General features: G+C 48.0%; 452 protein-coding genes, 11 tRNA genes, 19 pseudogenes and 1 riboswitch (2 of these 483 running past the window's edge). Of the genes and pseudogenes, 98 read left to right on the forward strand and 384 right to left on the reverse strand.

Annotation, left to right across the window (positions count from 1 at the left end; genetic code table 11):
- The 3 genes in view from FND36_11750 to FND36_11760 are tightly spaced (at most 38 nt apart) and all read right to left on the reverse strand, a layout consistent with a single transcriptional unit that may run on beyond the window.
- A protein-coding gene (locus tag FND36_11750) for a sodium:solute symporter family protein (protein ID QDW74649.1) crosses the window boundary here: on the reverse strand, positions 1 to 64 show its 5' end (the start). It extends 1,400 nt beyond the left edge of the window; the window shows 64 of its 1,464 coding nt (coding positions 1-64); it begins with the start codon at positions 62 to 64; its stop codon lies beyond the left edge, outside the window.
- A complete protein-coding gene (locus FND36_11755) occupies positions 57 to 308 on the reverse strand; it encodes a hypothetical protein (protein ID QDW74650.1) in 252 nt (83 codons plus the stop codon). Before FND36_11755 ends, FND36_11750 begins: the two co-directional genes overlap by 8 nt.
- A gap of 38 nt (positions 309 to 346) precedes the next feature.
- Complete coding sequence (locus FND36_11760; GenBank protein ID QDW74651.1) at positions 347 to 1,117, reverse strand: creatininase family protein; 771 nt, start codon at positions 1,115 to 1,117, stop codon at positions 347 to 349.
- 146 nt (positions 1,118 to 1,263) lie between these two features.
- Here FND36_11760 and FND36_11765 point away from each other — a divergent pair, with 146 nt between their 5' ends.
- A complete protein-coding gene (locus tag FND36_11765; GenBank protein QDW74652.1) occupies positions 1,264 to 1,929 on the forward strand; it encodes a Crp/Fnr family transcriptional regulator in 666 nt (221 codons plus the stop codon).
- A gap of 60 nt (positions 1,930 to 1,989) precedes the next feature.
- On the opposite strand, the gene FND36_11770 is transcribed toward FND36_11765, so the two are convergent.
- From FND36_11770 to FND36_11785, 4 genes are all read right to left on the reverse strand, one after another.
- Complete coding sequence (locus FND36_11770; protein QDW74653.1) at positions 1,990 to 2,436, reverse strand: hypothetical protein; 447 nt, start codon at positions 2,434 to 2,436, stop codon at positions 1,990 to 1,992.
- Positions 2,437 to 2,562: 126 nt separating this feature from the next.
- Positions 2,563 to 3,315, reverse strand: coding sequence for a response regulator transcription factor (locus tag FND36_11775; protein QDW74654.1), 753 nt, complete (start codon positions 3,313 to 3,315; stop codon positions 2,563 to 2,565).
- Positions 3,293 to 4,729 carry a GHKL domain-containing protein gene (locus FND36_11780; GenBank protein ID QDW74655.1) on the reverse strand — a complete coding sequence of 479 codons (1,437 nt, stop codon included), beginning with the start codon at positions 4,727 to 4,729 and terminating at the stop codon, positions 3,293 to 3,295. Before FND36_11780 ends, FND36_11775 begins: the two co-directional genes overlap by 23 nt.
- Before the next feature lie 62 nt (positions 4,730 to 4,791).
- Positions 4,792 to 5,682 (reverse strand): LysR family transcriptional regulator, encoded by an 891-nt coding sequence (locus FND36_11785; protein QDW74656.1) that lies wholly within the window; start codon positions 5,680 to 5,682, stop codon positions 4,792 to 4,794.
- Positions 5,683 to 5,758: 76 nt separating this feature from the next.
- Between FND36_11785 and FND36_11790 the strand changes: the two genes are divergently transcribed.
- On the forward strand, positions 5,759 to 7,504 hold the full coding sequence (locus FND36_11790) for an ABC transporter ATP-binding protein (protein QDW74657.1): 1,746 nt from the start codon (positions 5,759 to 5,761) through the stop codon (positions 7,502 to 7,504).
- Positions 7,497 to 9,257: an ABC transporter ATP-binding protein gene (locus tag FND36_11795; protein ID QDW74658.1), complete on the forward strand. Its 1,761-nt coding sequence runs from the start codon at positions 7,497 to 7,499 to the stop codon at positions 9,255 to 9,257. Before FND36_11790 ends, FND36_11795 begins: the two co-directional genes overlap by 8 nt.
- Here the strand turns inward: FND36_11795 and FND36_11800 are convergent.
- From FND36_11800 to FND36_11810, 3 genes are read right to left on the reverse strand one after another with little or no spacing between them, the layout of a single operon-like run.
- Entirely contained in the window at positions 9,202 to 9,786 is a 585-nt protein-coding gene (locus FND36_11800) for a GNAT family N-acetyltransferase (GenBank protein QDW74659.1), read from the reverse strand. The two genes, FND36_11795 and FND36_11800, sit on opposite strands and share 56 nt — an antisense overlap.
- Before the next feature lie 13 nt (positions 9,787 to 9,799).
- On the reverse strand, positions 9,800 to 10,435 hold the full coding sequence (locus FND36_11805; protein QDW74660.1) for a peptidase: 636 nt from the start codon (positions 10,433 to 10,435) through the stop codon (positions 9,800 to 9,802).
- A gap of 17 nt (positions 10,436 to 10,452) precedes the next feature.
- Positions 10,453 to 11,001, reverse strand: coding sequence for a flavodoxin family protein (locus FND36_11810; protein ID QDW74661.1), 549 nt, complete (start codon positions 10,999 to 11,001; stop codon positions 10,453 to 10,455).
- A gap of 143 nt (positions 11,002 to 11,144) precedes the next feature.
- Here FND36_11810 and FND36_11815 point away from each other — a divergent pair, with 143 nt between their 5' ends.
- Positions 11,145 to 11,477: a helix-turn-helix transcriptional regulator gene (locus tag FND36_11815; protein QDW74662.1), complete on the forward strand. Its 333-nt coding sequence runs from the start codon at positions 11,145 to 11,147 to the stop codon at positions 11,475 to 11,477.
- 495 nt (positions 11,478 to 11,972) lie between these two features.
- Positions 11,973 to 12,211 (forward strand): annotated as a pseudogene (locus tag FND36_11820) (hypothetical protein).
- 41 nt (positions 12,212 to 12,252) lie between these two features.
- Here the strand turns inward: FND36_11820 and FND36_11825 are convergent.
- Complete coding sequence (locus FND36_11825) at positions 12,253 to 12,870, reverse strand: class I SAM-dependent methyltransferase (protein ID QDW74663.1); 618 nt, start codon at positions 12,868 to 12,870, stop codon at positions 12,253 to 12,255.
- 95 nt (positions 12,871 to 12,965) lie between these two features.
- Positions 12,966 to 13,766 carry a helix-turn-helix transcriptional regulator gene (locus FND36_11830; protein QDW74664.1) on the reverse strand — a complete coding sequence of 267 codons (801 nt, stop codon included), beginning with the start codon at positions 13,764 to 13,766 and terminating at the stop codon, positions 12,966 to 12,968.
- Between the two features lie 166 nt (positions 13,767 to 13,932).
- Between FND36_11830 and FND36_11835 the strand changes: the two are divergent.
- From FND36_11835 to FND36_11855, 5 genes and pseudogenes are all read left to right on the forward strand, one after another.
- Positions 13,933 to 14,113, forward strand: a pseudogene (locus FND36_11835) (hypothetical protein).
- Complete coding sequence (locus FND36_11840; GenBank protein ID QDW74665.1) at positions 14,103 to 14,516, forward strand: conjugal transfer protein; 414 nt, start codon at positions 14,103 to 14,105, stop codon at positions 14,514 to 14,516. The pseudogene FND36_11835 and the gene FND36_11840 overlap by 11 nt, the downstream one beginning before the upstream one ends.
- 111 nt (positions 14,517 to 14,627) lie before the next feature.
- Complete coding sequence (locus FND36_11845) at positions 14,628 to 15,023, forward strand: replication initiator protein A (GenBank protein QDW74666.1); 396 nt, start codon at positions 14,628 to 14,630, stop codon at positions 15,021 to 15,023.
- Positions 15,024 to 15,206: 183 nt separating this feature from the next.
- A pseudogene (locus FND36_11850) lies at positions 15,207 to 15,764 on the forward strand (plasmid recombination protein).
- A gap of 702 nt (positions 15,765 to 16,466) precedes the next feature.
- Entirely contained in the window at positions 16,467 to 17,714 is a 1,248-nt protein-coding gene (locus tag FND36_11855; GenBank protein ID QDW74667.1) for an IS256 family transposase, read from the forward strand.
- A gap of 171 nt (positions 17,715 to 17,885) precedes the next feature.
- On the opposite strand, the pseudogene FND36_11860 reads toward FND36_11855, so the two are convergent.
- The 5 genes and pseudogenes from FND36_11860 to FND36_11880 all read right to left on the reverse strand — a co-directional run bounded on the left by FND36_11860 (position 17,886) and on the right by FND36_11880 (position 22,654).
- A pseudogene (locus FND36_11860) lies at positions 17,886 to 18,461 on the reverse strand (heavy metal translocating P-type ATPase).
- A 34-nt stretch (positions 18,462 to 18,495) separates the two neighbouring features.
- Positions 18,496 to 19,446 carry a CPBP family intramembrane metalloprotease gene (locus FND36_11865; GenBank protein ID QDW74668.1) on the reverse strand — a complete coding sequence of 317 codons (951 nt, stop codon included), beginning with the start codon at positions 19,444 to 19,446 and terminating at the stop codon, positions 18,496 to 18,498.
- Positions 19,447 to 19,577: 131 nt separating this feature from the next.
- Positions 19,578 to 20,921: a GHKL domain-containing protein gene (locus tag FND36_11870; protein QDW74669.1), complete on the reverse strand. Its 1,344-nt coding sequence runs from the start codon at positions 20,919 to 20,921 to the stop codon at positions 19,578 to 19,580.
- Positions 20,918 to 21,628, reverse strand: coding sequence for a response regulator transcription factor (locus FND36_11875; protein ID QDW74670.1), 711 nt, complete (start codon positions 21,626 to 21,628; stop codon positions 20,918 to 20,920). The genes FND36_11870 and FND36_11875 overlap by 4 nt, the downstream gene beginning before the upstream one ends.
- A 123-nt stretch (positions 21,629 to 21,751) precedes the next feature.
- On the reverse strand, positions 21,752 to 22,654 hold the full coding sequence (locus FND36_11880; GenBank protein ID QDW75623.1) for a hydrolase: 903 nt from the start codon (positions 22,652 to 22,654) through the stop codon (positions 21,752 to 21,754).
- Between FND36_11880 and FND36_11885 the strand changes: the two are divergent.
- The 3 genes and pseudogenes from FND36_11885 (at position 22,625) to FND36_11895 (ending at position 24,917) form a co-directional block, all read left to right on the forward strand.
- Positions 22,625 to 22,927: pseudogene (locus FND36_11885) on the forward strand (hypothetical protein). The gene FND36_11880 and the pseudogene FND36_11885 overlap by 30 nt on opposite strands.
- A gap of 72 nt (positions 22,928 to 22,999) precedes the next feature.
- Positions 23,000 to 23,194, forward strand: a complete 195-nt coding sequence (locus FND36_11890; GenBank protein ID QDW74671.1) for a hypothetical protein — start codon at positions 23,000 to 23,002, stop codon at positions 23,192 to 23,194.
- A gap of 100 nt (positions 23,195 to 23,294) precedes the next feature.
- A pseudogene (locus tag FND36_11895) lies at positions 23,295 to 24,917 on the forward strand (DUF4368 domain-containing protein).
- Here the strand turns inward: FND36_11895 and FND36_11900 are convergent.
- Genes FND36_11900 through FND36_11920 form a run of 5 tightly spaced genes read right to left on the reverse strand, consistent with a single transcriptional unit; the run spans position 24,890 to position 28,159 of the window.
- Entirely contained in the window at positions 24,890 to 25,132 is a 243-nt protein-coding gene (locus FND36_11900) for a hypothetical protein (protein ID QDW74672.1), read from the reverse strand. The pseudogene FND36_11895 and the gene FND36_11900 overlap by 28 nt on opposite strands.
- Positions 25,133 to 25,140: 8 nt before the next feature.
- Positions 25,141 to 25,851, reverse strand: coding sequence for an ABC transporter permease (locus tag FND36_11905; protein QDW74673.1), 711 nt, complete (start codon positions 25,849 to 25,851; stop codon positions 25,141 to 25,143).
- A complete protein-coding gene (locus FND36_11910; protein ID QDW74674.1) occupies positions 25,848 to 26,663 on the reverse strand; it encodes an ABC transporter ATP-binding protein in 816 nt (271 codons plus the stop codon). The genes FND36_11905 and FND36_11910 overlap by 4 nt, the downstream gene beginning before the upstream one ends.
- On the reverse strand, positions 26,660 to 27,460 hold the full coding sequence (locus FND36_11915) for a MerR family transcriptional regulator (protein ID QDW74675.1): 801 nt from the start codon (positions 27,458 to 27,460) through the stop codon (positions 26,660 to 26,662). The genes FND36_11910 and FND36_11915 overlap by 4 nt, the downstream gene beginning before the upstream one ends.
- Before the next feature lie 60 nt (positions 27,461 to 27,520).
- Positions 27,521 to 28,159 carry a hypothetical protein gene (locus tag FND36_11920; GenBank protein ID QDW74676.1) on the reverse strand — a complete coding sequence of 213 codons (639 nt, stop codon included), beginning with the start codon at positions 28,157 to 28,159 and terminating at the stop codon, positions 27,521 to 27,523.
- A gap of 246 nt (positions 28,160 to 28,405) precedes the next feature.
- Here FND36_11920 and FND36_11925 point away from each other — a divergent pair, with 246 nt between their 5' ends.
- Positions 28,406 to 29,347 (forward strand): hypothetical protein, encoded by a 942-nt coding sequence (locus FND36_11925; protein QDW74677.1) that lies wholly within the window; start codon positions 28,406 to 28,408, stop codon positions 29,345 to 29,347.
- Between the two features lie 78 nt (positions 29,348 to 29,425).
- Here the strand turns inward: FND36_11925 and FND36_11930 are convergent, their stop codons facing one another.
- The 21 genes from FND36_11930 to FND36_12030 all read right to left on the reverse strand — a co-directional run bounded on the left by FND36_11930 (position 29,426) and on the right by FND36_12030 (position 50,082).
- A complete protein-coding gene (locus FND36_11930) occupies positions 29,426 to 31,972 on the reverse strand; it encodes an FtsX-like permease family protein (GenBank protein QDW74678.1) in 2,547 nt (848 codons plus the stop codon).
- 2 nt (positions 31,973 to 31,974) lie between these two features.
- A complete protein-coding gene (locus FND36_11935) occupies positions 31,975 to 32,652 on the reverse strand; it encodes an ABC transporter ATP-binding protein (GenBank protein ID QDW74679.1) in 678 nt (225 codons plus the stop codon).
- Positions 32,653 to 32,785: 133 nt separating this feature from the next.
- Positions 32,786 to 33,412, reverse strand: coding sequence for a TetR/AcrR family transcriptional regulator (locus tag FND36_11940; GenBank protein QDW74680.1), 627 nt, complete (start codon positions 33,410 to 33,412; stop codon positions 32,786 to 32,788).
- Between the two features lie 21 nt (positions 33,413 to 33,433).
- Positions 33,434 to 33,898, reverse strand: a complete 465-nt coding sequence (locus tag FND36_11945) for a flavodoxin (protein ID QDW74681.1) — start codon at positions 33,896 to 33,898, stop codon at positions 33,434 to 33,436.
- A 4-nt stretch (positions 33,899 to 33,902) separates the two neighbouring features.
- The gene (locus FND36_11950) at positions 33,903 to 35,084 is read right to left on the reverse strand and encodes an iron-containing alcohol dehydrogenase (protein QDW74682.1); all 1,182 of its coding nucleotides are present in this window, start codon (positions 35,082 to 35,084) and stop codon (positions 33,903 to 33,905) included.
- 81 nt (positions 35,085 to 35,165) lie between these two features.
- Positions 35,166 to 36,458, reverse strand: a complete 1,293-nt coding sequence (locus tag FND36_11955; protein QDW74683.1) for a GHKL domain-containing protein — start codon at positions 36,456 to 36,458, stop codon at positions 35,166 to 35,168.
- Positions 36,455 to 37,165 carry a response regulator transcription factor gene (locus FND36_11960; protein ID QDW74684.1) on the reverse strand — a complete coding sequence of 237 codons (711 nt, stop codon included), beginning with the start codon at positions 37,163 to 37,165 and terminating at the stop codon, positions 36,455 to 36,457. The genes FND36_11955 and FND36_11960 overlap by 4 nt, the downstream gene beginning before the upstream one ends.
- Before the next feature lie 15 nt (positions 37,166 to 37,180).
- Positions 37,181 to 38,134 carry a 2-hydroxyglutaryl-CoA dehydratase gene (locus tag FND36_11965; GenBank protein ID QDW74685.1) on the reverse strand — a complete coding sequence of 318 codons (954 nt, stop codon included), beginning with the start codon at positions 38,132 to 38,134 and terminating at the stop codon, positions 37,181 to 37,183.
- Entirely contained in the window at positions 38,131 to 39,213 is a 1,083-nt protein-coding gene (locus tag FND36_11970) for a hypothetical protein (GenBank protein QDW74686.1), read from the reverse strand. Before FND36_11970 ends, FND36_11965 begins: the two co-directional genes overlap by 4 nt.
- A complete protein-coding gene (locus FND36_11975) occupies positions 39,197 to 40,138 on the reverse strand; it encodes a hypothetical protein (protein QDW74687.1) in 942 nt (313 codons plus the stop codon). The genes FND36_11970 and FND36_11975 overlap by 17 nt, the downstream gene beginning before the upstream one ends.
- A gap of 191 nt (positions 40,139 to 40,329) precedes the next feature.
- Complete coding sequence (locus FND36_11980; GenBank protein QDW74688.1) at positions 40,330 to 40,809, reverse strand: zinc-binding dehydrogenase; 480 nt, start codon at positions 40,807 to 40,809, stop codon at positions 40,330 to 40,332.
- Between the two features lie 147 nt (positions 40,810 to 40,956).
- Entirely contained in the window at positions 40,957 to 41,526 is a 570-nt protein-coding gene (locus FND36_11985) for a hypothetical protein (protein ID QDW74689.1), read from the reverse strand.
- Positions 41,527 to 41,901: 375 nt separating this feature from the next.
- The gene (locus FND36_11990; GenBank protein ID QDW74690.1) at positions 41,902 to 42,180 is read right to left on the reverse strand and encodes a hypothetical protein; all 279 of its coding nucleotides are present in this window, start codon (positions 42,178 to 42,180) and stop codon (positions 41,902 to 41,904) included.
- Positions 42,181 to 42,360: 180 nt separating this feature from the next.
- Positions 42,361 to 43,287 carry a nucleotidyl transferase AbiEii/AbiGii toxin family protein gene (locus FND36_11995; protein QDW74691.1) on the reverse strand — a complete coding sequence of 309 codons (927 nt, stop codon included), beginning with the start codon at positions 43,285 to 43,287 and terminating at the stop codon, positions 42,361 to 42,363.
- Entirely contained in the window at positions 43,256 to 43,879 is a 624-nt protein-coding gene (locus FND36_12000) for a hypothetical protein (protein QDW74692.1), read from the reverse strand. The genes FND36_11995 and FND36_12000 overlap by 32 nt, the downstream gene beginning before the upstream one ends.
- A gap of 240 nt (positions 43,880 to 44,119) precedes the next feature.
- Positions 44,120 to 44,773, reverse strand: a complete 654-nt coding sequence (locus FND36_12005) for a flavodoxin (GenBank protein QDW74693.1) — start codon at positions 44,771 to 44,773, stop codon at positions 44,120 to 44,122.
- 140 nt (positions 44,774 to 44,913) lie between these two features.
- Positions 44,914 to 45,585: a nitroreductase gene (locus FND36_12010; GenBank protein QDW74694.1), complete on the reverse strand. Its 672-nt coding sequence runs from the start codon at positions 45,583 to 45,585 to the stop codon at positions 44,914 to 44,916.
- Between the two features lie 341 nt (positions 45,586 to 45,926).
- Positions 45,927 to 47,270, reverse strand: coding sequence for an MATE family efflux transporter (locus tag FND36_12015; protein QDW74695.1), 1,344 nt, complete (start codon positions 47,268 to 47,270; stop codon positions 45,927 to 45,929).
- A gap of 1 nt (position 47,271) precedes the next feature.
- Complete coding sequence (locus tag FND36_12020) at positions 47,272 to 47,700, reverse strand: MarR family transcriptional regulator (protein ID QDW74696.1); 429 nt, start codon at positions 47,698 to 47,700, stop codon at positions 47,272 to 47,274.
- A 161-nt stretch (positions 47,701 to 47,861) separates the two neighbouring features.
- A complete protein-coding gene (gene cadA / locus FND36_12025) occupies positions 47,862 to 49,748 on the reverse strand; it encodes a cadmium-translocating P-type ATPase (protein ID QDW74697.1) in 1,887 nt (628 codons plus the stop codon).
- Between the two features lie 115 nt (positions 49,749 to 49,863).
- Entirely contained in the window at positions 49,864 to 50,082 is a 219-nt protein-coding gene (locus tag FND36_12030; protein ID QDW74698.1) for a heavy-metal-associated domain-containing protein, read from the reverse strand.
- Positions 50,083 to 50,305: 223 nt separating this feature from the next.
- Between FND36_12030 and FND36_12035 the strand changes: the two genes are divergently transcribed.
- Positions 50,306 to 50,668, forward strand: a complete 363-nt coding sequence (locus FND36_12035; GenBank protein QDW74699.1) for a winged helix-turn-helix transcriptional regulator — start codon at positions 50,306 to 50,308, stop codon at positions 50,666 to 50,668.
- Positions 50,669 to 50,708: 40 nt separating this feature from the next.
- Here FND36_12035 and hflB (FND36_12040) read toward each other — a convergent pair whose 3' ends face one another.
- Complete coding sequence (gene hflB / locus FND36_12040; protein ID QDW74700.1) at positions 50,709 to 52,472, reverse strand: ATP-dependent zinc metalloprotease FtsH; 1,764 nt, start codon at positions 52,470 to 52,472, stop codon at positions 50,709 to 50,711.
- Positions 52,473 to 52,539: 67 nt separating this feature from the next.
- Positions 52,540 to 53,877, reverse strand: coding sequence for a radical SAM protein (locus tag FND36_12045; GenBank protein ID QDW74701.1), 1,338 nt, complete (start codon positions 53,875 to 53,877; stop codon positions 52,540 to 52,542).
- A 249-nt stretch (positions 53,878 to 54,126) separates the two neighbouring features.
- Between FND36_12045 and FND36_12050 the strand changes: the two genes are divergently transcribed.
- Positions 54,127 to 55,131, forward strand: coding sequence for a hypothetical protein (locus FND36_12050; GenBank protein QDW74702.1), 1,005 nt, complete (start codon positions 54,127 to 54,129; stop codon positions 55,129 to 55,131).
- A 64-nt stretch (positions 55,132 to 55,195) separates the two neighbouring features.
- Here the strand turns inward: FND36_12050 and FND36_12055 are convergent, their stop codons facing one another.
- From FND36_12055 to FND36_12115, 13 genes are all read right to left on the reverse strand, one after another.
- On the reverse strand, positions 55,196 to 55,693 hold the full coding sequence (locus tag FND36_12055; protein ID QDW75624.1) for a TetR family transcriptional regulator: 498 nt from the start codon (positions 55,691 to 55,693) through the stop codon (positions 55,196 to 55,198).
- 79 nt (positions 55,694 to 55,772) lie between these two features.
- Positions 55,773 to 56,798 (reverse strand): tRNA preQ1(34) S-adenosylmethionine ribosyltransferase-isomerase QueA, encoded by a 1,026-nt coding sequence (gene queA / locus FND36_12060; GenBank protein QDW74703.1) that lies wholly within the window; start codon positions 56,796 to 56,798, stop codon positions 55,773 to 55,775.
- Positions 56,799 to 56,856: 58 nt separating this feature from the next.
- On the reverse strand, positions 56,857 to 57,576 hold the full coding sequence (locus FND36_12065; GenBank protein QDW74704.1) for an RDD family protein: 720 nt from the start codon (positions 57,574 to 57,576) through the stop codon (positions 56,857 to 56,859).
- Entirely contained in the window at positions 57,557 to 58,537 is a 981-nt protein-coding gene (sppA, locus tag FND36_12070) for a signal peptide peptidase SppA (protein QDW75625.1), read from the reverse strand. The genes FND36_12065 and sppA overlap by 20 nt, the downstream gene beginning before the upstream one ends.
- A gap of 24 nt (positions 58,538 to 58,561) precedes the next feature.
- Entirely contained in the window at positions 58,562 to 60,982 is a 2,421-nt protein-coding gene (locus FND36_12075; protein ID QDW74705.1) for a phenylalanine--tRNA ligase subunit beta, read from the reverse strand.
- A 104-nt stretch (positions 60,983 to 61,086) separates the two neighbouring features.
- Entirely contained in the window at positions 61,087 to 62,106 is a 1,020-nt protein-coding gene (gene pheS, locus FND36_12080; protein ID QDW74706.1) for a phenylalanine--tRNA ligase subunit alpha, read from the reverse strand.
- A gap of 433 nt (positions 62,107 to 62,539) precedes the next feature.
- On the reverse strand, positions 62,540 to 63,118 hold the full coding sequence (locus FND36_12085) for a proton-coupled thiamine transporter YuaJ (protein ID QDW74707.1): 579 nt from the start codon (positions 63,116 to 63,118) through the stop codon (positions 62,540 to 62,542).
- Entirely contained in the window at positions 63,115 to 65,016 is a 1,902-nt protein-coding gene (locus FND36_12090) for a hypothetical protein (GenBank protein QDW74708.1), read from the reverse strand. Before FND36_12090 ends, FND36_12085 begins: the two co-directional genes overlap by 4 nt.
- 16 nt (positions 65,017 to 65,032) lie before the next feature.
- Complete coding sequence (locus tag FND36_12095) at positions 65,033 to 66,088, reverse strand: ABC transporter substrate-binding protein (GenBank protein QDW74709.1); 1,056 nt, start codon at positions 66,086 to 66,088, stop codon at positions 65,033 to 65,035.
- Positions 66,085 to 66,888: an ABC transporter permease gene (locus FND36_12100; protein ID QDW74710.1), complete on the reverse strand. Its 804-nt coding sequence runs from the start codon at positions 66,886 to 66,888 to the stop codon at positions 66,085 to 66,087. Before FND36_12100 ends, FND36_12095 begins: the two co-directional genes overlap by 4 nt.
- Positions 66,882 to 67,700, reverse strand: coding sequence for an ABC transporter permease (locus FND36_12105; protein QDW74711.1), 819 nt, complete (start codon positions 67,698 to 67,700; stop codon positions 66,882 to 66,884). The genes FND36_12100 and FND36_12105 overlap by 7 nt, the downstream gene beginning before the upstream one ends.
- A complete protein-coding gene (locus FND36_12110) occupies positions 67,693 to 68,766 on the reverse strand; it encodes an ABC transporter ATP-binding protein (GenBank protein QDW74712.1) in 1,074 nt (357 codons plus the stop codon). The genes FND36_12105 and FND36_12110 overlap by 8 nt, the downstream gene beginning before the upstream one ends.
- A gap of 10 nt (positions 68,767 to 68,776) precedes the next feature.
- Positions 68,777 to 69,325, reverse strand: coding sequence for a cupin domain-containing protein (locus FND36_12115; protein ID QDW74713.1), 549 nt, complete (start codon positions 69,323 to 69,325; stop codon positions 68,777 to 68,779).
- Between the two features lie 249 nt (positions 69,326 to 69,574).
- Between FND36_12115 and FND36_12120 the strand changes: the two genes are divergently transcribed.
- Positions 69,575 to 70,318: a hypothetical protein gene (locus FND36_12120; protein QDW74714.1), complete on the forward strand. Its 744-nt coding sequence runs from the start codon at positions 69,575 to 69,577 to the stop codon at positions 70,316 to 70,318.
- A 22-nt stretch (positions 70,319 to 70,340) separates the two neighbouring features.
- Here the strand turns inward: FND36_12120 and FND36_12125 are convergent, their stop codons facing one another.
- Positions 70,341 to 70,808 carry an ATPase P gene (locus FND36_12125; GenBank protein QDW74715.1) on the reverse strand — a complete coding sequence of 156 codons (468 nt, stop codon included), beginning with the start codon at positions 70,806 to 70,808 and terminating at the stop codon, positions 70,341 to 70,343.
- On the reverse strand, positions 70,798 to 71,670 hold the full coding sequence (locus FND36_12130) for a YihY/virulence factor BrkB family protein (protein ID QDW74716.1): 873 nt from the start codon (positions 71,668 to 71,670) through the stop codon (positions 70,798 to 70,800). Before FND36_12130 ends, FND36_12125 begins: the two co-directional genes overlap by 11 nt.
- 125 nt (positions 71,671 to 71,795) lie before the next feature.
- Between FND36_12130 and FND36_12135 the strand changes: the two genes are divergently transcribed.
- Complete coding sequence (locus FND36_12135) at positions 71,796 to 72,368, forward strand: xanthine phosphoribosyltransferase (GenBank protein ID QDW74717.1); 573 nt, start codon at positions 71,796 to 71,798, stop codon at positions 72,366 to 72,368.
- A 53-nt stretch (positions 72,369 to 72,421) separates the two neighbouring features.
- On the opposite strand, the gene FND36_12140 is transcribed toward FND36_12135, so the two are convergent.
- The 27 genes from FND36_12140 to FND36_12270 all read right to left on the reverse strand — a co-directional run bounded on the left by FND36_12140 (position 72,422) and on the right by FND36_12270 (position 100,567).
- Positions 72,422 to 73,207: a DUF3169 family protein gene (locus FND36_12140; GenBank protein QDW74718.1), complete on the reverse strand. Its 786-nt coding sequence runs from the start codon at positions 73,205 to 73,207 to the stop codon at positions 72,422 to 72,424.
- Positions 73,200 to 73,406: a helix-turn-helix transcriptional regulator gene (locus FND36_12145; GenBank protein QDW74719.1), complete on the reverse strand. Its 207-nt coding sequence runs from the start codon at positions 73,404 to 73,406 to the stop codon at positions 73,200 to 73,202. The genes FND36_12140 and FND36_12145 overlap by 8 nt, the downstream gene beginning before the upstream one ends.
- A gap of 302 nt (positions 73,407 to 73,708) precedes the next feature.
- On the reverse strand, positions 73,709 to 74,200 hold the full coding sequence (locus tag FND36_12150; protein QDW74720.1) for a zinc-ribbon domain-containing protein: 492 nt from the start codon (positions 74,198 to 74,200) through the stop codon (positions 73,709 to 73,711).
- Positions 74,197 to 74,442, reverse strand: a complete 246-nt coding sequence (locus FND36_12155; GenBank protein ID QDW74721.1) for a hypothetical protein — start codon at positions 74,440 to 74,442, stop codon at positions 74,197 to 74,199. The genes FND36_12150 and FND36_12155 overlap by 4 nt, the downstream gene beginning before the upstream one ends.
- A gap of 28 nt (positions 74,443 to 74,470) precedes the next feature.
- Entirely contained in the window at positions 74,471 to 74,938 is a 468-nt protein-coding gene (gene smpB / locus FND36_12160; protein QDW74722.1) for an SsrA-binding protein SmpB, read from the reverse strand.
- Between the two features lie 4 nt (positions 74,939 to 74,942).
- Entirely contained in the window at positions 74,943 to 77,087 is a 2,145-nt protein-coding gene (gene rnr / locus FND36_12165) for a ribonuclease R (GenBank protein QDW75626.1), read from the reverse strand.
- A 157-nt stretch (positions 77,088 to 77,244) separates the two neighbouring features.
- Positions 77,245 to 77,487, reverse strand: coding sequence for a preprotein translocase subunit SecG (gene secG, locus FND36_12170; GenBank protein QDW74723.1), 243 nt, complete (start codon positions 77,485 to 77,487; stop codon positions 77,245 to 77,247).
- Positions 77,488 to 77,586: 99 nt separating this feature from the next.
- On the reverse strand, positions 77,587 to 78,030 hold the full coding sequence (locus FND36_12175) for an amino acid-binding protein (protein ID QDW74724.1): 444 nt from the start codon (positions 78,028 to 78,030) through the stop codon (positions 77,587 to 77,589).
- Between the two features lie 16 nt (positions 78,031 to 78,046).
- Positions 78,047 to 79,378, reverse strand: coding sequence for a phenylacetate--CoA ligase (locus tag FND36_12180; protein ID QDW74725.1), 1,332 nt, complete (start codon positions 79,376 to 79,378; stop codon positions 78,047 to 78,049).
- 75 nt (positions 79,379 to 79,453) lie between these two features.
- Entirely contained in the window at positions 79,454 to 79,873 is a 420-nt protein-coding gene (locus FND36_12185; protein QDW74726.1) for an ACT domain-containing protein, read from the reverse strand.
- 184 nt (positions 79,874 to 80,057) lie between these two features.
- The gene (locus FND36_12190) at positions 80,058 to 80,627 is read right to left on the reverse strand and encodes an indolepyruvate oxidoreductase subunit beta (GenBank protein QDW74727.1); all 570 of its coding nucleotides are present in this window, start codon (positions 80,625 to 80,627) and stop codon (positions 80,058 to 80,060) included.
- Positions 80,627 to 82,375 carry an indolepyruvate ferredoxin oxidoreductase subunit alpha gene (iorA, locus tag FND36_12195; GenBank protein QDW74728.1) on the reverse strand — a complete coding sequence of 583 codons (1,749 nt, stop codon included), beginning with the start codon at positions 82,373 to 82,375 and terminating at the stop codon, positions 80,627 to 80,629. The genes FND36_12190 and iorA overlap by 1 nt, the downstream gene beginning before the upstream one ends.
- 1 nt (position 82,376) lies before the next feature.
- Positions 82,377 to 83,687: a phenylacetate--CoA ligase gene (locus FND36_12200; protein ID QDW74729.1), complete on the reverse strand. Its 1,311-nt coding sequence runs from the start codon at positions 83,685 to 83,687 to the stop codon at positions 82,377 to 82,379.
- A 292-nt stretch (positions 83,688 to 83,979) separates the two neighbouring features.
- Positions 83,980 to 84,744 carry a Fic family protein gene (locus FND36_12205; GenBank protein ID QDW74730.1) on the reverse strand — a complete coding sequence of 255 codons (765 nt, stop codon included), beginning with the start codon at positions 84,742 to 84,744 and terminating at the stop codon, positions 83,980 to 83,982.
- Positions 84,745 to 84,799: 55 nt separating this feature from the next.
- Positions 84,800 to 85,216, reverse strand: coding sequence for a YjbQ family protein (locus FND36_12210; protein QDW74731.1), 417 nt, complete (start codon positions 85,214 to 85,216; stop codon positions 84,800 to 84,802).
- A gap of 17 nt (positions 85,217 to 85,233) precedes the next feature.
- Complete coding sequence (locus tag FND36_12215) at positions 85,234 to 85,710, reverse strand: pyridoxamine 5'-phosphate oxidase family protein (protein ID QDW74732.1); 477 nt, start codon at positions 85,708 to 85,710, stop codon at positions 85,234 to 85,236.
- Positions 85,711 to 85,721: 11 nt separating this feature from the next.
- Positions 85,722 to 87,278 carry a glycine dehydrogenase subunit 2 gene (locus FND36_12220; protein ID QDW74733.1) on the reverse strand — a complete coding sequence of 519 codons (1,557 nt, stop codon included), beginning with the start codon at positions 87,276 to 87,278 and terminating at the stop codon, positions 85,722 to 85,724.
- A gap of 2 nt (positions 87,279 to 87,280) precedes the next feature.
- On the reverse strand, positions 87,281 to 88,699 hold the full coding sequence (locus FND36_12225; GenBank protein QDW75627.1) for an aminomethyl-transferring glycine dehydrogenase subunit GcvPA: 1,419 nt from the start codon (positions 88,697 to 88,699) through the stop codon (positions 87,281 to 87,283).
- Positions 88,700 to 88,799: 100 nt separating this feature from the next.
- A complete protein-coding gene (locus FND36_12230; GenBank protein QDW74734.1) occupies positions 88,800 to 89,912 on the reverse strand; it encodes a hypothetical protein in 1,113 nt (370 codons plus the stop codon).
- 19 nt (positions 89,913 to 89,931) lie between these two features.
- Complete coding sequence (gene mraW, locus FND36_12235; protein ID QDW74735.1) at positions 89,932 to 90,498, reverse strand: 16S rRNA (cytosine(1402)-N(4))-methyltransferase; 567 nt, start codon at positions 90,496 to 90,498, stop codon at positions 89,932 to 89,934.
- A gap of 19 nt (positions 90,499 to 90,517) precedes the next feature.
- Complete coding sequence (locus FND36_12240) at positions 90,518 to 91,435, reverse strand: LysR family transcriptional regulator (protein ID QDW74736.1); 918 nt, start codon at positions 91,433 to 91,435, stop codon at positions 90,518 to 90,520.
- Positions 91,436 to 91,564: 129 nt separating this feature from the next.
- Complete coding sequence (locus tag FND36_12245; protein QDW75628.1) at positions 91,565 to 92,026, reverse strand: hypothetical protein; 462 nt, start codon at positions 92,024 to 92,026, stop codon at positions 91,565 to 91,567.
- 20 nt (positions 92,027 to 92,046) lie between these two features.
- Positions 92,047 to 92,715: a hypothetical protein gene (locus tag FND36_12250; protein QDW74737.1), complete on the reverse strand. Its 669-nt coding sequence runs from the start codon at positions 92,713 to 92,715 to the stop codon at positions 92,047 to 92,049.
- A 64-nt stretch (positions 92,716 to 92,779) separates the two neighbouring features.
- Positions 92,780 to 94,042 (reverse strand): amidohydrolase family protein, encoded by a 1,263-nt coding sequence (locus FND36_12255; GenBank protein ID QDW74738.1) that lies wholly within the window; start codon positions 94,040 to 94,042, stop codon positions 92,780 to 92,782.
- Between the two features lie 382 nt (positions 94,043 to 94,424).
- Entirely contained in the window at positions 94,425 to 98,936 is a 4,512-nt protein-coding gene (locus FND36_12260; GenBank protein ID QDW74739.1) for a PolC-type DNA polymerase III, read from the reverse strand.
- Positions 98,929 to 99,984, reverse strand: coding sequence for a flavodoxin-dependent (E)-4-hydroxy-3-methylbut-2-enyl-diphosphate synthase (ispG, locus tag FND36_12265; GenBank protein QDW74740.1), 1,056 nt, complete (start codon positions 99,982 to 99,984; stop codon positions 98,929 to 98,931). Before ispG ends, FND36_12260 begins: the two co-directional genes overlap by 8 nt.
- A gap of 121 nt (positions 99,985 to 100,105) precedes the next feature.
- On the reverse strand, positions 100,106 to 100,567 hold the full coding sequence (locus tag FND36_12270; protein QDW74741.1) for a hypothetical protein: 462 nt from the start codon (positions 100,565 to 100,567) through the stop codon (positions 100,106 to 100,108).
- 200 nt (positions 100,568 to 100,767) lie between these two features.
- Here FND36_12270 and FND36_12275 point away from each other — a divergent pair, with 200 nt between their 5' ends.
- On the forward strand, positions 100,768 to 101,121 hold the full coding sequence (locus FND36_12275) for a helix-turn-helix transcriptional regulator (GenBank protein QDW74742.1): 354 nt from the start codon (positions 100,768 to 100,770) through the stop codon (positions 101,119 to 101,121).
- Here the strand turns inward: FND36_12275 and FND36_12280 are convergent.
- The 13 genes from FND36_12280 to FND36_12340 all read right to left on the reverse strand — a co-directional run bounded on the left by FND36_12280 (position 101,118) and on the right by FND36_12340 (position 114,520).
- The gene (locus tag FND36_12280) at positions 101,118 to 102,089 is read right to left on the reverse strand and encodes a carbohydrate kinase (GenBank protein QDW74743.1); all 972 of its coding nucleotides are present in this window, start codon (positions 102,087 to 102,089) and stop codon (positions 101,118 to 101,120) included. The genes FND36_12275 and FND36_12280 overlap by 4 nt on opposite strands.
- A gap of 24 nt (positions 102,090 to 102,113) precedes the next feature.
- Entirely contained in the window at positions 102,114 to 102,962 is an 849-nt protein-coding gene (locus FND36_12285; protein QDW74744.1) for a DUF368 domain-containing protein, read from the reverse strand.
- Between the two features lie 16 nt (positions 102,963 to 102,978).
- Entirely contained in the window at positions 102,979 to 104,034 is a 1,056-nt protein-coding gene (locus tag FND36_12290; GenBank protein QDW74745.1) for a histidinol-phosphate transaminase, read from the reverse strand.
- A gap of 24 nt (positions 104,035 to 104,058) precedes the next feature.
- A complete protein-coding gene (locus tag FND36_12295; GenBank protein ID QDW74746.1) occupies positions 104,059 to 105,246 on the reverse strand; it encodes a pyridoxal phosphate-dependent aminotransferase in 1,188 nt (395 codons plus the stop codon).
- Between the two features lie 3 nt (positions 105,247 to 105,249).
- Entirely contained in the window at positions 105,250 to 106,158 is a 909-nt protein-coding gene (locus FND36_12300; GenBank protein ID QDW74747.1) for a DUF2156 domain-containing protein, read from the reverse strand.
- A gap of 143 nt (positions 106,159 to 106,301) precedes the next feature.
- Positions 106,302 to 107,378 (reverse strand): aminopeptidase P family protein, encoded by a 1,077-nt coding sequence (locus FND36_12305; GenBank protein ID QDW74748.1) that lies wholly within the window; start codon positions 107,376 to 107,378, stop codon positions 106,302 to 106,304.
- Complete coding sequence (locus FND36_12310; protein ID QDW74749.1) at positions 107,371 to 108,663, reverse strand: serine dehydratase subunit alpha family protein; 1,293 nt, start codon at positions 108,661 to 108,663, stop codon at positions 107,371 to 107,373. Before FND36_12310 ends, FND36_12305 begins: the two co-directional genes overlap by 8 nt.
- A 13-nt stretch (positions 108,664 to 108,676) precedes the next feature.
- A complete protein-coding gene (locus tag FND36_12315; protein ID QDW74750.1) occupies positions 108,677 to 109,615 on the reverse strand; it encodes an AEC family transporter in 939 nt (312 codons plus the stop codon).
- Positions 109,616 to 109,632: 17 nt separating this feature from the next.
- Complete coding sequence (locus FND36_12320) at positions 109,633 to 110,322, reverse strand: hypothetical protein (GenBank protein ID QDW74751.1); 690 nt, start codon at positions 110,320 to 110,322, stop codon at positions 109,633 to 109,635.
- Between the two features lie 11 nt (positions 110,323 to 110,333).
- Positions 110,334 to 111,719, reverse strand: coding sequence for an amidohydrolase (locus tag FND36_12325; protein QDW74752.1), 1,386 nt, complete (start codon positions 111,717 to 111,719; stop codon positions 110,334 to 110,336).
- Between the two features lie 10 nt (positions 111,720 to 111,729).
- Positions 111,730 to 112,416, reverse strand: a complete 687-nt coding sequence (locus tag FND36_12330) for a hypothetical protein (protein ID QDW74753.1) — start codon at positions 112,414 to 112,416, stop codon at positions 111,730 to 111,732.
- 28 nt (positions 112,417 to 112,444) lie between these two features.
- On the reverse strand, positions 112,445 to 113,149 hold the full coding sequence (locus FND36_12335; GenBank protein QDW74754.1) for a DUF5058 family protein: 705 nt from the start codon (positions 113,147 to 113,149) through the stop codon (positions 112,445 to 112,447).
- A gap of 21 nt (positions 113,150 to 113,170) precedes the next feature.
- Positions 113,171 to 114,520 (reverse strand): amidohydrolase, encoded by a 1,350-nt coding sequence (locus tag FND36_12340; protein ID QDW74755.1) that lies wholly within the window; start codon positions 114,518 to 114,520, stop codon positions 113,171 to 113,173.
- Positions 114,521 to 114,741: 221 nt separating this feature from the next.
- On the opposite strand from FND36_12340, the gene FND36_12345 reads away from it, so the two are divergent.
- The 9 genes from FND36_12345 (at position 114,742) to FND36_12385 (ending at position 123,884) form a co-directional block, all read left to right on the forward strand.
- Entirely contained in the window at positions 114,742 to 115,572 is an 831-nt protein-coding gene (locus tag FND36_12345; GenBank protein QDW74756.1) for an IclR family transcriptional regulator, read from the forward strand.
- Positions 115,573 to 115,794: 222 nt separating this feature from the next.
- Complete coding sequence (locus FND36_12350; protein ID QDW74757.1) at positions 115,795 to 116,313, forward strand: TetR/AcrR family transcriptional regulator; 519 nt, start codon at positions 115,795 to 115,797, stop codon at positions 116,311 to 116,313.
- A 64-nt stretch (positions 116,314 to 116,377) separates the two neighbouring features.
- The gene (locus FND36_12355) at positions 116,378 to 117,481 is read left to right on the forward strand and encodes a hypothetical protein (protein ID QDW74758.1); all 1,104 of its coding nucleotides are present in this window, start codon (positions 116,378 to 116,380) and stop codon (positions 117,479 to 117,481) included.
- A gap of 10 nt (positions 117,482 to 117,491) precedes the next feature.
- Positions 117,492 to 118,259 (forward strand): ABC transporter permease subunit, encoded by a 768-nt coding sequence (locus FND36_12360; protein ID QDW74759.1) that lies wholly within the window; start codon positions 117,492 to 117,494, stop codon positions 118,257 to 118,259.
- Between the two features lie 92 nt (positions 118,260 to 118,351).
- Positions 118,352 to 119,131: an ABC transporter ATP-binding protein gene (locus FND36_12365; GenBank protein QDW74760.1), complete on the forward strand. Its 780-nt coding sequence runs from the start codon at positions 118,352 to 118,354 to the stop codon at positions 119,129 to 119,131.
- Positions 119,132 to 119,136: 5 nt separating this feature from the next.
- Positions 119,137 to 120,663, forward strand: coding sequence for a carbohydrate kinase (locus FND36_12370; GenBank protein QDW74761.1), 1,527 nt, complete (start codon positions 119,137 to 119,139; stop codon positions 120,661 to 120,663).
- Between the two features lie 15 nt (positions 120,664 to 120,678).
- A complete protein-coding gene (locus FND36_12375; GenBank protein QDW74762.1) occupies positions 120,679 to 121,722 on the forward strand; it encodes an NAD(P)-dependent alcohol dehydrogenase in 1,044 nt (347 codons plus the stop codon).
- 18 nt (positions 121,723 to 121,740) lie between these two features.
- Complete coding sequence (locus FND36_12380; GenBank protein ID QDW74763.1) at positions 121,741 to 122,859, forward strand: uroporphyrinogen decarboxylase; 1,119 nt, start codon at positions 121,741 to 121,743, stop codon at positions 122,857 to 122,859.
- The gene (locus FND36_12385) at positions 122,718 to 123,884 is read left to right on the forward strand and encodes a 3-phosphoglycerate dehydrogenase (GenBank protein QDW74764.1); all 1,167 of its coding nucleotides are present in this window, start codon (positions 122,718 to 122,720) and stop codon (positions 123,882 to 123,884) included. Before FND36_12380 ends, FND36_12385 begins: the two co-directional genes overlap by 142 nt.
- Positions 123,885 to 123,922: 38 nt before the next feature.
- Here FND36_12385 and prfA read toward each other — a convergent pair whose 3' ends face one another.
- The 5 genes from prfA to FND36_12410 form a co-directional block, all read right to left on the reverse strand.
- Positions 123,923 to 124,999, reverse strand: coding sequence for a peptide chain release factor 1 (gene prfA, locus FND36_12390; GenBank protein ID QDW74765.1), 1,077 nt, complete (start codon positions 124,997 to 124,999; stop codon positions 123,923 to 123,925).
- Positions 125,000 to 125,024: 25 nt separating this feature from the next.
- Entirely contained in the window at positions 125,025 to 125,927 is a 903-nt protein-coding gene (prmC, locus tag FND36_12395; protein QDW74766.1) for a peptide chain release factor N(5)-glutamine methyltransferase, read from the reverse strand.
- The gene (locus FND36_12400; protein QDW74767.1) at positions 125,869 to 126,831 is read right to left on the reverse strand and encodes a DUF1385 domain-containing protein; all 963 of its coding nucleotides are present in this window, start codon (positions 126,829 to 126,831) and stop codon (positions 125,869 to 125,871) included. Before FND36_12400 ends, prmC begins: the two co-directional genes overlap by 59 nt.
- Before the next feature lie 73 nt (positions 126,832 to 126,904).
- A complete protein-coding gene (gene rpmE, locus FND36_12405; GenBank protein ID QDW74768.1) occupies positions 126,905 to 127,108 on the reverse strand; it encodes a 50S ribosomal protein L31 in 204 nt (67 codons plus the stop codon).
- Positions 127,109 to 127,201: 93 nt separating this feature from the next.
- Positions 127,202 to 128,542 carry a transcription termination factor Rho gene (locus FND36_12410; GenBank protein QDW74769.1) on the reverse strand — a complete coding sequence of 447 codons (1,341 nt, stop codon included), beginning with the start codon at positions 128,540 to 128,542 and terminating at the stop codon, positions 127,202 to 127,204.
- A 241-nt stretch (positions 128,543 to 128,783) separates the two neighbouring features.
- Between FND36_12410 and FND36_12415 the strand changes: the two genes are divergently transcribed.
- From FND36_12415 to FND36_12430, 4 genes are read left to right on the forward strand one after another with little or no spacing between them, the layout of a single operon-like run.
- Positions 128,784 to 129,710 carry a TIGR01212 family radical SAM protein gene (locus FND36_12415; GenBank protein QDW74770.1) on the forward strand — a complete coding sequence of 309 codons (927 nt, stop codon included), beginning with the start codon at positions 128,784 to 128,786 and terminating at the stop codon, positions 129,708 to 129,710.
- Positions 129,710 to 130,222 carry a DUF4364 family protein gene (locus tag FND36_12420; protein ID QDW74771.1) on the forward strand — a complete coding sequence of 171 codons (513 nt, stop codon included), beginning with the start codon at positions 129,710 to 129,712 and terminating at the stop codon, positions 130,220 to 130,222. Before FND36_12415 ends, FND36_12420 begins: the two co-directional genes overlap by 1 nt.
- 47 nt (positions 130,223 to 130,269) lie before the next feature.
- The gene (locus tag FND36_12425) at positions 130,270 to 130,821 is read left to right on the forward strand and encodes a chromate transporter (protein ID QDW74772.1); all 552 of its coding nucleotides are present in this window, start codon (positions 130,270 to 130,272) and stop codon (positions 130,819 to 130,821) included.
- Positions 130,818 to 131,378: a chromate transporter gene (locus tag FND36_12430; GenBank protein ID QDW74773.1), complete on the forward strand. Its 561-nt coding sequence runs from the start codon at positions 130,818 to 130,820 to the stop codon at positions 131,376 to 131,378. Before FND36_12425 ends, FND36_12430 begins: the two co-directional genes overlap by 4 nt.
- Here the strand turns inward: FND36_12430 and FND36_12435 are convergent.
- The 4 genes from FND36_12435 to hflB (FND36_12450) all read right to left on the reverse strand — a co-directional run bounded on the left by FND36_12435 (position 131,365) and on the right by hflB (FND36_12450) (position 137,185).
- Positions 131,365 to 132,297, reverse strand: a complete 933-nt coding sequence (locus FND36_12435) for an ROK family glucokinase (protein ID QDW74774.1) — start codon at positions 132,295 to 132,297, stop codon at positions 131,365 to 131,367. The two genes, FND36_12430 and FND36_12435, sit on opposite strands and share 14 nt — an antisense overlap.
- A gap of 13 nt (positions 132,298 to 132,310) precedes the next feature.
- The gene (gene hprK / locus FND36_12440) at positions 132,311 to 133,237 is read right to left on the reverse strand and encodes an HPr(Ser) kinase/phosphatase (protein ID QDW74775.1); all 927 of its coding nucleotides are present in this window, start codon (positions 133,235 to 133,237) and stop codon (positions 132,311 to 132,313) included.
- Positions 133,238 to 133,289: 52 nt separating this feature from the next.
- Entirely contained in the window at positions 133,290 to 135,128 is a 1,839-nt protein-coding gene (gene uvrC / locus FND36_12445; GenBank protein QDW74776.1) for an excinuclease ABC subunit UvrC, read from the reverse strand.
- 92 nt (positions 135,129 to 135,220) lie between these two features.
- Positions 135,221 to 137,185 (reverse strand): ATP-dependent zinc metalloprotease FtsH, encoded by a 1,965-nt coding sequence (hflB, locus tag FND36_12450; GenBank protein ID QDW74777.1) that lies wholly within the window; start codon positions 137,183 to 137,185, stop codon positions 135,221 to 135,223.
- A 166-nt stretch (positions 137,186 to 137,351) separates the two neighbouring features.
- On the opposite strand from hflB (FND36_12450), the gene FND36_12455 reads away from it, so the two are divergent.
- Positions 137,352 to 138,830: a DUF1846 domain-containing protein gene (locus tag FND36_12455; GenBank protein ID QDW74778.1), complete on the forward strand. Its 1,479-nt coding sequence runs from the start codon at positions 137,352 to 137,354 to the stop codon at positions 138,828 to 138,830.
- 73 nt (positions 138,831 to 138,903) lie between these two features.
- Complete coding sequence (locus FND36_12460; protein QDW74779.1) at positions 138,904 to 140,529, forward strand: CTP synthase; 1,626 nt, start codon at positions 138,904 to 138,906, stop codon at positions 140,527 to 140,529.
- A gap of 85 nt (positions 140,530 to 140,614) precedes the next feature.
- Here the strand turns inward: FND36_12460 and FND36_12465 are convergent, their stop codons facing one another.
- From FND36_12465 to FND36_12475, 3 genes are all read right to left on the reverse strand, one after another.
- Positions 140,615 to 142,153: an AarF/ABC1/UbiB kinase family protein gene (locus FND36_12465; GenBank protein ID QDW75629.1), complete on the reverse strand. Its 1,539-nt coding sequence runs from the start codon at positions 142,151 to 142,153 to the stop codon at positions 140,615 to 140,617.
- Positions 142,154 to 142,208: 55 nt separating this feature from the next.
- A complete protein-coding gene (locus FND36_12470; GenBank protein ID QDW74780.1) occupies positions 142,209 to 142,568 on the reverse strand; it encodes a hypothetical protein in 360 nt (119 codons plus the stop codon).
- An 80-nt stretch (positions 142,569 to 142,648) separates the two neighbouring features.
- A complete protein-coding gene (locus tag FND36_12475) occupies positions 142,649 to 143,023 on the reverse strand; it encodes a diacylglycerol kinase family protein (GenBank protein ID QDW74781.1) in 375 nt (124 codons plus the stop codon).
- A gap of 244 nt (positions 143,024 to 143,267) precedes the next feature.
- Here FND36_12475 and FND36_12480 point away from each other — a divergent pair, with 244 nt between their 5' ends.
- Positions 143,268 to 143,552, forward strand: coding sequence for a hypothetical protein (locus FND36_12480; GenBank protein ID QDW74782.1), 285 nt, complete (start codon positions 143,268 to 143,270; stop codon positions 143,550 to 143,552).
- A gap of 16 nt (positions 143,553 to 143,568) precedes the next feature.
- On the opposite strand, the gene FND36_12485 is transcribed toward FND36_12480, so the two are convergent.
- Positions 143,569 to 144,324 carry an N-acetylmuramoyl-L-alanine amidase gene (locus tag FND36_12485; protein QDW74783.1) on the reverse strand — a complete coding sequence of 252 codons (756 nt, stop codon included), beginning with the start codon at positions 144,322 to 144,324 and terminating at the stop codon, positions 143,569 to 143,571.
- Between the two features lie 3 nt (positions 144,325 to 144,327).
- Complete coding sequence (locus FND36_12490) at positions 144,328 to 144,699, reverse strand: hypothetical protein (GenBank protein ID QDW74784.1); 372 nt, start codon at positions 144,697 to 144,699, stop codon at positions 144,328 to 144,330.
- Positions 144,700 to 145,040: 341 nt separating this feature from the next.
- On the opposite strand from FND36_12490, the gene FND36_12495 reads away from it, so the two are divergent.
- The gene (locus FND36_12495; protein QDW74785.1) at positions 145,041 to 146,432 is read left to right on the forward strand and encodes a hypothetical protein; all 1,392 of its coding nucleotides are present in this window, start codon (positions 145,041 to 145,043) and stop codon (positions 146,430 to 146,432) included.
- A gap of 46 nt (positions 146,433 to 146,478) precedes the next feature.
- Positions 146,479 to 147,255 (forward strand): ABC transporter substrate-binding protein, encoded by a 777-nt coding sequence (locus FND36_12500; protein ID QDW74786.1) that lies wholly within the window; start codon positions 146,479 to 146,481, stop codon positions 147,253 to 147,255.
- 104 nt (positions 147,256 to 147,359) lie between these two features.
- Here FND36_12500 and FND36_12505 read toward each other — a convergent pair whose 3' ends face one another.
- Positions 147,360 to 147,665, reverse strand: a complete 306-nt coding sequence (locus FND36_12505; protein ID QDW74787.1) for a hypothetical protein — start codon at positions 147,663 to 147,665, stop codon at positions 147,360 to 147,362.
- A gap of 19 nt (positions 147,666 to 147,684) precedes the next feature.
- Positions 147,685 to 148,185, reverse strand: a complete 501-nt coding sequence (locus tag FND36_12510; GenBank protein QDW74788.1) for a hypothetical protein — start codon at positions 148,183 to 148,185, stop codon at positions 147,685 to 147,687.
- Between the two features lie 273 nt (positions 148,186 to 148,458).
- Here FND36_12510 and FND36_12515 point away from each other — a divergent pair, with 273 nt between their 5' ends.
- Positions 148,459 to 149,325 (forward strand): polysaccharide deacetylase family protein, encoded by an 867-nt coding sequence (locus tag FND36_12515; GenBank protein QDW74789.1) that lies wholly within the window; start codon positions 148,459 to 148,461, stop codon positions 149,323 to 149,325.
- Here FND36_12515 and FND36_12520 read toward each other — a convergent pair.
- From FND36_12520 to FND36_12565, 10 genes are all read right to left on the reverse strand, one after another.
- Positions 149,317 to 150,486, reverse strand: coding sequence for a phosphopentomutase (locus FND36_12520; protein ID QDW74790.1), 1,170 nt, complete (start codon positions 150,484 to 150,486; stop codon positions 149,317 to 149,319). The genes FND36_12515 and FND36_12520 overlap by 9 nt on opposite strands.
- Before the next feature lie 80 nt (positions 150,487 to 150,566).
- Complete coding sequence (ade, locus tag FND36_12525) at positions 150,567 to 152,345, reverse strand: adenine deaminase (protein ID QDW74791.1); 1,779 nt, start codon at positions 152,343 to 152,345, stop codon at positions 150,567 to 150,569.
- Between the two features lie 20 nt (positions 152,346 to 152,365).
- Entirely contained in the window at positions 152,366 to 153,697 is a 1,332-nt protein-coding gene (locus FND36_12530) for an NCS2 family permease (protein QDW74792.1), read from the reverse strand.
- 80 nt (positions 153,698 to 153,777) lie between these two features.
- Entirely contained in the window at positions 153,778 to 154,017 is a 240-nt protein-coding gene (locus tag FND36_12535; protein ID QDW74793.1) for a DUF2007 domain-containing protein, read from the reverse strand.
- A gap of 31 nt (positions 154,018 to 154,048) precedes the next feature.
- Positions 154,049 to 154,966: a HAMP domain-containing histidine kinase gene (locus FND36_12540; protein QDW74794.1), complete on the reverse strand. Its 918-nt coding sequence runs from the start codon at positions 154,964 to 154,966 to the stop codon at positions 154,049 to 154,051.
- Entirely contained in the window at positions 154,967 to 155,821 is an 855-nt protein-coding gene (locus FND36_12545) for an ABC transporter permease (protein ID QDW74795.1), read from the reverse strand.
- The gene (locus FND36_12550; GenBank protein ID QDW74796.1) at positions 155,814 to 156,731 is read right to left on the reverse strand and encodes an ABC transporter ATP-binding protein; all 918 of its coding nucleotides are present in this window, start codon (positions 156,729 to 156,731) and stop codon (positions 155,814 to 155,816) included. The genes FND36_12545 and FND36_12550 overlap by 8 nt, the downstream gene beginning before the upstream one ends.
- Before the next feature lie 363 nt (positions 156,732 to 157,094).
- Positions 157,095 to 157,769, reverse strand: a complete 675-nt coding sequence (locus tag FND36_12555) for a response regulator transcription factor (GenBank protein QDW74797.1) — start codon at positions 157,767 to 157,769, stop codon at positions 157,095 to 157,097.
- A gap of 50 nt (positions 157,770 to 157,819) precedes the next feature.
- Positions 157,820 to 158,746 (reverse strand): ketopantoate reductase family protein, encoded by a 927-nt coding sequence (locus tag FND36_12560; GenBank protein QDW75630.1) that lies wholly within the window; start codon positions 158,744 to 158,746, stop codon positions 157,820 to 157,822.
- A gap of 91 nt (positions 158,747 to 158,837) precedes the next feature.
- Positions 158,838 to 159,347 carry a hypothetical protein gene (locus FND36_12565; protein QDW74798.1) on the reverse strand — a complete coding sequence of 170 codons (510 nt, stop codon included), beginning with the start codon at positions 159,345 to 159,347 and terminating at the stop codon, positions 158,838 to 158,840.
- Between the two features lie 347 nt (positions 159,348 to 159,694).
- Between FND36_12565 and FND36_12570 the strand changes: the two genes are divergently transcribed.
- Positions 159,695 to 163,261, forward strand: a complete 3,567-nt coding sequence (locus FND36_12570; GenBank protein QDW74799.1) for an ABC transporter ATP-binding protein/permease — start codon at positions 159,695 to 159,697, stop codon at positions 163,259 to 163,261.
- A 98-nt stretch (positions 163,262 to 163,359) separates the two neighbouring features.
- Here FND36_12570 and FND36_12575 read toward each other — a convergent pair whose 3' ends face one another.
- The 10 genes and pseudogenes from FND36_12575 to FND36_12620 form a co-directional block, all read right to left on the reverse strand.
- Positions 163,360 to 164,682: a HAMP domain-containing histidine kinase gene (locus FND36_12575; protein QDW74800.1), complete on the reverse strand. Its 1,323-nt coding sequence runs from the start codon at positions 164,680 to 164,682 to the stop codon at positions 163,360 to 163,362.
- Positions 164,666 to 165,359, reverse strand: a pseudogene (locus FND36_12580) (response regulator transcription factor). The gene FND36_12575 and the pseudogene FND36_12580 overlap by 17 nt, the downstream one beginning before the upstream one ends.
- A gap of 8 nt (positions 165,360 to 165,367) precedes the next feature.
- Positions 165,368 to 166,378 carry an SGNH/GDSL hydrolase family protein gene (locus tag FND36_12585; GenBank protein QDW74801.1) on the reverse strand — a complete coding sequence of 337 codons (1,011 nt, stop codon included), beginning with the start codon at positions 166,376 to 166,378 and terminating at the stop codon, positions 165,368 to 165,370.
- A complete protein-coding gene (locus FND36_12590) occupies positions 166,365 to 167,888 on the reverse strand; it encodes an MBOAT family protein (protein QDW74802.1) in 1,524 nt (507 codons plus the stop codon). Before FND36_12590 ends, FND36_12585 begins: the two co-directional genes overlap by 14 nt.
- 7 nt (positions 167,889 to 167,895) lie before the next feature.
- Positions 167,896 to 168,120, reverse strand: coding sequence for an acyl carrier protein (locus FND36_12595; protein ID QDW74803.1), 225 nt, complete (start codon positions 168,118 to 168,120; stop codon positions 167,896 to 167,898).
- On the reverse strand, positions 168,113 to 169,303 hold the full coding sequence (locus tag FND36_12600; GenBank protein ID QDW74804.1) for a hypothetical protein: 1,191 nt from the start codon (positions 169,301 to 169,303) through the stop codon (positions 168,113 to 168,115). Before FND36_12600 ends, FND36_12595 begins: the two co-directional genes overlap by 8 nt.
- A gap of 3 nt (positions 169,304 to 169,306) precedes the next feature.
- Positions 169,307 to 170,815 (reverse strand): D-alanine--poly(phosphoribitol) ligase, encoded by a 1,509-nt coding sequence (locus FND36_12605; GenBank protein ID QDW74805.1) that lies wholly within the window; start codon positions 170,813 to 170,815, stop codon positions 169,307 to 169,309.
- A 59-nt stretch (positions 170,816 to 170,874) separates the two neighbouring features.
- Positions 170,875 to 171,252 carry a hypothetical protein gene (locus FND36_12610; protein QDW74806.1) on the reverse strand — a complete coding sequence of 126 codons (378 nt, stop codon included), beginning with the start codon at positions 171,250 to 171,252 and terminating at the stop codon, positions 170,875 to 170,877.
- A 246-nt stretch (positions 171,253 to 171,498) separates the two neighbouring features.
- Complete coding sequence (locus tag FND36_12615; protein ID QDW74807.1) at positions 171,499 to 173,373, reverse strand: ABC transporter ATP-binding protein; 1,875 nt, start codon at positions 173,371 to 173,373, stop codon at positions 171,499 to 171,501.
- Between the two features lie 27 nt (positions 173,374 to 173,400).
- Positions 173,401 to 175,143, reverse strand: a complete 1,743-nt coding sequence (locus FND36_12620) for an ABC transporter ATP-binding protein (protein ID QDW74808.1) — start codon at positions 175,141 to 175,143, stop codon at positions 173,401 to 173,403.
- Positions 175,144 to 175,369: 226 nt separating this feature from the next.
- Between FND36_12620 and FND36_12625 the strand changes: the two genes are divergently transcribed.
- Complete coding sequence (locus FND36_12625) at positions 175,370 to 176,260, forward strand: LysR family transcriptional regulator (protein ID QDW74809.1); 891 nt, start codon at positions 175,370 to 175,372, stop codon at positions 176,258 to 176,260.
- 61 nt (positions 176,261 to 176,321) lie between these two features.
- On the opposite strand, the gene FND36_12630 is transcribed toward FND36_12625, so the two are convergent.
- From FND36_12630 to FND36_12640, 3 genes are all read right to left on the reverse strand, one after another.
- The gene (locus FND36_12630; GenBank protein QDW74810.1) at positions 176,322 to 177,200 is read right to left on the reverse strand and encodes a LysR family transcriptional regulator; all 879 of its coding nucleotides are present in this window, start codon (positions 177,198 to 177,200) and stop codon (positions 176,322 to 176,324) included.
- Between the two features lie 14 nt (positions 177,201 to 177,214).
- Positions 177,215 to 178,063: a helix-turn-helix transcriptional regulator gene (locus tag FND36_12635; protein QDW74811.1), complete on the reverse strand. Its 849-nt coding sequence runs from the start codon at positions 178,061 to 178,063 to the stop codon at positions 177,215 to 177,217.
- A 99-nt stretch (positions 178,064 to 178,162) separates the two neighbouring features.
- The gene (locus tag FND36_12640) at positions 178,163 to 179,269 is read right to left on the reverse strand and encodes a hypothetical protein (GenBank protein ID QDW74812.1); all 1,107 of its coding nucleotides are present in this window, start codon (positions 179,267 to 179,269) and stop codon (positions 178,163 to 178,165) included.
- A gap of 219 nt (positions 179,270 to 179,488) precedes the next feature.
- On the opposite strand from FND36_12640, the gene FND36_12645 reads away from it, so the two are divergent.
- Entirely contained in the window at positions 179,489 to 181,525 is a 2,037-nt protein-coding gene (locus tag FND36_12645; protein ID QDW74813.1) for an FAD-binding protein, read from the forward strand.
- 53 nt (positions 181,526 to 181,578) lie between these two features.
- On the opposite strand, the gene FND36_12650 is transcribed toward FND36_12645, so the two are convergent.
- Together FND36_12650 and FND36_12655 are read right to left on the reverse strand one after the other, a co-directional pair.
- Positions 181,579 to 181,890 (reverse strand): type II toxin-antitoxin system RelE/ParE family toxin, encoded by a 312-nt coding sequence (locus tag FND36_12650; GenBank protein ID QDW74814.1) that lies wholly within the window; start codon positions 181,888 to 181,890, stop codon positions 181,579 to 181,581.
- A complete protein-coding gene (locus FND36_12655; protein QDW74815.1) occupies positions 181,853 to 182,140 on the reverse strand; it encodes a type II toxin-antitoxin system Phd/YefM family antitoxin in 288 nt (95 codons plus the stop codon). The genes FND36_12650 and FND36_12655 overlap by 38 nt, the downstream gene beginning before the upstream one ends.
- Before the next feature lie 179 nt (positions 182,141 to 182,319).
- On the opposite strand from FND36_12655, the gene FND36_12660 reads away from it, so the two are divergent.
- Positions 182,320 to 183,459, forward strand: coding sequence for an MFS transporter (locus FND36_12660; GenBank protein ID QDW74816.1), 1,140 nt, complete (start codon positions 182,320 to 182,322; stop codon positions 183,457 to 183,459).
- Positions 183,460 to 183,587: 128 nt separating this feature from the next.
- Here FND36_12660 and FND36_12665 read toward each other — a convergent pair whose 3' ends face one another.
- The 3 genes from FND36_12665 to cysK all read right to left on the reverse strand — a co-directional run bounded on the left by FND36_12665 (position 183,588) and on the right by cysK (position 187,641).
- Positions 183,588 to 184,967, reverse strand: coding sequence for an NCS2 family permease (locus FND36_12665; GenBank protein ID QDW74817.1), 1,380 nt, complete (start codon positions 184,965 to 184,967; stop codon positions 183,588 to 183,590).
- A 91-nt stretch (positions 184,968 to 185,058) separates the two neighbouring features.
- Positions 185,059 to 186,684 (reverse strand): phosphoenolpyruvate--protein phosphotransferase, encoded by a 1,626-nt coding sequence (ptsP, locus tag FND36_12670; protein QDW74818.1) that lies wholly within the window; start codon positions 186,682 to 186,684, stop codon positions 185,059 to 185,061.
- Positions 186,685 to 186,705: 21 nt separating this feature from the next.
- Positions 186,706 to 187,641: a cysteine synthase A gene (gene cysK / locus FND36_12675; GenBank protein ID QDW74819.1), complete on the reverse strand. Its 936-nt coding sequence runs from the start codon at positions 187,639 to 187,641 to the stop codon at positions 186,706 to 186,708.
- A 205-nt stretch (positions 187,642 to 187,846) separates the two neighbouring features.
- Here cysK and FND36_12680 point away from each other — a divergent pair, with 205 nt between their 5' ends.
- Complete coding sequence (locus tag FND36_12680; protein QDW74820.1) at positions 187,847 to 188,044, forward strand: cold shock domain-containing protein; 198 nt, start codon at positions 187,847 to 187,849, stop codon at positions 188,042 to 188,044.
- A gap of 140 nt (positions 188,045 to 188,184) precedes the next feature.
- Here the strand turns inward: FND36_12680 and FND36_12685 are convergent, their stop codons facing one another.
- From FND36_12685 to FND36_12700, 4 genes are all read right to left on the reverse strand, one after another.
- Positions 188,185 to 188,730 (reverse strand): nitroreductase, encoded by a 546-nt coding sequence (locus FND36_12685; protein QDW74821.1) that lies wholly within the window; start codon positions 188,728 to 188,730, stop codon positions 188,185 to 188,187.
- A 145-nt stretch (positions 188,731 to 188,875) separates the two neighbouring features.
- Positions 188,876 to 189,364, reverse strand: coding sequence for a cupin domain-containing protein (locus FND36_12690; GenBank protein ID QDW75631.1), 489 nt, complete (start codon positions 189,362 to 189,364; stop codon positions 188,876 to 188,878).
- 170 nt (positions 189,365 to 189,534) lie between these two features.
- Positions 189,535 to 190,803 (reverse strand): amidohydrolase family protein, encoded by a 1,269-nt coding sequence (locus FND36_12695; protein ID QDW74822.1) that lies wholly within the window; start codon positions 190,801 to 190,803, stop codon positions 189,535 to 189,537.
- A 159-nt stretch (positions 190,804 to 190,962) separates the two neighbouring features.
- A complete protein-coding gene (locus FND36_12700) occupies positions 190,963 to 192,258 on the reverse strand; it encodes a phosphopyruvate hydratase (GenBank protein QDW74823.1) in 1,296 nt (431 codons plus the stop codon).
- A gap of 140 nt (positions 192,259 to 192,398) precedes the next feature.
- Between FND36_12700 and FND36_12705 the strand changes: the two genes are divergently transcribed.
- Complete coding sequence (locus tag FND36_12705; protein ID QDW74824.1) at positions 192,399 to 193,241, forward strand: YitT family protein; 843 nt, start codon at positions 192,399 to 192,401, stop codon at positions 193,239 to 193,241.
- A gap of 81 nt (positions 193,242 to 193,322) precedes the next feature.
- Here the strand turns inward: FND36_12705 and FND36_12710 are convergent, their stop codons facing one another.
- The 3 genes from FND36_12710 to FND36_12720 form a co-directional block, all read right to left on the reverse strand.
- The gene (locus tag FND36_12710) at positions 193,323 to 194,669 is read right to left on the reverse strand and encodes a phosphoglucosamine mutase (protein QDW74825.1); all 1,347 of its coding nucleotides are present in this window, start codon (positions 194,667 to 194,669) and stop codon (positions 193,323 to 193,325) included.
- 171 nt (positions 194,670 to 194,840) lie between these two features.
- The gene (locus FND36_12715) at positions 194,841 to 196,019 is read right to left on the reverse strand and encodes a phosphoribosylaminoimidazolecarboxamide formyltransferase (GenBank protein ID QDW74826.1); all 1,179 of its coding nucleotides are present in this window, start codon (positions 196,017 to 196,019) and stop codon (positions 194,841 to 194,843) included.
- A 59-nt stretch (positions 196,020 to 196,078) separates the two neighbouring features.
- Entirely contained in the window at positions 196,079 to 196,792 is a 714-nt protein-coding gene (locus FND36_12720) for an inosine monophosphate cyclohydrolase (protein QDW74827.1), read from the reverse strand.
- Between the two features lie 180 nt (positions 196,793 to 196,972).
- Between FND36_12720 and FND36_12725 the strand changes: the two genes are divergently transcribed.
- Positions 196,973 to 198,070 carry a hypothetical protein gene (locus FND36_12725; GenBank protein QDW74828.1) on the forward strand — a complete coding sequence of 366 codons (1,098 nt, stop codon included), beginning with the start codon at positions 196,973 to 196,975 and terminating at the stop codon, positions 198,068 to 198,070.
- Positions 198,071 to 198,222: 152 nt separating this feature from the next.
- Positions 198,223 to 199,260 (forward strand): acyltransferase family protein, encoded by a 1,038-nt coding sequence (locus FND36_12730; GenBank protein QDW74829.1) that lies wholly within the window; start codon positions 198,223 to 198,225, stop codon positions 199,258 to 199,260.
- A 12-nt stretch (positions 199,261 to 199,272) separates the two neighbouring features.
- On the opposite strand, the gene FND36_12735 is transcribed toward FND36_12730, so the two are convergent.
- From FND36_12735 to FND36_12790, 12 genes are all read right to left on the reverse strand, one after another.
- Positions 199,273 to 199,878, reverse strand: a complete 606-nt coding sequence (locus FND36_12735) for a DUF3841 domain-containing protein (GenBank protein QDW74830.1) — start codon at positions 199,876 to 199,878, stop codon at positions 199,273 to 199,275.
- Between the two features lie 24 nt (positions 199,879 to 199,902).
- On the reverse strand, positions 199,903 to 200,223 hold the full coding sequence (locus FND36_12740; protein ID QDW74831.1) for an MGMT family protein: 321 nt from the start codon (positions 200,221 to 200,223) through the stop codon (positions 199,903 to 199,905).
- Positions 200,201 to 201,535 carry a replication-associated recombination protein A gene (locus tag FND36_12745; protein QDW74832.1) on the reverse strand — a complete coding sequence of 445 codons (1,335 nt, stop codon included), beginning with the start codon at positions 201,533 to 201,535 and terminating at the stop codon, positions 200,201 to 200,203. Before FND36_12745 ends, FND36_12740 begins: the two co-directional genes overlap by 23 nt.
- A gap of 55 nt (positions 201,536 to 201,590) precedes the next feature.
- Complete coding sequence (abc-f, locus tag FND36_12750) at positions 201,591 to 203,096, reverse strand: ABC-F type ribosomal protection protein (protein ID QDW74833.1); 1,506 nt, start codon at positions 203,094 to 203,096, stop codon at positions 201,591 to 201,593.
- 284 nt (positions 203,097 to 203,380) lie between these two features.
- A complete protein-coding gene (gene cytX / locus FND36_12755) occupies positions 203,381 to 204,547 on the reverse strand; it encodes a putative hydroxymethylpyrimidine transporter CytX (GenBank protein QDW74834.1) in 1,167 nt (388 codons plus the stop codon).
- 1 nt (position 204,548) lies between these two features.
- Complete coding sequence (gene thiD / locus FND36_12760) at positions 204,549 to 205,364, reverse strand: bifunctional hydroxymethylpyrimidine kinase/phosphomethylpyrimidine kinase (protein ID QDW74835.1); 816 nt, start codon at positions 205,362 to 205,364, stop codon at positions 204,549 to 204,551.
- 126 nt (positions 205,365 to 205,490) lie between these two features.
- A complete protein-coding gene (locus FND36_12765; protein ID QDW74836.1) occupies positions 205,491 to 206,147 on the reverse strand; it encodes an HAD family phosphatase in 657 nt (218 codons plus the stop codon).
- Positions 206,144 to 206,806 carry a thiamine phosphate synthase gene (thiE, locus tag FND36_12770; GenBank protein QDW74837.1) on the reverse strand — a complete coding sequence of 221 codons (663 nt, stop codon included), beginning with the start codon at positions 206,804 to 206,806 and terminating at the stop codon, positions 206,144 to 206,146. Before thiE ends, FND36_12765 begins: the two co-directional genes overlap by 4 nt.
- Positions 206,793 to 207,614, reverse strand: coding sequence for a hydroxyethylthiazole kinase (gene thiM, locus FND36_12775; GenBank protein ID QDW74838.1), 822 nt, complete (start codon positions 207,612 to 207,614; stop codon positions 206,793 to 206,795). The genes thiE and thiM overlap by 14 nt, the downstream gene beginning before the upstream one ends.
- A gap of 70 nt (positions 207,615 to 207,684) precedes the next feature.
- A riboswitch (TPP riboswitch) is annotated at positions 207,685 to 207,792 on the reverse strand.
- 111 nt (positions 207,793 to 207,903) lie between these two features.
- Positions 207,904 to 208,407, reverse strand: coding sequence for a transcription elongation factor GreA (locus FND36_12780; protein ID QDW75632.1), 504 nt, complete (start codon positions 208,405 to 208,407; stop codon positions 207,904 to 207,906).
- Positions 208,408 to 208,422: 15 nt separating this feature from the next.
- Complete coding sequence (locus FND36_12785; protein QDW74839.1) at positions 208,423 to 209,718, reverse strand: hypothetical protein; 1,296 nt, start codon at positions 209,716 to 209,718, stop codon at positions 208,423 to 208,425.
- Entirely contained in the window at positions 209,706 to 210,161 is a 456-nt protein-coding gene (locus tag FND36_12790) for a MarR family transcriptional regulator (GenBank protein ID QDW74840.1), read from the reverse strand. Before FND36_12790 ends, FND36_12785 begins: the two co-directional genes overlap by 13 nt.
- A gap of 189 nt (positions 210,162 to 210,350) precedes the next feature.
- Here FND36_12790 and FND36_12795 point away from each other — a divergent pair.
- From FND36_12795 to FND36_12810, 4 genes and pseudogenes are all read left to right on the forward strand, one after another.
- Positions 210,351 to 210,874 (forward strand): annotated as a pseudogene (locus FND36_12795) (superoxide dismutase).
- 60 nt (positions 210,875 to 210,934) lie between these two features.
- Complete coding sequence (locus tag FND36_12800; GenBank protein ID QDW74841.1) at positions 210,935 to 212,299, forward strand: VWA domain-containing protein; 1,365 nt, start codon at positions 210,935 to 210,937, stop codon at positions 212,297 to 212,299.
- A 128-nt stretch (positions 212,300 to 212,427) separates the two neighbouring features.
- Positions 212,428 to 213,636, forward strand: a complete 1,209-nt coding sequence (locus tag FND36_12805; protein QDW74842.1) for an iron-containing alcohol dehydrogenase — start codon at positions 212,428 to 212,430, stop codon at positions 213,634 to 213,636.
- Positions 213,637 to 213,679: 43 nt separating this feature from the next.
- On the forward strand, positions 213,680 to 215,059 hold the full coding sequence (locus FND36_12810; GenBank protein ID QDW74843.1) for an aldehyde dehydrogenase: 1,380 nt from the start codon (positions 213,680 to 213,682) through the stop codon (positions 215,057 to 215,059).
- A 48-nt stretch (positions 215,060 to 215,107) separates the two neighbouring features.
- Here FND36_12810 and FND36_12815 read toward each other — a convergent pair whose 3' ends face one another.
- Both FND36_12815 and FND36_12820 read right to left on the reverse strand, forming a co-directional pair.
- Entirely contained in the window at positions 215,108 to 216,529 is a 1,422-nt protein-coding gene (locus FND36_12815) for a sodium:solute symporter family protein (protein ID QDW74844.1), read from the reverse strand.
- 137 nt (positions 216,530 to 216,666) lie between these two features.
- Positions 216,667 to 218,100, reverse strand: coding sequence for a hypothetical protein (locus FND36_12820; protein QDW74845.1), 1,434 nt, complete (start codon positions 218,098 to 218,100; stop codon positions 216,667 to 216,669).
- A gap of 240 nt (positions 218,101 to 218,340) precedes the next feature.
- Between FND36_12820 and FND36_12825 the strand changes: the two genes are divergently transcribed.
- From FND36_12825 to FND36_12840, 4 genes are read left to right on the forward strand one after another with little or no spacing between them, the layout of a single operon-like run.
- The gene (locus tag FND36_12825) at positions 218,341 to 219,657 is read left to right on the forward strand and encodes a betaine reductase (protein ID QDW74846.1); all 1,317 of its coding nucleotides are present in this window, start codon (positions 218,341 to 218,343) and stop codon (positions 219,655 to 219,657) included.
- 36 nt (positions 219,658 to 219,693) lie between these two features.
- Positions 219,694 to 221,001: a glycine/betaine/sarcosine/D-proline family reductase selenoprotein B gene (locus FND36_12830; protein QDW74847.1), complete on the forward strand. Its 1,308-nt coding sequence runs from the start codon at positions 219,694 to 219,696 to the stop codon at positions 220,999 to 221,001.
- Positions 221,002 to 221,027: 26 nt separating this feature from the next.
- Complete coding sequence (locus FND36_12835) at positions 221,028 to 222,293, forward strand: MFS transporter (GenBank protein QDW74848.1); 1,266 nt, start codon at positions 221,028 to 221,030, stop codon at positions 222,291 to 222,293.
- Position 222,294: 1 nt separating this feature from the next.
- Complete coding sequence (locus tag FND36_12840) at positions 222,295 to 223,467, forward strand: amidohydrolase family protein (GenBank protein QDW74849.1); 1,173 nt, start codon at positions 222,295 to 222,297, stop codon at positions 223,465 to 223,467.
- A 136-nt stretch (positions 223,468 to 223,603) separates the two neighbouring features.
- Here FND36_12840 and FND36_12845 read toward each other — a convergent pair whose 3' ends face one another.
- From FND36_12845 to FND36_12875, 7 genes are all read right to left on the reverse strand, one after another.
- Positions 223,604 to 224,821: an aminotransferase class I/II-fold pyridoxal phosphate-dependent enzyme gene (locus FND36_12845; GenBank protein QDW74850.1), complete on the reverse strand. Its 1,218-nt coding sequence runs from the start codon at positions 224,819 to 224,821 to the stop codon at positions 223,604 to 223,606.
- 403 nt (positions 224,822 to 225,224) lie between these two features.
- The gene (locus FND36_12850) at positions 225,225 to 226,514 is read right to left on the reverse strand and encodes an IS30 family transposase (GenBank protein ID QDW74851.1); all 1,290 of its coding nucleotides are present in this window, start codon (positions 226,512 to 226,514) and stop codon (positions 225,225 to 225,227) included.
- Positions 226,515 to 226,733: 219 nt separating this feature from the next.
- Complete coding sequence (locus FND36_12855) at positions 226,734 to 229,103, reverse strand: ribonucleoside triphosphate reductase (GenBank protein ID QDW74852.1); 2,370 nt, start codon at positions 229,101 to 229,103, stop codon at positions 226,734 to 226,736.
- A gap of 200 nt (positions 229,104 to 229,303) precedes the next feature.
- Entirely contained in the window at positions 229,304 to 229,999 is a 696-nt protein-coding gene (locus tag FND36_12860) for an anaerobic ribonucleoside-triphosphate reductase activating protein (GenBank protein ID QDW74853.1), read from the reverse strand.
- 35 nt (positions 230,000 to 230,034) lie between these two features.
- Positions 230,035 to 230,304 (reverse strand): acylphosphatase, encoded by a 270-nt coding sequence (locus tag FND36_12865; protein ID QDW74854.1) that lies wholly within the window; start codon positions 230,302 to 230,304, stop codon positions 230,035 to 230,037.
- A gap of 28 nt (positions 230,305 to 230,332) precedes the next feature.
- Positions 230,333 to 231,277, reverse strand: coding sequence for a DUF1848 domain-containing protein (locus tag FND36_12870; protein QDW74855.1), 945 nt, complete (start codon positions 231,275 to 231,277; stop codon positions 230,333 to 230,335).
- Positions 231,278 to 231,351: 74 nt separating this feature from the next.
- Positions 231,352 to 231,888: an HD domain-containing protein gene (locus tag FND36_12875; protein QDW74856.1), complete on the reverse strand. Its 537-nt coding sequence runs from the start codon at positions 231,886 to 231,888 to the stop codon at positions 231,352 to 231,354.
- Between the two features lie 278 nt (positions 231,889 to 232,166).
- Between FND36_12875 and FND36_12880 the strand changes: the two genes are divergently transcribed.
- The 3 genes from FND36_12880 to FND36_12890 all read left to right on the forward strand — a co-directional run bounded on the left by FND36_12880 (position 232,167) and on the right by FND36_12890 (position 234,892).
- Positions 232,167 to 232,901 (forward strand): SDR family oxidoreductase, encoded by a 735-nt coding sequence (locus tag FND36_12880; GenBank protein ID QDW74857.1) that lies wholly within the window; start codon positions 232,167 to 232,169, stop codon positions 232,899 to 232,901.
- Between the two features lie 139 nt (positions 232,902 to 233,040).
- Positions 233,041 to 233,466, forward strand: coding sequence for a MarR family transcriptional regulator (locus tag FND36_12885; GenBank protein QDW74858.1), 426 nt, complete (start codon positions 233,041 to 233,043; stop codon positions 233,464 to 233,466).
- 70 nt (positions 233,467 to 233,536) lie between these two features.
- Positions 233,537 to 234,892, forward strand: coding sequence for an MATE family efflux transporter (locus FND36_12890; GenBank protein ID QDW75633.1), 1,356 nt, complete (start codon positions 233,537 to 233,539; stop codon positions 234,890 to 234,892).
- Positions 234,893 to 234,936: 44 nt separating this feature from the next.
- Here FND36_12890 and FND36_12895 read toward each other — a convergent pair whose 3' ends face one another.
- The 20 genes from FND36_12895 to FND36_12990 form a co-directional block, all read right to left on the reverse strand.
- Entirely contained in the window at positions 234,937 to 237,417 is a 2,481-nt protein-coding gene (locus FND36_12895; GenBank protein QDW74859.1) for an ABC transporter permease, read from the reverse strand.
- Positions 237,418 to 238,086 (reverse strand): ABC transporter ATP-binding protein, encoded by a 669-nt coding sequence (locus tag FND36_12900; protein QDW74860.1) that lies wholly within the window; start codon positions 238,084 to 238,086, stop codon positions 237,418 to 237,420. It lies immediately after the preceding gene.
- A 96-nt stretch (positions 238,087 to 238,182) separates the two neighbouring features.
- Positions 238,183 to 239,247, reverse strand: coding sequence for a HAMP domain-containing histidine kinase (locus tag FND36_12905; GenBank protein QDW75634.1), 1,065 nt, complete (start codon positions 239,245 to 239,247; stop codon positions 238,183 to 238,185).
- Positions 239,247 to 239,939: a response regulator transcription factor gene (locus tag FND36_12910; GenBank protein QDW74861.1), complete on the reverse strand. Its 693-nt coding sequence runs from the start codon at positions 239,937 to 239,939 to the stop codon at positions 239,247 to 239,249. Before FND36_12910 ends, FND36_12905 begins: the two co-directional genes overlap by 1 nt.
- A 1-nt stretch (position 239,940) precedes the next feature.
- Positions 239,941 to 240,177, reverse strand: a complete 237-nt coding sequence (locus FND36_12915; GenBank protein ID QDW74862.1) for a hypothetical protein — start codon at positions 240,175 to 240,177, stop codon at positions 239,941 to 239,943.
- The gene (locus FND36_12920) at positions 240,161 to 240,370 is read right to left on the reverse strand and encodes a helix-turn-helix transcriptional regulator (protein QDW74863.1); all 210 of its coding nucleotides are present in this window, start codon (positions 240,368 to 240,370) and stop codon (positions 240,161 to 240,163) included. Before FND36_12920 ends, FND36_12915 begins: the two co-directional genes overlap by 17 nt.
- Before the next feature lie 411 nt (positions 240,371 to 240,781).
- Positions 240,782 to 242,101: a two-component sensor histidine kinase gene (locus FND36_12925; GenBank protein ID QDW74864.1), complete on the reverse strand. Its 1,320-nt coding sequence runs from the start codon at positions 242,099 to 242,101 to the stop codon at positions 240,782 to 240,784.
- A 3-nt stretch (positions 242,102 to 242,104) separates the two neighbouring features.
- A complete protein-coding gene (locus FND36_12930) occupies positions 242,105 to 242,788 on the reverse strand; it encodes a response regulator transcription factor (protein QDW74865.1) in 684 nt (227 codons plus the stop codon).
- Between the two features lie 20 nt (positions 242,789 to 242,808).
- Positions 242,809 to 243,462 (reverse strand): phosphate signaling complex protein PhoU, encoded by a 654-nt coding sequence (gene phoU / locus FND36_12935; protein QDW74866.1) that lies wholly within the window; start codon positions 243,460 to 243,462, stop codon positions 242,809 to 242,811.
- Between the two features lie 3 nt (positions 243,463 to 243,465).
- Positions 243,466 to 244,215, reverse strand: coding sequence for a phosphate ABC transporter ATP-binding protein (gene pstB, locus FND36_12940; GenBank protein ID QDW74867.1), 750 nt, complete (start codon positions 244,213 to 244,215; stop codon positions 243,466 to 243,468).
- A gap of 12 nt (positions 244,216 to 244,227) precedes the next feature.
- Entirely contained in the window at positions 244,228 to 245,103 is an 876-nt protein-coding gene (pstA, locus tag FND36_12945) for a phosphate ABC transporter permease PstA (protein QDW75635.1), read from the reverse strand.
- 7 nt (positions 245,104 to 245,110) lie between these two features.
- Complete coding sequence (pstC, locus tag FND36_12950; GenBank protein ID QDW74868.1) at positions 245,111 to 245,986, reverse strand: phosphate ABC transporter permease subunit PstC; 876 nt, start codon at positions 245,984 to 245,986, stop codon at positions 245,111 to 245,113.
- Between the two features lies 1 nt (position 245,987).
- The gene (locus tag FND36_12955) at positions 245,988 to 246,902 is read right to left on the reverse strand and encodes a phosphate ABC transporter substrate-binding protein (GenBank protein QDW74869.1); all 915 of its coding nucleotides are present in this window, start codon (positions 246,900 to 246,902) and stop codon (positions 245,988 to 245,990) included.
- Between the two features lie 314 nt (positions 246,903 to 247,216).
- Positions 247,217 to 248,104, reverse strand: a complete 888-nt coding sequence (locus tag FND36_12960) for a YitT family protein (protein ID QDW74870.1) — start codon at positions 248,102 to 248,104, stop codon at positions 247,217 to 247,219.
- Positions 248,105 to 248,242: 138 nt separating this feature from the next.
- Entirely contained in the window at positions 248,243 to 249,070 is an 828-nt protein-coding gene (locus FND36_12965; GenBank protein ID QDW74871.1) for an amino acid ABC transporter ATP-binding protein, read from the reverse strand.
- The gene (locus FND36_12970; protein QDW74872.1) at positions 249,054 to 249,764 is read right to left on the reverse strand and encodes an amino acid ABC transporter permease; all 711 of its coding nucleotides are present in this window, start codon (positions 249,762 to 249,764) and stop codon (positions 249,054 to 249,056) included. The genes FND36_12965 and FND36_12970 overlap by 17 nt, the downstream gene beginning before the upstream one ends.
- Before the next feature lie 85 nt (positions 249,765 to 249,849).
- Entirely contained in the window at positions 249,850 to 250,716 is an 867-nt protein-coding gene (locus tag FND36_12975) for a transporter substrate-binding domain-containing protein (GenBank protein QDW74873.1), read from the reverse strand.
- Between the two features lie 162 nt (positions 250,717 to 250,878).
- Positions 250,879 to 251,703, reverse strand: a complete 825-nt coding sequence (locus tag FND36_12980) for an undecaprenyl-diphosphate phosphatase (GenBank protein QDW74874.1) — start codon at positions 251,701 to 251,703, stop codon at positions 250,879 to 250,881.
- 29 nt (positions 251,704 to 251,732) lie between these two features.
- On the reverse strand, positions 251,733 to 252,578 hold the full coding sequence (locus tag FND36_12985) for an HAD family phosphatase (protein ID QDW74875.1): 846 nt from the start codon (positions 252,576 to 252,578) through the stop codon (positions 251,733 to 251,735).
- Positions 252,562 to 253,149 carry a DUF1444 family protein gene (locus FND36_12990; GenBank protein ID QDW74876.1) on the reverse strand — a complete coding sequence of 196 codons (588 nt, stop codon included), beginning with the start codon at positions 253,147 to 253,149 and terminating at the stop codon, positions 252,562 to 252,564. Before FND36_12990 ends, FND36_12985 begins: the two co-directional genes overlap by 17 nt.
- A 193-nt stretch (positions 253,150 to 253,342) precedes the next feature.
- On the opposite strand from FND36_12990, the gene FND36_12995 reads away from it, so the two are divergent.
- Positions 253,343 to 254,404: a cell wall hydrolase gene (locus FND36_12995; protein QDW74877.1), complete on the forward strand. Its 1,062-nt coding sequence runs from the start codon at positions 253,343 to 253,345 to the stop codon at positions 254,402 to 254,404.
- A gap of 86 nt (positions 254,405 to 254,490) precedes the next feature.
- Here FND36_12995 and ltrA (FND36_13000) read toward each other — a convergent pair whose 3' ends face one another.
- Both ltrA (FND36_13000) and FND36_13005 read right to left on the reverse strand, forming a co-directional pair.
- Positions 254,491 to 255,882 carry a group II intron reverse transcriptase/maturase gene (ltrA, locus tag FND36_13000; protein ID QDW74878.1) on the reverse strand — a complete coding sequence of 464 codons (1,392 nt, stop codon included), beginning with the start codon at positions 255,880 to 255,882 and terminating at the stop codon, positions 254,491 to 254,493.
- A gap of 108 nt (positions 255,883 to 255,990) precedes the next feature.
- On the reverse strand, positions 255,991 to 256,143 hold the full coding sequence (locus FND36_13005; GenBank protein QDW74879.1) for an arginase: 153 nt from the start codon (positions 256,141 to 256,143) through the stop codon (positions 255,991 to 255,993).
- Between FND36_13005 and FND36_13010 the strand changes: the two are divergent.
- Positions 256,092 to 256,306 (forward strand): annotated as a pseudogene (locus FND36_13010) (hypothetical protein). The gene FND36_13005 and the pseudogene FND36_13010 overlap by 52 nt on opposite strands.
- 79 nt (positions 256,307 to 256,385) lie before the next feature.
- Here FND36_13010 and FND36_13015 read toward each other — a convergent pair.
- The 6 genes from FND36_13015 to FND36_13040 form a co-directional block, all read right to left on the reverse strand.
- Positions 256,386 to 258,119 carry a 4Fe-4S dicluster domain-containing protein gene (locus tag FND36_13015; protein ID QDW74880.1) on the reverse strand — a complete coding sequence of 578 codons (1,734 nt, stop codon included), beginning with the start codon at positions 258,117 to 258,119 and terminating at the stop codon, positions 256,386 to 256,388.
- Positions 258,113 to 259,945: a glutamate synthase gene (locus tag FND36_13020; GenBank protein ID QDW74881.1), complete on the reverse strand. Its 1,833-nt coding sequence runs from the start codon at positions 259,943 to 259,945 to the stop codon at positions 258,113 to 258,115. The genes FND36_13015 and FND36_13020 overlap by 7 nt, the downstream gene beginning before the upstream one ends.
- Before the next feature lie 264 nt (positions 259,946 to 260,209).
- Positions 260,210 to 260,617, reverse strand: a complete 408-nt coding sequence (locus FND36_13025) for a hypothetical protein (protein ID QDW74882.1) — start codon at positions 260,615 to 260,617, stop codon at positions 260,210 to 260,212.
- Positions 260,618 to 260,646: 29 nt separating this feature from the next.
- Positions 260,647 to 261,882, reverse strand: coding sequence for an FtsX-like permease family protein (locus FND36_13030; GenBank protein QDW74883.1), 1,236 nt, complete (start codon positions 261,880 to 261,882; stop codon positions 260,647 to 260,649).
- Positions 261,883 to 261,886: 4 nt separating this feature from the next.
- On the reverse strand, positions 261,887 to 263,470 hold the full coding sequence (locus FND36_13035; GenBank protein ID QDW74884.1) for an HlyD family efflux transporter periplasmic adaptor subunit: 1,584 nt from the start codon (positions 263,468 to 263,470) through the stop codon (positions 261,887 to 261,889).
- Between the two features lie 48 nt (positions 263,471 to 263,518).
- Complete coding sequence (locus tag FND36_13040; GenBank protein ID QDW74885.1) at positions 263,519 to 264,208, reverse strand: ABC transporter ATP-binding protein; 690 nt, start codon at positions 264,206 to 264,208, stop codon at positions 263,519 to 263,521.
- Between the two features lie 217 nt (positions 264,209 to 264,425).
- On the opposite strand from FND36_13040, the gene FND36_13045 reads away from it, so the two are divergent.
- Positions 264,426 to 264,842: a sugar transporter gene (locus FND36_13045; GenBank protein QDW74886.1), complete on the forward strand. Its 417-nt coding sequence runs from the start codon at positions 264,426 to 264,428 to the stop codon at positions 264,840 to 264,842.
- 174 nt (positions 264,843 to 265,016) lie between these two features.
- On the opposite strand, the gene FND36_13050 is transcribed toward FND36_13045, so the two are convergent.
- From FND36_13050 to rpsJ, 32 genes are all read right to left on the reverse strand, one after another.
- Positions 265,017 to 265,553, reverse strand: a complete 537-nt coding sequence (locus FND36_13050) for a 50S ribosomal protein L17 (GenBank protein ID QDW74887.1) — start codon at positions 265,551 to 265,553, stop codon at positions 265,017 to 265,019.
- A gap of 96 nt (positions 265,554 to 265,649) precedes the next feature.
- A complete protein-coding gene (locus tag FND36_13055; GenBank protein QDW74888.1) occupies positions 265,650 to 266,609 on the reverse strand; it encodes a DNA-directed RNA polymerase subunit alpha in 960 nt (319 codons plus the stop codon).
- Positions 266,610 to 266,639: 30 nt separating this feature from the next.
- Positions 266,640 to 267,233 carry a 30S ribosomal protein S4 gene (gene rpsD / locus FND36_13060; protein ID QDW74889.1) on the reverse strand — a complete coding sequence of 198 codons (594 nt, stop codon included), beginning with the start codon at positions 267,231 to 267,233 and terminating at the stop codon, positions 266,640 to 266,642.
- A gap of 71 nt (positions 267,234 to 267,304) precedes the next feature.
- The gene (gene rpsK, locus FND36_13065; GenBank protein QDW74890.1) at positions 267,305 to 267,700 is read right to left on the reverse strand and encodes a 30S ribosomal protein S11; all 396 of its coding nucleotides are present in this window, start codon (positions 267,698 to 267,700) and stop codon (positions 267,305 to 267,307) included.
- A 117-nt stretch (positions 267,701 to 267,817) separates the two neighbouring features.
- On the reverse strand, positions 267,818 to 268,186 hold the full coding sequence (gene rpsM, locus FND36_13070; GenBank protein QDW74891.1) for a 30S ribosomal protein S13: 369 nt from the start codon (positions 268,184 to 268,186) through the stop codon (positions 267,818 to 267,820).
- A gap of 308 nt (positions 268,187 to 268,494) precedes the next feature.
- Positions 268,495 to 268,608, reverse strand: a complete 114-nt coding sequence (gene rpmJ, locus FND36_13075) for a 50S ribosomal protein L36 (protein QDW74892.1) — start codon at positions 268,606 to 268,608, stop codon at positions 268,495 to 268,497.
- 159 nt (positions 268,609 to 268,767) lie between these two features.
- Positions 268,768 to 268,986 (reverse strand): translation initiation factor IF-1, encoded by a 219-nt coding sequence (gene infA / locus FND36_13080; GenBank protein ID QDW74893.1) that lies wholly within the window; start codon positions 268,984 to 268,986, stop codon positions 268,768 to 268,770.
- Between the two features lie 32 nt (positions 268,987 to 269,018).
- Positions 269,019 to 269,264 (reverse strand): RNA-binding protein, encoded by a 246-nt coding sequence (locus FND36_13085; GenBank protein QDW74894.1) that lies wholly within the window; start codon positions 269,262 to 269,264, stop codon positions 269,019 to 269,021.
- Positions 269,265 to 269,327: 63 nt separating this feature from the next.
- The gene (map, locus tag FND36_13090) at positions 269,328 to 270,092 is read right to left on the reverse strand and encodes a type I methionyl aminopeptidase (protein QDW74895.1); all 765 of its coding nucleotides are present in this window, start codon (positions 270,090 to 270,092) and stop codon (positions 269,328 to 269,330) included.
- Positions 270,093 to 270,097: 5 nt separating this feature from the next.
- A complete protein-coding gene (locus FND36_13095; protein QDW74896.1) occupies positions 270,098 to 270,742 on the reverse strand; it encodes an adenylate kinase in 645 nt (214 codons plus the stop codon).
- Positions 270,743 to 270,883: 141 nt separating this feature from the next.
- A complete protein-coding gene (secY, locus tag FND36_13100; protein ID QDW74897.1) occupies positions 270,884 to 272,206 on the reverse strand; it encodes a preprotein translocase subunit SecY in 1,323 nt (440 codons plus the stop codon).
- Positions 272,206 to 272,646, reverse strand: a complete 441-nt coding sequence (locus tag FND36_13105; protein QDW74898.1) for a 50S ribosomal protein L15 — start codon at positions 272,644 to 272,646, stop codon at positions 272,206 to 272,208. Before FND36_13105 ends, secY begins: the two co-directional genes overlap by 1 nt.
- 27 nt (positions 272,647 to 272,673) lie before the next feature.
- Entirely contained in the window at positions 272,674 to 272,853 is a 180-nt protein-coding gene (rpmD, locus tag FND36_13110; GenBank protein QDW74899.1) for a 50S ribosomal protein L30, read from the reverse strand.
- Between the two features lie 15 nt (positions 272,854 to 272,868).
- The gene (locus tag FND36_13115; GenBank protein QDW74900.1) at positions 272,869 to 273,378 is read right to left on the reverse strand and encodes a 30S ribosomal protein S5; all 510 of its coding nucleotides are present in this window, start codon (positions 273,376 to 273,378) and stop codon (positions 272,869 to 272,871) included.
- 14 nt (positions 273,379 to 273,392) lie between these two features.
- Positions 273,393 to 273,761, reverse strand: a complete 369-nt coding sequence (locus FND36_13120) for a 50S ribosomal protein L18 (GenBank protein ID QDW74901.1) — start codon at positions 273,759 to 273,761, stop codon at positions 273,393 to 273,395.
- 17 nt (positions 273,762 to 273,778) lie between these two features.
- Complete coding sequence (locus FND36_13125; GenBank protein QDW74902.1) at positions 273,779 to 274,321, reverse strand: 50S ribosomal protein L6; 543 nt, start codon at positions 274,319 to 274,321, stop codon at positions 273,779 to 273,781.
- 118 nt (positions 274,322 to 274,439) lie between these two features.
- Positions 274,440 to 274,841 carry a 30S ribosomal protein S8 gene (gene rpsH, locus FND36_13130; protein QDW74903.1) on the reverse strand — a complete coding sequence of 134 codons (402 nt, stop codon included), beginning with the start codon at positions 274,839 to 274,841 and terminating at the stop codon, positions 274,440 to 274,442.
- Positions 274,842 to 274,855: 14 nt separating this feature from the next.
- The gene (locus FND36_13135) at positions 274,856 to 275,041 is read right to left on the reverse strand and encodes a type Z 30S ribosomal protein S14 (GenBank protein ID QDW74904.1); all 186 of its coding nucleotides are present in this window, start codon (positions 275,039 to 275,041) and stop codon (positions 274,856 to 274,858) included.
- 11 nt (positions 275,042 to 275,052) lie between these two features.
- Positions 275,053 to 275,592: a 50S ribosomal protein L5 gene (rplE, locus tag FND36_13140; GenBank protein QDW74905.1), complete on the reverse strand. Its 540-nt coding sequence runs from the start codon at positions 275,590 to 275,592 to the stop codon at positions 275,053 to 275,055.
- A 24-nt stretch (positions 275,593 to 275,616) separates the two neighbouring features.
- Positions 275,617 to 275,943, reverse strand: a complete 327-nt coding sequence (locus FND36_13145) for a 50S ribosomal protein L24 (protein ID QDW74906.1) — start codon at positions 275,941 to 275,943, stop codon at positions 275,617 to 275,619.
- A gap of 14 nt (positions 275,944 to 275,957) precedes the next feature.
- On the reverse strand, positions 275,958 to 276,326 hold the full coding sequence (rplN, locus tag FND36_13150; GenBank protein ID QDW74907.1) for a 50S ribosomal protein L14: 369 nt from the start codon (positions 276,324 to 276,326) through the stop codon (positions 275,958 to 275,960).
- Positions 276,327 to 276,345: 19 nt separating this feature from the next.
- Entirely contained in the window at positions 276,346 to 276,600 is a 255-nt protein-coding gene (gene rpsQ, locus FND36_13155) for a 30S ribosomal protein S17 (GenBank protein ID QDW74908.1), read from the reverse strand.
- 3 nt (positions 276,601 to 276,603) lie between these two features.
- Positions 276,604 to 276,807 (reverse strand): 50S ribosomal protein L29, encoded by a 204-nt coding sequence (locus FND36_13160; GenBank protein ID QDW74909.1) that lies wholly within the window; start codon positions 276,805 to 276,807, stop codon positions 276,604 to 276,606.
- Positions 276,797 to 277,234, reverse strand: coding sequence for a 50S ribosomal protein L16 (gene rplP / locus FND36_13165; GenBank protein QDW74910.1), 438 nt, complete (start codon positions 277,232 to 277,234; stop codon positions 276,797 to 276,799). The genes FND36_13160 and rplP overlap by 11 nt, the downstream gene beginning before the upstream one ends.
- Positions 277,234 to 277,890, reverse strand: a complete 657-nt coding sequence (gene rpsC / locus FND36_13170) for a 30S ribosomal protein S3 (protein ID QDW74911.1) — start codon at positions 277,888 to 277,890, stop codon at positions 277,234 to 277,236. The genes rplP and rpsC overlap by 1 nt, the downstream gene beginning before the upstream one ends.
- A gap of 11 nt (positions 277,891 to 277,901) precedes the next feature.
- Positions 277,902 to 278,288 (reverse strand): 50S ribosomal protein L22, encoded by a 387-nt coding sequence (locus FND36_13175; protein QDW74912.1) that lies wholly within the window; start codon positions 278,286 to 278,288, stop codon positions 277,902 to 277,904.
- Between the two features lie 26 nt (positions 278,289 to 278,314).
- On the reverse strand, positions 278,315 to 278,596 hold the full coding sequence (gene rpsS / locus FND36_13180) for a 30S ribosomal protein S19 (protein ID QDW74913.1): 282 nt from the start codon (positions 278,594 to 278,596) through the stop codon (positions 278,315 to 278,317).
- Between the two features lie 24 nt (positions 278,597 to 278,620).
- A complete protein-coding gene (gene rplB, locus FND36_13185) occupies positions 278,621 to 279,463 on the reverse strand; it encodes a 50S ribosomal protein L2 (GenBank protein ID QDW74914.1) in 843 nt (280 codons plus the stop codon).
- Positions 279,464 to 279,699: 236 nt separating this feature from the next.
- The gene (locus FND36_13190; protein ID QDW74915.1) at positions 279,700 to 280,005 is read right to left on the reverse strand and encodes a 50S ribosomal protein L23; all 306 of its coding nucleotides are present in this window, start codon (positions 280,003 to 280,005) and stop codon (positions 279,700 to 279,702) included.
- Complete coding sequence (gene rplD, locus FND36_13195; protein QDW74916.1) at positions 280,005 to 280,625, reverse strand: 50S ribosomal protein L4; 621 nt, start codon at positions 280,623 to 280,625, stop codon at positions 280,005 to 280,007. Before rplD ends, FND36_13190 begins: the two co-directional genes overlap by 1 nt.
- A 28-nt stretch (positions 280,626 to 280,653) precedes the next feature.
- Entirely contained in the window at positions 280,654 to 281,334 is a 681-nt protein-coding gene (locus FND36_13200) for a 50S ribosomal protein L3 (GenBank protein QDW74917.1), read from the reverse strand.
- A gap of 76 nt (positions 281,335 to 281,410) precedes the next feature.
- Complete coding sequence (gene rpsJ / locus FND36_13205; GenBank protein ID QDW74918.1) at positions 281,411 to 281,728, reverse strand: 30S ribosomal protein S10; 318 nt, start codon at positions 281,726 to 281,728, stop codon at positions 281,411 to 281,413.
- A 426-nt stretch (positions 281,729 to 282,154) separates the two neighbouring features.
- Here rpsJ and FND36_13210 point away from each other — a divergent pair, with 426 nt between their 5' ends.
- The 4 genes from FND36_13210 to FND36_13225 all read left to right on the forward strand — a co-directional run bounded on the left by FND36_13210 (position 282,155) and on the right by FND36_13225 (position 286,706).
- The gene (locus FND36_13210) at positions 282,155 to 283,027 is read left to right on the forward strand and encodes a LysR family transcriptional regulator (protein QDW74919.1); all 873 of its coding nucleotides are present in this window, start codon (positions 282,155 to 282,157) and stop codon (positions 283,025 to 283,027) included.
- A 246-nt stretch (positions 283,028 to 283,273) separates the two neighbouring features.
- A complete protein-coding gene (locus FND36_13215) occupies positions 283,274 to 284,647 on the forward strand; it encodes a sodium-dependent transporter (protein ID QDW74920.1) in 1,374 nt (457 codons plus the stop codon).
- A gap of 37 nt (positions 284,648 to 284,684) precedes the next feature.
- Positions 284,685 to 285,554 carry a sulfite exporter TauE/SafE family protein gene (locus tag FND36_13220; protein ID QDW74921.1) on the forward strand — a complete coding sequence of 290 codons (870 nt, stop codon included), beginning with the start codon at positions 284,685 to 284,687 and terminating at the stop codon, positions 285,552 to 285,554.
- Positions 285,555 to 285,779: 225 nt separating this feature from the next.
- On the forward strand, positions 285,780 to 286,706 hold the full coding sequence (locus FND36_13225) for a TSUP family transporter (protein ID QDW75636.1): 927 nt from the start codon (positions 285,780 to 285,782) through the stop codon (positions 286,704 to 286,706).
- A gap of 69 nt (positions 286,707 to 286,775) precedes the next feature.
- Here FND36_13225 and FND36_13230 read toward each other — a convergent pair whose 3' ends face one another.
- The 8 genes from FND36_13230 to FND36_13265 all read right to left on the reverse strand — a co-directional run bounded on the left by FND36_13230 (position 286,776) and on the right by FND36_13265 (position 293,834).
- Positions 286,776 to 287,429, reverse strand: a complete 654-nt coding sequence (locus FND36_13230; GenBank protein ID QDW74922.1) for a YcxB family protein — start codon at positions 287,427 to 287,429, stop codon at positions 286,776 to 286,778.
- A gap of 126 nt (positions 287,430 to 287,555) precedes the next feature.
- The gene (locus FND36_13235; GenBank protein ID QDW74923.1) at positions 287,556 to 287,864 is read right to left on the reverse strand and encodes a hypothetical protein; all 309 of its coding nucleotides are present in this window, start codon (positions 287,862 to 287,864) and stop codon (positions 287,556 to 287,558) included.
- Positions 287,865 to 288,016: 152 nt separating this feature from the next.
- On the reverse strand, positions 288,017 to 288,493 hold the full coding sequence (locus FND36_13240; GenBank protein ID QDW74924.1) for a proline reductase: 477 nt from the start codon (positions 288,491 to 288,493) through the stop codon (positions 288,017 to 288,019).
- A 12-nt stretch (positions 288,494 to 288,505) separates the two neighbouring features.
- The gene (gene prdD, locus FND36_13245; protein ID QDW74925.1) at positions 288,506 to 289,273 is read right to left on the reverse strand and encodes a proline reductase cluster protein PrdD; all 768 of its coding nucleotides are present in this window, start codon (positions 289,271 to 289,273) and stop codon (positions 288,506 to 288,508) included.
- A 105-nt stretch (positions 289,274 to 289,378) separates the two neighbouring features.
- On the reverse strand, positions 289,379 to 290,104 hold the full coding sequence (gene prdB, locus FND36_13250) for a D-proline reductase (dithiol) protein PrdB (protein ID QDW74926.1): 726 nt from the start codon (positions 290,102 to 290,104) through the stop codon (positions 289,379 to 289,381).
- 2 nt (positions 290,105 to 290,106) lie between these two features.
- Positions 290,107 to 290,403: a hypothetical protein gene (locus FND36_13255; protein QDW74927.1), complete on the reverse strand. Its 297-nt coding sequence runs from the start codon at positions 290,401 to 290,403 to the stop codon at positions 290,107 to 290,109.
- A gap of 15 nt (positions 290,404 to 290,418) precedes the next feature.
- The gene (prdA, locus tag FND36_13260; GenBank protein QDW74928.1) at positions 290,419 to 292,272 is read right to left on the reverse strand and encodes a D-proline reductase (dithiol) proprotein PrdA; all 1,854 of its coding nucleotides are present in this window, start codon (positions 292,270 to 292,272) and stop codon (positions 290,419 to 290,421) included.
- A gap of 161 nt (positions 292,273 to 292,433) precedes the next feature.
- The gene (locus tag FND36_13265) at positions 292,434 to 293,834 is read right to left on the reverse strand and encodes a proline reductase-associated electron transfer protein PrdC (protein ID QDW74929.1); all 1,401 of its coding nucleotides are present in this window, start codon (positions 293,832 to 293,834) and stop codon (positions 292,434 to 292,436) included.
- Positions 293,835 to 294,381: 547 nt separating this feature from the next.
- Here FND36_13265 and FND36_13270 point away from each other — a divergent pair.
- Together FND36_13270 and FND36_13275 are read left to right on the forward strand one after the other, a co-directional pair.
- Positions 294,382 to 295,416, forward strand: coding sequence for a proline racemase (locus FND36_13270; GenBank protein ID QDW74930.1), 1,035 nt, complete (start codon positions 294,382 to 294,384; stop codon positions 295,414 to 295,416).
- Positions 295,417 to 295,527: 111 nt separating this feature from the next.
- A complete protein-coding gene (locus FND36_13275) occupies positions 295,528 to 296,115 on the forward strand; it encodes a TetR/AcrR family transcriptional regulator (GenBank protein QDW75637.1) in 588 nt (195 codons plus the stop codon).
- A 117-nt stretch (positions 296,116 to 296,232) separates the two neighbouring features.
- On the opposite strand, the gene FND36_13280 is transcribed toward FND36_13275, so the two are convergent.
- From FND36_13280 to FND36_13340, 13 genes are all read right to left on the reverse strand, one after another.
- Positions 296,233 to 296,946, reverse strand: a complete 714-nt coding sequence (locus FND36_13280; GenBank protein ID QDW74931.1) for a response regulator transcription factor — start codon at positions 296,944 to 296,946, stop codon at positions 296,233 to 296,235.
- Positions 296,927 to 298,651, reverse strand: a complete 1,725-nt coding sequence (locus FND36_13285) for a sensor histidine kinase (protein QDW74932.1) — start codon at positions 298,649 to 298,651, stop codon at positions 296,927 to 296,929. The genes FND36_13280 and FND36_13285 overlap by 20 nt, the downstream gene beginning before the upstream one ends.
- A 162-nt stretch (positions 298,652 to 298,813) precedes the next feature.
- Positions 298,814 to 300,076: a dicarboxylate/amino acid:cation symporter gene (locus tag FND36_13290; GenBank protein ID QDW74933.1), complete on the reverse strand. Its 1,263-nt coding sequence runs from the start codon at positions 300,074 to 300,076 to the stop codon at positions 298,814 to 298,816.
- 188 nt (positions 300,077 to 300,264) lie between these two features.
- Entirely contained in the window at positions 300,265 to 300,501 is a 237-nt protein-coding gene (locus FND36_13295) for a DUF3343 domain-containing protein (protein ID QDW74934.1), read from the reverse strand.
- 2 nt (positions 300,502 to 300,503) lie between these two features.
- On the reverse strand, positions 300,504 to 300,707 hold the full coding sequence (locus FND36_13300) for a sulfurtransferase TusA family protein (protein ID QDW74935.1): 204 nt from the start codon (positions 300,705 to 300,707) through the stop codon (positions 300,504 to 300,506).
- 70 nt (positions 300,708 to 300,777) lie between these two features.
- Positions 300,778 to 301,875 carry a YedE-related selenium metabolism membrane protein gene (locus FND36_13305; protein QDW74936.1) on the reverse strand — a complete coding sequence of 366 codons (1,098 nt, stop codon included), beginning with the start codon at positions 301,873 to 301,875 and terminating at the stop codon, positions 300,778 to 300,780.
- A gap of 58 nt (positions 301,876 to 301,933) precedes the next feature.
- Positions 301,934 to 303,073, reverse strand: a complete 1,140-nt coding sequence (locus FND36_13310) for an aminotransferase class V-fold PLP-dependent enzyme (GenBank protein ID QDW74937.1) — start codon at positions 303,071 to 303,073, stop codon at positions 301,934 to 301,936.
- Positions 303,074 to 303,219: 146 nt separating this feature from the next.
- Entirely contained in the window at positions 303,220 to 304,131 is a 912-nt protein-coding gene (locus FND36_13315) for a LysR family transcriptional regulator (protein ID QDW74938.1), read from the reverse strand.
- On the reverse strand, positions 304,131 to 306,044 hold the full coding sequence (gene selB, locus FND36_13320; GenBank protein ID QDW74939.1) for a selenocysteine-specific translation elongation factor: 1,914 nt from the start codon (positions 306,042 to 306,044) through the stop codon (positions 304,131 to 304,133). The genes FND36_13315 and selB overlap by 1 nt, the downstream gene beginning before the upstream one ends.
- A 12-nt stretch (positions 306,045 to 306,056) precedes the next feature.
- Positions 306,057 to 307,484: an L-seryl-tRNA(Sec) selenium transferase gene (locus FND36_13325; GenBank protein QDW74940.1), complete on the reverse strand. Its 1,428-nt coding sequence runs from the start codon at positions 307,482 to 307,484 to the stop codon at positions 306,057 to 306,059.
- 20 nt (positions 307,485 to 307,504) lie between these two features.
- A complete protein-coding gene (gene selD / locus FND36_13330; protein ID QDW74941.1) occupies positions 307,505 to 308,551 on the reverse strand; it encodes a selenide, water dikinase SelD in 1,047 nt (348 codons plus the stop codon).
- Positions 308,552 to 308,638: 87 nt separating this feature from the next.
- The gene (yedF, locus tag FND36_13335) at positions 308,639 to 309,244 is read right to left on the reverse strand and encodes a sulfurtransferase-like selenium metabolism protein YedF (protein ID QDW74942.1); all 606 of its coding nucleotides are present in this window, start codon (positions 309,242 to 309,244) and stop codon (positions 308,639 to 308,641) included.
- A gap of 131 nt (positions 309,245 to 309,375) precedes the next feature.
- A complete protein-coding gene (locus FND36_13340) occupies positions 309,376 to 310,041 on the reverse strand; it encodes a PHP domain-containing protein (GenBank protein QDW74943.1) in 666 nt (221 codons plus the stop codon).
- A 192-nt stretch (positions 310,042 to 310,233) separates the two neighbouring features.
- Between FND36_13340 and FND36_13345 the strand changes: the two genes are divergently transcribed.
- Both FND36_13345 and FND36_13350 read left to right on the forward strand, forming a co-directional pair.
- Positions 310,234 to 311,094 (forward strand): SAM-dependent methyltransferase, encoded by an 861-nt coding sequence (locus FND36_13345; GenBank protein ID QDW74944.1) that lies wholly within the window; start codon positions 310,234 to 310,236, stop codon positions 311,092 to 311,094.
- A 93-nt stretch (positions 311,095 to 311,187) separates the two neighbouring features.
- Positions 311,188 to 311,349, forward strand: a complete 162-nt coding sequence (locus tag FND36_13350) for a rubredoxin (protein ID QDW74945.1) — start codon at positions 311,188 to 311,190, stop codon at positions 311,347 to 311,349.
- Between the two features lie 41 nt (positions 311,350 to 311,390).
- Here the strand turns inward: FND36_13350 and FND36_13355 are convergent, their stop codons facing one another.
- Both FND36_13355 and FND36_13360 read right to left on the reverse strand, forming a co-directional pair.
- A complete protein-coding gene (locus tag FND36_13355) occupies positions 311,391 to 312,044 on the reverse strand; it encodes an HAD family phosphatase (protein ID QDW74946.1) in 654 nt (217 codons plus the stop codon).
- A gap of 5 nt (positions 312,045 to 312,049) precedes the next feature.
- Complete coding sequence (locus tag FND36_13360; GenBank protein ID QDW74947.1) at positions 312,050 to 312,562, reverse strand: GNAT family N-acetyltransferase; 513 nt, start codon at positions 312,560 to 312,562, stop codon at positions 312,050 to 312,052.
- 76 nt (positions 312,563 to 312,638) lie between these two features.
- Between FND36_13360 and FND36_13365 the strand changes: the two genes are divergently transcribed.
- Positions 312,639 to 313,169, forward strand: a complete 531-nt coding sequence (locus FND36_13365; protein QDW74948.1) for a phosphodiesterase — start codon at positions 312,639 to 312,641, stop codon at positions 313,167 to 313,169.
- A gap of 24 nt (positions 313,170 to 313,193) precedes the next feature.
- Here the strand turns inward: FND36_13365 and FND36_13370 are convergent, their stop codons facing one another.
- The 8 genes from FND36_13370 to FND36_13405 form a co-directional block, all read right to left on the reverse strand.
- Entirely contained in the window at positions 313,194 to 315,635 is a 2,442-nt protein-coding gene (locus tag FND36_13370) for a cation-translocating P-type ATPase (GenBank protein QDW74949.1), read from the reverse strand.
- A 102-nt stretch (positions 315,636 to 315,737) separates the two neighbouring features.
- A complete protein-coding gene (locus FND36_13375) occupies positions 315,738 to 318,971 on the reverse strand; it encodes an AAA family ATPase (protein QDW74950.1) in 3,234 nt (1,077 codons plus the stop codon).
- A 14-nt stretch (positions 318,972 to 318,985) separates the two neighbouring features.
- A complete protein-coding gene (locus tag FND36_13380) occupies positions 318,986 to 319,891 on the reverse strand; it encodes a 4Fe-4S binding protein (GenBank protein QDW74951.1) in 906 nt (301 codons plus the stop codon).
- 129 nt (positions 319,892 to 320,020) lie between these two features.
- Entirely contained in the window at positions 320,021 to 320,605 is a 585-nt protein-coding gene (locus tag FND36_13385) for a TlpA family protein disulfide reductase (GenBank protein QDW74952.1), read from the reverse strand.
- 34 nt (positions 320,606 to 320,639) lie between these two features.
- Positions 320,640 to 321,284: an endonuclease III gene (locus FND36_13390; GenBank protein ID QDW74953.1), complete on the reverse strand. Its 645-nt coding sequence runs from the start codon at positions 321,282 to 321,284 to the stop codon at positions 320,640 to 320,642.
- Positions 321,285 to 321,301: 17 nt separating this feature from the next.
- On the reverse strand, positions 321,302 to 322,405 hold the full coding sequence (locus FND36_13395) for a DUF362 domain-containing protein (protein QDW74954.1): 1,104 nt from the start codon (positions 322,403 to 322,405) through the stop codon (positions 321,302 to 321,304).
- A gap of 113 nt (positions 322,406 to 322,518) precedes the next feature.
- Positions 322,519 to 322,591 (reverse strand) — tRNA-Ala (locus FND36_13400).
- A 46-nt stretch (positions 322,592 to 322,637) separates the two neighbouring features.
- A complete protein-coding gene (locus FND36_13405) occupies positions 322,638 to 323,876 on the reverse strand; it encodes a threonine/serine exporter family protein (protein ID QDW74955.1) in 1,239 nt (412 codons plus the stop codon).
- A gap of 308 nt (positions 323,877 to 324,184) precedes the next feature.
- Here FND36_13405 and FND36_13410 point away from each other — a divergent pair, with 308 nt between their 5' ends.
- Positions 324,185 to 325,072 carry a LysR family transcriptional regulator gene (locus tag FND36_13410; protein QDW74956.1) on the forward strand — a complete coding sequence of 296 codons (888 nt, stop codon included), beginning with the start codon at positions 324,185 to 324,187 and terminating at the stop codon, positions 325,070 to 325,072.
- An 80-nt stretch (positions 325,073 to 325,152) separates the two neighbouring features.
- Entirely contained in the window at positions 325,153 to 325,503 is a 351-nt protein-coding gene (locus FND36_13415; protein ID QDW74957.1) for a MerR family transcriptional regulator, read from the forward strand.
- A 273-nt stretch (positions 325,504 to 325,776) separates the two neighbouring features.
- Here FND36_13415 and FND36_13420 read toward each other — a convergent pair whose 3' ends face one another.
- From FND36_13420 to FND36_13440, 5 genes are all read right to left on the reverse strand, one after another.
- Positions 325,777 to 327,060, reverse strand: a complete 1,284-nt coding sequence (locus tag FND36_13420; protein ID QDW74958.1) for a GntP family permease — start codon at positions 327,058 to 327,060, stop codon at positions 325,777 to 325,779.
- Positions 327,061 to 327,162: 102 nt separating this feature from the next.
- Positions 327,163 to 328,341 (reverse strand): iron-containing alcohol dehydrogenase, encoded by a 1,179-nt coding sequence (locus tag FND36_13425; protein ID QDW74959.1) that lies wholly within the window; start codon positions 328,339 to 328,341, stop codon positions 327,163 to 327,165.
- Positions 328,342 to 328,381: 40 nt separating this feature from the next.
- On the reverse strand, positions 328,382 to 330,313 hold the full coding sequence (locus tag FND36_13430; GenBank protein QDW74960.1) for an FAD-binding protein: 1,932 nt from the start codon (positions 330,311 to 330,313) through the stop codon (positions 328,382 to 328,384).
- The gene (locus FND36_13435; GenBank protein QDW74961.1) at positions 330,310 to 331,545 is read right to left on the reverse strand and encodes an OFA family MFS transporter; all 1,236 of its coding nucleotides are present in this window, start codon (positions 331,543 to 331,545) and stop codon (positions 330,310 to 330,312) included. Before FND36_13435 ends, FND36_13430 begins: the two co-directional genes overlap by 4 nt.
- Positions 331,546 to 331,557: 12 nt before the next feature.
- Positions 331,558 to 333,546 (reverse strand): hypothetical protein, encoded by a 1,989-nt coding sequence (locus FND36_13440; GenBank protein QDW74962.1) that lies wholly within the window; start codon positions 333,544 to 333,546, stop codon positions 331,558 to 331,560.
- A gap of 98 nt (positions 333,547 to 333,644) precedes the next feature.
- On the opposite strand from FND36_13440, the gene FND36_13445 reads away from it, so the two are divergent.
- Entirely contained in the window at positions 333,645 to 334,577 is a 933-nt protein-coding gene (locus FND36_13445) for a LysR family transcriptional regulator (GenBank protein QDW74963.1), read from the forward strand.
- Here FND36_13445 and buk read toward each other — a convergent pair.
- Genes buk through FND36_13460 form a run of 3 tightly spaced genes read right to left on the reverse strand, consistent with a single transcriptional unit; the run spans position 334,574 to position 338,059 of the window.
- Complete coding sequence (buk, locus tag FND36_13450; protein QDW74964.1) at positions 334,574 to 335,698, reverse strand: butyrate kinase; 1,125 nt, start codon at positions 335,696 to 335,698, stop codon at positions 334,574 to 334,576. The genes FND36_13445 and buk overlap by 4 nt on opposite strands.
- A gap of 10 nt (positions 335,699 to 335,708) precedes the next feature.
- On the reverse strand, positions 335,709 to 336,620 hold the full coding sequence (locus FND36_13455; GenBank protein ID QDW74965.1) for a phosphate butyryltransferase: 912 nt from the start codon (positions 336,618 to 336,620) through the stop codon (positions 335,709 to 335,711).
- Between the two features lie 29 nt (positions 336,621 to 336,649).
- Positions 336,650 to 338,059, reverse strand: a complete 1,410-nt coding sequence (locus FND36_13460) for an aldehyde dehydrogenase family protein (protein QDW74966.1) — start codon at positions 338,057 to 338,059, stop codon at positions 336,650 to 336,652.
- A gap of 401 nt (positions 338,060 to 338,460) precedes the next feature.
- On the opposite strand from FND36_13460, the gene FND36_13465 reads away from it, so the two are divergent.
- Positions 338,461 to 339,033, forward strand: coding sequence for a DUF4234 domain-containing protein (locus tag FND36_13465; GenBank protein ID QDW74967.1), 573 nt, complete (start codon positions 338,461 to 338,463; stop codon positions 339,031 to 339,033).
- 134 nt (positions 339,034 to 339,167) lie between these two features.
- On the opposite strand, the gene FND36_13470 is transcribed toward FND36_13465, so the two are convergent.
- The 3 genes from FND36_13470 to FND36_13480 form a co-directional block, all read right to left on the reverse strand.
- A complete protein-coding gene (locus FND36_13470; GenBank protein QDW74968.1) occupies positions 339,168 to 340,382 on the reverse strand; it encodes an LL-diaminopimelate aminotransferase in 1,215 nt (404 codons plus the stop codon).
- A 101-nt stretch (positions 340,383 to 340,483) separates the two neighbouring features.
- Entirely contained in the window at positions 340,484 to 341,365 is an 882-nt protein-coding gene (locus FND36_13475) for a diaminopimelate epimerase (GenBank protein QDW74969.1), read from the reverse strand.
- 81 nt (positions 341,366 to 341,446) lie between these two features.
- Entirely contained in the window at positions 341,447 to 341,656 is a 210-nt protein-coding gene (locus tag FND36_13480) for a hypothetical protein (GenBank protein ID QDW74970.1), read from the reverse strand.
- A gap of 193 nt (positions 341,657 to 341,849) precedes the next feature.
- On the opposite strand from FND36_13480, the gene FND36_13485 reads away from it, so the two are divergent.
- Positions 341,850 to 342,494, forward strand: coding sequence for a phosphate propanoyltransferase (locus tag FND36_13485; GenBank protein ID QDW74971.1), 645 nt, complete (start codon positions 341,850 to 341,852; stop codon positions 342,492 to 342,494).
- 4 nt (positions 342,495 to 342,498) lie between these two features.
- Here FND36_13485 and FND36_13490 read toward each other — a convergent pair whose 3' ends face one another.
- From FND36_13490 to FND36_13550, 13 genes are all read right to left on the reverse strand, one after another.
- Entirely contained in the window at positions 342,499 to 342,744 is a 246-nt protein-coding gene (locus tag FND36_13490) for an iron-only hydrogenase system regulator (protein ID QDW74972.1), read from the reverse strand.
- Positions 342,745 to 342,781: 37 nt separating this feature from the next.
- Entirely contained in the window at positions 342,782 to 343,519 is a 738-nt protein-coding gene (locus FND36_13495; protein QDW74973.1) for a Tim44 domain-containing protein, read from the reverse strand.
- Positions 343,520 to 343,581: 62 nt separating this feature from the next.
- Positions 343,582 to 344,781, reverse strand: a complete 1,200-nt coding sequence (locus FND36_13500; protein ID QDW74974.1) for an FprA family A-type flavoprotein — start codon at positions 344,779 to 344,781, stop codon at positions 343,582 to 343,584.
- A gap of 80 nt (positions 344,782 to 344,861) precedes the next feature.
- A complete protein-coding gene (locus FND36_13505; protein QDW74975.1) occupies positions 344,862 to 345,644 on the reverse strand; it encodes a polysaccharide deacetylase family protein in 783 nt (260 codons plus the stop codon).
- Positions 345,645 to 345,724: 80 nt separating this feature from the next.
- Positions 345,725 to 346,489, reverse strand: coding sequence for an exodeoxyribonuclease III (gene xth / locus FND36_13510; GenBank protein QDW74976.1), 765 nt, complete (start codon positions 346,487 to 346,489; stop codon positions 345,725 to 345,727).
- Positions 346,490 to 346,554: 65 nt separating this feature from the next.
- The gene (gene truA / locus FND36_13515; GenBank protein QDW74977.1) at positions 346,555 to 347,289 is read right to left on the reverse strand and encodes a tRNA pseudouridine(38-40) synthase TruA; all 735 of its coding nucleotides are present in this window, start codon (positions 347,287 to 347,289) and stop codon (positions 346,555 to 346,557) included.
- 36 nt (positions 347,290 to 347,325) lie between these two features.
- A complete protein-coding gene (gene nrdR, locus FND36_13520; GenBank protein QDW74978.1) occupies positions 347,326 to 347,775 on the reverse strand; it encodes a transcriptional repressor NrdR in 450 nt (149 codons plus the stop codon).
- A 91-nt stretch (positions 347,776 to 347,866) separates the two neighbouring features.
- The gene (locus FND36_13525) at positions 347,867 to 348,109 is read right to left on the reverse strand and encodes a YlmC/YmxH family sporulation protein (protein ID QDW75638.1); all 243 of its coding nucleotides are present in this window, start codon (positions 348,107 to 348,109) and stop codon (positions 347,867 to 347,869) included.
- Positions 348,110 to 348,197: 88 nt separating this feature from the next.
- Positions 348,198 to 349,412: an ABC transporter permease gene (locus tag FND36_13530; protein ID QDW74979.1), complete on the reverse strand. Its 1,215-nt coding sequence runs from the start codon at positions 349,410 to 349,412 to the stop codon at positions 348,198 to 348,200.
- Positions 349,413 to 350,186, reverse strand: a complete 774-nt coding sequence (locus FND36_13535; GenBank protein ID QDW74980.1) for an ABC transporter ATP-binding protein — start codon at positions 350,184 to 350,186, stop codon at positions 349,413 to 349,415.
- 138 nt (positions 350,187 to 350,324) lie between these two features.
- Entirely contained in the window at positions 350,325 to 350,507 is a 183-nt protein-coding gene (locus FND36_13540; GenBank protein ID QDW74981.1) for a ferredoxin, read from the reverse strand.
- Positions 350,508 to 350,638: 131 nt separating this feature from the next.
- Positions 350,639 to 351,571 carry a carbamate kinase gene (locus tag FND36_13545; GenBank protein ID QDW74982.1) on the reverse strand — a complete coding sequence of 311 codons (933 nt, stop codon included), beginning with the start codon at positions 351,569 to 351,571 and terminating at the stop codon, positions 350,639 to 350,641.
- Between the two features lie 154 nt (positions 351,572 to 351,725).
- Positions 351,726 to 351,800: transfer RNA gene (locus tag FND36_13550), tRNA-Pro, on the reverse strand.
- Positions 351,801 to 351,929: 129 nt separating this feature from the next.
- Here FND36_13550 and FND36_13555 point away from each other — a divergent pair.
- Positions 351,930 to 352,730, forward strand: a complete 801-nt coding sequence (locus FND36_13555) for a 4-hydroxy-tetrahydrodipicolinate reductase (protein ID QDW74983.1) — start codon at positions 351,930 to 351,932, stop codon at positions 352,728 to 352,730.
- A 117-nt stretch (positions 352,731 to 352,847) separates the two neighbouring features.
- Here FND36_13555 and FND36_13560 read toward each other — a convergent pair whose 3' ends face one another.
- Positions 352,848 to 354,098: an iron hydrogenase gene (locus FND36_13560; protein ID QDW74984.1), complete on the reverse strand. Its 1,251-nt coding sequence runs from the start codon at positions 354,096 to 354,098 to the stop codon at positions 352,848 to 352,850.
- A gap of 352 nt (positions 354,099 to 354,450) precedes the next feature.
- On the opposite strand from FND36_13560, the gene FND36_13565 reads away from it, so the two are divergent.
- Positions 354,451 to 354,537: transfer RNA gene (locus FND36_13565), tRNA-Ser, on the forward strand.
- Positions 354,538 to 354,609: 72 nt separating this feature from the next.
- On the opposite strand, the gene FND36_13570 is transcribed toward FND36_13565, so the two are convergent.
- Positions 354,610 to 356,445, reverse strand: a complete 1,836-nt coding sequence (locus tag FND36_13570; GenBank protein ID QDW74985.1) for an ABC transporter ATP-binding protein — start codon at positions 356,443 to 356,445, stop codon at positions 354,610 to 354,612.
- Positions 356,435 to 358,201: an ABC transporter ATP-binding protein gene (locus FND36_13575; GenBank protein QDW74986.1), complete on the reverse strand. Its 1,767-nt coding sequence runs from the start codon at positions 358,199 to 358,201 to the stop codon at positions 356,435 to 356,437. The genes FND36_13570 and FND36_13575 overlap by 11 nt, the downstream gene beginning before the upstream one ends.
- A gap of 163 nt (positions 358,202 to 358,364) precedes the next feature.
- Between FND36_13575 and FND36_13580 the strand changes: the two genes are divergently transcribed.
- The 3 genes and pseudogenes from FND36_13580 (at position 358,365) to FND36_13590 (ending at position 361,663) form a co-directional block, all read left to right on the forward strand.
- Positions 358,365 to 358,823 carry a MarR family transcriptional regulator gene (locus FND36_13580; protein ID QDW74987.1) on the forward strand — a complete coding sequence of 153 codons (459 nt, stop codon included), beginning with the start codon at positions 358,365 to 358,367 and terminating at the stop codon, positions 358,821 to 358,823.
- Positions 358,824 to 358,948: 125 nt separating this feature from the next.
- Positions 358,949 to 360,052 carry an oxidoreductase gene (locus tag FND36_13585; GenBank protein QDW74988.1) on the forward strand — a complete coding sequence of 368 codons (1,104 nt, stop codon included), beginning with the start codon at positions 358,949 to 358,951 and terminating at the stop codon, positions 360,050 to 360,052.
- Between the two features lie 219 nt (positions 360,053 to 360,271).
- A pseudogene (locus FND36_13590) lies at positions 360,272 to 361,663 on the forward strand (IS1182 family transposase).
- A 206-nt stretch (positions 361,664 to 361,869) separates the two neighbouring features.
- Here the strand turns inward: FND36_13590 and FND36_13595 are convergent.
- From FND36_13595 to FND36_13635, 9 genes are all read right to left on the reverse strand, one after another.
- Entirely contained in the window at positions 361,870 to 363,111 is a 1,242-nt protein-coding gene (locus FND36_13595) for an amidohydrolase family protein (GenBank protein ID QDW74989.1), read from the reverse strand.
- Positions 363,112 to 363,605: 494 nt separating this feature from the next.
- Positions 363,606 to 363,691, reverse strand: a tRNA-Leu gene (locus FND36_13600).
- Between the two features lie 51 nt (positions 363,692 to 363,742).
- Positions 363,743 to 363,815 (reverse strand) — tRNA-Val (locus tag FND36_13605).
- Between the two features lie 3 nt (positions 363,816 to 363,818).
- Positions 363,819 to 363,895 (reverse strand) — tRNA-Asp (locus FND36_13610).
- A 13-nt stretch (positions 363,896 to 363,908) separates the two neighbouring features.
- A tRNA-Met gene (locus FND36_13615) sits at positions 363,909 to 363,982 on the reverse strand.
- A 26-nt stretch (positions 363,983 to 364,008) separates the two neighbouring features.
- Positions 364,009 to 364,081 (reverse strand) — tRNA-Thr (locus FND36_13620).
- A gap of 13 nt (positions 364,082 to 364,094) precedes the next feature.
- A tRNA-Glu gene (locus tag FND36_13625) sits at positions 364,095 to 364,166 on the reverse strand.
- A 138-nt stretch (positions 364,167 to 364,304) separates the two neighbouring features.
- Positions 364,305 to 364,841: a YcxB family protein gene (locus tag FND36_13630; protein ID QDW74990.1), complete on the reverse strand. Its 537-nt coding sequence runs from the start codon at positions 364,839 to 364,841 to the stop codon at positions 364,305 to 364,307.
- A 115-nt stretch (positions 364,842 to 364,956) separates the two neighbouring features.
- Positions 364,957 to 365,571, reverse strand: a complete 615-nt coding sequence (locus tag FND36_13635) for a MerR family transcriptional regulator (GenBank protein QDW74991.1) — start codon at positions 365,569 to 365,571, stop codon at positions 364,957 to 364,959.
- 165 nt (positions 365,572 to 365,736) lie between these two features.
- On the opposite strand from FND36_13635, the gene FND36_13640 reads away from it, so the two are divergent.
- Positions 365,737 to 366,378, forward strand: a complete 642-nt coding sequence (locus tag FND36_13640) for a TetR/AcrR family transcriptional regulator (protein QDW74992.1) — start codon at positions 365,737 to 365,739, stop codon at positions 366,376 to 366,378.
- Between the two features lie 87 nt (positions 366,379 to 366,465).
- On the opposite strand, the gene FND36_13645 is transcribed toward FND36_13640, so the two are convergent.
- From FND36_13645 to FND36_13670, 6 genes are all read right to left on the reverse strand, one after another.
- Positions 366,466 to 367,515, reverse strand: a complete 1,050-nt coding sequence (locus FND36_13645; protein ID QDW74993.1) for an ornithine cyclodeaminase family protein — start codon at positions 367,513 to 367,515, stop codon at positions 366,466 to 366,468.
- A gap of 216 nt (positions 367,516 to 367,731) precedes the next feature.
- Positions 367,732 to 368,349 carry a flavodoxin family protein gene (locus FND36_13650; GenBank protein QDW74994.1) on the reverse strand — a complete coding sequence of 206 codons (618 nt, stop codon included), beginning with the start codon at positions 368,347 to 368,349 and terminating at the stop codon, positions 367,732 to 367,734.
- Positions 368,350 to 368,356: 7 nt separating this feature from the next.
- Complete coding sequence (locus tag FND36_13655) at positions 368,357 to 369,148, reverse strand: 4Fe-4S dicluster domain-containing protein (protein ID QDW74995.1); 792 nt, start codon at positions 369,146 to 369,148, stop codon at positions 368,357 to 368,359.
- A 46-nt stretch (positions 369,149 to 369,194) separates the two neighbouring features.
- The gene (locus FND36_13660; GenBank protein QDW74996.1) at positions 369,195 to 370,652 is read right to left on the reverse strand and encodes a hypothetical protein; all 1,458 of its coding nucleotides are present in this window, start codon (positions 370,650 to 370,652) and stop codon (positions 369,195 to 369,197) included.
- A gap of 29 nt (positions 370,653 to 370,681) precedes the next feature.
- Positions 370,682 to 371,992, reverse strand: a complete 1,311-nt coding sequence (locus tag FND36_13665) for a M18 family aminopeptidase (protein QDW74997.1) — start codon at positions 371,990 to 371,992, stop codon at positions 370,682 to 370,684.
- Between the two features lies 1 nt (position 371,993).
- A complete protein-coding gene (locus tag FND36_13670; GenBank protein QDW74998.1) occupies positions 371,994 to 373,145 on the reverse strand; it encodes a YkgJ family cysteine cluster protein in 1,152 nt (383 codons plus the stop codon).
- Between the two features lie 177 nt (positions 373,146 to 373,322).
- Between FND36_13670 and FND36_13675 the strand changes: the two genes are divergently transcribed.
- Entirely contained in the window at positions 373,323 to 374,699 is a 1,377-nt protein-coding gene (locus tag FND36_13675; GenBank protein QDW74999.1) for an MATE family efflux transporter, read from the forward strand.
- Between the two features lie 59 nt (positions 374,700 to 374,758).
- Here FND36_13675 and FND36_13680 read toward each other — a convergent pair whose 3' ends face one another.
- From FND36_13680 to treB, 9 genes are all read right to left on the reverse strand, one after another.
- Entirely contained in the window at positions 374,759 to 376,225 is a 1,467-nt protein-coding gene (locus FND36_13680) for a sodium-dependent transporter (protein QDW75000.1), read from the reverse strand.
- Between the two features lie 15 nt (positions 376,226 to 376,240).
- Entirely contained in the window at positions 376,241 to 377,173 is a 933-nt protein-coding gene (locus FND36_13685) for a pyruvate ferredoxin oxidoreductase (protein QDW75001.1), read from the reverse strand.
- Positions 377,163 to 378,371 carry a pyruvate ferredoxin oxidoreductase gene (gene porA, locus FND36_13690; protein ID QDW75002.1) on the reverse strand — a complete coding sequence of 403 codons (1,209 nt, stop codon included), beginning with the start codon at positions 378,369 to 378,371 and terminating at the stop codon, positions 377,163 to 377,165. Before porA ends, FND36_13685 begins: the two co-directional genes overlap by 11 nt.
- Before the next feature lie 2 nt (positions 378,372 to 378,373).
- Complete coding sequence (locus FND36_13695; protein ID QDW75003.1) at positions 378,374 to 378,676, reverse strand: 4Fe-4S dicluster domain-containing protein; 303 nt, start codon at positions 378,674 to 378,676, stop codon at positions 378,374 to 378,376.
- Positions 378,676 to 379,248 (reverse strand): pyruvate synthase, encoded by a 573-nt coding sequence (locus tag FND36_13700; protein QDW75004.1) that lies wholly within the window; start codon positions 379,246 to 379,248, stop codon positions 378,676 to 378,678. The genes FND36_13695 and FND36_13700 overlap by 1 nt, the downstream gene beginning before the upstream one ends.
- Positions 379,249 to 379,372: 124 nt before the next feature.
- Positions 379,373 to 380,998, reverse strand: coding sequence for a phosphoenolpyruvate--protein phosphotransferase (gene ptsP / locus FND36_13705; protein QDW75005.1), 1,626 nt, complete (start codon positions 380,996 to 380,998; stop codon positions 379,373 to 379,375).
- A 31-nt stretch (positions 380,999 to 381,029) separates the two neighbouring features.
- Positions 381,030 to 381,287 carry an HPr family phosphocarrier protein gene (locus FND36_13710; GenBank protein QDW75006.1) on the reverse strand — a complete coding sequence of 86 codons (258 nt, stop codon included), beginning with the start codon at positions 381,285 to 381,287 and terminating at the stop codon, positions 381,030 to 381,032.
- Positions 381,288 to 381,380: 93 nt separating this feature from the next.
- A complete protein-coding gene (gene treC, locus FND36_13715; protein QDW75007.1) occupies positions 381,381 to 383,033 on the reverse strand; it encodes an alpha,alpha-phosphotrehalase in 1,653 nt (550 codons plus the stop codon).
- Between the two features lie 12 nt (positions 383,034 to 383,045).
- A complete protein-coding gene (treB, locus tag FND36_13720) occupies positions 383,046 to 385,004 on the reverse strand; it encodes a PTS trehalose transporter subunit IIBC (protein QDW75008.1) in 1,959 nt (652 codons plus the stop codon).
- Between the two features lie 166 nt (positions 385,005 to 385,170).
- On the opposite strand from treB, the gene treR reads away from it, so the two are divergent.
- Positions 385,171 to 385,908 carry a trehalose operon repressor gene (treR, locus tag FND36_13725; protein QDW75009.1) on the forward strand — a complete coding sequence of 246 codons (738 nt, stop codon included), beginning with the start codon at positions 385,171 to 385,173 and terminating at the stop codon, positions 385,906 to 385,908.
- Positions 385,909 to 386,093: 185 nt separating this feature from the next.
- On the opposite strand, the gene lgt is transcribed toward treR, so the two are convergent.
- The 7 genes from lgt to FND36_13760 form a co-directional block, all read right to left on the reverse strand.
- A complete protein-coding gene (gene lgt, locus FND36_13730) occupies positions 386,094 to 386,870 on the reverse strand; it encodes a prolipoprotein diacylglyceryl transferase (protein ID QDW75010.1) in 777 nt (258 codons plus the stop codon).
- A gap of 149 nt (positions 386,871 to 387,019) precedes the next feature.
- A complete protein-coding gene (locus FND36_13735; protein QDW75011.1) occupies positions 387,020 to 388,252 on the reverse strand; it encodes an alanine--glyoxylate aminotransferase family protein in 1,233 nt (410 codons plus the stop codon).
- 139 nt (positions 388,253 to 388,391) lie between these two features.
- The gene (locus FND36_13740) at positions 388,392 to 389,420 is read right to left on the reverse strand and encodes a substrate-binding domain-containing protein (GenBank protein QDW75012.1); all 1,029 of its coding nucleotides are present in this window, start codon (positions 389,418 to 389,420) and stop codon (positions 388,392 to 388,394) included.
- Between the two features lie 18 nt (positions 389,421 to 389,438).
- Positions 389,439 to 390,473: an ABC transporter permease gene (locus FND36_13745; GenBank protein QDW75013.1), complete on the reverse strand. Its 1,035-nt coding sequence runs from the start codon at positions 390,471 to 390,473 to the stop codon at positions 389,439 to 389,441.
- On the reverse strand, positions 390,398 to 391,372 hold the full coding sequence (locus tag FND36_13750; protein QDW75014.1) for an ABC transporter permease: 975 nt from the start codon (positions 391,370 to 391,372) through the stop codon (positions 390,398 to 390,400). Before FND36_13750 ends, FND36_13745 begins: the two co-directional genes overlap by 76 nt.
- A 1-nt stretch (position 391,373) precedes the next feature.
- Positions 391,374 to 392,858, reverse strand: a complete 1,485-nt coding sequence (locus FND36_13755) for a sugar ABC transporter ATP-binding protein (protein QDW75015.1) — start codon at positions 392,856 to 392,858, stop codon at positions 391,374 to 391,376.
- The gene (locus tag FND36_13760) at positions 392,855 to 393,931 is read right to left on the reverse strand and encodes an MtaA/CmuA family methyltransferase (protein ID QDW75016.1); all 1,077 of its coding nucleotides are present in this window, start codon (positions 393,929 to 393,931) and stop codon (positions 392,855 to 392,857) included. The genes FND36_13755 and FND36_13760 overlap by 4 nt, the downstream gene beginning before the upstream one ends.
- A gap of 185 nt (positions 393,932 to 394,116) precedes the next feature.
- Between FND36_13760 and FND36_13765 the strand changes: the two genes are divergently transcribed.
- Together FND36_13765 and FND36_13770 are read left to right on the forward strand one after the other, a co-directional pair.
- Positions 394,117 to 394,617: a helix-turn-helix transcriptional regulator gene (locus FND36_13765; protein QDW75017.1), complete on the forward strand. Its 501-nt coding sequence runs from the start codon at positions 394,117 to 394,119 to the stop codon at positions 394,615 to 394,617.
- Between the two features lie 10 nt (positions 394,618 to 394,627).
- Positions 394,628 to 394,894 carry a hypothetical protein gene (locus tag FND36_13770; GenBank protein QDW75018.1) on the forward strand — a complete coding sequence of 89 codons (267 nt, stop codon included), beginning with the start codon at positions 394,628 to 394,630 and terminating at the stop codon, positions 394,892 to 394,894.
- 174 nt (positions 394,895 to 395,068) lie between these two features.
- Here FND36_13770 and FND36_13775 read toward each other — a convergent pair whose 3' ends face one another.
- The 11 genes from FND36_13775 to FND36_13825 all read right to left on the reverse strand — a co-directional run bounded on the left by FND36_13775 (position 395,069) and on the right by FND36_13825 (position 403,215).
- Positions 395,069 to 396,262: a site-specific integrase gene (locus FND36_13775; GenBank protein ID QDW75019.1), complete on the reverse strand. Its 1,194-nt coding sequence runs from the start codon at positions 396,260 to 396,262 to the stop codon at positions 395,069 to 395,071.
- 79 nt (positions 396,263 to 396,341) lie between these two features.
- On the reverse strand, positions 396,342 to 396,545 hold the full coding sequence (locus FND36_13780; GenBank protein ID QDW75020.1) for a helix-turn-helix domain-containing protein: 204 nt from the start codon (positions 396,543 to 396,545) through the stop codon (positions 396,342 to 396,344).
- A gap of 420 nt (positions 396,546 to 396,965) precedes the next feature.
- Entirely contained in the window at positions 396,966 to 397,223 is a 258-nt protein-coding gene (locus FND36_13785; GenBank protein QDW75021.1) for a helix-turn-helix domain-containing protein, read from the reverse strand.
- A complete protein-coding gene (locus FND36_13790) occupies positions 397,204 to 397,644 on the reverse strand; it encodes a sigma-70 family RNA polymerase sigma factor (GenBank protein QDW75022.1) in 441 nt (146 codons plus the stop codon). The genes FND36_13785 and FND36_13790 overlap by 20 nt, the downstream gene beginning before the upstream one ends.
- Before the next feature lie 542 nt (positions 397,645 to 398,186).
- Positions 398,187 to 398,444: a sugar ABC transporter permease gene (locus FND36_13795; GenBank protein ID QDW75023.1), complete on the reverse strand. Its 258-nt coding sequence runs from the start codon at positions 398,442 to 398,444 to the stop codon at positions 398,187 to 398,189.
- Between the two features lie 296 nt (positions 398,445 to 398,740).
- Complete coding sequence (locus FND36_13800) at positions 398,741 to 399,514, reverse strand: ABC transporter permease (GenBank protein ID QDW75024.1); 774 nt, start codon at positions 399,512 to 399,514, stop codon at positions 398,741 to 398,743.
- Between the two features lie 5 nt (positions 399,515 to 399,519).
- A complete protein-coding gene (locus tag FND36_13805; protein ID QDW75025.1) occupies positions 399,520 to 400,329 on the reverse strand; it encodes an ABC transporter permease in 810 nt (269 codons plus the stop codon).
- On the reverse strand, positions 400,322 to 401,248 hold the full coding sequence (locus FND36_13810; GenBank protein QDW75026.1) for an ABC transporter ATP-binding protein: 927 nt from the start codon (positions 401,246 to 401,248) through the stop codon (positions 400,322 to 400,324). Before FND36_13810 ends, FND36_13805 begins: the two co-directional genes overlap by 8 nt.
- 136 nt (positions 401,249 to 401,384) lie before the next feature.
- Entirely contained in the window at positions 401,385 to 402,302 is a 918-nt protein-coding gene (locus FND36_13815) for a HAMP domain-containing histidine kinase (protein QDW75027.1), read from the reverse strand.
- A 6-nt stretch (positions 402,303 to 402,308) separates the two neighbouring features.
- The gene (locus FND36_13820; protein ID QDW75028.1) at positions 402,309 to 403,001 is read right to left on the reverse strand and encodes a response regulator transcription factor; all 693 of its coding nucleotides are present in this window, start codon (positions 402,999 to 403,001) and stop codon (positions 402,309 to 402,311) included.
- Positions 402,994 to 403,215, reverse strand: coding sequence for a helix-turn-helix domain-containing protein (locus FND36_13825; protein ID QDW75029.1), 222 nt, complete (start codon positions 403,213 to 403,215; stop codon positions 402,994 to 402,996). The genes FND36_13820 and FND36_13825 overlap by 8 nt, the downstream gene beginning before the upstream one ends.
- Positions 403,216 to 403,343: 128 nt before the next feature.
- On the opposite strand from FND36_13825, the gene FND36_13830 reads away from it, so the two are divergent.
- The 6 genes and pseudogenes from FND36_13830 (at position 403,344) to FND36_13855 (ending at position 406,711) form a co-directional block, all read left to right on the forward strand.
- The gene (locus tag FND36_13830; protein QDW75030.1) at positions 403,344 to 403,697 is read left to right on the forward strand and encodes a helix-turn-helix transcriptional regulator; all 354 of its coding nucleotides are present in this window, start codon (positions 403,344 to 403,346) and stop codon (positions 403,695 to 403,697) included.
- A 248-nt stretch (positions 403,698 to 403,945) separates the two neighbouring features.
- Positions 403,946 to 404,275, forward strand: a complete 330-nt coding sequence (locus tag FND36_13835) for a MobC family plasmid mobilization relaxosome protein (protein QDW75031.1) — start codon at positions 403,946 to 403,948, stop codon at positions 404,273 to 404,275.
- On the forward strand, positions 404,236 to 405,585 hold the full coding sequence (locus tag FND36_13840) for an endonuclease (GenBank protein QDW75032.1): 1,350 nt from the start codon (positions 404,236 to 404,238) through the stop codon (positions 405,583 to 405,585). The genes FND36_13835 and FND36_13840 overlap by 40 nt, the downstream gene beginning before the upstream one ends.
- A 92-nt stretch (positions 405,586 to 405,677) precedes the next feature.
- Entirely contained in the window at positions 405,678 to 405,908 is a 231-nt protein-coding gene (locus tag FND36_13845) for a helix-turn-helix domain-containing protein (protein QDW75033.1), read from the forward strand.
- A gap of 4 nt (positions 405,909 to 405,912) precedes the next feature.
- Positions 405,913 to 406,299 (forward strand): annotated as a pseudogene (locus FND36_13850) (hypothetical protein).
- On the forward strand, positions 406,292 to 406,711 hold the full coding sequence (locus FND36_13855) for a nuclear transport factor 2 family protein (GenBank protein QDW75034.1): 420 nt from the start codon (positions 406,292 to 406,294) through the stop codon (positions 406,709 to 406,711). Before FND36_13850 ends, FND36_13855 begins: the two are co-directional and overlap by 8 nt.
- A 177-nt stretch (positions 406,712 to 406,888) precedes the next feature.
- Here FND36_13855 and FND36_13860 read toward each other — a convergent pair whose 3' ends face one another.
- The 23 genes and pseudogenes from FND36_13860 to FND36_13970 all read right to left on the reverse strand — a co-directional run bounded on the left by FND36_13860 (position 406,889) and on the right by FND36_13970 (position 429,871).
- On the reverse strand, positions 406,889 to 407,254 hold the full coding sequence (locus FND36_13860) for a conjugal transfer protein (GenBank protein QDW75035.1): 366 nt from the start codon (positions 407,252 to 407,254) through the stop codon (positions 406,889 to 406,891).
- Entirely contained in the window at positions 407,251 to 407,457 is a 207-nt protein-coding gene (locus tag FND36_13865; GenBank protein QDW75036.1) for a conjugal transfer protein, read from the reverse strand. The genes FND36_13860 and FND36_13865 overlap by 4 nt, the downstream gene beginning before the upstream one ends.
- A 2-nt stretch (positions 407,458 to 407,459) precedes the next feature.
- Complete coding sequence (locus FND36_13870; GenBank protein ID QDW75037.1) at positions 407,460 to 411,473, reverse strand: DUF4316 domain-containing protein; 4,014 nt, start codon at positions 411,471 to 411,473, stop codon at positions 407,460 to 407,462.
- 130 nt (positions 411,474 to 411,603) lie between these two features.
- Entirely contained in the window at positions 411,604 to 413,694 is a 2,091-nt protein-coding gene (gene topB, locus FND36_13875) for a DNA topoisomerase III (GenBank protein ID QDW75038.1), read from the reverse strand.
- A gap of 117 nt (positions 413,695 to 413,811) precedes the next feature.
- On the reverse strand, positions 413,812 to 414,435 hold the full coding sequence (locus tag FND36_13880) for a VanZ family protein (GenBank protein QDW75639.1): 624 nt from the start codon (positions 414,433 to 414,435) through the stop codon (positions 413,812 to 413,814).
- Positions 414,436 to 414,533: 98 nt separating this feature from the next.
- Entirely contained in the window at positions 414,534 to 414,716 is a 183-nt protein-coding gene (locus FND36_13885; protein ID QDW75039.1) for a hypothetical protein, read from the reverse strand.
- Entirely contained in the window at positions 414,713 to 415,447 is a 735-nt protein-coding gene (locus tag FND36_13890; protein QDW75040.1) for a DUF4366 domain-containing protein, read from the reverse strand. The genes FND36_13885 and FND36_13890 overlap by 4 nt, the downstream gene beginning before the upstream one ends.
- Positions 415,431 to 415,700 carry a DUF4315 family protein gene (locus FND36_13895; GenBank protein QDW75041.1) on the reverse strand — a complete coding sequence of 90 codons (270 nt, stop codon included), beginning with the start codon at positions 415,698 to 415,700 and terminating at the stop codon, positions 415,431 to 415,433. The genes FND36_13890 and FND36_13895 overlap by 17 nt, the downstream gene beginning before the upstream one ends.
- 31 nt (positions 415,701 to 415,731) lie before the next feature.
- The gene (locus tag FND36_13900) at positions 415,732 to 417,636 is read right to left on the reverse strand and encodes a CHAP domain-containing protein (GenBank protein QDW75042.1); all 1,905 of its coding nucleotides are present in this window, start codon (positions 417,634 to 417,636) and stop codon (positions 415,732 to 415,734) included.
- Between the two features lie 26 nt (positions 417,637 to 417,662).
- Positions 417,663 to 418,622, reverse strand: a complete 960-nt coding sequence (locus FND36_13905; protein QDW75043.1) for a site-specific DNA-methyltransferase — start codon at positions 418,620 to 418,622, stop codon at positions 417,663 to 417,665.
- A complete protein-coding gene (locus FND36_13910; protein QDW75044.1) occupies positions 418,619 to 421,048 on the reverse strand; it encodes a conjugal transfer protein TraE in 2,430 nt (809 codons plus the stop codon). The genes FND36_13905 and FND36_13910 overlap by 4 nt, the downstream gene beginning before the upstream one ends.
- Positions 420,996 to 421,400: a PrgI family protein gene (locus tag FND36_13915; protein QDW75045.1), complete on the reverse strand. Its 405-nt coding sequence runs from the start codon at positions 421,398 to 421,400 to the stop codon at positions 420,996 to 420,998. The genes FND36_13910 and FND36_13915 overlap by 53 nt, the downstream gene beginning before the upstream one ends.
- Positions 421,401 to 421,421: 21 nt before the next feature.
- Complete coding sequence (locus FND36_13920; GenBank protein QDW75046.1) at positions 421,422 to 422,291, reverse strand: hypothetical protein; 870 nt, start codon at positions 422,289 to 422,291, stop codon at positions 421,422 to 421,424.
- A gap of 18 nt (positions 422,292 to 422,309) precedes the next feature.
- Positions 422,310 to 422,393, reverse strand: a pseudogene (locus FND36_13925) (conjugal transfer protein).
- A 91-nt stretch (positions 422,394 to 422,484) separates the two neighbouring features.
- The gene (locus tag FND36_13930; protein QDW75047.1) at positions 422,485 to 424,149 is read right to left on the reverse strand and encodes a DUF4368 domain-containing protein; all 1,665 of its coding nucleotides are present in this window, start codon (positions 424,147 to 424,149) and stop codon (positions 422,485 to 422,487) included.
- Between the two features lie 6 nt (positions 424,150 to 424,155).
- On the reverse strand, positions 424,156 to 424,353 hold the full coding sequence (locus tag FND36_13935; protein ID QDW75048.1) for a hypothetical protein: 198 nt from the start codon (positions 424,351 to 424,353) through the stop codon (positions 424,156 to 424,158).
- Positions 424,354 to 424,606: 253 nt separating this feature from the next.
- The gene (locus FND36_13940) at positions 424,607 to 425,905 is read right to left on the reverse strand and encodes a virulence-associated protein E (GenBank protein ID QDW75640.1); all 1,299 of its coding nucleotides are present in this window, start codon (positions 425,903 to 425,905) and stop codon (positions 424,607 to 424,609) included.
- Positions 425,906 to 425,918: 13 nt separating this feature from the next.
- Positions 425,919 to 426,605, reverse strand: a complete 687-nt coding sequence (locus FND36_13945) for a DNA primase (GenBank protein ID QDW75049.1) — start codon at positions 426,603 to 426,605, stop codon at positions 425,919 to 425,921.
- Positions 426,606 to 426,636: 31 nt separating this feature from the next.
- Entirely contained in the window at positions 426,637 to 428,226 is a 1,590-nt protein-coding gene (locus tag FND36_13950; protein ID QDW75050.1) for a conjugal transfer protein, read from the reverse strand.
- A 135-nt stretch (positions 428,227 to 428,361) separates the two neighbouring features.
- Positions 428,362 to 428,583, reverse strand: coding sequence for a hypothetical protein (locus FND36_13955; GenBank protein ID QDW75051.1), 222 nt, complete (start codon positions 428,581 to 428,583; stop codon positions 428,362 to 428,364).
- Between the two features lie 336 nt (positions 428,584 to 428,919).
- The gene (locus FND36_13960; protein QDW75052.1) at positions 428,920 to 429,240 is read right to left on the reverse strand and encodes a chemotaxis protein; all 321 of its coding nucleotides are present in this window, start codon (positions 429,238 to 429,240) and stop codon (positions 428,920 to 428,922) included.
- Entirely contained in the window at positions 429,237 to 429,536 is a 300-nt protein-coding gene (locus tag FND36_13965; GenBank protein ID QDW75053.1) for a DUF3847 domain-containing protein, read from the reverse strand. The genes FND36_13960 and FND36_13965 overlap by 4 nt, the downstream gene beginning before the upstream one ends.
- Positions 429,533 to 429,871: a DeoR family transcriptional regulator gene (locus tag FND36_13970; protein ID QDW75054.1), complete on the reverse strand. Its 339-nt coding sequence runs from the start codon at positions 429,869 to 429,871 to the stop codon at positions 429,533 to 429,535. The genes FND36_13965 and FND36_13970 overlap by 4 nt, the downstream gene beginning before the upstream one ends.
- Before the next feature lie 48 nt (positions 429,872 to 429,919).
- Here FND36_13970 and FND36_13975 point away from each other — a divergent pair, with 48 nt between their 5' ends.
- Entirely contained in the window at positions 429,920 to 430,123 is a 204-nt protein-coding gene (locus FND36_13975) for a hypothetical protein (protein QDW75641.1), read from the forward strand.
- 292 nt (positions 430,124 to 430,415) lie between these two features.
- Here the strand turns inward: FND36_13975 and FND36_13980 are convergent, their stop codons facing one another.
- Positions 430,416 to 430,610, reverse strand: coding sequence for a hypothetical protein (locus FND36_13980; GenBank protein QDW75055.1), 195 nt, complete (start codon positions 430,608 to 430,610; stop codon positions 430,416 to 430,418).
- On the opposite strand from FND36_13980, the pseudogene FND36_13985 reads away from it, so the two are divergent.
- Positions 430,597 to 430,872: pseudogene (locus FND36_13985) on the forward strand (helix-turn-helix transcriptional regulator). The gene FND36_13980 and the pseudogene FND36_13985 sit on opposite strands and share 14 nt — an antisense overlap.
- A gap of 1 nt (position 430,873) precedes the next feature.
- Here FND36_13985 and FND36_13990 read toward each other — a convergent pair.
- Positions 430,874 to 431,188, reverse strand: a pseudogene (locus FND36_13990) (HTH domain-containing protein).
- Here FND36_13990 and FND36_13995 point away from each other — a divergent pair.
- Positions 431,168 to 431,356, forward strand: a pseudogene (locus FND36_13995) (hypothetical protein). The pseudogenes FND36_13990 and FND36_13995 sit on opposite strands and share 21 nt — an antisense overlap.
- A gap of 107 nt (positions 431,357 to 431,463) precedes the next feature.
- On the opposite strand, the gene aph(3')-IIIa reads toward FND36_13995, so the two are convergent.
- The 14 genes and pseudogenes from aph(3')-IIIa to FND36_14065 all read right to left on the reverse strand — a co-directional run bounded on the left by aph(3')-IIIa (position 431,464) and on the right by FND36_14065 (position 443,018).
- Positions 431,464 to 432,258: an aminoglycoside O-phosphotransferase APH(3')-IIIa gene (gene aph(3')-IIIa / locus FND36_14000; protein QDW75056.1), complete on the reverse strand. Its 795-nt coding sequence runs from the start codon at positions 432,256 to 432,258 to the stop codon at positions 431,464 to 431,466.
- Positions 432,259 to 432,350: 92 nt separating this feature from the next.
- The gene (gene sat4 / locus FND36_14005) at positions 432,351 to 432,893 is read right to left on the reverse strand and encodes a streptothricin N-acetyltransferase Sat4 (protein QDW75057.1); all 543 of its coding nucleotides are present in this window, start codon (positions 432,891 to 432,893) and stop codon (positions 432,351 to 432,353) included.
- Positions 432,890 to 433,798 carry an aminoglycoside 6-adenylyltransferase gene (ant(6), locus tag FND36_14010; GenBank protein ID QDW75058.1) on the reverse strand — a complete coding sequence of 303 codons (909 nt, stop codon included), beginning with the start codon at positions 433,796 to 433,798 and terminating at the stop codon, positions 432,890 to 432,892. The genes sat4 and ant(6) overlap by 4 nt, the downstream gene beginning before the upstream one ends.
- 32 nt (positions 433,799 to 433,830) lie before the next feature.
- On the reverse strand, positions 433,831 to 434,565 hold the full coding sequence (locus FND36_14015; GenBank protein ID QDW75059.1) for a class I SAM-dependent methyltransferase: 735 nt from the start codon (positions 434,563 to 434,565) through the stop codon (positions 433,831 to 433,833).
- Complete coding sequence (locus FND36_14020; protein ID QDW75060.1) at positions 434,546 to 435,415, reverse strand: nucleotidyltransferase domain-containing protein; 870 nt, start codon at positions 435,413 to 435,415, stop codon at positions 434,546 to 434,548. Before FND36_14020 ends, FND36_14015 begins: the two co-directional genes overlap by 20 nt.
- Positions 435,416 to 435,590: 175 nt before the next feature.
- Entirely contained in the window at positions 435,591 to 435,815 is a 225-nt protein-coding gene (locus FND36_14025) for a Cro/Cl family transcriptional regulator (GenBank protein ID QDW75061.1), read from the reverse strand.
- 136 nt (positions 435,816 to 435,951) lie between these two features.
- Positions 435,952 to 436,110, reverse strand: coding sequence for a hypothetical protein (locus tag FND36_14030; protein ID QDW75062.1), 159 nt, complete (start codon positions 436,108 to 436,110; stop codon positions 435,952 to 435,954).
- A gap of 588 nt (positions 436,111 to 436,698) precedes the next feature.
- Positions 436,699 to 437,757 (reverse strand): annotated as a pseudogene (locus FND36_14035) (type IV secretory system conjugative DNA transfer family protein).
- Positions 437,758 to 437,892: 135 nt separating this feature from the next.
- Positions 437,893 to 439,800, reverse strand: coding sequence for a group II intron reverse transcriptase/maturase (gene ltrA / locus FND36_14040; GenBank protein QDW75063.1), 1,908 nt, complete (start codon positions 439,798 to 439,800; stop codon positions 437,893 to 437,895).
- A gap of 151 nt (positions 439,801 to 439,951) precedes the next feature.
- Positions 439,952 to 440,160: pseudogene (locus tag FND36_14045) on the reverse strand (hypothetical protein).
- A 264-nt stretch (positions 440,161 to 440,424) separates the two neighbouring features.
- Positions 440,425 to 441,228 (reverse strand): type IV secretory system conjugative DNA transfer family protein, encoded by an 804-nt coding sequence (locus FND36_14050; protein QDW75064.1) that lies wholly within the window; start codon positions 441,226 to 441,228, stop codon positions 440,425 to 440,427.
- A complete protein-coding gene (locus FND36_14055) occupies positions 441,225 to 441,707 on the reverse strand; it encodes a PcfB family protein (protein QDW75065.1) in 483 nt (160 codons plus the stop codon). The genes FND36_14050 and FND36_14055 overlap by 4 nt, the downstream gene beginning before the upstream one ends.
- A gap of 93 nt (positions 441,708 to 441,800) precedes the next feature.
- Positions 441,801 to 442,019, reverse strand: coding sequence for a hypothetical protein (locus FND36_14060; GenBank protein QDW75642.1), 219 nt, complete (start codon positions 442,017 to 442,019; stop codon positions 441,801 to 441,803).
- 24 nt (positions 442,020 to 442,043) lie between these two features.
- Entirely contained in the window at positions 442,044 to 443,018 is a 975-nt protein-coding gene (locus FND36_14065; protein QDW75066.1) for a helix-turn-helix domain-containing protein, read from the reverse strand.
- Positions 443,019 to 443,411: 393 nt separating this feature from the next.
- Here FND36_14065 and FND36_14070 point away from each other — a divergent pair, with 393 nt between their 5' ends.
- Both FND36_14070 and FND36_14075 read left to right on the forward strand, forming a co-directional pair.
- Positions 443,412 to 445,007, forward strand: a complete 1,596-nt coding sequence (locus FND36_14070; GenBank protein ID QDW75067.1) for a hypothetical protein — start codon at positions 443,412 to 443,414, stop codon at positions 445,005 to 445,007.
- Positions 445,008 to 445,142: 135 nt separating this feature from the next.
- Entirely contained in the window at positions 445,143 to 446,750 is a 1,608-nt protein-coding gene (locus FND36_14075; protein ID QDW75068.1) for an IS1182 family transposase, read from the forward strand.
- Positions 446,751 to 446,934: 184 nt separating this feature from the next.
- Here FND36_14075 and FND36_14080 read toward each other — a convergent pair whose 3' ends face one another.
- The 3 genes and pseudogenes from FND36_14080 to FND36_14090 all read right to left on the reverse strand — a co-directional run bounded on the left by FND36_14080 (position 446,935) and on the right by FND36_14090 (position 449,496).
- Positions 446,935 to 447,447, reverse strand: coding sequence for a hypothetical protein (locus FND36_14080; protein ID QDW75069.1), 513 nt, complete (start codon positions 447,445 to 447,447; stop codon positions 446,935 to 446,937).
- Positions 447,448 to 448,171: 724 nt separating this feature from the next.
- Positions 448,172 to 449,200, reverse strand: a complete 1,029-nt coding sequence (gene mcrC / locus FND36_14085) for a 5-methylcytosine-specific restriction endonuclease system specificity protein McrC (GenBank protein QDW75070.1) — start codon at positions 449,198 to 449,200, stop codon at positions 448,172 to 448,174.
- A pseudogene (locus tag FND36_14090) lies at positions 449,197 to 449,496 on the reverse strand (ATPase). The gene mcrC and the pseudogene FND36_14090 overlap by 4 nt, the downstream one beginning before the upstream one ends.
- Before the next feature lie 113 nt (positions 449,497 to 449,609).
- On the opposite strand from FND36_14090, the gene FND36_14095 reads away from it, so the two are divergent.
- Positions 449,610 to 450,806 (forward strand): IS256 family transposase, encoded by a 1,197-nt coding sequence (locus FND36_14095; protein ID QDW75071.1) that lies wholly within the window; start codon positions 449,610 to 449,612, stop codon positions 450,804 to 450,806.
- A 57-nt stretch (positions 450,807 to 450,863) separates the two neighbouring features.
- Here the strand turns inward: FND36_14095 and FND36_14100 are convergent.
- Together FND36_14100 and FND36_14105 are read right to left on the reverse strand one after the other, a co-directional pair.
- A pseudogene (locus FND36_14100) lies at positions 450,864 to 452,690 on the reverse strand (AAA family ATPase).
- A gap of 717 nt (positions 452,691 to 453,407) precedes the next feature.
- Positions 453,408 to 453,653 (reverse strand): hypothetical protein, encoded by a 246-nt coding sequence (locus FND36_14105; GenBank protein ID QDW75072.1) that lies wholly within the window; start codon positions 453,651 to 453,653, stop codon positions 453,408 to 453,410.
- A 159-nt stretch (positions 453,654 to 453,812) separates the two neighbouring features.
- On the opposite strand from FND36_14105, the gene FND36_14110 reads away from it, so the two are divergent.
- Entirely contained in the window at positions 453,813 to 454,019 is a 207-nt protein-coding gene (locus FND36_14110; GenBank protein ID QDW75073.1) for a helix-turn-helix transcriptional regulator, read from the forward strand.
- A 208-nt stretch (positions 454,020 to 454,227) separates the two neighbouring features.
- Here the strand turns inward: FND36_14110 and FND36_14115 are convergent.
- Positions 454,228 to 454,301, reverse strand: a tRNA-Pro gene (locus tag FND36_14115).
- 52 nt (positions 454,302 to 454,353) lie between these two features.
- Positions 454,354 to 454,424, reverse strand: a tRNA-Gln gene (locus FND36_14120).
- Between the two features lie 176 nt (positions 454,425 to 454,600).
- Between FND36_14120 and FND36_14125 the strand changes: the two genes are divergently transcribed.
- Positions 454,601 to 455,461, forward strand: a complete 861-nt coding sequence (locus FND36_14125) for a phosphoribosylaminoimidazolesuccinocarboxamide synthase (protein QDW75074.1) — start codon at positions 454,601 to 454,603, stop codon at positions 455,459 to 455,461.
- A gap of 53 nt (positions 455,462 to 455,514) precedes the next feature.
- Here FND36_14125 and FND36_14130 read toward each other — a convergent pair whose 3' ends face one another.
- The 6 genes from FND36_14130 to FND36_14155 all read right to left on the reverse strand — a co-directional run.
- Positions 455,515 to 456,906, reverse strand: coding sequence for a multidrug efflux MFS transporter (locus tag FND36_14130; protein QDW75075.1), 1,392 nt, complete (start codon positions 456,904 to 456,906; stop codon positions 455,515 to 455,517).
- Entirely contained in the window at positions 456,896 to 457,348 is a 453-nt protein-coding gene (locus FND36_14135; protein QDW75076.1) for a MarR family transcriptional regulator, read from the reverse strand. Before FND36_14135 ends, FND36_14130 begins: the two co-directional genes overlap by 11 nt.
- Before the next feature lie 158 nt (positions 457,349 to 457,506).
- A complete protein-coding gene (locus FND36_14140; protein ID QDW75077.1) occupies positions 457,507 to 458,847 on the reverse strand; it encodes a D-serine ammonia-lyase in 1,341 nt (446 codons plus the stop codon).
- An 82-nt stretch (positions 458,848 to 458,929) separates the two neighbouring features.
- Positions 458,930 to 459,967 (reverse strand): aldo/keto reductase, encoded by a 1,038-nt coding sequence (locus FND36_14145; protein ID QDW75643.1) that lies wholly within the window; start codon positions 459,965 to 459,967, stop codon positions 458,930 to 458,932.
- 25 nt (positions 459,968 to 459,992) lie between these two features.
- Positions 459,993 to 460,532, reverse strand: a complete 540-nt coding sequence (locus FND36_14150; protein QDW75078.1) for a flavodoxin family protein — start codon at positions 460,530 to 460,532, stop codon at positions 459,993 to 459,995.
- A 391-nt stretch (positions 460,533 to 460,923) separates the two neighbouring features.
- Positions 460,924 to 461,373: the end of an IS30 family transposase gene (locus tag FND36_14155; GenBank protein QDW75079.1), read on the reverse strand. 840 nt of this gene lie beyond the right edge of the window; the window shows 450 of its 1,290 coding nt (coding positions 841-1,290); its start codon lies beyond the right edge, outside the window — the gene reads right to left on this strand; the stop codon is at positions 460,924 to 460,926.

Consider the following 461,373-nt stretch of genomic DNA (forward strand, 5'->3'; position numbering starts at 1 on the left):
AGAATGCAATCCCAAGTAAAGATAAAGTATAAATCCCAAGAATGATCAATCCTACATTACTCATTGTCATCCCCCCTTACATCGTCATAATCCTTTTTCCATGCTTTAATCTTTAAAACTCCTACAAGGAACGCCACGATCGCCACCGCATACCAAACATCAAGCCATACCAGGAGCGTTGGCCATCCCAGGACAAAAGGATTGGTTTCCGCAAAATCACTGATCTGATTTACAATTGGAGGATTGACCATAATCAGCACAAGAACAAAGATTCCATATACGATTTTTTCACCCTTTGATAATTTCATACCTTCTCTCCTTCCTTATTTTTTCTCTTAGTTATCTATCAGTCTTCCTGCATTTTTTGAATTACACAGACTAATCGTTCTACTAGATGCTCGTGATATTTTTTTCCTTTCTCAGCATCCGACTTAGTCGGTTCTCCCGTTGTTCCTCCTGCGATCTGAGCGTTTTTCTCTGCGTGTGCGTATGTACTTGGAACGTAACATAAGGTATCATGCATAAACGCTGGATCTACAGAATACAACTCCTGACTTTTGATCGGATTGTCCTTTGCCAGTTCCAGGTGGACCAACTCCGGATATCGGTACATCATGTGAGAAGTCTCCACCTCTTCCGCGTGTCCGACCTCTCCAAATCCAAGTTCGCCCACAATATCTTTAGACATATAGGCCGGGTCGAAAATTTTAACAGTAGCCCCTATTTCCCGCTGGATCTTCTCGGCTGCCATCTGCATCCAGATCACATTTACGATCCGGTGTCCATTAATCATTATGATCTTGTCAAATCCATGCTGTTTTAAGGAAGCGGCAATATCATAAACCAGTCCCATCAAGATTTCCGGGCGAATGGTGATTGTTCCCGGAAGAACCATATGATGCGGACTCCATCCAAACCATACCGGCGGGACGATCACTGCTTTTGTCTCATTTGCCGCATCTTCTGCCAGCGTGATCGCCACATAGCTGTCTGTACCAAGAGGCATGTGATATCCATGCTGCTCAATGCTTCCAATTGGAAGTATCGCAACGCCCTTGCTTTCTTCCGCTAATCTTCCTGCTTCTTTCCAACATTTTTCCTGTAGCCATTGACTCATACTAAGCACCTCCAAATTTTCTGTTATTTCGTCTGTTTTTTATAAATTTACCAAATTCTCTCCCCAAAAAATGTGCTCTGCAACACAAAAATTGTGCATTTCACACCTTCCTTCAACTATTGAAAACCTTTATTTTTCATACTATAATGATAAAAATTGTGCAATTTTTCAGGAGGTGTCTCATGAAATCTTATCGTCAAAAAAATCTAGAAGCCTTTTCCAGTCTTGGTATCCAAAAAGATTTTCCCTCCAAAACTATTTTAGAAGTCAGCGGAAGGCCAAAATCTTATGTTTATCTTCTTCTGCATGGACATGTCCGACAGTATTTTATCGCTCCAGAAGGAACGGAAAAAACCCTTCTTCTGCTGTCACGAGGCGATCTTTTTGGTGAGATCACCTGCTTGCAGCAGGATCATGACCAAGTATTTACCCAGGCCCTGTCTTCTGTATCTGTCTGTCAGATTCCTGTCAAAGATTTTATCGCCCTTCTTCAAAATGACAGTTCTATTTCTTATGCGGTCAACCAAATGCTGTCTTATAAATTTCGGATTCTTATGGCGCAATTACAGGATTCTTCCTTCTGTGATGCCGGGGAACGTCTGAAAAATCTCCTTTTGCGCCTGTCTGCCCAGCAGGGGAGGAAGACCGAATATGGCATCCAGATTCCCTGCCGCTATACGCATGAAGAGCTGGCCGGAATGATCTCCTCCACCAGAAGTACCGTATCGAGAAAAATGAAATTTCTGCGGGAAGAAGGATTCCTTACCATTCGCGGGCGTTATCTTTACATCCATCCGCCTGCAGAAGATTAAAAAGAGCCAGGGATTTTTTAATCCCCGGCCCCGATTAAAAAAGCCCTGTCCCCTTTTGATCTATCCTCCAATTTTCCTTAATTCTTCCAAGGTTGCGTCCAGATTCTTTTTGTGCCAATTTTTCCCAAACTGGCCGCCCAGGTAAGAGGAACTCCGCAGGTCGCTCAATCCCTTCTGCTGAGTGGACAGCCTGATCACGCTGTCTTGTGTTTCTATCGTCAAATAATCATTGAGACCCTTTTTTTCTATTTTTATCCCCTTTATCTGGGCAAAGGGAATCGACAGTGCCACTTCCTTTTTCAATCCCCAGGTCATTTTTCCAAAGGGTACTAGAACCACCTCTTCCCTGCAGATCTGCAAAACATAAAATTCTGTTCCAACGCTTAAAAATTTGGCGATTGCGTCACTTAAATCCTCCGGCGCATAGGATACAATGATGCTGCGGTTTTCCAGCGGCTCGTATCCTGCTTCCTTAAGGATCTCCCATACCTTGGTTTCTTTTGCCATTTTTCTATCCTCCATGTGTCCTGATGTTTTGAATCAGCGGAAACCTTAGCAGCTTTCCATGATTCCATATCTTCTCACATCAGCCAGACCTTTGGAGGCGTTCTGCCGAAACGGCCGCTTTCGTGCTTAAATGGAAATCTTCGTTTCCATCACTTGGAGCAGAACTTTTTTCTTATTACGAGAAAAATAGCAAGTCTTTCCATCGGGAAACAGAATCTTCCTTTCCTTCATATCCAATCCCTTGATCTGCCGGGTATTTACCAAATAGGCCCGATGGACCCGAAGGAATTGTCTCCCCAACGTCTGTTCCAGTTCCTGGATACTTCCGGTAAAATCTATACTTTCTGTCAAGGTCCGTAGAATGATCCTGTGACTTTTGTCCCCGGTTTCAAAATATAGGATTTCTTCCATGGGCACATGACGCACGGTATCCATGAATCTTACTGTAAAATAGGGTCTGTCTTCTTCCTGCTCCTGTTTCATCCGCTCTGCCGATACCTGCAGGCATCTGCGGACATCTTGAAACATTTCTTCTTGATTTTCTTTCACAATATAATCCAACGCTTCTACCTTATACCGAAAAGTTTCAAAAGCCAGTTCCCGGTAGGCTGTCACATAGATCAAAAATCCTCTGGAATCTATAGCCCGCAGAGCCTGTCCCAAAGTAAAACCTGTATATTCCTGGTCTTTCAGATCCACATCTAAAAAATAAATTCCTCTTTTTCCACTCTCTCCCACAACAGCAAGCAACTCCCTTGGGCTGCCTGTATCCATCACAACTTTCATATCATAACCGGAAATCAAGATCTCCCTCTCCAGTTTCTCGCGAATCATTCTACGAATTTTAGGATCATCGTCACAAAGATATATTGGAACCATTTCTTTCCCCTTTCCATCTGCCGATCACCAGTTCCTGCTCAAACCACCCTTCCGCTTGACTCGTTCTCCACCACATCATATCATAAGATTCAACAATACGCCGGAGACTGGCAAGTCCCGTTCCATGTCCCTCGCCTTTTGTAGAATATCCCTCTTTCCCCAGCAAAGGCAGAGGCACCGCTTCCCGCACGGGGTTTTTCACCAATATGCTGACACTTTCTTGACTTTCGTAAAACAATACAGCTACCTCCGGCGAAATCTTCCCTTGTCCTTTTTTATTTTTTTGAAATACTTCTGTCTCTTCCATTGCGTTATCCAGCAAAATCCCTACTGCCCGGCACAAATCCCGAACAGGGATTCCCACATCTGTCACCGGTTGTTCCGCCTCCAGCCGCACAGGTATTTCTCTCTCCTGCATTTGGGCAATCTTCATCGCCAGCAACCCCTTTAGTTCTGGAATATGGATGTTTCCAAGCTGAGAGATCTGAAATATCTTCTTCCCGATCCGCCCTTCAAAATCTCCGGTCAGTTCAGAAATAAACTCCTGCACGGCCCGCAGATTTCCTTCATCTGCCTGAACAATCGCTCCTGCCATCATATTTTTAAAATCATGGCGGAAGATCCGCACATCCTTCTGTACATGCTCCAACGTCTGGATATAAAATTCCTGCTGGCTTAAATTTAGATTCTGTTCTTCAATCTTTCTCTTTTGCATCTCGCATCGAAAGGTATGATTGACCACTCCATACAAAAGCAGCAGGAACAATAGCGAGATAACAGGGTTGGAGTTATTCAGGACCAGCCGTTCATTGGCCAGTTCTATGGTCAGGGATTTTACCGCCGGAAGCATGAGAAACATAAGCTTCCAGTATCGCATCTTTGTATTGGTAGACAAAAAATTATTATATTCTTCGCAAAGGTCATTTCGCCGGATAAACCAGGCGGCAAAAAAAGCCGGCAGAAGAAGTACAACACTTTCCGCCGCCATATAGATCGCCAAATCTTTGGGCACACTTAGGTCATAGTTTCCTGTCAGGAATAAACCTTCCAGATCCTGGAAGATCCCATACAGAAACACCACTGCCGCACTGGTCACAAACCCATTGATCCAGCCAGTCTGATAAAAGCCTTTTAATACTAAGCCAAAGCAGGCCGCTTCCAGATAGGTTTCTGCCAGCCAGACTCCAAAATTCCCGTAAAGATCCAGGACAAAAAACAAGCTTGCCGGAATGATCAGCAGTAAAATGTAAGGAATCCACAAAAGAACTGCCTTCTTCCAGTCCGCCTTCTGATCCAGCAAAGCTCCCGCAAGCAAGATACAGATCAGATACTCCACAGTAGCAAGAGGAATATTTAAGAAAAATGTAGTCGCAAACGTATACTCCATTTTTTGCTCCTTTATGTCATCTGCCATCAATTTTATTTATCACAGACTATTTTTTAGATATTGGACTTTCCCTCTGTTTCCCACTATAATTAAGAATGGTCCACCGGATTGGGATATACCGTCTCCACCGCCTCGATGAAGCGCTTTACCGCCGTCCCCACCGGATTGTACTGATTCCACACCAGGTAAATGTAGACTTTCTGGAACTCCAGCACCGGAATCTCCCGGTACTGGCCGCTCTCCGGAAGGGTTCCACGGAACAGAAGCGTCCCCGCCGTACGGTTCTCGATCAACTGCCGGATCACCGCGATCTGGTTAGTGGTCAAGATCACATTCGGCGAAACCCCATTCTGAGTGCAGATCTTCAGACTGTTTGTTGTCAGGAAGGAATCCTCAGAAAATAATACCAGCGGGATCTCACAGAAGTCCTTTACGGAGACCATTTCTTTCCCGGCCAGAGGATGGTCTTTTGGAAGATAGAGACAGATTCTTGTGACTCCCACTTGATAATGGCCAAATGCGGAAGAAACCGGAGAATCGGAAGAAAGCAGCGCCACATCCAGCTTTCCATCCAGGATCTTCTGGCGGTTCGCAATACTTCCCTCTTCCACAACATTGACCTTGATCTGCGGATACTGGCGGTGAAATTCCTGGATCATAGGAGGAAAGAACAGCGCTGCGCTGGCCGGAGGAAGGCCGAACCGGATCACCTGGTCCGCTTTCCCAAGGAACTTCATGCGGCTGACAAAAGTATCGGTCTGTTCCAGCAGAAGCTCCGCCTCGTTCAGGAATTGGCGGCCCTCGTCCGTCAGGATCAGACCCTTATTCTGACGGTGGAATAAGGTAAGGCCGAATTCCTGTTCCAGTTCCCGGATCACATGGGTCAGACCTGGCTGGGAAATATGGAGTTCCTCAGCGGCTCTGGTCAGATTGTTATATTTGCATACCGTCTGGAAATATTTTAATTGATAGAATTTCATACCTTTCCCCTTTCCGCCAGGTCATGTTAAAATAGAAACTGCCTTTTCACTTTATGATACCAGGAAGGAATCAAAAATGAAACAATTATTACATTATTTAAAACCCCATCGATTCATCACCCTCATGGCTCCTCTTTTTAAAATGCTGGAAGCCACGTTTGAGCTTTTCGTCCCCTTAGTAGTGGCCCAGATGATCGATGTTGGAATTGTCCAAAACAACATCCCCTATCTTTGGAAAATGGGCGGACTTCTCATACTTCTTGGCGTTGTAGGGTTCTCGTTTGCCCTGACCGCCCAGTATTTCGCGGCCAAATCTTCTGTATATACAGCCGCCTCCATACGCAGCGACTTATTTGCCCATATCAGCACATTTTCTTATCAGGAGATCGATGCCATCGGCACCTCCACCCTCATCAACCGGACTACCAATGACGTCAATCAGGTGCAGAATGGATTAAACATGTTCCTCCGTCTGTTTCTGCGTTCTCCTTTTGTCGTCTTCGGCGCAATGATCATGGCTTTTACCGTAGACGTAAGAGCGGCTGTTCCCTTTGCGGTCGTTATCCCCGCCCTTTTGATCGTGGTATTCGCCATCCTTCTCGTTAGTATGCCTCTCTATCGGAACGTGCAGAAGCAGCTTGACAGAGTGCTTCTTAGCACCAGGGAGAATCTCCTGGGTATTCGGGTTGTCCGGGCCTTTGGCAAACAGCAGGAAGAGATGGACCGTTTTGGCCAGGAGACAGACGAATTATACCAGAAACAGCTTTTTGTCGGGAAGATCTCCGCGCTTTTGAATCCTTTGACCTATGTGCTCATCAACCTTGGGATCATCGCCGTCCTTTACTTTGGCGGACGGCAGGTAGACACCGGCAGTCTTACCCAGGGCCAGGTCATTGCTCTTATCAACTATATGTCCCAGATCCTGACAGAGCTTGTGAAGCTGGCCAATCTCATCATTCTTTTGTCCAGATCTCTTGCCAGCCTTGGCAGGATCAACGCCATTTTCGAGATACAGCCGTCTATTTCGGATACAGGGGAATCTCTTTCCAGCGCGGCTTCCGCCTCTTCTGTTCCGGCTGTCTCCTTTGAAAATGTGGGATTTACTTATGCCGGTTCCAGACACGAAACACTCCATGGCATCAGTTTTACCGCCATGCCCGGCGATACCATCGGCATCATCGGAGGCACCGGTTCGGGGAAAACAACCTTGGCCAATCTGATCCCCCGGTTTTATGACTGCACTTCCGGGACGATCCGCCTGTTTGGCCGGGACGTAAAGACGCTGCGGCCTTCTTCCATCCGGGAACAGATTGGCGTTGTTCCCCAGAAAGCCACGGTCTTCTCCGGCTCTCTGCGCAAAAATATGCAGTGGGGACGGCCGGATGCCACCGATGAAGAGATCTACCAGGCTCTTGCCGCCGCCCAGGCAAAAGAATTTGTAGACAGTAAGAAAAAAGGGCTGGACCTTATGATCCAGCAGGGCGGAAGCAACCTGTCCGGCGGACAGAAACAGCGGCTCACCATTGCCAGAGCCTTGGTCGGCCGTCCCCAGATCCTGATCCTGGACGACAGCGCTTCCGCTCTGGATTTCGCCACTGACGCCAGGCTTCGCAAAGCCATTCAAGAAAGTACAGAACAGATGACGGTATTCATCATCTCCCAGCGGGTCTCCGCCATCCGCGGCGCAGACCATATCCTGGTCATGGATGATGGAGTTCCCGTTGGATACGGCACTCACAAAGAGCTGCTGGAGTCCTGCCATGTTTACCAGGAAATCTGCGCATCTCAGTCTGCCGGAAAGGAGGTCCTCTCACATGGGTAAAAAAATTACAGAAAAAAACCGGCAGACCCTAAAACGGATCTTCCGGTATATACGGCCTTATCGACTTCTTGTGGTACTCTCCCTGCTGCTGTCACTCCTTACAGTAGGGCTGACCCTCTATATCCCTATCCTGACGGGACGGGGCGTAGACGCTGTCGCGGGAAAAGAGCAGGTGGATTTTGCCAGCTTACTGGCTGTCATAGGCGGCATCCTGGTCTCCATTTCCATAACTGCCGCGGCCCAATGGGTCATGAACCACATCAACAACAAGATCACCTACCGCATCGTCCGGGATCTCAGAATCCAGGCTTTCAACCATTTGCAGGAACTTCCTCTGTCTTATGTGGACCGCCATCCTTCTGGGGATCTGATCAGCCGGATCGTTACGGATATTGACCAGTTTTCTGACGGTCTCCTGCTTGGATTTACTCAGGTTTTCACCGGAGTGGCTACCATCTTGGGCACTATCCTCTTTATGCTGAGCATCAACCCCTGGACCACCCTGATCGTTGTTGCCCTAAGCCCCCTCTCCTTCGTGGTGGCCAGCTTTATTTCCAAGAAATCTTTTGCCATGTTTAAGAAACAATCTGAAACCCGCGGAGAACTGACTGGATTTACCAATGAGATGTTAGGAGGGCTGAAAGTCGTGCAGGCCTTTGACCACCAAACGGACGCCTGCCGGGAATTTGACGAGATCAATCAAAGGCTGGCACAGTACTCGTTAAAGGCTACCTTTTTTTCCTCTATCACCAATCCCACTACCCGGTTTATGTATTCGGCTATCTACGCCGGCGTAGCCATTGTTGGAAGCTTTGCCGCCATTTCCGGGGCGCTGACGGTTGGACAGCTTTCCAGTTTTCTAAGCTATACCAACCAATATACCAAGCCTTTCAACGACATCACCAGCGTACTGACAGAATTCCAGAATTCCATTGCTTCCGCGGCCAGGGTCTTTGAGCTTCTGGATGAACCTTCCGCGCCCAGAGAACCCTCCGATGCCATCATACTGACGGAACCAGAGGGACAGATCCTCCTGGAACATGTGGACTTCTCTTATTCGCCGGAGGTTCCTCTCATCCAGGATCTGAATCTGTCGGTCAAGCCTGGACAGCGCATTGCCATTGTAGGGCCTACCGGCTGTGGAAAGACCACTCTTATCAATCTGCTGATGCGATTCTATGACGTTCAAAATGGTTCCATCCAGGTAGACGGACATGATATCCGGCAGATCACCCGCCAGTCTCTGCGCACCAGCTATGGCATGGTGCTTCAGGAAACCTGGCTGCGCTCCGCTTCTATCCGGGACAATATCGCCTACGGCCGTCCGGATGCCGCGGAAGAAGAAGTCATCGCCGCGGCGAAAAAGGCTCATGCCCACAGTTTTATCATGCGTATGCCAAAAGGGTATGACACCCTCATCACAGAAGGAGGGGGCAACCTGTCCCAAGGCCAGAAACAGCTTCTTTGCATCGCCCGCATCATGCTGTGCCTGCCGCCCATGCTGATCCTGGACGAGGCTACTTCCTCCATCGACACCATGACGGAAATCCGCATCCAGCGTGCCTTCGAGACACTCATGCAGGGGCGTACCAGCTTCGTAGTTGCCCACCGCCTCTCCACCGTCCAGACAGCAGACTTGATTCTGGTCATGAACCAGGGGCATATCATCGAGCAGGGCACCCATGAAGAACTGCTGGCTAAGAAAGGCTTTTATTATGATCTCTATAACAGCCAGTTCGCGGTGGAAGGCTGATGTTTCCATGTTCTCCAATGATCTTTTCCATCCAGATCATGTGATACCAACGGCCAAATTTATAGCCGCAGTTATGGAACTCTCCCACTTGTTCAAATCCCAGATGGCGGTGGAACTGGGCGCTGTTTTTCGTAAGGTATTCATCCTCCTTTGATGGATACCCGATGCAGGCGTATAAGTTTCGGATTCCCATTTCTTTCAATGCCGCTTCCAGCGCTTCATATACCTTTCTTCCCAGCCCCTGTTTTCTCGCGTCACGGGCGATATACACCGTTGTCTCCGCCGACCAGGCATAAGCGGCCCGCCCAATGAACGCTCCCCCGTAGGCATATCCCTGGATCTCTCCATCCTCCAAGATGCAGAGATAGGGATAGCTTTCCAATATGTTTCTGATCCTGTTTTGAAACTCTTCCAGGGAAGGGACCTCATATTCAAAGGTAATAGCCGTATGCTCCACATAATAAGCGTAAATCTCCAAAAGTCTTTTGGCGTCTCTAAGTTCAGCCGTCCTGATCTCTATCTTTCCCATATCTTCTTTCATCCTATAAGAGCGCTGCTTGCCCGTTTTCTACAAATATCGCCTGCTCGTCATTGATGACCTTTAATTCCATCCGGTTCCCGTACTTCTCAATGATCTCCTGCGCCGCCGTTCCCATTTCCGGGTGGTCAAGATGGGGCACCACATAGAAATCCACCAGGTTCAAACCGGAGTAATCTGTCAGATCAGGCGCCTTCCAAGGCTCATCCATCTGGGCGCAGTATCCAATATCCGGCGCCGCCGCCACGGCCCCTGCCGACTCACCGATATATAATTTGCCCTTCTCTACTTCCCGGACCAGGATCCTATCCGCCCCGGACCGCTTTAATTCCTGGAGTAAAAAGAAGGTATTGCCTCCGCCGACAAAGATCAAGTCATTCCTTGTCAGACTGGCTTGGATCTGCTCCAAAGGAGCTTTTGAAATTTCCAGCTCTTCCACCTTCAGCCCCAGTTCTTCCAGCATCCGGGTCTGCGCTTCTGTCATTTCTTTCATACATTCTTCCCAGCCCTCCGTTCCGGCCGCTTCCGCGATAGCCGCCGTCGGAATGTATATAACGGTCTTTCCCGCCAGTTCCGGTTCTGCTTTCTTCAACAGATCCGTCACATTGCAAAGCATAGACACCAATAAGATTTTCTTCATAGAGACTGATTCCTCCCTTAGATGGATCTTCCCAGATCGTATGCTCCCTGAAGCTCTGGCTTTCCTTCAATATCGCCTATATCCATATTCCCTCCCGCAAGGACATGACCCAGATTCTTCCAGCGCAGATGCTCCATCAGGTGATCGTAATAGAGCACCACGTCTTCAAATCCATTGCCCTCGGCAGCCATGAGAAGCGCGCAGGCTCTTCCATTGCCTCTCAGGAGATTCCCGTCACCCTCTTCCAGGGCAAATAACCGGTCTATGGCAGTTCTGAGCTGTCCGCTCATATTCCAGTAATACAGCGGAGTAGCCAGTACGATCACATCACTTTCCTTTACCGCCGGATAGATTTTCGCCATATCGTCCTTCTGGACACAGGGACATTCCCGGCTGCTGTGCCCGCCAAAACATCCCTTGCAGCCATGGATCTCCATACCGTCCAGGAAAAACTCTGTCACTGTATTGCCCGCGCTTTGCGCTCCTTCTGTAAATGCTTTGACCAAAGCTGAAGTATTGCCTTTCTTACGGGGACTTCCGTTTAAAACTACGATTTTCTTACTCATCTTTTGATTCCTCCTGACAAAGATTTTGACTTTTTCTTCTGCTGATACTATAATCTTAACAAGAATAATATTAAAAACAAGTACGCACATTAAAGTGAGGTACTTACATTAAGGTTTAATACTTACCAAAAGGAGAGTATACTATGGGAAAGCGATGCATATCTAAAGAAAGCCTGGATACAACCGGTTTCAGCTATACCCTGTCATTGATCAACGGGAAATACAAAATGACCATCCTCTATACCTTAATGGAATTTGGGGTGGTCCGTTTTAACGAAATGAAGAAATATATAGGAGGAATTTCTTATAAAACACTTAGTTCCACCTTAAAGGAACTGGAAGCGGACCAGCTTGTCCACCGGGAAGAATATCCCCAGATTCCTCCCAAAGTGGAATACAGTCTGACCCAGCGGGGCAAGTCTCTTATCCCGATTCTGGACGGGATGTGCGAGTGGGGAGACAAAAACCGCTTATGATTTCTTTTCGTCTTCCTCCAGAAGACCGTAGATCTGATAGAGGACTTTCCCAAAGTTAAAGATACCGCATCAATCCCACGCTGACTTTTGCTCAACTGATACAGCCGGAGGGCTGGATAACAAGAAAAGGCGGTATGCGCCCCGTGGAGGGGGGGTAGCGTACCGCCTTTTCTTGTGGGGGTTTCCAAAGGGGGCAACGCCCCCATTTGGCACACGACTTTGCAAAGCAAAGTGTAGTGTGTTATACGCTCTGTCGGCGTTGCCGTGAAAATGTCGTTGCCGCCGGGGAGGGCAAGGGCATTTGAAGTGGCAGGAAAACAGGGCTGTGCTTGCGTGGCGTGGAGCCGCAAGCGCAGGTCTGGTTTCATCGGCAGACAGGGCGTATATGAAAGCCCCGTCCCTCGTCCTACGCTCCAACTTGTGGACAAAGTGTCCCGAAGTTGTGACCACACTCCCGGAAAAGTAGCAGGACAGCGGGCAACTGTCAAGGCTGAAATGAACGGATTTACACCCGGCCTTGACCGCCGCCCGCCGTCCCGCTAAATGGGTGGACAAGGCGGCCAATCCCCCAAAGTGCTTGGCCGCCTCTTTCTGATTTTGGAGCGTTTCTTTTCTAAAAATTGAAATGGGCGGGAAGCCATTTTAGGGCTTTCCCGCCTTGATTGCCCATCAGCAAAGACAGGCGGGACTGTCAACGGCGGCGCATGAAATGCGCCGTTCATCTTGACCGTTGACTGCCTCGGCAGGCTTTGCTATTGAGAAAACAATAGTTATCTTACATCTTATCTTTTTTACAAACTACGCAGAGCCAGCCTTTTTTATTTTTGTGTATTTTTATGTCTGTAAAACCAGCACCCTCTAAAGATTTTTTTACTTGTTCAGAATTGTATATTTTCATTCCTTGTATAATCTTAGTCCACTTTTCTTCTTTGGAATTTTCACCATTTGATTCGTTGCAAATCATAAAAGTTCCGCTGCCTTTCAAAACTCGATATACTTGCTTAAATGCCTCATTAATATCAGGCCAAAAATATATTGTTTCAAACGCAGTAATTATATCAAAAGTTTCATTTCCGAAAGGAAGTTTCATTACATTACCTTGCAAGATTTCGCAACGCTTATTTTCTATTTCTTCCTTATTGATTTTTTGGGATTTTATTACACTAATTTCTGAATAATCAATACCAGTCACTTTGCCGTATGGAGTTTTTGCCAATAGCCTTTTTACATTTGCTCCACCGCCACACCCAATATCCAGACATATGTAATTATTTCTAATTTCTATATGCGTAAATCCCCATTCAGCCATAGATGAATGTCCCGTATTCATCATATTAACCATAATTTTGCCGCCAATCCCTTTGGGCTTACAAGTATTTTGAAAAAAAGACATACATAATGCTCCTTTCGTGGTTAGCTTTAGCTAACTGCATTATATCACATTTTCTTTTTGCGGACAACGAGAATTTTATTTTCTTTTTTTTATGATTACTTTCCCACCTGCTCAATCATCTTCTTCGCTAACTGCTGGAACAGGTCGGCAGTTTCGTTGTCCATCGGCGCAAGCTGTCCGATCTGTCCGGCAACCATCGCCGCTACATCGTCAATGGAAAGCGGGTTTTGTTTCTGCTCCGCCAGTGCGTCCTGCATGGCTTGGAACATAGCGGCGGTCACAGCTTCTCCCGGCTGTTCCCCGTTGTCAATGTCTTTCTTAATATCCCGCAGGATAGTGAGGAACACATTTTTGATTTTCTCAATCTCCGCTTCATGTTCCCCCATCTTTTGGGCGTTCAAAAGCTGTAAATCCTGCTTTGCTTCCGCCCGGTGTTCCGGGTGTTCTTTCATCAGGTCGGACAGGGAAGCCGTTGCTATCTCGATAAGCTGGTTTCGTGCCATTATCCCCTTTGCCGCCGTGTCCTGAAAATAAATCCGTATCAAATCTATCAGCTTGGGAAAATTCCTGTGTTCCAACAGGCGGTTGAGAATTTGCACATCAACAGCACCCGTCACAAGCCCCCTCACGGTTCCCTCGGACAAGCCTAATTCAGAAATATCGTAGCTTTTACGGACGCTCACGGTGGACAAGCCCAGTATGTAGTCTGTCGATACCTTAAATTCCTTTGCCACACCCATGAGAATATCACTGCTGGCTGTTCTCGTTTCGCCGCTGACAATGCGGCTCAACTGGGAAGCGGAAACGCCTATCTTCTCCGCAAGTTCCTTTTGTGTGATGTGGTTCCCGTTGCATAAATCGGAAATCCGCTGTCCGGGTGTTCCGGGTAAAGCCATAGATACGCACCTCCTCCGCATACTTCCATTATACAGAATGATTGCAAAAATGCAATTTCCAAAGTGTAAACTTCATCAAAATGCAATTCTCGCAAAATTCCGGGGATTGCATTTTTTTCGTGTAGACTTAGGGTAGTTCATCGATGGACAGCACCTTGAAAACAGAATGACCGTCCGAAAAGGGATACCCCGGCTGGGGAAGCACCGCAAGGAGCCGGACTTCGGGACAAAATGTCCCGAAGTATGGGGAGCGTGCCAACGCCGGAACACGCCGCAGGAATGGGGCAGGAAACCTTTTCGGAGGAACGGCAACGGAAAGCAAAATGGAGGGAACGCATGAGAGATAACCCCTATAAAGACTTGCCGCCGCTGGAACGCAGGCCGGACGGTTCCCTTTACCGCATGACACCGGCGCAGAGGAAACAGGCGGCCAGCCTGATACGCCGGGAGTGCTGTTGCTGTGAGGACGGCAACTGCATTGTCCTTGACGATGGGGACACCTGCACCTGCCCGCAGACGATTTCTTTCTCGGTCTGCTGTAAGTGGTTCCGCTGGTCGGTCTTGCCGCTGGACGGAACGCTGGAAGCGGAGATTTTCCGGGATAGGGACTTGAAACGCTGTGCGGTCTGCGGCGGCGTGTTCGTCCCCAAATCCAACCGGGCAAAATACTGCCCCGGCTGTGCCGCCAGAGTTCACAGGCGACAGAAAACAGAAAGTGAACGGAAAAGGAGGTCTGCTGTGGACAGTTAGGAGCGAAAAAAGCCTTGATTTATCAGGCTCCGCAAGCCCCAAACCGGGGCAGGTGGTATAAAGTATCGCCCACCCCGGAAAACGGGCTTCTAACCGTCCACAAAACGCACTATGACAAATACCATCTATATCCATCAGCCGGAAAAGGCGTTCAGCTTCACCCGGCTCCCAAATTTCCTCTTTGAAGCCCCCACATTCAGGCCCCTGTCCAACGAGGCAAAGGTTCTGTACGCATTTATCCTGCGCCGGACAGAGTTGTCCCGCAAGAATGGGTGGGCGGATGACTGCGGACGGATTTTCCTGTATTACCCTATCTGCGAAGTGGTTGACCTGCTCCATTGTGGGCGGCAGAAAGCGGTGAACACCCTGCGGGAACTGCAATACGCCGGACTGGTGGAAATCCAGAAGCAGGGCTGTGGAAAACCCAACCGCATTTTCCCAAAATCCTATGAAGCGGTTCCAAACACCGACTTCAAGAAATCCGGTTCTGGTACGCCGGAGGACTGAAAACCGTACCCATGAAGTACGGAAACCGCCCTCCTGAAGTATGAAAACCGGACGGTATATAGAAATACAAAGATTAAAATGACTGATTTATATCCATTCCATTCTTATCGTATCAGAGATAATTCCGGCGGGATTTTCCCTGTGGAAAACCCCGGATAGGAAAGGAATGGGGAAAGGAGCAGAATGGCACAACACGCAATTTTGCGGTTTAAGAAGCACAAGGGCAACCCAGCAAGGCCTTTGGAAGCCCATCACGAAAGACAGAAAGAACAATATGCCAGCAACCCCGACATTGACACAAGCCGGAGCAAATACAATTTCCATATCGTCAAGCCGGAGGGACGCTATTACCACTTCATTCAGAGCCGTATCGAGCAGGCCGGATGCCGGACAAGGAAAGACAGTACACGGTTTGTCGATACGCTGATAACTGCCAGCCCGGAGTTTTTCAAGGGGAAATCCCCAAAGGAGATACAGGCGTTCTTCCAGCGGGCGGCGGACTTCCTCATTGGCCGGGTAGGCCGGGAAAATATCGTGTCGGCGGTGGTACACATGGACGAGAAAACGCCCCACCTGCATTTGACCTTTGTTCCGCTGACAAAGGACAACCGCCTGTGTGCAAAGGAAATTATCTGCAACCGGGCGAACCTGACGAAGTGGCAGGACGATTTTCACGCCTATATGGTAGAGAAATATCCCGACTTGGAGCGTGGGGAAAGTGCCAGCAAGACAGGCCGGAAGCAAATGTCTGTGGTCATTTTGGTATGGCAGGGGAATCAGAAAGACTATTACCAGTATATGACTACGATAGGAGAGCATTATCTGCAGGCTGAGCTCCGGCATTTCCGGGCATACCAGGAAAGGGAGACCAGGGTGCATAAAATGCGCCATGACATGAGGAACCATCTGCTGTGTCTGAGAGAGCTGGCGGAAAATGGAAAAACGGAGCAGATTAAGGAGTATCTGGGGGAGCTTTCGGGAGCCTTGCGTGAAACAGAGCAGACAGTATACAGCGGAAATGAGATTGCGGATGCAATTATTAATGAAAAGGAAGTGCTTGCAAGGGCGGGCGGCGTCAGGATCAGCCTGGAAGGAAGACTTCCCGAGGAGATTACGATAAAAGCGACAGATCTGTGTACGATTTTTGCCAATGCGCTGGATAATGCATTAGAAGCAGTGAAAGATCTGGAGGAAAAATGGATTGATATCCGGATCAGGCAGCAGGGGCGGATGCTGTTTATCACATTCCGGAATCCCACGGAGGAAGAAATGCAAGGGCCAGTGCCGCATAACAAACCGCCGGTGTATAGATCCTTGCAAATCTGGATATAAATTCTTCAGATCTGGACTTTCTTGAACTGGCATTTTCTAGGGAGTATCCCAAAGTTTGTGTAAACCTTCAAACTGATGTAAGATAGACTTACCAGTTTGGAGGTTTATTTTATGGCAAGGAAAAAGGATACCCCACAAAAAGCAGCCCTTCGAGAAATGATGGGCAACTACATGAAAGAAAACAATGTTAAAGTCAAAGATGGGACAGATGTTAACTCTATCATGCGGGACATGATGTCCATCATTCTGGAAGGTGTTCTGGACCAGGAGATGGACGAGGACTTAGGTTATTCTAAGTATGATTATCGTAACAAGGAAACGGATAATTCCAGAAATGGACATTCTCAGAAAACAATGCATACCAGCTATGGAGACATGGAAATCGACATCCCCAGGGACAGGAAAGGCGAGTTTGAACCGCAGATTGTCAAGAAATACCAGAATACTGTCACTCAGGACATGGAGGAAAAGATCATCTCTATGTATGCCAAAGGAATGACCACGAATGATATTGAAAGCCATATGCGTGAACTATACGACATCGAAATCTCTGACAGCACCATCAGCCGAATCACTGATAAGATCCTTCCCATTGTGAAAGAATGGCAGGAAAGGCCATTGGAAGAGATTTATGCCGTGGTTTTCATGGACGCCATCCATTACCATGTGCGCAATGAAGGCCGGATTGTAAAACGTGCGGTTTATATCGCCATTGGGATTGACATGGAAGGACATAAAGACGTGCTTGGCATGTATGTGGGCCAAAACGAAAGCGCGAAATTCTGGCTTTCCATTTTGAACGGGCTAAGGAACCGCGGGGTAGAAGATATCCTGATTGCATGTGTGGATGGGCTGACAGGATTTCCTCAGGCAATTGAGGCGGTATTTCCCCAGACAGAAATCCAGCAATGCATCATTCATCAGATTCGGAATACAACGAAGTTCGTTTCCTATAAGGAACTCAAGCCCCTGATGGCTGATCTGAAACGTGTATATGCGGCTCCAACAGAAGAAATCGCATTAGCAGAGCTGGACAGCTTTGATGACAAATGGAGCGGAAAATACCCGAAAATAGCGAAATCCTGGAAAGATAACTGGGTGAATCTTTCGACTTATTTTAAGTACCCGGAAGCGGTCCGCTGTCTGATCTATACTACCAATGCAATTGAGGGATTTAATCGCCAGCTCCGGAAAGTCACAAAATCCAAGACAGTGTTTCCTTCCGATGAGAGCCTTTTAAAAATGCTGTATTTGGCCATGATGGATATCACGAAAAAATGGACAGGCCACCGACAGGATTGGGGACAGATCCATTCGCAGCTGGAGATATTTTTTGAAGAACGATTATCTGGATTATAAGCCGTTTCTGTGGTCAAGCAGGGCTGGCCAAGCCAGCTCTGCTTGACATGTCTGGAAACTGCATTATAATACAAGCAGGGGCAGGACCTCAAAAAATCGGCTCTGCCCAAAGTAACTAATAACATATCTTATATCAGTTTTTTTAGTTTACACAAAACTTGAAACGGTCTCATTTTCTACCAGATCCAGGATTCTGGAAACCGTCGATTCCCCAAACTCTTTCGTAGTCTTTACCTTCAAAAGCCCTGTCATATTAATACATCCACTGATAATTTCATCCCCTGCAGCAGCCTCTCTCGGGATGCTTTCTCCTGTCAGCGCGCTGGTGTTCAATGTGGAGGATCCCTCCAGGATCACGCCGTCGATCGGAACCTTCTCTCCCGGCTGCACCACGATCACGCTTCCAATTTCCACCTCGTCCGGATCCACCTTCTCAAGCTTTCCGTCCTGCTCCACATTGGCATAGTCCGGCCGTATATCCATCAGTTCACTGATATTTCGCCGGCTCTTACCCACCGCGTAACTCTGAAACAGCTCCCCGATCTGATAAAACAGCATAACGGCAATCGCTTCTGTATAGTCTCCGCTCTGTTCATAAAGTGCGATAGCAATGGCTCCGACCGTGGCAACCGCCATCAAAAAATTCTCATCAAACATCTGGCGGTTTTTTATCCCTTTGAAAGCCTTCAGCAAAATGTCATACCCGATGATCAGATACGGTACGAGATACAGGACGAATCTTGCAATTTGGAGATTGCCTGCCCGTCTTCATAAATGAATATTAGATGCGGCCCACGCCGTCCATGGCCACGCAAATCTCCATGATGATAAATAGAATCATCCATACAGCGGTAAACGCATAGACCCAGTATCTCTTTTCCGGCCGGTTTTCCTGCCACCAGCCGCGGATTTCATTTCTTTTCCGGAACAGGATTACACATGCCGCTGCAAAAAACGCCAGCGCAATCCCGTACTCTACAGCCGACCTGGCTGTCTCCGGCAGCTGCTTTGTTACTCTCCCCAGAAGATCGCTGAATACCATGTTATTGATTACATGGATCACAACAGACCATTTCAGAGAATATTCCACCGCAACATAGCCAAATACCAGCCCTGCCCCGAACGCAAACAGCCCCTGCAGGAAATTTCCGTGCATCACGCCAAACAGTACTGCCGACAAAACAATCGCAAATCCTTTGCCATAGGGGAGCAGCCTGTCCATGATAAATCCCCGGAAGACCACTTCTTCTGCCACAGGCCCTACCAGTGCGGTATAAAGAAATAACGGCAGCGTCCCGCTGATGGCCGTAGCGTTCTGTGCTGCTTCCGCCAACGTGTATCCCAGGGGATTTAATGCTGCTTCCGCCAGTGCTGCTGCCGCCATAAAGATTACCTGACAGGACATAAACACACAGAAAATACGCAGAAATGCAGGCAGCTTCATCTCTTTTCTCTCCTGCCACATCCTTTTAAGACTTCCTCTTTTACGATACCGGAAAAACAGGAACAAAAGCCCTGCCGCAGTTCCCGCAATACTCAGGATTCCCGCATGCGCTCTTACACTCTTGCCCAATTCCGCAACCACTGTCCCGGTCTCACCGCCTCCTGCCCTGGATAACATCATCACACTCCTTACGATTGCAAATGTAAATGTTACCCCTGCCAACAGCACATAATAAACCAGAACATCTCTTGATATCTGATTCACCAGCTTTTTTATTTCTTTCTTCATTCCGTCTCTCCTTTTGCCTTAACTTTTCAAATCCTTTTCTTTTCGCTTTTTACTATAAGGCAAAAAAGAACAGAGCACCCGTTTTTCGTTGCAAACGGTGCTCTGTATGTTGTAAACGGCACACGGAGAGCTCAGGCTTCCCGCTCCTTCTCCGGCAAAAGCAGTAAAATCTCTGTACTGTACACTCTTGTGCCTTTTGCAGTTTCAATCCTGCACTGCACACTTCCCTGATACTTTTTTGCCGCATAGGTCATATTCAGGATCCCAAATCCGTGATTTTCCGGATCTTCTTTTCTGGTACTGCCAGGGGGCACAACTTCTTTCTCCTCCGTGGGATTCCGGAATGTGATAAACAGCATCCGCCCCTGCTGCCTGATCCGGATATCAATCCATTTTTCCTCCAGATCTTTCACTGCTTCTAATGCATTATCCAGCGCATTGGCAAAAATCGTACACAGATCTGTCGCTTTTATCGTAATCTCCTCGGGAAGTCTTCCTTCCAGGCTGATCCTGACGCCGCCCGCCCTTGCAAGCACTTCCTTTTCATTAATAATTGCATCCGCAATCTCATTTCCGCTGTATACTGTCTGCTCTGTTTCACGCAAGGCTCCCGAAAGCTCCCCCAGATACTCCTTAATCTGCTCCGTTTTTCCATTTTCCGCCAGCTCTCTCAGACACAGCAGATGGTTCCTCATGTCATGGCGCATTTTACGCACCCTGGTCTCCCTTTCCTGGTATGCCCGGAAATGCCGGAGCTCAGCCTGCAGATAATGCTCTCCTATCGTAGTCATATACTGGTAATAGTCTTTCTGATTCCCCTGCCATACCAAAATGACCACAGACATTTCCAAAAACACCGACGCAAGGCTTCCAAATCCGGTAATCACTCTGGCCGCAGTGCCGGATATGCCCGTCTGTGTGACCGCCATCAGCATCGCTCCTATCACAAACAAAAACACCCCCGCCGCATGCAGAAAGTTTCGCTCCCACTTCCCCAGCCTCCGGTAAGGCTCATCCAGCCGGAGCAGGTGCACGGTCTCGTCTCGTTTCCAGTAAATGATCAAAACAGCGATCCAGAACAGCGCATCCACTGCATACAGCCATCCGCCTTCTGACGGATATTTCCCTGTCAGCGTATATGGGACCGCATAAAATACGGATACGATCCCCATCAGGAACCCAAGCACAGGAACCGTCAGGAATATTCCCCGGATTCTTTTTTCCCTTCTTACGATTACCATGTAAACAGCAAAGAAGCAAACAGGGAAAGCCGAAAAGATATCCTTGCTCATTCCCGGACATATCTGCACAAACAGCGTTGGCACAAGAAACGCTACTGCAAACAGGATCTTGTTCCTTCTTCCCGACATTCCCGGCTCCAGGTAAACCACTCTGCTGATACACACAAGCGCCAGCAGGATCTCCGCTGCAGATATACAGTTATAGATTACCATCCCCCATTTTGCTCCCATCATTGATCTCCCTCTTTCAGATATCGGATCACCGCCCCCTGAAACGCCGCTCTTTTCCCTCTCCCCACAGGGATCTTGCTTCCGTCTGCCAAAGCGACCTCTTTCCCGTCAAAAGACTGTATCTTTTCCAGATTTACAATGTAACTTCTGTGCACTTGAAAAAAAGCTGTTTCCGGTAACTCTGCAAGCTGTTCCTTTAATTTTTTCCGAACCAGAAAACGACCTTTTTCCGTCTGTATATCCAGATATACATTTTCACTTTTAAAATATAAAATTTCATTTAGCGGAAGATAATATTCTCTTCCGCTCTGGCTGACCAGCAGACGCCCCCTGTCCCTTTTCTCATTTTCCACTGCCTCCAGCGCACGGTGCAGCTTATCTTTTTCCAGAGGTTTCGTGAGAAAACGAAAGGCTCCAACCTCATATCCTTCCGGCGCATATTCACGATGACTGGTCAGAAGGATCACCGGCGCCTGACATCCTGCGTCCCGCAATGCTTTTGCCGTCTCAAATCCGTTCATCCCCGGCATTTCTACATCCAGAAAAATGCAGGTGTAAGAAAACGGCTCTTTTTTTACCGCCTCCTCAAGCTCCTTTCCGTCAGAAAACGCCCGCACCTCCAGATCCAGGCTGCGGTAATACGCCTCCAGCTCTTTTCGCATGATTTCCAGAAAAACCGGCTCATCATCACAGATCCCGATTCTCATCATTATCCCCCTCTTACGTTTTTTACCATTCTAGCATAAATGTTCTTCTGGCGAAACTGATATTACTGCAAAACGGCGGCACGGGTTTCTTCCGTGCCGCCGTTTCCCATATACTTATATTCAATTTTACCAGCATCGCCGATACCATGGAGATCCGTATACACTTGCAATCTTCACCACATCTCCAGTATGAGGCGCGTGAATCATCTGCCCGTTTCCAATATAAATTCCAATATGGCTTCCGTAGCATACCAGATCGCCAGGCTGCGGGTCACTGACCGCTATGCCACAGCCTCCCTGCGCCTGGGATGTCCTCGGCAAAGAGATTCCCGCTACTGCATGGCAGTATTGTACCAGCCCTGAACAGTCAAAGCCTACACCCGCCGTTGTCCCTCCATAAACATAGGGTACGCCCAGCTGGCTGTATGCCGCATTTACAATGGTCTGTGCCACAGACGTATTTCCGCTGGAACTTCCTGTATATCCGCTGTTTGATGTACTGCCGGAGCCTCCGGAACTGCTGCCGCCATCCGTAGTACCCCCGGAACTTTCTTCCGAAGCAGTGTCCGTATTATCAGCCTCTCTGGCTATCGACTCCTGTGCCGCCGCTTCTGCAGATGCCTGGATCTGTTCATCATAGTCTGCAATCTGGGCCTTTGTCTCCTCCAGCTGCGCATTTAACTGGGTTTCCTGCTCCTCATAGTCTGCCTGCTGGCTTTCCAGGCTTGCCTGTTCTGTTTCCAGCGTGTCTTTTAATTCCTGGATCTCGTTCTGCGTCTTCTTTAATTCCTCCAGCTGCTGCCTGTCATAAGAGTGCACATTGCTTACATATTCTGCCTTATTCAGAAAATCCGAGAAATCCTTCGCCTCTAAAAAGACTTCCCAAAGATCCGATTCCCCATTTTCATACATATACTTGATCCGGACTTTCATGTCTGCATACTGCTGTTCTACTTTTGCCTGTGCTTCTTCCAGATCCGACTGTGTCTGCGTGATCTTCTCTCCTGTCTCGATCAGCTTTTCCTCCATCTTTCCGACTTTGTCCAAAAGCTCGGTCAGCTGTGCCTGCAGATCTTCCGCTTCACTTTCCGCTAACAGGTCACAATCAATGACCTGTTAGCGGAAAATGAAAAGCTGGAAGCAAGGGCAAAGGCCAGTGAAAAAGGCAAGATGAAAGATACGATGGAACGGGCAAAGCTGAAAAGCGAATTGGACAATTTACAGCGGCTGGTTGACCGTATCCCGCCGGATATACTGGCGGAACTGAAACGGCAGCAGCGGAACACGGTAAAGGAAAGGTGATAGATATAAGCAGAAATTTTCGCCGCCCCTGTGCGGCATTGTACATTGAAAACTGAATATGGAGGACACTGGATGGCAAAAAGCGAAAGCGATATTTTTACACCCCGGACAGGGCAGGTCATACAAACAGAGAACGGCACGCAGTATTTTGTATGTGGGAACAACCGTATAAAAATCTCCGAACACTTCGCCGCAGGCGGGAAACCCCTCGGTGATCTGATTGTAGATGTGGTGCGGCATACCGCAGAAAAAGCCGCTTCAACCTGATAGCCCATCATTGATAACACGCCCACGCTTATGATATAATTGCCATAGAGCAAAAGTATTGTAAGCGTGGGTTGTTTCTTTAGAAGGAGGATTTTTAACGGTGAAACAACCTTACAATACTACGATTTACAACACGGCGCTTTATATGAGATTGAGCCGGGACGATGAACTGCAAGGAGAAAGCGGGAGTATTCAGACACAACGCATGATGCTCCGGCAATATGCCGCCGAGCATGGCCTGAATGTCATAGATGAATATATCGACGATGGATGGTCTGGAACGAACTTTGACAGGCCGGATTTTCAGAGAATGATTGATGACATTGAGGACGGGAAAATCAACTGCGTTGTTACGAAGGATTTATCCCGCTTAGGCAGAAACTACATTCTGACCGGCCAATACACGGAAATCTACTTTCCCAGCAAAGGCGTCCGCTATATCGCTGTCAATGACAATGTGGACACCATCAACGGAGAGAATGAGCTTGCCCCATTCCTCAACATTCTGAATGAAATGCACGCCCGCCAGACCAGCAAAAAGGTAAAAGCGGCCATGCGGACACGGTTTGCAAATGGCGCACACTATGGAGCCTATGCCCCGCTGGGCTATGTCAAAGACCCGGATAAGAAAGGCCATCTTCTGATTGACCCGGAAACAAGGTGGATTATCGAAAAGATTTTTGACCTTGCCGTTCATGGCCGGGGAGCCGCCAGCATTACACGGATTTTGGTCGAAGAAAAAGTGCCTACTCCCGGCTGGCTGAATTTCCAGAGATACGGCACTTTCGCAAATATCTATGCCGGAGCGCCGGAGTAAAAAGCCTATGCGTGGACGATAGCGCAGGTAAAAAGTATTCTGAAAGAGGAAACCTATATCGGACACAGCGTCCACAATAAGCAGACCAACATTTCATTCAAAAACAAGAAGAAAGTACGCAAGCCAAAAGAGGAATGGTATCGTGTGGAGAACACCCACGAAGCGATTATTTCCGAAGATGTGTTCCGTCAAGTACAGGAGCAGATTTGCAACAGGCGCAGACGGCAGAAGAACGGCACAACGCAGATATTTTCCGGGCTGGTAAAATGTGCGGACTGCGGTTGGTCGCTGGCCTATGGTGTGAACAGTCAGAACAAAAATCCCTATGCCCACTACCATTGTAGCAAGTACGGGCAAGGATTGCACCAGTGTTCCATGCACTATATCCGTTATGATGTGCTTTACGCCTATGTCCTTTCCCGTCTGCAATACTGGTCTGTGCTGGCACAGCAGGACGGGGACAAACTTCTGAAACGGCTACTTAACGCCAGCGACAAGGAACGCAATACTGCAAGGAAGCGGCAGACAGCCGAACTGAAAAAGGCGGAAAAGCGCAAAGCAGAAGTAGACACCCTGTTTGCAAAAATGTATGAGGACTGGTCTGCCGGACGCATTACAGAATACAATTTCAATATGCTGTCCGAAAAGTATCAGGGCGAACAGCGAGAATTGGACGCAAAAATTGAACGGCTTCACGAAGCGATGGAGGCCGCCGCCCAGACAGCGGTTGACGCTGAAAAGTGGATAGGTCTGATGAAACAGTATGTCAATCCCACAGAATTGACGGCTGAACTTCTGAATACGCTGATTGAAAAAATCCTTGTCCATGAAGCGGTCAAAAGTGAGGACGGAAGCCGGGAACAGGAGGTAGAAATCTTCTACCGCTTTATCGGCAAAATCGAATGACACATCTTGAGATACCCAACAATATCTTTAACTAAGGGAAACGGGGAGATCATATTCTGATACTGAAGCTTATTTCCCATTAACTGGCGGTAGGTTGCGGATTTTTCCTTTCCTTCCGCTTTTAATTTTTTCATTTTCACATCCGTGTTTTCGTAATTTTCTTGCACTGCCTTCAGCATTTTTTCAAATGCTTCCAGTCTCTCTTCCTTTTCCATATGTATTCTCACTCCTTTCTCTTCAATAATACAATACATGCGGCCACCGCAGCCACAAAAATGATAAACAAAGGCAGAATATGATCTGCGCGGAGTCCTTTATCTGTCAATATGCGGTATCCCCATGCAGCAGGGAATAATTTTCCCAGTTTTTCCAACCCTTCTGGCAGGAGGTCTGCTGGAAACATGATCCCAGACAGCAGGATCGAAGGCAGGAAAACCACCTGGCTCAGCATGGTAAGCTTGGCCTGATTTTTCACTGCCAGCCCCAGCACACAGGCAGCACTGATGGAAACGATCAAAAAGAAAGCAAGCTTTATCAGGTACACTCCCAGATCATCCGGCCATTCTGCCTCGAACGCATAGGGCGCGGCGGCAAGGATGATCCCGCTCATAAGCAGCAGATGCAAAAATGTGGAAACCGTCAGGGAAAACAAGCCAAAGGAAAGCGGCGCGCCGCCTGCCCGGTACAGCTTCTTCACCTCTGTTCCGTAAAGTTCCGTCAGGGAAGGCGGCACTCCGATCAGCGCTCCCATAGACACGCCCATAACCGTCATAGAGGCGGTCAATGTGGCCTTTGCTTCCGGCATAAGAGAGGTAAAAATCCCTCCCATGACCGCAAAAAATAACAGCGGCACCAGGTAACAAGTCACCAGCATGGATTTACTGCGGATATCCATTTGAAACTGCAATCGGATTCCATACAACAGTCCGCTCATCTTTTCCCCTCCTTTGCAAATTCCATAAAATGCTGTTCCAGCGTTCCCCTGCTGATCTGGATATCCTGGATCTTCTCATCTTTTGTCCCATACTCTTCCAAAATCTTCAGAAGGGTCTCTTCAATATTGTCCGCCGTATAGCTCGCTTCTCCGGATTTCGTCTTGATTTTGATCTGGTAACGTTTCCCCATCTTGAGAGCCAGTTCCTCTGTGGACCCAAGAAATGCTGCCCGGCCTTGGTTCAAGATCAGTATGCGGTCACACAATTCTTCTACTTCCGCCATATCGTGACTGGCCAGAAGTATGGTCTTTCCTTTCTCTTTTAATCTGCGGATTTCTTTATGAAGAGCGTTCCTTCCCTCTACATCCAATCCTGCCGTTGGTTCATCCAGGAAAAGAATATCCGGGTCTTCTGTCATTGCCAGCGCCAGGTGGAGCCGCCGTTTCTGTCCGGTGGACAATTCCAGATAGGGTTTCTTTCCCAGATCATAGATTCCAAGAGCCTTCAGCACTGATGGATCCGCCTTGGTTTTCTTCCACTTCGCAAACAGGCGGACTGCCTCCATGGGACGGATGTAAGGCGGCAGGGCGGCGGACTGAAGCTGTATGCCCAAGCTTCCATTCACTTTGATCTTCCCGCTCTCGTATCGCCGAAATCCTTCGATACACTCCAAAGCTGTGGTTTTCCCCGCTCCATTGACTCCAAGGATCCCAAAGATTTCGCCCCGTTCCACCGCAAAGGAGAGCCCCTTTAGCACTTCCTGGCTGCCATAGCTTTTCTTTAGCTCTAAGATCTGGACTGCGCAAGTCATGGCTGTACCTCCTCAAAAGGATCTGTCCCGGATTTCCGAAAATACAGTTCCAAAGCCGGCTGCAGATATTCATTTACCAAAGCCTGTTTCCGGGTCCACTCTTCATTGCTGTCTTTCAGATTGCCAAATTCCATCAGCTTCGGCAGCATACTCATGTCTCCTCCGGTAAACTCCATGACCATGTTCCAGAACTTTGCGGCCAAATTCTGGACTCTTTCATCCTCCGGCGGCAATTTCTGTTCCCGAAGCTCTAAGATCTGGTCATTCAGCTTGTTAAAGCGGTGAATAAACTCCAGCCCGCTTTCCTGGTCATACTGATTGCGGATGTGTTCCAGCATGGCATCATCAAAGTGTTTGATCAGCCAGTAATATTCATTATCCATTCTGAGATTGACAACAATATCCGCATATTTCTTAAAGTCTACTTCCTGCATCTGGATCACTTCTGTTCTCAGCGCCTCCACCGCGGACAGAGTTTCTGTAAGTTCTCCGACCTTCTCCCGGATTGCCTGGGCCTGCTGGGTAAGGACTTCTGCCACTTCTTTGGGCGTATCTAAGGAGACCAGGCGGGTTTTGATGTCACTTAAAGAAAATCCCAGAGATTTTAACGCCTGGATCTGGTGAAGCCGGATCATATCCTTATGAGTATAAAGCCGGCGCCCACCTTCACTTACAGCGGCAGGGGAGAGCAGTCCTTCTTTGTCGTAATATTGTAAGGTGCGGACGGTGGTTCCCATCTTCTTTGCCAGTTCCCCCACCGTCATGAACTCGATAGGGGCCGTTTGTTTTTTCTCCATATCCTTCTCCTTTCTCCCCCTATTATAATTCATGACGTTACGTTATGAGCAAGGCCTTTTTTACCTGCTGTAATAAAACATACTTCCATTATATTTCTCATCCAGTGTCTGACGGCTGGAAAAGATACATTTCACCCCATCTTGAAACACTCCCATTTTATCTGCTTTCTTTACGATATCCGTCATCTTTTGATCGATTCTTTCGCAGGTTCCATCCGCTTCATGGTCTCTTCTTTGATCCTCCGTCTCAAAGAAAACATGAATTGTATCAAACAAGATCTCGATTCTCCATACATCCGGTTCCCGCAGGTTCTGGATTTCCCCGGAAACCTGCTTAAGCAGTCTTTTCCTGATCTCATCCGCAAGAGTTTCATAGCTTACAAAGATCGCCTGGGATTCCTGATACTCCCGGTGGATATTATATTTCTTACACAGGGCTGAAAATTCTTTGGCTATTTTCTTCTGTTTCTTTTCATCCAGATTCAGGCCCCTCATCATTTTCTTTTTCGCTTCCTGATCCCACAAAAGGATCCGCAGCCTCAGCCGTCCTTGATTTGTCTGATCACAGATATAGTCGTACAGCGTCTGATGGAACGTTCCCTGGAACCACTCTCCCAACTCTTCCAGCAGCCGGCTTTTGGGCTCTCTTCCCGACATTAGATCAACTGCGTGTCTGTATTCCTTCTCTGATAAAAACATGATTCCTCCTGGATGATTTATCTTTCTTTTGTCCTTAGTATAACATGCTTATTTTTATCTTGCCAATCTCCCTCCCCTTTTGCTATAATAATCAGACAATCGGCGGGATTTCTCATCCCGCCTGCTGTGTCCGGCACAGTGTTCTTTTCTTTCCGGCGGTTTCCGCCGCATCTTTTCCAGACCTTTTTTATACTCACCAAAAAGGTTGCAGCCATTCTTTTTCTTTTCTATAATGGAGGTAATCACATGAACCAACAATTGAATCATCAGGAGTATCCTATGGCAAACCGGGAGTACAAGGACCGGCTCTTTCGTCTGGTCTTCCAGAAAAAGGAGGATCTTCTCTCCCTGTACAACGCGGTCAACGGCACCTCTTATGAGGACCCAGACGACCTGGAGGTCAACACTTTAGAAAACGTCCTGTATCTTTCCATGAAAAACGACGTTTCCTTCCTGATCGGAGCTGACCTGAACCTGTATGAGCACCAGAGCACCTACAATCCCAACATGCCTATGCGTGGACTGCTGTATTTCTCAAAGCTGTACGAGACGCACATCGACCGGCTGGAGATCAACATCTACAGCAGCGCCGCCAAGACGTTCCCCTTCCCCCAGCACATCGTGTTTTACAACGGCACCGAGGAGGAACCGGACCGGCAGATCTTAAGGCTGAGCGGCCTCTTTTCGCCTTCCCAGACAGGGAAGGAACCCTGCCTGGAATGTACCACCCTCATGCTGAACATCAACTACGGCCACAACCAGGCATTGATGGAGAAGTGCCGGAGACTGGAGGAATACGCCATCTTCGTGGAGACGGTGCGCAGTTACCACAGAGAGGACCTGCCTCTGGAGACCGCCATCGGCCTTGCCATCGACGACTGCATCCACCGGGGCGTATTAAAGGATATCCTGATCCAGCAGAGAGCGGAGGTAGTGCAGATGGTACTGGAAACCTTTGATCAGGAAAAATATGAAAAAGCAATGAAGCAGGAAGGCTACGAGGACGGCTACCAGGCCGGAGAGGCTCATGGCTACCAGGCTGGAGAGGCGGACGGCTTGAAACGCCTTATTCATATCTTGCAGGATCTGCGGCTGTCAAAAGACGAAATCCTGGAGAAGATCCAGGAAAGTTATGCTCTTACTTACGAAGACGCCAAAGCCTGCCTGGAAAACTATTGGGATATGTAATTTTGTCCACTAAAAAGCCCGTATCTTAAGGAGTTCAGCACTCCTTTTAAGATACAGGCTTTTGTTTTCTTACTCGTTCTAATCTACTGCCCGCAGACGTTCCACAATACTTTGTTTTTCCAGATTTCGGAAACACAGATAGGGAATCAGCACCGCAAACAGGATCAGCACCGGTGTACACACGATGAGCGGCAGCAAGGTGAACTGGAAGGTGGTGTATCCGCCTGCAGTGAGCGCCCGTACGATCACCCCTACAGTGACTGCGCCCAGGATATAGGAAATGACCAGCGTCAGTCCCGCGTAGTACAATCCTTCGAATATCAGCATCTGGCGAAGCTGCCGTTTCGTCATTCCAATACTCTGGATCATAGCAAATTCCCGTTTTCTAGAAATAATAGCCGTCACCATACTGTTGACAAAATTCAGGATTCCTACCAAAGCAATGATCAGGCTGATGGCGTATCCCATTACCGCGGAAGACCGTGTCTGGTCCTCATACTGCTGGATCAGACTCTGACGGGAAGTGATATTCATCGCCGGCGCTTCCTTCGCCTGATATTCTTCCAGAAGGGTCTGTGCTTCTTCCTGCGCTTTTTCCTCCACATTAAAGTAATACTTTCTCGGCGTCCCCTCCGGCCAGATTTCCCGGAAGGTATCTGCCGGAAGGATCAATGGGATGTCAAAATTAGGAGCCGCGCCTTCCACCATAGGCTGCAGGGGGGAAAGAACTGCCATCACCGTAAAGGTCCGTCCCTCTACCTCCACCTTTTCTCCCACATCGTACATAGGAATATCGGTCCCCGGATCCACCGCCGGACCGATGGCAAGTACGTATTCTCCTGTGGCAAACGCTTCCGCATCGTAGGTTCCATTTAACAGGAACTGCTCGCTGGCCGCCGCTTCCAGGATCACTCCGTCCGCTCCATAGACGGTAAATGGCACCGCTTCTCCCGCCAGCGCCTTATCATAGGTCTCTTTCCACTGTGGGAACGTAGGATCAAAGGACGCAAACTCATCCAGTACATCCTGGGTATAATAATTCTCAAAATTTTCTTTGGCATTTTCAGTTAAAACACCCATTGTCTCACGGGAATAAAGGGTTCCGTCTTCTTCCAGGCCGGAAAGTCCCTGGATCTCGCCCAACAGCTCATTGCTGATGGTCTGGCTGTCTGGCTGATAGCCTTCCACAGCCTCATTCGTGGCATCATCGATCTGGAAGTCTGCCACCGCATAATCCATCAGATATTTCTCCATATCAAAACTTGCGTTTCTTGCATAGAAGAAGCTCATCAGTACCATTCCCAGTGTAAGAGAGGCAATGACCAGAAACGTCCGCTTCTTGCTGCGCCATAGATTCGCCCAGGCCATACCGGGGATCTTCGCCCCATTCTTCGATTTCTTATAAGCTTTTTTGATCTTTGTATCCGCATCGGTATAGCGCAGAGCTTCCACCGGAGATACTTTTCCAGCAAGCCTGGCCGGAAGCAGGCAGGAGATCAGCACTGTCGCATAGGTAAATACCGCAGAACCTATGAAGATCACCGGATCTGCCGCCACCGCTGCCTGCCCTTCCAAAGAGGAAAGCAGGATCGGAACCAAAACCATTCCCAACAGGTATCCCAGCAGAAGACCTGCCAGGATCCCAGGCAGGCAAAGCCTGTTGGCCTGTCCGTAGATGATCTTCCTGAGCTGTTTTTTCGTCATTCCCAAGGTTTTTAACCGTCCGTAAAATTGAATATCTGATGCCACAGAGATCTGGAACACATTGTAAATGATCAGATATCCCGCCAGGAATACCAGCACCATCCCTACATACATTGGAAAATTCTCCGCCAGGATCTGCTGGCGCATTTCACTGGAATAGGTCAGATTAGGGCTGAACTCCACATCCGTGATTCCGCAGTCCTCCAATACTTTGGCTGTCTTCTCCTCAATATCTCTGGAATTATCAAAAGAAATCCCCATCATCCGCTGTCCTAAGACCTGTCCCTCGTCCGGCGCTTCTCTCCCGCCGCAGGCATCCAGGGCAAAGGATTCACTGACCCAGGCCATGCTGGCGTAGGAAGACAGGTTCCCTTCCCACCAACCGCAGAGGGTGAAGGTACTCCTGGTCACGGTATCACTGGTCACATCGGGTCTCCACTCGATGGTCACCTCTTCGCCCAGCTTGGCGGGAACTCCCAGTCTTTCAAGAGTCAGCGTATCCAGGGCGATCTCATTTTTCTCCGTTGGCATCCTCCCTTCCTCTGGCCAGGCATAATCGTTTTTGGCATACTGGTCATTGGCGCAGCGGATCTCTACCTGCCGCCCGGAAAGGGCCTCATTTTCCGCGATCCCAAGCACAATGGATTTCCCGTAGCTTACTACATCTGGATGGGAGGCGATCTTTTCAATCTCCTCATCGGTGATAGACTTGGCGGAAGCATGGGCCGTAGTACCCGATTGGCGCAGATACATTTCCGTCAGATTCTTTCCCATACTCTGGGCCAGTGTGAAAAGCGCGGCAAACATGGCTGCTGTCATCAAAATAGCCAGCACCGCCACCAGGTTGCGTCCCTTTTTCTGCCGAAAACTTCTCTTCGTCAGCGTCCGCAGCATCTTTTTTTGTTCTTTCTTCTCTCTCATGCCTACACCGCCTCCGCTTCTGCGATCTTTCCGTCTTCGATGCGGATGCAGCGGTCCGCCCTGGCCGCGATCTCCGGATTATGGGTGATCATAACGATAGTCTGGTCAAACTTCTTTCCCGTAACCTTCAGAAGCTCGATCACTTCGTCGCTGGTCTTGCTGTCCAGATTGCCGGTAGGCTCATCCGCCAAAATGATCGCCGGTTTGCTGGCAAGGGCGCGGGCAATGGCCACCCTCTGCTGCTGCCCTCCGGAGAGCTGGTTTGGCATACTGTAAAGCTTCTTCTCCAACCCCAGCAGGGTAACTACTTCCTGGATAAACGCCGTGTCCGGTTTCTTTCCATCTAACTGGATCGGCATCACAATATTTTCATAGACATTCAGGACCGGCACCAGATTATAATTCTGGAAGATGAATCCAATCTTGCGGCGCCGGAACACCGTCAGATCCTCGTCTTTTAATTTCCCAAGTTCATATTTTCCTACCCGGACGGATCCGCTGGTGGGACGGTCCAGGCCTCCAAGCATATTTAAAAGGGTGGATTTGCCGCTTCCTGAGGTTCCAACGATCGCTACAAATTCTCCCTTTTCCACGGAAATGCTCACATCGTCCAGCGCCCGGACAATATTGGGTTCACTCCCGTACTGTTTCGTCAAATGATCTGCGCTTAAAATACTCATGTCTTTTCTCCTTCCTTTTCGAAACTCTCTCCATTATAGAAAAGACATGAAACCTTGCAATATCTAACGCGTAAATTAAGATGGCAGAGGAAAAAACTAATACACGTCTTTCCTCTGCCATCGCTATGAATCATTAAAAGGATTTTAACAGTTTAAAAACGAAGGATCTTGTAAGCTCATAAATCGTATACCTGGCATAATTGACCTGCGCGGCTTCCATCGCTTCCCGCTGTTTCTTGGTCGGCACCGAGTAAGGATAGACGCCGAACAAGAATGGGAAAAAAGCATAAAGAAATTCCTGGATATCCTCTGCCGCCATAGCAGGAAAGAACTTTTCCAGACAACAGGCGACCGCCTCCATCGACCCCGCGTATACCTTCTTAAACGCCACCAGGTTCTCCATGCGGCTGTTTCCTTCCATATCATAGAGATTCATAGATACCAGCTTCAGCATACATTCCCGCGGCTCTAATGTATGGGCGAGTTCCGAGGCAAATCTTTCAAGAGATAAGGTGTCGTCCCCCTCCAAGAGGGTTTTCAGATCCAAAGTCCAGGCTTCGTACTCCCGCTGGAGAAGAGCCAGAAAGATTTCTTCTTTCGTCTGGAAATAATTGTAGATCGAAGTCCGGGTAAAAGAGGTCTTAGCCCCGATATCCCGGATCGTAATATCTTTAAATCCCATCGTCTCATAGAGAGAAGCGCAGGCATTGATGATTTCTTCTTTTCTCGCATTCGTCAATTCTTCCGAACCCTTTGGCATAACTGTTCCATCCTTTCCCTTTTATACAATTCCTTTCACCCATTTTACCGCTTCAGACCCATGCAGAAGCTTCCCTTTCTTCCAGACTCCCTGCGGGCAGTGGGACTGCAGGCTTTGTTCTGCTTTCCCGATGCCGCTTCCGCCAGAGGTGGCAAAAGGAATCATTGTCTTGCCGGAGAAATCATAACTCTCCAGGAAGGTGTCTACGATCCTCGGCTCTACATACCACCATACTGGGAAGCCTACCAGAACCGTATCATACTGGCTCATATCTTCCACCTTCCCCGCGATCGCCGGACGGCAGGACGGATCATTCATCTCCAGAGTACTGCGGCTCTTTTTGTCCATCCAGTTCAGATCCGCGGCAGTATAGGGTGTTTCCGGACAGATCTCATAGAGATCCGCGCCTACCGCTTCCGCCATTTCTTTTGCTGCTCTTGCGGTCACTCCGCTGGCCGAAAAATATGCGATCAATACTTTACTCATCTTACTAGCTCTCCTTTCCAAAACTTTCCTTTATGATCTCCACGATTTCATCTCGTTCCAGAACTTTATAGCCGCCAGGCATGACAAGCGTTCCATCCGCAATACCTTCCACCATATTTTTGTCAGCTCCAAGCTGGGCCAGATCCATCACAAGCCCCAACTCCTTCATCCAGCTTTCCATGGCGTCCAGTCCTTCCCGCGCCACCTGCTCGTCTGTCTTTCCCGATGCATCCACATCCCATACATTAACGGCAAACCGTTTAAACTTCTGCAATCCGTATGGCAGGATATGACGGTAATAAGGCAGAGAAACCGCGGCCAGCGTCATCCCATGGGTAGCGTCTGTATAAGCGCCTGCCGACTGTCCCAGCATATGGACCATCCAGTCTGTAGACTTTCCGCGGGAAACCAGAGTATTAAGTGCCCATGTCGCAGTCCACATCAGATTGCTGCGGGCCTCATAATCCTGCGGATCCCTGTTGGCGATACGACTGGAATGAAGAACAGAACGCATCAGGCCCTCGCTGATATAATCACTGGTATTATCATCCTCTCCGGAGAAATACTGTTCACAGATATGATTAAAGATATCGTAGATTCCCGCCACCATCTGATAATGCGGCAGAGTCAACGTATACTTGGGGTTTAGGATCGCAAATCTGGGCATGATCTTTTCATCCGCAAACACATGGCCGATCTTCTGTTTTGTCTCGTGATTTGTGATCACCGCCCCCGCGTTCATCTCAGAACCAGTCCCTACCATGGTCAGTACGCAGCCTACTGGAAGGGTCTCACATTCCGGCTCTTCAAAACGGATGTAATATTTCTTCCATGGATCCTCCTTACAGTTTACTGATACAGAGACCGCCTTAGCATAGTCGCAGACAGAACCTCCTCCTACTGCCAAAAGGAAGTCCGCATGATGTTTCCTTGCGATCTCCATGCCTTCATAGAGCTTCTCTACCGTAGGATTCGGCATTACGCCAGAGATTTCCGCCACATTTTTATCTTGCTCTTCCAGGATCTTCACTACTTCGTCATAAATGCCGTTTTTCTTGATCGAACCGCCTCCATAGATCAGCACCACATTTTTCCCGTATTTCGGAAGCTCTGTATTGAGCGCGTTTAAAGATTCATCTCCAAAATACAATTTCGTGGGATTACAGTATGAAAAATTTCCTAACATTTTGCAACTCCTCCTTTTTGGATTCAATTCTGACATCGTGTCAACACCTTTAAAATACCACAATCCTGACACTGTGTCAATCTATTTTTTATCTTCCACCGGAATTGTCACTTTCAATACAAAAATATCGTTCTCAGCCTTTGTCACACACTCCCCACCATATTTTTCCACGGCTGTCCTGATATTGATAAGCCCCAGTCCGTGCAAAAAGCGATCCTTTTTCGTTGTTTTCCCATCGTACAGCTGATCCATCCTCCGGCTGTTCTCTATCGTGATCACCAGCATATCCCTCAGCCGCCCTGCCTTCATCGTAATAAACCGCATATCTTCCGGCAGGCGCTCGCAAGCTTCCATAGCATTATCCAATGCGTTTCCAAAGATTGTGCTTACATCCAGCGGATCGATAAACCCGCCGTCCCCAAACTGCAAAGAAGCCGTAAAATCTATCTTTTTCTCTCTTGCCGCGCGCATCTTATCCCGCAGGAGCATATCCAGATAATCATTTCCTGTATGCCGGTAATTCTCATAGCTTTCAATCTCCTTCTGAAGAGATTGGATCGACTGTTTTGCTTCCTCCGTTCCCTGTTTCCCCTGAAGGATGATCAAGTGGTTCTTCAGATCATGATAGATCCGCCGCACCCTCTCTTCCTCGTTGATCCGGTCTTTGTAGAAAGCCTGCCGCATTTCCAATTCCCTGGCTCTTGCTTCACTTTGCATCGCGCCGCAGATATAAGAAATCAGATAGATACTGCTGAAACTTGTAAAGATTGCCGCGATGCAAGGCGGATACACGCTGATCGGATGATTCGGCATAAAATACAGAATCGACAATACCGCTACAAAAGGCGCCAGCATCACAAGGTCGATCACCAGCCACATCCGGTCTGTTACATTTTCCTGGACCTTCTTAAGACAGTTTTTCAGCAGCCAATAGACTAAGATCCAGAATGTCAGACGGATAATATTAGATAAAAGATAGAAAATCGTACTGATCAAAAGCTGTTCCTGGGTAAAATCTGGTTCCTCAACAGATACGCCTATCAGTTGGAAAAACAGCCTTCCTCCCAAATCCTGCATAAGATAATTTACCGCGACTACCGCCGGATAGAAGATCAGACAGGCCGCCAGCTTTTCCTTCAGACTGCCCTGATGAAAGATCACAAGACACAGGAGGAATCCGCATAAAGAATATGCCAGAGCCGGAAAGTCATCCGAATAAACGATCACATTAAAAAAGATCCCTTCCAGCACAAACGCGGCTATCTGAAGGATCTTATTTCTTCTAAGCGGCCGGAATCTGGCCAATGTAAAAAAGGCGGCAAATACATACGCCCACTGCGCCAGAAAGGTAAGCCGGTCTAAAAAGAAAATCATAACCTTTCCCCCCAATAATCTGTCAGTCTCTCCATAAACACCTTCCTTCTGGGCTGGCTGATGGGAAGCTTCTCTCCGGTTGCCAATGTTAATTCCAGCCTCTTTACTCCTTGGATAAAATAGAGATTCACCAGATAACTGGTATGGCATCGGGCGAATCCCTGGTCTCTCAGCTCTGCTTCCATCTCCTTCATGCTCCGGTAGCAGATAATATTCTCTTCCTCTGTGTGAAGCAAAAGGTTCCGGTTAAAGGTCTCAATATACCGCAGGCTTTTTAACCGCACCTTATATCTGCCCGTGTCATTAAATACCAGGATGGCCGGGTCGTCCATCTGCCGCAGCCGCTTCAAAAACCGATCCATCTCCGCTTTCAGGCGCACATATTTCAGCGGTTTGATAATATAATCCGCCGCTTGATACTGATACCCCTCCAGACTATATTCCGTCATTGTAGTCAGAAAGATGATCCCTACCTTTTCGTCCAGCTTCCGGATTTTCTTGGCAGCCCGCAGACCATCTACCCGCCGCATCTGGATATCCAAGAAGATCAGATCAATGGTAGGATCGTATCTTTCGATCAATTCCAGGCCGTCGTAATAGACAGTGATCTTAATCTCCCGGCTGGTCTGTGCCCCATACTGACGCAGAAGTTCTGACAGATACTTTACAAATTCTTTCTCATCGTCACAGATTGCTACGTGTATCATCTCTGTCAACCTTCTCTACTGCCGTACAGCTCCATTGTCGCACCGATTCCCCCAGGAGTCGATCAGCAGGCCGTCCCGATAGACGCAGATGATCTCACAGTGATTGGCGCATTTCCCGCAGATCACTTCTCTGGTCTTGAATTCCATCTCGGCAACATCAAAAGAAAAGGCTCCTTCCTCCTGCTCTTCCCTGGCCAGGACCGCGATTCCAAAAGCTCCCATAAGATGCCCTCTCTCATCCACCAGCACCGGCATCCCCAGTTCCTCCTGGAACATATGGACCACGCCGGCGTTTTTACTGACGCCTCCCTGGAATACAACAGGCGCGACGATCTTCTTTCCCTTCGCCACATTGTTCAGGTAATTTCCAGCCACCGCCTTGCAAAGGCCGGCGATAATCTCTTCTTTGGGACATCCCACCTGCAATTTGTGGACCAAGTCAGACTCCGCGAAAACCGTGCATCTTGCCGCGATTGGAGCCGCCTTCTTTGCCTTCAGCGCAATATCTCCAAATTCTTCTACCTCTACCCCCAGACGATGTGCCTGGCTGGACAAAAAGGCCCCGGTTCCCGCGGCGCACAGAGTATTCATGGCATAATCTACCGCCACCCCGTTTTCAACGCAGATGATCTTAGAATCCTGGCCTCCGATCTCCAGGATCGTGCGCACGTCTGGATGCAAAGTGGTAGTCCCCACCGCATGGGCGGTAATCTCATTTTTCACCACCTGGGCGCCGATCATACTTCCCACCAGCTTTCTGGCGCTTCCTGTAGTCCCGGAGGCCGCGATCTGATAGGTTTCTTCATCAAACTGTTCCCGCAGAGCGTGAAGCACCTTTTTCGTAGCCTGGGTAGGATTCCCCTCGGTCCAAAGATAACACTCCGCCAGAAATCTGTTCTCTTCGTCTATAATAACCCCTTTTGTCGAGATGGAACCGATGTCGATTCCCAGATACGCCTTTTTCTTCATCGCAATACCTTCTTCTTCCTCTCCAGCATGTCGTAAAATGCTTCTAGTCGTGTGTCCAGTCCTGTGTCGCTCTCCTGCGTATCATAACTTAAGTACAGGATCGGAATATGATAATCCCTGCTGATATTCTGCAAGACAGGAACCGCATCCAGCTCCGGCGTACACCCAAAGGATTTTACATGGATGATCCCGTCAAAGCCTTTCTTGGCATAGTCCAGCGCCGCGTTCAATGTCCAGGTCGTGGTGGGACCCATGTTAAACTTTGCGTATTCTTTTATCCTGGGCCGCAGGGTCGGTTCCTTCGCTCGGAAATGACAGTTAGTCACATTCAGGAATCGGTATACAGACGCCCCCAGTCGGACCAGCTTGTCCTGAAGGAATTGATTGGAGCCGGGGTCCATGGCGGTAAAATATTCCCCCACGATCCCAATGCGCACAGGATGCTCTGGAATCTTTAATTCCAGTTCGCTCATCTTCTGCTTGGCCTTTTGGTACGCTTCCCGGATTTCCTGGCGGTTTTCCGCCGTCTGCATCTGCAGATAAAACTGACGGTATACCTTTTTAAAACTGCCCTTTACCGCCTCAAATCCCGCGTTTTGATAGTACAGCGCCTCAATCTCATCCATATATTCCGCCATCTTTACGCCGTCATAGACGCCGGACGTCAATTTCGAAACCTTTAGTTTGGGACTTAAATGTCTGGCCAGCTTCAGCCAGTCTCCTTTTTTGCCCCCCATATATCCGGCCAAATTGATAAATTCACACTTGTATCCCAATTCCCGAAGGATTTCTTCCTGCAATACGCCATAATAATCCAGCCGGCATAATCCCCCTGTTTCCACCAATACATCCGCCCCGGCCTCTACCGCCTCGATCAGACTTCCCAGCGTATGCTTGAAAGGCGCGCAGGCATAATCCGGGCTATATTTACTTCCCAGCTCCGCCGTCTCTTTGGTAGCGGGAGGCAGGAGCACGTATTTCGCGTCCAGACCCTGCTCCACAATATATTTGATCGCATAATTGTAATGATTAAATCTGGGAAACGCGATCTTTTTCTTATCGTCAATTTTGATTTCCATAGCCGCCTGCCTTCTGATATCTGATAATGTCAATAAAACTTTCGATCCTTGTCTCCACTCCCGCCGTGCCGCTCTGGGCATCCAGAGTAAGATTCAGCACCGGAACATTCTTTAAGCGCCGTACCAGCATATCATTGACCAGGGCGTCCGGTCCGCAGGGATAGGCGCTGGCCAGTATGATCCCGTCCACTTTCTTTTCCATTAAAAGCGCCGCGCCCACCATCTCCCGATTGATAAGCCAGGGCATGACCCTGGAGAAATCAAAGCTGCGCTTCAAAGCGTTTCCCCGGTTCACATAATCCGTATAAAGGACTTCCGCCCCCATCTTTTCCAGGATCCGGGTCAGTTCTCCGCCCATGCAGGTGTCATGGAGTACATACGGATGCCCCGCCAGCAGCACCTTGTTTTTCTTATTCTCCAGTTTCGTAAGCTGTTTCTTCTCTTTTGCCTTCAGCCAGGACTCCTGATACTTTTTGGCCTGGCTGTAAGCACGCTTCGTCTCCTTCTTATTCCGTCCCAGGGATTCTCCCAGTTTCAGATAGACCTTCTCCTCCGTTGTCTTGTCATACCAGTCGTAACTGACCGTCAGGATCTGGATCTGCTCGTCCCGGAAAATGTTCTGGATCAGATCAGGAAGGGCCTGGTATCTGGTGCACATTTTCTCTCGTTTATGATATCCTCCCATTCGTGGAACAAAAACCGCATCGCATTTATCCATCAGCCAGAGGACATGTCCCAGGTACATCTTAAATGGAAGGCAGGTTTCATCTACCGCCCGGCCGGTTCCATCCTCCAAAAGGCTTCGGTCACTGGATGGGCTTACTACGCACTGGAATCCCAGTTGAGTAAAGAATTCTCTCCACAGGACTCCATCCCTATAGGCCATCAGCCCCCTTGGAATTCCAATGGTTTCTATCTTTCGCAAAATACTTCCCTCCTGTTTCAAGCAGATTCTTTCTCGTAAACAACATAAATTTTCCCACGGATACTATCATATCATCCCTGGCTAAATTTGAAAACAATTTCTTTACAGTTGATTTTCAATCTCCATACTATCGCAGGGAGAAAATCTGAGAAAACCGCTAAAATACCGGGTTCCCAATATAAAGAAATTCGTTAATCGTTATATATGATCGGTTTGATCAGACTCCTGTCATGATTTAAGAATAATCCCATGGCTTCCGGTATCTTATCCATACCGTGATATCTGTGCGTGACCAGTTTCTCCGGGGCAATTCTTCCTGTCGCGATCAGCTGTGCCATCCGTGACATCCATAGTCTGCCTCCCCGGCATCCGGACCCCTTGATAGTTTTATCTCCATAGCCGAATCCCCAGACACTCGGATCGATTTCTATCGGATCCCCGCCAAAATAAGCGCTCAGGTTAACGAGAGTACCTCCTTTTTTCAAAATAGACAGTCCTTTGCTCAGTTCTTTTTCACTGCCGCCGCAAAGAATCACTCCGTCCACCGGCCCTCCATTGTCTTTTACTATCTGTTCCAGATAATCTTCGTTATGATAGTCTACCAGGTGAGTAGCCCCATATTCTTTCGCCACTTCAAAGCACTGTTTTCGTAATCTCGCCGCACATCTCATGCCCTACCGCTTTCCCGATCAGGTAAGGAAGCGAGGCGCATCCTGTTGCGCATAAATGCGCATCACTTGTACATGGCGACCAGATCAGCGGCCGGATAAACGCTCCTGTTGAGACCGATGAGTTCCTATGTTTAAGTTCAGACGTTTCTACTCGTTCCAAATCCAGAGAAGCCCGTTATAAAAGTACTCCAACGCGTATTCTCCGCTATGTGTTCCGCCTTCCTGCTCCAGGAAATACAGATTGCCCTCCCGCTCATTATCAGCGTACTGGCATGTCCCGTCACTTACATCCGCCATAGCTTCAATCTGGTTTTTGAATGAAGAATAGGCAAAATCATCCGGACCGGATGCCGCAAAGATGAAAAAGTCATCCCAATCATGACCGGAATCTCTGACCACAGATGCCATATACTCTCCGTCTGTCGTCAGACTTCCGCTGGAAGGCATAAAATAACGGAAATAATCCAAGCAGAACTGAAAGGTACGCCATGTTGCCACAGATCCCATAGAGAAACCGCAGAATGCTCTGTGATCCCTGGATGCGGCGATTCCATCCGGCGTCGTGCTTTCTGCGTATGTACTGTAAGTTCCCTCTACAGCCGGAATCAGATCATGGACTAATTCGTTATGGTAATTTTCTGTCAGTCTGAGAGCCAAACTGTAATCAGCGCTGTCCTCCGAACTCGTATTGTTGTAGGTGGGACAGACAATAATCATCGGACGGATCCTGCCGTCCGCAATGCCATTGTCCAGAACATTTTTAAATATATTAGGATTCTCTGGGGTCCCTAGGTATGCAGTCTCATTACTCCAACCGCCATGCATGAGATAGGCATTTTAACTCCGTTATTTAAAGCCGCATATTTCATTATGATTCCTCCTTTTGAATTTGACATATTTTCATAATTATACATTTCTGGCCAGACCGGCAAGGTTCTCTACCACCGCCGGATCTCTGTGGTCGAAGAAACAGCTTATTCCTGTGTCAAGAGCGGCGATCTTCGCCAAATCATCGCTGTCCAGCTTGAAGTCAAACACATTAAAGTTCTCTTCCATCCGCTCTTTCTTCACACTCTTTGCACCTGTCAAATGCTACATGATCACTTTGCCTGTAATCTCTTTGTAATGCTGTTCCGGGCAGTCCGCACATTTTATTTTCTTTTTTTCATATTTCGGACAAATACCCGGCTTCCAGTAATTCCAGCACTGCGTATAATATCCTGTTTTCCCGGTCTTAGGATTCGGCTTTCCTGCTCTTTTACTGTATACATCTTTCCGTCCTTTGAAAAAAGAATAGAAATACTGGGCGTGCTTCTGAGTGATCGTTTCCGGAATGACAAATTGCTCCCTGACTGTTTCCGTTTCACTCATGACAGAATCCTTCTGCCGAGCAGCCGGTCTTTCCTTTTCCTGAATACCTTTTCCATAGGGAATACCTGCTTGGGACAAAAGTAACTGAAGGCACTTAATTTCTTCATTTAATAAACGCATTTCTTCTCTCTGTTCCGAATAATCTTATCTTTATTATCCATATTTTTACCTGTTTGATTTCTAAAAAGAAATGTCCTGTATAATTTTTCTCATATTCTTAATGGTATCCTCATAAAACACAAAGTCTTCTGTAAAATAACTGGTGATAGACTGATAATCTTCTTCATAAAAGGAATTATCACAAAACTCTGTAATAATGGCAGATACATCTACTCCTTCTTTTGCGGCTGGACATACAGTCATTTGAGCCCGATGCTCCCTGACCTCTTTGACCAATGAGACAAACTTATTATCAAAATCAATGAGCGGAGTAAGTTTATAGACATCATACAAATGACGCGAATACCGCTTTGATTTTCCCTGCATATAATAATCACAAAGAGCAAAAATCTTATCAATATAAGTCCTTTCCAATGACTGTAAATTCATTGAAAATCTGTCAAGGGAAAATTGTTTTGCCAGATCTATTCGATTTCGCTTTTCCAGATAATCCCCAATATAATTATGTATCTCTACCGACTGTGTCGGAAATGCATACGACCCCAATGCAGTTTCCAGTTTTATATACTGCGGCAGTCTTTCATCTTCCAGTTCAAATACAGAAGTATATGAAAAGAAATAAGCGTTATAGTCCCTGTCGCTCTGGGTTTCATTCCAGTTTGCAATCGGCATTTCCAGTTCTTCGCTTATTCCTTTTAAAACAACATTCTTAAGTTTTTTCCTTCTGCTCTCTCCTATATGCTCTTTGAAAGTAATATCAATATCTTCAGAAAAACGATTGATTACATGATATTCTTTGGATAAAGACGTCCCTCCTTTGAAAACACACAGATCAAGCTGCTCTGATAATAATTTCAGGATCAGTGTAACATAGTAATCCTTTTCCACCACTATAGGTGTTCTTCCACTTTGCTCAGCAGTCTGTTCCACCATATCTTTAAACATTTCTCTATCCTTATGAAGATACATACTCCACCTCCGTTTCATATATTGCTTTATATATCTTAATCGGATAATTTACAATAAACCTGTCGATTTTTTTCTTTGTAATAGCATTTTTTCTGGCATATTCTGTCAAAATCCTTCCGCATTTTTCCGGCTCCATCTCTGTGCATTTTTCAATATCCTTCAGACAATCAAGAAACTGCAGCACCGGCGCATTTTCTTCCGTCACTTTCACCACTGGTCTTCTGATAATGTATTGCCTGTTTTTAATCGTTATTTTCCTTACCAATGCCGGAGCAAAATTGCTGCTTATCTCCTGAGTAAACGGAACCTGCGTGGATAATCCCATGCGGTTTGCCAATGTATAGCCGGAAAAGTAGCCCACCCGCTTTCCCCTGCGCATGATATACTTATGAATAGCTACTGTATCCGGGGACAAAGACATCCGCTCACCGAAAATATCCATTTTAGGGAAATAGTATACTCCCGGCTCAAATCGGCATATGCTTCCGCTGTCAGTAAGTTTTTTTAAATGATATCTAAGATTTTCTTCTGTCATCCCTGGGATATCAATATCCCCGGTAAAAATAGGTTCTCCTGGAATATAATTTTCTTTCAAATATTCATATAACATAACCGCTTTCCTTTCGATAAGTAAATTATTTGTTTACTTATTGTTAGCATACTTGAAATTATTTTCTTTGTCAATCGCATCTGATTTATTCATATTGTTTCCATCTACATCACTGTTTAACAGGACATATTGTCCTATTAATGTCCTATAATTGTCCTATAAAATATAGATTTATGCAGGAAAAGAGCAGGATGTCATATAACACCCTGCCCACATTTCTGCATATTCTATTTCTGACAATTACAGTCCCAGTCCGTTCACCCACTCCTGAACCTCCGCTTCGTCCGGGCTGGAACTGAATCTCTGTCCTTCCTGCCAGTCTCCGGTGCCTGCCAGATCGGCCAGCAGATTTCCACTGTCACCAATTCCAGAAGAAGCGGAAGTACAGAACGGGATCACCGTCTTGCCTGTGAAATCATTATTTTCTACAAAAGAATCTACGGGCCATGCGGCTATTCCCCACCAGATCGGATATCCGATAAACACTGTGTCATAAGAATCCCAGTTATCCACCGTTGTAGAAACCAGTTCCACATCTCTTTGATCCTCATTCTCGTATTCCTGGGTCACTCGGCTGTCATCGTTAGTCCAGTCCAGATCTTCGTCCGTGTATGGATCTGCCGGCTCCAGTTCAAAAAGGTCGCCTCCTGCCGCATCCGCGATCATATTGGCCGCCTCCTCTGTATTACCAGTAGCGGAATAATAAACCACCAGCACATTTCCAGATCCGGCAGCAGCATCAGATGTATCTTCCGCCTCATCCTGGGGTTCTTCCTGGGCCGTCTGTTCCTGACTGTCCTCCTGGCTGCTCTGCGTATCAGAACCGCAGCCAGCCAGCATACCTGCCGCCAACACGCATGCCGTCATCATTGCCATCAGTTTCTTTCCTTTCATAAATATCACTGCTCCTTTCAGACTTCCTGATCCTAACCTTTCCTCTGTTGCTAGTATATCCGAAAGAAACAGCATATGGAATTATCCATTTGTTATCCAGTAGAAACCCCAGGGTAAATGCCAAATCCACGGTTCTCCGATCACTGAGCCCATTTCCAGTCATTTCCCACGCCTGCGCCTATCTCAAAATGATATTTTGCGATTCCAAGATCCACTTTTGTATAGAAACCGGCCTTTGTTTTGGCCGCCACCTGATCTTCCTTAAGCACAAAATAGAACTTCTGCTGGTTCATGGCCGTAGGCGCAAGCTGGGCCGCTTCTACTCCCGCCCGGAACCACTGGGGCATCTGGCCGTTTACCTGACAGAGTTCTTCCACTTTCTTTACCTTATGGGAAACTCCCTGGTTTACACCATACCCAATGGAAATGACACAGCACAGCTTTTCTCCGGCTTTCACTTCATAAGCCCCCTTGATCTTGCTGTAGGTCATTGCTGCCCAGCAGGAATTCATTCCAAGCCGCTGCGCCAGCAGAACTAGCCTTTCTCCATAATATCCGCAGGTTTCTTCTAATTTCGGCCCTTTCTTTCCAATCAGGGCAATATAATTCTTCACTCCGCTGAACTTACCATAATGTGCCATAAAACCGTCAAACGCTTTCGGTTCATCTGTGACCAGTTGGATGTGAAGGCCGCTCTCTTTATTGCAGGCATCTATCTCCCGCTGAAGTTTCTCTGCCGCCTCTTTTTCTATCCGCTGATCTGTATACTGCCGCACACTATGGCGCTGTTTCATTGCTTCCATGATCTCCATCCTTATTCCTCCATCCTTCAAACAAAAGTTGACAAAAACTATTTTCTCAAAGTAGAATGTGAGATAATCGTATCACATTAACAAAACCGTTACAACGGAATCAACTGATACAAAACCATAGAAAATGTTTCATATTATTCAGGAGGGCATCTATGGATAAACGAAAAGAAGCCAATATGCGGGTTAAAAAAAGCATATCTGAAGCCTTATTCCGCTTGCTGGAAGAAAATCTATGCCCAGCACTTCTATTGAAAGATACCGTTTATACATCTACATAGGAGCTCTGTACAACACCGCGCTTATGTGGCTGAAAAGCGGGAAAAAAGAAAGCATTGACGAGATCACGGATTTGTTCTATCGCTCAGTGTTCCACGGATTCTCCGCCACATAAATACCGACAGGATGATGGCGATATAGTCTGTCAGAGACTGTCCAAGGATCACGCCTTCCAGGCCAAACAGCGCCCGCAGAAGATACAGCAGCGGAATCAGCAGGATCCCCTGTCTCAGCACGGACAGCACCGTGGCCGGAAAGGCATGGCCCACCGACTGCATACAGTTCATATTCACAAAAAGTATCCCGATCACCGGACCGGACAGCATATAGGCCACCAGCATCTCCACACCGTAAGCGATCACTTCCTCATCACTGATAAACAGACGGATGATCGGCTCCCGGAATACAAAATACAATACTGTTGCGGCCACACCTGCCGCCAGGCAGCATTTCTTGGTATAGGATTCCACACCCCGGAACCGCTTAATATTGCCGGAACCATAATTGTATCCCAGAAGGGGCTGTACTCCATTGGCCAGGCCCATTTGGAGAAATGTAATGAACATATTTGCCTTAAACACGATGCCGATAGCAGCCACCGGATCATTGCCATAGACCACCAGAAGCTGGTTCAGCACAATGGTGGACACGCTCATCAGCGCGGAAAAGATTGCTGTGGGAAGACCGGAGGAACAGGTCTTGGTCAGGATGCCCTGTCTGACCGTAAAGTCTCTCCATCGGATGGAAAGCACCCGGCTTTTCTTCAGGAAATACCACAGGTAATAAACGCTTGCCAGCACATTCCCAATGGTAGTCGCAATGGCTGCCCCGGCTGTTCCCTGATCCAGCACAGAAATGAAGATGGGGTCCAGCACGATATTCGCGATGGTTCCGATCATGCTTCCCACCATGGCTTCTTTACTTGCGCCTTCCGCCCGGACGATAAAGCTTGCCGCCGCCGACCAGATGATAAATGGAGCTCCATATGAGATATGGAAGGTATAGCCTCTGGCAAATTCATAAGTTTCCACGTTGGCTCCAAACAATGTCAGGATCGGGTCCATGAAAAGAATCATGACTGCCGCCGCAAGGATGCCCAGAAACAGAGACGCATAGGTCACAAAAGCCGCAGCGTTCTTCGCCCTTTTCTCATCTTTCGCTCCCAGCGCCACAGACAGTACCGCGCTTCCGCCCATTCCCAGCATATTGGCGAACGCCATCAGAAGGATAAAGATCGGGTTCGTCAGACTGACCGCCGCCACCTGGAGCGGATCCCCCGTCTGTCCTACGAAAAAGGTGTCCGCCATATTATAGACCACCGTCACCAGACTGCTGATCACACTGGGCACCGCCATCTTCATGACCGCTTTGGAAATCTTCAGCTCTCCCATCAATTCATGTTCATCCATATTACAATTCCTCCTGTTCCAGATTTTCCAGCATTTTTTTCGTAATCTTCATAAAGATATCCTGCTCTTCCCCAGTGATCCCCCTAAGCAGGATACTTTCAGAACGTTGGATCTCTCTTCTTAGTACGCTGCGGATCTCTTCCGCTTTTTTTGTAAATACGATCTTTTTATACCGCCCGTCCTGCTTGTCGGGCACCCGGACGATCAGCTCTTCCTTTTCCAGATTCTTCAATACTTCTGTCGCCGTGGAAGGCCTTAAGTCAAACTCTTTTTCTATGTCTTTCTGATAGACGCTGCGCTTCTCGCTCTCGATCAGGATATAGTCCAGGATATTCCCTTTTGCTCCGGTGATCCCTATTGTTTCCTGTGCTTTCTGGGATCTGCGCCGCAGACGGTTGGAAATCCGGTTGATCATCTTCCCTGTTTCCATGTTTTCTCCTTCTGTCTCTATCTTTTATTTACTTCGGTTCCTAAGTATTTTAATGCAGATCTGCGCCAATGTCAACAAAAAGAACAGAGGGACTAAGTAAGCCTCAAGTCCTCTCTGTTCTTTCAAACTTTTTGTCCTGTCACTCTTCTCTGCCGTTCCTGTCAGAGTTTTTTTACAAACAACGCCCGGATCGCGTTCAGCACCGCCAGGATCATCACGCCCACATCGGCGAAGATGGCCAGCCACATATTGGCGATTCCCAGAGCCCCAAGGGCCAGGCAGATCAGCTTTACGCCAATAGCAAATACAATGTTCTGATAGACGATCCCCAGGCATTTCCGGGAAATCTTGATCGCCTTAGAGATCTTTATGGGATCATCATCCATCAGAACCACATCCGCCGCCTCAATAGCCGCGTCTGAACCCATGGCTCCCATTGCGATACCGATGTCGGCCCGGCCAAGTACCGGCGCGTCGTTTATGCCGTCTCCCACAAATGCCAGTTTCTCTTTCTCAGATTTGCCGGCGATCAGCTCTTCCACCTTCTCTACTTTGTCGACCGGGAGCAGTTCACTGTATACTTCATCAATCCCAAGTTCTCCCGCCACCTGATCCGCTACCTTATTAATATCCCCCGTCAGCATCACTGTCCTGTCCACACCTGCCGCCTTTAATTCCCGGACAGCCTCCTTGGAATGAGGCTTCAGGACATCCGAGATCAGGATGTGTCCCGCGTAAGTCCCATCGATGGCAATATGGATGATCGTCCCCACACTGCGGCAGTTGATATAAGACACTCCCAGATGTTCCATTAATTTATCATTGCCGGCCGCCACTTCGTGGCCGTCCACTTTCGCCGTCACGCCATTTCCGCTGATTTCCCGGATATCCGTTACACGAGAACGATCGATCTCTTTTCCGTAAGCCTTCTGAATACTCTTGCTGATGGGATGGGAGGAAGCGCTTTCCGCCAGGGCGGCGTACTCGATCAGCTTTTCTTCTTCTATCTCGTTATGATGGACCCCATTCACCTGGAAGACGCCCTGGGTCAGCGTCCCGGTTTTATCAAAGACAACGATCCTGGTCTGGGACAAGGTTTCCAGATAGTTTGACCCTTTCACCAAGACACCCGCATTGCTGGCTCCTCCGATCCCCGCAAAGAAACTTAAGGGGATACTGATCACAAGCGCGCAGGGACAGCTGATCACCAGGAAGGTCAGCGCCCGATAGATCCAGGTATCCCAATCCGCCGGAAGTCCCATACCGGCCATCCGTACCAGCGGCGGAAGGAACGCCAGCGCCAATGCGGCATAACACACCGCCGGCGTATAGATCCTGGCGAATTTGGAGATAAATTCTTCAGATCTGGACTTGCGGGAACTGGCGTTCTCTACCAAATCCAGGATCTTAGAAACCGTAGACTCTCCAAATTCTTTCGTTGTCCTCACCTTCAATACGCCTGTCATATTGATGCAGCCGCTGATGATCTCATCCCCGGCGGAAGCATCTCTTGGAAGGCTCTCGCCTGTAAGCGCGCTGGTATTTAAAGTGGTGGTCCCTTCCACGATGATTCCGTCAATGGGCACCTTCTCTCCCGGCTGTACCACGATCACCGTGCCGATCTCCACTTCGTCCGGATCTATCTTTTCCAATTTCCCATCACACTCCACATTGGCGTAATCCGGCCGGATATCCATCAGCTCACTGATGTTGCGCCGGCTTTTTCCTACCGCGTAACTCTGGAACAGTTCTCCAACCTGATAGAACAGCATGACCGCGATGGCTTCCGTGTAGTCCCCATTCTGCTCGTAAAGAGCGATGGCGATCGCGCCTGCCGTGGCCACGGCCATCAGAAAATTTTCGTCAAATACCTGCCGGTTGCGGATTCCCTTCAAAGCCTTTAATAAAATATCATACCCAATGATCAGATAGGGAATCAGATATAATCCCAGTTTTGCCAGCCCTGTGACCGGGACAAAATTCAGCCCCACCAGAAGGGCCGCCGCTGTCAGGATACGTGCCAGCATCTTTTTCTGCTTTTTGTTCATGTCTTTTCTCCCACAATAATTTAATATATGCTTAATAGTTTATTTATTATTTCTGGAAGAGCACCCTCAGAAGATGGCTCTTCATCTTCCAGGGTGCGCCGCATTTTCTATCGGATCAGAGATAGATCTCACAGTCGTCTTCTACTTTCTTACAGTTTTTCAATACTTCCTTCATGACTGCCTTTGGCTCCTGTCCTTCTTCGAATTCCACGATCATCTTGAGCATCATGAAGTTAACGGTGGCATCTTTAACACCTGCTGTATTTTTCGCCGCCTCTTCCATCTTATTCGCGCAGTTTGCACAGTCCACGTCAATCTTATATGTCTTCTTCATTTCCTCTTCTCCTTCTTTGAATGATAACTTTTTAATAATTAAGTATTTGTTTAATTGTTGATTCCATTATATGCACGTACAGAGGAAAAGTCAATACCTTTTTGATCTCTTTTTTAGTTGCATAGTTTCCAGACCTATACTAGAATAATTTATAAGATGCCAGGGTCTAAAGGCATAGCGGATTCTTTTGATCCAGCATCATCTATAAAGGAGGTCGTGCTTAATGACAGACAAGAAATTACCTCATGATCACGGACAGAAAATCGAACGGGAACTGGAACATATGCCTGGCACAGAGGCATTTCAGACGGTAGCAGACATCTTCAAGCAGATGGGCGACGGAAGCCGTGTGCGTATCTTTTGGCTTCTCTGCCACTGCGAAGAATGTGTCATCAACATTTCTTCTATGGTGGACATGAGCAGTCCCGCAGTCTCCCACCATCTCAGACAGCTAAAGACCAGCGGTCTGATCACCAGCCGCAGAGAGGGCAAAGAGGTCTATTATAAAGCGGCCGAAACACAGCAGGCGCAGCTTCTGCATCATGTGATCGAGCAGGTCATGGAGATTGCCTGTCCTTCCGCGTAAGCCGCGCCTGATTATTTTATAGATTCAATGACCGCTTTGTTCAGCGGTTCAGGATTTCCATGAATTCTTCCCCGGTGATCGTCTCTCTCTCATACAGGAAGCGCGCCAGTTCGTCCAATTTTTCTTTATTTTCCATCAGGATCATACCGGCTTTTTCATGTTGTTTCTTTACCAGTCCAATAACCTGGCGGTCGATTTCCGCCTGTGTCTCAGCCGCGCACGCTAAAGACGCATCGCCGCCCAGATATTGATTGTTCACTGTTTCCAGGGCCACCATATCAAAATCCTTACTCATACCATACCGCGAGATCATTCCCCTGGCCAGTTTGGTGGCCTGTTCGATATCATTGGAAGCGCCCGTGGTAATGGTTCCAAATACCAATTCCTCTGCCGCCCTGCCTCCGGTCAGGGTAGCGATCTTATTCTCCAGCTCTTCTTTGGACATCAGATAGTGATTGCCCTCGTCCACCTGCATGGTATACCCAAGAGCTCCTGAAGTCCTTGGGATAATGGTGATCTTCTGCACAGGCGCCGAATGGTTCTGCCTCGCGGCCACCAGAGCATGTCCTACTTCATGATAAGCAACCGTCCATTTTTCTCTATCTGTAAGAATGGCGTTCTTTTTCTGATATCCCGCGATCACCGTCTCTATACTCTCTTCCATGTCTGCTTCTGTGGCAAAACGCCGTCCGTCCCGGACCGCCCGCAGGGCCGCTTCATTTACGATATTAGCAAGCTCCGCTCCGGATGCTCCTGAAGCCATACGGGCAATCTTCCCAAAGTCCACATCGTCCGCTGCTTTGATCTTCTTCGCATGTACTCTCAAGATTTCTTCCCGGCCTTTCAGATCCGGCAGTTCCACTGGAACCCGGCGGTCAAATCTTCCCGGGCGGGTCAGCGCCGGATCAAGTGCCTCCGGCCGGTTGGTAGCCGCAAGGATGATGACTCCCGCATTGCCTTCGAAACCATCCATCTCTGTCAGAAGCTGATTTAAAGTCTGTTCCCGCTCATCATTTCCTCCATACTGACCGTCTCTCTTCTTTCCAATGGCATCGATCTCATCAATAAATACAATGCATGGGGCTTTTTCTTCCGCCTGCTTAAAAAGATCCCGGACTTTAGAAGCCCCCATTCCTACAAACATTTCTACAAACTCAGATCCAGAGATAGAGAAAAACGGCACATTCGCTTCTCCTGCCACGGCTTTGGCCAGCATCGTCTTCCCGGTTCCGGGAGGGCCTACCAGCAGGATTCCCTTGGGCATAGACGCTCCGATCTCCTTATATTTCTTGGGGTCGTGCAGGTATTCTACGATCTCCGACAGATTTTCCTTTGCCTCATCCTCTCCCGCCACATCGGAAAATTTGATTCCGTCCGAAGACTTCACATAGATCTTGGCATTGGATTTTCCCATACCAAACATCATAGAATTCTTTCCGCCCGCGTTTTTCATCAATCTACTGGACATATACTGACCAAGCGCGATAAAGATCACAATAGGAAGGACCCAGGACAGCAGAAAACTGGTCAATGGCGACATCTGTTCAATAATCTCACTGGCAAACTCCGCATGCGCATCATGAAGACGGTCCACCAGACCCGGATCATCCATCACACCGGTCTTATAAACATGTTTCTCTTCCTTATCCGTAAACAGGATTTGGTTCTCTTGGATCTCTACCCGGCCAATTTCCTGATTTTCCGTCATATCCATAAAGGTGTCATACCCTACTTCTTCAACAGAACGCTGGGCTGCCCATGGCATGAACAAAAGATTAAAAAGCAGGAGAACCAGAATCACGATCCCATAATAATAATAGAGTGGTTTTTTTCGGTTTTTTTATCTCTTGCATCCAATTCCTCCTATTCAGCTATGCCGGATGTCTTTCTTTCCATAATCGATCCGCCGTTGGTTTCCAGTTATCCGCGTATGGCTCACACTTATCGCAAAGATGATCAGCTGTCTCCGGATCCTGATAATCCGTATTGACTGCTCCTGTCTCTTTTACCAGCGCCCGCAGCCGTTCTGGGTTCTCCAGCATAGGGCAGGGCCGCAGATGGTTGCTGTTAAAGGGCTGGTTATCATGATACGCTTGGAAGATCGGGCTTTTCAATGCTTCCAAAAGGGTACAGTCATGGATGTTCACATTGGAATAGTGGATAAATACACAAGGTTCCACAGCCCCTTTTGCGTTAATATGCAGATAACGCCTCCCTCCGGCGATGCAGCCGCCTACATACTCGCCGTCATTCTGGAAGTCCATGCCAAAGATTGGTTTGGTCTGACGGTAATGGCGGATCCTGCGGTACATCTCTTCTCTTTGCTCCGGTGTGGGGAGCAGTTCCGGCGCGGCCGCGTTTCCTACCGGCATATAATGGAAATACCAGATGAACAAAGCCCCGTTTTCGATGATCATATCATAGAATTTTTCGCTGCTGATGTCTTCAAAATTCTTGCTGGTATAGCAGGCAGAGATTCCAAAAGGCAGTTTATTTTTTTTCAAAAGTTCCATCGCATGGGTTACCTTCTGGTAAACGCCCGCTCCTCTTCTTCCATCGTTGGCTTCTTCAAATCCTTCCAGACTGATGGCTGGGACGAAATTCTTTACCCGGAGCATCTCCTGACAGAACGCATCGTCGATCAACGTGCCGTTAGTAAAAGCCAGGAACTCACAATCCGGATGCATCTCGCACAGGCGGATCAGATCTTTCTTGCGTACCATTGGTTCTCCGCCTGTGTAAATATACATATAGGTTCCCATTTCCTTGCCCTGTCGGATGATCGAATCGATGGTCTCCAGGCTTAAGTTCAGCTTATGTCCATACTCTGCCGCCCAACACCCCGTACAGCGCAGGTTGCAGGCCGAAGTCGGATCCAGAAGAATGGCCCATGGCACATTGCAGTTATTCTTTTCCGCTGTCTCTTCCTGGAGAGCGCTTCCTTTTAAGCTGGCATTCAGGATAAAGTTTTCAAAAAAAGTTTCCCGCACACCCGGGTCCAATTCATACAATCTCAGGATCAACTGATACCAGTTCCCCTTCTCTTCAATTCCTTTCCGGATAGCGCGGCGCTGGCTTTCATACCATCCCTCCGGCGAAAACCGGTCCACCAGTTCCATTAATTTAGGAATATTCTCTTCTGGATTTTTTTCCAGATAATGCAACGCCTGTTTAATTCCAAAATCTTTTAAACTCTTTGGTATCGTCATGATTATAAAACTCCTTTCTCCCGTGGTATTCCCCGTTTGAAATAAAGAATCCCTTTTTTCAACTCTATTTTATGAGCAGAATTTCAAAAAATCACCGGACATTCACGGCACAATGGGAAAAATTCCGACAAATTCAGAAAGTGTTACATTTTTGGACAGATCTTCCGATTTGTCCCTTTTTTCACAGATCACCCGTGAGTATACTGAGAAATAGATGAGAAAGGATAACAGCAGAAAGGTGGAAGAAACATGGAACACACAATTTCTTCATCCTTGATTGAAACATTTGTGCGGGAAAAAGTCGTCACATTAAAAGAGAACCCGGAACGCGCCAGCAGAAATATGGTGGATCTGGCGCTTCATTTTTCCAAGGACGGATTTCAGAAAAATTTTCTTAAAATTGCCCAGCGGATGCTGCAGGATGAGAACAGCGGATATTACCGCTTGATCCGGGATGTTTTCACCCACGTTGCTTCCGAACATCTTGTCACTTTTGGAATGAATCTTGGCTACCACAGTTTTACCAAGGGCGCAAAGCAGATCCGGCAGGAAGAGGCCGATCTGGGATTTCACATTCCCTGGTCCATCGCTCTGCTTGCTGATGGAAAAATCTGGGAATCGGACTCCCCCTCTTACCGTTCTCTATTCCAACAGGGACAGAATCTTGGCATCTATACCTGGCTGCTGCTCTCCCAAAGGAATCCGGAACAGCTCCTGCCACTGATCCAGGAAACGAAGGACTGCGCTTTCTTTCTCTTCTGTTCCCCCGAAAGTATTACAGATTCTTTTCTGGAAAGCGCTGTTTCTATCAACAATCTGATGGTGTCTGTAGAGTACGGCGCCGCCGCCCCGCATGCCTGCGGCCTCCTGCGGGACAGGGAAATGCTCTACTCTCTCTATGTGCCTTATAACGAGGAGGATATCCCCGATCTGAAAAAGGGAGATTTCTTATGGGATCTATCAGAGCTTTACCCCGCTTTCGCTTTCCTTCTGCCGCGGCAAGTTTCTCCAAAGCTTTCGGAAGAACTTTATCAATTTATTTTGGAAACGCGGAATCAGCTTGAATGTCGGACGGTTCCTTTAGAAGCCCATGATTGGGACCGGATCGATCAGATTTTCTCTGGAAATTCATTGGCGGTCTTTTTCAACCAGCGAGGGGATCTTTTTTCCAGAGACGGATTTCTATATCCGGATTCTATGAATTTCCACCAGGCTCCTCTGCGTCAGATCCTAAGAAATATGAGCCGCGCCTGAGGATATGTCTATCAGTCAAAAAAAGCAGGAGGCAGTACAATTTTCTTGTATTGCTTCCTGCTTTTTACAAATCCAGTTCTTCGTCATTGACCGCGTATTCTGCGATGGCTTTCACTGAACAGCGAAGCATGGTGACAAATTCATCCGGCTTCGCGCAGTCTTTATCCGCAAGCCATCGTTCAATGGAGCCAAGAAACGCATCCGTATAAAAATTGATCTGGAATTCCAAATATACCGGATCCGTCAAGATCTTTTCTAAAAAATCACGCAGGGCAGACTTAAGGAGCATCCGGAAATGTTCGACAAAGGAATTCTGGCCTTCAATCTGCAGCGCTCTTCGATAAAAAGATCTATTCTCATAAAAGTACTCGCACAAAACCTCCATGAATTCCCAGGGCCGTCTCTCTTCCTGCGTATTTGCTATAGAAAAAAATTCCACGTCAAAAATCCAGTTTACCAGATCATACTTGTCACGAAAGTGATAGTAGAAGCTCTTTCGATTCATCTCACAGCGCTCGCAGATATCGGATACACTGATCTTAGAAAAAGGCATCTGCTCCATCAATTCTTTGAGCGCAGAAGCCAGCGCCCGCTTTGTAATGTTGGAATCTGCCACGTCTAGCTCTCTCCTTTCTGTGATGTCAGATGATCAGCATAGCGTCCCCAAAAGAGAAAAACCGGTATCTCTCCCGCACCGCCTTCTCATAAGCGGCCAATACATGTGCTCTCCCCGCAAGAGCTGATACCAGCATGATCAGCGTGGATTCCGGAAGATGGAAATTCGTGATCAGTCCATCCAAAATCTTGAACCGGTAACCCGGATAAATGAAAATATCCGTCCATCCGCTGCAAGCCTTCAAGTGTCCCGTTTCATCCGCCGCGGACTCTACCGTCCGGCAGCTGGTAGTCCCCACACAGATCACCCGGTGGCCGCTGTCCTTCGCCTGGTTGATCTTCCGGGCCGCCTCTTCCTCGATCTGGTAGAATTCCGAGTGCATATGGTGGTCGGTGATCTCTTCCACTTTCACTGGGCGGAAGGTTCCAAGCCCTACATGGAGGGTCACATGGGCAATCTGGATTCCTTTCTTCTCGATCTGTTCCAGCAGCTCCGGCGTAAAATGCAGTCCAGCGGTAGGCGCCGCCGCGGAACCGGAATGTTCTGCGTACACGGTATTGTACCGGTCCTTATCTTTCAACTGGTGGGTGATATAGGGAGGCAGAGGCATCTGGCCCAACTGGTCCAGGATTTCCTCAAAAATCCCATCGTATGTAAATTGGATCAAGCGATTGCCTTCTTCTACGATATCCACTACTTCCCCTGTGAGAAGGCCATCCCCAAAACTGATCTTTGTGCCCAATTTTGCCTTTTTCCCTGGTTTTACCAGGGTTTCCCATATGTTATTTTCTTTCCGTTTCAGAAGAAGGATCTCGATCTTGGCGCCGGTACCTTCTTTTGCCCCGATCAGCCGGGCCGGTATGACCTTTGTGTCATTAATGACCAGACAGTCTCCTTCTTCCAGGAAATCCGCGATCTCCCGAAACCCATGATGGGAAACAGCCCCAGACTTCTTATCTAACACAAGAAGTCTGGAGCTGGAGCGATCTTCCAAAGGATCCTGGGCGATCAGTTCCTGGGGCAGTTCATAATAAAAATCCTGTCGTTTCATGTATCCAAAGTCCCTTCTTTATGGTGTCAGCGCTCTAAGCTCACACCGTCTCGTCATTTCAGCTTTCGCTTGTCTCTCCCCGGCCTTTCTCCTCATTTTCTCTTGCAGGCGCCGCCTCCGGCGCTGGAGGATTTCCCGGCATCGGATTCATCCCCTGGGGCGGTACCGGACCGTTCCCCGGCATCGGATTCATCCCCTGGGGCGGTACTGGGCCGTTTCCCGGCATTGGATTCATCCCCTGGGGCGGTACTGGGCCGTTTCCCGGCATTGGATTCATCCCTTGGGCAGGCGCTTGATATACAGGGTAGACTTTGATGCGTTTCGCATAGATGACTCTTGTATCACAAAGCATATCATGAAATCCTCTTTTTTGTCCATCCCATCCTGCCACCATATAGCCAATCCCTACTGAAAGTCCGCACAGAAACCGGCCTACAGTTTCCCGATATACAATATCCAAAAGCCGGAGACTTCCTCCTTCCTGAGCGCTGACCACCCGCAGGTTCATAGCCTTCTTCCCAAGGGTGGTCCCGGTCAGCCAGGTGCATAAGATAAAATACAGCACCTGGAAGATATACAGAAGGATATCTTTTAATGTATAATGAAAAAGGATATTTCCTCCAAGGACCGTTCCTTCCAGCAAAGCCATAATCCCTGACAGAAAAAGCCGCACCGCCAGAAGCGCCAGGAATACGACTGCGCTGTCAATACAGTAAGCGGCCAGCCGTACCCAGAATCCCGCATAGGTCAGTTCTGTATTACTGTAATTGTTCCGCATAATACATGGGCACCCCGCTTTCCATCTCAGCCGCGGTCTCTGTCAATATCTGAGCCTCGGATTTTGGCACCAGGTCTTTGATTTCAGCCAGCAGAGAACTCAGCATATCAGAAGTACTCTCTAATTCATAGAATTCGTCTACCCCAAGCTCTTCACTCATAGCTTCCTTCATATCCTCATATAACGCGATCTCATCGATCAATCCATTTTCCTTGGCCTGTTTTGCCGTATAGGTCCTGCCGTCTGCCAAGGCTCTTACCGCATCTGCCGACATTCCCCTGCCTTCCGACACGATCTCCACAAACCGGGAGTAATATTCGTCCACCTGCTCCTGGTAGATTGCGATCTGCTCGTCTGTAAGCTGGGAACTGTCTTTATTCTCTCCGCTGGTAATGCTGACATAGCGGATACCCAATTTTTCATATAATCCTGTCAGATCATACCCGGACATGATCACACCAATGGAACCAGTCACCGTATTGGGATTGGCGTAGATCTTATCTGCCGCCACAGAAGTCATATAGCCGCCGGATGCGGCATAGTGGCTCATATAATCCCAGATAGGGCGGCCTGTGGTCTCTTTATACTCTGTCAGTTTCAGGTATAATTCTTCCGACTCATAGACCGTTCCGCCGGGAGAGTCCACATAGAGCAGAATCCCTTTATTGTTGGGATCCGCCATCAGCCGGTCGATATACTCCATGGTGGTGGTATGCTGGTACCCTTCCGCCGCTGCGAAAAGACTGGTAGATTCCGTTTGCTCCTGGATCGTCCCCTCCACTTTCACAACAGCGATATAATCGCTCATAGGCGCGTTAAATTCATAGTTGCCGGTAAGCATGTTTCCTACACTTTGGTCCACAAGCTTCTGTGAGAAAGCGTTCGTCAGTACGCTGGATACTCCCACGGCAATAAACAGGACCGCCGCCACTACAAGACCAATGATCTGCTTTTTCTTCATCATTTTCTCCTTCTGTATGTTTCCCTATTTACGAAGTTCAATTCCAAGACTCTCCAGCGCTTTTAAGATCCGGTCCATAGCCTCTGTCACTTCCGCGTCTTCCAGAGTCTTGTCTTTAGCCCTAAATACGATCGAGTATGCCAGTGATTTGTATCCGGCCTTGATCTGGGCGCCTTCGTACAAATCGAACAGATGATAGCTTTCCAGATAAGCGCCTCCCTTTTTCTCAATGATCTCTTCTATCTGTCCTGCCAGGATCTCACGAGGCATCACCATGCTGATATCCCTGGTCACTGCCGGGAATCTGGCGATCCCTGTGTATTTCCGGTCATAAGAAGCCCGTGCGGTCACTTCCGGCATATCGATCACCGCAACGTATGCCTTCGTTCCTATGCCGTACGCATCCGCCACGTCTGGATGGACCTCTCCCAAATATCCCATCAAGGCTCCGTCATAATAGATATCCGCCTGGCGTCCCGGATGGAGATATGGTCTGTCCCCATTTGGATCGTAAGTCTTCTTCCCATTCAACCCTACTTTATCAAAGAATTCTTCCACTACGCCTTTCATACTGAAGAAATCTCCTTCTCCGTACATTCCAAGCGTAAACTGCATCCGCTCCTCCGGAAGTTCGGTAAGCGGAAGCGCTTTTGGAAGATATATATTTCCCAGCTCGTACAGCCGCACATCTTTATTTCGCCGGTTATAATTGGTAGCCAGAGAAGTCAGCATCCCGTTAAGCGGAAGAGTCCTCATGATGCTGTAGTCTTCTCCCAGCGGATTTAAGATGTCTACCGTCACGCGAAGCGGTGAATCCTCCGGGATCCTCAGCTTATCAAATACTTTCGGGCTCTCGAAAGAATACACCATACCTTGGCTGAATCCGCAGAATTCCGCGATTTCACGGGCTGTCTGCTCAACCTGCAGTTTGAAGGAGAGTTTTCCCATAGTAGATTCTCCGTCTGGAAGCGTTGTCGGGATATTATCGTAGCCGTAGAATCTGGCCACCTCTTCTGCCAAGTCAGCCATACACAGCAAGTCCTGACGGAAGGTGGGTACGATCACTTCGCGGGAAGCCTCATCGTATCCAAGATCGATCTTGGCAAAATAAGCAAGCATATCTGCCTCGGGAATCTCTGTTCCGAGCAGGCGATTGATAGCTTCCGGATCAAATGGGACTCTGACCGGTTTTCTTTCTGACGCATATACGTCTACCATCCCGCCTACAACTTCTCCGGCTCCCAGTTCCTCTATCAACTGGCATGCCCGGTCAATAGCTTCCTGGGCATTATTGGGATCCAGACCTTTTTCAAATTTACCGGAAGCATCGGTACGCAGACCAATCTTCTTACTGGATTTGCGGATGTTGGTACCGTCAAAGCAGGCCGCCTCGAACAGCATGGTTTTTACATCGTCCGTGATCATGGAATTCTCGCCTCCCATGATTCCCGCAATGCCAATGGCCTTCTCGCCATCGCAGATCATCAGCACCGACTCGTCCATTTCCCTCTCCTGGCCGTCCAGGGTGGTGAATTTTTCTCCGTTTTCCGCCGTTTTTACCACAATCTCCCGGCCCGCGATGGTATCCAGATCATAGGCGTGCATCGGCTGTCCGTATTCCTCCATCACATAGTTGGTAATATCTACCAGGTTGTTGATCGAACGGATACCTACAGACGCCAGCCTTCTTTTCATCCATTCCGGGGATGGGCCGATCTTAATATTTTTCACTACCCTTGCGCAGTATCTTGGACACAACGTTGGATTTTCCACCGTTACTTTGACATAGTCATTCACATCCTCGTCATTTCCGGTCTTTGTGACCACCGGCGGATGAAACTCTCTGCCAAAGGTCGCCGCGGCTTCGCGGGCGATTCCCACAACACTGAAACAGTCCACCCGGTTTGAAGTCACCTCATATTCAAACACCACATCGTTTAAGCCCAGCACCTCCACCGCGTCTGCGCCAACTTCCGTATCTTCCGGGAAAATATAGATTCCCTCTTCCGGCGCCTCCGGATACATCTCCCGGCTGGAACCCAGTTCTTCGATGGAGCACATCATGCCGCAGCTCTCTACGCCTCTTAGTTTGCCTTTCTTGATCTTGATACCGCCGGCCACACGGCTGCCCGGCTCATGGCCGCCAGCCACACGGCCTCCCTCCAGGACTACCGGCACCTTATCGCCCTCGTGCACGTTAGGCGCTCCTGTGACGATCTGGATGGTCTCCGTACCAATATTCACCTGACAGATGATCAGTTTATCCGCATCCGGATGCTTCTCAATCTTGTCAATCTGTCCCACTACGATCTTCTCCAGATCCGCATCCAGGGCCTCATAGCCCTCCACCTTCGTTCCAGACAGCGTCATCGCGTCGGTATACTCCTGTGCGGTAACGTCAAGATCTGGAACATAAGCCTTTATCCATGATAATGATGTATTCATTTTGTTCTCCTTTCTTTTCAATTCGGGACGTAGTAAACTTTCAAAAGGCTACGTCCCAAATTGACTTTTACCCTGTACCTTTTTGCGTTTTGGGGTGTACCCAATTAGAATTGTTTCAAAAACCGGATATCGTTTTCATACAAAAGCCGCATATCATCGATTTCGTATTTCAGCAGCGCGATCCGTTCCAGGCCCACGCCAAACGCGAATCCTGTATATTCTTCCGGATCGATGCCGCACATTTCCAGCACGTGCGGATGTACCACTCCGCAGCCTAAGATTTCGATCCAGCCGGTGCCTTTACAGAACCGGCACCCTTTGCCGCCGCATTTGAAGCAGCTTACGTCTACTTCCGCGCTTGGTTCGGTGAACGGGAAATGGTGCGGACGGAATTTTGTCTTGGTTTCCGGTCCGAATAATTCTTTGGCAAATACTTCCAGTGTCCCTTTCAGATCTGCAAAGGATATATTCTTGTCTACTACCAATCCTTCAATCTGGTGGAAAGACGGAGAATGTGTGGCGTCTACCTCATCGGAACGGAATACTCTTCCGGGGGAGATCACACGGATCGGCAGTTTGCCCTGCTCCATGATACGGGCCTGCACTGGTGATGTCTGGGTCCGCAGCACGATCTCTTTGTTGACATAGAAGGTGTCCTGCTCGTCTTTTGCCGGATGCCCTTCCGGAATATTCAGTTTCTCAAAGTTATAAAGATCATACTCCACTTCCGGTCCTTCTACCACTTCGTAACCCATGCCCACGAAGATCCGCTCCACTTCTTCCAGAGCGATGGTATTGGGATGGCGGTGTCCTACCATATTCTTCTTCGCCGGAAGGGTCACATCGATCACTTCCTGCTTCATCTTCTCTTCCCGGATCGCCCGATCCATCTTCTTCTTGCTTTCTTCCAGCGCCGCCTCGATCTCAGCCCGTGCTTCATTTACCATCTGGCCGATCTTGGGACGGTCCTCCGCCGCCACATCTTTCATACTTTTTAAGACGGCGGTCAATTCCCCTTTCTTACCGAGGAACTTCACCCGCACGTCATTTAGTTTCTCCGGTACATCTGCCGTCCGGATCGCTTTTAACGCTTCTTCCCTAATGTTTTGTAATTTTTCCTTCATCGTCTTCTCCCTTTCTATTTTTTACATTCCGTCAGGGATGGCTTTATTACGGAAAAACAGCTCAGGCCGCTCCGCCCCATTTTCATGGAATAAAAAAACCTCATCCCTGAAAAGGGACGAGGTCATCACCCGCGGTACCACCCTGATTCCTGCACATATTCTCTGTGCAGACACTCATTCCATGCGTAACGTGCATCATACGTCGCTTCCTACTCTTTTCTTTACAAAGATATTTCAAAAGCGCGGCTTACGTGGGAAATTCGATCGCCGTCTGAACCTAAGGAAACTTCCAGCCAATGATTTCCTCTCTCTTTTGGGAAACGGGTCTCTACTGACACGGTCACAGCCTTTCTTGATCTTCTGGTCTTTTCTTATTGTAACATAAGTTTTTCGGATGTCAAGGAAAATCCGTCCACAGCGCAGCCGCCATTTTTCAGAACGTGTCCAGATCATCCTCATACTTATGAGTAGCCACATATTTCAGATAGTCGATCGCCTCTTTCACCGGCGGAATACACAGAACAATAAATGTGATCAGCGCTTCCGCCCCGATATAGCCGATACAGTAGACCAATCCGTACTGGATATTTGCCGCCACCGATTCCTGATGCATATAGTAGAACCAGATGCAATTCCACACACTTTCGAGATACCTTAAAAGAACCGCAAGCAGATAGCCTTTCTGAAGCCCATGCTTTTTATCTGCCAGAAAACCGCCGAACCCAAGAAGCCCATACCCCAGGATATAATCCCACAGTTCCGGCACATTTACGATCATGGGATAGTCCAGAAAATATTTCAACGCTCCATACAGGAAGGCTGCCGCCACTCCCGTCCAGCCGCCGTAGAAATATCCCACCAGATAGATCACCAGCATACTCAGGTACGTTACCTCTCCGCCTTCCGCCAGCCGCAGGGGTTTCATATAAGACAGGATCAGGGACACTCCTATCAGGATCAAAATCCAAAGCCATTTTCGATTCCAAAGATAACCTTCTTTTTTTTCCATCATCGATCCTTTCTCCCCGCGATCTCTGTCAGACGTTTCTTCCTTACGTGAAAATGTTTCTTATAGAGGATATACCATACCAGGAAGATCAAGCCGCCTCCGCCTAAGACCATCACATCAAAGGTGCTGGAAGCGGATTCCACCGGGATGCCGAAATTTGCGTAAAACCGGCTCAGCAGATCCACTACATAGCTCTGCACCTGGATCACCGCAAGGATGATGGCCGCCACATTGATGATCCAGCCGTTTTTGCGTTCTATCTGGGCATTTTTCACGTCTACGATATGTTCCAGGAAATCCTGCTGTTCATAATAATTTCTGCGCAGCTCATCGTTGTCAAAGGCCCGCCGGATCTGGTCCGCCTCCCGCTGGGTCCCATAATAACGGAAGTTCTGATTCTGCCAGAATTTGACCGTCTTCGCGTAATCCCGGTAAAGCTGATTGATATATTGATAGGATACATCCCCTTCATTGGCAAGGGCATTGGACACTTTGATCGTCATCTTATTCAAAGCGGTATTCTGGAAGATCACCAGCTCCGCGATAAACGCGTAAGTGGCCGTCAGTTCGATCCGCTCTTTCAGCGGAAATGTCTCAAAATTTTTCAGGATCATCGCCACCACATCTTCCGACATGTAAGCCTCATAATAATCGTAAATAGCCCGGTCATCCTCCGCCATCTTCTTTAACTCGGAATAAGAGATATGGAAATCCTGGTGCATACTGTTGTATGCTTCCGCCGTCAGGATGTTATAGAACTCCCCTTCATTCTCCGGTTTTCCCGACATACACAGAAGAGTCTTTCCTTTTCCGCAGGACAGCAGGCCAAACTCACGCTTCAGATAATCATTCAGCTTCTGGTATTGATAGAAGCCTTTCTCGTCTTTATCCTCCAGCCTCCGGATTCTGAGATATCCGTGGCTTAACTGGTCCTCTAGCTGTGAGGTAGAATACCGGCAGCCCGGCAGGAACAGCATCAGCACATACATATGGGAAGCCGGATGGGCGAACAGAGATATATACACCTCTTCTTCTCCTGCAATATAAGGTCTTACGGCCGGATCATCTTCATCCTCATACTCATCCAGTGTATGCAGAAATTGAAACTTTCCGATATAAACCCTCTTTAATTCGCTGGCAATATCATTTTGATATTCATAATCCAGGCAGTCATCCAGAGCGTTTAGCAGCCATCTGGCTTTATCCGGGATCTCCTGACCGCGGGTTCCTGCCTGAGCGGGATCTAAAAGCTTCTGAATCCGGGTATTTCTCACATTATCCGCGTAAGGGAGAAACAGATATGCGTCTTCTTTATGGGTTTTAAAATAGAGGTCATTTTTCAAAAGCTTCCGCAGATAAGGCCCATCACACAGATAGACCTTATTTCCATCTTCAATCTCCCGGTAAAGGCGGAACATCCGGCTCCTTAAGAACTTCTGCCCACCCTCAGAGACTGCCGTCCCCGCAAGGCCGCCAATGGCAAATCCTTCTGACTCCAGACCGTTCAGATAGTCTATGAAGCCCCGGGTAAGCGTTATAATAACCTGCTTGTCCTTCCGGTACTCTGGGAGTACAGCTACAGAGATGATAAAAAGATGATTCTCCTTCTGCCTGCTGTAATCCGCCATTTCCTCCGGCAGGATATCATCGTCCCGGATCTTCATGCCGGTCTCTACGATCTCATCCCAAAGTGTTTCTCCCACCGGGAAGAAATTGATATATCCTGCCGTATTCTCCCCATCCATAACGCACACAAAACTTCTGGGATTCCGGTCGTACCTGGCCTCCATTTTCGAAAGCTCGCCCACATACTCCTGCTCATAGCAGATCCGGTCGATCTCCATGATTGTGGGGAGGAACTCCCTCCCCATATCTTCTCCTTTTAGAATTTTATAGCCCATACTCTACTCCAAAAGCTTAATCTGCCTTCAGTTCTTTCCAAAGCTCATTCATCAGTTCCGTTGTCGCTTCATCTGTCTGTACGCAGACTTCGCAATTAGCCGTGGCGTCATCCGCCGGTACCAAAGCCTCGTCTGCCCTCTCTTCATCGCTCAGACTCTCTACCACCGCATCGTTTGGCGTAGAATAATAAATATACTCAAAGTTGATCTTCGCCACATCTTCCCTGCACAGGAAATCCAGGAACTGCTGCGCCGCATCTACATTGTCGCAGTTCTTGGTCACACACCAGGAATCCAGCCATACGTTAGAGCCTTCTTTGGGGATCACATATGCCAGATCTTCATTATACTGATTTCCCAGATACGCTTCCCCGGAATATACAACCGCCATGGTGGCGTTCCCTGCTACAACCTCATCTCTGGCCTCGTCCACCAGATATGCCTGCACGTCCGGTTTCTGTTTTACCAGAAGATCCTGGGCCTCCTGAATCTCCGCCTCATTCTCGGTGTTGATCGAATAGCCCAGATACTTCAGGGCCACCATATAAGTGTCCCGCATACTGTTCTGCATCACGATCTCTCCGGCGTAATCTCCATTGAACAGTACATCCCAGCTGTCCACCGGGGCATCCACTTTTGTGGTGTCATAGAGAATCCCAAGTGTCCCCCAGAAGTATGGCACCGTGTACTTGTTCTCCGGATCAAACGCTTTGGAAAACTCCCAATATTTATCTCCGATATTTCCGGCGTTCTCCATGGCGCTGATATCAATCTCCTGTGTTTCCCCTTCCTCGATCAGTCTCTGCAGCATATAGTCACTGGTGCACAGAAGATCATAGTCGATGGCGCCTGATTTATATTTGGTATACATTTCTTCCGGCGTCAGCGCTTCTTCATACTTTACTTCAATTCCGGTCTCCTCCTCGAACATATCCAGGACCACCGGATCCATATATTCCCCATAATTAAACACGGTCAGCGTCTCCTTAGCGCCTCCGCCTCCTCCGCAGCCTGCTGCCGCCAGGCCAAGAAATACCACTGTCATCACTGCGCTCAGCACTCTTTTTTTCATCTTGCATATCCTCCCTTTTCTTCCTTCTTCTTCCCCTGAGGGAAATAATTGACGATCAACAGTATCACAAATATGATCGCGAAAATGATCGTTGAAAGCGCGTACATCTCCGGCTTGATCCCTTTCCGGATCTCTCCATAGATCATAGTCGATAAAGTATTGATCCCCGGACCTTTCGTAAAATAAGTAATTACAAAATCATCCATAGACATGGTAAAAGCCATGAAAAATCCGGCCGCTATCCCCCCTGCCAGCTGAGGCAGGATCACGGTAAAAAATCCATACACCGCGTTTGCCCCAAGATCTCTTGCCGCCTCATAGATGCTGATATTCATCTGTTTGATCTTAGGCATGACGCTTAAGATCACATAGGGGATATTAAAGGTAATATGGGCGATCAGCACACTTCCAAATCCAAGTTCCAGGAAGTGCACGAACCACAGCATCAGCGCGATCCCTGTCACGATATCCGCGTTCAGCATGGGAATATTAGTGGCCGCCATCATAATCTGATAGTTTCGCTGGCGCATGGCATTGATCCCAAGAGCCGCCAGCACCCCGATGACCGTAGCGATCAGGGCGGAAGCAAAAGCCAGCACCAATGTGGTCCCCAGGGCTTCCATGATCTGGCTGTTAGAAAACAGTCTCTGGTACCAGTCCAGAGTAAAACCTCCCCAGGTCACGCGAGACCTGGAATTATTGAAAGACAGGACGATCAATACCAGGATCGGCGCGTACAAAAATATGATGATAAGCGCCAGATAAAACCGGCTGCAAAAATCTTTTATCTTTTCTACCATATTGCCGACCCCTTTCCTTCCACATCATTTTTCATGGTAAAGGCCATACTGATCAAGACAAAAATCATCAGAGACACAGAAAGACCGGACCCTAAATTCCAGTTCATGCTTTTCGTAAATTCCTGCTCGATGATATTTCCGATCAGCTGCAATTTTCCGCCGCCCAGGATATCCGCGATCACAAACGAAGTCATAGAAGGCACAAATACCATCACAATACCGCTCAAAAGCCCCGGCATGGACAGCGGAAAGATTACTTTGCGGAAGGTGGTGAACCCTCCGGCTCCTAAGTCCCTCGCCGCTTCGATCACGTCTTCATCGATCTCCATCACCGCGTTATAGATGGGCAGCACCATATAAGGCAGGAAATCATAAACCACGCCGATCATGATCGCCACCCCTGTATTGGCAATAGAAAGAGGTTCAAATCCCAGTTTCTGGATGATAAAATTCAAAATTCCATTGGATGACAAGATCATCTGCCAGGCAAGGATCCGCAGGATAAAATTCATCCACATCGGCAGGATGATGATAAAAAGAGCAAAGCCTCTCTTCCCCAGATTCAGCCGGCGCAAAGCCAGGACCAGGGGATAGGATAAAAGGATGCAGATCAATGTACATCCTACCGCGATCTCCAGAGAGAAGATCACCGCTTTCAAATGGATCGGATCCGCGATCGCTATAATATTTTCCAAGGTAAAGCCTCCCGTCTGTCCAGTCAGGGCATATCGAAAGATCAAGATCATAGGGATCACCGTAAACCCGACTACCCAGACTGCATAAGGAGACGCAAGAAAGGTCCGTTTATTCATCTTCTTTTATGACCTCCGCATCCTCTGAATGAGGCTTGTGCATGATCTGAATGTTATCCGGCAGGATAGTCAGGCCAACCTGGGCCCCTACCTGAGCGGGATTCACGCTCTCGATCATCCACTCGTAATCTCCTACCTGTACCTTGATCTCGTAGACCGCTCCTTTGAAAATGACGGATACCACCATTCCTTTCAGGAAGCCTTGTTCCGGCTCTACCACCACCAGATCTTCCGGGCGGATGACTACATCCACCAGTTCATTCGTCCCAAACCCCACATCTACACAGGGGATCTCCACTCCCTGGATCTCTACCAGACAGTCCCGCCTCATAATTCCGTCAATAATGTTGCTGTCACCAATGAAATCCGCCACGAAAGCATTCTGCGGTTCATCATAGATACTCTTAGAAGTCCCGATCTGCTGGATGATCCCTTTATTCATGACAATGATCCGGTCGGACATGGTCAAGGCTTCTTCCTGGTCGTGGGTCACATAGATAAAGGTGATCCCTACTTCCTTCTTGATCTTGATCAGCTCTCTCTGCATATCACGGCGCAGCTTCAGATCCAGCGCTCCCAGCGGTTCGTCCAGAAGGAGCACCTGAGGTTCGTTTACGATCGCTCTTGCGATTGCCACCCGCTGCTGCTGTCCGCCGGAGAGCGACATAGGGCTTCTCTTTTCATACCCTTCCATATTCACCAGCTTTAGGGCGTACTTTGTTTTATCCTTGACATACTGCTGGCTTTTCTTCTTTAATTTCAATCCAAAGGCAATATTTTCTTCTACATTCATATGCGGAAATAACGAATATTTCTGAAAGACCGTATTTACATTCCGCTTATCCGGAGAAAGGCCGGTAATATCTTTCCCATCAAAAAGGACGCGCCCTTCATCGGGTTTTTCAAACCCTCCAATGATACGAAGCGTTGTTGATTTCCCGCATCCCGATGGTCCTAATAATGTAATAAACTCATTTCTCTTGATCTCAAGGCTGAAAGAATTCAGCACTTTCTTATCATCAAATGTCTTGCTGATCCCGTCCAATTCTAAAATAACGTCCTGCATGGTATCCTCCTTAAAAGCTTGGCGGACTGCTGATCCAGATGATGGACGAGACCCGGCCGCAAGCTGAGCTTATCTTATGTTTTTTATTCGCGGAAAAGATAAAGGAATCGCCTTTCTTTACCGTATATACATTCTTTCCATAATGGAGGTTGATCTTCCCTTCCAGTACATATCCAAACTCTTCTCCATCATGGGGTTTATCCACCGGCATTGTCTGGCCAGGCTGGATCCGCACCAAGATCGGTTCCATGCTGCGGCTCTGAGCGGAAGCCACCAGCCACTCAATCTGATTTCCGAACTCATCCGTCTTCTCAAAATAGTCTTCCTTCTGGTATACGATCTGCTGTTCGTTTTCTTCGCTGAAAAACTCCGCCAGGTTCGTTCCCAGACACTCTACGATATCCATCAAAGTAGAGATCGAAGGGGCGGTAAGTCCTCGTTCAAGCTGAGAGATAAATCCCTTGGTAAGTTCCGTCCGGTCTGCAAGTTCCTCCTGGGTCAAGCCATTCTGATTACGAAGATTTCGGATCTTATTTCCGATCTTTTCCTCAATATTCATTCATCCTCTTCCCCTTACAGTTACTAAACATTTTGTTTTATCCTTCTTAATTATACATATACTAAATATAAAGTCAACTATTATTTACAAAAAAAAGAATCCCCAAAAAGGGAATCCAATAAAACTTTTTTGGCCATTTCTCTGTCTTAGCTTTAGGAAGGTTCAAACACTGCGTATTGACGATTCCTTGGGAAATCGTTATGATGAAATACAGAAAACTCAGTTCTTTTTTACGAAAGGAGTAAAAACATGGATCGAAGCGCACTCTTAATCTATCTGCGGGATCTGCGCGACCTGGAAGTCGCGAAATATCGGATCAACGAATTGATCAAACAGAAATCGAACGCGCCCGAGGCGCTTGCAATACAAAAAATGTATACAACTCAGAAAGCCCATATGGATCTTTGGGAAAGAAATCTGGAACAGCAGGGGTACGCCGCAGATTCCAACGGAGTCACTGCCGTGCGTCAGAAGTATCAAGCGCAGCTTCAGCGGACCGCCCAAATGTACAATTCTGCCTTACAGCGTCTTACCCGCCCTTTAAAAAAAGAGCTGGCCATGGCGGATTCTGTTTTGCGGAAAGCCTACAGCCATAACATCATCCCTCAGCCGTACCGGAATCTGGCCTCCATCTGTTATATCTATGGCTATATGGCTACTTCTCAGGCAACATTGAAGGACACTCTGCTCCACGCGCATATGGAAAATGGCATCCAGCGGATCACCTCAAGGCTCAATGCCTTCATGAAACAAAATGAAGAACTGATTCTGACAGCAAGACGGATTGAGTATAATACCGAACAGCAGCTTGCTCAAAACCAGCAGATCCTGCGGGGCTTACAGCAGAACCTGTCCGCCCAGCAGCGAACGGCGCAAAACACGCGGGAAATCTCCCAGTACGCCAAAATAGCCGCTACAAACACGCAGACGTCTGCCTTTTTTCAGATGGCCACCTATTTTCAGCTTGGCGGGAGAGCCGGCCGGATCGTCTAATGGAACTGTCAGGAATGTCCTTTTATCCCCGCAGTGTCGCCACCAGACGCACCGGATACAGCAGCAGGTCCAGAGCATCTTCAATACTCCTGGTACACACATCCGCTTCATGCAGCAGCCTGCTGCACATGCCTTCCTGCTCAATGACCGCGATCGCCAGCGCGCTGGCCCGGAGCATCAATTTATCATTCCTTCCATTCCCAATGGCCACACAAGCATCTAACCCCAGCTCTTCTACCACTGCCATTTTTGCCGGCAAGGCATTTTCGTTTGGAAAAGTCTGGATCTTGACCGGAAGATCCAGACATGCTTCCTTTGCCGTCCCGTAAGTGTCCGCCGTCAGGACGATGATATCCATTTCTTCCGCCAGTTTCCGGATTCTTTCCTTTACTGACTCTTTGATCTTGCCGCCCATAGCGATAGTCCCATTGTAATCCAGCACCAGGTATCTGAGATTCAATTCTTTATATCCAGGTATTTCAATCTTCATCCGTTTCACCTTTCTTCTCTTCTTTATCCGATTCTTTTCCGATAAATAATTTATCATACATCACAATATTTACTTCGCCGCCCAGCAGGATGCTGTACATACAGAAATACATCCACAACATGATCAGCACGATCGTAGTCAAGCTTCCATACATACTGGAAAATCCCTGGAACACGTCTACATACACCGAAAAGATCCAGGAGATCACCATCCATCCAATAGCCGTAAATATCGCGCCGGGGATCTGTTTTCGGAACTTGTCCTTCCGGTTAGGCAGAAATTTATAGATCAAAAGGGAGAAGACCACCAAAAGAGCCGGCGTGATATAGGTACGCGCTTCGATCAGCCAGTCCGCCATGGATGTCATAAAGGGGATGTGCTCCGCAATGAAAATATTCAGACTGTTTCCGAAAACAGAAAGAACCAAAAGCGAAACGATCACCAGGATAAACATTACTGTATACAGGGTAGAACGAATTCTCAGAAATATGTAATTTCTAGTCTCCGAACACTCATAGACACAATTCAATCCAGAAGTCATAGCCAAAACACCTTTTCCCGCTGACCACAGCGCCACGATCACAGTGATCGGGATCACTCCCATAGACTGGTTATATACCTGATTGACGATGGTGGTGATCAGAGAGTTTACTGAGCTTGGGAATACCTGCATCACCGCAGTCATTACATCCGCTTTCGTCACCGGCGTATAGCGTACCAGCATAAGCAGCAGCAAAATGATCGGGATCAGGCACAGCATGAAGAAAAAAGCAGACTGCGCCGCATAAGCGCCTACATGATCGTCTGCTACCTGTGTCGTAAATTCTACACATTTGTGATAGATTTTTTTAATCCTTTTCATGGTTTTCTCCTATCATTGCCTTATATTCTACCCGATTTCCATCTGTTTGTCTATTGAAAAACCAGATCTGGAGAAGTACTATAAAAGCAGAATATCTAAAAACATTTACCAGAGAGGAACATTTTATGAAACTATTAAAAGACCGTATTCTCAAAGATGGGGTCGTAAAACCCGGAAATGTACTGAAAGTGGACAGCTTCTTAAACCACCAGATGGACATCGATCTCATGAACGAAATCGGAAAGGAATTCCGCCGCCGATTTCCTTCCGATGAGATCACCAAAATCCTTACCATCGAGGCTTCCGGAATCGGTATTGCCTGTATCACGGCCCAGTATTTCCATGTACCTGTAGTATTTGCAAAAAAAGCTCAGAGTATTAATCTGGACGGCGACGTTTATCACACACGCGTACAGTCCTTCACACACCAAAAAATCTATGATGTAATCCTGTCCAAGAAATTCCTGACCCAAAACGACCGGGTACTGATCATCGATGACTTCCTTGCCAATGGATGCGCCCTCCAGGGACTGATCGACATCATAAAAAAAGCCGGAGCTTCTATCGAAGGCGCCGGCATCGTGATCGAAAAAGGGTTCCAACAGGGCGGACGCTTAATCCGAGAACAAGGAATACACCTAGAATCCCTTGCTGTCATCTCATCAATGACGGACAGTGAAGTTCAATTTGGGACGTAGCATTTTGCAAAAATGCTACGTCCCAAATTGACTTTTGCCCTGTACCTTTTTGGCTATTCTCCAAATTTCAACTTCTGAAATCGCAGTGAATACACAGAATATACGCTTAACATCACGATATTGGCCACAGCCAGCAGTACCACCGCCGCCATCCCGGTTCCAAAGGAGAGCTGCCCCATCATGGCGATCACCAGCAGTATCATCAGAAAGGTTTTCATCATAGTAAATGTTTTGTAGCTGGACTTATAGACCACCATCCGCTCCGCCTCGTCACAGCTTTCGATCCATTCTTTCTCAAAGTGCAGGTCCGCCGCATCGCCTTTTTTCGATGGATCTTTCCTGCGCAGCTGTTTGACCGCGGCGATCTGGTACGCCACGCAGACCAGCACAGTTGCCAGAAATGGAACGACTGCCCAGAGAAGCCGGTAGGCCGCGTCTTTTTCCTCTACTGGGAATCCAAAAGCGAAGATCACCATGGAAAGACACATGAAGATACTGGTGACTATCATTCCCGCGGAACTCCACAGCTCATACCCATGATCCAGCGCTTCCATAAGAGAATCATCTTCTTCATCCATCTGCCGGATATACCTCTCCGCCTGCCGATAGCACACAAGACTCAAGATCAGCGTGACTCCTGTAAATACCCAGAGAATCACCGCCACATTTGCGCCTATCCACCCGGAAGCCGCCTGTAAGAATCCAGCCATCCCATCTTCCCAGAAGATCAGGCTTCCTCCCAGAATCGCGCCAATGGCGCCTCCCAGACACATAAATAAGATCATCTTCAAATAAGAATTCATTTTCTTCTCTGCTTTCTTCTCTCTCATGTTATTCATCCTCCTCTAGCTCAAATATCTCTTCCACCGGAACTTCAAATATCTTCGCCAGCTTCAGCGCCAGCGCTACAGACGGGGAATAATCGCCCCTTTCGATCAGGCTGATGGTCTGACGGGAGACCCCTGCCATCTTTCCAAGCTGGGACTGATTCACATTCAGCCTGGCCCGATGTTCCTTCACCCGATTCCTAAGTCCCATATGCACTTCTCCTTTCTGTCTGCTTTCCCGGCTCTCTCCAGGAGCTTCGAATCATACTAGCCCCTCCTCTTATCTTTGAGATTTCTCTTCTTTGTCATGACAAATATCTTTTCCATTTTGACAACTTTTCTTGTCACGTTTAATATACCATTGACAACTTTATTTGTCAACAACTTTTTGACAACTTTTCTTGTCAAAAAGGAACCTCTTACCGGCTTCCGGAAAAACAAGCGTTTCGCGCGATCAAAAAACCGGCCGCGGCTCAAAAGCCGCAGCCGGGAACCAACACCCTTTTTTAAACTTTATTTCCAAATATGAATCTGTCCGATCACCGGCAGTTCCCTTTTCTCACCTCTCACCGCGTATACGATCCCCAGGATCATCAGCACAAACAGGATCAAACTCAAAATATCCAGCGCCCATGACAGATTCAGCATTCCCAGATCAAGCCAGCTCTGAAATCCCCAGAACCATCTGCCGTCCAGGATATCCACCGCGATCGACACTAAGAAAAGCACAAGCCCCTGATTGATGTGGAACCGGACATATTCCGACTGTTTATCTCCTGCCAGAAGCGGGATCAAAATCAAGATTCCAAGATAAGACAATACCCCCATTGCCTTATTAGCCTTCACATCCTGCTCTGAAAAATATCCCGCGCCGTCTGCGGCTGTCCTTTTCCGCTCTTCATGTGTTTTTTCCGCTCCGCTCATTTCCGGCAGAGGCGCCCCGCAGCGCGGGCAGAATTTCATGCCGTCCTCGGCTTTTTCTCCGCATTTGATACAATAGATCATGCTTCTTCATCCTCCAATCCAAGTATTTCCGCCAGCACTTCCACCATGATCTCATTGGTGCAGGATTTGATATATCCCATCATGTGCAGGGAGATCTCATCCTGCTTCTGAGCCTCTGAAAGAGAGGCGTCCCGCTTGGTCTCCTCGATCAGCCGGATCAACTGAGGCGTCAGTTCTTCATAGATTTCTACCGTTGTCTGTGTCACTAATTTTCTCAGATCTTCCTTCTTTGTCGGTACCATTTATTTCCCTCCCTCGGCAAACGCGCCGCTATCCAAAATTACGGATCTTAAACTCTCTCTGGGCCTCCCGCTTCTGGTCTTTCTTAGCAATGTCCTGCCGCTTATCGTAGAGTTTCTTACCTTTTGCCAGTCCGATCTCTACTTTCACCAGGCTGCCCTTAAAATACACCTTTAGCGGCATGATCGTGATCCCCTGCTCCTTCGTCTTCCCCAAAAGCTTATTGATCTCCGCCCTGTGCAGAAGAAGTTTCCGTACTCTCAGCGGGTCTTTGTTAAAAATATTTCCCTTCTCATAAGGGCTGATATGCATCCCATAGACATAGACTTCTCCGTTTTCCACACGGATAAACGCCTCCTTAATGCTGCATTTCCCCATACGGATGGATTTAACTTCCGTTCCGCTCAAAGAAATTCCCGCCTCAAAGGTGTCCAGGATAAAATAATCATGATATGCTTTTTTATTATTGGCGACTAATTTTACATTCGTCTTTGCCATCTTTCTATTCTTCCTTTCTGCCGTTTCCTTCAATCTCCAGATCCGGGCAGTGCTCATCTGCGATCTCAAAATCTACCGTCCGCATAAAAACGTCCGCCCCCGTCACCCGTACAAACACTCGCTGTCCCAATTTATACGTTTTCCCGGTGCGCTCTCCTACCATCCTGAATCCGTTCTCATCATAATCATAATGGTCATCCGGCATATTTGCAACATGTACCAGGCCTTCTACCGTATTTTCTAACTCTATATACATTCCCCACCGGGTCAGTCCTGAGATTACGCCCTCGTAGACTTCTCCCACATGCCGGCTCATATATTCCGCTTTCTTCAGCTTGATAGTCTCCCGTTCCGCCTCATCTGCCCTGCGCTCCCGTTCACTGGAAGCTTTGGCTACTTCCGGCAGTATCTTTTCATAATGCGCGATCTTTTCCGGCTTCATCCGCCCTCGCAGATTATCCTTGATGATCCTGTGGATCTGCAGATCCGGATAGCGGCGGATCGGAGAAGTAAAATGAGTATAATAATTGGCCGCAAGCCCAAAATGCCCTGTATTCTCCGGCGTATATCTGGCCTGCTTCATAGACCGAAGCGCCAGCCGGCTGATCAGGGCTTCCTCCGGGCTCCCTTCCACTTTCCCCAGCAGTTTTTGAATCTCTTTTGGCCGCACCTCGTTCTGTCCCACATGCATGGAATAACCGAAATTATTGATAAAAACAGCCAAAGAACGGATCTTATCGTTGTCCGGCTGTTCATGGGTCCGGTACAGGAAAGGCAGTTCCTGCCAGTAATACTCTTCCGCCACCGTCTCATTTGCCAACAGCATAAAATCCTCGATCAACCTGGTCGCTTTATTCCTTTCGTAAGGCTTGATCTCCACAGGCATACCCGCTTCGTCCAGCACCAGCTTGCTCTCCGGGAAGTCAAAATCGATAGAGCCTCTCTTCTTCCGTCTCTGCCTCAGGATATCAGAAAGTTCGCCCATCTGCTCAAACATAGGGATCAGTTCCCGGTACCGCTCCCGCTCATGCGGATCTTGGTCTTCCAAAATCTTCTTTACACTGGTATAGGTCATCCGCTCTTTTACATGGACAACGGTCTCACCGATCTCGTGGTCGATGACCGCTCCCTGAGGATCAACCTTCATGATGCAGCTTAGGGCCAGCCGGTCGCTGCCCGCATTCAAGGAACAGATCCCATTGGACAGGACGTGTGGCAGCATAGGGATTACCCGGTCCGCCAGATAAACACTGGTCCCTCTTTTCAACGCTTCCCGGTCTAGAGCGCTGTTCTCCTGGACATAATTGGCCACATCCGCAATATGGACCCCCAGGATATAGTTCTCTCCCTCTTTCACCAGGGAAACCGCATCGTCCAGATCCTTGGCGTCTTCTCCGTCGATAGTCACCATCTGCCAGTCTCTGATATCTTTCCTGCCCGCCATATCGGCCGCGGTTACCTCTTTTGCCGCTCGCTCAGCCTGGTTCAGCACTTTCTCCGGAAATTCCATCGGCAGATCATACCCCTTTACAACGGACAGGATATCTACTCCCGGATCATTTATATGCCCAATGATCTCAACAATCTTGCCCTCCGGGTTCTTTCCGTCTTCTCCATAGGAAATCAGTTCCACAACTACCTTATGGCCGTCAACCGCTCCTCCCTCTTTTCCCTCTGGAATGAAAATATCTTTCTGGAACTTCTGGTCGTCTGGAATCACGAAGCCATAAGTCTTCTTCTGATTCTTCTGATACAGTCCTACCACCCTGGTATATCCTCTGGCCAAAACGCGGAGGATCTTGCCTTCCCGGTTCCGCCCCTCCGGCCAAGAGGTGACCAGGACTTCCACCCGATCTCCGTCAAACGCTCCGCCTGTATGTTCCTCATGGATATAAATATCGGGCTCTTCCTCAGATACCGTTACAAAACCATAACCCTTCCGGCTGGCACGGTAAGTCCCCTCCAGCGCTTTTGCCGCTCCCCTGCAGTATTTCCCGTTTTTGGAAAGATAGATCTTTCCCTCCTGCTCCAGTTCTTCCAGCAGGCTTTTTAATTCTCCCCGCTGTTCTTTCGCCACCTGCAGCATCATGGCGATCTCTTTGAATTTCATCGGTACATACAGATCGTCACAGATAAAATCGTAGAGCATTTTTTTTCGCTTTTCATCCGTTCTGTCCACCTTTTTCCAAGACCTCCATTTTTTGATCGATAAAAAAAGACACTCCTTTTTACAGGAGTGTCTCACTGTTTCTTGAAAATATACTTTCCCGTACGGCCAAACTCTGCCGATCCAGCTTGCGCAGGTCTTACGCAAAGACTTTGAGGTTCAGCACCGCCGCCAGTACAATAAACAGGACTGCCAGAAACTTTGTGGATTTCACCAGGGCTCCCTCCATAGAACGGCCTTTATTCTGGCCCCAGTATGTGTCTGCCATACCGCTGATCGTTCCAAGGCCCGCGGATTTTCCTTCCTGGAGCAGTACGATCGCTGACAGGGCAATACAGTCTATTGCAAATATGATCATAAGTATAATCTTCAGAATTTCCATCTCTACACCTCCTGTAGATAAACCATAGCTATTTTACCATAACCTATCTGGATTGGCAAGGATAAAATTCCCATCCAGCGCTGTCAGCTTTGTCTATCCTTATTGGTTCGCCCGGTACGCCTCATCCGCGCTGTACACATCGAAGCCGCTTCCTTTTAAGATATCGATCACCCGTCCAGGATCATCGCTTTTCAATATCGCCGCCGCATCAGAGCCGTTGGCGAAGGCGTACATGTACTCTACATTGACCTCTCCCTCCACGATCTGGTGCATAGCCTTAGAAAGCGATCCCGTAGCATGCGGCACCCTGAGTGCCACTACATCCGTCAGCATTGCTGTGATCCCGGCATCTTTAAGCGCCTGCCTTCCTCTGTGCGGATCGGATACGACCATGCGGAGCATTCCGTAATCTGACGTATCCGCAAGGCTTAAGGCCACAATGTTGACATCATTCTCTGCTAAAACAGACAATACTTCGTCTAAACGTCCTTCTCTATTTTCCAAAAATACCGATAACTGTTGGATCGTATTGCTCATACCCATGCTTTTCCCCTCCTTCTTACAGCTTGCGGTTGTCAATGACACGTTTCGCTTTTCCTTCACTTCTCTGGATCGTCTTTGGTTCAACCAGCTTCACTCTTACAGACAGCCCCAGCGCCTGTTTCAGCACCGCTGCCACCCGATTCTTCAGATCATCCAGCTTCCGGATCTCATCTGAAAAATATTTCTCGTCTACTTCCACCATAACGGTCAGTACATCCAAATTATTCTCCCGATCCACGATCAGCATATAATGCGGAGCCACTCCGCCGCCCATAGATAAGAGCGCTGTCTCAACCTGTGTCGGGAATACATTGACACCGCGGATTACCTTCATATCATCGGTACGTCCCGTAAACTTCTGGATCCTTGGCAGGGTCCTCCCGCATTTACATGTGCTGTGGTCAATACTGGTCAGATCTTTCGTCCGATAGCGAATCAGAGGCATTCCCTCTTTAGCCAGAGTCGTAAATACTAATTCCCCGGTCTCTCCATCCGCGCAGGGAGACTGGTCTGCCGGATTCAGGATTTCCGGATAGAAGTAGTCCTCATATACATGAAGTCCCTGATGATGGATACAATCCATAGCAACTCCTGGTCCTGTGACTTCACAGAGTCCATAGATATCAAAACTGTTGATATGGAAAATACTTTCAATCTTCTTGCGCATTTCATCGGTCCAAGGTTCTGCCCCGTTGATGCTGGCTTTGATCTGCAGACGGTCGACAACTCCCGCTTCCTGCGCCGCTTCCGCAAGATATAACGCATAAGATGGCGTGCATGCGAAAGCGGTAGCCCCGAAGTCTTCCATGCACATCAACTGCCGTTTGGTATTCCCAGAAGACATTGGGATCGCCATCGCTCCCAGCGCCTGGGCTCCCAGATCCAGTCCCATTCCTCCTGTAAACAGTCCGTATCCATAGCATACATGGAGCCGGTCAGCCGATGTAAGTCCCGCCATTACCAGAGCTCTTGCCACACATTCTCCCCACACATCTACATCCTTCTGAGTGTAGGAAGCCAGTGTCAGCTTCCCAGTAGTCCCTGAAGTTCCCTGAACTCTGACGATCTTCTCCTGTGGAACCGCCAGCAGCCCGAAAGGATAATTGTCTCTCAGATCTTCTTTTGTTGTGAAAGGAAGCTTATTGATATCTTCAATTCCTTTGATATCTCCAGGCTCTACCCCCAACGCATCCATTTTCTTCCGATAGAACTCTACATTCTCATATACATTTTTTACCTGTTTGACCAGGCGCTCACTCTGCAGGGCAGACATCTCATCCCTGCTCATACACTCAATCTTTGGATCTCTGATCCGTTCTTTCCAGTTTTCTAACGCTACTCCTGCCATTTCTTTTACTCCTTAATTCCTTCTTTATCCAGGTTCTCCCTCTTCAGGCAGGACCTGCCTGAACAACTCTTTCTCCTACAGATCGCTCTCTTCTACCATCTTTACGTCCGCGTTCTGTAAGATCTGCGCCGCTTTCTCGAAATCATCCGTACTAAACACCATCACCGGCGCTTTTCCATTTCGGATGACAAATGAATAAATGTAATTGATATTGATTCCTCCCTGCGCCAGGATTTCCAACATCTGATTCAGATTTCCCTCCCGGTCTTCCAGTTCTACGCCGATCACCTGATGGATCCGTACCACAAATCCTTTGCTGGTCAGATAGGACTTTGCCTCAGAGGGTTTGTCTACCACCAGACGCAGAATCCCAAATTCCGGTGTGTCAAACGTGGCTACAGCCCGGATATTCACATTGGCTTCCGTCAGCCTTGATGTCACATCCATCAGACTTCCCGGCTTATTTTCTACAAATACCGACAACTGCCTGATCATACCGCACCTCCTTATTTTTCTCTCTTATTTTCCGCATCCAGAATCTTCTGCGCGCTTACGATCCCCCGTCTGCATCCGTTTCCGGTCACTTCTTGTATCTCTCCGCGGTCGACAGTCACTTTCAGCACACACTCATTCCGGCAGCTTCTGCATTGCATCTTACGTATTTCCATATCTCTGCCGCCTATAACTGATAACCTACGTCAAATGCTTTTTTATTGATCTCTATAGTTTTTGGGGGAACGGTTTTTTCGATTACCTCATACCACTGTTCCTTTGTAAAATCCATATGCTGAGCCGCGATGCCCAGTACGATCAGATTAAACACTCTTGGATTCCCAAGTTTCTTAGATTCCTCTGTAGCATTGACCGCATAAACTTTGTGATCTTTTCCCAGCTCTTCCAAGATTCCTTCTGGATACTGGGCCGCTCCGATGACCACCGGCATAGGATCGATCCGCCAGTCATTCACCACCAGCGCCCCGTCCTTTTTCAAGAAATGGGCATACCGCAGAGCTTCCAGCCGCTCAAAAGCAATGATCACATCCGCCTGTCCTTCTTCCACGATCGGTTCCGCCACATGGTCCCCATACCGTACAAACGTTACCACGCTTCCACCCCTTTGAGCCATGCCGTGCACCTCGGAAAGCTTTACATCATATCCGCCTGCCAACGCTAATCCGCCCAGGATCCTGCTGGTGAGCAAAGTCCCCTGTCCGCCTACACCGACGATCATAATATTCTTTGTCTCCATTACCGGTCACCTGCCTTTACTAACTCGATCGCGTCAAACTTGCACAGACTTTCACAGAGGCCGCAGCCTGTACACATGGTATCGTCAATATGGATGGTTCCATCTGGATTCTTTGTCATAGCCGGACATCCTGGCCTCATACACATTCCACATTTTTTACATTTGTCCTCGCGGGCAATATATAACGGTTTCTTTTCTTTGCTCAAAAGTACGCAGGGCGTCTTTGTGATGATCACAGATACCTCGTCTTTTGCCACTTCCTCTTTCACCGTTTTCTCCAAGGTCTCAATATCAAAGGCGTTGACTTCTACCACGTTTTTCACGCCGATCGCCCGGCACAGTCCCGGAATATCAATGGCATAGGTTGGATCTCCCTGCAGGGTCTTTCCCGTAGCCGCGTGATCCTGATGTCCCGTCATTCCTGTGGTAGAATTATCCAGGATGATCACCGTTCCTGTAGCTTTATTATACATCATGTTCATCAGTGAATTTACCCCCGTATGCAGGAAGGTAGAATCTCCGATCACCGCAACCCAGTCTTTGATATATTCTTTGCCTTTGGCTTTCTCCATTCCATGAAGGCTGGAAATGCTTGCGCCCATACAGATCGTGGTGTCCACCACGCTCAAAGGCGCTACCGCTCCAAGGGTATAGCAGCCAATGTCTCCAGCCGCGTGAAGCTTCAGCTTGTTAAGCACATAGTACACACTTCTGTGAGGACATCCCGGACAAAGAATCGGCGGGCGTCCCGGCGCCTGTGCGGGAGCCGTGATCGAAAGTTCTTCTTTGCCGATCGCCGCCCGGATCATGTTGGCGCTGTACTCTCCCTGCACCGTGAAGATCTCTTTTCCGGTCGCCTGGATTCCCCAGGATTTCACCTGTTCTTCGATCACCGGATCTAATTCTTCCACAACGTAAAGCTTTTCCACCTTCGCCGCGAATTCTTCGATCAGCTTCCTGGGCAGCGGATTGACCATCCCCAGCTTCAGTACAGAAGCCTCAGGAAGCGCTTCTTTCACATACTGGTAGGGAATACCGCTGGTAATGACCCCGATCTTGGTATCTTTCATCTCCATCCGGTTGATCGGAAGAGTATTGGCCGCCTCCGCCAGTTCCAGGTTGCGCTTCTCGATCTCCACATGGCGGAGTTTGGCGTTCCCCGGCATCATGACTGTTTTCTGGATGTTTTTTACATAAGGTTTATCTTCTGGACATTTCCGTTCTCCCAGCTCCACCAGTCCCTGAGAATGTGCCAGTCTTGTGGTTGTCCGGAACACAAAAGGACGGTCAAACTGTTCGCTCAAATCAAAGGCCAGTTTCATGAATTCTTTGGCCTCGCTGCTGTCGGACGGCTCCAACACAGGAAGCTGGGCCGCGCGCGCCACCATTCGGGTATCCTGCTCATTCTGGGAACTATAGAGTCCCGGATCATCGGCTACCACGATCACAAGCCCGCCGTTCACGCCCATATAAGAAACCGTATACGCAGGGTCCGCCGCCACATTAAAGCCAACATGCTTCATGCATGACATAGCCCGGACTCCTGCTACGGAAGCCCCGATGGCCACCTCTGTCGCCACCTTCTCATTTGGCGACCACTCACAGTACAAGTCCTCTTTATACTGTACCAGATATTCACTGATCTCTGTGCTCGGCGTCCCCGGATAAGCGGCAGATACCTTGACTCCCGCCTCGTAGGCGCCTCTGGCAATGGCTTCATTGCCAAGCATAATCACCTTCTCTGACATTTTATAAACCATCCTTTCGTAAATCTGTTACTCTCTTTGCTTTTCCTTCAAATCTCTGAAGCGAGTAAGGCGCCACCAATTTGATCTGCGTCGCCAGTCCAAGCTGGGCTTTCAGTCCCTTCTTGATCTTCTGCTCCAGTTCGCTCAATTTTTTATAACTGTCCAGCAAGCGGTCATCCACCAGTTCTACCGTGATCGTCATTACATCCAGCCGGTTTTTCCGCTCTACCAGGATCTCATAGTGAGGACCGATTTCAGGAATCTGCAGAAGCACTTCTTCAATCTGGGTCGGGAATACATTCACGCCCCGGATCACCAGCATATCATCCGCCCGGCCGGACAGATTCTCCATCCTGGCGGTCGTACGCCCGCAGCTGCATGGCTCATAGAAAAGCCTGGTCATATCTCCGGTCCGGTAACGTACCAGCGGCAGAGCTTCTTTCCCCAGGCAGGTCACCACCAGTTCTCCCCTCTCTCCCGGCGGAAGGACTTCTTCCGTCTTTGGATCGATGATCTCCGGGATAAACCAGTCTTCATTGATGTGCATTCCGCACAGGGCCTCGCACTCTCCCGCGACACCAGGGCCGCACAGTTCGCTCATCCCATAATTCTGGGTGCAGAAGAACTGATCCCCCCAGACTTTATGCATCTCGTCTCTCATAGGCTCGGTCATTCCCTCGCCTCCAAAGAGACCGATATGGACCTTCAGATCCTTGGCCGGGTCGATGCCGCGGGCACGGATCTCCTCACCCAGATGCAGGGCGTAGGACGGTGTAGCCACCAGGAGTGTAGTCCCCATATCCTGCATGAACATGATCTGCTTCTTCGTATTTCCGGAAGACATAGGAATCACTGACGCCCCCAGCATTTCCAATCCTCCGTGCAGCCCCAGGGCGCCAGTAAAAGTGCCGTATCCAAAGGCGATCTGCGCCACATCGTCTGGAGTGGCGCCGCCCATACAGGCGATCCTGGCCACATTTCCCAGCCACACTTCCAGATCTTTTCTCGTATATCCCACCACTGTCGGCTTTCCGGTAGTCCCAGAGCTTGCGTGGAAACGGATCAGATCCTTTTTATCCACCGCGAAAAGCCCCATAGGATAATTGTCCTTAAAGTCAGATTTATATGTAAATGGCAGTTTCTTAAGATCCTCAAGGCTCTTGATATCTTCCGGCTTCACCCCGGCCTCTTCCATTTTCCTGCGGTATGGTTCCACTCTCTCATAGATATAGGGTACCGTCTGTTTTAATTTCTCTAACTGGATCTTCTCGATCTCAGCTCTTGGCAGAGTTTCTTCCTTTGCCCATATCATCTTGCTTCCTCCTTCACAGCCACAGGCTAATTCGCCTGAAAGGCAGGGCTCCTTTAATGCCCAATTTCCAAATAAGTATAACACATTACTTTTGCGATTTAAAGCATTAATTCACAAAAAACCCAGTTCCGCCATAGATAAGTTCGGGAAGGAATTTATGCTTGCATGAAATTCCGACCGGGCTTATCTATGAGCAGAGCGCCCATAAATGAGCAAAACCGCGGCGCAGCCGCGATACAGCTCCTATAGGAGCGGGTTTTGCGAAGCTCTGGGGGCGCGGCGGAACTGGGGGTTATCCACGGTCTATCTGGATAAATTTATTATAGATTTCTTCCAGCTTTTTATAACTTTCCAGAACGCCTTGGGCAACGATATACTCCATCAGTTCGGTATCTCCATTCCGTTCATATCTGCGAAACGCCTGCTGATATTTCGACTGATCCAGAATAATTGCCGGCAAGATTCCAGAATTAAGAAGCTGCTGGTTCATGATCATTCTTCCTGTACGGCCATTTCCGTCACAGAACGGATGGATCCGTTCAAACTCAATATGTTTGACGGCGATAAAAGCAATCTTTTCCCTGATTGAATCCAGCGGCATCTCTTTGATCTCTCCTGCAAATCTGTCCATTGCCTCAGGCACTTTGCTTTGATCTGGAGGGTAGTAAGTCGCTTCAGCCAGAGATCCGACATAAACATTTCTGTCACGGAATCTTCCATCACTCTGCATGATAAGCCCATTGACTTCTTTGATCCATGGCAGATCGATCGTGACATTTTTAGAAAAAGCCAGCTTCTCCGTGACCGCCTGATACATACTTTTGGCTTCCTGATACTCGGTGTATGTATGGCCTGTTCTCACTTCATCGTATTCTATTACAGCAAGTGTTTCATCCAGTGAGAGCGTATTTCCCTCCAATGAATTTGAATTCCAGCTAAGCCGCACCTGCAAATCCTTGACAAAGGGATCCCATACTAGTTTTTCCCCCTTAGCTTGAGAAAACATCTGCTGCTTTTCCATGATTTTTTCGATTTTACCTGATAAATCCAATTTCAATCTTCTTTCCTCCGCCACGACTTTTTATACAGGGCCAAACAGGCTAAACCCGCAATTACTCTCCGATCACCTTGATCAGAACCCGCTTATCCCGTTTCCCGTCAAATTCATAGTAGAAGATCTGTTCCCAGGTTCCAAAGTCCAGTCTTCCTTCTGTGATGGCCACTACCGTCTCCCGGCCCATGATCGTCCGCTTCAGATGGGCGTCCGCATTATCCTCATAGCCGTTATGGTTGTACAGACTGTAGGGCTTCTCCGGGGCCAGTCCTTCCAGCCACTTCTCGTAATCCTGATGCAGGCCGCTCTCGTCATCATTGATGAATACGCTGGCTGTGATGTTCATCGCGTTCACCAGTACCAGACCTTCTTTGACACCGCTTTGAGTGACCGCATTCTGTACCTCCTGGGTAATATTGACCAGGCCCCGCCTGGTAGGGAGATGAAAATGTAGTTCCTTGCGATATGATTTCATGATACTCCTCCTGTCTTCTACACATACTGCTTACAGCTATAATCTTCTACCTCTACCCGGATGATGGCCACCGCTTTCTCCAGCTTTGGATTAGTCTCAAATTCATCGAACTCTTTCCCTGTCTGATGCTTCATGATCAGCCCCAGCGCTTTTAACTTTTCTTCCGGTTCCACTACCTCCGCGGCCTTTCCTCTGCCGATGATGCTGGCATAATGGTAACTGTACTGGCAGGCAAGCCTCCCCTCCACCAGCTCATGACCGCAGTCCATCTCAATTCCTACGGACGGCTCCTTCCGGACCAGCTCCATCTTCCTTCCTTCTTTGGCCCCATGGAAATAAAGGACCAGCCGCTCCTCTTCGTAACAATATCCAAAATTCATAGGGACAATATAGACGCCGTCCTCATCTGCGAAACCAAGCCTGCATACCTTGCATGCCTCTATGATTTCTTGTTTCTTAACCGTCTCTGTTATTTCCCTGTCTTTTCTTCTCATCCTCTTTTCTCCTACTTCTTCACATACTTCAGGTATCCCCGCCAGGTGGTGGCGAATTTCTCCCATTCTGTCAGATATTCTTCCCGGATCTGGGTGGACAGGGCCGCCTTATGGGGCGCCGTCTTTACAACCTCCGGATTCGTCCTCGCCTCCTTCGCGATGGCCTTGAAGGCCGCCGCAAACTCATCAATATCGTCCTTGGAATAAGTTTCCACCGGTTCCGGGGTAAACGGCTCCGGAATGATCCGGGGATGATGGCTGGCAAAATAATCCTGGAACCCATAATCTACGATCCGGCGGCAGATATCATCGGTGGTGACGCCCGTCTCGTCAGTCAGTTTTTTCCAGCTTAATCTTGCCTGCTCCAGCCGGTATTTGCCCTCAGCCATAGGCATGGACAACCCATCGATCTCCAAAAGCTTCTTCAGCAAGTAGTTATTATTCAAAATAGACAGCTCGGCGATCTGCTTGATGCCGTCCGGCCCCAGGCTTCGGATGTAGGCGTAGGCCCGCACCAGTACCGCCGGAACTCCATAGAACTTCCGCAGTTTCCCAATACTGTCCGGCCTCTGATAATCCAGATAATACTTCTCCCCATCATACTCCACTGTTGGGAACGCCACATATTTGGCCAATTTCTCCGACACGCACTGAGCGCCGGCCCCCGGACCCTGACAGCCATGGGGCGATGAAAAAGACTTGTGCAGGTTGTAGTGACACATGTCAAATCCCGCGTCTCTGGCCCTGGTAATACCGAAGAGGCCGTTCAAATTGGCCTGGTCATACACACATAATCCTCCGGCCTCATGGACGATATCCACGAATTCTCTGATCTTCTCATTGTAGATTCCCGTATCCTCCGGGTTGGTGATCATCAGCGCCGCCGTATGTTCTGATACCGCCGCTTTTAAGGCTTCAATATCCGGGATTCCATTCTCATCCGGGTAGAGGGTGATGACCTTATATCCTAGAGTCGCCGCCGCTCCCGGATTGCCGGGATGAGACAGGATTGTGGTAATAATCTCATTACGCTTCTCTCCCTCGCCATTGGCCTCGTGGTATGCCCGGATGGTCTCCACATTGGCGAAAATGGCCTGGGTTCCTCCGGAGGGCTGAAGGCTTACCTTTGCCATGCCTGAGATGGCTTTCAGGTACTGCTCTTCCTTGTACATGATCTCCAGGATCCCCTGAACCGTACTCTCATCCTGATAGGGATGCAGCTCTTTTAACTTATCTGACCGCACAAACTGTTCGTTGATCTTAGGGCTGTATTTCATGGTACAGGTTCCAAGGCCGATATCAATATTGATATCCGTTCCGATGGTTTCCTGGGACAGCCTCATATAATGGCGCAGCACCTGCATCTGGGACATCTCTGGAAGTTTGGGGGCCTTCTTTCTTCTTAATCCTTCCGGGAGAAGATCTTCCGCCTTTCCTACAGCCTCCGCTGCCCTTGGATCCGCTTTTGGCACCAATACGCCCCGCTCCCCCGGACTGCCAAGTTCCATAATGATAGGCTCATCCCATCTTGCCTCGTGAAAATCTCTGTCTGTTTTATAGTATCCCATCTCTAGCACCCCCTTGCGATCTTATCCAAAACTTCCGCCAAATGGTCGATCTCCGTTGCCGTGGTCAGCTCCGATACGCAGTAGAGGGCGCTCTGCCCCAGTTCTTTGAAATCCCCGCTTAGATCCTTGCCTCCAAAGATCCGCTCTTTCAAAAGCGCCTGGTTGATTTCTTTTACCGTTTTCCCAGTATCTGTAAAATCTACCACAAACTCCTGGAAATTCCTGTTTTGGAATACATTTACCCGGATTCCAGGTACCTCTTTCAACTTCCGGATAGCGTAATTCACATTCTGGATGATGGTCTCGCCCAATTCATACATTCCCTGGGGACCCATGCAGGCAAGATAAACGCCCGCTGTAATGCCCCACAGTCCGGTCTCTGTTCCAAAATATTCGTTGGCGTTCTCTCTGCTTCCATGGGAACAGCGTTCATTCATGGCCCGTCCCCATCCGTAGACGCCTTCTTTCTCCGTTTCCGCAATCCCGTACATATAGGTAGGAAATTCCCGGATCAGTTCCACATCCTGCCGGCAGGCAATAAATCCCGCCTGGCCGCCTCCAAACTGGATGTGCATTCCCAGCGGCTGGATATCTCCACATACAATATCCGCTCCCAGATTCATGGGGCTTTCCATGATGCCAAGGGCTGCCACCTCCGGCTGGACAATACACAGAGCTCCGTATTGATGGGCCAGCTCCGCGATCTTCTCTCCTCTGGTCTCAAAGAATCCAAGATAGGAGGGATTTTCATAGAAGACGGCGCCCACCTTTCCCGTTTTCAGCTTATCTTCCAAGTCTAAAAGGTCCATAAGCCCTGTCTCTGGCTCATAGGCTGCTTTTACGACCTTAGCAGTACCGCGGCAGTAGGATTCCGCCTGAGAAAAAATCTCCGGATTCATGGTGGAGGGCACTAAAACCTCTGTCTTTGGCGTATTTCTGCCTTCCATTACCCGCAGGGCGATCCTGAGAGACGAGGATACTGCCTGGCCGCCATCGTAATTGGTATAGCTTACCACGTCCGCATCCAGCAGTTCTCCCATCATGCTCGCATACTCGAAAATTGCCTGCATTTTTCCATGATCCGAGTAGGTATCCCCGCAGTATCCTGTCAGGAATTCCCCTCTGGAATTGATCTCATCACACAGCGCCGGTACCTGATGTTTATAACATCCCGCTCCCAGGAAACTGGTATATTCTTCCGTTGATATATTTTTATCCAAAATTCCCATCACATGCTTTTTCAGTTCATGCTCGCTTAAGATCGGTTCCGGCAGATCCAGCCTTTCTTTGTAGAGAAGTTCATCCGGAATCACGCTTTTGTAGATCTCTTCTACGCTTTTTACGCCGATCTTGCGCAGCATTTCCTCCTTGATCTCAGGAACACTATTTGGCATATATGGATGTACAAACTCTTTTCCCACTTTCATCAGCTCCCTTCTATAATCCCTGTTTTCATGGTCAAGACACCCTCCGCGCTCTCTTTTTATTCTACACTTTTCGCTAAAACCTCTCAAGTATTTGTCAATTTCTTTCCACTCGGTACAGCGCCGACTCACGGGCGTTAAACCGGATCTTATAATACCCCGCCAGATAACGGTCTGTCTCCGGGTCTCCGGTATCCACCAGCATAGGTCTTGTCCCAAGTCCTGCCAGCTTCTGTCTTGTCACCGCGATGCGGATATGCTCCTTGGTCACTTTCCGTATGATCCTTGGACTGATCTGTTGATTTCCCCGGCCAAACAGGAAACCGTTCCCGCCAATACAAGTCACAATGATCTCTGCTCTCTCTCCCGCCTCTAAAAACGCGTAGATTGTCTTTTCGTCCGCGTCTTTTGCCAGAAGCTTTCCGTCTTTCACCACATCTACGCCGCGCAGTGTCCCTCGGCCGCACATTTTTTCCTTGATCTGGAAAGTAGTGCCTCCCGGCCCGATGATATAGAGCATGCCCTTTTTCCTTTCCGACACAACATCCAGCGCCAGTATCTCGGCTTCCGCCGCGTTTCCCCGGCTCATCTCTTTTGCCCGCTGCAGCCTCGCGCCATCGTCCGGCACCGTCAGAAATCCGTATAGCGCGGGACTGACAGATGCTTTTCCAAGATCCGCCTCGTCAAGATCCATCACCTCGCGCGGGACAAAGGACAGATGTTTTCCCCGGATAAAATCTCGCAGGAGTTCTCCCGCCTGCCAGGGATTCACCGCGTAACAGGCAGAGTACATCTTCACGCCCGCGGGAACACCCAGTACGGGGAAATGGCTTCCCACCGCCTCATAAATGTCCCTCGCCGTTCCGTCTCCCCCGCAGAACACCAGAAGATCCACACCCTGTTCTTTCATTTTTTCCGCAAAAACCACCGTATCTTCCCGGCAGGTCTCCGTCCCGCTTTGCCCCAGAGAATAGTATGGTATCCCTGCTTCCTCAAGAACCATTCCTCCCATCTCTCCTTCCGGGGAAAAAATCTGGCACCCCTGTTCTCCTTGTATCTGACCCGCGCAGGCAGCGGCTTTTTTAAAGGCCGTCTTCTGATAGCCGAGCTTCATCGCATTTTCCCTGCTTTTGCAGTCGTCGCTCCCCTTCATTCCAGCCTGGCCGCCAAGCCCCGCCACCGGGTTGATCAGAAATCCGATTTTCTTCATGACACGCAGCCTCCTGTCTCTATCTTCGCTTAAAAACAAATGCCGGAATAGGCGGATGGTTCTCCCTGTTATAATAAGAATTCAGGATTACTGTGAACTGATTAGCGGGCAGTCCGCCAAGAAAATGGAGAAGCGCCTCTTTTTCCGCGAATCCCGTATCTCCCCCGCTGTAGATACAAAGACTCATTACGCCGTTTTGTTTCAAAAGGCCAAGTCCCTTTTTCACCGCCTCTACACTAGTCTCCGGCTTTGTTGCGATCCGGTGGTCTCCGCCCGGCAGATAGCCAAAATTAAAACAGATCCCATCCGCGCTCTCTGGCGGCAGATAAGCATCCATGTGTTCATGGCCGTCCCGGATAAGCCTGGCCCGTCCTCTCACCCCTTCTTTTTCCAACAAAAGCCGGGTCATCTCCAGGGCCTTCTCCTGGACATCAAAAGCGTAGACTTTTCCTTCTTCTCCCGCCAAATGGCAAAGGAAAAGGGTATCCATCCCTTTTCCCATCGTACCGTCAATATAGACTCCATTTTCTCGGACATAGGCGCGGAAAATCTCATGGCACCAGTCCGTGATCCTCAAAGATTTCATCTTTTCGCGCTCCTTATTTCTAATTGATCTCCTGCTCCCAGACTTCGATTTCCTCTTTCAAAAGGCTGACATATCTTTGGATCTGCTGATCGTGCTGATTTTCTTCCTTCATCAGCAGGACCAGATTCCGATTGGCGTTCGGGATATTCCGTCCTACCAAGTGATGGCGCCTTAATTCTTCCTTCTGATAAGGAGTGCAGATCACAAAACTATTGGTATTCTCCAGCAGTTTAAACCTGGCTTCCCCCGGTTCCATCACAATATGCAGCTTTACTTCTTTCAGAAGTTTCTCCACTTCCGGCGGGGCATAATTTTTCGCTAATCCTTCATTAGAGATACAAGGATAGCCCACATAATCTTCCAGGTCTACCGTCTCTTTTTTCGCGAGCGGATGCTTTTCCGGAAGCACCACATGCAAAGTCGTATAAGCCAGCACTTCCGAATGCAGGCCCTCCTTCTGGAATTCCTTCTCAAACTGGCCGTACAGCTCCTGTCTGCAGGTGATCACAGACACGTCCGCCAGGTCCTGATCCAGAAGCTCGATCCCCTCCTTGACCGTTCCAATCCTGCGAAGTTTACAGTTCAGGGAATGAGCCGTATCAATATAGTTTGTGCAGAATTTTGTAAATGCCCTTTCCGAAAAAGGATAGGCATAGGTCGCGACAGAAAGCCGGACTCTGGTACCTTCTTCGCTGATCATATAGATTTTCTTCATGTTCCGCTCAATAGCATGGGCGTACTGCAGGAAGGCTTCCCCCTGTTTCGTCACTCGCATCCCATTATAGGTGCGTTCAAATATCTGATATCCGATCTCCTGCTCCAGCAGCGCAAGAGAACTGCTGGCATTCGGCTGGGCCATAAACAGATTCGAAGCTGCTTTTGAAACAGAGCCACATCTGCCGATTTCCAGGGCCAGCAATATCTGTTCTGTTTTCATACTCACACTTCCTCTTAATTTTAATCCCGATTTAATCTCAGTATAGCATTGGTCTTATATTTCATCAATGATTTTCAAAAAAGCAGGGGCCCTACGGCCCCTGCCCCAGTCTCATATTCAACCTTAATTTCAGAAGATAGATACAAGAATCCTCATCACGATCATAGACAGCAACGAATTTAAAATATTAATTCCGATCAGGAACGCGTAATACTTGTTCTTTACCGTCGCGGTTCCAAGACAGCGCCCCATATACTGCAGGGAAGCTCCCATCATCAGGATTCCCGGAATCAGGATCGTAATATGGTCATTTCCCAGCGCCCCTGAGGCATAGAGACTGGCTGCCGCTCCAACTCCACCTCCGACAGACAAAAAGCCCGCGATCAAAACTGTAGCGGCGATCCCCGGAAGTCCAAACAGTCCCATTACCGGCTGACAGACCTTGCCAAGAATATCGGAGAGCCCCGTCAGATTCAAAATCTGGATCAGCACAAAGGCAAACAGCACATTCGGCACCATTGAATTTATAGAAATCTTATACCCGTTTCTCGCGCCTTCCACAAAGGCATCCACGATCGTCTTTTTCTCCATTACTTTTGCTTTTTCTTCCATCAGATCTCCTCCTTACAGAATTTGTACAGATAGATCCGGGTCAGATTCGCCCCAAATATCTTAAATACAAATACGACCACCAGCGGTATAATGATCGGCACTGACAAAAATGGGAACAGCGCCGCGCAGGAAGACAAGTAGTTGGTCAATGTTGCTCCCGCGGAAAACTGGAAACAGGCGAAAATGGTCTTCTGTTTTTCATCGATCATCCCGTCCTGGGCCAGCTCTGCCGTCATCGATGCTCCCGCATCTGTGGATTGAAGGCTGGCGATCAGGGTCAGTCCGCAGATTCCCGGGATTCCCAAAAGCGGCATAAGAAGCGGCGTCAGCAGTTTTTGCGCTGCCCGCAGGCCATCCAGATGCTCCACTACCTTTACAACTCCAAGGGCCAACATGACTGCCGGGATAAGCGTCAGGGCAAAAAGCCATGCATCTCTCGCGCCGCTTCCTCCAGTTCCTCTGAAGTCGGCCGCCAGTGTCCCCGCATCTTCCGCGATTTCTCCCAGGGAACCAAAAGAACCAGAAATATTTGTAAAGTCCAGCGCTTTGATAGGTCCTTCAGCGGAAGAAAAGACTCCTGAGAAAAATAATATCGTAAGAACTAAAACAATATAGCCATACCAGCGTACAGAAACTTGTTCGCTATATTTTTTTCCTCCATTCTCCATATGCAAATTCCTTTCTTAAATCGGCTGGCCGCTCCCGGGCCAGCCGCTCTCATCGTACACACTCCTACTCTACCTTCACCGTCGGATAAACCGTTCCTTCTTTCATAACAAACGCACAGTCCAGCAGGGCCTTGGGATCTGTCAAAAGATCTCTCTTCCAGGCTGAGATGTCCGCCGCTTTTCCCGGCTCTATGGTCCCGATCAAATCTTCCAGTCCAAGAATTCCGGCATTGACGCTGGTTGCGGCTTTCAGCGCACGGAACGGATCAATTCCAGAATTCAGCCAGGATTCGTATTCATAACCATTTTCATAAGCGTTATGTACCGCTACGAAATCTGTGCCGTAGCCTAACCGGATCTTACTGTTAATGATCGTCTGCCGACCAGCTTTCAATCTCTCCGAATACTGGCGCAGCTTCTGCTGGAACTGAGGCGTTTTCTTCTTCAAAGACTCTTCATTCAGGTTAATGATATCGTCATAAGGGCAGAAAGTAGGTACCAGATAAATATCCCGTTCTTCCATTACTCTGGCGGTGTCTTCCGTGATCAGGGAACCATGCTCCATACCGTCGATCCCCATCAAAGCCACCTTCTTCATCTGCTCTGAATTATAGATATGGGCGGTTACCGTCCGTCCGAGAGCATGAGCTGTATCGATAATCACCTTGATTTCCTCATCGCTCAGCTGCTGGTCGTCCGGCGTGTCATTCGGCGTACTGAAACCGCCGTTGATCATAATCTTAATGAAATCTGCTCCCATCTTGATCTCATTGCGTACCGCATGGCGGAAGAAGTCTACGCCGGTTCCGATCGTCGGCGTCATTTTCGCAAACGCTTCCGCAAGGTCAGGATTGGTCCGAAGATACTGGGAATGGTCTCCGTGACTTCCCACATCCGCCATATAGTGAGGCGTAACCACCATCCTTGCTCCTGGGAAAAGTCCAAGATCGATCATTTCTCTGGCCGCGAGGCTTCCTCTTGCCTCATAGGTAGAATTTCCAATGGATCGGATGGTCGTAAACCCTCTGTATAGAGATTCCCGCGCGTTATACAGATGGCACATACTCTTCCAGGCCGCGCCCCGGTAAACGATGTCGTGATTCCGAGTGGGCCAGTCAATATACTGGCTGTGGACATGGGCATCGATCATTCCTGGGGTAACGGTACAGTCCGTAAGGTCGATCACTTCCGTCCCCTCCGGACAGGCAAGATCTTTCCCCACGGCAGAGATCCGGTTTCCCTCAACCAGGATCTCCATATCCGGCTGAAGTACATCCTGGATTCCGTCAAACATCTTCCCGCATTTGATCAGTTTGCTTTCACTCATGCTGCATACCTCCTATCCTTTTCGGCATAACAAAATTGTCTTAACGCAATTCAATTCCATGGAAATAGTCTAAATTACTCGAATAATCTTAAATTATATTTAAATTATAAGATAATTTTGCAACATTGTGAAATATTTATTAAATATAACTATATATGAAATCCATATATAAAATTGAGGGCGCCAACGAACACAGATCTCTTTCCCAAATGATTGTCTGCTCATTAACAGAGCCGTCCACCATGGACAAGATGGCAGAATAGACAATTCAAAAACCCAAATTCAAAAATAGACACAAAACAAATGATAAAAGCCTGTGAGGCAGCCGCCATCAGCGGCATTTTGCTCACAGGCTTAAGACTCCCCTTTGATCAGCGGGGCCTTACAGATTCATCTCAAACAGTGACAGCTGGTTAGATTCCGGCAGGCCGGCCAGAAGCCCCAGCTCTGCCATATAGTCGATCACGCTCTTGCTGACCTTGGTCCTCTGCCAGAAATCATCCCTGGACAGATATGGCCCTTCTTTGGAAGCTTTCTCTACAGCCTCCGCAGCCTTGTCCCCCATCCCGTCAATACTGCTGAGGGGCGGCATGAGTTTTCCATCGATGATCTGGAACTTGGTAGCTTTCGCCCGGTAGATGTCAAGGGGCATAAATTCCAGCCCCCTGGCGTACATCTCCTGGACGATATGCATATCCTTCATGGTGTCCTGCTCCTTCTTGCTCAGGGTCGCGGAGCGCCGGGTATAATCGTCAATATAGTACTGCAGCTTCTCTTTCCCCTGACACATGATCTCGTAAGAGAAAGCATCCGCCCGGATTCCAAAATACGCCCCATAATAAGCAAGAGGATAATTGATCTTGCAGTAGGCGATCCGGTAGGCCATCATAACATAGGCCGCCGCGTGGGCTTTGGGGAACATGTACTTGATCTTCTCACAGGAACCAATGTACCAGTCCGGTACCCCATGCTCTGCCATATCCTTCTTAAACTCCGGCCATTCTTTACATTTTCCTTTGGCCACCGCGCCTTTTCGCACCCGCTCCATAATGGTGAAAGACTCTTCGCTGTCCATCCCCTTATTGATCAGATAGGTCATGATATCGTCCCGAGTACAAATGGCTGTGGAAATGGTAGCCGTACCGCTGCGGATCAGATCTTGGGCATTGTTCAGCCACACGTCTGTTCCATGGGACAATCCCGAGATCCGAATCAGGTCAGATAAAGTCTGCGGCTTGGTATCTACCACCATCTGGATAACGAAATCCGTCCCAAATTCCGGGATTCCCAGGCAGCCTACCGGACATCCTCCAATATCTTCCGGCTTGATCCCCAGCGCCGATGTGTCGTGGAACAAGGACATTACACCGGGATCATCCAGGGGAATCTTGGTGGCGTCAAACCGATGATCCGTCTCATTATACTCATTGTCCATGGCCGGAGAACTGATATAGCTTTCCAGGGCCTTGATCATGGTAGGATCATCATGTCCCAGAATATCCAGCTTCAGCAGGTTATGGTCAATGGAGTGATAATCAAAATGGGTAGTGATGATATCTGTGTGGGTATCATTGGCCGGATGCTGCACCGGAGTAAAGGAATTAATGTCTTCCCCGTGAGGCAGGACGATGATCCCTCCCGGATGCTGTCCGGTACTCCTGCGGATTCCCGTACATCCCTGGACGATCCGGTCAATCTCACAGTTCCGCTTTCTCTGACCCCGTTCCTCATAATAATTCTTCACATAGCCAAATGCCGTCTTGTCCGCCAAAGTGGCGATGGTCCCTGCCCGGAAGGTCTGTCCGGTACCAAAGATCACCTCTGTATACTTGTGGGCGCTGCTCTGATAGTCCCCGGAAAAGTTCAGGTCGATATCCGGTTCTTTATTCCCTTTAAATCCGAGGAAGGTCTCAAAGGGGATATCAAATCCGTCTTTTACCAGAGGTTCCCCGCACACCGGGCAGTTCTTGTCCGGCATATCCCATCCGCAGCCTCCCGCGTAAGACCTGACTTCTTCAGAGTCAAAATCGCTGTAATGACAGTTTTTGCAGTAATAGTGGGGACTTAAAGGATTCACCTCTGTAATGCCCGCCATAGTGGCCACAAAGGAGGACCCGACAGATCCCCTGGACCCTACCAGATAACCGTCCTCATTGGACTTCCACACCAGCTTCTGGGCTATGATATACATAACCGCGAATCCATTGGAGATAATGGAATTCAGTTCCCTCTCCAGCCGTTCTGTAACTACCTCAGGCAGATTCTCCCCGTACATGGAGTGAGCCTTCTCATAACAAATATCCCTCAGCGTCTGATCCGAATTCTCGATCACCGGCGGACATTTGTCCGGACGCACAGGGGAGATCCGTTCCACCATATCCGCGATCCTATTCGGCGTCTCGATCACCACTTCCCTGGCTTTCGCAGACCCCAGATACTCAAACTCTTCCAGCATCTCGTCTGTGGTATGCAGGTACAAAGGCGCCTGCTCATCCGCATCGGAGAACCCTTTCCCCGTCATAATGATCCTCCGGTAGACTTCGTCTTCCGGATCGAGGAAATGCACGTCGCAGGTGGCTGCCACTGGTTTTCCAAACTGTTCCCCCAGTTTTACGATCTTCCGGTTGATCTCCCGCAGGTCTTCCTCATTGCGCACCTTTGTGATCCGATCGCTGGCGATCATAAACCGGTTGTTTCCCAGAGGCTGGATTTCCAGGTAATCATAGAAGTTTACGATCCTGGCGATCCGCTCCTGAGACTTATCATTTAAGATCGCCTGATAAAGTTCTCCCGCCTCACAGGCGCTTCCCACGATCAACCCTTCTCGGTACTTAGACAGCTCGCTCTTGGGAATCCTGGGATGCCGGCCAAAATATTCCAGATGGGACTTGGAGATCAAAGTGTAGAGATTCACTCTGCCTGTCTCATTTTTCGCAAGAATGATCACATGATAGGAGGGCAGTTTTTTCACCGCGTCTTTGCTCTGGGCCCCATATTGATTGAGCTGCGTCAGATCATGGATGCCTTTTTCCCCTAACATCTCTAAGAACTTTACAAAAATCTCAGCCGTAGCTCCCGCGTCATCTACCGCCCGGTGGTGGTTTTCCAGAGAAATATGCAGGGCGCCCGCCACCACATTCAGTTTATACTTAGACAGGGTGGGCAGCAGAATCCTGGCCATGGCTACCGTATCTACAGAAGTAAAGTCCGGCGTTATATCCTGATAGCGGCAGTTCTGCTCAATAAATCCCACGTCAAAACTGGCGTTATGGGCTACCAGCGGCGCATTCCCCACGAATTCCAGGAACTGCGGCAGCACCGTCTGGATATCCGGCGCTTCCATCACCATCTGGTCCGTGATGCTGGTAAGCCGGGTGATCTCAAAGGGAATGGGAACTCCGGGATTCACAAAGGTACTGAACCGCTCCGTGATCTTTCCCCCTTCCACCTTCACCGCGCCAATCTCGATGATCTTATCGCTGATCGCGCTGAAACCGGTGGTCTCAATATCAAACACCACATAGGTATCCTTCAGGGACTGGCCCTTTTCGCCCACCGCCACATCCTGAAGGTCGTCTACCAGATACCCTTCCACCCCGTAAATGATCTTAAAAGGATCGTCTTTGTCCAAAGTCTCTATATAATGATTCGCGTCCGGGAAAGCCTGCACCACGCCATGGTCGGTGATGGCGATGGCTTTATGCCCCCAGTCATGGGCTCTTTTTACAATGTCCTTCACCTCAGAAACGCCGTCCATGTCGCTCATCTTGGTGTGGCAGTGAAGCTCTACCCGCTTTTGGGGGGATGTATCCTTCCTGGATTCGGTAAAGTCGGGAATTTTCCGTATTCCCGTGACAGAACCGATGGTCAGCTCACCGTCAAACTTATCAATAGTAGTCACACCTTTCAGCTTCAGAAAAGCGCCCATCTTGATCTCCGCCAGGATATCCGCAAGCTGGTCGTTTCTTACAAACATCTTCACCATGATCGTATCGGTAAAATCCGTCAGCGCAAACATAACAATCGTCTTCTCGTTGCGGATCTCCCTGGTGTCAAAATGAATCACCTTTCCCCGGATGGTGATCTCTCCCATTTCTGTGACTACTTGGAATAATTCCATAGGCTCATCATCAAAGGGTCTTCCGTAAACAAGATTAGGATCATCGCTCTTCCATTTTTGTCCGGATCCATTCTCTTTCCGGCCATATCCCCCGTTTCCTTTCCGGCTATACCGGCCGCCGGAAGGAGAGGCGCTCTCCTGCTTCTTGTCCGGTTTCTCTTCCTTCTCTTTTGCTTTTTCCTTCTCCTCCTGGACCGCGGCTGTCTGCTCCAGGATCGCTTCCACTTCCTGGCGCAGTTTTTCTTCATTGTGTTTCAACAGGCTCTCTTTCTTTTCCTCATAAAGCACATGGACTTCTACCGGACAGCCAAACCTTTCTCCATATACATGTTCCAGATAAGAACACAAAGCTTCCTTCTTTCCCTTGGCCACAATGGAATCTTCCAGCTTCAGGCAGAGCACCTTCCCCTCATGAAAGGAAATATCCGCGTTTTGGAGCATATTCCGCTCTACTACGCTGATCTGGTCCAGTTCTTCCAGGAAACTGTCATAGTATTCTTTCATTATATTCTCCGGTGTATACTGACCGGAAAGTGTGAATTCTTCCTGAATCTCTACTCTGATCCGCGCGCGGCCAAACAGTTGATTCTTGATCATTTTCTCCAATTCATAAATCTTCTGCTTCTGGATCAGATGCCCGCTTTGGATCTGTACCCGGATAAAATCCCTGCCGCTGTTTGTCGTCACCTTGCGCACTTCCACACCGTGAAACAGCCTCCGCATATCTTCTTCCACTTTTAATGTAGGAAATACTTCAAAAAACTCTTTACTCATTCCAGTGCAGCAGCTCCTGTCTCAATGTCTCCAATAACTCTTCTTCTTTCACTTTCTTCACAACTTGTCCCTTTTTGATCAGCAATCCTTCCCCGATGCCTCCAGCGATGCCGATATCCGCTTCTTTGGCTTCCCCCGGCCCGTTTACCACACAGCCCATTACCGCCACCTTAAGATCCAGAGGAATATCCGCCACCATGGCTTCCACCTGGTTGGCTAGGCCGATCAGATCGATCTTGGTCCGCCCGCAAGTAGGACAGGAAACCACCTCGATCCCGCCTTTCCTAAGTCCCAGTGTCTTAAGGATCAATTTCGCCGATTTGATCTCTTCCACAGGGTCTCCTGTCAGAGACACCCGGATAGTATCCCCGATGCCTTGATGGAGGATCAGGCCAAGTCCGATGGAGGACTTGATATTCCCAGCCAGCAGCGTTCCAGATTCTGTAATCCCTACGTGCAGCGGATAAGGACATTCTTTTGCCGCCAGTTCATGGGCCTTGACGCACATCAGCACATCCGAGGATTTAATGCTCACCACCAGCTGGTCGTACCCCATATCCTCGATCATATGCACTTTCTCCATGGCGCTCTCTGCCAGGCCTTCTGCCGTAACCCCGCCATATTTCTCGATCAGCGGCTTCTCCAAAGATCCGCTGTTGACGCCTACCCGGATAGGCACACCGGCTTCCTTTGCCGTATCCACCACGGCTTTCACCCGGTCAGGGCCGCCGATATTTCCCGGATTGATCCGGATCTTATCCGCTCCATGGCGGATCGCCTCAATAGCCAGCCGATAATCAAAATGGATATCCGCCACCAATGGAATATGGATCCGTTCCTTGATCTTCGCAAGAGCCGCGGCAGCCTCCATCGTGGGCACCGCGCAGCGGATGATCTCGCATCCCGCCCGCTCAAGCGCCAGGATCTGTGCCACAGTGGCTTCCACATCTTCTGTGCGGGTATTTGTCATAGACTGTATAGCCACAGGGTTCCCGCCGCCTATCGTCACCGTTCCGATTTTTATTTTCTTCGTCTCGTTTCTTAACATACCTGTTCCCTTTCCTTTCCGACACGGGCTTCCTGCTGCCCGCCAGGTAAAAAGAATCCCTCTACCTCTCACCTGTAAACGGGTGATAAATAGAGGGCAGAGTTTCTTGTCTTCATGTTCCTTATTGTTTGATCAAAATGATCTGATCCCCATACTCACGCTCTGACAGGGTAAGCGTATCCTGATCTACGCTGTAATCAAAGGTGTCTCTCAGGGAATCCACCGCCTCTTCAATGCTTTCCGGCGTCAAGCTTCCATCGGATTCCTCCGCCATTTTCTGAACCGCTTCCTGGTCCTCATGGATGGTGATCGTCTTAGCGTCCCGGTCCAGGGTATACTCCATAGGCACTTCGATCTGACTTCCATTTTCCGCCTCTAAGACTGTGACCGTAGCCGCTCCGCCTGATTCAACATTCAGACTGATCTTCCCATTCTCGTCCTCCCATCTGCCTTCCAGCGGATTCGTCGTAAATAATTTCGTTAGCAGAAATATCACGATCAGGACTATCAAGACAGAGGAAACAAGGAGTGCCGTCCTCCACAGGCGGCTTCTTTTCGCCTCGTCATTTTTTGCTACTATCATAAATTTTTTCCTCCTTAAGTCTGTCGTTTTTCTGTCTACAAATAAATTATAGGTTCTTTCCCTGACAGTGTCAACGGGATAATCTAATGTTCCGTTCTGGAACTTACGCGCAACACTTTGTTGATATTTGACACTTCCCATGTTCTTTACCGCAACACTTGTTAAAATATACCAAAATATGAGCAGAAGGGAGACCGGCCATGTCTTTTGATAAAAAACTAAAAACTTTACGGCTTGAAAATAACATGACCCAGGAATATCTTGCCCGCCGTCTGAATGTAGCTCGTTCAACGATCGCAGGGTATGAAACCAAAAACCGCCAGCCCTCCCATGAGAAACTGACGGCTCTTGCCGGTCTTTTCCATGTTTCCATAGACTATCTGCTGGATGAAAGCGAATCGGATGAGTCAGACTGCGCTCAGGAAACTTATTGCCCTAAGAACGAGCAGAAACTCATCGCCAGATACCGTTCTCTATCTCTTCAGTCCAAGAAAGATCTGCTTTCCTATATCCATCTTCTGGAACTTAGAGACCGGGAACAGATCCGGACCTAAACATCCCCCTGTCCACGCAGCATCCTTTCAATCTCCGCCGGTTCCGGCATGGAACGGATCGCGCCCTTCTTCATTGTGATCAGAGCGGCTCCCGCATTAGCGTAAGAAAGGATCTCTCCCAGCGTTTCTTCATTCAGATCTTTCATCCCATATTTCAGCAGGCCGTGGATGGCGCAGCCGCAGAAGGTATCGCCGGCCCCTGTGGTATCGACCGCCCGGACCCGGAATCCGCTTCTTTCCACCTTAAGATCTTTGAAATAAGCCCTGCTTCCATCTTTTCCCATGGTCAGAAAGATCACCGGAATCTGGTACTTTTCCTGGAGATAGCGAATTCCTTCCTCATAATCTTCCTTCCCTGATACGAACTGGATCTCATTATCTGAGATCTTCAACATATCACAGTACTGGAAGCCATACTCCATCATTGCCTTGGCCTCCTCCAGGGAATTCCATAAAGGCGGCCTTAAATTAGGATCGAAGGTAATGAGACATCCTGCCTCTTTGGCTGTCTTCAGCGCCTTTTTCGTAGCTGTCCGCACCGGCTCGTCCGTCATTGACAGTGTGCCGAAATGAAAAACTTTAGAATTCCTGATCAGATCATAATCCACCTCATCTTCAGACAGCATCATATCCGCGCCGGGATTCCGGTAAAAAGAAAATTCCCGATCCCCATCCGGGAAGGTATGGACAAAGGCCAGCGTCGTATGGGTTTCCTCATCCAGCACAAGGCCTTTGGAGCTGATGCCTAATTCCCCGATGGTCTCCTTTAACAGCCTTCCAAACTGATCCTTCCCTACTTTTCCAATAAACGCCGTCTTCCTGTCCAGTTTGTTGAGCATTGCCAGCACATTGCAGGGAGCACCTCCCGGACACGCCTCAAACAGTCCGTTTCCCTGCTCGCTCTGGCCGTTCTTTGGGAAATCCACCAGCAATTCTCCCAGCGCTGTCACATCATACATTTTCTCCATGATCTACCCCTCCTGTTTTTCTCTCTAATCATCCCCCAGTTTGGACGCAATGAACCATCCGATCCCAAACGCCGCTGCTCCAGTCACGATCGCCAGAACGGAGAAGCCGCTCCAGTCTGTCTTTAAGAGGATCGCGATCGGGGAAGCCAGGATCAATCCCAGTATCGCCCAGTAAGCATGAGTCTCGGCACGCTGAAAAATAAACTCAATAATCTTGGCGATCAGAAAGATTCCCAGGATCACTCCGATCCCAAAAGGAACCAATATCAGCATGTTCTCCACGATCACCGGCATATCCAAAGACAACGCCGCTTCTACGAAGTCGTTGATACTTTCCAGTATCGTATTATAATATCCCAGGACCATCAGCATCATAGACCCGCTGACTCCAGGCACCACCATGGTTGCCGCGGCGATCACTCCCACGATCAAAAGTTTCAGAACATTGATCAAGCTGAAACTAACGTCCGCCGCCGCCCCTTCTGCCTCTCCCATGAGAGCCATTCCCACTACGATCAGGAAAAACACCAGAAATGCCGCGATCATTCCCGGCTTTATGGTTTTCCCCTTGACATGGGTGAAAATGAACGGTACGCTGCCCGCGATCAATCCGCAGAATAGCAAATTCGTCTGGATCGGAAACATAGCGAAACAAAATTCCAAGATCCGTGCCGCCACAATGATCGCCGCCGCGATCCCGATAAAGATCGGAAGCATAAAGCGCACGCTTTCCTTAAATTCTTTCCGCAGATGGGTGATCGCGTGGATCAGTTTGTCATAGATCCCCATCGCTACCATCATCGTACCGCCGCTGACTCCCGGAATGATATTCGCGATTCCGATCACAAGCCCTTGAAGTATTTTTTTGAGCATTCTCTAAAAATCTCCTTTACCCTTTTATATATTCTCTCAAAAATCCAAATAGTTTCTCCATCTCTTCTCTCGTACCAATGGTGACTCTCAAATAGTCCTCAATCCGGCTGCCGCCCCAGAATCGGACGTAGATTCCCTGCTCTCTCAGGGCCTGGAACAATTCTTGGCCCGAATACTCCGGATGGGTGACAAACAGGAAATTGGCCTTCGAATCCAGATATCGGAATCCCAGTTTGGTAAATTCCGCCTTGGCCCATTCTCTGGTATCTACGATCTTCCGGATGGTCTCTTCAAAATAATCCCGGTCCGCAAGGGCCGCCGTACCGCAGGCAAGAGCCGCCTGATTCATAGTATAAGAATTGAAAGAAAACTTGGCATCCATCAGATACCGGATCAGGGCGGGACTGGCAATAGCGTATCCGATACGCATTCCCGCCATAGACCGGGCCTTGGAGAAAGTCTGGACTACGATCAGATTGTCATAGCCGTTCAGCAGTTCCAAAGCGGAACAGCCGCCAAAATCAATATACGCCTCATCTACGATCACGATCACATCCCGATTGTGATCCAGGATATCTCTGATCGTATCCAGGTCTTCACAGATCCCTGTGGGCGCATTGGGGTTTGGAAAGATAACGCCGCCGTTCGGCTTGTAATAATCTTCTTTTACCAGCCGGAACTCCTTGTCCAGCGGCTGACACTCATAGGGGATCCCGTAAAGATCCGCCCATACCTTATAAAAGGAATAGGTAATGTCCGGGAAAAGGATAGGCTTTTCTGAATTAAAAAACGTCAGAAAGCACATGGAGAGCACATCGTCCGAACCAACTCCCACAAACACCTGATCCTCTCCCACATTGTACCAGTCCGAAAGCGCCCGCGTCAGTTTCCGGCAGTCTGGATCCGGATAGAGCCGCTGAAGATCTGTGTCCATCTCAAGCAAAGCTTTTTTCACGCCTGGCGCCGGCGGATAAGGATTTTCATTGGTATTTAGTTTGATCACCGGATGCTGGGGCTGTTCCCCCGGCACATACGGCTGTACTTTCCGAATATTTTTCTCAAATACTTTCATGATCCAATTCCCCTGTCTATACACTTAGAAATATTCTTTCGCCAGTTCCCGGAATTTGGGAAGGGAGTTGACGATCGTTTCATAGGAGACACAATAGGCGATCCGCACATATCCCGGACACGCGAAAGAACTTCCCGGAACCAGAAGAATGTTGTATTTCTTCGCCGCCGCGCAGAATTCTTTCTCATCTTCTATTGGGGATTTCATAAAAAGATAGAACGCGCCTTCCGGTTTGATACAGGTAAAACCGCACTCCGTCAATCCGTTATATAAAGTTTCTCTATTTCTGTCATAATAAGATACATCCGTCTTCTCATGGATACATTTGGCAACTACCTTCTGCTGAAGGGTAGGCGCATTGACAAAGCCCAAGATCCTGGTAGCCACGTTGGCCGCCGTCAAAAGATCCGCGCTGTCTTTCACTTCATCCGGAATCACCAGATAACCGATCCGCTCTCCCGGAAGGGAAAGAGACTTACTGTAAGAATATCCCACGATCGTATTGGCATAATACTTGGTCAGATATGGCACTTCCGCCCCGTCATAGACCAGCTCCCGGTAGGGCTCGTCTGAGATCAGATAAATCTCTGTTCCATATTCCTGCTGTTTCTGTTCCATAATAGCCGCCAGCTTCTTGATGGTATCCTCAGAGTAGACCACTCCCGTCGGATTGTTGGGCGTATTGATGATCACCGCTTTCGTCTTCGGTGTGATCTTGGCCTCAAACTCATCTAATTTGGGCTGGAAGGTCTCTGTATCCGGGGAAATCTCCACTAAAACCCCATCATAATTGCTGGTATAAGCACGATACTCTCCAAAGTACGGGGCAAACGTGATCACCTCATCTCCCGGATTGATCAGGCTTTTGAGGATCACATTCAGGCCTCCTGCCGCCCCCACCGTCATGATGATGTTCTTCCCCTCAAAATGAGTGCCAAAACGTTCATTTAAAGAGTCGGCCACCGTCTGCCGTACGTCAGCGTACCCGCTGTTGCTGTTGGTATACCCGTGGAGCACCAGCGGGTCGTCCTCATCCAAAAGCTCTATAATGGCTTTCTTAACCGCTTCCGGCGCCGGCACATTGGGATTGCCAAGACTGAAATCAAATACATTTTCCGCCCCGTAGATACCTGCCAGACGGTTTCCTTCCTCGAACATTGCCCGGATGGCAGAACTATTTGCCACCAGTCCTTTCATTTTCTCTGCTATCATCGCTTATCTCTCCTTTTCTGCAACAGTTCCTTTTTCTACCATAAATGCCGGACGGTAGGAAAGCTTGGCTTTCCTGAGTCCTTCCGAACCTGTGTCTTCCTCCCGGTTGATATACTGGTACTCCCTGCATTCATGTTCCGCGAACTGCTGGTTGATCATAGTATACGCTCCAGGTACTTCCGCGAACGCTTTCTCAATATGGACCACAAAAGTATCCGAACAAATCGGCTCTCCTAAAGTAAACGCTACGATCTGGCCGTCCACGCGGAGAAGTCCGCCTTTCAGCTCCAGCTCCTCAAACAGCCGCAGCGCGTTGAGGGTTACGCACATTTCCGCGTTTTTTTCTTCATCCTCATCACAGCCATTATCCTTTCTCCATTTCAGAGCCATCTGAAAACACTCTTCCAGATTCTCTCTGCGGATCGGCTCGTAGCTCCAGCGCCCTTCGTACAGGTTCTTAAACTTATTGATATGATTTCTCTTTCCATGGAGCTTTTTCCCGGACAGAGTGATCAGTTTCTCCGACTCATAGACGTAATCCGCCTGATCCCGGTCGTACTCCACCTGGAACCTTCCCGGATACCACTGTTCCAGCCGTTCAAAATCGCTGGGCGTCACATTGTACATACGAAACGGGAAGCCTGCCCGCCGGCTGAATTCCATCATCTCTTCCAGGGCGTTTTTCACAGCTTCATCCTCTCCCGCCGGGAACGCGTAGGACAGATGGCTGTCATTCTGACTCTTAAACACCAGCGCTCCCTCAATGACCGCCCATTTGACCGGGTACTGCCGGGACCATAAAAACACGTTTACAAAAGTCCTCTCACAGCTCCTGCTGGTATGGTGCTTAAAATAATGAGAAATGATTTCCTTATCTTCTAATTCTGCTTTTTTAAATTGACTCTCTTCCATGTCTTTTCCTTCTATTGATTCTATATCTTTTCGGTACACGTGTTTTAGTATACCATTTTCTCCCACATCTTACAATCGGGGCCGGGGGATTTTTAAAAATCCCCCGGCCCCGATTGAAAATGCCCTGTCCCTTTTTAGTAACGTTAAATAATTTTTAATTCTTTTGTATAATGAGTAAGTACCTCACAACCATCTTTTGTAATCAGCACCAGATCTTCAATCCGCACGCCGATTCCTTCTTCTCTCAGATAAATTCCCGGCTCTACGGAAAAAAACTGGCCCGGACGGATAATCTCCTGATTGACCGCCGACACGTCCCCGGTCTCATGGGGTTCGATCCCGATCGAATGTCCGGTCCTGTGTGTAAAATATGGCCCATACCCTTTTTCTTCAATATAACTCCTGCAGGCATGATCCACATCGCACATGCGGTTCCCCGGCTTTGCGGCCGCAATCCCGCGGATCTGTGCTTCTCTGACGATCTCATAGATCTCACGCGCTTTTTCCGATACTTCTCCGAGAAATACCGTTCTTGTCATATCAGAGCAATATCCATTGAGATTGCCGCCGATGTCAAAGAGCACACAGTCACCTTGTTTCCCTTTGGTGTTATCCGTCACATGGTGGGGATCCGCGCAGCCCTTCCCATAAGCTGTGATCGGCTTATAGATTGTTTTGGAATGGCCGCTTTCTTCGTATAGCTTACAGGCAATCTCATTCAGCTCTGTCTCTGTGTATCCTTTATTCGCCTGCTCGACCAGTTTCGCCATGATTTGGTCATTGGCCCTGGCAGCCGCCCGCATAAGCTCCTGTTCTTCCTCGTCTTTGATCAGACGCACGCCGTCCACGATACTGGAGCCATTGACATAACCGCTGGCCCCGTTAAGCTCCTGCAGCCTTAACAGGAACCGGGACGGCCATACCTTATCCACTCCGATCACTTTATCCCGCTCTGTCAGGCGAGCGATGATCTCTACCGGGTCCTCCACATCGTCATACCATACCAGTTCCACGCCCAGATCTTCCTTCTGCGGAAACAGACGGTTGATCACCAGCTTATGTCCCCCGTTCACATTCAGATACAGGGCAAGGAGCCGTTCCCCCGGCATGATCCACTTCCCTGTCAGATAAAAGATAGAAGCCGGGTCTGTGATAAGTAACTGGGGAACCTTCCGTTTGCCCATCTCGTCCAGTATCCGGTTTAACCTTGCGTTATTCATGCGCTCCACCTCCCGCGAGCATCATCTTGATGATCTCCGTATTGGTTTCTTTCATGCCGACTCTTCCCAAATATCCCACATTCGAAATGGTAGCTTCCACACCTTTCGTCACGATCCCGTCGCCCGCGTAAAACTGCTGGCCGTTCTGGTACATTTGATACCCCAGGATCCCTGCTTCCACCGACTGGGCAATCTTGGCCGCGCAGGAAGCCTTTGCTCCGTCGCACACGATCCCTGACGTAATTGCAAGAGCGTTCACCAAGGTATGGATGATCGTCTCATAATCTCCGCCGCACAGATATGCGATCCCTGTTCCCGCTGCCGCTCCGGCGCTTACCGCTCCGCAGTAGGCAGACAGCCTTCCGATCCCTGTCTTCTGATGGATGGCCGTCAGGTTGGAAAGGGCCAGCGCCCGCAGGCAGGTCTCTTCGTCCGCCTGAAGTTCTTTGGCATACTCCAGGACCGGCAGGGAACAAGTCATTCCCTGATTCCCGCTTCCTGCGTTGATTACTACCGGCAACTCACAGCCATTCATTCTCGCGTCCGACCCAGCGGCCGCCATAGCCTTTGCCCTGTTCTGCACTCCGTCCCCGCCGCTTTTTAACAGGATCTTCCCAATATTTGCCCCGTAGTCTCCTTTCAGACCTTCCTGGGCGATAGCTGTATTATAATCCGCCTGCCTTGTCAGAAGTTCCCGGATATCCTGGATTTCCACAGACTGCACAAAGTCCCAGATATCCTCCATGTTCAGAAGACTTCTGTCCGTCTCAGGATCCTCCTCACCTTCTGTATGATCTGCGGCAAATAAAACTTCCCCGTCTTTCTCGATCCGAACGATATTCGTATGATAATCGGTAATGCGCACCATGGCGCTGTCTTTCCCATTATATTCTGCAACGATCAGATCAAATACCTCCCCGTCTTCCAGATGCTCCACGTGGATCGGTACTTGTTCCAGAAAATCTTTGATCTGGGGAATCTTTTCCCCGGAAATGCCGGCAAGCACTTCCAGCTTTTTCCCGGCGTCTCCCGCCACGATCCCGGCTGCCGCTGCCGCCGGAATCCCTTTCATCTTCCCGGTGTTGGGAACGATCACGCTCTTTACATTTTTAATGATACTTCCGCTGGCCCGGATCTCTACCCGGTCCGGCGCCGCTCCCAGGACTTCCCTTGCCCGCGCGGCGGCATAGGCAAGGGCGATCGGTTCCGTACATCCCATTGCCGGCACCAGTTCTTCTTCCAGGATCCTGATATAGGCCTGGTATTTTTCATCTGTCCGTTTCATTATGCCTTTCCTCCTATACAAGTAAATATTGCAGAACCCAGAAGACTGTCGGAAGTGTCACGGCAGAGCAGACTGTGGTCACGACAATGCTGCCCATCGCGCAGTCTCCATCTGCCCCATACCCTTTTGCCATTATTACGACTGCTGACATCGTAGGCATTCCTGCTATAAGCGCCACCGTCACGCCTAGATTTTTATCCAGCAGAAACTGCTCTAGCAGAAGATAAAGCAAAATTGGGATCAAACACATCTTAATTCCCACGATTCCGTACAGCTCTTTTTGGGTTATATATTTTCGGATATCCGCGCAGGCAAACAGACCGCCCAGATAGATCATAGCCATCGGCGTCGCTCCGGTAGTTATTTTTTGCAGCGCGCTATCCAGGATTTCCGGGACTGGCACCATGCCTATCACACAGACTACCGCCAAAACAATCGACACCGAGGCAGGGTTGAGCAACTTCCAGGGATTAAATCTTTCCTCTTTAGAAGATGTGAGCAGTTTCACTCCCACCGTCCATAAAGTCAGTTGGTCTATGATCAAAAAAATAGAAATATACAGCATTCCTTTTTCCGGGAAAATGCTGGTAATGATCGGAATTCCCATAAATCCAATATTCCCGAACATTGCAAGAGCCTGATATACGCCCTTTTGCTCTGCTTTGATCCTGAATAAGCAGGTCATTCCTTTTGCCGCGCCAAACATAAATATATAAAATACAACAGCAAGTAAAAGAATCGGAAAGGATGAAAGCAGATCTGCCCGGTCCACATTGTGGACAATACTTGTAAAGTTCATGACCGGCAATGCCATTTTTAGGACAAAACGCGAGATTGCTTCCAGAGAAACCGCATCCAGCACTCCCGATTTCACCATGATGACGCCAATGATGATATAGATCGCAAATAAACCGATCTGTTCTATCAGAATCCCAAAGATATCCACTTCCATTTCCTTTCTTTTCAGTATCAGTATATATTAAAATTTTCCGTTTGATAGGATTCTATCTGATCTGCCATCTCCTGCCCCCAGGTTTTCCTAAAATCACAAAACACGGTTTTTACAATCTCTTTTCCTTCTTCCCCCAGCACCGACTCTATCATTTCCGCAAACGAATAATAGGTATGGGCACAGTGGTAAGCAAAATCCCGGACCGCTCCTTTTCTGGGAGTCAGGGAGCCCTCCGGCGGCATCTGGGCATCTTTGACCACAAAGACGCACTGGTCGCTTTCATGGAGGGTGGCCGCCGTATGAAACGGGATCTCATCATTGAAGCCTCTTAAGATCGCTTCATCCAGACAGCCACAGTAAAGCCTTCCTGCTTCTGACTGTCCCATCTCCTGGAACTGCTGATGCCAGGGACAGCGGGTGATATGGTACTCATAGTCCGGCGAGTTACGAACTACCTGTTTCACACAGGCAGTCCCCGCATCCAGCATTTCTCTGGAAGGCGCCCACTCTCCATACCGGCAGAAGGAGGCATAATCCAATTTTCCTCCATCCCTTAACACCCTTTGAGCCATCCGGCTTCCTCTCTGCATCGCGTAATGCTTGACCGCGTGGACAAAGACCGCCTTTCCCTGCTCTCCTTTTTTCTCCCACAACTTCTCGTAGTATTTCCCCACAATGTATGCCTGGGTCTTCTCCGTAAAGCTCATACTAAGTCTCCTTATCCTTCTTTCAGGTCGTGGCAGTAGGAGTGATAGCTCTTTCCTGTCATCTGGCTCTCAAACGCGGCTTTTGCCTGCTCCATCAGTTCGCTGTTTTCTATCAGCTTTAATCCGGCAAGAGCCATGACTTTCGCCGCGTACACGCTTCCCTTGAATGCCATTGGATGACCAGCGCAGGCCGTCACCTGCCAGGTGTGGGCCACCAGTCCCGGCGGATACGCCGTATTCTGGAAAAACGCCGTGGGGACGATATGGGACACATCGCCTACGTCAAAGCCTCCCGGGATATCATAAATCCCCACCGGGCGCACTCCAAACTGCATGGGATTTTCTTTCGTCACCCCATAGGCTTTTTCTTTCCTGCGCACAGACTCTTCCGGCATAGTCTCGCTGATCTTTTCCGCGAAAGCCAGTTCTTCTTCCGTATAGGGCTCCATTTCCCCTTCCAGCTCTTCCATACACGAATGGACTAGCTCCACCAGGGTTGGATTGTTCAGGATGGGATAGCAGCCTCCCGTCTCTTCCACCTCACACTTGGTCCCGGTCATCAGGGCCGCTCCTTCCATGATGTTTTTCACCCGTTCAAAGGCATCGTCGATCCTGGCGCTGTCTAAGGCTCGAACGGTATAAGTGCCCTCCGCGTAATCAGGAACGATATTGGCCGCCTGGCCGCCCTGGTTGATAATGTAACTCATACGCACATCGTCGGCTACATGCTCCCGCAGGAAATTGATCCCCACATTGGCCAATTCCAGGGCATCCAGGGCGCTTCTTCCCAGTTCGGGAGACAGTCCCGCGTGAGAAGGGGTCCCGTGGAAACGGACGATGAATCCCCTGCACCCCTGTGTAGTTCCATAGGAAACTTCTGTGGAATAGGCAGGATGGTTCGCGATCACCGCATCCAGATCCCGGAAAGCTCCCCTGGCAGCCATGACTGGTTTGCCTTTTAGTGTTTCCTCTGCCGGACAGCCATAGTAGATCACGCTTCCTTTGGCCTTGTTTTGTTCCAGTTCCGCTTTCAGACCGATGGCGGCCGCCGCCGCTGCCATCCCTAATAGATTGTGACAGCAGCCATGACCCCACGCCTGGCCTTCGATCTCTTCTTTTTCTGTGGATACTGACTGAGCCAGGCCGGGAAGGGCATCGTACTCTCCAAGGAATCCGATGGCCGGCTTCCCTTCTCCCCAGACCGCCCGGAAGGCGGTAGAAAGTCCATAGATCCCCCGCTCCACCTGGAACCCAGCCTCTTCCAGCAGGCTGGCGGTCCAGGCCGCGGCCTTTTCCTCATGCAGCGCTCCTTCTGGCTGCTTCCAGATCTTTTGTTCCAGATCCCAAAGTTTATCTCTGTGCTCTTCAATCTCTTTTATGATCTTATCTCCCTGCATGGCGCGCCTCCTATTTGATCACATTTTTTCTAAACAGAAACAGCGCGATGCCCATGGCGCCAAATACGATCACCAGTGGTACCAAAGCAGAGAGGGCTGTGGCCGGGATGAACGACAGGAAGCCCATATTCTGCGCGAATTTGATGATAAACGCGACCGGCACCACGTAAAGCGCAAGCTTTGGTTTTCCTACCACCGCATTTGCCAGCATAGAACCAAACAGGGCCGGAAGGAGCAGGTTCATAGCGGAAGTCACACTTTCCGGCAGTACGCCCACGATCATCGTCCCGAATAAGGCGCCGATGGTAAGGATGACCAGGTTCACTACAACAGATACGGAGATCCCTACCGTTGCCACAACTTCTCCCTCTTCCGTCCCAGATTCCACTTCCGCGGCCTCCTGTGCCGCCAGAGCGGCCGGAACCTTCATATTGCTGACATTTCCTGACAGAAATCCCATGTAGATCCCAGCGGAGCCAAGAGCAGGAAAATAGGTGATCGGTTCGGTCAGCGCCGCTCCCATAACCAGAGACATCATACTGATACAGGTGGCCAGCACGATCGTCCAGTCCGGCATATGTCCCATCGGGATCAGCGCCACCGGAGGCAGGAAGATAAACACCATACCAATGATATCCAGACGAACGCCCCAGCGGTTTACAAAAGGTTTATACTGTGTCTTATATACTTCATTCATTCTTCTCACACTCCAATCCTCTTACTCATTAAAGAAACAGACATCCGATCAGCATACCGCCTATCATGGCGATGGTAAGACCATATTTCCGCGGCCACGCTTTCCCTGATTTCTTTGCGTATACCATCACCAGCACGCTGATGGCAAATCCCGCGATCGTCGCGATCACTTCTCCAGACAGAGAAAAAGGAATCACCCGGTCTAACGCCAGATTTGAAAACACACCCAGCATACCTGCTACAGAAATAATTCCTAAAATTACTGGGTTTTTATCTGCTATCTTGCTTTTGACCTTTTCCATCTGAGGCGTAAAGATGATGGCGCAGATGATATATGGAAGGCAGCATAAAGTCATGACCCACACGGCGCTGACGAAGATGGTTACCGTCATCTCCGGTGATCCCAAGGTGGTTCCCGCCGTATTCGCCGTTGCCTCCGCGCATCCCAACTCATAGATGATGAACCCGATATAGTCCAGACGCAGCCAGGCGATCGGCCCTCCAAGGGAAATGATCAGCGGAACCATACTGAACAAGACTACCAGCGAGGGACCGATGGTTGATACCGCCGAGCTTGTGACAGCGCTGTGGAACTGCTTCTTGCTGATTCCCATTTCCAGACCTACGTTGATAGATTTTTTATAAAAGACGTAAGCTACGACCACAAGATATACAATCGGCGGCAGACAGACCAGCCACATCGTAAGACTATTTGCGATTTCTAAGTAATTCATGAAAATTCCTCCTTTTCTACTCTACTTCATCCATTCCGTTCGTTTCATTTTTTCCATATAAGCCAGATATTCTTCCTTGGTCATCTGCGGTTCAAATGCTTCTGTGATCTCTTTGATCTTCTTTCCTCCATCCTTCAGCATCCGATAGACCGTCAGCGCAAAGATCTTTGCCGGTTCTATGTAGGCAAGCTGCTCGTCATTTACGAAAATGCCTGCATCATGGAGTTCTCCTGCGTATCCTCCTGTCCGAAACTGGTACAGTGGAAGGATATGGGACACTTCTCCAAAATCGGTAGACCCCGCTTCATGGAAATCCGCGTTCCGGTACTGCACCGGATAGTCAAGCCCCCTTTCTTTTTCTTCTTTGGACAGATCCAAAAGCACTTGTTCCATCACTTCCGTGTCTTTCACCGGAATTGTGGGCAGATAGCCGGGAATCGTGATCACTTCTGCTTCGCAGCCAAGCCCTATGGCCCCGGCCCGGACCGAGCGGTCATATTTCCGCTCCCCATCCAGGATTGCCCGGATATTCTTGGCCCTTACGGAACTTTCAATACATGAGTGGTCCGCGATGATATTCATCGCTTCTCCTGCCTTAGGAAGAAAACTGTGTATCCTTACACTGTCCTCATCCCGGAATGTCTCCCTCTGCAGATCAATGCTGTGCATGGCAAGAAGGGCCGCGTTCAGCGCGTCTGCCCCTCTGTCTGGGAAACTGGCGGCATGAGCCGCCTTTCCATGGAAATAGGCGATCTTATTGACAAATCCATTGGTACTTCCGTTTGCCAGGATAAATCCAGGCACGTCTGGAGTAATGTGATGACCGATGGCGGCCGAGATATCATCGAATACGCCAAGGCGAATCAGTTCACTTTTCCCCCCGCCAAATTGGATCACTCCCTTCTCCATCAGATTGTTTTTAAATTCAATATCTACAAATTCCTCTGAGGGAACTGCCAGGAACGCCACATTTCCCCCCAGACTTTCTCTTACCTCCGGGTCGCTCAGAGCGATCGCCGCTCCATAAAGCCCCGCGATCTGGGCGTTGTGTCCGCAACAGTGGGCGGCGCCCGTCACTGGATTCGTGTATGGATGATTGTCCACCGGAAGCGCGTCCATCTCTCCAACTACCGCGATTACCGGCTCTCCCGGTTCCGTTGGTTTCAGATATCCTTTCACTCCTGTGACCGCAAGCCCCGTCTTGCACCTGATCCCCAGTCCTTCCAGCGCTTCCGTGACTTTTCCCGCCGTCCGGTATTCTCTGAATCCCATTTCCGCATGCGCGTAGATGTCTCTCCCCATGGCGGCGATCTCTTCTTTTCTGTCTTCTATGATCTTCATAATCCGCTGTTCGATCCGATCCATTTTCATTCCCCCTATCTATGGTTTCTTTATACGAATTTTTGTTTCTCTATATGTTTTACTGTATTATAAAAGTTCAAAAAATATTTGTAAACCTTAAATTCACATCTTCTTTTTTTTCATTATTTTGTCTAATTTTGGCTTTTTATTTTCTGTAATAATCGCCATTAAATTTCTGTATACGAAATTTAATTTCTCAATAATCTTTACATTTCGTTGAAAACTGTTATATGATGACTGTATATAGAAGCTATTTGACAGCCAAAAGATCGAAAGAAAGGAATCCGTTTAAAATGGAAGAATCTGTTAAAAACCCATACCTGCTGCAATCCGTGAGCAATGCTCTCTCTATCATCGAGCTGCTTGGCCAGCATGAGGAACTCAGCGCCTTAGAGGTCTCCCAACTTATGGGCATCGGAAAGGCTACCGCTTTCCGTCTTCTCTATACCCTGGAGCAGCATAATTTTGTCGCGAAAAGCAGCTATGCCAAGTATCGGCTCAGCATCAAGCTTGCCTCCCTTGGAGAAGTGGTGACCCGGCGTATGGAGATCACCCGGATCGTGCACCCTTACCTGGAAAAGCTCAGCCATCAATTTCATGAAACCGCCCACCTGGTCGTCTGGAACTCTCAGACGGACGTGATCGTAGCCGATCGAGTCATCGGCTCATCTCCCATCAGTTACAAGACTGTGACCGGATTTATCACTCCCGCCCACTCAGCGGCAAGCGGAAGAGTTCTCCTGGCCTATGCGGAACCTGAGAAGATCGAGGCCTATCTTCAGGAAGCAGATTTCATCCAGCACAACGGTCTGGGGCTCAAAAATGGCGCGGAACTGCGAAATCTGATTCAGGAAATCCATAGCAGCGGTATGGCAGAGAATGAGGGAGATGCCATCCTGGGGCTTTCGGCCTATGCTGTTCCCATTTTCGACAACCAGGGCATTGCGATTGCTTCCATCAGCGTCTCCGGTGCCCAGGCCAGTTTAAACGCCCAGAAAAAACAAATCATTTCTGCTCTGAAGTCCTGCGCCCAGGAAATCAATGACCTGATTTCTCTATAAAAAAGAAACACATCTTCCCAATCAATCATTAATAAGATCTCGGCTATAAAAAGCGTATCCTCAAAAGGATATGCTTTTTTTGTTTAAACCTTGGATACTACAGGATTCATTGATTCAATCTATAAATTCATGCAAATTACTAATGATACAAAACCATGACATATGTCTCACCACCAAGGCTGATATGCTAAAATAGAATCAGTTTTGTAGAAATGTGATGCGATGATGAATTACGTTGAAAAAGTAGATATGAAGATAGAAAATGCGCTGTTTACTTTGATGGAAGATCAAAGACTTTCGGTGATAACGGTCACCCAGATCGTTCAGAAAGCGAAGGTAAGTAGGGCATCTTTTTATCGCAATTTTTGTTCAAGAGAAGATATTATAAAAAGATATATTGACGGTCTCATCTTAGATATCTTTGACATTATAAGAGCCAGCGATACGCCTGAGCAGCGGCTGAAAGACATCCTGCTTTTGGCAGAAGAAGAAAGGTCAAGACTCGTCATTCTTTTAAAGCAGGGATATGAGATAGAACTTCTGCAGTTTATCAACCGTGAAATTTTAAACTTCGCACAGAAAAACGGTAAGGCAAAGAATATCAATTCCCTGTATGTGTACGTGGGAGGAATCTTCAATCTGGTGATAAACTGGCTGTTCAATGACTGCCAGGACACAGCCGCAGATCTTTGCAGGATCATTTCTGACACCATGGACAATCCAGATTTCTCTTTCAACTAAGACGGTTCAGACATTATCCTCAAATGTCTAGATAATATAATCATTTTAAAGAAGGAGAAGAACTATGAAAAAGAAATTGATTTCATCATTGCTGGTTTTCACAATGGTGGCAGGTTTGCTGACGGGATGTTCCGGAGGAGCTTCCGACAGCGGAAGCGGGGACTCTTCAGAGTCAGAAAACCAGTCCTCAGAAGAGAGCGGGGAATTGCAAAAGGTCGTCATTGCGGCAAATCCTTTGAGCGGACAGGTTCTGGATGCCATTTCCACAGACAGAGGCTTTTATGAAGAAGAAGGAATTGAGGTAGAGATCAATTACTGCAACTCCAATGAAGATGCTTTTACAGCTCTTTCTACCGGACACGCGGATCTTGTTTCCACTTACGGAACGGGTATGCCCCTGCAGTATATCGGCAATGGAGAAGATCTGACGATCTTTGCTGGATATATGCTGGAAGGAGCTATGACGCTCATCACCAAACCTGGCGTAGAAATCAACGATGCTTCTGATCTTGACGGTATGAAAGTTGCCGGCAACATTTCTGATTACTGTGTATCCTGGCCGGCGGAAGAAGCCGGGGCTACGATCGAATGGGTAGAGATCCCAGAGCATCAGGATCGTCTTCAGGCGGTAGCCAATGGAGAGGTTGACGCAATGGTAGGTACCACAGGCATCGACTACAACGCAAGAGAATTAGGCCTTGAAGTCGCGGCGTACTGCGACGATCTCATGCCGGAGTACTCCTGCTGCCGGGCTGCCTGCAGGACAGAATGGCTTGAGGAAAATCCAGAAGCTGTGAAAGGACTCCTCAAAGCTTGGATCAGAGCCCTGAATGTATTGCAGACAGAACGTGACTACGCCATCGATCTTATGACAGAAACCCTTGATCTTGACAGAGATTACTGCGCGAACTACATGGAAAACGAGCACTGGAACATCAATGTTGACCCGGATCTTTACGCGGTAAGCCGCGCTTGGTACGCAATGGGACAGCTTGGTCTTCTTTCCGATGATTCGCTGGAGACACTTCAGGCCCACTATAACTCAGAGATCTATAAAGAGGCTTTGGATGAATGTGTCGAAACCTATTATGATGAGAATCCTGAATACTATGATGGGTGCCTGACTTTCTACGAAGAGAATAACCGTTTGTATGAGGCATATGAATAGAAATTAAGTTATGAGCAAAAAGAAAAATCCAAACTATAAGATACACCGTGTAATAACAGCTTTGATATTTGTGGGCATTTATTTGTTTTATGAATTTATCACCAGGGCACATATTGTCAACAGATATTTATTTCCTCTGACGAATGAGATCGTCAAATCTTTCCAGCACTACTGGAGAGAAATGCTGGTCAACGCCTGGTATTCTTTTGAATTATTGATCCCGGCATTATTGATCTCCGCGGTGGTCGCGTTCGCGGTGGGGATACCTATGGGATTATTCGCGAATATCAGAGACATCCTGCATCCGGTGGTTTACGCGATCAGCGTGATCCCGGTACTGCTCTTGTCTCCGTTTGCGCTGTATTTAGCGCCAAGCTTCCGTATGGCGTCCCTATTCCTGATCGCCTACGGCAGCGTATGGGCTCTGCTGTTTTCCGTCATCAACGGGATCATGACGATCGACAAACGGTACTTAGACAATGCGGCCACCTTGGAACTGACCGGTGTGGAAAAGTTTTTCCATGTAATATTGCCGGCAGCCTCCCCTTCCATTGTTTCAGGATTTATCACATCCGTCAGATCTGCGTTTGTGACACTGGTATTTGCCGAAATGTACGGAACCAAGTACGGTATGGGCTATTTTGTAAAACGAAACGCGGATCTTGGACGTTTCGAACATGTATGGAGCGGATTTATTTGGATGGTGATCGTATTGGTAACGGTAATGGCCATCGTTGAAGCGATCAAAAGCAGACTATTACACTGGACGATCGACTGATTTTATAATGCTGCTCCGACGCGCGGGATGTCGGAGCGGCATTTCATATATTCGCAAAGAAATATTACATATGATTGGTGAGAGAAAAGAAAATGGATGTTTTAATTAATCATGTTGAATTTTCCTATCCTGGAACAGAAAAGATTATTTTAGAAGACGTAAGTTTGAATGTAAAGACCGGAGATTTCGTATGTATCCTGGGCCAATCCGGGTGTGGGAAAAGCACTTTATTAAGACTTCTGGCAGGCTTGGAGACGCCGAATAAAGGCGAACTTCTGGTAGACGGCAGGAAAATCGAGGGAGCCGGGCTGGATCGCGGAGTCGTATTCCAGGACTATGGGTTGTTCCCCTGGAAAAAAGCCGGGAAAAATATCACCCTCGCGATCAAAAAGCGCTATCCGCAGATGAGCGCCAAAGAAACCAAAGATCTTGCCGTAGAATGGATTGAAAAGGTAGGGCTTTCCAAAGATGTGTATGACAAACTGCCCAAGGAATTATCGGGAGGTATGAAACAGCGCTGCGCGATCGCAAGAGCCTTCAGCTTAGACTCCCCCATCCTTCTGATGGATGAGCCATTTGGAGCGCTGGACGCGGTAACAAGATCCAATCTCCAGGACATGCTTTTGGACTTATGGTCGAAAGATCAGGAAAAGAAAACGGTATTTTTTGTCACTCATGATGTGGATGAAGCAATTTATCTCGGCACACATATTTGTGTCCTGGGGCAGTCTCCTAGCAAAGTGATCTGCGAAGAGACCATTGATCCATCGAGGAAGCCCACCCGTACGGAAATGTACGAAAGCGCGCAGATCCAGCAGCTGCGGAATCGATTGATCAAACACATTAACGTAGATGTTGCGAGTCATCAATAGAAAAGATGACGGACCGCAAGGAAAGGACAGATATGGATACACTGATTGTGATCGACAAAGGAACGACGAATTTAAAGGCGGTGCTTTTTGATACGAAAGGAAACGAAATAGGTGTTGTCTCGGAACCCTGTGAAATGTCAAAAGCCCGCAGACCCGGCTGGTGCGAACAGGATATGAATGTCATATGGGACGTGACCGTACGCGGGTTAAAACGTTTGAAAGAAGAATATATCAAGGATGAATATAAGGTTTTAGGAATCGGCATTACCGGCCATGGCGCGGGTATCTTTCCGGTTGATAAAGACGGGAAGCCTTTTCGGGACGGGATTGTATCGTTGGATACAAGAGCCTCTGTCATCATCGAAGAATGGCAGGAAAATGGGATCGCGGAATGGTTTCTGCAAAAGAAAAAGGCCGAAATCCTGGCCTGTTATCCATACTCCATCTTGACATGGCTGAAACGCTACGAAAAAAGCAGCTATGATAAGATCGGCACCGTTTTCTTCGTAAAAGACTGGATCAAATATAAATTGACCGGAAAAATGTCAACCGATTATACAGATCTGGGTCCATCGCTGCTTCTCGATGTGGACAAAATGGATTATGATCTGGAAGACTTCGACAAGATCGGGATTCCCGAGATGAAAGCGTGCATGCCTCCCATCGTGCCAAGCTCAGAGATCGCGGGAACCCTTCTCGATGAAGTGGCCGAAAGCGCAGGCTTAGAAACGGGAATCCCGGTCTTTTCCGGGGTCCACGATCTGATGGCCTCCCCGCTTGGGACAGGCGCTATCGGAGAAGACCAATTAGTGACCGTGATCGGCACATGGGGATGTAATTTTACTACAACAGACGAACGCAAAGGCCTGTTCAGTTTCCCCCACGCGATCCCGGATCGGTTTTTGACCGGCTCCCTGGACGGGAATTCCGGTTCCGTACTGGAACGGATGCTGAACCTGTTATGCCCTGCCGAATGTTATGAGGGCACCGGCAGGGATCTGTACGGATACGCGGAAGATTTAGTCAGGGCTTCCAGTGACGATACACTGATCTTCCACCCTTATCTATTTGGCGGCTTATATAACGCCAACGCCTGCGGAGGCTTCTATGGGCTGCGGGACTGGCATACAAAGGCGGATATGGTCAAGGCTGTCTACGAGGGCGTTGTCTTTGGACATTACGCGAATATCCAGACCATTCCCGGTCACGAAAAGATCGACACGCTGTGGCTTGTAGGCGGCGGAAGCAAGAGCGAGATCCTGGCTCAGACCTTTTCTGATATCACAGGGCTGACCGTGAACACCATAGATGTAAATGATGTGACGGCAAGAGGCGCCTGCCTGATCATGCTGGTAGGTGCAGGAGCCTGCAAATCTTATGAAGAAGCGTGTATTCCTGTAAAGGTGGACAAAACCTTCGTGCCGCGCCAGGCCGAGCATGCCTTTTATGAAAAGAAATATCAGATCTATCAATTGATCGACAAAGGAATGGCAGATGCCTGGGACGCCATGAGGCGCGAATTTATCAGATAGTAGCAGGAAAGAATAATGGATGGGAAAATGAAAGCGGCAGTAATGACTGGGAAACGGCAGATGGTGATCGAAGAACGGGATATCCCCCAGTTGAAACCAGATGATGTCTTAGTTAAAATAGAATATGTCGGTGTGTGCGGATCTGATCTGCACTTCTTTAAAGAAGGACATATCGGCGACTACATTGTAGACGAACCCCTTGTGCTGGGGCATGAGTCCGGCGGAACCATCGTTGCGATCGGAAGTAACGTCAAACACCTGAAGGTTGGAGATCGGGTGGCCCTTGAGCCGGGCGTTATGTGCGGCGAGTGTGAATTGTGCAAAAGCGGGAAATATAACCTCTGCGAAAACCTGGATTTCATGGCGGTACCCCACCAGATCGACGGCGCCTTCTGTGAATACTACGCCCATCCGGCAAAGCTCTGTTTTAAACTGCCAGATAATGTAAGCACCATGGAAGGCGGATTGGTAGAGCCGTTAGCGGTGGGACTTCACGCGGTGAACCTGTCTGGGGCAAAGATGGGCCAAAGCGCGGTGGTCATTGGCCTTGGCTGCATCGGTCTGCTTACGATCCTGTCTCTGAAGTCGGCCGGGATTGATGAGATCTATGCCGTCGGACACCATGAAAAAAACCTGAAGCTGGCGGAAAAGTTAGGCGCCGTGAAAGTGATCGATTCCAGTAAAGAAGATCCTCTTACATTTATCAAGAGCCTTCCTGGCGGCGGGGTGGATCAGGTATACGAGGCCGCCGGTTCGGAGGAGGCAACGCTTATGTCCGCCAAGATGATCAAGCGATCCGGGACGGTGACTCTTGTGGGAATGTGCGCGGAAGGGGAAATAAAATTCGATTTTGGCACACTATTTTCCATGGAAGGAAGGGTGCTTACCATCTGGAGATACCGGAACCTGTATCCTGAAGCCATAAAACTGATCAGCCAGGGCAAAATAGACGTGAAGCAGATCGTCACACACGTGTTTGACTTTAAAGACATCATAGAGGGGCTGAACTTTAATATCGACCACAAAGACGAAGTGATCAAGGCCGTCATAAAAATGTAAAAGAATTCTGGTGTAAAAATGACTTATGAACAGCTGAAGCAGGCAATGCGCTCACAAAAAGCAGAGTTGACCAACTCTGAACGATCAAAATTATATTCTGCCGGGGAGGAGGTGGATTTTCTGCCCTTTGGGTTTAATTCGCCCGACAGCGCTCTCCTCCCCCTCTACGGCTTTTCCCAACAGCAGTTCCGGGAGTCTTTGGAGGTAAAAAAAGAACTGATCCGGAGAAAGAAGGAGGATTTTGACCTGGAAGGGATTTCTCTTGGCATGAGCCTGAAAGGCATCGGGCGGGCCGTTGGCAGTAAGATCGGATTTCCAGAAAACGATATCGAATATATCGAAGAATGTATTTTGACAGACTATGACCAGTTGGAGCGCATGGAGATCATACAGCCTCAGAATGTGCCTTTCATGGTCAAAACCATCGAAACGGGACACCGTTTGAAAGAAGTGTTTCCTGAAATGAGCGTCCGTACCAGCGTTGCCGGCCCTATGACGACTGCCATCAGCATCCGGAAAGTAGAAGATGTGTTAAGAGATATTATCCGCCATCCACAGGAACTGAAACGGCTGCTCCAATTCTCTGTGGACTGCTCTCTGGCGTGGGTCCAGTATGTAAAAAATGAGTTTGGGAATATCTCTTGCAGCTTCGCGGATCCTGCCACATCGCAGAATCTGATCAGTTGGAAGAATTTCCAGATATTTTCCAAGCCCTATATGAAACGCCTCTTTGATGGGATCCAAGAGATCACCGGGAAAAAGCCAAGTGTCCATATATGCGGGAAAACGAAGAAACTCTGGCCTGATCTGATCGACATAGGCGTAGAAAACTTCAGCATTGATGATTGTGAAGATCTGGCGGAGGCTAAAAGCGTACTTGGAAATGATATGCTGATCAGCGGAAACGTTCCGCCCACCACTATCTTAAGATACGGGAGCATCGATGATGTGATCGCCAATGTCCGTGAATGTATTGAAAAAGCCAGCGATTCTCCATGTGGGTTTCAGCTCAATACCGGCTGTCAGGTGGCGATCGGAACTCCCCGGGAGAATATCGACGCTTATATATACGCGGCAAGAAAATATGGCCGGGGTGCGCAAAAAGGACATTTGTGCAAAGGACTAGAAGATATTTAGGAGCTGTAAAAATGAAAATCGTTTGTATCTGTGATTATTTTATCCAGTCTGATCTGATGAGCCAGTTCAAAAAATTAGAGAAATACGGCGCTGAAGTGGTGATCGCGGATCACCCGGAGCTGATCAAGAATAAAGACGCCGGCATGAAGGTAATGCTGCGGACCGACACAAACGGGGCCAATTCTGTAAAGTGCCATCCCTTTATCTTGGACATCTGCAAAGACGCGGATATCATTGTCGTACATACCGCCCCGGTCACAAAAGAATTGATCGAGGCGTGTCCAAAATTAAAAGCGGTGGGAGCAATGCGGGGCGGCCTGAATTCCCTGGATATGGAAACACTCAAAGAAAGAGGAATTCCCGTCATCAACTCTCCCACCAGAAGCGTCCATGCCGTGGCAGACTTTACCGTCGGAATGATGATCAGCGAGTTAAAGCACATCAGCAGGGCGCACGCCCAGATGATGCTGGGAAACTGGCAGAAAGATTACGGAAGAGAAGCCAGAGACCTGCGGGAATTGACCGTTGGAGTGATCGGATTCGGGAATATCGGGAAAGAAGTGATCAAACGCCTGATCCCCTTTGGGTGCGATATCCTATGCTTCGACCCATTTATCCCGGCCGACAAAATCTCTTTGGAAGGCGTTACGCCAGTGTCCCGGGATGAGATCATCCGCCGTTCCGATATCCTGACCATCCACTTAAGATATGCAAAGGCAACCGAAAACTATATCTCGAAAGAAGATTTCGAACACATGAAAGATACCTGCATCTTCATAAACACCGCCCGCGCCGGGCTCGTGGACCAGGATGCCCTGATCCACGCGCTGCAAGATAACAAGATCGGCGGGGCCGCGCTAGATGTCTATCTGGAAGAACCACTTGGGAAAGATCATCCACTTTGCCATTTACAGAATGTAACTTTAACCACACATATCGCAGGCACATCTACCGGCACTTTCTCCTTTGCCGTGGAAGAAGTCTGCCGGGGGCTGGAATGTCAATTAGGGCCGGGGGATTTTTAAAAATCCCCCGGCCCTAATTGAAAATGCCCTGTCCCTTTTTAACCTTCTTCATTCATATTCGCCAGCTTTGCCGCCTGGTCTGCCGCGGTCAGGCTGTCGATGATCTCGTCCAGATCTCCGTTCAGCACGGAATCCAGCTTATGCAGAGTCAGCTTGATCCGGTGGTCTGTCACTCTTCCCTGGGGGAAGTTGTAAGTCCGGATCTTCTCGGAACGGTCCCCGGTACCGATCTGGCTTCTTCTGGCCTCTGCCTCGGACGCCTGCTTTTTCTCCATCTCCAGATCGTACAGCTTAGAACGGAGCAGTTTGAACGCCTTCTCCTTGTTCTGGAGCTGAGACTTTTCTGTCTGGCTGTAGATCACGATCCCGGTAGGATAATGGGTCAGACGTACAGCGGAGTCTGTAGTATTGACGCACTGGCCGCCGTTTCCGGATGCACGCATTACGTCGATACGGATATCTTTTTCATCGATCACCACGTCCACTTCTTCCGCTTCCGGCATGATCGCCACCGTCACCGTAGAGGTGTGGATACGGCCGCCGCTCTCTGTCTCCGGGACACGCTGTACCCGGTGGACGCCGCTTTCGTATTTCAGCCGGGAATAGGCTCCCTGGCCAGTGATCATGAACACGCATTCTTTGAAACCGCCGATGCCGTTCTCGTTCACGGAGATCATCTCCACTTTCCAACGGCGGCCCTCCGCGTAGTGCAGATACATCCGGTATATCTCCGCCGCGAACAGAGCCGCCTCATCTCCGCCGGCTCCCGCCCGGATCTCCACCATAACGTTCTTGTCATCATTGGGGTCTTTTGGCAGAAGCAGGATCTTCAGCTCATGTTCCAGCTCTTCCACTCTGGCTTTGGCATCGTTTAACTCTTCTTTGGCCAGCTCCCGCATTTCCTCATCGCTTTCTTCCTCCAGCATATCCAGGCTGTCCTGGATCGCCTGCTTACTGGCCTTATATTCTTTATACGCCTCCACGATAGGAGTCAGTTCGTTCTGTTCTTTCATCAGCTTCCGAAACCGTTCCTGGTCATTGGCCACATCCGGCTCCTGAAGCTCGCTTAAGATCTCATCTAAACGGATGAGCAGATCTTCCAATTTATCAAACATCTCTCGTTTCCTCCTTTACTCCTTTCTATCTCAACGCCGCTTTCTCAAGGGCTCTTTGCTTTCTATATCTTCCTCGGACCACACGGTCGTTTCCCGCCAGGTCTTTCTTTACTTCCACATCCTGATATCCCGCAGCTTCCAGCAGCTCCCGAACCGCTTCCCCCTGGTCCCATCCGATCTCCAGAAGGACCCAGGCGCCGTCTTCCAGATACGCGCCGCTCTCTCCCGCGATCCCGCGGTAGAAATACAGTCCGTCATCATGGCCATCCAAGGCGATTCTGGGATCATGGAGCCGCACTTCATCCTGAAGCTCCTCGATCTCTTCTGTAGGGATATAGGGCGGATTGGATACGAGCAGATCAAAGGTACCATTCACCTGTCCAAACAGATCACTCTCTATCCATCTGACCCTTTCCGCCGGGATCTTCAGGCATTTCCCATTTTCTTCCGCCACCTCAAGCGCTTCTCTGGAAATGTCCGCACCAGTCCCGGTAAGACCTCTGATTCCTTTTTCTTCTCCCATCTTCATAAGACTTAGGAGAATGCAGCCAGACCCGGTGCACAGATCTAAGATCTTCATTTCCGGCTCCAGGATCTTCAGGGCTTCTTCTACCAAAAGTTCCGTATCCTGTCTTGGGATCAGCACATGCTCATTGACCCGGAAGGGAAATCCCATGAACCCCTGCTCCCCGGTGATATGCTGCAGAGGGATCCTCCGGGCTCTTTCGTCTACTGCTTCCTCGTAGCGGGAGACTATTTCTTCCCCCATCTCTTCCTTTGGATTCCCGTAATACTCTGCTTTCGTTTTCCCTGTCACATATTCCAGCAGATACCAGGCGTCCAGATCCGCATCCGGCACGCCGGATGCTTCAAGCCGACTTTTCCCCTCCTGGTACATCTGATGGAGTGTCAAAATTCTCTGCTTCATACGCTCTCCAGTCAAATACCGCTTCCACCGCCGCGATCGCCACTTCGATCATACTTTCATCCGGCTCTTTGGTGGTCAGTTTCTGTATCGCAAGCCCCGGCTTACTTAAGAAATTCACAATTGGATTCTCGCTTCTCCCAGCCAGCTTCAGGATCTCATAGGAAACTCCCGCGATCACCGGAAGCAGCAGCACCCGGACTGCCGCACGCATGACCGGGGATTCTACCCGGATCAAAAGCAGCAGGATGATGCTGACTGCCAGCACAAAGAACAAGAAGCTGGTCCCGCAGCGTTTGTGCTGCCTGGAACTGATCTTCACATTCTCCACCGTCAGCGGCAGGCCATGTTCAATACAATTGATACACTTATGCTCCGCCCCATGATACATAAAAGTCCGCTGGATGTCTTCCATTCTGGAAATGAGCAGTACATAGATGATGAATATGCCAATCCGCACGAATCCTTCGATCACCGTCCGCACATGGTAGGAAGGGATCCAGAATCCCAAAAGGGAAGATAGGAAATAAGGCAGTACCATAAAGATGGCTACCGCGGCAACCACAGAAAAGGCCACCGTCCCGCCCATGATCCATTTTTCCCGGCGCTCCTTCTTCACTGCTTCCGCTTTTGTCAGCGGCTTCTCTTCCTTGTCCTCCTCGTCCTCGTAGAAACTGGCGGAAAAAGTCAAAGTTTTGATTCCCAGCACCATAGAATCAATAAAGTTAAAGATTCCCCGGACGAAGGGTATGGTCGTCAGCGGCTTCCATTTAATGATCCCCTGGTAGGTATCTTTCTGCACAAAAATCTCACCGTCCGGTTTACGAACCGCCACGGCGTAATCATCTTTGTGTTTCATCATGATGCCTTCCAGGACCGCCTGGCCTCCAATATTCGATGATTTCATAATACTCCTTTAAAAACCTTATCCAAGCTAAAAAGGGTTGAGATCTTCAAACCTCAACCCTACACTTGTAAACTTATTTACCCATTCCGTACTTCTTATTGAACTTATCAACACGGCCGCGAGCCTGAGCAGCTTTCTGCTGTCCCGTGTAGAATGGATGGCACTTGGAACAGATTTCTACGTGGATATCTTTGTTTGTAGAGCCTGTCACAAACGTATTTCCGCAGTTACAAGTTACCGTTGCCTGGTAATATTCTGGATGGATTCCCTGTTTCATGATTTCACCTCTTCTTTATTATGCTTCGCAAAACGCGATGATATTTCGTTTTCTAAACAGCTTTTTTATTGTACCACAAAAGCCGCCTGTTGTCTATATTAATTTTGTCTTTTTTACCATTTGTATTAATTCCATATTGTTGCGGGTATGGGAGAACATGGTCAGTATATTGTCCACCGCCTCGTCCGAGCGCAGACCGTTGAGAGCGCGGCGCATAGTCTCCACCGCTTCCAGTTCCTCCCTGCTAAGCAGAAGATCCTCTCTTCTGGTGCTGGATTTGGGAATATCAATAGCCGGGAACATCCGTTTCTCTGACAGCTTCCGGTCGAGTACCAGCTCCATATTTCCGGTTCCTTTGAACTCTTCATAGATCACATCATCCATCTTGCTTCCCGTATCAACCAGCGCCGTCGCGAGAATCGTCAAACTTCCGCCTTCTCTCATATTCCGGGCCGCTCCAAAGAACCGTTTGGGCATATGCAGGGCAGCCGGGTCCAGACCGCCGGAAAGAGTCCTCCCTGATGGCGGCACCGTCAGATTGTATGCCCTGGCAAGCCTTGTGATACTGTCCAGCAAGATCATGACATCCTTCTTATGCTCCACCAGACGTTTGGCTCTCTCGATCACCATCTCCGACACCCGCTTGTGATGCTCCGGAAGTTCATCAAAAGTAGAATAGATAACTTCCACATTTTCTCCTTCGATGGTCTCTTTGATGTCCGTTACCTCTTCCGGCCGCTCATCGATCAGAAGGATCAAAAGATGGATCTCTGGATTATTCTGCCGCACAGATAGAGCTACCTGCTTTAAAAGCGTCGTTTTACCCGCCTTCGGGGGAGATACGATCATTCCTCTCTGTCCCTTTCCAATAGGAGACAATAAATCCATGATGCGCATGGCCGTGCTTGTCCTTCCCCGCTCCAATTTCAGCCGTTCATCCGGGAAGATCGGAGTCATGTCCTCAAAGTTCGCCCTGCGCATGGCCTTCATAGGATCGATCTCATTGATCTTAGTCAGATAAAGAAGGGCGCTGAATTTCTCCTGCTGTGTCTTTATACGAGTATGCCCTTCCAGGATATCGCCTGTTTTCAGATTGAATTTACGGATCTGGGATGGAGAGACATAGACGTCATTCTCTCCGGGCAGATAGTTGTCGCTTCTGATAAAACCATAGCCATCCGGCAGCACTTCCAGGATTCCGCGGGCTACAACGCCGCTGTCCAGTTTGTCGATATCGTGCACTTCCCGGTCTCCTGTATTGGCAGACATTTCTTTGACCGTGTTCTTCTCAGCCTTCTTTTCCTTTTCATCTTCCTGGAGCATAAGTTCCACCAGTTCCGCTTTTTTCGCCGCCGAAATGCCTTTGATGCCTCTTGCTTTTGCCAGATTTCTCAACGTGGCAACCGGCAGAGATTCATACTTTTCTCTCATCATTTTCCGAAACTATTCCTTTCATTTATATTCATTTTCTCTTAAAACTGCTCACAACGGGAATCACAGTCTGAATCGACTTCTTGGAAAATATGGGATTATTATACTACATATCTTTCCTTTTTTAAAGCTTTTTTCCTAAACTTTATGGGAACTTTATAGGAAACTTTGTTGCTTCAAGCTTTTAGGGATGATATGATAATAAACGGAATATCGTTAATTTTCAGAAAGGATCTGTCAGCATATGGCTGTGCGTTGGGGCGAAAGACGCTACCATTCACTGGACTACTACTTAAAAGAAACCTACGGCGGGAAACTCTATAAGCTTTCTCTAAACGGAGGTATGACCTGTCCCAACCGGGACGGGACCCTGGGGACCAGAGGATGTATCTTCTGCAGCCAGGGCGGGTCGGGAGATTTTGCCGCGTCTTCTTCGCTCTCTATCTCCGACCAGATCCAACAGGCAAAGGAACTGGTTTCCCGCAAGTACGGCGGAAGTTCCTATATCGCTTACTTTCAGGCTTATTCCAACACCTATGGACCTGTTTCTTATCTGAGGCAGATCTTCACTGAGGCGGTCTCCCATCCGGAAGTTCGCGTTCTCGCCATAGCTACCCGGCCGGACTGTCTTCCCAGAGATGTCATTGATCTGCTTAAAGAGTTAAACCAGATCAAGCCTGTATGGGTGGAACTAGGGCTTCAGACCATTCACGAAGATACCGCCCGCTTTATCCGGAGAGGTTATCCTCTGTCTGTCTTTGAACAGGCGGTTTCTGAACTCCGTGCCGCCGGCATCGAAGTAATCGTCCATACCATCCTCGCCCTGCCCGGCGAGACTTCTGATATGATGCTGGACACTCTGCGTTATCTCAACCAAATGGATATCCAAGGGCTTAAACTTCAATTGCTGCATATCCTGAAGGGCACCGACCTGGCAGAGTACTTCCAAGCTAATCCTTTCTGGATTCCTTCCATGGAAGAATATATAGAGCTTCTGGGCTTATGTATCTCGCACATCCATCCTGACATCGTGATCCATCGCCTGACCGGCGACGGTCCCAAGTCTCTTCTTATCGCTCCCTCCTGGAGCAGAGACAAGCGGCGGGTGCTGAATCAGATACATTCCTATTTAAAACAGAGAAATATCTGGCAAGGAAAGGAGTTGTCTTAATGGCAGAAAGTTTTAAACTCTATAAATTGATCGTTTTATATATGCTGGACAAGGTGGATTTCCCCCTGACCAATTCACAGATCTCTGAGTTTGTACTGGACGAGGGATATACCACATATTTCAAACTCCAGCAAGCCATCTCCGAGCTGGCGGACTCAGGTTTTATCCGGGAAGAGTCTACCCACAGCCGGACCTTTTTCCATCTCACAGAAGAAGGGGAAGAAACAATCCATTATTTCAAAGATGATATTTCCCCAGCCATACAAAAGGATATCGATGACTTCTTAAAAAACAAGAAATATGATCTGAAAAATGAGGTCTCTATCAAGGCGGACTATTACCGGACTTCCTCCGGTCAGTACGCCGTCCAGTGCCAGGTGATCGAACAGGGCGCCCCTCTTATCGATCTGACAGTCACTGTTCCCTCGGAAGACGAGGCCCAAGCCATATCTGGGAACTGGACCCGCAAAAATCAAGAGGTCTACGCCCTGATCATGGAACACCTGCTGTAGAAATTCTTGATCTTATTTAAATCAAAAACCAACTTGAGGATACGTACATGAAAACGAAATTACTGGGAGAACTCTATATCAGCTTCGCCAAGATCGGCGGACTGACGTTCGGCGGCGGAATGGCCATGCTCCCCATGCTGCAGCGGGAGATTGTAGAGAACCGCAAATGGTGCCAAGAGGAAGAAGTTCTGGATATGTATGCCATCGGCCAGTGCACCCCCGGCGTTATCGCCGTAAATACAGCAACCTATGTGGGCTACAGACAGGCAGGGATCCTGGGCGGGATCGTCGCCACTTTTGGCGTGATCTCTCCCTCTATCATCATCATCTGTCTGATTGCTTCTATCCTGCAGAATTTTATCCACCTGTCGGTGGTCGTACATGCTCTTTCCGGCATCCGGGCCGCGGTCTGTGCATTGATGATCAATACTACCATCCAGATGATCCGCAGAGGTGTGGTTGACAAACTGGGCGCCGCTATTTTTCTCATCTCGTTTCTCCTTTCCTGCTTCTCTCCCGTTCCTACGGCCCTTATCATCATTCTGGCAGGCATCGCGGGTATCACTGCCAAAAAAATCGAGGGGAGGAAATCACTGTGATCTACCTCACCCTCGCCTATGAATTCTTTAAAATCGGCCTTTTTTCCATCGGAGGAGGAATGGCTACCCTGCCTTTCCTTATGGAACTGACCGAAAGATATGACTGGTATACCGCTCAGGAACTGACTAATATGATTGCCATCAGCGAGAGTACTCCCGGCCCTCTTGGCGTTAATATGGCCACCTATGCCGGCTACCACGCCGCCGGGATCCCCGGCGCTCTTGTAGCCACCTTCGCTCTGACCGCGCCGGCTCTCATCATCATCGTGATCATCGCCAGATTCTTAGAAAACTTCAGCGAAAACCCAACGGTAAAAGCTCTTTTCTACGGCATCCGGCCTACGGTTGCGGCTTTGATCGGATATGCTGTTTGGGAACTGCTCCAGATCACTTTATTTACCGCCGCCAGCAGCGGACTTCCCGCTGTAAACATCGCCAATCTGCTGATCTGTTTGTCTGTTCTGGGGCTTATGCAGATAAAATCTTTCAAGAACCTGCATCCTCTTATATGGATCTTAGCAGGCGCTGTTCTTGGCATCATTCTCAAAATGACATAAGCTTCGCCGCTCCGCAGATCCCGGCGTCATTTCCAAGTTCCGCCAATACAAAACGTACATTCTGATTGGAGAAAAAGGCTTTCTCATGGTAATACTTTTCTACATATTCCAAAAGGATCTCTCCGGCTTTGGATACTCCTCCGCCGATCACGATCACGGCGGGATCCGTGATCACAGCGATATTGGCCAACGCATGTCCCAAGTATGCGCCAAATTCTTCCACAATCTCTTCCGCCACTTTATCGCCTTCTTTTAACGCGTCAAACACCATCTTCGCGCTGACTTTTCTTCCCCGCAGAATGGACGGGTCGTCATTTTTGTGAAGCCGGATCCTGGCGATCCTGGCAATTCCTGTGGCGGAAGCATATTGTTCCAGACATCCCTGTTTGCCGCAGCCGCATCGATCTTTTTCTTCATAGTTTACACAGATATGGCCGATCTCTCCGCCGGCTCCATTCGCTCCGGTCAGAGGGAGCCCGTTGACGATAATACCTCCGCCAACGCCTGTTCCCAATGTGACCATCACAAGATCTTTATAACCCTTTCCCCCTCCCAGCCACATTTCACCAAGGGCGGCCACATTAGCGTCATTTCCTACAGCCGCTTTGAATCCGGTCAGTTCTTCCATTTCCCGCTTTACTTCTTTATACCCCCATCCAAGGTTCGCGGTCTTCTGTACAATCCCTTCCTCATCCACAGGAGCCGGAATTCCAATCCCAATCCCTTTGATCTGATCTTTGGGAATCTTTGTCTCAAAAAGTTTCTTTTCCAAAGACTGCGCGATATCCGGAAGGATTGCTTTGCCCTCATTCTCCGTTTTCGTAGGAATCTCCCATTTGTCCATAAGGATCCCATCGGTCTGGAACAGACCGATCTTCACTGATGTTCCTCCAATATCCACACCAAAACAATATTTCATAAAACTCCGCCCCCTACTTCCTTCTCATATTTTCCTGTACACGTTTGTACAATTCCTGCGCAGCGTTGTAACCCATTTTCTTCTGGCGGTAATTGATAGCCGCCGTCTCTGTGATGATGGCCAGATTCCGCCCCGGACGGATCGGAATCTGATGACATACCACCCGGTTCCCCAGGAATTCTGTATACTCTTCCTCCAGCCCCAGCCGGTCATACTGTTTGTCTTTATCCCAATCTTCCAACGTAATGACCAGATCGATATTCTGAGTGGCACGCACACTCTGCACGCCATACAGGGTTTTCACATCCACGATCCCGATTCCCCGAAGTTCTATAAAATGCCTTGTAATATCCGGTGCTGTTCCTACCAGCGTCTCATCGCTGACCTTTCGTATCTCTACCACATCATCGCTGACCAAACGGTGCCCTCGCTTGATCAGTTCCAGCGCCGCCTCGCTTTTCCCGATTCCGCTTTCGCCCATGATCAGCACGCCCACGCCGTATACATCTACCAGAACGCCATGGATCGAGATACATGGAGCCAGTTCTACATTCAGCCAGCGTATCAGTTCCGCCGTAAACTGAGATGTCTTCATCTCGCTTTGAAATACCGGGATATTAGCCGCCGTCGCTTTTTCAAGCAGCATATCGTCCGGCTTCTGGCTTCTGGAGAAAACAATCCCCGGCAATTTATAAGATAAGAGCATCGAATAAATCTTTTCCTTTTCTTCTTCCGGCATTTTCTGAAGAAATGTATACTCAACATATCCGATCACCTGAACCCGCTCCGCATCAAAATGTTCAAAATAGCCGGTCAGCTGAAGAGCCGGGCGGTTGATATCCGGCACTTCTACAATCTTTTCCGAATAATCCACATCCGGTGTTAGATTCTTCAGATTCATCTTCTCGACGATCGCGCTCATTTTGACGTTCTTACTCATGATACTCTCCTTTTCCTTTTCATAATTTCTATGCAGCAACCATTATACCACATCAATGGAAAAAGTTATACACGTCCCTGGCCGATTTTTCGTTCATAGAAGGCAATTTTTTTAATTCTTCAATGTCCGCGTTTTTGACAGCTTCCAGATTCTCAAAATGCTTCATCAGGTCTTTTCTCCTGGCCGGACCCACTCCCGGTATATCGTCCAGTATGGAGTGCACCTGATTCTTTCCCCTAAGCTGCCTGTGAAACGTAATGGCGAACCGGTGAGCCTCGTCCTGAATCCTGGTGATCAGCCGAAAAGCCTCAGAATTTCTGTCGATCGGCAGTTCCACATTCTGGTAATACAGCCCTCTGGTCCGGTGATTGTCATCTTTTACCATACCGCATACCGGAATCTGAAGCCCCAGTGAGTCTAATACTCCAAGGGCCACGTTTACCTGTCCTTTTCCCCCGTCCATCAAGATCAGATCCGGGAAAGCGTTAAATCCTCCCATTTCTTTGCCTTCTTCCTGTTCCTCCAATCCATGCCGGAACCGGCGGGTCAGTACTTCCTCCATGCTGGCATAGTCGTCCGCCCCCTGAACCCCTTTGATCCGGAATTTTCGGTAATCATTCCGTTTCGGTTTCCCGCGCTCATAGACTACCATAGAACCTACAGAAGCAAACCCGCTGGTATTGGAGATATCGTAGGCCTCCATCCGCTGAAGCCCTTCCAGTCCCAGAATTTTCTCCAGCTCTTTAACCGCGCCGATGGTACGGCCTTCTTCTCTTTTCAGCCGCTCCTTGTCAGTGCTGAGCACCAGCGCCGCGTTCTTCTTGGCCAGCTCCACCAGCTTCTCCTTCTTTCCTTTCTGCGGCACCTGGATATGGACCCGATGGCCCCGCTTGCGGCTCAGCCACTCCTCGATGATCTCCTGGTCCGCCACCGCTTCCGGCAGCATAAGCTGGGAAGGAATGTACGGCGTTCCCGCATAAAACTGCTTGATAAAGCTGGATAAGATTTCTCCCGCTTCGTCCCCTTCCCCGATCTTCAGGTAGAAATGATCCCTGCCGATCAGCCGGCCTCCACGGATAAAGAACACCTGTACCACCGCGTCTTCTCTTTCTGATGCCACCGCCAGGATATCCCTGTCCTCCCCGGCAGTATCCGTGATCTTCTGTTTCTGGGCGATCTTCTGTACGCTGGCGATCAGTTCCCGGTACTCAATGGCTCTCTCGAACTCTAAGTTCTCAGAAGCGTTCTGCATCTTTTCCTCCAAGTCTTTGAGGATTCCTTCATAGTTTCCGCCCAGGAATTTCAGCACTTCCTGAATCGATTCCCGGTATTCCTCCTGGGAAATATAGCCCTGGCAGGGCGCCTTGCATTGATGGATGTGGTAATTCAGGCAGGGCCTCTCTTTCCCAATGTCTCTGGGCAGCTTTCGATTGCAGCTTCGCACATAATATAGTTTACGGATCAATTCTATTGTGTCTTTGACGGCTCCAGCGCTGGTATAAGGCCCGAAATAGCGGGCCTTGTCCTTCACCATCCTTCTGGCCAGAAGGACCCGCGGAAAAGCCTCCTCCACCGTTACCTTAATAAAAGGATAGGCTTTATCATCCATCAGCATCGTATTATATTTAGGCCTGTGTTCTTTGATCAAGTTACATTCAAGCACCAGCGCCTCTAATTCAGAGTCTGTGATAATATACTCAAACCGCCGGATGTGAGTCACCATCTGTTCAATCTTGACTCCTTTATTGCGGCTACTTTGGAAATACTGGCGGACACGGTTCTTTAAGCTGACGGCTTTCCCCACATAGATGATCTCGTCCTTTTCGTCATGCATTAGATATACGCCCGGCTTTCCCGGCAGTTTTTTTAGTTCTTCCTGAATGTCAAACATAATCTTTCCCCATTTCAAAACACTAAATATATGATCACACAGCACAATGCAGCGATATTGAACCTCAACATCGCTGCATAGTAGCACAACTTCTATTCTTCCGCCGGTCTTTCCTCCTGCGCAGGACTCTCCTGTACTCCAGTCTCCTCCCGCGCCGGATTCATAGCAATCCTCTCTTCGCTCTTTGTTCCTTCCTGTTCCGGGTCAATACCTTCTACTTTGTGGAAAATCTCCATAAACTCTTTCCCTGTAATGGTTTCCTTCTCGATCAGGAACGCCGCGATCTGATCCAGCGCTTTTCTATGTTCGCTCAGAAGCTGTTTTGCTTCCTCATATGCTTCTTTGAGCATCTTCATAACTTCATGGTCGATTTCAGACGCCGTCTCCTGGCCGCAGTTAGCTACCGGTCTTCCATCCAGATACCGATGTTGAATCGACTCCAGACCGATCAGACCAAATTTCTCGCTCATTCCGTACTGAGTGATCATAGCTCTGGCAATACTGGTTGCTTTCTCAATATCGTTGGCGGCTCCTGTAGTCACCGTATCGAACACGATCTCTTCCGCCGCCCGTCCCGCCAACATTCCTACCAGCATAGCTTTCAGCTCTTTCTTTGTGTTCAGGAACTTCTCCTCCTCAGGCGTCTGCATTACATATCCCAGAGCGCCCATTGTACGAGGCACAATAGTGATCTTCTGTACCGGCTCCGCATCCTTTTGCAGCGCGCTTACCAGCGCGTGCCCTACTTCGTGGTAAGAAACGATCCTCCGCTCTTCCTGGCTCATGATACGGTCTTTCTTCTCTTTTCCTACCAGCACCACTTCCACCGCCTCGAAGAGATCCGCCTGGCTTACCGCGTTTCTTCCATGCTTCACCGCATTGATAGCGGCCTCATTGATCATATTAGCAAGGTCGGATCCCACCGCCCCTGAAGTAGCCAGGGCAATCGCTTCCAGATCCACCGTCTCATCCATCCGAACATCTTTGGAATGTACCTTCAGAACATCAATCCGGCCTTTCAGATCCGGCTTCTCCACAATGATCCTGCGGTCGAACCGTCCCGGTCTTAAAAGCGCCGGGTCCAGAATCTCCGGCCGATTGGTCGCCGCAAGCAGCACCAATCCTTTGTTGCTCTCAAATCCATCCATCTCTGCCAGAAGCTGGTTCAATGTCTGTTCTCTTTCATCATTGCTTCCTAATTGATTGTCTCTGCTCTTTCCAATGGCGTCGATCTCATCGATGAAGATGATGCAGGGCGCCATCTGCTGCGCCTGCTTGAACAGATCCCGGACTCTGGAGGCTCCTACGCCCACATACATCTCCACAAACGCGGAGCCGCTCAGAGAGAAGAACGGCACTTTCGCCTCTCCCGCCACCGCTTTCGCCAGCAGGGTCTTACCTGTTCCCGGAGGGCCTACCAGCAGCGCTCCCTTAGGAAGCTTCGCTCCTACGCTGGTATATTTCCCCGGATTATGGAGGAAGTCTACCACTTCCTGCAGAGATTCTTTGGCCTCGTCCTGGCCGGCCACATCCCGGAAGGTAACTCCGGTCTGTTTCTCTACGTACATTTTGGCATTGCTCTTGCCAATGCCCATCATGCCGCCGCCCTTCGACATCTTCCTTGTCATCCAGACAAACATTCCTACGATCAGCGCGATCGGAAGGATCGTCAAAAGCACGTTCAGTACGACTGCGGATGTGGTATCCGGGATTTCCTGAGAATACTCTACGTTGGCCTCATATAACTTATCAGAAAGTGTGTCGTCTTGTACGACTCCCGTGTAATACTCCTGCCCGGTCCGCTTTCCTTTCTCAGGCTTTGCTGTGATCACCAGCCTGTCGCTCTGGATCTGTACACTCTCAACCTCTCCATCGTCTACCATCTTGAGGAACTCATCGTAAGTGATCTCCTCCGCGCTCCCTGTTCCCTGGAATTGGAAGAGCGCCAGGACCAGAATACTTGTGATCAATGTTACTAAAATTACAAAAGAGATCCCTTGTTTATTGTTTCTGTTGGGATCTTGATTATTTCTGTTCTGGTTGTTCTGGTTGTCCATTTTTATCCTCCTGTGTCACTCTTTCATTATACGGACAGCCCTGTTATAAATCAATAAAAACATTATGAAAAGATTGTAAACTTCCCATCCTTTGTAGTATACTTGGTATGGAATTTGTTCATACACATTTAGGAAAAATTTTTATAAAACAATAAGAGGAATGAGAATGAAAATAGGATTTGACAACGAAAAATACCTGCAAACACAATCTTCCCACATCCGGGAACGCATCAGCCATTTTGACAACAAACTTTATCTGGAATTCGGCGGGAAGCTGTTTGATGACTATCACGCATCGCGGGTTCTTCCCGGTTTCCGTCCAGACAGTAAAATGCGGATGCTTATGCAGCTTTCTTCTCAGGCGGAGATCGTGATCGTGATCAGCGCGGATGATATTGAAAAGAACAAAATCCGCGGGGATCTGGGGATCACCTACGATGTAGACGTCCTGCGCCTGATGTCAGTTTTCAAAAGCCACGGCCTCTATGTTGGGAGCGTTGTGATCACAAAATACAGCGGCCAGGAGAGCGCGGCTTTATTCAAGACACGGTTGGAGAAGCTGGGGATCAAGGTATATCGCCACTATCCCATTCAGGGTTATCCTACCAATATTCCTCTGATCGTCAGCGAAGAAGGCTATGGGAAAAATGATTATATCGAAACTTCCAGGCCCCTGGTAGTCGTGACGGCTCCCGGCCCCGGCAGCGGAAAGATGGCCGTCTGCCTGTCCCAGCTTTATCACGAACATAAACACGGGATCTGCGCCGGATACGCTAAATTTGAGACTTTTCCAATCTGGAATATTCCTTTAAAACATCCGGTCAATCTAGCTTATGAAGCAGCCACAGCCGATTTAAACGATGTAAATATGATCGACCCCTTTCATCTGGAAGCTTATGGCGAAACTACAGTCAATTACAACCGGGATGTGGAGATATTCCCCGTCCTGAACGCCATCTTTGAGCGGATCTACGGGGAAAGTCCCTATAAGTCTCCCACTGATATGGGCGTCAATATGGCGGGAAACTGTATCTGTAACGATGAAGTATGCCGGGAGGCTTCCCGCCAGGAGATCATCCGCAGATACTATGATTCCCTCCGGCGGCTTCTGATAGGCGCCTGCCCTGATGACGAAGTTTATAAAATTGAAATGCTGATGAACCAGGCCGGAGTTACCGTCCATGACCGTCCAGTAGTGGACGCCGCTCTTGCCCGCGCAAAAGAGACCGGCGGCCCCGCGGCGGCCCTGCAGCTTCATGACGGACGTATGATCACCGGGAAGACAAGCAGTCTTCTGGGTGCTTCCGCGGCCCTGCTCCTAAACGCGTTGAAGGAACTGGCCGGCATCGACCACCACTGCCACGTGATCTCCCCGGAGGCCATCGAGCCGATCCAAAAGCTGAAGACTCAATATTTAGGCAGTAAAAATCCGCGGCTCCACACCGATGAAGTCTTGATCGCCCTGTCTGTCAGCGCCGCCACAGACCCGCTGGCACAGCGCGCCCTGGACCAGCTTCCGAGTTTAAAAGGCTGTCAGGTCCATACTTCCGTCATGGTAGGCACCGTAGACGCAAAACAATTTAAAAAGTTATCCATACAGGCTACCTTTGAGCCAAAATATGAAAAAAATTCTGTATTTTTATAATAGAAAGGTGTATAATTTTAAGGTATTTTTTTAATCAGCAGATACACCCAGCAGAATTTTAAGGAGGATAACTATGGCAGTAAAATACGTATTCGTTACCGGTGGAGTCGTTTCCGGACTTGGGAAAGGAATCACGGCCGCTTCTCTTGGCCGTCTGTTAAAGGCCCGGGGATATACGGTCACTATGCAGAAATTCGATCCCTATATCAACATTGATCCAGGTACGATGAACCCTGTTCAGCATGGAGAAGTGTTCGTCACCGATGATGGCGCCGAGACGGATCTTGATCTGGGGCACTACGAACGGTTCATTGATGAAAGTCTTACTAAGAATTCCAACGTGACCACCGGAAAGATTTACTGGTCTGTCCTCCAAAAGGAACGCCGCGGGGATTTTGGCGGAGGTACCGTTCAAGTGATCCCGCATATCACCAATGAGATCAAGGGGCGTTTTTATCGGAATCCAGCGGCGGAAGACACAGAGATCGCCATCATTGAAGTAGGCGGAACCGTAGGAGATATTGAAAGCCAGCCCTTTCTTGAAGCCATTCGGCAGTTCCAGCATGAGAAAGGACGGGAAAATGTAATCCTGATCCACGTAACATTGATCCCTTATCTGAAAGCTTCCCAGGAGATGAAGACAAAGCCTACTCAGGCCAGTGTCAAAGATCTGCAGGGAATGGGAATCCAGCCGGACATTATCGTCTGCCGCTCGGAATATCCGCTGGACCAGGGTATCAAGGACAAGATCGCTCTCTTCTGCAATGTGCCGGCCAGCCATGTGCTTCAGAATCTGGATGTGGAATATCTCTATGAGGCTCCTTTGGCGATGGAAAAAGAAAATCTGGCGGGCGTTGTCTGTGAGTGTCTGAAACTGGAATGCCCGGAACCTGATTTGAAAGACTGGACAGAAATGGTGGAATATCTCCGCCATCCCAATACAGAAGTGACGATTGCTCTGGTGGGAAAATACATTCAGCTCCACGATGCTTATATCAGCGTAGTGGAAGCGCTAAAACACGGCGGCATCTTCAGCCGCGCGACCGTCAATATCAAGTGGATAGATTCGGAAACCGTCACCAGCGAAAACGCGGAAGAACTCCTGGGGGATGCGGACGGCATCCTGGTTCCCGGAGGCTTTGGCCATCGCGGCATCGATGGAAAGATAGAAGCTGTTCATTACGCCCGTACCCGCAATATTCCCTTCCTGGGTCTCTGTCTGGGTATGCAGGTAGCCATTATTGAGTTTGCCCGTAATGTTGTTGGCTACCATGACGCTCACAGCGCGGAATTAAAACCGGATACTCTCCATCCAGTCATCCACATTATGCCGGATCAGATAGGCGTGGAGGATATCGGCGGAACTCTGCGTCTTGGAGCTTATCCTTGTATCCTGGACAAGACTTCCAAGGCATATGAACTATACGGAACAGATCATATCCAGGAACGACACCGCCACCGCTATGAAGTCAATAATGATTTTCGGGATGACCTTACATCCCATGGAATGAAACTCTCCGGCCTGTCCCCGGACGGAAGGATCGTAGAGATGATCGAGATTCCTTCCCATCCCTGGTTTATCGCTACCCAGGCCCATCCGGAGCTGAAATCCAGGCCGAACAGGCCCCATCCTTTGTTCCGCGGATTCGTGGAAGCGGCGCTTCGCTGTCAGAAAGAACGGGGAAAAGTTAAAGAGTAGACAGCAATATCACAAAAAAGAGATTACCTCGCAAAGAAGGTGATCTCTTTTTCTGTGAAGGGAATCCCTATGACAGATATCCCTCTTATTTTCTTGACAGCATATGTTTGATAAACACATACATAACGATCACAAACGCGATCATGTATCCGAAAGCCCCAAGAGCCGGGATCCCAAGAATTTTGGGCGTCATATCTGTGGTGCAGATGATACTGGAACTGATCAGAAGCGCCATAACCCACAATCCCATAACGATATTTCTGACCAATCTGCGCAGGAGCCGCGTCAGATCGTCCGAAGCGTGAAGATCCATATTGATGCGGGTCTGGCCTTTCAAATATCCCTGCATAAGGTCTGCCAGGAGGGCCGGAATATCAACCGCTTTGTGAAGAGACCGGTACAGCGCCTTCCCCCCTCGCTTAACTTCCGCCTTCCAATCCAGATTCTGAACAAATTCCGCCTTGATCCTGGCCGCCGCGATCTCTGTCATGTTGATCTCCGGCGTGATTTCCGCAAGAACGCCTTCCATATGCGTCAATCCTCTTGCCAGCATAGTCAGACCATGAGGCATGGAAATCTTATTTTCCTTCATAACATCCATCAGATCCTGCATCACTTCACCGATATCAATCTCTCCCATGTCTGTATTTCCATATTTAGACATAAGCTCGCTGATATCCTGATACAGCCGGTTGCGGTCCGGTTTTCCCCGGAATTCTCCCAGAGCCAGCACCGCTTCCTGGATCATGTTAATATCATTTGCCGCCACTCCCCGGATCACTTCTCCGATCAGCTCCCGGTCTCTCTCCGTGAGCCGGCCCATCATCCCCATATCCAGCCAGACGATCTTCCCGCCGCGGATACGTACGTTCCCCGGATGCGGATCCGCATGAAAGAAACCATCCTCCATGACCTGTTTAATATAATTATCGACAAATTTACTTCCAATCTCGTTCAAGTCATATCCGTTTTCCAAGAGTTCTTCTCGTCCGTCAATAGGAAATCCGTCGATATATTCCATTACCAGCACATGGGTCGTCGTATGTTCCCGGTACAGCTTTGGAGTTTCGACAAAGGCTACGTCCTTATTCTTTTTCGCGAATTCTTCTACGTTAGCCGCCTCCGTCAGGAAATTCATCTCTTCCTGGGTGGTCATCCACAATTCATCCAGAACCATATCCAGATCCACGAGTCCCCGCAGGCTGGTGACCGGAAGCAGTTTGGCCGCCTTGTGGAGCAGTCCGATATCTCTGGCCATCACCTCATAGATTCCTCTGCGCTGGACTTTGACTACAACATCTTCACCTGAATACAGCCTGGCCCGGTGTACCTGAGCAATGGAAGCTGATCCGATGGGCGTCTCGTCAATCTCCGCAAACACCTCTGTCCAGGGATATCCATAAGACTCTTGGATCACCTCCGCCACCTCTTCAAACGGCATAGGCGCTACCTCTGAATGAAGGCGCATCAGCTCATCGCAGTACCGTTTAGGCAGGATATCCGAGTGCATAGACATGATCTGACCAAGCTTGATATAGGTGGGTCCAAGATCTTCCAGGATCATCCGGAGCTTTTCCGGGGTAACCCCTCTGGTAACCTCGTATTTGTGCAGGACTGCCGTCATTTCGCGCAGTCTTGATCCGTAAGTCTTCTTTTCTGTTGTTTCTTCTTCTTTCGCTTTACTCATTTGGCTCTCCAGCCGCTTCTTCGGATGCGTCTTCCGCCTTCGCTTCTGTCTCTGTTTCCTCCATCTTCTGGAGTTGTTCCTTCAATTGGACAATCTGTTCCGGAGTCATTTTCTCCAGAAGTTCATTCAGTTCTTCCGCCGAAGAAGGTTTCACAGAAACGTTCACATTTTCTTTTACCGTCTGCTTCAGATTATGTTTCAGTTCCTGATTGAGCACTTTCCCCTGTTCAACCGTCAATTCTCCTTTTTTCACCAGTTCGTCAAGGATCTCCTTCGACTTCTCCGCGGTCACGGCCACTGTCCCTACTCCAGCAAGCAAAAGCTTTTTGAGTCCTTCTCCTAATTTTTCCATACTTCTAAACTCCTTTCCTGGAACAGTCCGCCTAAGATCGCTCTCGCTCCTGTCCCTTTTTTATTATGATCCGATCTATCTTACGGCAAAATTTCCAGCAGCCTGGGCAGAAAAATGATCACACCGATCACCCCGGCCGCGATGGCCGCTATCAGAACTGCCCCCGCGGCCGTATCTTTGGCCTTCTTCGCCAAAGGATGGTATTCCTCACTGACCAGATCCGTCACCGCCTCTATAGCCGTGTTGACCATCTCTAAACCCAGAATCAGGCCAAATAAGATCAGGCAGACACACCATTCCATCCGTGATATTCCAAGCCAGATTCCCGCGGCGCTCACAAGCGCCGCCGCTGCGCAATGGATCTTCATGTTTCGCTCATTCCGAATACAGTCAAAAATCCCCTCAAACGCATATCCAAAACTTTTATACAAAGGATTCTTTTTATTCCCTTTCATTCCTGTACCCTTTCCGTCTGCCGCAAACCTCATCAATTTCAGGATCAAAAACCAAATCTATAATACTATTGTAGCAAAATCCAGCCATAAGAACCACCCCTTTTCACCAAAACCCCAAAAGGGAATATACTAAATTTAAGAGTTCCGTCATGCCAATGAGCAAACGCAGCCGCACCGCGGCGGTGAAGCCCCACTGGAGCGGTTTGCGATTAGGCGCGGCGGCACATCAAATAAGGAGGATATTATGAAAAAGCGTTTCACTGCCATCTGCCTGATCACTGCTATGATCATGGCCATCCTGTGCGGCTGTTCTTCCAAGGAAGAATCCGGCTCACAGGATACGGATACCAAGGAGAACACGGAAGAATCACTCCCGGAAGTTAAGAAAGTCGTTCTCAATGAAGTGGCTCATTCTATCTTTTACGCTCCAATGTATATAGCCATTGAGGAAGGTTATTTTGAAGAAGAGGGCATCGATCTGGAACTAGTAACGGGATTTGGGGATGGCACATTAGGCAAAGACACTTAAGGTTTTTTCTTGTATCTTACAGCCGGGTCACATAGGCGCTGTGCAGGCTGATCCAGCCAGCCTTGCTTTTTAATTTCCCCCAAGGAGTCGGCCCGTTATACTGGACTTGGGTGATCGTATAGGTCCCCTTATCCTTAATATGCCCTACCGCCTTATAATTCGTTCCCGCGCCGGACCGGATCGTCAGATCCGCGGCTTTGATCTTTACCAGGAAAGAGCCGTCGGTATTATCAGAATTCCCGCCGGAAGGCGTACTTGATGAAACTGTCTTTCCGGTCACCGCTTCTGCGATCGCCTGAGCGCATTTATCCGCGTTCCACTTTTTCTTATCATTTGCGGAGTCTACAAAGCAGCACTCCACCAGCACCGCAGTAGATTTGGTATTTTTCAGAACGTACAGCCCGGTCCTCTGCTTGGCGCCCCGGTCCTTAAGCCCCAGTTTTTTAGCTATGGCGGCGCTGATCTTTTTGGCGTAAGCCTTCCCGGCAGCGCTGTAGTAAAGGACTTCCACACCCGTTCCTCCGCCTGCGTTCAAATGGATCGAGAGATCCAGAGTCACATTGTTTTTATTACATTTGGCTGCAATGTTCGCCAGATTTTTAGACTGAGTCGCGCCTGCGTCATCGGTGCAGTCATAGACGGTATGGCCCTGCTGTTTCAAAAGAGCGATCACCCGATTCTTGACTTTTCGGTTTTCCGCCACTTCATTTAAATACTTTGAGGCTCCCGGCACCTTTGCATTATGTCCGGCGTGTACATTATATTTTGCCATGTCCTATTCCTCCTTTCCGCTTTCTTCCAGGATTTTTGCCGGATCTTCCTCCGATTCCGCAGGCTTTTTCTGCTCTTCTCCCGCTTCCGGCAGACGGCAGGTTTCTCTTTCCGCCTCCGCGATCTCCGCGGGCTCCGGCTCGATTCCCTCGTCGTACTCAACGCCGTTGTCTCCTTCTACTTCCGGCAGACCGGCGATACAGGTCAATAGTGAGATCACGCCCGCCAAAACCGATGCGGACAGTACATATTTCCAATCCACCTGCCCGATGGCCGCCGCCGTTCCAATTCCGGCCACTGCCGTCTGAGCCACCGTCCGAATGGCGCGCACTCCCGCCTTTCTGCCCCATTCCAGCCAATATTCTTTATTCTTCATAATAAAACCTCCTGATTTTCATACGGTCTCTCTATCATTTTATGCATTAAAAAAAGACCGGTTCCTGGTCCGGTCCGATCTGCCTGCCGCTTGGAATTAAAAACCTTCCTCTTTTTCCTCTTCTTCTGATGAGGCGGTAAGTTCCTCTATCTTATATTTGATCTCCGCCTTTTCCTGCTCTTCCAGAAGGGAAAGCAGCACCTGGATGATTTTTTCCATTTTAACTTCCGCACAGACTCTTTATTAAAATCTATGCGGACGGATTGTCCCCTTTGCCTGTCAGAAGACTGTTATTTTTGTTCTCCCTCTCCAGTATACATACTGCAGAGGGAGATGAGACTATGGCAGAAGAAATCCAGCGCTGCGCCATCTATATCCGCGTCAGCACTTCAGAGCAAATGATTCATGGGAAATCTTTGGAATCCCAGAAAAGTTACCTAGTAAGCTATGCAAAATCCCACAAAATGGATGTGGCTGGGATCTATGCGGACGAAGGCCGTACCGCCCGGAAAGAACTAAAAAAGCGCAAGGCTATCCACGCTCTCCTGGAGGATGTCCGTACGGGCAGGATTGACGTGATCCTCTTCTGGCGTCTGGACCGCTGGTTCCGAAATATGTCCGACTTCTACAGAGTCCAGGATGTTCTGGATGCGTATGGAGTCCGCTGGATCTCCGCCTCGGAACCTGGGATCAATATGGAAACCAGAGACGGGCGGCTTCAGCTGAACGTGGTCCTGTCTATCGGACAGAATGAAGTCGACACCACTTCAGAACGCATCCGATTTGTAAATGAAGCTTCTATCCGCCAGGGAAAGGCCATCTTTGGCGAAGCCAATATGCCTCCCGGATACAAACTGGGAATCATAAACGGCAAGAAATGTATGGTCAAAGATCCCGAAGAAGAGGAAATGGTCCGCGCTTTCTTCGACCATTTTGAAAAGCACCAGAGCAAGCAGGAAACCCTGCGTTATATGCAAACGTATTATGACCCTTCCTTTTCTTACGGAACCTTACGCACCATGCTTTCCAGCGAATTCTACAAGGGGACCTACCGGGGAATTCCTTATTGTCCCCCCTATCTTGCGGAAGAACGCTGGCTCCGGCTCCAGTCCGTCAGCCAGCGCAACATCAAATATTCTCCTTCCGGACGGATCTATTATTTCTCCGGCCTGATCCGCTGTCCTCTGTGCGGGCGCCTTCTTACCGGGACTGGAAGCAAGGCGGTCATTAATCGAAAGACCGGGGAAACGCGGGACTATTGTTATTACCGATGCAACCGGGCAGTCACCGACCGGGCCTGCAAAAACGTTCGCCGGCTCAGTCAGAACCTTTTGGAGGCGCGCCTTCTGGAAGATCTGGGGCAGCAATTCCAACAGTACAGGATCCGTCCTATACACATCGCAAATCTTCCCCGCAGGGAGCCGCAAAAGCGCACCTCCCAACAGATCGGAAAGGAACTTGACCGTCTGAACCTTCTCTTTCAAAAGGGCCGCATCTCCTGGGATTATTACAACGCCCAGTATCGTTCTCTGGAAGAGGAAAAGAAACTTTCTCTTGAAGCGGATGCCAAAAAAGCCCCCGATCTCTCTTATTTGGTCCCTCTGCTTGAACAGGATTTCAAGACGATCTATGATTACCTGAGTCCTGAAAATAAGCGCTCCTTCTGGCGGAACACTGTAAGACAGATCCATCTCAAAGAGGACGGCACCGTTGATTTTGCAGAATATTTGTAAATGGTCTGCGCCTAGACGGCCATCCCCGTTTGGGGCTGACAAAACCATGACCGCAGTTCTTTCCGGCAGCGCCGATATCGGCTTCATGGGGTCGGAAGCCTCTATCTACACTTACAATGAAGGCGCCAGCGATTACGTGGTCAATTTCGCCCAGCTTACCCAGCGGGCCGGAAACTTCCTGGTAGCCCGCCAGAAAATGGATGATTTCTCCTGGGAAGACCTGAAAGGGACCGACGTTCTCGGCGGAAGAAAGGGCGGTATGCCACAAATGGTATTTGAATATATCTTAAAGCAAAACGGCATTGACCCGGCCAAAGATGTCAACATTGACCAGAGTATTGATTTTGGCTCCACTGCCGCCGCATTTGCCGAAGGGCAGGCAGATTTTACCGTGGAATTCGAGCCTGGGGCTACCAGCCTGGAACAGGAGGGCAAGGGATATGTAGTCGCCTCTCTTGGAACAGACAGCGGTTATGTTCCCTACACCGCCTTCTCCGCGAAACAAAGCTATATCGACGAGAACCCGGATGTGATCCAGGGATTCACCAATGCCCTCCAGAAAGGCATGGATTATGTGCAGGCCCATACGCCGGAAGAAATCGCGGCCGTCATTGAGCCTCAGTTTAAGGAGACTGATCTGGACACCATCACTGCCATCGTATCCCGCTATTACGAACAGGATACTTGGAAAGACAATCTGATCTTTGAAGAGGAAAGTTTTGACCTGCTCCAGGATATTCTGGATGAAGCGGGCGAACTTGCCAAACGCGCGCCATATGAAGATCTTGTAACGACTCAGTTTGCCGAAGAAGCGTCTAAATAACCGCCCTTTAGGGCAAACACAAGAGACCTCAGGGATCAAAGCTTTGGAAAGCCTGATTCCTGAGGTCTCTTCATTTTTCTTTCCTCGCCTATTTATATAGACGTTCAATAACTGTAGGATTCCGGGACACTTCCCCCAAAGTTTAATTCAATCGAAGTGATGCATCCCTTGATCTCTACCTCCCGGCCCTCATATCTTCCAGGTACATGCAGCATATTGCGTTTATCCACGTGAGGAGCAAAGATCTCTCCCCCCTTTTTTACCTTCAAAGGACCGATCTCATCGGAAATATAAAGCAGATCCGGCCCTACCCATGTTCCGTACAATTTCTTTTTTCTCAGGTGATATTCCACCGGCATTGCGACCCTCGACTTATTGACCTCTGTTCTTTTCTCACCGATTGCAAACATCTTGTTCCACGCCCCGCTTTTACTCTTTGATCATCTCAATGATATACTCTTTCACCTTATCCCGCGGCATTTCTAACGCCGCCGCCAGTTCGCCGATCAGGAAACGCTCTGCGCTGGCCAAGTACCGTTCATCCACACCGACCGCCTTTTTTCCGCAGGACAGCCTCTTTTTCCTCCGCAGGTAAGTCGTCTTGATCACCGCGATCCATTTCTGACATTGGTTGCTCAACAGCGCTTCTTTATACAGCACCTCCCTCTTTTTTTCGTCTAACACTTGAAGATCCTGAACTTCCCTCAGATTTTCCATCAATTCTTTCGCTTCATCCGCGGAAATGATTCCCCGGATCTGCTTTTTCTCATTATTCACAGGTGTATACACCGTTCCTCCCACATCGTACAGAGGTTTTAACGTATAATATTCTTTGTGTTTATCTGAGCAGCTCATATCCAGCTTTCCGATATTGATCACTTCACAGACGCCTTCTTTATAGTGCGCCACATAATCGCCAATTTTAAACATTATTAACCTCCTATTCATTCTACGCCCGTAAAAACTGGCGTACAGCAAGGCAGCCGAATGCCTGTAGACTGTACGCCAGTATTCACTCGCTTACATCTATGAAGTTCTTCCCTACATCGCCATCAAGCTTTTATAGACTTATTATAACACGTTCTCTCCATTAATGTAAGAATTTTTATATTTTTTTCTGATAACTATTATATATCTCACCTTTTCGCATGACTACAGAAGGATACACATATACATAAATAAATGATCAAAAGGCGGCACCATATGTTTCAAAAAGCAAAACTTCTGAAAGCCTTTGCTGTTCTATTCTTATTCGGCCTATCCTTTCTGGCGGGAAGATCTATCGCTTTTTTCACTTCCCAGAGTCTTCCCGATTCCCGGCCGGCAGATTCTCAAAAGATCTCTTCCTCCTCGGAGAACTGGGGATTAAGTTTCCCAGAAGAGGGCGCCGCTCCTGTGGGGAACGCCACTTGTGATGAATTAGCGGCTTATAACGCCTACTATCGGGACAGCAGGGAAAAAAACATTCTATACTTGACTTTCGACTGCGGCTATGAAAATGGAAATACAGAGAAAATCCTGGACACACTGAAACAGCATGAAGTCCCCGCCGCATTCTTCGTAGTCGGAAATTTCCTCTCCACCAGCCCGGACCTGATCAAACAGATGGCGCAGGAAGGGCATGTGGTAGGAAACCATACTTATCACCACCCGGATATGTCTGAGATATCTGCCAGAGAAAGTTTTGAAAAAGAATTAAAAGAAGTGGAAGACGCATATCAGAAGATCACTGGGAAGCCAATGACTAAGTTTTACCGTCCGCCTCAGGGGAAATACAGCACAGAGAATCTGCAGATGGCCAAAGACATGGGATATCATACCTTTTTCTGGAGCCTTGCCTATGTAGACTGGTACGAAGACGACCAGCCCAGCAGGGAAGAAGCCTTTGAAAAACTCCTGGGACGCATCCATCCGGGCGCCATCGTTCTTCTGCACAGCACTTCTTCCACCAATGGGGATATTCTGGACGAACTGCTGACACGCTGGAAGGAGATGGGGTATTCTTTTGGCTCCCTGGAAGATCTGGTCAATGCTTCCAGTCCATCTTCCAGGGAAACTTCGTCACCGTGAGATCTTCTCAAAAAAGCTGCTTCCATCTCCTTGATAAGAAAGGGCAAAGATGTCCGCGATCGTTTGGGCAATATCGGCAAAACTCCCGCGGATTCCAAGGTCCACCCCTTTTTTCAGCTTCTGTCCCCAGCACAGACAGGGCGTAAATTCACGGCTGTGGTCGGTTCCTTTGAATCCCGGATCACAGCCGTGATCCGCCGTGATCATCAGGTAATCTTCCGGCCCCATCCGTTCCATTAATTCACCGATCTGTCCGTCCACCTCGTTGAGCGCGTTTACGTATCCCGCAATATCGTTTCGATGGCCGTACAGCATATCAAAGTCCACCAGATTCACAAAGCACAATCCCTCAAAGTCTTCTTCCGCGATCTGCAGCGTCCGCTCCATATTCTTACGGTTCCCTTCATTGGGATAGGACTTTGTCAGCCCCTTTCCGGCAAAAATATCATAGATCTTTCCTACGCCGATCACCGAATAATCTTTCGCCTTCAGGGCATCCAGGATTGTCTCCTTTGGCGGTTCCAGGGAAAAATCATGACGGTTTACGGTCCGCTGGTAATCCGGGTATCTTCCCACAAACGGTCTCGCGATCACCCGGCCCACTCCATGTTCCCCCTGAAGGATCAGCCTTGCTTTCTTACAGTCTTCATAAAGCTCAGACAGAGGCACGATCTCTTCATGGGCCGCGATCTGGAATACGCTGTCCGCGGAAGTATAGACGATCAGATCACCTGTCCGCTCATGCTCTCTTCCATAATCTTTGATAACCTCTGTCCCAGAATAAGGGCGGTTGCAAAGCACGCCCCTTCCCGCTGCCTGGGAGAATGCATCAATGACTTCTTTGGGAAACCCTTCTGGATAAGTGGGCAGAGGTTTCTCTGAGATCATCCCGGCGATCTCCCAGTGTCCGACGGTGGTGTCTTTCCCCATGGAATCTTCCCGCATTTTTGCGTAACATCCTTCCACATCCTCACACTTTTTCCAAAAAGAGGTCCCTTCCAGACAGAACATTCCAAGCCGTTCCAGATTTGGCGCCTTCAGATTCCCGCTTCTGACACAGGTTCCAAAAGTGTCGCATCCCACGTCGTCAAAAAGCTCCGCATCCGGCGCCTCACCGACGCCGACGCTGTCCAGCACGATCAAAAATACCCGTTTTGCCATATCTTATCACTCCCTTATATTGTTATGGCGCGCCTTTCCAGCAAAAAGGCGCGCCGTCCGTCTATCCTTCCCTCTCCGTCTTAGGCGGGAAAGATTGGTATGATTTTTTTACGATTCACATCTACTAAGCCCAGATCTGACATTTTTACTTCTGGGATCACCGGAAGGGCCAGCGTTACGATCCTAAGGAGCGGATTCTCCATCTCCGTCAGTCCGAGAGCCCGGTTCGCGTCCTTCATCTTGGCGCTGTCCTTAGCCAGATCTTCCGCCTTCTTCAAGGAGATCAGCCCTGCCAGAGGCAGTTCCAGCGTATGCAGGATCTTTCCATCTTTGACCGCGCACATTCCTCCGCCCACTCTCTTCAGCTCTTCCGCCGTGATCAGCGCATCCGCCGGATCGTCGTAGACGATCGTCAGGTTGTGACTGTCATGGGACACGGTAGAAGCAAGGGCGCCGCAGGTTGTACCAAATCCACGGACAACTCCAAGAGCCAGGTTGTCATTTCCCTCATAACGGTTGACCACCGCCACAAACTTCAAGTCCTTGTCTCCGCTCAGATCTAATTTTCCGTCCTTAACCGGAAGTTCCTCGCACACTGCCTCCGTGGAAGAAAGATTCAAGTCATAGTAAGTCATGACATTTACCTTGACGGTTCCTTCCTGTACAGGAGCCTTCAGCACGAAATCCTCCTCCGTAAGTTCTTTCACGTGTACAGAATTCCTGCTTTCCAAAGGATAAGACTTTTCTTCGATATCAGCCAGAAGCTTTCCATTTTCTGCCACCAGCTTCCCTCCATAGAAAACTTTTGACGGCTTTAACTCGGTCAGGCTCTCTACGATCTGCAAGTCCGCCGCGTATCCTGGAGCGACTGCCCCCAGATTTTCGATCCCCGCTTCTCTTGCGTTATTTAACGTAGCGCTTTTGATCGCCGCCACCGGCTCCATGCCATAGCGGATAGCCGCCCGGACCACATCATTCATATGTCCGTTATGCAGGATATCATCCGCCTCCCTGTCATCTGTACACAGGCTCAGATTGTCAAAGAATTTGAAATCTTTAACACCTTCCAAGATTTCCTTCACATTTTTTGTGATGGAACTGTCCCTAGCGTCCACATGCATACCGCTGCGGATCTTTTCTGCCGCTTCCTCTCCAAGCCTGGATTCATGGCAGGTATTAGGACCGCCGCAAAGATAGGCTGACAGCGCTCTTCCTGATACAAAGGGAGCGTGCCCCTGTAAATAAAGGCCATTTTTCTCAGCCACATCGATAATGTCCATCATCCGGTCCCCGCCCTGGATCACATCGATAAAATCCATAACCTCCGCAAGTCCGATGACTCTCGGAAGCTGGGCCAGTTCCTGGATCTCTTCTACGCCAAACTCAGCGCCCGCGTTCTCCAATCCCGGAACCGCCGGAACGCAGCTTGGAATATCGATCAACTGGCGCATAGGGAGTTCCTCAGAGCTGTCATACATATAACGGACTCCCTCTACACCCCAGACATTTCCAATCTCATGCGGATCGGTGATCACTGTGGTAGTCCCGTGAGGAATCACAGTCCGGGCAAAATTCCGGGGCGTCATCATGGAGCTTTCAATATGCTCGTGGGCATCGATAAATCCGGGGATCAGGTAGCGCCCCTGCCCGTCGATCACTTCTTTGGCCCCGTCAAGATCCGCTTCCAGATCTTTGTACTCCACATGGGCGATCATCCCATCAAAAATAAACACATTGGCTGGGTAAATCTCACCCGTGATCGTATTTACCAGCTTCACATTTTTGATCAGAAGATCACTTTGGATTTCTCCAAGAGCCGCCTTTAATAGCTCCCGCTTGTTCTTTGGACGTATTTTCATAAGTCACTGTCTCCTTTTTATTAATTAAAAATAAAATACATTACTAACGGGATAGCCAGCACATACATTACCGGTGAAAGTTCTTTGTATTTGCCGGTAGCCAGTTTAATAAAGATATGGGCAAGGATACCAGCCGCGATTCCTGAAGCGATTCCTCCGGCGAAGATTACGAACATGATCATAACAAATGGGCCAAAGGCATCGGTAAAATCGCTGAAATCAATATTCTGGATTCCAGATACCATAAGGAATCCCACGAAAATCAGCGCCGGACCGGTGGCCGCATCCGGGATCATCAAGACCAAAGGAGAGAAGAATACCATGATTCCAAACAGAATCGCCACAACCACGCTGGTAAGTCCAGTTCTTCCTCCAGCCTCTACACCAGAGGATGATTCTACAAAGGTAGTGATCGTTGTGTTTCCGGTACAGGCGCCCACACAGGTTCCAATGGCATCTACCAGGAATGGTTTCTGGATATCCGGCATGTTTCCATTTTCATCCAGCATATTCGCTTTTCCCGCGACTCCAAGCACTGTTCCCAATGTAGAGAAAAAGTCCCCGCAGAAAGTGATAAATACATAGATTACCGTCTGGAAGGCCAGAAGTCCTTTAAAATCAAAGGAAATCATCAGATTGCCCAGTCCCTGCATATCCGGCAGCTTTGCCGCGGCATCCGGAAGCTGCGTCACCCCAACCGGGATTCCGATCAAGGTCACTGCCACGATTCCGATCAAAATGGCTCCATTTACACGATACGCCGTCAAAACCGCGATCAGGAACAGCCCAAACAAGGCCAGCGCCACTGCTGGCTGTGTAAAATCCCCCATGCCGATTCCATCTTCAAAAGTACCGATCCCGGAATTGTCAAATCCAAGATACGCAATATAGAATCCGATGGCCGCTCCGATCGATACTTTAATATTCTTAGGAATCGCTTTTACGATCAGATCCCGGATCCCAAAAATAGTCAAGAGCACAAAGATAGAGCCAGAGATCAAAGTGATCGCCATGATCTCGCCAAACGCAAGTTCCCCGGATTGGAGAAGGGCTCCAAACATAAAGTTTGTTCCCATTCCAGTGGAAAGCGCAAACGGCATGTTTGCGTACAGTCCCATGAACAGCGTAATGATGGCGCTGACGATCGCGCAGGTAACAGCCAAAGCTTCTTTTGTGATCACCAGCCCGTTCACATCTGCGAAGTATGCCGCGTCACCAAATCCAATGATGGCGCTGGGCTGTACCACAAGCACATAAGCCATGGTCATAAAAGTCGTGAGTCCTGCCAGGATCTCTGTTTTAACATTTGTACCTTTTTCATTCAGTTTGAAAAATGATTGTAGTTTCCCCATTTTTCTCTCTCTTTCCTTTCCATATATAAATTGTCATTAACGGAATCCATTATACTCTATCCCGCCGCTCTTTTGCAAACCTATTCTTCAGCTTTCAATCCCATATTTTCCAAAACCTCTTCCGCCTGCTTCTTTTCTTCTGCCGGAATATAGATTTCCTCCCCGCAAAGAGAGTTGGCGCCATAGGTATTTAAGAATCCTCTGCCGTCCGCGTCTTTTTTATAAGCAGGGATTCCGACACTCCTTAATGCTTCCAAGATCATCTCTGCCTGCAGATTGTCTTCCGCAACGAAAATCTTCTTTACATCCGTTCCTTCCATTTTCCCATCTCCCTTCTCCTTACTATGGATACTAGCACTTCTCATCCAGGAAATCAACGGCTGGGAACCATAGAATGATCCGGAATTCATTTCCGGCCACATCCGCTTTTATTTTTCCGCCCATACGCAGTACAAATTCTTTGGCGATGGCCAGACCCAGTCCCGTAGAATTTCTGCTCCTCGCCTTGTCCGCCTTATAAAAACGCTCGAACACCCGATCTGGATCGATCTCTTCCGGATGTTCTGCCGGATTGCTGATCTTCAGGCAGATTTCCTTTCCTTCCCGGCACAGGGAGAAAGAAATCCTCTCTCTCCCATGATCCATACTATTCTTAATGATATTCTGCAGCACTCTCCGAAGAGCCGGAACATTTCCCTCAATATACAATTCTCTTTCCGGGATCTGGATATCCGGCTGGATACCCTGTTCCGTCCAGTCTTCATAATAGGAGAAAATGCATTCTTTTAAGATCCGGTTCAGACAGCATCTGGACAGCTCTAACTGAAAAGAGTCGTCCCTAAGTTTCGTGAACGTAAACAGTTCTTCCAGCATTTCTTTCAAACTCTCTACCCGTTCTTCTATAATTCCCAGATACCTCTGCTGCTCTTCCGGGTCTGAGGACTCTTTCAAAAGCTGAAAATACCCGTCCAGCGACGTAAGCGGCGTGCGGATGTCGTGGGAAAGGCTGGTATAAGTATCTGAAAGCATCTGCTCCTTCTTCTGGTAAGAAAGCTGCTGTCTCTTCCTTTCTCCGATCATTTCGTTTAAAAGCTCTGTCAGTTCTCTGAGACTTCCCGCTGTCCAGTCTCCTGTGATCATCATATTGCTTTCATTCTCTCTTAAGAACGCAAGCTGGCGGCAGATGTTTTTCACCTGCCGCTCATATCTCCACAGAATGACCGCTAAGGCCAGACAAAGTATAATTAGGATTCCAATGATCATTTCCATTTATTCAATATCCCTCTTTGTAAAAATCAGACCTGTCAAGATCCCGCACACCAAGATATAGGCCGCGGCCACACCTGCCGCATAGAATCCGTCCGCGCCGGACGGCCGCATGGTCAGCATAGAAAGCTGTCCTGTCACCGTATGATCCAACAGCCGAAAGTCTTCGAATCCCAGATTGTGGATCAGGTTATCTATAGCTCCATAGAAGCTGGCCAACAGATTCATGCATAGCCCTACCGCAAGGATCATACTGAACACACTGCTCCTTAGGATCACCGCCGATGCCATACAGATCAGAGCAAGAGCCAAATGCAGCAGAAGCTGGACGCCCAGATACCCAAGGAATTCCTGTGTGATCCCCAACTTCAGATATCCGAAGATGATCTGATTGGAAACCGCCTGGATGAAAAGAAAGACCCCAAATGTTAAGAGCACATAAATCCCCAGGGCAGCGATCTTGGAAACGATCAGCTTCCACCTGCCGTTGATCTGTCCTCCAATATTCTTTAAGTACCCGCTGTTCATGTCAGCCGAAGAGAAAAGCACCGCGAAAATCGCCAAAAACACGGCCACAAACTTTCCCTGGATATTGGCGTACAAAATATCTGACAAGGTTACCTTCTCCCCCGGATCCGTGGGAAGTATCACCTGCATCCCTATCATTACCGCGTTTTCCCCATTTTCTTCCTGTTCCTGGTAGAACTGATGGTTTTCCGCCTGGATCTGCGTATCTTCATAATCGGTCTTGGACAGAGATGTGGTAAATACTATGAGCACCCCCATCACGATCCAGATCACATACAGGCTTTTGGTATGGAACATCCGATATAGATCCATTCTCACCGCATTAAGCATTTCCCTCACCTCCTGTCAGATTCAGAAAGTAAGTTTCCAGTTCTTCGCTGTTGATCCCGATGCCTTTCACCAGAATCCCTGCCTTGGCAAGCTCCATATTGATCCTGGCGCTCTCGTCCAGCCGCTCGAAGATCTGGATATGTTCTTTATCCGCGATCTGATAATCTTTAAATCCAAGCGCGTCCAGAACCGGAACCGCCTGTTTCGGCTGATCCAGCGTGATCTCAATCCGCTCACTGCAGCGTTTCATCAATTCCTCTCTGGTCAATTCCTGCAAAAGACTCCCCTGATGGATGATTCCGTAATCCGTTGCAATTTTAGACAATTCTTCCAGAATATGGCTGGATATGATGATCGTCATATTCCGCTCTTCATTTAATTTAAGGATGGTGTCCCGGACCTCCGCGATCCCCTGCGGGTCTAAGCCATTAATGGGTTCATCCAATACCAGGAGATCCGGTTCCCCTACCAGGGCAAGCGCAATGCCAAGCCTCTGTTTCATTCCAAGGGAAAATCGTTTCACCGGTTTTCTTCCGCAATCTTCCAAGCCAACAATTCTCAGAAGCTCTTCCACATATCCCTTTTTGTAGACTCCAAACAGTTTACACTTGATCCTCAGATTGGAAGCGGCGCTCATATTCCCGTATAATCCCGGCGCCTCGATCAGACATCCGATGCGGGAACGCAGTTCCCGCAAATCCTTCCCTTTCTTTCCAAACATCTCGATCTCACCCGCCGTCGGGCTTGCCAGGCCGCTGATCATCTTTAGAAACGTTGTCTTCCCGGCCCCGTTTCTTCCGATAAATCCATAGACCGCTCCCCGCTTTATATGAAGGCTGACCTGGTCAACCGCCCTCTGGTGCCCATACTTTTTCGTCAGGCCGCGGGTCCTAAGCAAAACATCACTCATCGTTCTTTCATCTCCTTCATTTTCTTATCTGCACACTCAGGATACAAAACAGACCCTAAAAAAACGCAAATAAAAAGTAAAAAAAGACTAAAGCCACCAGTTCCGCCATGCATTGTTTGGGAGCGGAAACCATGCTTGCATGGTTTTGCGAGCAGACATATGCATGAGTGGAGCGCCCGTATATGAGCAAACGTAGCCGGCAGGCCGGCGGAGAAGCCCCACCGGGGCGGTTTGCGAATGGGCGCGGGCGGAACTGGTGACCCTCTTTTAGTCCGCCGCCCGTATATGAGCAAACATAGCCGGCAGGCCGGCGGAGAAGCCCCACCGGGGCGGTTTGCGAATGGGCGCGGGCGGAGAAGCCTCTTATGAGTGAAGCCTGTATCCAATCCCCCACACTGTATCGATGTATTCTTTTTTTGAAACTTCTTTCAGCTTTTTACGGATATTACTGATATGCACGTCCAGCGTCTTGGTCTCTCCCATGTAAGGTTCCTGCCACGCATACTCAAAAATATCCTCTTTACTGAACACCTGCTTTGGATGTTTTAGGAGAAGTTCCAGGATCGCGAATTCCTGCCGGGTGATCTTAGGGATCTCTTTTTCTTCCGCCCACACCTGGAAGGTGGTCCTGTCTAACTTCAAGCCCTGGCTGGAGAGCACCTGCTTTTCCTCCTGGTTCTGTGCATGGCGGAGCTGTACCTGTATCCTGGCCATTACTTCTTTGATCTCAAAAGGTTTCGTAATATAGTCGTCTGCCCCGGCTTTCAGAAGGTCCACTTTCTCATCCAAGCTGTCTTTGGCGGTCAGTACGATCACCGGAAGTCCGCCTTTTTCTCTGATCTTTTCAAGGACCTGCTCTCCTGCCATTCCCGGCAGCATTAGATCCAGCAGTACCAAAGCGTAATCTTTCATATTTAAGAGCATATCTCCTTCTGTGCCGGAAAATGCCTGTTCACAGAGATATCCTTCTTTTTCCAGCGCTTCTTTCAGCAGATTGTTAATATGAGGATCATCTTCTACGATCAAAATCTTCTGCACGGTTCTTCCTCCTTCATTCTTTATCGGTCAGTCTTCTAAAAATAAGTTCCTTAGATCCGCCCTTCATTCTTTTCTTCCAGCACGCGGATTCCTTCAAGGAACATCCAGCAGATAGGGGTTGGGATCCCCAAATCCTGTCCCATTTTCACCATACTTCCCGCAAACATTTCCACTTCTGTTTTCTTTCCTGCCTCCAGATCCTGCAAAGTAGACGGTTTGTTCTTATAAGGAATCTCAAGCAATGTCTCCGACTGCCCCTTCATCACTTCCTCTGAAATATAAATGCCTTTCATTTCAGCGACAGCCTGCACTTCCTTCATGGCCGCCCAGCGGATCTTGTTGGCCGCCTTGCTCACGCCATAAGCGCCAAAGGGAACTCCCAGAAGGGCGCATGTCAGGTTCTCTCCTACGTTGCACATAAATTTAAACCATAATCCCCACAGCATGTCTTTATCAATCTCATACGGGATATCACAGTACTCAAACAGCTTTTTTACTGCCACTGTCCGTTCTGTCAGTTCCTCATTCCGGGCCTCCCCAAAATGCACTTTTCCCCAGTAGGGGTCAAAGTCGGCCCGACCGTCTTTCATTACAATAGATACTCTCATATAGGAGTACAGCACATGGTCCCATCCATAAACGGCCGCGACTCTCTCTTCACTTTCCACGCCATTCATCACGCATAAAATCTGCGTCCTATCTCCCACAAACCTGCGGATGTCTTTGATCGCCTGATCAAGCCCCATGTCTTTGACCGCCATGATGATCAAGTCTTTCGGTTCCCCATCTTTTGGCTCGCAAACCGGAAAGTGATAGTTTACGCCATTGACCATCACACCCCGGCTTTCCAGACGTTTTTTCCTGTCTCCTTCCGCGATCACGCAGAAGCGCTCTCTTCCTAAATGTTCTTCCATTCTTGGCGCAAAGAAAACTCCCATAGCTCCCAGGCCGATCAGCGCCGCGCTTTTGATCTCCATTTTCTTCTCCTCCTTATAGAAGCCCCATGCTGCTGTCACCGCATGAGGCCTCCTTTGTGATAAATTTAATATTGATATACTTGTTCAAAAATCAGGATTTTGAAAGCAGTTCCTTTAGTCTGGCAATCTCTTTGTCCTTCTCGTCCAATTGCTTTTTCTGCTCGCTTAACACACTGTCCTTCTCGTCCAGTTGCTTTTTCTGCTCGCTTAATACGCTGTCCTTCTCGTCCAACTTCTTTTTCTGCTCGCTTAACACACTGTCTTTCTCATCCAGCTTTCTTTTCTGCTCCTTTAACACACTGTCCTTCTCGTCCAGCTTCTTTTTCTGCTCATCAATTTCTTCCTGCATTTCGTCAATCATGTACTGTACCGTGTTTCGATCCAATTCCTGCAACTCTTTGGAAAACATTTCCATCACCTTCTCTACATTTCGACACAGCTCATAGATTTCTCCGTAAAGATTTCTGAACTCTGGATATCCTTCCAACAATTCCGCAATCCTGGACGGTTCATCTGTACTAAAGAATACAAGCCAAGCATCCAGCTTGCTTCTGACACCTTTATTGTGCACAATCTCCTGAAAGATGTCAAGCGCTATCAAGGCATATTCCTGCTGCAGATCCAAGCAGAGACCGGTATCTGACTTCTGGGAAAAGTGATGGATATAATTTTCTTGAAAATTTAAACTGGGTATCCCTTCCGATATGGAACTTTCACATAAGATCAAGACGCCTTATGCCTTTTAAGAAATACGGCGGCAAGAACACCGCCGATATTAGTAAAGAAACAATAACACATGTCATAAAGAAAAGCAATCTCAATCTCCCCAACTTCTAAATTCTTTCTAAAACAATCTCCCCTTCCGTTGACTGTGCCCGCCTGCCTCTTTATAATGAAACTGTTTTCTGATAGAGCGTAAAAGCGCGTACATAGAAGGGAAGAGACTGCATGCTTCAGATCAAAAACATCTGCAAAGAATATCGGACCGGCACCCTGATCCAAAAGGCGCTGGATAACGTCAGCCTGAATTTAAGAGACAATGAATTCGTAGCGATCTTAGGCCCCAGCGGATCAGGCAAGACCACTCTTTTGAACATCATTGGGGGACTGGACCGCTATGACAGCGGAGACCTGATCATTAACGGCATTTCTACTAAAAAATACAAAGACAGAGACTGGGATTCTTACCGGAATCATACCATCGGATTTGTCTTTCAAAGCTATAACCTTATTCCCCATCAGACAATCCTGGCCAATGTAGAGCTGGCGCTTACCATCTCCGGCATCGAAAAATCAGAGCGTCTTCAAAGAGCAAGAGAAGCCTTGGAACAAGTGGGCCTTGGGGATCAGGTGCACAAACGGCCAAGTCAGCTTTCCGGAGGCCAGATGCAGCGAGTTGCCATTGCCCGTGCCTTAGTCAACGACCCGGACATCCTGCTGGCCGATGAACCCACCGGCGCCCTGGACAGTGAGACCAGTGTTCAGGTCATGGATCTCCTTCGTCAGGTGGCCAAAGACCGTCTGGTGGTCATGGTCACCCATAACCCGGAACTGGCGGAACTCTATGCCACCCGGATCGTTAACTTAAGAGACGGGAAGATCCGCTCAGACAGCAACGCCTTTGAAATCGATGAAACTTCATTAGAAGAACCAGAACATCGGAATATGGGGAAATCTTCCATGTCTTTTCTGACTGCCCTCTCCTTAAGCTTTAACAATCTTCGGACCAAAAAAGCCCGGACACTCCTGACCTCGTTTGCGGGTTCCATTGGCATCATAGGCATTGCGCTGATCTTGTCTTTATCCAACGGCGTCAATGCCTATATCAAATCCATTGAGACCGATACTTTGGCGGAGTATCCTCTTCAGATCCAGAGTACCGGCCTGGATCTTTCTTCCATGATGGGCGGCGCCGCCGGGAGCGGTTCCGAGCCGGAAGAAAATACCGGAGATGTAGCTGTCATCCAAATGGTGACAAATATGTTTTCTACCATGGACTCCAATGACCTAAAATCTCTGAAGGCATATCTGGACAGCGAGGAAAGCGGGATCGAAAAATATACCAACGCTATAGAGTATTCTTACAGCGCGGTTCCCCAGATCTATCGCTTGGAAGATCAGGACGTCCGGCAGGTTCACCCGGATAAGTCCTTCGATGAGCTGGGACTTGGCTCCGCCTCCGCCTCTAATTCTATGATGGCCTCTATGATGAGTACAGATATTTTCTATGAGATGCCGGAAAATACCAAGCTGTATGAAGGGCAGTATGATGTAAAGGCCGGACGGTGGCCGCAAAACTATAATGAATGTGTCGTAGTCCTGACCTCAAATGGGGGCATCAGCGATTTTATGCTGTACACTATGGGACTGCGGGATTCTGCGGAACTGGATGATATGATCCAGCAGTTTATCGATGAAGAAAATGTAGATACCCCAGAAGATATGGGCAGTTACACCTATGACGATCTGCTTGGGGTCTCCTTTAAACTGGTAAATAGTTCTGATTATTACCAGTACGACAGCCAGTACCAAGTATGGACAGATAAAACAGATGATAAAGAATATATGCAAAACCTGGCAGAGCAGGGTGAAGATATAAAAGTTGTCGGTGTCGTCCAGCCTTCCGAAGACGGCAATGGTTTTGTCCTTGCCGCCGGCATCGGATATACACCGGCGCTGACCAAACATGTTGCCCAGCAGGCTGAAAAAAGCGAAATTGTACAGCAGCAGCTTGACAATCCAGATATAAATGTATTTACCGGAGAAGCATTTGGAGAAGAAAATTCAGAGAATGGTTTTGACATGGAATCCCTCTTTACCATTGATGAAGAAAAGCTGCAGGAAGCTTTTGGCTTTGATGAAAGCGCGTTTTCAAATATTTCCGATTCCTTTGATTTCTCCAATGTATTCGGCAGCGCGGGAGAATCTATGGATCTGTCCGGCCTGATCGACCTAAACGACATCCAGATTGATCTTCCGGATATGGGCGCCGTAGATCTGGGAGAAATGATGGGCGACCTTACGATCCCTATTTCCCAGGAAGGGTACGCGAAAATGATGGAAAGCCTGACGGAGGGTTACGGACAGTACGTGAAGGACCATCCAGAGGCAGATTATTCCGGGCTGCAGGAAGATTTCCGGGAATATCTTCAAACAGACGGCGCAAAGGGGATCATGGAAGCCGCGGTGGAGTCGATCATAAGCGAAAACATCCAGACAGTGACGGACGATCAAAAGAAAACGCTTCTTACCCGTCTGCAGGAAGGAATTGAAAAATCTGTCAGCGATATTCCAAATGGGGATATAGATACGGACGCAGTCAATACTGCCATAGAAACCTACATGGGCACAGACGGCTTGGCTGCCGTCAATGACTGGATGGATGCAGTTGCCGCGGATATTGATGCAGCCGTCACTGACGGCCAAATGAACGAATTGGCCCAAAACCTTTCACAGGGTTATCTGGAGTATGCCCAGAATGGAAACGGAATAGATCCCTCTCAAATAGCCTTGCATTTTCTCCGGTATCTTCAGACTGAAGATGGCCAGCGACGACTGGCCGAAGGTCTTGCCGCCGCTGTTGACACAGACGCTTTGGAGGAGCAGCTTATGAGCTCCGTGGAAAGTTTTATGGGCGGCGCCATGTCTTCCTACGGCAGCGCTGTCAGTTCCGCTCTGGAGACCCAGATCTCTTCCGCCATGCGGCAGATGATGAGTCAGATCGCCTCAGGAATGGGAGAGGCAATGGGCGCTGCCATGTCTGATATCGGGAACAGTCTGCAGAATGCCATGAGTATTGATGCGGATTCCTTTGCGGAAGCCTTCCAGATGAATATGACTGGAGATGACCTGGCGGAACTGATGATGTCTATGAATTCAAGCCAGAGCGCCACTTATGATAATAACCTGGCCTCTCTCGGATATGTGGATTTCGACGAACCTTCGGCCATTGATATCTATCCGATCGACTTTGAGAGCAAAGAACAGGTTGTAAAAATCCTGGACGATTATAACAGTCGGATGGAGGAAGAAGGGAAGGATGAACAGGTGATCACCTATACAGACCTGGTAGGCTCCATGATGTCTTCAGTAACAGATATCATTGATACGATCAGCTATGTATTGATCGCGTTTGTCGCCATCTCCCTGATCGTTTCCTCTATTATGATCGGTGTCATCACATATATCAGCGTACTGGAGCGCAAGAAAGAAATCGGAATCCTGCGGGCTATCGGCGCCTCCAAACAGAATATCTCCCAGGTATTTAACGCGGAGACCTTTATCATCGGGCTATGCGCCGGGCTCATAGGCATCGCCTCAACCTTGCTTCTTCTGATTCCCGCTAACGCCATCATCCATCATGTGGCCGGGACAAATGATGTAAACGCTTACCTTCCGCTTCTGCCGGCGGTCATACTGATCCTGCTCAGCGTAGTCCTTACCCTGATCGGCGGCCTGATCCCCTCTAAGAAAGCCGCCAAGAGCGATCCGGTCACCGCTTTGCGGACAGAATAGGTATCCGCGGCGCTTGTCCTTATAGAACTAAATTCGGAAAATGCATCCATACCAGTTTTCGTATGGATGCATTTTCTTCAGACCAAATACTGAAGCCGCTATGTGTGGGGGAAAAATAGCGCTACATAAAACTGTTCTCCTTTCTGCCCATACTGACAGCTTCCTCCCATCCGTTCCATCATTTTCCGCACATTCTGGAGGCCTACTTTCGTACTCTCCGTATTTTCTCCAGTCCCCTTGACTGTATTTTCAAAAAACAGACACATCTCCTCTTCTCCGCAGGAACACAGGATCTGCACAGGACGGTCTTTGCGCGCGTACTTAAGGATATTCGAAGTAATATTATCCATGATGCGGGAAAGATACATTTCATCCACCTGGATTTTCTTTGGTTCCCATTTCATATCCGGTTCTGTGTGAAATCCTTTTTGTTCCAAATAACTGCAAGTTTCTGAGAGCAGGTCGTAGAAAAATGTCTTATAAACTTCCGGCTCTTCCATCTGGATCCTGCTGTCTTCTGATACCAGAGCATACTCAAAAAGATGGTCCGACAACTGTTTAAGACGCCGGGCTTTCTGGGCGATCTTCTCAAGATACTCCTCTACCTTCCTTTTTTCCACTCCTTTCTGGCCGACCTCTTTTTGCAGGATTTCCGTATACAGCAGGATTGAGGTAAGGGGGGTCCTCAGGTCATGGGACATCTCTGTTACGATCTCCTTATTCTCCTTCACAAGCTGTGCTTCCTGCCGGATCTGATCTCTAAGGGAACGGCGCATTCCATCCAGTCCCTGGGCAAGCGCCGCCAGTTCATCCCTTCCCCGCACGGTGATCTCATAATCTAAATTCCCGCCTTCCAGAATTTCAATCTCCTTGCCAAGTCTCCGAATATCCTCCGTTTTTCGCCGGATTCCCAGGAAGAGCAGAATGAGAAAAAGTGTGAACGAAGACAGCAGTTCTAAAACCGTAGCGAAATTATAGAGCTGGGACTGATAAGCCCCATAAAGCACTACTTCACCATTTCCGTCCGGGAACTGTATCTGATAATAATTCTCCCACTCGCTGTATTTCTGTTCCCGTTCCTCTTCTGTCAGGTTTTCCAGATTCCTTTTATAATAAGAGTCATAGATCAGCCATTGATTCTGATAGATCTTCATCGAGAGAATCTTTTGCTCTTTGACCCATTCTGTGATCGCCTTGCTGTCCTGGATGCTGATCGCATTTCTTTCCACATATTCCTGCAGGGATGTAATATATTCTTTTTCCTTACGCTCTACATAATGACTCTCATGATACCAGCGTACTACCACATATTCTCCCACATAGGTAAGACAAAAGAATGTCAGGATCGCCGCCGCCAGCGCTCCTGTTACCAGCCGGAGGAGAGAAACATAAAGAGAGTCTCTTTTATTTACCTGCCGCATCGAATCGATACCCCTTTCCCCACACCGTATGGATTCGTTTTGGATTCTGGGGATCCTTCTCGATCTTTACCCTGAGTTTGCGTATATGTACCGTAACTGTAGCGTTACAATTATAGAAGTACGGTTCCTCCCACACGCTTTCATACAGATTCTGCGCGGAAAAGATCTTCGTCGGATGCTCCATCAAAAGCCGAAGGATCCGGTATTCGATTTCCGATAGTTCCTGCCGCTCTCCGTCCGCAAAAACTTCGTTATACAACTTGTGGAGCCGGATGCCTCCTGCTTCCAGATATTCCTCTTCCTTTTTGGTCTCTTCCTGTTCTCTTCCGCCGCTGTATACTTTATAACGGCGCAGCAGCGCTTTGATTCTTCCCAAAAGTTCCGCGTATGAAAAAGGCTTTCCCAGATAATCGTCGCCGCCAGCCATCAGGCCGATCAGTTTGTCAGACTCCTGCGCCTTGGCTGTCAGAAACAAAACCGGTACGTAAGAGCGCTTACGGATCTCCCGGCATCATCACATCCAGGATCACCAAGTCCGTCTGTTCATCCAACGCCTCCAGCCCTTCCCTTCCATTTGACGCCTCCCGGACCTGGTAATCTTCGCTTTCCAGCAGAATGCGGACACCTTCCCGGATATCTGAGTCATCTTCTATGATCAAAATCTGTTCCTGTCTCATCCTTTGCTTCATCCTTTCTTCACATCACCGCGAATCTTCAGCAGTTGAGATCCCGCTTCTTTCGCAAAGCGTTCCGACGCCCAATGCCAGTCCTCGAATCCGGCCTCTTGCCGCCTGTCCGGGAAGTCATAAGCATTGCTCAGATAGTCTCCCAGATACCTTGTCACTTTATCTGCTCCTGAAAGATTCAGATGGTCTCCCTTATCTGAAGTATCTGTCTCCCAGTTGATCCCCAGTTCTTCTAACTTCATATTAAGGTCCAGATACTTCAGCCCTTTCTCCTTTGCGAAATCCACCAGACCATTGTGCTTTCTTGTATTATAATTCACTGGTGAAGGCCCGCTGTACAATACCAGCTTGGCTCCATTTTCCTGACATAACCGGATGATCTTATCCATATAGAAGAGATTCAGCTTTTCTATTTCTTTTTTCTCCTTTGTCTCCTCCATATAGGCACCTTCCCGGTATGCCTTCACTCCTGTCCGGATCTGGAATCCTTTATACATTTCCTGCGGATAACGCTCTCCGGTAAGAAGCGGTTTCCATACATCGTGGAACCGGAAAATGGGGAAATAGTAACTCCGCATTTCGCTCAACAGGGTTTGAAATCCCCCCATCTTTCCTTCATATCTATACATCACATTCGTCTCCAGGAGCACTACCTTAGGAGATTGGTTCTTGAATGCTGTTTTCATCATATAGTAGCTTTCCTGGATCTTCTGTCCCGGTTCCCCGCAGACATAGGAGGTAATCCCATGATCCTTCCAGATCTGCATGGGAGACACCGTTGTATAGCTTTCGCTGTCCCCCACCACCAATACATCTATGGTATGCTTCGGTTCTCCCTGAATCCCCGCAATACTTTTATTTCCTTCCAGGAGCAGATCCGCGTCCTGCTTTACGATCCTTACCACACATTGCGAAAGCAGCAGCAGGATACACATCAGGATTCCCAGAAACGCCCCTGCTTTTTCCACTGTTTTTATTCTTGTTTTCCAATTTTTCTTAAAATCCCGCATAAATCAAATCCACCTGTTGATATCCTGTTCCATAAGCTCCAAAAATGACCAGCGTCAATATAAGGACATAACAAATGCCCCACCGGACCGGAAGTTTCATCTTATCAATCGAAATTCCTCTGGCCATTCCCCGTTCCTGCACCATTCCATAGATTCCCACGATCAGACATCCCGCCGCGGCCGCGTAAAAATCCCCGGGCCTCAATCCCAGATTCAAAAATGTACCGTCCCTTAAGGGCTCAAGCGAGAAGTCCCGGAAGATACCCAAGAACATCTCCAAGCCAGCTCGGAATCCATTCGCGCGGAAGAAGAGTTCTCCTATGAAAATGATCCCCCAGGTCTTCAAAATCCTTATCCACCTCCAGTACCAGGAATCTTCCCGTATATGAGAGATTCTAAGAAACCAGTCCCGGATTGGCTCCACCGCGATCCCCGCCATCAAAACGGCAAAATAATACATTCCAAAGAAAATGTAACTCCATCTGGGGCCATGCCATAATCCATTGCACAGCCAGACTGGGAAAAGAGCCATTGCTGAAATTCCTAGTTTTGTTATATATTTCCCACAGTGTTTTCTTCCAAACTGATTCCACCGTTTGACCGGGGATGACATAGACACGGGGTAAAACACATAGGTTTTCAGCCATGTTCCCAGTGTGATATGCCATCTTCTCCAAAATTCCGCCGCGTTCACGGAGGCAAATGGCTGCCGGAAATTCTCTGGCAGCGTCACGCCAAACATTCTTCCGCTTCCGATCACAATGTCCATGGATCCTGAGAATTCCATATAGAGCTGGATTGTATAAGCAACTGCCGCGGCAGCCGTTACCAGACCGCTGTAGTTTTGATGATGATCAAAGACTTGGCCCACAAGAATATAGAGCCGGTCCGCAATGACCATCTTCTTAAAAAGTCCCCACAGAATCCGCACGCCTCCATTCCAAAGTCCAGAAGCGCTTAACCCTTCTCCCTTCCAGAGCTGCTCTGCCGTCTGAGAATACATACTGATCGGCCCTTCCATGATCTGAGGGAAGAACCCCAGAAAAAGAGCTATCTTTCCCAGGTGATGCTCTGCCTTTATCTTCCCCCAGTACACATCCGCCATGTATCCAACCGCCTGAAGTGTATAAAATGAGATTCCCACCGGGAGCAGAAGCGTCCGGATAGGCATAAATGTTTCTCCCACCGCCCGTATGGTCAAAAAGTTCAGATTCTGAGCGAAAAAATGATAATACTTTAAGTATCCTAAGACCCCCAGAAGCGTCAGAACTCCAAAGGCCAGCACCGCCTTCCTTCTCTCCCGCGCCGCCGTCTCAAGCCAAAGGCCGATATAATGAGTAAAAATCGTGGTCCCCAGAAGGTATAGGAGCAGTTTCCCGCTGATCAGATAGAAAAACGCGTATCCAAAGAATAACAGCGCCTTCCACCTATGTTTCTGAGGAACCGCCTGATAAACGATCAGCGCGATCGGAAGAAATATGAATAAATAGAGTCCTGTATGATACGCCATATGACACCTACCCTTTTAATCTTTGGATCATTGCCCAGAGCGCCTGCGCAGAGTCAAAGTTTTCCGGCGTCATCTCCGCCGCCTCAATCTGGATTCCGAATGCGGACTCCAGTTCTGACACCAGAGTGATCACTCCAAAAGAGTCCAGTATCCTCCCGCTGACCAGCGCCGTCTCCTTCTCATAATCTATACTGTCATCAATATCCCTTAAAATATCCATCAATTTATCCATTATTTTCCTCCTTCTTCATATTCCATTGATACGTGGGCTGCCTGCGGCGGAGCTGTTTCCACCCCATGTTTTTACTATAAAGCGCCACTGCCGGAAGTTCCCGGCTCAGGAACAATGCCATCCCTTCCACCATTGAATAAGCTCCCGTCCTTTCAAAGACCAGCATACTTCCTACGGAAGGTTCTTTTAGGCGGACCTTCTGGAGCAGAACATCGTTGACGGTGCAGAGCGCGCCGAACACGGTGTATTCTCCTTCCTGGCCCTCTTCCTTTTCTGGGATCATCTCCACATGCGGAAGGTACATCCCTCTGACCTGTCCATCGTAATGAATCTGATGGATTCCTCCATCTGTCATACAATATTTTTTTCCTTCATTTTGTTTGATCTCGCAGATTCTGGTCAGATAGTATCCGCAGACGGCTGTCAGCGCTCTTCCCATTTCCAGGACCACGTGTCCTTTCCATCGCATCCGCTTCACTGCTTCTGCCGTTTCTTTCAAATCTTCCAGAAGATGATCTTCTTCCCCTTTGAAATAAGAAACAGAAAGCCCCGGTCCATACTCCAGCGTTTCGATGAAAAATCCGTGTTTTTCTTCTATCTCTTTACAGCACTGGTCCAGATAAGCAATCTCCTCTTTGATCTTTCCAGTTCCTTTTTTCTGTGTCCCGGAAAAATAGTGAAGACCGACAATCTTTACAAACGGACAGTTCTTACGGATTTCAATCATGCTCGTAAGCGTTTCCCAATCCACACCAAACTGATTGCCGCTGGAGAGCCGAAGATAAACAGGCACACTTGCGTGATGCTCCTCGCACCAGTCGATCAGATACTGAAACTGCTGCGGGGATTCCACGGTACATGCGCTTTTCCCTCCCGTGTACTCCAGGATTTCATAAAGTTCTTCCTTTTTCTTGAGCACGCCGGAGATAAAAAGCTTTTCCGGCGGGATCTGAAGCTTGCGGCAGATTTGGAATTCCCCTATGGAACATACTTCCAGCCGGTCTGTCATCCCCGCCATCTGTTCCGCCAAAAATGGATTTGTCTTGATCGCATAGCAGAGGCCGGCTGTATCTCTCAGAATCTCCCGGAATTTTCCGACATGTTCCGTCAAGATATCCATATCAAAGATATAGGACGGCGTTCCGAACCGGGCCGCTCCCTGTTCTAAAAATGTCTTGTCCATCCTTCACACCTCCAATTTCTTTTGAAAATAGCTTCTGTCCGTCTTTCCATTCTTATTGAGGGGCATAGCCGCCACCTGGACGATCTTGCCCGGCACCATATAAGATGGTACTTTTTGCTTTAGTCCTGTTCTTACCTCACAGGGCTTGATCGTTCCTGTATAAAAGGCGGCCAGTCTTTTCCTCTCCTGATCCAGGACACAGCAGCTTCTTTCTACTCCCCGGACCTGTTCCAGCCACCGCTCGATTTCTTCCAATTCGATGCGATGTCCCATGTGTTTGATCTGGAAATCCTTTCTGCCCGCGAAGAACAGCTGGCCATCCTCTCCAAAATACCCCAGATCCCCTGTATGGTAGCAGCGTCTTTCCTTTCCATCCGGATCCGGTTCCATGCAGAATCGTTTTCTTGTCTCTGCCTCATTGTTATAATATCCATCGGACAAAGATTCCCCGGCCACACAGATCTCACCTGTATGCCCTGGCTCTGTGATCCTTTTCCCCGTTTCGTCCGAAAGGAATACTTCCCGGCCTGGAAAAGCTTGTCCAATAGGAAGCTTCTCCCGCATATCCCATTTCCCCTGGAGCTTGTAATAAGTACAATTACAAGTGATCTCCGTAGGGCCATAAAGATTGATGAATTCCGTATCTGGCAGCGCTTCCTGCCAAAGCCGCAGCTGTTTTCCCGGCATGACTTCTCCGCTGAACATGATCATGCGCACTCTTTCGGGGATCCGGTATTCCAATCCTTTTAAAGACGAGATCAGGCAGAGGGCGGATACCGCCCAGACAAGGACCGTCACCTTTTGTTCGCAGAGAAGATCTACCAATTTGGCCGGAATAGAAAAATATGCTTTGGGAATCAGTACCAGCGTAGCTCCTGTCAGAATGCAAGAGTAAATATCTTTTACCGACACATCAAAGTCAAAAGGCGCTTGGTTGCCGAGCCTGTCTTCTGCATGAATCCCAAAAATATCAGTAAAATGTCCAATAAATCGGATTACTGCCTGATGGCTTACCACCACGCCCTTGGGATTTCCTGTAGAGCCTGATGTAAACAGGCCATAGAGAAGGTCTGTCTCTTTGCTTTCTGCGCGGATCTTGGATAGTTTCTCCTCATCTGCCGCTATTTTCAGCGCTTCTTCCAAAAGACAGACAGGGACTTTTTCGCCAATCTCTGCCATTCGTTCCTTCGTATTTTCATCCCCCACTACCAATCCCGGCTTTAAAGTCTCGAAGATCTTCTTCGTCCGCTCCGATGGCTGTCCCGGATCTATCATCACATAGAAACATCCCGCATACACCGTTCCCAGCATAGCCGCCAGCACTACGGCGCTTTTCTCCATCAGAATGACCACAGGACTTCCCTTGGGCACCTGTCTTTCAAACGCAGTTCCCATACGCTTTGCCATATCTGTCAGTTCTTTCCATGATATCTGAAGGTTTCCATCATCCACCGCGATCTTGTCCGGATAAGTCCTCTGTGTATGTTCCAGATATTCCAATATATTTTTCATCTTTATATCCTTTCCTTCCGGCGCAGGCGGTATCCGCGATACCGTCCGCGCCTGTCGGTTTACTGTTTCTTACCGTTTTTGGTTTTGCTGTCTTTGGTTTTGCTGTCTTTCGCTTTGCTGTCTTTTGCTTTGCTGTCTTTCGCTTTGTTGTCTTTCGCTTTGCTGTCTTTCGCTTTGTTGTCTTTCGCTTTGCTGTCTTTGGTTTTGCTGTCTTTCGCTTTGCTGTCTTCTTCCTGAGTCTGACCGCCTTCCTGCTTCTGGCCGCCTTCCTTGGTATCCTGATTCTGATTCTCCGCGTCAGGCGCAGCCGGCTGAGTCGTCTCCTGCTGGTTCTGCTCCGCCGCAGGTTCTTTTCCTTTTGACGTACACGCGACCATGGCGATCGTCATCACCCCGATCAGCGCAAACACCAAGATACTTTTGCTAACTTTTCTCATGATCTACCTCCTTTGTGTTTTTAAAAGGATTCCTTTTGTCATGTCTCATTATGAAAGATAAACCTTAACCAATTCCAAACAGATTCTAAATAAATCTAAATCTCCCACTTTCTTCCTGTCAGCAAAACCTATCGCATTGCGGTCAATACTTTCTGAAGACCAGGTAGACAGACAGGAACCGGCGCGTGAAACCGCGCCGGTTCCTGTCTGATCTGTTTTAAGAGGATTATCCATACCTCCAAGACATTATGCCGCAAAATTCCCTGTATATAACTGATAATATTTCCCCTTGGCCTCCATTAGTTCTTCATGGCTTCCCCGCTCAATGATCCTTCCCTGTTCCATGACCATGATACAATCCGCGTTCTTGATCGTAGACAGACGATGTGCGATAACAAAGGTAGTCCTTCCTTTCATCAAGGCATCCATTCCCGCCTGGATCAATCCTTCTGTCCGGGTATCAATGGAGGATGTGGCCTCATCCAGGATCAATACTGGAGGATCTGCCACCGCCGCTCTTGCGATCGCAATAAGCTGGCGCTGTCCCTGGCTCAGATTGCCGCCGTCACCGGTAAGCATAGTCTGGTATCCATCCGGAAGCCTGCGGATAAACCCGTCCGCGTTGGCAAGCTTCGCAGCCGCGATACATTCATCATCGGCCGCCTCCAGCTTTCCATAGCGGATGTTGTCCATGACTGTTCCAGTAAACAGATGAGTGTCCTGCAGTACCATCCCCAGAGAACGGCGAAGATCCGGCTTCTTGATCTTATTGATATTGATGTCGTCATATCGGATCTTTCCATCCTGGATATCATAGAACCGGTTGATCAGATTCGTGATCGTAGTCTTACCGGCTCCAGTAGCTCCCACCAGCGCCACCTTCTGCCCCGGTTTTGCGTACATCTTGATATTATGCAGTACCATCTTAGAATCCTCATAGCCGAAATCCACGTCATCAAAAATGATGCTTCCCTTCATTTTCTCGTAAGTGACTGTCCCTTCTGCTTTATGAGGATGCTTCCATGCCCACAGTCCGGTCCTTTCATCCGTTTCCTCCAATGTCCCGTCCATATGCTCTTTGGCGTTGACCAATTCTACATAGCCCTGATCTTCCTCCGGCTTTTCATCCAGAAGCCGGAAGACTCTCTGAGCTCCGGCCGCCCCCATAACGATAGAATTCATCTGCTGGCTGATCTGCGCGATGGGCTGGTTAAAGTTCTTATTCAAGCCCACAAATGCGATCACCGTTCCTGCCGTCACTCCCATGGTTCCATTCAGCGCCAGCAGTGCTCCGATCACAGCACAGATCACATAACTCAAATTCCCGATATTCGCGTTGACCGGCATAAGAAGATTGGCATACCGATTGGCTTTATCCGCGCTGTCCCGGAGCTGGTCATTCAGCTTCTTGAATTCTTCTACGGTCTGTTTCTCGCGGCAGAACACTTTTACTGCCTTCTGACCGTCCATCATCTCTTCGATATAGCCGTCCACATTTCCAAGATCCGTCTGCTGCTTCTGGAAACACCGTGCAGAGAGCCTGGAAAAAACCGCCGTAACTTTCAGCATAACCATTCCTATGAGCACAGTCGCTATGGTCAATGGGATATTCAATACCAGCATGGAGACAAGCGCCGCCGCAAGAGTCGCCGCCGAATTAATGATCTGGGGAATACTCTGGCTGAAAAGCTGACGCAGCGTATCCACATCGTTGGTGTACACAGACATAATGTCTCCGTGCGCATGGGTATCAAAATATCTGATCGGAAGAGATTCCATGTTCGCAAAAAGATCATCGCGAAATTTCTTCATCGTTCCCTGGCTCACATTGACCATGATCCGGTTATAACTATAGGAGGCCGCCACTCCCAAGATATAGATACCGACAATCTTCACCAGGGCGGCGGCCAGCGGTCCAAAGTCCGGCTCTTGTGCCTGCAGCAGCGGAAGGATATAGTCATCCACCAGCGCCTGGACGAATAACATCCCCTGCATAGTCGCGCAGGCAGAAATGATAATACAGACCACCACCATCAAAAATGAAAATTTATAGCTTTTGACCATATAAGCCAGCAGCCGCCTCAATACATAGAAAGATGTCATCCTATTTCCGTTTTTCATGTTTCTGCGCTCCTTTCTCTTTCCTTCTTATGAAACCGCCTGGTCAAAGTCTCCGCCGCCCTGGGTCTGGGATTCATAGATATCCCGATAGATCTCATTGGTTTCCAATAAATGTTCATGGGTATCAAAAGCATTGATCCTTCCCGCGTCTAATACCAGAATCCGGTCCGCGTCCTCTACACTGGAAACTCTCTGGGCAATGATGATCTTTGTTGTCCCCGGAATATACGTTTGAAACGCTCTGCGGATTCTGGCATCCGTCGCCGTATCCACAGCACTGGTCGAATCATCCAGGATCAGCACCTTCGGTCTCTTCAAAAGAGCTCTTGCGATACAGAGTCTCTGCTTTTGCCCGCCTGACACGTTGGCGCCGCCTCTCTCGATCCAGGTATCGTACCCTTTCGGCAGACGATCGATAAATTCATCGGCGCAGGCAGCCTCACAGGCTTGTTCGCACTCTTCAACCGCAGCTTCTTCATTCCCCCACCGCAGATTGTCCAGGATCGTGCCTGAGAAAAGGACGTTTTTTTGCAGTACTACAGAGACCTGATCTCTTAATGCTTTCATATCGTACTCGCGGACGTCTCTTCCGCCGACTTTCACCGTCCCTTCCGATACATCATAGAGCCGGCTGATCAGACTGACCAGACTGGATTTCCCACAGCCTGTCCCTCCAATAATCCCAATGGTTTCTCCGGAGCGGATATGCAGATCGATATCCTTCAGTGTATCTTCTCCAGTTCCGTGCTTATAGGAAAAGCTGACGTGTTCAAAATCAATACTTCCGTCTGCCACTTCTGTCACCGGTTCCTTAGGATCCTGGAGGTCCGGTTTCTCTTCCAGCACTTCAGAAATACGCCTTACGCTGGCCGCGCTCATGGTAACCATTACAAAAACCATTGATAACATCATCAACGCCATCATGATCGACGTGATATAGCTGAACAAAGATGTGATATCTCCGGTGCTCATACTTCCCGCCACGATAAAATGGGCCCCAAACCAGGATACAGCCGTGATACACCCATAGACTGACAGCATCATTGCCGGATTATTTACAGCCAGCATAGCTTCCGCTTTCACAAACAGACGATAAAGATCATGGGCCGCCTTACCAAATTTTTGTTTCTCATAGTCTTCTCTTACATAAGCCTTTACTACGCGGATTGCCGTCACATTCTCCTGGATGCTTGCGTTTAGGTTGTCATACCGGTCAAATACTTCTCGAAATACGGGGAAGGACCGTACCATGATCAATCCCAGGATCACCGCCAGAAAACACATGGCTCCCAGAAACACCAGACTCAGCCGGTAATTGATGGCAAAACACATCACCATGCTGCAGATCAGCATAAGCGGCGCCCGCACCGCGATGCGGATGATCATGTGAAACGCGTTCTGTACATTGGTCACGTCCGTAGTCATCCTTGTGACAAGCCCTGCTGTACTGAATTTGTCAATATTGGAAAACGAATAATCCTGTACGCAGGTATACATACGTTCTCTCAGATTACAGGCAAAGCCAGCCGAGGCGCTGGCCGCGTATTTCCCCGCCATAGCACCGGACAGAAGGCTGACTCCCGCCATCACGATCATCAGCATCCCTAGTCTTAAGATCGCCGGCATGTCTGCGCGTTCCAAGCCGTCGTCAATGATCATGGCAGTGATAAATGGCAGCAAAACCTCCATGATCACTTCCAGAGTTGTGAATCCCATTGTCAGGAATGTTTCTTTCTTATATTGCTTTATTTGCGCCAAAACCGTTTTCATATTACCATCTCCTTTTTCCATTCGCTTTATCTTTGTCAGGAAATCTTTCGCCGGCGCGTACAAACTCCTGCCGGCAGCTATTTCGTATACAAACTTTTTACGCCCTCATGATCGGTCAATAAGAATTCTACTTCATATTCCATTGCATGTGAAATTCAAAGATGCTATAATCTATAAGTACTTTTTATAGTTACCGATTCACTTAGTTACTTATCAGGAGATTATTATGAACACAATACAGTTAGAATGTTTCGTCAGCGTAGCGGAACATCTGAATTTTTCCAGAGCTTCTGAAGAATTGAAGATTACCCAGCCAGCTGTGAGCCATCAGATCCGGACATTGGAACAGGAACTGGATGTGAAACTGTTCCGCCGTACCAGCAAAAGCGTTTCTCTTACCCAGGAAGGAATGATGTTTCTCCCGGATGCCCAGATCATTTTGAAAACCGCTCTGTCCGCTAAGGAGCGGCTGGGCAGGAAGGAGCATGTCCTTCCCCTTGATATTGGCTGCCATAATCACATGGAGATGAATCTTCTTCCGCCTGTATTTCATGATCTGGTGAATGAATTTCCATTCCTGCGGCCGGGCATCCATCTGGTTCCCTTCCCCTCTCTTCTGGGACAGGTTGTAAACCGGCAGATCCACGCCGCTTTCGGCGTCCTGGATCCGCAGCGCAAGGTCCAGCTGGATTTCCACAAACTTTGTTCCATACCAATCTCCTGTGTCTGTACGCCGGACCATCCCTTTGCAGAACAGAAAGCATTGACGGAAAAGGATTTTATAGAAAGCAAAAACAATATCATTGTCTGCTCTCCCCGCCATGTTTCCAGCTCCCTTTTTTCTGTCCAAAATCATCTGCTGTCCCAGCTTCCCCCGGAACAAAGATATTTCGCGGATGGCATCGAGAGCGCCCTTGTCCTGGCAAAGGCGAAAATGGGCTATACTCTGTATCCGGATATGCCTCAGATCCGGGAGCCTGGTCTTGTCTATATTCCGATCAGAGATCTTCCTATGCTCTCTTTTGGCGTTTTCTATCAGCAAAGCGACGACTATCCGGTAATGAAGCGGTTCCTTCGCCTGCTTCAGGATTTTTTGCAGAAGGATTTCTCTTCATAAAAAGCCGGCGGCTTCTGCTCTCGCTTAGAGAACGGAAGCCGCCGGCTCTTAAGATTTCTTTCTATACATATTCCCGGATCTCTTTCCTGGCATGACTGATAAACGCTTTCGTAACAGGCGAAAAGGCCTGCGCTTTCTTCCAGGCCAGCACCGTCCTGGATTCCATTTCCGGAGAAAGAGGAATAAATTTTACATTTTCATATTTGCAATTCAAATTCAGCGTTAGTCCTACGCCTACCCCTCCTTCCACCATAGCCACCAGATTATACCAAAGATTTCCTCCAGCCACGATATTGATTTCTTCCGCGTAAGATCCAAACCAGTGGAAGATCTCATTCTGCAGCATGATACGGCGGGTCATGATCAGAGGAACTCCCACTAGATCCTCCGGCTTTACCTTCTCCTTCTCAGCCAGTTCAGAATCTTCTCTTACCAGGACTCCCCAGGTCTCTTTCTCTGGAAGCCGTATAAACTCATACTTACTGATATCCACAGGCTCTACCAGGATACCCAGATCCAGTGTCCCCTGTTCGATCCGTTCTTTGATATTGTCGGAGTTACCGCTGTAGACCTCATACCGGACCAGCGGATGCTGCTTTTGAAAAGAGGCCAGGACCCTGGCCAGAAAACGGGAACTTCTCAGTTCGCCGCTTCCAATGGCAAGTTCCCCTGTCAGGCTGCTTTCTTTCTGCAGGAAATCTTCCTTGGTCTTCTCCGCCAATTCCAAGATCTCCTGGGCCCGGCGCCAAAGCAGCCGGCCGTCTTCCGTCAGCGTGATACTGTGCTTCCCGCGCTCAAACAAGGTGACTCCCAGTTCTTCCTCCAACTGCATAAGCTGCCGGGAAAGGGTGGGCTGAGTGATATGCAGAAGCTTCGCCGCCTTAGTAATATTTTCCTCTCGGGCGGTCATCAAAAAATAGTTCAAAACCCGTAATTCCAATGTCGACTCTCCTTTTATGCTTGAAATAAAGATTGGCAGAACCAATGGATCATAGCTCTGTTGCGCTCGATCACGTCATAAACGCATTTCTCCATCTGCCAGTCTCCGATACATCCTGTAACGATCTTGGAGATCATCTCCAGAATATAGTCTGTTTCCATTGGTACCTTTATTTTCCCCTCTGCTTTCCCCTCTTCGATCAGCTCCCGCAGAATCTGATACTGGGGCCGTTCTTTTTGCAGGTAATTCTCTGTATCCTCTCGGATAAAGAAGAACATTGCCCACCGGGCTGAACTCTTTCCATCCTCAGTCAGTACCCGCAGCATGACCAGCAGGAATGCTTCCAACTGCTCTTCTGTGGAATATTCACGTCCTCCCGCTTCCAGAATTTCATTGTAATACCGCTGATAGCGTTCGTCATATACCTTTGGATACTGGAAGACCTCTTTCTCCTTATCCGCCGGGATGTATTCATAATACATGCTGTAACATTTATCTGCACAGGTAGAATGGCCTTTTTCACTCATCTGCTTTAAGCCCCATCGGGCTACGCTGTACAAGGCCCGAATCAGTTCTTTCCCTTGTTCTGTCAGAGAGTATTCCGTATGTGGCGGGATCTCATTGTACTGAATCCGGTCAATGACTCCATTGGCTGCCAATTCCTTCAACACCTGCGTCAGCGCCATATTGGTGATTCCTGGAACTGCTTTTTTAATCTCACCGTATCGCATGACCTGATACTTATTCAATTTACAAAGCACATCCATCACCCATTTCCGCGAAACCAGATGAAAGACATAGATGATCGGGCAATCACATCCAGTTCCCTGCATCTGCTGCCCTTTCTTTTCTTCAATATCCATATATAAAATTACACCTCCTTACTCCGAAATTCCAAACGGCAGGCGTTTTGTTCCCACTTTCTCTGAACAAAACGCCTGCCAGTCTTTCTTTTAATCTGCCTAATTCCGCTCTTGCTCTTTCTTTTGATGTCTTTCAAACAACAATCGGACATCCTTGATGATCATACACAAAACAAAAATAAATCCCACATATCCGTTGACCATAAACAAAAAGTTGACCAGTATATTAAACGGCAGCAGCAGCGCAACTAAGATCGCGGCAACCGTCAGGCATAAAGTCAGGATTTTATACGGTTTGGATTTTTCTTTAAAAAACCTTACTGCCGTTGTCCACAGTAACGGACAGGCTGAAGAGAAAATCGCCAAGAAGATAACGATAGCGAACACGACCGCAATATATGGGAAAATGTTCTCTGCCAAAATCAGACTGGGCACCTGGCTGTCTGCCACCTCTTGAATATTTGCAATAAACGCAAAAGATAGAACAACTCCTGTCAGCACCGTCACGACCTGTCCAAGTACCGCTCCCCAGAGAAGCTCTTTGATCCTATGTTTTGCAGCCAAATTGGCGCAGAAGCCTGGGAACCACATCAGAGCGAATCCCCCGTAGGCCATAGCGGAAGTCAGCCAGTTGCTGCCGCCCTGCAGGACTTCGGTCTCCCCGTTTGCCAGCAGTGCCGCTCCTTCCGGCACTTTCTGCCAGTCTCCTGCCAAAGTGATCACAGCGATCCCCATAATAAAAACAATCAGAATCGGACCGATCTTACCAATCACGTCTACCACCGCATCCAGACCAAAGATCGTAGAAATACAGGCACACCCTGCCAGCAGCGCCGCTCCAGTCCAAGTAGGCCACCCAAACTGCTGGGTCAACGTAGCGGAAGCTCCCGCGACCATCATGACAAAGGACATAGCACAGAGCACCGTAGCAAAATAATCGAAAAATTTCCCCAGATAGGGTCCACAATAATAATAAAAAATATCACTTCCTTTGTCAAATTTTTTCCGATGTCCAGCCATCAGGCAGCTGCAGTTGGTATAAACTAAAATGGCCAAAAACGCGAGCCCTGTCAGCACGCACTGATATCCATAAGAAGCGAAATACTGCATCACTTCCTGACCGGAAGCAAATCCTGAACCTATGGAAAAGGCAATAAAAGCTCCCATGAATATAATGATATTCTTAATACTTAATTTTGTCTCCATGTGTAAAGGCGTCTCCTTTCGTCTTTCCTCTGTTCTTAAAACTTCCCGGTCAGCTTTCAACTTGCTTCCATCATAACAGTCCTCTCTTTTGCCCGGCAAGTACGCAAATCATCTTGAGCTAGTCAGTTTTTTTTGACTAAGACATGATAAACTGCGTACTTGCCGGCTTTTTTGCAAGGCTTTTATAATGGTGCCAACAAGGAAAGGAGGAGCTCATTTATGAACTCAAAGACGAAATCTTATCCACATCTTTTCAGCCCCATCACGATCCGGGGGCAAAAGATCAAAAACCGGATCGTATCTTCTCCCAACAGCGGAGGACCAAATCTGTACCGTGCCGGCGTCAATGGTTTTTCTTCTTTTACCGAGACTGCCGCCCATTATTTTGCCAGCCTGGCGAAAGGCGGCGTCGGCATCGTGCATACCGGTCATCTTGGGGTAGATCCCCGCTACTATCTGGGCGGGAACCGGGAACGGTTTGACTTTTTCAGCGATGACATCCATGAACATCAACTGACCATTATGCACATGATGACGGATTTGATCCACGCTTACGGAGCAAAAGCCGCCATCGAACTGAACCACGGCGGACATTACGGCCCTCCGGCCGGAGACTGGAAATGCCTTGGGCCATGCACCACCACTCTGGAAAATGGCGTGGAAGTACAAGGGATGGACGAAGAGGAAATGAACCGGGTAGCCGATTATTTCGCCAATGCGGCCTGGATCGGAAAACGGGGCGGCTTTGACATCGTCAACGTACATGCCGGCCACAACTGGCTGCTCAGCGAATTCTTCTCACCGGTGGTAAACAAACGGACCGATGAATACGGCGGCAGCGTAGAAAACCGCGCCCGCTTCCCGCTCATGGTAATGAAGCGGATTCGTGAAAAAGTGGGCGATGATATGATCATCCAGATGCGTTTTACCGCTAATGAAGGCCTGCCAGGAGGAATCACACAGGAAGAGGTGCTGGAAACTCTCAAATTGTTTGAAGGCATAGTCGATATCGTCCAATGTTCCGCAGGAAAAATCTGGAACCATATGAGTGAAGGATACCTGTTCCCCATGCCTTATATGGAACATGGCTGCAATGCTTTTCTGGCAAAAGCGGTCCATGGAAAATTGAACATGATCATCGAGACGGTAGGCGGCATCAATGAACCGGAGATGGCGGAAGAATTTATTAAAAACGGAACCTGTGATTTGGTTGCCTCCGCCCGCAGCTTCGTAGCAGACAACATGTGGGCGGAAAAGGCAAGATCCGGACGTGCGGATGAGATCCGGCCCTGCATACGGTGTCTGCGCTGCATGCGCTATAGTTCAGAGCCTCAGACTGGCTGCAGCGTCTGTACCGTCAATCCTACCCGTATTTTACATACACCATTGCCGGAAACCACGCCTTTTGTCAAGAAAAAGGTGGCTGTTGTCGGAGGCGGTCCGGCCGGTATGCAGGCAGCTCAATCACTAGCAGAAAAAGGCCATGACGTCATTCTCTATGAACAGTCTGAGAAATTAGGCGGAAGGCTTTCTTTCACAGACCACGTGGAATTCAAAGATGACGTGGGAAGATACCGGGATTATTTGATCCGTATGGTCTCCAAAGCGCCAAATATCAAGGTGCTGCTGAACACAAAAGCAACGCCCCAGCTTCTTTCTCTGGAAGCCCCGGACGCCATCGTTCTTGCCATAGGCGCCGAGAAGTTCATCCCTCCAGTTCCCGGCGCGGATGGCCCAAATGTAATCCACGCAGGCGATATCTATGAGAATCTGGACAAACTGGGAAAACAGATTGTCATGGTAGGCGGCGGCCTGGTAGGCTGCGAGACAACCATTTATCTTCAGTCCCATGGGTATTCCGTCGATGTGGTGGAGATGGAGTCCAAACTGATGAAGGATGCGCAGAGTGAACTTCCCTATGAAGTCTTCTTTACAGAATTCTTCATGACACATGAGTATTCCCGCGACCATCACGACCTGTATTCTATCCCGGAGATCGACCGGGTAAAGATCCACTTAAATTCCAGGTGTACTAAGATCACGGAGGAAGGCGTATATGTAATGGACAACGATGGAAAAGAAACCTTCCTGAAGTGCGATACCGTCATCCTGGCTACCGGATTCCGGCCCAACGAAACCTTAAAGAGCGCTTATGACGGTCTCGCCTACGATGTGATCCCTATCGGAGACTGCGATCACGTAGGCGATATCCTGAACACATCCTTCTCCGGGTATAGTGTGGGAATGCGGATTTAAGAAAAAACGAATCGCCAGCCTGCCGAGACTGGCGATTCACTTTTTCGTTCAATCTACATTTTTCTGGGGTAATCTTCTAACTGATGAAAAATCCCGACGACATAAACGGTACGATTTTCAATTCGAAAAAAGATCACATACTTCATTTCTGACAGTATAGCTTCCCTGTAATTCATCTGCCTTAGAAATCTGTCCCTGCTTTCCGGAAACTGATACGGATTTTCCTGCAAACGGGTATACACGCGATCAATGTTTGTCAACAAATGCTCTGCTGCCTGTTGATTTTTTAACTGATATAATAAATAGTACACAATTTCATCCAAGAGTTCATCTGCCCGCTCCGTGATCACCAAACTGTATCCCATACTTCTCCCCCATTAACGTAAGAGCGCTCTTTGCGTCCTTTACCTTCCCCTCTATGATCTGTCTCTCCGAAATTTCTATCTCCTGGTATCTCTGCAGTCTTCTTATAAGACCTTCAAAATTTTCAATACTCATGATAACCATATCCCCATATCCATTTTTTGTAATATAGACCGGTTCGTCTGTACTATGGCATAATTCAGAGATTTCCGCCGTGTTTTTTAAATCTTTGATTGGAATAATCTGTGGCATTTCTATCTCCTCCTATGAATTTAATATACCATAATTATAATCTAATTATGGTATATTTACAACTTTTTTCACACAAACCAGACCTTCCCCAGCCTTGACTTCCCTATTTCCCCGGAATAGAATATAGTGTATGCTCAGATATTCTTATATCTAATGCAGGGAAAGGGGAAACCGACACTATGGATATAATCTTAATACTTGCCGCCAGCTTCTTTTATTTCTCCAGCCCTATGCTGGTAACACCTTTGATCACAGGGTTTTCAGAAAGTGTGGGCGCTTCTGCCGCCTTGATGGGAATGATCGGCGGCCTTATGAATCTATGTGCTCTTTTCTGCCGTCCTCTGGCAGGAAATCTGGCGGATAAGATCAGCAAATATAAGATCTCTTTTCTGGGCGCCGGACTTATGGCTCTGTCCTGCCTGGGCTATATGGCGGCGTCAGAACCCGGCCTCATTGTAGTTTCCCGGCTTATTAACGGCGTAGGCTTTGCCTGCTGTTCTGTCTGTATGTCCACCTGGATGTCCAATATGCTTCCCAAAGACAAGATCGGCTCCGGCATGGGCTTCTATGGCATGATGAATGCCCTTGCCATGGCTATAGCCCCTGCCATCGGAGTTGTCTCCTATCAGCATCTGGGGTATCGATTTTCTTTTGGCGCCGCTTTGCTTTTTTGTCTGGCCACTCTCTTGATCATCCAGTTTATCCAGAATAAAGGCGAGCCTGAACAAAGCGTGAAAGAACCTGGCAGGTCTGGGAAATTACAGCTGGCAGATCCTAAAGTCCTCCCCTATGCGGCGATCATCATGCTGTTCGCCATTCCCTACTGCGCCACCCAGTCCTTTCTTGTCAGTTACACACAGACCCGCCAGCTTCCGGTCTCCGTCAGCCTCTTTTTCCCGCTTTACGCCGTGGTCCTTCTCATTCTCCGCCTGTGTATGAAAGACCTGTTTGACCGCCTGCCGTTCCCCTTCTTTCTTCTCTTTAGTTCCGTCAGCGCCTTTGCCGGAATCCTGTTTCTCGCTTTCATGAAAAACAATCTTTCCATGTTCTTTGCCGCTCTCTTTATGGCCGGCGGATATGGAATCATGTCCTCCGTCTGCCAGTCCACCGCCATTCTCCAGGCCGGGCAGGGCAGGCGGGGGCTGGCCAACAGCACCTATTATATCGGCCTGGACCTGGGAATGACCCTGGGGCCTTTCATCGGCGGTCTCCTCTATGGACATTTAGACCTGAAACTATTCTATCCCTCTCTCCTGGTATGCGTACCATTGGCAGTCCTGGTCTATCTTCTTGCCATCCGGCCGGGAGAAAGGCGATAGTCTTTGAATCCCCCTTTTTTAATGCGTTATGACTGCGCAAAGAAAAAGAACAACCGTCCGCAAGACGCGGCACGGTTGTTCCTTATTATAGCAATATGGCGATATATTTTATCCCAATATCATTCTTCCTACAGGAAAATATACTTCAGCACGAACAGTACCGCCAGCACGTACATCAAGATACTGATCCGCCCTTTCGCCTTTCCTGTTACCAGGTTCAGCACTACATAAGAGATCACGCCCATCGCGATTCCTTCGGAAATGCTGTAGAAGAAAGGCATAGCGATGATGCAGATATAGCATGGAATCGCTTCCGCCACATCATTAAAATCAATATTTACTACATTGGTCAGCATATAGAATCCAACCACCACCAGAGCCGGAGCTGTAGCAAAGGAAGGAATCGCCAGGAAAATAGGCGAGAACAGCAGCGCCACTCCAAAGAGGATCGCCGTCGTGATAGAAGTCAGTCCTGTTCTTCCGCCTTCTGTTACGCCAGAAGCGCTCTCTACAAATGTAGTGACTGTTGAAGTACCAAGGACCGCTCCCGCCGTTGTAGCTACCGCATCCGCCAAAAGCGCGCCTTTAATGCGGGGCAGTTTCCCATTTTCATCCAGCATATCAGCCTTAGTCGATACACCGATCAGTGTTCCAAGTGTATCAAAAATATCCACGAACAAGAAAGCAAAGATAACCACCAGGAATTCCAAAGAAAAGATTCCCGAGAAATCAATCTTGCCAAAGATCGGGCTTAAGCTTGGAATAGACAGTCCCCCGCTGAAATCTGGAAGCAGACTGTAGAATCCAAGTTCCGGATTCGGTACGTACAGGCCGGCAAACTGGCAGATGATCCCCAGAATCCAGGTGATCAGGATTCCCCACAGAATATTTCCCTTAATGTTCTTGATCACCAGGATTCCTGTGATCAAAATACCGATCACAGCCAGAAGTACTGTGATTCCCACATCCTGGAAGCTGGCTTCCACACCGTTCAGCGCATTATAATCTTCTACGGAAAAGAGCTGCAGAAGCGTAGAGCCTCCGATCACGATCTTTGCGTTCTGAAGACCGATAAAAGCAATAAAAAGACCGATACCCACGCTTACCGCCGCCTTCAGATTCATAGGGATCGCGTTAAAGATCGCCTCTCTCACATTGGTCAGCGAAAGCACGATAAAGATAATTCCTTCGATAAATACCGCGGTAAGAGCTGTCTGCCAACTGTACCCCATTCCTAACACTACCGTATAGGCAAAGTAAGCGTTCAGTCCCATACCCGGAGCCAGCGCAAACGGATAATTGGCAAAAAGAGCCATCAGCAGCGTACCGATCAGAGATGCTACCGCCGTAGCCGTAAATACAGCTCCCTGATCCATTCCCGTCTCACTTAAGATACTTGGATTAACCGCCAGAATATAAGCCATCGTCATAAATGTGGTGATTCCGGCCAGGATTTCTGTCTTAGCGTCTGTGCCGTTCTCCTTCAGTTTAAATAGTTTTTCTAACATGTTTCCCTCCTTTAGAAATCTCATCTTTAGATACATAACATTTTTATAATAACAAAACAGACCCGTAAAGTAAATGGGTCTGTTTCGATATTTATTGGATCTCTCTGATTTTCTTACGCAGGCTCAGCACCTGATTTGGCGCTACAGAAAGCTCGTCGATGCCAATCTGAAGGAAGAATTCTGTCATATCCAGATCTGAGGCCATATCTCCGCACACACTGACCCTCTTATTCTCCAAATGGACATTATTGGCCACAATACGGAGCATCTTCAAAAGAGCCGGATGATGGGGGTTAAAATAATTTTCGATCCGCTCATTTTCCCGATCCATTCCTAACGTAAACTGAGTCAGGTCGTTAGTCCCCAGGCTGACAAAATCCGCTTCCCTTGCCAATTCGCCGCTGATCATGACCGCCGCCGGGGTCTCGATCATTACTCCCACCTCAATTTTTTCGTTATAAGGAATTTTCTCTGCCTTTAGTTCCTTTCCCGCTCTTCCGAGAAGAAGCTTTGCCTTCTGCACCTCTTCAATAGAAGTGATCATCGGAAACATGATCGCCACGTTGCCATACAGGCTTGCCCGCAAGACAGCTCTCAATTGAGTCATGAACATTTCCTCTTTTTCCAGGGAAATCCGGATCCCCCTGCAGCCCATCGCCGGATTTTTTTCTCCGCTCAGATCGATACTGGCTGCTGTTTTATCTCCGCCCAAGTCCGCGGTCCGGATGACAACCTTCTTTCGTCCCATGGATTCCGCCGCCAGTTTATAGGCCTGGAACTGCTGTTCTTCCGTAGGGAGCTTTCCCCCGTTTTCCATATAGAGGAATTCGCTCCGAAACAGTCCCACCCCTCCCGCGTCACTGCGGATCACGCTTTCAATATCTTCCCTGCTTCCGATATTCGCGCAGACATCGATCTTTTGTCCGCTTTGGGTAACATTTTCCTTTCCCTTCAGCCGTTCCAGATTCTGGGTCTGCGTCCGGTTCTCGCTCTGCCGCTGGCGCATTTTCGTCAATGTAGTGTAATCCGGTTCTATGTAGACTTTGCCTTCAAATCCATCAATAATGATCGTCTTGCCGTTATAATCTTTTTTTAGCGCTTCTCCAAGGCCGATCACCGAGGGGATATTCATGGTCCGGGCGATCACCGCCGTATGGGAATTGATCGTTCCATAGCGTGTAACAAAGCCTAAAATCTTGGATTTGTCTAACTGTACCGCCTCACTTGGATACAATTCGGAAGCCGCCAGGATAAACGGCTCATCTGCCAGGAGCCGGTCTTTCCAGCTCCTGGAAAGGATCTGCAGCAGCCGCAGGGCCACGTCTTTCACATCCGCGCTATGCCCCTGGATATAGTCTTTTTCATCACTGTCCGCGTTTTTGAGTATTTCTTCCGCCGTGGTCTGTACCGCGTATTCCGCGTTCAGCTTCTGTTCTACCACAATACTCATCACTTTATCCGCAAACTCTTCATCTTCCAGGATCTTTTGCTGCATCTCGAAGATCGCCGCGTTCGCTTCCCCCACTTCTTGAATGGAGCTTACATAGAGTTCCTTCAGTTCTGCCGACGCTTTCTGTCTCGCTCTTTGAAAACGCTGTACTTCCTTCTCCACATCTTTTACGTAGATCCTCCGGATCTCTTTGATATCACGCTTATAAAAAATCAGTTTCCCGATCACGATTCCTTCCGAGATCTTCTTTCCTGTTAATGTAATCATAAACTTCTTCCTTTCTTTTGTTTACCCCTCTTTAAACAAAGGTGTGGACAGATAGCGCTCTCCCGTATCAGGAAGCAGCACTACGATTGTTTTCCCCACATTTGCCTCTTCTTTCGCCAAACGGATTCCTGCCGAAAGCGCGGCTCCAGAACTGATGCCCACCAGCACTCCTTCTTTTCTTGCCAGCAGGCGGGCCGCTTCATAGGCTTCCTCTTCTTTTACCAAAGCTATCTGGTCATAAATCCCGGTATCCAGGATTTCAGGAACAAATCCCGCGCCAATTCCCTGAAGGCCGTGAGGGCCGGGCTGGCCGCCGGACAATACCGGGGATTTGGCAGGTTCTACCGCAACAACCTGAAGATCTGGGTTCTGTTCTTTCAGATATTTCCCCGCTCCTGTGATCGTGCCGCCGGTTCCGGCGCCTGCCACGAATATATCTATCCTTCCATCCGTATCCTCCCAGATCTCTGGTCCGGTGGTACGGTAATGGACCGCCGGATTCGCCGGGTTTGTAAACTGTCCCAGCACAACGCCTCCTTCAATGGTTTCCGCCAGACGCTCCGCCTCTTCAATGGCTCCGCTCATCCCTTTCGCTCCCGGTGTCAGAATGATTTCCGCCCCGTATCCTTTTAAAAGTTTCCGCCGTTCGATACTCATAGTCTCCGGCATCGTAAAGATCACCCGGTAACCCCTGGACGCCCCGATGGAAGCAAGACCGATCCCCGTATTTCCGCTTGTCGGCTCGATGATGACGGATCCAGGACCAAGAAGTCCGTTCTCCTCCCCATCCTGGATCATAGAAAGCGCGGTCCTGTCTTTGACGCTTCCTGCCGGATTAAAAAGTTCCAGCTTTACCAAAAGCTTTGCTTTTAAGTCTTTTTCCTTTTCAATGCCGCACACCTCCAATAATGGAGTGCGGCCTACCAGTTCCTCTATCTTCTGAGCAATATTTCCCATAGTTGTCCTCCTGCTGTGTTCTTTTCTTATCATTGTACCCTAAAATGCCTTTTTCTACAATTGTAGAGAATATTAAAAACAATTGTCGAATCCATTGACTTTTTTATAAATATATGCTAAGGTGACAGCGTATTATCTACCAATATCTGGGCAGATAGTACAGTTTCTTTATTTATTTACATTTTATTTTTATGGAGGTATCACGATGAAGGGTACAGTAAAATGGTTCAACAACCAAAAAGGCTATGGCTTTATCTCCGATGAAGCCGGCAACGACGTATTTGTACACTACTCAGGGTTGAACATGGAAGGCTTCAAGTCTCTGGATGAAGGCCAGGAAGTAGAGTACGACGTAACTGAAGGAGCTAAGGGACCTCAGGCAGTCAACGTAACAAAACTTTAATCCCTCACATTAATCAGAATGGATGTACCTTTTATTTATATAAAACAGCTTATGATTTAGATATTTAAAAGAACTACATGAAATGAGATTATGGAAGATGGCGGATAACAGCTGTTATCCGCCATCTGTGCGTTTCACATTTATTTCCACTCCATCGCTTTGCCAAAGGTCTCGCCATGAACCTTCTCCATTGGGAGCGCTTCCAGGTCATAGGCTGGCGCGTGTTCCGCCGGCATTCCAAGTACCAGCACTGCTTCCAGCTTATAATTTGCCGGATATCCCAGAAGTTCTCTTAAGAATTCTTCTGTATCTCTTCCATCTTCCGCCTTTCTCAAACGTCCCTGCAGCCAGCAGCTCCCAAGTCCCAGGCTGTCTGCCATCAGGTGCATATGGGCCATCGCTACCGAGCAGTCTTCCGTCCACACGTCGGTCTTATCTGAGTCTCCAAGTACGACTACCGCGCAATCCGCTCCGTCCAGCATTTTTGCTCTTCCTGCTCTGCAGTCTGCCATTTTCCGCAGCATCTCCTTATCCTGTACAACGATAAATTCCCAAGGGCGCAGCCCTTTTCCCGATTCTGACAGAAGTCCGGCCTGGACTACTTTCTTTAACGCCTCTTCACCGACCGGCTCTCCCGTATATTTTCTTACACTTCTGCGATTCTGCATCATCTGGATCAATTCCATTTTTCCTGCCTCCTTATTTTACATTCCTGAAAATACTCTTCTTATCTCCAAGATCTTCTACCTTACGTTTATTTATTATACTCTCGCCTATTGGTCGTTTGCAAGGACAGGTATGCACAAATCCTGGTGTTTTCATTGTCCATCACTATTTCCAGTGACGGGCCCAAAAGGACACGCAGGCCTCCTCCTTCGAAGTCGTATAATAACAGTGCCGGGTATGAGCTTTGATAAAAATAGTGTCCCCTTCCTTTAATTCAAACTCCCGTTCTTCCAAGCCGATGATCATCTGCCCGGACACGATCGTTCCAACTTCGTCAAATTCGTGCTCCCAGAATAACCCCTGTCCGGTACTGTCCGGCCGCACTGTCATATACATAAAAGAAGTATCTCCTTCGCCAAAATCCACAATCTCAAGCTTGATATTACTGCTTTCATCCACCGTAACCTTTCGGTCCTGCCCGCGGATGATGATCTTCTCTTCCGCGTTCCTCTCCAGCATATCTCCCAAAGAATTGCCAAAGACTTCGCAGATCTTTTGGATATTTAAAAGGGTGGGACTGCAGGTGTTTCGCTCCAGATTGCTCAAGTAGCTTACAGACAGCCCGGTTTTCTCCGATAGCTGCTTCAGCGTCATTTTCCTGGATTTTCGGATACTTTTAATGGTATACCCGATTTTGCTCAGATCATTCACTGTCCTGTCTTCCTCCCTTCTTCCGCTGATTTTTATATTCTATCATGGTTCGTGTTTTCTTGACAAGAAAAACCGGGGAATTATCTATCCCCGGTTCTTCCTGCGAAGTATTCTTAAGCATAGAAGTCATCCACTACTTTATCGTCCGTTTCATGGATCTTGCCGCCCTTCATAACAAAATCACACTCTTTGAGCGCATCGCAGTCATTCAGAAGATCCCTGTGCCATCCGGCGATATCGGCTTCTTTTCCTTCTTCGATTGTTCCAGTAAAGGAGTCGATTCCCAGAATCTTGGCATTTACTGCCGTAGCCGCTTTCAAGGTACGGAACGCTCCCATACCGGACCGCATCCAGCTGCGGTACTCATACCAGCTCTCATATGGCTGATGAACAGCGCAGAAGTCCGAGCCAAATCCAAGCTTGATGTTGCTGTCCCGGATGATCTTTCTGCTCTCTCTTAAGCGAGGCGCAAATTTGCGGAGTTTCATCTGGCTGTCTGCCGTATTCTTGTTGACCAGTTCGTCATTTTCCTCGATCACGTCCTGGAACGGTGAGAAGGTAGGCGTCAGATAAATTCCTTTATCTTCAATGAGACGGGCTGTTTCTTCGTCCATCAGGGCGCCATGCTCCATGCCGTCGATGCCAAACTCCGCCAGTTTTTTCATCATTCTGGGCGGATATACATGGGCCGTCACCGGTTTTCCAAGGTCGTGAGCCGTCTCGATGATAGCGCGCAGTTCATCCCCATTGAGATAGCTGATCTCCGGGCCGCCGTCCGGACTTAAGAAGCTGCCCGACAGGAAGATCTTGATGAAATCCGTTCCATATTTTACTTCTCTTCTTACCTGGTTGATAAAGAAATCCACGCCGCTTCCGATGGTATCGATCTGGATCATATCAGAAACCGGCTGGTTCTCACAAGCATACATGCTCATGTCTCCCGGCATTCCGGGACCGCCCAGCATGTGAGCGCCTACGATCATTCTGGCCGCGTCAAACAGTCCCCGATCGATTACCTTTTTTACATCCACAATGCCATAGCCCAGCGGCCCCATGCCGTTGCAGCGGATCGTCGTAAATCCGCGCTCCAGGCTCCGCTCCGCGGTATGTAAGAAAGCCAGCGTGCTGTATCCTTCCGACTGATACAGGATGGTATCCATTTCCTGCCAGCGCATCAGATTCCCGTGAACATGAGCATCGATCATTCCCGGCGTTACCGTTAATCCGGTAAGGTCAACTTCTTCCGTTCCCTCAGGTACAGGAAGATTCCTTCCCACTTTCCCGATCTTCGTGCCCTCAACAAAAATCTCCATGTCCTCAAACAGTTCATCATGGATTCCGTCAAACAGTTTGCCGCATTTCAGCAAATAATTTTTTGCCATTATCTTCACCTCCGTTTTTAGAACTACGTTACTTTTTTATCATTATACTCCTGTTTATGAAATTTTGGAATCATTTTTTATATATATAAAATTTAATTTTACTTTTTTAGTTTTTGATTAAATGGGGCCGGGGGATTTTTAAAAATCCCCCGGCCCCATTTAAAACGGACTCCTATATTCCCCGATATTTCCAAGCTTTTCCTCAATTCTAAGAAGTTGATTATACTTTTCTACCCGCTCTGACCGGCAAGGAGCTCCCGTCTTGATCTGCCCTGCGTTAAATGCCACCGCAATGTCCGCGATGATGGTATCCGCCGTCTCTCCTGAACGATGGGAAACGATCGTCCGATATCCGCTGTTCTTCGCTGTCTCAATGGCTTCAAATGCCTCCGTCAATGTCCCGATCTGGTTGACTTTGACCAGGATGGCGTTTCCCACGCCCCTCTCGATCCCTTTTTGCAGTCTTTTGGTATTGGTTACAAACAGATCGTCTCCCACCAATTGGATCTGCCGCCCAAGCCTGGTGGTCGCCAATTCCCATCCTTCCCAATCTTCCTCATCCAGCGGATCTTCTATAGATATAATAGGAAATGCTTCTGACAGTTCTTCGTAATAATCGATCATTTCTTCCGCGGAACGGACAACCTTCTTTCCATGGGCCTTGCTTTCTCCTTCAAACACGTATTTCTTAAAATTTTTATCATACAGCTCTGATGCGGCCGCATCCAGCGCAAGTTTCACCTCTTCTCCCGGTTTGTACCCGGCTTTCCTGATTCCGTCCACGATATACTGCAGTACTTCTTTTGCATCTGCCAGATCCGGCGCAAAACCGCCCTCATCCCCCACTGCTGTACTCAGTCCCCGCTCCTTCAGCAGTGTTTTCAGGGCATGGTAGATTTCCGCGCACATGCGAAGCCCCTCCTGAAAACAACAGGCTCCTGTTGGCATGATCATGAATTCCTGGATATCGATGGTGTTGTCCGCGTGTTTTCCCCCGTTCATAATATTCATCATCGGAACGGGCAGCCTTTTGGCGTTGGTTCCTCCAAGATAGGAATATAAGGGCATTCCCGCGGCACAGGCAGCGGACCTGGCCGCCGCCATAGATACTCCCAGTATAGCGTTGGCCCCCAGATTGGATTTGTCTTGGGTCCCATCCAGCCGCAGCAGAACGTCATCCAGCGCGGCCTGCTCAAACACATTCATGCCAATGATCTCCGGCGCGATCTTCGCATTTACGTGATCCGCCGCAAGACGCACTCCCAATCCCCGGTAACGTTCTTCCTGATCCCGCAGCTCCACCGCCTCAAACTGGCCGGTGGACGCTCCGGAAGGAACGCTGGCGCGCCCCCAGAACGTTTCCCCCGCCAGCACTTCCACCTCTATTGTAGGATTCCCTCTGGAATCTAGAATTTCTCTTGCGTATACATCCGTGATCGGTAAATATTTATGCATGTTTGGTTCCTCCTTCATGACAGATATTATTTACCAAATCCGGTATTCTGATTCCTTTCCGAAAGACCTCGTTGACTTTTCCATATGTGGAGGATACAATCAGGAGGAAACAAAGGATGCGTTACATAGGAGGATTTCTTATGAAACTGAAATCAAAGAATTTACTATTGCTGACCGGAAGCACTCTGCTCATTGCTGCCGGCACGTATTTTTTCAAATTTGCCAATAATTTTACCTTCGGAGGCATCACCGGTCTTGCCGTTCTCGTCGCCAAAAGCGGCCTGATCTCGGCCAGTGACTTTACCTTTCTGGTAAATATGATCCTTCTGGTCTTTGGTTTTATTATCCTGGGGAAAAAGTTTGCCGCCAAAACCGCTTACTGCAGCATCCTGCTGTCCGTGTCCCTTTCACTTCTGGAGCGTCTTTATCCCATGGAAGCTCCTCTGACCGACCAGCCTATGCTGGAACTGGCTTTTGCCATCGCTCTTCCTTCTCTGGGGAGCGCGGTCCTTTTCAATCTGGGATCCTCCAGCGGCGGTACAGACATCATTGCCATGATCCTGAAGAAATATACCAGCGCGGATATTGGGAAATCCCTCCTGGCAACTGATTTCCTCATTACCCTGGCCGGCTGCTTTGTTTTCGATATTGAAACCGGACTATACTCATTTCTGGGGCTTTCCATCCGCTCTTTTTTGATCGATGGCTTCATCGAGAGCCTGAATCTCTCCAAATACTTCAATGTAGTCTGTAAAGAGCCGGAGCCTATCTGCCGCTTTATCAAAAATGAGCTGCACAGAAGCGCTACCATCGTGGACGCAAAAGGAGCATTTTCCGGGGAAAGGAAGTATCTTGTCCTAACCGTCCTCAACCGTTTTCAGGCAGTAAAATTGCGGAATTATATCAAAGAAAACGCGCCGGATGCGTTTCTTCTCATCTCAAACACCAGTGAGATCATAGGAAAAGGGTTCCACTCCATCTGAGTGGAACCCCTTTCAATTTGGGACAGGGCTTTTTTAATCGGGGCCGGGGGATTTTTAAAAATCCCCCGGCCCCAATTAAAATTATTTCGCTTCTAATCCCTGCCCTTTGATCACATCTACCACCTGGCCCACATATTTTGCGCAAAGTTCATCGGTGGAAGCCTCCACCATTACACGCAGAACCGGCTCTGTACCGCTTTCTCTTACCAAGATCCTTCCATCGTCTCCCAAAGCTTCTGTTACCGCTTCTACCGCTTTCACGACTTCCGGGTTCTCCCGCGCGGTTTTCTTATCTACTACACGCACATTCTGGAGAAGCTGCGGATAAATCTTCACTGGCTCCGCAAGTTTTGCCAGGCTCTGTTTCTTCTCCAGCATCGCTTCCATCACCATCAGAGAGGTCAGAATCCCATCTCCGGTAGTAGCGTGCTTGCTGAAAATAATATGGCCGGACTGCTCTCCTCCCAAAGAGAAGTTGTTCTGCACCATATTTTCATACACATACTTGTCGCCCACTGCCGTCTTCTCATATTTGAGACCGGCTTTATCACAGGCTTTGTAAAGTCCCAGATTGGACATGATTGTTGTTACGATAGTATCTCCGTTTAAGCGCCCATTTTCCTTCATGTATTTTCCGCAGATGTACAAAATCAGGTCGCCGTCCACCACATTTCCATTTTCATCTACAGCGATACACCGGTCTGCGTCTCCGTCAAACGCAAATCCTACATCCAGATGTTTCTCTTTCACATACTCCTGCAGTACTTCAATATGTGTAGATCCGCAGTTGGTATTGATATTTGTTCCATCCGGCTCACAGTTGATGGCATATGTTTTTGCGCCCAGGGCATCATACACACTCTTAGCAATGGCAAACGCGCTGCCGTTGGCGCAGTCCAAACCGATCCGCATATCCTCAAAGGAACGGGTCGCCAGCGAGATCAGATATCCAATGTAACGGTTCCGTCCAGCCGCATAGTCGACGGTACGGCCGATATTCTCCCGTTTTGCCAGCGGAAGCTCGCCCATTTCGCCGTCAATATACGCTTCTATCTTCTCTTCCACCTCGGCCTCCATCTTATGGCCTTTTCCGTTGATGATCTTGATCCCATTATCATAAAACGGATTATGGCTTGCTGAAATCATGATTCCACAGTCAAAATTATCTGTCCGGGTCACATAAGATACACTGGGCGTTGTCGTCACGTGAAGGAGATAGGCATTGGCGCCGGAAGCGGTCAGTCCGGCAGACAGCGCATCCTCAAACATATAACTGCTGCGTCTTGTATCCTTGCCGATCACGATCTTTGCCTTGTGATCCTGACCAAAATACCAGCCAAGAAACCTTCCTACTTTAAATGCATGTTCTACAGTCAGAACCTCGTTCGCTTCCCCCCGGAAGCCGTCTGTCCCAAAATATTTTCCCATAAATCAAAGTCTCTCCTTTTTGTCTTATTTGCCGATTTTTTTGCACAATCGCTTACACCTTACATATTATATTCCATTTTCCGGCATTCCACAACCTTTTTTTCAATTTGGGACAGGGCTTTTTCAATTTGGGCCGGGGGATTTTTAAAAATCCCCCGGCCCTAATTAAAATTAATGGTGGAACAACCGGATTCCCGTGAATGCCATCACCATTCCATATTTATTACATGCCTCGATCACATTATCGTCCCGCACTGAGCCTCCCGGCTGCGCCACATATTTTACGCCGCTTCTGTGAGCCCGCTCAATATTGTCTCCAAAGGGGAAGAATGCGTCGGATCCAAGCGCTACGTCTGTCAGCTTGTCCAGCCACTCCCGTTTTGCCTCTCTGGTGAATACTTCCGGCTTTTCCTTAAAGATAGCCGGCCAGGCGTCATCTGACAGCACATCCATATAGTCTTCTCCCATATAGAGATCAATGGCGTTATCCCGATCCGCTCTCCGGATGGAATCTACAAACGGCAGATCCATCACCTGGGGAGACTGTCTCAGCCACCAGTTATCTGCCTTGGATCCGGCAAGTCTGGTGCAGTGGATCCTGGACTGCTGTCCCGCTCCGATTCCGATCGCCTGTCCGTCTTTGACGAAACATACGGAATTGGACTGCGTGTATTTCAGTGTGATCATAGAAATCGCCAGATCGATCTTGGCCTGCTTGGGCAGATCTTTCTCTTCTGTCACAATATGGGAGAAGAAATCATCATCGATCTTCAGTTCGTTTCTTCCCTGCTCAAATGTGATCCCATATACATCCTTATGTTCCAGCGCCGCCGGCTGATAATCCGGGTCAATCTGGATCACATTATAGTTCCCCTTCTTCTTCTCTTTCAGGATCTCCAGCGCTTCCGGCTCATATCCCGGAGCGATCACCCCATCGGAAACTTCCCGCTTGATCAGTCTGGCCGTATCTACGTCACAGACATCGGACAGGGAAATAAAGTCCCCGAAGGAAGACATTCTGTCCGCCCCTCTGGCTCTGGCATAGGCGCACGCCAGGGGAGACAGCTTTCCCAGATCATCCACCCAGTAGATCTTTGCCAGCGTATCGCTTAAGGGAAGGCCCACCGCCGCTCCTGCCGGAGACACGTGCTTAAAAGAAGTAGCCGCCGGAAGTCCGGTCGCTTTCTTTAACTCGCTGACCAACTGCCATCCGTTAAAGGCATCCAGGAAATTGATATAACCCGGCTTTCCGTTCAGCACTTGGATCGGCAGTTCGCTTCCATCTGCCATGTAGATCCTGGATGGTTTCTGATTGGGGTTGCAGCCATATTTCAATTCTAATTCTTTCATTGTATTCTTTTCACTCCTTTTTCCTTCTTGATCCTGTCAAATCCTTCTTGATCCATTCGTTACTGATTCTTGTTGACGATCTTTGTCTCACAGGCGCCGGAAGCAATATCAATATAGCGAACGAAGAGAGAGACTTTATTGTCTTCGTTCAGGCTGTTCCACAGAAGATCCGTAAACGCCTCAATGTCATCCAAAACTCCAATGCGTTTCGGCTCTCCCTCAAAACTTGGCAGGGGATTGCCGTCCCCCTTATAAGTGTGGATGAAATGTCCCTCTCCCGCGACCGGTTTCTCATAGGCAAAGGTATATCTGCAGCAGCCTTCCGGCCGTCCTTCATTGCTCTTCAAAATTGACATCGCGTAATTATAGCTGCCGTTCTCGATATGCATGATCCCGGAGATCCTGGGCGTATAATTTGGCTCGTCCGGCTCAAATTCCCTGCTTCTAAGAGACTGCTCAAAGGTCATCTGTTTATCCATTCCCTCATAAATGGTATCTGTCTGATCCCCGTTGGTCACGATCGTCTTATTCCCCAGGACACGAACCGGCGCGTAAATGATCAGGCTTGGATCTGTCAGCTTCGCCGGATCAAAAGCCTGCGTGCGGATCCCATCCCCGTCTTCCACAAAAATCCTGTTTCTGCTGTTCTCACTGCGGCCCATGATAAAATACGCGGCCACCGCCTTTTTCCCATCCGGGCTCTTTCCAAGAATGATCCCTCTTCCGGGATAAGAATTCTCTCTTAACTCCTTTTCGATCGACCGTATCTGCATATGTACCTCTCCTTTTCCATTTTGGTTTATTGCGATCACATTATGGTTTTCGACTCTGGTATCATTATATATAAATCGCTGTTCTTTTTCCAGTCATATTTGAAAGATATTGCATCCCGCCAATCCCGGATGATACAATAAAATCAAGTGATCATCATATCCTAGAGAGGGGGAATATCTATGAAAAAAATGTGCTTTTCATTACTTTTCTGTCTGCTTTTCGCGGCTGCCGTTTCCGGCTGCTCCGGATTTGGCGGGGAATCCGCCGACAAATATGTAGGAGAGCGGATCACAGCCATGAAAGAAGAGGATACTGCTTCCTTTGCCCTGCTTCTGGATCAGGGCATCGAAGAAAGCAATTCTCTTTACACACTGCAGTTTCCCAAGGAATTAAGAGATCCGGCTCTTTGCTTCCTGCAGGATGCTTTCCAGACCATGGATTTTGAAGTATCAAAAGCCGATGAACAGTCTGACGGTCAGTATTCCGTCAACATCACCTTTACGCCTATTGATATCGATGCTGCCACACAGGCCGCGAGGGAAGCTCATCTTGCCTCCATGGCCTCTGCGGATCTGACTGCGGAAACCACCGCTCTTTTTGAGGAAAGCGGCAAAGCGCTCCAGGATTCCCCCCAATATCTGGATGAAGTCCTGGTAAGTTTGAATGTAGAGGAAACCGACGACGGCTTCTCCATTTCTGATGAACAGATGAAATCTTTTCTCCAGGAAGCTCTGTCCGGATATATGAAACCTTACGATTCTATCTGCGAGATCTTAGACGCCCAGGATTTCCTGAAGTCCTACCTGGATGCTTCTTTTAAAGGAGAAGTGACCCAGTTTGCCCTCCATACGGGCCGCACGGAAGAAGAGGCCCTTGCCTGGTACGAGGCGGACGTATTTGACCCGCCTTCGGACTTAAGCGCCGCCTACCATGACCGGTACAGCGCCGCTCTAAAAGCGATCATGAAACAATGCCAGTATACCGTCGGCATTCCCAAGAAAGAGTCCGGTATCTACAACTATACCGTAGATATTACCGTCACTCCCAACAACAGTATCCTTGAGACATTCCAAAAAATCGAGAACGGCACCTATTACTCTATTGATGCCGTCTCCAAAGACCTGGTAGAAACCATGGAAGCCTACGCGGCCGCTCCTGCTTATGGAGAAGAAACAACTTTGTCGATCCCGCTGAACATGACGGAAATGCTGGCTGCCGGCGATGAAGACTCCACCTTTACCAACCTGGCCATGACCATTCTGCCCATGCCGGAATAATCAGCCTTTAGGAAATTTAACTATTTTGTTACAAAACTTTTAAATTTTCCTTACATTTTTAGATAGTTTTTATCTTGTTAACCACTCTCCCAAAGTGTAGAATAAGATAGCTGAAGAAAGCGGACTTATTTTGCATTTTGGGAGAGGTTTTTATGGAAACTGTAAAAAAAGAACGGGATTATCTGTTTGATAACTACAAAGTCTTTCTGATCTTTCTTGTAGTGATCGGACATTTTATTGAGCCTTCTTATACAAATAATGAATTTCTTTATACTTTGAAATGGTTTATTTTTTCTTTCCATATGCCGGCATTTATCTTTATTTCCGGTTATTTCTCCAAACGAGAACTTCCGTTTACAGAACTGATACGGAAACTTGCTGTTCCCTACCTGGTATATGAAGTAATCTATTACCTTTTGTACACGTTCATCCTTCACAGGCCAACTGTGCTGGATTTTCTCTCTCCTAAGTTTTCTCTCTGGTACATCCTGGCCTTATTTGTATGGAGAGCGGCAACCCCTTACGTAAAAAGGATCCCCGGTCATATGGCGCTTGCCATTGCCGCCGGCCTGCTGATCGGCTGCTCCGGCATGAAGGACAATTTCTTAAGTATCCCAAGGATCCTAGTGTACTATCCTTTCTTCCTGGCCGGCATCCATTTTCAGAAAGAAATGGTCCAAAGACTCCGGGATCGTACCATACAGATTCTGTCTGCCTGCGGGATTCTGGCTTTTACCGCCTTTCTGATCTTTGATCCGCTTCACAAAACTTATCTGCCGAAGATATTCTACGGCAGATACAACTATGATTTTCTGGGACAAACCACCGCGGAAGGAATGATCTGCCGGCTGATCTGTTACGGCATCGGATTTGGTCTGACCTTCGCCTTCCTGGCGCTGATGTCAGCAAAGCAAAATTCGCTGTCCTATATTGGTACCCGGACAATGGGCGTCTATCTGTTCCATGGACTGATCTACTCCTCTTTGAAGTCCGCGCCTTTACTGAAAAATATAGATACGATCCCGGAATCGCTGCTCCTGATCCTATGCTGCATAGCTCTCACTCTGTTTCTGTCCGCGCCGCTGTTTACTGCTTTTACCAACAAAGTATCCAGCCTGCGGCTTCCAGCGAAAAAAGAGCTTCCAGTCCCGGACCGTCCGTTCCAGGGCCGTCCCCGGACGTATGTATAAAGCTTGGACAGCTTATTCCTGAATCTTTTCCCCTGGGTGGACGATCTGCTTCACCCAGGCTTTTTTTATCTCCCAGAGATTGCCGCACACATTGAAGATCGTCCAATCGTCAATCTCAAAGATCCGCTTCCAGCTTTCTTTGATCCTGGCCTCTTCTTCCGGATACATTCCTTTGTAAGGTCCGTCAAAGAAAGAAAAGCGGTTGGTTATCCCCATCTCTTCCAAATGTTTCCGGTAAGCCTGCTCGTCTTCCTTGTCTTTGGGAAGATAGATCCGGTTCAGCACGTAATCCCATTTCACATCGTCAAAATAGATCACCTGGTCCTCCGGCACCTCTAACACATAGACCACCGTCCCAGGAATCGGTTTCAGGCAGTTCTCCGCGCTGATGGAGCACCAGAGGGGCGCCTTCACATCGCCTGGCTTTGGCACCCGTTTCGCCGCCTCTTTGGTAAACCAATCGTAGCTCTCCATGAAAAGAGGCGCGATATCCCCAAAATGCAGTTCCACATAGACCCGCTGATTAATGAGACGCCCGTCCCGCTCCAACTGATACAGCGTTTTATCATTCTGCCTGGTATACAGTTTTACCGTCTTTTTCTCCTCCATCCTTCCCATACCTCCGTTTCCGGCTTACGCCTTCTAAAACACATATTTTCTCCACTGAAACTGTTTCATATCTACATATCCGCTCTGAACGCGGACTCCTTCCGCCCGAAGGAGTTCTGCCTGCCGGTTATCCGCTTCCGGCCCAAAAGCCGAGGAAAGCCTTCCTTCCTTTGTCACTACACGATGGCAGGGGATCTCGCTTCCTTCCGGCGCTTCATGAAGGGCATAGCCTACCACTCTGGCCCATCTGCGGTTGCCGGCCAGGGCCGCCACCTGGCCGTAAGACGCCACCTGCCCCTCTGGGATCTGGCGGACCACCTCATAGATTTTCTCAAAGGTGTTCTTCTCTTCCATGGCCTTCCTTCCAATCCTTAATTTCTTTCAGCCGCCGTCCTACTTGTTTCTCCTGTCCCTGCTGTCCCGGATGATAGTAGACGGTTCCTTCCATCCCCTCCGGCATACACTGCATATGGGTCAGTTTCTCTTCTGTATTGTGGGCGTATTCGTAACCTTTGCCATAGTCCAGTTCTTTCATGAGCCCAGTAGGCGCGTTCCTAAGCCATAGCGGCACTGCTCCCGGCCGCCTCTCCCTTACGTCTTTCTTACAGGCTTCACAGGCTGTGTAAAGAGAGTTGGACTTGGGGGCCATAGAAAGATAGACGACCGCATGGGTCAGGTGCACGTCACATTCCGGCATTCCCAGGAAATGACAGGCCTGATAAGCCGCCACCGCCACTTGGAGCGCCTGACTGTCCGCCATACCCACGTCTTCACTGGCGAAACGAATCAGCCTTCTTGCTATATAAAGCGGATCTTCTCCGCCTTCCAGCATCCGGCACATCCAGTAGATCGCCGCATCCGGATCGCTGTTTCGCATGGATTTGTGCAGCGCTGAAATCAGATTATAATGCTCTTCTCCGCTTTTATCATAAAGCAGGGATCTTCTGGTGATACACTGTTCCAGATCTTCATCTGTCACCAGAACGCCCTCCTGCGTAATCTGCCCGTTCAGTACCGCCGTCTCCAGCGTGTTCAGCGCAGTCCTGGCGTCTCCAGCGGCAAACCGCGCGATGGCTGTAAGCTGATCCTTTGAAATCTGAACTTTTTCGCCCTGGAATCCGGCCGGAGATGCCAGCGCCCGTTCCATCATTTTCACCAGATCCTGTTCCTCTAACGCCTTCAGCACAAAAACACGACACCGTGATAACAAGGCCCCATTGATCTCAAAAGAGGGATTCTCCGTCGTAGCCCCGATCAAAATGATGCTCCCCTTCTCTACGTAAGGAAGAAACGCATCCTGCTGGGCCTTGTTAAAACGGTGGATCTCGTCTACAAACAAGACGGTCCGGCTTCCCATCCGCCGGCTTTCCTCCGCCTGGCGCATCACTTCTTTGATTTCCTTTATACCGCTGGTGACCGCGCTGAAATTAATGAACTCTGCCTGGGTCCTTCCGGCGATAATACTGGCCAAAGTGGTCTTTCCCACTCCCGGCGGCCCCCAGAAGATCATAGATGAGATCTGATCCTGCTCGATCAGCCGGCGCAATATCTTCCCCGGCCCCAGCAGATGTTCCTGCCCCACAAAGCCTTCCAGGCTGTCCGGCCGCACCCTGCTGGCCAGGGGAATCAGATTTTCTTGATGATCAAATAGTGTCATCTGTTCCATAACATCACCTTCTTAATGCAATCATACCATTGCGCGGGACTGCGCACAATCCCCTTTACAGACGGATCGTCCGGGTAGCGATCTTCTCCCGGAACGCCTGGTCGTGTTCCACGAACAGCATAGTAGGCTGGGCTTCAAGGAGCAATTCTTCGATCTGGATACGGGATAATAGATCGATGTAATTCAATGGCTCATCCCAGATATAGATATGGGCCCGTTCACATAAGCTTTTGGCCAGCAGGACTTTCTTCTTCTGACCCGCGCTGTAACTGGAGATATCCCGGCCAAACTGTTCTCTTCCAAAATCCAGCTTCCGCAGCAGAGTCAAAAAAATCGTAAGATCCAGCCCCGCCTTTTCCGCCAGCTCTTCCAGGTTTCCTTTAATACCGGAGACTTCCTGAGGAACATATGAGATCTTCACCCCTGCCGGAAGCCACACTTCTCCTTCCACAGTTTCCCCAGCCCCGTCTTCTTTGGCGGCCCGTCCCACACGCAGGATTTCTTTCATCAAGGTGGATTTCCCACATCCATTCCTCCCATCCAGACAGATCCTCTCTCCCGTTCCCACAGAAAATGTTATATCCCTGCACGCGGATCTCTCGCCATAGGAAATGGAAACGTTCCGCAGAACCGCCAGCTGCTGGGCGTGGTGTTCCAACGGAAACATCTTTAGCGCGTCCCACTGCTCCACATCTTTGAGCAGTCCCTGCTTTTCCTGGACTGCTTTCTCTCTCCGCTGTTCCAATGTCTTGGCCCGTTTCATCATCTTGGCGGCCTTATGGCCCACATAGCCCCGGTCTATCTTTGATCCCGCCGCTTTCTTACCTTTCTTGCTCTTTTCCACCTTGTCTGACCAGTTCCCCGTCTGGCGGGCCGCCTGGCCCAGACGTCCGATTTCGGCCCGCAGTCTTTCATTTTGCTGCCGTTCCATCTGGTCTCTGGCTTCTTTGTCCCGGTACCAGGAGCTAAAATCTCCTTTCCGTATCTCAATATTCGTCCGATTTATAGATAAAATGTGATCCACACAGCCATCCAGGAATTTCCGGTCATGGGACACCAGGATAAATCCTTTCTTTTTGTTCAGATAGTCCGCCGTCACCCGCCTGGCTTCCAGATCCAGATGGTTGGTCGGCTCATCGATCAACAGGAACCGATTCTCCCCAAGGAACAGCGCCGCAAGGAGCAGTTTGGTCTTTTCACCGCCGCTTAAGTTTTCAAAAGGCTGGTATAATACCTGCGCGTCCACCTTTAAGACATTTAATTCTTTCAAGATCTGCCATTGCTGAATCTGGGGATTCACCTCTTCCAATACTTCCAGCGCCATTTTCTTCTCATCTTTTATGGGGAATGGAAAATAAACAAACTCCACGCTGGAAATAATCTTCCCCTCATAGGGATATTTCCCCATCAAAAGATTCAAAAAAGTCGTCTTTCCCCTTCCATTCCTTCCTATGAATCCCAGCTTCCAGTCTGTGTCGATCCGAAAAGACACCTGTTCAAACACAGGTTCATAGCCTCCCTCATAAGTAAAACTTAAATCCGCAACATCGATCATCGACATATGAGCGCACCTCCCAACAGAACTAAAAAAAGCTGCAGGAACGTCTTCCTACAGCCGCACAGACATACACACGCTCTTTCTGATCGCCGAAAGAGCACTGGCATATATTCAAAGGGATGAGAATTGACATTTCCTGCGTCTGGCATAACAAAACAAAAACTTTCGTCCCGCGCCTGCAGCGCCTTTTTGTTTCGCTATGCGGTTTCCTTGTTATTAGCAGGAAATTGTCTTCATCCTCTCATCTCCTATCTTATCTATTTCTCTGCCTACCATAGCACAGATTTTCAGAAATGGCAAGCCTTATTTGCCGCCAGGCAGAGTAGGACGGTGATTATCATAGTGGGCAGAGTATTTCCCACCGGCAGATCCACTGTCATCAGGAACCGATATAGAATGAATCCCATCACCCAGACCAGCAGATTGATCTTGTGGACATTTTCCCGCCCCGCATCCTGCTTCAGAATAAAAAACGAGGCAATCTGTACCGCGATCATAGGGGCGAACACGGAACCGATCAAATACAGGAAATCTGTAATATTGTCCATGGGATATACAATAGCCGCAATGGTTCCAAGGACAGCCGCTCCCACTGCCACATATTTCGCCTTTACTCCTGGGAACAGCGACTCGCTGGAAACACCTGCTGAAAAGGCATCCAGGAAAGTGGTTGTCACGGTGGAGAAAACCACGATCAAGAGCGCCGCGGCCCCAAGTCCCGCTTTCAGCATAATCTGGGCAATATCATATTCCCCCGTATAAATAGCCGCTCCCATTCCGATCACATACATCCAGCAGCTTACCAACCCATAGACGATCACGCTGGCAGCCGTTGCTTTGACTGGTTCTTTGGCTTCTCTGGTATAGTCGCTGATAACGGGAAGCCAGGATAGGGGCATCGCCGCGGAAAGCTCCACTGCCGCTCCAAAAGTCATTGTTTCCGCCGCTGCCAGATCCGCGCTTCCACTGTCAAAGAAAATAATCTTGCTAAGAAGCAGTGTCAAAAGAAACAGGCCCGCCATCGCGATCAGATTGATCTTCCCAAGGTTTGTTACTCCTACCAAAATCCAGGCTACGATCAATAGGCCGATCACCAGACACCAGATCCACCGTCCAGTACCGGTCACCCCATCTGCCGCAAGAGCTCCGTCATAGATCATGATCCCGGTCCACCCCACTAACTGCAGGACATTTAGGGCGCTGAACAGAAGGCTTCCCTTCTGCCCAAAACTCATTTTCACCGTCTCCATTGCGCTTTTCCTGGTTTCTCCGCCAATCAGCCCAGCCAGAAACATCAATACGCAGCCGATCGCATGCCCCAGCAGGATCGCGCTTATACCCCTGCCAAATCCCAAAGGCGCAAGATAGGTCCCCGTCAGGATTTCCGCAATGGATACTGCCGCTCCAAACCAGATCAGGCCATTCTCAAACACAGAGGTCCGTTTTGCTTCCACATTACTCGCCTCCCTCAGCCTGTTCCATATATTTTCCCTTCAGATCAAATCCATGATCCATAGGTCCGCTTCCTTTCCCCAGATCCAGCATAGCTCCCAGAGCCCCGGAAATATAATCTTTCGCTCTTTCCACAGATTCTTCCAAAGCAAACCCTTTCGCAAGGTTAGAAGCGATGGCGCTGGAAAGGGTACAGCCGGTACCGTGGGTATTGGGATTATCGATCCGTTTTCCCCGGAACCATTTGGCCGTTCCATCCCGAAACAGCAGGTCGTTGGCGTCATTTAACTGGTGCCCGCCTTTCAATAACACAGCGCAGTGATAGGTTTCACTGATGATCTCGGCGGCCGTCTCCATATCTCCTTCCGACTTCACCGGAATCCCGGCGAGCACTTCCGCCTCCGGCACATTAGGGGTTAAGACCGCCGCCATAGGAAGCAGATATTCCTTCAGCGCCTGGACCGCCTCGTCACTGATCAGCTTTGCCCCGCTGGTAGCCACCATGACCGGGTCTACCACAATATTTTCTGCCTGGTACTGAGTCAGTTTTCCCGTGATCGCGCGGATCAAAGAGCCGGAAGATACCATTCCGATCTTAACTGCATCCGGACGGATATCTGTAAAAATATTGTCTAGCTGTTCTTCCAGAAATTCTGGCGTTACTTCCATGATTCCGGTTACGCCGGTGGTATTCTGGGCAGTCAGAGCGGTGATCGCGCTCATGGCATACACGCCATTGGCTATCATCGTCTTAATATCTGCCTGGATGCCGGCGCCTCCGCTGGAATCACTTCCCGCGATTGTTAATGCTGTTCTCATTTGTCATTCTCCCTTTCTTGTCTCATATTTTTGAACACAACATTATTTTGTCAAGCGACAGAAGGTGGTGCCCCCAATCCGCCGCCGGGCTGGTCTTTACAGCCCTTTTATTTTAAGACTGCCCACTTATAGAAAACAGTCCCAAAACCGTTTTTCATTTCTCAAGTCTGGCAGATAAAGGTCTGCCTGCCTTTTCAATTCCTCCTGGTCTTCCTCGCTGAAAGGATCATAGATCCCTACGGTGGGATATCCCGCCCTCTTGGCCGTCAGAAGCGCGTATAGGGAATCTTCCATCACCGCCGTCTCTTTTACTTCTGTACCAAGCATGTTCCGGGCCATCTCATAGACCGCCGGCTCCGTCTTGCCCGCCCCAGCCTCCGTACAGGTGGCGATCCCCTGGAAATACTTCCTGATTCCCAGTCTTTGGAATGCCTGTTCAATCTGGCTCTTCTCGCTGGAGGTGGCGACAGCGGCCTGGATTCCTTTCCGATCTAGCGCCTCCAGGAACTCTGACACGCCTGGTTTTAACTGAACTTCATACAGATAGAAATCATTTACCGTCTCCAGAATCCCCGCCGCGATCTCCTGGATCCCAAAAGAGAGGGCATAGGTCTCCTTCAGATACTGGGCCGCTTCCTGGACTGTCATAGCGAACAGAGTCCTTCCAAGCCTTGGTTCCGGTTCTCTGCCCAGTTTGCGCAGGTACCGTTCTCCTGCTTCCTCCCAGATTGCCATAGAGTCCAGCAGCACTCCGTCTGCGTCAAAGATCACGCCCCGGATCATAATTCTGATTTCCCTCCTGGCGCATCTATCATATGCTGTACTGCTTCTTTCAGATCTGTGGAGGCCTGCTCAATATCTGGAGCCCCAAAGATGGCGCTGATCACGGCAACGCCGCAGATCCCGCTTCCCGCCAGTTCCATCACATTTTCCCTGTTGATGCCCCCAATAGCGATCACAGGAATCTTCACCGCCTGGCAGATCGCTTTCAGAGTCTCATGATCCACATCTGAGGCATCGGCCTTGGAACCTGTCGGGAAAACTGCCCCTACTCCCAGGTAATCTGCTCCATGCCGCTGGGCCAGCAGGGCCTGCTCTACCGTATCGGCGGAAACCCCTATGATCTTATCTTCTCCAAGTCTGGCTCTGACGTCTCCCGCCTCCATATCACTCTGCCCTACATGCACGCCGTCTGCGCCGCAGGCTTCCGCGATCTCCACATTATCGTTGATCACAAAGGGTACCCGATATTCCCGGCACAGTTTCTTAAGCTCCTTTGCTTCCTCCAGGAAGGTCTCTTCATCAAGTTCCTTTTCCCGAAGCTGGATAAAGGTAGCGCCTCCTTTCAGCGCTTTTTCCACCTGTCTGTACAGGCTCTCCCCATTCAGCCAGCTCCGGTCTGTCACTGCGTACAGCAGTAAATCTTTCTTATCGCACTTCATAGTCTGCTCCTTCATCTAAAATCTTGGCATCCATATTGTAAATTGCGTCAATGATCCGGTTCCGGTAAGTGGAATTGCCGTCTCCTTCCTGCATCCGTTCCCATCCAATCTGTCCCGCAAGGCCCATGGCGCACACAGCCGCCGCGGCAGCCTCCAGCTTATGGTCTGGATTGGCCACCAGAAACGCGGTCATCATACCGGACAGCTGACAGCCTGTTCCCGTGATCTTGCCCATCTCCGGCCGGCCATTGCGGATCACATAGCAGGTCTCCCCATCGCTGACCAGATCGATAGCGCCGGTAATTGCTACGATCGTGCCTGCTTTCTTGGCAAAGTCTTTGGCAAAGGTCACCGCCTCATCCAGATTCTCTTCTGTCACCGCATCGGCCACATCGGCGTCCACGCCTTTGGTAGTGCCGCTTCCCTGGGCAAGGGTCTTGATCTCGGAAATATTTCCCCGGATCACATCAAACCGCAGAGTCTCCATCAACATCACCGCAGTATTGGTCCTCAGCGCGCTGGCTCCCGCTCCCACAGGGTCCAGGAGAATCGGATGTCCCAGCTCATTTGCCTTCCTTCCGGCTCCTAACATTCCTTCAATACTGCGCACATTCAGCGTACCGATATTAATATTCAGCCCTCCGCAGATGCTGGTGATATCCTCCACATCCTGGGGCTCGTCCGACATGATAGGACTTCCGCCGCAGGCCAGCAGGATGTTGGCCACATCGTTGACTGTCACATAGTTGGTGATATTGTGCACCAATGGAACTTTGTCTCTTACATTCTGTAAATATACTCCTAACATTTTCTTTAAACCTCCTTCTTTTTAGCCGGATCAACTGAAAAGCGGATACACCAACTGCTGGCATATCCGCTGTCATCACACGTTATATCCCTACGTTGGCATTATCCAAATCAGGTTGCGGGTCAAGGCAGCTCAGCCTACTCTCAGCCTGCTTTTGCAAGCTCCCCGTTTTTCATAATTTCTACACATTTTATTATACTACAGAAAGAAAGATTTGCAAGATGTAGTTTGGGTACACCCCAAAAGTGAATTTGAGACGTAGCATTTTTGCATTTTACTACGTCCCCTGTTAATATTTTCTCAATCTATCCCCGCTGTCATCGCTGGTCTTAGTGATCTTCTTAATCACCACATAATATCCCTCTCCGCCGCCGATCTTTACTTTGACCCGGTCTCCTTCTTTATGGCCCAGCACTGCCTTGCCGATGGGGGACTCGATGCTGATCAGCCCCTGCAGGGAATTCCCCCGCACGCTGGTGACCAGGCGGATGGTTTCTGTCTCATCCTCATCTTCAAAATATAGTTCTACCGTATTGTTGATCCCTACTTCGTCTTCCTTTGATTGATCAGATATGATCTTAGCTGTTTTTAACATCCTCTCTAAATAGCGGATGCGGCTTTCGTTCCGATTTTTATCCTGCTTTGCCGCCTTATATTCAAAATTCTCGCTCAAGTCTCCCTGGGCTCTGGCTTCTTTGACGGCTTCCAGCTCTTTCTTGCGCACTACCAGCTTCCGGTATTCAATCTCTTCCTTGATCTTTTCCACATCGCTTTGGGTCAATTGTTCTTTCACATGTATCATCCCTTTCTATCTTCTGCCGCTTCTCCACAATAGGAATGCTCCGATCAGGGTAAGACAGCACTGGGTCATCGGCGGCGAGATCCACACGCCTGTGATGCCCAACAGACGCGGCAGTACAAACGCCACCAGCAAAGCCAGCAGTGTTGGCTCTCCATAGATCAGCACATAAGCGGAAATATTCTTCTCCACCGCGTAGAAATAGGACGTGGTCACTCTTAAAAACGCCGCAAATATAAGTCCTATCGCAAAATACTGGATCACGTCCGCGTACATAACCTGTACTTCCCCGGATACTCCAAATACTCCCGCCAAAACATTTCTGCTAAAAATAATAGCACCAATACACAAAATTGTCACCCCTGCCGCCATAGTATAGGCCATTGCCCGTACTTTCCCCACTTCTTTGGGGCTGTCACTTCCATAGTATCTTCCGATCAGCGGCTGGGCCCCGTCTCCGATTCCCTGGATCAAAAGCTGAGCCACACAGATCACATAGCTGACCACCGCATAACAGGAGACCGCCAGTTCCCCTCCATAGATGATAGCGCCCTTGTTAATGATCATGATCACAATATTAGGCGAAAGCGTCAGTCCAAAAGGAGACGCCGCGATCGTCACCAGATAACGGAGTACTCTTCCCTTTGGCGCAAATCGGGCATAGTGAAAAAGACCGACCTTTCTGACTAAGAAAACAATCCCCGGAACCAGCGTCACCATCTGCCCCATCAGCGTCGCCACAGCGGCTCCTTCTACTCCGTATCCAAACACTGATACAAACAGCCAGTCAAATACAATATTGGTCACAAAACCGGCCACCATAGCCGCCATAGCCATGACGGCTCCGTCATAATTGCGGATTACCGGCACCATTCCGGTACTAAACACCTGGATCGCCGCCCCAGCCGCTATAATCCTGATATAGCCTGCCGCATAGGTATAGATATCCCCGCTGGCTCCAAACAACCGCAAAATAGCAGGATAAGCAAAAAGAAGGCTCACCGTCAATAAAACCCCCGCGGCCAGAAGCAGTACAAAAGCGTTCCCAAGATACTGCTTCTCTGCCTCCTCGTCTCCCTTTCCTTTGTTGATCGCGATCTGGATCGCCCCGGCCATTCCAATACCTGTGCCGGCCGCCTGGATCAGCGACACCAGCGGATACGCCACATTGATCGCCGCAAGCCCGGCATCCCCTACATTTCTTCCTACAAAAAATCCGTCAACAATGGAATATACGCCGGTAAAGGCAAATGCGACCATAGACGGAAGCACATTTTTGAAAAATTCCTTTTTTACTGACTGCATGATGTTCGCTCCAATTCTTCCTGAAAATATCCTACTAATAATCGGTTGATCCTTAGCAGCGTTTCCATATCTTCTTCCCCAATCTTTTGCAGAACGGCCATTTCGGCCCGCTCCAATTCCAAAACGACCTTTTCGGCAAACTGCCGTCCCTCTTCTGTCAGCTGAATGGTTTTATTCCTTTTATCCTTCTCACTCTGCTGAAAGCAAATATAACCCTTTTTCTCATAATTCTTCAAAATACTGTTCACCGTCTGTTTTGGCATGGACCATTCTTCACAGATCTCTTTCTGGCAGGATCTGCCCTTTCCATAATAGATAGCGTACAAAACAAACAGGGAATCATATGTCATTCCCCGATCCCTGGCCCATCTGAAATACAGCCTGTTTGTCGTATTCCACAAAGCGTAATGCTCTCTTAACTGCCGTTCAAAAACAGATTTCATTCTTTTCACCCTTTCATTAGTCCGTCATCGGACCATATATGAGTATAAATCAATTTCTTTTTACCTGTCAATTTAAATTTGAGTAAAATCTTAAGATTTTTGATTTTCATCGGGAAGCGTTTTCACCTCTTTTTTACAGCAGCATATATTTATAATGAAATATTTTCGGCTTTTGAAAGGAATTGGACTATGAATTTATGCTATCCCTTCATTAATACTCCTCTTCCCTATGAATACGATGCGCTGGAACCATGGATCGACCGCGAGACCATGTATCTCCATCATACCAAACACCTGCAGGCGGTGTTTATAATCATCGGTTCTTTTTCGACGGTCTGGCCGCTCCAAAGCAGTCCTGCCCTTCTTCTTTTCTTCTTACCTTGATCCAGCGGCAGTTTGGCAGTTTTGACGTTTTCCAGTCTCAGTTCCAGGAGGCAGCCATGTCTGTATTCGGATCCGGTTATGCCTGGCTGCTGCTGGATCGGAACCGTCTGCGCATCACCACTGCCGCCGACCAGGACAGCCCTTTCCTGCGCGGCGGAGCCCCGCTGCTTACTCTTGATGTCTGGGAACACGCTTATTATCTGAAACATCATAACTTAAGAGCCGATTACATCAGCGACTGGTTCCGCGTGATCAATTGGGAAGCGGCGGATCTGCGGCTTCAGGCTACGGAAGGTACCTTTTTCTCCCCTTCACATATGATAAAGTGAGGAGAGATTACAAACTTTGACATACTCTCCCTGTTGAAGAATTGATTTGGAGGAAAATCTATGGGTATTACAAATTCAAATAAACAAATTGATACCACTCAAATTGACTGTGAAGGAACCCTAAAGGTAACGCTGGCCCTCTCAGCCGCCCCTGATATCGCTTCCAACCCTACGGACATTATTCTAGTCCTGGACCGTTCCGGCAGTATGGCTGGTTCTCCCCTTTCCAATATGAAAACCGGAGCGAAAACCTTTATCGACATCATTGATGAGGCTACGGACAGTTCCAGAGACGGAACCATTGGCTTCGGCAGCCGCATAGGCATCGTCAGTTTTGCCGATACCGCCGCTGTCAACGCTCCGCTCATGACCTCTGCAGCAGACCTTAAGTCCGCGGTAGATGCTCTGACAGCCGGCGGATCCACCAACCACGCTGACGCCTTCGAGACCGCCGCCCAGCTCTTTGATCCTGCTTCCACTAACGCAAAAGTCATCGTTCTTTTTACGGACGGAAAGACAACAGCCGGACCGCCTCCATCTCCGGCAGCCGCCGCGGCGCGGGCGGATGGGATCGTCATTTACTGTATCGGCCTGATAGGCTCTGATGGAATCGATGTCAGCGTGCTGAACGACTGGGCCACCGATCCAGACGACTCTCATGTAGCAGTAACCCCTGATGAATCAGAACTGGAAGATCTTTTTGCCGACCTGGCGGCCAATATTTCCAAACCCGGAGCCACAAACATCGTTATTGATGAAATTGTGAACGCTGATTTCCAGATCCTCAGCATTAACTCTCCCACCAAAGGAACCGCCATGATGGTGAACGCTTCCACTCTTCAGTGGAAGATCCCGGAACTTGGCGCTTCTGGTAATGAGGGCGCTTCTCTGGAATTTTTCATCAAACACATCGGCCAGACTTCCGGCACAAAACTGGTAAACCAATCTATCACTTACTCAGATACAGAAGGGAATGATGTAACTTTCCCGGCCCCCTTAGTCAAGGTAACCTGCAGCGACGTGATCCATCCGGAAGAATGTCCCGCCCCTGTGACTCTTTCTATCAACGGATGCCAGGATTTCCTCTCGGCAGATCTTGGAGATACGTGTCTGGAATCTCCGGGCCGTATCCTTCAAGTTAACGCAACGATCAAAAATGTCTGTCCAGGGAAACGGGTAGCGCTGGCTATCATTTTAACAGAACTTGACCATACCGGACGGGAGTGTCCCCGCGGTATGAAGACCATAACTGTCCCGGCCCATCATCACTCCGGCTGCAGAGATGTGCATGTAAAGGGAATCACATTCGTACTTCCGGAAGATCTGGATAGATCAGGCTGCCCTCATTCCATCTGCGGCGCCAGGAATTTCCGGGCACGGCTGATCTCACATTATATTGACAACGGCTATCACTGCGAGAACTGAAGAACCAATAGTTGACAATCCTTCTTCTTCCTGCTATAGTCAGTTTGCTAAGATTTTACTGCGTCAGCCCTCTGAGCCCGCATCCGCGGGCGGGGCTGGCGCTTATTTCAGAGAAAGGAAGCGATATCATGAACCGATTTCGTAAGATGTACTGTCGGACCTTTCAGATGGTCTTCAAGATCGCCCTTCCCTTCCTTCCCTACCGGAAACCAAAGATTGTGGGAAGTGTTAAGGCCCTGCCTGACATTCTTAAGAAACGTAAATGTGACAACGTACTAATCATCACCGATGCCGGAATCCGCAGGCTGGGACTTCTTGACCGGCTGGAAAAGGTACTTGAAAAAAATGGAATCATTTATTCCATTTATGACCGAACAGTAGCCAATCCGACCACAGCCAACGTAGCGGAAACCGTAGAGATTTATCAGACCAACGGCTGCAACGCTATCATCGGATTCGGCGGAGGCTCCAGTATGGACTGCGCCAAAGCTACCGGCGCCAGGATTGCCAAGCCGAATCAACCTCTGTCCAAAATGAAGGGAATCCTCAAAGTACACAAACGTCTTCCCCTTCTGATCGCCATCCCCACTACTGCCGGAACCGGAAGCGAGACAACCTTGGCGGCCGTCATCACGGATGCGGAGACGAGACACAAATATGCCATCAATGACTTTCCACTGATCCCCAGGTATGCGGTCCTGGATCCAAAGGTAACATTAAGCCTTCCTCCGGCCATCACAGCCTCCACAGGTCTGGATGCTCTCACTCATGCGGTAGAGGCCTACATCGGCAATTCTACCACTTACGGCACACGCAAAGATGCTTTGCTGGCAGTCAGATTAATTTTTGAAAACTTGGACACTGTATATAAGGACGGAAGCAATCTGGACGCCAGAAGGAATATGCTCCACGCTTCTTTCTACGCGGGATGCGCATTTACCAAATCCTATGTCGGATACGCCCATGCCGTCGCCCACTCTTTGGGCGGGGAATATAACGTGCCTCACGGATATGCCAACGCAGTCATCCTGCCCATGGTTCTGGAAGCCTATGGAAGCAAGATTTACAAGAAACTCTACAAGCTGGCGCTGGAGGCCAATGTGGCCGATCCGCAGGATTCCTATGAAGAAGGAGCCAGGAAATTCATCCGCTCCATCAAAGATATGAAGCTTCGTTTCCAGATTGGCAATACGATTCCGGAAATCCGGGAAGAAGATATTCCAAAATTAGCCCATTATGCTGACAAGGAAGCCAACCCGCTTTACCCTGTCCCGGTGTTGATGAACGCGAAAGAACTGGAGAAATTTTATTATCAGCTGATCGAACTGGCTCCGTAAGCCGGAACGATCCAGCTTATAGATTTATGAGGAGGCATTTGATATGAACCAGCAGGAAATCCAATCCATCATCCAGACTCAGCGCGCCTTTTTCGATTCTGGCGCCACCTTACCTGTCGATAGCAGGATCCAGGCGCTGAAAAAACTACAGTCCTGTATTCTGCGTTATGAAGAAGAAATTGGAGAAGCTTTAAAGCAGGATCTTGGCAAAAGCAGTTACGAAAGCTATATGTGCGAGACTGGACTGGTCTTAAGCGAGATCAGCTACATGCTGCGCCATGTCCGTTCTTATGCCAGGGAGAAACGGGTCCGCACCCCTCTTGCCCAGTTTCATTCCAGAAGTTTTAAAAAACCTTCTCCTTACGGAGTGGTTCTGATCATGAGTCCTTGGAACTATCCATTTCTTCTGACCCTGGATCCGTTGGTAGATGCCATCGCCGCCGGGAATACAGCCGTTGTAAAGCCCAGCGCCTATTCGCCTCATACCAGTGATCTGATGGTAAAAATCATAAAGGAAAGCTTTCCGCCGGAATATGTGACCGTTGTTACTGGGGGGCGGGCGGAAAACACCTGCCTGTTAAACGAGCACTTTGACTATATTTTCTTTACCGGGAGCCAGGCGGTTGGCCGGGAAGTCATGCGGTGCGCTTCTGCCCATCTGACGCCAGTCACCTTAGAGCTGGGCGGGAAAAGCCCCTGTATCGTAGAAAAGACGGCCAACCTCAAGCTGGCCGCCAAGCGGATCGCATTTGGGAAATACTTAAACTGCGGACAGACCTGCGTGGCCCCAGACTATATCTACTGTGATGCTTCCATCAAAGACCAGCTTATAGAAGAGATCAAGAGGCAGGTACGGCTCCAATACACAGAGCAGCCGCTTTCTAATCCAGCCTATGGCAAGATCATCAACGAAAAACATTTCCAACGGATCCTTGGACTGATCGATCCAGAAAAGGTGGTTTTAGGCGGAAAATCCAATCCAGAAACCCTTCAGATCGAACCTACCGTCATGGATCAGGTAACCTTTGAAGACGCTGTAATGCAGGAAGAAATCTTCGGTCCTCTTATGCCGATCCTGACCTACGATTCCTTGGACGAAGCCATCTGCAAAATCAACGCAATGGCTCATCCGCTGGCGCTCTACATCTTTACTTCCAGCAAAGAAACCGCCCGGAAGGTAACTGCCCGGTGCCAGTTTGGCGGCGGATGTATCAACGATACCATCATCCATCTGGCCACCAGCGAAATGGGATTCGGCGGCTTTGGCGAGAGCGGCATGGGATCCTACCACGGGAAGGAGGGCTTTGACACCTTCTCCCACTATAAGAGCATCGTAGACAAGAAAACTTGGCTGGATCTGCCTATGCGGTATCAGCCCTACAAAGAATTCAACCGGAAGCTGCTGCATATATTCCTAAAGTAAGTCAATTGGGGCCGGGGGATTTTTAAAAATCCCCCGGCCCTATTTAACTTACTGCTTTTGCGGATCCAAAATAGACACAAGGAAGAGAACAACTGCTCCTACCAGACTGGAGAAAATTTCCCCCGGGACGGATCCGACCTCAACTCCCATAAATCCTGCCACAGCCGCCAAAAGGCCCGCAATCAGTCCTGCGATCGCTCCCCGCCTTGTCGCCCCTTTCCACATGACTCCAAAGAAGATCGGTACAAAAGCGCCGGACGTATACAGCGTAATGGCATAGACCATTCCATTAATGATACCAGGAGAATACAGCGAATAAAGAACAGCGAAAAACCCTGCTGCCAGCGTAAAGATCCGAGTTGCCAAAAGCAGCTTTTTCTCCCGGTTCGTCTCCAGTTGCTTTGTAAACAATACTTCTACCACATCATTTGCGAAATGGGAAGCGGCGCCTGTCAATAAGGAATCAGAGGTAGACAGGATTGCCGCTATGATTGCCGCGAATAATAGTCCAAACATCCAGTCCGGAAGATACAGAAGCATAACCTGCGCCAGCGCAGAACTGGAATCTCCGGCCTCAGCCATCTCAGGCAGACGAAGCCTGGCTATCATCCCGATCACTACAGGCGGCATACTCAAGATCGTTACCAGAACCGCCGCTATCCCGCAGGCAATATTCGCTTCTTTTCGACTTTTCATTGAAAACATCCTCTGGAAAATATCTTGGCTGATCGCCCGGTTTAAAAGATTGGGAAGAACCAGCCACAACAGCATGATCATATTCAAAGGCGTAACTGCCGTCAGATAATCTTGGGGAAGTGTATCTGAAACCGTCTGCAATTCATTTAAAACCTGTCCGAATCCTCCATTTTGACGAAGACAGAAAATCATAGCGGTTGGAACTCCGATAAAAATAACGATCAATTGAAACGCATCCGTATAGGCAACCGCTTTAATCCCGCCAATTGTTGTAAGTATTATGATAACGGCCATGAAGAAAACCGCCCAAGGAATCGGATTGTCAAATCCCATTGCCGTAATACTGGATACCAGAGCCGTTACATTCGACCCGGCCACTCCCACTAAAGAAATAATCGATAAAATAGAACAAGTCACCCGCAAAAAACGGCTGTGATAACGCTCGTCCAGAAATTCCGTAACTGTCGTATAGCTGGTAAAATTCTTCATTTTGCTGCACATCAGCATCGCCATGCCAAGGGTGAGCAGTGGAGACAAGCCGTAAAGGAACATCATCACTCCCGTATCATAGGCATAAGAAGTCCGGCCTACCAACATTCCGCCGCCATACATGGTGGCCGCGATCGTAAGCGCAGAAACACCAATGGGAAGAGACTTCCCTCCCAGAAGATAATCAGATACGGACCGATTATTTCTTCCAAAATAGATGCCTATGGCAAACAAGGCACACAAAAAGACAAGTAAAAATACGATATTCATCACAGGCATAGTCATCTCTCCATTCGTTTAGATTCTTTATCCGCTTATAGATATTATCAATCCTATCTGAATGTGATTTTTTTTACAATGTTTAAAAATTCAACAATTTTCTGTTTTCTATGTGTTCCGAACACAATCGTAAGCTTCACCCCCTATTCTTCCTCACTTTCAGTACCCATATAAATCGTAAAATCTCTGATATTCAGATACGTAAAAATGCGGATTGAAATCTGAAGTTTAGTAAACATTCTTGGATCGTTCAAATTCAAATTAAATCTCTCTTTTAAAGTTTCAATCCTGTGATATACCGTATTTCTGTGGACAAATAGTTTTTGCGCCGTCACCTGCAGATTCTCTCCGCTTAAAATATAAGCTGCCAGCGTATCCAAGAAACTGCTGCCGTTCTTCTGATCATATTCATAGATCTTCAGACAGGTAGGATGGCATAAAGAAGTAACCGGAACACCGCTGCCGCTGGCAATCTCCAGAAGGTGAGCGATCATATTATCTTCATATCTGGAAAGAACCATGTTTTTCTTTTTATTCTTTGAGATCGCAAGTGTTTTCTTACACTGTTCAAATGCTGTCTTTAGGTTCTCGTAGTCAAAAAAGCCGTAGCTTACGCCAGCCCGCAGTTTCTCTGCCGACAGATATTGAATAAGGCTGGGAAATTCTTCTTCCCGCAGTTCCTGATTCCATCCATATCCCAAGATCGCCAGATAATAGTTATCATAGGAGTAGATCTCCCTTCCAAGGATTGCGCTCAGCCGCTCTTTGACCATAGGTGAATAATTAGTACTCCGGTCCACCGCCAGAAGGTAATACTTCTCATTTTCCGGAAGGTTGAGCTGTTTTAATTTACAATGGATCTCTATTCCGTCGTCCAGCGTCCCCTGGAGCAATCCTCGCAGGAAGGCGCCCTCTCTTGTATCCGCTCCCTCTTGATCCTTATAAAATTGCGCCGCGTACAGTTCCATCAGAAATTTCATGTAGCGCAGATCCAGCGCATCGCAGAATTTATTTTCCATTTCTTCCACAATGATATAACCTGTGGTTACTCCCCCAAGTTCACAGCGCCCTACAAGACGGCGGCAGGGATTTGTATCATCCGCTCCCAAAAGAAAGATCTGGTCGTTATAAAGATTCCGTCCAAACCGGAGAGATGAGCTTTGGAAACGTCCCATCTTTTTCGTCGAGCTGGCCACGGTCTGGAAAGCCGGTCCTGCAAAACATACCGGATTCTCCATGACCATGTGGGCAATGCACACCTGCTCTTCCAACGTCTCTTCCTTCAAAACAGCATGACCCAAAAGCGTCATGGAAGAGCTCCGGCGGTAATCGTTCATCAGAAGGCTTTCCGCCTCTTTATAAACTTTTGGAACCCGATTCTTATCTGCAAGCAGTACGCAGATCGAAGGATCTTTTGGCGCCTTCAGATTCACGTCCCCAATGTATAGACAGTTGGGCCGGAGCGGCTTTTTCGGAATGAAATAATCAATCTGATGGATCTGGGTATTCCGATATCCATAGAATCCTTTCACATGATCTTTCAATACATTCAGATAAATCTCAGCAAGCAAAGCCATTGTTCATCCCTCCTAGTCTTTTCTGATCTGCGTAGCATAACTGCTCTCATTTCACAGCATAAACCATACCCGGTTTCCTTCCCCTTGTCAATATGGGGGAATATGTCATTGTACAATCGTACAACCGATCCTCCTTGAGATTGTGTCCCCATACCTTGTGAAAAAAAAATCTGGCCGCTAGAATAATTGTGAACATGTTCGTAGAAAAATGGTCACATTTAAGAAAGGACGGAGGGATATATGAAGTTAGAAATTGGCAATTTTTATGTCAAAGACATCCAGTTTGGCGAGGTTACTAAATTCGCCGACGGCATCCTGACAGTCAATAAAGAAGAAGCTATCCGGGCGCTGAACCCAGATCAAAAATTAAAGAATATCGAGCTTTATATTGCTCGTCCAGGTGAAAGTATCCGAATCTTACCCATCAAAGAAGTAGTAGCTCCACGGGCAAGGAAGGACGGACGTGCGGCTTTTCCTGGTTACACTGGGGAAATTGCTCCCTGCGGTGATGGAGTCTTATACGCACTTCAAAATATGTCGGTTATGGCCGTTGGCAAATATGCGGGTTTCCCGGACGGAATGGTAGATATGGACGGCCCGGCCACAGAATTGACCCATTATTCTGAAATCATCAACCTGGTCTTTGTGGCAGAAAATGTTGACCCGGAAGAAGAACGGGGCGATATCCATAAGACGAATGGAAACTATCGGCTGGGAGCGCATCTTCTGGCTGAATACCTTGCGAAAGCTGTGCTGGATCAGGCGCCTCAAGACTGGGAGCGTTACGAACTGACAGACGTATCTGACAAACGTCTTCCTAAAGTTGCCTTTGTTATGCAGGTGACTACAAGCTGGAGAAAAAATCTTGGATATGACAGTTTGTTCTATGGAAAAGACACCATCTATTTAGTCCCCACACTGGTTCATCCCAATGAACTCCTGGATGGGTGTCTGACCAGCTGCAGCGTTCTCTACGGATCTGCCATCAATCATACCTACGATTATCAGAACTTTCCCATTTTAAAGGAACTTTATGCTGAACATGGGAAAAGCATCGATTTCGTCGGTGTCCTGTTTGACGTAAACGATACAGAATATGACATGAAGGAACGCGCCTCAATCCGTATCGCTACCATGGCGGAAATGCTTGGCTGTCAGGGAGTTATCACTATGGAACACGGAGGCTGCGGCCATAGTGACGTGGATTTCTTCCTGACCATCGCTAAATTGGAAGAAAAGGGAATCAAAACTGTCGGCGTTTGTATTGAGGGGCCCGGAAGAGATGGCGTATCCCAGACAAAAGCCATTCTGGATCCCAAGGCTGATGCCATCGTTTCCACAGGAGACAATACCGCTCTTATCGAGCTGCCTCCTATGGATCAAGTAATCGGTTATATCGACACTATCAACCGGGACGCTTATCCGGGAACCTGGGCAGACGATCCTCTTCTTGGTCCGTCCCTGCGCAGTGACGGCTCTCTTATCGTTGAAACTCATTTGATCTGCGGACACGACGGCGAATCCGGGTGGTCTCACAAAACCTGTAAAAGTTACTAAAATAAATCCGTGTTTTCTGGAAAGGAGGAATTCAAAGTGAAAAAAGTAATCCTGTATCTCAACCAGTTCTTTGGTGGAATTGGCGGGGAAGACGCGGCTGACTATAAAGTTTCCCTGCTCGATGGTACTGTGGGACCTGGCGCTGCTCTTCAGGCACAGATAAAAGGCGGCCAGATCACACATACCATCATCTGCGGCGACAACTATATGAACAGCCATACCAGCGAGGCTTTGGAGGAATTGAAATCCCTGCTTGACGGCATCGAATTTGATCTTTTCATTACAGGTCCCGCATTTATGGCCGGCCGTTATGGCGTTGCCTGCGCTACTGTATGCCAGTTTGTAAAAAATCATTATCAGGTGCCTGCCATCACTTCCATGCATGAGGAAAATCCCGGAAAGGATATGTTTCCTCTGGATATGTATGTACTTCAGGGGACTGATAAAGCGGCAGGTATGCGCCGGGATCTGGCAAAGATTGCTGCTCTGACTAATAAATTTCTCAATAATGAGCCAATTCTTTGGGCAGAAGAAGAAGGATATTTCCCCCGCGGTATCCGTAAATACGTCGTTCTCCCCAAGGAGCAGACTGCGGCCAAGCGGGCCATTGATATGCTCAAAAAGAAACTGAACGGGGAGCCCTTCGAGACAGAACTTCCTATCTCCAGTGAAGACCATGTTCCTATTGCGGCTCCAGTCAAAGATCTAAGCCATGCGCGGATCGCTTTTGTTACCACCGGCGGCCTGGTTCCCCATGACAATCCGGACAGTATCCCCGGCGCTTCTTCTACACGTTTTGGACGGTATAAGATCGGAGATATAGATTCTCTTAAACCAGGGGAATGGATCTGTGTCCATGGCGGCCTGGATGCAGTATATGCCAACGCAGACCCAGAAGTAATGGTTCCCTTAAGCGCATTAAAGCAGTTGCAGAAAGAAGGGAAATTCGGATATCTCCATCCTTACTTTTACAGTACTACCGGTAATCACACTAACAAAAGCAATGCTGTACGGATGGCCAGAGAAATTACCGAGTTTCTAAAGGAGGACCATATTGACGCCGTCATCTTTGGCTCCGCATGAGGGACCTGTACTCGTTGCGGTGCAATGATGGTGAAAGAAATTGAAAAAACAGGAATCCCGGTAGTCCATGTGGTAAATATGGTGCCTGTGGCTAAAAGTATCGGCAGCAATCGGATTTTAAAGGCTTATTCCATACCCGCTCCTATGTGTGACCCGAATCTTCCTGCAAAGGATCAGGCACAGCAGAGATATCATCTGATGGAAAAAGCATTGGAAGTTCTTGCCACAGATATCAAGACCCAAACTGTTTTTAGCGTATAGTTATCAAAATAAAGGAGGCAGAATCTATGAAAACAAAAATCACCCCCATGCAATGGCTGCTCATCCTATGCTGCTCAATCTCGTGGGCCGGCATCATGAATACCGGCTGGCTGGCTACATCCTATTACAGCCTGGTCCAGGGAGCTTTAGGATTGAGTGATAATACACTTGGTACCATCATCTCTCTGATGGGCGTAGCCGGTATATGCGGATACATATTTGCCGGTCCTCTGATCGACAAAATTGGATCTAAAATCTCTATTACGATTGGAATCATAACGGTTTCCGCTGTTACTTTAATCCTACTGTTTTCTCCAGCGCCTGATTCAATTGCGGTCGTATGTTGTGTGGCCATGCGTTTCTTCGGATGCTTCTACACGACTGCCACTATGCGTTATGTAGCGGCGATCACAGAAATCGGCGCTCAGGGACGTTCCCTCGGCTACTTTTATGCGTTTATGGGAGGAGTCAGCCTGCTGCAGGGCACCATCGTCTCAAATATCATTAATTCTTCCAGCGCTTCCAGTGGACTGAACGCTCTTTTGGCCATCAGTATCACAGAAATGATCATCTGTCTGCTGATCATTATCTTTGGTGATAAGAGAAATCCGTTTCTTCCTTCTAAGGCTCCCGCCGCGGCGGCTGAATCCACAAAGACAGAAGAACCTCCTTTCCTGCAGACTTTAGGCGTAGCCCTCAAAAGCAGACGTTTATGGTTCTTGGGAGTTGTGTCTTTCACAACGGTATGTGTCCAGACACTGGTTACCTATGTTCAGCCCCTGTTTACCTCTCAGTTTGGAGTATCTACTGGAAACGCCACACTGATCGCCACCTGGGTCAATCAGGGAACTCTTTTGGTCTTTGGCGCCATCACCGGAATCCTGGTAGACAAACTGGGAAGCACTTCAAGGGTTATCGCTCTCAGTCTGGTCTCCTTCTTGGTATCTTGCATCCTGGTACTGGTTTCTCCATGGAGTCCGAGTTACGTCGCAATTCCAATTATCGGTCTCTTCCTGATTCGTATCTGCGACAGCATCACCAAGCCAGGACGTCAGTCCATGATCTCAGAAGTCGGCCTGCCTGACAATTTCCGCGGCTGTGTTGTTGCCTTTGTGAACCTGGTCATGGCAATTCCGCCGATCATCCTTGGGAGACTGTTTGGCTCCATCCTGACCAGATACGCTGGTGTTGACACTGGTTACCGAATCATCTATGTAATCTTTATCGGCATCGCCATCATCGGTTTCCTCGGCTTATGGGGATTCGTACGCTCGAAAAAGGAGGCGGCATAAAATGTATGTATTAAGAAACTGTCATCTGATTCCAGAGTTGACGGAAGGAACCTCTCTGACAGAGGCGGATCTCCTCATTGACGGAGCTTACATCAAGGAAATCGCTCCTTGCGGAACCGCATTTGAAAGTCTGGAAAAAGAAATCGATATGGAACATATGACTGTCATGCCTGGTTTGATCGATGCGCATGTGCATCTGCGGATGATGGGAGGCGGTATGCAAGCTTCTCAAGACGACATTCCGGCAGTGACCCTGGACGAACTTCGGTTCGCCCAGTGGTTGCTGGACAATGGATACACAACTGTGCGGGATGTGGGAGACAACAAAGCCTGCCCTTCCATTGCTCTTAGAGACTATATCGATGCCGGGAAAATCCAGGGCCCCCGCCTTTTCTGCTCTGGTCCAACTTTAACGCCCAGCGACAGAGGTATGCAGAAACCTTACAGCAGCGGCCATCACTATAAGGTTGACTCTCCTATGGAGATGCGCCATTATGCCAGGCATAATTTCATGATGGGCGCCGACTTTATCAAACTCTATGGAACCAGCTCTGCGATCGCCCGCCGCGGCGGGACCCCCGGATCCCAGATCATGGCGGTTGATGAGATGGAGGCAGCGGTGGAGGTCGCCACACGAAAAAACACTTATTGCGCCATCCACTGCCATGGCGGCGAGGCTTGTGAGAACGCTGCCCGTGTTGGTGTGCGTACCATTGAACATGCTACTTTTATCGAACCAGAAACATTAAAATATCTGGAGACACGAAAAGCAGAAGGCCATGGCATTGTTATAACAATTTCTGTGGTAAAAGATAATTCCTGGGGAACAATCCCTGACTCTGTCTACCAAGGAGCCGTCAGGCATCTAAAGGGGGCGGATCAGTACGACATCCTGATCGGATGGGGTACCGACACTTCCTGGGATTTCTATCAGAAACATCCTTACCGGGAATTCGAAATGCGGAAAAATGATCTGGGCTTTTCCAACATCAACATCCTGAAACAGGCCACCATCAATACAGCAGTCCTGATCAACCAGGGCGAAAAAATCGGTTCTGTAAAGGCCGGAAAATACGCCGATCTGATCGCGGTCAACGGAGATCCTGCGGCAGATATTACTGCAATGTATCACAAGCCGATTCACGTGATCAAAGAAGGACAACTGATTCGCTGAGATTGATTATGGAACTTACAAGATTATCAAAGATCTTAATCAAAAATTCCATACTGGCCAGCTAAAAACGGGTGTCATACCTAAGACCTATTCTCATGGTATGACACCCGTTCTAACATTCGGTTCTGCCGCCAAGTTATTTCTGTCGGTATCCATCCAGGAACTCTCCCATCCGTCTCACGGCATCTGAGAGCACTTCTGCCTGTGGAAGCATGACAATCCTGAAATGATCGGGTCTTGGCCAGTCGAATCCACTTCCCGGCACGATCAGGATATCCGTGGCGTGTAAGAGATCGCTGGCGAACTTTCTGTCATCTCTGATCTGGAATTTCTCTACGTCCAGCTTCGGGAAGATATAAAAGGCGCTGTTGTTTTTCACAAAGGAAATGCCATTGATCTTGGACAGTTCTCTTACGGTTGCCTCTCTTTGTTCGTAGAGGCGTCCTCCTTTTCTGACCGCGGAGGCCGGCGTTTCCATATCCTTAAGCGCCGCCGGGATCACAATCTGGGCAAGAGCGTTGGCGCACAGCCTTAGTGACGTCAGTTTGATGATCCCCTGACGGTAGTCTTCTGTCAGACGCCGCGGCCCGCTGATCACCATCCATCCGCATCGGTACCCGCACAGAAAATGGGATTTGGACAACCCATTCATCGTAACTACCGGAATATCTTCCGCTAGAGAGGCAAGTGAAATATGTTCCAGCCCATCCATTACCAGCCGGTCATAGATCTCATCCACAAAGACCAGCAGGCCAAACTCTCTGGCCACTTGAACGAGTTCTTCCAGAACTTCTTTGGAATACAGCATACCCGTCGGATTATTGGGATTGATGACCACAAGGGCTTTGGTCCTGGGCGTGATCTTGGAACGGATATCTTTCACATCGGGCTGCCAGTCTGCTTCTTCGTCGCAGACATAGAACACAGGTCTCCCCCCAGCCAGATACACGGAATTGGCCCAAATGGAATAATCCGGTGCCGGGACCAGCACTTCATCGCCAGACTCCAGCAGAGGCTGAAGCGCAAAGGAAACCACTTCGCTCACTCCATTTCCAATAAAAACGTCCTCCGGCGTGATCCCTTGAATTCCTTTTCCCATCTCATATTCACAGATTGCCTCCCTGGCACGCGGCATCCCTTTGAAATCACAGTATCCTACTCCGTCTCCCAGGTGATTCTCCAACGCGGCTTTGATGCTTTCCGGCAGGCCAAAGCCAAATGCGGCCGGATTGCCGGTATTGAGCCGCAATACTTTCTCTCCTTGTTCCTGCATATGAAGTGCTTCTATGTAAAGCGGCCCTCTGATATCCGAATGAATACAGTTCATTTTCTTTGCGGTTGCGATTGCTTTCATCCTATCTCCACCTTTCTGGAATCTTTTTCCTTTGTCTACATCATAGACCGGCGGATAGATATAATCAAATACTAATATCAATATACAAGTTATAGTCTTTTATCTATAGTTCTTGTGTCACCGCTATCAAAAAGGTTAATTGAAATCCTTACTGCAACATTGAAGTTGTAACTGCACATTGAAAACTTTATGAAGTTGTAACTGCATAATATCATGAGTAACTGCAACAGTTTTAAGCTGTTTTTCTGGCTTTGGATTGCCTTTTTCCGATTTTCCTTGTAAAATTTCTTAAAGGAAGGCATGACAAAACACAGACTGCATTTTTTACTTTTCGCAGAAGTTGTAAATGCACCCTGTTTGTGTTTCCTTTTTTATCGTGTCCTGTCTTCTCTTAAATTCCGGTTTACTTCTTAAATAAAGCCGGTGTAAGGGTTATGGAATCGGATGGGATCTTTTCAAGGCCCAGGAGGTTCGCAGTCTCCTGGCCGTAGATCTTGATAAAAAGATCTATAGGAGCCTGTCCGTTCCACTTTTTTCGGGGATAGGAATTGATGTGGTTCATCATTTCCCTGATTCCTTCTTCCGTATATTCATCCTTTGCATGATTTTTAGGTATGATATAACGGATCAATTCATGGTTCCGTTCACAGTTGCTCTTCTGATTTGTATTCATCGGGTTACAATAGAATACGCGGCACTGGATCTCTCCGGTCTCCATATCTGCTTCGATTTTTTCGGGATCGCTGAATTCGCTTCCCCGATCGGTAATAATAACCTGAAAAAGCATCCGGAATTTCTCATCTCCAAGTGCTTTCCGCAGCCGGCAGAATATTTCTGTTACTGATCCCGCTGTGTTGCGCTCTCTCAGGAACATGAGCTGTACGTCACAGTTGGTAAACAAGATTGTCAGCAGTGTCTGGCCGCCTTTGTGTATGACCACACTGTCCATCTGGCTGACTATGGCATCTGGATTCTGGCGCATATATTCCTCGTATTCCTCATAACTGCGTCCGATATGGCATTTCCGGTCTACCCGGAGAACCGGACCGCTCTTTTTCCGTTCCGGTCTGCGCAGTTTCCTTCTCAGGTCTATATTTCTGGCATCCAAAAGGCCTGCATCAATATAGGAATAGATCGTCCGTTCCGATACGGGCAGTTCATCTCTGTGACGTTCACAGATAACCGGGAGTGACTGCCCCTTTTTTAACAGCGGTGTAATCGTATCATTGATCCGGTTTAACTCCTGCTCTGTAAGAGAGATTCCTTTACGGGATTCAGAGAGCATCTGTTCATACTGCTGCTGAGCATGCTTGGCGTCATAGAGCATCCTGCGCAGACGGTAGCGAAGCCGGTGGTCACAGGCATTACAGACAAACGGCGACTTTTCGTAATCTGTACAGAACTCTTCCTGATAATCAGGGCATCCTTCCTGACATCGTCCACATGCTGTCTGGCACTGTTTCTTCCCACGAAAGCATCCCTGACGGCAGTTTGGGATTCTGGTACAGGTACAATGGTGGATACAGTTATTGCCCCCTGACGTTTTGACCAGCCTGCGGTGTGCTTTGATCTCTCTGCCGACAGTAGACCGATCCTTTCCAATGTTTTTGGCGATCTGTGCGACCTTCAATCCCTGCTGCAGACCTGACTGGATGGCGAGCCTGTCATCATATGTAAGGTGTTTATTACTCATGGTTACCTCCAATCCGAAGACAGGACAAGGATAGTATACTGGAAAAAAGGCAAAAAGAAACCATGAAGTTACAACTGCAACTCCATGGCCCATATGCCTTGTAATTCTAACCGCAACAACCTATGTTGCAATTAATTTTTCAATTAACCAAAACGACGGTCTTGGATTTCATCCAAAACCGCCGTCTATTATACAAATTTCTCTTTCGGCTCTCAGCGCCTACTCTTCTTCCGTATATTTCTTAATATTCGAAGCATTGGCCATCTTGCTGACCTTACCGTCTTCGATCACTACCAGAGTGGGCGCCTGAAGTACCCCGTACTTTTTAACCAACTCTTTATTTTCCTGGGCATCTACCACTTCGTAATCCATATGCGCTTCTTCCAGCGCCTTTTTAGCGATCACACAGTTTGGACAAGTCTTGGTGGTAAATAAAAGCTTCTTTGACCCTTCTTCCGCTTCCTGCCTCAGAGCCTCCGCAGCATGTTCCTCTGCCTTCTCGCTTGGATGAAACTGAGATTTGCTCAGATCATATACCTTTCTGTCTTTGAATTCCTGCGCTTTTCCATCATTCCAATTCTGCACCGGACGGTAATAGCCCGTAATTCTGCTGTAAACTTCCGTCTTTTCTCCACATTCCGGACATACATACTCTTCGCCTTTGATGTATCCATGATTCTTACAGATAGAATAGGTAGGAGACATGGTGTAATAGGGCAGTTTATAGTTTTCCGCGATCTTTCTTACAAGAGATGCCGCCGCCTTCCAGTTTGGCAGTTTCTCTCCCAGGAACGCATGGAATACCGTTCCGGAAGTATAGAGTGTCTGCAGATCATCCTGAATATCCAGCGCCGCGAAGATATCTTCCGTATAGCCCACCGGCAGATGGGAACTATTGGTATAATATGGAGTTCCATCGCCTTCCGCCGCTGTAATGATATCCGGGAACTGCTCTTTGTCATGTTTCGCGAAACGATAAGTCGTAGACTCTGCCGGAGTCGCCTCTAAGTTATAGAGATCTCCGTATTCCTCCTGATAAGAGGACAGACGCTCCCGCATATGGTTCAGCACCTTCTTGGAAAATTCCTGCGTTTCCGCATGAGTCATATCTTTGCCGATCCATTTGGCATTCAGGCCTGCCTCATTCATACCGATCAAACCGATGGTGGAGAAATGGTTCTCAAAGGTCCCCAGATACCGCTTCGTATAGGGATAAAGGCCTTCGTCCATTAACTTAGTGATGACCGTTCTCTTTACATGGAGAGACCTCGCTGAAATGTCCATCAGACGATCCAGACGGCGGAAGAAATCCTCTTCATTTTCCGCCTGGTAAGCAATACGCGGCATGTTGATCGTGACAACGCCTACAGACCCTGTACTTTCACCGCTTCCAAAGAAACCGCCGGATTTCTTCCGCAGTTCCCGAAGGTCCAAACGAAGACGGCAGCACATGCTGCGGACGTCGCTTGGCTCCATATCGCTGTTGATATAGTTTGAGAAATAGGGCGTCCCGTATTTCGCCGTCATCTCAAAGAGCAGACGGTTGTTCTCCGTATCTGACCAGTCAAAATCACTGGTGATAGAATAGGTAGGAATCGGGTACTGGAACCCGCGGCCATGGGCATCTCCCTCGATCATGATCTCGATAAACGCCTTATTGACCATATCCATCTCTTTCTTACAGTCCCCGTAGGTAAAGTCCATCTCTTTTCCGCCTACGATCGCCGGCAGGTTCGCCAGATCGTTGGGAACCGTCCAGTCCAGCGTGATGTTAGAAAACGGCGCCTGGGTTCCCCAGCGGGACGGCGTGTTCACTCCGTAAATAAAAGATTCGATGCATTTTTTAACTTCCTGATAAGTCAGGTTATCAGCCTTTACAAAAGGCGCCAGATAGGTATCAAAGGAAGAAAACGCCTGGGCTCCGGCCCACTCGTTCTGCATGATCCCCAGGAAGTTGACCATCTGGTTGCAGAGCACGCTCAAATGCTTTGCCGGAGAAGAAGAAATCTTTCCTGGAATTCCTCCCAGCCCTTCCTGGATCAGCTGTTTCAAGGACCACCCCGCACAGTATCCGGTCAGCATAGACAGATCATGGATATGGATATCCGCGTTCCGATGCGCCTGCCCGATCTCCTCGTCATAAATCTCTGACAGCCAGTAGTTGGCCGTGATCGCGCCGGAATTGCTTAAGATCAATCCGCCTACAGAATAGGTAACGGTTGAATTTTCTTTTACCCGCCAGTCTGTTACTTTCACGTAGCTGTCCACAATTTCTTTGTAGTCCAGCATGGTAGATTTCAGATTACGGATCTTCTCTCTTTGTTTCCGATACAAAATATATCCTTTTGCCACGTCGGAATATCCGGCTTTGATCAGGACCGCCTCCACACTGTCCTGGATATCTTCCACCTGCACCAGTGAATTCTTGATCTTAGGCTCGAAATCCGCGGTAACTTTTAATGCCAGCAGATCGATGATATCCTGATTATACTCCTTTTCCTGAGCTTTAAACGCTTTCTCAATGGCCACACAGATCTTCGACAGATTGAAATCAACGACCTGGCCGTCCCGTTTTGTTACCTGATACATATGCTTGCTCCCCTTCCTGGATTATCCTTTTGTTCATTTTGTAAAATATTTTTGTCCGATTCGTCTGTTCTTCTATCATACCACCTGTTGTGTTTTATCGTCAACAAAAATAACAATATATTGTGCACAAAATTCATTTTCGCACAATATATTGTTATTGTATAGTTTTACCAGAAGGCCCGTATTTCCGCCCTTTTCTGCTATTCTACGCCGCGCAGCTGAGCGTTTGGCACATATTGCCTTACTATTTCCAGCGCCTGGTTCATGATGTCCTTGTTATAACCTCTAAGCCCCTGCTGGAGCAGATCGCCGGAATCCACAAACTGCTGGAGGTAATAATTCTTGGCGCCCCGGATCCATTTCCCAATGGATTCAAAATCCGACCGCTGGTGGAACTCCCGTACCACCGTAGTCCGGAACTCATAGGGGATCACATCACTCAGAAGATACTGGACGCTCCTGTGGATATTGCGCAAGTCGTACCCCTCGATACCAATAGTCCGCCCATAATTTTCCTGAGAATTCTTGATGTCCATAGCCACGTAATCTACCAGTCCCGCCTCTACGATCCGCTGCAGTCTGTCGGGAAAACTTCCATTGGTATCCAGCTTGACCGCATATCCCAAACGTTTGATCTCGCCCAAAAAATCCTCGATCCCGTGCTGGATCAGCGGTTCACCCCCCGTCACACATACCCCATCCAAAATCCCCTGCCGTTTCCGCAGAAAAGCAAAAAATTCATCTTTCGGAATTTCTCGGTTCTTATATGTATCAATTACCAGCGAAGCATTGTGACAAAATGGACAGCGGAAATTGCACCCTGCTGTGAAAACAGTACACGCCACCTTCTCCGGATAATCCAAAAGCGTCAGCTTCTGCAGTCCCTGAATCACCATGTTTATGCCTCCTCTCTCGTTGGCTGTCCCTTTTGCTATCTTGTCTCAAAACTTCTTTCTGTTCCCAACGGAATTTCCTCGGTATCAATCCAGTCAATGGCAATAAACTGGTTCCGGTTCAGCCCTTCCATCAGCTTATAGATCAAGGTTTCTCTGCCCTGGACCTCCATGCGTACCGTTCCATCCCACTGGTTTTCCACCCATCCGGTCAGGCCAAGCGATCTTGCCAGATGTTTTGCTGTATATCGGAACCCCACACCTTGGACTCTTCCGTAAAATGTCATTCTCTTTCTTACTTCTGCCATCTGTACGCCCTTCCTTGTCCTGAAGTCATCATATGTCTTTGCGCATTTGGGGTAAATCAAATAAAGAAATCTGATCATCTCTCGCGGATGCCGCTTTTCTGTCTATAATCTCCTCATCTCCCCGGAAATGTCCGATCAAAAATGGGGATTCGGGGTCATGATTGTTATATTTTTTTCGCGCGCCTTCCCTTCCGCTCACCGCATAACAGTAGCGGCAGCCGTTGACGCAGGTATCATACATGCCAATATCAAAGCTCTCCGCGCACCGGCACCCTTTTCGCTGGCCCTTGTCCCGTTTCAGATCAAGCTTGTATCCGGCCAGCTGCCGCAGCTGTTCCTGATCAATACACGCCCCATGATAAATACCATATCTGCTCAGATCCAACTGTTCCGCGCAGGTATAGAGAGGGATTCCATATTTCTTGGAAATTTGGGAAAGACCTTCCGCCAGTTTCCATATCTCCTCTATCTCCAGTTCTCTGCAGTCGCTTCCCCTGTATTCGTCCACAAAACTAATGGTACACCGTCCTGTTGCGTTCCCAAGCCATTGACACATCATTTCAAATTGTTCCAGATGATAAGAAATCGTATACTTCTCTGTCAGCAGAATCGGGTCAAACCTCCAGTTGATCCTTTCTTTTCCCAGCCTCTGGCTCAATAGCAGGAACGTAGCCATCGCCTCTTCTGTCCTTGGCACTTCGGGCTCCAAGTCCTCCCCATAATCTGTGATCGTATACTGAAAACAGTACCGATAACCCATGGCATCCAATTCCCGCAGATACGGCAACAACGGCTCCGGATTCTTTGTCCAAAACACAATTCCATCCACCCACTCCGGCGAAAGCCGGATACGGCTTACCTTTCTGCGGTTGTAAGGATTTGGGACCAGCACCTCGCCCGCTCTCAGCCGGTTCATAAACCACTGAGGATACAAAGCAGGGATGTCAGTCCTTCTGCTGGCACTGATGATCATATCTCTCTCCTTTTTTTAATTGGGGCCGGGGGATTTTTAAAATTCCCCCGTCCCCAATTAAAAATACCCTGTCCCTAATCGAAATTTTTCCTGATCAGGTGACAATACTCTTCATAGGCTGGAATCCCTGTGAATTTATCGATCAGGGCATCCCTTACGCCTTTATAATACCATCCGATCGTATGTTTATCCTTCATCCGAAATCGATTCCACAATTCTTCTCCCATGACCGGATAATCCCGGTCTATATCCCGCATATTGGAAAGCTTATCCGCAAGTCCGATCATCTGTACTTCTCTGGGAGCCGTGCGGATGTGCTCGATGGTTGCCCGCTTCCGTTCCATCCATGTCAGAGACTTGTCCTCACTTTCTCTGGCAACCATATAGGCTACACGCTCTGAAAATTCCTGAGCTAAGATTCTCTGCGTAACACCTTCACAATCCTCAATGGTATCATGAAGCACTGCCGCGCTGATCACCTCCTCATCTTTCGTCATGCTGGCTACAATATCTCCAACCTCGATGGGGTGAACAATATACGGCCGTTTGGTCCCTTTTCGGAACTGCCCTTCGTGTGCCCTCGTCGCAAACTCGATTGCCTTATCGATCATATTCATCTTCCTTTTACGTAACCTCCCGGAGTGTTACTCATGTGATGGTCCGCCTGTTTCACAATTATTCTTAAAATTACCATCATTATCATTTATACATATATAAATCATAACATCTCATACTTTAAATAGCAACGATTGTAAGATATAATGTTTGTATCGATTTAGCCCTGCACAGATCAGGAGCATAGCGTCTTCTCGCTTGCTGGGCGCCATTTGTCCGACCATTTATGAGCGCCTTCCCATGAGCAAAGGCGCAGACAAAAGGAGATTCTATCATGCCACAAAAAACAATCCTTATTACCGGCTCTTCCCGCGGTATCGGGCGCAGTATCGCCATGTATTTTGCCGCAAGAGGATACCATGTGTTCATCAACTGCCGGACTTCCCTGAGAGAATTAGAAAAAGTCAGACAGGAAATCGACAAAATCGGCTCTGGCCTGTGCACCATCGTTCCCGGTGACGTGGGCGATCCAGCCGCTGTCGAGGAAATTTTTCAAAAAATCCAAACAACCGCCGGCCATCTTGATATTCTCGTAAATAATGCCGGTATTTCTCACATTGGACTTCTGACGGATATGACGATCCAAGAATGGGATCAGGTTATCCGCGCCAACCTATCCTCTGTCTTTTACTGCTGCCGCGCGGCGATCCCTGACATGGTAGCGAAAAAAAGCGGAACCATCATCAACATTTCTTCTATGTGGGGCACGTCCGGCGCCTCCTGCGAAGCTGCTTATTCCGCGGCCAAATCCGGCGTCAATGGACTGACAAAGGCTCTGGCGAAAGAACTGGCGCCCAGCGGCATACCTGTAAACGCCATCGCCTGCGGCGTCATCGATACGGAAATGAACAGCCAGTTAACTGAAGAAGACCGCCTTGCCCTGGAAGAAGAAATCCCTATGGGCCGTTTTGGCTCACCCTCTGAAATTGCCCAGGTCGTCTGGAATCTTGCCGCTTCTCCCGCCTACCTGACTGGCCAGATTATCGGCGTAGACGGCGGCTTTTTATAAATTCTTCTTCCCTGCTCATCTTCTAAGGTTACAGACAATTTTATGCCTCTAAAATATTTGCTTGCGCACACAATTTTTCTGGGTTATAATATTCATGCTCTGCGCTATGAATATATGAATAAAGGAGGCAGCATCGAAAATGAACCTGATCCGATGGCTCTCCATTGCCGGACGCCATACAAAAATGTATCTGGATCAACAGTTTGCCCCGTTGGGAATCAACTGCAGCCAGCATATGTATATTATCAAAATCTGTGAACATCCCGGTATTTCTCAGGAACAATTCCTGGATCTTTTCTACCTTCATCCCAGCAATATCACTCGCGGACTGGGCAGCCTGATCAAGTCTGGCTTTATAACCAAAAACGCCAGCCAGCAGGATAAGCGGACCTACTGCCTATATCCTACACCTAAGGCTTACGCGGTTTATGATAAGATCCTCGCGATTCTTCGCGAGACCCAGGAACAGCTCCTTTCCCCGCTTTCAGAGGAAGATGCCGGAAAATTTGGAGAAATGCTCCAGGAAATCGCGCTCCAGTCCGTCTTTATGACACAGGAAAAATAGACCATAGGCGGACTTCTAAAAAACTATTTTACCTAATTATTAAAAAAGGATGTGATCCACATTGCAGAATATGCAGACACAAGAAAATCCACTGGGATACAAAAGCATACCCTCTCTCTTAAAATCTTTCGCAGTCCCAAGTATCATCGCCATGCTGGTCAGCTCTCTTTACAATATCGTGGACCAGGTTTTCATTGGTCAGGGAGTCGGGTATCTTGGAAACGCCGCTACTAACGTTTCCTATCCTCTGACTACCATATGCCTTGCTATTTCCCTTTTGATCGGCATCGGAAGCGCCTCCCAGTTCTCTCTTTATCTGGGAGCCGGTGAACAAAAAAAGGCCGAGGCCGTAGTAGGCAATGGCATCGCTATGATGCTGACCTTTGGCATTGTCTACGCAATCCTGATCGAGATTTTTCTTCAGCCTCTTTTGCTTGCTTTCGGCGCCACATCAGAAAATCTTCCTTATGCGCTGACCTATTCTCGGATCATTGCCCTCGGCATGCCTTTTCAGGTTGTGACCACCAGTATGAGCAATATGATCCGGGCTGATGGAAGTCCAAAATACTCTATGACCTGCATGCTGATCGGCGCCATCGCCAATACTATTTTGGACCCCATCTTTATTTTCGTCTTTGATCTTGGAGTAGCGGGAGCCGCATGGGCAACGATCATCGGCCAGTTTCTTTCTTTCCTGGCCGCCATTTCTTATATCCGGAGATTCCAGAGTGTTCAGCTGCATCGGAAAGATATCCGCCTTAATATTCGGATGAGTATTCATACCGCTTCTCTTGGCATGAGCAACAGTCTGAATCAAGTGGCGATCACCTTTGTGCAGATTGTCCTGAACAACTCATTAACCTATTATGGCGCCATGTCGGAATATGGAAAAGACATTCCTCTGGCAGCCTGCGGCATCGTCATGAAGACGAACGCTATCCTGCTTGCGGTTATCATCGGAATCTCTCAAGGTTCTCAGCCCATTATCGGCTTTAATTACGGCGCCAAACAGTATGACCGTGTCCGAAGCACTTATAAACTGGCGATTACTTGTAATCTGATCGTATCCGCGATCGGATTTGTCCTGTTTCAGTTCTTCCCCTACCAGATTATCTCTCTGTTCGGGACGGGAAATGCCGCATACTATGAATTTTCTATCCGGTTTATGCGCACTTTCCTCTTTATGGTCATTATCAATGGCGTAACCCTGCTTTCCTCCAATTTCTTTGCCGCTATCGGAAAGCCGGTCAAAGGACTGCTCCTTTCCATGACCAGACAGGTTTTCTTTTTGATTCCGCTGGTTCTGATCCTGCCCTTGTTCTTTGGTCTTGACGGCATCTTGTACTCCGGGCCAGTGGCAGATTCTATCGCATTTATTGTCAGTATCCTATTTATCTCAAAAGAACTAAAGAAGATGAAAAACTAAAGCCGAGGCCGGGGGATTTTTAAAAATCCCCCGGCCCCTATTGATCACGCGAATCGGATCCGATCGATCAAGCTTGTCTTCTTAAAGTTCTGATTGACCAAAAACGCGACCAAAATCTGCACTGCCAAAACAATCAGCGTCAAAATGACCGCCGGAAGCGCCGGATAATGATAGACCTTGATGGAAAGAATCCCTTCTGCCGCCGCCCAGCGATAGCAGAGATATCCTGCCGCACTGCCGATCCCCAGTGACAGCAGCAAGGTTCCCGCTGTATAAAATAAACCTTCCTTTTGCAGCATATTCCCAGTCTGACGGCCGGACAGCCCGATCGCCTGCAGCATTCCCAACTCGCGCCGTCTGACATATACACTGTTGATCATAGTATTGATCAGATTCAGAATGCCGATAAATCCAAGGACAGCCAGCAGCCCATATCCGCCGTAACACAGGTATCCCACCGTCATTTCCGCCTGTTCATATTGCTCCCGATACGTATCCACAGCCAGGAATTCTTGTTTGTCCGCAACAGCCCGTACAGCCTCTTCCACACTTCCTTCCCTGTCTTCATAAACAGTCAGATTCCATTCATCGGTAAGCCGAGTCTTACAGAAACTTTGCAGAGTATCCGCGGGGAGCATGAAGCCGCCTCCAAGACTGGATGGCTGATCTGTATAGGCCACTACCACAAATTCTTTCGTGACAGTATCCTCTCCGTCTTTGATCTCCAGCTCCACCCGGTCGCCCACCTGTACATGCAGATTGATCGACACATACCCGCGCCCCAGGATGATTCCTGTGCCGTCCTTAAGCCTTGTATCCTCCAAAGAGCCTTCTTTTACATATTTCTCCAGATCCTTCATCTCTGTTTCGCTGATTCCGGAAATCCCGGTATCAAAATCTTCTCCGCTAGAAGGATCTGTCACCTCTGGCATCGCCGCATCCGCATACAGCTCTTCCTCTATCTCTTCCACACCCGGAATATCCAGGATCTGTTCTTTCAGCGTTTCTGTCATCGGGTTATGCTGCTGGATCTTTGTCAGTTCCCGGTCCGGATTCATGGCATCATTATCCCAGGAATCTACATAGATAGAAATATCTCCCCGAATCGCATCTTCCGCCATAACTTTGGGATTCATACAGCTTAAAACCGTCGCCGCTACCATAAAAAAGATACCCGTTATTCCCAGCGCGATGATCGTCACCGCTGTCCGTTTCCGGTTTCTCCCCAAATTAGACAACATCAGCTTTGTAGTGCTCATTTCCTGGTATCCTTTTCGAGCCCTGGCTTTTTTCCTTTTCCCCGTCATCCCCTCATAACGGATCGCTTCCACCGGAGAAATTTTCCCGGCCACCTGCATTGGGCGCAGCAAGGAAAGATACACGGTGATTATTGCAGTAGCCGCCGCAATGCCAAGGAGCGCAGGTTTCACCAAAGAAACCCTTGAATCGTCCAAAACTTCCTGCATATAACCTACCAGAGGATTGGCGTTTCCCATTCCGTTTTGCAGCATTCCATGGATGATCAAAATTCCTGCCGCGTTTCCCAGAATCAGTCCGAACGGAATCCCGATAGCCGCCACCGCAAACCCTTCTCGAAAGACCAGCTTCCGGATCTGTCTCTTTGTAGCTCCAATCGCTCGCAGTTTCCCATATTCCTGCACCTTATGAAGCATAGACACATAATAGATGCTGTAGATCGTCAGCACGCCTGCCAGTACAATGATCACCATAAACACAGCCAGTCCTGAATATAACGCGGGATCCACATAATTAGCAGAAAGATAATCGCCATTTTCTACGATATTATCTTCTCCGATGCCATAAACCTCCCCTTTTTCTTTCGCTTTTGCCTCAATCCCATCCACGGTCATTTTATCTGCCCCGGCAATCCGGAAATAGGCCCGGTAAAAGTGCTGGCCTTCCGGAATCAGCTCTTCCGCAAATGCCTTAGATATCAAGGTCGAATAGACTTTTTTCTCTTGCTCCGTTTCGCTGTCTTCCATCATACCTACAATGGTAAATTCCTTCTTTTGTCCCAGCCCCAGTCCGCCTTTTTCTACCGGCTGAAAAGGGATTTCTATCTGACTGCCCACTTCTCCATCCAGCCCCATTACCGCGAGAAGGCCGGAAGATACCACGATCTCATCTGACCTCTTTGGCATTCTGCCTTCCTTCAGCTTCAGACGGTTTGAACTGGCCGCCTGCTGATCCACATAGATCATTGGGATCGAAACTTCTTCATTCGGACAGATCATATAAGCCGGATCTTCCCTCTCTCCTACCTCTGTAAGTTCCGGATCTTCTTTCATTTTATCCATGTTTTCTTCGCTGACCTGACGAAACATGGCGTGGTACGTGGGATACGCCTCATTTGCCGCCGCGAACTGAAGATCGATCATACCAAAAATCACGGTAGGCACGACAGTCAAAAGAGTGGAGGTCAATACAATAGCAATACCGATCAATACATTTCTGCTCCGGTTACTCTTTAAATTAGCAATCGCTGTTCTTGTTATCATGTCCATCTAGCCCACCACCTTACCATCTTCAATCTCGATAATGCGGTCCGCCATCTGGGCGATAGTCTCATCGTGCGTGATCATGACCAACGTCTGGCCATATCTGTCCACACACCGTTTCAATGTGGAAATCACTTCCATCTCTGTCCGGGAATCCAGATTCCCGGTAGGCTCATCAGCCAGAATGATGGCTGGCCTTGAGGCAAGCGCTCTGGCGATCGCCACCCGCTGCTTCTGTCCTCCAGAAAGCATCCCCGGCGTAGCCTTTAACCGTTCTTCCATACCGATATTCTTCACGATGTCCATCACATAATCTCGATTGACCCGTTTCCCGTCTAATCCGATGGGAAGCACGATATTCTCCCATACATTCAGAGATGGCAGCAAATTATAATCCTGAAAGATAAATCCGATCTTTCTCCTTCTGAACACAGCCAGCCTTTCATCTTTCAGCGCAAAGATATCTCTGCCCTCGATATAAACTTTCCCGCTGTCCGGCCTGTCTAATCCTCCCAGCATATGCAGCAGTGTACTTTTCCCAGAACCAGACCTTCCTACAATGGCAGCGAATTCTCCTCGCTCTACAGAAATGCTCGTATGGTCGATGGCCCGTATCTGTCCATCTCCATCCCCATAATATTTCACCAGATCTTCTGTTTCTAATAACGCTCTCATATCATTTCTGCTCCTTTCCTGTCAACTCTTTCTGATGTTATCTTCAGCATAGTCCATGATTCTTACAAAACATTGACAGGAACGATAACAGTTTTGTTAGATTCCTTTTTCTGCATCCTGACAGAGCAGCGGCAGCATCATCTGAAAGACAGTACCGCCTTTCTTTCCCGGAAGAGCGCGAACACTGCCTCCCTGTTCTTCTAAGATCTTCCGGACCAGATATAATCCTACTCCGGCTCCCTCCGCCTTTTGGACTTCCGGCCGCTTCCCTCGAAAGAAACGTTTGAAGATCTCCGCGTATTCTTCTTTGGGAATTCCGATCCCCTCATCTTCTATTTCAACAAATACATAAGAAACATAAACATTTACCCGGAGTATGATCTTACTTCCTTCAGGAGAGTATTTCACTCCATTTTCCAAAACATTTACGAATGCCTGGGCCGTCCACTTGGGATCATGGCAGATCCGCACGTCCGCAAACTCCTGCACTTCAATCTGTATCTTTTTTTCTTCTGCCTGGAACCAGACACTGCTGACCGCCTGACGAATCGTATCTTTCAGATTTCCTTCCACTGGTTCCAGCCGGATCATTCCCGCTTCCAGTCTTGACAGATTAGTCAGCGCCTGCAGAAGCTGTACCAGTCCTTTGACCTCCTCCTGGCTTTTTTCCGCAAATTCCTTCTGCTCTTCTGGCGTAATATCCTTGTCGGTCATGAGTTCCAAACTCATGCCAAGAGCCGATACCGGTGTCTTTAGCTGATGCGAAATATCGGTCACTAATCTGCGGGTTCCTTCTTTTTCCTGTACCAGCCGTTCTTTTAAAAGACCAAATGCTTTTCCCATTCGTTCTAACTGGTCCAAAAGCTGGGACCGGATCCCAGGTTCCATGTCTCCCTCCAAATGGAACTCATAATTCCCTTCCTCAAACGCTTCCAGATATTCTATGATAGACTGATAGTTTCGATATTCTCTCCGATAGGAGATATAGCACCACACTCCATTGGCCGCGAGCGCGAAAAAGCACAGGAAACACCATCTGTAAAGGGAGGTCCCCCACACCCATAAAATGACAAAAAATATCAGCCATCCCGCCAAAGAAAGGACCATGCCGCGTTTCAATTCCTTTTCCAGCCAAATGTAGCCCCGCTCTCTTCTGTCCATTACTTTTTCAACACTTCTGCTGTCCACAGATATCCAAGCCCCCTGACATTTTCAATATACGCTTCTTCCCCATTCTTTCCAAGCCGACGCTTCAGCCGGCCGATCGTTACCGGGACCGTATTCTCGTCCACAAACTGCCCCTCAACATCCCACACTGCTTCCAAGATCTGATCCTTGGAAACAATCTGCCTGGGATGCTCCAGAAAAAATAGCAGAAGCTGCAGTTCCTTCTTGCTTAAAGGAATCTCCTCCTCTTTTTTATACACTTTCATTTCCCGGCAACAGACCCGGATATCTCCAGAGGAAAGAATGCCTCCATCCCCCTCGCCCTGACAGATCCGCCGCATCAGAGCATTAACTTTCGAGATCAAAACCGCCAGGCTGAAGGGTTTCGCTATATAGTCGTCCGCCCCGGCATCATAGCCATTCACAATGTCTACTTCCTGGTCCAGCGCTGTCAGAAAGATCAGATAAACATCGCTGCTGGCGCGGATCTTCCTTGCAAATCCCAGACCATTACCCTTTTCCAGTGTAATGTCACTAATGATCAGATCTATTTTATTCTTTTGAAATAATTCCTCTGCCTGTTCCGATTCCACCGCGCTCAAAACCCGGTATCCCTCTCTTTCCAGCTTCAGGCTTATCCCCCGGTTCAGGCTCTCATCGTCTTCAAGAAGCAGTATGGCTCCCATATTATCCCAATCCTTTCTTGTCTTGATCCTTTTCCCCATATCTTCTCTTTACCCAAAGAAGCCAGCTTAAAATCGCAGCCCCTGCCAGGACGCCCGCGCTGTCGATCAGCACGTCTTCCATAAATCTTCGGATTCTTTTGACGGCTGCGCAGAAAACCAAAAGATCATCCCCATCCAGAAAAGGACAAGCAAAGTAAAAATATGCTTTTGCGCTTTTAGAGTCATCGCGTCTCCTCAAACTGGAACATTTCTTCCACGCTGGTCCCCAGTTCTCTGGAAATATCCATCGCCAGCTTTAAAGAGGGATTGTATCTGCCCTTTTCCAGGCGGACGATCGTTTCTCTTCTTACTCCCACTTTCTGCGCCAATTCATTTTGGCTCATAGACAACTTTTCCCGATAAGCTTTCATCCTTGTAACTAATAATGACATTGTTTCCTCCTTCAAGCCTTCCAAATCTTTTCCAAGATACGCTTCTAGACAGCCGCTTCACCAATTTTCCAATAGAATGGTCCCTTCCCCCGCCCGATGGTATACTCCAGCTAGTCCTGCAACATGGGCATGCTTCCATCCACTCATCTCCTTATGAAGCTAAGTTCCGCAGGCGGCCGCGTCTCTCGCCCCCGCTGTCTGATTTATTTAGAATGAAAGCATTGAGATTTCTTTTCAAGAATTTTCAGAATATGTGACGAGGCAGAGCCCGCAAAGAAACGAGGGAACATCAGAAATGTAAGCGTTTTCTATTTGTGATGAATATATCACCGATCGACCTATTTGTCAACCCTGGCAACACGTAATTTAGCAATTAGGGCCGGGGGATTTTTAAAAATCCCCCGGCCCCAATTAAAAGGTAATCTCCATTTTTGTTCCTTTTCCAACTTCACTTTCTACATGAATCTGAGCATTGTGAATCATCGCTCCATGCTTCACGATCGATAGTCCCAGTCCAGTTCCTCCTGTTTCTTTGGAATGGCTTTTATCCACTCGATAGAACCGCTCGAAAATACGTTCCTGCTGATCTTCTGGAATTCCGATTCCGGTATCCGTCACGATCACTTTTTTCCCCTGCAGGGTATTTCCTACCCACACGCTGAGAGATCCTCCATCTTTGTTATACTTGATGGCGTTTTCACAAATATTATAGATCATTTCATCCAGCACCTGCCGGATGCCATGGTAGACGACTGGTTCCCCCGTCACTTCTACATGCACGTTTCTCGTATTTGCCTGCGGAGAAAGACGGCTGCAGATTTCTCTTGTCAATTCATAGAGATCCACGTCCTCTTTTTCAATCTCAATCTCGCCCTCATCCAGCTTCGAGAGTTTGATGATATCCTCTACCAATGTGATCAGCCTGCTGGCCTCGTTGTAGATGCGCTCTGAGAATTTCTTCATGTCTTCTGGGCGGACCATTCCGTTTTTCATGATCTCAGCATAGCCCGAAATAGAAGTAAGAGGCGTCTTCAGCTCATGAGAAACATTCGCCGAGAATTCCTTCCTCATATTCGCGACCGCGTCTTTTTCCTTGTTCTGCTCATCAATCCTGTTCAGCAATGGTGTTATTTCCTCATAAATCTCATTTTCCAATGGTTTCTCCAGCTTCAATTCGTTAATTGGCCGAATGAGTCTCTTCACCTGCCATTTTGTCAGCATAAACGCGAATACCAACATGATCACCGCGATCAATCCCATCATCGGGAGCACCTCAAACGCCGTATGCAGTACGTTATCCATTGATTTTGCTACCCGCAGGACGCTTCCATCTTCTATCCTGACCGCATAATAAAACATTTCCTGATCCAGCGTATCTGACCGGCGGACATCCTGTCCTTCTCCCAGGATCAGCGCCTCTCGTACTTCCGGCCGATCCTTATGGTTTTCCAATGTAGACCCATCTGTATCCCCCGAATCATAGAGGACATTTCCATCCTCCGCGATCAAGGTCACTCTCGTATTCTCTCGGACCTCATCCATTTCTTCCAGATAACTGGTTCCGGCAATGCTGATCGCTGTACAGATATAATCCGATTCCTGACGGATCTCCTCTTCCATCAGCCCAACATTCTGCCGGTACACGACAACGGTCGTCATAGCGTACGCGATCATGAGGGTCGTTGCGATGACCAGTATCATGCTCTTTTGTATTTTATTTCTAAGCTTCATATATTAAGGCTCCTGCTTGCTCATCCGATATCCCACACCTCTGACGGTCTCGATCTGCTCGCCGCAGGATCCCAGCTTCTGCCGCAGAGTCCGTACATGTACGTCCACAGTCCTGGTCTCTCCGTCAAAATCATATCCCCAGATATCTTCCAAAAGGCGGTCCCTGGTCATCACCACATTCTGATTTTCCATCAGTCTTTTCAAAAGCTCATATTCTTTCAGAGTCAGATTTACTACATCTCCTGCCGCCGTCACCTCATGTTTCTTCGTGTCGATCTCAATATCTCCTGCCGCCAGGATGCTTTTTTGATCTCTGGCATTGGCTTCACTGCGGCGCAGGACTGCCTTTACTCTGGAAACCAGTTCCATCATTCCAAATGGCTTAGCCACATAATCATCCGCTCCCAGATCCAGTCCTTTTACCTTGTCGTATTCCGCTCCTTTTGCAGTCACCATGATCACCGGAATATTCCGGGTCCTTGACGAAGATTTCAGCTTTTTAAGAATCTCAAGTCCGTCTTCTCCCGGAAGCATGATATCCAGAAGGACCAGCCTTGGTGTTTCCAACGCAAGAGTTTCCCAGAATTCTTTACCATCTTCAAAACCACGCGCCTGAAAGCCCGTGGTTTCTAAAGTATATACAACTAACTCTCGGATATTGCTGTCATCTTCTACACAAAAAATCATTCTGATACTCCTTCAAGTTTCTATACTTTACTATCTTTGTGGATCCCTGTGATCGAAAATTCAACCCACTCCGCGATATTGGTGGCGTGATCCGCGATTCGCTCCAAATATTTTGCTACCATGATCAGATCGAAAGCCTCTTTCCCCTGGTCACCCTTATTTTGAGCAATGAATTCCACCAATTCCTTTTTATTCGCCTCAAAAAGAAGATCCACTTCATCGTCCGCCGCCATCACCTGTCTGGAAAGCTCCAGATCCTTATTTACATAGGCGCGCACGCTGTCGCGCACCATTTTCGCGGCAGCCTCAGACATCTGGCCGATCTTCGGGATATCACTAGCCTCCGACTTTTTCTCGGAAATGATGATCTCCGCGATATCTGAAGTCTGATCCCCGATCCGCTCCATATCTGTGATCATCTTCAACGCCGCTGATATCTGCCTTAAGTCTCTTGCTACCGGCTGCTGCTGGAGCAAAAGCTTCAGACAAAGGCGCTCGATATCTTTTTCCATCTGGTCGATCTCTTCATCCGCGGCAATGACCTCTTTCGCCTGTTCCATACTTCCCTGCTGGAGCGCAGTCGTTGCCTTATTGATCGCCGTCTCGCACAGTTCTCCCATGTGGATGAGCTGTTCACTCAAAAGTTCCAACTGCATATCAAATTTATTACGCATATCTTAACCAAACCTCCCTGTAATATAATCTTCTGTTCTCTTATCTGCCGGTATTGAGAATAATTTTTCTGTATCATTGTACTCGATCACTTCGCCCAGCAGAAAGAAGGCGGTATTATCTGACACACGTACAGCCTGCTGCATATTGTGCGTTACCATAACAATAGTATAATCCTTTTTCAGGTCCATCGCAAGGTCTTCAATCTTTGACGTAGAAATAGGGTCCAGCGCGGATGTTGGCTCATCCATCAACAGCACCTCCGGCTGTACCGCCAAAGCTCTGGCGATACAAAGTCTCTGCTGCTGCCCGCCTGACATGCCAAGAGCGCTCTTTTTCAAACGGTCCTTGCATTCTTCCCAAATGGCCGCATCTCTTAAGGACTTCTCAACAATATCATCCAGTTTCGCTTTTGAATGTATGCCATGGGTCCTTGGTCCATAGGCAATATTGTCATAAATGCTCATCGGGAACGGGTTGGGCTTCTGGAATACCATGCCAACCCGCTTCCGCAGAAGATTCACATCTACATCTTTAAAAATATCCTCTCCATCCAGAAGGATGTCGCCTTCGATCCGGCAGCCTTCTACCAGATCATTCATGCGGTTGATAGATTTGAGCAATGTGGATTTTCCACATCCGGAAGGCCCGATAAACGCTGTGATCTTATGTTCTTCGATTTCCAGATTGACATTTTTCAATGCCTTGAAATCGCTGTAGTATAAATCCAGATTTTTGATACTTATTTTCGACATTGTTCTCCCTCTCTATGCTTTCGTTAATCTCTTAGCCACAATACTGGACAGTGTATTGATCCCCACTACCAATACCAGCAGGATGACTGCTGTGGCATACGCCTGATCCATATACAGTCCTTCACTTGCCAGATTATACATATGCACCGCAAGTGTCCGTCCGGAACTCATCACACTTTTGGGAATATCGGCAACTGTTCCGGCCGTATAGATCAAAGCCGCCGTCTCACCCACGATACGTCCGATAGCCAGGATCACGCCGGCCAAGATTCCAGGGATCGCGGATGGAAGGACAATACGGAATACCGTCCTTAGCTTGCCGGCTCCTAATCCGAAACTGCCTTCCCGATAAGAATCCGGCACCGCTTTTAAAGCCTCTTCTGTACTTCTCATGATCAGCGGCAGTACCATGATCGATAAGGTAAACGCTCCCGCCAAGATTGAGAATCCCCATCCACAGGTAGTAACGAAAAACAGCATTCCAAACAATCCATATACAATAGAAGGGATTCCCTGAAGGGTCTCGGTAGTCAGCCGGATGACCTCTACAAATTTATTTCCCCGTTTTGCGTACTCCACCAGGAAAATGGCGGAGAAAATCCCAAAGGGAACCGCGATCAAAAGAGAAAGGGCAGTCATGATCACCGTATTGATCAATGCCGGCATAAGAGAGGCGTTCTCAGAAGAATACTCCAACGAGAACAGGGAAGGTTTGATGTACGGCAGTCCATTGATCAGGATATACGCGATCAAGAAGATCAGCACCGCAAAGGTGACGATCGCTGACAGCATGACCAGGATCATAACGATCATGGAACCAGGTGTTCTGGTATATCCTTTCATCCTCTGTCCCAGCGTCATTTCATTTTTTGCGCGTCCGGCTGTCATTTCATTCTTACTCATGGCTGTTCCCCCTGTTCAAAAATGCTACGCAGAAGTTAATGATCAGGATAAACACGAACAGCACAACGCCTGTCGCGATCAGTGCTTCTCTATGAAGATCCGTCGCGTATCCCATCTCAATTACGATATTGGCTGTCAAAGTCCGGACTCCCCGGAAAATTCCCTGAGGCAGTCTGGCCTGGTTTCCAGCCACCATGATCACCGCCATGGTTTCGCCGATGGCACGTCCCACACCCAGCACGATCGCTGCTACAACACCGGATTTAGCCGCCGGAAGCACTACCCGGAAAATTGCTCTTTCATGAGTTGCCCCCAAGGCAACCGCTCCCTCATAATACTGTTCCGGGACTGCTCTCAGAGAAGATTCTGTCAGTCCGATGATAGTAGGCAGGATCATCATGCCAAGAAGCAGAGAGGCGGTCAGCATACTGCTCCCGTTTCCTCCAAATCCCAAGTCTCGGCCAAGCTGGCGCACCAGCGGTACCAGAACGACCAGTCCAAAGAAACCATAGACAACGGAAGGGATTCCTGCCAGCAGTTCCGTTGCTGTTTTTAAAGGCCTGTAAATCTGTTTCGGACAGTAGAACGCCATAAACACAGAAGTCAGGATTCCGATCGGAACACCAAAGATGATAGCGCCCGCGGTCACATATAAGCTTCCTACGATCATAGGAAGGATTCCATAGATATCATTGTTCGGCTTCCACATGGTTCCAGAAAGGAACTCTATAAAGCCGATCTCAGACATTGCGGGAAGTCCATTTGCAAATAAGAAGACACAAATGAGAGCTACCGCCAGCACCGAAGCGCAGGCGGCAATGAAGAACACTCCCCGCATGAATTTTTCCGTCCATGCTTTTGATTTCATATTATTCTGCTACCTCATCCCATGTAAGAGCTTCGCCAGTATAGATTGCTTTTACCTGATCGCTGCTCAGATCTTCTACCGGGTTGTTATTGTTTACGATTACCGCGATACCATCGGTTGCGATCACCTGTGCCTCAAGGCCTCCCGCAAGCTCTTCCTCTTTTACTTCTCTGGAAGCCATACCGATGTCATAAGAACCGCTGATGGCATTCTCCATACCTGTAGTAGAGTCTGTAGTCTGCAGTTCGATATTCGCGTTTGGATTTACTTCCGCATATGCCTCGATCAGTTTCTCCATTACTGGGGATACAGAAGAGGAACCGCCAACAACCACATCTCCTGCCGGAGCGTCTCCCGCGTATGCTTCTACGCCGTCAAGCGGAATATATCCTTCTTCCGCAACAACAGCCTGTCCTTCTTCGCTCATGATGAATGAGATAAAGTCTGTTGCTGTCGGGTTGTTCATGTCTGTCTTAGTCGCAATATTAAACGGACGAGAAACTTTGTAGTCGCCGCTCTTTACATTATCAGCAGTTGCCTCAGCGCCATCGATCTTTACTGCTTTTACGCTGTCATCCAAAGAACCAAGAGATACATAACCAATCGCGTAGTCATCACCAGCAACTGTGGTCAACATAACAGAAGTGCTGTTTGTAATCTGAGCTTCCTCTGTTGTCATGTCAACATCCTCACCGTCAACTTCTTCCTGAACACCAAACAGTTCGATGAAAGCTCCTCTTGTGCCAGAACCATCTTCTCTGGAAACAATGGTGATATCCATAGAAGAATCAAAATCGCTAGAGCTTCCAGATCCTCCCTCGTCGGAACCAGAATCAGATCCGCCGCCGCAGCCGACTGCAAGTCCTGCGACCATAGCAACTGTTGCTAAAACTGCAATAAACTTTTTCATTTTCATTTGATTACTCTCCTTTTGTTTACTAGATTTTTGAGGTATTGTTTTCTTCTTCACAAGTGATATCATATCGGGCAAATGTTAAATCCGAAATCTGCTGAATGTTAAATCTATGTAAAGTCCTGCCGGGGCCGGGGGATTTTTAAAAATCCCCCGGCCCAAACTAAAAATGCCCTGTCCCTTTTGAGGCACTAAAAAAAACAGGATACATTTTGCATCCTGTTTTACAGTATCTTCATTTTCTTTTTTATTTATACATTCTTCTGACCAGGCTTCCCGCCTGATCTTCACGCTTTCTCTCTTTTTGTCCCCCAACATTACAAACGCTTTTCAAAATTCCCCTCTACAGAACAGCCTTCCGTAAATATCATAAACGCGTTGGGATCGATGCTGTGCACAATCTTCTTGATCTGCGCCACCTCATATTTAGAAATTAAAACGAAAAGAATATAGGATGTTTTGTTTGTATAAGCTCCTTCTCCGTCCCAGTTCGTTACGCCACGTCCCATCTGCTCCATGATCGCCTTAGAAATCCCCAGTTTCTTTGTAAAGATCATTACACTCATGTTGATATTCTGAATATGTACCCGATCAATAGCAAGAGACAAAACTGTCGTATAGATCAAAGAATATACAACAATCTCAATGTTAAACATAAAAAGGCAGATCACATACACAAAAATATTCATCAAAATATTAATCTTGCCCACGCTGACATTTTGGTATCTTTTGGAACAGCAAAGTCCGATAATATCCTGTCCGCCTCCGGAACTGCGGCCCCGCAGCACAAGCCCTGTTCCGGTTCCCGCAATAAGACCTCCGATGATACAGGCCGTTAGATAATCCTCAATGATCGGCGCCGCCGGAATAGGGATCACCGAAAGCCAAAGACTCTGGATTCCTACGGTGATCAAGGTCTTGACCGCGAATTCCTTCCCGAGTATCCTTAATCCCATGTAAAAAAGGGGAATATTAAGTATAAAATAAATCACACCGGACAAATCGACACTTGCCGGCACAGGAACATGCAGGACACTTACCACAAACGTCCGCAGCAATTGGGCAAATCCCATAAATCCTCCATTATAGAGCCCCAATGGAGTGATCACAAGGTTCACCCCCGCGGCAAACAGCAGACTGCCTCCCACTGCGTAAACACTTTGAATCAGCCATTCTTTATTCTTTACATCTAACACTTTTTTCATCGCTCAATCCCGTCCCTCTGTCGTAAAATAGTAATCCCAGCCCATTCTAGCATTTCGACCATGAATTTACAATAGGGGACAGGGCTTTTTCAATTGGGGCCGGGGGATTTTTAAAAATCCCCCGGCCCCAATTGAAATTTATAATATCTTCGACAAAAATTCTTTTAATCTTGGGTCTTTTGGATGATCAAAGAATTCTTCCGGCCCGGCCTCCTCTTTGATCTCACCCTCATCCATAAATAATACTCTGGAAGCGACTTCTCTGGCAAATCCCATTTCATGGGTGACCACTACCATGGTCATTCCCTCTTTTGCCAGCTGCTTCATCAGCTCCAGAACTTCTCCAACCATCTCCGGATCCAATGCTGATGTTGGCTCATCAAATAAGATCACATCCGGGTTCATAGCCATTGAACGGATGATCGCCACTCTCTGTTTCTGGCCGCCGCTCAATGTTGACGGATAAGCGTCCGCCTTGTCGTCCAGGCCAATCCGCTTTAAAAGTTCCAGCGCCTGCCTCTTCGTTTCATTTAAAATCTGTTCCTTCGTCTCTGTCACCGGAATCAATTCCTTCTTGTTTTTACCCCGGAACAGGTTCTGAAAACGGATCCCGGCATTCTTTCTCTTGGTCTTTTTCAAATCCTGACAGCGCAGATAGGCGGGAGCCAGCATGACATTCTGAAGCACCGTCTTATTATTAAACAGATTAAAATGCTGGAATACCATCCCCATATGCCGGCGATGTACATTGATATCCACACTCATATCCGCAATATCTACACCCTTAAAAATAATACTGCCGCTTGTAGGATCCTCCATGCAGTTCAGACAGCGCAGGAACGTAGATTTCCCAGAACCTGACGGACCGAGTACCGCCACAATGTCTCCTTTATTGATGGTAATGTTAATATCCTTCAGAACCTCAGTTTTTCCGAAGCTTTTCTTAAGATTAATTACTTCTATCACTCTTCTTCAGGCTCCTTTCCATCAATCGAATCAACAATGTGATCAGCAGCACCAGTACAATATAAATCAGCGCCATTACCAAGTATGGAACCATAAATTCATAACTGTTGCTTCCGATATAATTAAATGCTACATACAAGTCCGCCGCCCCTACAAAGCTGACTACCGATGTCTCTTTGATCAAGGCGATAAACTCATTTCCCATTGTAGGAAGGATATTTTTGACTGCCTGCGGGATTACGATCTTGGCCATCGTAGTGCCAAAACTTAAACCTACCGCACGCCCGGCTTCCATCTGCCCAGCGTCTACAGACTGGATTCCGCTCCGCATGATCTCAGAAATATAGGCGCCGCTGTTCAAGCCAAATACCAGCATCGCCACCTGAACCCCCGTAATCTGCCAGCCGATGATCGGAAGCAATACATAATAAAATACCAGGAGCTGTACAACCGTTGGCGTTCCCCGGAATAGCGCAACATAAAAACTGCAGATTCCATTTAAGATCCGAGGAAGGCGTTTATACTTTGGCAGCACCCTCACCGTCGCGATCAAAGTTCCGATCAAAGTCCCCAAGATCAGACCTGTGACCGCGATCAACAGCGTATTCTGAAGGCCTTCAACGACTCTCACATAGCCGTTTTGTTCCAGAAAAATTTCTATAAATTTGTCTACTTTCTGACTAAAATCGCCCATCTTTTTCCCTTCTTAAAAGAAGGAAGGCGTTATCCATACATAGCCGCCTTCCTTTTTTGCTCATCCTGTTCTTACTGTATGTTTCCTACTGCATCTCATTGATAGATTCTGTGATCGCCGCCGCCGGAGCCGCATCGATGATCACGTACTGGATCTTGCCCTGCAGCATATCCTGGACTGCCAGAGAACCACTCTTATATGGAACACATTTTGCAGGAAGCCCTGGGAAGCCCCAGCTCTCATCGCCTTCTACATAATACTGCCCTGTCGTTCCCTGCTGAACGCCAACAGAATCAGAAGACTCCAGTTCTGCCAGTTTTGCGGCTACCGCATCCGCATCTTCACAGTCATCAAAAGAAGTATCATTGCTTGGCACGATCAGCCGCTGAGAAGCCTGATAATAAGGATCCGTGAATGTTACGTACTCTTCTCTCTCCTCGTTGATCGTAAGTCCTGCCATGGCAATGTCGCATTTCTGCTGGCTTACAGACAGACATACCGCATCGAAGTCCATATTCTGGATGACCAATTCCTGTCCCAGTTCCTCAGCCAACAGAGCCGCGATTTCCATGTCAATACCATAATAATCTTCACCCTGTGTATACTCAAATGGTTCAAACGCCGCATTCGTCGCAACTACAAGCTGGTCCTTAGAAGTATCCAGCGCTGCGGACTGTACAGCCTCCGGCTCACCGCCGCCAAAATATTTATCACAGATTTCGTCAAAAGTTCCATCTTCCTGGATCTTTGCGATAAACGCATTCACCTGTTCCAGAAGTTCCGGCTGGTTCTTATCCACACCAAACGCATACTCCTCATTGGTAAGATCAATCTCGATCACCTTAGCAGTTACTGCTTCTTCACTTCCTTCTTCCCCATTTCCCCCGCATCCGACAAGAAGACCGGCCGCAAGGATCATCGCCAGGAACAACGCTGTAACCTTTTTCATCATTTTTCCCTCCGTTTTATTCATAAATTGTATAATCATACAGACTATCCTCATAATTATAACATGCTTTTTCTAAAAAACAAGCCCTGACCCTTAGAAACTTCAAAAAGGGACAGGGCTTTTTTAAATAGGGCCGGGGGATTTTTAAAAATCCCCCGGCCCTATTTAAAAGATCCACTGCACAAACGCCACAATCAGCACAAGTGCTCCCAATATAATTCGATAATAACCAAATACTTTAAAGTCATGCTGTTTGATATATCCCATCAGGAACCGGATCGCCACTATAGAAAGTCCGAAAGATACCACACAGCCAAGAAGCAGGTACCCCAATTCCGCCGCAGTAAAGCTGAAGCCAAATCCGATCAGCTTGATCAGGCTTGCTCCGAACATCGCGGGAATTGCTAAAAAGAAGGTAAATTCTGCCGCCACTTCTCTAGACACGCCTATGATCAGAGCTCCGACAATAGTCGCTCCTGACCTGGAGGTTCCTGGTATCAGGGCCAGCATCTGGAACACTCCGATCCACAGCAGCATCCGCACCGACAGTTCTGATATCTTTGTAACCGCAGGGCGCCGACCTTCATTTCGCTTTTCGATCACAATGAACAGTACGCCGTAGACAATCAGCATGAGCGCCACTGGCACAGACCAATAAAACAGGCGGTCCAGGGTATCGTTAAATAAAATTCCCACAATTCCCGCCGGAACCGAGGCGATCAGTACTTTAATCCACATCTGCCAAGTTAGAAGCTTCTGCTTCTTTGTCTTTTTAGGGGAAAATGGATTCAGCTTATGAAAATACAGTACTACTACCGCCATGATAGCTCCAAGCTGTATGACCACATTGAACATCTCCATAAATGAATCGCTTAAATTGGGCTGAAGCAAATCCCCCACTAGAATCAGATGCCCCGTGCTGCTCACTGGAAGCCATTCCGTAATACCTTCGACAATTCCAAGCAGAATCACTTTTAATACATCTAACATGTCATCTCTCCTCTCTGATTTCTTCCTTATTAATTATCTTTCATATTTCCTTCCAGATAACGCCGAATGGTACAGGCAACCCCATCTTCGTCATTATTTCCCGCTTTTATATCTGCCGCCGCTAAGACTTCCGGCACGCCATTAGACATTGCCGCTCCAATCCCAGCTGTACGCAGAAGCTCCACATCGTTGGCTCCGTCCCCAAACGCCAAGGTTTCTTCTCTGCGGATTCCCAGGCGCTCTGCCACCCACAGCAGGGCTTCGCCTTTATTGATCCCTTCTGCATTTACTTCAATATTATAAGGAAGAGCCCCCGTCACTTCAACTCCGCCGAGGCGTCGTACTTTTTCAAACGCTTCCTTTTTTTCCTCATCGGAGGCAAAAAAGGCCTGAACCTTATCTACCCCTCTATTTTCTTCTTCAAATTTCTCTACAAGATCCAATACTGTCACCCGTGTCGCCCGGATGTACTCTTCCATGACCGGATCTGGTATGTAATGGCTTCCTTTCTCTAATTCTGCCGTCTTCACATAGCCTTTGCCGTCATAATAGATCTCTCGTAGTGTATCATATTCTCCAAAAATATCCAAGACATTTCTCGCTGTTTCAACAGATACCAGTTTTTCCCAGACCGTCTTTCTCTCTTTTGTCTCCACGATCCTTGCCCCATTTGCCGTGATCGCGTACTCCGCTCCGGCCAATTCCAGCAGCTCCTCCGGGATAGCGGTCAAGGGACGTCCTGTAGCGGGGAGCAGGCAGATTCCCCTTTCCGCCGCCATTTTTAATACTCTTTGCGTCTCCTGTGTCACCTTTTTATCTGTTGTCAAAAGTGTTCCGTCTAAATCGAAGGCGATCAGTTTAATCCCGCGTCTCATAAACCGTCAAATCCTTTCTCTTCTGGGAAAACAGCATAAGCGATGTGCTGATCCTTTCGCCAGACATATCATAAGCGCCTTTTCCATGCTCGATCATCTTGTCTACCACTTCTTTTTGACCGGCAGGCGCAAAAAGAACTGTATCCTTTGACGGCGCCATGATCACCAGATCATCCTTCAGTTTATCTACACACACCTGCCAAATATGTTTGAAGCATAAAGAACTCGCTTCATGAAGTCCATCCGCGATAATCCCAAACGCTCCGTACCATGTATTCCCGATTACAAATTCCACATCTCTTGCCAAATTCTCGCACGCCTGATGATAAAGTTTTTCGATATCCGCTTCCGGAGGCAGCATGTTGTCTTTCAATATCTCATAAGTTTCCTCTCCCCGGCGGATCGCGAAGATCACCTTTAAGTCTCCTGTAAAGGCAACTACCGGCGTATCCTTCTCCGACAGATTTTTCCCATTCAGCGCGTGGCTGTCCTTGATCTCTTTCCTGATCCAGGGATAGATACGATCTTTGATCTTCTCATACTGATAATGTTCTTCTTCGTATTTCTTCATCTTTTCTTCCTTTCATCTTTATAACATATTGAACAATTCTTTTCGTTATGTTCTAAAATCTGTTTCTGTCCTTTCTACTTTTACATCCATTTGTTACAAAACCGTTACATTTATTTTAACAAAGTTTGCAATATAAAGCAATTTGTTGTATAATGTATTAGCACTTACAAAAGACAGAAAGGAAAGGTATTGAATGAGTATTAAAAAGAAACAACTATTACGGTCTGTCTTAGGGTTTCTATGCGCCGTAACACTTGCTTCTTCCGGAATCTCTGTATATGCTGCGCCCTCTAGCCAGGAACTCGAAGAGAAGACCTCTAATCTTCAGGGAGAACTTGATGATCTGAACAGCGAACTTGCTTCACTTAGCAAGGAACTTGACGAAACATCTGCGGAGATTGAAACACTTTCTGCCGATGTAGAAAAAGCGAAATTAGATTTGGCCGCCGCCAAATTAAATGAAGAATCCCAATATGAATCCATGAAAGACCGGATCAAATTTATGTACGAGGGCGGAAGCGCTTCTCTTCTTGAGATTCTGTTTTCTTCCGAGAACATGGGGGATTTTCTCAACAAAGCAGAATATATAAATACGATCAGCGATTACGACCGGAATATGCTGGAGGAATTCCAAAAAGTCCGGGCCGATGTAGAACAAAAGCAGCAGGATCTGGAGGATAAACAAAAAGAGTTAAAAACTCTCCAAAGCGATCTGACCAGTCAGCAGGAAACTATCAACGCAAAAATTTCTTCTACTTCAGGTGAACTGGCAGATTATGAGTCTCAGCTGGCACGCGCCCAGGCGGCGGAGGAGGCCGCGAAGACCGCGCAAAATAACAAGGTATCCGGCTCCACTTCCAGTGATGATTCTAACAATGGCTCAACAAACAATTCTGGTTCCTCTATATCTGCTGATGTCAGTGATGTGGCATTGCTGGCGGCTATCCTGCAATGTGAAGCAGGAGGAAGCTATGACGGAATGTTGGCCGTAGGGACTGTCATTATGAACCGTGTGGAGAGTTCTCGCTTTCCTAATACGATCCGGGGTGTCATCTATCAATCAGGACAGTTTTCCCCTACCTGGAATGGATCTTTAGACCGGGTTCTTGCAGCGGGACCGTCTTCGTCCGCATATTCCGCGGCGCAGGCAGTTCTTGGCGGGACAAGATATTCGGCGGTTGCTCACTGCTATTACTTTAATGCCGCATGGACAGGCAAAGAAGGAATCAATGTAGGCGGCAATGTTTTTTGGTAAGATACTTAAAATACAATCGAGTAGGAGGGAGTGATTAACTCCCGTCCTCTCACACCACCGTGCATACCGTTCGGTACACGGCGGTTTCAATAGTTGACGTGCAGAGACTGATAAGCTGTGGTTAAATCATAGAAACCCCAGTTTATCAGTCTTTCTTTAGTTAGCGCTCTTTTGACCACGCCTGTGTTAGACATCCTCCAGTAGGATTTCCTACTGTATGCTCCCTCACAGGCTGCCCATTCCGGTAAGCCCAGTCCCATCAGTTTTCTTCTTCGGGTCTTTGGCCGTTTCCACTGTTTCCAGATACACATCCGTATCCGGCGGTACAGCCATCCGTTCAGGCTTTCGATATTCTTCTTCATGTCCGCTATCCCATAGTAGTTCAGCCATCCTCTCATGTAGACTTTTATCTTCTCCATGGTTCGGATAATACTCCCGCACCTGCTCCGGGAAGTGAGCTTGCGCAGTTTATCCTTGGCTTTCTTCCACGACTTTCCATGGACACGGACGTAGATTCCTTTTCCGTTCTTCCCAAAACAAAAGCCAAGGAACTTAAAATTTCCGATTGAGAACACGCTGACTGTCCGGCTCTTTTCCCGATTCACTTTCAGCTTCAGCGTTCCCTCCAGATACTTCGTACTGGATTCCAGCAGTCGTTCTGCCGCCCGCTCACTCTTCGCCAACAATACAATGTCATCTGCATAGCGGATACACGGCACACCCCGTCTCTGGAATTCCCAGTCGAACTCGTTCAGGTACACGTTTGCCAAAAGGGGAGAGAGATTTCCTCCCTGTGGGGACCCTTCCTTTGTCTCTGTTACAACTCCGTTCTCCATCACTCCGCTTTTCAGGTATCGCTTTACCATCTGTATCACCCTCTCATCTTTTACCTGTTTTCTCAACAGGTTTAGCAGGATTGTATGGTTCAGCGTATCAAAGTACTTTGACAGGTCAAGGACGACCGCCCTTGTATAACCCCGTTCCATGTACTCTTTTATCCTGTGTATGGCGTCTTTTGCCCCATGTCCCGGACGATAGCCAAAGCTGTCATCCGAAAACAGCGGCTCGTAGATTGGCATGAGCTGCTGGAGCATTGCCTGTTGGATGATGCGGTCAATGACCGTTGGGATGCCTAGCTTGCGCACCCCTCCGTCCGCCTTTGGGATTTCCACCCGTCTGACAGGAGACGGGGTATACTTCCCCTTTCGGATTCTCTCTGTCAGTTCGTAGTTGTGCTCCTTTAACCATGGCAGGGCCGCTTCGATGGTCATTCCGTCGACTCCCGGCGCTCCCTTGTTTGCTTTTACTCTCTTGTAAGCTCTGTTCAGGTTATCTTTCGCCAGAATCTTACCCAAGATGTCCGACTCTGCACTGTCCCTTTCCTTCCATATCCGGTTGAATGAGCGGTGCGCTCTCACATACCCTTTGCGTTCCGCGCTATCTCTTTGTGAGCAGCTTTCTCCGTTTTCTGTACCCATCTGCCCATTCCTCCTTTCCCTGTCGTACTAAGGGCTCCTATTGATTTAGCCCTTCGCCGAAAAAACTTCCGGCTACTATGGCCTCTGCTGACTTCTGTACGCTCAACATTACCTCTCGATAATGGTTACTCTTTTTAGAGCATTCCGCACAGACCTCCCTGGGTACCACACGTTTCTTTCCCTCCATCTATCTGCCGCATTTACTGTACATGATTCCGTGTAGCTATCGGGCTTCGTCTTGTATAGCAGACTTACCCTCATGTACAGCCTTCTATACGATTTCTGTCCGTCAGACCAGAGGTTTGCCCATGGGTTAGTAGGTTCCCCACATCCGGCTTCCTTCAGATTCCACCTTGCGGTGGACACCCTTGCCTTCGGCTATATCCTTCCCACTACCGGGCGGATTTGGGACTTGCACCCTTAAGAAACGTGCGCCGCCAGGCGCACTATAGAAAGGCGGCACACACAATGTGTACCGCCTTTTCTTATTCCAGAAATCTTCTCTACAGCGCGCGCCTATGTTCCGTATGTAAAAGCTGATGCGCCCTATGAGACAATGGCTTCTCAAAAAACTCTGCGTACATCTGCATAACATCTCTATTTTCGTGCGAAAACCGGATGTTTGACTTTTCATCCAGCGAATACAGCTGGCCCCCTCTCTGGAAAGCAAGCTCTTCCCCGTCATGGATCGGCTGTCCGCCTCCACCTACACATCCGCCTGGACATGCCATCACTTCTACAAAATCATAATGCGCTTCTCCCCGCTGGATCTTATCCAGCAGCGCGCGAGTATTTCCCAGACCGCTGACAGCCGCGATCTTTACTGTGATATCATCAATCGCGAACTCCGCCTCCTGAACGCCCTGATTCTCCTGGAATCCCCGGCTTCTCACTTGACGGAACGCATCTGCCGGAGGATTCTCACTCTTTATCAGATAGTAAGCCGTCCGGAGCGCCGCTTCCATAACACCTCCGGTAGCTCCAAAGATAACGCCCGCGCCAGAACCCTGCTGCATCGGCCGATCACTTTCAATGTCTTTGAGCGTTGCCGGATTGATATGCGCCGCTCCGAACATTTTCACCAATTCCCGTGTTGTGATCACCGCATCTACATCGTGTCCCGCATACTCTTCGTAAAACAGTTCCATCTCTCGCTCACTCTTCTTTGCGACACATGGCATCACAGAAACCGTATAGATCTTCTCAGGCTCTACTCCAAGCTTCTGAGCAAAATATGTCTTCATTACCGCGCCAAACATCTGCTGGGGTGATTTCGCCGTAGAAATCTGCGGAAGAAGGTGAGGATACTGTGTCTTCACAAACCGGATCCATCCCGGGCAACAGGAAGTGAACATCGGCAGTCTCTTTAATTCTCCCGCAGTAAACCGCTTCACAAACTCGTGCGCTTCCTCCATGATCGTCAGATCTGCGGAAAATGTGGTATCAAACACGTAGTCCGCTCCCATCCGTTTCAACGCGTCCAGGATTTTCCCTACCGTTGCCTCTTCTGGCTTCAGTCCCAGGCTCTCGCCCCAGGCCGTCCGCACTGCGGGCGCCACCTGTACCACAACAACCTTTTCTTTATCTTCGATCGCTTTCCAGACTTTTTCTGTATCGTCTCTGGCGCTCAAAGCTCCGACCGGACAATGCGTGATACACTGCCCGCAGAGCGAACAGTCTGCCTCTTCGATCTTTCGGTGGCCAGACACATTGATCGTAGTCATAGATCCGGTGCCTTCCACATCCCAGATTCCAAGCCCCTGGACTTTATCGCAGATCTGGACGCAGCGCATGCACTTGATACACTTAGAGTAATCCTTGATCAGTGGGAATCCCTTATTCCAGGCCCGCCGTTCGATCTGTTTCTCGTAAGGAACATCCAAAATATTCAAGTCATTGGCAATCGTCTGCAGCGCGCAGTTCCCGCTCCTTGAGCAGGTTACACACTGGCCGTCATGCTGGGAGAGCAGAAGCTCTACCGTTGTTCTCCTGTGACGGCGTACTTTGGGGCTGTTTGTATAAATGACCATCCCTTCTTCCGCCACATTATTACAAGAAGAAATCAATTTCTCCTTGCCTTCCAATTCCACTACACAGACTCTGCAGGCCGCGATCTCATTAATATTCTTGAGATAACACAATTTGGGTATCATGATCCCAATCTGGGCGGCAGCCTCCATGATCGTGGTATTTTCCTCTACGGAAACTTTTCTTCCGTCTATCGTAAGATTTACCATAATGTTTCTCTGCCTCCCTTAAATATTCCGTATCCGAAGTGATCACAACGCAGACAGCGGGATGCCTCCTGCTTCGCCTCTTTCTCCGTCATACATTTTTCCACGCCTTCAAAATCATGGACTCTCTCACACGCTTCACGCTCTGTCATATTGACTCTTCCACAAGGGCTCCTGTCATCCAGGCGGGGCTCCGGAATCTCCACATCACAGGAGATCTCATGGTGATACCCCAGATACTCATCAATATTGGCTGCCACCACTTTCGCCGCCGCGATCGCCTTGATCACAGAAGCAGGGCCGCTGGCACAGTCGCCTCCCGCAAATACTCCCGGCATATTCTCAAAGGTTCCGGTACTTTCTGTCACAATCTTTCCTCTTGCCACAGGAATTCCCGCTTCCTCGAAATGGCGGGTCTCGATATTCTGTCCAATCGCCACGATCAAAACATCGCATGGAATATAAATATCTTCTTCTCCCGTTGGCTTGATGCTTGCTCTTCCATCTTTAATAGCGCTTACCATCTGAGGTGTCACATAAATACCTTTCACATGGCCGTTTTCATCCACATCGATGGCGGAAGGCGCTTTTAAGGTCTGCAGCTCGATCCCCTCTGCCACCGCTCCATCTATCTCACCTGGCAGGGCCGTCATATCCGCCACACGCCGGCGGTACACGATGCTGACCTTGGAAGCTCCAAGGCGCTTGGCTGTACGGACAGCGTCCATAGAAACATTTCCTCCGCCGATGACCGCTACCTGCTTCCCTGTCAGATCCAGGATCTGTTCTTTCCCGACATTTCTCAAGAATTGGACGGCAGAGATCACACCTTGCGCATCTTCTCCTTCCAGTCCCAGCTTTTTATCCGTGCTGGCGCCGATCGTGATCAAAACCGCGTCATATTCCTCACGCAGCTCCTGGATTGAAATGTCCTCTCCAATCTTCAGTCCGTGCTTCACATCCACACCTGTCTTCAAGATCGCGTTGATATCCTCATCCAGACGTTCCTTAGGAAGACGATAGTTGGGAATTCCATACCGGAGCATTCCGCCAAGCTTCGGCAGCATCTCATAAACGGTCGCCTGATGGCCCATCAGCTGCAGATAATAGGCCGCGCTAAGACCTCCTGGGCCTCCGCCAAGGACCGCCACTTTCTTACCTGTCTTCGGCGCGCATTCAGGCGGGTCCACCTCGCCGGCGAAATCCGCCGCGACCCGCTTCAAACCGCGGATATTTACGGAATCGTCCACCATATTTCTGCGGCATCTGGCTTCACACGGATGTTCACAGATAAATCCGCAAGTCGTTGGAAATGGATTATCCTTGCGGATTAAACGAATTGCGTCCGCGTAACGCCCTTCCCCAACCAAAGCCACATACCCAGGGATATCCACATGAGCGGGACATAATGACACACAGGATACGGGCTGGTTATAACTGCAAGTACAGCGTCCGTTCTGAATATGTTCGATGTAATCATCCCGGTACCCAATCAGCCCCTTATAGACCATATTGGCCGCTTCATACCCCACTGCGCAGTCCGCCGTTTCCATGACGGAAAGCGCTGTTTCTTCCATCACGTCTAAAGTCTCCATTGTTGCCCTTCCGTCCAGGACGTCTTTGATCAGATGATTTAGCTGTCCAAGACCGATCCGGCACGGCACACATTTCCCACACGTCTGAGCATGGCACAGTTCCAGAAATGCCCGCGCCATATCCACTGGACATAAGCCCGGCGGACTAGATTCGATCCTCTTTTCCAGGTCCTTATACAGGCCCTCCATGACGATCCTCGCCCGTTTTGGGGAATCAATCTCCAACCTGCTCATTACATACCTTCCTCTCTTTCATATAAATTGTCGTCACCTATGACACACTTTTTTTATTATAACATTTCTACAAAAAAAAGGAAGAAAATTGCCGAAAGTAGATTATTTAACACAAAAAGTTCCGCCATAGGGAAGATTGGAAGGAATTCATGCTTGCATGAAATTCCGGCCAGTCTTCCCTATGAGCGGAGCGTCCGCATATGAGCAAAGCAGCGGCGGCAGCCGCGGGCAAGCCCGGACGGGCGGGCTTTGCGAATGGCGTACTTATCTTTCCATCCCGCTTAAATCATCCGACTGGTACAGTCCCCACCAATATAGAAGCGGGATAATAATATCCACTACTGCTGTAAACCCAAACAATCCCAGCATCGCCGTCTGGACCAGAGATACAATCACCAGCAGGCTGTAGATTCCTATGAAGATCACTGCCCATCTTCTGGATCTTCCGCTGATTCCTACGATCCCCGCCCCCACGCTGCTGATACAGCTTATGATGGATATGACCAGATTCAAAGGCGTCATGGTTTCCGTAAGCAGACTCATATCCATGCCTTCTATCGCTTCCAGCTTGGGAAGCATGGCGTAGCTGAAACCTGTGCCGATCAATCCCAGTACTCCCAGGATGATGAAGATGACAGACATTACTTTTAATAAACGTTTTGGTTGAAACATGACTTTTCCTCCTTCTCATTCTTAGATTTTTATAATTGCCTCAACGCCTCTATGGGACTCATCCGTGCTGCCTTCCGCGCCGGATAAATTCCAAATACGATCCCGATCCCGCAGGAAAAACAGGTAGCAAAGATCACTGCCGCAGGTGAAAGCCGGGCTGACAAGCCTCCGATCTCAAGGGCCGAGATCAATCCCGCGATCCCGGCGCCCAGCAGGATTCCAATGAGTCCTCCAATGCCGGATATAATTGCAGATTCACACAGAAATTGGGCGATCACAGAGGACGTCTTTGCTCCCAGGGCCTTGCGGATGCCAATCTCTCTGGTACGTTCTGTAACAGACACCAGCATGATATTCATCACCCCAATTCCTCCTACCAAGAGAGAAATTCCTGCTACAAACGCCACAAACGCGGTTACTCCGTCCATGATACTGCCCATGGCTTCTGTCATATCCATAGGCTGCTGCTTGATAAACAATTCCTCCCCTTCATTCATATGGCGGGAGTTCAGAATCTGCACGGCGGATTTAGCCACCTGGTTTTCCTTGGATCCTTCCGCCAGGTATAACGTCAGTGATGAGAAATTCTCCGGCTCTTCTCCCCAGTTCTCAGACACGGTATAAGGCACTTCCAGAAAGACCGGCATTTCCATTCCAAACATCGCCATCGCCTCTTCATTGGCCGCCATAACCTCTGGGTCCTGATCCCTTACCCCCTTTACCTGAAGCGTCTGTATACGATCCTCGATCTGAAGATCCAGTTCCATGCCTATGATATCCTCTGTTCCAAATAAATAGAGCGCGCTCCCTTTGTCCACCACGCAGGAGGATGATCCATTTTCCACATCATCCCCAGTGAAATAAGTTCCGCGGATGACCGGATATTGCAGAGGATTGTATTCTTCATCCGGTGTTGTCAGCGTAAGATATGCGTCAAAACTCCCTTTTCGGGTTTCTACTGTTCCTGCCGCCTGGGTACTGTTTGCCACTCCGCTCACTTGATCCCCCAGCTGTTCTTTTAATGCCTGCACATCCTCCCAGGTAATAAGCTGGGTATTGACGCTTTTCTCCGGATCTGTCATTACCACAACACTCTTTGTCTCCGTACTGGACATAACATCCGCCTTCAGCCCGCTTCCGATAGAGACGATCGTGATCACCGAAGATATACCGATAATGATCCCAAGCATAGTCAGGAAGGAACGGCCCTTATTTTCACGTATATTGTAGAGAGCCATTTTTACATATTCTCCAAACTGTCCCATGGGATCACTCCTTTTCTGTATCTTGGGGGACACCTGTTGCCTTCATTCCTTCCCTCACATTTCCGGAAACATCGGAAATCACTTCGTCCCCTTCCTTCAGTCCATCCAGGATCTCTACGCTGCTGTCAGAGGCTATCCCAAGCTCTACCGCCTGCCTTTTTACTTCTCCGCCTCGGATCACATACACAAAATCTCCTTCTGTAGATGTATTGACCACCTCGTTGGGAAGATACGGAACATCCTTTTTTTCTGCTACCATCATGGTGACTTTTGCTCCTACCCCAACGCAGATTTCTTCATCTGGATTGCTTATACTTACATCCGCATGGATAACGGAACTTCCCTTTTCATTCGTCAGCGCGATCTTATCCACGGATTCCAAGCTGCCTTGATATGTATTTTTCCCAATCGTGATCTTAGCGCTGTTTCCTTCTACCAGATTGTCAAAATCGTTGGCCGGCACTTCCAGCCTCACCTTTACGTCTTGATTGCTCACCAGCGTAAATAATTCTCCGCCCTGGACTGCTGTACTTCCCTCCAATACTTTTACATCAGAAATGATACCGTCATATTCTGCTTTTATACCTTCCCGTCCCTTCTTTAGAAGTTCCTCCGTGCCAAGCTGAGCCAATTCCGCCAGATTCTCGGATACCTCCATATTTTTCCTCTGACCGCTGGTAAGGCCTGTATCTGCCGCGGCGGCTCCCATGCTATTTTCAAGCTCACTCAGACTAGCCTGCAAAGCTTCCAGTTCCTGCTGTGCGGCCGTGAGTTTTTCCGCCGCGGCGCCTCCCCCCGCGCCGCTTAAGCTTTCCATCTGACTTTCCAGGGATCGATAGGCTTGTTCCAGGCTGCTGATCTGATCGGTAGCGTCCTGAGCGGCAGCAAGAAGCTCCTGGATCTTATCCGTATTAGACGGGTCTGTTTCATCTAATTTCTCCAGCTGGCGTTCCGCGTTTTCTTTTACTGCCTTCTGCTCTGACTGCTTATTCAGATTTTCCTGCATCTTTTTTCTAAGATCCGCTATCTTGGACGCGTTTTGAGACGCCTGACTGGATTCAGAAGCCGCTTGTTTCTCCAGGCTGCTGATCTGTGCTTGCTTATCTTGGATCTGTTTCTTTACCTGGTCTATAGAATCTGCCGTCTGCGCTTTCCCCGCGGCGGCAGCCTGTGCCGCCCTTCCGCTCTGCTCTGCGGCGTCTTGATTGGTATATTTCGCCGCTAATACATTTAATTCCGACTGCTGGTTGTCTCTCTCCAGGTTCGTCACATCGAAGGCAACCAGAAGATCTCCCTTCTTAACCGCGCTTCCAACTTTAGCGGTACATTGTTTTACAGGAGCATTTACCGGCGAATAGAACACCTTTGTCCGCTGACTCTCCACCGTCCCGGAAGCAAGGTAGGTCTGCCGGATATCTCCACGCTCTACAGTGACTACTGTAAGCTGTTCTGTCCCTTCTCCTGCGGATAATCGTGATACAATAAAAAATATCAGCACGACACATGCTAAAATAGGTAAAATGATCCATCCCGGCAGCTTTTTCCTATTTGTCTCATCATTTACGTCCTGTTTTCTTGTCCTGAACATGTTCTCTTTCCTCCCCGCTTTTATTCCTGTTTCTCTCTTTTTTCTGTTTTACGCTTTGTTTCTATATTCTTCCTGGATCTTCCCGTCCTGAATACAGATTACCCGGTGAGCTTGTTTGGCGATATCCGGGTCATGGGTAATGATAATAACAGTTCTTCCTGTTTTATGTAATTCTTTCAAAATATCCAGAATCTCTCCTGTCGTCCGCGAATCCAGATTTCCGGTAGGCTCATCCGCCAGGATCAAAGGCGGACGGGCGGCCAGAGCCCGCGCCACTGCGACTCTTTGCTGTTGTCCTCCAGACATTTGAGAAGGCTTATGATACATTCTTGCTCCCAGGCCGACCATTTCCAAAGCTTTCCTGGCTGTTTCCTTTCTCTTTCTCCTCTCCATGCCTCTGTAGATCAAAGGAAGCTCTACATTGCCCGCCGCGTCCAGATTATGAATCAGATTAAACCCTTGGAAAATAAACCCGATCTCCCGATTGCGGATCTCTGACAACCTGTCATCCGAAAGCCTCGATACATCCTTTCCTTTCAGATAATACCGTCCGGAAGTAGGTATATCCAGACATCCCAGAATATTCATCAAGGTTGACTTTCCTGAACCGGAATGTCCTATGATCGCTGCAAATTCTCCTTCCGAAACCGTAAGACTGACCCCGTCCAGAGCGCGGATCTCATTTTCGCCCGGATGATAGATTTTATAAACATCTTCGATTCGAATTAATTCCTCCATAAAATCCCCTTCTGTATTTTTGTTCTATTATACTAAGCGCTTAATACAAATATACTGCAAAAGATTTCAAAAAGCAAGTCAAATTTTAATCTCCATTTTTATTTATCGGTATTATCTATAAATCCCACTCAGACATGCTAAAAATAGATTGGTCTTTTCCCGCGCAAAAATCTATACTATATCTAGATCATTATTTCATCATAAGGAGGATATAGAAATGTCAATTACATCTGAAACCGCAAAAGAACATGCAAACGATCCAGCTGTATTATGCTGCCGGGCCGAAGAAGGGATCACGATCGAACCTGCCAATCTGGAAGATCCGTCTATTTTCGATGAACTGGTAGATTCTGGTCTTCTTTCTCTTGATGGATGTCTCACGATTTCTCAAGTTCTTGGAGCCACCCTCACTAAGACCAGCGATTCTCTCTGTCCACTGACACCGGATAATGTATCTGGGTTCAAGGAGGCGGCCGACAGTGCCGAGGAAACGGAAAAAGCTGAAGACAGCGCGCCGGCGGCAGCTACCATTACTGATATCAGAGCAGACGGCGCGGTAACAACAATCCGAGGCGGAAAAGTTGTTATTTCTATCAAGGAAGGAAAAGACATTTATCTTGAACTGCCAATTTAGTTAGACGATGTTATCTTCATTCACATATTGTTTCCATATTTAAATTTTCTCCGAAAATATGGCCGCCGCCTGTAAAACAAGCGGCGGCCATATTTCGTATAGAGCTTACATGTATTCAAAAAAGGACATACGATTGCGTATGTCCTTCTGTAAATCTGTTTATGACCCTCTATACTATACAAGTTCGATCAGAACTTCCATCGCGGCATCGCCCTTTCTCTGGCCGATCTTCACGATTCTGGTATATCCGCCCTGACGGTTCTCATATTTAGGCGCGATCTCGTCAAACAATTTTGCCACAAGATCTACCTGTTTTGTATTTTTCTTTCTTCCAGCCGCTGCCGCAGGTACGTCTTTCACTGGATACAGCACCTTTAACATCTGGCGGCGAGCGTGAAGTCTGCTTGGAAGATCCTTCTTGATCGTTTTCTCTTCCTCGTCATATACGGTTACTTTCTTTCCGTCTACGACTTCTTTTACTCTCTTACCGTCTTTGTCCTTGCGGGCCACTTTAGCTTTTACAGTAACTTCTTCGAAGTTATCCTTCTCTTTTACTGCCAGCGCGATCAGCTTTTCAGTGATCTTGCGGATTTCTTTTGCCTTTGCCTCTGTGGTTCTGATCTTGCCATGATTGATCAGAGCAGTTACCTGGTTTCTCAACAATGCTTTTCTCTGGCTTGATGTTCTGCCGAGTTTTCTATATTTTGCCATTTCTTAATCCTCCATTATTTTACACTTGGTTATGCATCTTCGGGCTTACTAGCCAAATGCATTTGCCGTGCTCTTCGGTCTTACCGGCAAATCTTTTTATTCCTCGCCTTTGCTTAAGGACAATCCCAATTCATCCAGCTTCGCCAGAACTTCCTCCAGGGATTTACGTCCCAGATTCCGCACCTTCATCATATCTTCCGGTGTCCGGTTTGTCAGCTCTTCCACTGTATTGATTCCGGCTCTCTTCAGGCAGTTATATGAGCGGACAGACAATTCCAGTTCATCAATGCTCATCTCGAGCACTTTCTCCTTCTCATCGTCTTCCTTCTCGATCATTACCTCTGCCGCCTGCGCGACCTCTGACAGATCGATAAAGAGTCTCAAATGCTCACTCAGTACCTTTGCGGCCAGACTCACCGCCTCATCCGGGCAGAGAGTTCCGTTAGTGTATACGTCTAACGTCAATTTGTCAAAATCAGTGATCTGACCCACACGGGTATTCTCAACTGTAAGATTAACGCGCTCCACCGGAGTATAAATAGAATCAATTGGAATTACAGCGATTGGTAATTCGTCGTTTTTATTCTTCTCAGAACTTACATAGCCTCTTCCATTCGTGATGGTCAGCTCCATGTAAAGTTTGCTGTCTGCCCCGCCGTTCAATGTTGCGATAACGGTTTCAGGATTCATGATCTCAATGTCCTGATCCACCTGGATGTCTGCCGCTGTGACCACGCCTTCTCCTTCAAACTCGATATAAGCCGTCTTAGGCTCATCGGTGTCGGAGCTGTTCTTGATCGCAAGAGACTTCAGGTTCATGATGATCTCTGTAACATCTTCTTTCACCCCAGGAATCGAGCTGAATTCATGCAGCACCCCGTCAATCTTTACCTGACTGATCGCCGTTCCCGGCAGAGAGGAAAGCATGATTCTTCTGAGGGAATTACCTAATGTTGTACCATAACCCCTCTCCAGAGGCTCTACAACAAATCTCCCATATTTCTTATCTTCTGAAATCTCGGTTATTTCAATATTTGGTTTATTAAAATCAAACACTAGGTCCACCTCCTGTGGTGTTGCGGGTTATTATTTAGAATATAATTCGACGATCAGCATCTCGTCTACAGGAACATCGATCACGTCGCGTGTCGGAAGCTCCTTGATTGTTCCTTTCAGGTTCTCAAGATCTGACTCGATCCATTCTGGAACCAGACGTCCGCCTGTAACCTCTACGATCTCCTTATATCTTGGAGAGCTTTTGTGCTTTTCTTTGATTTCAATGGTATCTCCCGCCTTGATCAGATAAGAAGGGATATTTACCTGTTTTCCATTGACCAGAACATGCTTGTGGTCTACGATCTGTCTTGCTTCACGTCTGGTTCTCGCAAGACCCATACGGAACACAACGTTGTCCAGTCTTGACTCCAGAAGGCGCATCAGGTTCTCACCTGTCATACCGCTCATCTGTTTTGCTTTTTTATAGTAATTTCTGAAAGGTTTCTCCAACACACCGTAGATGAATTTTGCTTTCTGCTTCTCACGGAGCTGCAGAGCATATTCGCTCATTTTTCTGTTGGATCTTTTCAGTTGTCTGTTTGACTTCTTGTCAATTCCTAAATATACCGGATCCATGCCAAGGGATCTACATCTTTTCAGAACAGGAACTCTGTTTACTGCCATGATTTATTTTCCTCCTAATTTGCTTCACTCGCTTCACGATACTTCTTGCTCATAACCGCCCGCATATACGATTATACTCTTCTGCGTTTCGGCGGACGGCATCCATTATGAGGTACCGGTGTAACGTCACGGATACTTGTTACATCGATTCCACATGCCTGAAGAGCGCGGATCGCTGCTTCTCTTCCTGAACCTGGTCCTTTTACCATAACGTCAACTGATTTCAAACCATGTACTAATGCCGCCTTAGCTGCAGTCTCTGCTGCCATCTGCGCTGCATAAGGGGTAGATTTCCTTGAACCTCTGAATCCCAGACCGCCAGCACTTGCCCATGACAGAGCATTTCCCTGCGCATCCGTCAGAGTCACGATCGTGTTGTTGAAGGATGACTGGATATGTGCTTGTCCGTGTTCAACGTTTTTCTTGACACGTTTCTTTGTCACTTTCTTTGTAACTTTCTTTGCCATAATAAAACTAACCTACTCTTTCCTTTTCTTAAATTAAAGTTGTTCCTACTATCAATAAACTACCTATGTCCGCTCAACTAAGCTCACGCCGCATGTTCACTTAGGTTCACGAACAGCTTATTTCTTCTTGTTTGCTACGGTTCTCTTTGGACCTTTTCTGGTTCTCGCGTTGGTCTTTGTCTTCTGACCACGTACCGGAAGTCCTTTTCTGTGACGGATTCCTCTGTAGCAGCCGATTTCCTGAAGTCTCTTGATGTTCAGAGCGATCTCACGGCGAAGATCTCCTTCTACCATCTGAGTCTCATCGATCACGGTACTGATCTTCTTTACATCCTCATCTGTAAGATCTCTGCAGCGGATATCCGGATCAACTCCAGCCTCTGCAAGGATACGGTTGGAGCTGGATCTTCCAATCCCGTAAATATAAGTCAGTCCGATTTCTACACGTTTGTCTCTTGGTAAGTCTACACCTGCTATACGAGCCATGTAAAATTCCCTCCATTTTTCTTTTTTCTTTTCCGAAGCGTTTTTTCCGGTTTTCATTTCACAGATTCTCAACGCTTCTCATGTCTGTTACATCACTTTAATAGGGACTATTGAAGATAGTCCAGGCGTGTCGGTATTCACGCCCTTTCCGGCCCCTTTGCTTCTGCGTCGGGCCCGGCATTAGAAGCAATATACGAAGGAATCTCACTGGCTAAAAGTGTATCCTTGTATATTTCAAACAGCCTACACGTTTCCTAGTGTGTCTGCTGTCAGCTATCTGGTTCATCTCAACTTAAAACGACCGGGGACTAACCCTGTCTTTGTTTATGCTTCGGATTCTCGCAGATAATACGAATGCTTCCTTTTCTTTTGATCACTTTGCATTTCTCGCAAATTGGTTTTACTGATGACCTAACCTTCATTGGTGAGCCTCCTTTCATCCATTGCTATGCCTTAGTTCTTCACGCTTTCCGCCTCTTTCTGATTGCAGCCGCCTGAGGATGGGCATAAAAATACCCGGAAAACGTGCCTATATATTATAGCACCTCGTTTTCAGCAAAGTCAATAGATAATTTTACAATTTACTTGTCTCTCCAGATAATTCTTCCTTTAGAGAGGTCATATGGAGATAATTCCAATGTTACCTTATCTCCCGGCAGGATTTTGATAAAGTTCATCCTAAGTTTTCCGCTGATATGCGCAAGTACCTGGTGTCCGTTTTCCAGTTCTACCTGAAACATGGCGTTTGGCAGTTTCTCCACTACGGTTCCTTCAATTTCGATTACGTCAGCTTTTGACATGCATCCTTCCTCCTATTGCTGTTGTAATATTGTTACATGCTCTGGCCCATGGCCTTGAGTTTCCGTCTGATCGCCCCATCGTCCGCCCCGTCGGTCTCGACTTTCTCCCGGATGATCTGCACATGCTTTCTTTTCTTTTTCTTTGGCTTATCCAGGGTTCTCAACCGGCCGTCTGCTAAGTATACATATGAATCATCTATTTCTATTATCACATAAAGTCTGCCTTTATCGTGTCCCGCTTTCGACACGGCCAGCATACCTTTTTCCATTTCCGGCATTTTCTTCTCCTTGTGCTGCGATTGAAATTCTTTTCGTCAGGCGCGTACGCTGCCTCGCCAATCTCAAAGAACGGCCTCGGTCAGGGTAAGCAGCTTAGGTTCTCCTTTGGTGATCAGCACCGTATTCTCATAATGGGCGGAAAGGCTGTGATCTCTGGTCACAACTGTCCAGTCATCATCCAGCCAGTCTACTTCCCAGCCGCCTGCGTTGATCATGGGTTCGATCGCCAGGGTCATTCCCGCTTTGAGCATAACTCCTTTGCGGTTCATCTCGTAGTTCGGGATCTCCGGCGCCTCATGGAGCGCAGTGCCAATCCCGTGGCCGCACAGATCCCTCACCACGCCATACCCTCTCTCCTGCGCGTATCTCCCGATAGCGCCTGAAATATCAAATAGATGATTGCCTTCTTTCGCGTATTTTATACCTTCAAAAAAACATTCTCTGGTCACCTGGATCAGTTTCTCGGCCTCCTGGCTGATCGTTCCGATCCCATAGGTCCTGGCGGCATCAGAGTGGTATCCTTTATAGATCACTCCCGCGTCCAGGCTGACAATGTCTCCATCCCGGAGGAACCTGTGTTCGCTGGGAATTCCATGGACAACCTCATCATTGACAGAAACGCAAATAGAAGCCGGATATCCATTATAATCCAAAAATGAAGGGATACAGCCATAGCTTCTGATGATTTCTTCTCCAAGCCGGTCCACATCTTTGGTGGTCATTCCCGCATGAAGTTCTTTGGCCAGTTCATTGTGGACATTTTCCAAGATCTGACCGGCTTGGGTCATTAATTCTATTTCCCTTTCGGATTTTACAGTGATCGGCATATTCCTTACGCCTCCAGAATCTCTGTGACCGCCTGGAATACCTGATCGATCTCTTTTGTTCCGTCAACTGTTTTCAGAATACCGGCCTTTGTATAGTAATCAATCAGCGGCTGTGTCTGTTCATGATATACATTCAGACGCTTCTGTACGGTTTCCGGCTTATCATCGTCTCTGAGGATCAATTCTCCTCCGCAGGTATCGCAGACACCCTCCTGCTTGGCGGGCGCGTACTCCAAATGGTATGTAGCCCCACAGCTTACACAGGCTCTGCGTCCTGACATCCGGCGTACGATATTTTCATCCGGCACATCCACATTAAGGGCATAGTCCAGTTTCTGTCCCATTGCGGTCAGCGCCTTATCCAGCGCCTCTGCCTGAGGAATCGTCCGCGGGAATCCGTCCAGGACATAACCATTCTCACAATCTTTCTGATTTACCCGGTCTACTACCAGATCCACCACCAGTTCGTCCGGCACTAAAAGACCCTGATCCATATAAGTCTTAGCCTTCTTTCCAAGCTCTGTGCCATTCTTGATATTGGCCCGGAAGATATCGCCGGTAGAAATATGGGGAATCTCATATTTCCCCGCGATCTTCTTTGCCTGAGTTCCTTTGCCGGCTCCCGGCGCTCCCAACATAATGATCTTCATACTCAAGTTCCTCCTTATAGCATTTTAACCCGCGAAAAAAATCCCGCGAGTCATGAAACCTTGTGTCCGGCATATGTCCGGCAGGATGTCCTCCAAAAAGAACTCTTCCTGCCAGTCCTGCCATCCAGTCCTTTAAGACTGTTACGTATTCAAAAATCCTTTGTAGTTCCGCACAAGCATCTGTGATTCGATCTGTTTCATCGTCTCCAGCACAACACTTACGATGATGATCAGAGAAGTTCCGCCAAATGATACCTGCGCGCCCAGCCAGCCGTTGAAGAAAATCGGAACGATCTGTATCAGGATCAGTCCGCACGCTCCGATAAAGATCACATAATTCAAGATCTTTGTCATATACTCTACCGTTGGTTTTCCAGGACGGATACCCGGAACAAATCCACCGTTTTTCTTCATATTATTCGCGATCTCCATTGGATTAAATGTGATAGATGTATAGAAATACGCGAAAAATACTGTCAGGATGATGTATACCGCCAGCCCCCAGCTATATTGCGGATATTGAGGATTGCACCAGTAACTCTGATTCAGGCCTCTTAAGATCTCTGAACCGATTCCTGTTCCCTCGCCTTTCCCCATGAAGGAAGCTATCACGATCGGAAACTGCATCAGAGAAGACGAAAAGATGATCGGAATTACGCCTGCCGTATTCACTTTCAACGGAATATGGGTAGACTGACCGCCGTAAGTCCTGCGCCCTACTACCTTCTGAGAATACTGCACCGGAATCTTTCTCTCACCGCCCTGAAGGATCACAACAAAAATTACCAGCGCAACGATGATCGCGAAAATAACAGCCACTGCCAGCGCTCTGGAGGCCAGGCTCTTTCCTTCCACAAACACAAACTGGTTAAATAGTGATGTCATATCACTTGGTACGCGGGACAGAATATTGATCACCAGTACGATCGAAATACCATTGCCCACGCCCTTCTCTGTGATCCGTTCGCCGATCCACATCAGGAACGCGCTTCCTGCTGTTAATGTCAGGACAACAATCGCCGCGTTTACAAAATTAAACTCCACCAAAAGTCCTTGCCTTCCGAATCCGATAGCCATCGCGGCCGACTCTACCAAAGCAAGTCCTACAGTCAGATACCGGGTGATCGCCGTAATCTTCTTGCGCCCGTCTTCTCCTTCTTTGCGCATTTCTTCCAGTTTGGGAATCGCAATAGTAAGAAGCTGCATGATGATAGAAGATGTAATGTACGGTGTAATGCTCAGGGCAAACACCGACATGTTTTCAAAGGAACCGCCGGTGAAAGCGTTAAACAAGTTAAACGCCTCACCGGTATTCTCTGCAAAAAAATTCTGGATATATGTGGGGTCCACCCCTGGCGTTGGCAGTTCTGATCCAAGCCTTATCACGATCAACATTAAAAATGTATATCCCAGTTTCTTTCGGATATCTTTAATTTGAAATGCTCTCCGAAAAGTCTCTAACATTAGATCACCTCTGCTTTTCCACCTAACGCCTCAATCTTTGCGACAGCTCCCGCGCTGAACGCGTTTGCCTGAACGGTGAGTTTCTTGGTCAATTCGCCATTGCCAAGGATCTTCACACCATCTCTCGCATTTTTAATAATACCAGATTCTTTCAAAGTTTCAATAGAAACTACGGTATCATTGTCAAATACTTCCAGAGCGCTTACATTGATTCCAACGATATCTTTGGAATTGATGCATTTAAAGCCTCTCTTCGGTATTCTTCTGTATAATGGCATCTGTCCGCCTTCAAAACCTGGTCTTGCTCCGCCGGAACGTGCCTTCTGGCCTTTATGTCCCTTGCCGGCTGTCTTGCCGTTTCCAGAACCGTGGCCGCGTCCTCTTCTAAAATTACTGCTCTGTTTCGCTCCGTCAGCAGGTCTTAAATTTGATAAATCCATTCTAACACCTCCTTATCTGTTTCTTGTTTACGCTTCTTCCACTTTCACCAGGTGCTGTACCTGTTTGATCATTCCTCTTGTCGCCGCGTTGTCCGGCAGCTCAACCGTCTTGTTGAGTTTTCTAAGGCCCAGAGCCTCTACCGTCTTCCTATGCTTCGGTACGGCGCCGATCGTAGATTTTACCAATGTAACTTTTAAATTTGCCATCCTTGATCAACCTCCTTAGCCTACAATCTCTTCGATAGATTTCCCGCGAAGTCTGGAAACCTCCTCTGGGGTCTTGATCTGACGCAGGCCTTCGATGGTTGCCAGAACTACGTTCTGCTTATTGTTGGAACCAAGAGATTTCGTACGGATATTCTTGATCCCCGCCATCTCGATCACGGCACGCGCCGGACCGCCGGCGATCACACCAGTACCTTCCGGAGCAGTTTTCAGCAGTACGGAAGCTCCGCCGAATTTACCGATAAAATCATGTGTAATGCTTTCATTTTCATTTAACGCTACGCTGATCAGATGCTTTGCCGCATCCTCTTTCCCTTTGCGGATCGCTTCCGGGATTTCTGTAGCCTTTCCTAAACCTGCACCTACGTGGCCATTTCCATCGCCGACAACTACTAAAGCTGTGAATCTCATATTACGGCCACCCTTAACAACTTTGGTTACACGTTTAATTGACACTACTTTTTCATTTAATTCTAACTGACTAGCATCAATACGTTCCTGTTTCATGTGTGCTCCTCCTTCTAGAAATTCAACCCAGCTTCTCTAGCTGCGTCTGCTAATGCCTGAACTTTACCCTGATAGATAAAGCCGCCTCTGTCAAAGACAACTTCTTTGATCCCTTTTTCGATCGCTCTTTCCGCGATCACTTTGCCCAAGTATGCTGCTGCTTCGACATCATTGGTCTTCTCCAGGTTTGCTTTCACATCTTTCTGAAGAGTGGAAGCGGAAACCAGAGTATTTCCAACAGTATCGTCAATGATCTGAGCATACATATGGTTATTGCTTCTGAACACAGCCAGACGAGGGCACTCAGCTGTACCGCTCAAACGGTTACGTATTTTTCTGTGCTTATTGACACGTACTACACTTCTTGACTTTTTGCTAACCATTTTCACACTCTCCTTACTTATTTTTTACCAGTCTTACCAACTTTACGTCTGATCACTTCGTCAGCATACTTGATTCCCTTGCCCTTGTATGGCTCAGGTCTTCTCTTATCTCTGATCTCAGCCGCGTATTGGCCTACTTTTTCTTTGTCGATACCCTTAACGACAATCTTATTCTGTCCTTCTACCGTTGTCTCAACGCCTTCCGGATCCGTCATTTCGACTGGATGAGAGTATCCAAGATTCAAAGTCAGTTTATTTCCTGATTTTGCCGCTCTGTATCCAACACCATTGACTTCCAGCACCTTCTCGTATCCATTGGATACGCCGATCACCATGTTGTTGATCAGGGTTCTGGTCAGGCCGTGGAGTGATTTCATCTTCTTTAAGTCGTTTGGTCTTGTTACAACGATCTCTTCGCCTTCCTGTTTGATCTCCATCTCAACTGGAAGTTCTTTCACCAAAGTCCCCTTTGGACCTTTTACAGTCACTTTATTATTTTCCGCGATCTCAACAGTCACTCCTGCCGGAATCGCAACTGGCAGTCTTCCTATACGTGACATACCGTTTCCTCCTTAACTTAAATTTTCGGAATGGGCCTTACCCACTCTGTTTTCAGTTACATTAAGCACTAACCTCAAGCTTCGCCTTGCGGCTTGCTTTCGCTAAGTTGCTTTCGGCCTACCAGATATAACACAGCACCTCGCCGCCTACACCCAGTTTCCTTGCTTCTCTGTCTGTGATCACGCCTTTATTCGTAGAGATAACTGCTGTTCCAAGTCCTCCAAGCACTTTTGGAAGATCTTCGCAGCCTGCGTAAACTCTCAATCCAGGTTTGGAGATTCTCTTAAGGCCGGTGATAACTTTTTCATTCTTGTCTGCGCCGTATTTCAAGGTAATGTGGATTGTCTTGAATACGCCGTCTTCGATCAGTTCATATTTTTCAATATATCCTTCATCCAACAGAATGTTGGCAATCGCGAGCTTCATCTTAGATGACGGAACATCTACTGTATCATGTTTTGCAGTATTTGCGTTACGGATTCTTGTAAGCATATCTGCGATTGGATCGCTCATTGTCATTTGCTCTTACCTCCTTACCAGCTTGCTTTCTTAACACCCGGAATCTGTCCCTTATACGCCAGTTCGCGGAAGCAAACACGGCAGATTCCATATTTTCTCAAATATGCGTGCGGACGTCCGCAAATTTTGCAGCGATTATATTCTCTGGTAGAGAATTTCTGTTTGCGCTGCTGTTTTACTTTCATTGCTGTTTTAGCCATAATTTACCTCCTTATTTTCTGAACGGCATGTTGAACTGTGTCAGCAGTTCGCGGGCCTCTTCGTCTGTCTTCGCGGTTGTGACAAAGATAACATCCATACCTCTGATTTTGTCCACCTTGTCATACTCAATCTCCGGGAAGATCAGCTGCTCTTTGATTCCAAGAGCGTAGTTTCCTCTTCCATCGAAAGCGTCTGGATTAACGCCGCGGAAGTCACGTACACGGGGAAGAGCAAGGTTGATAAGACGATCAACGAACTCATACATCTTCTCGCCTCGAAGTGTAACCTTACATCCGATGGACATTCCCTCTCTTAATTTAAAGTTGGCAACGGATTTCTTTGCCTTGCAGATCACTGCTTTCTGTCCTGTGATCCGCTCAAGATCGGCAATAGCTGAATCCAAAATCTTCGCGTTGTCTTTTGCTTCGCCTACGCCCATGTTGATAACAACTTTGTCGAGCTTCGGCACTTCCATAATATTTTTATAACCGAACTTCTTCGTCAGTGCGTCAACGATCTCGTTCTGGTACTGTTCTTTCAGTCTGCTCAAAGTCCTGGACCTCCTTCCTTAAGATTACTTACCCTGCTTATCCGCGATCACTTCACCAGTTGATTTCGCGTAGCGTACTTTCTTGCCGTCTTCCATTTTAAAGCCGATTCTGGTAGCTTTTCCATTGTGCAGATACATCACGTTGGAAATGTCGATCGGGCCTTCCTGATGGATGATTCCGCCATTCTGGTTGGAGGCGCTTGGTTTTGTGTGTTTTGTCAGCATGTTGACACCCTCAACGACTACTTTGCCGTCTTTCTGGTTGACTGCCACTACCTTGCCTTCTTTGTCTTTATCTTTACCGGCGATCACTTTGACCATATCGCCTTTTTTGATCTTTAACATTGACATCCTTACACACCTCCTTAAAGCACTTCCGGAGCCAGGGAAACGATCCTCATGAACTGTTTGTCACGAAGTTCTCTTGCTACTGGCCCGAAGATACGGGTTCCTCTTGGTGTCTTATCATCTTTTATAATAACTGCGGCATTTTCGTCGAAACGGATATAGGAACCGTCTTTGCGGCGGGTACTGTTCACCGTACGAACGACTACTGCTTTCACAACATCACCTTTTTTCACAACGCCGCCTGGTGTTGCATCTTTAACAGTCGCAACGATAATGTCGCCGATACTTGCATATCTTCTTGTTGAACCTCCAAGTACGCGGATACACAGTAATTCTTTAGCGCCTGTGTTATCGGCTACTTTCAGTCTGCTTTCTTGCTGTATCATGCAGGTTTCCCTCCTTATACTATTTTACTTTCTCCATAACTTCGACAAGTCTCCATCTCTTATCCTTGGACAGCGGTCTTGTCTCCATAACTCTTACCTTGTCGCCGATGTTACACTCGTTCGCCTCGTCATGCGCTTTCAGCTTGTAGGTTCTCTTTACGATTTTCTTGTAAAGCGGATGTTTTACATGGTCCTCTACCGCGACAACGATGGTTTTATCCATTTTATTACTGATCACCTTGCCCACACGGGTTTTCCTAAGATTTCTTTCCATGGTTTACACCCCTTTCTTTTCAGTGATGACTGTCTGAATTCTGGCAATGTTTCTTCTTACTTCTTTGATCCTGCTTGTATTATCCAACTGATTCGTTGCATTCTGGAATCTCAAGTTGAAAAGTTCCTTTTTAGCAGCTACTAATTCTTCGTTCAGCTCTGCAGCTGATTTTGTTTTTAAATCTTCTACAAATGCATTAATTTTCACTGTTATCACCGCCTTCTAAGTCTGCGCGAGAAACGACTTTACATTTACATGGCAGCTTGTGAGTTGCCAAACGGAGAGCTTCTTTTGCGACTTCTTCTGATACGCCTGCGATCTCGAACATTACGCGTCCTGGCTTTACAACTGCTACCCAGTATTCCAGAGTTCCTTTACCGGAACCCATACGTGTCTCGGCTGGTTTCGTGGTTACAGGTTTATCCGGGAATATTTTGATCCATACTTTACCGCCACGCTTGATGTAACGTGTCATCGCGATACGGGCGGCCTCGATCTGGTTAGAACGGATCCAGCAGGGTTCCATTGCAACGATACCATATTCACCGTTTGTAATCTTATTTCCACGGAGCGCTTTTCCTTTCATGGAGCCGCGGAACTGTTTACGACGTTTTACTCTTTTTGGCATTAACATTATTTATCGCTCCCTTCCTTTGCCGCTTTTTCCGGAAGAATCTCGCCTTTGTAGATCCACACTTTTACGCCGATCTTGCCGTAAGTGGTGTCTGCTTCAGCGAATCCGTAGTCAATGTCTGCTCTTAATGTCTGAAGCGGAATAGTACCCTCGCTGTAGAACTCAGTACGAGCCATATCAGCTCCGCCAAGACGGCCTGCTACAGCAGTCTTTACTCCAAGGGCTCCTGACTTCATAGTTCTGGACATGCAGGATTTCATTGCACGACGGAAGGAAATACGGTTCTCAAGCTGCTGAGCGATGTTCTCAGCCACAAGCTGCGCATCCTTATCCGGTCTCTTGATCTCTTTGATGTCGATGATGAGTTTCTTATCTGTAAAGCGAGCGAGTTCGCCTTTTACTTTCTCGATCTCTGATCCGCCTTTACCGATCACAACACCTGGTTTCGCGGTGTAGATCACGATCTTCACACGGTCAGACGCTCTTTCGATCTCCATTCTGGAGACGCCTGCGTTATATAATCTCTTCTTAAGATACGTTCTGATCTCATGGTCTTCCACCAGGTAGTCAGCGAAGTCTTTCTCCGCATACCATCTGGAATCCCAGTCTTTGATGATTCCGACTCTCAAGCCATGAGGATTAACTTTCTGTCCCATGATTGCCCTCCTTATCTTTCATCCAGCACAAGTGTAATGTGGCTCATTCTCTTCTCGATCCTGTAAGCTCTTCCCTGTGCTCTCGGTCTGATTCGCTTCATTGTTGGTCCTTTGTTCGCGTAAGCCTCCGCGATATAAAGATTCTCAACATTCATGCCATTATTGTTCTCAGCGTTCGCGATCGCTGACTCTAATAATTTCTTTATTAAACTGGAAGCATATCTTGGATTGTAAGTTAAAATACCAAGTGCTGTCGTTACATCCTTACCTCTGATGGCGTCCAATACGAAACACGCTTTCTGAACAGAAACCCTTGCGTAAGACAGTTTTGCTGACGGTCTCGTATCCTTATTCGCATTTCTTTCTCTCTTGATCTGGGATCTATGTCCTTTCGCCATGGATAAGCCCTCCTTTCACAATCTGATTATCTTACCTTTGATTTCTTCTCGTCTTTTCCATGTCCTCTGTATGTTCTGGTTGCCACAAATTCGCCAAGCTTATGTCCAACCATATCTTCTGTTACATATACCGGAACATGTTTTCTTCCGTCATGAACGGCAATTGTATGTCCAACCATGCTTGGGAAGATGGTAGAACGGCGGGACCAGGTCTTGATGACTGATTTCTCACCCGCAGCGTTCATCGCGTCAATCTTCTTCAGCAGGCTCGCGTCTGCAAATGGTCCTTTTTTAATAGAACGTGCCATAGGTTCTAACCTCCTTAATGAAAACTATTTGATCGCTTTTCCGTCTCTTCTTCTTACAATCAGTTTGTTTGAAGATTTGTTTCTCTTTCTGGTCTTCAGGCCAAGCGCCGGTTTGCCCCACGGTGTGCATGGACCCGGACGTCCGATACCGGTCTTGCCTTCACCACCGCCATGCGGATGGTCATTCGGGTTCATAACAGAACCACGAACGGTCGGTCTGATACCCATGTGACGTTTACGTCCTGCTTTTCCAAGATTGATCAGATTGTGCTCAGAGTTTCCTACAACTCCTACAGAAGCTCTGCAGATCATCGGAACCATTCTCATCTCTCCAGAAGGAAGACGAAGAGTCGCGTATTTTCCTTCTTTCGCCATCAGCTGCGCGCTGTTTCCAGCGGAACGAACCATCTGTCCGCCTCTTCCCGGATACAGCTCGATGTTGTGGATCTGAGTACCTACCGGAATCTCAGAAAGGGGCAGGCAGTTTCCTACTCTCACCTCGGCTTCCGGCCCATTCATAACCTTCATGCCGACTTTCAGTCCTTCCGGAGCCAGGATGTATGCCTTTTCTCCATCTTCGTAGCAGATCAGCGCGATATTCGCTGTTCTGTTTGGATCGTACTCAATTCCGATAACTTTTGCGCTGATTCCATCTTTTCTTCTCTTGAAGTCAACGAGTCTGTATTTTCTCTTTGCGCCGCCTCCGCGGTGTCTTACTGTGATCTTACCTTGATTATTACGTCCTGCCTGTCTGCTCTTTGGCGCCAGCAGAGATTTCTCCGGCACGGTCTTCGTGATCTCAGAGAAATCAGAACCGGTCATCTGTCTTCTGGACGGTGTATATGGGCGATATGTTTTGATTCCCATGATTGTTCTCCTTTCGATTGTTTATTATCACGGTTTCTATCCGTTTATCTGCGCTGTCTTAACGGGTATGTTCGCAAGGAAGTTCTTCTCGCTAGGCTCAAGCTTCGCTATCGCTTGATTTCGTTAAGTCTTAACGCGTATGTTCGCTTCGCTAGGCTCGTATGATACCTCGCCAATCTCAGCGAACGGGGTCCGACTAGAACTCAATCTGCGCTATCGCTTGATTTCGTTAAGTCTTATAACCCCTCGAAGATCTCGATATCAGCGCTGTCCGCGGTAAGCTGTACAACAGCTTTTTTGCTCTTTGCGGTCTTTCCAAACTGCATGGTTCCGCGCACTCTTCTCTTCTTTCCATCATAGTTCATGGTGTTGACGCTTTTTACTTTCGCTCCGTCAAACATCTTCTCTACCGCTTCTTTAACCTGGGATTTGGTTGCTTCAGGATGAACCAGGAAGGTATATTTCTTTTCTCCCATAAGCTCCATACTCTTCTCTGTCACAACCGGCTTCAGGATGACATCATAATATTGAATATTAGCCATTATGCGTACACCTCCTCGATATTGCGGGCCGCAGCTTCTGTCGCGATCACTGTGTTATACTTCATAACATCGTACGCGTTGATGGTGTTGATCTTAGCCGTCTTAACATCAGCGATATTTCTTGCTGACAGTTCAGCGTTTGTGTTTCCATCTTCCAATACAACCAACGCCTTTGTTACGTCCAGGTTTTTCAGCACATTTGCGAAGTTCTTTGTTTTGATCTCGTCAAATGCCAGCTTATCAACTACGATAAATTTCTTCTCTTCTACTCTGGAAGTAAGCGCAGATTTCAGAGCCGCTCTTTTCTCTTTCTTATTCATCTTAAAGGAATAGTCTCTCGGCACCGGAGCGAATACAATTCCGCCGCCTGTCCACTGTGGCGCTCTTGTGGAGCCCTGTCTTGCGTGGCCTGTTCCTTTCTGTCTCCATGGTTTTCTTCCTCCGCCAGAAACTTCAGAACGTGTCTTGGCCTTCTGTGTTCCCTGACGTTTTGCCGCAAGGTGGCTTACGACCGCCATATGCAGCAGGTGCTCGTTTACCTCAACACCAAATACCGCATCGCTTAAATCGATCGTACCAACTTCTTTACCTTCGATATTATAAACAGATACGTTTGCCATCTTAAGTCTCCTCCTTCCTCGTCAAAACCTAGTTCGCTTTTACCGCTTCTTTGATCGTTACCAGAGATTTCTTTGGTCCCGGTACAGAACCCTTGATCAGCAGCAGGTTGTTCTCCGCGTCTACACGCACAACCTCCAGGTTCTGGATGGTGATTTTCTTGTTGCCCATCTGTCCAGGCATCTTCTTTCCTTTGAATACTTTGCTCGGATCAGAAGCGGCTCCGTTGGAACCCGCGTGGCGATGGAACTTAGAACCATGAGTCATAGGTCCTCTGTGCTGTCCATGTCTCTTGATGGCGCCCTGGAATCCCTTACCTTTGGAGATTGCTGTAGCGTCAACTTTGTCGCCAGCCTCAAAAATATCAGCTTTGATTTCCTGCGCAAGCTCATACTCACTTGCGTTCTCAAACTTAAACTCTCTAACGAATCTCTTTCCTGACACGCCAGCTTTCGCGAAATGTCCCTGCTCAGCCTTGGTCACTCCGTGGCGGTGTACGATCTCTTTCTTTCCGCCTTTGTCTCTATTGACAATCTTGTCTTTCTTGTCAACAAATCCCACCTGCACCGCGTCATATCCGTCATTCTCAACCGTCTTGATCTGTGTTACTACACAGGGTCCAGCCTGAAGCACGGTAACCGGCGTCAGTGTTCCATCTTCATTGAAGATCTGGGTCATCCCCACCTTGGTAGCCAAAATCGCTTTCTTCATTATAAATACCTCCTGTGATTTACAGCGGAACGTCTTTTCCAGACGTTCATCCTAAATGTTAGGAATTACTGTGTTCTTATTTGGTTTTCATTTTGATATCAATATACACACCTGCCGGCATTTCCAGTCTGGACAACGCATCTACCGTCTTCTGGGTCGGTGTGATGATATCGATCAGTCTTTTATGAGTTCTCTGCTCGAACTGCTCTCTGGAATCTTTGTATTTATGAACCGCTCTTAAGATAGTAACTACTTCCTTTTTCGTCGGAAGCGGTACCGGTCCGCTCACCTGTGATCCATTCTTCTTAACAGTGTCGATGATTTTCTTCGCGGATGCATCCACCAGCTGATGGTCATACGCTTTCAGTGTGATTCTCATTACTTGACTTGCCATAAAAAAAGTCGCCTCCTTTTCGTACTTTTCACTTCAGTACGACAAGCGGTGACTGTACACTCTCCCGTGTGTGTCGTGAGCTTTTCACACAGGACGCCACGTCTCTACGCGGCTTTTTTTGTTCGTACAGTGACTTGTCGCCAGTTTCCTAACTTGACATTCGCTCCACGGAAAACCTGCCACTTAAGGGCAGCAACCTCACGCTTCACAGCTATCAATGTCACAGCTTTTTCAGTATATCTGATGATTCCATTTTTTTCAAGGCTTTTCTTCTAATTCTTGTATTTTTTTTCGTACAATATACGTTTTTTTATTTCTTATCCGCTCCCTGCTGTTTTATCTCTTGTGTTTCTTTATCGTTTCCGCTACTATAACAAGTGATCACGGATTCTATTGTACGGTTATTAGGAAGGAGTTGTAAAGACTATGGATCTCAAAAGATGGAAGGTCATGCTGGCGGTCGATGATTTTGGCAGTTTCACCCGAGCCGGGGAAGAACTGGGATACACTCAATCAGGCATCACCCAGATGATGAAAGCTCTGGAAAAGGACGTCGGCTTCTCCCTATTTGTCAAAGACAGCCATGGAATGCGGCTGACCAGAGAGGCCCAGTCTCTGATTCCTTCTGTCCGCGCTCTTTTAAACGCCGATGAGGTCGTGCGTCAGGAGATCGCTTCTTTAAAGGGCGCTCAAATAGGCGTGATCAAAATCGGCACGTACCTGAGTTGTTCTATCCACTGGATTCCCAAGATCATCCAGGAATTCCAGCGCTGTCATCCTGATATCCATTTTAAAATCGTGGAAGGACTGGAAGGCGAACTGGCCGACTGGATCCAAGAACGCCGGGTCGATATCGGGTTCCTAAGCTATCAGACGGGCCATCATTATGATTTCCTTCCTGTTATGGATGATGAATTATTCGCGGTCCTTCCAGAGGGACATCCCTTTACAGATTACGATGAGATCCCGATCGAGAAATTCGAAGGCGTCCCGTTTGTTACCACAGAATACGCGCCGGGCAGCGATATCCACCGTGTTCTTAAACAGTATCACATCAAACCGGATATTCGATATGTCTCTATCAATGAATTCTCCGTGCTCTCTATGGTAGAGCATGGCCTTGGCATCACGATCCTTCCAGGACTCCTCTTAAGAGGGCAGGTAGGCGGGTTTGTCTGCCGCCGGATCAGGCCTGGGGTTTCCCGCCAGCTTGGCCTGGCTTACGCATCCTTTAAGGATCTTTCTCCGGCTTCCCGGATTTTCCTGGAGTATGCAAAAGATTTTTTACTGGATGACTAGAATTTTCAGGGACAAGGTATAACTTTTTCTAATGTTGATATTAGTTTTTCTAATATTCTTATTGACACTTCCTTCACAAAGCGATATACTGAAAAAGAGGATTGAGTAAAAAAGGTGCTCTCACAATTCGTGGCGAGCGCCTTTTTTTATTTCTTGATCCATCCAAAAAGGAGTAATGTATCATATTTCATCATTTGCCGGCACAACAGGAATCTTGACATTCTCCGCAAGAAAGGACGTGTGATTATGAGTAATCAGACAAACTCAGAAACTCGTCAATGGGGCTCTCGTTTTGGCTATCTCATGGTAGCGGCAGGCGCCGCCATAGGTCTGGGAAATATCTGGCGTTTCCCTTATCTTGCCTATCAAGGCGGCGGAGGTGTATTCCTGGTCGTCTATATCATCGTTGTCGCGCTGATGGGGCACCCGATGGTGCAGATGGAGACCGCTATTGGACGCTACACAGGAAAAGATACGGTAACCGCTTTCCAGCGAATCAATAAAAGGTGGGGATTCGCCGGCTGGATCGCCACCATCTGTACGATCATGATCTGTATGTATTATGTTGTTGTCGGCGGATGGGTGGCAAAATACACCTCTCAGTATATCATCAGCGGTGATTTCGGCTCTGACAAACAAGCATATTTTGACGCTTTTACCACCTCGACCGTTGAACCGATTATTTGGGCTATGCTTATTCTGATATTTGTATCAGTTGTCCTGTATTTCGGCATCACAAACACTGTAGAAAAAATAGCCAAAGTCATGATGCCTACACTTTTTGCCTTGCTGATCATCTGCGGGATCTGGGCGTTATTCGTAAACGAAAACGCCATGGAAGGCGTGAAATACTATCTGCTTCCGGATTTCAGCAAGTTCAGCTTCAATACTTTCGCTCAGGCGGCGGTACAGGTTCTGTTCTCCGTTGGCATCGGCTGGGGTCTGTATGTCACACTGGGCGCCAACATTCCAAAGGAGAATAATCTGAAAAGCGATGCGGTCATGGTTTCCGTCTTTGATACAGCCGCCGCGATCTTGGCGGGATTTGTAGTCGTACCTTCCGCTTTCTCCGGCGGTGTGGATATCGAATCCGCGGGACCAAGCCTGGTCTTCAATGTTATGACGGATATCTTTGACAAACTGCCCGGCGGAAGATTCATCGGGATCTGTTTCTTCCTGGCGATCCTTTTCGCGGTATTGTCCTCCCTGTTCAGCTTCTTCGAAATCTCCATCCGGACCTTCGAAGACAACAAACATATGGGACGGACAAAAGCAACCCTGCTGACCGCCGCCATCATCGGCATCGGCAATATCTTCGCTTCTCTCGGCTTTGGAATACTCAGCGATGTGAAGCTCCCGTGGTTCGATGCCACCGGCTATGTCCCGCTTGGTATATACGACTGGCTGGATACCTTCTCCGCATATCTCCTGATGCCGATCGGATGTATCCTGGTCTGTGTTTTTATCGCTAAGGTATGGGGATTTAAGAACTATGAAAAAGAAGTTACCAACAACGGTAAATTTGGTACGGTTACGACCTATGAAAAGATTTTGACCGTTGCAGTGGTTCCTTTCTTTATGATCGTCATTCTTCTGACACTCTTTGGTATTTTAAAATAAATTTGGATATTATCCATAAAAAGGAAGGAGAGGTTTTATGAGCGCCGCAACTATCTTACTTATCATCATGTGGGCCTTTGCCGCAGTATTTTTCGTCATACTGGCCAAAGACGTGATCGCCCACAAAGACGAACTCGACAAGACAAAAATGGGGTACAATGTACTTGTCAGCGCGGTAGCAAACTTTTTTGACACTCTGGGAATTGGAAGCTATGCCATCGCCACTTCCGCATGGAAGTTCAACAAGGCTGTCTCTGACGACTTGATCCCCGGAACTCTAAATGTAGCTTTTGGTATCCCGATCTGCGTGGAAGCTACCATTACTATGACTCGGATCGATGTGGATCCTCTGACTCTGGTCTTAATGATCGCTGCCGCCATCATAGGCTCTGTACTCGGAGCTAAGATCATATCCAAAATGGATATCATGAAGATTCGTGTCATTATGGGTGTTGCTCTCTTGATCGTCGCGGCCATTACATTGTGTAAGATCAACGCCGTGGGGCCATTCGGCATGATCGGCACCGCCAGGGGGCTGTCCGGCGCAATGCTGGCGATCGGTGTGATCGCCAACTTTATCCTGGGTGTTCTTATGACGGCAGGCATCGGCTTATATGCTCCTTGTATGGCTCTTGTACTCCTGCTTGGCATGAGCGCGGATGTGGCCTTCCCGATCATGATGGGTTCCTGCGCGTTCCTGTGTCCGGCCTGCGGAATTACCTTTATTAAGGAAGGAAAATATCAGAGAGCCGCCACGATCCCTATGATCATCTCCGGATCCATCGGTGTTCTGATCGCTGGATTTATCGTAACATCGCTGCCGCTTACTTTGCTGACTTACTTGGTATGCGTAGTCATGGTAATCTGCGCGCTCCTGTTTTTCCACGATGCCAGCAGATCAAAATAAAGACATAATTGGACAGATTTTAAAAAAAGCGTGGTTAGCCACGCTTTTTTTCGTGGTTTGATTGACTTTTAACAATTCTTCTGGTAGGATACATATAGAGCATTCATATTTTATTCAAATCCACAACAAATCGGGGGGTTGTGGATTTGAGATTGTACAATATGTATATGCTTGTAACCTTTACAATTTCATATATCAATGATCTGGAGGGATGTTTTTATGGCAATGTATATCATGAAAGGATTGTGCGTGATCGGCATTATCCTGAACATTGTTCTGATGCTCAGAAAGAACAAACAGCTCCGTGCAAACCCGGAGAAAGATCCTGCAACTGGAATGACTGGTGAGGAACTGTGGGCGAAGGGAAAACAGCCAAAGAACCTTATCGCTACTTCTATTACTGGATTTGTAGCTAACTTCCTGGATACTTTGGGAATCGGTTCTTTTGCTCCGTCTTCTGCTTCCTTTAAGCTGACGAAGTCTGTAGACGATATCCTGGTTCCTGGTACTCTGAACGTAGGTGATACAATCCCTGTATGTGTGGAGGCGTTCCTGTTCTTTGGTTTTGTAGATATGGATATCCTGACACTTGTACTTATGCTGATTGCTTCTGTAGCTGGTTCTTTCGTAATGGCCGACATTGTAACCAAATTCGACCGGAAGAAAGTTCGTTACGCATTGTTCGTAGGTTTGTTTATCTTGGCTACTGTAATCCTTATGAAAGTTTTCGCTGTTGGACCTTTCGGCACGATTGGTACTGAGCTTGGACTTCGCGGAGTAAAACTCGTGATCGCCGTTGTCGGCAACTTTATCTTCGGCGCTCTGATGAGTATCGGTGTTGGTCTGTACGCACCTTGTATGGCTATGGTTTTGGCGCTTGGTATGGATGCCGGATGTGCGTTCCCAGCTATGATGGGATCTTGCGCATACCTGATGGCATTCGGTAATGGCCCGAAATTCATCGCTCAGGGAAGATACGACATGGTAGCTTGCTGGACACAGGCAATCTTTGGCGCGATCGGCGTATATGTAGCGTACGCTTTCGTTTCCAGCTTACCGCTGGATACTTTGACCAAGGTTATCGCTGTTATCGTTTACATCACAGCATTCCTGTATCTGCATGACGCGATCAAGAAAGGCTCTGCAGCTTAATCAACTGAATATAGAACATAAGAAAGGCGTTTGTATGGAATCCATACAAACGCCTTTTTCTTCTTGATTCTACTTCTTTTTTTCTTTTTCCTGCTCTTGGGCTTCCATCCTAAGCTGTGTAATCCTGTTTTTTGTATTTACTAAAAAGTTCTTCCACTGGTTTGTAACCCTTACAGGAGTCCATCGATAATCCGCTCCGCTCTTATCCAGCATAAACTGCCGGAATTCTTTTTCATCCCCTTCTTCAAAGCCCTCTTTTGGAAGGATCAGAAGATCTTCTTCATTCATTCCCACGTAGTAGGTTTTTTCATCTTCCCAGACGCGGTACACATTCTTGTAATACCCCATATTTTCTTCAAAGGATTCATGTACCGCCCTAACTCCGGAATTCCCAAAGTAGTATCTAATCTCTTCATTCTCTTTTATCTCCGGATTGCTTTTCATCATAGACAGGGTAAGATATTGGCGGAACAGAGCCATCAGGATCAGAAGCCCTCCCATTCCATAGCTTATGACCACTCCCGGGAACGCCATCCCTTTGATCACCGTAGGCAGAGCCGCCAGCAGCGCGCCTGTGACGAACAAGTTAAAGGTTACTCTGGGATGACTGACCCGATTTTGAAACTTGATAAACGTCATCATTAATTTTGTATCCCGTCGGATATGTACGGTGTAATAATTTTTCCTCGGATCCGTATATTCCATCTGTTCTTTCTTTTCCATCTTTCTCTCTCCTGTGGACTCTCTACTTTCTCCTCACGGATAGCTGTATTATATCATATCGCCGTCGCTTTTCCCACCGGAAAATCGAAATAATCCGTCTGGTCCATCTTATATCTTTATTTCACTTTAATATAGCGCAGTTTTACCTTGGTATCTTATTAAAACTCTACAAAGGAAATTCAATTTTTCTTCAATAATTGTATAATTATACAAATTTTCTGTTTTTCTTCCCTGGAGATTGACTTCTTCACTGGCCGGTGGTATATTATAACCATCTTGGATGTGGCAAAAACCAAAGGCGGTTTCCAAAGGATTGGAGACTGCCCTTTTTAAAATCTGATCCGCATCGGATGACCATTTGTATATGGTTGTTATTGCAGTTGCGCCGCCGCCGAGTATTCCCCCCAAGATTACTCCTGCGGCGGCAGACTCCAAATTATATATACATCCTTTTTGGAAAAGCATTCCCCAGCTTTGTATATGATATAAACAAAACTGCGATGCAACAAAAAACCTCTCAATGACATACCAAAAGAAAGAGCACGGCATGAAAATGTCGTGCTTTTTCTTGCATGAACTCCTGGATGTTATCTTTTCTGGTCGTTCTGACGCATTTTCAATTTCAAAAGCGCCGTTGCCTTCTTACAATCCAGCTCTACCATATTATTCTCGCCTACCACATTCGTTTCTGTTCCGTCAGCGCTCTTATTAATGTCTATGATTCCATCCAGATAATCATTTACTACTACAAACTGCGCTACCGTACCGCTAAAATTCAGTCCGGTCACAGCAATTCCCCTTGTACCAAGCTGTTCACAGGTGTTGGTATAATCCACGTCACTGTTCCCCCAGCCATCGGAAGACAGGATCACTCCATCCGCCCTCATAGCTTCCGCCCAGACTGCGGTTCTCGTTCCTACCAGCATCTTATCCTCATTATCATCTGGTGTTCCAACAATAATGATTCCCATCAGATCCAAATCTGTATCCGCGGACACTACATCCAAAAGCGGATCTCTGAAATGATGCAGGGATGTTTCTTTTGTCGATGGTCCGATTCCCATACTTACACCTCCTTACTGCATAGACCGGATGATTCCGTCCCTATATTCATTGGGCGTAACCAGAATCGGCATGTTGCCCATATCGATGATCGAGCGTCCGCCTTCTACACCGGAAGGCTCTTTCGCAAACAGGTGAGTATCATACATTGCCCCTTGGCCTGCCACCTGTTTTACGATCAGCACCCGTTTCTTCCCAGGTCTTACAATATCATGATATTCATGACGTTCTGTACATTTCTCGCCTTTGAATTTCTTCATCTTATCACGGTAGGTCTGGATAAACTTATCACATGCCCGGTGTGCCGCTGTCGGACCTGGCCGCTCCTGTCCCATGCCTGCCGCCAATGTTACATCAAAAGAGATGATATAATCATTGTCTCCCGGTGTTCCTGCCCGGTTTAAGTATAACTGCTCTTTCAGATTGCCCTCTGAAGACCCAAATTCGTGACACTGTTTCCCATTCACATCCACGCCTGTGAGCATCACATATACGCCTGTAAGTGTATGCGTGATTCCTTCTCCCAGCTTTCCAAGGACTTTCGTAGAAATTGGAATAATGTCCATGATTGTATTCGTCCAGCGGTCATGATCCCCTGGTTTTATGATCTGGATATCAATTTTTTCCAGATATTCTTCTTCTGCCACAAGCTGATCGATCATCTCTTTACTGACCGTCATATGTCCGTCAACGGTCACATCATTATGCTCTCCCCACTCTACGTCCGTCATGTGGAAAGCTTTGATCACAAGACGTCTCAGATCAATTTCTTTTTCTGCCAAACTTTTCACCTCCTAAGTTTCCCGAGAACGCCAGCTCCATCGCTTTGCGATTTCGCTGTTTTCAAAAAAGGGCAGATGTTTACATCTGCCCTTTCCAAACATTCCTTAGATCTTAGCTACATACTCGTATGGCAGTGGTACGATCGTTCCAGGTGTCTGGATCTTGATCAACTGCTCAAGTGTCGCTTTTACGATCTGTGTCTGCTGTTCAACATTGTGCGGTCCACCAGCGTTAGCTCCCATAGGAACCAGCGGAGCAACTGCACGAGGAGTACCGGTCTGACGAACAACCGGAGGAAGAGCTGCAATAATAATTGTAGGAATTCCAGCTTCTTCAATCGCTCTCTGCACCAATACTGCAGAGCGGTGGCAGGTACCTCAGCCAGCGGTGAGGATTACTGCGTCTACATCCTCTTCTTTGAACATCTGTGCGATAGCCGGACCAGTCTCTCCTTTGAATTTCTCCTGGTTTCCGCCACCGCCCATGAATCCAGCGTGTACCGGAGCGCAGGCTCTGATGAAGCCTTCTGCTGCCAGTTCATGGATTCTGTCGATCGGGAACATACAGTTGATGTCCTTGTTAACATCACTGTTGTCATATCCACCATGGGATACCATCAGTTCGCTAGATGGTGTGGTGTTCTCAATTTTTCTCCAGGTGAAGTCACCAGCAAGATTAAATCTTTCCTGATCCTTCTTGTGAACACCTGCTGCTGTCGCAAGAGCGATAGACATATCTTTCAGCTCTTTTGTTACAGGAGTCCATACTGCCGGTGGAGTAATAGGAACGAAGATTTCAGATTGTAAACCTTTAACAACCGTTAAACTCATTTTTAGACCTCCTTATTATCCAAACGCGCACGCATTTCTTCTTGTTTGCGCCGTTCTTTCTCAATGTTGCTGACATATTTATCATTTATCTCTGGTCCCAGCTGCTCCGGGAAACTCATGTTCCATCCCACTTCCTGCCCCACTTTGGGTTCTGTGTCGCAGATGAACATTCGCTTTGGAGCTTTAAAGAACCCCAGGCGCCCTTTCAGATCCACGCTGATGCTGCAATCATCAACAGCAACGATCACGCCTTCCATATAAATGATCTTGTCACCGTAATTCAAGCGTTCATTGTTCATTTAGAAACACCTGGATTAGTCGTATTTTTCCTTACGTTTCTGGCTCATCGGCAGGGACTGCTCGTTATCAACAAGGTCAACTTTCTTGCCGTAAGCAGCTTCGATCAGCTCTACGTTTGTAGATTTAACGTTCGGATTCCACTTCTTCTCGGCAGCTTTTACTTCCTCGCCAGCCATAGCTGTCTTCAGCATAGCCAGAGCACGGATCGCATCCTCTTCACAAAGAGTATTGCAGCCAAGAACTTCGTTCTCGATACCGGACTCAGATTTGTTGTTGTCAACCATGTACATCATGTGTTTGTTACCAACAACCAGAGCTCCCTGTACCGCACAGTAAGACATACCAACTACCGGCACGCCTCTCATACCGATCTGCTCGATATGGCTTGCGAAGTCGATGTGGTTGTTTCCGAAACCTTCTGTTGTAACGAAAGCTCCGTCTACGTCCATCATTTCTACGGTGTGTCCAACACGTTTGGATACATAGAACTTCTCTGCGTTGATCTGCGGGCTTCCTACAAATACAACGCCGCAAAGGTCAACTTCTTCATCATGCAGGGCTTCCAGAACCAGTGGCTCTCTCCAGTAATGTCTGGACATTTCCTTGGAAGCAGGTCCGATACAGGTAAGAGCGTGGATACATCCATCCAGAACCTCCAACGGAGATACGCATACCGGAACGTTTCCTAAGTCTACGTTTGCTCTTGCGCCAAGGATTCCAACAGGCTCTACAGGCAGGATAAAGTTATCATGCATAGCTCCCTGTCCCATGATCTCTTTTACAATAACAACTTTCTTCTTGCCAGGACGGCGAACCTGATTCAGTTCTTCTGTCTCAGCAACAAGGCTTTCATCCAGTTCTTTCATCACTTCACGGATTTCCTGTGTGATGATATCAAATGCGGTGTGGGCAGCCATAGGTCCACGACGCTCCATGTTGGTCTTCTCCTGGATCACAATGTTACCCTTGATGAAGATCTCGCCTTTATCCGGGCATCCAGGACGATTCCACATAATGTTCTCATCCAGGTATCCCTCAGAAGAACCGAACTCACCAATCTGAACACCGTCTTCGTCTGTACCTGTCAGCATCATTACAACGCCGTCCAGAACTCTTGTCACACCAGTACCAAGGTCAGCATCGCCTTCTTTTGTAGCGATCGGCTGAACATCCATGATAGTCTCAGAATAGGTATGATAGTTGTCAGGAGTGATGATCTCCAAGTGGAAATCTTTTACCAATTCCTGATCTGCGATAACATCAGCTTCAATTCCCTCACGAATGTAAAGAGTAGTTCCCTCGATCTTGGTCTCTGGTCCTCTCTTAACCTCTGTAATCGTGAAGTGCTTTCTTGTCAGGGTTCTTACAACCTTCTCTTCTCCAGCTTCTGCAGGTGCTGCCGCGCCTTCAATCGCCGCTGCCGCCTCAGCCGGTACCGGAACTGCCGCTCCGCCTGCTCCAAGCGCTCCAACCGGAATCTCAAGGTTGATATCCTTTCCTTCTCCGATGTGGATTCTCATAACGCCGCCTGCTGCCGGCGCAACCGGTGCTGCAGGCGCAACTGGAGCCGCTGCTTCTTCCTCTTCTGCTGCTTCTTCTGCTGCCGGTACGCTTGGGGCTTTCACGCCATCCAGAACGTCAGCAGTCAGCGGGCAGAGAGAATCACAAGTCTTTGTCAGTTTTGCTCCTAAAACTTCTTCAATGGTCAGGCAGCCATCCAGGCTTAATAATCCGGAATCTACCAGATCGTCAAAGATTGCCGGGTCCTCCAGGTTTGCCGGCTCAATTGTAATTCCAGCTTCGGCTCTGCAACACAATACCGCAGGATCATGAGCATGTTCTTTCGCTGTTTCAGCTGTGATTGACATATTGTTTTCCCTCCTTGTTTTGTTTGCTTACATCCTTGTAACAGGAATAAGATGTTATATATACAACCGCTTGCGGCCGGGGAGACACCTCTCGCTCCTCCCCAGCAGGGGAATCGGGGGTCCCCCGCCCTGCCACAGGCAGCAGTAATACCTTGGATATTTTAGAAATCAATATCCTGGCTGACCTCTTTAGACACTTTCAAGGTTCTGTAAAGAGGATGTCCAACCGCTCTCATCACATGGTCTGTCTGATGGAATACCTTCAGGCCCATCTTCGGAGCGGAAGCCATTACCGTGTTGGAACAATCGGAACAGTTTCCGATCACGATATATTCACATTTGTCCTTCTTGAACTGGATATTGTTCTTAGCCTGTCCAGGACAATTGCCCGGCCGCAGACACTTCAGCGGCGCCCCCGGCTTGCTTTCGATAGCCTGTTTGCATCTGCACATAGATACGACTTTGCCGTTCATCTTCTGCACGATCTCTCTTAAGCGCTCTTCGCTTCCGGCGCAGGCACAGACAAGGATTCCCACGTTTGCCCCATGAAGATCCGGGAACTCAACGCTGACCAGGATTCCTCCTGTAGTCTTGGTGATCGGCTCATCTTCTGTTGTGGACTTTCCTGTGAAGGCTCCGCCCATAACAATTTCACCGTATTTTCCATCAATGCCGCCAGCTTTCTCAATCAGCTCGCCTACGCTGACTCCAACAGGTACGTCCATGAATACGTGAGCAGCGTTGCCGCCGTTGAGTTTTCCACGAACAGTCAGGTTCTTGCTGATACATGGCTTCTTCTCATCGATCGCCTCAGCCACTTTAGCGGCCGTTTCCAGGTTCACTACAACAGATCTTGCTGCTGACGGAAGCTGGGTTGGTGTAAGATTGATTCCCAGACATTCTCTTACTACTGCACGTTCCTCACCCATCGGATAGATATCCGCCAGGAAGTGCATGGAAATGTCGGGCTCGCCTTTCAGCGCCGCATCCAGATGTTTGATCGCCTCGTGATGTTTCTTCTTGATTGCGAAGATCGCTTTATCTGCGTGAGTCATCTCCATACAGTATTTCACACCACGGATCACCTTATCTGTCTGCTCTACAAGCTGCTTGATATTGTGCTCCAGTCCAGGTTCGCACTCTGCCGCGTTGATCAGGATATAGCTGTGCTCCAGTTTGAAATCTGCCGGAAGTTCCGGGTTGATCTCCGGATCCAGCTCTGCCAGCGGAGTCTCCGCCAGATTGATATTCAGCTTGACGCCTGTCGGGAATCCGGCTCCGCCCATTCCAACGATTCCTGCCGCTTTCACCATATCAAGTTTGGAAGCATCCGCAGGTACGTCGATCGGCACAAACTCATCCGGCTGCTCGTCCGCAGGCTCGATGATGATCCTATCGTCTGTGATCTCAGCGACTTTTCCATAGACACTGGAGAAAATATTAGCTCCAAGTCCGGTAGGAGTCGCGATGAGCGTACCTTTTTTTACGTCATCCCCAACCTTTACACATGGCGCGCAGGGTGCGCCCACATGCTGACGCAATAACAACTGTACATTTCCCATGACACATATCTCCTTTTCTTTTTTATATAAGTAAAACGAAACGCTCTGGTCTCCTTACTTATTCTTCCCCTCAATACAAAACTGATTTGATCTATAAAATCTATCTATATGTATCACATGCTATTTTTTTAACATGCTTTGGTTCTTTTTTGGCGAGGGCATGTGGGAATCGAACCCACCCAGGACGCTCTTAACGCCCCACACTAGTTTTGAAGACTAGGAGGCACACCAGTCACCCATCTACCCCCATGCGTTTGTCTCACGCCCTATTACAATAGCACACATTCCCTTTTATTTCAACCATTTTTGACTATTTTTATAATATCAAAAAGGCGTTGACTTTTCAAGGCTTTTCGGCCATAATAAAGATAACGAACTGAACGAGATACTAGAACGCAGTCTATTTGTTAATTTTCTGTCGTTAAAGTATTCACATCAGGGGATGGGACAGGCTGAAAACTTGGGGGTTTTCTTTCATGGTCCCGCAGTCTTATAGATTATGTCTATAAGAAAGAAGTATTTCATTTACTTTAAGGAGGTATTTATTATGGAGTTAAAAGCAAATGTTAACTTCAACCGGTTTGAGGCAGCTCTTCAGGTTGTAGATGCCCATACCGAAGGCGAGTTCTGCCGTATGGTCATCGGCGGATTCCCGGAGCCGCAGGGCAACACTATGATCGAAAAGAAAAAATGGATGGAAGAGAATTACGACAACGTTCGTACCGCTCTGATGTTCGAGCCAAGAGGACATCACGATATGTTCGGCGCTTTCCTGTGCGAGCCTGTCAACAAAGAGGCTGATTTCGGCGTTATGTTCATGGATACAGGCGGATACCTGAACATGTGCGGACACTGCACCATCGGCGCGGTTACCGTTGCTGTTGAAGCAGGTCTTGTTGAGTCTCACGAGGGAGAAAACGAAGTTGTTCTGGACGCTCCCGCCGGATTGATCCGTACCAAGGCTATCGTGAAAGACGGAAAAGTTGAGAGCGTAACTCTGACAAACGTACCGGCTTTCGTTTACAAAGAGAACCAGACTGTGACCATCGACGGCAAAGAGATCAAGTTCACGATCTCCTTCGGCGGAAGCTTCTTCGCTCTGGTAGACACAACACAGCTTGATATTGGCGAGATCAACGCTAAGAGCGTTCCGGCTTACACCGCTCTTGGAATGAAGATGCTGGATGTCATCAACAAAGAGATCCCGGTAAAACATCCTCTGCTGGACATCGACACTGTTGACTTGGTTGAGTTCTATGGCCCGACTCCAAATCCAGACAAAGCTGACTTAAGAAACGTAGTTATCTTCGGAGATGCTATGGCTGACCGTTCTCCATGCGGAACTGGTACCAGCGCGAAACTTGCTACTTTGCATCACTGGGGAGAGATTAAAGTAGGCGAAGAATTCCGTTATGAGAGCTTCATGGGAAGCTTATTCAAAGGTGTGATCAAAGAGACCACAAAGGTTGCCGATTACGACGCGGTTATTCCGATGATCACCGGAAGCGCTTACCTGACAGGTGTCGCTACATATCTGATCGACCCGACAGATCCATTGAAATATGGATTCCAGGTTGGCTAATCGCCGCTTGCGGAAAGAACGGAATATTTCATGACAAAAAGGATAGAAGCGGATTTTTCATAATCCGCTTCTATTTCTATAAATTTATCAACTTTGAAGGGACTGATGCCAATGCCGCGCAAAAGGAGATCGACCAAGAGCCGCATCGTCAAGGCGGCCTGGAATCTGTTTTACAAAAACGGATATGACCAAACGACTGTAGATGATATCATTGCCGCCTCCCGGACTTCCAAGGGCACATTTTATCATTATTTCAAAGGCAAAGAGGCGCTCCTGAATTCTTTGTCTTATCTGTTTGATGAAAAGTATGAAGAACTGGCGGCTGTGATCGATCCAAATCTATCCGCCTACGATAAACTGTTGTTTTTAAATCATGAGCTGTTTTATATGATCGAGACCAGCGTAGATATCAAGCTGCTGGCGTATCTTTATTCCTCTCAGCTCATCACGAAAGATAAAAAATCTCTGGCCGACCAAAAACGCTTTTATTTCAAATGGGTCACGGAGATCCTGGAAGACGGGCTGAAGCGGGGAGAATTCAAGAATACCAGCACCGCGGAAGAACTGATGGATATCTATGCCATGTATGAAAGGGCCGTTCTCTATGACTGGGCCCTGTTCAAGGGAAAGTACTCTCTGTCTGAATACAGCGACAAACTATTGCCCCATGTGCTGGATACCTTTGTAGAAGGAGTATGAGATGCAAGGTACAATAAAGGATGACCCTGAATAGGGCTGCGGATTCCCATATCGCGAAATCCACAGCCCTATTGATTTTTCCGTCCGCTTTTCTATTTCGTCCAAATCCAGGGGACGCTACCATCCCAGCATCTGCCGCAGCAGTTTTGTTTTCTCCCTTCCCACCGGGAGGACAGTATCTTCACATCCCCGCATCCGCAGGCCAAAGCTGCTGTTTCCCCAGGGAAATACTTCCCGCACTTTCTCAAGGTTGATCAGATAGCTTTTGTGGCACCGGAAGAATCTCCTTCCTTCCAGCTTCTTCTCGAATTCCCCTAAGTTCTTCCCTTCAAAATACTCGCCTGTTTCCGTATGGATCTTGCATCCTCTGTTGTAGGTCTCAATATAAATGATCTTATCAATCTCCTCAAACACCGTTTTCCCCTCATGGGTAATAGCGATTCTTTTCGCCTGCATTGCCCGCGGCTTCACCGCTGGTTCCCCGCAGCAGCGATCCAGCACCTTTTTCAGTCTCTTTTTATCATAAGGCTTGAGCACATAATCTTCTACTCCCAATTCAAAGGCCGTGACCGCATACTCTGAGTAAGCCGTGACAAACACGATCTTTACCCCTTGCTGCATGTTTCGGATAGCGTTTACCAAAACAGTCCCGTCAATATCCCCCAGATTAATATCCAGGAAAAACAGGTCGTATCTTCCGCTCCCGGCCAATACAAGAGCCGCCGCTCCAGAATCCCCTTCTTCGATCACAGCGTCTGGAAGGAGTTCCTCCAGCTGATGTTTTAATTCACTTCTTGCGGGTCTCTCATCATCAACGATCGCTATCCTCACTATTACCCTCCTTTGCAGCCCCCTTGATAAACCTAAGTTCCACACAGCTTCCACAGGAAGCGCTCGTAATCTTTACTCCATTTTCTTCTCCATAGGTATTCTTCATTCTCTGATTAACATTAGTCAGTCCAATGCTTTTCCCTACGGACTCTCCGTTTTCCAGTTTCTCCAGAACTTCCGGCGGAAATCCTCTTCCGTTATCGCTGATCCGCACCAGGAAGGCTTTTTCTTCTTCCACGATCCGTATCTTAACGATCCGTTTTCCTTCCCGGTTGATTCCGTAACGGACCGCGTTTTCCACGATCGGCTGAAGGATCAGGGTAGGAATCAGGATATCCATCTGTTCCGGAACTTCATAAGTCACTAAAAGCTTATCCTCGAAACGGCCTTTTTCCAACTCCAGATAATCCTTTACATGCTCCAGCTCTTCTTCCATCGGCACCATATAGCGGCTCCCATCCAGATTATACCGGAAATAATCAGCTAAGATCACCAGGAATTCTCTTGCCCGTTTTGCGTCTTCTCTGCACACACAGGCGATCGTGTTCAAAGCGTTAAATAGGAAATGGGGATTCACCTGAAACTGCAGAGCCTTGAATTCCGCCTGCTGGCGCAGGGTTTTCTGATGCTCCAGCTCTGACATGGCAAGCTGAAAAGAACTAAGCTCAACCAAATGCTGTATCAATTCTACCTCGCTTTGCCGGAATACCCACCTTTTCTTCGACCAGACAATAAGGCAGCCCACCGACTGGTCTTCTACGCGAAAAGGCGCCGCGATCATGGAATAATGCCGCATAAACTCGTACCAAGAACTATCTTTGGGGACTTGATACATAATGACCAACTCTCCTTCTCCCATGGCCTTTATACCGATATCTGGAATATCCGTCTCATTCACCGGCTGATAGTCCATCTCTTCATCTTCCTGGCGCCATTCTAAAATCTTTGCTTTATCCGTGATCATCACGCCTGCCCATGCCGTCTCCTGAAGAATGACTCGAGCCAGCTTCCGGATGTCTTCCCCCGCCCGCAGCCCATTCTGCAGCAGCGGAAGACATTTCTTAGACAGATCTGATGCCAGCTGGAGCTGGCGGCTGCTCTCAATATCCTGTCTGATGAAAATATTATTAAAACCGGATATAAAGATCAAAATTCCTATAGAATTCATCAAGGTCATTGGCGCCCCTACCCGGATCACAGTCTCCATCGCCAGACTAAAAGGAGATACCAGCCGCAGGATACAGATCATATCGCAGACTTCCGCAAAGCAGGTCAGCAGGAAGAGATCCCGGTATTTCCATTTTCCTCTCTGGAAATAGGGATAAAATCCGCCTCCCAAAAGCCCGAATAAGACCGTAGAAAAAGAGGAGGCCATAGCAAACACCTCTGGTCCTGAGAAAAAGTAGGCATATACCGCCCCGATCAGCGAAGCATACAGCCCCACCACAGGTCCTCCCAGTATTCCCGAGGCCATCGCCCCGATCACTCTTGTATTCATACTGTAAGAGTCTATCTCGATGCCTGTATAGACAGAAAGGATGATGATGCAGCCAAAGATGGCCGCCAGAAACACCTGGCTTTTCCAGCTCCTTCTCTCCTGGGATATTGCGTTCTGCACGATCTGAAGCTTGGACAAAAGCGTTCCCACCAAAAGGAGAAGCCCAATATTCAAAATCAGTTCATATATAAGACTGTTTGCGTGCATCTTTTCTTTCCTTCATCCTCCGCTTCCCGGAATTGTTTTCTCTATGGTATCATAAACCCTAAAATGTAGCAAGAATATAGCAAAACCCCGGCAGATTCCAAGGGTCCGCCGGGGCTTCGCGAAAGCTTTGTATGATTTATTTTAGTGATTGGCTATAGTGGATTAATAATAAGAGACCTGCTTCTTATCATTATATACATCAAGATCCAGTTCACCCAGTTTATTGGCCACCAACATTCCTACCATAACGTCCACGTCAACATTCATCAATGTACGGAACATTCCGGCAAACCAGTCGATTCCGATCAGGACCGCGATGCTGTCCATTGGAAGTCCCAGCGAAGAAGCCAGGAATGTGTATACGATCACAGAACCGCCAGGCACAGAAATCGTCCCCAGGCACATCAGGCAGGACAGCAGGATCGCCATTCCCATCTGGTACGGCTCCAAGGTGATTCCGGTAGACTGGGCCATGAAGAAGATCGCCGTCACATAACACATCGCGGCGCCGCAGCTGTTCATGGACATGGTGATCGGTCCGGTAAAATCGGCAACCTTACGGCTGACGCCAAATTTCATGACCGCATCTTCCATCTTGGTCTGCAGGCAGATCGCTCCAGAAGTGGTGGTCACTGCCATCAGAGACATTTTGCCAAATTTCTTCGGCATTTTTAATGGATTTACCTTACAGATCACAGCTGTGATCGGTCCGTAGATCAGGAACTGGATTATATCTCCGATCAGGAGAACTCCAAGGAATTTAGCCATCGGGATGATTACCGCGAATCCTGTCGTTCCCGCGACATCGGCCAACAGGCAGAAGATTCCGATGGGCGCGATATACATTACAGTTTTGATAATATTGGTGATGACTTTATTTAAGCCGATCACCCAGTCCGCCATATTGCGGTTTCCGCTTTGGCGCGTATATGCTCCCATAGCTACGCCAAAGAAAATCGCGAATACGATGCAGGGAACCATAGACCCGTCAGCCATTGACTCTACAATATTCGTAGGCACAAAGTTCAGCAGCGTATCCTGCAGGGATGACGCTTCCACAGCCGTCTCAGAGATCTCTTCCGCTCCGGACAAGTCGATTCCAAGCCCCGGTTTGACCAGCGTAGACAAAATCACGCCAAGAACAGCCGCGATCGCTGTAAAAAAGACGATCCATTTAATCGTATGGACCCCCATTTTCCCTACGTCTTTTCCATCTCCGCCTCCTACGGCCGCGGCCACAGAGGACATAACCAGAAGCACCACTGACATCTGGATCAGGCGCAGGAAAATATCTCCGATGAATTTCAGGTTTCCTGCCCATTCTCCCACCAACGCTCCAAACACGATGCCTCCGATGGTAGCGATCAAAATCTGGGTCGTGAGGGAAATCGATATCTTTTTCTTTCCTTCTTTCGTTTCCGCCATTTCTCTCATTCCTTTCTCTTTTTTCTCCCCGGTCAAATATCATTCTGTACCTATTTTACCTTCTGAAAAAAATCAATCAATAGATTTTGTCTGAAATGTCGGCATCCGTGTTTCAAATGTTTTTATCTGTGTCTGAACGGACAATTGGGGCCGGGGGATTTTTAAAAATCCCCCGGCCCCAATTGAACCTATACCATACATTCATGCAGTTCTTCCGGTTCGATCCCGGCTTCTTCCATCATTTTCCTGATCTCTTCTCTCGCTGAGAGATCCGCGCACCAGGCCAGTCCGCAGCCTGCGGAGATCGCACGGGGCACCGGAATGATCCGGCCCGGTGTCTCTGTTTCTTTGCAGGCTTTTTCCATGGCCATAGCGTCCGCTGTGGTATGGAAGGTTACAACTAACTTCAGTTCTTTCTTCCTCATGTTTACTCGATCACCACTTCAAAATATCCGTCTTTTTCCTCAGAAGTCGACTTCTTTCCATGGTCTTTCGCATATTTTTCCACGTTCATCTTCTGATGTGGTTCTGATACCAATACTTTCACCGGCTCAGCGGCTCCTTTCAGTGCTTCTGCCGTAAGCATCAGCGGCTCAGGGCAGGAAAGACCTCTTGCATCTACTTCTTTCATATTTTCTTACCTTCTTTCCTAGAATACTACGGTTCTATCAAGTTTGCAATCCAATTTTCGCGATATCGCTTTATTTCTCTTCTTTGCGGCTGTTGGTAAACGCGATCACAAAGCATGCGATGATGCAGATGATACAAGCAACTTTGCCGTTGAGAGGCACAGCTCCCGCAACCACTTCCTGGGTCTTGGCATCCAGAGCTGTTCCGCTGGCTGCCAGGCCGAAGTTATGGCACAGCGCGGCTCCAACAAACATACCGATCACCGTAACCGCGGAATCAGAAGACCCCTGTCCCGCCAGGATCAGCTGGCGAAGCGGGCAGCCTCCCGCAAGAACGGCCGCGAAGCCTACCGCGTACATACCCAGGATATTCCACAGATGCTCTGAATGAGCGATGATTCCCGGTGTATCAAAGGCAAGTACGAAGCGCCCGGTAGCAATATTAAATACCAGCATGACCACAAACAATCCCGCGATCACGGTAAAGAGGTCGAAATTCCTCATTAAAATGATATCCCGGATACTTCCTGCAAAACACATTCTGGATTTCTGAGCGAACGCGCCAAACAGAAGTCCTCCCACCAAAGACAGGATGATCGGGGCGTGCATACTTCCAGGACCGCTCTCGCTGGCCTTCAATAATGACGTGCAAAGCGCCAGCACCAGAATCCCTGCCATCAAAATCGGAAGCACAGTTCCGCTTGATTTATGCGTTGTGTGAGCCCGCCCCAGGCTAAAGCCTTTCTTTAACGCGAACACGCCGGTACCAACGCCAAGCACAAAACCGATCAGGGCAACCCACGCGTTCAGGTCCCCCGCAGACATACGGATGATCATACGAAGCGGGCAGCCTAAGAATACCAGGGATCCGATCATAATGATCATTCCCAGCACAAAACGGATCATCGGGGATGAACCCGCTGTGGAACGATATTCTTTTGTCGCTACTGAAATAATGAAAGCTCCCAGTACCAGTCCAATGATCTCTGGACGCGCGTACTGAACCACTTCTGCCTGATGCATCCCTAACGCCCCTGCTGTGTCACGGATAAAGCAGGCAATACAAAATGCCATGTTGGCCGGGTTGCCAAAATAGGCAAGACACGCCGCGATCAGACCGCAGAGCACACCGGCCAGCGCCAGTTTTTTCTTTGAATCAGATAAATTCATCTTTTATTCCTCCTAACACTCATTCCTGTTCCTTTACAGAATTGTTCTGGAACCAGCCCTAGTCTTCCTGTGCCAGTTCCCGGACCGCCTTAATGGCAAAGTCCACTTCCTCCTCTGTGTTGTAATGGGCAAAACTGAACCTTACCGCCCCCTGTTCCACCGTTCCAAGAGCCTCATGCATCAGGGGGGCGCAATGTCCTCCTGGTCTGGTAGAAATCTGATATTCAGTAAGAAGCGCATCACTCACTTCGGAAGAATCATAATCGCCGATATTCAGCGCAACGATGGCGCACCGCTCTTTTCCGCTGAAATCTCCATATATCGTCACATTCGGAATGTCTTTCACTCCTTCGTAGAATCTCCACATCAATGCCTGCTCTCTGGCGCGGATCGTATCGATCCCGGTCTCTTCAATATATTCTACAGCCGCCCGCAGGCCCGCGATGCCGTGTCCATTCAGAGTTCCCGCCTCCAGCGCGGTAGGCATCTCCCTGGGGTGTGTCTTGCTGTAGGTCTGGACTCCGCTGCCGCCGCTTTTCAGCGGCTTGATCTCAAGTCCTTCCCGAACATACATCCCGCCGGTCCCCTGAGGCCCCAACATTCCTTTATGCCCGGTAAAGCACAGCACATCCACATTCATGTTCTGGACGTCAATAGGGAATACCCCCGCCGTCTGGGAGGCGTCCACTACAAATAATAATCCATGTCTGCGAGCTATCTCGCCCACTTGGCTGATATCAATATAATTTCCTGTCAGATTCGAGCCATTGGTACACACGATCATCTTGGTCTCCGGCCGAATGGCCCCTTCCATTTCATCCAGACTGAACCTTCCCTGCCTGTCCGCCTTTATGATCGTCAGCGCCGCGCCCTTTTTCTCCATCTCATATAAAGGCCGCAAAACCGAATTATGCTCCAGCATTGTGGTGATCACATGGTCTCCCGGCTCCAGAAGTCCTTTGATAGCAATATTTAAGCTTTCTGTCGAATTATTGGTAAATACGATCTGTCTGGGATTCTCTCCGTGAAAAAAGCGGCAGAGTTTTTCTCTTGTATCGTAAATCACTCTTGCCGCGCTAAGGGAAGCTTCGTTTGCTCCTCGCCCCGCATTTCCCAATGAGGTCATAGCCTGGACTACCGCTTGGATCACCTGTTCCGGTTTCCGCATGGTCGTCGCCGCGTTATCCAGATATATCATCGTCTGTCCCTTCCTTTCCTCCATTATATTCAGTATAAAACGATATAATCTTTTCGTCTAATTGAATCCTCCGATAAAAAGCCGGATTTATAGATTTTTTCTATAACTCCGGCCTTCCTGAATCCGTTCTGGATCCAGCCCCTTTTTCAATTTTGTTTTAAGTAAACTTCCTTGACCACTCTGATAAAGCGCTCTGCCGACCTGGATAACTGATAGTTCTTATTATATACCAGGTTAATATCTCTTCCCGCATCCGCGCCCGGAATCGGAAATGTCAGAAGCAGACCCGCTTCTTCTTCATCTGCCGCGGCAAGCCTTGACAAAATGGTGATGCCCATTCCCTGGCGGACCGATTTCTTGATAGTCTCCTGATTGCCGATACTGGCGATCACATCCAGCTTTTCCACCGGGATTCCCGCCGCTTTCAGCTGTTCTTCCGCTTCCTTCCTGGTTCCTGATCCTTCTTCCCGCATGATCAGATGCTCTTCTAAGATCCAGTCGATCTTTCCCTTATCTTCTTCTCTTAACCGGCGGTATTTCTCCGTATTCGGCGTGATCACAGCCAGCTGGTCCTTATAAAACGGAAGATATCTGCAGTGCTTTTTCTCCAGCACCGTTCCTGTAAATCCCACATCCACCATATGGTCTATGATCTGCGTCACCACCTTGCTGCTGTCAGATTCCTGGATCTTGATCTGTTCATCTGGATATCGCTCGTTAAACCGTTTCAGAACTTTGGGAAGCAGATACTGGGCCGGGATCGTGGACGCCGCGATGGTGATGCAGTGTTTGCTTTCCGCGCCCTTTGTCTCAAATCTTTCCTCTATCTTCTTCTGAAGATCGATGATCTGTTTCGCGTACTTGTAGAGTTCTCTGCCGTCATCAGAAAGACTGACTTCTTTAGTGTTCCTCACAAACAGCCTGGCATTCAGCTCCTTTTCCAGCGCCGCGATATGAGCGCTTATGGTAGGCTGAGTCAGGAACAGCTCCTTGGCCGCTTTCGAGAAGCTTCCGCCCTCCGCGACCTGTACAAAAGCTTCTAACTGTTTTAGATTCATTAATACGCCACCCTCTCACTTTCCGCTCCGGTTTTCTTTGTCACCTTAAGACCGTCCATATATTCCAGGATCGGTTTCGCACTCTTCCTGCTGGTTCCAAAGATGTCTCTGACCTGCGCGATCGTGATGACCGGATCTTCCGCCAGCTTTTCACAGATAACCTGGCGCGCCTCTTCCATATAGCTCTTAAGCGTATACATATCGTCCGTCACCTTTACGACTGCTCCTTCCACCAGAAGGATATTCAGGATATCATCCCCAGTCCCCCGGTCTACTCCCGGCAGTTCGATCTCTGAGTACCTGACAAAATCAAACCGTGCTTTTTCAAATGTATTCAGAAGGACCGCGGATACCTTCTCATAGGTTCCGTCCTTTCTGACCTCAAATTCCGGCGTGCACAGAAATTCCCCTTCCCTCTTTACACACCCTTCTTCCTCCAGAAGCTCGATCACCTTGTCAAAGAGATTGGGTTTGATCTTCTGGAAATAGATCCCCTGCACCTCCGCTTTCTTCATCCCATAGCGATAGGGATACTTAGTCTCATAGGCGGTCAGCGCCTCCAGGATCTCCTGCTGGGCCGCTCTCTTGGAATCCGCGTGCCACAGCCAGGTATCTTTCTTCAGCTCAAAGGTATGGATCAGGCCCTGCTCGCGCAGTTCCTGAGCCGCCTCCTTGATCTCATCCGCGGAAAGGGCGGTCAGAGAGGCTAGTTCCGCCAGTGTGACCAGCGTCTTTCCATGCTCCTTGATATGCAGCTCGATCACATCTGCCACAGACCCGGATTCTTTTCTCTTTAATTCATCGATCACCTCTTGATGGAACCGTTTTTTTATGCCGGGATTGGGTTCCAGGACGACGCCCCCGCCAATGGTCTCCATCGGGGAATAAAAACGGACTACAAATTTATCTCCCCGGCGCACCGCGACTTCTTCTTCCAGCCTAAGCTGCACATACCCGCTTTCTCCCGGCCCGATCTCTTCTTTATCCAAAAGGACCGCCCGACAGAGGACCTCGCTGGTTCCCGTAAAGAAATGAAGCCTTGTATGGTTGGTCAGCACCCGCATAGAAGAATCCAGAACGTTCAGCTTCACATCCAGCAGGTCTGTATTCTTCATACTGTTCTTAGGCGCCAGGACACAGCCTCTGAAAATCTCTTTTTTCTTCACATTAGATAAGTTAATGGCTACTCTCTGGCCGGCGTAGCATACATCTTTATCTTCTCCATGCACCTGGATGCTGCGGATCTTGCATTCCTTCCCCACCGGGTACATTTCCAGAGTATCATCCTTCGTAATAGTACCGGATACCAGCGTCCCGGTAATGATGGTCCCAAATCCGGAAAGAGTAAAAACCCGATCTACCGGAAGCCTTGGGATCGTATGGATATCTTTCGTCTCCAGATCGTCCCCTGTCATCTGCTGGATCAATCCGATCAGTTCTTCCAGCCCTTCTCCTGTAGCCGCTGAAACCTTTGCCACCGGGGCATTTTCCAGAAATGTGCCTTCCAGCTCTTCCCGGACTTCATCTTCTACCAGCTCCAGCCACTCTTCATCCACCAGGTCACACTTATTCAGCACGATAATACTTTTCTCAATTCCAAGAAGATGCAGAATATCTACATGTTCTCTGGTCTGAGGCATGATCCCTTCGTCCGCGGCGATCACTAAAAGTACCAGGTCCATTCCCACAACACCGGCAACCATATTATTGATAAACTTTTCATGTCCAGGAACATCAATGATGCCTGCCCGGTCTCCGCCCGGAAGGTCAAAATAAGTAAAACCCAGATCTATAGTGATCCCTCTTCTTTGTTCTTCTTCCCAGCGGTCGGTGTTCCTTCCGGTCAGCGCCTTGATCAGCGTCGTCTTGCCGTGGTCGATATGGCCGGCCGTTCCAATGATGATATTCTTCATATCTGTTCGCTCCTAATCTGCTGTAATCTCGCAGTCTTCCTCCAAAAGTCTGTAATCCCGGAACTGCTCCACAATTCGTTTGAAATTCTGACTGCCGATGGTCCTTACGTCTAAAAGGATCGTGTCATTGGCTGTCCTCGGAATGATGGGCACCGGCAGATGGCGCATCCGCTCTTCCAGTTCCGCCACACTGATCTTCTCCGGCCGGATGCCCACCGCCACACTTGCCAGGCGCTCCAGCGGGAGAGAGCCTCCCCCGATCTGCGACTGACAGGCTATGGTCTCTATCTTCGCCGGAAGGCCTGCCCGTCTGAGCATCCTGCACAGACTCCGGGCTTCCTTCTGGATTTCTTCATAGTCTTTGGTGATCATCTGAAGTACCGGAACTCTCCGCACTGCTTTTTCTTCTGACAGATATTCCTGCAGGACCAGTTCCAACGCGGCCGCGGTGAATTTATCAATCCGCAGGGCGCGGGTAAGCTGGTTTTTCTTCATCTGGTCGATGTATTTCTTCTTTCCGATGATGATCCCCGCCTGGGGGCCTCCCAAAAGCTTGTCGCCGCTAAAGCAGACCACGTCCGCTCCTTTGGCGATGGACTCCTGTACCGTAGGCTCATAGGTGATCCCATACTTGCTAAGATCGATCAAGACGCCGCTTCCCAAGTCTTCCACCACCGGGATCTCATGCTCCTTTGCCAGCGGGATCAGTTCATCGATCCCTACCGTCTCCGTAAAACCTACGATCCGGTAGTTGCTGGTGTGTACCTTCAGAAGCACTTTTGTTTCCTCTGTGATGGCATCTGCATAATCCTGATAGTGGGTCTTGTTGGTGGTCCCCACTTCTACCAATGTGGCCCCGCTCTGCTCCATCACATCAGGGATGCGGAACTTCCCGCCGATCTCTACCAATTCCCCTCTGGATACCACGGCTTCTCCGCCTTTTGCCAGAGAACTCAAGATCAGCATGACCGCCGCCGCGTTATTGTTGACCGCCATTGCAGCCTCCGCTCCCGTCAGCCGGCACAGCAGTTTTTCAAAATGGGAATACCGCTCTCCCCTTCTGCCTTCTTCTAAGTTATATTCCAGATTGGAGTAGCCGCTGACCAGTTCCGCCGCCTTCTCCATGTGTTCCCGGCGGATCGGCGCCCGCCCCAGATTAGTATGCAGGACCGTCCCCGTTCCATTGATGACCATCCGCATATTCGGCGTATGCATAGCCTCCACCGTCCGGGCGATCCGCTTTGTCAGTCCCTCGATCCGAGCAAGAGCCTCAGATTCTTCCTTGCACTGGCCGATATAACGCCGAAGCTTGTCTGTCTCTGTGTGGACCGCCTCCATGACAGTCTCCCGGCTGTAGCGACCGATCAGATCCTGGATCTCTTCCTTCTCCAGAAGCAGGTCTACTTTGGGGATCTTCCGGTACAGATTATTTTTATCCATCTCTTTCTTTCCTTTCCTGACTATCTCAAACGGATCAGCTTATCGCTTTTCTCCGATACATTCCCGATCATGGAAACTCTGGTCTCCATCCCCGCTTTCGCGAAATCTTCCATCATCTGCGCGGATTCCTCAGGCGAAACGGCGATCAAAAGCCCTCCCGATGTCTGGGGGTCATACAGTAGATCCAGATAATGCTCCTCTGTCGTCCCAGCATCGACCTTATCAATGGAATAGCCCCTGTTTTTATAGGCTCCTGCCGGAACCAGCCCCATTTTCGCGCTGGCAATGGCGTCTTCCATATATGCCACGTCTTTTACCTTGATCTCAAAGGTCACCTGACTGGCGGAAGCCATTTCTACACAGTGCCCCAGCAGTCCGAAGCCTGTAATGTCCGTACAAGCGGATACATCATATTTCTCCACCACTTGTTTTGCCTTCTTGTTGAGAGACGCCATCACGGTTTCCGCTTCCCTTCTGGCTCCCTCAGAAGCCATCTGGGCCTTCACCGCGGTATTGATCACGCCGCTTCCGATCTGTTTAGTCAAGATCAGAACGTCTCCCGGCCTTGCCCCATAATTTTTGAAGATTTTCTCCGGATGTACAAAGCCAGATACACAAAGCCCATATTTTGGCTCGTCGTCCTGCACAGAATGGCCTCCTACCAGGACCGCCCCGGCCTCCTTTACCTTATCCGCGCCTCCCGCCAGGATATCTCCCAGGATCGCAGGATCCAGACAATTGGGGAACCCTACGATATTCAGCGCCACCGCCGGCTCTCCTCCCATCGCCCACACATCGCTTAAGGAATTGGCAGCCGCGATCTGTCCGAACATATACGGGTCGTCTACAATAGGCGTAAAGAAATCCACCGTCTGGATCATAGCGATCTCATCTGTGACTTTATAGATGGCCGCATCATCAGAAGTCTCAATCCCTACGATCAGGTTATCGTCATGAAATTTTGGCAACCTGCCCAGAACCTGGGCAAGGGTCTCAGGACCGATCTTTGCCGCTCATCCGGCGGTTTTGCTGAGCTGCGTCAGTCTGACTTCCGTCTTCATTTTCATTTCCTCCCAACTATACCTGCATGTTCTCTTTAGAAAAAAGCGGACCTCTGCTGACACAGAGGTCCGCTCCCTATAAATTCTTGTATCCTATGGTCTTATGATCCTGCCAGCGCCAGCCATAGCCTCAACAATACTGTACATATTTGTGACGCCGCCTACCACAAGTTTCTCTTTCAGTCCATAGTAATCCAAACAGGTCCCACATGTCAAGATTTCTACGCCCTGTGCCTCCAGAGATTTCAGATCTTCCAGGGAATCCGATCCTTCTGTGGTCAGAGTCGCCCCGCCGTTATAGAACAGCATAGTCTTTGGCAGCTGGTCCAACTGTGTAACAGCAAAAATAAAAGATTTCATCAATACCTTGCCCAGTTCATCGTTTCCTTCTCCCATACGGTCAGAAGAAACAACAACGATCGTGCTGCTCCTGGCATCCGGAGCACATGCCGGGTCTTCTTCCTGAACGTTCTCCGGCGCTCCCTGCATCTGGATCGTTACTTTAAAGCTGGCTTCGCCAAGCTTCTCTGAAGAAACTTCTCCGCCCGCGCCTTTTGCCATCTTCGTTACATTCTGGACCGCGATCTCATTGTCTACCAGGACTTCGATAGTCTCCGGCCCGGTGAGCGCGTCCATTGCTTTCTTTGTCTTGATGACTGGGATTGGACAATTATCTCCCATTGCGTTTACTGTGATCATGTAAATTCCACCTTTCTTTTTCCTAATCCCATCCACTTTTTCGCAGTTATAGATTATTTTATCACCAACATTTGAAAAGGTAAACGGGTTTTTCTACATTTCCAATAATCGTTTGTCCCTATCCCGCCAGGCTATACCGCGTCAGCCAAGCGGCGGTCCAGCGCGTTAAGGGCGCCTTGGGGAACCCTGTGATAAGTTCCATTGGCATAGTAAGCCGGCTCCATCTTTCCCTCACGGAACACAGACAGGAATTCGTCCATCCCGCGGACTTCCTTCGGGAACCAGGTGGCGTATACGCCCACCTTCTCCGGAACATGGCAGTCGCTGGCGCCCAGAGTGAAAAGTCCCAGTTCCCTAGCATATCTCTCAGCCCTCTGGCACGCCTCCAGAGAAGTGCTGCCGTTCAGGACTTCCAGTCCGTCTAATCCTCTTACCCAGCGCAGATTCTCTTCCAGCCCCCTGTTATTATTGCGGAAAGGATGCGCGGCGAAGCAGACTCCATTCTGAGCCTTCACCAGATCAATGAATTCCTGTGCATCTACTCGTTTCTTAGGGTAGTCTTCTATTCCAAAAGCCACGATATCACCCTGCAGCGAAAAAAACTCAATTCCCACAAAAATCGGATAATCTACCCTGCGGGAATATTCTTCCGCGTATTCCTTCAGTCCCATGCTGTCATGGTCAGTAATACAGACCGCTCCAAGCCCTTTCTCTCTGGCGATCTCCACGATCTGTTCCAGTCTCAGAAAGCTGTCTTTGGAATAAGTCATTTCATGCATATGCATATCGATAAACATGAGCGTTTTCCCTCCGTTCTATATGCGCTTCGCAGTTTCAATTACCCTTATTCCATTATATAAATACCGGCCCCAGCCTTCAAATAGAGTTTTTTTATATATGGCTCTATTTATAGATATTTTCAATACTTCCATTTTCCGCGCTGTCATGCTATAATGCAGAAAGACAAGAGGAAAGAAAGAGGTCAGGATATGTGGGTCGCCGACAATTGGAAAGATTATGAAGTATTAGACTGCAGCAAAGGGGAAAAACTGGAACGATGGGGAACATATCTCCTGGTCCGCCCAGATCCTCAGGTGATCTGGGACACCCCCAAGAAAGATCCTGGCTGGAAAAATAAGAACGGCCATTACCATCGCAGCAAAAAAGGCGGCGGTGAGTGGGAATTCTTTCATCTTCCCAAACAGTGGCAGATCCATTATGGGGACTTAACCTTTAATCTGAAGCCATTCAGCTTCAAACATACCGGACTTTTCCCGGAGCAGGCTGTGAACTGGGACTGGTGCTCTGATAAGATCAAAAACGCGGGCCGTCCCATCAAAGTCCTGAATTTATTCGCCTACACCGGAGGCGCCACACTGGCCGCCGCCGCGGCAGGTGCGAGCGTCACCCATGTGGACGCTTCCAAAGGGATGGTCACCTGGGCTAAGGAAAACGCCGCTTCTTCCGGCCTTTCCGACCGTCCGATCCGTTGGCTGGTAGACGACTGTGTGAAATTTGTAGAGCGGGAGATCCGCAGAGGAAACCACTATGACGGCATCATCATGGATCCCCCTTCTTACGGCAGAGGACCTAAGGGGGAAATCTGGAAGATCGAAGACGCCATCCACCCGCTGATCAAACTGTGCGCCCGGCTTCTGTCCGACAGGCCCTTGTTTTTCCTGATCAATTCCTATACCACAGGGCTTGCTCCGGCAGTTTTGACTTATATGCTCAGTACAGAATTAAAAAAGGTTCCGGGCCATGTGGAATCCCAGGAGATCGGACTTCCTGTCCGCGACAGCGGTCTTGTGCTCCCCTGCGGCGCTTCCGGCCGGTGGGAAGCCAGATAACAAAACGATTCCTGCAGTCTTCGGCCCATACCGCGTATGCGCCTTGGATTGTGGAAATAAATTTTAATCAAATCAAACAAGGAGGAAATCGTAATGCAGAAATATGTATGTGAACCATGCGGATATGTCTATGATCCTGAAGTTGGTGATCCTGATAATGGAATCGCTCCTGGAACCGCTTTCGAGGATATCCCGGAGGACTGGGTTTGTCCGATCTGCGGCGTCGGCAAAGACATGTTTGCGCCAGAAGCTTAAGAAATTTGAGGCCGGCAGTTTTGCCGGCCTTGTTCTTTTCTCTATTTCAGTTCTTCCAGCAGTCCCTTTACTTCCCAGAGACTTTTACATACCGCGTAGGCCATCTTCCTTATCTCTTCTGTCGGTTCCACCAGATCAGGCACCATGACAGGTATCATCCCAGCCCTGCTGGCCGAGCGGATCCCTGCCGGGGAATCTTCCAGCGCCATACACTCCCCCGGTGACACGCCGATCTTCCGGCAGGCCGCCAGATAAATCTCCGGGTCCGGTTTCGCCTTGGTCACCATATCTCCAAAGACGCCTCCGTCAAAATATTTATAAATGCGGGCCTGTATCAGATTCCCTTTGGCATAATCGCCGCTGGAAGATGTAGCTATGCCCACCTTATAACCTTCTGCTTTTACATATTCCAGAAGTTCTCTGGCCCCTGTTTTCATAGGAAGGCCCTCTTCTTCCACAATCCGGACAAACGCCTTTCTATTTCGCCTTCCAAATTCCTCAAAAGGGAAATCCTCCCCGATCGCTCTGGCAAAATACTCATTTCTCCCTTTCCGGTTCATCCCCAGCGTATGATAGATATGACTCCCCATATCAGGGATTCCCAATTCTCTTCCTGCCGTTTCCCATGCCCGCTGTACGATCCGTTCCGAGTCAAAAAGAAGTCCGTCCATATCAAATACGATTCCATGGATCATAGCAGTCACACCCGCTTACAGAACACATACCGGGGCAGGCCGCCGTATTTCAGCCCTTCGTCTACGATATCATATTCCAGCTTCAGGAAATTATTTACACTGTATGTATTGTCCGGATGGGCCGTCCCCATAAGATAATGATAGGGCATATCCCGAAGGATCTCTTCCGCTTTGCACATGAGGCTCTTCTGGATCCCTCTCCCGCGATACTCCGGCAGGACTGCCGCCGTCTCCATATGGGCCACTTGCTTCATTTCTTCATCTGAAAGAGACAGATGGACTCCCAGATTATCATGTTCTTCTCCTGGGAATCGAACCGACAAGAATCCGGCCATACATCCGTCTTCTTCTGCTTTTAAAGTAAACCCTTTCTCTTCGATATGCTGGCGGGTAAATTCCTCTGTGTCCATGAAAAACCATTCCTCATCCTTCACCAATCGGTTCGCCGTCTCCATGATCTCCATGATCTTGGGAACATCCTCATAAGAAGCCCGGCTTATTCTCAGTCTCTTGTCCATCCTTCTCTCCTTTGAATCTTGATTTATTTATGGTAAACTATACCCGTACACTTTATAAAAAAGCGAGGTATTGATTATGAAACTGATGATCGCATCGGATATCCACGGATCCGCCAAATACTGCCGGAAGATGGTGGAAGCCTACCGCCGGGAAAAAGCGGACCGGCTTCTGCTGCTCGGCGACCTGCTTTATCACGGTCCCCGCAATGACCTTCCGGAAGAATATGATCCCAAGGCTGTGATCGCTCTTTTGAACCCTCTGAAGCAAGATCTGCTCTGTGTCCGCGGCAACTGTGACTGCGATGTAGACCAGATGGTTTTAGAATTCCCCATCCTTGCGGAATACTGCCTGCTGGACCTGGATGGACAGACAATCTTCGCCACCCACGGCCATGTGTACCATCCCGGGAATCTTCCCATGCTAAAAGAGGGCGACATCCTTTTGAATGGTCACACACACGTGCCCGCCAATCAGGACATGGGCGGCTATACTTACATGAATCCGGGTTCCGTCTCTATCCCCAAGGAAGGATCTGCTCGCGGGTACATGATCTATGATCATGTTTTTATCTGGAAAGATCTAGACGGAAATATCCTGGATATCTGATCCTCCCCAGAGCGGCCTGATGTTTCAGGCCGTCTTCTTTTTTTTGTTAACCATTTTCTGAAATAAGTTCCTTAATCCGCTCACCAGCATAGTCAGATAACGCAGCACCGGTTCTGTGGCAATGGAGAATACCACAAACAGCATGATACATTCTGTGGACATTCCGCTGATGGCAAATAACTCCGGCAGGAAAATGCTGCAGCCTAACAGCCCTGCCACGGATATAACCCACACGATCCCTCGGATCACATTCATGGGCTGACAGATCCTGAACAAGATCAGGAATCCTACGATGGCCAGCAGCATAGTAGCCGCCGTAGAAATATCGGAAGAAGCTACTCCAAAAGTCTGGCCAAATACCACCAGCGCTCCTACCGCTATCACATCGGTCAGTCCGGCAGGAAGCGCTTTCAGGAATACGTTCGTCAGGAAACGTCCCTGAATCAGCTCTTTGTTTGGCTGGAGAGCCAGGAAGAATGCCGGAACGCCGATGGTAAACATACTGATCAAAGAAACCTGGGATGGTTCCAATGGATAAGTGATCATAAATACGACCGAGAACAAGGACAGCAGGAAGGAAAAAATGTTCTTCACCAGGAACAGGCTTGCCGACCGCTGGATGTTATTGACCACTCTTCTCCCTTCCAATACCACCGATGGCATACAGGCAAAATTAGATTCCAGCAGGACCACTTGAGATGCCTGCACCGCCGCATCGCTTCCGGATGCCATCGCCACGCTGCAGTCCGCGTCTTTCAACGCCAGTACGTCGTTGACTCCATCTCCCGTCATCGCTACCGTCCGGCCCTGGGATTTCAGCGCCTGGACAAACTGGCGCTTCTGAGCCGGAGTCACACGCCCAAATACTGTATATCTGGCAACCGCGTTCTGGATATCTTCTTCCGTCTGCAAAGTAGTGGCGTCCACATATTCTTCCGCCCCCGCGATTCCAGCTTCTTTTGCCACTTCTGACACTGTCATCGGGTTATCCCCTGAAATCACCTTCACTTCCACTCCCTGCTCTTCAAAATAAGCAAAGGTCTCCGGCGCCTCTTTACGCACGGGATTCGCCAGGAGAACATACCCTAGGGGCGTCACTTTTTCGGACAGTCTCTGGCCTTCTGTGATACTGCCGCAGGTTCCAAACACCAGTACCCGGTATCCTCTTCTGGCATAATTCATGATCTGAGACTCATACGCGCCATACTCTTCCCGCAGAACAAATTCCGGCGCTCCCAGCACATATGCCTGATCCTCGAAAGAAACGCCGCTGTATTTTGTAACAGAAGTAAACGGAGTCACCTTCACAGGCGCCTTTCCGGTCCCCTCTGTAAAAAATTCTTTCATTGCTTCCATAGTAGCGTTATCGCTGCTCATAGGCTTTACCAGATCGCCCACCATCTTAGCCAATTCCGGCATTTTCTCCCCATCGTAATGCTCCGTGGGAACCAGTTTCTTCACACTCATGCTATTCTCTGTGATGGTTCCTGTCTTGTCCACACACAGCACGTTGACCCGCGCCAGCGTCTCAATGCTCCGCATATCATGCAGCAGCACCTTCTTCTGGGCCAGCCTGATAGAGCTGACCGCCAGCGCCACGCTGGCCAGCAGATACAATCCCTCGGGGATCATACCGATCACCGCGGCCACCATAGATACGATGCTGTCCCGGAACGTCTCGTGGTTAAAAAAGAACCCCTGGACAAACAGCAGAGTTCCGATAGGGATCAAAGCCATTCCCACAAATTTGACCAGCTTGTCCAGGGAGCGGATCATTTCTGATTTCTCTCCCTTCTTGATCGCCTTGGCTTCCAGTGTCAATTTTGAAATATAGGAATCTGGTCCCACATTCTCCAATCTGGAATAACATTCCCCGGATACAATGAAACTTCCTGACATCAGATGATCCCCGGGCTTCTTCACGATCTCGTCAGACTCACCGGTCAGAAGAGACTCGTTGACCCGGACTTCGCCGGCCGCGACCTGCGCGTCCGCGCACACCTGGTTTCCCGCTTTAAAGACTACGATATCATCCAATACCAAGTCTTCCGAATCAATGGATGTCATCTTTCCATCCCGAATCACCAGGGCATGCGGCGCATTGAGCATGTTCAGCTTCTCCAGCACATTTTTTGCCCGCACCTCCTGGATGATCCCGATCAGGGTATTGATGATGACCACCGGCATAAAAGTCAGACTCCGAAAGGATCCCACCAGACAGACTAATACTGCCAGCACAGTAAAGATCAAGTTAAAATATGTGAATACATTTTCATGAATGATTTCTTTCGTTGTCTGGGCCGGCGGATCCACCGGTATATTGGACCATCCGGCGGCCATATGTTCCGCCGCCTGGGCGCTTGTCAGACCATCCCGGTAATCCGGCTGATACCGGGTGATCGGACTCCTTTCTATCTCATAAGTCTCGATTTCCTTTTGATTTGCGCGCTTAAAGCCTATCCCCATACTATTTCCTCCTTAGGGGTTGTGTCTGGAAGTATTATACCCCCAAAAATTGGCATTTTCTATAAACACTTTCTTAAAATTCTGTGATTTTTCAAGTTGCGGTTACGAAAGAAACTCAAACAGACTCATCTGCCTTCCGTTTTCTTCCCTTTTCCTTCCCGCCGTCTTTTCTCTGGTCATCTGTTTCTCATCTAAGTCTTTCAAAAACGGGGTTTCTTCCTGGCAGCAGGTAAGGATCAGCTCTTCTTTTGCCCGTGTCATCCCCACATACAGCAGACGCCGCTCTTCTTCCAGGTCTGCAGGATATCTGCTGCTCTCATAGGGAATCATCCCTTCTTCCGCTCCGGCCACGATGACCGCCGGAAATTCCAGGCCTTTCGCTCCATGGAGGGTCATCAGCGTCACTGCATCCGCCTGGTACTCCCTGCCGCCGCAGCGGCGGATATCGCTTTCCACTCCTGTCTCCAGGGCTTCCAGGAATTCGTCCATCCTCTCGTAGAACATGGAGGCGTGCAGCAGTTTCTCCATTTCTTTCCGTTTCTCCAGGCCAAGATCGGCGATCCAGCGCTTCAGGATTTCTTCCGGCGTTTCTTTCTCCAGCAGCGGCTGGTACTGCTGTGCCATGGATCTGTAGATTTCCTCTGTCAGTTCTCCGGGGAACAGATGCAGCAAATGCTTCATGGCCCGTTCCTGAAGAGTGGAATTCTCCGGCTCTGTCAGGCTGCGGAAGAATTCTTCCGTTCCTGCCACACTGCGTTCCAGCAGATAATCTTCTCTCCCTGTCACTACATAGGGGATTCCTTCCGTTCTAAGGCAGGTCTCCAAAAGAAGCGCCTGCCGGTGGGTCCGGTATAAAACCGCAATATCTCCAAAGCCTCTGACTTTTCTTGGCCTTCCCGTAAAGGCTTCCTGAGCTTCCAACATTCCCATCCCGCCTGTCAGACGGTTGATCTCCTTTGCGATGAAGATCCCTTCTTCCTTCCTGCTCCCCGCCCGGACCATCCGCACGGGAACTCCATCTTCCCGAATCGCCGCTAATGTCCGGGTTCCTCCAGGATTGGCGGAGATCATCCGACAGGCAGGAAGGAGGATCTGGGGCGTAGACCGGTAATTTTCTTCCAGTGTCACCTGGAAGATCTCCCCGCAGGCTTTCCGGCAGTCTTCACTCATCCGTTCAAAACAGCTTCCATCCGCGCCCCGGAATCCATAGATGGACTGGTCCTTATCACCGATCACAAACAATTCCTTCCCGTCCCGGTTCCATGCCTGGACCAGACGGTACTGCAAGGGGCTGATATCCTGAAACTCGTCGATGAGCAGGCAGGAGAAAACCGTCCGGTCTGCTTCCGGTGTCTTGGCAGTCTCCAGCGCCTTTAAAAGAATATCGTCAAAGTCCAGAAGGCCTTCTTCCTGAAGCCCTCTCTGGTATTCTGCAAACGCGTCTTCCTCTGCCCTTTCTTTTTCGCTTTCCGGCTGCCTGTTCCCGCCGTCTTTACCTGGCTCTCCAAGCTTCGTCTTATAGGCGGACAATTCATCCAGGAATTCTCCCGGTTTCCATTCCAACCCAAAAGCTTTGACCACCTCGGCCGCCCGGTCTCTTGCTTCCAGTTCTCCGATCAAAGTCCCCTCTATCCCATGGGCTTTCAGGAAACGCAAAGCCACATGATGGAAGGTTCCCACCTGGACCTTATCCGCCTTCCGCTTTCCAAGGACCTTTTGCAGGCGGGCCTTGACTTCCGCGGCCGCCCGGTTGGTAAAGGTAACTGCCGTGATCTGCCCTGGCTCTATTTCCCGCTCCTTTAGAAGATACAAAAGATGGGCGATCAAAGTCTGGGTTTTGCCCGTCCCCGGCCCCGCGGTCACCGCAGTCACTCGCGCAGAGGCCGCGGCCGCCTGCTCCTGCTTTTGGTTCAGGCGGATTCCTTCTCCCACTCTTTCACTGGCCCTTCCCGTCTCTCTCCTTCGCCCCTTCCCTCTGGTCTTTTCTCCTTTTCGGGGCTTTTCCTCTGTTTCGGTTTTGCCAGCTTCCTCTTTCTCCCCTTCCTCCGGCATCTGGATCCCGGCCATCTGGAAGAGGTTCATCTGGCCGTCCGGATTCTCCATCTCATCTTTCGTAAAAAGCCGGATCGTCCCGTATTCTCCATCGTATCCCGGTATCCGCTCCACCTTTCCTTCTCTCAGCCTGCGGATTCCCTCCGCGATCAAGCGGCCGCCTGACCGTCTGATCTCTTCCACCGGGATTTCCCGAAGAATTGAAAATTCCGGTCCCAATTCTTTTAACAGCTTCTCATATTCTCTCTGCACCGCTTTACTGGCAGAAGAGTGTCCCAGCGCCGCCCCGATCACTTCTGGCAGAGGCACCAGACTCTCAAATGGTTTCCCCTCTTCCCGGATATATCCTTCCGGCCGGTCGGAGAGCTGTTGGACCCTGTGGGCCACGCCGATGGTCAGCTTCTTCTGGCATACCGGACAGATCCCCTGATACTCATCTGTCTCCAAAGGCGTCAGGCACAAATGACATTTTCGATGGCCGTCATAGTGATATTTCCCTTCTTCCGGGAAAAACTCGATCGTTCCATACAGCCCTTCTCCCGTCTCCACTGCTTTCTTTAATCCTGGATAGGACAATTCACTGTTCAGAAGGTTGGCTTCCCTTCCAAGCTTCGCGGGGGAATGGGCGTCAGAATTTGAGATCAGCTGATAGCGGTCCAGGGCGGACACCCGCCAGTTCATAGGCGGATCTGAGGAAAGCCCGGTTTCCACCGCGTGGATATGGCCTGACAGATCCTCGAAACACTCTTCCACACTGTCAAACCCAGAAAATGCTCCAAACATAGAGAAATGAGGCGTCCAGATATGAGCCGGCACATAGATTGAGTCCGGGCACAGCTCCAGCAGGATCTCCAGAAGATCGTGACAGTCCAGTCCCAGGATCGGCCGTCCGTCAGAATGAATATTGCCGATCGCTTCCAGCTTGCGGGAGATTTCCTCCGCTTCCGAAAGACCTGGAAGCAGGATCAGGCTGTGGACTTTTCGCACCTTATCCCGCTTCTTATAGATAGAACTGATCTCTCCCGTGATCACAAACCTTGGCTCCTGCGCTCCCGCCACACTGTCATCCTTGATCTTGTACGATTCTTTCAGCCGGTAGAGTCCCTCGCCGGCAGGCTCTAATTTTTCTTCCAGTTCTTCCCGCCAGGCCGGATGGGTGAAATCTCCGGTCCCGACCAACTGGATTCCCTTTCTCCTTGCCCACAAGTCCAGATGCTCCGGCGTGCAGTCCTTGCTGGTAGCTCTGGAATAGCGGGAATGAATATGCAGATCCGCAATATACAACTCATCATCTCCTACTATATCTTTTGTTCTCTTTTTCTTCCCGCGGCCCCCGCCCGGCGGATCGCCCCTTGGGGGCAGGCTCTCAGACAGTCTCCGCACCGGATACATTCTCTGCTGTTTGGCTGTTCCCAGACCTTGATATCCATTTTGCAGACAGAGGCGCATCTGCCGCATTTAGTACACTTCTCCTGCTGGATCTGATACCGGTAGAGAGCCGCTGGATTGAACAGGCTGTAGATCGCCCCCAGCGGACACAGATATTTGCAGAATGGGCGGTACACCCACAGCGCCAGTATGATAATGGCTGTCAGGATTCCCATTTTCCAGGCAAACAGCGTTCCTATGGCATCCCGCAGGATTTCATTGGAAGCCACCAACGGAATCCCAGCCATCAGTGTACCGGAGGGACAGATATACTTACAAAACCAGGGACTGCCCTGGCCTACCATATCTACTATCACAGAGGGCAGCAGGATCACAAACAGCACCAGGATCACATATTTCAGCCAGACCAGCTTCTTATGTCCCGGAAGGTTCTTCCGCTTTCGAAAAAAAGGGATCCGGTACAGCAGATCTTGGATAAGTCCAAAGGGACAGAGCCATCCGCAGATAAATCTTCCGAATACAGATCCCGCGAAAATCAGGAATCCCACCACATAAAAAGAAAACCGGTAATCCCTGCTGCCAAGCACCGACTGCAGAGCGCCGATGGGACAAGATCCCAGCGCTCCCGGACAGGAATAACAGTTTAAGCCTGGCACGCAGACTGCTTTGCCAGGCCCTCTGTAGATCCTGCCGGTAAGAAATCCCAGGAAATATCCGTTAGTCAGAGCCGCGGCTCCAATCTGGACCCACAGCCGGATTCCTGTTCTTCCTTTCTTCTTTCCTTGATGGTTCTTTGACTGATCACCCAATTCCAATACACTCCAGACATAGATTCACTGCTTTGATCATGACTTCTTCCGCCTCTCCGCGGAAAATCCCGATCCCAATGCACAAAACGCCTGCTGCCAGGAGAAAGACCTGCAGCAGGCGAAGGCGTTTTCCTGTCATTGCCGCACCTCGCTTAATTTTTCCTCAATGATCTGCGCCCATTCTTCTTTATTTCTCGCTCCCGCATATGCCTTTCCCACCATATTTCCTTCCTGGTCTACAAAGATGGTGGTCGGCACCGCGCTTACCATACTTAAGATCCCGCTTTGCAATTCCGCGGAAGGGATCATATGCACATAATCCGCGCCCGTCTCCTCTATGATCTTAGCCGCCGCTTCATCTCCCGGATCCGACACATCACTGATCAGCCCCAGGATCTGTACTCCCTGATCCGCGTATTCCTGGTGAAGGCTGGCTAGTTCTGGCATTTCCTGGATACAAGGGCCGCAATAGGTGGCCCAGATATTTACCATGGAAAGTTCCGCCTGTCCAAACACATCCTGGGTCAAAGTCTCGCCGCTGACCGCGACCGTCTCAAAATCTCCAAAGATCTTCCCGTATTCTTCTTCAGAATCCTCCTCGGAAGACTCCTGCCCTGTCCCTACAGCTCCCGTCTCTTCTTCATTGTCGCCGGAAGCACAGGCGCCAAGCAGAATTGCCATGCTCAATGCCAATATGGCCCATATCCTGTTTTTCTTCATTTCTCACTCTCCGTCTATGTTTCTCTGTCTGCGGTTATTCCCGCTCTACGCCAGTTTTCTTACAGATATCCGCAAGGCAGCATCGGCCGCAGTTGGGCTTGGTCCTGGCCGTGCACACATCCCTTCCGTGGTAGACCAGCCTGTGGCAGAAATCACTTCCTTCCTCCGGAGGAATGATCTTCCACAAAGCCATCTCCACCTTCTTGGGTTCTTTGATCCCATCTACCAGACCGATCCGGTTTACCAGCCGGATACAGTGGGTGTCTGTAACGATAGCCGGTTCCCCGAACACGTCCCCCATGATCAAGTTGGCGCTTTTGCGCCCCACTCCCGGCAATTTCAACAGAGCGTTAAAATCCTTTGGAACCTTTCCTCCATATTCATCCCTGAGCATACGCATACAGGCGCTGATGTCTCTGGCTTTGCTTTTCCCCAGCCCGCAGGGCCGGATGATCTCCTCGATCTGTTCCGGCTCCGCCCCGGCAAGGGCCTCCATATCCGGATACTTTTTATATAAATCTTCCACTACCACGTTGACCCTGGCGTCCGTGCATTGGGCTGCCAGGCGCACGCTGACCAGCAGTTTCCATGCCTGGTCATAGTCCAGTGTACATCCCGCATCCGGATATTCTTTTTTTAACCGTTCAATCACTTCCAACGCTAGCTGCTTCTTTGTCATAAGTACTCCCGCCTTAATTATATCCTTACCAATTCATAATCCTGAGTCCCAAGCCCGATCTTCTCCGCATGTTCCAGACATACCCGCCAATCTGTGGTCGGCGCGGAATCAATAAAATGATCGTGGTGTACATGAGGCATCTCGTCTAACTGGCTGCCTGCGATCACCGGCTGGGCGTTTACCGCATCGGCGCATGCCCGGTCCAAAGCTACCGGGTCAAAAGAGGCGAACATTCCCACATCCGGCACGATGGGGATATCATTCTCCGCATGGCAGTCACAGTTGGGTGATACATCAATGACTAAGCTGATGTGGAAATGGGGCCGGTCTTTGACTACTGCCAGGCTATATTCCGCAATCTTTCTGTTCAGGATATCGTTAGACTCGTCATTGGACGCGCAGACCGCATCCTTGGGACAGACCCCGATACAGCGTCCGCAGCCCACACATTTATTCTGGTCGATCGAAGCTTTCTTATCCTTGATCGAAGGCGCATCGTGCGCGCAGACACGGATACAGTTGCCGCAGCCGATGCAGTTCTCCTGTTCCACGTAGGGTTTGCCCGCGCTGTGCATCTCCATTTTCCCGGCCCGTGAGCCGCAGCCCATGCCGATATTCTTTAAGGCTCCGCCAAATCCTGTGGATTCGTGTCCCTTAAAATGGCTCAGGGAGATAAATACATCCGCATCCATCACAGCTCTTCCGATCTTGGCTTCTTTTACATATTCGCCATCCACCGGGACCAGCGTCTCATCGGTTCCCTTCAGCCCGTCCCCGATCAGTACATGACATCTGGTGGAAAAGGGTGAGAATCCATTCTGGTAAGCAGAATCCAGGTGGTCCAGCGCATTTTTTCTTCCGCCAACATACAAGGTGTTACAATCTGTCAGGAATGGCTTCCCGCCCAGTTCTCTTACCGTATCTGTCACTACAGCCGCATAGTTTGGCCGCAGGAAGGCCAGGTTGCCAGGCTCTCCAAAATGCATCTTCACCGCCGTATATTTTCCATCGAAATCAATCTTGTCCATTCCTGCGGTCAGGATCAGACGCTTTAGTTTCTGCGGAAGATTCTCACTCAGCGTTGTTTTCATATTTGTAAAGTAAACTTTTGATTTCTCCATAATAGCTTCCCCCTAAGATATTCTGCGCTCATTATACCGCACATTCTGCACTTTTGCCACGCTTTTCCGCAAATATAAAAACCGGGCGGAAATCTTCCGCCCGGCCTCTGATCTGGAGCATACGGGATTCGAACCCGTGGCCTCCACAATGCGAATGTGGCGCGCTCCCAACTGCGCTAATGCCCCGCACGAGGTTCATTATACCACATCTCATCACAAAATGGAAGACCTATTATATTGCTTTTTTTCTTATCTGGTCATCTTTCTTTGTTGCGTACAATACACACCTGGAAACCACATCTACGATCAGGAATCCAAGCGCGATCCCCAGACACGTTTCCAGCAGCACCCATCCTTCCTGCTTCGCGAGAGCCACATCGCCGCTTACCCAGCCATACATCATATAATAGAGATTTGGTCCGGGAATCAGAGGGAAGGCGGAGGCCGTCAAAAATATGGTTGCCGGCGCTTTGTTGACCCTGGACATGATAAATGCGTAACCGGCTACGAAAACACCTCCCGCCATAGTAGCGACAAAGTTGCTGGGCCAGATTTCAAAAGTCAAAAGGTAGATAGCCCAAGTACAAAACGCTCCGATACTGGAGTAGAATACCTGTTTTCCTTTGATCTTAAACCACAGCGCAAATCCTGTACACGCAACCGTACAGGAGATCAGCTGTATGATCACATTTGGATTCAGCGTATATCCATCAGAATGTCCGCCGCCAAAAAGCCGCATAGCAATAGCAATACCAAAGGCGATCCCTGCCGCGCCCAGAATCGAATTCATAATATTGATCAGGCCGGAGATAAAATCTCTCTGGAGCACTTCCCGTATTCCATTGGTCGTACTGAGCGCGCTGATCAGAAGCATGACGATTCCTATCATGATCCGGTCCGGATGTGTCCCGATCCCTAAGATGGTCATGCCGATAATGATCGTCTCCGCAAGAAAAGCCAATATCAGGTTGTAGATCATAAGGTTGCTTTCCCGCTTTCCAAGCCAATTTCCCACAAATACGATCATGGCAGATACCAGCACCGCAACAATCCCATCTGTTATTCCGCAGCCAAAGAATACCGCGAATCCAGTCCCTCCCATGATTCCCGCCAGATATGTCACGATCGGCCGCTGTTCTTCCCGATTCATGACTTCCAGATATTTCTCATGCATTTCTTCCGCATCCGGCGTATTCTTACAGACATATCTGGCCAGATTGTTAAGATAATCCAGACGGTCATAATTAATGCCGGTAGATTCTATGTGGCGGATCTGCGTAAGGATCTCTCCTTCCGGCGTCTCCACCGTAATCTGTATATTACTCGGGATGGCAAACACATCATAGCGTTTAAATCCATAGCTCTTGCACATTCGGTACAGCGTGTCATCCAGCCTGAAATTCTCCGCCCCGCTGCACAGCATCGCCTCTCCGATATCAAGAATCCCTTCCAAAATCCGTTTGTAATCCATAATATCACGCACCCCCAGTCTGTTTCGTCTAGTCTCTTCGTTTCTGTAAATCCATGAGGACACTGATATGTTTTTCCTCCGCGCTTGACCGCGGACCATAACCCGTATCCAGAACACATTGTAGAGAATAACAGACAGGAATGCAATCTTTATTTTTATGATTTTTAAGAAACTTTTCCATGGCCTTTTTCACAGGTTTTTTCCCTATTTTTTATTATGAGGAAAATCGCTTGCCAGTCCAAAGCTTGTTCCCGTCCGCTCCGTATGCTAAACTGGAATCACAGGATCAGCAGGGAGGTATCTGTCATATGGAATTTCGTGTACTAAAATATTTTTTAATGGTAGCCAGGGAAGAGAATATCACCCATGCCGCCGAACTTCTTCACATCACGCAGCCTACCCTTTCCAGACAATTGATCCAGCTTGAGGAAGAACTGGGCGTAAAATTATTTCAGCGAAGCAAGCACCGGATTGTACTGACAGAAGAGGGAATCCTTCTCCGCCGCCGCGCCGAAGAGCTTGTCGCTTTATCTGAGAAGACCATAGAAGATATCCGGCATAAAGACAGCGAGATACTGGCAGGCACGATCATGATCGGAAGCGGTGAATTCAAAACTTCCCAATTTCTTGCGGAACTGATTTCCTCTTTTCACGAAAAATATCCGCAGGTTCAGTTTGAGTTATACAGCGGAAACGCGGACAATATCAAAGAACGGCTTGACCGGGGCCTTTTAGATATCGGACTTCTGGGGGAACCGGTGGACATTTCAAAATATCACTTTGCCCGTACGCCATTTAAAGAAAGCTGGGGAGTTCTTGTGCGTGAAGACTCGGTTCTCGCCGGCAAAACAGAAGTAACCCCGGAAGACCTGGTCCGCTTTCCGGTTATCATGACGCAGCGGGAAAGTGTCAAAAATGAGGTGTTAAACTGGTTTGGAGATTACGCGGACCAAATCAAAAGTATTGCCGCCGGAAATCTCCTCTATAATCTGACTGAACTTGCCAGATGCGGATTGGGCAGTATCATTACCATACAGATGAACTGCGCTTATGCCGGCCTGCGCTTTATTCCTTTCAGCCCAAGATTAGAGGCCGGAACCGTTCTTGTCTGGAAAAAGGGCCAGATTTTCTCCCAGGCTGCCGAAGCTTTTATTCAATATGCCAAGGAATACTTGGCAGGCATTTATAATGATTGAACATAAGCATTAGACGCGTTTTTATATAAGGATTACAATATAGGTGTCCAAAAATCCGACAGTCAAAAAGGAGGATGGAAATGACCATTGATGAAGCAAGCGAACGCTACAATATACCCCTCGATATTCTCCATGAATATGAGCAATGGGGACTGTGCGGCGCGGTCAAAAAGGTAATGGGGGCTTGGCAGTATGACGACACCGACCTGGAACATCTAAGTATGATCATGACTTTACATGATATCGGCTTTGAAACTTCTGAAATAGAAGTTTATATGAAGCTCCTGCTGGAGCGGGAAAACAGCAGGGACCAGCGGCTTAAGATTCTCGATCAGAAGCGGCGGACGCTCTTAGATGAAATTCATTTCCGTGAAAAGCAGTTGGGACATTTAGATTATCTCCGCTATCAGATCCGCAATGATCACAAATAGCTTTTCATTCTTACTTTTAATATCCTCTTAAGAAAATTTCTATTTCTTTTAGGAAGAAAACACATTTTGGTCACATTTCTTTTTTATACTGTATTACAGATAGTTGAACAGCACATCAACTATCTCCCCCCTCATTAAAGTAATGCTTCTGGAATTTTTATTCCAGAAGCAGCACTTTACTCTCATTCCTTTAGATGACGATAACGACAACCAAGAATCCCGCCGGCTTGCGCAGCCAGCGGGATTTTGCTGTCTTTCGGATCTCAGGCAATCTCAGGCAATCCCTGCCAATTTCAAAATCGCAATATACAAAATTCCGATCAAAAGAGGCAAAAGAAGAGATAACACAAAATCTATCGGCAGATATGAATCTTTCACCGGCACTTTGCTAATCGCGGCCTGCATATAGAGGAAACCACAGTTTGGCAACGTATCACAGGATACTGCTCCCAGAACGATCAAGCGGTGGATATGCTCCGCTGTTGCCGCTGTGGCAAACTGCTGCAGCACGGGCCCTGCCAAAACAATGCCGGCAGAGGCCGACCCTGCCGCCCCGGCAAGTAATCCTGTACTTACTAAAGCCATAAGAAGCGGATCCGCATTTAGGTTCAATAATGCTTCCGTCAAATTTGTATATGCGGAGGTGGCAACAATGATGGAGCCAAATCCCACAACTCCGCAGACTTGGAAGCAGGAGTCCCCGGCTTCCGAAACAGAGGAAGTTAAAAGTCCCTTAATCTCTTCCGAATTATGAGGAAGATGTTTATAATTCAAAACAGCCGCAGCGCAAGTTGCCGCAAACAATGCCATTTCGATAGAAAAATCAAATACATTATAAAGAACCGCTGGGATCAGAAGGGGAATCAGAGCACAGCTAAAATGAGCCGCCGGCTTTTCCTCCCTCATCTCTTCTTCCTCCGTTTCTATAAAGCCCATTCCTCTTTTCGCGCAATAGCTTTCATACCATTTCAGATACAGAAGGCCCAGCCCAAAGAAAACTGCCATACATCCCAAGGCGATCCCTCCGCCAGCTCCCAGCGTAGTCCCAAATAAATCAGCGCATAAAAGATTTTGGATTGAGGGAACAAAAGGTGTGGCAAAGGCTCCTACACTTCCCAGCGTAAATCCGGCCAAGCAGAACCTTCTGGGTATATTGGCTCTTCTGCACATCTCCACCCCTATAGGAACCAGCAGGAACACAGAAACATAAGCCGATATCCCGCCACAAGTAAACAAAAAACCGACAATCGTAAGAGCAAATGATATATTTTTGGGGCCGATCAAATTCAAAATTGTCCTGGCCAAACTATCTGCCGCTCCGGAAATATTCAAAATCTTCGCAAATACCTGACCATAGAGAAACATCAGGAACCAACTCTGGATAAAGGATACAAATCCTTCCATATAGGTTACCGTCAGCCCCTCATAGATATCCATTCCGCTGCATATCATTAGAAGGACACTCGCAGCTAGACTTGCAATGATCGTATGGATTTGTTTCATACATAATACAGACAATAATACGATTGGTACTACAATAATCAAAACGTCCTTCATGGTTCTATTCTCCGTATTCTTTCTGCTTTAACCCCTATAGAGCTGTCGCACCTATGATTTATTTCATAGATGCGACAGCATAGATTCACATTTATCCTGAAGTTAGCAGAATCTATCCGCAATTCTTGTAAGCATTCCTTTGATATCTTCTTCTGTCGGAACATATTTCGCATGATCAAAGGCGCCGTCAGTAGGAATGATCTCCGCCGTCTTCATAACCTGTTCTCTGGTGACACCGTAGTCCTTCAGAGTAGGAGCTTTGGTCAGTTTGATAAATTTGTAGAAAGCTTCTCTTGCTCTTTTCTCTAATTCTTCCGCGCTGATTCCCTCTGGAATCTCTTCTCCGCTGACCAGTTCCGCCATCCATTTTATCTTATCATACTCTACCTTGGCAAGAGATGCGTAGGTCTCCGGTATGGCCGCCGCCATACATGCGCCGTGAGGAATATGAGCAACCGCTCCCAGGCTGTGTCCAAAAGAATGTCCAAAATGACACAAACTGTTGCTGACTGCCATACCTGCCAAATTTGATCCTACATACATATAATATCTGGCTTCTTTATCATCTCCATTTTCTACAGCTCTGGGCAGATATTTTACGATCATTTCCATTGATTCTCTGGCTAACGCATCGGCAATCGGATTTGCCTTCTTGCATGAGAATGCTTCCGCCGCATGAGAAAAAGCATCTACGCCGCTGTTGGCAGTCAGAGCCGGAGGCATAGAGTAAGTCAGCTCTGGATCCAGCAGGGCCAGCTTAGGCAAACATGCTCCATCACTGCGGAGAGCTCTCTTCCCATGTACTTCTGTATTTGTAACCATTGCCGCAAAGGTACTCTCTGAGCCGGTTCCTGAAGTAGATGGAATCGCGATGATCGGATAACTTGGTTCCGGCGCGATATTCTGCTCTGTTACATAATAGCGATTAAGCGGCTCTGGATTTTTTAACAGCACATTGATTGCTTTAGCTGTATCCATAGCGCTTCCGCCTCCCATAGCAATAACAATGTCAATGCCTCCAGCCTCTTTGGCAACTTTTGTCCCTGCGTAAACGGATGTATCTGTTGGATCTGGAACAATATCTGTAAATTCAACATGCGGGATTCCCGCCTCATCCAGCCTATTCTTGATCGTCTTTATTGGCTCTTCCAGAAACGCATCGGCTACGATCAGCGCCTTGGTTCCTCCCAGATCTTTTACTTTATCCGCGATTAGATTAATCGCTCCTGGCGCGATGACTGATGGAACAAATCTTACATATTCTCTGATTTCTGTATACATATTTTTTTCTCCTTTTCTATTGATCTTTTCTTTGCTGTTTTTATAAATTTACTGCTAATTCATATCCTTCATGGATTGCTTCCAAAGCGCTTCTTGGCTGCTTGGCATCTCCCAGGCAGAGTACTTTTTCCACCTTTCCCTGCAGTTCTTCTGCAAGTTGTCCGCAAGACTTGGATCCTGTAGCGATCACCACAAAATCCGTCTGGATTTCCTGCTGCCTGCCATCTGCTTCAATGACAACCATCCCCTCCGCAATTTCTTTTACCACTGTTTCTGTCAGAATGTCAATCCCAGCTTCCTTCAGCGCCTTATTCAGATAGATCTTAGGATTTCTTGGCATGTCGCCTAAAATCTCCGGCAGCATCTCTATGATCGCCTGCACTTGGTAACCATGACTGCTCAGGTGGTATGCCGTTTCTCCGCCTACCATCCCGCCGCCGATCACGATGCCTTTCTTTCCTGGCAGGACTTCGCCTGCAAGGACCTGGATCGCAGTAAAAACCTGCGGCCCTTTTACGCCTGGTATTGGTGGGAATACTGGTTTTGCCCCGGCAGCGACAACTGCCACATCTGGCCTCAGAGTCTCAATCAGGGAAGCTGTCGCTTCTGTGTTCATCAACATTCGGACACCCAGTTTTTTCAATTGTGTCTGCTGCCATACCAGAAAGGATGTAAGTTCTCCCTTCTCTGGAGGAACTGCCGCGTATCGGTATTGTCCTCCTGGTATGTTTTCTTTTTCAATGAGCGTCACTTCATGTCCACATCTGGCGGCTGTAATAGCGAATTCCATACCGCCCACTCCGGCTCCGATCACCGCCACTGACTTTTTGATTTCTGCCTCCTTAACAGGGATTTCTGTCTCCCGTGTCATTACAGGATTAAAAATACAGGTGGCAGAGATTCCTTTTGCCAGGTGCCCGGAACATCCGATAAGACATCCCACACATGTCTTGATATCCTCGAATCTACCCTCCTTTGCTTTATTTGGCAGCTCTGGGTCTGCCATAGATGCCCGGAGCATTCCCACCAAGTCGCATTTCCCCGACTCCAAGACTGCTTCTGCCAGAAATGGGTCATTGACTCTTCCGACTCCAATTACCGGTATAGACACTACCTGTTTTATTTCTTCCGCCAAATCCACATAAACTCCATGCCGTACTGCTGCCGACGGGGTTACATACTGGACAGAGGCGTTTACAGCTGCCGATACATTCATGAGATCCAGCCCATTCTCTTCCAGCAGCATAGCGATCACTTTCGCATCCTCTATCGTAATTCCTCCCGGTACTTTCTCATCCGCAGAAATCCGCATACTCACCGGGAATCCGTCTCCACAGCGTTTCTTGATCTCCTGTAAGATTTCCAAGGCAAATCTACAGCGATTCCGTATATTTCCACCGTATTTGTCCACCCGTTTATTAGAATAATGGGATAAAAACTCATTGACCAGATACCCATGACCCGCATGGACTTCCACCCCATCAAATCCTGCCTGTTTTGCCCGGTAAGCAGCTTCTCCGAATTTTACCACCATCTCTTCTATTTCCCGGACCGACATCGCCCGCGGAGTAGCTCTCGTATTAGGATCGATGATCCTGGAAGGAGCTATGGTACATTCTCCATCGATCACGTCTGGTTTCGTCTGTCTTCCCGCATGATAAATCTGAGCAAAAATCCTTGAGCCAAACTTATGGACCCGCCTGGTCAACCCTTTCATAGCTTCGCCCTGTCCGTCTTCCCACAATCCCGGAACCCGGTCAAAGCTTCGCCCATACTTATCAACAGCCGTGTCTTCAATAAAAATTAATCCCCAGCCGCCTTTAGCTTTCCCCTCATAATAACTGATAAAATGTTCGGTAGGATAGCCGTTCTTGTCACAAGTCAGAGTCACTGCCGCAGTCGCCGCAAAACGATTGGGGATCTCCAGTTTCTCCCTGCCGATCCGAATCGGCTCAAACACCCGTTTCATTATCCTTCCTCCTTAAAGCGGTCCGGTTTGATCGGTTTGATACTCAATGCGCAGACTGCTCCCACCGCGGTACAGATCAGCCCAAACACCTGCAAAGGAATATAGCTTCCGGAGGATTCCATAAGATTCAGTCCCACACTCGGAACAATCAGACTGGCCGGTACATATCCCAGCATTGCCGCGCCAAATACAGAACCGGAAGCTTTGGGGCCCCACTCTTCCATAGCGATGACCGCATTCGTGCTGGCTACTGCTCCAAAGCCAATTCCGATCAGCACAAAGGAAACGATCAAAAGCGCTGGATTTCCTCTAAACAGGATCAACCCGATTCCGCCGGCGCTCATAATGATCCAGTGCGCGGCATATCCAAGTTTCCATCCCGTCTTATCTACCAATTGTCCAAATCCGATCCTTCCTATGATCGAACAGATCGACACGATAGAGAGAATCGCGGTGGCCATTGTCTGCGAAAATCCGTTATCAAGTCCAAAGGTTACAAACAGCGAACTCATACACTGATAAAACGCCGGGTAAATCGCCATTGCGATCAGATGTGCCCAGAATGGCCAGGTGCGAATCGCCTGAGGCAGATAATAATTCCTTTGGTTCGAAGGAGTAACCGCTACTTTTTCCGGGTAAGGATTAAATCCTTCTGGTGCTTCCTTAAAAAGGAAGGAGCATACCAGGCAGATCGCTCCAAATACTACTGCCTCAATATAGAACACATTAATGACTCCTACCGCGCCGATCAAAGCTGTGACCAAAGGCCCTACAAACGCTGACGAACCGCCCCACACTGCCAAGACACAAGCCATCATCAATCCTTTTCTGTCTGGGAACCATTGTCCGATGGCAAAAGTAACAACGCAATAGATAAATCCGGCAGACAGCCCCGCGATTCCGCTGTAGGTAACATACAGCAACTGTGGAGATGTAGCAAGTCCGCTGAGGAACAATCCTGCCATAAATCCGATCGTACCTGTTATCAACACTTTCTTGGTACCGATTTTATTTCTGAGCCATCCGCCCACAAAGCATCCTGCCGAATAAAACGCAGAGGCCGATGTTCCAACCAATGCCACAGACGTCAGGGACCAGCCATGCGCCTCCAAAAGAGGATTGACATATACACTCCAGGAAAAAACTAAGCTGCCGCATAACATTAAGCATAATCCCATGACAAACATCAAGTTACGTCTCTTTAAATTCTGGCTTAATTCTGTACTCGTTCCCATACTCTCTTCTCCTTATATTTTTCTCGCCACCTCATAGGCTGAAGCGACTGCTGTATAAATATTTCCTATCCGGTTCTCATCTCCTACCGCATAGATTTCGATTCCCTCTCCGATCAGTTCCTGGACAAAAGAAGGCAGCGGGCGAAGACCTATTGACATCAGAACATTATCCGCTTCAAGTACTTGGTTTTCTCCGCCTCCCGTGCTGGGCGCGACCACCGCTCCCACATCATTGATCCCTACGATTTTATAATTTACCAATGTCTTAACATGATAGTGTTTGATCAAATCCGGGATCATCTGGGCTACCATGACAGGAATCATCTTGCTGGCTGCTAATACCGCCGGCGCCGTTTCCACGATCGTCACTTCCCTGCCCTGCATCGCCAGGTCAATGGCTGTCTCGCATCCAACCAGCCCGCCGCCTACGACAATGACTTTTTTCCCAAGTTCTACTTTCCCGTTCAGCGCATCCACTCCAGAACAGCATTTTGCATGATCAATGCCTTCGATCCTTGGCATGATAGGTTTGGAACCAATTGCGTTGATTACAACATCAGGATGTAATTCTTTTATTTTTTCCGCTGTCATTTCTGCCTGGTATACCACTGGAATCTCAAGGTCTGTGATCTCTCCTTTATACCACTCCAGGAGTTGTTTGATCTCTTTCTTGAATTCATGAGCTCCGGCCGGGATCAACAGTCCTCCCAGACAGTCTGTTTTCTCGTAGATTGTGACATCGTGCCCTTTCATTTTCAGGACACGGGCCGCTTCCATTCCCGCGATTCCTCCGCCTATAACAGCAACCTTCTTAGGAGCCAATGCTTTCTCCAGATGATAATTAATTTCTTTTTGCAGGGTCGGGTTCACCGCACACGCCACATGTTCGCCGGAGCGGAGTTTCCCCATGCATCCTACCAGACACCCGATACACGGCCTGATTTTATCCGGCTTTCCCATTTCCAGCTTCTTCACATAATAGGGATCTGCCAATGACTGACGTCCCAGAACCACTCCATCAATCTGCTTCTTCGCAACAGCTTCTTCCGTCATATAAGGATCGTTCATTCGAGATCCGCAGTACACTGGAATATTGACCGCTTCCTTTACCTTCTCCGCCAGAGGAATCACATGGCCCTGCGGCATATACATAGGCGGGCAGGCGTAGTAGAAGGAATCATACATTCCCACGTCCACATTCAGAAGATCATAACCGTAGGATTCCAGCAGCTTAGCAATACGGATTCCCTCTTCCTGAGTCCTTCCAGCGTCTTCTTCTCCGGTAAAATTCGTCTTATTCAGACCGGAAATATAACTCTTCAGTCCCAGTCGGATGCTGACAAGAAAATCCTGTCCGCAGACCTGCTTGACCCCCTCCACCAGTTCTTTGCATATGCGGAGACGGTTCTCTAAACTTCCCCCATATTCATCGGTTCTCCGGTTTGTAATCGCCAAGGCGAACTGATCCAGCAGATATCCCCAGTGCAGCGCATGCATCTCAACTCCTACAAATCCGGAATCTTTCATCAATTTCGCCGCCTGAATCACACTGTCTCTCTTAATTTTGATCTGTTCATTGGTAAGTTCCTCTGAAAAACACCCCGGCATCCCAAAGACTTCATTGCGGGAACATGAGTATAGGCCTGCTCTGTTTCTTCCCAGTCCCAAAGAGACCTGCTGTATGATCTTCATATCATAAAACGATGCCCGCTCATTCAGACGAAGAGCCATCTTCTGGAAATCCGCCTGATGATTCATAAAATGAGTTGCCTGGTCACAAGGATCAACCTTGGTATCTGGCTGCAGGCAGCCGGCGAAAAATAAGCCAAAGCCGCCTCTTGCGCGTTCCAGAATATATTCAATCCCTTTATCACTGTATTCGCCGTACGCGCCCTTTTGATTCCCATAAGCTCCTCCCATAGGAGAAACAGCAAAACGGTTCTTAAATGTCACTTTTCCGATTGTGATCGGACTAAGTAAATGTTTAAATTGATTGCTCATTTTAATTCCTTTCTCCAATTTTACAACATTGTTAAATTCTTGATTTTTCTCTTTATGTATCGTATAATTTAGACATATTTTTATGTGTGAGGAGTGATATGATGCAGGAAGATTTTAACATTACCGTCCTCAAATATTTTCTGACTGTGGCTGAAACAAGATCCATCACGAAAGCCGCAAATGAGTTATTCATTACGCAGCCTACACTCAGCCGCCAGCTCTGCCATTTGGAAGACCAATTGGGAACTTCCCTTTTCATCCGCAAAAAACATGGAGTGGAACTGACCGCCGATGGCGTTTTGTTCCTGGAAGAATGCCGGAAATTTTTCCAGACCTATGAAACTTTTAAAACCGCTTCTTCTTCTCTACATAAGCAGGGGCTTTTAGGATCGATTTCCGTCGCCTACCAGAAATCAGCCCGATCGTATCTTGCCGCCATCAACAAGCATTTTTTGTCAAAAAACCCAAACGTTCATATCAATTGCCTTACTTCTACAAATATCCCTAAAAATTTCGTGGATATTTTATTGAACGGAGAGGCAGACTGTGTTTATCTGTACTCCCATGAACTTAGAGATACAGACAAGCAGGCCATTGATTCTGTCAACATCTGTCGGCTTAAGTTTGGCGTTCTGCTTTCTGTTTCCAACCCTCTGGCTTCCAAAGATCATATTTTTGTAAAGGATCTGGTAGACCAGCAGTTTGTACTTCCCAGCCGAATCATTTCTCCGGTCAAGATTGAAGAAGTCTTTAACGCCTGCCGGATTAACGGCTTTACTCCAAATATCGCAGAGTATATTGACGGGGTGGAAAATATTATGGTCAACATCGAGTCTTATGGCACGATCTCGATCATGCCGGAATATGTCTATCATTTTAGTTCCAATGATGATATTGTTTTCCGCATTCTGGAGGATTACCCTTATCAGTATGAGATCTGCCTTGCCGCCCTCAACACGAATCCTAATCCGGCTGTCTATCATTATTTAGAGTCAGTTCGCGCCATGGATCTTTCGGATCTTGCCAGTTAAAGCGTAATCGGCTGGATATGTCCTTTTTCTCCGGAGTAGACTGCCGGCTTCTCCTGCCCAGATAGTACCCGGTAGGCCCCTAGGGCCAAGGCTTCATTCTCAAATTCTCCGGGATAGCGATAGATTGGAGCAATTTTTTTCACTCGCTCTTCTATGAGCGCCACCAATCTATCCGACCGGGACATACCACCGGTGATCGCGATCGCATCCACGTTTCCACATAATGTGGCAAAGCAGGCCCCCACTTCCCGGCTGATCTGATAGGCCATAGCTTTCAGGATCAATTCTGCCTGTTCATCTCCTGCATCGATTCGTTTCTCCACCTCCCGCAGGTCATCAATTCCCAAGTAGGCTTTCATACCTCCTTCATATTTCAACATCCGGTATACCTCTTTTTCCGTATATTTTCCGCTGTAGCATACATGCATCAACTGCCCGGTGGGAAGGGTTCCGGAACGGTTGGGGGTAAATGGGCCATCTCCATCTCCACTGGAATCATTTACATCTATGATCCGTCCTTTTTCATGTGCTCCGATCGAAACACCGGAACCCGCATGGACCACTATGATGTTCATATCTTCATATTGTTTTCCTTGTTCACTGGCTGCCTTTCTGGCCACCGCCCTTTGGTTCAGCGCATGGAACGCCGCCCGTTTAGGGAAAAGTGGATGTCCCGTGACCAACGCTTCTGGAAGAAACTGATTAATAGACGAGGGATCCGTCGCATAACTTGGCTTTTTCTCTTTTAAGTCCTTCTGGAGTAAGTCTACTAATGCCATAGTCAGTCTTGTAGCATGGACTGGTGTTCTGTCTGGTTCATACAGTTCATCGATATGTTCTCTTAGTTTTCCATCTACCAGAAAGGTTCCTCCATCTCCACCGTAGAACATTCCTCCCAGTCGCACTGCATAAGCGTCAATATCTTCTACGCTAAGCCCCTGTTTATGGAGCCACTCTAAAATCTGCTCTGTTCTCAGCTCTACCTGTTCCTTACTTGTAGAACTTCTGTCATTCTCCTGTTCTGAGTAATCAATGGTTTCATTTTTGATCATCTTGTCGTCTTCATATATTGAAACTTTTGAAGATGTACCCCCAAAATTCAGCACTAAAATCCGATTCATCCTGCCCTCCTTACTCTTTTGCTGCCACGGACGCCACTGCCAGGGAAGTATACTTCTGTTCCACAGTCGCTACACGGGACGTTACTGATATCGGAACTCCTGCTCCTGCCACCATTCCCACACTTATCGCCCCTCCAAACATAGTCAGCGCCTTTGCCAGCAAATTACCCGCCGCAAGATTTGGCGCCAGCAACACATCCACATCACCTGCTACCGGGCTTTCAAAGTGCTTCTCCTTTGCCACTTCAGCATTTAAGGCAATATCCAGCGAAATAGGCCCTTCTACGATACAGCCTTTGATTTCCCCACTTAGGTTCATCTGTTTAAGTTCATTTGCCTCTACTGTTTCCGTGATTTTAGGGCTGATATTTTCCGCTGCGCAAAGAACTCCTATTTTAATATCTTCTCCATACCCCATTCCGCGGAGTGTTTCCGTGATCAACCGAATCTGTTCTTTTTTCTGTTCCAGTGTCGGATACGGCAGAATTGCTCCGTCAGAAAGTACTACGAGCTTGTGATATCCCGGAATCTGGAAAAACGAAATCTGTGTAATCAGTTTTCCATGAGGCAGGCCTGTCTCTTTATTCAGAACCGCTTTCAATAGAGACGCTGTATTAACCCTTCCTTTCATCAGGAAATCCGCTTCTCCCCGCCTAACAAGCTGTACCGCTTCATAACAGATACTGGTTTCATCTGACATATCGATAATACGGTATTTTTCCGCAGGTTCATGGAACTCCTCCAAAATATCCGTGATTTTTGCCTGGTTCCCTATAAAAATCGGATCCGCAAAACCGTCTCTTTTTGCCATAAGTCCCGCTGTGATCACATGATGATAATCTGCTCCGGCGATGGCTACTTTCTTTGCCCTTTTCCTTTCATTGGCTAATTTCATAATGTCTGATAGTTTTTCAAAATGCATACTAGTCTCCTTCTATGCCTGCCGGTATCTCAGTCTTCTTCGCCCCAGATTTCCTCATAGGTAAGTTCTTCCCTTTCCTTCTTGACTGTGTAATACATTCTTGTATAGTTCAAGAGATACTCAAAAGTCAGATTCTGGTCAAAAGAACTGCCTCCCCAAAAACCACATCCTAAAGTTGAAGTGGCTACAAAACCATTATCAAAACTTCCGCCTCCAATGATCTTGTTGCTGTTATTTACAATCAGTCTGCACACCGGCAATTCTTCTCCCGCGTAAATTTGTTTCTGCTCATCATCTGTATAGATATCGCTGGAGTGTCCTGCTCCTTCCATGAGAAGGTTCGCTTTTGCGACTGCCACAGCTTCCTCCCAGACTCCTTCATAAGTAATCACCCGAGTGACCGGGCAAAGGATTTCTCTGCACATCAACTCCTCGGTTCCATATTTCTCAATGGGAGCCACAATGATATGCTTATCTGCCGGGACGTCAAGGCCAAGCTCTTTTCCCATCTCTTGAGCGCTAAGTCCAACAATCTTTCGATCTAGTATATAATCCTGCGTCTTCTCGTTATAAACGAAAATTGTGTCCCGCAGCTTATTAACCATATCCGGATCTTCGATAACATAAGCTCCACTTCGGTCAAAAGCCTTCATCAGCTTTTCCTTCGCGCTCTTAGGAACGATCACCGTCTGTTCTCCTGTACAAGGGATCCCATTATCGTAAGATCTGTTTGCCACAATCCGGGATGTGATCACGTCAAACTCTCTCTCCATCCCTTCATCTATGACCACCTGGCAGTTTCCCTGTCCAACACCCAGCGCTGGGTTCCCGCTGGAATAAGCCGCTTTGACCATACCTGGGCCTCCTGTGGCCACGACAACATCCACTTTCTTGATCAGTTCCTGAGTCATTTCAATCGAAGGTTCTTCTAATACCTGAATTAAATCTGCCGGCGCCCCTGCTTGAGAAATCGCCTCTCTTAGCAGCTTACAGCAGTGGAGTGATACCTTCTTCGCTTTTGGATGAGGACAAAAAATAACTGCATTTCCTCCTTTTAACGCCTGCATTCCATTTCCTCCCATTGCGGAAGTAGGATTTGTACTCGGCATGATCGCCCCAACAATCCCAATCGGTTTAGCTATTTTCAAGATACAATCCTGGTCTAGCTTTCCTTTTTCCCAACCTACAACTCCTTTGGATTTTTTCCCTTTCATGTAATACCAGGCATTTCCCATCAGGTTCCTCTGTTTACGGATTTTGGACTCCACAACTCCCATACCCGTTTCTTCCACTGCTTCTTTTGCAAACATTTCCGCATTATCATATACCGTCTTTGCGCAAATCCTGGTAATTTTGTCATATTCTGCTTGAGAAAAGTCTGCATATACCTTCTGGGCTTTTCTGGCTTTCTTAATCAATTCATCAACATATGATCCCATTTTTACACCTCCTTGTTTTTTATCTTGTTTACGTAAACATATTTCTTCTTGATTTCAGCCTAATTCTAGCATAGTTTTTTTATTGTCACGAAATGCTTAAATAAAATATGAATTGTCAAAAATATTCACAATTAGAATATCTTAATTAGGGCCGGGGGATTTTTAAAAATCCCCCGGCCCTAATTGAAATTGCCCTGTCCCTTTTTATCATGTCCTCCACCAATATTTCATACCATTTTGTCACCTGTTGTTTCCTTCCGTTCTATGTTCATAAACATTCACTTTGAATCTGTTCTATATTTCCAGCACTGACAAGCCGTAATTCTATGTAAAATCTATAGCCATCCCTATGGTTTTGTGGTATGATACCAGTGATGATCAAACAATGAGGAGGAGATATCATGAAATATTGTACAAAGTGCGGCGCTGTCTGCCCAGACAATGCCCAGTTCTGTCCAGAGTGCGGCTCTCCGCTGCCGGAAGGGTCTGCTTCACAGTCTCACGCAGATAACATGAATGGCGGCCAGGCAAACACCAATGGACAATACAGCTACGGTAGCGGCCAGAACTACCAGGGACAGCCAAATAACAATTACGGAGGACCGGTTTACCAGAATCCAGGATTTCAACAAAATTTTGGAATCACTCCCAGAAGCATCCCTGTAGCGATCATTCTTTCAATCGTTACCTGCGGAATCTATGCAATCTACTGGATGATCAAGATCAATGATGAGGTAAATCAGCTCTCCGGAGAATATCAGGCAACTTCCGGCGGTATGGTTTTCCTGTTTACTCTGATCACCTGCGGAATCTACGGCTGGTACTGGCTCTATAAAATGGGCGACCGCTGTGACCGGATCAAAGGCGTCAACGGAAGCTCCAATGTCCTTTATCTGATCCTGGGTATCTTCGGACTAAGTATCGTCAGCTACTGTCTGATCCAGGATACCATCAACAAAAAAGTACAGGGATAGCCTTAATACATAAGTCAAGCGAAAGCAAGAGGGGAACCCAGATACCATTTGGGTACACCCCTCTTTTCATTTTGGTACACCGTAAAATTAAATTTGGGACGTAGTAAAATTGCATTTTACTACGTCCCAAATTATTACATCTTCTTGATCCGCTCGATAGCCGCCACCGTATTCTCATAACTTCCAAATGCGGTCAGCCGGAAATATCCTTCGCCGCTTGGGCCGAATCCGGAACCGGGGGTTCCGACTACGCCTGCCTTTTCCAGCAGATGGTCGAAGAACTCCCAGGACGTCATTCCTTTGGGTGTCTCCAGCCAGATATATGGAGCGTTCACACCGCCGGATACGCTATAACCCGCCTCTTTTAATCCATCGTATATAACTTTGGCGTTTTTCATATAGTATGCGACCTGTTCTTTTAACTGCGCCTTGCCTGCCTCTGAGTATACGGCCTCTCCTGCCCGCTGTACGATATAAGGCGCTCCGTTGTACTTAGTGCCGTGGCGTCTCGCCCACAGAGAATGGAGCATTACATCTCCGGATTTCAGGTCTTTGGGCACGATCGTGGCTCCCAGTCTTACTCCGGTAAATCCCGCGTTTTTAGAAAAGCTTCTCAGCTCGATGGCGCAGGTCCTTGCTCCTTCACACTCATAGATGGTGTGGGGAACGTCCGCCTCGGAAATATAAGCCTCGTAAGCGGCATCGTAGATGATCACCGCTCCCACTTTGTTAGCGTAATCCACCCACTCCTGAAGCTGCGGCTTCGTGATCGTAGAACCTGTCGGATTATTGGGGAAACACAGGTAAATGATATCCGGCGTCTCTTTTGGCAGTTCCGGCGCGAAATTGGTCTCCTTTGTGCAAGGCATATAAATCACATCGCTCCATGTCTCCGTCTTGGGGTCGTATGTCCCGGTACGGCCCGCCATTACATTGGTGTCTACATAGACCGGATACACCGGGTCGCATACCGCGATCTTATTCTCTTTGGCGAAAATCTCCTGGATATTTCCAGAGTCACACTTTGCCCCGTCAGAAATGAAGATCTCGTCTGCCTGGATATCACAGCCTTTATCCTGGTAATCGTTTTTTGCCATAGCGCTTCTTAGGAACTCATATCCAAGATCCGGCGCGTACCCGTGGAAGGTCTCCGCGTGGGCCATCTCGTCTACCGCTTTGTGGAGACTGTCTATGATGGCCGGCGCCAAAGGCTGGGTCACATCCCCGATGCCAAGGCGGATGATACTCTTATCCGGATTCGCTTCTTGATAAGCCGCCACCTTCTTTCCGATGGTAGAGAAAAGATAACTCCCCGGAAGTTTTAAATAATCTTGGTTCACTTTAAACATATGCATCTCTCCTTTTTGCTGTTCTGCTCTTGCTGTATTGCCGCTTTTTCCCAAACTGAAACGCGGCTTTTCACGCCAACGCTTCTCTCAGGCGCCTCCGGCTACTCCTTCCTGGCCGCTTCTTCCAGCGCCTCCAGATCGATCTCCCCGTCAAATACAGTCCGGGCTGGTCCGGTCATGAAGACGTGTCCGTCTTCCCCATCCCACTCGATCTTCAGGTCGCCGCCCAAAAGGCGTACCGTCACCTCTCGTTCTGTCAGACCGTTCAAGATGGAAGCCACCGCCACAGCGCAGGCCCCTGTCCCGCAGGCCAGCGTCTCGCCGGAGCCCCGCTCCCACACCCGCATCTCCACGGTGTGACGGTCGATGACACGGGCAAATTCTGTATTGATCCTCCTTGGGAATCTGGGATGATTTTCAAAGGCGGGCCCGATCTTTTCAAGCTCCAGGCCCTGTACATCTTCCACATAGACTACCGCATGGGGATTGCCCATAGACACTCCGGTCATGCGATACTCCCTGCCCTCTACCAGGAGCGGCTCGTCCACTACGCTTCGCTTCTCCATCTGAGCGCCAGATTCTCCCAGGATCGGGATTTCCCCCGGCATGAGCACCGGAGCCCCCATGTCTACCCGGATCTGATCCGCCTTCCCGTTTTTGGGGAAAATATCCAAGTGTTTGATGCCTCCCAGTGTTTCTACAGTAATGCTGGACTGATCTGTCAGACCATAGTCGTAAACATACTTTGCCACACAGCGTATGCCGTTTCCGCACATCTCCCCTCTGGATCCATCCGCGTTATACATGCGCATCTCAAAATCCGCCGCTTTGGACGGACAGATCAAGATCAATCCGTCTGACCCGATCCCGAAATGCCGGTCACTGACCAGCTTGGCTGCTTTTGACGGCTCTTTCACCTCTTCTTTCAAACAATTGACATAGACATAATCATTGCCCAATCCCTGCATTTTCGTGAATTTCATGCTGTCTCTCCTCGTAAAAATGGGCGTTCTCATCCTGCAATGAAAACGCCTTTGTTTTTCTTTCTAATCCCTTAATTCTATTTATTCCTCTTCGTCCAGCCAGTAGTCGTCCTCCAGCTGATTATAGGTATTGCCGTTATTATTCCCACAAGCAATTCCCCTTTTTACCGGGGCCAGAAGGAAACCTTTCACCACCCCAAGCAGCAGACAGCAGAGAATGACCAAAATCTTCTCCGCCGGCGTCCAGTCTCTTTCAAAAAATTCTTTGATGCCTTCCCAGACCGCTTTCATAACTCTACCTCCTTATTATTTTATACTCACCACACTATTCTTACCTGTATCGGAACGATACCGGACGAAAGATTCCGCCCTTGGTACCATTATAAAATATTTCCCTTCAAAATGAAAGGGGAAATGTAATTGAAAAATAGAGTCCGCTCTGTTAAAATGAAAATATTCTATAATCCAGAAAGGGGATATGAACATGAGTCTTGCAATACCAATCGAAACCAGCGCCCGGCACATTCATCTTTGTGAAGAGGATTTTCATATTCTCTTTGGAGAAGGCGGCGCTCTTACTTATAAAGCTGATCTGAGCCAGCCCGGCCAGTATGTCTGCGAGGAGCGGCTTACAATAAAGGGACCAAAAGGAACCTTTGAGAATGTAGCCGTCCTTGGTCCTTTTCGTAAAGAAACCCAGGTGGAGATCTCCATGACCGATTCCCGCAAACTCGGAATCCCTGGTATGATCCGTCAGTCTGGGGAGACAGAAGGCACTCCCGGCTGTACGCTGGTCGGCCCTGCCGGAAGTTTGGAGCTGGATCATGGTGTGATCGTAGCCAAAAGGCACATCCACATGACTCCCGTCCAGGCTGTCCAGCTCAATGTCCGGGATAACGATGATGTGTTTGTGATCATGGAAAGCTATGAACGCTCTTTGATCTTTGCCGATGTGGTAGTCCGGGTCAGCCCGGATTACGCCCTTGCTATGCATGTAGACACCGATGAGGCAAATGCCTTCGCAAATGAAAATAACCCCACCGGGGTTATTCTCAAACTCTTTGGCGGCCGCACCTACAATCTGCAAAAATGGGCAGAAGAACTGCAAAGCGGCATCCACCGTCTATAAATTCTTATAGTTTTGCGCTCAGCGTTTTCGCCGTCACGCCTTCCACCATGCCAAGCTTCCCGGACAGGGAGCTGGCGGCATCCTGGGGCGCGTCGATCACTACGCTGATGATCGAAACACCTCTCTGTCTGTACGGGAGCCCCATACGTCCAACAATATAATGCCGGTACTCATGAAGCAGGTCATTGACTGTTACTGCCGCTTCTTCATCCTTGACGATGATACTGATCACCGATACTCTGTTTTCCATTTTATCATCCTCTATCTTCCGTTCTTCTCCTCTGGCCTTATTCCGAAAACTGCCGGATATCCATCTCGTTTTTCTGCCGGATCTCATGCAGGACCCAGCATCCTTCCTCATAGATAAACAGCCAGTATTCATAGAATCTTTCCGGCCGGGTATTGCCCCGCAGCACTTCTTTTGTCTGCCGGTCCACGTAATATCCGATCATGCTTCCATGGATCAGATACCAGATCCGGTCGTCCGATTCCCCTTCCCGATCCACAGCCTGCACCGGGACCGCGCTCAGAAGCTTCACATTCTTCTGGACCACTTCCTCGCCCCGGATGACCATCCATTCCAGTTTTGCCTGCCACTGCTCCTTCAATTCCCGGCTTAGATACTCAGCGGCATAATCCGCGTCCTGTCTGCGCCAGCACTCCTGGATCTCATAGTACGCCTCTTCGATCCGTTTCTGGATCTCCCGATAGTTCCAATTCTTTCCAACTTTTTCATAGGCTTTCATCAGCCGGACGCTCTTTGCCTTCGCCTTCCGCGCCCGGTATACGAATACGATCGTACCCCCGGCCGCTATGGCGATCCCGATCCCGGTATTTAAAATGGAGCTGATGGGATTGGACCGTCTGGTCCCCGTATCTGAATACATGTGTCTGGAAGAGCCTCCTCCGCTGCTTCCACCGCTACTTCCACTGCTTCCGCCTCCGCCCGCTCTCGCATAGGCACTGAAGCCAAATACCAGAGATAAGAGCAGCGCGCACAAAAGCAGACGCAACCCTTTTTTCATACTTTTCCCCCTGCTCATTTTCCGGCGCCGGCCTTCTTACGGCCCACCGGACGAATTGTCCTCTACAAAGCCTCTTTGATCTGCTGGGCGAAGTTCTCCAGATCTTCCGCCCGGTCGCTTTTCAACGTAGACTTCAGAGACAGAGAGCCTTCCAAAATCCGCATTTCTTTCATTTCCTCCAACCGCTTCAAAATCTGCTTTCCGGCAGCCGCGGCCCAAGTTCCATTTTCCATCAGGGCGACCGTACGTTTCTGCACCGAAAGCGCTTTCATATCTGCCAGCAGATTTTCCATTGGCGGATAGATTCCTGCATTGTAGGTAGGACACGCCAGCACAAGATGGCTGACCCGGAAGATTTCTGAAATCAGATCTGACACATGGGTTCTTGATACGTCATAAACGGCAATATTTTTCACGCCTTTCTCGGCAAGCTGGCAGGCCAGCGCGTTTACCGCCTGCTCCGTATGGCCGTAAATGGAACCGTAGATCACCGCCACTCCTTTTTCTTCCGGCTCGTATCTGCTCCATTTATCATATTTATCGATAAACCAATCGATCTCCGTACGCCAAATGGGGCCGTGAAGCGGGCAGATCATCTGGATATCCAGGGCAGATGCTTTCTTTAGGAGCGCCTGCACCTGGGCGCCGTATTTGCCGACGATATTGGCATAATATCTCCGGGCTTCTGCCAGGTATTCCTTCTCAAAATCCACCTCATCGTTGAAAATAGTTCCGTTCAGCGCCCCAAAGGTTCCAAACGCATCGGCGGAAAACAGGATTTTCTCTTTCTCATCATAGGTTACCATAACCTCCGGCCAATGGACCATAGGCGCCATAGCAAAACGAAGGGTATGGCTGCCTACAGAAAGGGTATCCCCTTCCTTCACCGTCATTGTGCGTCCTTCCATCTCTATATCGAAGAACTGTCCGATCATCTGGATCGCTTTGGCGCTGCCCACTACCTGCATCTGGGGATATTTCTCCATCAGAAGCCGGATATTTGCGCAGTGGTCCGGTTCCATATGATGTACGATCAGATAGTCAATGGCGCGCCCTTCCAGAGCTCCCTCCAGGTTCTCCAGAAATTGTCCGGTAACGGACTCGTCTACCGTATCCATCAGAGCCACTTTCTCATCTATGAGCAGATAAGAATTATAAGATACGCCCTTAGGAACTGGGAACAAATTCTCAAACAGCGTGATCCGTCTGTCATTGCAGCCGACCCACAGAATGTCTTCGGTTACTTTCCTTATACTCTGCATTCGGTATCCCTCCTGAATCTATTTTTCTATAAGAACTCTCAAAAATGCATCCCACATTATACCATACTTTGATGCCAGGGTCAAAAGGTCTGGCGGTTCCGGATCTGCCTTCCTTTTACGTCCATATGATACTCCTCCCGGTAGATCAAACCGGAAAGAGGGGTGATCTCATACCCTTGTTCCTGAAGTCCCTGGATCACTTCCCCCAGCGCTTCCGCCGTATACTTTGTACCGCAGTGGAACCGTATGATAGAACCATTCGCCAGATCTTCATGACGCAGCACCGTATTTACAATCTGGTCCTTTCCATAGTCTTTCCAGTCCATACTGTCCACATTCCACAAAACGGTATCATATCCCTGTTCTTTTGCTCTCAGGATCACTTCATCATCATAGTCTCCATAAGGCGGCCGGAACAGATCCATCTGGATTCCCGTCAGCTTCTCTATCCTTTGATGGGCTTTCTGGATTTCCAGGTCCTTTTCTTCCAGAGACAGTCCCTTCATATTTTTGTGGTCTTCACTGTGGTTTCCAAGATCATGGCCCTTATCTTGGATAGCTTTTACTTCCTGCGGATATTTCTCCGCCCACATCCCCGTGACAAAAAAGGAAGCTCGCGCCTGATAGATTTCCAGAATATCCAGGATTTTATGTATATCTTTATTTCCCCATGACACATCGAACGTCAGCGCCACTTTTTTCTCCTGCGTCTCTACAGAACAGATCGGCATTTCCCGCCCGTTTACATTATTGGAAATGCTGACATACTCCTGGACGTATCTCCACAAACCAGCCGCCATGAGCAAAACCAGCATGGCCGCAAGTCCTCTGGTCCGCCATTTCTTTTTCCTCAGGGTTTCCATAGAAAACTCCCCAGTCTATACCATTACTGATAAGATATGCCGCTGGATTTTGTCCGGTTCCAAATAGGGACGGGGGATTTTTAATTTTCCCCCGTCCCTATTTGAAGTTCTACCGGACAGTGGTCGGAACCCATCACGTCCGTTAAAATTTTGGCGTCGATCAAACGGTCTTTTAAGCAGTCTGACACACAGAAATAGTCGATGCGCCACCCCGCGTTTTTCTCTCTTGCCTTAAACCGGTAAGACCACCAAGAATAAATCCCCGTCTCCTCCGGATAGAAGTACCGGAAGGTATCAACAAATCCGGCTTCCAGGACTTTTGAGAATTTCTCTCGTTCTTCGTCTGTGAACCCCGCGTTCTTCCGGTTGGTCTTGGGATTCTTCAGATCGATCTCCTTGTGAGCCACGTTCAGGTCCCCGCAGAAAACAACGGGCTTCTTCTCTTCCAGCTTCTTCAGATACGCAAGGAAATCTTCATCCCACCGCATCCGGTAAGGGAGTCTGGCCAGTTCGTTCTGAGAATTAGGGGTATACACCGTCACAAAGTAAAAGTCTTCATATTCCAGTGTGATCACCCTTCCCTCCTTGTCGTGTTCCTCGATCCCAATGCCCATAGCCACGCTCAGGGGTTCTTTCTTCGTAAACACAGCGGTCCCGGAATAGCCTTTGCGCTCCGCATAATTCCAATACTGATAATATCCCGGAGTCTCCAGTTCAATCTGGCCCTCCTGGAGCTTGGTCTCCTGAATACAGAAAATATCCGCATCCGCTTCTTTAAAGAAGTCCAAAAATCCTTTCTGCACACAAGCCCGGATTCCATTTACATTCCATGAAATGAATTTCATCTGTTTTCCTCCACTTTCAAATACACCCGGAGAAGTCCGGGTGTAGATTCTTTCTTTATCTTGCATCAATAATATACTTTCCGCAGAAACAGCCCTCTCGCGGGCGCCAGGAATCCGGCCAAAGACCGATCCTCCGCCGCGATCACCACTGGAAGCATATCGGCATCTCTTTCTCCGGTCCCGATCTCCAGAAGCGTCCCCGTCAGGATGCGGACCATATGATATAGGAAGCCGGTCCCATAATAAGTGATCCTTACCTTCTCCCCGGTGCTTACGATCTTGATATTGGTGATCCGCCGCACTGGGTCTTTACAGTCTTTGTCGTCTGTAAAGCTGGTAAAGTTCTTAGGCCCGATCAGATATTTTACCGCGTCCCGCATAGCTTCAATGTCCAGCTTCACCGGGTAGTGATAACAGTACCTTCTGGAAAATACATCTGGCTTCTCCCTGCAGTCGATATAGTATTCGTATTTCTTTCCTTTGGCGCTCTTTCTTGCGTGAAATCCATTTTTTACCAATTCCACCTTCACGATCCTGATATCTTCCGGGAGATACCGATTCAGCGCATCTTTAAATTCCTTAGGATCATACAGCTTTGACAGTCTTACACTGGCCACCTGCCCTCTAGCATGGACTCCTGTATCCGTTCTGCCTGAACCGTCCACCTGAACCCGATATCCCACCAGCTTCCCGATGCTCCACTCCAGAACAAACTGGATGGTATTGTCGGTCGTCGCCTGCCGCTGCCACCCTTGATATCTGCTCCCATCATAGGAAATCGTCAGTTTATAAGTCCTCATTTTCTCTTCTCACCCAACCCGCTGTACTTTCAATCTCTATTTCAAAAATTTCTTCAGCTCGTCCATAAAGGTATTTACATCTTTAAACTCCCGATATACAGACGCAAATCTGACATAAGCCACTTCGTCTAAGTCTTTCAGTTCGTCCATAACAATCTCTCCAATAGCGCTGCTGGGAATCTCCTTTGCCTCCAGACTGAAGATCTTCGTCTCAATCCTGTCAATGGCCCGCTGGATATCTCCCGCGGACACCGGCCGCTTATAGCATGCCTGAAGGATTCCTTTCTCGATTTTCCCCCGGTTATATTGTTCCCGGTTGTTATCCTTCTTAATAATGATCAAAGGGATCGTCTCGATTTTCTCGTAAGTAGTGAACCGTTTCCCGCACATGTCGCAGGACCGCCTTCTCCGAATGGAATTGCCGTCCTCCGCCGGCCGGGAATCGATGACTCTAGTATCAGGATTGCTGCAGTATGGACACTTCATCTTGTCTGAATTCCTTTCTTTTATCGTATATTATAGAGTATATCTTCCGCAAACCCAGAAGTCAAATCAATGAAACCGTTTTTCTTCCAAATTATCGCGGCTCTTCATGGATCTCCACCAGGATGATATCCGGCCCGATCTTTCTTACACACCGAAAAGGGATCACATATTCCCCGCCGTCACAGAAAATCCCGCAGAACTTTCCTGTTTTCGGTATAATAATAGCCTCAATACATCCCTGACATTCGTCTATGATTAAATCTACCACATATCCCAGCTTTTTACAATCACATGCGTTGATAACTTCTTTATCTTCCAATTCAGAAAGCCTCAAATCCAGTTCCTTCTTTCCTGGATGCGCAAACATCCGCATATACTTCTTATAGACAGTATATGCGGATGTCGTATTTTCGTCATTCTCCCTAGGCCGACATGATCTTTTCACTCTCAAACGCCTTCACGATCACCGCCAGAAGCGCTCCGCCAAGGACAAGAGTCTCCGCAAGAGCGACCCCATACTGCGCGGCTGTCACCTCCTGGCTTAAGACGCCCTGCAGAGCCAGCGCGTTATTATAAAGGGGAATCACAAAATCCTGCATCTGCGGGCTTCCAGAGGTAAACATGGTGAAAAGTCCTATGATCAGTATCAGCATATAGATCGGCATCACATAAGTATTGGCTTCCTTCACTGATTTCGCAAATACAGAGATCAGAGCGATAATGCTGGCATACAAAAACGCGATAGCCACCAGCATGGCTCCCAGCATCACGATCTGAACCGGGCTGAGACTAATATTAAGATCTTCCAAAGCTCCCATCCCCATGCTGTTCTTCATGACCGGCGCGCAGATCACCATAGCCGCCACATAGATCAGAGAAGACGCTCCAGCCACCAGCATCAAGGCAAACACTTTCCCAAGGGCGATCGAGCTTCTTTTCACCGGCGATACCAGGAGACTTGCCATTGTTCCGCGCTCCTTCTCTCCAGCGATCATATCCGTTCCAATCCCCATTGCTCCAGCGAAAAGCAGGATCGTGATAAAATAGGGCAGCATCATTCCCACCGCCTTATTGCTGGCCTTTGCCTCATCCTGGATCACCATATCCGGATTGTCTGAATTCACTTGAAATACCGTCAGCTCTGACAGATCTTCCACTCGCTGGGCCAACAGGGTCTGCCGGTAACCTTCCAAAGTCTGGTTCATACTGTCAAAGGCCGCGGCGGAATAATTTTCCGATGGATTGTAATAGGTCTTGATCTGAGGAATTTCATTTCCCGGTTCATAGGTTTCTATCTTTTGCTGGAAATCTTCCGGAAATTCTACGATCAGATCCGCTTCTCCGGCCAGGATCTCACCCTTGGCCGCCTCCATTTCTTTCGCTCCAGCAAGAGTTGCCGTCTGCCAGGAACCTTCCGCGCTTTCTAAAAATTTGTCAAAGGATTCCGGGCTGTTCCATAGATATACCTGGGCCTTATGGCTGCGGATGTCTTCTTCCATATTGGAGGCCAATGTATTGACCACCGTAAGGATCACGACCATGATCAATACCGGAAGCAGAAATACAGAAAACATCATTTTCTTATCTTTGAAGATCCGGGCCATCTCTTTCCCAAAAATCTGCTTGATCCCGTTCATCTACGCCTCCCCCTTTCTCGCTTTATAGAGCTCGAAAAAAGCGTCCTCTAAGTCGTCCGCCCCAGTCCTTTGCAGCAGTTCTTCCAGTGTTCCTTCCGCCACTTTACATCCGTCGATGATGATTCCAATCCTGTCGCAAAGCTTCTCAGCCTCTGACATGATATGGGTGGACACGATGATCAGCTTTCCTTCTTCTTTAAGCTTCCGCAGGTAATCAGTCACACTTCTGGCCGTAATGATATCCAGGCCATTGGTGGGCTCATCAAAAATGATCACCTGAGGATCGTGGCTCAGACTGACCGCGATCGCCGCTTTCTGCTTCATGCCTGTAGACAATTCTTTGATTGGTTTATGGGCAAACTCCTGGATCCCAAAATATGTAAACAACTCCTTTTTTCGTTTTTCCAGGACTTCCCCCGGCACATTGCGGAGCCTTCCAAAGAAATCAAACATATAATCCGGATCAAACTGTTCGTCCAGCTTAATATCACTGGTGAGAAACCCGATGGAATTCCTTACCGCCTCCGGCTCTTCCTGAACCTCATGGCCCTCCACGTAGATCTGGCCTTTGGAGGGTTTTAACAGCGTGGAAATACACCTGAGCGTGGTCGTCTTCCCGGCTCCGTTAGGCCCCAGAAGACCGTAGATCTCTCCCGGCCTGGCGGTGAAACTCACATCATCCACCGCTGTTTTCAAGGGATTTTTCGTCTTTAACTCCGCCATCTGCTTCTTATTCAGCTTAAAGACTTTCGTCAGCCCTTTGATCTCGATCATGGCAATCTTCCTCCCCATAATTATTGTATTAATAAATTAGTATAATAATATAATCAAGGGTGGGATTTGTCAAGAACATTCAATTGGGGCCGGGGGATTTTTAAAAATCCCCCGGCCCCAATTGAAAATGCCCTGTCCCTAATTGACATCAATCACGGACACCGGGCAGCTGTCTTTTGCTTCCACTACCGCCGCTTCACATTCCGGCGGCACGCTTGCGTATGCTTCTGCCAGACCGTCGTCGTTAAACCGGAATACTTCCGGGCAGGCGGCTACGCAGGCGCCGCATGATATGCACCCGTCGTTGACTTTTGCTTCCATGGGCCTTCCTCCTTACGCTTTTTGCCCTTAGTATGACCCACTTAAGCTGATTTTAAACCGATCTGGACCAATTCCTCCGGTATTTCTCGTATTTGTCTCTATGTACCTTTGCCGTCTGCCATTCCAGGCGATCATGCATGGATGATCGTCCCGGTCTTTCCTTTCAGAGCCTCTGCCAGTTTATCAAAAGAAGTGATCAGCGCTCTTCTTCCTTCCCTCTTCTCAATGAACGATAGAGATGCGCTGAATTTTGGCAGCATATTGTACTCTCCAAAATGGCCTTCCTCCATATAATTCCTAGCCTCTTCCACAGAAATCTCTCCCAGTTCTTCTTCCTCCGGCCGTCCCATATTGATCTTGACTTTCTCTACGCTGGTCAGAATGATCAATTCATCGGCATCGATCTCTTCGGCCATCTTTCCAGCCGCCAGGTCTTTTTCGATCACCGCGCTGGCACCTTTCAGATGGTTGTCCTGCTGAAGCACCGGAATTCCGCCTCCGCCGCAGGCGACTACGATCTGGTCCGCATCCAGGAGGGCGCGGATCGCGTCGATTTCCACGATGCTGACTGGATGAGGCGCTGATACGATCCGCCGGAATCCTTTCCCCGGCTCTTCCACTACATAATTGCCTTTCTTGCGCTCTTCATTAGCTTCTTCCGCATTCATATAGCGCCCCAGCACTTTGGTGGGCGTATAAAACGCATCGTCATAAGGGTCAACGATCACCTGCGTCAAGATTGTGCTCACTGTCCGATAAATCCCGCGATTCAGCAATTCTTCCCGGATACTGTTCTGAAGATCGTATCCGATATATCCCTGGCTCATGGCCGAGCACACAGACATCGGCGCGGCCGTGTAGTCCTGATGGGCCTTTCCAAACTCATTCATAGCGGTATGAATCATCCCTACCTGAGGCGCGTTGCTGTGTGTGATCGCAACCTGGTACCCATGCTCGATCAGATCCGCGATCACTTTTGACGTATGTTTTACTGCTTCTTTCTGCTCTGGGAGCGTCGTCCCCAGCGCACGATGGCCAAGGGCCACCACGACTCTTTTTTTCATAATCTTTACCTCTGTTCTCCGGTGTTTTACTTGCGGCTTCTCTTTTCCTTCTATCTTAGCATACTGAAAATTTTCTGTAAATCTTTATTCCCTTCCCAAAGCTTTTTGAATTAAAAAAAGGCTCCCTCTCCATTTCGGAGATTGAGCCTATGCGTCGGGGTAACAGGATTCGAACCTGCGACCTCACGGCCCCCAGCCGTGCGCTCTAACCAAACTGAGCCATACCCCGATAGAGATATTCTATCGAAAATTGTCGGAGATTGCAAGCATTATTTTTGGTATTCTTTTCCATAAGGATATGCTAAAATAAGATTATTATACATGAACCCGCGAAATTCGTGGAAAGGAGCTGTATTTTATGAAAGTCATCGTTATTGCCCCGCGTGGGAAAATGGGTAAATTGATCACTCAGGCCGCTGCCGCCCGCGAGGATCTGGAACTGGTCGCCGGCATCGGCCCCAAGGGCAGAGATTATATTGGAGAGGATCTTGGAACCGTGGCAATGACCGGCCAGACTCTGGGCGTTCCTGTCACCGACAATCTGGAAGCGGTCATCGATCGCTGTGACGTTATCATTGATTTCTCCACCAGAGAAGTCTCTATGGAGGTCTTAAGCGCCGCCATTGCCCACAAAAAGGCGCTGGTCTGCGGCACCACCGGGTTCTCGGCGGAAGAAATGCACAGATTCCAGGAGGCCGCCGGGGAGATCCCTATGCTTTACGCCGCCAACACCTCTAAACTGGTCAATGTCATGAATAAACTGTTGGAATTGGTGGCGCAGACAGTCGGCAGCGATCTGGATATCGAAATCCTGGAAATGCATGACCAATGGAAAAAAGATGTCCCCAGCGGAACTTCCAAAGAAATGGGTGAGATCATGGCCCATGCCTTAGGAAAAGAGCTGGACGACATTGCCGTTTACGGCCGGGAAAAAGGGGAGAATCCCCGCAAGCCCGGAACCATCGGCTATCACTCTCTGCGGGCCGGAAATATTCCCAGCAGCCACACCGTGTATTTTGGCGGCCTTGGAGAGAGACTGGAGATCACCCACCACTCTTATAACTGGGAGTGCTTTGCCCGAGGCGCCTGCGACTGCGCCGCATATTTGGAAGAAAAAGGACCTGGGTACTACACGATCCAGGATGTGCTGCATTTGTAAAATCCGGTCTGTCAAGATCAGATCCGTACAAAGATACAAAGAGACCGGGATGGATGCCTCGCTACTCCATCCCGGCCTTCGCTGTGCGCTCCCGATCCAGGCGAACTTCTGGGAGATCTACACAAAGCTCCGTGTCAATAGCCCTTCTTCCTCCAGCAGCTCTTCCACAGTCTCAAATCCAAGCCGTTTTAAGATCTCTTTTACGTAAGGATTTTCCAACGGTGTCTGAAAGGCCGAGTTTTCGCCATAATCGTCTACCATTTTCTTCCCCTTTTCTTTGTCCAATATGGCTTTTGGGCCGCCCACGCAGCCGCCTATACATCCCATTCCCTCGAAAAAGTTTGCCTTTGTCTTTCCTTCTTTTATCCGCTTTATCATCTCCATACACGCCTTCGTCCCGTCAGCCCGCTCTGCCCGGACCTGTACGCCGCGGTCCGGTTTTAACTGCCGCACCATTTCTTCCACCGCTCGGCTCACCCCGCCTGAACGGGCGTAAAGCCTGCCTGCTTTGGAAGCGTGTTCTTTGGGATCTTCCTCCTGCTCTTCCGGCCGGATCTTCACAGCTTCAAATAAATCTTTTATCTCCTGAAAGGTAAGAACATAATCTACCGCATCACAGATATCCGGCTCTCTTGCTTCCTGTTTCTTGGCTAGACACGGACCGGCAAATACCGTCAGCGCTCCGGGATATAGTCTCTTTATAATACGTCCGCAGGCAATCATGGGCGAAACAGCCCCGGGCACATGGGGCATAAGCTCATGATAGCTCTTCCGGATCATGGCGATCCAAACCGGGCAGCAGCAGCTCGTAAGCTGGAAATCTCCTGTTTTCTCTATATGCCGGTCAAATTCCAATGCTTCCTTTAACGTCAGGATATCCGCAAAAAGAGCCACCTCCACCATTCCCGCAAATCCCAGGGCTTTAAAAGCGCTCCTTAACTTACCCGGTGTCACCCCTTCTTGAAATTGTCCAAGAAAGGCCGGCGCGACCAGCATATAAGCAGGCCTTTTGGACTCTCTGACCGCCTTCATTGCCGCAAGCACGTCCTTATTTCCTGTAAGTTTTTTATCCCTGCATGCTTCCACACAGGCTTCACATCCCGTACATAGCTCAGGATCGATCCACAGCTCTCCATTTTCTTTCCTGCGGATCGCCTCGAATATGCAATTGCGTCGGCAGGCTTCACCTTGGCCGCATTGGCGGCATTGGCTGACTGGAATTACCGGAGCATATCGCTCTGGATGCAAAAGACAGTCCAGATGTTTCGGATCATATTTGTCCGGCAATGGTTCCTCCAGCGACAGCTTCCTCTGCAGAAGCGCCTGGTAAAGTTCTTCAAAACTTTTCTCTTCTTTTTTACCTGCCATTTCCCTATAAATCCTCGAATTCTTTTCTATCTATTATGGCCCGTTCCCTTTGTTTTCATGCTTATCATTCTTTCTTCCGATTTTCTTAAGAATTTTTATAAACATTTTCAGGTTCCGACATATTTGGGTCACATCTTCTTTGTATAATGAATTTATCAATTAAAGAAGACGGCGGCTGTGCTCATGATTCTTTGTCTGTATGGCTGTTGGTCTTCGCCTAACAATAAGTTAAATTTTAGATAGATTTTTTCATCCCCTCCGGGCCGGCATTGAAAAGCCGGCCCTCTCTCTTTTTTGAATTTGGGTATTCCTCTCTCTTCCCACTTATGCTATAATACATTACAGTGCTTTTGGAGACGTATCGAAGTGGTCATAACGAGCCGCACTCGAAATGCGGTTGTCCTTTTTGGGCACGTGGGTTCGAATCCCACCGTCTCCGTTTTCAGAAAAAGTCCTCAAACGGTTTCCTGTTTGAGGACTTTTGTATTCTAATGTTCTGCTGTCAGGGATCCTACTGGGCGAACTGACTGTTATACAGTCTGGCGTAAGCGCCGTCCGCTTCCAGAAGCGACTGGTGTGTCCCCTGTTCTATGATCGTCCCATTCTGCATCATCAGGATTCGATCCGCATCCACAATAGTGGAGAGCCGATGGGCGATCACAAAACTGGTGCGCCCCTTCATCAGCTTTTTCATAGCTTTCCCAATCTCGATCTCTGTACGGGTGTCTACGCTGGACGTAGCTTCGTCCAGGATCAACACCGCCGGGTCGCACAGGAAAACCCTTGCGATCGTCAGCAGCTGACGCTGTCCAATGGAAATATTCTCCGCATCATTACTCAGAACCGTATCATACCCTTCCGGCAGCGTTCGGATGAAGAAATCTGCCCTGGCCGCCTGGGCCGCCCGGACGATCTCTTCCCGGTCCGCCTCCGGCCTTCCATAAGCGATATTCTCTGCGATCGTTCCTTCAAAAAGCCAGGTGTCCTGGAGCACCATTCCGAAATTCTCTCTAAGCCGCGGTCTGGACATCCTTCCTGTGTCGCTGCCGTCTAAAAAGATCTGGCCGCCATTTACCTCATAGAAGCGCATCAGAAGATTGATGAGCGTCGTTTTCCCTGCTCCGGTACTTCCCACGATCGCGATCTTTTCCCCTGGCCTGGCGTTAAAACTCACATCCCGCATCAGGATACGGTCAGGCGTATAGCCAAACTTCACATGACAGAATTCCACATGTCCCAGGGTCCTCTCAACCTTGACAGGAAACTCCGGGTCCGGGGTAATTTCCGGCTCATCCAGCAGAGCGTACACCCGCTCCAAAGAAGCCAGAGAAGACTGCATTGAGTTCAGCATGAAAGCCAGCTGAGTCAGTGGTTCTGCCGCCTGGTTGACATATTGGAAGAAAGCCTGGAAGACCCCGATGGTCATGGTCCCGTTAAGCAGCATGCCGCCTCCCAGAACGGCGATCAGAATCAACCCCAGCCGGTTAATAAACCGGATTCCAGGGTTGATGGCATTGATAAGGAAATCCGCTTTCCAGGAAGCATCCGTCAGCCGCTGGGAAGCTTCATGCAGCCGGGCGGAACTATGTTCCTCCTGGTTAAACGTTTTGATGACCATACGGCCGCTGTAGCTTTCCTCCACCAGCGCTGTCACCTCGCTTACGCACTCCTGCCTCTTCAGCGCATACTTAAGCGTCCGGTCAGAAACGAATTTCGTGGCGGTCAGGGACAGGCACATAAATAACAGAAATACCGCCGTCAGTAATATACTGAACCGGAACATCATCACCAGAGAACCGATCACCATTCCAAACGCGGTAAACAACTTCAGCACTCCCGTCTGGAAAGCCTCCGACATTTTGTCCAGGTCATTAGTGATCCGGCTTAAGATCGCGCCTGGCTGATGTCCGTCAAAGAACGCCAGAGGAAGCCGGTTCAGTTTCTGGCCAATCTCCCCCCGCAGGCGGCAGGCCAGATTCTCCGCGAAGCTGGCCATCAGAAAAGACTGGATGAAATACAGTCCTGCCGCCGCCAGGTAGATCAGCAGCAGAAGCAAGATATCCCGGCCAGCCTCCTCCCAGGTCACGGAAAAAACTATCTCCTGGGCGAAGGCCGCCTGGATCTTCTCCCACAGCAGATCCACGATATAGGCGCTGTACAGAGGGGCCGCGACAGCCAGGACGGTATAAAGAGCCACAGAGATCAAGACCACACACAGCCGCACGCGCTGGTCGCTGAGCGAATCCCACAGTTTTCTTACGGTCTGCCTGGTATGTTCCGGCGAGGAAGCGTCAAACTCTTCTCCCAATCCTGCCGCTTCCTGTGCGTTTCTCTCATCATTTTCCATAGTTTTTCCCTCCTTTCATCTGAGATCTGACAATTTCCCGGTAAACAGGACAGGAGTCAAGCAGTGACTGGTGAGTGCCGATTCCCACGACTCTTCCGTCCTCCAACACAAGGATCTGATCTGCGTTCACGATAGTGCTGACCCGCTGGGCAACGATCAGCACCGCGGCCTCCTTTGTCTGCATCGCTAATGCCCTGCGCAGAGCCGCATCGGTCTTAAAATCCAGGGCGGAAAAGCTGTCATCAAAGATGTACAGCTCCGCATCTTTCATCAGCGCCCGGGCTATGGACAGCCTCTGTTTCTGCCCGCCGGAAAAGTTTGTCCCGCCCTGGGCTACACGAGACTTTAAGCCGCCCCGCAGTTCGCTGACAAACCCTGCCTGGGCCACATCCAGAATCTTCCACATTTTCTCCTCTGAAGCTTTCTCGTCCCCATGGCGCAGATTGTCCGCGATGGTTCCCGCAAACAGCCATGCCTTCTGAGGCACATAGGCAATCTGACTTCTTAAGTCTGCCTGACTCATATCCCGGATATCCGTTCCATTCATCAATATCTTTCCCTCTGTCACATCATGCAGTCTGAGGATCATCTTTGTCAGCACAGATTTTCCGCTTCCGGTGCTGCCTATGACCGCTGTCGTCCGTCCTCTTTGACAGGCAAAATCCAGTCCTCTTAAGGTATACTCATCCGCATCCTTGAACCGGAAGCTGACATTTTTGAAACAAATCACCGGCGCTTCCTCATTTGAAGAAATGTCCTTCACATTTCCCCCTCCGTCTGTTTTCTTCCCGCAGGCTGTCCCGTCCTGGATCTCCGGCTCCAGCTCCAGCACTTCCTGGATTCTTTCTATACATACCAGCGCCCTTGGCAGCATTACCATGACCATCTGCGCCATGACCAGATAAAACAGAATCATGATGGCATACTCTGTGAGCGCCGTAATATCACCGATCTCCATAGCCCCGGCTCCGGTCCTGTTCCCTCCCATATACAGGATCACTATGATGATCAGATTGATCACCAGTACGGCCGAGCTCTCCAGGCCGGCAAAGAGGCGGCACACCTGGATGGAAACATTACGGTAATCCTCAAAGACGCCGTCCATCCTGCCTTCCTCGTAAGTTTCCTTATCAAAGGCCCGGATTACCCGGACCCCTGTCACATTCTCACGGATCACCACATTCATCCGGTCAAGGAACCGCTGCATCCGTTCAAACATGGGCGCCGCTTTCTTTACTACCAGCACCGCCAGCAGCAGGATGACAATCGTAACTCCCATCAGGATTCCGCCCATCACCACATCTATGCGGAAAGCCATTACGATCCCCAGTACACACACCACCGGCACAGGCAGGATCATCTGGGCCACCATGATCACTGACTGCTGGATCACATTGACATCATTCAAAGTCCGCGTGATTATGGACCCGGTACCGATACTCTCCATATCGGAAGCGGAGAACTTCAGTGACTGGTCATAAACCGCGTTGCGGATATCCCGGCCGACCCGAGCTGACAAGACCGCGCACAGGTAGCTTCCTGACAGCGCTCCAAAACTGGTAATGAGCGCGATCACCAACATGAGCAGTCCCTGCCGGATGATATAAGGCAGATTGCCTCCGCCGATTCCTTTGTTGATGATATCCGCTGTAATCGTGGGAATCAGAAGTCCCCCCGCCACATCAAGGACCATGACCAGCAGAACAAACAGCATTAATTTTCGGTATGGTTTGATAAATTTCAGCATCAGTTTCATAGTATTTTCCTGCCTCTTTATAATTTAATCCGATTTCGGACTTTATGGGTACAGGAAGAATATACTCCGATTTCGGATAAAAGTCAATGCAATTTTATCAGGATATTGACTTCTTCTTTTTGGCAAAATTATAATAGATATCAGGAAAATAATCAGGAGGTTCATGTATATGGAAAAAAACGCTGAGAATCCGCTGGAAATCTTGAATCAATTGAACAAAGAAATGGATGAAATCTACCACAGCTACGCAAAGGACCGGGACGTCTCAGACAGCGCTCTTTGGCTGATGTATTCCATATACGAGAGCAGCGTTCCCTGTACCCAGAAGGATCTGTGCGCGGCCTGGCATTACCCTCCCCAGACGGTGAACTCTATACTGAAAGGGCTGGAAAAGAATGGTTACGTCACCCTGGAAACCACTCCAGAAAACCACAAGAATAAACTGATCTTTCTGACGAAACAAGGGCGAAAACTTCTGAAAGAAGTTATCGCCCCTTTGATCCATGCGGAAGAACAGGCCTTTCAGTATCTGACGAAAGAAGAACAGGCTTTTCTCCTAAACCTTACCCGTAAATACATAGAATCCCTTCGGAAAGAGATCACCAGGATCTATCGGGATTAGAATGCTCCTTATTATGCTTTCTCCACAATCTTATTGCAGGGAAAGCTCCTTATTTTCGGACTTGGGCGCCTATAGAATAATAATAAAAGCTTACTTTGAACAGACGAAGTGAAAGGAGCACAAAGATGTACTATAAAAAGTTTAAGGGAAATAAGATCTCCGCTCTTGGCCTTGGCAGCCTCCGCCTTCCTGCAATTTCTGGGAATCCCAACAAAATTGACCGTCGGAAAGCCCAGCAGGTCATCGACCAGGCTTTCGCAAGCGGCATCAATTACTTTGACACCGCTTACACTTATCACGGCGGCGATTCAGAACGTTTTCTGGGAGAAGCGCTGTCCAGATATCCAAGGGACAGCTATTATCTGGCCACGAAATTTTATGCGGCCGTCACCACAGATATCGAAAAAGTGTTTGAAGAACAATTGAAACGCTGTCAGACAGACTATTTTGACTTTTATCTGCTGCATGGAATGCAGGAACAGTACATAGAAAAATATATGGATCCCCAGAAAGACTATATTGGTTACCTTCTCAACCAGAAAAAGGCGGGCCGAATCCGCTATCTGGGATTCTCTTCCCACGCGGCGCCGGAGGCCCTGGAGCGGTTTGTGGACTGGTGCCCGGATTTCGACATGGCTTTGATCCAGCTCAACTATCTGGACTGGAGCCTGCTGGATGGGGAGCGTCAGTACCAGATCCTGACCGACCATGGAATCCCTGTCTGGGTTATGGAACCGCTCAAAGGCGGACGCCTCACTCATTTGGGCGAGAAGGCGGAAGCCATCTTACGCGGCGCGGCCCCGGAGCGTTCCATCCCTTCCTGGTCCTTCCGTTATCTCCTGGGCCTTGATAATGTGCAGTGCGTCTTGAGCGGCATGGCATCCCCAGAACAAATCCTGGAAAACGCCTCAATTTTCGAGGCCCATGATCCGCTCTCCCGTCAGGAGGAGGCCGCGCTGCGGGAAGCCGTCCAGGTATTCAAAAACGAGCTTGGCGTCCCCTGTTCTGCCTGCCGGTACTGCTGTCCTGTCTGTCCAGCCGGGCTTGATATCCCTCTGCTGATCCAAGGCTACAATGAGCTTACCATCAGCGGCGAGACCTGGAAGATCTCCAGTCTGTCACAGACCAAAGGCCCTTCCGCCTGTCTTCAGTGCGGCGCCTGCGCAAAGCGGTGTCCCCAGAAGATCGATATACCGGGAGTAATGAACGCATACGCGGACCGGTTCTGACTAAATCCATCACAATCGGGGCCGGGGGATTTTTAAAAATCCCCCGGCCCCGATTCAGACTGTAGACAAAGTCCCCGGTTTACACCGGAGCTTTTCTATTGTAGTTATCAACATTTCAATGATTCTTCCGGTTTTTATCAAGAAAAATCCCCTACTTATCAACTCGAAAGTTAAGCGGTGCGCTCTCTGCACATGGTATAATTATCCTATAAGGAGGGCCTGCTTATGATGACAAGAGATTCCGATAAAAAAAGAGAACAAATGATGCTGTTCAGCATGGATGACATGGTGCCAAAGGATCACATGCTCCGAAAGATTGACCGGGCAATTGACTGGAACTTTATTTACGATCTTGTAGAAGACAAGTATTGTGCAGATAACGGAAGGCCGAGCATGGATCCGGTGATGCTGATCAAAATCCTTTTTATCCAGTATCTCTATGGGATTAAAAGTATGCGCCAGACGATCAAAGAAATCGAAGTGAATGTAGCGTATCGTTGGTTTCTCGGTCTGGATATGCTGGATCCAGTTCCTCACTTTTCTACTTTTGGGAAAAACTATACCCGGCGTTTTAAGGATACGGAACTGTTTGAACAGATCTTTTCCCATATCCTCGAACAATGTATGAAGTTTCATCTGGTAGATACGTCTACCGTGTTTGTGGATTCTACCCATGTAAAAGCCTGTGCGAACAGCAAAAAGAGGCGAAAGAGGATTGCATCTCAAGAAGCTCTATGGTATGAGGAGGAGTTAAAAAAAGAAATCAATGAAGACCGCAAAAATCATGGAAAGAAACCTTTAAAAGAAAAAAAGGATGATTCAACTACACCGCCTGCAGCGGGTAGCGGCACTTCTGGTGAAAGCGGTTCTTCAGACGAGATCCCGGAAGGAGCCAAAACGCAAAAATGCAGTACTTCAGATCCGGAAAGCGGGTGGTTCCGAAAAGGCGAACATAAACATGTTTTTGCATACAGCATAGAGACTGCATGTGACAAGCACGGGTGGATCTTAGGTTATACTGTGCATCCAGGGAATGAACATGACAGCAGGACATGGAAGCCTTTGTACGACAAGTTGAAAGACCTGGATATGGAGATGATGGTATTGGATGCCGGATATAAGACTCCAGCAATCGCCCGAGAATTGTTAAAAGACGGGATACAGCCTCTGTTTCCGTATAAAAGGCCCATGACAAAAGATGGATTCTTCAAGAAATATGAGTATGTCTACGATGAGTACTATGACTGCTATATCTGTCCGGCGGATCAGATCCTTACTTATCGGACAACGAACCGGGAAGGGTACAAAGAATACAAGAGCGATAAAAGCATCTGTAAAAACTGCCCTTACCTTTCCAACTGTACAGAAAGCAAAGAGCATGAAAAAACGATCTCCCGCCACATTTGGGAAGAGTATCTGGAAACCAGTGAGGATATCCGCTATACTCTTGGGAACAAAGAGATCTATATGTTGAGAAAAGAAACCATTGAGAGATTGTTCGGAAGTGCAAAAGAACAGCATGGATTTCGATACACACAATATATCGGCAACGCCCGAATGAGAATGAAAGCGGGGCTGACCTTTGCGTGCATGAATCTGAAAAAGCTGGCAAAGATTCTGGATGTAAGGGAAAGGCAGGACAAAAAAACAGGATTCTTTTTTATCTTTTATAAAAAAATATGGGAGTTGGCATTTTGGCAAAAAGAGTGGTGCTGGAGCTAGGCTCCAGCACCAACTTTGTCTACAGTCTGAATCGGGGCCGGGGGATTTTTAAAAATCCCCCGGCCCCGATTGAAAAAGCCCTGTCCCTTTTTGAATTATTTTCCTTTTACGATCTCTCCGCCTTTGACAACAACGTCAACATTATTGCGCAGTCTGGAGATATCCTCCAGCGGATCTCCGCTGATTCCTACCATATCCGCCACTTTTCCTTCCTTGATCGTTCCATAGTCTTTGTCTCTTCCAAGGATGATAGCGCTGTTGATCGTAGCCTGTTTAATAATATCGATTTCTTTCATGCCCCAGAACTCTTTCCGCAGAGCGAATTCATCGCCATTCTCTCCATGAATCAGCGGTGTCGCACCCTGGTCTGTTCCAAAGCCTAACAGAAGTCCGGCATCATAGGCCTTTCTCATGCCAACTTTGACATTATCCAGTATCATCTGTGCCTTTGCTTTCATAAATGTGGAAGACTCTGGAACACTGTCCGCCAGACCGATGATAACGGAAAGGGTAGGCACGATAAAGCTTTCTCCGCTTTCTTTATACATCTCAATGGCCTCATCGTCCATAATTGATGAGTGTTCGATCGTACGTACTCCCGCCCGGATGGAATCCTTGATCGCCTGGGTCCCATGACAGTGGGTAGCAACATATGTATCTTTGAATTTAGCCGCATCAACGACCGCTTTCAGTTCTTCGAAAGTATAGATCGGCTGCCCTGGCGTTCCGCCCGGATTCATGACTGCTCCAGTTCCCATGATCTTAATAAAATCAGCGCCTTTTTTCATCTCCTCCCGAACTGCCTTGCGGATTTCCTGTTCCCCGTCCGCCTCTGTATAAAGACCGGCGAAAAAGTCGTTTCCGTTTTCTGTTGGTGTGATGATCTTACCGGACGCGATAATATTAGGTCCGACAATCTTACCCGCGTCTATGGCATTCCGAAGATCGATGGCTACGTTATCACAGCTTCCTACGTCACGAATTGTAGTAAATCCAGCCATCAGGCTGTCCTGAGCGAATTTCACCGCGTCATAGGCCTGCTGCACCGCAGATTTAGCGTTGTCGATCAGCGTATCCCCGCCAGACAGTGACAGATGGATATGCATATCCGTAAACCCGGGCAGCACATATTTTCCTTCCATATCATAGGTACAGACACCTTCCGGGGCTTCCGTTCCGCAGGCAGAGATCTTCTGAATCCTTCCATCCTCAATCTGAATGTCTGCTGTGTCCCCCTCGTATCCTTCTACTAACTCTGGGAGCAGCTTACAATTTTTTAAGATAATCATTGGTTTTCCTCCTTCCTTGCTCACCAAATAATTCGTTTTTTTCATCATATCACAGACTTTTCTTTGAGTAAACAAATTTGTCTGTCAATTCAAATTATTATCTTTATATTCAAGTTTTTCAAAATATTTTGATTCTAAAGAAAAAACCAGAAAGCCTCAGCCTTATTTCCCCGGCCTCTGCATTCCCGCAAAATTTCAACGCAATAAGTCTTTTCGTCCTTACCATTGTTTCACTCTTGTACGTGTTGGAAGTTATATGTATAATAAAGGCAAAAACAAATTGAGATTAAACGGAAAAGTTAAACATAACGGAAATTGTACTCTGTGTTATCGGTGCGTAAATATATGTCCAAAACAAAGCTGTACCGCTTATTTTACAAAGAAACCAAAGAAACAATATAAAGGAATTTCGTAGTCTTCATTTTCAGGACCGCGAAAATTTCAATCTACAGCGGACTGCGTTTGTCCGCTATTTCTATTTTATTGTACAAAAAAATACTTCAAACCCTCTGTTTACAAAGGTTTGAAGCATTTTCAAAACCTGCCGCAGACCGGAATCGAACCGGTACGAGAGGTTAGTCTCGCAGGATTTTAAGTCCTGTGCGTCTGCCAGTTCCGCCACTGCGGCATAACAATGTATTTATCAAACCGATGAGATTTGATAAAGCAAAATTGTTAATGGGGCCTATAGGGCTCGAACCTATGACCCTCTGCTTGTAAGGCAGATGCTCTCCCAGCTGAGCTAAGACCCCATATGACGACCCAGAAGAGACTCGAACTCTCGACCTCCGCCGTGACAGGGCGGCGCTCTAACCAACTGAGCCACTGGGCCAAATAATATGAAATGGACCTTCGGGGACTCGAACCCAGGACCGACCGGTTATGAGCCGGTTGCTCTAACCAACTGAGCTAAAGGTCCAAATTATCAGTCCCTGATAGGACTAAAGCCGATGATCGGACTCGAACCGATAACCTGCTGATTACAAATCAGCTGCTCTGCCAATTGAGCCACATCGGCCTATCTTTCAAAATGACTCCGACGGGAATCGAACCCGTGTTACCGCCGTGAAAGGGCGATGTCTTAACCTCTTGACCACGGAGCCGGAATAAGGCGCTTAAACGGACAACCATTAAGCGACCGACTACTATCATATCATATGCTTTTTGTTTTTACAAGACTTTTTAGAAAAAAATTTGAACGCTTTATCAGAGTTATTTCATGTTTCAAGACAAACAATATCTTAATTTTTCCCTAATCGCTGTTTCAAATACAGAATGAAATCATCCCATTTCCCCTGCTTAAATCCCGCCTTCCAAATTGGCAGTTCCACACCATTTTTTAACTGAAGGATCAGATACATTTCTATCTCGATCACCGCTTCTATCTCACTATAGGCCACAGTCTTCTCCATATGATCGAAACAATAATGGATCTCATCACCGATCCATATGGTGAGCATTGCCTCATTCCCGTATTTTTCCATGATCTGGCGAATCAATGCTTCCCGCTTTTTGGTCGCGCTGACAGCAAAAACCCCGGCATATATCAGCAGAAGAAGCAGGCCCGCTAATCCGATCACGCCCGCCAGCAGCATAAACTCATTTTTACCGGTCACAAACGCGTAAACCATAGGAACGACCGTCACGATCAAATAGATCACTATTGGAAATCTACGTCGAGCCGCTTTGCGCCTCCACATAGCCAGCAGAATCTCTCGGAGCGTATACTCGTTCATTACAATTTCATTTACAAAACAGTTCTCTTGTTCCTTGCTCATCCTCTTAATTCCTCGCTCATTTCAGATTCCTTTATAAATTCAGGCTGTACTTGCATTATATCACTCAAATACAATTCCGTCATCTAAATATAGAACATCTGCCAAACACAGACTCTTATTTCCTTAAACGACTAATCTCCTTAGAAATCCGATGTCTCGCGATATGCGCCAAGATCATCACCGCTCCGACCAGGACGAACAGCCAGACCGGCCATTTTACCCCCTGGAACGCCAGGATAATGGAGATTCCAAGGAATAGAGAGCTGACCGCTTCTATGAAATCCAGTATCTTTTTATCCTTTTCCTGTAATCTGCTGATCTGTCTGATCCTGTCTGTCTTCATTACATAACCTCCTTTTTCTTTCCAAATATCATCCGCTTTGGTAAAAGAAGGGTCCAGAGTTTGGAATGTCTGCTTCTCTTCACGAATCTTTCTGCAGATTTCTTCAGCCGTCTCTATATTTTCTTTATCCCTTTGGAGTTTCTCCATGTGCCGGTCCATCAGACACTCTAATGAGATCCGCTCTTCTTTTAAGCGCCTGATATCCTCCACAGAAACGTCAATGCTTCTTAGAAACCGGATCTTCTTTAACAGTTCCACATCTTCATCTGAATACATCCGGTAATTATTAGCCTGATGCCTGGACGGTGTGATCAGGCCCGCCTCTTCATAAAAACGGATATTGGCTTTCTTGATCCCGGCTTTCTCTTCCACCTCTTTGATCGTCATAGTCTCCCTCCTTCCTCTTTATCTAACACCTTCCAGTAACTTGAATGTCAAGTAAAAAGATTGATTTCGCGGTTCACTTTTTTACAAATCTTTTCTTTCATGCTATAATACTGGTAAATTAGTTATATTCAGAAATATTATAACAGAAAGAACAAGGTTCGCCGCATGCACAACGATATTTCCAAAAAATCTTATATCAAAGCCGCTTATGACATCCTGCGTGAAGAAGGCCCGGAAGCTCTCACCATCCGCAAGGTCGCGGACCGGCTTCACTGTAACTCCGCCAACCTGTACCGCTATTTTTCCAATCTGGAAGAACTTGCTCTATATGCTTCTTTGAAGTATTTGGATGATTATATCCGTCAGGTAGTAAAGCTTTCTCATTCTGGAAAGCCCATCCTGGAACAGCATCTGGATGTATGGAGCACATTTGCGGATCACGCGTTCCGCAATCCTCAGATTTATAATAATCTGTTTTTTGGGAAATACAGCGATATGCTCAGCAGCGTGATCACTGACTACTATGAACTGTTTCCGGAAGAAACCCTGAATATGAACATGGAATATATTCCTGTATTCCTTAAAGAGGGGGATTTCCTCAAACGAGATTATATGATGCTGGAAAAATGCATCCGGGATGGAATCTTTACAGAGGCGGAAGCTGTGCTGATCAACAAAATGTCCATCTATATCTGCAAAGGCTGTATCAAGACTCTCTTGGACCATCCGGAGAAAGATTCTGAACTCATCAAAGCGGACTTCCTGGAATGTGTAAAAGCCGTTCTTATGACTTACGCTAAAATATAAAAGCACAAAACATCAGGCCCGGTACACCAACGTACATTTGGGCCTGATGTTTCTTTGTTCTGTTCTTTCTCTTTTTCAGTCGTACCTCTACAGCGGCAGTTTCCGCCCAAGTCCCATCTGGACCGCTTTGTCGAAGATCGCCCTTCCCATTACCATATCGCATACGGAGATTCCGATATTGGATACCACGATCAGTTCGTCTGCGGAAGTCCTTCCTTCAATCAGATCTGCCAGCACCTCCCCAGTCTCTCCCTTGATCTGGGGCAGTCCATCCGGGAAATATCCCATGCTTTCAAACAGCTTATGCTCATCTACGCTGTCCACAAAATATTTGTCCGCCTCTCTCTGGATAGCGGGATCCCAGAAAGTATTTAAGTCGCAGGGAAGAATGGTCTGTCCTTTCGATACCCATTCCTTTTTCACAATGCCAAGCGGATTCAGCAAAATGATTGTTGCGGAAGCCATCACATCACACTTAGACGCCATCGTCTTTGGATCGGATTTCTCAATAGGCACATCTACGTATGGCTTTACCGCTTCGATCAGCTGGTCCTGGCGCTCTTCCACTACATCATATATATAGATTTTCTTCAGATTCTTCAAAGTCCGGGGAATATACTTCACATGTTCCATTCCCTGTACACCGCACCCAAACATTCCGAAATATTCCGCGTTTGGATGGAACTTGGCTGCTGTCAGGGCCGTCACTGCCGGCGTCCGCATAGAAGTCAGCCAGGCGCAGTCCATCACAGCATAAGGCACGCCCGTCTCAATATCATTCATGATCTGAAGGCCCGTGGTCTGGGGGAGCTGGAACTCCTTAGGATTCCGGGGGAAGCACTCGATCCACTTGATTCCGCAGGCTTTGCTGTTTGGCACATAGGCCGGCATCGCATGGAAGAACACATCGCTCCAGGGGTGGATCCCGATCTTTGCCGGCATCTCATACTCTTTTCTCCCGTGGTCGATCAGCACATTCTCGATCAGGGACAAGGTCTCGTCCATATCCGGTCCTGCCTTGACACATTCTTCTTTTGTCAGCCAAAGAATTTCTTTCCCCAGATCTACGATCTTCTTCAAATCTTCGTGGTCCTTGGCAAATAATTGTTTTTGTTCTTCGGTTGCTGTGTAAGCCATAATGATTCCTCCTTCTTAATTTTTTGACAGCCTTCTTGCTGTCTGTCCCGCAATGTTAAAAATTAATCATGATTAATTTTATTTCTATCTTGATTATATCCTTCTTACTTTCCTTCTGTCAACCAAATAATTAATCATGATTAATCCTTGTAGATACGCACAAAAAAGGATCCGGCTTTTTGTGGTTTCTCACGAAACGCCGGATCCTTTTTCCCCTTATCTTGTAAAGTTGGTCAGCACTTTCTCATTATCTGGATGGTCTAATCCATGTTCCCTGCCCAGGGCAATGCATTTGAGCATCCACGCCATGTTTTTCCCAATGTTATACATAGTCATCAGGCCCTCTTTATCTTCCTGGACCTCTTCCGGCTGCGCCCCATATACATGATTCCAATAGGTGGAAGAAACCACCGGCATGGAACAAATCGTAAAATACTTATTGATCACATCGAAAGAAGCCGTCGTTCCTGCTCTCCTTGCGCTCAAGACTGCCGCCGCCGGCTTAAAGGCGAAAGCTTTCCCGCAGGAATAGAACGCCCGATCCATAAAAGTCAAAAGCCGGCCGCTTGGATGGGCGTAATAGACGGGTGAGCCGAACACGAAGCCGTCCGCCTCCTTTGCTTTCTCCACGAACTCATTGACGCAGTCGTCAAAGACGCATTTCCCGGTCTCCCTGCACTTATGACAGGCGATACAGTCGGGCAGTCCCGCATTTCCGATGAAGAACATTTCCGTCTCAATGCCTTCTTCCTTAAGCGCCCGCTCCACTTCTGCAAGCGCCGCGTTGGTACATCCGTTTTTCCTGGAACTTCCATTTACGAGAATTACTTTCATAATAATCTTACCTCCATTCAATTTTTCCTTTTTTCCTAGGCGCGGTTCTCCGGTAAGTGACTGCCGGGTATCCCATCAGCATACAGCAGGCCACCTGCTCGCCGGTGATCCCCAGCCATTCCTTTAATCTCTCACTGCCCTCGATCACATGCATCAGATATCCATTGTAAAGGACGCCAGCCCCTGAAGCCACCGCCATTTGTTCGATGTTCGCCGCCGCAAGCCCTCCGTCCAGTATCTCCACCCCCGGTGTGATGACCAGAACCGACGGGGCATTAAAGAAAAGGGCGTCGTCTTTTTTATCCCGTTTCTGCCGCAGATAAAACAACTGGAACATCCTGGCCAGCGGATCCTCTTTTCCCATCTTCTCTGTAAGATGCGATATTTCCTGCCATACCAGCTCTTTAAACGCATCCAGCTCTTTCTGGATCAGGATAAAACGGCAGTCCTGCGTATTCCGCGCCGTAGCCGTATATCTTCCGGCATTCAAAATCCGCACCATCTTCTCCGGTTCGATCGGCGTCTCCTTGTAGTTTCGAACACTCCTGCGGAATTTCACCGCGTGAAGAAAATTCTCCGGCTTAATGGAAAAGGTATCCGCGTCATACTCTTCTACCTCTTCCATGTCATACTCAGGAATCGTCACCGCGCCTGTGGGACAGACGGCAACACAGTGGCCGCAGTGAAAACAGTCTTTGATATATACCGCCTTCCCTTCTTCCAGCCGGATCGCTCCCCCTAAACAATCGTTCACACAGGCTTTACAGCCAATACAGCGTTTCGGATCGATCTTGATCATACCGAAAACCTCCTTCTTACTAAGTTCTGTTGATTCTATTCGTCCATTACGGATCATGGATCGCGATAAACCGCATCCCAAAAGGCCCGGTATGCTCGCATACCACCTTGGGCTTTCCTTCATTGATCTCCCGGTAGATGGAGGACGAAACCTCCGCCTCCGCCGTTTCTCCCTCCGGCAGCTGCACTTCCACATAATAGGAATCTAACCATTTGTCCGATTCATCCACTCTGGTTCCAACGATCTGAGCCGGATAGTGATTCTCCTTCGCCGGCTGGGAGACCGCCAGAACAGAAGCGTCCATGATCCCCATAGACAACACCAAAAACGGGAACCAGACCAATCCCATTGTCAGCTTCCGCAGACGGGCTTTCTTGGTCCGGAACAGGGTGATTACCCACAGGATGGCAGTCAAAACTACCGTTCCGATCCAGAATTTCTCTTCTCCGGTCACATAATTGACCTGCCGGGTCAGCACGCCATTGGTCACAAAGAGCATGATCAGCCCTCCGTGGAGATAGGCCATCCCCATTCCCACATGCCGCCGCTTCCATTCCTTTGAGGCATTGGCGTCCAGCCAGAACATGACCTCGTCAAATACCCAGGCATAGATACAATAGGAAAGAGGAAGCAGCTCGATCAAAAGCAGTTGGTATTTCAGCGCCAAAAGGTCTGTGGGACAGAAAAAGAAAAGGAGAATGGAAAGCAGTACATTCACCAGTACCAGAATCCGAAATCCTTTTCTGATCCGGTCCGCGTGAAGGGTCTGTTCCGTCTCCTGATCGGGCGTCCACTGGATTTCATTCATCTGACGCCATTTTTCCATCTTATCTTCCCGCCACGCGTCTCCCAGCCAGGAGGGAATTTTCCCCTCCAGGGCTGTAAACAATTCCTCCGCGTGCCGCATGTTGTATTCAAACCGGAACAGCTTCTCCCCATTTCTTCCAATCGCCACAAAATCCCCAAAGGAAGGCTTCAGCCTCACTTCCTTGATCTCGCTCTTTGAGAAATCCCAGTTCCTTCCAAAAGCGGTAGCGCCCCATATTCTCTGGTCATCCGCCAGGATCCTGCGATTGCGGTAGTCGCTCCAGCAGGCCGCCCATCCAAACAGCAGCAGGGCCAGGACCGCCGCCAAGATCAGCGCTGCCCCGTTATCTGCCATCGCAAATCCAAAGACTGCCGCCGCCGCAAGAAGTCCGATGCCATAAAGCGCCCAGGCCAGTCCTACTCCCAGCTTCGATTCATACACGATGATCTTTGCTCTGGAAAAATCCACCCTGCGTTCTCTTGCGATGAGGATCCCCCAGATTCCCATGGCAACTTCCCAGATTCCCGCAATTCCGCAGCTTATCCAGGAAACCGGCCCCATCTCTTCGTCCGTCATAGAAATAAACAGGCAGACAAACATAAAAAGCCCCGCCAGAATCAGCAGGATACTTCCGGCCATCAACAGATTCTGCCTTTTCTCAAACTGACAGCGAAGCCTCTCTCTTTCCCTCTCCATCCTACGTTTCTCTCTTTCCTCTTCTTTCTTTAGATCAGGATATAGCTTCCGTCTGCCTCCTCTGATACAGAACACTGGTAAAATTCCCGCAGCGCCTTAATAAGATAAGCAGTATCCCTGCTTCCTCCCGTTTCATAGGCCGAATGCATGGCAAGCTGGGCCAGTCCGATATCCGCCGTTGGGATTGAAACCTGAGTGCCGGACAGACTGCCAAGGGTAGATCCTCCCGGCATATCCGACCGGTTGGCGAAAACCTGACAGGGTACTCCCGCTTGGCCGCAGACTTGGCGGAAAACAGCCGCTGAGAATCCATCCGTACTATATCTTTGGTTGGCGCTGAACTTGATCACCACGCCGCCATTGAGCACAGGCTTGTTTGTGGGACAGGATCTGTCCCCATAGTTGGGATGGACTCCATGAGCATTATCTGCCGAGACCATGAAGCTCATAGCCAGCATCTGACGGTATCCGGCAGCCGTCTTTCCTAAGCTTTCACTGACTCTGACCAGAACGTCCGACAGGAATGTAGAGTCTGCCCCCTGCCTAGTCATACTTCCCACTTCTTCATTATCGAACACACAAAGGACCGGAATACTGCCGCCCTCTTTTGCGTCCAGAAATGCCCGAAGGGAAGCGTACGCGCATTGCAGGTCGTCCAGGCGGCCAATGGAGATAAATTCACCCGAGCCGCCCCAAACGCTTCCTTTCATCCGGTTATAGACAAACAGATCGTATCCCGCGATCCGCTCCCTCTCTGTGCCGGCCGCTGCCGCCGCCTGGTCCATCAGTCCCTTTCTGCCGCCCTGGCTGCGGTACAGAGGGAGCATGTCCTTTTGCACGTTATATTTGATTCCTTCATTGGCGTTCCGGTTCATGTGGATCGCAAGACTGGGGATCAGGCACACGTCTCCGCCCAGGTCTATGAGCTTGCTTACCAGCCTGCCGCCCTGGTGGATCAGCAGCCGTCCCGCTATGCCAAGGGGACGGTCAAACCAGGTCGAGCACAACATTCCCCCGTATTTTTCCACATTTAATTTTACCAGACCGCCATCCGCCTCCATCTCCGGGTTTTCCTTCAGCTTCAGCCCTGGAGAGTCGCTGTGGCTTGCCGCGATCTGGAATCCTTTCACAGTCCCATGGGGAATCCGAAACGCTGTCAGGGACGAACCATTCCGGACCACATAATACCGGCCGCCATCCTTCAGCTTCCATTCACCGCGCTCCGATAGTTCCTGGTACCCTTGTCCTTCCAGTTCTTTTTTCATCCGTTCCACCGCATGGTAGGCGGTAGGACTGGCTTCAATAAATTCAAATAATCCTTTTACTGTACTCTGCTCCATCCTAGTCCTCCTTTCCCATCTTCATCCACGGAATCCCCCTGTGTTCCATACTTTTTTCCATCTGTTCCAGATTCTGGTCCGAATGTTCCAATTCCCGCGAGAAGCGATAGAGGATCTCTGTCATATCCTCTAAGTCTAATGTCCCCTCGTTTTTCAGCCACCGGGCCTTCCAAAGCTCATAGATCAGAAAGGCGCTGACAGCCGCCATTCTAGCCTTTCCCCAGATCCTTCCATCATAGACCGCCCCGCAGAAATAAGTGGAGATAAAGTAAACCAGAATCTGCTCGCATGCCGTCTCCCAGTCCGGCATCCGGCGTTTCATCCATTCCCGGAACGCTGCTTCTGTCTCTTGATACGGTACGGCCCCTCCTTGATAGAGGAAAATTTCACTTTCCCGCAGCAGGCGCTCCCAATCCTCCCGGAGTAATTCCAACTGATATAACGTCTGGAACTCTCTCCTGGAATCCTGGAACCGTTTCTTTGCTTGGCTCTCGTAAGCCTCCAGCCTTTTTCCGGTATATTCCGCGGCCGCCCCGCTCTCATACCGGTCATATAATTCCCCGCAGGCAAAAATCATGCCCCGGCGCATCCGCCTCTCCATATCATGGGCCAGCCCAAGGACCAGCCCTGCCCGCAGCCGCACCGGATGGCTCCTATTCTGCAAAATCCGGATCATAACATCTCTTCCATCCGCCAGCAGGGAATAGGTAAGCTCGTCGAAATCCTGGTACGATTCCTGCCCTTTCCGCTCAAAGCTCAGGAACCGCACAGGCTCTTTCTTCTTCAACAGGATCCTGGCCGCCTCCGGGCAGGAAACCGACAGTGTCACTTCCCGCACATTTTCAAACTCTTCGATATGCCGGGGATACAGTCTGCAGGTCCGGCACAGGCCTTTGGGTCCAAGCTGCTTATAAATGCCGCACAAGTTCCTCTCATCCAGAAACGCGCATCGTTCATCCTTCCGCCTCTGGAATACCTTCTCCTTCCATTGGATCTGTCTGCGCAGCCGTTTACCAAAGGTTCCGCCTATCTTCCGGTAACGCGTAAGCGTCTTTCCATCGATCACGATCTGCCATCCGGCGCAGCAGGTGTCTTCGCACCGGTCAGCAATGCATTGGAATTCTCTGTAATAATCTGGAAACGTATACAACATCTTCTCTCACTCCTACGGTTATGATTATAGCACTGAATACTATCACGGTCAAAAAATCCAAATCCCCTTTTGACCCGAACTTCATAAAATGTTACTATAATCTTACACTACGCAGTTTTCTAAAGTCTTAGCTCACTTCTAGTACAACGCGCAAGAACATTATGTGAGGAAGCGATTATCTTGCCAAAAGCAATGTCTCAGGAACAAAAATATGAAATGATGACCCAGGCCCCTATCCACGGTCTGATCGGCCGGCTTTCCGTCCCCACCATCATCAGCATGCTCATCACCTCTTTCTACAACATGGCTGACACCTTTTTCGTGGGAAAGCTCAGCACCAGCGCCACTGCCGCGGTCGGCGTTGTCTTTCCCGTCATGGCCATCATACAGGCTCTGGGCTTCTTCTGCGGCCACGGTTCTGGAAACTCCATCTCCAGACGGCTGGGCTCCAAAGATACCCAGGCCGCCAAAGAGCTGGCTTCAACCGGATTTTTCCTGGCTTTTGGCTTAGGAATCCTGGTCATGGTCCTGGGACTTCTCTTCCTGGAACCCCTGTCTTATCTCCTGGGTTCCACGGATACGATCCTGCCTTACACCAAGGCCTATCTGCGGGTCATCCTTCTGGGCGCTCCCTATATGACCGCCCAGCTTGTATTAAATAACCAGATCCGGTTCCAGGGAAACGCTTTCTATTCCATGATCGGAATCACCGCCGGCGGAGTCCTGAATGTGATCCTGGACCCTATTTTTATCTTCGTGCTCCACCTTGGCATCTCAGGCGCCGCCATTGCCACAATCCTCAGCCAGTTCGTCAGTTTCTGTCTGCTTCTTTTAGGAATCCGAATCTCCCGGTGCATCCCGATCCATATCCGGAATGTCCGCTTTTCCAGGGATCGGCTGCGGGAGATCGTAGGCGGAGGACTTCCTTCTCTATTCCGGCAGGGCCTTGGAAGCGTGGCCACTATGACCCTCAATGTAGCGGCCAATCCTTACGGCGATGCGGCAATCGCGGCCATGTCTGTGGTCAGCCGCATCACTATGTTCGCCAATTCGGCCCTGATCGGATTTGGCCAGGGATTCCAGCCTGTCTGCGGATTTAATTATGGTGCCGGGAAATACAGCCGTGTCAAGGAAGCCTTCTGGTTCTGTGTAAAGGTTGCTACTGCTGCGTTATGCATGATCGCTATTACAGGCGGTATCCTCTCCGGTCATCTCATCTGGATCTTCCGCAATGATGCGGATGTGATCCGAATCGGCACCACCGCGTTAAGATTTCAATGTCTGACCTTCGTGCTAAACGGCTGGATCACCATGAACAATATGATGATGCAGACCATGGGGAAAACATTTCCCGCTACTTTGCTGGCCTCCTCCCGCCAGGGACTCTTCTTTATTCCGGCGCTCCTGATCCTCCCTCAGTTTCTGGGACTTCTTGGTATCCAGGCCGCCCAGGCAGTGTCCGATATTTTTACATTTGTCCTGACTACAGTCCTAAACCGGAGGGTAATGAGGTCTCTGACTCCAGATTCTGATCAGAAGCCGGCCGGACACTAAAAGGGAGCGGCATATCTTGCCGTCTCCCTTTTTTAATATCGAGCATATTTCTCATTTGCTTAAGATCTATTCTTCCCCTTTGCCAAGCCGCAATATAACACGAATCCCAGGAAAAGAACAGCGGCTGCCATCCACCCGGCCAGGACCGCCGTCCCCTGCCCGGCAAATTTATCATAATACCCCTTCAAATAGATCACCATGATGATCAGAGGAATCCCATAAGCCACATACGTCTTAAGTCCGGCTGGAAATTTGGGCCCCTTTCCGGTATTGGCTTCCTCGAGGAACTTGTCCCAGCCCCATCCATTCTTTCTTGTGCAGAACATAAGATATCCCAGACTTCCCAGCGGAAGCAGGTTGTTAGACACAATGAAGTCTTCCAGGTCCATGATCGTGCTCCCCTCGCCCAAAGGCTGAAAGCCGGATAATACATTAAAGCCCAATACGCAGGGCATACTCAGCAGGATGATCAAAACCGCGCTGACCGCCACACTTTTATTCCTGGACCATCCAAAGAGGTCCATATCAAAGGAAATGATATTTTCAAACACAGCGACTACCGTAGTAAAAGCCGCAAACGTCAGGAACAAGAAAAAGAGTCCTCCCCAAAAGGCGCCTCCCGGAATCTGGGCGAAAATATTGGGAATGGTAATAAAGATCAGGCTGGGGCCGGATCCCGGCTCAATTCCAAACGCAAAGCAGGCTGGAATGATAATGAACCCCGCTGTTAAAGCCACACTGGTATCCAACGCTGTGATGCTCACCGCTTCTCCCAGAAGCGTCCGCTCTTTGGGCATATAGCTGCCAAAGATCATCATAGCCCCAATACCGATCGACAGCGTAAAAAAGGACTGGCTCAGAGCCGCGAAGATTACATTCCCGATCCCTTGCTCCGCCATCTTCTCAAAATCCGGGACCAGATAGAACCGGATTCCTTCTCCGGCCCCTTCCATGAATACCGAGTGGATCGCCAGCGCCACCATCAATACCAATAGAATAGACATCATAAATTTCGATGCCCGCTCGATTCCCTTCTGTATCCCAAAGATACATACCGCAAAACCGATCACACAGATCAGGATCGTCCAGAAGGCCATGACAGGCAGATTCCCCATTACATCGGAGAAAGCCGCGGTCACCTGCTCTGTGGAAGCGCCATTGAAATCTCCTTTAACGCTCTTCCAGCAATAGTACAAAAGCCATCCTCCTACCGTGGTATAAAACATCATCAGCAGATAACTGCCCACGATGCCAATCCACTTCGTCCAGTGCCATTTTGTCCCTTCCGGCTCTAACTCTTCAAAAGAGGCCGCCACGCTGAACCGGCTGGCACGCCCGATGGAAAACTCACATACCAGGACAGGAATCCCCATGATCAGCAAAAAGACCAGGTAGATCAAAATAAATGCCGCCCCTCCATATTCCCCGCAAAGATACGGGAATTTCCAAACATTTCCAATTCCGATGGCGCATCCTGCGGATACCAGGATGAACCCGATCCGAGAACCAAACGTCTCTCTTTTCATACCTCTCTTCCCCCTCTATCTAGAACATTTGAACAGAAGATCTTCCCATCTTCTGTCTACTTCTTTCTGAAATTCTTCGATGAGATACTCATTTCCTTGTTTAAACAAATGCTTAAATCGTCCCTGTTTCCTGAGGAACTCCTCGATCGGCAGTTTCTTCTTAGGTTCGTAATTTAAGATCCATTTCCCTTCTTCCACTTCAAACAGCGGCCAATAACAAGTCTCCACTGCCAGCCTGCAGATTTCCATAATATCCGGCGTATGGTATCTCCATCCTCTGGGACATGGAGCCATAATATTCAGAAATGCCGCCCCCGGTGTATAGATCGCTTTCTCTGATTTGATATGCATATCTTTAAAGTTCTGGATAAAGGTCGTCTGGGCTGCGTAAGGAATGTCATGGGCTGCTATGACGGCCGCCAAGTCCTTGCGGTTCTGGGGCTTTCCATGGCTCTGGCTCCCTGCCGGCGTAGTGGTAGTATCCGCATACATAGGAGTGGCGGAAGAACGCTGTATGCCCGTATTCATATAAGCCCCGTTATCATAACATACATAGACCATGTCCTGGTTGCGCTCCATGGCGCCGGACAGAGACTGCAGTCCAATATCATAGGTTCCTCCATCCCCGCCGAAGGCAATAAATTTGTAATTGTCTTTTAATCTGCCTTTCCGCTTCAGCGCTTTATACGCCCCCTCCACACCGCTTAGAGTCGCGCCCGCGTTTTCAAACGCGTTGTGGATATAACTGTCCTCCCAGGAAGTATAAGGATAGGTAAAAGTAGACACCTCCAGACAGCCGGTAGCGTTGCCGATCACTGCTTTGTCTCCTTCATGAAGGCCCCGCAGGACATTGCGCACCGCGATGGTGCCGCCGCATCCCGCGCACATTCTGTGTCCGGGAGCAAGACGTTCCGGTTTACTCATCGTCTCTTTGAAATTATAAGCCATGCGATCTCTCCTCTCCCTTTGTTCTCAATCCAAGATAACGGTAAGTCTCTCCCGCGTCTTGATCCTTCTGGATCTGTTCCAGATCCGCAAATACCTGGGCAATGTCTTCTACCCGCACATCTCTTCCGCCAAGCCCATATATGTAGTTGACCGCCAGCGCTTTTGCTCTCGCCCGGTACAGGGCAGCCATTACATCCGCCCCCAAAGGTCCGCCGTGATTACTGAAGCTTTCCGCCCGGTCCATAATGGCTACCGCCTGGACATCCGCCAGGGCCTGGGCAATCTCCTCCGCCGGGAAAGGACGGTAGAGTCTGATCTTGATCAGGCCCACCTTCTCCCCCTGGTTCCTTAACTGATCTACCGCATCCTTGGCTGTTCCCGCCGCGGATCCGATGAGCACGACAGCCCGTTTCGCCCCATCCATCCGGTATTCCTCAAACAGGCCGTATTCCCGGCCGGAGATCTTTGCGAAATCTTCCGCCACCTGGGACACCACTCTTGGGACGTTTCTAGTCCCTTCCGCCTGATTCCGTTTTGCCTCCATATAATAATCTGTAATGGAATAGGGACCTACTGCCGCGGGACATTCTGGATTCAGAAGATAAGTTTCTGGTTCATAGTCCCCTACAAACCCTCTTACTTCCTCATCCTCCAGGAGTTCAATATTTTCTACCGCATGGCTGGTAATAAATCCATCCTGGCAGATCATAATAGGAAGTTTCACATCTTTATGTTCTGCAATCCGGTATGCCTGGACCATATTATCGTAGGCTTCCTGATTATTTTCCGCATAGATCTGGATCCATCCGGTATCTCTCGCGCCCATACTGTCCGAGTGATCACAGTTGATGTTGATAGGACCGGACAGCGCCCGGTTCACAAGCGCAAGAGCGATCGGAAGGCGATTGGATGCCGCGATATAAAGTTCTTCCCACATATAAGCAAGACCACAGGACGATGTGGCCGTCAGACTCCTGGCCCCTGCCGCGGAAGCGCCGATAGCCGCGCTCATAGAGCTGTGCTCGCTTTCTACTGGAATAAACTCTGTATCTACCTGTCCATTTGCCACAAAAGAAGCAAAATACTGAGGAATCTCTGTGGACGGTGTGATCGGAAACGCCGGGAACACATCCGGATTGATCTGGCGCAGCGCCACCGCCACTGCTTCGTTTCCTGATAAACGCTCTCTTCTCCCCATAACTATTCCACCCCTTCCATTGTAATCGCCCCAAAGGGACAAGATTTCACACAAATCCCGCATCCTTTGCAGTGATCGTAATCAAACGCGCCTCGTTTTCCATCCTGTACCGGAATACAGCTGTCTGGGCAGACAGGCGTACATAAAAGGCACTGTTTGCACTTTTCTTCTATAAATACCGGTTTGTCGGTTGACCACTCACCGGTTTTGAATGATCTGGAAGTTCCGGCTCCGGCGATCACCATTCCTTCGGTCAGGTCTTCCCAGCTCACTTTTACATCCAGTCGATCAATCTCTGCCGCCATCAGCGCACCTCCTTAAATGCCATCTTAAGAGCTTTCATATTTCCATCGATCACTTCCGGCTTCCCGGCAAATTTATGACGGAAGGATGCTTCCATTTCCTTCATAAAACGATCTTCTTCCATGATCCCGGCCACTTTCACGATAGCCGCCAGCATTGGGGTGTTGGGAAAATATCTTCCCATAGCCTCCATTGATACTTTATGGGCGTCTATAGTATAGACCGCGCCCTCATATCCTCTTAAATGCGGAAGGATTGCTTCTTTTGGCTTTGCGGTATTGACCAGAATCGCTCCTTCCTTTTTCAGGCCGGCCGTCACGTCTACGGCTTCCAGGAGAGATTCATCCACCACTACTACATACTTTGGGTCGTAGATATTGGAATGTACCCGGATCTTCACATCACTGATCCGGTTGTACGCGGTGATCGGCGCGCCCATACGCTCCGGTCCGTATTCCGGGAATCCCTGCACATACTTTCCCGTTTGGAAAGCCACGTCCGCAAGGAGAAGCGCCGCTGTCTTGGCACCTTGTCCGCCCCGGCCGTGCCATCTGATCTCGATTGCTTCACTCATATTCCTTCTTCCTTTCTGTCCATTATCTTTCTATTCTACTGTAAGATCCTCTTTCTGTCCAGATGCCTTTCATAGGCAGGCGGGCAAAATGCCAAAAAACAGCGGCCATTTGGCCGCTGCCTCCCTATTTCCCCTCTGCGCGTGTGTTTCGGATGATCTTACGGATCGGCAGGATACAGGCCGGCGATACAGAAAGCTCATCCACTCCCATTTTCAAAAATGTCTCTGTCAATGCGGTATCCGCCCCCAATTCTCCACAGATTCCTACCCAGCATCCTTCCTTGTGTCCGTTTTCCACCGTCATCTGGATCATCCGCAGGACCGCCGGATGGTGCGGATCATAGATGTTATCCAGCTTCGCGTTCTGTCTGTCGATAGCCAGCGTATACTGAGTCAGATCATTGGTGCCGATACTGAAAAAATCCACTTCCTTAGCCAGCTCCGCGCTGATCATGACGGCCGCCGGCGTCTCGATCATGATCCCCTGCTCGATCTCTCCATAGGGAATCTCTTTTGCGTCAAATTCCGCCTGGATTGATGTCATGATCTTTTTGATCCTGCGTACTTCATCCACAGAGATGATCATAGGATACATGACTGCCAGATTCCCATAGGCGCTGGCCCGCAGAAGCGCCCGAAGCTGGGTTCTGAATACTTCCTCACGATCCAGACAGATCCGGATCGCCCGATATCCCATAGCCGGATTCTCTTCTTTGTCCAATCGGAAATAGTCCACCTGCTTGTCCGCCCCGATATCCAGTGTCCGAATGACAACTTTTCTCCCGGCCATCATCTCCAGCGCTGATTTGTAAGCCTGGAACTGTTCCTCTTCGCTGGGATAATCCTGTTTCTCCAAATAGAGAAACTCACTTCGGAACAATCCGATACCATCCGCATCGTTCTCCAGCACTTTGGCGATATCTCCCTCGCTCCCGATATTGGCAAAAAGCCGGATTCGTTTCCCATCCAGGGTAATGTCTTCTTTCCCTTTCAATTCCTGAAGCAGCGACCTCTGCCGCTCCTGTTCTTCCTGCTTTGTCCGATAATCTGCCAGTGTATCCTCGTCTGGATCCAGAATCAGTTCCCCCTTGTCGCCATCGATCACCGCCATCTTTCCATTGAGTCTCTCATCCACAGGAATCCCGATCAAGGCCGGAATATTCATGGTCCGGGCCAGGATAGCGGTATGAGAATTGGAAGAACCAAATTCTGTCACAAATCCCAGAAGTTTTGACTTGTCCATCTGGACTGTTTCACTGGGCGCCAAATCCTTGGCCGCCAGAATCACCGGCTCATCTCCCAGATCCCCGGAATTCTCGCTTCCCTGCAGAATCCGTATCACCCGTTCCGCAATATCCTTGATATCCGCGGAACGGGCCTGAAAATATTCGTCTTCCATCTGGGCAAACATTTTGGAGAAGTTATCGCCTGTAGCGGCCACAGCATATTCTGCGTTTACCTTCTGTCCATCGATCATATTGAAAATGGAGTCGTTAAAATCTTCATCCTCCAGCATCATAGCATGGACTTCAAAAATAGCGGCGTTAACTTCTCCCACTTCTTTGAGCGCTTTCTCATAAAGCTCGTTTAACTGCCGCGCGGCTGTCTCTTTTGCCGCTTCATATCTGGCCTTCTCAGCCTCCGCATCCGCCGCGCTCCTGCGCTGCACCACCTGTTCCCCCTTAGAATAGCACAAGATTCTTCCGATGGCGGTGCCTTTTAAAATGGATTTCCCGGCATACTTTTCCATCTTGGTGTTCTCCCTTCCTTCTGTCCCGCGATTACAGATTCTCTTTGAAGAAAGTCTCCATCGCGGCGATTGCCTCTTCCTCATCTGGGCCGTCTGCTGTGATAGTGATCTCTGTCCCGTGTTTGATCCCCATCCCCATCACTGCCAGCAGTTTCCCAGCTTCCGCTGTTTTCCCGTTTCCTTCCAAAGTGATCTTGGACTGGAATTTCTTCACTTCTTTTTGCAGAACTCCTGCTGGTCTCGCGTGGATTCCTAATTCATCCTGGATAGTGTACTTAATCGTTTTCATAGATCATCTCTCCTTTTTTAATGTATTATATTATGATACCAGAGCCGTCAAAGGCCCTCTGTACTGCCGTGTTTATTTCCAATTCTCCCCGTTTCAGTCCTTCTTGTACAGAACCGCCGCCTCATAAGGCCGCAGAGTGATCCCGCCTTCTTCCGGCGCCGGGTCTTTATAATTACTCAGAAGACAGCTATACTGTTTCAGATCCTCGTCCATCTCCCAGGCCGTCTCCTTCCCGTAGAAATTACAGATCACAAGCAGTGTCTCCCCCTTCCAGCGCCGGCGGTAGGCAAGCACAGAAGGATGGGCTTCATCCAGCGGCTCAAAATCTCCATATCCTATGATATCATACTCTTTGCGCAAAGCCGCCAGTTTTTGATAATAATGGAAGATAGAATCTTCATCTTCCAGCTCCGCCTCCGCATTGACTGTATGGTAATTAGGATTCACCTCTATCCAGGGTTTCCCCGATGTAAACCCGCCGTTCTCCTCATCCTTCCACTGTACCGGCGTACGGCTGTTGTCTCTGGAGTGGATCTGAAGGATCTGGTACGCGTTTTCTTCTGTCAGCCCCTTCTCCTGAAGAATCCGAAAATGATTCAGACTTTCCACATCCCGGTACTGGGAGATGTCTGTAAATCCCGGATTGGTCATCCCCAGTTCTTCTCCCTGATAAATATATGGAGTACCTCTGAGACAATGGATGACTGTAGCCAGCATCTTCCCCGATTCCTTCCAGTATCTTTTGGTATTTCCAAATCTGGATACCACTCTTGGCTGGTCGTGATTACACCAGAATACGGCATTCCAAGCATGGTGCTCCGCCATATGGGTCTGCCAGTCAAACAAGATCCTTTTTAATTTGAGAAAATCAAAGGGAACCATGACCCATTTCTCATTTCCCATAAAATCTACTTTCAAATGATGGAAACTAAAGACCATAGAAAGCTCTTTTCCATCCTCTCCCGCGTAACGGTAACAGTTCTCCATCGTAGTGCTGGACATCTCGCCTACAGTAATGATCTGAGCGTCTGTTCCGAAAGTCGTTTCGTTTAGTTCCTGAAGATATTCATGGATCTTAGGCCCATCTGTATAGAACCGGCGGCCGTCGCCCTCATCGTCGTCCTCATATTTCCCCTTACTGATCAAATTGACCACATCAAACCGGAATCCTTTGACGCCTTTTTCCATCCAGAATCGGACCACCTTCTGGATCTCTTTTCTCACTTCCGGATTTTCCCAGTTTAAATCCGGCTGAGTCACATCAAAAAGATGCAGATAATATTCGTCAAATTCCTCCACATACTCCCAAGCGCTCCCGCCAAACTTACTCTCCCAGTTGGTAGGCGGCGTTCCCGGCTTCTTCCCTTTTCGGAAGATATAAAACTCTTTATATTTCTCATCTCCGGCAAGCGCCTTCTGGAACCATTCGTGATGGCTGGATGTATGATTGAAAACCATATCAAACATCAAGGATATCCCTCGTTCTCCGGCTTCCCGGATCAACTCTTCCAGATCTTCCATCGTCCCATATCTTGGGTCCACCCGGTAATAATCTTCCACATCGTATCCATTATCATTCTGCGGGGATACAAAAAATGGCGTCAGCCAGATATAATCCGCCCCAAGCTCTTTGATATAATCCAGCTTTTCCGTTACCCCTTTCAGATCTCCAAAGCCATCCCCATTACTGTCATAGAAAGACTTTGGATAAATCTGATATACGACACTCTTCTTAAAATCTGACATCGCCGTCCCTCCTTACGCGAATCTGATGATCGGGGTCTCTCCCGCCACAGCGTCCATTCCTGAAAGATATTCGGCGCTGCCCGCTTCTCCTTCTTCCGTCACAATAAACACGGTCACAGAAGGATGGCCCGCCGCGCGGATCTTTTCTTTATCAAAGCGGATCAGCGGCTGGCCTTCCTTGACCTGCTGCCCTTGTTCCACCAAAAGCTCAAAGCCGTCTCCTCCCATGTCTACCGTATCGATGCCGACATGGATCAAAAGTTCCGCGCCGTTGGCAAATACCAGGCCGCAGGCATGTCCGGTATCCGCCATGACCACGCCCACCGTGGCGTCTCCCGGCGCGACTACTGTATCATTCTCCGGCTCAATGGCGACTCCTTCTCCCATCACACACTGAGAGAAGACCTCGTCTGGTACTTCACTGATGGGAATCACCTTTCCCGTCAGCCCTGCTTTCAGCTCTGTGACCCCGGTTGGCGTTTCCTGTTCTTTTTCATCCTGCTCTTCCGCTTCTTTCTCTTTTATGTCAGCTTCTTCGCCAAACAAGTCCGCTTTGGACAGTTTCGCCTTCCCCACCATAAAAGTAAGGATAAACGGGACCACGACGGCAGTCAGCATGGCAAGGGCAAAGACCAGGTAATACTGAGGCACGATCGAAAGAATCCCCGGCAAGCCGCCGACGCCGATACTTAAAGCCTGGACTCCAAATCCCACGGAGATCACAGCCGCGCAGGCCGATCCGACCATCCCGCAGAACAGAGGAAATCCGTATCTCAAATTCACGCCGAACAACGCCGGCTCTGTAACCCCCAGATAGCAGGAGATACATGCCGGTACATTTACCTGCTGAGCGCGCTCATTCTTCTTCTGCAATACGCTCATCGCTAAAACCGCGGAACCCTGGGCAATATTGCTCAATGCGATCATCGGCCATAAGATCGTAGTCTGGGTGGGTGTAGACGCGATCAGCTGGCTGTCAATGGCATTGGTCATATGATGCAGCCCCGTCATGACTACGGGAGCGTACAGAAAGCCAAAGATCCCCGCGAATATAAAACGAAAATCCGAAGTCAGACCTGCGTAGACCACGTCCGCGATCGCGTTTCCGATGGTCCAGCCGACAGGGCCAACGACCATATGTGCGATGAATACCGCCGGTACCAGCGAGCAAAAGGGAACCACGATCATACTGACTACCGCCGGGCAGATCTTACGGAAGAATTTCTCCAGATATACCAGGACAAATCCTGCCAGCATAGCCGCGATTACCTGGCCCTGATATCCGATCATTTGAACCTTGGCAAACCCAAAGTCCCAAACCGGAATCTGATCCGCCGGAGTGGAAGCCACATCAAATCCATTCAGGAGCTGAGAAGAAACCAAGGTCAATCCCAAGATGATCCCAAGGATCTGCGTTGTCCCCATCTTCTTCGTGATAGACCACACGATATCTACCGGAAGCAACCAGAATACCGCCTCTCCGATCAGCCAAAGGAAGCTGTCAACACCTGCCCAGAATTGAGAAATATCTACTAATGTTTTGGTCCCGTTTTCAAAAAACGCGATGCTGTCGATCACATTGCGGAAGCCCAGCACAAGACCTCCGCATATCAGCGCGGGGATGATGGGCGCGAAAATCTCTCCCAGATTGCTCATCAGGCGCTGAAGCCAACTCTGATTTGTTTTGGCCGCCTGCTTGGCCGCCTCCTTACTGACCCCTTCGACTCCCGCGTATGCTGTAAATTCGTTATAGAAGGTAGATACGTCATTCCCGATGATCACCTGATACTGTCCGGCCTGGGTAAAGGTACCCTTGACCGCCTTAATCTTCTCGATTGCCTTGGTATCTGCTTTCTTCTCATCCACCAGAACGAATCTCATTCTTGTCATACAGTGGGATACCGCTGAAATATTTTCTTTCCCGCCGATCAGTTTCAGCAGTTCTTGTACATCTTCCGTGTACCTTGCCATGTTTGTGCCTCCTACATGATTCCTTTAGCTTGTTTAAACAAGTAGAATATAGCACACTTGTTTAAACATGTCAACGCATTTCCTTGACTTTTCCGCTAATCTCTTTATAATAAAATCAGAAAGATGTTTAAACAAGTAACCCTCACGAAAGACAGGTCGAAGCATTATGCCAAAAGCAAAATATAATGAGATCTATCGGGATCTGAAGCAAAAAATAGAAAATGAGGAATATGCCTATCAGGATCTTCTTCCATCGGAACACTCTCTGGTGGCCGCCTATGGATGTTCCAGAAATACGATCCGCCGGGCCGTCGCTCAGTTAGTAGCCGATGGATATGTACAAAGTATCCAGGGAAAAGGGGTCCGCAATATCTATCTCCCGGTAGCGCCTACCTATTACACCATCGGAGGAATCGAATCCTTCCACGAGGCTTCCAGACGCAACCATCAGAAAGGCCGGACACGGGTCCTGCAATTCATAGAATTGACAGCGGATGACAAAATCGCACGCCAGACCGGCTTTGAAAAAGGGGATGAATTATATTATATCCAAAGACTCCATTATTTAGACGAAAAGCCGCTGATCCTGAACCACAATTATTTTCTTAAAAGCGCGGTTCCTGGGCTGACTAAAGAAATCGCGGAACACTCGATCTACGACTATCTGGAAAACACCCTTCATATGACCATCGTAAATAGCAAACGAGTCGTAACGGTTATGAAGATCACGCAGATCGATGAGAAATATTTGGAATTAGATGTAAATGATTATAACTGTATGGCCGTGATCTCAAGTCAGACCTACAACAGCGATGGGATCATGTTTGAATATACCCAGTCCCGCCATCGGCCGGATTATTTCCGTTTCCAGGACAATGCCGTCCGAAAAGCGCCGATTGCCTGAACGCGGGAGCAGTTTGCTTCTGCGTTCAGGCAATCTTAAGGTTACATTACACTCCATATCTATCAGTTTCCTGCCAGAATTGCTTCATATAGTTCTCTGTCTCTTCTTTGGTAAGCTGATGCTTTTCCTGGTCAAAGCCCTCCAGCACCATCTGTATCACCTCCGCTTTTTGTTCTCACTTCCTTTTATAAATCGTTCAAACTGGAATCTTTCTCCCTCGTCAGCTTTCCGCTGGCCCACACCAGCAAAAGGAGTCCCGCCGCCAGGATGAAGATGGAGATAAACTGAGAGGTACTTAAGATTCCAACACTTCCCCGCTCCAGGTCTCCGCGGAAGAATTCCAGAATGAATCTTCCGATACTGTAGAAAATAAGATAACAGCCTGCCACCACCCGGTCTTTCTTGGTATGCCGGGCGATCAGACAGAGAACAAAGCAGTTTAAGAAATCCAGCAGGCTGGAATAGATCTGTGTAGGAATCAAGGCTACACCATTGGGAGCAAAATCTGAGTTCTGAAAGGTAATCGACAAGGCCGATGCCGTCTCTTTTCCGTAACAGCAGCCTGCCAGCAGGCAGCCGATCCGTCCGAAACCCTGAGCCAGAGCAATAGACGGTGCCACCAGGTCAAAAAACTTCCAGAAGTTTTCTTTCTTTATCCGGCACGCAATATACCCGGCCAGTACCCCTCCGATGATCCCGCCGTATACTACAAATCCCTCCTCCAGAAGAAAAGCTGGATCTTTCAGGATTTTATCCAGGATCGTCAGATAATAACAGACCTTCGCTCCCAGAAGGCCAAAGATCAGGGAGCTGAAGAAAAGTATATAGACCATGTCCGTATTCATATCCCGTTTCTTCGCCCGGTACTCTGTCATAAGATAGGCCGCGGCAAATCCAATGCCGATCATCAGACCATATCCATGTATCGTAAATTTACCGATGGTAATGATATCGTTATGCATAGTTTCTCTCCTGTCTATTCGTCTGCTTTTCTAACTATATCATATTTATCAGCGATTAAAAACCCCAAATCTGACCAGACGAAAACCGGGAACCGTTTCTGACAGAAAAGCAAAAGAGACCGCAGAACTTTGCAGTCTCTTTGTATTTATTATTTTGCCTCTTTCTCGTAAACATCCATAGCCGCCTGAACAGCCTCGCCAGTGGATACCTTTACGCCATTTCTCTTCATGACCGCTTCCAGCGCTCCCAGAAGAAGGAGAATATTTCTCTTCTGGCTGGAGTAGCCCATATTTCCGATTCTTAAGATCTTGCCATCCAGCGGTCCGAAAGATGTTGCGATCTCAATGCCAAACTCATTCAGAAGCATTCCGCGGATCGCTTTGCCGTCTGCCCCTTCTGGAATGTTGATCGCGGTTACCACCGGCATCTTATGCTCCAGGTCTCCAAAGATGGTAAGCCCCATCGCTTTCAGCCCCGCAACAAGGGCTTTGTCATTCAGACGGTGTCTTGCGAAACGGACTTCCAAAGTCTCATCTACGATACACCGCAGTGCCTCATGAACGGCGTACTGCATACTGGTCGCTTCCGTATGGTGATTCAGTCTCCTTGGGCTCCAGTAATCCTCCAACTGTCCAAGATCCAGGTAGTTGCTTGGGATTCCAGGCAGCTTTCCATCCACATCATCTTCGGTACGGATTCCCTTCTCCACACGTTTTCTCTTTTTTACGATTTCTTCAATCTGCTGGTTATAGGTGATCAGCGCAGATCCTGACGGCGCGGAGATACATTTCTGGGTTCCGGAAATGCAGGCGGACAGCTTCCACTCGTCTACATTAACCTCTGTTCCTCCCAGCGTAGCTACCGCATCTACGATCAGCAGTACGCCGTGTCTTTCACAGATCTCGCCGATTTCTTTCAAGGGCTGCATCATAGAAGTGGAGGTCTCCCCATGGATGCAGGCTACCGCCTTATAGCTGTCTTTCTTCAGCGCATCTTCAATTTCCTGCGGGTCGAATACTGTTCCCCAATCTTTCTCCAGCAGTGTGATCTTAGCTCCGCATCTCTCCAGAATCTCAGCCAGCAGATAGCCAAATCTTCCAAATGCCGGAATCAGCACCTTATCCCCAGGACAGATCGCTCCCGTCAGCACCGTCTCCAAACCGCCTCTGGATGTGGTATCTACTACATAAGTCTGGTGATTCTGAGTCTGGAATACATACCGCTCCATCTCCATCGTTTCATTCATAAGCGCCGTAAACTCCGGATCAAACTGGCCCAGGATATGGGCGCTCATTGCCCGGAGTACTCTCGGATCTGACTCTACCGGTCCTGGCGTCATCAAGGTACGCGGAGAAGGATTGATCTCTTTAAATTGTTTCATATTCTTTCACTCCTGTCTGTACTCTTTCTATTGTTGTATATCTTTCCCCAAAAGGCAGAAAAGTTCCAGGGATATTCCGTCCTTGGAACTTTTCTTCACGGTGTACTATTATAAGAGGTTTTCTCTTATTTGGCAAGAGTTAAAAATCGTAATCGTCTACATTATCCTTTGTGAATATCATTGGTTCATGATAATACAACGTATCTTCGCTTGCCACTTCTACATTATCAAATCCTGGAATCTGCGGATCTTCGCCTGGTGTAAATGTTTCTCCCTCTACCAGACGGCCAGCCACTTCAACGGCAAATCCTGCCCACTGACCAGGATCCCATAATACAGACTCCTCGGCTGCTCCGCTTTCAAAAGCAGATTTCGCCATACTTGGCATGACGCCTCCAGCCACATACACATCTCCAACCTTATCCATGTCCTCAATAGCCTTTGCCGCAGAGGTATACGCCTCTGTAGAAACAGTCAAAATACATTTCATATCTGGATAGCGAGTAATCAAATCCTGAGATATCTGATATGCCTTTTGTGTATCCGCATCGCAGGACTCTATTGTCAAAAGTTCCAAATCCGGATATTTTTCTGATGCGTATGCTTTCATATTCTCAATTCTTTTATTCATGAATTCATTAGTAGTCGTTGCGGTAATAATTGCATACTGGCCTTCTTCTCCGATCGTGCGGACCATACTGTCTACCCAGTCATTTCCCATCAAAACAAGATCCATCAGGCCTGCATAACAATCTCTGCCTTCTGCCTCACAATCCAAATCCCATGTTACCACTTTCATTCCCGCTTCTCTTGCCTTCTTCAGCGCTGGAACCGGAGACGAAGAATCCAGACATGCTACTACCAGCGCATCTGCCTCTCCTTGATTTACAATATCCTCAATCATTTGTGACTGCTCTGCCGCATCCTCTGTAGCTGGTCCCACAGAAGTTACTTCATATCCAAGTTCTTTTCCCTTTTCTTCTGCTCCTTCCGCACCAATAGTGAAATACGGTGTCCCAAGATTTGGAGCCACATATGCAATCTGGATTGAATCTTCTGAGGTTCCGTCACTTTCACTTTCTTGGGTTTCCGTGTCATTACTCTGGCAGGCCATTAGCCCAACCATACAGCAGCACAACAATACTGCCAGAATACTTCTTTTTTTCATTCGTTTTTCCTCTCTTTCTTATGTCTCTATCTTTTTTCTAATCCCAAGAACAATCAGAAGAATCACACCAATGACTACTTGATGTAGATACCTCGATAATTCCAGGAGATTAAACACATTTGATAAAACGGTATAAATTAAAACACCAATAACAGCGCCATAGATTCTGCCTTTTCCTCCATTTACAGAAATACCGCCAAACACCGCGGCCGACACACTTTGCATCACATAGTTATCGGCAAAATCGATCCGGCCCGTCGCCATTCTAGACGTCATAATAACCGCCACCAAAAAAGCCATTACTGAAGAAAACACATATACCCAAAAGGTGCATTTTCTACAAGGAATACCTGAGTAACTGGCCGCCTCATAGCTGCTTCCCAGAAGATAAACCTGCCTTCCATATTTCGTATATTGAAAAATATACGAAAAAATCACTATCGCCCCTAAAAATATCCAAAACTGAATCGGAACTCCTAACATACTTGTACTATGAAAGATCAAAAAGCCTTCTGGAAGATCAGAAATGGCATGTCCTTCTGATATCACAGTCCCAATCCCCGTAAACACAGTAGAAGTACCAAGTGTAATGACCATCGGCTGGAGTTGGAACATTCCAATCAATATGCCATTCAGCACACCGCATGCCAAACTGCACAGAAGCGCCGCGGCTGCCGCCTGCCATATGGGACTTCCCTGCTGAAGCATTGTAGCGAGAATCACCGAATTTAGCCCGGCCAACGCTCCAATTGACAGGTCAAATCCTCCCGAAATAATACTGGCAGACATACCGAGCACAATAATTCCCAATTCTGCTGACTGCTTTAAAATCTGTTGGGCATTTTGGAGTCTGAAAAAGCTGTCTGACAAAACTGAAAACACAACGCAGAGAGCGACCAGCAGAATGATCAACGCAGTCTCATTTTTACTTTTCTTCCATTGTTTTTCTGGATATAATATTTTTTTCATATCTCCCTCTAATTTCTGCGATCTGCCAGCATAGAAACTACGATCGCGCTGATGATCACAATCCCTGTCGCCAGATTCTGCCAATACATCGGTACCTTTGTTAAAACTAAAATGTTTCCAATAATGCCTAACAACAGAATTCCAATAGAGGTTCCAAGAGCTTTAAAAGTTCCTCCATTTAACTTATTTCCTCCTATGATCACTGCGGCGATCAATGTCATCTCATAACCATTGCCCGCGGACGGCTGTATCGTCCCGATCTGGGCAACGAAAAAAAACGCCGCAATTCCAATAACAGCTCCCCACAGAATAAAAGAAATAAGATAAATCGCCGGAATAAACACGCCGATCCGATTTGCATACTCCCTATTATTTCCAACTGCCAAAATCACTCTGCCTAATTTAAAATAGTGAAAAAGAATCATCGTTAACACTAGAAGCAAAATCCAAACTCCTGTTACAAGCCGTACTCCCATCCAGCTAATGTTTGAAACGGACGTATACCATCTCGGAAGATAAGTCATCCATTCTCCTTCTGTCACCAGATATAGTCCTCCACGAATCACACTGAGTGTCCCAAGCGTTACGATCACAGATGGCAATCTCAGAAAAATCACTAAAACACCATTGAATACTCCCAGAGCCATACCTGTCCCCACCGCTGTTAATACCAGCAGCCATATAGAACTTTGTCCTACTTCTTCTAGATAGACTGCCAGCTTTGCTGTACAAATTCCTGACACAGCAAACTGGGCGCCTACAGAAATATCAATATTCCCTGTTGCCATGATCAGAGTCATCCCGACTCCTAGAATCCCATAGATTGCGTTATTATTTAAAATATTAACAAGATTCCCCACTTGAAAAAATTCATCAGTCAGCATTCCTGCCACAGCTCCAAGAGCCAGAATGCAGACCGTCAGCATAATTTCCCTCTGCCATAAGAATCTATATTGTTTCGTATGTTCTTGCTTTTTCATCATTTTATCCTGTAATCATTTTTTCTAAAATCTGATCCGCTTCTGTCCCGTCATTCTCTTTTGTATAAACGATCCGCCCGTGATTCATTACAAGTATACGATCCGCCACCGCAAGAACTTCGTTTAGCTCAGAAGAAATCATAAGAATCCCCACTCCTTGATCCGCAAGCTCTGTCAACAGACGATATATCTCATTTTTCGCTCCAATATCAACCCCCGATGTAGGTTCATCAACAATCAGGATTTTAGGATCTGAATGTATCCATTTTGAAAACAGTACTTTTTGCTGATTCCCACCACTCAAATTCTTTACTTTTTCATTTTTATCGGGTGTCTTGATCCCCACATGATGAATACTTTCATCGGCTGCCTGTGCTTCCTTCTTTCGGTTCATCCCAAGGTGCCCTGCAAATTTCTTCAAAGAAGCCGATGTAATATTATGTTCAATGCTCTTTTCCAGAAAAACTCCATATCTTGCCCGATCCTCAGTCAGATAACAAATCCCTTTTTCTATAGCTTCCGAAATTCCACTGACTTTTTCCCATTTCCCGTCCAGAAACATTTTTCCCTTTTCTGGTTTCACCGCCCCGATTAGACCGAGTGCTAATTCCGTTCTCCCCGATCCAACAAGTCCGATCAATCCTACGATCTCTCCAGCTCCTATAGAAAAAGAAATATTCTGATATTGGAAAGTTTTAGTGAATCCTTCGACCCTGAGTATCTCTTTCCCGCTTGGAGCCGTATGGTGATACCTTGAAAAATCCATCTGTTTTCCTAACATTGCCTCTACCAGATCCTGATAAGAATATTCTCTGGTTGGCTTTTCCGCTGCCACCTTCCCATCTCTCAAGACGGTAATCCAATCTGAAATCTGAAATACCTCGTCTAATTTGTGAGAAATATAGATTATCGACACCTCTTTTTTTAATTTCCGAATCGTTTCATAAAGCATCTGGATTTCTCTACTCGACAAAGCAGAAGTGGGTTCGTCCATGATCACAACCTTCGCCTTAAAATAAACAGCCCTGGCAAGCAAAACAAGCTGCTGCTGAGCAATGCTCAACTGTGAACACTCCATCGACTCATCAATCTGCCCACATCCCATTGAATCCAAAACTCTTCTTGCTTCTCGAAGCAAGTCCCTCCTACGGAACATTCCACTGATTCCACATCCCATGCAGATGTTCTCTGCTACTGAAAGATTTTGAAACAGGCTGATATCCTGGTACATAACTGTAATGCCTTTTTCCAGCATTCCTGCCGGGTTAATCCTTCGCATTAATTCTCCGTCTACGTAAATCTGGGCCCCCGGCTCTGGTTTAACTACCCCGGAAATAATTTTGATCAAAGTTGATTTCCCAGCGCCGTTTTCTCCCACAAGCGCATGAACCTCGCCTTTCCTAAGACGAAACGCCACATCATCCAGCACTAGGTGATTCCCATATTTTTTTCGAATATGTTTTAATTCCAGTACATTTTTTTCTCTCATCTTTGTAAGCCTTCACAAGAGTATTTTCGGACGGCTTCCACAAAATACTCTACCTTTTCTCTCGGTGTACCAATTGGTATCTGGCATCCAGAAGCTACCGCATAACCTTTCTTGCATTTTCCCATGGTATGGATACAGCGACGGACATCTGCTTCAATCTCTTCTTTTGTCCCTTGAGAGATCACTCCTACCGGATCCACATTCCCCATAATGCAAAAAACATCCTGAAACTCTTCCTTCGCCTTTCCAAAATCTATAATATTGTCTAAACTAAGACTCGCCACAGAAAGCTGTTTCAAATATGGCCAGATTGCCACCGTATTACCACACATATGGAGTCCTGGCTTTTTCCCCGTTTTTTCATACACATAATCGACTAATTCTTTCGTATATGGATAAACCAACTTAGCATATTTTTTAGGATTCAAAATACTTGGAGAAGCAAGCGGATCCGCCATGCTGATCCCCACATCTAATCCTGCCACTGTATCAACCCAGACCTTACAGCTATCTGTCACGTAGCGCATTAAGATATGTACATTTTCTTCTTCTCGATAGATATCTCTCAACAGGCGTTCCACTCCGCGCAGATACCCCGCAATCGTGAATGGGCCCGCAATACTGGACCCCACTCCTACAATCCCATCGGCCTTGTCCCGTAAAATTTTGCATGCCTCCAGAAAAAGAGGCATTCTGCCATCCCTTTTAGGATTTAATAGTTCCCTGTTTGAAAGCTGCTGATAGTCTTCTATTCTCCCACGACCCGCATAAGGTCCTGAATCCTCTGGGAAAATCACTTCTGCTCCCAAAGCCTCTGCAATTCCATACGCATCTGGCCCAAGTCCCAATCCATCATGCCCTAACCGATTAAAGACTTCAATCTCTGTATTTACCATATATTCCACAGAATGCCAGTAGTTACGGACATTCTGCCCAATCCAGGATGCACTGCTGTCTCCCAGAAATGGGACACAGGGATAACGGTCCAACGCTTCTGGAGAAGCCACCCTTTCCATCCTTTCTACCGGCAGCAGTTCATCTTTTTGATTTGGATAAATTTTCTGAATATTCACGCTTCTCACCCAACATCCATTTTACCCCCCCCCCTAAGAATTCTGTCCAATCGAAAAAAGATATATATATTATTTGTATTTTCTATATCAAATCACTTCCACGCCTAATACAAATCGTTTTATTTAGTCAAATATATTGACATAAATAAATATATTTGATATTGTCTATTTGGGAGGTAAATCTTATGGACGCCAAAAAACAAAAACAGATTCAATGTTTACAGGATAATCTTTCATCTATCCGGAAAATTGCCGGTTGGACCGCGGAAGAGCTTGGTGAACAAATCGGAGTCACCAAGCAGACTATCAGCAATCTGGAAAACAAGAAAACACCAATGACCTTGACCCAGTATATTGCGATCCGTTCTGTCATCGACTACGAGATTGCCACAAACAAGGAAAACACCATACTCCCTCAGGTTGTGACGATCTTATTAGACAATTATGAGGCGTTGGCGGATGAAGATTACGATAAAGTCAAGGAGGCCGCGGCCGCTGTAAGCGCTTCCGCCGCCAGCGGCGCGGCCGCCGCTACGCTTTCCGCTATGCTGACCGGCGCGCTGACTCCCATTGGAGGAATGGCGGCGGGACTTATAGGCCCCGCAAGCGTTGTCGCCGGCGGCGCCGCGTACTGGCTCGCCAAGCTGCACCCGAAGAAAAAAAACAAAGAGAAAAAGCAGAAATAAAGGAGAAATTATGGATTACACTTTGACAGAAACGTTAAAACATTTCAAAACGTCTCCAACGGAATTAAACAAATCAAACACCAAGAAGATCAAAGAACAGTTTCCCGTCCCCAGAGAGCAGAAAATCCTTTGGGCAGATATAGACTTTGGCCGCAGAATATCCGGGATGGTCCTGACAGACACCGGAATCTTTATCAAAGGCGGAAAAGATGCCATCAAACTGGCCAACGAGAAAGTAAAGAGCAAAAAGGAAAAGGTCACTGTTATTTATCATTAAATCACAAAGTAATTTTTGACTATCTTTTCAAAAGTTCTTATATGCCGGTATAGCCTATTGTTACAGGCTTTTCCGGCATTTTTCATTGTGGAAGATACTCTCAAATCTTCTTATATCCCCGTATGTTTTTGTGTTCAAAAGTAGTATGTGGAGTAGTAAATTCTCCATTTACTACTATGCAATCAGCCGCTTCATTTCGGTTATTGACGTTTCGGAAGTTGTGTGTGCGTAATAGTTCAGCGTCATATTGATGTTGGAATGTCCCATGATGTATTGCAATGCTTTAGGGTTCATTCCCGCATTTGCTAACGTGGTGCAGAATGTGTGGCGTAAGGTGTGCGGTGTCATTACCTTTGGCAATGCGACCTTTTGCGTTTTGTTGTATTTCCTTACAAGCCCCCGGAACATACTTTCATAGTTGACTGCCACTTTTGGCAAGCCGTTCCGGTTAAGGAACAGAAACTTTGTGTAGCCCTCTAAAATAACAGGCTGTACATATTTCCGTTTATTTAGCACCCGTTGAAATGCTTCCAACACTTTTTCACTCATAGGAATAACCCGGTTGCCGCTTTTCGTCTTAGGCGTTTCCACATAGTAGCCCACATCTGCAATCTTCAAAAGTTGGTGGTCTACATTGATAAGCTGTTTGTCTAAGTCAATGTCAGCTTCCGTCAGTCCGCAGAGTTCCGAAATGCGAAGCCCTGTCCCTAACAGTATGATAATCTCGTCGTAGTATTTCTGATAGACTTTATCATGCTGTACAAAGGACAGAAAAGCCGCTTCCTGCGTAGGGGATAGAGGTTCCTTTGGTTCCGTATCATCTTCAAGGACTGTGTTCAACTGGAAGTCAAATGGATTTTTACGAATACAATCGTCCTGTATGGCTGTGTAAAAGGCAGCCTTTAAGGAACGCTTGTGGTTGTTGATAGTCTTGAAGCCGTAACCTTTTTCTTTCATGCGTAACGCCCATTCCTTTGCGTCGGAGAGCTTCACATTTTCAATCCGGCAGGCTCCAAGTTTATCCTCCTGCAAAATCCGCATGAGCTGTTTTCGCCCCTGCTTTGTACCATGCCGCACATTTGCCCGGTGGCGTATCTGCTTTGCGTAGAGTTGGCAGACCGTCATTTTCTTTCCGATATGGTCGATACCGTCGTCAAGGTCTTTTTGGATTTCTTTCTCTTTTTCCCTCAACGCTATATCGTCGCGCTTTCCTGCCGGGGTTTTGTCCGTAGGCACTAACTTCCAAGAATAAACAAACTGCGGTTTCCCAAAGGTATCTATATATTTGTAGGCATATCTCCCGTCTTTTCTCTGGCTCTCTCCGGTGCGGAGAATACGATTTTTATTATCCCGTCTTTTTTCCGACATCGTTATGCTCCTTTCCATAATGGAAAGAGCCTTGATATGCTTGACTACATTGTACCACATTCAAGGCTCGATTTCACTATTAGATTGCGTCCACCGTATCAATCATTTTTTCAAACTGCTTACGCTTAATCTGAATACGGTTTCCGTTCATCATTACCCAGTCCGGGACGGGATTTTCTTCTGCCAGTTTCCGCAGCTTGCTTTCTCCGATACGGAAATATTTTGCTGCTTCTTCTATGGTAAGAGTGTACTTTTCCCAAATCGGCACGTCGTTATTGTTCAATTTGTCGTCCCCCTTTCTTAATGGGTCAAAAATCAATCTGTAACATAGGCTTTAATCGGACGGCTATTAGCGTAACCTCATGGGACTTGCACCCCTCCGGCGGTCTGCCGAAGCCCTACCCATTGCCTGCGACGCTTCTAACGCTCGGACTATGGCTGTAAGGAAGTATCATTATGTATTCTGTGCGTTATCGCCCGCAGGCTGCTATCCCTGCTTTACGGTGTGGTATTTCTCGCTCGCTTTTCTGTTAAGAGAAAGGTCATGGCGTACCCGCCGCATGGCTCGGCACAAAAGGAACGTATCCGATTTGCCTTATGCTGCGTCGCCGTTCTATTGCGCCGCTTTCTTTATCAAAGAGCAGGGGGCTGTCTTGCGGTATGGAACGGAAAAGGGGAAAGAAGCGTTCCAATATCGCGTAGGTTATTCAGCCCGAAAAGTGAGGATAGCCCTCATCAGTCTTGCTTGCAGCCGTTCCCGAATATCCTCGTCAACGCCATAATAGACATTGCCGCGCTCGTCGTAGAGCTTCCGCATGGAAAGACTTGCTATGTAGCCGCTGAAATGCTGCAAGACCATTTTCATAGCGTCCGGGTCGCCTTTGCTCGCCGCCAAAATAACGGGATAGGGAACAAGGGCATTTTCCGGGTAGTCGTTTTGATTACCATTCGTTCCATTCATCAGCGTGTTCCTCCAAATATTTCTTTAACAGTTCAAAAGAGCTTGTCCGTCTGTACTGTATCGTGCTGCGCGACGTATTGAACATTTTTCCGATTTCCACGTCAGTCATGCCCTCGAAATAGTACAGAAGTATAGCAGTTCTCTTTTCTTCCGGCAGGGTGCGTATTGCTTCAAGCAATAACTTCGGGGTTATTTCTTTTCCTGCCATTTGATAAGTCGGCTCGGCTGTTTCAGCTTGAAAATATTTATCCGTAGTGTAAAGCTGCCGTTCCTCATGCAAGGCAAGGTCACAAAAAGAAACTTCCCGTTTCCTGCGTCGCCGGATTTCATCATGGGCGTTACAGGCTTCGTTGTGTAGCACCCGTTTACAGAAACTTTGAAAGACACATTGCTTCTGAAATTCTCTGCGATTAGGTTCCATGTAATCACCTCCTTTCTGCCGAAAGGCGGTAGTACCTCCCCTTTTCGCGGGATAATACAGACGACTTTTTTAAACGCCGGACGAAAGCGAAAATTTCTTTGAAAAATCTTCTGTAAAATGCAAAATGCGCCCATCTGCAAGGCGCAGACCGACGCATAGGAAATAACAGCAGTATTTAATTGATTTGATAGTTCATCTGTATAGTCGGACTTGTCCGGTGGGGGAGCTATACTTTTTTTAATGAATGTAACCTATGTATGCTGTATAGCAACAAAGAAATCCCCATAGCGGCAGCCCTCCTAAATGCCGCTAATTTATGTTAGCAGTAGACAAAAAGAAGCGGCGGCTCTAAAAATTAAAGCCACCGCTTCAAATGCGCGTGAAAATATGTCTGCGCTACGACGGCTTTTTTTCTTTTGCTGTCGTAGCGTAGAATTAGGAAGTGTGCATAAAAGACACTATTTTTTCAGTAGTGAGGAATCCAAATTACCAAAACTTGTTACTCCACACCGAATAAAACCTACCATATCAAGCTATTTGAATCAGAGTTCAATTCTTGCTTTTGATGGTTTATCTTCACAATAGATAACTTTAATCGTTGTTCCCTTGTCAGGAATTTTGTTTCCTGCGCCAATCCATTTTTGGCAGGTGTAATCTTTGACGCCTATCGTGTATTTGACCTTGATAATATGTGGAAAAGCTGCACCATCCATAGCATGGGTACGGACAGGTTTACGATTTACTTTTAACCACCATTGTTTTGTAACTGAAATTACAGTTCCTGTTGTTTCCTTTTCCATAAGTTATACCTCCGATGTTAATTTAGAATGAGTAATTTTCTATTTAGATAGCTACATATTAAAGCAAACTGCCCTTTAATCCTTTTTTGAAAACCAATACAGCCCTTTCGGTTCCCCAAAATGACATTGTGACAAGGCGATAGCTTTCCTTTTCCATTTCCTCTATTTTGGCATTGATTTTCACTGTCGCATTTTCAATAGTAATTTCTTCTAATAATTCTGTCCTATACATCATATCTTTACCTCCATAATTATTAAATAGATGATACATATTTTCGGTTCAATCTTTTTGGTATTTACCAACCTTTTTTTCTAACTGCTTTTTTCTTCTTACCAACAGTCAATGTACCGGGTTCTTTCTTTTTATTTGCAAGAATAATCATAGAAATCAAGAAAGTCAAAACTATTGTAATGAAAGCGGGGAAAATGTGATAAGTATAACCATATTCCGCACCACAAGTAGGGTCTACTAAAATCATGCTTGCTTTAATCGGATAATAATTTAACAGTGTTCCTTCAAAAGTTCCAAAATATCCATACACAAAAGCTAGTGCAACTCCACCCAAAAAATTATTTGCCGAACAACAGAATATCAGAATAATCGGCAAGACTGAAATATAAATTCCTATATTCGCCCCAGTAACACGAATAAACATATTGAGTAGATTGCCAAAATGAACTCCCGGAAATCCGACAATAATATTGATTACTAATGCTATCACACAACCTATAAGACTAAAGCTGATTGTCAACAGCAATAGAATAAGTAATTTTCCAGAAAGTAACTGTTTATATGGAATAGGAATTGTTAATATATTCTTCATAGTATCGTCTGTATATTCCCTTGTTATGATATAACCTGCAATCAGTGCAATAATAATCGGAAAAAATAAGGTACAATTACTAATCATAACCTGTTGCATAAAATAGTCAAACGTCCATGTCGGTCCACCGTTGGCTGTGGAATAAAACAGTGACAGCAACGGAGAAAGTGTTGTCATAATAATTCCGGCTTTTATTACAGAATATCGTTTTAATTTTAAAAATTCAGTTTTTATTATATTTCTCATATCTTTTACCTCGTCCATTTTTTATAAAAGCGAATTATCAGCCACAAAGAAAGTACAACTGTAATTGCCATAATAAAAATTGTATGGAAAGTAGTTGGTACAATCGCATAGGCTTCCGGCAAAAGATTATCTTTTTGCAAATTATCCATCATTAAGCCGCTTGTCCAGTTCATAACACATATAACCGGAAAAGAATTTAAGAAAGCAATTTTGGCAGCACTTATAGATGTCCCAATCGTTCCCAGTATGCCCCAGTTAAAAATGGAATAAAAAAAAGCAAGCAGGATAGAAAGTAAAAAACTTTTGTTAAAGTAAATAATTAAAAATACAATCGGTAAAGAAGCTGCTACGATAAGAACTCCAAAAATAAGGCTCATAAATATCTTATAAGTCATACCGTAAACCATTCCTACATGAAACAATTTACAAAACAACGCAACAGACAATGTGCTTATCAGACAAAATGCAACGCTGAAAATAAAGAGCATAGAAATTTTTGCCATAATGAGTTGTGTATTTGTAACTGGAATTGTTCTAAGGTTTTTGGAAGTATCACAATCTCTTTCTATAAAAAACAAAATAGCGGCAATGATACCAATTAGACATGGAAGCAAAAAAACTAAACCATATCCCAACATCATTGTATAGACATAATCAAATCGGGTTTGAAGATAGTGTTCTGTTGTATCTGCACCAGTTCCCGCCTTTGCCATATATGCCAAAATCAACGGAAAAAATAACGACAATGACATCAGTGCATACAACAGTCTTTTTCGCTTTAATTTCCAAAATTCGCACTTAATCAGTTTAAGCAATTCCTTCGCCTCCTGTCACACGCTTGAAGTAATCTTCAAGACTTTCTTCACAAGTATGGGCTTCTGATACCTCCAATCCATTTTCTACAAAAGCAGTCACGATTTTTCCTACGGACAAATCAAGATTATGCAAGCGTAAATTGTGGTCGTCCTGTATAGAGAAATGACTCTCATGGAAAGTACGCTCTAAAATTCTTGCTGCCTGTGCGGTATCAGAAAGAGTAAATCGGATATGTTTGCTGCTTTTTTGTTCCAGTTCCGCAAGACTTTCTTCTTCCAATAGTGCGCCATGGTCGATAATTCCAATATCATCTGCTAGCAAAGAAATCTCCGAAAGGATATGACTGGAAATTAAAATTGTTTTTCCCTTTGTATCGCAAAGCTCGCGAATAAAAGAACGTACTTCTGCAATTCCAATCGGGTCAAGCCCATTGATAGGTTCATCTAAAATCAGAAGTTCAGGGTCGTGCATAACTGCAAGTGCAATCGCAAGCCGTTGTTTCATACCAAGAGAATACTGGGAAAACAGTTTTTTGTCTTTATAAGGCAATCCTACCAAATCCAATGTGTTTTTAATTGAATGACGGTTGGGTATGCCCCGTAAGGTAGCAAAAATTTGTAAGTTTTCCGTAGCAGTCAAATTAGGGTAAAAACCGGGTGACTCAATCAGACTACCGATACGGGGCAACAATTTCTTTTCATTCCCCTGCAAAGACTTTCCCCATATTTTAACTTCGCCGGAAGTTGGCTTTGTCAATCCAAGTAGCATTTTCATAGTGGTCGTTTTTCCGGCTCCGTTTCTTCCAAGCAGTCCGTAAATTCTCCCTTTCTGCACATGAATATTTAAGTCAGCGACACTCTTTTGTGAGCCGTACTGTTTGGTAAGATTTTTTGTTTCAATGATATAATTTTTGTCCATATTCAAACCTCCTGTTCTGTAAACTATTCTATCATACCAACCTTGCATTAACCTTGCCGCAACCTTGCATTAACCTTGCAATTTGAAATATTGTCCCAAAAATAATTAAGGCTCCCGTCAAAAGAACGGGAGAACCTTAATTTGCTAAGGGAAAAAGCAAAGTAAATTCCGTTCCTGTTCCCTGTGTGCTATTTGCTGTTATTGTGCCGTTCATTTTTTCTACAAGTTGGTGTGCGATAGAAAGCCCAAGACCGCTGCCTTTTTCAGACCGTCCCTTATCGCATTTATAGAGCCGTTCAAAAATATGCTTCAAATCTTCTTTTTCAATCCCTATTCCATTATCTGCTAATCGGATTTGCATATTTTTTTCCTGCTTTGATAGGATTATTTCTATTTTATCCGCATGACTGTGAGAAATTACATTCTGAATAAGATTGTTCAATATCCGCATATAGCCGTCCGTATCAAGTTTTACCCGGAAAGGCTGTTCGGGAATATCAATATTGTAATCTATCTGCTTATCTTCAAATATGGGTATCCAGTCAATCAAGATATTTCGTGTCAGCTCCGCAGCTTCAACAATATTTATATCCATAGCAAACTCATTAGAATTTAATTTGAACCAGTCAAAAAGAACATCAATATATTCTTTCAAATCGTGAGCTTTGCGGCGGGCTGTTTCGATATAGTCGTCCCTGTCTTTTCCTGTAACAATTCCTTTATGTGCAGCGTCAAGATACCCAATAAGCGTTGTAAGCGGTGTCCGAACATCATGGGAAAGACTTGTCATAAGCTGTCGGTTTGTTTCTTCTGTCTGCCGGACAGTAGAAAGCCTGCTCTCATAAGACACAACAATCTCATTTATTTCATAGGCAAGAGGGGCTACCAGTTCATTTGTTGCAGATAAAATACGTCTGTTTCCATTTCCGTTTTTTACATCAATCAATGCGTCTGTTATCTCGGCTATCTGTTTTTTAACACGTCGAATAGCAAAGCAGGAAACAAGAATAGAGAAAAGTGCAATTATTATGGATAGAAAAATGACTGCTTCCATAGAAAATCAAACCTCCTTGTTAAAACGATAACCGATACCTTTAATCGTTTGAATATATTTTGGACTTCCGGGATTTACCTCTAATTTCTTGCGAAGTCGGCTGATAATCGCCATAATGTTGCTGTCATCATAGAAATATTCCTCTCTCCACACTTCTTCATAAATCTGTTGCTTTGTCAGAATTTTCCCTTGATTTTTCGCGCAGTATAAGAGTAAGTCAAATTCTTTTGGAGGCAATTCAAAAGTTCCATTTTCCGTAGTAACAGAACGATTTTCAATATCAATTTTCAACCCGTCAAATTCAAGTTGCTGTGATATTCCGTCCTGTTGATTGAAACGGGTATAACGGCGTATAAGGGAAACGATACGGGCTATCAGTTCGTCCATGTCAAAAGGTTTTGTCAAATAATCATCAGCTCCTGCCCTTAAACCGCGTACTTTAGAAGCACTGTCATTTTTTGATGTAAACATCAAAATCGGCAGGCTGCTTTCTTTTCTAATTTCTTCCAATGTTTCAAATCCGTCCATACCAGGCATCATAACGTCCAGTATCACAAGTTGATATTCTCTCTCTTTTAATTTTTGTAATCCCTCTTTTCCCGTATTACAAAAATCAGCTTCTATATCTTCTGATAGCACGCTGCGTTTAATCAGCGCACAAAGTTCCTTATCATCATCTATAATCAAAACTTTATTCATGGTATAGCTCCTTTCCTTGTTTGGTTCTACCGTCAATCGGTTTTTCCGCGTCTTTTGGTATCAACCACATATACCCAAGTTTTGAAACACCCTGTATGCGTTTCTCCCTGCAAAGTATCTGTACCCGCCTTTCAGAAATTCCCCACTTCTTTGCTGCTTCGGGGCAAGACATATATTCCATAACAACACCCGTCCTTTCTGAAAATCTTATCATAATAATTATAGTCGGACACACGAACAATAGCAAGTATATAAATATGAATTATTATGGCTATTTAGTGGAACTGTATAGACATATCCAAAGAGAAAGGGGAACAGTAAAATGTAACTGGGTGAATAAATATGGCAAAAAGACCGGTAGAAAAATATGACTTCAAGGCATTTGGAGAAGCTATAAAAGCTGCGCGGACGGGGCGCAAAGAAAGCCGCAAACAGGTAAGTGATGAAATGTATATTTCTCCTCGCTATCTTGCAAATATCGAAAACAAAGGACAGCACCCCAGTCTGCAAATCTTTTTTGAGCTTATGCTTCGTTACAATATATCCGTAGACCAGTTTCTTTTAGATACGCCCACCCAAAAAGATACAAAGCGGCGGCAGCTCGACGCTCTCCTTGATGATATGAGCGATAATGGCATACGGATTGTAACGGCAACTGCAAAAGAAATTTCAGAAGTCGAAAAAGAGGACAAATAAATGTGTCCGGCAAATTGAATATGATTTAGGAAGCGTTGTAATCTTTACAGATTGCAGCGTTTTTCTTTTGCTCTTTTTTGGCATATAGAGCATTGCGTTGTAGTAACCAGTGAGGAAAAAACTTTCGTAGCAAGCATAGGAAAAGAGTACCCTTTTCCGTATTTTCTCCCTCCCGTCCTGCGGTGCGTCGGTTGAAAATTGCTTGTTGGGAAGTGTCCCAAACCCTCGGAACGGAAAGGAGTGATTGCATGAATGGACGCAAAAGAAAAGTACAAATCAAATTCTATGTAACAGAGGAAGAACGGGCATTGATTGAGCAGAAAATGAAGCTCGTCCCCACCCGGAACATGGCGGCGTATCTTCGCAAGATTGCCATTGACGGGTATATCATTCAGACAGACCATAGCGACATAAAAGCCATGACAGCGGAGATACAGAAAATCGGGGTCAATATCAATCAGATTGCAAAGCGTGTCAACGCGACAGGCAGCGTCTACCAAGAGGACATAGAGGAAATAAAGGGGGTGCTTGCGGAGATATGGCGGTTACAAAGATTAAGCCTATTAAAAGCACGTTGAGCAAAGCCCTTGACTATATCCAAAACCCGGATAAAACAGACGGGAAAACGCTTGTGTCCTCCTTTGGGTGCAGCTATGAAACGGCAGATATTGAGTTTGGATTTACGCTTGCACAAGCCATAGAGAAAGGGAACAATCTCGCCCACCATTTGATACAGTCCTTTGAGCCGGGGGAAGTGGATTATGAGAAAGCCCACGAAATCGGGAAACAGCTTGCCGACGCGGTAACAAAGGGACAGCATGAATACGTCTTAACTACCCACATAGACAAAGGGCATATCCATAACCATATCATTTTTTGTGCGGTCAATTTTGTTGACTACCACAAATACAATTCCAATAAACGCAGCTACTATGGCATACGGAACATGAGCGATAAGCTGTGCCGGGAAAACGGGCTGTCCGTTGTCGTTCCGGGTAAGGGCAGCAAGGGAAAAAGCTATGCAGAATATCAAGCGGAAAAGGTCGGTGCAAGTTGGAAAGGCAAGCTGAAAATTACCGTTGATACGCTTATCCCCCAAGTGGCAAGTTTTGAAGAATTGTTGCAGCGGTTACAGGCAGCGGGCTATGAGATAAAGCCGGGAAAATATATCTCCTGCCGCGCTCCGGGACAGGAACGGTTTACCCGCTTAAAAACCCTCGGTGCAGATTATACAGAGGAAGCAATCAAAGAACGGATAGAGGGCAAGCGCACAAAGGCGGCGAAAGCTCCCAAAGAGCAGCGCGGCGTATCGCTGCTTATTGACATTGAAAACAGTATCAAGGCAGCGCAGAGCCGGGGCTATGAACAGTGGGCGAAAATCCATAATCTGAAACTGGCTGCAAAGACTATGAATTTCTTGACAGAACATAAGATTGAGCAGTACGCAGATTTAGTCAGCCGGATTGAGGAAGTAAATGCGGAAAATGAAAAGACAGCAGACGCATTAAAGAGCGTGGAGAAACGTCTTGCAAACATGGCGGTGCTGATGAAGCACGTTACCACCTACCAAAAGACAAAACCTGTCTATGAAGCATACCGCAGGGCAAAGGATAAGGACGCATACCGGGCAAAGCAGGAAAGCAGTCTGATACTCCATGAAGCAGCGGCAAAGGCACTAAAAACGGCGGGCGTTTCCAAGCTCCCGAATGTCGCCGCGCTACAAGTAGACTATGAAAAGCTCCGGGAACAGAAAGAAGCCCTTTACGCGGACTATGGCAAACTGAAAAAACAGGTCAAAGAGTACGACGTTATCAAACAGAACATAGACAGCATTTTACGGCAGCCAAGAGAGCCGGAACGGGAAAAAGGGAAAGAACGCGGGGAGTAGTTTTGTTCATACTTGTGTGATATAATAGTTCCTATCAAAGACAGTAGCCACATACTAAAGTGATACATTTTCAGCAAAGGAAGTGTCAGAAAATGGAACAGGAAATGCCGGACTATGAAACGATATGCGCTGCCGTTGTGGGCGAAAAATGGGCGTTGGAAAAGGTGCTTGATTGTTACGGCGACGAAATCAACCGCCTTGCAATGGTAAAAAAGTGTCAGCCGGACGGGACTATCAAAGAGGAAATCGACGAAGATTTACGGCAAACACTCATAATGAAACTGTTAGAAGCTATCCCACAATTTCCAATGGAAAAGGAGTGATACCATGACACGCGGAGAAATTTGGAAAGACTTTTTCAAGAGAAACGTTTTGCCCGCCGTTATTGCATTGTTTTTATTCTTCATGTTCAAGAACATCTTTACAGAGGACGGGTAGACCAATTACTTTTATGTATGGCTGTGCTGCGGTATCCCCTTTGGCATTCGCCGTATGTTCGTATGGCTTGTACCGCATGGATATGACATAGCTGGAACGGTGGGTATCGTTGCCATTAACTTCATTTTGGACGGCATTATCGGCGGGGGCATTTTAATATGGCGGCTTGTCGTTGCTACGTGGTATATCCCCCTTACGATATACCGTTTACTTACCGCAGATAAGAGTGCAACCCCTCAAATCAATATAGAGAAAGGATTTAAAAGTTATGAATGAAAGAGAAAGAATTATTCATTTATGGTTTGATATGTGGCTAAAACAACAAGATTTAGGGATTGATAGTATTTTTACAGAAGATGTGATTTACACTGAAAGTTGGAGTCCTAAGTATGAAAGTCGAAAAACAGTAAAACATTGGTTTGATGAATGGAATACTCGTGGAAAAGTCTTAGTGTGGGATATTAAACAATTTTTTCATAAGGAAAATCAAACTATTGTAGAATGGTATTTCAAAAACAAAATGAATAATGGTAATATTGAAGAATTTGACGGAATTTCTTTAATAGTATGGACGGAAAATAACAAAATAATGGAGTTGAAAGAATTTGGTTGTAATCTCAATACCTATAATCCATACGCCCAAAATGATATGCCACAATTCAGAGATGAAAAAACAAAGTGGTTTTGAAGTTTTAAAAGCCGGGACGCAGACAGTCGGTAAAGACTATCCGCGCCCCGGCTTTCTTATGGGTACAGCGATAAAATGTTACGCAGTAGAACGCCATTTTTGAGGGAAAAGGTATAAAACCCTTGCCGCGTCATTTTCACACCCGGAAAGCCCTGTAAATCAAGGCTTTTTTTGCCCCTACTGCGTAACAAGGGCGCGTCGTTTCCTCATGCGCTCCGCTGCCTGTCTGCGGGTAATACGCTTCCGGCAGTCCGGGCAGTATTTGACGCTGTTAGAGGTGGACGCAAAAGAAGCTCCGCACTCGGTACAACGCTTTTTATCCTCGGTCTTGAAAAGCTCTGCATACAGCAGCTTATCAAAGGGAAGTACGGCGGTCTGAAACCATTTGCATAGAAGAGAATAGGAAATAAGCTGCGGGCAGACACATTCCTCCCCGTCGTCCAGTAAAATACAGTGTCCGTTATCGCAGTTGCAGCACTCCTTTTTTACAAGGCTGTTGACTTTCCGGCTTTGGGGCGGCGTAAGCCGCTTTAGCCCGGTCATACCTCATCAGCGGCGAAAATGGCAAGCTCCGTATACTCATTTTCTGTCAGAGGTGCAATTTTCGCAAGGGTGCGCTTCGCCAGTTCCCGCATATCCTCGTCCATAAACGGCAGCGCAGCGTTGATGTTCTCCATAAGCCCGCGCTTACCGCCCTCATTGTAAATGCTCAACAGGTTTGTTTCTTCAACGGTCAGTCTAATCATGCTCATACCTCCAATTCGTGATTTTTTGATTTTGCCGCTTTTTTCTGTGCGGTTTTTTCTTTGTCTGCTCTAAGCTGCGCCCGGATAGAGGGCTTCTTTTCCGTTTTTGCTGCCTTGCCGCGTTCCTTGTCAGCCTTGACAGCTTCCGCAAGGTCAACAAGGGAAATGGTTTCTCCTGCCTTTACCTTTGCTTCCAGTTCTGCGGTAGTCGGGGTGTTGTTTATCTGCCCGTCAATCATGTTGTAGTTTTGCTCTGTGGTCTGCTCGGCAGCTTTCAGATAGTTCTCTGGCTGAACGGGAACAGCAAAAGCCCTAGTGCCGTTCCCCATAATCAGATATTTTCCGTCGTCGGACTGGTGGTGCAATCCATATCCGGCAGCTTCCATTTGCTCGCGGCTCATGGCGGTTACATAGAAAGTCCCTCTCGGTGTTTTGATTGTTTCGCCCGTTTCCAAGTCGGCGGGAATGAGGGCATTTTCCTGCTCCTTGAAAAACTCCGGCACTTCCTTATAACCGAAGCTGTCTACATAGTGGGCGGTGTCCTGCCCGTTCTGATGAAGCACCACCACGTCGGAAACGGAAAGGCTGTGTCCCTTAAAATCTTTCGGGTGGTCGATATTAAAGCGGGTGTAAATATCTTCAAGGGAAGTCCCCGGCGTAAGCTCTGCGGAATAGACAAGTGTATAGTTTTTCGCGTCTACCCGGTGTCCTGTGGCAGTCAGACGGTCGTAAGGTTCAAAGCGCAAATCTCTTGTTTCGTCCCCGCCTTTTATCTGATAAATGGAAAAGGTGTCTTTGTCCTGTGGGGCTTCCTGTTCCGGCTGCTCCTGTGCATCTACCTTTTGCGCCCGGATATGCGCCCGTTGTAACTCGGTAGGCTTTTCCCCCGTAAGGGGTACAATCGCCTTGACATAATCAGCCGCATAATAGGCGTTACTGGTAAGCTGCCGCTGCCATGCCCCTGCTTTGGGCGACCAACGGAAGCCATTACTTTTTAGGGCTTCCCGCGTGGCTTCGTCCGGCTTATCCTCAAAGAAGATTTGCAGTCGGTTCGCTTCGGTGTTTGCTTCCACCTTGCCGCCGTCAAATTTCCAACCCACAAAACCGATTTCTTTTTGCTGTGAAAGAGATTTGATACGGTCTTTCACGCGCCGGATTTCTGCACTGTTGTTGGATAACGCCCAAGTCGCAAATGGCTTGTCCTCCAAATGCCAACTGCTCGCCATGTCTGCTTTCAGTTTTTCCAGTTCCTCCGGCGGTAAATGCGGGCAGCCGTCAAGGGTCTTATGCTTACGGTAATAGGCGTTTACGGCTTTCATGGTTTCCTGTGATTTTTCAAGGCTTTCCAGTTTCTTTTCTAACTTCTGTACTGCCTGCGGGTCGTCTGCGCTGATACCGCCCATGCCGGTACTGCGGATTTTATCAAGAAGCCCTTGTATGTCCTGCCATTCCCGGTAATTGCTGTCGCGGGCTGCGTTCTGCTTTTCTTTCTTCCTTGTGGGGAAGTTAGAGCCGCCCGCAATCAGGATAGAGGGAACACGCGCGTCAATCTCATAGCCTTTATTCATGTTCGCCGCCAGTTTCCGGGCATAGGTGTCAAGCAGGCTGTCGATTTTCTCATGGTACATCGGGTCTACCCGCTGTTTTTGCCTTTCTGCGATTTGTACGGCTTCATCTACATAATGCCTGTATTCAGCCGTCGCGCTGCCTTGCTTATAATCGGAAAAGCTGTTCATATCCTTTGCACGTTTGGCGGCAGCTTCATTGATAGGATAATAAGGGGCGGCGGGTGCAGCCTGTTCCGGCTGTGTTTCTTTTTCCTGTACCGGGGCTGTTTCTTCGGGAAGCTCCGGCGTGGCGGCTTCTGCTTCGGGCTGTTTGGTAGCTTCCTGTGCGGGCTGCGCCTGTTCGGTGGTCTGTTCCTTATCCTGTGCCTTTTGGATTGCTGCAAAATGTCCGTCTATGGTATCAATCAGATTTGCGGCGGTGCTGCGGATTGTTTCAAGAGAGCCTTTCAGTTCTGCAAGTTCTTTTCCGCTGCTCCACCCGGCGATATATCCAAAAGAATAGTCCGACGTATCAAGCCCGTAATGTTGGCAGACAGCATAGGCGACGCTTTCCGCCTGTACCTCGCGGGTACGGCGGTCGGGGCGTTCCGGCATAGCAAGGGCAGTATCATGCAGCGTGGCGTGGGCGATTTCATGGATTGCGGTCTTGATATTCTGCAATTCGTCCATGCCCTCGTTGATGATGATACGCTTTTCCTCATAATTGCAGCGTCCTTTTACGCCGCCGCTTAGTGCTTCAAATCCCATAGCAAAGGGAGAAGTCTTTTCAAGGGCAGCGAAAAAATCCTTGTATTGTTCCACGTTGCCCGTCAGCTCATAGGTAAGGGCAGGAAGCTCCTTTCCCTCGGTCTGTGAAATATCAAAGACAGATACCACACGAAAGGCGGGTATCTTGATTTCCTTTTCCTCGGTAACAGGTTTCCCGTCCTTATCGAAAACAGGCTTTTGGGTGTCCGGGTCGATTTTTTCCACCTGTTTCTTAACGGTAAACGGGGACGGCGCAAGTATCTTGATAGCTTTTTCTCCCGGCTTTACATGGCGGTCAAATTCCTTTTCCCATTGTTTATAGCCTTTCACAAGATTGCCGCCCTGCATGGCGATAAGGATTGTATTGTTAAGGCTGTAATCATGGAATTTTGACATAGTACGCAGATAGTCGGCGTAACGGTCGCTTTCATACAGTCCTAAAATCCCCTGTTCCAGTCGGTCGGTAATCTCTTTCATCTTGTCAGCGGGCTTTTCAGAAGATAGGATAATCGGGAGAACCGGGGGCTGCTCTGTGGCGGTGGTCGGTATAGCTGCGGAAGCGTCAAGGTCTGCCTGTTCCTTTTCCTGTACTGGCGGCTGCGGCGTTACCCGGTATTCCTCCGGCACGTCGCGCCCGTCATACCATTCTGTAAAGGTATTACGGTTATTGTAGATATAGCCCTGCTCGGTAAATCTGCCCCCGTCATTGATAGCAGCGTCCCGCCCGTATTCCTCATACATGAAATATTTTTTTGCTTCTTCGGGCAGCTCCAACTCGTCCAGTTCTTCAATCAGATAATGCCCGTAATCTTCCTCACTCTGTACGGACGGATAAAGCCAGTAACAATCAAGGTTTTGTGCAAGGTTGATAATGTCCTGCAAGTCCCTTGTATGGTCGCCGTATGCCATAGCTGCAACAAATTTTTCCCTGTCGTCGTCAAACTGCATTTTCAAAAGTTCGCTCAAATAGTTCAGCTCGTCAAGGCTTTCAAGCTCGGTCAATTTTCCTGCCAGTCCCGCAATAGAGGACTGGTATTCTGTGATATGCAGCTCCCCGTAGTTTTTGCCGTCTATGCCGATACGGTCAAAGACTTCTTTCAAATGCTCGGCAGTCGTGGGGAATGATACCCATTCGCCCGCAGGTCTGCCCTCGGTGTACTTTCCAAGATTAGAAAGATACCCGCTTAAAATCGGTTGTTCCATGTGTTCGCTCCTTTCTTTCTCAATCATGCGGTGCATAAGCTCGTAGTCCTCCATGCTCATGCTCCCGTCAAATAGATAGGGGTCGGGTTCTTCGCCGTCCCGGTAGGCTTTTTCAGAGAAAGGCAGCCCCGCAGCGTGGGCGGCGGCTCTTGCTTCCTCGATAAGCTCCGGCGGCAGCCTGTCGTCGTGGGCTTCGATAAATTCCCCGATATTGCTATATCCGTTTTCGTAGTGGCGGCGCACCCCGGCGGTCAGCTCGTCAAGGTTCCTATCCTCGCCAAGATAGCCGGAGTAATAGCCGTTTACCACAACGGCGGCAGGGTCAGCCTGTTTGATTTCTTCCATGCGGCTTCTGTCCTCCGGGTAGAGAATATCGCTCATTTCAAGGTGGAAATATTCTGCGTTCCAAGAGCGTCCCGTTTTCCAAAACGCCACCCAAGCGATACCGTCCCTTAATTCTTCTTGATAGTCCTTTACGGTGTCCCGTAAACTTGCCATGTGTAACCTCCTTTCTTCGGTTTCAGAGGGTTTGGGAAACTTCCCAACAAGCAAAAATCCCCGCCGTTCTCGGTAGAGAAAGCAGGGATTTTACGGAAAAGGGTACTCTTTTCCTATGCTTGCTATTCAGTTATTTTTTCTTCGGCAGTTCAATGCGGTAGTTGACATATCTCCCGCCCGTATCAGCCAATACGATAGTTCCGTTGTAGGTTTTGCCTGTCTTTGGGGAATAGAGCTTTTTCACATTTACCTTGCCGGATTTTAAGAGTGCAGCGGCAATCTTCGGGGTAAAGGTTACTTTTCGTTCTTCAAAGAAACGGTCATTTTTCCACATGGTAAAGATACATTCTTTGTTGCTGCAATAGTAGTTTTTCTTTCCCTCATAGACAGGAGAACCGCAGCGGGGGCAGCTTCCCAACGCTTCCCGTTCCGGCTTGAACATCTGCGCTTTATCATCAGAAAGAAACGGATAGGTCTTTACCAGTTCCCGCGCCATATTCTCGATACCCTCCATAAATGCGGCGGGGTCTGCCTTGCCTTTTGCAATCTGCGTCAGATTGTTTTCCCATTCTGCGGTAAGCTGCGGGCTTGTCAAGGTGTCCGGCAGGACGCACACAAGGTTGATACCGTCTTTTGTGGGAAGTAGCTGCTTGCCTTTTCGTTCCACAAAGCCGCCCTTTACCAGTTTTTCAATGACAGCGGCGCGGGTGGCGGGAGTTCCAAGCCCTTTGCGTTCTGCGTCCGGGTCGGTGTCCTCACTTCCGGCGCGTTCCATAGCAGAAAGGAGCGACGCTTCGTTGTGGGGCTTTGGCGGTGTTGTGTCATGCTCCGTTACCGTTGCAGCCGGATTGTCAAAGGTTTGTCCCTCGGTAAACGGCGGCAGGGTCTTTTCTGTGTCGCTGTCTGCGTCGTCCGTTTCGGGCTTGTTCTTTAAGGCTGCCCTGTATCTTCGGTCAATCTCTTTCCACCCGTCGGACAGCACCGTTTTTCCCCTTGCGGTAAAGGACTGTCCGGCACATTCAAAGACTGCCGTAACCGCTTCAAAGGTATGCGGTGCAGCGGTCGCCATAAGTAGACGCGCCCCGGAAAGGGTAAGGATATTCCTTTCGCTTTCCGGCAGCGCGGCAAGGTCGGTCTTTGCAAGCTCCATAGTTGGGATAATGGCATGGTGGTCTGATACCTTTTTACTGTTCAGCACCTTTCCAAGTTCCGGCGTGAAGTCTTTTCCCGCCATAAAGGAAAACTTCCCACAAAGCAGCTTGATAATGCCCGCCGCTGTGTCGCCCATGTCGTCGGTCAGAAATGCGCTGTCTGTTCTCGGATAAGTAAGCAAACGCTTTTCATACAAGGCTTGTGCAAGGTCAAGGGTCTGTTTTGCCGTATATCCGAACAGGCGGTTTGCTTCCCTCTGTAAAGAAGTAAGGTCAAAGAGCTTCGGCGGAGCTGCGGTCTTTTTCTCTTTCACAAGGGAAGTACATACTGCCCGCGACGCTTCGCAAGTCGTTTTTAATGCGTCGGCTTCTGCCTTATTTGAAATTCGTTCACTTGCAGCTTCCGCGCCGGATAATGCAAGGCGTACATGGTAGTATTTTTCTTTCTTGAAAGTGGTAATCGCTGCGTCCCGGTCAACAAGCATTTTTAAGGTCGGGGTCTGTACGCGCCCCACGTTCAAGGTATGATTGTAAAGGACAGAAAAAAGGCGGGTGGCATTGATACCGATTAGCCAGTCTGCTTTTGCCCTGCATAATGCGGAAGCAAAGAGAGGGTCATAATCCCTGCCGTTCTTCAGACAGGAAAAGCCCTCTTTGATTGCGCTGTCCTCCATAGAAGAAATCCAAAGGCGGCGCATAGGTTTCTTGCAGCCTGCCATTTCATAGACAAAACGGAAAATGAGTTCTCCCTCGCGCCCTGCGTCGCAGGCATTGACGACTTCGGAAACGTCTGCCCGGTGCATAAGCTCCTTTAAGGTTTTGAATTGCTTTTCCTTGTCAGCGGAAACGGTGTATTTCCATTCCTGCGGCAAAATCGGTAAGCTGTCATAGCTCCACTTTTTATACTGCTCCCCGTAAGCGGCAGCTTCCGCAAGCCCTACCAAATGTCCCACACACCAAGAAACGATATAGCCGCTTCCTGTGAGAAATCCGTCTTTCTTTTCCTTTGCCCCAAGTACGGCAGCGATTGTCTGCGCCACACTGGGCTTTTCTGCGATAACTAAAATCAAATAAAAATCCTCCTTTCGGGTAAAAGAAAAGAGCAACCGATTTTTCGATTGCTCCTACAAGTGATTGTATAAAATTGTGCGATATGAAATAGTAAAATGATTTGACAAAACTAAAATTTATCCAATATTGAGTAAACTATGGATTACCCAAGGTTGAACTGTAACCATGATTATAAATGTGTAAATTGCAAACAAAGGCACTTCGACCATATCATTGACATTCTCAGATTGAAATTGTTTTCTTAAATTATTAGGCAAGACTTTTGATAGCAAATAATAAACCAAATATCCTAAACAGACTCCAACTGTATTTGTAATAAGGTCATTTATATCTGTTGAACCCCAACCAAACATCTGAACAATTTCAACAGATAAAGAGAACAGAAAACCAGTTAATACAACAGTCTTTATGTGATGATATTTCTTATACAGCAACGGCAGAAAAAATCCAAAAGGAACAAATAAAACAACATTCAGTATGGTATCTATTGGTCCACTTATCATACCGAGAAACGGAATCAGAGAAATCCTCGGACGAAATGATATTGTGCTTGTATAACCAATACCTGTTACGGTCAAAATCCCGAAAAGATAATAATAGAATAAAAATACAGCAGTAATATGGAGAAGGCTTTGCTTTCTTCCTGATTTTTTAAGGTATAAGAAATACAATATAAAAACTGGAACTATAAACACATATCCACTTATTGAGCGAATAAGAATATCAGAAATGGGTAACATATTTTTATCTCCTTTGCTTACTCTAAAAATTTGTTTAACTCTATCATTTCCTATGGTTGGAACAATTATATCATATTCCATATCGAAAGTACATCTTTTTATCGTTCCGGCTGTCGTTTTGCTTCAATCTTTCTAATGCAATACCCAACACAAGGGGACTGTCCCTTGTAAGGGCAGGAAGCGCAAGCCGGGGGATAAGGAACAGGCGGAGCATTATCACGCCGCCCGTTCGGTTTCTGTATCATCATCTTTTCAAAGGGATTGTCGGTAAACAGGGTCATAGGGTTTCTTCCTCCGTTTCTTCATCTTCGGGAGTTTCCCCGGTATCTGCTTCCGGCTCGTCCTCGTCGTAGTCCTCAAATTCAAAATCTTCAAGGTCGGTATCGCCCTTTACATTCTGCTTCGGCTTTAGAAACTTAAAGTAGTAGAACGCTGCGCCGCCACCAAGCAGGGCAAAGAGGACTAAGGCAAGCACCACACCGGGATTGCCGCCTTTTCCTTTCGGTTCTTCCGGCTGCTCGGTTGGTGTTGGGGTAGGTTCTTTGCCTGTGCAGCCTGTCATACTGGTAACACATACCGGGCAGGACGTGTTTACCTTTCCGGCTTCGCATTTCTCCGTACAGTTACAGATTTCCGGCTTTTTGGCAGCTTCGCCGTTTTCGGTCAGTGCCATAAGGTCGGCTTCGTCCACTTGATTTAGGAAATGTACGGTCTGTTCGCCCTCGGCGGCGCGGTCAATGAGGATATAGAAATAGTTGCCGCCTTTGGTGGTAACAGTGATAAGCTGCTTATTGCCGCCGTAATCGTCAACCAGTGTTGCGTTTCCCTTTGGGGTAAGGGGCGGCGTTTCCTCTTTTTCCTCCACAACTACGTTGCTGTCGTTGGTCGCGTCCCCTGCGGGCGGCTCTGTGGCTGCGCCCTGTGCATAGGCAGGGACAGAAAAACCGCCCATAAGGATAAGGGCGGCACAAAGGGCAGTCATGGTCTTTTTCAGTTTATTCTTCATCTGCATTTTCCTCCTGTTCTTCGTAGTCTGCCGCTTCGGTAGCGTGTGCGGCGTTCATGCCGGGAATACCGCTGCCGGACAGCATAGCGTTCAGTTCCTGCGGGGTCAGACGCATAGCTCGTACAAGCTGCACGATTTCAAGGTTTTCCGCTTCGGTTTTCTGCGCTTCCAGTCCTTTTAACTTGTTCTGATACTCTGTGATTTTCTCGCGGGTCTTTGCGATTTCCTTATTGATACGGTCGATTTTATTGTTTGCCATAGGTCATTTCTCCTTTCTTTTTGGGGCTGCTTTACCAGTTCATCAGCCCATAGCCTTTGATACATTGATAGTTAAGGTCATAGCTCTTTATCTTGCAGGCGTCGCCGGAATTGCCCTCAACGGTATAGACGCGGCTTCCGTCCCTGCCAAGCACAAGCCCCACATGGTCTGCAACACCGTCTAAATCCCAATCGAAAAAGATAGCGTCGCCCGGTGCGATATTCTCATAGCCCCGCGCGCCCCATTGTCCCCTTGACTGGAACCAAGGAACGCCCTGCCATTCGCAGCCTGCAAAGCGGGGTTCGCTTTTTCCGGCTTGATTGTAGCACCATGACACAAAGCAGGCGCACCATTCCACGCGGCTGTTAAAGCCATACCAACTCCAATAGGGATAACCGCCCACGTTTCCGACTTGCTGTTTTGCAAGCTCCATAAACTCCGGGTTTCCGGGACGTGTGCCGTTTACAAACTCCACGCCGCTTAAATCCTCGGAGGGGCTGCCGTCGGGAGAGCCGCCGCCAAAAATCAACGGTTTGTTGCCCTGTGTCTGTAAGTACACTTTGAACATTTCAAACTGCTGTGGGTTCAGCAGTTCTTCCGCAAGGGAAGCAATCGGCTTGTTTGTCAGCTTCACGTTCAAGATACGGTATTCGTATTCTTCCTCGTTGCCCTCCTCGTCGGTGGTGGTGCGTATCTCGATTTCTTCCGTCAGCGTCAAGGTGTACTGTAAGCCGAACAGCCGTTTTAGCTCTGCCTGTGCGCTCTGTGGGGTGTAGCTCTGTAAAAGGGCGGTCAGATAAGACGCAAGTTCGTGTGGGTTATGCCCGATAGTGTCAAGGTCATAGCGGTATTCATCATAGCCGCTGTGGGTGGTTTCGATATTGTCAATCTCACTTTGCAGTTCGTTTTCCATTGCAGCATAGCTCTGTTCCGTTGCCACAAGGTCGCTGTCCTCGGACGTGTAGGAAGTCCCTAACACGCTGTTCATGCTGCCGGAAAACATTGCCCCACAAGAGGAAAGCCCTACTGATACCATGATGAACAGAAGCAGCGCGGCGATAGCGATTATCACGCCCGCCGGGTGTCGCCCTACAAAGGCAGCCGCTTTCTTTGCTGCTGTCTGTGACGCTCCGGCGGTTGCTTTGGCGGTGGCTGCACCGCCTTTCTTTACAGTTTTTGCATACTGGCGTTTGATTTTTTGTTTCTGCATAAACCGGGAAAAGGGATTGCTTGTAAGCTGAGGATTTTCCTGCAAGACTTTGTGATACTGGAAGTTCACATTTGCCTTGAACGCTGCCTTTTCTGCCTTTGCTGCTTCCCGGTAGGGTTTCAGCTTATGGCTGCGGTAGCCCTGTTTGAATTTCCTTGTCCCGTACCTTGCGCCGCGCTCGGCAAGTTCCTCCGATTTGTGCGCGCCCTCCGCGCCGGAATTGTCTTTCTCGACGCTGTGGATTTTGTTGTGAACAAAAATACCCGCTTCCTGCGCGGGGCGGGATAACGGGTTGCTGTGGGCTTTGCCGCCGGGTATCGGCTTTTCCTGTTCCTCAAAGTGCAGGCGGGTCTTTGCCTTTCCTGCGGCTTCGTCAAAGGTGCGCTCCTTAACCAGTTTCTTTTGCTTTGGGATAGCTGCCTTTGCTGCGTCCAGTCGGTCAGCGGCTTTTTCCGATTTTTTGATGTAAGTTTCCAGTTCCGGCGTTGCCCGTTCTTCCTCGGTAAACTGTAAGCGGGAAGTGGAAGTACGCAAAGCAGTAGCTTCCTGCTCTTTTTTGACTTCCTTTTTGTTTGCTTTTCGGGTATGTGCTGCGTCAAGATGTTCTATGACGCGTTCCGCTGCGGCACTGTCCGGCTGTGAAAAGTCGCTGTCTGCTTCCCGGCTGCTGATACGCTCGGCGGTCTGCTGTGTTTCGTTTACCTCGATAAGCCCGTCGCGGGTCATTTTCTGTGTGATTTTATCGCGTGGTTTTAATTGCTTGATAGTCCTGCACCTCCAATCCGCGCCCTCGCAAGGGCGCAATATTCTGCATTTAATTCAATCCCGATATAATGGCGGTCAAGGCTTTTTGCTGCAAATCCTGTGGTTCCGCTTCCGAAAAACGGGTCTATGACAATCCCACCTTTGGGACAGCCCGCCAAGATACAGGTTTCCGCTAATTTCGGGGGAAAAGCTGCAAAATGCGCCCCTTTATATGGGACAGTGTTAATCAGCCACACGTCCCGCTTGTTCCGCGTGGTCGGCATGAGCGCGTCGTCATAGTAGCCACCGTCCCGCGGTCGGTTTAGTCCCTGCACCTTTCCTTGTCCGGGTATTTCCTGTGTGTATTTGCTGTTGGTGCTGCGCGCTCTGCGATACCGTTCTGCGGTAGTAGGTGCTAAGGGTTCTGCAATGGCGGCAGCGTCATAGTAATATTTCTTTTCCTTTGAAAGCAGGAAGATATGTTCATAGCAGCGGGTCGGGCGGTCTTTGCAGCTTTCCGGCATAGGATTTTGTTTTTGCCATATAATATCGCTCCGTAGATACCACCCCTGTTCCCGTAGGGAAAACGCCAAGAGCCAGGGAATACCGATTAAGTCCTTTTGTTTGCAGCCGGTAACGCGGCTGTTCCTTGCAATCCGCTGTCCGGTGCGTCCCTTTGGGTTTTTTGGGTCAGCATAGCCGCCTTTATTTCCTGTGCCGCAATAGGTGTCTGCGATATTCAGCCATAACGTACCGTCCTTTCTAAGCACCCGGTAAAGCTCGCGAAAAACAGAGGTCAGCCTGTCAATATACTGTTCCGGCGTATCCTCCTGTCCGATTTGTGCGTCAAGCCCATAGTCCCGCAGCGCAAAGTACGGCGGGCTTGTAACGCAGCAATGGACGCTTTCACTGGGTAATTCCTGCAAAGCACAAAGCGCGTCCCGGTTGATAATCACGTCTGTTTTCATAGGCTGCTCACTTCCTCCGGCTTCGTCGTCATAATGCGGTAAAGCTCGGTATCTTTCGGGAAATGGTCTACAAAGGGCAGCACCACATTTCCATAAAAGATAAGTCCCTCGCCTGCTTCGGTATGGGTTACATACTTCATCTGTTGCGGGGAGATATTAAGCTGCTTTGCAAGGATAGCCCGGTCGCCCTGCGCCTGATTGAGCATGAGGACAAAATCAGAGTTTTCAAAGATATTTTCCACCTCGCGTGAAGCAAGCAAGTCCTTAATATTCTGTGTGATAGCTGTCGGTATGCCGCCCCATTTACGGAAACGCTTCCAAATCTCCACACTGTAAGCTGCGGTCTGTTCCTCTTTTAAGAGCAAGTGAAATTCGTCCATATAGTAGCGGGTGGACTTTTTCTCTGCCCGGTTAATGGTAACGCGGTTCCATATCTGGTCTTGCACAATGAGCATACCTAACTTTTTGAGCTGCTTTCCAAGCTGCTTTATATCAAAGCAGACAAGGCGGTTAGAAAGCTCCACGTTGGTTCTGTGGTTGAATACGTTAAGGCTGCCGGAAACATACAGCTCCAATGCTGCGGCAATGCGGGCAGCTTCCGGCTCCGGCTGCTTTAACAGCTCGTCGTAAAGGTCGCCCAAGATAGGCATTTTCTCCGGGTCGGGGTCAGCAAGGTAGTCCCTATACACATTTCTTACAGCGCGGTCAATGACGGTCTTATCAACAGGCTGTAAGCCCTCCTTGCCGCCAATGACAAGCTCGCAGAGAGAAAGGATAAAATCGCTTTTCAGTGCAAGGGGGCTGTCGTCCTCGGAATAGTTGAGGTTCATATCCATAGGGTTCACATACTGGGGCGTACCGTCCATACCTTTGCCTGTCGGGGATAACCGTATCACTTGCCCGCCAAGCCGTTTTACAAGGGCAAAATACTCCGCTTCCGGGTCGCAGATAAAAATATCGTCGTCGGTAATGAGAAAAGCATTTGTGATTTCCCGCTTTGCCGCAAAGGATTTTCCGCTGCCCGGTGTTCCCAAGATAAGCCCGTTTGGATTTTTAAGCTGCTTGCGGTCGCAGAGTATCATGTTGTTTGACAGGGCATTTAAGCCATAATACAGGGCAGCCCCAGTCTGAAATAGTTCCTGTGTGATGAACGGGATAAAAATAGCGGTGCTGCTCGTCGTCAACCCTCTCTGAATAGGGATAAGGTTCTCCCCCAAAGGGATAGAGGACATCAGCCCCGCTTCCTGCTGATAGTCAAGACGGGTCAAGGCGCAGTTGTATTTCTGTGCAATGCCCGCCGCCGCGAAAATGTCATTTTCCAGTTTCCGCTTCGTGTCTGCCATGTTTACCACAAGGAACGTCAGCAGAAACATTCGCTCGTTGCGGCTCTGTAAATCCTGCAACAAATTCTTTGCTTCATTCCCAAAAGTGGCAAGGTCGGACGGGAGTATGTCAATATCGTAACCGCTTCTAACTGCTTTTTTCTGTTCCTCAATCTTCATCTTGTCAAGGTCAGTGATTTTGCGCTTAATGGTCTTGATTGCTTCCGACTGGTCGATACTTTTAATATGGAGATTGACAATAACCCCTGTTTCCAAGTCCAACATATCCGCTAAAATACGGTCGTTTAACTCCGGGGCAAGGATTTCAAGGAACGATACCGCCCCCGTTTTTTTCCCCATAGCAAAGTAGCGTCCCTCCCCGAACTTGAAAGAGGACGGGGCGATAAAGTCCTTTGTGGTAAGCCCTGTCGGGGTCAGCCAGTCATAGGAGAATGAGAACGGCTCGCCTGCCGGGTGGAATACCCCATGCAGCACCTTTAAGCGTTCATAGCCGGATAAGGGGTGCGCCGATACGCCAAGCACCTTGAAATTGTTGAGTACGTCCGTTTCGATACGGGAAAGCCGCGCCCTTGCCGCCGCCGGATTGTCCGCTTCAATGGAAAACGTGATGTACTTGTGCTTTACAAGCCCGTTGTTCCCTTTGGCAAGCTGCATTTTCAGCATATCGGAATATTCGGTGCGGATAGAGTTAAAATCATCATTTTGCGGCGGGATATGGATTGCCCGCGCTGCCTGTTCCTGCTGTGAACCTTGATTGATAAACGAAAGCTGCACATTTACGCTTGCGTCAAAGTAATTGAGAAAATCGCACCAGTTTTCAAAAATGGCGGTCTTGTCGTCTGCCTGTGCAAGCTGATAGTTAATGTCCTCAAAGGCAATGCTCTTTGAATATTTCCGCTGTGCCACTTTGCAGATACCGTCCGGGTACATGGCAAGGTAGGGAATGGTCTGCTGTGCGGTGTGGGCTTTGCCGTCCCCCTTTGCCTGCCGGATAACCGCCGCTATCTGTTTCTTTTCCGCGCGGGTCAGCTTACGCCTGTTTCCTGCGGCTTCCCGCGTCTTTTTTGTCTGTCCTTTTGACAATCGCTGATACCTCCTTTTCTAATGCCCGCTGTTTCTCCAAGAGTGCATATAGGTTTTCTGTCTGATATGGTCGCACTTTGGGGCGGGTAAATTTTGTCTGAATGATGTTCTTTATTACCACTTCAAGGGGCTGCCCATGCTTTTCATACATGGCAACCAAGAAGCAGGGAAGCATGACGACAATCATTACCATTGCCGCAAGGCTCGTCCCTGCGCTGTCTTTGAGCAAAAAGAAAAGCGGCAGTCCTATAAGAAGTGCCACTGAAAAACAAAGGATTTGCCGCTTTGTTAGATTGAAAGCGACTTTTGTTTTGACTTTGGATAGGTCTTTGGGTACAGGTACATACGCCAAGAAAAAACCTCCTTTCTGCCCTTAGTGGGCGTTGAATATGGATTTTGCCAGTGCGCCGGATTTGAACAGGGAGAAACAGAGGATAACGGTATAGGCTGCAAGGGAAAAAATCGCGCTGTGCAGATTGTCCGCTAAGACCATTTCGCCTACTAAAACCGCATAAATGCCGACGCATATCATAATGAGGAAGCCTTGAAAGCCCAGTGCAAACAGCCCCTTTAGGTAGTTGTTCCCAATCTGTCCCCATTCCCGGTTTGTCATGGTAGCAAAAGGGATAGGGGAAACAGAACAGTAGGCGTATATCTCAATCATTCTGCCGTAGAGGATAACGGTTATCAGTACGGACATGATTTTCATACAAAGGCTTACAAGGCTCGTTTCCATGACAAGTAACAGTAGTTCGGGGATTTCCATATCTTTTAGTCCCTCCTGCATGGCGGCAAGGGCTTCGGTTACGTCGATATTCGTATCGCCGCCGATTACCCCCGCCGCGCCGGATACAATATGCTGCGCCATATCAAACACCGCCATAGTAATATCAAAGGTATGTGTTACCAAGAAAACGGCAACAAAGGCTTTGAAAAACCACTTGAAAAACATAAATGTTTCTATGTCGTGCATATTGTTTTTTTCCGTTACCATGCTGATAAGCTCATAACAGAGGACATAGGTAATGACAAGCCCCGCAATGGGTACAATCACATTTTCCGACAGGTTTTGTATCATGCTGAAAATGTTTGCGTTCCACCCCTGCGGGGTCTTGCCTACCTCCGCTGCAATGGTGCCTACTTTTTCGTTTACGTCCCCGAACATAGTGGAAAGGTTGCCGTTAATGGCTCCGATAAGGATTTCTTTTATCCATTCGTTAATCGCTTCCAGTATGCTCTCCATAGGCTACCCTCCGTAATCTTATCCGAACAGACCGGAAAGAAGCGGTACAAGGATAGTGCCGATAAGGGCAACGCCGCCGCCCGCCATAAGCTGTTTTATCCCCAAATAGGTGTAGGAAAACGGCTCGATGGCGGGCGGCGGCGTGTCAAGAAATATCTATGGAGTTTTTAAGAACCGCCCCGGCGGGGGCAGGTCAGGCCGTGACCTGCTCCACTTCCGGGATGGGTTTGAGATTGAAATGAATTTCGATAGAAATGTGTCTTGTCTTATCGCTGTCTATACTCTCATGGACAACGATTTCTTTAATCAGGCGGTTTAAGGTGGCGGCGTCCAGTTCCGTGATGTCGGCGTATTCCTGAATGGCTTCCACCCATTGGCGGGCGTCACACGCAAGCCGGATTTCATCGGCCAGCTTTTTCCGGCCTTCCTCAACCCTTGCCTTCAACTCGGCCTGTTCCGCCTGCGTCTTTTCCATCAGCAGATTGAAGTTCGCTTCGCTGATACGTCCGGCAACCATGTCCTCATACAGCCGCAGCACCATCTTTTCCAGAACGTCAATCCGTTCCTCGTCTTTGGTAAGGGAACGCTCCAATGCTTCCCGCTGGCCTTTCTGCTCTGCTTCGCAGGTATCGGTCAGCTTCCCGGCAACGGCTTCCCCGTCCATCAGGGCGGCTCTGGCGCACTCCCGGATTTTGTTCAGTACAAGGCTGTAAAGGGTGTCGTACTCAACCCGGTGCTGGGTACAGTGCTGTTTCCCGTAGGCGTTGTAGGTCTTACAGGAATAAATCTGCTTCGGGTGCTTGTCGTTGGTGTAGCGGATCGTCAGCGACTTCCCGCACTCGCCGCACTTGATAAGCCCCGCAAACAGGCTGATTTCCCCGGTCTGGCGGGGGCGCTGCCGGGATTTCAGCTTGCGCTGCACGATGTCAAAGGTCTTGCGGTCAACAAGCGGCTCATGCTGGTTCTCCACCACAATCCAGTCCTCCGGCTTCTTCTCCCCGATGGTGCCGATTTTGAAGCGGTATTCCTTCTTCTGGGAAGCGATAGCGCCGGTGTAGACGGGGTTCATCAGGATGTCCTTAATCACGGAGAAATCCCACATATACCGCCCGTTTACCGGGTCTTTCTTTTCCCACTTGGTTGACACGTTCCGAAAGCCCCGCACCCGGTTCCAGTAGGTCGGGCATGGGATTTTTTCTTCTTCCAGCCTGCGCCGGATGTAGTTGGGGCCGTGTCCTTCCAGCGCCCACGCAAACAGACGCCGGACAATGGGGGCCGTTTCCTCATCAATCAGCAGATGGTTTTTGTCCTCCGGGTCTTTCCGATACCCGAAGGGGGCAAGGCAGCCGGTAAACTGGCCTTTCTGCGCTTTCAGCAGATAAGAGGAATGAACCTTCTTGGAAATGTCCTTGCTGTACATCTCGTTGAGGATGTTCTTGAACGGCGCAATGTCGTTGTTGTCCCGCATGGTGTCGATACCGTCATTCATGGCGATATACCGGACGCCGTGGCGGGGGAAGAAATCTTCAATCAGGAAGCCGGTCTGCAAGTAATTCCTACCCAGTCTGGATAGGTCTTTCGTGACCACAAGGTTTATCTGCCTGCGCTCGATGGCTTTCAACATCCGTTTCAGGTCGGGGCGCTCCATGTTCAGCCCCGTGTAGCCATCGTCCTGATAGACTGCAACAACCTCCCATCCCTGCTTCTCGCAGTAGGTTTCCAGCATATCCCGCTGGTTTGCAATGCTGGCGCTCTCCCCGTCAAGGTCATCGTCCTTGGAAAGCCTGCAATAGATAGCCGCCCGGAAGCTGCCCGCCAGTATTGCGTCCATGCCTGTATATTCCATTCCGTTCATCATAACCGTTTACCCGCACAATCCAGACGGAACACGGTCACTCTGAACCTTGTCTTTATTATACTCTAAATCTTGCTTTTTCGCAAGATATTCTTTATTATTTCTCTGGCTGTATTTCTGTGCAATCAGGCTCACGAAAACATCCGTAGCGTCCAGTTCGCCGTCAAATACCGTTGTGACATGGATTTCAGTTTTGCTTTTTGCCATAGGCAGTTACCTCCATAAATAAAATAAGCCAGACAGGAGAAGGTCGGCAACGAAGTCCGGCAACGGTCTTCAAAAAACCTCGAAAACAATCTCTGTCTGGCGGGTTACTGTTTATTTACTTTTTCTTTTATTTTTCTGTTGCTTTGGTTGTCAGAGGGGAGAAAAGCCCGCAGTTACGGTCTTTTTCCCGGCAACCGGCTCGGCAACGGGATAGCAACGGGGTCGGCAACCGGCTGTGATTTCTCCGGATTATTCAGAAGGGAAGTTCCATCTGCTCCGTGACTTCCACAAATCCGTCCGGCGTTTTTTCACGCCCGTTGTCAGCGCCCGTTGCCGGGGCTTCTCGTTCCCAGCCCTTTTGCCTGCCGTACCCTTCAAATATCCGGGGATTGGAGAAATACTTCCATCCCGTGATACAGTGGTTCATGATGTCGTTGACTTCCCGGATTTCCCATTGCTTCGGCTCGTCAAAGGGGTGGTTCAGGGCTTCCTTGAAAAGCTGCTTAGAGCATACGGCGCTGCCAGTGTAGCGGTCAAGGTACGCCTGTATCATCCCGGCCTTGGTGTCCTCCGGCATGAAATCCCGCTGGTGTTCTTTGAGGTACTGTATCATTTCGGGTGTAAAAGACAGCTTAAAATCGCCGCTTTTGTAGGTTGTCATGGCTTCCGCCCATACCTGTTCCAGATAGGCTCTGGAAGCGGCTTCATCGTCCAAAATGTGTACCTCGGCCTGTCCGGGGTAGACCATGACCGGCAGGAAGCGCCGGTTCCCGGAACGGTCAAGGGGCAGGAAGTCCAGCGCATTGGAAGTCCCGCCGAACACGCATTGCCGCAGCCTGTCCTCCGGGTGGGTTTCGTAGGGGATTTTATAGACCTCCTTCTGGCGGCTTAAAAATGACTTGATTTCCTCTATGCTCTTGGCGTTTGCGGTGGCAATCATCTCCGACATTTCAATTATCCAGTGGCCTTGTAGCTTGCGGTACACGTTATCATCGTCCAACTTCCGCAAATCATCGGAAAACCACTCGTCTTTTACGGCCAGCAGCCGGAAGAAGGTGGATTTCCCGGCTCCCTGACCGCCAACCAGACAGAGCATGACCTCAAACTTACAGCCGGGGCAGAATGCCCGGTGGATGGCTCCCAGCAGGAACAGCCGCAGGGAATGGTAAGTGAAGTTGTCTGTGTCGGCTCCCAGAAAGTGACGCAGGCAGTAGCGGATACGCTCTTTCCCGTCCCAGACAAGGCCGTTCAGGTAGTCCCGGATGGGATGGTAGCTGTTGGCGTCTGCGGCCAGATCAGCGGCGTCTGCTATCTTTTTCTCGCTTGTCAGGCCGTAGGTATCTTCCAGATACAGCCGGATATATTTCATGTCCGTGTCGGTCATGGCCTTGCTGCCGGTTCTGCGTTTCCTGCCGATGGGCTTTAGAAGGTCAATACGCTCGGTCAGGAGATTTTTTGCAACCGCCCCGGAAAGAATGGGGTCATACTGGAACACGGTCAGGCAGTTGTGGATACTGTTCCGCACGCCGCCTTTCTCGGTGCCCTCCAGCATGGCTTTCACTTCCTCAACGCTCCGGGGCGGGGGTGCGGCTTCGATGGTGTCCGTCACGGCCTGCCGCAGTTCTGGCGGCAAGGTCTGCCATTCTCCGCTCAAGGTTCCTCACTTCCTTTCCGTAGCTGGCAATCAGGGCAGCCCGTTCCCCTATGTCGGAGAACAGCAGCACATCCAGCAGATATTCCACATGGGATTGTTTCTGCAAGGCTTCCACGAAAAGCGGGTGCCATTCTTCCTCCGGCGTCTTTGGGGCATAGTCCCGCTTCCAGCAGCGCAGCAGATTGTGATAGTCGGACAGTACCCGGAAACAGTGGCGCTCCATGCGCTTAAATTGATGTTCCGGGCTTTCCTGACGTGGCTTCCGCTTCGGGCGGCTCCTGCTTGGCGGCTCCCTGTCCTCATAGGGGATGGAGAAGTCCTGCGCCAGCATGAGGGCGGCTTCTTTGGGGCTGACGTTTTCCAGACGGGAAACAAAGTCAATCACATCCCCGTCTGCCTGACAGCCGAAGCAATGGAAACGCCGGTCAACCTTCATGCTGGGGTTTTTATCGTCATGGAAAGGGCAGACGCACATCCCGTTTCTCCCTACCCGGATACCGTAATGCTCGGCGGCCTGCCGGGTGGAAACAGACTGCTTCACGGCTTCAAATACGTTCAATAGGCAAATCCTCCTGAAAATAGAAAAAGCGCCTGCCATTCTCACAAAGAAAAGGCAAGCGCCTGATTGGTTAAAGTTCCATATCCTGTTTTTGCTGGCGGCGGGGCTGCTGGCGTTTCTGTTCTTCCCGCTGTTTTGCGCCCTCAATCTTCCAGCTTAATTGTTCGTTGATGGACGGCTTCTTTCCCGGCTCCGGCACAACACGGCGCTGGTCGGGCGGCAGCACATGGTTTATCCAGTAGCGCACATCCCGCAGCAGCTTCATATCCGCCTGAACCGCCTGCAATCCCTCATTTTTTTTAGACAGTTCCTCGGAAAGCTGCGCCCGTTCTTTCTTTAACTCTTTCGCATCGAAGGGCAATTCCTCCTGATGGGCTTTGAAGAAACGCTTTGCGGCAAGGTAGGCGTCCAGTTCCTCCCGGTGTTCGGCGGCAAACTTCTCCTTTCGGGTTTTCCAGCCGATGGAAGCGTATTTCTTGTAAACCTCTTTGTAGGCTCCGTGGTTGGCGATATGGGAAAGGGTGGTGTCGATGGCCTTTATCCGGCGTTCCGATTTTCGGATGTCGGTTTTGGCAGAAAGTATCTCCCCGCTGACCTTATCCAGATAGGCGTCAAGGCTCTCCACGGTGGAGATCTCTTTCTGCCGCAGGAAGTCAAGGGCTTCCATGACCTTGTTGAAATCGCCAACAGTGCCTTTCAGCTTCCCCTTGGAAGTCCAGCCGGTGCGTTCCTCGCTCCGCATATCCAGATACCGGGAAAGCAGTTCGGGGATGGTCGGCTCCTTTGCCTGTTCCAGCACTTCCAGCAGCGCTGCCTTTTTCTCTTTCAGGCCGGACAGCCAGCCCTTTAAGCTGCGTACCATCTGCCGGATAGACTGCATGAGGGAATTGGCGGCTTTGATGTCCCGGTTCAGGTTGCCGATGTTGGTCTGTATGCCTTTCTTCTCCAACTGGCTGACCGCTGGCCCCATGTGGACGGTGGGGATTTTATCAATCCCCTGTCGGGCATAGGAACGAAGGTCAAGGCGCTCCGGGCTGCCGATGGCTTCCAGATAGCGGTTCGCCGTGTCAGCCCAGCCCTGCCGCCATATCTCGGCGTACTTCTGGTCGTTCCAGTCCACGGTGTCCTCCTTGTGGCTTTTCCATCTGCCGGACGCAAGCCGGATACGCTCGCCGTTCTCGTCAAGGTCATAAACCTTCCGGCTCTTTGGGAGCCACTTGCCTTGTTCGTCCATTGCCCGCATGGTAAGCAGGATGTGGGCGTGGGGATTTCCGTCCCCCTTGTCATGGATGGCAAAGTCGGCAATCATGCCCTTGGAAACAAAAAACTCCCGGCAGTAGTCCCGGATAAGGTCGGCGTACTGTGACCGGGGAAGTTCCCTCGGAATGGCAAGCACAAACCTCCGGGCAAGCTGGGAGTTCCATTGCTTCTCGATGGCTTCGGCGGCGTTCCACAAGGTATTCCGGTCTGCGTATTCCGGCGGGGCATGGGGCGGCAGCATGATTTCGGTGTGGACGATTTCGCTTTTATGGGAATAGTATTTCTGTTTCTGGTCGTATTCGGAAAACAGCCGTTCCCCGCTCTGGTAGGCGGCAGACGCAACGGCTGACTGGCGCTTGCTGCGCTGGATGATTTTCACATCAAAGTGCGGGCATGGCAAGTCACGTCCTCCTTTCTCCCGGTGTCCGGGCATAAAAAGAGCAGGGAACCTGTTTCAAGATTTCCTGCTCGGTGGTGCCGCCGGTGGGTGGCTGGTATTCAGTTTTGAAAGTTCGGATCAGGGTGGCCCGATAAATTAGGATTTTCCCTTTAAGGAATCATCTATTTTATCTATTTCTTTTGATGTTTTTTCATAATCAATCACCGTGCCTATAACAATTCCAATCAACATTCCGATACTTGCACAAATAGGAATGGCAAAAAGATTTTGCAAAAACGCCCATGCCAACACACCTATGCAACCACCAACAATAAATCCTGTTAATAAGCCAACAGTTAAGTATCTATTGTTTTTCATATTGCTATATCCCCTCCAAATTCCAATTTGTCGTTGACTTCATTATACCTCATCGTTTCAGAAAAGTATAGCGGCCTATTGTAAAACTTGCTGGACGGGAACAGCTTGCAGTGCAAGGTGTTCCCGGGCGGCAAGTACACAAAGGGGTAGCTGGCGTCAGCCAGCGCAGGGGAAGTGTAGCTTCCTCTGTGATGATTGACAGGAGCCGGAACGCTGCGGGCAATCATCCGCTTTCCGCAGGAAGCCCCCGGCAGGGCGCAACACACTACCTTCAGGTGGTGTATAGTTGCGCCCTCTTTCAGAGGGGCAGTCCACGGGCTGCGGCTCTGGAAGCAATTATGACCGTTCCCGGTCTGGCTGTTTTCTCTTGGGATGTGGCTTTTCCGCCCTCGCCTGTGCCTTGGCTTCGGCAAGCCTGCGCCGGATGGAATTGTCCCGCTTCTGGATAAACCGCTGCTTCGTATCAGCGATAAAGCGGCGGCACTCCGGCTCCGGGATGGCGTCCAGCTTTCGGATGGTATTCTCCACAATCTCCCTTGTCTGCCGGTCACGGATAACCGGCACGATTTCTTTCAGCCCCGCAAGAGTTTCTTCCTTCGTACCGGCGGCGTACTGATAGACCATAGCCAACTCGTCTTTTGAAAAATCCATCTTCATTCTGCGCCCTCCTTCTCTGTGCCGTTTCCGGCGAACACTTTTTCCATAAGCTGCCGGGTGCTGTCCTTCCGGAACAGCAGCTTCAAGAACAAACTGACCTGTTCATCCGTGATGGCTTCCGGGTGGGGAAGGTAGCTTTCCAGCATGGCGGCTCTGGTGCAAAGCCGGTGCGTCCGTTCCTTCCGGGTCAGCGCCTTAGCCTGATGGGTCAGACGCTTTTCCTCCTGTTGCGCCCAGCGCAGCTTCTTTTCCGTTTTCTCTATCTCCTGATTGAGTTTTTCCAGCTTTTCATTCATCGGCGGCTGGCCTCCTTCTTCGGAATGAGTACATATATTTTGTTGGGTTCCCCGAAGCCCTGACGCACTCGCAGTATCAGTCCGGCGTCCTCCAATTCATTCAGGGAACGCTTCACGGTCATGGTGCTGCGGGCAAGTGCCGCCGCCAGTTCCACGATAGGGAAATGGATAAACAAAATCCCGTTGGCGTCCTCTATACCTGACAAGAAAACAATATCCAACATCCGGGCGTACATGACCTTTGCGGTGCTGCTGATCGGGAGCCGCAGCATGGCTCTCGGCAGCGGCATACAGGGCGGTAGGGCGGTGTCTGCGGTCATAAATTCAACTTCCATTCAATCGGTGTCCTCCTTTACTTTTCGTTTTGAGCGTTTGGAAAGATAATAGGGGCAGTCCACAATGACCGCCCGGAAACTCTGCTTGCAAGTGCGCTGGCATTTCCGGCAAAGGTCGTTGTACGTTACCCGCCCCCGTTCATTGAGGAAGAAAGACAGTTCCAGCTTCCTCTTTTTCGGCATTCTCGGCATGGTGCCTCCTTAAACAAAAATCCGCCCATTTCAGCCGTAACAGCCGCAATAGACGGATAGCAGATTTTAGTGTCGTGTTTCGGGGCGATTTTCAAGGAAAAAGCGGCCATAGAGCCGCCCGGAAATCCCCCGTAGTATTATGGATAGGGTAGACTATGCCCTATCGGATTGTTGTGTTTCGGTATCAATTCGGTGTTCATTTTCGCCGGTTCTCCCTGATGTCGTTCCTGCCCCTGGCTCTCACAACGGCGTTTCGCTCCCTTTGGTACGCTCGTTGCGGTCATGGTTCCTCCATTTCCCTGCCGCAAGTCGTTGCGCTACATCGCCGGGGAGCATATCCCATACAGGCCGGTCATTCGATTGGAATAATCCATCGATGAACTAAGCCCATTATGGCACATTTTTGAGCCTTCTCCCGTATATCCACAAAGTAGGAAAACCGCCCCAAAATCGAAAATTTCCACGATTGCGGAACGGGTATGGTATAATGAAATTGACGGCGGCAGCCAGCCGCAGGAAGGAGCGATGTATCTATGAAAACCCGCATTTCCGTACAGGAACGCCTGAAAGATTTACGGGTGGAACAGGGCTTAAATCTGGAAGAATTGGCGCAGAAAACCGGCATTTCAAAATCAGCCCTCGGCAGCTATGAAAACGACAACGATGAATACAAGGAAATCAATCACGGCAGCCTGTTGAAGCTGGCAGACTTCTATCAGGTGTCCGTTGACTATCTGCTCGGCCTTACCAACAATCGGAAATATGAAAACACGCCGATAGAAGAATTACATTTGAGTGATGAAGTCGTGTGATTTTATACATAGCTGAATCAAAATCCTTTATAAATGATTCATCTCCATGGCAATTTAAAAATTTCCCTGCTGTAATCAATGCACCCACTTCCGCCGCTGTAAACATTACCGGCGGAAGTAGGAAGCCCTCTACAAGAAAATATCCTTTTCCGGCCTCAGATCCAATTGGTATTCCGGCTTCTTCAAGTGTCCGGATATCTCTGTAAACTGTCCTTAAGCTTATATTAAATCGCTGTGCAATTTCTTTGGCAGGAATTATTTTTTTTGATTGCAGCTGAATAAGAATAGAGGTTACTCTGTTAATCCTGTTCAAATTTTATTCCTCCTCTGTGACTTCCATAAAAAGTATATCCTATGCGTTCTTAAGCTAGCTGCTGTTAGTGCTTCTCATTGCACCCTGGTTATAAAAGCCATACTCACAAACCTCTTCACCAAAACTCTTTACATCTCTAATATAGAACTCTATCTAGCGAACTTTTAGAAAAGATATAAAACATCAGAGTATGGACAGTTGCGGATGTACTTCAGAAAAGATTAGATGTCTAAAAAGCTTGTAGTTAAAGCTTTTTAGACATCTAAATCTAGGTACTAAAACAATTCATCCAGTAAAATATAATATTTTATTTTCTCCCAATCAGGCTTGATCCCCAGTAAGTCAAAAAATAGCTCGACATACTGTTCTTCCCCGATATCCTCCCTGATCGACCGGACGCAGAAGGCAATGTCATACCACTTGTCCGCCCTGCCGCTTCTCCCAAGATCAATAAAGCCACTTACTTTGCCATCTTTCACAAAGATGTTGCTGTCTCCCAGGTCGCCGTGGGAAAAGACAAGTTCCTCTTCGGGCTTTTCCGTCTTTAAAAAATCATACAGCTCGCGCGGATCTTTAAATGGAGTGTCTTCTTCCCAGTTTTCGCAATCCACATCGGCCAGATCGTTATTCAGTAAGTAATCCAATTCGGCTAAGCGGCTGTCTAAGCTATTCGTATAGGGACAATCCGATATGTCGATGGAGTGAAAGAGCCTGATGCACTCCGCATACAGCTCGATAATCTTTTCAGGGCTTTGTTCATCTTCATACTCTTCCGAGCAAAGGACGCCATCGGCCTCACTCATGAGCAGATTGCTCCAGCCATCATGCCGTTCAAAGTGCAGGACCTTTGGAACAGGCAGCTTTCCTTCCAGCCATAGCATCATGTCCTTTTCCCGTTCCACATCATAGGTGGTCCCTTTATACCGGCTGTCCGTCATTTTTAAATATAGGTTTTCATTTTCTCCCACCAGCTTATATACCTTAGCAGGAGACATTCCTTCCGTATCTTTTACGCAGCGGTATTTTTCGATCAGTTTTTTCAATTCCGGTGATATTCTCATTTTAGCCATTTATTATTTCCTTCCTCTTTTCTACAGTATTTAAAGATACCCCAAGAAGCTAATTATAACAAGACGAACTCCAATTCACTGTTCCTTGCATTCTAAAACCTTAAATACCAGAAAACAGCTTTTTCAAAGTTGTTTTCAAAGTTGGCGTATAACATAGTATCGACGGAGCCGATTTTGAAACCACAATTATGATAGAATTTACAAGCTATAAGGTTATTGTCCTGGGTTTCAAGCATTAGTCCATGCAAGTTTTTATGCTTTGCCCATTCTATAGATATATTGATAAGCGCGCTGCCTATGCCTTGCCCCCTGAAATCCTTACATACGGCGATATCTTCTATATAAGCGTACCGGTTCCAATTTTTTCGCAGTTTAACTTTTCCGACGCATTTATCGTCTTGGTAGTAAAGATATATTATCTTATCAGTATTGTCAATATATTCAAGGCAATCTGCCTCCTCATCCTCTTCATCCTCTTCGTCTTGGTAGCTTTTTAAATATGGCGCTTCATAGAGTAATTCTGTAAAGGTCCAATTCTCGTTTTCATACCTCGGTATAATCTTACCTATCACCTCAAATGGTTCGCTGGGTTTATCGATATCTTTCAGGTGCCCTGCTTTCATTTCTGTAATCACTGTTCCCACCTCTCTTCTATATCAGCGGCATATGTGCTATCCAGGCAGCCGGTTTTACCAGTGTATTTTTTATACATGTCCCTGGTATATTTTGTTATATTCCTATCATACTCCGGATAGGCATAATGAAGCCTTTCCGCCACCTCACCGGATACCGCCCTGAACAATTGATGGCATAGAAATAATGCTTCCCATATGTTTTCATAGGAATCCATCCGGTAGGTGGACAAAAGTTTCTCCCACAAATCCTCGGATATATACCTTTCAATAAACTTATAGTTCTTGCCTACACTTAATTTAAAGCCTGTTTCGATGCCGACCTTCCATGATATCATTCTCAGCAGCTCATGGCGAACAATCTGATTAAAATGATCAATAGCAAATAAAATTTCCTTACGGCACAGTCCCTTAACCACATAGGTAGTGGTGTTCCAGAATTCATTGCAGCAGTCATCGTATTCCCGGGCACTGGGTTTTCTTATATGATAATCCATGTCGGTCGGAACTACAGCTTGCTGAATCCTTCCATCCTTATCCAGAATAATCTTTATCAATTTATCGTCATTCAGGTAGTTTCCCAACTCTTCCAGGGGCAATAAGGTAAGGTCTATTTTATTATAATCATCAAAAAGTATTATATAGGAGTAGCCTTTCTCTTCAGCCGGGAATAGTTCCATATCCTCCGGTTTTTGCATCATTATAATATTCCCGAAGCTTTTAAGCCATTCATCCTTTAAAGTAAAGGATTCCACATCTGTTACGAAGTATGTGACATCATAATCCTGGAATTCGTCCTTAGGTATATTAATATTTGCGCGTGACCCCTCAAGGGTCACAATTCGAATACGTTCATCCTGTTCTGCTAAAGAAAGTACTAAATCCATCATTTCTTTTTCTGATCTCATTTACATACTCCTCGTTTATTTTTTCTATATTATTACATCTTCTTTTTTGCCGATACAATCAGCATCATTGGGCGTCGCATTTCATCCGCCATCCCCGGAATATCCATCATGTTCTCTGGCGGCTGTGGCTCCACAATCTGATTTATTATAAAACTATTTGAAAGCAGTGTATTTAGATATGTGGTCAGTGTTCTATGATATTTTGTAACCTTTTCTTCCAAAAACATAGCTGTCCGTTTGCCCTCATAATAATAATTGTCCACCGGGAAATGCAGTATTTCTCCTTTTTCGTTATAATACCAGTCTTGTGTTCCATGAGCAGTAAAAACAGGATGTTCAACTGTAAAAACTAAATTGCCACCAGCCTTCAGCATCCTATATATCTTTTTTATTAAATTCTCATAGTCTGCTACATAATGAAACGCAAGCGAACTTAGTATTACATCAAAGCTCTCCTCTGGGAAATCCACATCTTCTATGGCACAGCATTCATATTCAATCTGTGGAAAATGGGTTTTTCCTTTTGCTACTTCGAGCATTTTATGAGAAATATCAACACCTACTACAGAGGAAGCACCGTTTTCCATCGCATATATACAGTGCCATCCATAGCCGCATCCTAAATCAAGCACACGCTTACCCTTAAAATCAGGTAGCATCTTTTTCAAAGTCTCCCATTCTCCCGCACCAGCCAGTCCTTTCTGCGAGCGACTCATTTGACTGTATTTTTGAAAAAATATATTATCATCATATTTGTTTTCTTTCATCTGAACTCTCCTCGTTTAAAAAGTTATTTATCTCCGATACAATTTCATTCACTTCATTATAAAGCTTCTCGGTCATGTCGTAGCATTCAAAAAGTGAGATACCGAGTACTTCAAAAATATGATTTACCTTCTCGGTATATTTTTCAGGTTTATGTTCAAAAGTTTCAAGCAGTTTTATAGCTTTCTTTTCGTTGATACAATAAGCATTATTACATGCAAATAACACTTGATTTAAACATGAAACTATACGAAAAACATGACCCGCAATATAATATTTATCGTCTGTTCCCGAATTTGCTTTTACAAACATTAAAGAGAACCCTGCTTCAAACATAAAAAAGTTAACTAAACTTTTCTGCAAAGCATTGGGATAAGTTTCTGCCTGTTTTTTTAATTCGCATAAGCTTTCATTCTTAGCATATAGTATTTTGCTAATCGCTAATTCTCCTCGATACATTGCACTAATATAACCATGGGGATGCCCAGTCTGATAATTGGCAGTAACAATTCCGTGCTCTGTATCTTTCATTATTTGTTCCACACGTTTAATATCACGTAAAATTAAATCCACATGATACCCGTTTATGACTAACCATCCGCCGCCATTAATCCAATCACCCCATGCTCCGGGAGGTACAACAAGGTTATTTCTATGCTCATCATCCAGCTTTGTAGCGAATTGATTAATAGTATTTATGTCAAATGATTCTGAATTGTAATAGATGCCGATATCTATATCCGAATCCTCTGTATGGGTGCCCCTTGCACGTGAACCACCTAAAACAATACCTTCTATATAAGACAGAGAGGATAATTTCTCTGCTACTGATTTAATAATATTATCTACCATCAAGCATGCTCCTTTTATCGATTCACTGCTGTAAAAATTCCAAGCCAAATCTTTTGCTTCTACTCAACATATTTATAATTTTTTTAATTTCACAAAAGATAGCTAATAAGCACATTATAAGAATGATTCTGATTTTTTTCTTCACTTTTATTTTTCTCCATTTCAGCACATTGTTTTATTTTTGGGGTTTTTCGATTTCATCATTTTCTAATTCAATCACATCCAGAATGCCACAATTCAAGGATTCGCAGATACGAACCAGCGTTTCCATGCTGATATTTTTCCCTTTTCCCATATTAGCAATCATATTTGTGGTAAGACCGGCGGCAATCCGCAAGTCCTCTTTTCTCATATTGCGCTCAACCAGCGTATGCCAGAGGGGTTTATAGCTTATGTGCATTTATCCTCCTGCCTTTCTCCCGGTTCCGGGGTTCCTGCTCCTATTATATCAAAGTTCTTGCTATTCCACAAACATTTCTTGATACAACCGCCGGTTCCGTCTGGATTGTGCTTTTCCTTTCTTCTCTTGATTACATCTACTTAGCCATGAGCTGCTTAATGCCTTGTGATTTTGCACCCGGATTGTCGTTTCCATATCCCTCCAAGAGATTGATAACGCCCCAAATGCCTAAGCCTGCGCCCAGTGCGATAACAAGGGTCTGTAATACGTCGATAGCAGAGTTAAAAAATTCCATAAAGCTCCTTTCTGCCGCAAATGCGGCTTGCCCTATAAAAGGGCATAAAAAACGGCGGTCAGTTTTCAAACTGCCGCGGTCATAAGTCCCCGCGCTGCCTAAAGTTCTGCCGCGCGGCGGTATTCAGTTGTCAGTGTGGGCGATAGGAATTTTTGTAGGGGCGCGTATCATGCAAGTTGTCTTTTTCTTTGTTACTGCGTCAATTCCTCCTTTCTTTTCAGCCGGGAACACACATTTTTCGTCATTCCAAAAGATAGCTCCTACGCTGCATATACTCGGTAACGTAAAGGGTCTGTTCCCCTCCGCGTTCCTGCAAATACTCCCGCAGAGCGTTTTCTGCATTTTCTATCATCTTTGTAAAATAATGTTCACGACGTATATCATCAGTTTTTGTTTTCTGTCTGCTCATAGTATAACCTCCCGTAAAATCAAAGTTCCCGCCGCACCCGTTTCTGCTCATACAGGGCTTCACACCGTTTCACAAACTGCTGGATAGCTGCCTGCCGTTGCTGTTCCCGTCGCTCGGCAATGAAAACAAGCCCGTTTATGGCTTCTGTGATTTTCTTATCTTTTTTCTTCTGCATACGTCTATTCATGGTCGGTGTCCTCCTGCAAATCTGCTTCGCTGATTTCGTAATAGTCAAAGGGTTCGTCCGGCTTTACAAGGGCGGGTCTGCGCCTTAAATGCTTTTCCATATCAAAGGTATTTTTCTTGTCATAGTCGGAAAGATATTTATAGTTGGGGTGCTTTGTAATGTCATACTTATCAGAGAAGAACGGGCGTACCCCTCGTAGTTGTAAGATACATTTCCCGCCGTCCATGACTGCAATTTCATCTTCGGTCATAAGCTGCTTGCCTAACTTCTGATAGTTCAGCCCATGTGATACCTCACGCCCCCGGTTCTCGGAAGTGTTGAAGCTGTCAATGGTTTCTTTCCCCAAGATTTCCGACATTTCTTTGAGGGTGGTTTTCTCCTTGCCGCCCAAGAAAAGGGTGGTGTCGCAGTTGCCGGCTATGGTATCGGCGTTATCTTTGTATATCGCCTTTAGCTGCGACTGGCTTTGCAGAATGATTGAAGCAGAGATTTCCCGGCTTCGGATAGTGGCTATGAGCTTTTCAAACTTCGGTATCTGCCCGATATTTGCAAACTCGTCTAACAGACAGCGTACATGGACGGGCAGCCTGCCGCCGTATTCATCATCTGCCTTGTCGCAAAGAAGATTGAAAAGCTGCGTGTAAAGAATACTCACAACAAAGTTAAAAGTGTCGTCGGTGTCGCTGATAATGACAAACAGGGCGGTCTTACGGTCGCCTATGGTATCAAGTTCCATTTCGTCGGTTTCCATAAGGTCGCGCAGCTCTTTAATGTCAAAAGGGGCAAGCCGCGCCCCGCAGGAAATGAGGATAGAGCTTCTTGTCTTTCCCGCAGATAACAGGAATTTCTTATACTGCCGGACAGCAAAGTGTTCCGGGTCTTTTTCCTCCAACCGTTCAAACATAAGGTCAACGGGGGACTGAAATTCCGGGTCGTCCTCGCGGGCTTCACTGGCATTTATCATTTCAAGCAGCGTCGTAAAATTCTTTTCTTCCTCCGGGGCTTCGTACCAAATGTAGCCGATAAGGGCGCAGTAAAAGAGCCGTTCCGATTATAGTGATAGGTAATCCTTTGAAGTTATCGCCGGATTTTCCCCCACTTCACACCGGACGTGCGACTTTCACCGCATCCGGCGTTCCATCGATTGTTTTCACAAGCATTTAATCAATCTCCAAATGAAATACTATTATTCTATTGCGGACAAACCAGCCCGCTCACGCAGACTGTTCACTTTTAACATCAGTTCCTTTGTTGTTTTGAGAGCATAAGCTATCGCTTTCAGCTCATTCATCGGGCGTCTTTGCAGAAGCAGAAGGAATCTCCTGTGGAACAAAATCATGTTTTGATAGCGTTCCCTGCCGCCAAATTCTGCCGGAGTTTTCAGCCAGCATACAATGTCAGCCGCATTTTCAAAGAGTTCTCCACTTAGCGCACATTTTCCACGTTGAGCAGAGAATAATGAAATCCTGCTGTCTGTGAGTTCTGTGCTTCGACCCATAGACGGTTGATTTCTCAAACCCGCCAGAACAAATGAGTTCAGGCTTAGGTTTGTGTGTATCAATGTCCGTCCGTCGGCCGTATAACTGCATACCGCTGTTTTCTTTGCCATCGGTATCTTGTTCTTGATATATGCGATAGGGTAGATAGGTTGGTCGATTCCTGATACATACCGCACCATTGCCGACTTACCGAACCGCTCCTTTTCGCTCTCGGTCATTGCACCGCCTTCTCGAACAAGTTTGCACCCGGTTTCTGTATTGAGCCGGTTGGTTAAAACTGTCATGACCTGCCTGTGGATTTTTCTGCAATCAATACTGATACAGGTAGCGAGCTGGAAATAATTCTGTATTCCCAGAACCATTGAATTGAACAGCCTTATCTCGTCTAAAGGTCTTTTTCCTTTGGACGGTCTGGCAATCCGCTTCGCTTGTTCCACCAGCTTTTGCCTTTCCAGTTCCAACTTTTTGTCACAGATATGAGATTGCACAGCGTACCTACCGCTTTTTGGTCTGACCCGTATCTTGAATCCGAGAAACTCTGAATAGCGTTTTCTGACATTGACTATCCTTGTTTTCTCTGGCGATACTTCAAGCCTTAGCCTCTCAGTTATCCACGCTGTTACAGCTTCTTTTGTTCTCAAAGCGTCCTCTTTATTCCGACAGAAGATTCTGAAATCATCTGCATATCTCACGATGTACATTTCTTTCAGTCCCGTTTTCCTCATTTTGAGAAATGCCTTACTCCGGTCAAAAGTAATCGAGTTTCTGATTTTTCTCTCATACCCGTATTCCTTTACAAGAGGGTGGTTCTGCCATTGGCTCTCTACCCAGTTATCCAGTTCATTCAGCACGATATTCGCAAGTAGCGGTGAAATGATACCACCTTGCGGTGTGCCTTTGTCTGGAATGAGGGTAGTGCCGTCTGGCATTCTAATCGGTGCTTTCAGAATCCGCTTGATAATAAAAATCAACTGTTTGTCGTGTATTCCCAAAGCCCATATCTGCCGCACCAGCTTACTGTGATTTACATTATCGAAAAAGCCCTTTATATCAAACTCAATCACATAATGCAGATTCATTCGCTGGAGCATGGTATAGGTTCTCTGCATGGCGTGTTCTACGGAGCGGTTCGGGCGAAAGCCGTAGCTATTGTCGCTGAATTTCGCTTCGCAGATAGGCTCCATGACCTGCTTGATACATTGCTGTATCAGCCTGTCCCAGATACAAGGAATACCCAACGGGCGGGTCTTGCCGTTTGGCTTCGGAATGTCTTTACGCCTGACCGGTTTTGGTCGGTATCCGTGCTGACTTCCTGTGACAATAAACCTCACTTTCTCCACAACTGTTTCGGGCGGTAAACACCCGATGTCACTGATGTTTCTGTTGTCTGTTCCTGCTGTGTAGCTTCCTCCGTTTGCTTTGATGTTCCGATATGCCAGAAGAATGTTATCCCGGCTTAGGATTATATCCATAAGGTCGGTAAAGTTGTCTCCGTCCAGACTTCGGCGATAGAGTTCGTCAAAAACTGGCTGCATACCGTAATACTCGGCGTGCCGTAAATCGTCTACACATAGATTTTTGCTTTTCTTTGGCATAAGGCATCACCTCCTTTTACGAAAGTGACCCTTTTGGTCTTACTCGAATCCTTATGTTGGATTGAATAATGCCTGTTTATCTCAACCGACTTGTGGCCATTCCTCCGTAGCTCACATAACGCAAGCACATCATAGGTTCGACCACTGCTTTTCAGCAGCAGTTCGTCTGCTTATTGTTCTTCGTCAGATTATTCCTTGCGGAATCTGCTGCCTTTCCTCGTTCCGATAGTTCTATCTGTACATACATACCCTTAGGTTCCTGCTATAGACCTGTCGGCTTGCCTGTGCCTGTAACACAGCATGGTCGTTCGTAGGGCAAATTTCTACTGAACCACACCGACTGCGCTTTAACGCACCCACGCATTTCTGCGTGGTCTTCTTTTAGACCTGTACATTCGCAGGTTCGTCAGTCCGCCCGCCAAAGCGAACATTCTAACCATAGGTATCTTATAGACCCTCGGCCTATAGGTAACACAGTCTGCCGCCAGACCGCTTTCGACCACTTTTGGCAGTGGTTACGGTTACTCTCAGCCTTTGTCATGGGGCTTCGTACAAAAGCCATTACAGCTAATGCACGCCCATCAAGGGTAGGCGTTTCAGGGCGTTACCCCGTCATTCCACCTATCAAACTATCAGTTCTCCGAACAACGGAAAACCGTTGCCCGTGCGCAGACTTTTTACCGCCTGCGAACGAGTCGCACTTATCCAAAAATCTTCCCCTGCTTTTTCCCCGTCCCCTTTGGTGTTGGCAATCAAAGTATTTACCAGTTTCAAAATGTCTTTTTCGCTGCGGAGATAGGCAAAGGGATTGTATTTCATGCTTTTTTTGAAGTTTATCGTGTTCAGCACCTTTATCCGATACCCGCCCCGCTGTAAGAGCTTCCCGCACTCGACTAAAACCGTTCCTTTCGGGTCGGTTACAACGTAGCTTGAGTGCATTTGCATAAGGTTGGGCTTTACGAAAAATCTCGTCTTGCCGCTGCCGCTTCCCCCGATAACAAGGATATTTTTATTCCTTGCATACTTTGGCTGCTTTGGGCGGCTGTTCATGGTAAGCCGTTCCGTCTGTGTGAGCAGCACGTTATTTTGAAATACCGGGTCGGTGTAGGGCTTTATATCTTCGGCGTTGCCCCAACGGGCAGAGCCGTATTCGATACCTTTCCGGTATTTCTTCGCATTCTTGCCTTTTACATAGACAATCAGCCGGATAAGGACAGCCCCTACAATACCGATAAGCAAATCCATAGGTGCAAGGCTCGGAAGCGGGTTTGCAAAGGCAGCGGAAAAGCCGTCTGCAAGGGAAAGCACCTTGCCGGACAGGTCAGCCCCCGGAGAGAGCCGCACCGCCTGTCCGATTTTGTCAAAGAGATAGACAAAGAGCAGATAGGGGGCATTTAGGATAAGCAGCTTTTTAAGTTCCGGCTTCATAGCGATACCTCCCTGTCCTTTTTCTTCACTTTTTCCCTCTGTGCGTTCAGAGCCGCCGCCTTTTCTTTGAGGGAAACAATCAGCTTGCGGATAGAGGGCTTTTGTTCCTGCGTCAGCTTCTTTGCGGAAAACTCCTTGAAAGCTGCGGTCAGTGCGTCCGCGTCCCGTCCCTTAAAAAACACAAGATAGCGGGGCGGGGTTTCGGTGCTGTCTTTCTTTAAGGCAAAGTCAATCCCGTATTTTTTCGCCGTACTCTCAAAGGCTTTGATATTGTCCTTTGTGATTTCAATGTTGGAAACGCCCGCGTTCTGCTTCATAAGCTGCTTTAGGGTCTGCTTGCCATGCGGGATTTTCTGTTTGTCATGCTGCTTTTTCATCTGTGCAAGCAGGGCTTTCATAGCCTTTTGGAGCTGCTGCGCGGTCAGCTTTCCGGTCTTGATGTAAAGGGCTATGGTCTTTTCGTTGGTTTCCTCCTGCAATGGGTGTCCTCCTTTCGTGTTCTATGGTGGTATGCCCGCCGCCGGGAAACGGGACGGGCATGAAAAAAGAGCATCCGCTTTCACGCCGCCCTGTTAAATCCGTACCCGCAGCCCGGAAAGGTCTGCCGCCCGAATACCCACAAGATACCAGTTGTCCCCGTACTCCATACGGGTCGGCTTCCATTTGCCCCGCACAAAGACCTCCATGCAGTCGCCGCAATGCAATCCCCCGTAATAGTCGTTTACGTCAAAGCGAATGTCGTAGCGGTCAGCGGTTTCATCAAAAATCAAAGCTCCTGTTTTCTGTGTCATCATAAAATCCTCCTTTGGGTTGGTTTACAGGCTTTCGCCCTCGTTGCAGGTGTAATCGGGTATGCCCTTGCTTCTTGCCGACTGGATAGTGCGCCCGCCGTACATATCGTGAGATACAAGGGACGTGTAATAGCTGCCAATCGTAGACGGAGCATTGAAAAGGGCAGCTTTCATGTACTGCTTGATGTTGCGGATTTTGGTGGTGTTTTCCTGCATACAGTCCAGTACAAAGCGGATATGTTCGCTGTTCAGTTTCATAAATTTTGCTTTTACAAGCTCTGCCGGGTGGTCGTCCCCGGCGATACGGATTGTTCTTCGTTTGGTGCAGACGGTTTCAAGAATAAGGGCAAGGATTTCCTCTATCCTGTCCCGGTCAAGGTATCTGTCCTGTATCAGATAGTCGTACTCGATATTGTCCTTGATGATTTCCTCATACACGCTGTATGCGTCTGTCGCTTCCTTTCGCTTCCGTTCCGGCAGCTGTGCCGCGTCCTCTAAGGGAGAGGGATTTAGGGAATGGAAAGGAATGGAATGGGTACTTGATATATCTGTATTTAATTTTTCTTTTTTTGGTAAGTTAGTTTTTTGTATCTCTTTATTTAATTGCGTTGGATTTTCCGACGTCGGGTTATCCGGTGTCGGATTTTCCAATATCGGCTTATCCGCTGTTGGATTTTCCAATACCGGACAATCCAATGCCGGGGGCTGTGGCTGTTCGTAAATGGTGTACTCAATAGCGGTCATTTTGCCTTTCTCGTCGCGTCCCTGCCGCCTTGTGATATATCCGGCTTTTTCAAGCTCCCATACAGCGGTGCGGATAGCGTCGATACTTTCCCGGTTGATAAGGGACAGCCCTGCAAGGGTGTAGTCCCAATCTTCGGGAAGTGAGAGCATTTGCGACAACAAGCCCTTTGCCTTTAGGGAAAGTTCCTTGTTGCGTAAATGGTGGTTGCTCATAACCGTATAACCTTTGTTCTTTTCCACGCGGAAAACTGCCATAGCTTCATCACTCCTTTGGTTGGATTTGTTACGCAGTAGAAACGCGGTTTTGAGGGAAAAGGTATCAACCCTTGCCTTTCTCATTTCCGCGCTCTAAGAGCCGCATAAATCAAGGCTTTATTTGCCCTTACTGCGTAACATGAGGGCATAAAAAAAGCAGCGTTCCTGTTCTCCTGTGTGGGAGTGAGAAACGCCGCCTTATAGGTGGTGCTTATTTTATTTTTTCTTTTCGACGTGCCGCGTAAGGTGGTGTAGTGGTTTATCCGGCAGCTTCGCAGGTGCTTTTGCATATCAAGGCTCAATTCGTTAAAAGTAGTAAATGAGTAGTAAAATCAATCTGCAAACCTGCGAATATGCCCGTAAATCAAGCATTTTTCAAGACAATCAACTAATTTGCTGGACATCAAATGGGAATTTTTCTCTCCCGATGATTTTGAGCTGCACAGAACCAGCAGCGGGACCTTTTTATTCTTCGCTGGAAATCCTGTGCTGAAGCCTGCCCCTGGCACGACCTTCTTCCAGGCATACCGCCGTACCTATCAGAATATTGTCAAAGAAGCGGCCGTCTCCGCTTCGAACATCTTCGCTGATCTGGAAGCGGTGGTTCCAGAGAATTTCGCGGCAGTAAACACCAAAACCGGCCACGGCGAAATGGCGGAAGAGGCGCTGACCCTCCTGGATAGACTATCCGGTAAAGATGCGCATGTGGTGGGAAGAAACCAGGCAAAAAACGGACCGGACCGATTAGTCAACGGCACCTTTATCCAAACCAAATACTATTCTACCGGAAAGGGCTGTATCAACTCCTGCTTTGATAAGGCCACCGGACAGTTCCGATATCAGATGGCAAACGGCGAACCTATGATGATCGAGGTGCCCAAAGATAAATATGCGGAAGCACTCAACGAATTTCGGAAAAAAATCCTGGAAGGAAAGGTGCCCGGTGTTACAGATCCAAATGATGCGGCCAAATATATTAAAGAAGGTAAGCTGACTTACCTGCAGGCCCGCAATCTGTGCAAGCCTGGGACCATAGAATCGCTGACCTACGATACCGCTACGGGAGCTATCAACTGTTCCTTTGCCTTCGGCCTTACCTTTCTGTCTACCTTTATCATTAGCTACACGCAGAGCGGAAACCGCCAAGAGGCGATGAACTCTGCCTTTGCCGCCGGCATTCAGGTGTTTGGGCTTTCTTTCTTTGCCCACATCTTTACGCAGCAGGTCGCAAGGACCACGCTCACCAAAGAGCTGATCCCTCTCAGCACATATATCGTAAATGCCATGGGCTATAAAACTGTACAGACCATCGTCAACGCGATCCGGTCTATGGCCGGCAAAGCCCCCATCTCAGGGGCCGCCGCCATGAAGCAGCTTGCCAAGATACTGAGAAACAGCGTGGTCACTTCAGCCATCACTATCGTTGTCTTCTCCGTGCCGGATACTTACAACGTTTTCCAAAGAAAACTTTCTACCGCTCAGTATACCAAGAATATGCTGTCCCTTGTGGGCACTATGGCCACCGCCGGCGTCGGAACACTAGGGGCTTCCTTCGCCGCCGCAAAGGTGGCTGGAAGCATCGGGACTACCATCGCCCCCGGAGTAGGTACTGCCATCGGAATCGGAGGCGGACTGGCGGGCGGCTTTGTAGGAGGAACAGCCATCAAACTCGCCGGAGACCATGTCAGGGAAGATGACTCTGTCATTCTCTCCCGCCTGTTCAACGCAGTGGTTACAAATCTCATTTACGAATATATGCTGTCAGAAAGCGAGATCAACGTAGTGATAGAGAAATTCAACGCAATCGGTTCCAGGAAATTCAACAAGCTGTTTAAAGACGTAATGGCGGCAGATCACCAGGAAAAAGTCATTGAAAAATATATCCGGCATTATTATGAAGAAGTGGTGCGTTCCCGTCCCAAGGTCGCGGAGCCTACGCCTGCGGATCTGGTCGATTTTGTAGCCGGACTGGCAGGACCAGAAGAATAATCCGCAGATCAGGATTTGATGCAGAGGGGGCGTTGCAAAATAGATGAGTAATCATCTATGGAGCAACGCTCCTTTTTCATATCCAAAAACAGAAAACGGACCCCGAAGAGTCCGTAATCCATGGTATAATTAGATATGCCTACTAACCAAAAATACCATAAAAATTATACCGAATTCGGCGAACCTTATCAACTGGTTTTGCCATTAAATTTGGAAGGTTTGGTTCCTGATGATGATTCTGTCCGACTGCTGAGCCACGAATTGGAGGGATTGGATTACAGCTTGCTGTATCAGGCTTACTCTGCCAAAGGCGGAAATCCGGCAGTGGATCCTAAGACCATGTTCAAGATCCTGACCTATGCGTATTCCCAGAACATTTATTCATCCAGAAAAATTGAAACCGCATGCAGACGAGATATCAACTTTATGTGGCTGCTCGCCGGGCAGAAAGCACCTGACCACAGCACGATCGCACGTTTCCGTACCGGATTCCTGGCGGATGCCTGTGAAGATCTCTTCTATCAAATGGTAAAGAGACTGAAAAATGCGGGCGAGCTGTCGAAGGAAACCGTTTTTATTGATGGGACAACGCTGGAGGCATGCGCAAACAAATATACCTTTGTCTGGAAAAAATCCGTAGGGAAATGGGAAACAAAAATGTTCCAGAAAGTACAGGAAGCCGTAGCTCTTCTGAACCAGGAGTATCTACAGAGTTTTTCTGTAACGGAAGGAACAAGAACACAGGATCTTCAGAAGATCTGTCGGTTTCTGGAACAGAGCTGTAAAGAACAGCATACCGTTTTTGTCCATGGAAGAGGGAAACGGAAAAGCCGGAACCAGAAATATCTGGAACTGTTCCAACGTTTTCTGGAACGGCAGACCATCTACGACTGGCATACAGCCAGCTTCCGGGGACGGAATAATTATTGTAAGACGGATCCGGACGCCACATTCATGCATATGAAGGATGACCATATGCGGAATGCCCAGTTGAAGCCGGGATATAACGTACAGATCGCAGTGGACAGCGAATATATTGTCGCGACAGATATTTTTCAGGATCGGAATGATGTATGGACGCTGGTCCCTTTTTTAAAGAGAATGGAAGAAAAACTGGGATTCCGTTATCCAAGCGTGACGGCAGATTCAGGATATGAAAGTGAAGAAGGATACAGCTATCTGAGAGACCAGAAACAAAAGCCCTATATCAAACCGCAAACGTATGAGAAATGGAAAAAGAGGAGTTTTAAAAAGGATATCAGTAAACGTGAGAACATGGGTTATGATGAAAGGACAGATACCTATACGTGTCATGCCGGGAAGAAACTGCGGCCGATTTTCCTGAAAAAGCAGACAAGTAAAAGTGGCTATGAATCCGAAGTCACCGTCTACGAATGCGAAGATTGTACGGACTGTCCTTATAAAGAGAAATGTACAAAAGCAAAAGGGAACAAACGGCTGTATGTATCCAAAAGCTTTTTGGAGAAACGACAGGAATCCTATGAAAACATCCTGAGCGAAACCGGGCTCCTATACCGGATGAACCGTTCGATCCAGGTGGAGGGAGCATTTGGAGTCCTGAAAAACGACTATGAATTTCAAAGATTTTTACTCCGTGGAAAAACCAAAGTAAAACTGGAGATTCTTTTATTGAGTATGGGCTATAATCTCAACAAACTTCACGCTAAAATACAAAATGACCGAACCGGAAACCATCTGTTTCCAGTGAAGGAATCTGCTTAATCAAACAGAAACTAAGCAGCTTTATTAAAGTATGCTCAAAAACGGAAGTAATCCACAGAACAAAGTGGAATCACTTCCGTTTTCCTTTAAATGGAGCGAGGGTATCGCTCCATCACCTAATTTGATGATTTTGCGACACCCCCTTTTTATTTTCTGACCTTCAGCAAATACCGCTGGCTGGAAACTATCTGAAATAATCCTCAATACCAATACCGATCGTAGACCAATAGTCCGCTTTTTTCTTCTCCTCTTCAATTTCTCTTTCGTCCATCGGATCTCCATCCTCATCCGCTTCCCTTATCATTTCTTCAACATCTTTGGGAATAGAGGGACGGTATACTCCAACACTGCTATTTAAGAATCCATAGGAATATTCATTTTCGCTGTCGTCAATAGCCCCATGATTTTCTTCCCTAAGTATCTTGTACAGTGTATCCGCTTTGATCTGAAAAGCAGGCACATCGTAGATGGTCGGCTGCAGTTCCCCGTCAATTCCACCCAGGAACTCAATAAATTCCACTTTTCCATCCTCGTCAAAATCAAATCGCAATTCATTGTTAAAATAGTATAGAGAATCCTCCCTTATACTATTAGGTTCTCCCAACAAATTTTTTACATCTTCCTGCGAAGAAGATAACGCGATCGCTATATCGTCCAATTCAATTCCCACTAATGGGATAATCTTTATTTTCCGCATAATCGCCGCCCTCCTGAATATTCAATCAGTTCTCTTTGATGATCAGGCACTTAGCTTCGCTCCTTCCTGCGCGATATTTCTGTAATAGGGAAGTATGTCTTTGATTCCAAATCTGAAACAACATCCCATATTTATATGTCCGAAATACTTATATAAAGTATTATACCTATATTTCATATTTTAAACAATTCTTTTCCAGTCAATTGGGTATTCCGGCCTACTCTCTAACAAACAGATCAAAGCTCTCTCTTTGTGTTGATTCGCCGCACAACCTTTTTGATAAGCAGTACTAATAAAAAATAAATCACACATCGAAAAATAAAAAATCAATCGGATAGCTGATTGATGGCTATGCGGTTGATATAGGATTATGTGAAATCAACTCTTTATTGATAATCTTTTCCGATGTATTATGGATACAGTTCATGACAAAGATTACTTTTGGAAAATGACTATTTGGTGAAAGACTTGATGATATGCATACTATTGCATTCTTCTAAGTCCATTAACATCATCGGATAAGAAAAATAACCTTAGGTTTAATCTCCCATCTGGTGGGGCTATATAGTTTTTGATTTTGAATATGAAATCTTTTGATTTTGTCCTTTCTAATATTCCGATACTAAAATATGATTAGAGCTTCCAATGCACTTACATACTTTGAAACATAAAATCCATTCCCCGGCAATTTGCCGGGGATGGATCTTTCTTTAAGCTTAAAGTACTAAAAATAAAATTTAATAATATCATCTAATTGTTCCGAAATTTTTGAAAAATTTTTGTTTAAATCTAAAGCTCGAACGGCAATTTGATTCCCACTCATCCGATATGTTCCATTCAGCACAATATCTTCATCGGTCTGAGCATAAAGAAGCATTCCCGATACAGTATGTTCACAATTCTTTAGTTCAAACTCTTTGTTCTTTACATAAGTAAAAATTTGATAAAGATTATTGGAATGCAAAGTATTAATGCCGTATTGTGTTTGAGTCATATGTGAATAATATTTTGCATCAATAATCAGAATATTATTTCCTTTCGATAACATGATATCCGTTTGCATTTTTGGCAGCATCTCATTTTCATCATCATCAAGCTGCCATGCAATTTGAGCGGCGTTGACCGTGAGCTCAGGATGCTCTTTCCGATAATATTCCAGAAGAAATTTTTCATATAAACGTGACATACGTTGCTCATCGGTAAAGTCCATTATACGGACATCACCACTATGTTGGGTTTGCAGCAATCCCATATAAACTAAATAACAAATGCCAATTAACATCTGATAACTTTGATTCGTTCGATTATAATTTTGATTCCAATTTACGGAATGCAAATCGATTTCATCAACGTCAGAAAAATATAATAAAAGATTTCGCAAATGCTTTTTTCTCTTATTTGTTATATCCGCTATAAGGAGAAGCCGTACCGTTGATTTAATAATCTGGTTAAATATAGTGTTGACTGAAAATTCATCATAATTACAAATCATCTGCTTCTTTATCATGGCCTGGGTTTTAATAGATTCTGAAATATTTAACTTTCCTTGCAAAGTAGAAAGTGGTTCTGATTTTGAAATGTAATCTTTACCCAAGCCACGCTTTACTTGTATACTAATACCCTTATCCAGAATCGCTGCATATAACTCCGCAGTATTGTGAAAACTTTCTGTTGCAATATCTTTGTAATTTTGCGTTTGTAATGTTTGAAAGGCATAGGACAGCATATAATAGATATTTTGTATAGGAATCATTTGATAGCACTCCTTAATCTGTCGGACCATTCTATAACTTTAGTTGGTTCATCAAACCAGTATTCTTTTAAAAGTGGAATGAGTTCGAATTCGACAATGGAAGCCAGTGCTTGTTCGGAAACAGTCTCTTCGGTCATTCCACAGAAATAGCTGTGCCCGATACAGAAGCCTTCTCCTAAAGAAGCATCCCCAGTAATATTTACATTCAACTGCTTGACGCAGGAAATCAACTTATTAAATTTCGGGCTATTTAACGAGTCTTGATAAGTATGAAATCCTTCTATATTAAATCCGGGGATAACGTATAATTAATTTCGCAAAATCAATTTCATAAAAATAGACATGGTCTATAGCCGTTTGGTAAAATCAAGTCACCACAACTAAATCTATCAAAGGAGGCTATAGAACCATGTCTGATAAGATTATACAGCTAAATGAGGACTTAATAAAGCATGATTTAAAGGATCTTGTCCGTAACAGTGTCGAAGAAACATTAAACGCCCTGCTCGATAAGGAAGCCGACGAATTAGTCAACGCTGAAAAGTATGAGCGCTCCTCTGACCGCCAGGGATATCGTTCCGGCCATTATAAGCGAAATCTCCACACTACCGCAGGGGAAGTCGAACTGAAGGTTCCTAAACTGAAAGGGGTTCCTTTCGAGACAGCCATTATCGAAAGATATCGTCGCAGAGAATCTTCCGTGGAAGAAGCTCTTATTGAGATGTATCTGGCCGGTGTTTCTGTCCGACGCGTGGAAGATATCACCGAAGCCTTATGGGGAACGAAAGTATCCCCTGGAACCATCAGTAACCTGAATAAAAAGGCTTATGAGCATATTGAAACCTGGCGTACCCGTCCGCTTTCCGGGAACTATCCTTATGTTTACGTAGATGGTGTTTACCTGAAACGTAGCTGGGGCGGCGAGATCCAGAACGTTTCTGTTCTCGTTGCCATTGGCGTCAGTCAGGATGGCTGCCGGGAAATCCTTGGTGCTGCGGAAGGGATGAAAGAGGATCGTGAAAGCTGGCGTTCTTTCTTCGTATGGTTGAAAGAACGCGGGCTTACTGGTGTACGTTTGATCATCGGCGATAAGAATCTCGGTATGCTTGAAACCATTCCGGAAGTCTTTCCGGATGCCAGATATCAGCGCTGTACGGTTCATTTTTACAGAAATATATTTTCTGTTACCCCCCGTAACAAGATGAAAACGGTAGCGCTTATGCTCAAGGCGATCCATGCGCAGGAAAGCAAGGAAGCCGCCCGTGAAAAAGCAATCCAGGTAGCGGAGAAACTCCGTGCCATGAAGCTTGCTAAAGCTGCCAAGAAGGTAGAGGACGGGATTGAAGAAACCTTGACCTATATGGATTTTCCTACGCAGCATTGGACCCGGATCCGAACCAATAACGCTATTGAGCGCCTCAACCGTGAGATTAAACGGCGTACAAAAGCGATCGGTGCTTTTCCTGACGGGCAGAGTGCCTTGATGCTCGTATGTGCCAGACTGCGTCACGTAGCAGCAACCAGTTGGGGAGCCAGACGCTATATGAATATGGATCATCTTTTCAAAACAGAAGAGGATCTGCTGTCTGATATCATAGCCGGCTGACTACCGGCTGCTAAACGGCTAGGTTTTGATTTTGCGAAAAACTATTGACACTATCAATCCGGGTTTCATAGTGATAAAAGAAAACCTTCTTCTTAATGCGTAATCTAACATAGCAAGGCTTCGATCAGCAGTGTTCATCATACCGATTATATATACATTTTGAGGTACAGAAAATTTTTCATCTGAATATAATAATTGTAATTCAATACCGCGTTTGTCTGTTTCAATCAACATAAATAATTCGCCAAAAATCTTGCTTAAATTTCCCCGGTTAATTTCATCAATAATAAAGAAATAATCATTTTCATCGTCTTCTTCTGCTTTTTTACAAAATTTGTAAAAAGCTCCTTTTTTTATAATGAATCCACTTTCAGTAGGTCTATATCCTTCGATAAAATCTTCGTATGAATAACTTTGATGAAATTGAATCATCTGTACACGATCAGAAATTTTAGCCCCGATCATGGAATATGCCAGTCGTTTTGCCGTAAATGTTTTACCAACTCCCGGCGCCCCTTGCAAGATGATATTCTTTTTAGCTTTTAAAACACTGGCAAGTGTTTCATAATCATTTTCGTTCATATACACATCTGAAAGAAAATCTTCCGGTGTATATAATGGATAATCTATTTCAGGCTGTGCATCAATATCATCCAGGTCATCAGAAACAAATAATGCATTCAATTTCTCAATATATTCTGTATAAGGAGAAATATCGGTCAAGCGTTTAGAAACGGCATTTCCCGGATATTCCCATTCACCTACTTGTATCCATTTTACATTTCGGATATTTTTATATTTGGGGCGTGAGTCGTCAAAAACATATCCACCAGTAATAATCCCTTTCCCGACAAGAGTATTTCCACGTTTTGCAAAAATCACGTCATCAACAGCTATTGTTCTGGCAAAATTCCATGCCATAAGAGCCTGATTTTTTCGAGAAGTATTTCCATCATAAACATTTATCAAGGCCTGCCTGAGAGATTCTTTTGAGTTGTATCGGTCGTAATCTCCGATATCATCCATTCCAATAACCATGATATTTTTCTGACGACATTCATTCCAACTGTCATCATCAAAAACGGTATACATCCAATAATGTGTATTTCGGATATTTTCATCGGATAGTGAATTCTGAGAAACGTCATTAGGCTTATCCTTATATCCTACATATTTGCCATAAATATAACCGAACACAACCATTGGAATATTACACTGCTTTGCGAACAGCGCAATTTGTCCCATTCTTATAAATGGAATATCGCTTGGCTTTTGTTTTAAAAACTGCAATACGTCGAGTTGATTGTTCTGACCGTAAAAGGGCGCAAATAATGTCGGAAATAATATTTGATAATATTTCATTCTCCAGACAGTATTAATTCCGGAAATATGTTCTAACTTACTGTAAAGTTTCTGGTAATCTGCTACAGAATCAAGATTACCAAAAGAGGAGATTATTTCTGCGCCTTCTACTAAATTATTTCGAATTTCTTCAGCTTTTAGTATGGCATCTTCTTCATCAAGTATCACTGGTTTTAGTGGTGATCCGCACGTCCATTTCTGGGTCTTTTTATAAAAAAATAATCCGAACTTATATGCGGATCCGCCTGAAATACCGCCAAATGTTTCTCTAATATTTCTATCCATTTCAAGCATATAACATAGATTCGTCTTATTTCCCTCGTCATTGTAAAATAGGGATGTTAATAAATCTTTCCCAGAAAGAGCCTTTAGCTGTTCAATGCCGAAACGATTTATGAAATTATTTCTTAACTGTTCCGCCTTTTGTTCAAATAATAGACAATCTGAATTTTGAGCTTCTTCATTAAACCATTCTGGAGAATATTTTTTTGATACATCTTCTTTTGATAACGGATCTGTCATAACGTACCTCCGATTTTTGATTTAAAATTAGTATAACATTAATTTCTACACCTGTCATACACTGTAAAAATGTAATGGCTGAATACATTTCTTTTATTCTGGATAATAAGAGCAAGATCCACTACGGTAATACCGAAATCCATGTTATGAATTTGCCCTTCCCTTTTGGGGTTGTGATCTTGATGGGAATTTCAAAGAGCAAGATCCACTACGTAATACACAATCGTGTATTCCAGAGTAGTGCTCTTGCCTGGGATTTCGATTCCCCATACCCTCGATGGTCTGCTTTTTTAGCAGATATCAGCGTTCACTGGAAAGTGAGACGCAGCACAAAAGAAAGATCCCGGCAGGACAGCCGGCTCTCCCACTTGTGATGTTACTGCGTAACAAGAAAAAGAAAGAGGTAGTCCAGATAACTTGTTTCATAATGATACCGAAACAGTACCGAAACGTCGCTTTGTACTGCTGACAAGATAAACCTCAACCGATGATAACTGCTGTCAAAAGGCCTTATGGCGATAGGCGAAAATGAAAAGAAAGATACCGAAACGATGCCCCAGTTGCTGTTCTGTCACCAAAAACGTCAGGACAGCGGAAAGAAGAAACACCGATGCAGCGAATAAGCTGGAAAAGGCGGTGCCGGATAGTATTCTAACATCGTAAAAATTATGAACCTCCTGACAGACTTATAAAGTGAGATTTCCTGTCAGGATGCTTTTATTTATCTCCTGTATTATTTTCATAATGTTTGATTTTTCGCATCAGTCCTCTGTATATAGGGTCTTTTAGTAAATATATCTTATCGCGGCTGATCGGATATTCAGACATAAAATCCGGATTTTCTGCGAAGAATTTTTTCTGTTCCTCATCCGTCAGATGAATTGTATATTCTTCATAGAAATCCATATCATCGCCCAGTACGAATTTTTCAAAACGTTTATATTGTTCTTCTGTCCATTCCATTTTTGCTGTTATCCCCTATGTAGGCTAATATATATTTTCCCCTTTTTGCCAATTCTTAAAGATACTCTCAAAACAAATATAGTCGTAATAAGACTAAAATTCAATAGTCGTGTCGAGACTTTTTTATAATGGAGAAAAATTGAGGGAAGTAAGTAAGACATGGTATTTGAAAATATCCGGAATCTCCGTGAAGATAATGATAAGACACAGCAGGAAATTGCTGATTATCTGAATATAAAGCAGACCACATATTCTAAATATGAATTGGGAAAAATCAATATTCCAATTGAAGTCTTCATTAAGCTGGCTGACTATTATGGAGTCTCTCTGGATTATCTGGTCGGAAGATCGAAGAACAAAAATTAAGGATCACCTCTTTTCAGAAAGAGCAGTGATCCTTTTCTTCATATCATCTTTTCAATTTTATTCTGTAAAAAATTTTCCGGAAAGGAGCATACGTGCAAGATTTCCTCCTTTAATTTTTACGTCCATGAGGTAACACCAAGTAACACGAACATTTGTTTAAATATTGCCTTTCCAACACCCGAAAAACCCATATTTTTGCATGAAAAAATCGGAGTGACAGGATTTGAACCTGCGACCTCTACGTCCCGAACGTAGCGCTCTACCAAGCTGAGCCACACTCCGATAAATGACCGGATGCTCTTTTCTCCAAGCCTCCGGCGCCCCTGCCAAGGAACTACGGATAGAGGACTCGAACCTCTACTAACAGAGTCAGAGTCTGCTGTGCTGCCATTACACCAATCCGCACTGCTTCTGTCCGCATGTTTGCCAGCGAACAAATATTATTATAACAAAGTTTTAACAAAAATCAAGCCTTTTTTTCATTTTTTGAAAAATTCCTATTGCTTTTTGTTTGGAAATCTGTTTTGCTATTATTTAGAGGATCATAAATCAAACTACAACAGTATAGAAAGGGATGTACTATGAAACCAATCAAAGAAGGAAAAGTACGTGAAATCTATGATAATGGAGACAGCCTGATCATGGTGGCTACCGACCGGATCAGTTGTTTTGATGTCATCCTGAAGAATGACGTGGCAAAGAAGGGAACCGTCCTGACCCAGATGTCCAAATTCTGGTTCAACATGACCAAAGATATCCTTCCCAATCACATGATCTCCACAGACGTAAAAGATATGCCGGAATTCTTCCAGCAGCCGCAGTTCGACGGCAACAGCATGATGTGCCGGAAGCTTGACATGCTTCCCATCGAGTGCATCGTGCGGGGCTATATTACCGGAAGCGGCTGGGCCAGCTACCAGGAAAACGGGACAGTCTGCGGGATCAAACTGCCGGAAGGACTGAAGGAATCTGACAAACTGCCGGAACCAATCTATACGCCTTCTACCAAGGCAGAGATCGGCGATCATGACGAGAACATTTCCTATGAGCAGAGCATTGCCCACTTAGAAAAGTATTTCCCAGGCAAAGGCGAAGAATATGCCGCAAAACTTAGAGATTATACCTTGGCTCTCTACAAGAAATGCGCAGACTACGCTTTGAGCCGCGGCATCATCATCGCGGACACCAAATTTGAATTCGGACTGGATGAAGAAGGCAACATCGTTCTTGGCGATGAGATGCTCACTCCTGACAGCTCCCGTTTCTGGCCGGCAGAAGGCTATGAGCCGGGACATGGACAGCCTTCCTTTGACAAACAGTTTGCCCGTGACTGGCTGAAAGCCAATCCCGGAAACGACTGGACTCTTCCGGAAGACATTGTTCAGAAGACCATCGACAAATATCTTCAGGGATATGAAATGCTGACAGGTGAAAAGCTGTAATAAGACAAAAACAAAGTGGAGGAACCGCCTCAGGGATAGGTTCCTCCGCTTTTTTATTTCGCTTCCCGCTTGACGAAGAAAATTCCGATCAATACCAGCAGCGCCGATACTGCCGCCATCCAGAAGAATGTCACATTAATGCCATGTACTCCCGCCGCCTCCCCGTAACGACCCACAGAAGATTCCCGCACCGCCGTCATGATCCCTACGAACACAGCCGTTCCGACTGCTCCCGCGACGGTCCTAAGAGACGTCAAAAGAGCGGTGCCGTGGGCGGTCATCCGGAACCCGATCTTCTCGGTTCCCCAAGTCACCAAAGGCATCATCAGGCATCCGATCGCTGTGGTGCGCAGGGTATTCCATCCTGCCGCCACCCAGACTGGAGTATCCATGGTGATCAGACACATTCCTCCGCAGCTGATAGTCATACAGGCCGCGCCGACTAGAAATAAAATCTTCATCCCCAGCTTGTCGTAGATCTTCCCCGCAAATGGACTGATTACCGCCATGACCGCAGATCCCGGCAGTACGATCAGGCCCGAGACGGTAGCGGAATATCCCATCACAGACTGAGCGTAGAGGGGCATCAGCATGGAAGATCCCATCATGACAAAATAAAGCAGCATACTGCCGATCACGCTGACCGCATAATCTTTATTCTTCAGAATACGCAGTTCCAAAAAAGGTTCTTCCAAATGAAGCTGCCGGTACACAAACAGCGCCGCCGCCACGCAGCCGATCACAAGAACCGGCAGCGCCTGCGGGCTCGTCCAGTCATAGGTTCCAATATTGCCAATGCCAAGGGTGATTCCGCCAAAGGCAAAAATACTGATTCCAAAGGAGATCATGTCAAATTTCTTCTTAGCTGTCTCAAGTACATTGTCAAAGGCAAACAGCGCCCAGATAAAGGAAACCAGCATGATTCCTATCGAAATATAGAAGATCGCTCTCCATCCAAACAAATCCACAATGATTCCCGCCAGCGTCGGGGCAATGACCGGGGCCGCCCCCACAGACAGGCCGTACCATCCCATGGCCGTTCCCCGTTTTTCTAGAGGAAAGATCGTCAGAATGATCACCTGGGACATGGAGGTCAGGATTCCATTTCCACATGCCTGCAGGATCCTGGCCGCCATCATCACCGGAAAGTTTGGCGCGATCACACACAGAGCCAGTCCCAGAATGAACAAGATCATTCCTGTCAGAAACAGACGTTTCGTTGGGAACCGGGTAATGAGAAAGGCCGTCAGCGGCATAATGATCCCCATTGCCAGGGAATAGCCGCTGGTCAGCCATTGTCCCGTTGTCACACTGATCCCCAGGTCTGTGATCATAGACGGCAGCGCCGTTGTCAGCGCCGTCGCCAGCATAGATGAGGCGATGCACGTGATCACAATATTGATAAATATCATCGTTCGTTTTCGGTCCGTTATCTTATGCTCCATTGCTGTGTATCTCCTCCTGTCCCAGATAATAGTCCCGGATCTTCGTCAATGCCCGATAAAACTGCTCTTTTTCTTCCCCATCAAGGCCCGACAGCATTTCTTTGTGGGCAATGGCGCGGTTTTTCCGCACCTGTTCGGCGCTCCGTTTGCCTTCCTCCGTCAAAGATACCAGTATGATCCGTTTGTCCTTCGCGGAAACTGTCCTTTGCACCAATCCCTTCTGTTCTAACTTCCCCAGGATCTCTCCCGCGGAAGAAGGGCGGATACGCAGACAGTCCGCCAGCTTCTTCTGGCTGATGGGCCCGATTCGCTCCAATATAAAAAGACAGCTGTACTGTCCCCGGTAGACGTCCATTCGTCCGTATCGCTCTTCTGAATAACTGCGGTTTAACTTCATCACTTCAAAGAAAAGCTCCACCACATCTTCGTCTTTTAACTGCATAGATCCTATTCCCTTTCTTTTAATAAGGTACCTTATCAATTATAGACAAGAGGGCAATCGCTGTCAATTCCTTTTTCCAGTCCCGAAAAAGTTCAATTCCAGACGTAGTAAAATTCAATTTTACTACGTCTGGAATTGAGCTAGTATCTGTCTGCCTCCTATTTCTTTTCTGCTTCCATCGCTTTTTTGATATATGCCTCACGCACATCCTCCGGCACCAACGATCCTCCGGTGGCCCAGACGATATGGGCAGCCTGCCCCATCTGTCCGGTCAGTCCCTGTTCTTCGATATATCTTGCGCACGCCTCATCGGTCTCGATCCTGGATGGTCCGGCAAATGCCGCGCAGGAACTTGGCTCAATGAAGACGCCTTCCTGATCCAAAAGTTCTTTCATATATATGTATAACTTCTCGTCTTCTATGGTAAACTCTCCGCTTAAGAGATGCTCCACCGTCTTGCCCACGAATTTGGAAGGCCGTCCGACAGCCAGGCCATCCGCCTCCGTCTTGCCCGAAAGACCGATATCCTGGACACAGATCTCACTATGAAGTCCTGTAGCGATCCCAAGGACCATACAGCATGCCTGGGTCGGTTCTTCATAAAATACATGTACATGGTCTCCATACAGGAGTTTCAGGCCAAAGGCAACGCCCCCCGGCGCTCCGCCCACTCCGCAGGGAATATAGACAAACAGAGGATGTTCCTCGTCCACCAAGATGCCTAAGTCCTCCAACTGCCCCCGGAGCCGCAGGGCCGCCACCGCATAGCCCAAAAACAGGCTTACCGAATTCTCATCATCCACAAAATAGCTGCAGGGATCTTTCAGGGCTTCTTCCCGGCCTTGTTTCACCGCCGCGCCGTAATCCCCCGCGTATTCGATCACCTGGACATTCTTGGACCGTAGCAGGTCTTTCTTCCACTGCTTCGCATCCTGGGACATATGGACATACACCCGGAAGCCAAGAGCCGCGCTGATGATTCCGATAGACAGTCCCAGATTCCCGGTAGACCCCACATGCACTGCGTATTTGGAGAAAAATTCCTTCATTGAAGGATCCGCGAACTTTTCATAGCTTTCTCCCTGCCGGATCATTCCCTGTTCCAAGGCCAGATCTTCCGCGTGCTTCAGGATCTCATAGATCCCGCCCCTCGCCTTCACAGAACCGGCGGCCGCCAGGTGGGAATCCATTTTCAGCAGCAGCTTTCCTTGAAGCCCTGCCTTCCAAACGGCATTTAATTCTTCTCTCATCTTAGGGATCTCCCGCAGAGGCGACTCGATCAAGCCTCCCGCCTCTTCCGTCTCCGGAAACGCCTTGCGGATAAACGGGGCAAATCTTGCAAGGCGCTTTGCCGCGTCTTCCACATCTGCCATCGATAATTCAATATCTTTCAGCGCTTCCTGGGTCTTCCCATAGTATGGATTGATCCAGCTCACTTCTTCCGCCCTGCGCAGCTTTTTCACCACAGGCGCTTTCTGTTCCAGCATATCCAGATTCATAAGATTCCCTCCTTTTTCTGTCATTCCTATTATTACTGCTTTCATTATAGGAGGTCTTTCCTCTGTTGTAAACCAGCCTTTCTCAAATCTCCTGGCTGCCTGTGGACCACACGTGTTCTTCCTTTGCGGCGGCTTTCGTGTTCTGGGCCATCACTCCCACCAGTCTGTGTGGAACATATGCCTCTTCCAGATAATCCATCTCTTCCTGGGTCAGCGCAAGATCTACGGCTTTCACTGCTCCCTCGATATGGCTTCGCTTCGTGGCGCCCACTACTGGCGCCGTCACTTTGGTGAGAAGCCACGCCAGGGATACTTCCGTCATGGACACCCTATGCCGGCCGGCCAGTTCTGCCACCCGGTCAATGATCACTCGATCCTGCTTGGCTGTCCCATCGTACTTCACCTTAGCGTAGCTGTCCTCCTCCAACCGTTTGGAGGTTTCTCCCGGATGTTTGGAAAGACGACCGCCTGCCAGCGCACTGTATGGCGTCATGGCGATGTTGTCTTCTGCGCACAGCTTCGCCATCTCCCGCTCTTCTTCCCGGAACAAGAGATTATAGTGGCCCTGCACCGATACAAATCCGGCAAATCCTTCCTTCTCCGCCAGGGCATTTGCCTTCGCAAGCTGCCAGGCAAAGCAGTTGGATATGCCAATATACCGTGCTTTTCCCGCTTTCACGACTCTATTTAACCCATCCATGATGTCATAAAGTGGGGTCTGGTAATCCCACATATGATAAATGTACAGATCTACATAGTCCATCCCCAGATTGGACAGGCTTCTATCGATCATTTTCTCTATATGCTTTTGTCCGGAGATCCCTTCTTGGATCTCTTCCTGGGTACGGGGAAGGAATTTCGTCGCCACCACCACTTCATCACGCCCCGCGTAATCTCTAAGCGCCCTTCCCACATACTGCTCGCTTGTCCCGCTCTGATACGCGATCGCCGTATCGTAAAAATTCACTCCCAGTTCCAGCCCTCTTTTGATGATCTGGCGGGAATGTTCTTCATCCAGAGTCCAGCTATGCTGACCGTTCTTGGTGTCTCCAAATCCCATGCAGCCCATACAGATGCGGGATACTTTCAGGTCTGAATTTCCAAGTTTTACATATTTCATGGTTTCTCCTCCCTGCTCTGTCTTCTTAGTCCCCAAGTCTTCTTCCCAATTCATAAGCTTCTTCCATATATTTCGACTGTCTGGTCATCTCCGGCGTCCCGCAGCCCTTTCCCCAGACTGCTCCTTCGTCCTTAAGGTTCAGATACCGCACCAGAGTCTCATAATGCGCTTCCAGCGCTTCGAAGGTCCAATCATCGCTGTTCCATGCCGCCGCGATCATCGCTGATTTCATACCTTTTCTGTGGATGCTGCTGTTAAACGCGCAGAAACGGTCCACCAGAATCTTAAGCTGGGCCGACATGCCATAGTAATACAGAGGGGTCACGAATACCATCATGTCCGCTTCCAGGATCTTCTTCCTGATTTCTTCCATGTCATCCTTCTGGATGCAGGGTCCCTCATATCCGCAGTGGATACATCCGGTACACGGATGGATATCCCCATGCGCCGCGTCAATGACTTCAATCGTATGCCCTGCCTCCTTTGCGCCTTTTGCGAACTGCTCTGCCAGCATGTTGGAGGAGCCTTTTCGATTGGGGCTTCCTTCTAATATAATGATCTTCATTTGCTCATCTCCTTTTCTTCTATACCTTTATTATACGTCCCATTTTTACATAGACAAATGCTTATACCGCATGCAGAAAAATGCCAAAAACGCATAGAAAAACCGCTGTACAGGTTTCCCCGGTTAATTGAAATCCTTACTGCAACATTGAAGTTGTAACTGCACATTGAAAACTTTATGAAGTTGTAACTGCATAATATCATGAGTAACTGCAACAGTTTTAAGCTGTTTTTCTGGCTTTGGATTGCCTTTTTCCGATTTTCCTTGTAAAATTTCTTAAAGGAAGGCATGACAAAACACAGACTGCATTTTTTACTTTTCGCAGAAGTTGTAAATGCACCCTGTTTGTGTTTCCTTTTTTATCGTGTCCTGTCTTCTCTTAAATTCCGGTTTACTTCTTAAATAAAGCCGGTGTAAGGGTTATGGAATCGGATGGGATCTTTTCAAGGCCCAGGAGGTTCGCAGTCTCCTGGCCGTAGATCTTGATAAAAAGATCTATAGGAGCCTGTCCGTTCCACTTTTTTCGGGGATAGGAATTGATGTGGTTCATCATTTCCCTGATTTCTTCTTCCGTATATTCATCCTTTGCATGATTTTTAGGTATGATATAACGGATCAATTCATGGTTCCGTTCACAGTTGCTCTTCTGATTTGTATTCATCGGGTTACAATAGAATACGCGGCACTGGATCTCTCCGGTCTCCATATCTGCTTCGATTTTTTCGGGATCGCTGAATTCGCTTCCCCGATCGGTAATAATAACCTGAAAAAGCATCCGGAATTTCTCATCTCCAAGTGCTTTCCGCAGCCGGCAGAATATTTCTGTTACTGATCCCGCTGT

The organism is Lachnospiraceae bacterium KGMB03038 (assembly GCA_007361935.1).
GTDB lineage: Bacteria > Bacillota > Clostridia > Lachnospirales > Lachnospiraceae > Massilistercora.

What these genes read in the sequence shown, in the direction of transcription:
- FND36_11755 (QDW74650.1), bottom strand. Translation starts at nt 308, where the DNA reads ATGAAATTATCAAAGGGTGAAAAAATCGTATATGGAATCTTTGTTCTT.
- FND36_11760 (QDW74651.1), bottom strand. Translation starts at nt 1,117, where the DNA reads ATGAGTCAATGGCTACAGGAAAAATGTTGGAAAGAAGCAGGAAGATTA.
- FND36_11765 (QDW74652.1), top strand. Translation starts at nt 1,264, where the DNA reads ATGATAAAAATTGTGCAATTTTTCAGGAGGTGTCTCATGAAATCTTAT.
- FND36_11770 (QDW74653.1), bottom strand. Translation starts at nt 2,436, where the DNA reads ATGGCAAAAGAAACCAAGGTATGGGAGATCCTTAAGGAAGCAGGATAC.
- FND36_11775 (QDW74654.1), bottom strand. Translation starts at nt 3,315, where the DNA reads ATGGTTCCAATATATCTTTGTGACGATGATCCTAAAATTCGTAGAATG.
- FND36_11780 (QDW74655.1), bottom strand. Translation starts at nt 4,729, where the DNA reads ATGGCAGATGACATAAAGGAGCAAAAAATGGAGTATACGTTTGCGACT.
- FND36_11785 (QDW74656.1), bottom strand. Translation starts at nt 5,682, where the DNA reads ATGAAATTCTATCAATTAAAATATTTCCAGACGGTATGCAAATATAAC.
- FND36_11790 (QDW74657.1), top strand. Translation starts at nt 5,759, where the DNA reads ATGAAACAATTATTACATTATTTAAAACCCCATCGATTCATCACCCTC.
- FND36_11795 (QDW74658.1), top strand. Translation starts at nt 7,497, where the DNA reads ATGGGTAAAAAAATTACAGAAAAAAACCGGCAGACCCTAAAACGGATC.
- FND36_11800 (QDW74659.1), bottom strand. Translation starts at nt 9,786, where the DNA reads ATGGGAAAGATAGAGATCAGGACGGCTGAACTTAGAGACGCCAAAAGA.
- FND36_11805 (QDW74660.1), bottom strand. Translation starts at nt 10,435, where the DNA reads ATGAAGAAAATCTTATTGGTGTCTATGCTTTGCAATGTGACGGATCTG.
- FND36_11810 (QDW74661.1), bottom strand. Translation starts at nt 11,001, where the DNA reads ATGAGTAAGAAAATCGTAGTTTTAAACGGAAGTCCCCGTAAGAAAGGC.
- FND36_11815 (QDW74662.1), top strand. Translation starts at nt 11,145, where the DNA reads ATGGGAAAGCGATGCATATCTAAAGAAAGCCTGGATACAACCGGTTTC.
- FND36_11825 (QDW74663.1), bottom strand. Translation starts at nt 12,870, where the DNA reads ATGTCTTTTTTTCAAAATACTTGTAAGCCCAAAGGGATTGGCGGCAAA.
- FND36_11830 (QDW74664.1), bottom strand. Translation starts at nt 13,766, where the DNA reads ATGGCTTTACCCGGAACACCCGGACAGCGGATTTCCGATTTATGCAAC.
- FND36_11840 (QDW74665.1), top strand. Translation starts at nt 14,103, where the DNA reads ATGAGAGATAACCCCTATAAAGACTTGCCGCCGCTGGAACGCAGGCCG.
- FND36_11845 (QDW74666.1), top strand. Translation starts at nt 14,628, where the DNA reads ATGACAAATACCATCTATATCCATCAGCCGGAAAAGGCGTTCAGCTTC.
- FND36_11855 (QDW74667.1), top strand. Translation starts at nt 16,467, where the DNA reads ATGGCAAGGAAAAAGGATACCCCACAAAAAGCAGCCCTTCGAGAAATG.
- FND36_11865 (QDW74668.1), bottom strand. Translation starts at nt 19,446, where the DNA reads ATGAAGAAAGAAATAAAAAAGCTGGTGAATCAGATATCAAGAGATGTT.
- FND36_11870 (QDW74669.1), bottom strand. Translation starts at nt 20,921, where the DNA reads ATGATGGGAGCAAAATGGGGGATGGTAATCTATAACTGTATATCTGCA.
- FND36_11875 (QDW74670.1), bottom strand. Translation starts at nt 21,628, where the DNA reads ATGATGAGAATCGGGATCTGTGATGATGAGCCGGTTTTTCTGGAAATC.
- FND36_11880 (QDW75623.1), bottom strand. Translation starts at nt 22,654, where the DNA reads ATGGAGGAAAAGCTGATCGAGACAGGAGAGAAGATCACGCAGACACAG.
- FND36_11890 (QDW74671.1), top strand. Translation starts at nt 23,000, where the DNA reads ATGGCAAAAAGCGAAAGCGATATTTTTACACCCCGGACAGGGCAGGTC.
- FND36_11900 (QDW74672.1), bottom strand. Translation starts at nt 25,132, where the DNA reads ATGGAAAAGGAAGAGAGACTGGAAGCATTTGAAAAAATGCTGAAGGCA.
- FND36_11905 (QDW74673.1), bottom strand. Translation starts at nt 25,851, where the DNA reads ATGAGCGGACTGTTGTATGGAATCCGATTGCAGTTTCAAATGGATATC.
- FND36_11910 (QDW74674.1), bottom strand. Translation starts at nt 26,663, where the DNA reads ATGACTTGCGCAGTCCAGATCTTAGAGCTAAAGAAAAGCTATGGCAGC.
- FND36_11915 (QDW74675.1), bottom strand. Translation starts at nt 27,460, where the DNA reads ATGGAGAAAAAACAAACGGCCCCTATCGAGTTCATGACGGTGGGGGAA.
- FND36_11920 (QDW74676.1), bottom strand. Translation starts at nt 28,159, where the DNA reads ATGTTTTTATCAGAGAAGGAATACAGACACGCAGTTGATCTAATGTCG.
- FND36_11925 (QDW74677.1), top strand. Translation starts at nt 28,406, where the DNA reads ATGAACCAACAATTGAATCATCAGGAGTATCCTATGGCAAACCGGGAG.
- FND36_11930 (QDW74678.1), bottom strand. Translation starts at nt 31,972, where the DNA reads ATGAGAGAGAAGAAAGAACAAAAAAAGATGCTGCGGACGCTGACGAAG.
- FND36_11935 (QDW74679.1), bottom strand. Translation starts at nt 32,652, where the DNA reads ATGAGTATTTTAAGCGCAGATCATTTGACGAAACAGTACGGGAGTGAA.
- FND36_11940 (QDW74680.1), bottom strand. Translation starts at nt 33,412, where the DNA reads ATGCCAAAGGGTTCGGAAGAATTGACGAATGCGAGAAAAGAAGAAATC.
- FND36_11945 (QDW74681.1), bottom strand. Translation starts at nt 33,898, where the DNA reads ATGAGTAAAGTATTGATCGCATATTTTTCGGCCAGCGGAGTGACCGCA.
- FND36_11950 (QDW74682.1), bottom strand. Translation starts at nt 35,084, where the DNA reads ATGTTAGGAAATTTTTCATACTGTAATCCCACGAAATTGTATTTTGGA.
- FND36_11955 (QDW74683.1), bottom strand. Translation starts at nt 36,458, where the DNA reads ATGATTTTCTTTTTAGACCGGCTTACCTTTCTGGCGCAGTGGGCGTAT.
- FND36_11960 (QDW74684.1), bottom strand. Translation starts at nt 37,165, where the DNA reads ATGATACACGTAGCAATCTGTGACGATGAGAAAGAATTTGTAAAGTAT.
- FND36_11965 (QDW74685.1), bottom strand. Translation starts at nt 38,134, where the DNA reads ATGAAGAAAAAGGCGTATCTGGGAATCGACATCGGTTCCATCTCGACA.
- FND36_11970 (QDW74686.1), bottom strand. Translation starts at nt 39,213, where the DNA reads ATGGAAATCAAAATTGACGATAAGAAAAAGATCGCGTTTCCCAGATTT.
- FND36_11980 (QDW74688.1), bottom strand. Translation starts at nt 40,809, where the DNA reads ATGAGATGTGCGGCGAGATTACGAAAACAGTGCTTTGAAGTGGCGAAA.
- FND36_11985 (QDW74689.1), bottom strand. Translation starts at nt 41,526, where the DNA reads ATGATTATTGTCTGTCCCACCTACAACAATACGAGTTCGGAGGACAGC.
- FND36_11990 (QDW74690.1), bottom strand. Translation starts at nt 42,180, where the DNA reads ATGAGTGAAACGGAAACAGTCAGGGAGCAATTTGTCATTCCGGAAACG.
- FND36_11995 (QDW74691.1), bottom strand. Translation starts at nt 43,287, where the DNA reads ATGAAACGGAGGTGGAGTATGTATCTTCATAAGGATAGAGAAATGTTT.
- FND36_12000 (QDW74692.1), bottom strand. Translation starts at nt 43,879, where the DNA reads ATGTTATATGAATATTTGAAAGAAAATTATATTCCAGGAGAACCTATT.
- FND36_12005 (QDW74693.1), bottom strand. Translation starts at nt 44,773, where the DNA reads ATGAAAGGAAAGAAACTGATGGCAATGATGACGGCATGCGTGTTGGCG.
- FND36_12010 (QDW74694.1), bottom strand. Translation starts at nt 45,585, where the DNA reads ATGGAGATCATGGAAGCAATGAAACAGCGCCATAGTGTGCGGCAGTAT.
- FND36_12015 (QDW74695.1), bottom strand. Translation starts at nt 47,270, where the DNA reads ATGGATGAACATGAATTGATGGGAGAGCTGAAGATTTCCAAAGCGGTC.
- FND36_12020 (QDW74696.1), bottom strand. Translation starts at nt 47,700, where the DNA reads ATGGAAACAGGGAAGATGATCAACCGGATTTCCAACCGTCTGCGGCGC.
- cadA (QDW74697.1), bottom strand. Translation starts at nt 49,748, where the DNA reads ATGAACAAAAAGCAGAAAAAGATGCTGGCACGTATCCTGACAGCGGCG.
- FND36_12030 (QDW74698.1), bottom strand. Translation starts at nt 50,082, where the DNA reads ATGAAGAAGACATATAAGATTGACGTGGACTGTGCAAACTGCGCGAAT.
- FND36_12035 (QDW74699.1), top strand. Translation starts at nt 50,306, where the DNA reads ATGACAGACAAGAAATTACCTCATGATCACGGACAGAAAATCGAACGG.
- FND36_12045 (QDW74701.1), bottom strand. Translation starts at nt 53,877, where the DNA reads ATGACGATACCAAAGAGTTTAAAAGATTTTGGAATTAAACAGGCGTTG.
- FND36_12050 (QDW74702.1), top strand. Translation starts at nt 54,127, where the DNA reads ATGGAACACACAATTTCTTCATCCTTGATTGAAACATTTGTGCGGGAA.
- FND36_12055 (QDW75624.1), bottom strand. Translation starts at nt 55,693, where the DNA reads ATGGAGCAGATGCCTTTTTCTAAGATCAGTGTATCCGATATCTGCGAG.
- queA (QDW74703.1), bottom strand. Translation starts at nt 56,798, where the DNA reads ATGAAACGACAGGATTTTTATTATGAACTGCCCCAGGAACTGATCGCC.
- FND36_12065 (QDW74704.1), bottom strand. Translation starts at nt 57,576, where the DNA reads ATGCGGAACAATTACAGTAATACAGAACTGACCTATGCGGGATTCTGG.
- sppA (QDW75625.1), bottom strand. Translation starts at nt 58,537, where the DNA reads ATGAAGAAAAAGCAGATCATTGGTCTTGTAGTGGCGGCGGTCCTGTTT.
- FND36_12075 (QDW74705.1), bottom strand. Translation starts at nt 60,982, where the DNA reads ATGAATACATCATTATCATGGATAAAGGCTTATGTTCCAGATCTTGAC.
- pheS (QDW74706.1), bottom strand. Translation starts at nt 62,106, where the DNA reads ATGAAGGAAAAATTACAAAACATTAGGGAAGAAGCGTTAAAAGCGATC.
- FND36_12085 (QDW74707.1), bottom strand. Translation starts at nt 63,118, where the DNA reads ATGATGGAAAAAAAAGAAGGTTATCTTTGGAATCGAAAATGGCTTTGG.
- FND36_12090 (QDW74708.1), bottom strand. Translation starts at nt 65,016, where the DNA reads ATGGGCTATAAAATTCTAAAAGGAGAAGATATGGGGAGGGAGTTCCTC.
- FND36_12095 (QDW74709.1), bottom strand. Translation starts at nt 66,088, where the DNA reads ATGAAAAAAAGAGTGCTGAGCGCAGTGATGACAGTGGTATTTCTTGGC.
- FND36_12100 (QDW74710.1), bottom strand. Translation starts at nt 66,888, where the DNA reads ATGGTAGAAAAGATAAAAGATTTTTGCAGCCGGTTTTATCTGGCGCTT.
- FND36_12105 (QDW74711.1), bottom strand. Translation starts at nt 67,700, where the DNA reads ATGAATAAACGGACCTTTCTTGCGTCTCCTTATGCAGTCTGGGTAGTC.
- FND36_12110 (QDW74712.1), bottom strand. Translation starts at nt 68,766, where the DNA reads ATGCAGGACGTTATTTTAGAATTGGACGGGATCAGCAAGACATTTGAT.
- FND36_12115 (QDW74713.1), bottom strand. Translation starts at nt 69,325, where the DNA reads ATGAATATTGAGGAAAAGATCGGAAATAAGATCCGAAATCTTCGTAAT.
- FND36_12120 (QDW74714.1), top strand. Translation starts at nt 69,575, where the DNA reads ATGGATCGAAGCGCACTCTTAATCTATCTGCGGGATCTGCGCGACCTG.
- FND36_12125 (QDW74715.1), bottom strand. Translation starts at nt 70,808, where the DNA reads ATGAAGATTGAAATACCTGGATATAAAGAATTGAATCTCAGATACCTG.
- FND36_12130 (QDW74716.1), bottom strand. Translation starts at nt 71,670, where the DNA reads ATGAAAAGGATTAAAAAAATCTATCACAAATGTGTAGAATTTACGACA.
- FND36_12135 (QDW74717.1), top strand. Translation starts at nt 71,796, where the DNA reads ATGAAACTATTAAAAGACCGTATTCTCAAAGATGGGGTCGTAAAACCC.
- FND36_12140 (QDW74718.1), bottom strand. Translation starts at nt 73,207, where the DNA reads ATGAATAACATGAGAGAGAAGAAAGCAGAGAAGAAAATGAATTCTTAT.
- FND36_12145 (QDW74719.1), bottom strand. Translation starts at nt 73,406, where the DNA reads ATGGGACTTAGGAATCGGGTGAAGGAACATCGGGCCAGGCTGAATGTG.
- FND36_12150 (QDW74720.1), bottom strand. Translation starts at nt 74,200, where the DNA reads ATGATCTATTGTATCAAATGCGGAGAAAAAGCCGAGGACGGCATGAAA.
- FND36_12155 (QDW74721.1), bottom strand. Translation starts at nt 74,442, where the DNA reads ATGGTACCGACAAAGAAGGAAGATCTGAGAAAATTAGTGACACAGACA.
- smpB (QDW74722.1), bottom strand. Translation starts at nt 74,938, where the DNA reads ATGGCAAAGACGAATGTAAAATTAGTCGCCAATAATAAAAAAGCATAT.
- rnr (QDW75626.1), bottom strand. Translation starts at nt 77,087, where the DNA reads ATGCTCTACGATTTTATCTGTGACGATCTGTATGTACCGATGAAATTC.
- secG (QDW74723.1), bottom strand. Translation starts at nt 77,487, where the DNA reads ATGGAAATTCTGAAGATTATACTTATGATCATATTTGCAATAGACTGT.
- FND36_12175 (QDW74724.1), bottom strand. Translation starts at nt 78,030, where the DNA reads ATGGGTATGAGCAATACGATCCAACAGTTATCGGTATTTTTGGAAAAT.
- FND36_12180 (QDW74725.1), bottom strand. Translation starts at nt 79,378, where the DNA reads ATGGCAGGAGTAGCGTTAGAAAACTGGAAAGAACGGATCAGAGATCCA.
- FND36_12185 (QDW74726.1), bottom strand. Translation starts at nt 79,873, where the DNA reads ATGATCAGGCAGTTGTCGGTATTTGTAGAAAATAAGCCGGGAAGTCTG.
- FND36_12190 (QDW74727.1), bottom strand. Translation starts at nt 80,627, where the DNA reads ATGGAGACAAAGAATATTATGATCGTCGGTGTAGGCGGACAGGGGACT.
- iorA (QDW74728.1), bottom strand. Translation starts at nt 82,375, where the DNA reads ATGTCAGAGAAGGTGATTATGCTTGGCAATGAAGCCATTGCCAGAGGC.
- FND36_12200 (QDW74729.1), bottom strand. Translation starts at nt 83,687, where the DNA reads ATGATATGGGCAAAGGAAGAAACTCTGCCAAGAGCTGAGATCGAGAAG.
- FND36_12210 (QDW74731.1), bottom strand. Translation starts at nt 85,216, where the DNA reads ATGAAATCATATCGCAAGGAACTACATTTTCATCTCCCTACCAGGCGG.
- FND36_12215 (QDW74732.1), bottom strand. Translation starts at nt 85,710, where the DNA reads ATGAGAAGAAAAGACAGGGAAATAACAGAGACGGTTAAGAAACAAGAA.
- FND36_12220 (QDW74733.1), bottom strand. Translation starts at nt 87,278, where the DNA reads ATGGGATACTATAAAACAGACAGAGATTTTCACGAGGCAAGATGGGAT.
- FND36_12230 (QDW74734.1), bottom strand. Translation starts at nt 89,912, where the DNA reads ATGAAGAAAATCGGATTTCTGATCAACCCGGTGGCGGGGCTTGGCGGC.
- mraW (QDW74735.1), bottom strand. Translation starts at nt 90,498, where the DNA reads ATGAAATCTTTGAGGATCACGGACTGGTGCCATGAGATTTTCCGCGCC.
- FND36_12240 (QDW74736.1), bottom strand. Translation starts at nt 91,435, where the DNA reads ATGAAAACAGAACAGATATTGCTGGCCCTGGAAATCGGCAGATGTGGC.
- FND36_12245 (QDW75628.1), bottom strand. Translation starts at nt 92,026, where the DNA reads ATGGAGAAAAAGACGATCGTGGATGCCTTTGTGGAAGGCGCGAGAAAC.
- FND36_12250 (QDW74737.1), bottom strand. Translation starts at nt 92,715, where the DNA reads ATGGAGAATGGAGGAAAAAAATATAGCGAACAAGTTTCTGTACGCTGG.
- FND36_12255 (QDW74738.1), bottom strand. Translation starts at nt 94,042, where the DNA reads ATGAGTGAAAGCAAACTGATCAAATGCGGGAAGATGTTTGACGGAATC.
- FND36_12260 (QDW74739.1), bottom strand. Translation starts at nt 98,936, where the DNA reads ATGAGTAAAGAGTTTTTTGAAGTATTTCCTACATTAAAAGTGGAAGAA.
- ispG (QDW74740.1), bottom strand. Translation starts at nt 99,984, where the DNA reads ATGTTAAGAAACGAGACGAAGAAAATAAAAATCGGAACGGTGACGATA.
- FND36_12270 (QDW74741.1), bottom strand. Translation starts at nt 100,567, where the DNA reads ATGATAGTAGCAAAAAATGACGAGGCGAAAAGAAGCCGCCTGTGGAGG.
- FND36_12275 (QDW74742.1), top strand. Translation starts at nt 100,768, where the DNA reads ATGTCTTTTGATAAAAAACTAAAAACTTTACGGCTTGAAAATAACATG.
- FND36_12280 (QDW74743.1), bottom strand. Translation starts at nt 102,089, where the DNA reads ATGGAGAAAATGTATGATGTGACAGCGCTGGGAGAATTGCTGGTGGAT.
- FND36_12285 (QDW74744.1), bottom strand. Translation starts at nt 102,962, where the DNA reads ATGCTCAAAAAAATACTTCAAGGGCTTGTGATCGGAATCGCGAATATC.
- FND36_12290 (QDW74745.1), bottom strand. Translation starts at nt 104,034, where the DNA reads ATGAAAGTATTTGAGAAAAATATTCGGAAAGTACAGCCGTATGTGCCG.
- FND36_12295 (QDW74746.1), bottom strand. Translation starts at nt 105,246, where the DNA reads ATGATAGCAGAGAAAATGAAAGGACTGGTGGCAAATAGTTCTGCCATC.
- FND36_12300 (QDW74747.1), bottom strand. Translation starts at nt 106,158, where the DNA reads ATGGAAGAGAGTCAATTTAAAAAAGCAGAATTAGAAGATAAGGAAATC.
- FND36_12305 (QDW74748.1), bottom strand. Translation starts at nt 107,378, where the DNA reads ATGAATAACGCAAGGTTAAACCGGATACTGGACGAGATGGGCAAACGG.
- FND36_12310 (QDW74749.1), bottom strand. Translation starts at nt 108,663, where the DNA reads ATGAAACGGACAGATGAAAAATACCAGGCCTATATCAGGATCCTGGAA.
- FND36_12315 (QDW74750.1), bottom strand. Translation starts at nt 109,615, where the DNA reads ATGGAAGTGGATATCTTTGGGATTCTGATAGAACAGATCGGTTTATTT.
- FND36_12320 (QDW74751.1), bottom strand. Translation starts at nt 110,322, where the DNA reads ATGAGCTTTACGGAGAAGACCCAGGCATACATTGTGGGGAAATACTAC.
- FND36_12325 (QDW74752.1), bottom strand. Translation starts at nt 111,719, where the DNA reads ATGCAGGGAGATAAGATCATAAAAGAGATTGAAGAGCACAGAGATAAA.
- FND36_12330 (QDW74753.1), bottom strand. Translation starts at nt 112,416, where the DNA reads ATGAATGAAGTATATAAGACACAGTATAAACCTTTTGTAAACCGCTGG.
- FND36_12335 (QDW74754.1), bottom strand. Translation starts at nt 113,149, where the DNA reads ATGAATTACTTAGAAATCGCAAATAGTCTTACGATGTGGCTGGTCTGT.
- FND36_12340 (QDW74755.1), bottom strand. Translation starts at nt 114,520, where the DNA reads ATGAAAATGGATCGGATCGAACAGCGGATTATGAAGATCATAGAAGAC.
- FND36_12345 (QDW74756.1), top strand. Translation starts at nt 114,742, where the DNA reads ATGATGACTGTATATAGAAGCTATTTGACAGCCAAAAGATCGAAAGAA.
- FND36_12350 (QDW74757.1), top strand. Translation starts at nt 115,795, where the DNA reads ATGATGAATTACGTTGAAAAAGTAGATATGAAGATAGAAAATGCGCTG.
- FND36_12355 (QDW74758.1), top strand. Translation starts at nt 116,378, where the DNA reads ATGAAAAAGAAATTGATTTCATCATTGCTGGTTTTCACAATGGTGGCA.
- FND36_12360 (QDW74759.1), top strand. Translation starts at nt 117,492, where the DNA reads ATGAGCAAAAAGAAAAATCCAAACTATAAGATACACCGTGTAATAACA.
- FND36_12365 (QDW74760.1), top strand. Translation starts at nt 118,352, where the DNA reads ATGGATGTTTTAATTAATCATGTTGAATTTTCCTATCCTGGAACAGAA.
- FND36_12370 (QDW74761.1), top strand. Translation starts at nt 119,137, where the DNA reads ATGACGGACCGCAAGGAAAGGACAGATATGGATACACTGATTGTGATC.
- FND36_12375 (QDW74762.1), top strand. Translation starts at nt 120,679, where the DNA reads ATGGATGGGAAAATGAAAGCGGCAGTAATGACTGGGAAACGGCAGATG.
- FND36_12380 (QDW74763.1), top strand. Translation starts at nt 121,741, where the DNA reads ATGACTTATGAACAGCTGAAGCAGGCAATGCGCTCACAAAAAGCAGAG.
- FND36_12385 (QDW74764.1), top strand. Translation starts at nt 122,718, where the DNA reads ATGTGGGTTTCAGCTCAATACCGGCTGTCAGGTGGCGATCGGAACTCC.
- prfA (QDW74765.1), bottom strand. Translation starts at nt 124,999, where the DNA reads ATGTTTGATAAATTGGAAGATCTGCTCATCCGTTTAGATGAGATCTTA.
- prmC (QDW74766.1), bottom strand. Translation starts at nt 125,927, where the DNA reads ATGAAGCAGAGAATTTTGACACTCCATCAGATGTACCAGGAGGGGAAA.
- FND36_12400 (QDW74767.1), bottom strand. Translation starts at nt 126,831, where the DNA reads ATGAAATCATCGAATATTGGAGGCCAGGCGGTCCTGGAAGGCATCATG.
- rpmE (QDW74768.1), bottom strand. Translation starts at nt 127,108, where the DNA reads ATGAAACAGGGAATCCATCCAGAATATTACCAGGCAACGGTAACTTGT.
- FND36_12410 (QDW74769.1), bottom strand. Translation starts at nt 128,542, where the DNA reads ATGATGAGAGAAAAGTATGAATCTCTGCCGGTTGCCACGTTGAGAAAT.
- FND36_12415 (QDW74770.1), top strand. Translation starts at nt 128,784, where the DNA reads ATGGCTGTGCGTTGGGGCGAAAGACGCTACCATTCACTGGACTACTAC.
- FND36_12420 (QDW74771.1), top strand. Translation starts at nt 129,710, where the DNA reads ATGGCAGAAAGTTTTAAACTCTATAAATTGATCGTTTTATATATGCTG.
- FND36_12425 (QDW74772.1), top strand. Translation starts at nt 130,270, where the DNA reads ATGAAAACGAAATTACTGGGAGAACTCTATATCAGCTTCGCCAAGATC.
- FND36_12435 (QDW74774.1), bottom strand. Translation starts at nt 132,297, where the DNA reads ATGAAATATTGTTTTGGTGTGGATATTGGAGGAACATCAGTGAAGATC.
- hprK (QDW74775.1), bottom strand. Translation starts at nt 133,237, where the DNA reads ATGAGTAAGAACGTCAAAATGAGCGCGATCGTCGAGAAGATGAATCTG.
- uvrC (QDW74776.1), bottom strand. Translation starts at nt 135,128, where the DNA reads ATGTTTGACATTCAGGAAGAACTAAAAAAACTGCCGGGAAAGCCGGGC.
- hflB (QDW74777.1), bottom strand. Translation starts at nt 137,185, where the DNA reads ATGGACAACCAGAACAACCAGAACAGAAATAATCAAGATCCCAACAGA.
- FND36_12455 (QDW74778.1), top strand. Translation starts at nt 137,352, where the DNA reads ATGAAAATAGGATTTGACAACGAAAAATACCTGCAAACACAATCTTCC.
- FND36_12460 (QDW74779.1), top strand. Translation starts at nt 138,904, where the DNA reads ATGGCAGTAAAATACGTATTCGTTACCGGTGGAGTCGTTTCCGGACTT.
- FND36_12465 (QDW75629.1), bottom strand. Translation starts at nt 142,153, where the DNA reads ATGACGGCAGTCCTGCACAAATACGAGGTTACCAGAGGGGTTACCCCG.
- FND36_12470 (QDW74780.1), bottom strand. Translation starts at nt 142,568, where the DNA reads ATGGAAAAATTAGGAGAAGGACTCAAAAAGCTTTTGCTTGCTGGAGTA.
- FND36_12475 (QDW74781.1), bottom strand. Translation starts at nt 143,023, where the DNA reads ATGAAAGGGAATAAAAAGAATCCTTTGTATAAAAGTTTTGGATATGCG.
- FND36_12480 (QDW74782.1), top strand. Translation starts at nt 143,268, where the DNA reads ATGAAAAAGCGTTTCACTGCCATCTGCCTGATCACTGCTATGATCATG.
- FND36_12485 (QDW74783.1), bottom strand. Translation starts at nt 144,324, where the DNA reads ATGGCAAAATATAATGTACACGCCGGACATAATGCAAAGGTGCCGGGA.
- FND36_12490 (QDW74784.1), bottom strand. Translation starts at nt 144,699, where the DNA reads ATGAAGAATAAAGAATATTGGCTGGAATGGGGCAGAAAGGCGGGAGTG.
- FND36_12495 (QDW74785.1), top strand. Translation starts at nt 145,041, where the DNA reads ATGGCAGAAGAAATCCAGCGCTGCGCCATCTATATCCGCGTCAGCACT.
- FND36_12500 (QDW74786.1), top strand. Translation starts at nt 146,479, where the DNA reads ATGACCGCAGTTCTTTCCGGCAGCGCCGATATCGGCTTCATGGGGTCG.
- FND36_12505 (QDW74787.1), bottom strand. Translation starts at nt 147,665, where the DNA reads ATGTTTGCAATCGGTGAGAAAAGAACAGAGGTCAATAAGTCGAGGGTC.
- FND36_12510 (QDW74788.1), bottom strand. Translation starts at nt 148,185, where the DNA reads ATGTTTAAAATTGGCGATTATGTGGCGCACTATAAAGAAGGCGTCTGT.
- FND36_12515 (QDW74789.1), top strand. Translation starts at nt 148,459, where the DNA reads ATGTTTCAAAAAGCAAAACTTCTGAAAGCCTTTGCTGTTCTATTCTTA.
- FND36_12520 (QDW74790.1), bottom strand. Translation starts at nt 150,486, where the DNA reads ATGGCAAAACGGGTATTTTTGATCGTGCTGGACAGCGTCGGCGTCGGT.
- ade (QDW74791.1), bottom strand. Translation starts at nt 152,345, where the DNA reads ATGAAAATACGTCCAAAGAACAAGCGGGAGCTATTAAAGGCGGCTCTT.
- FND36_12530 (QDW74792.1), bottom strand. Translation starts at nt 153,697, where the DNA reads ATGGGGAAACTACAATCATTTTTCAAACTGAATGAAAAAGGTACAAAT.
- FND36_12535 (QDW74793.1), bottom strand. Translation starts at nt 154,017, where the DNA reads ATGGAAGGAACGGATGTAAAGAAGATTTTCGTTGCGGAAGACAATCTG.
- FND36_12540 (QDW74794.1), bottom strand. Translation starts at nt 154,966, where the DNA reads ATGGAAATGATCATTGGAATCCTAATTATACTTTGTCTGGCCTTAGCG.
- FND36_12545 (QDW74795.1), bottom strand. Translation starts at nt 155,821, where the DNA reads ATGCTTAATGCGGTGAGAATGGATCTATATCGGATGTTCCATACCAAA.
- FND36_12550 (QDW74796.1), bottom strand. Translation starts at nt 156,731, where the DNA reads ATGAGTGATGTTTTGCTTAGGACCCGCGGCCTGACGAAAAAGTATGGG.
- FND36_12560 (QDW75630.1), bottom strand. Translation starts at nt 158,746, where the DNA reads ATGGAGATCAAAAGCGCGGCGCTGATCGGCCTGGGAGCTATGGGAGTT.
- FND36_12570 (QDW74799.1), top strand. Translation starts at nt 159,695, where the DNA reads ATGCTTCAGATCAAAAACATCTGCAAAGAATATCGGACCGGCACCCTG.
- FND36_12575 (QDW74800.1), bottom strand. Translation starts at nt 164,682, where the DNA reads ATGCGGCAGGTAAATAAAAGAGACTCTCTTTATGTTTCTCTCCTCCGG.
- FND36_12585 (QDW74801.1), bottom strand. Translation starts at nt 166,378, where the DNA reads ATGCGGGATTTTAAGAAAAATTGGAAAACAAGAATAAAAACAGTGGAA.
- FND36_12590 (QDW74802.1), bottom strand. Translation starts at nt 167,888, where the DNA reads ATGGCGTATCATACAGGACTCTATTTATTCATATTTCTTCCGATCGCG.
- FND36_12595 (QDW74803.1), bottom strand. Translation starts at nt 168,120, where the DNA reads ATGGATAAATTGATGGATATTTTAAGGGATATTGATGACAGTATAGAT.
- FND36_12600 (QDW74804.1), bottom strand. Translation starts at nt 169,303, where the DNA reads ATGGACAAGACATTTTTAGAACAGGGAGCGGCCCGGTTCGGAACGCCG.
- FND36_12605 (QDW74805.1), bottom strand. Translation starts at nt 170,815, where the DNA reads ATGAAAAATATATTGGAATATCTGGAACATACACAGAGGACTTATCCG.
- FND36_12610 (QDW74806.1), bottom strand. Translation starts at nt 171,252, where the DNA reads ATGAGAAAAGTTAGCAAAAGTATCTTGGTGTTTGCGCTGATCGGGGTG.
- FND36_12615 (QDW74807.1), bottom strand. Translation starts at nt 173,373, where the DNA reads ATGAAAAACGGAAATAGGATGACATCTTTCTATGTATTGAGGCGGCTG.
- FND36_12620 (QDW74808.1), bottom strand. Translation starts at nt 175,143, where the DNA reads ATGAAAACGGTTTTGGCGCAAATAAAGCAATATAAGAAAGAAACATTC.
- FND36_12625 (QDW74809.1), top strand. Translation starts at nt 175,370, where the DNA reads ATGAACACAATACAGTTAGAATGTTTCGTCAGCGTAGCGGAACATCTG.
- FND36_12635 (QDW74811.1), bottom strand. Translation starts at nt 178,063, where the DNA reads ATGGATATTGAAGAAAAGAAAGGGCAGCAGATGCAGGGAACTGGATGT.
- FND36_12640 (QDW74812.1), bottom strand. Translation starts at nt 179,269, where the DNA reads ATGGAGACAAAATTAAGTATTAAGAATATCATTATATTCATGGGAGCT.
- FND36_12645 (QDW74813.1), top strand. Translation starts at nt 179,489, where the DNA reads ATGAACTCAAAGACGAAATCTTATCCACATCTTTTCAGCCCCATCACG.
- FND36_12650 (QDW74814.1), bottom strand. Translation starts at nt 181,890, where the DNA reads ATGGGATACAGTTTGGTGATCACGGAGCGGGCAGATGAACTCTTGGAT.
- FND36_12655 (QDW74815.1), bottom strand. Translation starts at nt 182,140, where the DNA reads ATGCCACAGATTATTCCAATCAAAGATTTAAAAAACACGGCGGAAATC.
- FND36_12660 (QDW74816.1), top strand. Translation starts at nt 182,320, where the DNA reads ATGGATATAATCTTAATACTTGCCGCCAGCTTCTTTTATTTCTCCAGC.
- FND36_12665 (QDW74817.1), bottom strand. Translation starts at nt 184,967, where the DNA reads ATGTTAGAAAAACTATTTAAACTGAAGGAGAACGGCACAGACGCTAAG.
- ptsP (QDW74818.1), bottom strand. Translation starts at nt 186,684, where the DNA reads ATGATTACATTAACAGGAAAGAAGATCTCGGAAGGAATCGTGATCGGG.
- cysK (QDW74819.1), bottom strand. Translation starts at nt 187,641, where the DNA reads ATGGGAAATATTGCTCAGAAGATAGAGGAACTGGTAGGCCGCACTCCA.
- FND36_12680 (QDW74820.1), top strand. Translation starts at nt 187,847, where the DNA reads ATGAAGGGTACAGTAAAATGGTTCAACAACCAAAAAGGCTATGGCTTT.
- FND36_12685 (QDW74821.1), bottom strand. Translation starts at nt 188,730, where the DNA reads ATGGAATTGATCCAGATGATGCAGAATCGCAGAAGTGTAAGAAAATAT.
- FND36_12690 (QDW75631.1), bottom strand. Translation starts at nt 189,364, where the DNA reads ATGACGCTGAAGCAGCTATCGGAGAAAACCGGGCTGTCTGTAAGCTAC.
- FND36_12695 (QDW74822.1), bottom strand. Translation starts at nt 190,803, where the DNA reads ATGGCAAAAAATTATTTGCTGAAATGCGGCAAACTGTTTGACGGAATC.
- FND36_12700 (QDW74823.1), bottom strand. Translation starts at nt 192,258, where the DNA reads ATGCATAAATATTTACCGATCACGGATGTATACGCAAGAGAAATTCTA.
- FND36_12705 (QDW74824.1), top strand. Translation starts at nt 192,399, where the DNA reads ATGAAACTGAAATCAAAGAATTTACTATTGCTGACCGGAAGCACTCTG.
- FND36_12710 (QDW74825.1), bottom strand. Translation starts at nt 194,669, where the DNA reads ATGGGAAAATATTTTGGGACAGACGGCTTCCGGGGGGAAGCGAACGAG.
- FND36_12715 (QDW74826.1), bottom strand. Translation starts at nt 196,019, where the DNA reads ATGAAAGAATTAGAATTGAAATATGGCTGCAACCCCAATCAGAAACCA.
- FND36_12720 (QDW74827.1), bottom strand. Translation starts at nt 196,792, where the DNA reads ATGCAGATACGGTCGATCGAAAAGGAGTTAAGAGAGAATTCTTATCCC.
- FND36_12725 (QDW74828.1), top strand. Translation starts at nt 196,973, where the DNA reads ATGAAAAAAATGTGCTTTTCATTACTTTTCTGTCTGCTTTTCGCGGCT.
- FND36_12730 (QDW74829.1), top strand. Translation starts at nt 198,223, where the DNA reads ATGGAAACTGTAAAAAAAGAACGGGATTATCTGTTTGATAACTACAAA.
- FND36_12735 (QDW74830.1), bottom strand. Translation starts at nt 199,878, where the DNA reads ATGGGAAGGATGGAGGAGAAAAAGACGGTAAAACTGTATACCAGGCAG.
- FND36_12740 (QDW74831.1), bottom strand. Translation starts at nt 200,223, where the DNA reads ATGGAAGAGAAGAACACCTTTGAGAAAATCTATGAGGTGGTCCGCCAG.
- FND36_12745 (QDW74832.1), bottom strand. Translation starts at nt 201,535, where the DNA reads ATGGAACAGATGACACTATTTGATCATCAAGAAAATCTGATTCCCCTG.
- abc-f (QDW74833.1), bottom strand. Translation starts at nt 203,096, where the DNA reads ATGTCGATGATCGATGTTGCGGATTTAAGTTTTACTTATGAGGGAGGC.
- thiD (QDW74835.1), bottom strand. Translation starts at nt 205,364, where the DNA reads ATGAGAACAGCATTAACAATCGCGGGAAGTGATTCCAGCGGAGGCGCC.
- FND36_12765 (QDW74836.1), bottom strand. Translation starts at nt 206,147, where the DNA reads ATGATCCGGGGCGTGATCTTTGACGCAGACGGAGTGCTGCTGGACTCT.
- thiE (QDW74837.1), bottom strand. Translation starts at nt 206,806, where the DNA reads ATGAAGTGCGATAAGAAAGATTTACTGCTGTACGCAGTGACAGACCGG.
- thiM (QDW74838.1), bottom strand. Translation starts at nt 207,614, where the DNA reads ATGTTAGGAGTATATTTACAGAATGTAAGAGACAAAGTTCCATTGGTG.
- FND36_12785 (QDW74839.1), bottom strand. Translation starts at nt 209,718, where the DNA reads ATGCAGTCAGTAAAAAAGGAATTTTTCAAAAATGTGCTTCCGTCTATG.
- FND36_12790 (QDW74840.1), bottom strand. Translation starts at nt 210,161, where the DNA reads ATGAAATCTGTTTTTGAACGGCAGTTAAGAGAGCATTACGCTTTGTGG.
- FND36_12800 (QDW74841.1), top strand. Translation starts at nt 210,935, where the DNA reads ATGGGTATTACAAATTCAAATAAACAAATTGATACCACTCAAATTGAC.
- FND36_12805 (QDW74842.1), top strand. Translation starts at nt 212,428, where the DNA reads ATGAACCGATTTCGTAAGATGTACTGTCGGACCTTTCAGATGGTCTTC.
- FND36_12810 (QDW74843.1), top strand. Translation starts at nt 213,680, where the DNA reads ATGAACCAGCAGGAAATCCAATCCATCATCCAGACTCAGCGCGCCTTT.
- FND36_12815 (QDW74844.1), bottom strand. Translation starts at nt 216,529, where the DNA reads ATGACTATGCCTGTGATGAATATCGTATTTTTACTTGTCTTTTTGTGT.
- FND36_12820 (QDW74845.1), bottom strand. Translation starts at nt 218,100, where the DNA reads ATGGCTTTGCTTGCTGAGATTTATCTGAATGTATTGAAAGATCATGTG.
- FND36_12825 (QDW74846.1), top strand. Translation starts at nt 218,341, where the DNA reads ATGAAGTTAGAAATTGGCAATTTTTATGTCAAAGACATCCAGTTTGGC.
- FND36_12835 (QDW74848.1), top strand. Translation starts at nt 221,028, where the DNA reads ATGAAAACAAAAATCACCCCCATGCAATGGCTGCTCATCCTATGCTGC.
- FND36_12840 (QDW74849.1), top strand. Translation starts at nt 222,295, where the DNA reads ATGTATGTATTAAGAAACTGTCATCTGATTCCAGAGTTGACGGAAGGA.
- FND36_12845 (QDW74850.1), bottom strand. Translation starts at nt 224,821, where the DNA reads ATGAAAGCAATCGCAACCGCAAAGAAAATGAACTGTATTCATTCGGAT.
- FND36_12850 (QDW74851.1), bottom strand. Translation starts at nt 226,514, where the DNA reads ATGAGTAATAAACACCTTACATATGATGACAGGCTCGCCATCCAGTCA.
- FND36_12855 (QDW74852.1), bottom strand. Translation starts at nt 229,103, where the DNA reads ATGTATCAGGTAACAAAACGGGACGGCCAGGTCGTTGATTTCAATCTG.
- FND36_12860 (QDW74853.1), bottom strand. Translation starts at nt 229,999, where the DNA reads ATGGTGATTCAGGGACTGCAGAAGCTGACGCTTTTGGATTATCCGGAG.
- FND36_12865 (QDW74854.1), bottom strand. Translation starts at nt 230,304, where the DNA reads ATGGCAGAAGTAAGAAAGAGAATGACATTTTACGGAAGAGTCCAAGGT.
- FND36_12870 (QDW74855.1), bottom strand. Translation starts at nt 231,277, where the DNA reads ATGATCATCAGTGCCAGCAGAAGGACTGACATCCCTGCTTTGTATCCT.
- FND36_12875 (QDW74856.1), bottom strand. Translation starts at nt 231,888, where the DNA reads ATGATCGATAAGGCAATCGAGTTTGCGACGAGGGCACACGAAGGGCAG.
- FND36_12880 (QDW74857.1), top strand. Translation starts at nt 232,167, where the DNA reads ATGCCACAAAAAACAATCCTTATTACCGGCTCTTCCCGCGGTATCGGG.
- FND36_12885 (QDW74858.1), top strand. Translation starts at nt 233,041, where the DNA reads ATGAACCTGATCCGATGGCTCTCCATTGCCGGACGCCATACAAAAATG.
- FND36_12890 (QDW75633.1), top strand. Translation starts at nt 233,537, where the DNA reads ATGCAGACACAAGAAAATCCACTGGGATACAAAAGCATACCCTCTCTC.
- FND36_12895 (QDW74859.1), bottom strand. Translation starts at nt 237,417, where the DNA reads ATGGACATGATAACAAGAACAGCGATTGCTAATTTAAAGAGTAACCGG.
- FND36_12900 (QDW74860.1), bottom strand. Translation starts at nt 238,086, where the DNA reads ATGAGAGCGTTATTAGAAACAGAAGATCTGGTGAAATATTATGGGGAT.
- FND36_12905 (QDW75634.1), bottom strand. Translation starts at nt 239,247, where the DNA reads ATGGACAGAAGAGAGCGGGGCTACATTTGGCTGGAAAAGGAATTGAAA.
- FND36_12910 (QDW74861.1), bottom strand. Translation starts at nt 239,939, where the DNA reads ATGGGAGCCATACTGCTTCTTGAAGACGATGAGAGCCTGAACCGGGGG.
- FND36_12920 (QDW74863.1), bottom strand. Translation starts at nt 240,370, where the DNA reads ATGTCATTATTAGTTACAAGGATGAAAGCTTATCGGGAAAAGTTGTCT.
- FND36_12925 (QDW74864.1), bottom strand. Translation starts at nt 242,101, where the DNA reads ATGAAGCTTAGAAATAAAATACAAAAGAGCATGATACTGGTCATCGCA.
- FND36_12930 (QDW74865.1), bottom strand. Translation starts at nt 242,788, where the DNA reads ATGATTTTTTGTGTAGAAGATGACAGCAATATCCGAGAGTTAGTTGTA.
- phoU (QDW74866.1), bottom strand. Translation starts at nt 243,462, where the DNA reads ATGCGTAATAAATTTGATATGCAGTTGGAACTTTTGAGTGAACAGCTC.
- pstB (QDW74867.1), bottom strand. Translation starts at nt 244,215, where the DNA reads ATGTCGAAAATAAGTATCAAAAATCTGGATTTATACTACAGCGATTTC.
- pstA (QDW75635.1), bottom strand. Translation starts at nt 245,103, where the DNA reads ATGACAGCCGGACGCGCAAAAAATGAAATGACGCTGGGACAGAGGATG.
- pstC (QDW74868.1), bottom strand. Translation starts at nt 245,986, where the DNA reads ATGAAATCAAAAGCATGGACGGAAAAATTCATGCGGGGAGTGTTCTTC.
- FND36_12955 (QDW74869.1), bottom strand. Translation starts at nt 246,902, where the DNA reads ATGAAAATGAAAAAGTTTATTGCAGTTTTAGCAACAGTTGCTATGGTC.
- FND36_12960 (QDW74870.1), bottom strand. Translation starts at nt 248,104, where the DNA reads ATGAAAAAAGTGTTAGATGTAAAGAATAAAGAATGGCTGATTCAAAGT.
- FND36_12970 (QDW74872.1), bottom strand. Translation starts at nt 249,764, where the DNA reads ATGGGCGATTTTAGTCAGAAAGTAGACAAATTTATAGAAATTTTTCTG.
- FND36_12975 (QDW74873.1), bottom strand. Translation starts at nt 250,716, where the DNA reads ATGATGAAAAAGGTTACAGCGTTGTTCCTGGCGATGATCCTTGCGGCC.
- FND36_12980 (QDW74874.1), bottom strand. Translation starts at nt 251,703, where the DNA reads ATGTTAGATGTATTAAAAGTGATTCTGCTTGGAATTGTCGAAGGTATT.
- FND36_12985 (QDW74875.1), bottom strand. Translation starts at nt 252,578, where the DNA reads ATGAGACGCGGGATTAAACTGATCGCCTTCGATTTAGACGGAACACTT.
- FND36_12990 (QDW74876.1), bottom strand. Translation starts at nt 253,149, where the DNA reads ATGAAGAAATACGAAGAAGAACATTATCAGTATGAGAAGATCAAAGAT.
- FND36_12995 (QDW74877.1), top strand. Translation starts at nt 253,343, where the DNA reads ATGAGTATTAAAAAGAAACAACTATTACGGTCTGTCTTAGGGTTTCTA.
- ltrA (QDW74878.1), bottom strand. Translation starts at nt 255,882, where the DNA reads ATGGGTACAGAAAACGGAGAAAGCTGCTCACAAAGAGATAGCGCGGAA.
- FND36_13005 (QDW74879.1), bottom strand. Translation starts at nt 256,143, where the DNA reads ATGAGGGTAAGTCTGCTATACAAGACGAAGCCCGATAGCTACACGGAA.
- FND36_13015 (QDW74880.1), bottom strand. Translation starts at nt 258,119, where the DNA reads ATGGTAAATCTTACGATAGACGGAAGAAAAGTTTCCGTAGAGGAAAAT.
- FND36_13020 (QDW74881.1), bottom strand. Translation starts at nt 259,945, where the DNA reads ATGAGCAGGTTGGAGATTGATTCCCCAAAACGGGCGAGGATCGTCATG.
- FND36_13025 (QDW74882.1), bottom strand. Translation starts at nt 260,617, where the DNA reads ATGTTTCAACCAAAACGTTTATTAAAAGTAATGTCTGTCATCTTCATC.
- FND36_13030 (QDW74883.1), bottom strand. Translation starts at nt 261,882, where the DNA reads ATGGGACAGTTTGGAGAATATGTAAAAATGGCTCTCTACAATATACGT.
- FND36_13035 (QDW74884.1), bottom strand. Translation starts at nt 263,470, where the DNA reads ATGTTCAGGACAAGAAAACAGGACGTAAATGATGAGACAAATAGGAAA.
- FND36_13040 (QDW74885.1), bottom strand. Translation starts at nt 264,208, where the DNA reads ATGGAGGAATTAATTCGAATCGAAGATGTTTATAAAATCTATCATCCG.
- FND36_13045 (QDW74886.1), top strand. Translation starts at nt 264,426, where the DNA reads ATGTCAATTACATCTGAAACCGCAAAAGAACATGCAAACGATCCAGCT.
- FND36_13050 (QDW74887.1), bottom strand. Translation starts at nt 265,553, where the DNA reads ATGGCAAAATATAGAAAACTCGGCAGAACATCAAGCCAGAGAAAAGCA.
- rpsD (QDW74889.1), bottom strand. Translation starts at nt 267,233, where the DNA reads ATGGCAGTAAACAGAGTTCCTGTTCTGAAAAGATGTAGATCCCTTGGC.
- rpsK (QDW74890.1), bottom strand. Translation starts at nt 267,700, where the DNA reads ATGGCAAAGAAAGTTACAAAGAAAGTGACAAAGAAACGTGTCAAGAAA.
- rpsM (QDW74891.1), bottom strand. Translation starts at nt 268,186, where the DNA reads ATGGCTCGTATAGCAGGTGTAGACTTACCAAGAGACAAACGTGTAGAA.
- rpmJ (QDW74892.1), bottom strand. Translation starts at nt 268,608, where the DNA reads ATGAAGGTTAGGTCATCAGTAAAACCAATTTGCGAGAAATGCAAAGTG.
- infA (QDW74893.1), bottom strand. Translation starts at nt 268,986, where the DNA reads ATGTCAAAAGCTGACGTAATCGAAATTGAAGGAACCGTAGTGGAGAAA.
- FND36_13085 (QDW74894.1), bottom strand. Translation starts at nt 269,264, where the DNA reads ATGCCGGAAATGGAAAAAGGTATGCTGGCCGTGTCGAAAGCGGGACAC.
- map (QDW74895.1), bottom strand. Translation starts at nt 270,092, where the DNA reads ATGCCGATCACTGTAAAATCCGAAAGGGAAATAGAATTAATGACCCAA.
- FND36_13095 (QDW74896.1), bottom strand. Translation starts at nt 270,742, where the DNA reads ATGAAGATCATTATGTTGGGAGCGCCGGGAGCCGGCAAAGGAACTCAG.
- secY (QDW74897.1), bottom strand. Translation starts at nt 272,206, where the DNA reads ATGTTAGAGACTTTTCGGAGAGCATTTCAAATTAAAGATATCCGAAAG.
- FND36_13105 (QDW74898.1), bottom strand. Translation starts at nt 272,646, where the DNA reads ATGGATTTATCAAATTTAAGACCTGCTGACGGAGCGAAACAGAGCAGT.
- rpmD (QDW74899.1), bottom strand. Translation starts at nt 272,853, where the DNA reads ATGGCAAATTTAAAAGTTACATTGGTAAAATCTACGATCGGCGCCGTA.
- FND36_13115 (QDW74900.1), bottom strand. Translation starts at nt 273,378, where the DNA reads ATGAAACAGGAACGTATTGATGCTAGTCAGTTAGAATTAAATGAAAAA.
- FND36_13120 (QDW74901.1), bottom strand. Translation starts at nt 273,761, where the DNA reads ATGGTTAGCAAAAAGTCAAGAAGTGTAGTACGTGTCAATAAGCACAGA.
- FND36_13125 (QDW74902.1), bottom strand. Translation starts at nt 274,321, where the DNA reads ATGTCACGTATAGGAAGACTGCCAGTTGCGATTCCGGCAGGAGTGACT.
- rpsH (QDW74903.1), bottom strand. Translation starts at nt 274,841, where the DNA reads ATGACAATGAGCGATCCAATCGCAGATATGCTTACAAGAATCCGTAAC.
- FND36_13135 (QDW74904.1), bottom strand. Translation starts at nt 275,041, where the DNA reads ATGGCTAAAACAGCAATGAAAGTAAAACAGCAGCGCAAACAGAAATTC.
- FND36_13145 (QDW74906.1), bottom strand. Translation starts at nt 275,943, where the DNA reads ATGTCAATGTTAAAGATCAAAAAAGGCGATATGGTCAAAGTGATCGCC.
- rplN (QDW74907.1), bottom strand. Translation starts at nt 276,326, where the DNA reads ATGATACAGCAAGAAAGCAGACTGAAAGTAGCCGATAACACAGGCGCT.
- rpsQ (QDW74908.1), bottom strand. Translation starts at nt 276,600, where the DNA reads ATGGAAAGAAATCTTAGGAAAACCCGTGTGGGCAAGGTGATCAGTAAT.
- rplP (QDW74910.1), bottom strand. Translation starts at nt 277,234, where the DNA reads ATGTTAATGCCAAAAAGAGTAAAACGTCGTAAACAGTTCCGCGGCTCC.
- rpsC (QDW74911.1), bottom strand. Translation starts at nt 277,890, where the DNA reads ATGGGACAGAAAGTTAATCCTCATGGCTTGAGAGTCGGAATCATCAAA.
- FND36_13175 (QDW74912.1), bottom strand. Translation starts at nt 278,288, where the DNA reads ATGGCGAAAGGACATAGATCCCAGATCAAGAGAGAAAGAAATGCGAAT.
- rpsS (QDW74913.1), bottom strand. Translation starts at nt 278,596, where the DNA reads ATGGCACGTTCTATTAAAAAAGGACCATTTGCAGACGCGAGCCTGCTG.
- rplB (QDW74914.1), bottom strand. Translation starts at nt 279,463, where the DNA reads ATGGGAATCAAAACATATCGCCCATATACACCGTCCAGAAGACAGATG.
- FND36_13190 (QDW74915.1), bottom strand. Translation starts at nt 280,005, where the DNA reads ATGGCTAATATTCAATATTATGATGTCATCCTGAAGCCGGTTGTGACA.
- rplD (QDW74916.1), bottom strand. Translation starts at nt 280,625, where the DNA reads ATGGCAAACGTATCTGTTTATAATATCGAAGGTAAAGAAGTTGGTACG.
- FND36_13200 (QDW74917.1), bottom strand. Translation starts at nt 281,334, where the DNA reads ATGAAGAAAGCGATTTTGGCTACCAAGGTGGGGATGACCCAGATCTTC.
- rpsJ (QDW74918.1), bottom strand. Translation starts at nt 281,728, where the DNA reads ATGGCAAGTCAAGTAATGAGAATCACACTGAAAGCGTATGACCATCAG.
- FND36_13210 (QDW74919.1), top strand. Translation starts at nt 282,155, where the DNA reads ATGGATCTCAAAAGATGGAAGGTCATGCTGGCGGTCGATGATTTTGGC.
- FND36_13215 (QDW74920.1), top strand. Translation starts at nt 283,274, where the DNA reads ATGAGTAATCAGACAAACTCAGAAACTCGTCAATGGGGCTCTCGTTTT.
- FND36_13220 (QDW74921.1), top strand. Translation starts at nt 284,685, where the DNA reads ATGAGCGCCGCAACTATCTTACTTATCATCATGTGGGCCTTTGCCGCA.
- FND36_13225 (QDW75636.1), top strand. Translation starts at nt 285,780, where the DNA reads ATGTATATCATGAAAGGATTGTGCGTGATCGGCATTATCCTGAACATT.
- FND36_13230 (QDW74922.1), bottom strand. Translation starts at nt 287,429, where the DNA reads ATGGAAAAGAAAGAACAGATGGAATATACGGATCCGAGGAAAAATTAT.
- FND36_13240 (QDW74924.1), bottom strand. Translation starts at nt 288,493, where the DNA reads ATGGGAATCGGACCATCGACAAAAGAAACATCCCTGCATCATTTCAGA.
- FND36_13255 (QDW74927.1), bottom strand. Translation starts at nt 290,403, where the DNA reads ATGAACAATGAACGCTTGAATTACGGTGACAAGATCATTTATATGGAA.
- prdA (QDW74928.1), bottom strand. Translation starts at nt 292,272, where the DNA reads ATGTCAATCACAGCTGAAACAGCGAAAGAACATGCTCATGATCCTGCG.
- FND36_13265 (QDW74929.1), bottom strand. Translation starts at nt 293,834, where the DNA reads ATGGGAAATGTACAGTTGTTATTGCGTCAGCATGTGGGCGCACCCTGC.
- FND36_13270 (QDW74930.1), top strand. Translation starts at nt 294,382, where the DNA reads ATGGAGTTAAAAGCAAATGTTAACTTCAACCGGTTTGAGGCAGCTCTT.
- FND36_13275 (QDW75637.1), top strand. Translation starts at nt 295,528, where the DNA reads ATGCCGCGCAAAAGGAGATCGACCAAGAGCCGCATCGTCAAGGCGGCC.
- FND36_13285 (QDW74932.1), bottom strand. Translation starts at nt 298,651, where the DNA reads ATGCACGCAAACAGTCTTATATATGAACTGATTTTGAATATTGGGCTT.
- FND36_13290 (QDW74933.1), bottom strand. Translation starts at nt 300,076, where the DNA reads ATGGCGGAAACGAAAGAAGGAAAGAAAAAGATATCGATTTCCCTCACG.
- FND36_13295 (QDW74934.1), bottom strand. Translation starts at nt 300,501, where the DNA reads ATGAGGAAGAAAGAACTGAAGTTAGTTGTAACCTTCCATACCACAGCG.
- FND36_13300 (QDW74935.1), bottom strand. Translation starts at nt 300,707, where the DNA reads ATGAAAGAAGTAGATGCAAGAGGTCTTTCCTGCCCTGAGCCGCTGATG.
- FND36_13305 (QDW74936.1), bottom strand. Translation starts at nt 301,875, where the DNA reads ATGAATTTATCTGATTCAAAGAAAAAACTGGCGCTGGCCGGTGTGCTC.
- FND36_13310 (QDW74937.1), bottom strand. Translation starts at nt 303,073, where the DNA reads ATGATATATCTGGATAACGCGGCGACGACCATGCGGAAACCGGAACAG.
- FND36_13315 (QDW74938.1), bottom strand. Translation starts at nt 304,131, where the DNA reads ATGAATCTAAAACAGTTAGAAGCTTTTGTACAGGTCGCGGAGGGCGGA.
- selB (QDW74939.1), bottom strand. Translation starts at nt 306,044, where the DNA reads ATGAAGAATATCATCATTGGAACGGCCGGCCATATCGACCACGGCAAG.
- FND36_13325 (QDW74940.1), bottom strand. Translation starts at nt 307,484, where the DNA reads ATGGATAAAAATAATCTGTACCGGAAGATCCCCAAAGTAGACCTGCTT.
- yedF (QDW74942.1), bottom strand. Translation starts at nt 309,244, where the DNA reads ATGATCACAGTAAACGCAATGGGAGATAATTGTCCAATCCCAGTCATC.
- FND36_13340 (QDW74943.1), bottom strand. Translation starts at nt 310,041, where the DNA reads ATGTTTATCGATATGCATATGCATGAAATGACTTATTCCAAAGACAGC.
- FND36_13345 (QDW74944.1), top strand. Translation starts at nt 310,234, where the DNA reads ATGTGGGTCGCCGACAATTGGAAAGATTATGAAGTATTAGACTGCAGC.
- FND36_13350 (QDW74945.1), top strand. Translation starts at nt 311,188, where the DNA reads ATGCAGAAATATGTATGTGAACCATGCGGATATGTCTATGATCCTGAA.
- FND36_13355 (QDW74946.1), bottom strand. Translation starts at nt 312,044, where the DNA reads ATGATCCATGGAATCGTATTTGATATGGACGGACTTCTTTTTGACTCG.
- FND36_13360 (QDW74947.1), bottom strand. Translation starts at nt 312,562, where the DNA reads ATGGACAAGAGACTGAGAATAAGCCGGGCTTCTTATGAGGATGTTCCC.
- FND36_13365 (QDW74948.1), top strand. Translation starts at nt 312,639, where the DNA reads ATGAAACTGATGATCGCATCGGATATCCACGGATCCGCCAAATACTGC.
- FND36_13370 (QDW74949.1), bottom strand. Translation starts at nt 315,635, where the DNA reads ATGGGGATAGGCTTTAAGCGCGCAAATCAAAAGGAAATCGAGACTTAT.
- FND36_13385 (QDW74952.1), bottom strand. Translation starts at nt 320,605, where the DNA reads ATGAAGAAAAACAGGATATGGGCCATATTGGCATTGAGCATGGCAATT.
- FND36_13390 (QDW74953.1), bottom strand. Translation starts at nt 321,284, where the DNA reads ATGACAAAGAAGCAGCTAGCGTTGGAAGTGATTGAACGGTTAAAAAAA.
- FND36_13395 (QDW74954.1), bottom strand. Translation starts at nt 322,405, where the DNA reads ATGGAGAAATCAAAAGTTTACTTTACAAATATGAAAACAACGCTGAGT.
- FND36_13405 (QDW74955.1), bottom strand. Translation starts at nt 323,876, where the DNA reads ATGGATTACAAACGGATTTTGGAAGGGATTCTTGATATCGGAGAGGCG.
- FND36_13410 (QDW74956.1), top strand. Translation starts at nt 324,185, where the DNA reads ATGGAATTTCGTGTACTAAAATATTTTTTAATGGTAGCCAGGGAAGAG.
- FND36_13415 (QDW74957.1), top strand. Translation starts at nt 325,153, where the DNA reads ATGACCATTGATGAAGCAAGCGAACGCTACAATATACCCCTCGATATT.
- FND36_13420 (QDW74958.1), bottom strand. Translation starts at nt 327,060, where the DNA reads ATGAAGGACGTTTTGATTATTGTAGTACCAATCGTATTATTGTCTGTA.
- FND36_13425 (QDW74959.1), bottom strand. Translation starts at nt 328,341, where the DNA reads ATGTATACAGAAATCAGAGAATATGTAAGATTTGTTCCATCAGTCATC.
- FND36_13435 (QDW74961.1), bottom strand. Translation starts at nt 331,545, where the DNA reads ATGGGAACGAGTACAGAATTAAGCCAGAATTTAAAGAGACGTAACTTG.
- FND36_13440 (QDW74962.1), bottom strand. Translation starts at nt 333,546, where the DNA reads ATGAGCAATCAATTTAAACATTTACTTAGTCCGATCACAATCGGAAAA.
- FND36_13445 (QDW74963.1), top strand. Translation starts at nt 333,645, where the DNA reads ATGATGCAGGAAGATTTTAACATTACCGTCCTCAAATATTTTCTGACT.
- buk (QDW74964.1), bottom strand. Translation starts at nt 335,698, where the DNA reads ATGAATCGGATTTTAGTGCTGAATTTTGGGGGTACATCTTCAAAAGTT.
- FND36_13455 (QDW74965.1), bottom strand. Translation starts at nt 336,620, where the DNA reads ATGCATTTTGAAAAACTATCAGACATTATGAAATTAGCCAATGAAAGG.
- FND36_13460 (QDW74966.1), bottom strand. Translation starts at nt 338,059, where the DNA reads ATGGGATCATATGTTGATGAATTGATTAAGAAAGCCAGAAAAGCCCAG.
- FND36_13465 (QDW74967.1), top strand. Translation starts at nt 338,461, where the DNA reads ATGAAATATTGTACAAAGTGCGGCGCTGTCTGCCCAGACAATGCCCAG.
- FND36_13470 (QDW74968.1), bottom strand. Translation starts at nt 340,382, where the DNA reads ATGTTTAAAGTGAACCAAGATTATTTAAAACTTCCGGGGAGTTATCTT.
- FND36_13475 (QDW74969.1), bottom strand. Translation starts at nt 341,365, where the DNA reads ATGAAATTCACGAAAATGCAGGGATTGGGCAATGATTATGTCTATGTC.
- FND36_13480 (QDW74970.1), bottom strand. Translation starts at nt 341,656, where the DNA reads ATGAAAGCGGTCTGGGAAGGCATCAAAGAATTTTTTGAAAGAGACTGG.
- FND36_13485 (QDW74971.1), top strand. Translation starts at nt 341,850, where the DNA reads ATGAGTCTTGCAATACCAATCGAAACCAGCGCCCGGCACATTCATCTT.
- FND36_13490 (QDW74972.1), bottom strand. Translation starts at nt 342,744, where the DNA reads ATGGAAAACAGAGTATCGGTGATCAGTATCATCGTCAAGGATGAAGAA.
- FND36_13495 (QDW74973.1), bottom strand. Translation starts at nt 343,519, where the DNA reads ATGAAAAAAGGGTTGCGTCTGCTTTTGTGCGCGCTGCTCTTATCTCTG.
- FND36_13500 (QDW74974.1), bottom strand. Translation starts at nt 344,781, where the DNA reads ATGCAGAGTATAAGGAAAGTAACCGAAGACATTCTGTGGGTCGGCTGC.
- FND36_13505 (QDW74975.1), bottom strand. Translation starts at nt 345,644, where the DNA reads ATGGAAACCCTGAGGAAAAAGAAATGGCGGACCAGAGGACTTGCGGCC.
- xth (QDW74976.1), bottom strand. Translation starts at nt 346,489, where the DNA reads ATGAAATTCATTTCATGGAATGTAAATGGAATCCGGGCTTGTGTGCAG.
- truA (QDW74977.1), bottom strand. Translation starts at nt 347,289, where the DNA reads ATGAGGACTTATAAACTGACGATTTCCTATGATGGGAGCAGATATCAA.
- nrdR (QDW74978.1), bottom strand. Translation starts at nt 347,775, where the DNA reads ATGAAGTGTCCATACTGCAGCAATCCTGATACTAGAGTCATCGATTCC.
- FND36_13530 (QDW74979.1), bottom strand. Translation starts at nt 349,412, where the DNA reads ATGAACGGGATCAAGCAGATTTTTGGGAAAGAGATGGCCCGGATCTTC.
- FND36_13535 (QDW74980.1), bottom strand. Translation starts at nt 350,186, where the DNA reads ATGATCGAGATCAAAGGGCTGACGAAAGTCTTTAAGCTGAATAAGAAG.
- FND36_13540 (QDW74981.1), bottom strand. Translation starts at nt 350,507, where the DNA reads ATGGAAGCAAAAGTCAACGACGGGTGCATATCATGCGGCGCCTGCGTA.
- FND36_13545 (QDW74982.1), bottom strand. Translation starts at nt 351,571, where the DNA reads ATGAAAAAAAGAGTCGTGGTGGCCCTTGGCCATCGTGCGCTGGGGACG.
- FND36_13555 (QDW74983.1), top strand. Translation starts at nt 351,930, where the DNA reads ATGAAAGTCATCGTTATTGCCCCGCGTGGGAAAATGGGTAAATTGATC.
- FND36_13560 (QDW74984.1), bottom strand. Translation starts at nt 354,098, where the DNA reads ATGGCAGGTAAAAAAGAAGAGAAAAGTTTTGAAGAACTTTACCAGGCG.
- FND36_13570 (QDW74985.1), bottom strand. Translation starts at nt 356,445, where the DNA reads ATGGAAAATGATGAGAGAAACGCACAGGAAGCGGCAGGATTGGGAGAA.
- FND36_13575 (QDW74986.1), bottom strand. Translation starts at nt 358,201, where the DNA reads ATGAAACTGATGCTGAAATTTATCAAACCATACCGAAAATTAATGCTG.
- FND36_13580 (QDW74987.1), top strand. Translation starts at nt 358,365, where the DNA reads ATGTATATGGAAAAAAACGCTGAGAATCCGCTGGAAATCTTGAATCAA.
- FND36_13585 (QDW74988.1), top strand. Translation starts at nt 358,949, where the DNA reads ATGTACTATAAAAAGTTTAAGGGAAATAAGATCTCCGCTCTTGGCCTT.
- FND36_13595 (QDW74989.1), bottom strand. Translation starts at nt 363,111, where the DNA reads ATGATGAAAAAAACGAATTATTTGGTGAGCAAGGAAGGAGGAAAACCA.
- FND36_13630 (QDW74990.1), bottom strand. Translation starts at nt 364,841, where the DNA reads ATGAGCAAGGAACAAGAGAACTGTTTTGTAAATGAAATTGTAATGAAC.
- FND36_13635 (QDW74991.1), bottom strand. Translation starts at nt 365,571, where the DNA reads ATGACGATCAAAGAGGTGGAAGAGAAAGCCGGGATCAAGAAAGCCAAT.
- FND36_13640 (QDW74992.1), top strand. Translation starts at nt 365,737, where the DNA reads ATGCACAACGATATTTCCAAAAAATCTTATATCAAAGCCGCTTATGAC.
- FND36_13645 (QDW74993.1), bottom strand. Translation starts at nt 367,515, where the DNA reads ATGGCTTACACAGCAACCGAAGAACAAAAACAATTATTTGCCAAGGAC.
- FND36_13650 (QDW74994.1), bottom strand. Translation starts at nt 368,349, where the DNA reads ATGAAAGTAATTCTCGTAAATGGAAGTTCCAGGAAAAACGGATGTACC.
- FND36_13655 (QDW74995.1), bottom strand. Translation starts at nt 369,148, where the DNA reads ATGATCAAGATCGATCCGAAACGCTGTATTGGCTGTAAAGCCTGTGTG.
- FND36_13660 (QDW74996.1), bottom strand. Translation starts at nt 370,652, where the DNA reads ATGGAGAGGGAAAGAGAGAGGCTTCGCTGTCAGTTTGAGAAAAGGCAG.
- FND36_13665 (QDW74997.1), bottom strand. Translation starts at nt 371,992, where the DNA reads ATGGAGCAGAGTACAGTAAAAGGATTATTTGAATTTATTGAAGCCAGT.
- FND36_13670 (QDW74998.1), bottom strand. Translation starts at nt 373,145, where the DNA reads ATGTTGTATACGTTTCCAGATTATTACAGAGAATTCCAATGCATTGCT.
- FND36_13680 (QDW75000.1), bottom strand. Translation starts at nt 376,225, where the DNA reads ATGAAAAGAGAGACGTTTGGTTCTCGGATCGGGTTCATCCTGGTATCC.
- FND36_13685 (QDW75001.1), bottom strand. Translation starts at nt 377,173, where the DNA reads ATGGCTTATAATTTCAAAGAGACGATGAGTAAACCGGAACGTCTTGCT.
- porA (QDW75002.1), bottom strand. Translation starts at nt 378,371, where the DNA reads ATGGGGAGAAGAGAGCGTTTATCAGGAAACGAAGCAGTGGCGGTGGCG.
- FND36_13695 (QDW75003.1), bottom strand. Translation starts at nt 378,676, where the DNA reads ATGGCGGCAGAGATTGATCGACTGGATGTAAAAGTGAGCTGGGAAGAC.
- FND36_13700 (QDW75004.1), bottom strand. Translation starts at nt 379,248, where the DNA reads ATGAGTGAAGCAATCGAGATCAGATGGCACGGCCGGGGCGGACAAGGT.
- ptsP (QDW75005.1), bottom strand. Translation starts at nt 380,998, where the DNA reads ATGGAAAAGTATGCCGGGAAATCCATTTTAAAAGGCACCGCCATCGGA.
- FND36_13710 (QDW75006.1), bottom strand. Translation starts at nt 381,287, where the DNA reads ATGAAAACGATTAAGTACACTATCCAGGATGAATTAGGAATCCACGCG.
- treC (QDW75007.1), bottom strand. Translation starts at nt 383,033, where the DNA reads ATGTCAGATTTTAAGAAGAGTGTCGTATATCAGATTTATCCAAAGTCT.
- treB (QDW75008.1), bottom strand. Translation starts at nt 385,004, where the DNA reads ATGGCAAGGTACACGGAAGATGTACAAGAACTGCTGAAACTGATCGGC.
- treR (QDW75009.1), top strand. Translation starts at nt 385,171, where the DNA reads ATGCCAAAAGCAAAATATAATGAGATCTATCGGGATCTGAAGCAAAAA.
- lgt (QDW75010.1), bottom strand. Translation starts at nt 386,870, where the DNA reads ATGCATAACGATATCATTACCATCGGTAAATTTACGATACATGGATAT.
- FND36_13735 (QDW75011.1), bottom strand. Translation starts at nt 388,252, where the DNA reads ATGAAACAATTTAAAGAGATCAATCCTTCTCCGCGTACCTTGATGACG.
- FND36_13740 (QDW75012.1), bottom strand. Translation starts at nt 389,420, where the DNA reads ATGAAAAAAAGAAGTATTCTGGCAGTATTGTTGTGCTGCTGTATGGTT.
- FND36_13750 (QDW75014.1), bottom strand. Translation starts at nt 391,372, where the DNA reads ATGATGAAAAAGCAAGAACATACGAAACAATATAGATTCTTATGGCAG.
- FND36_13755 (QDW75015.1), bottom strand. Translation starts at nt 392,858, where the DNA reads ATGAGAGAAAAAAATGTACTGGAATTAAAACATATTCGAAAAAAATAT.
- FND36_13765 (QDW75017.1), top strand. Translation starts at nt 394,117, where the DNA reads ATGGACGCCAAAAAACAAAAACAGATTCAATGTTTACAGGATAATCTT.
- FND36_13770 (QDW75018.1), top strand. Translation starts at nt 394,628, where the DNA reads ATGGATTACACTTTGACAGAAACGTTAAAACATTTCAAAACGTCTCCA.
- FND36_13775 (QDW75019.1), bottom strand. Translation starts at nt 396,262, where the DNA reads ATGTCGGAAAAAAGACGGGATAATAAAAATCGTATTCTCCGCACCGGA.
- FND36_13785 (QDW75021.1), bottom strand. Translation starts at nt 397,223, where the DNA reads ATGAATGGAACGAATGGTAATCAAAACGACTACCCGGAAAATGCCCTT.
- FND36_13790 (QDW75022.1), bottom strand. Translation starts at nt 397,644, where the DNA reads ATGGAACCTAATCGCAGAGAATTTCAGAAGCAATGTGTCTTTCAAAGT.
- FND36_13795 (QDW75023.1), bottom strand. Translation starts at nt 398,444, where the DNA reads ATGGAAAAGGAAACAACAGGAACTGTAATTTCAGTTACAAAACAATGG.
- FND36_13800 (QDW75024.1), bottom strand. Translation starts at nt 399,514, where the DNA reads ATGAGAAATATAATAAAAACTGAATTTTTAAAATTAAAACGATATTCT.
- FND36_13810 (QDW75026.1), bottom strand. Translation starts at nt 401,248, where the DNA reads ATGGACAAAAATTATATCATTGAAACAAAAAATCTTACCAAACAGTAC.
- FND36_13815 (QDW75027.1), bottom strand. Translation starts at nt 402,302, where the DNA reads ATGGAAGCAGTCATTTTTCTATCCATAATAATTGCACTTTTCTCTATT.
- FND36_13820 (QDW75028.1), bottom strand. Translation starts at nt 403,001, where the DNA reads ATGAATAAAGTTTTGATTATAGATGATGATAAGGAACTTTGTGCGCTG.
- FND36_13825 (QDW75029.1), bottom strand. Translation starts at nt 403,215, where the DNA reads ATGATAAGATTTTCAGAAAGGACGGGTGTTGTTATGGAATATATGTCT.
- FND36_13830 (QDW75030.1), top strand. Translation starts at nt 403,344, where the DNA reads ATGGCAAAAAGACCGGTAGAAAAATATGACTTCAAGGCATTTGGAGAA.
- FND36_13835 (QDW75031.1), top strand. Translation starts at nt 403,946, where the DNA reads ATGAATGGACGCAAAAGAAAAGTACAAATCAAATTCTATGTAACAGAG.
- FND36_13840 (QDW75032.1), top strand. Translation starts at nt 404,236, where the DNA reads ATGGCGGTTACAAAGATTAAGCCTATTAAAAGCACGTTGAGCAAAGCC.
- FND36_13845 (QDW75033.1), top strand. Translation starts at nt 405,678, where the DNA reads ATGGAACAGGAAATGCCGGACTATGAAACGATATGCGCTGCCGTTGTG.
- FND36_13855 (QDW75034.1), top strand. Translation starts at nt 406,292, where the DNA reads ATGAATGAAAGAGAAAGAATTATTCATTTATGGTTTGATATGTGGCTA.
- FND36_13860 (QDW75035.1), bottom strand. Translation starts at nt 407,254, where the DNA reads ATGACCGGGCTAAAGCGGCTTACGCCGCCCCAAAGCCGGAAAGTCAAC.
- FND36_13865 (QDW75036.1), bottom strand. Translation starts at nt 407,457, where the DNA reads ATGATTAGACTGACCGTTGAAGAAACAAACCTGTTGAGCATTTACAAT.
- FND36_13870 (QDW75037.1), bottom strand. Translation starts at nt 411,473, where the DNA reads ATGGCAAGTTTACGGGACACCGTAAAGGACTATCAAGAAGAATTAAGG.
- FND36_13880 (QDW75639.1), bottom strand. Translation starts at nt 414,435, where the DNA reads ATGTTACCCATTTCTGATATTCTTATTCGCTCAATAAGTGGATATGTG.
- FND36_13885 (QDW75039.1), bottom strand. Translation starts at nt 414,716, where the DNA reads ATGACCCTGTTTACCGACAATCCCTTTGAAAAGATGATGATACAGAAA.
- FND36_13890 (QDW75040.1), bottom strand. Translation starts at nt 415,447, where the DNA reads ATGCAGATGAAGAATAAACTGAAAAAGACCATGACTGCCCTTTGTGCC.
- FND36_13895 (QDW75041.1), bottom strand. Translation starts at nt 415,700, where the DNA reads ATGGCAAACAATAAAATCGACCGTATCAATAAGGAAATCGCAAAGACC.
- FND36_13900 (QDW75042.1), bottom strand. Translation starts at nt 417,636, where the DNA reads ATGACCCGCGACGGGCTTATCGAGGTAAACGAAACACAGCAGACCGCC.
- FND36_13905 (QDW75043.1), bottom strand. Translation starts at nt 418,622, where the DNA reads ATGAAAACAGACGTGATTATCAACCGGGACGCGCTTTGTGCTTTGCAG.
- FND36_13920 (QDW75046.1), bottom strand. Translation starts at nt 422,291, where the DNA reads ATGGAGAGCATACTGGAAGCGATTAACGAATGGATAAAAGAAATCCTT.
- FND36_13930 (QDW75047.1), bottom strand. Translation starts at nt 424,149, where the DNA reads ATGATGAACGGAATGGAATATACAGGCATGGACGCAATACTGGCGGGC.
- FND36_13935 (QDW75048.1), bottom strand. Translation starts at nt 424,353, where the DNA reads ATGGCAAAAAGCAAAACTGAAATCCATGTCACAACGGTATTTGACGGC.
- FND36_13940 (QDW75640.1), bottom strand. Translation starts at nt 425,905, where the DNA reads ATGCTGGAGGGCACCGAGAAAGGCGGCGTGCGGAACAGTATCCACAAC.
- FND36_13945 (QDW75049.1), bottom strand. Translation starts at nt 426,605, where the DNA reads ATGGCAGGCGCTTTTTCTATTTTCAGGAGGATTTGCCTATTGAACGTA.
- FND36_13955 (QDW75051.1), bottom strand. Translation starts at nt 428,583, where the DNA reads ATGAAAAACAATAGATACTTAACTGTTGGCTTATTAACAGGATTTATT.
- FND36_13960 (QDW75052.1), bottom strand. Translation starts at nt 429,240, where the DNA reads ATGAAGATGGATTTTTCAAAAGACGAGTTGGCTATGGTCTATCAGTAC.
- FND36_13965 (QDW75053.1), bottom strand. Translation starts at nt 429,536, where the DNA reads ATGAATGAAAAGCTGGAAAAACTCAATCAGGAGATAGAGAAAACGGAA.
- FND36_13970 (QDW75054.1), bottom strand. Translation starts at nt 429,871, where the DNA reads ATGGAAGTTGAATTTATGACCGCAGACACCGCCCTACCGCCCTGTATG.
- FND36_13980 (QDW75055.1), bottom strand. Translation starts at nt 430,610, where the DNA reads ATGCGGGTTTTCATAGATACATCGCTCCTTCCTGCGGCTGGCTGCCGC.
- FND36_14015 (QDW75059.1), bottom strand. Translation starts at nt 434,565, where the DNA reads ATGAAAGAAAACAAATATGATGATAATATATTTTTTCAAAAATACAGT.
- FND36_14020 (QDW75060.1), bottom strand. Translation starts at nt 435,415, where the DNA reads ATGGTAGATAATATTATTAAATCAGTAGCAGAGAAATTATCCTCTCTG.
- FND36_14025 (QDW75061.1), bottom strand. Translation starts at nt 435,815, where the DNA reads ATGCACATAAGCTATAAACCCCTCTGGCATACGCTGGTTGAGCGCAAT.
- FND36_14030 (QDW75062.1), bottom strand. Translation starts at nt 436,110, where the DNA reads ATGGAATTTTTTAACTCTGCTATCGACGTATTACAGACCCTTGTTATC.
- ltrA (QDW75063.1), bottom strand. Translation starts at nt 439,800, where the DNA reads ATGCCAAAGAAAAGCAAAAATCTATGTGTAGACGATTTACGGCACGCC.
- FND36_14050 (QDW75064.1), bottom strand. Translation starts at nt 441,228, where the DNA reads ATGAAGCCGGAACTTAAAAAGCTGCTTATCCTAAATGCCCCCTATCTG.
- FND36_14060 (QDW75642.1), bottom strand. Translation starts at nt 442,019, where the DNA reads ATGACACAGAAAACAGGAGCTTTGATTTTTGATGAAACCGCTGACCGC.
- FND36_14065 (QDW75066.1), bottom strand. Translation starts at nt 443,018, where the DNA reads ATGGCAGTTTTCCGCGTGGAAAAGAACAAAGGTTATACGGTTATGAGC.
- FND36_14075 (QDW75068.1), top strand. Translation starts at nt 445,143, where the DNA reads ATGCCTACTAACCAAAAATACCATAAAAATTATACCGAATTCGGCGAA.
- FND36_14080 (QDW75069.1), bottom strand. Translation starts at nt 447,447, where the DNA reads ATGCGGAAAATAAAGATTATCCCATTAGTGGGAATTGAATTGGACGAT.
- mcrC (QDW75070.1), bottom strand. Translation starts at nt 449,200, where the DNA reads ATGATTCCTATACAAAATATCTATTATATGCTGTCCTATGCCTTTCAA.
- FND36_14095 (QDW75071.1), top strand. Translation starts at nt 449,610, where the DNA reads ATGTCTGATAAGATTATACAGCTAAATGAGGACTTAATAAAGCATGAT.
- FND36_14105 (QDW75072.1), bottom strand. Translation starts at nt 453,653, where the DNA reads ATGGAATGGACAGAAGAACAATATAAACGTTTTGAAAAATTCGTACTG.
- FND36_14110 (QDW75073.1), top strand. Translation starts at nt 453,813, where the DNA reads ATGGTATTTGAAAATATCCGGAATCTCCGTGAAGATAATGATAAGACA.
- FND36_14125 (QDW75074.1), top strand. Translation starts at nt 454,601, where the DNA reads ATGAAACCAATCAAAGAAGGAAAAGTACGTGAAATCTATGATAATGGA.
- FND36_14130 (QDW75075.1), bottom strand. Translation starts at nt 456,906, where the DNA reads ATGGAGCATAAGATAACGGACCGAAAACGAACGATGATATTTATCAAT.
- FND36_14135 (QDW75076.1), bottom strand. Translation starts at nt 457,348, where the DNA reads ATGCAGTTAAAAGACGAAGATGTGGTGGAGCTTTTCTTTGAAGTGATG.
- FND36_14140 (QDW75077.1), bottom strand. Translation starts at nt 458,847, where the DNA reads ATGAATCTGGATATGCTGGAACAGAAAGCGCCTGTGGTGAAAAAGCTG.
- FND36_14145 (QDW75643.1), bottom strand. Translation starts at nt 459,967, where the DNA reads ATGAAATATGTAAAACTTGGAAATTCAGACCTGAAAGTATCCCGCATC.
- FND36_14150 (QDW75078.1), bottom strand. Translation starts at nt 460,532, where the DNA reads ATGAAGATCATTATATTAGAAGGAAGCCCCAATCGAAAAGGCTCCTCC.